Below are 460,151 nucleotides of genomic sequence, written 5' to 3' on the forward strand. Positions count from 1 at the left end.
CGTCCTGGTGACCACGCCGAACGTCGAGTACAACGTCCGCTGGGAGACGCTCCCGGCCGGGCACGTCCGGCACGGCGACCACCGCTTCGAATGGACCCGGGCCGAATTCCGGGACTGGGCGGGCGAAGTGGCCCGCCGGCACGGGTACGGGGTGGAGTTCGTGCCCGTCGGACCCGACGACCCCGAGGTGGGGCCGCCCACCCAGATGGCCGTGTTCACCATGACCGCGGCCGACGAGAAGGAGAAGGAGGCGAGAGCCGCATGAGCGGGACGAACGACAGCACCGGTGACAGCACCAGTGACAGCACCAGCCGGAGCGCCCCGCGCGTCCTGCCGGTGACCGACCTCTCCCTCGTGGTCCTCATCGGGGCGAGCGGCTCGGGCAAGTCCACCTTCGCCCACCGGCACTTCAGCCCGACCGAGATCATCTCCTCGGACTTCTGCCGGGGCCTGGTCGCCGACGACGAGAACGACCAGAGCGCCAGCCGGGACGCCTTCGACGTCCTGCACTACATCGCGGGCAAGCGACTGGCCGCCGGACGGCTGACCGTCGTCGACGCCACGAACGTCCAGCCCGAGAGCCGCCGGCAGCTGGTGAAGCTGGCCCGGGAACACGACGTGCTGCCCATCGCGATCGTGCTGGACCTGCCGGAGGAGGTCTGCCAGGCGCGCAACGCCGCCCGCCCCGACCGGGCGGGCATGGGCCGCCATGTCGTCCAGCGCCACCGCCGCGAGCTGCGCCGCTCGCTGCGCGGACTGGAGCGCGAGGGCTTCCGCAAGGTCCACATCCTGCGCACGGAGGACGAGGCCGGGCACGCCGAAGTGGTGCGGGAGCGCCGCTACAACGACCTCCGCCATCTCACCGGCCCGTTCGACATCATCGGTGACGTCCACGGCTGCAGCTCCGAGCTGGAGACCCTGCTCGGCAAGCTCGGCTACGCGGACGGTGCGCACCCCGAGGGACGTACCGCGGTCTTCGTCGGAGACCTCGTCGACCGCGGACCCGACAGCCCCGGCGTGCTGCGCCGCGTGATGTCGATGGTGTCGGAAGGCAACGCGCTCTGCGTGCCCGGCAACCACGAGAACAAACTGGGCCGCTACCTCAAGGGCCGCAAGGTCCAGCAGACCCACGGACTCGCGGAGACCGTCGAGCAGCTGGAGCGGGAGGACAGCAAGGACCCGGAATTCCGCCAGCGGGTCGGCGAGTTCATCGACGGGCTCGTCAGCCACTACGTACTGGACGGCGGCGAGCTGGTCGTCTGCCACGCAGGGCTGCCGGAGAAGTACCACGGGCGCACCTCCGGACGGGTCCGTTCGCACGCGCTGTACGGCGACACCACGGGCGAGACCGACGCGTTCGGCCTGCCGGTGCGCTACCCGTGGGCGGAGGACTACCGGGGCCGGGCCACGGTCGTCTACGGCCACACCCCCGTACCCACCACCTCCTGGGTCAACAACACCATCTGCCTGGACACCGGCGCCGTCTTCGGCGGGAAGATGACCGCGCTGCGCTGGCCGGAGCGTGAACTCGTCGACGTACCGGCCGAGCAGGTCTGGTACGAGCCGGCGAAGCCGCTGGCCTCCGAGGCGCCGGGCGGCCACGAGGGCCGTCCGCTGGACCTCGGCGATGTGCGGGGCCGGCGGATCGTGGAGACCCGGCACATGGGCCGGATCGCGGTGCGCGAGGAGAACGCGGCAGCCGCGCTGGAGGTCATGAGCCGGTTCGCCGTCGACCCCCGGCTGCTGGCCTACCTGCCGCCGACCATGGCGCCGACGGCCACCTCGAAGGAGGAGGGCTATCTGGAGCACCCGGCCGAGGCGTTCGCGCAGTACCGGGCGGACGGCGTGGCCAGGGTCGTGTGCGAGGAGAAGCACATGGGCTCGCGGGCGGTCGCCCTGGTCTGCCGGGACGCCGACGTGGCGCGGGAACGCTTCGGGACGGGGGACGCCGCCTCCGCTGCCGGGGGAGAGGGCGGCCCGACGGGTGCCCTGCACACCCGCACCGGACGCCCGTTCCTGGACGACACCGCGCTGACCGAGGTGGTCCTGGGCCGGCTGCGCGCCGCCGTCACCGCCGCCGGGCTGTGGGAGGAGTGGGACACCGACTGGGTGCTCCTCGACGCCGAGCTGATGCCCTGGTCCCTCAAGGCGGCCGGACTGCTCCGCTCGCAGTACGCGGCGGTCGGCGCCGCGTCCGGCGCCGTCCTCCCCGCGGCCGAGGCAGCCCTCGCGGCGGCGGCGGAGCGCGGCATCGACGTCGGCGCGCTCGCGGACCGGCAGCGCGGCCGGGCCGAGGACGCGGCCGCGTTCACCGAGGCCTATCGCCGTTACTGCTGGAGCACCGAGGGGCTGGACGGAGTGCGGCTGGCACCGTTCCAGGTCCTCGCGGTGCGGGGCCGCTCGCTCGCCACCGTTCCCCATGACGAGCAGCTGGGCTGGCTGGACCGGCTGGTGGAGCACGACCCCACGGGGCTGCTCCAGGTCACCCGGCGGCTCGTCGTCGACACCGCCGACGAGGCGTCGGTGCGCTCCGGCATCGACTGGTGGCGGGAGATGACCGGCCGCGGCGGCGAGGGCATGGTGGTCAAGCCGCTCGGCGCGTTCGCCAGGGACGACAAGGGGCGCCTGGTCCAGCCGGGCATCAAGGTGCGCGGCCGGGAGTACCTGCGGATCATCTACGGACCGGAGTACACCCGCCCGGAGAACCTGGAGCGGCTGCGCGGCCGGTTCCTCGGCCACAAGCGCTCGCTCGCCCTGCGCGAGTACGCCCTGGGGCTCGAAGCCCTGGACCGGCTGGCCGGTGGCGAGCCGCTGTGGCGGGTGCACGAGGCGGTGTTCGCGGTGCTGGCGCTGGAGTCGGAGCCGGTGGACCCGCGGCTGTAGTGCCGGTGGACCCTCGCCCGTGGTGACGGTCCGCGCGGGAACCGGCAGGCGATTCGCCGGGTGAACGGCGCTCCGCGCGGTGAGGATGTGGGCATGGGATTCCATGTCGACTCCGAGGCCGGGCGGCTGCGCCGCGTCATTCTGCACCGCCCCGATCTGGAACTGAAACGGCTCACCCCGAGCAACAAGGACGCGCTGCTCTTCGACGACGTGCTCTGGGTGCGCCGGGCCCGCCAGGAGCACGACGGGTTCGCGGACGTGCTGCGCGACCGCGGGGTGGAGGTGCATCTCTTCGGCGACCTGCTCCAGGAGTCGCTGGAGATCCCGGTGGCCCGGCGCCTCGTGCTGGACCGGGTCTTCGAGGAGAAGGAGTACGGCCCGCTCGCCACCGAACACCTGCGGGCCGCCTTCGAGGAGCTGTCCGCCGCCGAACTCTGCGAGGCGCTGGTCGGCGGGATGACCAAACGGGAGTTCCTGGGCCGGTTCCGGGAGCCGACCTCGGTCCGCTTCCACGTCATGGACCTGGACGACTTCCTGCTCGGGCCGCTGCCGAACCACCTCTTCACCCGCGACACCTCGGCCTGGATCTACGACGGGGTGTCCATCAACGCCATGCGCTGGCCGGCCCGGCAGCGCGAGACCGTCCACTTCGAGGCGATCTACGGGCACCATCCGCTCTTCACCGGCCCCGACGCGGGCGCCTTCCACCACTGGTCGCAGGGGCAGGACGACTACCCCTCCACCATTGAGGGCGGCGACGTCCTGGTCATCGGCCGGGGCGCCGTCCTCATCGGGATGAGCGAACGCACCACCCCGCAGGCGGTGGAGATGCTGGCCCGCGGACTCTTCGACGCCGGGTCCGCCCGGACGATCGTGGCGCTCGACATGCCCAAGAGCCGGGCCTTCATGCACCTCGACACGGTGATGACGATGGTCGACGGGGACACCTTCACCAAGTACGCGGGCCTGGGCATGCTCCGCTCGTACACCATCGAGCCGGGAGACGGCCCGCGTGATCTCAAGGTCACCGACCATCCGCCCGAGCACATGCACCGCGCCATCGCGGAGGCGCTGGGGCTGGACTCGATCCGGGTCCTCACCGCCACCCAGGACGTGCACGCCGCCGAGCGCGAGCAGTGGGACGACGGCTGCAACGTGCTGGCCGTCGAACCGGGCGTCGTCGTCGCCTACGAGCGCAACGCCACCACCAACGCCCATCTGCGCAAGGAGGGGATCGAGGTCATCGAGATCCGCGGCAGCGAACTGGGCCGGGGCCGGGGCGGGCCCCGCTGCATGAGCTGCCCGGTGGTGCGCGATCCGGTGTAGCGCGGGGCCGGCGGGAGGGCCCCGAACGCCCTGTATAGCGATGCATTGCATCGTATAGACTTCCAGGGTTACCGTATGCGTCCCCCCGCCCGACCCAGGAGCAGTCACCATGGCCATAGACCTCGCAGGCCGCCACTTCGTCAAGGAGCTGGACTTCACGGCCGAGGAGTTCCGCGGCCTGATCGAGCTGGCCGCCGAGCTGAAGGCCGCGAAGAAGGCGGGGACCGAGGTGCAGCGCCTGCGCGGCCGGAACATCGCGCTGATCTTCGAGAAGACCTCGACCCGTACCCGGTGCGCGTTCGAGGTGGCCGCCGCCGACCAGGGTGCGGCCACCACGTACCTCGACCCGTCCGGCTCCCAGATGGGGCACAAGGAGTCGGTGAAGGACACCGCGCGCGTCCTGGGCCGGATGTTCGACGGGATCGAGTACCGGGGCGACAGCCAGGCGGCCATCGAGGAGCTGGCGGAGTACGGCGGGGTGCCGGTCTTCAACGGACTCTCCGACGACTGGCACCCCACCCAGATGCTCGCCGACTACCTCACCATGACCGAGCACAGCACGAAGCCGCTGGAGCGGATCGCCTTCGCCTACCTCGGTGACGCCCGGTTCAACATGGGCAACTCCTACCTGGTCACCGGCGCCCTGCTGGGCATGGACGTGCGGATCGTCGCGCCGAAGGCCTACTGGCCCGCCGACGGGATCGTCGCGGAGGCCCGCAGGCTCGCGGAGGTCAGCGGCGCGACCGTCACGCTCACCGAGGACATCGCGGAGGGCGTGCGCGGCGCCGACTTCATCGCCACCGACGTCTGGGTCTCGATGGGGGAGCCCAAGGAGGTCTGGGACGAGCGCATCGCCGCCCTCGCGCCGTACGCCGTCACCATGGACGTCCTGCGGGCCACCGGCAACGCCGACGTGAAGTTCCTGCACTGCCTCCCGGCCTACCACGACCTCGGCACGAAGGTGGGGCGGGAGATCCACGCCCGGCACGGTCTGACCGAGCTGGAGGTCAGCGACGAGGTCTTCGAGTCGGCCCACTCGGTCGTCTTCGACGAGGCGGAGAACCGGATGCACACGATCAAGGCGGTGCTGGTCGCGACGCTGGCCGGGCGCTGATCAGGACAGACCGCATGTTCATGCGCGCAATTGGGTGAATATGCGCATGGGTGCCTATCATGGTCCCGTTGGTGGGGTTCGAGCTCGCACGCTCGAACCCCATTTTCGTGCGCCCCACCGGCCCCCCACGCGCCCCGGCGCACCTCCCCCCGCATGCGCCACCAGAGATGAGAACACCCCCGTGAGCCCCCTGCGTCTGCCCGGCCCGCCGTACCGCGTCAAGGACCCCCACCAGCTGATCGCGGAGTCGGGAGCCGACCTTGAGGGGCACGGCCTCAAGCGCACCATGGGGCTCTTCCAGCTGGTGTGCTTCGGAGTCGGCGCCGTCGTCGGCACCGGCATCTTCGTCGGCCTCTCCGACAGCGTGGCCGAGGCCGGACCCGCCGTCGTGCTGTCCTTCGTCCTCGCCGCGGTCACCTGCATCTTCACCGCGTTCTCCTTCGCCGAGCTGGGCAGCGCCATCCCGGTGTCCGGCAGCTCGTACTCCTTCGCGTACGCCACCCTCGGTGAACGCGTCGCCTTCCTCGTCGGCTGGTGCCTGCTCCTGGAGTACGGCGTATCCGTCTCCGCCGTGGCGGTGGGCTGGAGCCAGTACGTGAACGAGCTGCTCGACAGCCTCTTCGGACGGCAGCTGCCCGCCGCGCTCTCCTCGGGACCCGGCGACGGCGGCGTGATCAATCTGCCCGCGGTCATCGTGGTCATGATGGCCGCCACCCTGCTGGTGCGGGGCATCCGGGAGAGCGCCGGGGCCACCGCCGCGATGGCGGTCCTCAAGATCACCGTCCTGGTGATGTTCTGCGCCATCGCCTTCACCGCCTTCGAGCACGGCAACCTCACCCCGTTCGCGGCCCACGGCGCGGGCGGGGTCACCGCGGGGGCGTCGCTGGCGTTCTTCTCGTACATCGGGTTCGACGCCATCACCACCGCGGGCGAGGAGGTCAGGAACCCCCGGCGCAACATCCCGATCGCGATCATGATCTGCATCGGCCTGGTCACGCTGCTCTACTGCGCGGTCGCCCTCGCCGCCATCGGCGCCCTCGGCCCGGACGCCGTATCGGACAAGCCGGCCGCGCTCTCACTGATCGTCGACCGGGTCACCGGCTCGACGATCGGCGGCGGGATCATCGCCTTCGGGGCGATCGTCGCCATCGCCTCCGTCGTCCTCGCGGTGATGTACGGGCAGACCCGCATCCTCATGTCGATGTCGCGCGACGGACTGGTCCCGCGGGTCTTCGAACGGGTCTCGCCGCGCACCTCGACGCCGGTCGCCAACACCTGGATCGTGGCCACCGTCTTCGCGGTCCCGGCCGCCTTCTCCTCACTCGACGTGGTGGTGAACCTGACGACCATCGGCACGCTCGCCACCATGGTCGCGGTCAACATCGCGGTGATCGTGCTGCGCCGCCGCAACCCCGAGGTGCGGGGCGCCTTCCGGATCCCGCTGCACCCCGTCGGCCCGCTTCTCGGCGTCGGCTTCTGCGTCTACCTCATGTACGGGACCGGCTGGACGACCTGGGTGCAGTTCGCGGTGTTCCTCGCGGCCGGCGCGGTGCTGTACGCCTGCTACGGCCGAAGCCGGTCACGGCTGGCGGGCCGGACCGGGTCCTGATCCAGGCGGAACGCGCCGGTCCGGAAGTCCGTCAGTCCACCGGGCCGGCCTGGGACGGCAGGGTGAACCACACCGCCTTGCCCTGTTCCGTCGTGCGGTGACCGCAGGACGAGCTGAGGGTGCGGATCAGCAGCAGCCCCCGGCCGTGCTCCTGCCAGGGGTCGGGCTCGCTGCCGGGCCCGGGGCGGGAGAGATCGCCCGGCGGTGCGGGATCGCGGTCGTGCACCTCCACCTGGCAGCCGGTCGGCAGCAGCTCCACCACCAGCTCGACCGGTTCGTCGCCCAAGGTGTGCTCCACCGCGTTGGCGACCAGTTCGGCGGTGAGGAGTTCGGCGGTGTCGCTGTCCGCCGAGGCCTCGATGTCCGCCAGCGCCGTACGGATCAGGGCGCGCGCGATCGGCACGGCCGCGGCCGTGTGCGGCAGCGCGATCCGCCAGGAGGCGGGGGCGGGGACATCGGGGGGCACGGCGGGGGGTTCCATTCGGAGTCGAAACGTTCCTGGAACGCATTGCTTCTTGGTTCAACCGTACGAAGCATCGCGGCTCGGACAAGGGGCTGTCGACCGGTACGAAGGGGGACTTTCGTCACTGCGTTCCCCGCTCCGCGTGTCCCCGGCCTCACGCTCCGCGCATCATCTATCGCGTACTCGTGACGGGAGTCACGTAGGAGTGATAAATTCGACGCAAGCAGCAGCCCGACGGCTGAAGGGGACCACCCTCCATGAGCCCGTTTCCCAGCTCCGCACCTGGTACGGAGAGCTGGCGCCACCTCCGGGTCACGACGCGCGACGGGGTCGCCACCGTCACCCTGGACCGCCCCGAGAAGCTCAACGCGCTGACCTTCGGCGCCTACGCGGATCTGCGCGATCTGCTGGCCGAGCTGTCCAGGGAGCGTTCCGTGCGGGCCCTGGTGCTGGCCGGTGAGGGGCGCGGCTTCTGCTCCGGCGGCGACGTGGACGAGATCATCGGGGCCACCCTCGCGATGGACACCGCCCAGCTCCTGGACTTCAACCGGATGACCGGCCAGGTGGTACGGGCCCTGCGCGAATGTCCCTTCCCCGTCGTCGCGGCCCTGCACGGGGTCGCCGCGGGCGCGGGCGCCGTCCTCGCGCTGGCCGCCGACTTCCGTGTCGCGGACCCGACGGCCCGGTTCGCCTTCCTCTTCACCCGCGTCGGGCTCTCCGGCGGCGACATGGGCGCCGCCTACCTGCTGCCCCGGGTGGTCGGCCTCGGCCACGCCACCAGACTGCTGATGCTCGGCGAACCCGTCCGCGCACCCGAGGCGGAACGCATCGGGCTGATCAGCGAACTGACCGAGGAAGGCCGGGCCGACGAGCGGGCCGCGGAGCTGGCGCGCCGCCTCGCGGAAGGCCCCGCGCTCGCCCTCGCCCAGACGAAGGCGCTGCTCACCGCCGAACTCGACATGCCGCTGGCCGCGGCGGTCGAGATGGACGCGGCCACCCAGGCCCTGCTGATGCACGGCGAGGACTACGCCGAGTTCCACGCCGCCTTCACCGAGAAGCGGCCGCCGAAGTGGCAAGGCCGGTGACAGCCTCCGGCACCGGGGACCCCGCGGGCCCGCACCGCATCGCCGTCATCGGCGGCGGCCCCGGCGGGCTGTACGCCGCGGCGCTGCTCAAGCGGCTCGGCCCGGAGCGCGAGATCACCCTCTGGGAGCGCAACGCCCCCGACGACACCTTCGGCTTCGGCGTCGTCCTGTCCGACGAGACGCTCGGCGGCATCGAACACGCCGACCCCACGGTCCACCGCGCGCTCCAGAAGGAGTTCGTCCGGTGGGACGACATCGACATAGTCCACCGCGGCCACACCCAGACCTCCGGCGGTCACGGCTTCGCCGCGCTCGGCCGCCGCCGCCTCCTGGAGATCCTGCACGAACGCTGCGCCTCCCTCGGGGTACGGCTCCGCTTCCGGACCCAGGCCCCGCCCGCCGCCGAACTCGCCGCCTCCCACGACCTGGTGATCGCCGCCGACGGAGTGCACAGCGCCACCCGCGAGGCCCACGCCGACAGCTTCGGCCCCCGCGTCAGCGATCACCGCTGCCGCTACATCTGGCTCGCCGCCGACTTCGCCCTGGACGCCTTCCGCTTCGAGACGGCCGAGACCGCGTACGGCGTGATGCAACTGCACGGCTACCCCTTCTCCCCGGACGCCTCCACCGTCATCGTGGAGATGCGCGAAGAGGTCTGGCGGGCCGCCGGATTCGACACCTGTGAACCGGCCGAGTCGATCCGGCACTGCGCCACGATCTTCGACGCCGCGCTCGGCGGCCGGCCGCTGCGCTCCAACAACTCCTCCTGGCTCACCTTCAGCACCGTCGTCAACGCCCACTGGTCGCACGGCAACACGGTCCTCATCGGCGACGCCGCCCACACCGCGCACTTCTCCATCGGCTCCGGCACCAAACTCGCCGTGGAGGACGCCCTCGCGCTCGCCGCCTGCGTCGAGGAGCAGCCCGGACTGCCCGAGGCACTCGCCGCGTACGAGAGCGAGCGCCGCCCCGTCGTCGAATCGACCCAGCGCGCCGCCGCGGCCAGCCTGCGCTGGTTCGAGGAGCTGGGCACGTACATCGACCAGCCGCCCCGCCAGTTCGCGTTCAACCTCCTCACCCGCAGCCGCCGCGTCACCCACGACAACCTGCGGCTGCGCGACTCCTCCTTCACCGCCGCCGTCGAGGAGGAGTTCGGCTGCCCGCCCGGCACCCCGCCGATGTTCACCCCACTGCGGCTGCGCGGCCTCGAACTGCGTAACCGCGTCGTCGTGTCGCCCATGGACATGTACTCGGCAACCGACGGTGTGCCCGGCGACTTCCACCTCGTCCACCTGGGCGCGAGGGCGCTCGGCGGCGCCGGGCTCGTCATGACGGAGATGGTCTGCGTCAGCCCCGAGGGGCGCATCACCCCCGGCTGCACCGGCCTCTACAACGAACAACAGGCCGCCGCCTGGAGCCGGATCACCGACTTCGTGCACACCGGATCACCCGGCACCGCCATCGGCGTCCAGCTCGGCCACTCCGGCCGCAAGGGCTCCACCAAGCTCATGTGGGACGGCATCGACCAGCCGCTCGACGCGGGCAACTGGCCCCTGGTGGCCGCCTCCCCGATCCCGTACGCGCCGGAGGTCAGCCAGGTCCCGCACGCCCTGGACCGGGCCGGTCTCGACGCCGTGCGCGGGCAGTTCGCGGACGCCGCCCGCCGCGCCGACACCTGCGGATTCGACCTCCTGGAACTGCACTGCGCCCACGGCTACCTGCTCTCCGGCTTCCTCTCGCCCCTCACCAACCGGCGCACCGACCGGTACGGCGGATCACTGGAGAACCGGCTCCGCTTCCCGCTGGAGGTCTTCGACACGGTCCGGGAGCGCTGGCCGCAGGACCGGCCGATGACGGTCAGGATCTCCGCCACGGACTGGGCAGAGGGCGGCACCACGGCCGAGGACGCCGTCGAGATGGCCCGCGCGTTCGTCGCGCACGGAGCCGACGCCATCGACGTCTCCACCGGGCAGGTCGTCCCGGGTGAGCGGCCCGAGTTCGGCCGCTCCTACCAGACCCCGTACGCCGACCGGATCCGCAACACCCTGTGCGTGCCCGTCATCGCGGTGGGCGCCATCTCCTCCTGGGACGACGTCAACTCCCTGCTGCTCGCGGGCCGCGCCGACCTCTGCGCCCTGGCCAGGCCGCACCTCTACGACCCGCACTGGACGCTGCACGCGGCGGCCGAACAGGGCTACCAGGGCCAGGGCGCGCCCTGGCCGCTCCCGTACCGCGCGGGCAGCCGCACCCCGCCGGCCGGCCGCACCGACGCACCGAAACCGCGGCTCACCCTGGGCTGAGCGGCAGGCACGCGTGGCACCGGCAGGGATCGGGGTGCGGGGCGGCGTGGCGGGTGCGCCGCTCGTCGTGTGCGATCCGCTCCAGCAGCTCGGCCAGCTCCTCGGCCTCCGCCCGCGTCCGGATCCGGGTGCCGCACCGCCTCAGCACCGTCGGGGCGTACACCAACTGGGCCCGGAAGGTGTGCAGATGACGGGTCCCGGTGTCGATGGTGATCCAGCGGTTGGTGTGCCGGCCGTGGCCCACCTCGGTCAGCTGCTCGTTGGCTCCCCCGGGGTAGGTGTCGATGACATAGACCTTCGCCCCGCCCCGGAACGCCTTGGTGCCGGGGCGCAACTCCTGCCCCAGCTCCCCGTACCGCCGCCACAGCACCACGTTCGCCGCGACCAGCCAGAGCGGTTCGGCCGCCTCAGTCATCGTCGGACGCCACGCTGACCAGCATCCGGTCCGAGAGCGCCCGGTAGCCGATCCGCGTGTACACGCCGTTGCTGGTCGGGTTCGACAGGTCGGTGAAGAGCAGCACCTCGGCCGCGCCCGCCTCCCGGGAGGCGCGGCTGACCTCTGCGGTCACCGCCGCCGCGTAGCCGCGGCCGCGGTGCTCGGGCGGTGTGTAGACCGGAGCGATGCGGACCGTGCCGGCGAGCCGGAGCGAGGCGCCCGCCATCGACACGGGGACACCGCCGTCCTCCCAGAGCGTCAGCCTGCCTTCCGCCGTCCGCTCGTCCACCGCCCGCTCGTGATGGCCCGCACCACGGTCCGGCCCGCCGATCTCGGCGCTGAACGCCGCGAACCAGCGCAGCAGCAGCTCCCGGTCGGCGGGGGTCGCGGCCCTCGCCCGGCCGGTGGGCGCGGGCGAGGGCGGGACCAGTTCGCCCAGCCGGTAGAGCCGTTCCTCCTCATCGACACGGTGTCCCGGCCAGTGGGCCGCCACCGCCTCGGCGATGGCCCGGTCCGCGTTGACGCGGGTGAGCGGGCGGGCGGCCATCAGCGGTTCGACCGCCTGCGGGGCGAGCGTGTTCAGCGAGACCGGATGGGGTGGTGTGTGGATCAGGGTGCCCGCGACCTCGCCCCCTGGACCGCGCCACCAGCCCATGACCGGGGGATGCTCACCGAAGGCGTGCGGACCGTGGCGGCGAAGGGCCGCGGTGATGGTCAGCACGAGTGTGTTCTCGGCCGGCCGGGCCGCGAGCGAGGCGCCGGCCGCGTCGAGGAAGACGTCGACGTCGTCGGTGAAGGTCCATGTCATGCACGCGCATTCTGCCGGGCGCGTCACCGCGGGCGCAGCCGGTTTACCCGCGGACGAACTCCGCCCCGGCGTCCCGCAACCGCTCGTGCAACCTCCCGAACACCTCCGCGGACCTGGTGCCCGGCCACCCCTGCGGCAGGAGTTCCGGCGGCAGCCCCGGGTCGGCGTACGGCACCTGCCGCCAGGAGTCCAGCGCCAGCAGGTAGTCCCGGTACGCCGCCTCCGGATCCGGCACCTCGTCCGGGCGGGAGTCCCAGGCCCGCAGCACGGGTTCGTGACGCTCCAGGAAGCCGTGGTGGAGCCGGGCCACCGCCGCCAGGTCCCACCAGCGCGCCACGGAGTCGCCGGTGGCGGCGAAGCCCAGGTGCTCCCCGCGGAACAGGTCGACGTACGCGGCGAGTCCGAGCCGCTCCAGGGTGTGCCGGGTCTCGTCGTACAGCCCCGCCGGGGCGATCCAGACACCGGGGGCGGCGGTCCCGAAACCCAGCCGGGACAGCCGCGAGCGCAGCAGGTGCCGCTTGTCGCGCTCGGCCTCCGGTACGGAGAACACCGCGAGCACCCAGCCGTCGTCGAGCCGGGGGGCCGGATGCCGGTAGATGCGCCGGTCGCCGTCGTCGAGCAGTTGGCGGGCGTCGGCCGACAGCGCGTACCCGGCGGCCCCGTCCGCCGTCCGGGCGGCGACGAGCAGCCCGCGCCGCTTCAGCCGGGAGACGGAGGACCGTACGGCCGGGGCCTCCACGCCGACGGCACCGAGCAGCCGGACGATCCCGGCGACCGGCAGCGGGGCGTCGCCGGGGGTCCGGCCGTAGGCACCGTAGAGGGTGACGATCAGCGAGCGGGGTGCGTGCGGTTCGGCCATGTGATCATTCTCGGCCCGGCGCGGCGGGGTCGGCACCCCGGTCGTCCGTACGCAGCCGGAACCGTTGCAGTTTGCCCGTCGCGGTACGGGGGAGTGCGGGCAGGAACGTGATGAGGCGGGGGCATTTGTGCGGTGCCAGTTCCGTCTTCATGAACGTGCGCAACTCGTCGGCCGAGAGCGCGGAGCCCTCCCGCAGCACCACGTACGCCGCCACGATCCGGCCGCGCAGCTCGTCCTCACGGCCCACCACCGCGGCCTCCGCCACCTCCGGGTGGCGCAGCAGGGCGTCCTCGACCTCGGGGCCCGCGATGTTGTAGCCGGAGGAGATGATCATGTCGTCGGCGCGGGCCACGTAGCGGAAGTAGCCGTCCGCGTCGCGCACATAGGTGTCGCCGGTGAGGTTCCAGCCGTGCCGTACGTAGTCCCGCTGCCGCTCGTCGGCGAGGTAGCGGCAGCCGACCGGTCCGCGTACGGCCAGCAGCCCCGGCTCGCCGTCCGGGACCTGCACGCCGTCCCGGTCCACCACCCGGGCCTGCCAGCCGGGCACCGGGACGCCGGTGGTGCCGGGGCGGATCGCGTCGTCGGCCGCGGAGACGAAGATGTGCAGCAGCTCGGTGGCGCCGATGCCGTTGATGATGCGCAGACCGGTCCGCTCGTGCCAGGCCCGCCAGGTGTCCGCGGGCAGGTTCTCACCCGCGGAGACACAGCGGCGCAGCGCGGAGAGGTCGTGCCCGTCGAGCCCGTCGAGCATCACCCGGTAGGCGGTGGGCGCGGTGAACAGTACCGAGACGCGGTGGGCGGCGAGGGCCGGCAGCAGCAGCTTGGGGCCTGCCTGTTCCAGCAGCAGCGCGGAGGCGCCGGCCCGCAGCGGGAAGACCACCAGTCCGCCGAGCCCGAAGGTGAAGCCGAGCGGCGGGGAGCCGGCGAACACGTCCTGAGGCACCGGCCGCAGGACGTGCCGGGAGAAGGTGTCCGCGATGGCCAGCACATCGCGGTGCAGGTGCATGCACCCCTTGGGGCGGCCGGTGGTGCCCGAGGTGAACGCGATCAGCGCGACATCGTCGGACGCGGTGTCCACGGCCCGGTAGGGGCCCGGTCTCGCGGCGGCCAGCCGCAGCAGGTCGTCCGGCGCGTCGCCGCCGTACGCGGTGATCCGCAGCCCGGGTACCTCGGCCCTCGCCAGGTCGTCGACCGAGCGGACGTCGCACAGGGCGTGGCTGATCCGGGCGATCGAGCAGATCGTGGCGAGCTCGGAGGCCCGCTGCTGGGCCAGTACGGTGACGGCGATCGCGCCGGCCTTCAGGACCGCCAGCCAGCAGGCGGCGAGGTGGGGCGTGGTCGGGCCGCGCAGCAGTACCCGGTTGCCGGGCACGACCCCCAGGTCCGAGGTGAGGACGTGGGCGATCCGGTCGACCAGTTCGCGCAGCTCCCCGTAACTCAGCACCGTGCCGTCCGGCGTACGGAAGGCGGCGCGGTCGGGTCCGAAGCGCTCGGTCGTACGGTCCAGGAGTTCGGCGGCGCAGTTCAGCCGGTCCGGATAGTGCAGCTCGGGCAGGTCGAAGACCAGCTCCGGCCACTGGTCTTCGGGTGGCAGGTGGTCCCTGGCAAAACTGTCGATGTGCGCTGAGGTCTTCGGGTCCATGACGGATTCGCCCCCTTGTCGCCCCTGGAGCGTATCGTTTGGGTGACGGTAGTCAACGGTCCGCGATAAAACTGGCTACGAGGCAAGGCGCGACAGAACGGCACCGCGTTGGCAACAGCACTGCGTACAGCTTCCGACGGGACTCCGACAAGAGAGGCGCCGGTATGACGGCATTCTCGCTCGATCCGGCCCAGACCGCCTGGTGCGAGGAACTGCGCACCCTCGCGGAGCATCGGCTGCGCCCGCTGGCGGAGAGGGGCGAGCCCGGCCGGGTCAACCGTCCGCTGGTCGCCGCCCTCGGTGAGCTCGGGCTGCTGGACCGGCTGCTGGGCTCCGGTGCCATGGACCTCTGCCTGCTGCGTGAGTCCCTCGCCCGGGGCTGCACGGAGGCCGAGACCGCGCTTGCGCTCCAGGGCCTCGGCAGCTACCCCGTCGTCCAGGCGGGCACGGCGGCGCAGCGGGAACGCTGGCTGCCGGAGGTCCGGGCGGGCCGCGCCGTCGCCGCGTTCGCGCTCAGCGAGCCGGGGGCGGGGTCCGACGCGGCGGCCCTGGCGCTCGACGCCGCGCCCGCGCCGGACGGCTGGCGGCTGACCGGCGAGAAGTGCTGGATCTCCAACGCCCCGGAGGCCGACTTCTACACCGTGTTCGCCCGTACGACGCGGGACGCCGGAGCCCGCGGCGTCACCGCGTTCCTGGTCCCGGCCGACCGTCCGGGGCTGACCGGCAGCCCCCTCGACATGCTCTCGCCGCACCCGATCGGGGCCCTCGCCTTCGACGGTGTACCGGTCACCCAGGACGATGTGCTGGGCGAGGTGGAGCGGGGCTTCCGGGTCGCCATGAACACCCTCAACCTGTTCCGGCCGAGCGTCGGGGCCTTCGCCGTCGGCATGGCCGCGGCCGCCCTGGACGCCACCGTGGAGCACACCGCGACCCGTACCGCGTTCGGCGGCCCGCTCGCGAACCTCCAGGCCGTCTCGCACCAGGTCGCCGAGATGGCCACCCGCACAGAGGCCGCCCGGCTGCTGGTCCACGCGGCGGCCGCCGCCTACGACGCGGGGGAGCCGGGCGTCCCGCGCCGTGCCGCCATGGCGAAGCTGTTCGCGACCGAGACCGCGCAGTACGTCGTGGACACCGCCGTCCAGCTGCACGGCGCCCGCGCCCTGCGCAGGGGCCACCTGCTCGAACACCTCTACCGGGAGGTCCGCGCCCCGCGGATCTACGAGGGCGCCAGCGAGGTGCAGCGCACGATCATCGCCAAGGAGCTGTACGCGAACCGGGAGCCGTCCGCATGAGCTCGATCCACCGCATCAACCCCGCCGAACTCTCGCCGCCCGCGGGGTTCTCGCACGCGGTCACCGCCACCGGGAGCCGGCTGGTCTTCCTGGCCGGACAGACCGCGCTCGACCAGCGCGGCGACATCGTCGGGACGACCCTGCCCGAGCAGTTCACCGCCGCGCTCACCAATCTGCTCGCCGCCCTGCGAGCGGCGGGCGGCGCCCCGGCGGACCTGGCCCGGGTCACGGTGTACGCCACCGACGTGGCCGACTACCGGGCGAACGCCGCGGAGCTGGGCCGGATCTGGCGGCGGCTGGCCGGCCGCGACTACCCCGCGATGGCGGTGATCGGGGCGGTACGGCTCTGGGACGAGCAGGCACTCGTCGAGATCGACGGGACGGCCGTGCTGCCCTGACCGGGCCGCGCGGCCTGAACCGCGCGGCCCGCCCCGGGGACTGTCGTGGGGATCAGTACGGCTTCACCAGCACGTGGGCCGCGCCCGGAATGCCGACCTTCAGCAGCTCGTCCTCCTCGGGCGTCGTCTCGCCGCCGGTCTCCTGCTTGAGCACGGCACGCGACATCGCCTGCACCCACATGGCACGGGGACGGCGGCGCTCCTCCCAGGCGTCGAGCGCGGTCGCGACGTCCGGCGCGGTGTCCAGCGACTGGGCGAGCACCAGCGCGTCCTCCACGGCCATCGCCGCACCCTGCGCGATGTGCGGGGTGCTCGCGTGCGCGGCGTCACCGGCCAGTACCACCCGGCCGACGTGCCACGGCTCCTCGACGGTCACCTGGGAGATCCGCGAGTACACCACGTTCTCGGGTCCGGTGACCGCGGCGAGCGCCTCCGCGACCGGGCCGGAGAACATCGGCAGCCGCTCCTTGAGCTGCTCGTGGGACCTCGTGGGGTCGGGCCGGAAGTCCTCGGACTCCGGGAACACCGTGCCCAGGTACATCAGTTCTTCCGTGATCGGGGTGAGCAGCGCCTTGGCCGCCTGGCCCGCGGTGCTCATCACGACACCCCGCACCCGCTCCTGACGGGGCACGGTGACACGCCAGTTGGCGAATCCCGTGTACTGCGGGGCGTAACGCTCGCCGTACAGCCGGGTGCGCAGCGGCGAGCCGATGCCGTCGAAGCCGACGACCAGGTCCCAGCGGCCGGCCGAGCCGTCGGACAGGGTGACGTCCACGCCCTGGCCGTCGTCCGTGAGCTCCGCGATGGTGGCGCCGAAGCGGATCGTGGCGCCGGCCGCCTCGGCGGCGTTGCCGAGCACCTGGGCCAGCGCGGGGCGGGGTATGCCGTTGTTGGACGGCGCGTCGTCCATCCGGGGCTGCGGAATCTCCGCCAGGGTGTTCCCGGCCGGGTCCGCGATGGTCAGGACCTCCCACTCGAAGCCCGCCTTCAGGCAGTCGTCGAGCACCCCGATCTCCCGCATGACGTGGAGCGCGTTGGACGGCTGGATGATGCCGACGCCGAGTGCGTCGAGCTCGTCGCGGAGCTCGATGACCTCGACGGTGTGGCCGCGCCGGGCCAGGGCGGTGGCGAGCGTCAGCCCGCCGATGCCGCCGCCGTGTACCAGGACGCGCAGGGGTGTTGCCATATCGGGTCTCTCCAGAGAGGGAGTCAACAGGAATCAGCGGGTACCGGCCGGAGCCGGCGGGAACGTCAGCCGACCGCGACGGGCAGGCTCATCAGGTGTTCGACCAGGGCCAGCAGCACGTCCCGGCCGAACGTCCGTTCACGCACGTCACCGACGAGCAGGGGGACATGGGGATCGAGGTCGAGCGCGGCCCGCACCTCGTCCGCGGTGCGGGTGTTGTGGCCGTGGAAGCAGTTGATCGCCACCACGAACGGGATGTCGCGGCTCTCGAAGAAGTCGATCGAGGCGAAACTGGTCTCCAGCCGGCGGGTGTCGGCGATCACGACGCCGCCGAGCGCGCCGTTCACCAGGTCGTTCCACATGAACCAGAAGCGCTCCTGGCCCGGTGTGCCGAAGAGGTACACGACCAGCTCTGGACTGACCGTGATCCGGCCGAAGTCCAGTGCCACGGTGGTCGTGTCCTTCTGGCCGACACCGGCCAGATCGTCGACGCCGACGCTGGCCTTGGTCAGGAACTCCTCGGTACGCAGGGGCGCGACCTCACTGACGGCGCCCACCAGGGTGGTCTTGCCGACGCCGAAGCCGCCGGCGATCAGTATCTTGACGGCGGCCGGGGCCGCCTGACTGGTTGTCATCTTTACTCAGAGTCTCCGGAGTCCGTCGCGAACAGCGGCCAGCACGCCCATGTCCGCACCGCCGGCCGCCCGTGCCACCGAGAGCGGGGCGCGGGCGAGCAACAGGCCGTGGGACACCAGGTCCGCCAGCAGGATCTTGGTCACCGAGACCGGGAGGTTGAGGTCGGCCGAGACCTCGGCGACCGCCGCGGGACGCAGGCAGCGCTCCAGGATCATCCGGTGCTCCGGCTGGAGCCGGCCGGGCCGGGCCGCCGCCCCGTGTTCGTCCCGCGGGTCGTGTGCGGTCGTCAGCACGGTGATGAGGGTGAAGTCGTCCCGCTCGGGAGCGGTCCGGCCACGGGTGATGGTGTACGGGCGCACCATGGTGCCCGCCCCGTCCTCCTCCTCGTCCTCCCAGTGCGGGGTCACGCGTGCGGCCCGTCCCCGCCGCCGAAGGCGTTGAACTCACCGCGCACCGGAGTGGTGAGCTTCTGGCCGACCTGCAGGACGAGGTTGTGCATGGCCAGCGACATGATCTCGGCGTCCACCTCCTGGGAGGCGACGACGGCCAGGTGCGTGCCCTGGGCGGCCGAGATGATGAAGAGCCACAGGTCCGACAGTTCGACGATCACCTGGTGCACGCCGCCGCCGTTGAAGAGCTGCCCGACGCCCCGGGCCAGACTCTGCTGGCCGGTGCAGATGGCGGCCAGCCGCTCCGCGTCCGCGCGCTCGACGGTGCGCGAGTGGCTCACCACCAGGCCGTCGTCGGACAGCAGCACGGCGTTCAGGGTCTCGGCCACCGAGTCCACGAGGCCGTCGAGCAGCCAGTCGAGGTCCTGATGAGTGGCGGTTGTGCGTGTCATGACCGTTCTTCTCTCGTGGGGAGGTGGGCGGGCGGGCCGGGATCCGTCGGCGGTTCGTCGGTCGCGCGTGCGGCGCGGGACCGGCGCTGGAAGGCCCCGATCGCGGCTCCGGCCCTTCGGGGGGCCGGCCGCCGGAGCGGGTTCTCGTCCCGGCTCCGCGGCGTCGGCGCGGCGGGCCCGGCGGCCGGGTCGAGCCGCAGTTCGTCCGCGAGGCTGGCCTGCCGTACCCGGCGCGGCAACGGGGGTTCCGCGGCCGGTGCGGCGGGCAGCGCGGGCCGGCCGGGCCCGCCGCCGGGGGCCGTGGCGGACGACGGCGGTGCCGGATGGTCGGGCTCGGCCACCGGCAGCCGCCCGGGATGCCCGGCGGCCGGTTCCGGAAGTCGGGGGCCGGGAACCGGGAACCCGCCCCGGTCCCCGGTGGTGCCCGCCGGATACTGGCCCGGGTACGGCTGCTGCGGAGTCATGTACGGCTCCTCCGGCGTCGGGTACGGCTGGTGCGTTACGGGGTACTGGCCCTCGGCCTTCATGTACGGCTGTTCGGCCCGGTCGTACGGGTCCTGTTGGGAGCCGCCGTACGGCGACACCGGCCCGGCGGACCCGTACGGAGACGTCCCGGGGACGGGGGCGGGATCGGGCGTGGGCAGAGGTGCGGTGTACGGCGGGTACGGGTGCTCGCGTCCGTCGGACGAGCCGTTGAAGGAGCCGCCGAACGGGTCGTCCGCCGGGGCGCCCGCGGTGCCTTCCGCCGGGGCGCCGGGTGTGGGCAGCGGCTGCTGCCCGTCCCCGCCCGGGAAGGGCTCGGCCGCCACGCTGTACGGGGCCGCCGCGTCGAACGGTGCGCCGGAGGCGTGCAGCGCGGTGACCCCGGCGAGGGCCTGGCCGCGGCCCCGGCTGGGCAGCGCCTCCGCGTCGCCGGTCGCGGCGGGCATCGGGGGCGCGGGGGGCTGGGCGGCCTCCGGGGACGGTACGCCCACCGGGCCGGTGCGCGGCTCGGTGACCGTGAGCGCGTCCGGGACGAGCACGACGACGCGGGTGCCGCCGAAGGCCGAGGGCCGGAACTCCACCCGCAGCCCGTGCTGGTCGGCCAGGCGCGCGATCACGTACAGGCCCAGCCGGATGTCGTCGGAGTGCGCCAGCACGTCCATCCTGGGCGGACGGCTCATCAGCTCGTTGGCGTCGGCCAGCTGTTGCTCGTCCATACCGAGGCCGCGGTCCTCGACCTCGATGGCCAGTCCCCGGCTCACCCGGGCCGCCCTGACCTCGACGGGGCTCGGCGGCCTGGAGAAGCTGAGGGCGTTCTCGATCAGCTCGGCGAGCACATGGGAGACCGGACCGACGGCCCGCTCCGTGAGCCACGGAGCGCCGTCCAGGTCCAGCACCACGCGCTGGTAGTCCTGCACCTCGCCCTGGGCGGAGCGCATGACGTCCAGCAGTGGAACGGGCTTGCGCCAGCGCCGGTGCGGGGAGCCGCCGGCGAGGATCACCAGGTTCTCCTCGTAACGGCGGAGCCGGGCGGTGAGGTGGTCGAGGTCGAAGAGGCCGTCCAGCACCTCGGGGTCCTCGTGCTTGCGCTCCAGCTCGTCCAGCTTCTTCAGCTGCTGGCCGATCAACTGCTGGGTGCGGCGCGCGATGCGCTGCAGCAGCCGCTCGAAGCCGCGGTGCTGGTCGGCCTGTCTGACGGCCGCCTGCACGGCGCTGGTGCGGGCCAGGTTGAGCGCGTTGCCCAGCTGCGTCAGCTCGTCGGACTTGCCGCTCCCGCTGTCCGGCGTGATGGCACGGGCCTCGGCCTCGACATCGATGCGCTCTCCCTTGGAGAGACGGTCGACCACATCGGGGAGCGTCTTCTCCAGCTCCTCGGCGCGCTCCTGGAGCCCGCCGATGCGGCGGCGCAGGTTACGCGTGAGGCGCCAGGTGATCCAGATGACCGCGATGACCGCGAGGAGACCGACCACGGTGGTCAGGACGACCCTGATCAGCAGCGAGATGACGCTGTCCTTGCCGTTCTCCACCACCATCGCGGTGCGGTGCTCCATCAGCTTCTTCAGCTGGGGAGTCAGATCGTCCATCGCGCCGCGCCAGGTCTTCTCCCGGGCGCCGAGGCTGACGAATCCGGCACTGTCCGGATCGGCGGGGCGCAGCACCTGCGTCTCCACCTGGGTCTTGGTCTTCCAGGCGGGGCCGGCGGCGATCTCGTCCCACATCGCCTTCTCGTCCGCCGGAAGGTAGGGGGCGACCTTGGAGGAGTACTGGAACGGCTGGGCGGAGACGGCTTCACGGACCTCCTGGAGGTCTGCCGTGCTCAGTTTGCCGTCGGGCCAGCCACGGGCCAGCAGGGCGTCCGTCCGGGAGATCATCTCCTTGCCCCAGAACAGGTCGACCAGTGGCTGCGAGAGCGTGGTGATCTTGCCGTTGTCCACATGGCTGAGCGCGGTGAACAGCTGCAGATCGACCGTGATCAGATCCGTGTAGTAGCGGTACACGGCCTTCTGCTGGTCTCCGTCGCCCTCGTCGACGAGGGTCCGCTGGGCGGGGAGTTGGGTGATCGCCTGGCGGGCCTGCGCGACCGCGTCGCGCACCTCGCCGGGTGCGTCACCGGTGTCGATGTCGGAGAGGGTCTGGAAGCTGGTGATCGCTTCGTCGGTCAGCTTGCGCTGCTTGCTCAGCGCGTCGGTGGCTCCTCCCCTGCGGGCCAGCGCCTCGGCACTCAGCCGACGCTCCTCCTGCAGGTTGTAGTACACGATGTTGGACGGCTGGCCGGCCTTCTGGGCCAACTGCCCCTGGGCTGCCTGGGTCTGGAAGTCGAGCAGAGTCTGACCACTGGTGACGGCCCAGAGGGCGGCCAGTGCGACACCGGGGACGATGGCCAGTACGAGCAGGGCTGTCCGCAGCGACATGGTGGTCGAGTCGCTCCGCCGAGACGCGCGCGTGCGCAGGGCATGCTCCTTGGCGATGATGCCAGCCTCACGACTGGTCAAATCCGTTTAGAACTTCGACAGATAGATATTAGCCACACTGTAAAAATGAAAAGTAAGCGGCCTCACAAGTGCAACACCGAACGATCACGGACTCACCATCTACGCGCGGAGCTGTCGCGACCGATCTGAGTGCGCACGGGTGGGCGCGGCGCGCCGTACGGGTGAAGCCGGTTCAGGGATATATCTGTATTTAGTGCCCTTTGCCCGTTCTGCAACCCCCTGCGGCGGACCGACCCGCGGAGCCGTATGACCGCGCTCATCGTCTGCCACTTCGTCCTGGCCGCGTGCGCCCATCCGCTGGTCCGGCGACTGGGCACGCGCGCGTTCGTCGTACTGGCCCTGCCGCCGGCCGCCACCACCTGCTGGGCCCTCGCCCAGTGGGACACCGCCGCCTCCGGCGCCTCTGTCACCTGGTCGTGGCAGTGGATCCCGGACTACGACGTCGCCCTCGGCCTGCGCCTGGACGCGCTGGCCGAACTGATGGTGCTGCTCGCGGCCGGTGTCGGCACGCTCGTCCTGCTCTACTGCGCCTCGTACTTCACCGACGACACCCCGCAACTGGCCGGATTCGGCGGGAACCTGCTCGCCTTCACCGGGGCGATGCTCGCCCTCGTCCTCGCCGACGACCTGATCTCGCTCTATGTGTTCTGGGAGCTGACCACGGTCTTCTCCTACCTCCTGATCGGCTACAACAGCGAGCACCGGCACAGCCGCAGGTCCGCCCTCCAGGCGCTCACCGTGACCACCTTCGGCGGCCTCGCCATGCTGGTCGGCTTCCTGATCATCGGTCAGGCGTCGGGTACCTACCGGATCTCCGCGATCCTCGCGGACCCGCCCCGCACGAGCGTCGCCGTCTCGGTGGCCGTGGTGCTGATCCTGTGCGGAGCGCTGTCCAAGTCCGCGATCTGGCCGTTCAGCCTCTGGCTCCCGAACGCCATGGCCGCGCCCACCCCGGTCAGCGCCTACCTGCACGCCGCCGCCATGGTCAAGGCCGGTGTCTACCTGGTCGCCCGCCTGGCACCCGGATTCGCCGATGTCCCCGTCTGGCGGCCCGTCGTGATGATCCTCGGCGCCGCGACCATGCTGCTCGGCGGCTGGCGGGCGCTGCGGCTCAACGACCTCAAACTCGTCCTCGCCTACGGCACCGTCAGCCAGCTCGGCTTCCTCACCCTGCTCGCCGGAATCGGCAACCGTGACGCGGCACTGGCCGCCGCCGTGATGATCCTCGGGCACGCCCTCTTCAAGGCGCCACTGTTCCTCGTCACCGGCATCGTCGACCACGCGGCCGGCACCCGGGACCTGCGCAGACTCTCCGGTGTCGGACGGGCGCTGCCGCACGTCTGCGCCGTCGCCGTGATCGCCGCCGCGTCCATGGCCGCGCTGCCCCCGCTGCTGGGCTTCGCCACGAAGGAGGCGGCCTTCGAGGCGCTGCTGCACGGTGACACCGCGGACCGGTGGGCGCTGGGCATCACCGTCGCCGGATCGATGCTGACCGTCGCCTATACGGTCCGGTTCGTCTGGGGAGCCTTCCTGCGCAAGCCCGGCGTCACCGACACGCCGGTCCACCGGGTCGGCTGGGCCTTCCTCGCCCCGCCCGCCCTGCTCGCCGCCTGCGGACTGGTCCTCGGCCCCGGCGTCGGGTGGACCGACCGCCTGCTGAGCGCCTACGCGGACGCCTTCCCGGCCCCCGCGCACCCCTACCACCTCGCGCTCTGGCACGGATTCGGCACCGCGCTGCTGCTCTCGGCCGTCGCCGTGGCGGGCGGCGCCGCGCTCTTCGCGTGGCGCGGCGAGGTCACCCGGCTCTCCCGGCGGATCGCCTGGCCGACCGCCGACAACGTCTTCGGGCATCTGCTGCTCGGCCTGGAGCGGCTCTCCCTCCAGATCACCGGCTTCGTCCAGCGCGGCTCGCTCTCCGTCTACCTCGCCACCACGCTGCTCGTGATGCTCGGCGGGCAGCTGGCCGTGCTCGCCACGGACCGGCCCTGGCGGGGAGCCGCCGCGCCCCGGCTCTGGGACGCACCGCTGCAAGGTGCGGTCGCCGTACTGACCTGCGCCGCGGCCCTGCTCTGCCTCACCGTCGGACGCCGCATGAAGGCCGTGGTGCTCGCCGGACTCACCGGATACGGGACCGCGTTGCTCTTCGTCGTCCAGGGCGCGCCCGACCTGGCGCTCACGCAGTTCTGCGTGGAGACCGTGTCGATGATCGTGTTCGTGCTGGTGCTGCGCCGGATGCCGGTGCACTTCCAGGAGTCGGTCAGCAGCTGGCGCCGTGCCGTGCGCATCCCGGTGGCACTGGCAGCGGCGGCCACCCTGAGCGTGGTGGTGTGGGTCGCGGCGGCGGCGCGCACCGCGAGGCCGGCGGGCGCCGCCATGGTCGAGGAGACCGCGCACCACGGCCTCAAGGACGTGGTGGCCACCATCCTGGTCGACCTGCGGGCCTGGGACACGATGGGGGAGTCCGCCGTGCTCGCCGCCGCCGCGATCGGTGTGACGAGCCTGATCTATCTGCACCGCCGGGCGGAGGGGGCCGCGGCGCCCCCGGAGCGGGAGGGGCACACCGCCTGGTCGTTGACCACGCCCCGGCTGTCGGGGCTGCCGCACGGCGACGAGGGGGCGCCGGAGCGCGGCTGGCTGGCGGCCGGCGCCACGCTCGCGCCCGAGCACCGCTCCGTCGTCTTCGAGGTGGTGGCCCGGCTGCTGTTCCACCCGATTCTGGTGCTCTCGGTGTACCTGCTGTTCTGCGCGGAGAACATGCCGGGCGGCGGCTTCGTCGCCGGACTGGTCGCCGGAGTCGCCCTGATCGTCCGCTACCTGGCGGGCGGCCGCTTCGAACTGGCCGAGGCAGCCCCGCTGCAGCCGGGACTCTTCACCGGCCTCGGCCTCTTCCTCTCCACCGGCGTCGCCCTGCTGGGCCTCGCCGACGGCACGGTCCTGCACGCCTGGACGTACAAAGGACACCTGCCGGTGATCGGGGCCTATCACTTCGGTACGCCGGTGGTCTTCGACTTCGGTGTCTATCTCCTGGTGCTGGGCGTGGTGCTGGACATCGTGCGGGCCCTCGGCGCGAAGGTCGACCGGCAGATCGAGCGGGCCGCCGCCCAGGAAGCCATGGACCGGGCCGCCGGACGCGGACCGGCACCCGGGACGGGAGGCGCGGGATGACCGTCAGCGCCTCCCTCCTCGCGACCGCCGCGGTCCTGTGCGCGGTCGGCGGCGCCCTCATGCTCACCCGGCCGCTCACCCGGATCCTGCTGGGCGCGGTGATCGCGGGCAACGGCATCAACCTGCTCGTCCTGTCCTCCACCGGAACGGCCGGCCGCGAACCCCTGCTCTACGGCGTCGCGCTGAGCAAGGTCACCGATCCGCTGCCCCAGGCCATCGCCCTCACCGCCATCGTTATCACGCTCGCCACCACCGCGTTCCTCCTGGCCATGGCCTACCGCAGCCACCAGCTGACCGGTACGGACGAGGTCCACGACGACCTGGAGGACCGGCGCATCGTGCTGCGCGCCGAGGTACTGGGGGAGCGCGACGAACTGCGCGAGCGGTACCGGTCCGAGTCCGACCGCACCGACGAGGAACGCCGCCGCTACCGCGCGGAGCGCCGCCGGCTGAGAGCCAGACTGCGCGCCGACCGCGCCCTCCAGGCCCGCGGCCGGGACGCGTCAGGGGACCTCTGGCACGACGTCCTGGGCGCGGACCCGGAGCACTACGCGGCGACGGCCGACGGTGAAGGCCCCGCCCCCGGCAATCCTCCCGGCGCCGACCCGGGCCCCGGCCCCGCCCCCGACTCCACGCCCGACGACCCGAACCGGCCCGACGACCCGAACCGAGGAGACACCGGGTGAACGCACTCGTCCCGCTGCCGGTGCTGCTGCCGCTCTGCGCCACCGGCCTGAGCCTCGCCTTCGGCACCCGGCTCAAACAGTTCCAGCGCTTCATCAGCGTCGCCGTGCTCACCGCCGTACTGGGCCTCTCGGTCACCCTGATGATCGACGCGGACATCGAAGGTCCGCTCACCGTGAACCTGGGTGACTTCGCGCCGCCGCTCGGCATCACGCTGGTCGCGGACCGGCTCTCCGGCCTGATGCTGACGGTCTCCTCCGCCGTCACCCTCTGCGTCCTCGTCTACTCCCTCGGCCAGGGCATGGCCGACCGGGACGAGGAGACACCCGTGGCGGTCTTCCACCCCGCCTACCTGATCCTGGTCGCCGGGGTCTCCTGCACCTTCCTCGCCGGTGACCTGGTCAACCTCTACGTCGGCTTCGAGATCATGCTGGTCGCCAGCTTCGTACTGCTCACGCTCGGAGGCACCGGCCCCCGGGTCCGCGCCGGCTCCACCTACGTGATCATCTCGCTGTTCTCCTCGATGCTCTTCCTCACCGCCATCGCGATGACGTACGCGGCCACCGGAACCGCCAACTTCGCCCAGCTGGCCGGGCGCCTGGCCGCCCTCCCGCTGGGCGTCCAGACCCTGATCCAGGCCATGCTGCTGACCGTCTTCGCCATCAAGGCCGCCGTCTTCCCTCTCGCCGCCTGGCTCCCCGACTCCTACCCGACCGCGCCCGCCCCGGTCACCGCGGTCTTCGCCGGACTGCTCACCAAGGTCGGCGTCTACTGCATGCTGCGCACCGAGACGCTGCTCTTCCCCGGCAACCGGCTCGGAGACCTGCTGATGGCGGCGGCCCTCGCCTCGATGGTCGTCGGCATCCTGGGGGCCGTCGCCCAGACCGACCTGAAGCGGCTGCTCTCCTTCACCCTCATCAGCCACATCGGCTACATGATCTTCGGCATCGGCCTCGCCACCCGGCAGGCGTACGGCGGTGCGATCGTCTACGTCGTCCACCACATCACCGTGCAGACCACGCTCTTCCTGGTGGCGGGGCTGATCGAACGGCGCGGCGGCACCACCGAACTCACCCGGCTCGGCGGCATCGCCAAGGCCGCCCCGCTGCTCGCCGTCCTCTTCTTCGTACCCGCGATGAACCTGGCCGGAATCCCGCCGCTGTCCGGATTCATCGGCAAGCTCGGACTCATGCGCGCCGGTGTCGCCGACGGCGGTGTCTGGGCCTGGATCCTCGTCATCGGCTCGACGGCGACCAGCCTGCTCACGCTGTACGTGATGGCCAAGGTCTGGAACCTGGCGTTCTGGCGGGCCGCGCCCCCCGGGCAGGCGCTGGACGGCACGGTCCTGGAGTCCGACGAGGAGGACGACAGCGACGCCGACGAGGGCCCGGACCGGATGCCCGGCACCGGCGACGAAGGGGTACGGATCCGCCACCAGCCGGCCGGGCGCGCGGTGGCGGCCACCCTGCACGGCCACGCCGTCACCACCACCACGAAGCTGCCGAGGCCGATGACCTGGGCCACCGCCGCGACGGTCGCGCTCGGGCTCTCCTTCACCGTGTTCGCCGGGCCGCTGACCTCGTACACCGACCGCTCGGCCGCCGAGCTGCTGGCACGTTCCCCCTATATCGAGGCGGTGCTCGGACGGTGAGACGACTCATCAGGTTCTCCTACCGGAACAAGGACCTGCCGCCGTTCAGCTGCGAGTTCCGCGGCCACCGCCGACGCGTGCTCGACCTGCCGCTGATCGCCTGGCTCACCGTCATCTGGGTGCTGCTCTGGTCCAGCCTGCACTGGGCCAACGTGCTGACCGGAGTGGTGGTCGCGGTCGCGGTCTGCCTGGCGTTCCCGCTCCCGCAGGTCGACCTCGGGCTCCGACTGCACCCCTGGGGCATCCTGCGGCTGGCCGGCTTCCTGCTCTACGACATGTACACCTCCGGCGTGAAGGTCACCCGGCAGATCTTCGCCGACCGTCCGCACCGGGCCGCCGTGATCGCCGTACCACTGCGCTGCCGCTCGGACCTGATGCTCACGGCGACCGCCGTCGCGATGTCCAACGTGCCCGGCGGCTCCGTCGTCGAGGTACGCCGCGCCACGGCCACCGTCTTCCTGCACGTCCTGGACGCGGACCGGCCCGCAGAACTGGACGCGGCCCGGCGCTCGGTATGGCGCATGGAGGAGCTGACGGTCCGGGCCTTCGGCACCCGCGACGAGATCGCCCGCGTCGCCGGCCCACCACCGACGGCGCCGCACCCCGGCGAGCGGCCGGAAGACCAGGGGGAGGACGCATGAGCGTTCCGGAAGCCGTGGACCGGGGTCTGCTCATCGCGGCCGTCGTCGTGATCGTCATCGCCGGAGCGGGTCTGCTGACCCGGATCTGGCGGGGACCCTCCATGCTGGACCGGGCGATCTCGCTGGACGTCTGCGCGGCCCTCATCATCGCCGGGCTCGGCGCCAAGTCGGCCTTCGCCCGGGACCCGTTCTACTTCCCGATCATGCTGGTGCTGGCCTTCCTCGGCTTCACCGGCTCGGTCGGCATCGCGCGCTTCATCGCCGTACGCGACCGGCCGCCGGGCCGAGCGCGCGCCGACGGTCCCGAGGGGCCGGGCAGGGAGACACCATGAGCGTCTGGCTCCAGATCACCGACACGGCCGGTGCGGTCCTGGTCCTCCTCGGCGCCGCCATCTGCCTGCTGGGCGTGATCGGCATGCTGAAGCTGCCGGACGTCCTGTCCCGCAGCCACGCCGCGACCAAGCCGCAGTCCCTCGGCATGCTGATCGTGCTGGCCGGGGTCGCGCTGCGGCTGCGCAGCGGCATGGACCTGGCGACCCTGGCACTGATCGGCTTCTTCCAGCTGATGACCGGCCCGGTCGCCGCGCACCTGGTCGCGCGCTCCGCGTACCGGACCGGTCAGGTCGACCACGGTGAGCTGCTCTTCGACGAACTGGACGAGCAGCTGACGGAGGAGAGCTGACGGGGACAGCCGCTGACAGCGGCACCGAACAGCGCCCACCAGCGGGAAATCCCCTACCGCGGCGGCCGGAAAGACCCCAGAATCATGCCGTGGCCGACATGGAGGCGTTCCGGGAAGCGGTGACCGCGTGGGCGGCCGGTGGACCCGATGGCCCCGCCGGTGAACTGGCGGAGCGGCTGCCCGTGAGCACGGTCGTCCTGCTGGAGGGCCCGAGTGATGTGGCAGCGGTCGACGCGCTGGCCGCGCGGCGTGGGCGGCATCTGGCGGCCGAAGGAGTCTGCGTGCTGTCGATGGGCGGCGCGATGAGCGTCGGACGGTTCGCCGGCCTCCTCGGGCCGACGGGACTCGGGCTGCGCCTCACGGGCCTGTGCGACGAGGCGGAGCGCGGCTACTTCAGCCGCGCGTTCCAGCGGTCCGGCGCCGAGCCGTCGGAGTACTTCGTCTGCGCGGCGGACCTGGAGGACGAGCTCATCCGCGCGCTGGGAGTGGCGCGGGTGCGGGAACTCGTCCGGGAGGAGGGCGATCTGCGTGCGCTACAGACCTTCCTCCGCCAGCCCGCGCAACGGGGACGTACCCCGCAGGCGCAGTTGCGGCGGTTCCTCGGCACGAAGAAGGGGCGCAAGATCCACTACGGCCGCGTCCTGGTGGAGGCCCTCGACCCCGGCCGCGTGCCGGCACCGCTCGACGACCTGCTCACCGGCCTCTGACCCGCTCGGCCGCCGGGCCGGTCCCGTATCCTCTGCGCGCATCACGCATCACGCATCACGCATCAATGACGACGATGTGAGGGGAAGGTCCGTGGACGAGAACCGCATGAGGGCACGTGAGTCGGGCATTCCGCTGACCGGCGAGCCGGGCCGGTGGAACGCGATCACGGACGTGCCCGGTGTCGAGGTCGGCTATGTCACCCTCTGCGAGGGCGACGACGTGCGTACCGGAGTCACCGCGCTGCTGCCGCGCGGCAGGGACGGTGTCGGGCTGCCCTGCGCGGCCGGCTGGCACTCGTTCAACGGCAACGGGGAGATGACCGGCACCGCCTGGATCGAGGAGAGCGGCTCCCTCGCCGTGCCGGTGCTCATCACCAACACCTACGCGGTGGGCCCGGTCCACCGCGGCGTGGTCGAGTGGGTGCGCGCCAACTGCGGCGGCATGGCACCGGAATGGCTGCTGCCCGTGGTCACCGAGACCTGGGACGGCCACCTCAACGACATCCACGGCACGGCGGTGCGGTCCCAACACGCAGCGGCCGCCATCGACGCGGCCGTCTCCGGTCCGGTCGAGGAGGGCTGCGTCGGAGGCGGTACGGGGATGCGCTGCTACGGCTTCAAGGGCGGCTCGGGAACCGCGTCGCGCGTGGTGGAGTACGGGGACGACCGCTACACCGTCGGCGCGTTCGTCCAGGCCAACTTCGGTGCGCGGCGCGAACTCGTGGTGGCCGGTGTGCCGGTGGGCCTCGAACTGCCGGACAGCCCGGGACCGGCCCCTGACGGCGTACGTCAGGTACCGCCCGGCGCGGGCTCGGTGATCGTGGTGGTGGCGACGGACGCGCCCCTGCTGCCGGGGCAGTGCAAGGCGCTGGCCCGACGCGTCACCCTGGGCCTCGCCCGAACCGGCACCACCGGCAGCCACTTCTCCGGGGACATCTTCCTGGCCTTCTCCACGGCCAACGAGTCCGCCCTGAACAGCACGTTCCCCTCCGACGACGACGGCGCCCCGTACGAGTCGATGCGGTTCGTGCCGTGGGGCCGGATGGACCCCTTCTACGGCGCGGTCGTCGAGTCGGTGGAGGAGGCGGTGCTCAATGTGCTGACCGGCGCCCACTCGATGACCGGCCGTGCGGGCCATCACGTCCAGGCGCTGCCACTGGACAGGCTGTCCGAACTCCTGGCGGCCCGCGGGGTGCCGACGCGGTAGGGCTGTCGTCAAACCGCCGACTGCCGGATTTGCTGTGCAGCGTGGGTGGGAGTCGTGAGGGTTCGCGCGAGGTTCCCGGGATCCGGTGACGGGAGCGGAAGGCTCGGGGCGATCGTCCGGCGCTCCCGAACAGGTCCGTGGCGCCGGCCTATGCGATGGGAGAACGATCAACGATGCTCACTCCGGTACGCAGCAGAGTACGGACGGCCGCGCTCGCGCTCTCGGCCGTCGCGGCCCTCGCCTTCGGTACGACCGTCACGACCGGCGCGGCAGCGGCCCCGCTTCCCGCTCCGGCTCCCACGAAGCAGGGACCGACCTCGGTGGCGTACGTCGAGGTGAACAACAACAGCATGCTCAACGTCGGCAAGTACACCCTCGCCGACGGCGGCAACGTCTTCGACGTCGCCGTGATCTTCGCGGCGAACATCAACTACGACACGGGCACGAAGGCGGCGTATCTGCACTTCAACGAGAACGTGCAGCGCGTCCTCGACAACGCAGCCACGGAGATACGGCCGTTGCAGGAGAAGGGCATCAAGGTCGTCCTCTCGGTGCTCGGCAACCACGAGGGCGCGGGCTTCGCGAACTTCCCGAACCAGCAGGCGGCTTCGGCGTTCGCGACGCAACTCTCCGACACCGTGGCCGAGTACGGCCTCGACGGCATCGATTTCGACGACGAGTACGCCGACTACGGCAACAACGGCACCGGCCAGCCCAACGACAGCTCGTTCGTACAACTGGTGACGGCGCTGCGCACGGACATGCCGGACAAGATCGTCAGCCTCTACAACATCGGCCCGGCCGCCTCGCGGCTCTCCTACGACGGCGTGGACGTCTCGTCCGAGTTCGACTACGCCTGGAACCCGTACTACGGCAGCTGGCAGGTCCCCGGCATCGCGCTGCCCAAGTCGAAGCTGTCGCCGGCGGCGGTCGAGATCGGCGGTACCTCGCAGAGCACGGCCGCCGATCTCGCCCGCCGTACCGTCAGCGAGGGGTACGGCGTCTACCTGACGTACAACCTCGACGGCGCCGACCGCAGTGCCGACGTCTCCGCGTTCACCAGGGAGCTGTACGGCAGCGACGCCCGCTACACGCCGTAGGGCGACCGAACGTCCTGCCCGCGTACCCCTTCGGGGCTGCGGCCTCGCGCAGGACGCGACCCGTACCGGCCGTGCCTCCGACAGCGATACCGGAGGCACGGCCGGTACGGGTCGCGTCCTGCGCTGCTCCACCACGGTCCTCGGGGCACGAGTCGGGCGGCGGAGATCAGTAGCCCTGGCCGACCAGAAACGAGTCGAATTCGAGGGCGAACGAGCGAGCTTCGGACACGTGGCCCTCGTTGTCCCCGTAGGCCAGCGCGAAGATGCACAGGCCCTGCCGGGTCCGTACCACCCACATGCTGCGGTCGCCCTCGCGAAGCAGTACCAGGTCGAGTTCATTGCCGGTCACCGCGTCCGTGACCTGCTCCAGGCTCTCGCGGTGCCACGCGACCTCGCCGAGACGGACGAGCGGAGCGGGCCCGGTCTCCTCGCCGGCCGCCCACAGGGCTTCCAGGGCGGCCTGGTCCAAAGCGCCTGCGTGCGGGAGCTGTCCACCCGGATCCGCGGCGGGCCGGAAGTACCGCCGGCCGTCCTCGCCGTCGCAGCCGGCGATGGCGAAGAAGCCGGAGTCGGCCGAGAAGACCGCCGCCGCCCGTACGGCGGGCCGCTCCTCGCCGAGGGCGAAGTGGGTTCTGAGTACATCTTCCCATTGCTCCGTCACAGGAGACATCGGTAACGACCTTCCGTCGGCGTCGCTGCGGTTCACGGACCTGTTCGGTTCACGGACCTGTTCGGTTCACGGACCTGTTCGGTTCACGGACCTGTTCGGTTCACGGACCTGTTCGGTTCACGGACCCGCTCGGGTTGCCGCAGGGTCGGGCGCACTCGGCGGCCCACCCCTGCGACCTGAACTCATCTGCCCGTCAACGCGCAGCTCAGACGGGGTGGCCGGAAGTCCGGTCCGTGAGGTACCTCTCCTGCCCGGCCGCCACCTCACGAGGGGTCCGCACGTCATATGTCCTGCCGGTCCGGTCCTACCGGTCCGGCAGTATCGCGCGTGCGGACCCGGCAGCGGAGTTCACTGCCCGGCCGGCGCCGCTCAGGGCGTCGGACGTGCCCGCGCCCACCGTTTCGATCGCTGAGTGCAGGTGTCCGCCCGCCCTGGCCGTAGCACCGCGGGCCTTCTTCCGGCCGGTGTGCCCCGCCGCGCGGGCACGGTAGGCGGCCGACGGTTTGCCATGGGTATCGGCGGCGGCGAGCAGCAGCGCGCCGAACAGACCGACGCGGCGCGCGAGGTGGAAGCGCTGGTCCTTACGCAGTTCCTGGTCCTCCTCCTTCCATCGTGCGTGCTCGGCGAGGGTGGTCGGCACGAGGCTCGCGGCCAGGACGAGGGAGGCGGTGCGGGGGAAGCGGCCCAGCGCGAGTGCTCCACCCGCGGCGATCTGGACGGCGGCGTTGAGCCGGACCAGTCGCTCCGGATCGTCAGCGGTGACGCCGATCTGCCGTGCCCGGGAGGCGGTGCCTGCCGCGAGGGGGCGTGGGCTGCGCAGCGCGTGCCCCGCCTCGGTGATGAAGGGGGCGGCCAGCAGCGGGCGGGCGATTCTTCTCAGTACAGCCATGAGTCTTCGTCTGCCCGTGAAGACGGGCGGCATACGCGGCAGACAGAGGCGGTGCCCTGTCACACACAGGAGGCCTGCCGGACGAGTTCCGGGGCAGACGCCGATCGGGCGACGGAGACAGCGTCGTGAACGTCGGCCGCCGCGAGTTGTGTACACGAAGGGGGACTCCGATGCCGATCGCTCTACCGGAAAGACCCGTGGGACTGCCCGATACGAGCTCAACCGGGACCCCGCGGGGGAGCCGGGCCTTCGCGCTGCCTCGCGGCCTCGGGGGTACGGCCGGCCGGATCGCCGCGCTCACCGTCGGACAGGCCGCGCTGATGGTGGGCGCCGGGCTGCTCATCACCGGACCCGCCGCCCACGTCTGGCCGATGACCGCGGAGGACCGCGTCGACGAGGGCTTCGAACACCTCCGCACGGGCGCCCTCACCACCGTGTCCTTCATCGGCTCGGAGGCGGGCAACACCCTGACGGTGATCGCCATCACTCTGCTGGCCTGCCTGGGTCTGGTGTTCGTACCCAGGCTGCCGATGTGGCGCCAAGCGGGCTTCCTCGCCGTGTCCGTCTCGCTCCAGGCACTCGTCTTCCTGGTCATCACCCTGTCGGTGGACCGCCAGCGGCCGGATGTGCACCGTCTCGACGCCTCCCCGCCGACGTCGAGTTACACCTCCGGCCACACCGGCGCCGCCACCGCGCTCTACGCGGGCCTTGCCTTCCTCGCCCTCTCCCGGATGCGCGGCCCGTGGCGCAGGATCGCCGGCACCCTGCTGCTGCTCCTGCCGCTGTTGGTCGCCCTGTCCCGCCTCTACCGGGGCATGCACCATCCCACCGATGTCGTCGGCGGCCTGGTCAACGGCGGCCTGTCGCTGATGATCGTGGGGTACGCGCTGTTCGCCCGGCCCGAGGTGATCGTCCCGCCCACCGGGCAGCCGGTGCGTGCCGTCCCGGCGGCCGGGCGCACCGCGGACGTTTCTGGCCCCGTCACCGTCATCGTGAACCCGACGGTCACCCGGCCGCGGGACCAGGAGGCCGTGCGCGCCGTCCTGGAGAGTCACGGCCTTCACGAGGCGGTGTTCGTGGAGACCACGGCGGACGACCCCGGCATCGGCCAGAGCGCACGGGCCCTCGCCGACGGTGCCCGGCTCGTCGTGGTCTGCGGCGGCGACGGCACCGTGCGCACGGTCGCCGACGCCCTCGCGGGGAGCGGCGTCCCGCTCGCCATCGTGCCCAGCGGCACCGGCAACCTCCTCGCCCGCAATCTGGGCCTGCCCCTCGCCCCGGCCGAGGCACTGGACGCCGCGCTCCGTGGCGCCCCTCGCCCCATCGACCTCGCCCGCATCGAGGGCGACGGGCTTCCCGCAACCCATTTCACCGCCATGGCCGGGGCCGGACTCGACGCCGCGATCATGGAGAAGACCGCGGACCGGGCCAAATCCGTCCTGGGCTGGCCCGCTTACGCCCTGGCCGGCCTCTCCTCCCTCACCACACCCCCCGTGCGGCTGACCGTGCGCCTCGACGACGCCCCGGCGCTGCACCGTACGGCCCGCATGGTCCTGGTCGGCAACGTCGGCACCGTGCAGGGCGGTCTGAGCCTGCTGCCCTCCGCCCGCCCTGACGACGGCCTCCTGGAACTCATGATCCTGGACCCGCACGGCCCCTCCGGCTGGCTGCGGGCGCTCACCACGGTGCTACGGGGCCGCTCCGGGACCCCGCGCCCCACCCTGCCGGACACCACGGAGCGAGAGGGAGGGAAGAGCCTCCGCGTGGAGTACCTCACCTTCCGGCGGGCCGAGTTGAAGCTCGACGCACCGTGCCCCCGTGAGATCGACGGCGACCCCGTCAACCCGGGCAGCCGGCTGACGGTGACGGTCGCCCCGGGCGCCCTGAGCGTGCTGCTTCCGCTGGAAGAGGCCTGATGGGCACCGTCGTCAAGGTCCCGGTGACCCGCGACATGTCGGGCGACGAACTCTCCGCCGATGAGGCCCTGCAGTCCCTGCGCCGCTACGGCCGTTGGCCGCTGGTGCGCGACTCCTTCGTCCGCTTCCGTTACGCCGACGGCTTCAGCCACTCCCGCGCGCTGGCCCTGCAGACGGTGCTCGCCCTCATCCCGATGGCCATCGCGTTCGTGGGCCTCTCCTCGGCCATGCACACCGAGAGCGTCGGCCGCATGGCGGAACTGACCATCCACCGGCTTGCCGCGGGACCCAGCTCGGAGGTCGTCGACGACGCCCTGCGGCGCAGCCGTGAGGAGGCGGGCGACGGCGCGGCGCTGGCCCTCTGGCTGGGGCTCGTCTTCTCGCTCGTCAACGTCACGACCGCGATGTGCCAGATCGAACGCGGCGCCAACCGGATCTACGGCAATGAACGCGACCGGCCCTTCCACCGCAAGTACCTGCGGGGACTGGTGATGTCGCTCAGCGCCGGACTGCCCCTGGGGCTCGGATTCGTCGTCATGGTCGCCGGCCGTGACCTGGCGGCCGCCGCGGTCAGCGTCTACCACCTCGACGACGAGGCCCAGACCGTCTGGAACTTCCTGCGCTGGCCCTTCGGCCTGCTCCTCGCCCTCATCTCGGCGAGCGCGATCTTCCGCCGCTCGCCCCGCCGCGCCCAGCCCGGGTACACCTGGCTGGCGTTCGGCTCCGCCGTCTACCTGGTGCTGTGGACGCTGCTCACCTGGCTGCTGAGCCGCTACCTCCAGCTGAGCCACTCCTTCGACACGGTGTACGGGCCGCTCAGCGCCTTCATGTCCCTGCTGTTGTGGGCCTATCTCACGTCCATCGCCCTGTTCCTCGGCCTGTCCTTCGCCGCCCAGCTGGAGGCGTCACGGGCCCGGGTACCCGGCCCGATCCAAGAGGACCCGGGAGTCTGAATGCCCGTGCGCACCACCGCCCGACGTATCCGCGAGAGCCGTCGCCGCGCCGCCGACCGCCGCTTCGGCTTCCACCTGCTGGGCGCGATCGCCGTGGCCGCCGCCACCGCGGTCCCCTTCGGACTGCTGCTGGTCCTGGTCAAGGGCCGGTGGGGGCCGCTGCGCCGGATCGACGAGGGCGCGGCCGACAGCCTCCACCGCACCGCCCTGGAGCACCCCGGCTGGACGGACGTCCTCCAGTTCCTCTCCGACCGGGTGTGGGACCCCTTCACGCTGCGGGCCGCCGTCGCACTGCTCACCGGGTGGCTGCTCTACCGCCGCGCCTGGCGGCTCGCCGCCTGGTCGGCGGTGACGGCCGTCGCCGGAGGACTGATCGGACTGCTCGTCAAGACCGTCGTCGAGCGGGCCAGGCCGTCGCTGGAGAACCCGGTCGCGCACGCCCCGGGTTTCTCGTTCCCCTCGGGGCACGCGATGACCGCGACCACCTCGTGTGCCGTGCTGCTGCTGGCCCTGCTGCCGATGGTGCCGCGTGCCTGGCGGCCCGCGTGCTGGGGCCTGGCCGTCGTGTCGGTGATCGGGGTCGGCTTCACCCGTGTCGCGCTCGGCGTCCACTGGTTCAGCGACGTGGCCGGCGGCTGGCTCCTGGGCCTGGCCGTGGTGGCGGCCACCTCCTGGGCGTTCGAAACCTGGCGCACCGACGCGGGCCGGGTCCGTGCTCCCGTCAGCGAGGGCCTGGTGCCCGAACTCACCGGCCCGCACCCGGAACCCGACGCCGTGGCCGGCGGCCGCCCCCGCCTCGAAGAGCGGGGCTCCGGCTCCGGGCATCAGCAAAACCACGGCGGGCGCTGACCAGCGCGGGCAGGTATCCAGGCCGTACTCGGTTCCAGTCACCCTCCGCCCGCAAGATCAGCTGAAGACCGTCCCGCACTCGTGCGGGGGTGCACTTCCTTGGGACAGAATCCATCACGAACTGGTGATGCCTGCTGTCGCGGCGAACCGGTGGAACCTAGGGAGAGGGTTCGATGGGGTGGCGAGAGGGCGCTGGGGAACTGGACGCGCGGATGCTTGAGCGTCCGCTTCCTTCGGATGCGGTGGCAAAGCTGGGAGCCTGGCTGGCCGGAGACGGGGCGCCGTACGCGGACGGGACCGGCGCGCACGCAGTTCGCTACATCCCGGGGTCCTGGGCCGGCATCCGGCCATGGCCCCCGGAGTTGGCCGAGCAGGTCGGACGTGAGCCGACTTCGCTGAGCCGGGCGCAGGTGTTGGGGGTGGCCAGGACCGGGGCAGCAACGGCCAGCTGGACCGAGACACTCGTCGCCAGCTACGTCTGGGGACAAGGTGACAACGGGTACGGAGCCCACCGGCTGAATGAGATCCTGCGCCCGGGCCCGGTCGAGGCGGTGCTGGCAGAGGCTATTGCGCTGCTGGCCACCGATGGTGCTGTGGCAGGCTACCGCAGGCTGAGCGGCGCGATCGCAGGCCTCGGACCTGCGTTCTTCACCAAGTTCCTCTACTTCGCCGGCGGCGCCGTACCGGATGCGCCGGGGCCGCGCCCGCTCATCCTCGACCAGCGCATAGCTCGTGTCCTGCGCGCCCACACGACACGACTGGGGGAGGGGATCGGGCTTGAGGAACCCGCGAGGCTCGCTGCCTGGCTGTGGAGCGACGGCGGGTGGACCCCGCACCGCTACGACATGTACCTGAGATGGGTACGCGGCGTCACCGGCCAACTGGCCGGGTCCACGCACTGGCCGCTCGCTCCCGACCTACTGGAATTGGCACTGTTCAGCGGCGCATGGACCCCGTAGAAGTCCTCCGGGCCGTCCTCCGCTTCGGCGGCACCGCGTCCGCCACCCTGTGGGCCTGGCCCCCAGCCCCGTACTCCCGATCGCCCTCCTGAGGCGTCTGCCTCCGGGTGGCGCGCGCGAATCTGGCGGTCGGGACGCTTCCGCCGAGTACCGCGCACTGAACGTGCCGCGTGCGCCGGACCAGGACGGGACGGCGGTTCACGCCATGCCGGCGCGGTGCCGGGGCCTGGGGCGCGGAGACGTGTCACGCGGCTCCTCATGGGGCGGCCCGACGCCCGCCGGCCCGGACGTCGCAGTGGGTGCTCCCACGAGGCGAGCGCAGGCTCAGCCCGTGACACGGCGCCCGTCCACGGCAGAGGACTCGCAGGTCAGATGGCGCGCTGCGGTGTGGCGGGTGTCGGCTGGGTGCTGAGCACTCGTGTTCGGCGCTCAGATCGCCGTACAGCGCCTGCTCACCTCCGCTCGCGCGGAGAGCACCGGGCGGCAAGCTGCGATACGTCGTCGAGCAGACCCGGCCCGGCCGGTCAGCTCAGGAACAGGGCTGTCCCGTCGCGGCGGCTGCGGCGGGCCCGCCACGTGAGTGACGCGAGGGCCGCGGCGAGCCAGCAGGCCCCGACCAGTGCCTCCCAGGCCGCGAGCGCGGCGGTGTGGGAGCCCGCTCGCCCGGCCAGTACCTCGCGGACCGCGAGGAGGCCGTGGGTCAGCGGCAGGACGTCGCCGAGCCGGCCGAGCACGGGGCCGACGGCCTGCACCGGGACCTCGGCGCCGCAGACGATCATCATCACCGTGAACGCGCCGTTGGACGCCACGTTGCGCAGGTCCGAAGCGGTCAGCACCAGCGAACCCAGGAACAGGCCGAGGCAGTAGCTCGTCACCGCGACGAGGACGAGGAGAACCGCGAGCAGGGCGACCCGTGCCACGGTCAGCCGCAGGTCCGCCACCGGGGCGAGGAGGAGTATCCCGCCCAGGCCGCAGGCGACGCCGTCCGGAAGCCAGAACAGGCTCCGCCCCACGAAAACCAGGGAGGGACTGCTGGGCGAGGCGACCAGCAGGGGCAGGGTGCCGTTCTGCAACTCCCATGTCGTTGACGCCGTCGCGAAGACGCCGTGCAGCGCGACCAGTGCCACCGCGTTGCCGATCAGCAGGTACCGGGCCTGCCCGGGCCCCAGCAGATCGCCGATGGTGGTGAAGAACAGCATCTGGGCGAGTATCCGTACGAACCAGCCGAGCACCCAGGTCTTCCAGGTGAAGACGGTGGCGTAGTCGGCGATTCCGGCGCGCGCCGCCCAGCCGAGCACCTGGAGACGGCGGCCCGGACCGGTCGTGTCGGGGGTGCCGTCGCCCGCCGAGGTGATCGTGGTCATGCCAGCCCCACCGTCCCCGTCTCCCGTACCAGCCGGACGACCCTGCCGAGCAGCAGCCGGCCGCCGATCCCGGTGAGGAGCCCGAGGCCGAGGACGACGCCGGTCCGCCAGGCCGCCGAGGCCGAGGTGACCGGGGCCGGGTCAAGCGCGTCGCGCAGCAGATCGGAACTCCAGGAGAGGTAGAGGAGCCTGCCGATCGGGTGCGTCCACTCCGGCAGCCGGTCGAGCGGGGTGAACACCCCGCCGAGCAGCAGTACCGGATAACTCAGCGAGTTCTGGAAGGTCCGCGCGGTGCGCGTCGCCACGAACAGGGCGGCCATCAGGGTCGCCGACCCGGCGGTGGCGACCGCGGTGGCGAGCAGGCCCACCAGGAAGACGAACGGATGCGGTACGTCGGGAACGATGCCGAAGCCGAGGAACGCCACCGCGCCGACCTCGACCACCGTCAGCAGACTGATGGCCGTGGTCACCCAGACCCTGCTGAGCACCACGCGGGCGAAGCCGGCCGGCGCCGCTATCTGGAGTTCCAGGGTGCCGAGCCAGCGGTCACTGTCGACAACCTCTCCGGAGATCAGCATGGCCATGCTCCACATCCCCATCAGCACCGGCGCGAGCAGCCCGTACGCGAGGAGGTCCGGCCGGTCGTTGTGCCGTACCAGCAGCAGGAACACGGCGGCGAGCAGCGGGGTGCGCACCAGGTCGATGAGGTAGTCGCGGTGGGTCAGCACCAGGCGGCCCTGGAAGCGCCCGGTCGCGGCCAGCAGGCTCACCGGTTCACCACGCTGCGCTGCTCGTTGCGGTGGACGAGTCGAAGGTAGACCTCTTCGAGGTCGGGCAGCTCGGTGCGTACGTCGGTGACGCCCTCGGCGACCACGAAGGCGAGCACGGCGCCGAGGGCCTGCTGGCTCTCGACGGAGACGACCGCCGTGCCGTCGTCGGCCGGCTCCACGCCGAGGACACCGTCGAGGGCGCGCACCCGGTCGAGCAGTCCGGTGTCCGCGCGGACGCGGACACGCTCCTGTCGCGACATCAGGCGCGACAGCGTCTTCGGCGCCTCCGTCGCGATCACCCGGCCGTGGTTGATCATCGTGACCCGGTCGCAGAGCACCTCCGCCTCGGCCAGGTCGTGCGTGGCGAGGAGGATCGTGCGGCCCTCCCCGGCGAGCCGCTGGATCAGCTCGCGCAACTGACGGGCGGCCAAGGGGTCCAGGCCGTTGGTCGGCTCGTCGAGCAGCAGGACGCGCGGGTCGCCGACGATCCCGCGGGCCAGGTGCAGACGCTGGCGCATGCCGACAGAGAAGGTCTCCACCCGGTCGTCGGCGCGCTCGGCCAGGCCGAGTTCGTCGAGCAGGGTGTCCGTCCTGGCCAGGCCCTTCTTCGTGGACATTCCGTACAACGCGGCCCAGTAGCGCATGTTCTGACGAGCCGTCAGTCGTGGGTAGAGGCCGCGTTCACCGCCGAAGACGATCCCGAGCAGCGGCCGGATCCTGCGATACTCGGTCACCAGGTCGTGGCCGAGCACGGACGCGCTTCCCGACGTCGGCAGCAGCACCGTCGAGAGGATCTTCATCAGGGTGCTCTTGCCGGCCCCGTTCGGACCGAGCAGTCCGTGCACCTCGCCCTGTTCCACCTGGATCGACACATCATCCAGGGCGGTGACCGCCGGGCCGCGCCGCACGCGGTACTCCCGCCGCAGCCCGCGGGCGTCAACGGCGAGTCGCACGCCGTCAGGTCGATTGCCGCTGTCGCGCATCACGCCACCGATCGTCCGGACGAAGAGGTGCCGGTGCTGGACGGCCCGGTCGGGGCGGAAGCGGTGCGGGGTGCGGATTCCGCGCCGTCCACCTCGTCCAGCCATTCCTGCCGGGCGGCACCCGACACCAGTAGGAAGGAACCCAGCGGGGTCCGCGCGACCAGATGGCGGCCGACGTCGTCCAGGCGCAGCCCGTCCAGGCGCAGCCCGTCGGCGGGGTCGGCCGCCGGCGGACGGGCACCGGCGGGGTCGTCCGGGCGGGCACCCGCAGGAGGGTTCGAACCCGTGTCCCCGGCCGTGTCCCCGCCTCCCAGCGGCACCCCGAACAGAGACACCCCTGAGGCGAGCAGCCGGCGCGCGCCGGGCCGGCGGTGCACGAGGTCGGAGGCGAGGGCGGCCGGGCGCCCCCCGCGGCCCTCGATGCCGGACTGCGCGGCGAACGCGGCCGCCCGCACCGGGTTGCTCCAGCGCATCGCCGTGCGCACCGACCGCGCCAGCCGTACGCGCACCGCCGCCGCACGGGTGTGCGGCAGTGCGACCGTGGGCCGCCAGCCGAGACGGGCGACGCCCCGCATCGCCTGCCGCCACTCCGGCCACAGGCCGACCCTGTCGAGGTCGGCGCCGAACTGCCGTACGGCCTCTTCGTCCATCGCCTGGAGAAGGAGCACCAGGTCGAGAAAGTCGCGTGAGCGGAACGGGCGTTCCCACCGTTCCGCCACCAGGGCGACCGCGCTTGTGGTCCACGCGGAGCCGGGCGGGCGCGCGAGCTGTCGGGCGGGGCCGTGGACGTCCGTCACGATCTCGGCGGTGAACAGGCCGACGGCGTAAGGGTCCTGGGACGTGTCGGGCGCCGGCTTGCGGAACTCCGCGCCCAGGTGGGGGGAGACGGTGTCGCCGGGGTGGGCGGGCTTCACGGTGAAGGCCACCAACTCCCAGCCGCAGGCCAGCAGATGGCGGGCGCAGGCCCACAGGTCGGCGTGGCGTGGACAGACGACGTCGAGGTCGCCGGCCGAGCGGAGCACACCCGCCGGGTAGAGGCCGGCGATCGTCGCCCCCTTCAAGGGGAAGGCGTCGGGCGCGTGTTCCTGAAGCTCTTCCCAGACCCGGCGGTACCGGTCGACGCGCTCCCGTGCCGTCCGCAGCTCGGCCGCCTGACCGTCCGTGAGTGCCTCGCCGCCGACGGCCCACAGGCTCAGCAGGGTTCCGGCGAGCTTGTGCCGGCCGTCACGGGCCGTACGCAGCAGAGAGTCCCGGTCGGATCCGGGCGCGGCGTCGAGCAGGGCGAGGACCGTGTCGGTCGTGACCGCGTTCCCAGTTGGTGCTTCAGTCAACGCGGACTCCGCCCCGGTTGGCGTGTTCTCCGGCCGAAAAGGGCCACTAGGGCGCCAAGGGCAACGAGTGGCGAATAGGGGAATTCCAGGGGCGGGCGACGGAAGACGCGGTCAGGATGTCCGGAAATCCGGATCCTGGCCGCATCCACGTCTGCTCCGACCGGTCGTTTACTTGCCCGGCTTCGGGCGGACCGTAACCTTCTTGAAGGCGACGCTCATGGGACCCTCCTTGATGCGTTCGGTCGTGGACGTTAGCCTCAGCGTATTGCCCTGAATGCAGCATTGGCAATGGAGCAACTACCTCTACATACAGCCTAGTTGGCTGGAAAGCGCCGGGTTGGCGCACGGGCCCCGACCGAGTGGAGAGCCGGAGGAACATGGCCGTCGAGCAGTGGTTGCAGGCCCCCTTCACGCACGATCCGGCACGGCGCCGAACGTATCCGGACGACGTCTACTTCCGGGAGATGGCCGCTCTGCTGGACGAGCGGGACGCGGAGGAGACCGGCCGGACACTCGGCGGAACCACCTTCGTCATGTTCAAGCCCGACGCGGTGGTCGGGCGCCGTATCGAGCCCGCCCTCGATCTGCTGGCCGGCCACGGTTTCCTGCCGCTCGGCGCACGCGAGGTCCGGGTCGACGCACGGGTCTGCCGCGAGCTGTGGCGCTACCAGATCAACGCCGCGCCCCTGGCGGTCATCCGGGCCGTGGACATGATCCTGGAGTCCGGGCCGCCCTGCCTCTTCGTCGCCCTGCGCGACACCCGCGGTCCGCGGGAGACGGGTATGTCCGCGGCCCAACGGCTCAGCGAGTTGAAGGGGTCGTCCAAGAACCGGGACACGGACGGCGTCACTCTGCGCGGCGCGCTCGGCTGCGAGCTGATGTGTCTCAATTTCCTGCACGCGCCGGACGATCCCGCCGATCTCGTCCGGGAGGTCGGCGTTCTGGTGCCCCACAGCCACCGGAACGAGGTGCTGACGATGCTGGCGGGCGAGCCGTCGCCCGCGCGGACCGCCGGGGTGGTCGCCGCTGCGCGCCGGCTCTGCGCCGCGCATCCGGCCCACCCCCTGGCCCCGGCACCCGGCTCCGCCCGGCCGGCGCGGGCCGACTCCGCCGGGGCCCTCGCCCGGGTCGGCGAACTGGCCGCGGGGCAGGGCGGACTCGCGTTGTGGGACCGCATAGTGATCGCCGCGCACCTGGTCGAGGGGCTGCCGTCCGAGGGCACGGCCCTGATCGGACCCCCTCCCGGCACCCGCCTGAACCATCCCCGGGCCACCGGGCCCACGCAGGGCGCGACCACCCCCGCGGGCACACGGTCCGCCCGTGTCCCCGCGCCCGCCGCCGTCGCCCTGGACCACTGACCACCGACCGCTCCGCCCCGCACCAAGCATCGCAATGAAAGGCCCGCCCCCGATGGACGACTCCACGACGGAAGACGTCACCCTGCATGGTCCGGCGAGCTGGGAAGGACCGGTGCGCCGGCACGGGCCGGTGGCCCGGGTCGCCGTGCTCTCCGACATCCACGCGAACATCCCCGCGTTCGAAGCCGTGCTCGCCGAGCCCGACGTCGCGGCGGCCGATCTCATCGTCCTCTGCGGTGACCTGACCTGGGGCCCGCAGCCGCAGGAGACGTACGAGCGGATCCTCGCGCTGGGGGAGCGAGCCCTGTGCGTGCGGGGCAACGCCGACCGGTACGCCGCCGAGATCGGCACCGGCGCCCGCGCGGCCGACACACCCCGCCAGTCGTGGATCGCCGACCGGCACTCGCCCGAGGCCATCGGCTTCCTCACCCGGGTGCCCTTCGGAGTCGTGGTCGAGGTCGACGGGCTCGGCCCGGTGCACTTCTGCCACGGCTCACCGCGCAGCGACCACGAACTGGTCACGCCGGGCACACCGCCCGAGCGGTTCGCCCGACTGTCCGCCACCCTCGACGCGCGGGTCCTGGTCACCGGCCACTCGCACCTCCAGTTCGACCGGACGGTGGCCGGACTGCGCAGCGTCAACCCGGGAAGCGTCGGGCTGCCCTACCACGCGGCCGAGCCGGGCACCGCGTACTGGGCGCTGCTGGGCCCCGACGTCCGCCTCAGGACCACGCGCTACGACGTCTCGGACGCCGTCGACCGCGCCTACCGCGCGGCGGACCCCGACGCCGAGCGCTACGCAGGCACCCTCACGAATCCTCCCGTACCGGAGAAGATTGTCGAGGAGGCGGAATCCCTGGTCTTCGTCAACTGACCGGCTTTCGCCAACTGGCTGGATCATCAACGTTATTGAAAACAGGCGTAGTTGAGAGGTCCACTCGGCCGTTCCGGCGTTGACAGGCCAACTCGCCGTGTGTTGACCTGTTCGCGCACAAGTCGAAAGTTGTTTGGCCTTTTCTCTCGCGCTATCCAGCAAGCAGGAGGAATCCATGCAGACAGCTCCACTCCCCACTCCGAAGACGACCACCACGTCGACGCCCGCGCCGGTGATGCTGCTGCCGCGTCTCGTTGAGCGCATGATCACGGACCGTCAGGCCGTGCACGTCGCCAAGTTCCGCACCACCTGCACCGACTGCGTGCCGAACTTCTGAGCACGGCGTCGCGCGTCGGCGGACGTACGACAGCGTCCGCCGACCTGCGCGTGGTGCCCGAAGTCGTCGAACGGTGTCTGAGCACAGCGCCCCGCGGACTGTGCGTCCTGGCGGTCGACGGCCTGTCGTACGCCGTCGCCGAACCGGCGCTCTCCCACGCGCGGACACGCCCCCTGCGCTCCACGTTCCCCAGCACCTCGACCACCGCCTGGCTGACCGCGGTCACCGGCGCCGCTCCCTCCCGGCACGGCGCCCTCGGCATGGTCTATCGGGCACCGGACGCCGACTGCGTCACCCACCTCGTCACGGGCGGGACCTACGCCTTCGGCCCCGCGACGCCGCCCAAGAACCCGTTGCTGCACGGCGGCCCCACACTCTTCGACCGTGCCGCCGCGGCGGGCCGCACAGCCCTCGTGGTCGGCGCCGAACTCGAACGGCTGACGGGGGAGTGGGTGGAGGCGCTGCTCCACGGCGCCCGGATCGTCCCGTCGTCGGCCACGGAACTCGGCACCGATCCCGTCGCGGTCGTCGAACGGACGGTCAGCGAGGTCGAGGCCGTCCTCGCGGACCCCCACGACGTACCACCCCTGATATGGGCCTACGTGAACCTCGACGACCACATCCACCTCAGCGGTTACGACGACCGCCTGCACGCCTCCCTGCGGCTGCTCGACACGGCGGCCAGCCGCTGGGCCGACGCCGGATGGAGCGTCCTCGCACATGCCGACCACGGCCAGGTTCCCGCCGCACCGAAGGCCGAACTCCTGGACGCATGGGCCAGGTTGGACGCACCCGCGCACTGCCGGATGCCCGGCGGCGGCGCCGGCCGGGTCCGCTGGCTCTACCCCCGGCCCGGCCACGAGCAGGAACTCGCGGACGTCCTGAGCGACGCGCTTGGCGACCACGCGCTCGTCCTGACCCCCGACGCCCTGGCCGAACGCGGCCTGCTCGCCGCCACCCCCGTCGTCCGCGAACGGATCGGCGCGGTGGTCGCCCTCGCGACCTCCGCGGCGTTCCCCGTGCCCGACCCCTCCGTCGCGTGGGAGCACGGATCCCTCAGCGACGACGAGATGCTCGTCCCCCTCGCGGCCTGGAACGCGCCCCGCGCGGCCCAGGACGCATAGCCCCCTCATCCCCAGACGAACAGGAGAGACCGTGAGCACGGTCGTGTTCCGCAACAAGACCGGCGGTTCGGAGAACCTCTACGCAGAACCGGGCCAGAACCTCCTCGACGTCCTGCGCCTGCACGGCATCCCGGCCAACGCCGTGCTCACCTACCGCGACGGGGCCGTGGTTCCCGAGTCGATGGTCGTCGTCGGGGCGGACGATGTCATCGAGGTACGCCAGGTACGCCACTACGACCTCGACGTGCTCCGCAAGCCCAAGGAGCACGTCTACGCCGCGCCCGACCCCGTGTACTCCAAGTCCGTGCTCTTCGACCACGGCGGGACCCTCGAACGCCGCACCGAGCAGCTCACCGCCGAGACCTTCGTGACCTACGTCGAGGAGACCTTCGTCCAGAGCATCACCTCCGGCGGCACCATGCGCGCCGGGGACCGAGCCGTCATCGGACTGTCGGGCGGCCGGGACAGCGTCGCCTACCTCAAGCTCCTCGAACGCACCCGGGGCCGCTGGCCCGAGATGGACATGACCGCGGTCACCATCACCGGACTGCCCGACTGGGACGAGCCCGCGACGTTCCGGATCGCGCTGGACGCCTGCCAGAGCCTCGGCCTGGAGCACACGATCGTGACCGCCGACGACGTGACCGAACTGTTCAAGCTGCGCGAGCCGTTCGTCGACCTGATGAACAAGGTCGTGGCCGGCCAGCACCGCAACATGAACATGGTGATCGGCCACCAGGTGCTGCGCCGCATGCTGGAACGGGAGGCCGGGCGGGCAGGCGCCTCGGTCGTCGCGTTCGGCTTCAACGCCGACGACCTGGTCGCCAGCATGGTCACCTGGTTCACCACCGGCTACCGGATGGGCGGCATCCCCGTACGCGAACTGGGCGACCTGCGCTACGTCTTCCCGCTCTACCGCATCACCAAGAAGGAACTGACCCTCTACCTCGAACTCGTCGCCCCGGAACTCAACCGCCAGGGCGCCCCGGGCCGCTTCACCACCGGCTCGGACGAACGCTCCCTCGCCTACGCGATGGCCGACCACCTCTACGACCAGTGGCCGGGCATCGACTACTACCTCTTCAACGCCTTCGAGAACGTCCAGCGCAGCCTGCTGCCGGTGGTCGACGACGTGTGCCGGGTCTGCGAGGGCCGCTACCTCCTCATGGAGGGCGTGCCCAACCCCGCCGGACTGTGCGACGTGTGCGGCTTCCTCCAGCGGCAGGAGGCGTTGCGGGCGGACGCGGTATGACGGGCGGCGCGGGCGGTGGTACGGACCGCCGCCCCTGGTACCAGGACTTCTTCGGCGAGGAGTTCTGGGCGGTGGCGGCCCACGAGTACACCGCCGAGCGCAACGCGGCGGAGGCCGACTACCTGGCCGGCGTCCTCGACGCCTCGGCCCCCGGCCGCCGCGTCCTGGACCTCGGCTGCGGCACAGGGCGGCACGCGGTGGCACTGGCCGGGCGCGGATTCCACGTCACGGGTGCCGACGTCGGCGTGTGGGCGCTGCGCCAGGCGGCGGCGTCGGCAGCCGCGGCCGGCGTGGACGTGGAATGGCTGCGGCTCGACCTCCTGCGTGAACTCATATGGCCCGTGCGCGAGTTCGACGCGATCATCTGCGTGCAGTCCTTCGGCTGGGGCAGCGACACGCAGCAACTGCGGCTGCTCCGGGAGGCGCGCCGGGCGCTCGTCCCCGGCGGGGTCCTCCTGCTCGACCACTCCAACGTCCTGACGATCGCGGGTAACTACGTACCCGAGGCGACCTTCGAGACCGACGGGCTGCGGGCCGTCTTCCGCCGCGACTACCGCGTGGAGCACGGCCGCAGCCGGGGCTCGATCGAGGTCCGCCGAGGCGACGCGAAGCCGGTCGTCGTCCACGACGACGTACGGCTCTACCAGCCCGCCGAGGTACGGGACCTGCTGACCCGCGCCGGATTCCGGGTCGAGCGCGCCGACGCCGATTTCACCGCCGGCCGGGAAGTCCAACTGACCACCCGGTACGTGCAGTTCGTGGCCCGCAACCCGGATGCCGAGGAGCACCGCACCGCGATCGCGACGTGGGAACGGCCCGCCGCCGGGGATTCGGCGAGGGGCGCGGCAACGGGACCGGTGGAGGTGGCGGGGTCCGGCGGTCCGGTGGGCTTGGCCGGTCAAGACGGTCTGGTGGACCTGCGGTGGTCGCCGGACGAGATCGACTTCGTACGGTCCGCGGTCGACCGGGCCTTCGAGTCGGTCACGGTCACCGCCGACGCGGCACGCGCCTACCACGTGACCGACCCCTACGCCGCGGTGCGGGCCGCGCCGGTGCTGTCCGAGCACTTCGGCCTGGAGCTTCCCCCCGACACGGTGACGGCCGGCACCGGTGCCACCGGCCTGCTGCACGGCTGCGCGGCACTGGCACAGCCGGGCCCCGTGCTGCACCTGCGCGGCGGCCACCCCGACCTGCCGAGGTGGGCGGCACGCTCGGGCAGCGAGGCGATCGCGACGCGCATGGAGGACCTGGCCGACGCCCTCGACCGGCACGCCCCCTCGGTACTCGTGCTCGACCGCCCGACTATCACTGGGGACCTGCGCGGCAGGGGAGAGCTGGACGACATCGTCCGCACCGCCCGCGCCCACGGCACCACGGTGGTCCTCGACGAGGCATACGCCGTCTACGCCGGGCCGGGCGCCAGCTGCGTCCCCGCGGTCGCCGAGCACGACAACCTGATCGTGCTGCGGAGCATGTCCAAGGGCTACTGCTGCGGCGGACTCAGGGTCGGGTTCGCCGTGGCCGCGCCCGCGCTGACCCGGCGGTTGCGTGCGGTGGTGCCGCCGCTGGGCGCGAACGCCTTCGGCCTGGCCGTCTCCCTGGCTCTGCTGGCCCAGGGCGACGTCTTCACCGCGCTGCGGGCCCGGATCGCCGGGGTGAAGCCGCGGACGGCGGCACTGCTGCGCGGGGCGGGACTCGCGGTGACCGAGGGGGCGGACTGCCTGCCCTGGGTGACCGTCCCGGGGGACGACCGGACGGATGCCCTGCTCGAAAAGCTCGGGCTGCGGGTCAAGGAGGTGGAAGGGCCTGGGACGTGGGACCCGGGAGTGCGGGCCGGGGGCCGCGACACGCTCTTCAAGATGGCCGTTCCGCTGTCGGACGCCCGCCTGACCGCCTTCCACGCGGCCTTAGGCGAGGGCGGACAGCGTGAGTGACAGCGGCCTGAGCGCCCCGAACGGCCCAGGTGTGCTGAGCGGCCCAAGTGGCTTGAGCGGCCTGGTCGGTGGCGTTTTCCAGGACATCGACGCCGACGAGGCGATGGGCTGGGTTGCCCGGCTGGCCGAATGGGATCGGTACCAGGGATCGGCGGGGATCGCCCGGGCCGCCGACTTCGTCGCGGGCGAGGCCGAACGCGTGGGACTCACCGACGTCGAGGTACTGAACCTGCCCGCGGACGGCAGGACGACGTGGTGGACCTACACGGCGCCCCACTCATGGACTCCGCGCGCAGCCCACCTCTCGCTCAACGGCTGCCCTGCGCTGGTCAGTTACCCCGCACAGTCCTCTTCCCTCGCGGCGGGCTCGGCGGCGGTGGACGGCGAGGCGCCGCTCGCGGTATCCGGGGAGCCCGGCTGGCCGCCGGGCGCACTGGTCCTCGTCCCCTCGGCGGCCGATCTCGGCCCCGGACTGTTCGGCCGGATGGAGGCCGAGAAGGCGGCCGGGTTCTGCGTGATGACCCGCCCCGACCTGGACGACGCGGGGCGCGTCGAACTGCCCGGCGAAACCCCGCTGTTCGGCTTCAGCGTGACCCCGGGACAACTCGACGAGCTGCTGCGCGCGCACCGGCGCGGAGAGCGGGCCCGCGTGGTCGTCGACGTCGACGACCGCCCGCGCCGGATGCCCGTGGTGGTCGCCCGTACCCCGTCGGGAGCGGCGGACGAGGGGGACGCGTGCCTGCTCGGCGCCCACCTGTGCCACCCGGCGCCCGGGGCCAACGACAACGCCTCGGGTGTCGCCGCCGCTCTGGCGGCCGGACGTGTCCTGGCGGGACGGCGACTGCGCCGACCCGTCCGCTTCGTGTGGGCACCGGAGTTCGTGGGACTCGCCGCCTACGTCCACCAGGCGGTCGTGGAGGGCGTGCGGCCACTGCCCGCCATGGCGGTCAACCTCGACATGGTGGGCGAGGACCAGCGCCGCTGCGGCGGCCCGCTGATCGTCGAGTACAGCCCTGAGTACCTTCCGCACTACGCCAACGCCCTGGTCGAGGCCTGCGTACGGGCCCTTCCGCCCGCCGCGCGCTCCTACAGCGGTGCCGTCGGCTGCGACACCTGGGCCTGGCGCACCACACCGTTCGTCGGCGCCTCCGACCACGCGATCCTCGCGGACCGGGCGATCGGCTGCCCGGCCGTCCAACTCGGCCACTGGCCCGACCGGTTCAATCACTCCGGCGCCGACACGCTCGACAAGGTCGACCCCGGAGAGCTGCGCAGATCCGCGGCGATCGCGGCGTCCGCGGCGGCCGTCGCGGCGACCGCCGACGGACCGGACGCGGACCGCATGGCCCGGCTCCTCACCCAGTGGACCGCCCGGCGGATGTCCGCCTGCCTCCCCTCCGCCGACGGACCGCCCCCCGGACCGCCGGGCGCCGACGGGCCACCGTCCGAAGAGCTTGCCGTCGCCCGGCTCACACGGCGGTGGCACTACGGCCGTGACGCCCTGAGCACCCTGCGCCCGCTCGGCGCGAGCCCGGGCGTCCTCGACCGGCAGGCGGACGTCCTCGTCGGGCTGCACCGCACCCTGTCGTCCGCCTGGGACGAGGCCCCCGCGGACCGTCGGCCGCACCACCACCAGCGGGGCCCGACCCTGCGCAGGCACTGGCCGGGTCCCTTCAACCTCCGGGCGCTGACGGGAGCCATGACGGACAAGGACCGCCGGTGGTTTCTGGGAGAGCTGACGGCGGACCGAGGCGGCTGCTACGCCGCCGCGATGGCGCTGGCGCAGAGCGTCGACGGCAGCGCCGACGCCGCGGCCGTCATCCGCGTCGCCGAACTGGACTCGGGAATCCGCCCGGCGACTGCCGACTTCGGGGAGCGGTTCTTGGCGGCGATGGCCGCGGCGGGCTGGATCGAGGAGACCGCCGCGGCGGGCGCCGCACCCGCCCCCGGGACGGACGACGTGACGCCCGGCCGGGCGGGAGCGGTGCACGAAGGAGGCAGGACATGAGTGCAGGGCGGATCCGCATCCAAGTCGCCGAGTCCCTGGGCGAGCTGGACATCGCCCAGTGGCAGCGGGTGGCCACCGCCGCGGGCGCGCCCGTCCACTACACCCCAGCGTACCTGCGGGCCTACCAGGACAGCCCGCTCAGCCCGTATGCCGCCGTCCGCTACCTGACGGCGGTCGAGGCCGGCCGGACCGTCGCGATCCTGCCGTGCTACCTCGACGAGCGGGGCGACCCGTACGGCTTCCTGCGGGAGGTCGGCATCGCCAAGGCGGACGGCCCGGCACTGCTCGGGCACAACTGGTACTGCTACGACACCCGTGTCCCCGTACTCGCCACGGACGCGGGCCACCGGGACCGGGTGCTCGCGGCGATGCTGGACGGCTTGGCGGAGGTGGGCGCCGGCGCCCAGGTCGCGGGTCTGGTCAGCGTCCCGGAGGGCGACCCGCTGCTCGACGTCGCCCGGGGCAAGGGCTGGCGGGTGGCCCCGATCGTCACGCGCTTCCAACTCCCGCTCCAAGGCGTGCAGTCGTACGACGACTACCTGGCGAGGCTCGGCCCGAGGACACGGCGTACGATCCGCCGGTACGCGCGCCGCGCGGCCGACGTCGGAGCCACGATGTCCGTCGAGTCGCCCCGGCCCGACTTCCTGCGCACTGTGTGCGACCTGACCCGCCGCACGGCCGCCAAGCACGGCAGCGCGGACATGTATCCCGAGAGCGCCTTCGTGGACTTCGTGATGGCCCTGGGCGACCACGCCCGTGTCGTGCGCGTCGACGTGCCCGGGCGGACACTGGCGGCCGCGGTGGTCCTCCTGGACGACCAGCGCCTGCACATGTGGGTGGGCGGGACGAGCGACGCCACCGTCCACAGCTTCAGCCCCAACTACCTCCTGTGGGCCACGGAAATCCGCGCCGCCATCGAGTCGGGCAAGGAGTGGGTGGAGGGCGGCCGAAGCAACCGGCCGATGAAGGAACGCCACGGGATGAGACCACTGCCGCTGTACGCCTGCGTGACCCCCGGGTGACGCAGGCGTACCCCGCACCCCTCCCTGACCCGCTAAATGACAGGTCAGGTGGGGTGCGGCGGCATCGTCGTGTCAGATGTCCCGGAAGAGACCACGCAGTCCCATGATCTGCGGTGATACGCGGTCGTAGGCCGTTGACCTGCGTGAATCATCTTTCAGATGTTTCCTGCGCGTGCACGTTGATGCGGCCGAAAGTCCCAGAGAAGTCCCAGGGGTTCCCTCAGTCACGACCGTTCTCTGGGCTACATGCGGCGTCGGCCCTCTGTGATGTGACCCGTTCAACCCGGCATGCGTACTAGTCGGAGACGGGGACAGCTCCGGGGTGTCTGAAGGGTCGTTTTCGAGCCCGCCTCCTCCAGTCGACTGATGGCTGTCGTTCTGGAGTTCAACGGGCGACCATGCCGGCCGACAGGTCGATGTCGGCGCCGCAGAGTCCCGGCATGTTGAGCATCGCGGTTACCGCAAGGGCTACCTCGTGCTCGGTCACCATCCGCTGCAGGGCGGCGCGTGAGACGAACTCCCTCTGTGCGGCCTCGGCCGTGGTGCCGGTACGGTCGGCCTCAAGGGCGAAGTTGCGCGCCATCCGTGGTCCGTCCACCGGCCCCGGCGACAGCGTGTTGACGGCGATGCCCAGGGGGCCTACCTCGTGGGCCAGGGTCGTGGTGAGGCCGATGACGGCGAGCTTCGAAGCGGTGTACGGAGTACGTCGGGCCAATGGCCTTTTTCCGCTCACCGAGGCGAGGTTGATGATGTCTCCGCTGCCGCGCTCGATCATCGGGGGCAGGAATGCCCGGCACATCAGGAAGACACCACGGACGTTCACCGCGAAGACCTCGTCCCATTCCTTCGCGGCGACGTCGGTCAGTGGCTCGACGGGGCCGGCGATGCCGGCATTGTTCACCAGGACGGAGATCTCCTCGTCTGCCAGTTCTCCGGCGAGGGCGGAGACCGACTCCTCGCACGAGGTGTCGACCGGTGCGACCCGCGCGTCCGCCCCGATCTCCCCTGCCACTGCGTCCAGTTTGGCGCGGTTGCGGCCGGTCAGGACGACCCGTGCTCCCTGGTCCGCGAGTTCCAGCGCGATCGCCCGGCCGAGACCGTTGCCCGCTCCGGTGACCAGGACGGTCCGGCCGGCGACGGCGCCGACCTGGCCGTCGAACCGGCCGGTCACAGGCTCGCCGGCGCCCACGGGAGCACCGCCCCGGCGTACTTGTGCGCTCGGACGTCTCCGGAGCGGGCGTGTCCTTCGAAGGACTCGACTCGGGCGGTGCGACCGCAGAGCTCGCCGAGCGCCGCGCTGGCAGCCGGGTCGGTGACCTCCTGGTAGGTGACGGTCTTGAGGTACTTGCCGACCCAGAGCCCGCCCGTGTAGTTGGCCGCCCCGCGGGTCGGCAGGGTGTGGTTGGTGCCGATCACCTTGTCGCCGTACGAGACGCAGGTGCCTTCGCCGAGGAACAGCGCGCCGTAGTTACTCATCTTCTCCAGGGCTTCGCGCGGGTGCTCGGTGAGGACCTGCACGTGCTCACTGGCGTACTCGTCGGCGAGCACGTAGGCGGCGTCGAGGTTCTCGACGACGGCGACCTCACCCTGGTCGCGCCACGCCGGTCCGGCGAAGTCTGCGGTCGGCATGTCGGGCAGGATCTCCTCGACCAGTTCGATGACGCGGCGCGCCAGCGGCTCGGACGTGGTGATCAGCACCGCGGGGGAGTCAGGTCCGTGTTCTGCCTGGCTGAGCAGGTCTACGGCAACGACAAACGGGTCTGCGTGTTCGTCGGCGATGATGAGGATTTCGGTGGGTCCTGCGAACAGGTCGATTCCCACAGCACCGAACAACTGCCTCTTGGCTTCGGCGACATAGGCGTTTCCCGGCCCGGCCAGCATGTCGACCCTGGCGATGGTCTCGGTGCCGACCGCCATGGCCGCGACCGCCTGTACGCCGCCGAGCAGGAAGATCTCGTCCGCGCCCGCGAGATGCATCGCCGCGACGGTCGCGGCAGGGATCTCGCCGCGGATCGGCGGGGTGCATGCGGCAACCCGTGCGACACCCGCCACCTTCGCGGTCACCACGGTCATGTGCGCCGAGGCGACGAGTGGGTAGCGTCCGCCCGGAATGTACGCGCCGGCCGAGCCGACCGGTACATTCCTCTGTCCGAGGAACACACCCGGTTCGGTCTCGACCTCGAAGTCCGCCAGCGAGTCCCTCTGGTGCTGGGCGAAGGCCCGGACGCGGGCCTGAACGGTCCGGATGTCGGCGAGCGCCTGCTCGGGGACGGTCGCGACGATCCTTTCGATCTGTTCCTGGTCCAGCAGGAAGTGCGCCGGCGACCAGTTGTCGAACTTCTCGGAGTACTCCCGGACCGCGGCGTCGCCACGCTCCTGGATGTCGGCGATGACGCCGATGACCGTCTCACGTACCGCCCGCAGTCGTTCGGTGTCCTGCGACGTGGGGGGAACCGACTTCAGATACTTCACCATCTGGAACTCCTTGTCCGGCTTCGGGGGAGGGCAGCTACAGTTGGCTGTATACGTATACCTGTCAATCGCGGCCTGGCGATCCGCAGGCAGGGGGAGGGGCGTGGACGTGAAGAAGGTGAACAGCTTCGACGTGGCACGCCTGGCCGGGGTGTCGCAGCCGACGGTCTCGCGAGCCCTGCGGAACCTTCCCGGCACGTCCTCGCAGACCCGCGAGAAGGTGCTTCGAGCAGCCGCTGAACTCTCCTACATCCCCAGCGACTCGGGCAGGTCGCTGTCCACGCAGAGCACCCGGCGCATCGCGGTGGTGTCCGAGGACCTCACCAACCCCTACTATCCCGAGCTCGTCGAACCGCTGCGACGCCGCCTGGCCGACCACGGTCTGCGCACCGTGGTCGTCAGCGATTCCGTGCAACGGGCCGTGGGTCTCGACGTCCTTGCGGACGGCTCGTACGACGCGGTGGTCCTCACCACGTGCGAACGGCGGTCGTCACTGCCCAGGGATCTCACCGAGCGTGGCATACCCCACGTGCTGGTGAACCGGGTGCTGGACGTGGCGGAGTCGCACAGCTGCTCTGTCGACAACCGCGGCGGCACGGCTGCGGTCGCCGGCCTCGTGGCCGACATGGGCCACCGCAGGGTGGGGGCCGTCCTGGGGCCGGTGGCGACCTCGACCGGTCGTGAGCGAGCGGAGGCCCTGCGGGACGGGCTGCGGGCGCGCGGTGTCCACCTGCGCCGTGACATGGTGCGGCGTACGTCATTCGGTCACGATCCCGGCCGGGACGCCGCTCACGAACTGCTCAGCAGGGAGGATCGGCCCACCGCGATCGTGTGCGGCAACGACGTCATCGCCCTCGGTGTGCTGTCCGCGGCCCGGCAGCTGGGGATCGCCGTACCGGAACAGCTTACGGTCGTCGGTTTCGACGACATCCCGATGGCCGGCTGGGCCATAGCGGATCTGACCACCGTGCGCTGCGATCTCGAAGCCCTTGCGGCAGCGGCCGTCGATCTACTCCTCACGGAGCTGGCGAGCCCGGGGCTCCCACCGGTCGAGCAGCGGATTCCGGTGACGCTCGTACTGCGCGGAACTCACGGCCCGGCCCCTCTCGGGCCGTGACGGATCCACCGCTCAGCGAGGTGCAGCCGAGTCCTCGGTGCCTTGGAGGGTGGTGTTGTGCTCGTGGATCAGGCGCAGCGCCGCGTCGCGGTCCCGGCGGTCCAGGGCGTCGACCAGGTCGCGGTGCAGTTCGTGCCGGTGCGCGATGTACTCGCCCAGCGGTTGGTCGCTGGTAGGCAGCACGGACAGGGTGTGGCTCTCGATCAGGTCGAGCAGATGGCTGTAGAGCGAGCTGAGCAGAGGGTTCGGACTGATGGCGGCGATCGCGGCGTGCAGGCGCCAGTTGGCATGGACGAACGCGACGGGGTCCTCGGACCCTACGGCGTGCTCCATGGCGGTGATGTGACGGCGCAGTCCGGCGACGTCGGCCGGTGAGGCGTGCCAGAGGGCGTCCTCGATCAGCAGCGGGTCGAGTGCGTCGCGGATGCGGACGGCGTCGGCGACGTCGTTTGCTCCCGCGTCCAGGGCGAGGACGGAGTTGCCGAGGCGGACCATCGGGGACTGCTCGGCGCTGAACAGTCCGCCGCCGGGTCCGGGCTTCACGGTGACCAGTCCGCGGGCCTGCAGAAGCCGCAGTGCTTCGTTGAAGGTGCCGACGGAGACCTCGCAGAGGCTTCGCAGCTCTTCCTTGGTGCCCAGCCGGGACCCGGGGGTCACGCTCTCGATCAGTTGCTTAACCCGTTCCGCCGCCCGTTCGGCGCGCCCGAGGGTCGCGTTCTTGTCGGCGCGGGGACGACCGTGGCCGATCATCTCCGGGCCGTTGTCAGACCGGGGACTGCGTTTCGTGCTGCCGGTCAAGGTCACTCCAAGGGATCGACATATTCATCATGTTTATTTTGCTCTGCCTCTTGACGCTGCGGTTCACGGAAGCGCAACATCAAGGTAATCATCATGCTGAATTGCTGGTGAGTGGGCAAGGGGTTCGTGGCCGACGTCGGCCGGTCCTCGTCCCACCCCCGGCTGACCGGGCGGCACCGCGCCGAGGCGGCTTCGAGTGTCCGCTCCCTTTGCCCTTCGGGAGGCACCACGTGCGTATCGCCAACCTTTCAGGCCGACTGGTCCTCATCGTCGACGACCGGGCCGTCGACGTCGAGCGGGCCAGCGACGGCACCTTCTCCGCCGATCCGCAGGCCGTCTACGAGCGGTGGGAGGAGTTCCGTGCCTGGGCCGCCTTCGGCGACCTGTCCGGGGGAGCGGCGTTCGAACCGGCCGATCTGGGCTCGCCGGCCCCCGCACCGCGGCAGACCCTCGCGATCGGCCTCAACTACCGTGACCACGCCTCCGAGTCCGGATTCGCGGCGCCCGAGGGGCTGCCGCCGGTCTTCACCAAGTTCGTCACCAGCATCAGCGGGCCCGTCACCGACGTGAGGCTCCCTGCGGACGGTCACACCGACTGGGAGGTCGAGCTGGTGGCCGTCATCGGGCACCGCGCCGAGGGCGTCGCCGAGGCCGAAGCGTGGAGTCACGTTGCCGGCCTGGCGGTCGGGCAGGACATCTCCGAGCGAGTCGTGCAACTCGCCGGACCGGCACCGCAGTTCAGCCTGGGCAAGTCCTTCCCCGGCTTTGCGCCCATCGGGCCGTGGCTGGTCACGCCGGACGAGTTCGAGAACCCGGACGACCTGGAGCTGCGCTGCGCGATCAACGGCGAGGAGGTCCAGAAGGGCCGCACCCGTGACCTGATCTACTCCGTGCCCGCGCTGATCGCCGGACTGTCGGCGGTGCTGCCGCTGCTGCCGGGAGACGTGATCTTCACCGGCACCCCGGCGGGAGTCGGCGTCGGCCGCGACCCACAGCGCTTCCTGGCCCCCGGCGACGTACTCGAAAGCACGGTGCAGGGCATCGGCGAACTCCGGCAGACCTTCCTCGCCTGAGCCGCACCGAACCGACGGACAAAGGAGTCCCCGATGGCACTGCACGCTCTGACCTCCATCACCATGGGGGTCCCCGACGTCGCCGAGACCGCGGCCTACTACGCCGACTTCGGCCTCACCCCGGACGGCGACGGCTGGTTCACCACTCAGGATGCCGGTCGCCAGCTCCGCGTCGTCCCCGCGCCGACCCGCCGCCTGGTGGAGGTGCGCATCGGCGCGGACACGCCGGACGACCTGGCGGCGGCGGCCTCCCGCCTCAAGCGGATAGGCATCGAGAGCACCGCCGCGACCGGGACGCTGACCGCGTACGACAAGGCGACCGCGGTGCGCGCGGTCCTGGAGGTCGCCCCCCGACTGACCCAGGACCGGGTCGCGCCCACCGCCTACAACGGTCCCGGCCGGGCCGACCGCACCAACTCCCGGGCGGCCGGCGTCCTGCGCGCCGATCGCGTGAGGCCGCGCAAGCTGGGCCACGCGGTGGTAGGCACCACCGACTTCGATGCCACGACCGCGTTCTTCCGTGACGGACTCGGCTTCAAGGCGTCCGACTACATCAAGGGCCACGGGGCGTTCCTGCGCTGCTCCACCGACCACCACAACATCCTGGTCCTGGCCGCGCCGGTGGCCTTCCTGCACCATTCCTCCTGGCAGGTCGACGACGTCGACGAGGTCGGCCGCGGCGCGGCCGCGATGCTGGAGGGCCATCCCGAGCGGCACGTCTGGGGTCTGGGCCGTCACCACGCGGGCTCGAACTTCTTCTGGTACCTCAAGGACCCGGCCGGCAACTTCAGCGAGTACTACTCCGACATGGACTGCATCGTCGACGACCAGCTGTGGACGCCGGAGGTACTGGAAGGCGCCAAGGGCCTGTTCAACTGGGGCCCGCCGCCACCGCCTTCCTTCCTCGCCCCCGAGGACCTCGCCGCCCTGATGACCGGCACCCACAGCGAGCCGAGGTAGAACCGTGAGCAGAAGTCCATCGAGGATGCACGACGTCGCGATCGTCGGCTTCGGCCCCGTGGGCCAGATGCTGGCCCTGCTGCTCGGCCGTGCCGGCCACGACGTCATCGCGCTGGAACGCTGGCCCGAGCCCTACGATCTGCCCCGAGCCGTGCACTTCGACCACGAGATCGGCCGCATCTTCCAGGCCGCGGGGGTGGCGGAGGAGGTACGCGCGGTCACCGATCCGGTGCCCGACCACTACGAGTGGCGCAGCGCCGACGGTGAGCCGCTGGTCCGTATCGACTGGTCGGGGAAGGGTCCCTCCGGCTGGCCCACCGCCAGCTTCTTCTCCCAGCCTCAGCTGGAGGGCGTCCTCGCGAAGGCCGCAGAGAGCCGGCCGACGGTCACTGTGCGCCGGGGCTGCGAGGTCACCGACGTGCAACCCGGTGACGGAGCAGTGCGGTTGAGTACCGAGGGCGCGGACGGCCCCGGTCAGGTACTTGCTCGCTACGTCATCGGCGCGGACGGGACCAACAGCTTCGTCCGCGCCGGCATGATCACCACGGTCACCGACCTAGGCTTCTTCTACGACTGGCTCATCGTGGACACACAGCCGCACGAGCAGGCCGAGTGGTCTCCGATGAACTGGCAGCTGTGCGACCCGAAGCGTCCGACCACGATCGTCTCCGGCGGTCCGGGACGGCGCCGCTGGGAGTTCCTGCGGCTGCCGCACGAGAGCATCGAGGATCTCAACACTCCGGAGGCGGCCTGGAGACTCCTCGAACCCTGGGGTCGTACACCGGAGAACACCACGATCGAGCGCCATACGGTCTACACCTTCCAGGCCCGCTGGGTGGACCGCTGGCGCGAGGACCGGCTGATCCTCGCCGGTGACGCCGCCCACCAGATGCCTCCCTTCGCCGGCCAGGGCATGTGCTCCGGAATGCGCGACGCCATCAATCTGGCCTGGAAACTGGATCTCGTCCTCACCGGCCGTGCGGAACCTGACCTGCTGGACACCTACACCTCCGAGCGCAGCGAACACATACAGCACGCCATCGGCATGTCCATGGCCCTCGGCCAGGTCATCTGCGTACTCGACCCCGACGAGGCCGCTGCCCGCGACGCCCGCATGATCGCCGCCGGCGCAGACCCGCGGTACGCGCTTCCGGCCACACCGCCGCCGGTTCTGGGAGACGGCATTCTCGAACAGGCCCCCGACGGCAGCCGTGCCGAGAACGTGGGTCACCTCAGTCCGCAGTACGAGGTCACCCACCGGGGCCGTACGGCTCTCCTGGACGACATCACCGGCGGCGGATTCACGGTCCTGACGGACGGGACGGCGCCGCTCGACGCCCTGGACGCGCACGACCAAGCCTTCCTCACGGACATCGGCGCGACACTCGTACCGCTGTACGCGGACAGCGCACCGCCCGACGGCTACCTCGACGCCTCCGACGGCTACCTGCCCCACCTGCGGGAACAGGGACACGCGGCGGCCCTCGTGCGGCCCGACTTCTACCTGTTCGGCGCCGCCGCCGACGCAGCCGGGCTGCGGCACCTGGTCGGTCAGCTGCGCGAACAGCTTCAGCACCCTTCCTCGACCGCTCTACGGGCCCCTGCGCCCGAGCCGCTCATGACCGAACGCTAGAGCGGAGAGGCCCCCTCCGATCGCGGCGCACGGGCCACCGCACGGTCCGTCCGCTGTCGTGTTCCTGGCTCTCTGAGCCGGGAACACCGCCGGGCGTCCGGGTCGCGCTGCCGCTGCCGCGCGGCCCGGGCGCCTCACGGCGAGCGCATCGTGCGAGCGCCCCTTGCGAAAGCCGCACACGTCGAAACGCCTACTGCGCACACCTCCGAAGGACGCCCATGGACAAAACATCCCCCTCCGCGGCCGCAGCCGTGGCCGACATCGGTGACGGTGCCTCAGTGGCCGTCGGCGGCTTCGGCCTGTGCGGCATCCCGAGCACCCTCATCTCGGCCCTGTACGTACAGGGCGCGAGCTCCCTGCGCGTGGTCTCCAACAACTGCGGGACCGATGACCAGGGGCTGGGCATTCTCCTCGGCGCGGGGCGCATCGCACGCGTCACCGGCTCCTACGTCGGCGAGAACAAGGAGTTCGCCCGGCAGTACCTCACCGGTGAGGTCGAGGTCGAGCTCGTCCCTCAGGGCACCCTCGCCGAACGCCTGCGCGCCGGCGGCTGCGGCATCCCCGCGTTCTACACCCCCGCGGGCGTCGGCACCCCGCTCGCCGGCGGGGGGATCCCCTGGCGCCACAACGCCGACGGCTCCGTCGCCATCGCCTCGCCCGCCAAAGAGACCCGTACCTTCGAGGACCGCGAATTCGTCCTGGAGGAGGCCATCACCTGCGACTTCGCCCTGGTCCGGGCGGCGCGAGGCGACCGGCACGGCAACCTCGTCTTCGACAAGTCGGCCCGCAACTTCAATCCCCTGGCCGCGATGGCGGGCCGCGTGACCGTCGCCGAGGTCGAGGAACTCGTCGAACCGGGCGCGCTGAGCCCGGACGAGATCCACCTGCCCGGCGTGTTCGTCCAGCGCGTCGTCGCACTCACCCCGCGCCAGGCGGCCGACAAGCAGATCGAACGGCGCACCATCTCCGCGCCGGCAGAACGAGGAACGGTGACCGGCTGATGGCCTGGACCAGGAACGAGATGGCTGCCAGGGCGGCAGCCGAACTCAGCGACGGCGACTATGTCAACCTCGGCATAGGACTGCCCACCCGCGTGCCCGGCTTCGTACCCGAAGGCGTGCACGTCGTGCTCCAGTCGGAGAACGGCATTCTGGGCACCGGCCCCTACCCGGCCGACGACACGGTGGACCCGGACCTGATCAACGCCGGCAAGGAGACGGTCACCGTGCTGCCCGGCGCGGCGTTCTTCGACTCCGCGCTGTCGTTCGGCATGATCCGGGGCGGCCACATCGACACCGCGATCCTCGGCGCCATGCAGGTGTCCGCGAACGGCGACCTCGCCAACTGGATGATCCCCGGCAAGATGGTGAAGGGCATGGGCGGGGCGATGGACCTCGTGCACGGGGCCCGCCGCGTCATCGTCCTCATGGAACACACCGCGAAGGACGGCAGTCCGAAGATCGTTCCGGAGTGCACACTGCCGCTGACCGGACGGTCCTGCGTACACCGCGTCATCACCGACCTGGCCGTAATCGATGTCACCGACGCCGGGCTCGTTCTGGTGGAGACAGCGCCTGGCGTCACCCGGGAGCAGGTCGCGGCCGCCACTGCGGCACCCCTGCGTGAGTTCGAGAGCATCCTCGTTCCGTGAGCTGAACCCGCTGATCCGCCACACCCGAACTTCCTTTCGGATCCGCGCCGTCGCACCTGCTGTCCGTGACGCCCCACGGCGCGACCTCTGCATGCACTGACTTCGACGAACACCTTCTCCCGACCCTGCCGACCGCGATTGATTCCGCGGTGGTCAAGGCGCCGGCGTACGGCTCTGCACACGATCTGATCGCCTCGCCATGCCCTTTACCGGCATCGCCGGCCGTCCCACTCGCGCAGTTACGCATGAGGAGTACGGACATGAATTCCACGTCTGCCACACCCCGAACCGGCACCCGCCCCGGTCCCGCGGTGGCTCTCGGGCTCGCCATTCTGTGCATCGAGGGCTACGACCTCTTCCTCTTGGGCGTTGTCGGCCCCACCCTCCTGAACCATCCTGACTGGGACGTCAACAAGTCGACGCTGGGACTGCTGGGCAGTCTCACCGCGCTCGGGATGCCCCTGGGATCCATCGCGGCGGGCTGGCTCGGTGACCTCTACGGCCGCCGCATCCCCATGGTCGTCAGCCTGGCCTGGCTTTCGCTGAGCATGTTCTTGAGCTCCGTGGCCGGCGACCTCACCCTGTTCGCCGCGACACGGTTCCTCACCGGAGTCGGAGTAGGGGCGCTGATCCCCCTCGTCACCGCCTTCGTCAGCGAAGCAGCCACGCCGTCCCGTCATTCGCTGCAAGTGGGGGCCACCCAGACGGGCATGGCCTTCGGCGGCATCATCAGCGGGATCGCCGGCCGGACCCTGCTCCCCGAATGGGACTTCCACACCCTCTTCCTCTTCGGGGCCGTACCGCTGATCCTCGTACCCGTGGTGTGGCGCGTCGTTCCGGCCGTCGTCCGGGACCACGCGGCCACCGATGTACCGACGGCCGAACCCGGGGCACGCGTACCGGCGCGAAGCGCCTCCGCCAACCGGCTCTCCCAACTGCTCTCCCCGCAGTACCGCCGTTCGACCCTGTTGTTCTGGGCGGCCACCTTCGCCGGCCTCGTCATCGTCTACGGAGCCGGCACCTGGCTGCCCACCCTGATGGTCAACTCGGGCTACGACCTCAGTTCCTCGCTGGAGTTCGCCATCGTCTTCAACATCGGCGCCGTCGTCGGCACCCTGGGAGCCGGCCTGATCGCCGACCGCGGACTCCTGAAGGCCGCCACGGTGGTCAGCTTCGCTCTCGCCGCCGTCGCCATGGTCACTCTCAGCAGCCCGCAGCCCCGCCCGGTACTGCTCCTCGCCTCGGCCGTCGCCGGTTTTGGCGCACTCGGTACCCAGGCCCTCGTCAACATCTTCGTCGCCCACTCGCATCCGGCGCACCTGCGCGGCACCGCGCTCGGCTTCAGTCTCGGCGTGGGGCGAGTAGGGGCCATCGTCGGCCCCAGCTATCTCGCCGCCGTCGCCGCGCTGATCAGCTCGCCCAGGGCCGGCTTCTACGCCTTCGTCGTCCCAGCCCTTCTGGGTGCGGTCCTGATCGGGCTGCTGAGGCCGGCGCGCAGCGCAGCCACCATCGCGCAGCCGGACGCGCCTCTCGCCCGGTAACCACCGTGCCGGAACTTGTCAGCGGCCACCTCGCCCGGTGGCCGCTGACAGTTCACGTAGGTCCTGGCGGGGAGTGCGATCACGCTTGCCGGGAGGCCAGTTCGACGATTGTGATGTCGGAGGGTGCGCCGACCCGGACCGGCGGCCCCCAGGCTCCCGCGCCCCGGGTGACGTACAACTGTGTGTCGCCGTAGCGGTCGAGCCCGGCGACGGTCGGATTGCTTAGCTCGGCGATGTAGTTGCCGGGCCACAGCTGACCGCCGTGGGTGTGACCGGACAGTTGGAGGTCCACGCCGTGCTTGACCGCCTCGTGGATCATCACCGGCTGGTGGGCCAGGAGCACCGAAGCACGGGATGGGTCACGGTCGCCGAGTGCCCGGCCGTAATCGGGCGAGTCATGGTGCTCCTCCCCGGAGATGTCGTTCACTCCGGCGAGATCGAAGCCCGCTATTTCCACGTGCGCGTTGCGCAGGGGGTGCACACCGAGTTCGCGTACCCGGTCAACCCATTCCTCGACGCCGGAGTAGTACTCGTGATTTCCCGTGACGAAGTACGAGCCATCCCTGGCCCGCAGCCGGGCGAGCGGTTCCGCCGCATCGCCGAGGTCGGCGACCGACCCGTCGACGAGGTCACCGACCACGGCGACGAGGTCGGGCTGGGTCGCGTTGACGGCGTCGACGATCCGCTGGGTGTGCGCGCGTCCCATGATGGGACCCAGGTGGATGTCGCTGACAACGGCGATGCGGTAGCCGTGCGCGGCCCGCGGCAGCTTCGTCAGGGGCACGGTGATCCGCTTGACCGCCGGTCCCCGCATCACGTTGTACATGCCGGCGCCGACGGTGGCGGTCGCGGCTGCTGCCGCTGCACCGCCTACGATGCGTGAGACGAGGAGCCGCCGGGTAACCCGGGGGTCGAGCACACTGGGCTGCTCTCCGTCGTCCTGACGGATCTCCCCGTCAGGCCCGGCGCCGGACCCGGCCGGATCGGTGGGTGGGGCCGCCTCGGCTACGGGAGCCGGCGTCGTACGGGAGGTGGCGCGCCGGTCGAGAGCCCGGGACAGCAGCGGCCGGAGCACCTCGCCCGCCACGAGGGCGAGTACCACGTACAGCAACAGGGCCAGCCACACGAATCCCGGCCAGGCCAAAGTCTGTTGCAGCCAGAACGGAGCACCTGCCTGACCGGCGATCAGCGCACCGACGGACAGGACCGGGAGGACGAACGCGGCGACCGTGCCGGCCCGCCGTACCGGACCGGAGGCCGCGGTCACATCGCGTACGAGCCGTCGCCACACGTACCGGTGCACCCCGGCCAGCAGGGCGACGACCATGACGGCGACGAGCAGGACAGGCAGCACGACAGCAGATCTCCTCTAAACCTAGGCATGCTCGATGGGCCCTCGAAACGTCAAACGCCGCTGAGGCGATGACCTCATCCGCACCCATGGACAGCCGGCCGGGCTACCGGCGTCCGTCACCGTGAACGGTCACGCGTTCCGGTAGCCGATTTCCTCGGACATGGCCGCAGCCGTTGCGCACACCTCGCGCGTCAGCTTGTCCACGTTCTCCTTCGTGGCCTGGCGCGTCGGCAGAGCGAGGGAGACGACCAACGGGAGCGCGTCGCCCGGTGTGAACACCGGGGCCGCCACCGAGGAGACGCCGGAGAGCACACCACCGGAGGTCACCACGAAACCGTCGCGGCGGGCTTCGGTCTTCAGCGTCTCGATGTCGTCGTCGGTTAGTCCGGACTGCTCGGCACCGTCGGCCTGGCTCAGCAGGACCGGATCGGTCATGGCCGCCGGAAGATGGGCCAGGTAGAGCCGCCCGACCGACGAGCTGAGCAACGGCATGGTCGCTCCGACCCGGACGGTGATCGGCAGTGCGTGGGATCCGTAGTCCCAGCGGACGATGACCGGTCCGTGGTCGCCCCACACCGCCAGGTTGACCGCGTGTCCGGTACGGTCCCGAAGCCCCGGTAGGTACTCGGACGCGAGCCCGGCTTCGTCCATGCGCCGCAAGGACTCCGCACCGAGGCGGCGCATGGACGGGCCCATGTCGTAGAGACCGGAGCCCTTCGCCCGGGAGACCAGTCCGACGCGGCCGAGGCTGACCAGATAGCGGTGGGCCTTGCTGGGTGACATAGCGCTGGCCGCCGAGATCTGGGTGAGGGTCATCGGGCCCTGGCCCTCCTCGAGGGTGAGCAGCACCGTCATGGCGTTCTCGACGGACTGGATGCCCTTGCGCGGGTCGTCAACGTCTTCCTCGGCCATGATCCGTACTATAGGACAGCCCTGACGGGCGGCGGCGTGGCAGCCGACTGCCCGAGGGCGCGGATGAGGTCCTCGGCCAGGGCCCGCGGGCCGACGGGACCGCCGGCGCTTCCGTACACGTAGAAGTCCGGGCGTACGGCCACCGCCGAACAGCCGTTCTCGGCGAACCAGCGGGCGTAGGTCCCCTCGACGTCGGTCAGCGGACCGTCCGCGGAGATCGCGACGACCTTCACCCCGGCGCGCGCCAACTCCTGGGCCGTGGAGCCGAGATCCGCGATCACCTCGGGGGCCGCCAGGAAGACGAAGCCGTCACCCACGACCTGGTCGAACCGGCCCCGGGCTACCCCGTCGTCCACGACGCCCTGCCGGGAGAGTCCGCCCCGGCCGGGCAGTGACTCCGCCGCCAGCAGGCCGCAGGTCAGTGCCGGGAAACGGATCGTTTCCTGCTTCCGGCCGGCGGTCCGCTCGGCGAGCAGCCTGCGGTCGCGCGCCTCCGCGACGGCCGGGTCCCGGGTGGTCTGCAGGCGGCCGAGCTCGATACCCATCTCGGTGACGGTACGCACATGCGGTTCGCGTTCGGCCTGGTAGGTGTCGAGCAGCTCCATGGGGGCGTGGCCGCGCAGCACGCGGTCGACCTTGAAGGCGAGGTTCTGGGCGTCGCGTATGCCCGAGCACATGCCCTGACCCAGGAACGGGGGCATCTGGTGCGCCGCGTCTCCGGCCAGCAGGATGCGCCCCCGGCGCCAATGGTGGGCGATCCGAGAGCGGAAGGTGTAGGTGGCGACGCGGATGAGGTCCGCGTCATCCGGTGTCAGATGCTGGGCGACCCGGTCCCACACCTTCGCGGGGACGCTCTCGGCCTCGAAGTCCGTCTCGGAGTCCAGCATGAAGCTGAAGCGGTGGTGGTCGGGGCCGAGCGAGATGATCGACGTGGGCCGCGCCGGATCGCCGACCTGGCGGGCGGTGGGCACGGGCGTCGGCCGGCGCAGGCGGAAGTCGCACACCATCCAGGGCTCGGAGAATCCGTAGTCGTCCTGTTCTATGCCCAGGGTGCCACGCACGAAGCTGTTACCGCCGTCGCAGGCGATCACCTGCCGTGCGGTGACGGTCGCGCCGCCCTCAACAGTGACCACGACGCAGGAATCGTCCTGCCGGATGCCGGTGACAGGCGCTCCCATCCGGACTTCGACGCCCGGCGTGGCACGGACTGCCGCGTCCAGGGCGTCCTCCAGATCGGGCTGGTACATCATGTACCACTCCGCCCAGCCGCTGGGGCCCCGCTCCTCGTAGCGGTGCTCCCTGAGCACCTCGCCCGAGGCTCCCGTCCACTCGTACCTGTGCTGGACCCGGACCTTGGGGAGCAGCTCATCGGCGATGCCCAGGCGCGCGAAGGTGCGCATCGTCTCATCGTCGAAGCTGGCCGCGCGGGGCAGGTTGTACAGCCCGTCGTAGCGCTCCAGCACCACCACCCGGTGGCCTGACCTGCCGAGCAGTGCGGCCGTGACCATACCTACCGGCCCGTAACCGACTACGACCACATCCGTGGTTTCCGCCGTGTTGCTGCGCCTGTTCACCGACATTGCGTTGGCCTCTCTGCCATTGCTGTTGACATGACGGGACGCTAAGTTCCATCATCCGTGAAGTCAATGCACAATGGTGAAACACGAAGACGGTAAGGAGCCACGATGCGCACGATCGGGCTGGAAGAGCACTTCGTCACCCCCGACCTCGCCGCATACGGCGCGGGATCGGCCTCCATTGCCCAGCCCTCCGCCTGGGCGGAGGCATCGCGTCGTCTGCTGGACCTCACCGAGGAACGGCTTCCCGCCATGGACACCGCAGGACTGGACGTCCAGGTGCTGTCGCTGAACTCACCGGGCATCCAGGCCGAGAAGGATCCGGCCGTCGCCGTGCGGCACGCGATCGCCGTCAACGACCTGCTGGCCGCGACGATCGCCGAGAACCCGACCCGTTTTTCGGGCTTCGCCGCCCTGCCGCTGCAGGATCCGCAGGCCGCCGCCAAGGAGCTGGAACGGGCGGTGACCCAGCTCGGCCTGAAGGGCGCACTGGTCAATGCCCACACCCAGGGCCGCTACCTGGACGACCTCACCCTGCGCGTGGTGTGGGAGCAGGCCGCCGGGCTCGATGTGCCGCTCTACCTGCACCCGGCCAACGGCGCGGACACCGCACACGTCCTGTCCGGCCACCCCGAGATGGTCGGCCCGATGTGGAGCTGGGGCACCGACACGGCCTCGCACGTCCTGCGGCTGATCTTCGGCGGGGTCTTCGACGACTTCCCCGACGCGAAGCTGCTGCTGGGCCACATGGGCGAGGGTCTGCCGTACGTGATGTGGCGGCTGGACTCGCGGTGGGGCTTCCACAACCATCACGGTGTCGAGCTGGCCCGCGGCAACCCCTCGGAATACCTGCGGCACAACCTCTACATCACCACCAGCGGCGTGTGCGACGCACCGCCCCTGCTGTGCGCACTGCTCGCCCTGGGTGCCGACCGCATCCTGTTCGGCACCGACTACCCCTTCGAGGAGATGTCGGTGGCCACGGACTTCCTGCGGACGGCCCCGATCAGCGAGGCCGACCGCCACAAGATCGCCTCCGGCAACGCCGAAGCACTCCTGCGGCTCTGACCGCAGCACCCAGACCGCAGAACCAGACCGACCCGCATCAGGCCGGGCCGCCAGGACGGAGCGTCACCATGGAACACCAGAACCAGCAGGCACGGCACTGGATCGGCGGCGAGTGGGCCGACCCCGAGACCCCCGGCTCGCCGAGCACGAACCCCGCTACGGGCGAGACCATCGGCAGCTACACCGACGGCGACCAGGCCGTCGCCGAATCCGCGATCCAGGCCGCCGTCCACGCCTTCGAGCACAGCGAGTGGCGTGACAACGCCATGCACCGCGCCACCGCACTGCACCGCCTGGCCGACGCCTACGAGGCACGGACGGACGACCTGATCGACACCCTCTGTCTGGAGAACGGCAAGCTGCGCGGCCAGGCCGCCTATGAGGTGCACTTCATTCCGCGCGCCCTGCGCTTCGCCGCGGGACTGGCTCTGCAGAGTTTCGGCCGGGTGACCGAGGCCAAGCCCGGCCAGCAGACCATGGCGATCCGCCAGCCCGTCGGCGTCGCCGGGATCATCACGCCCTGGAACTCGCCCGCCTATCTCTCGGTCCGCTCACTTGCCCCGGCCCTGGCTGCCGGGTGCGCCGCGGTCGTCAAGATGCCGGCCCAGGCGGCCCAGACCGCTCGCGTCATGTCGGAGATCCTGGCCGGAGTGGAGGAACTGCCGCGCGGCCTCGTCAATGTGTTCATCGAGTCGGGCAGCGAGGGAGCCAGTCATCTGGTGAGCTCGCCGGACGTGCCCACCATCAGTTACACCGGCAGTACGGCAGTCGGCCGGGTGATCCTGGCCAACGCCGCCGCTTCCCTCAAGCGGGTCGGCGCCGAACTCGGTGGCAAGACACCGCACCTGATCTTCGCCGACGCCGACTTCGACGCCGCTCTCGACACCGTGGTCCAGTCCGTCACCGTCTTCGCAGGCCAGTTCTGCATGACCGGCAGCCGCATCCTGGTGCAGGACGAGATCGCGGACAGCTTCCTCGACGCGCTGGCCCAGCGCCTGAACCAGGTCCGGCCCGGCCCTGCCTCCGACCCGGCCAGCGAGATCGGCCCGATGATCGACAAGGCGTCCGTCGCACGCGTCGACGCGCTGGTGGAGAAGGCCGTCGCAGCCGGCGCCAAGCCCTTGGTGCGAGGCGGCCCGGCCACCGAACCCGCCCTGGCCGAGGGTGCCTTCTACCGGCCCACCCTGCTGGAGGTCAGTGACTCCTCGCTGCCCATCGTGCAGCAGGAGGTCTTCGGCCCCGTGCAGGTGGCCCAGCGCTTCAGCACCGAGGAGGAAGCCGTCGCCCTGGCCAACGCCACCGAGTTCGGCCTCAGTGCCTGCGTGTGGAGCCGGGATGCCGACCGGCCGCTGCGCGTCGCCCGGCATCTCGACGCGGGGCTGATCTCGGTGAACAGCTGGGCCAACCTCGCGGTCGAGACCGAGGAGGGCGGCTGGAAGAGCAGCGGACTGGGACGGCTCGGCGGGGTGGCCAGCCTCGACGACTTCACCGAGTACAAGCAGATCACCCAGAACTACGGCTGAGTCCGCCATCCCCGACGCCCGCTTCACCTGACCCTGTGGGGCAAGGCCCCTGCCTCATCCTCGCCGGGCCAGGAGGGGGAGGAGCACCTCGTCGACGATGGCTTCGACCTCGGTGTCGGGGACTGTTCCCCGGTCGATCGATTCGGCCACGATCAGCCGGGGGCCGATCGCCGCGGTACGGGCCGTGGCGCGATCGGGGCCGGCCTCGCCCCGGTCGACCGCCCTGCGCATGCAGTCCAGCAGGACGGCCTGATGGGGAAGGATGACCTGGTCCATGACCTGGGCAAAGAGCTCCGGATGACGCGGGCGCTGGGTCAGCAGGGGCCGCAGGGCCCGTCCGCGCGGTTCGTCCAAGACTCGTGCGAACGCGATGAGCAGCACGAGCAGGTCCTCGCGCAAAGCGCCGGTGTCCGGCACCAGAGGCTTACCCAGTCCCGCGTCATGGTCCTTCAACGCGGCCAGGACTAGCTCGGCGGTGGTGCTCCACCGGCGGTACAGCACCGATTTTCCCGTGCCGGCCCGCGGGGCGATCTTCTCGAAACTCAGCTCCTCGAAGCTGCTCGCAGCCAGCTCCTCCAGGGCTGCCCGGTAGATCGCCTGGGTCAGCTCCGCACCGCGACGGCGGGTGGCGGTCGGCGGGGCGGAGGCTGTGCGGTAGTCGGTCACCCGTCCCGTTATAGCTCTCAGCCGCGACTCGCGTCGAACGTGGCGGGGGTGTACCGTCGATTTAAGAAACGATCTCGTCCTCTATTTTTCGGGAGTCCGGCACATGAACGCACGCATCGAGGACCGCGCCGCCATCACCGACCTGATGACCGGCTGGATCCACCGCGACCTCAGCGAGTGGGAGCAGCTCGGCGATCTCTTCCACCCCGGCGCGACCATCGCCATCACCTGGTTCGACGGCCTGGCCACCGACTTCGTCGCGGGCTCCGCCCGTATGGGCGCATCCGACCTGCGCAACAAGCACTTCGTGGGCAACCCCTCGATCACGTTCAACGGCGACAGGGCCTTCGTCGAGACCAACGCGATGATCGTCGCCGAGAACGTCGCCCTCGAACTGGGAGCGACCACCCACAACCGCTTCCTCGACCAGGTCGAGAAGCGGGACGGCGTCTGGCGCATCGTCCGGCGCGAGAGCAGCTACGACATGAGCTACTTCAACTTCCTGGTCAAGGTCCAGGAAGTCGACGAGAAGAAGATCCGCAGCTACCCGCGCGAGTACGCCGCTCTCGCCTACCTGCTGGACTACTCCGGCTTCCCCATCGTCCGCGACTTCCCCACCCGCGACAGCGACCTGGAAGCCGCCATCAAGGCAGCCGGCGCCGAATGGCTCCAGAACGCCTGACACGCGCACCCCACCCATCGCGTCGTCAGACCGGAATCACCCGCACATCTCCGCACGCCGGTTTCGTCAGCCGACCTCGATCAGCAAGGGACCCGAGATGCCACACCTGGAAGCCTCCGACCGCGCCGAGACCTTCATCCCGCACTCCATCGAAGAGCACCTGGTCGACCTGGGCGAGATCAGGATGAACTACGCGACCCTGGGTGACCCCGCACTCCCCGCACTCCTGCTCGTTCCCTCCCAGTCCGAGTCCTGGTGGGGCTACGAGAAGGCCATGCCGCTGCTCGCCGAGCACTTCCAGGTCTTCGCCGTCGACCTGCGCGGCCAGGGGCGCTCCACCTGGACCCCGGGCCGCTACACCATCGACGTCATGGGCGACGACCTGGTCCGCTTCATCGATCTGGTCATCGGCCGGCCCACCTTCGTGAGCGGGATGTCGTCCGGCGGCGTGCTCGCCGCGTGGCTGTCGGCGTACGCCAAGCCCGGCCAGATCCGCGGAGCCGTCTACGAGGACTCCCCGCTGTTCGCCTCCGAACTGGTCACCACCTGTGGCCAGCCCGTCAACCAGGGCATGGGACCCTCCATGGCCCTGTGGAACAAGTACCTGGGCGACCAGTGGACCGTGGGGGACTGGGAGGGCTTCAAGGCCGCAGCCCCTCGCGAACTGTCCCGGCCCCTGCGGGAAGCCATCTCCGTGATGATCCCGCGCCCGAAGAACATTCCCGCCGGTGCTCCGGCCCCGCAGAACCTCAAGGAGTACGACCCCGAATGGGGACGCTCCTTCGCCAGCGGCCTGGCCACCGCGAGCTGCGACCACGCCACCATGCTCTCGCACGTCAAGGTCCCGGTCCTCTTCACCCACCACTACCACCAGCAGGACCCCGAGACCGGCATCTACCAGGGCGCGATCTCCGACCCCCAGGCCACCCGGGTCCGTGAGCTGGTCACCGCCGCCGGCCAGGAGTTCACCTACCTGGACTTCCCGGACATGCCCCACTCGATGCACGGCCACCAGCCCGAGCTCTACACCCGCACCGTCGTCGAATGGGCGGCCGAGCTCCCCGCGGCTGCCGGAGCCTGAGCCACCACACGACGAGCGGAACGGAGGCCGAGTGTGATGACGAACGTAACCGCGGCCGTCGCGCGCGAGCGCACGGCCCGGCTGAACCTGGAACAGCTGCGGCTGGACGAGATCCGGGACAACGAGGTCAGGGTCAGAATGGTGGCCTCCGGGATTTGCCACGCCGACGCACTCACCCGGGACGGCGTCTACCCGACACCTCAGCCCGCGGTGCTGGGGCACGAAGGCGCGGGGGTCGTCGAGTCGGTCGGCAGAGCTGTCTCCCGGGTACGCGCCGGCGATCGCGTCGTACTGTCCGCGGCGTACTGCACGAACTGTGTGCAGTGCCTCGCCGGCCATACGGCCTACTGCGAGAACCTGTTCGCCGAGGACTTCGGAGGGCGACGCGGCGACGGATCCACAGCACTGTCCACGCAGGACGGAGAGACCGTCTCCTCGCACTTCTTCGGGCAGTCGTCCTTCAGCACCTACGCCAACGTCGTGGAAAGCAGCGTGGTGCCGGTGAGCGCGTCGGCTCCGCTGGAGACCCTCGCACCGCTGGGGTGCGGGATGCAGACCGGAGCCGGGGCGGTGCTCAACGACCTGCGCCCGCCCGTCGGGTCGTCGTTCGCCGTCACAGGCGCCGGGGCCGTCGGACTCGCGGCGATCATGGCGGCCCGGGTGGCGGGCTGCAGCACCGTGATCGCCGTGGACCTCCACGATTCCCGGCTGGACTTGGCCAAGGAACTGGGGGCCACGCACACCGTCAATTCCCGGGGCGGTGACGTCCCCGCTGAGCTGATGCGGATCACCGGCGGTAAGGGAGTCAACTACATCCTGGACACCACGGCCGTTCCCGCCGTGCTCGGCGCCCTGCCCCAGGCGCTGGCGGTCAGGGGGACCCTGGCTCTGGTCGGATCCGCCCCGGCGGGCACGGAGGTTCCTTTCGAGATCGGGGCCTCGCTGCCCAAGGGCTGGACGTTCAAGACGATCATCCAGGGCGGGGCCGTGCCCCAGCTCTTCATCCCGCGCATGGTGGACCTGTGGGAACAGGGCCGGTTCCCGTTCGACAAGCTGATCAAGCACTATGCGTTCGCCGACATCAACACGGCGTTCGCCGATTCCGCGTCCGGCGCGACGGTCAAACCGGTGGTCCTTTTTTGACCCCGGTGCGCAAACCGGGGCGGCGCGGGCCTTGCACGTTCTCTGCATACCGATACTCGGGGCGCCACCTTTCCGATGGCTCAGCATGTGATGAGTGCGATGCTTGCAAGACGTTGCTCACTGCTCAACGTCCCAGGAAAGTCCCAGGGGTTCCATCACACCCCGCCCATCCTCGCGTTTATGCAGGTCAGGAGGGGTGTGACGGTGTCTTTCCTGAAGGCTTTCAGATGTCCCGGAAGATTTCGATCTGGGCGCCCACCGAGTTCAGCCGCTCCGCCAGCTCCTCGTAACCGCGGTTGATCACGTACACGTTGCGCAGTACGGAGGTGCCCTCGGCGGCCATCATGGCGAGGAGGACGACCACCGCCGGCCGCAGCGCGGGCGGGCACATCATCTCGGCGGCGCGCCACCGGGTCGGGCCCTCGACGAGCACTCGGTGCGGGTCCAGGAGCTGGAGCCGGCCGCCGAGGCGGTTGAGGTCGGTGAGGTAGATGGCGCGGTTGTCGTAGACCCAGTCGTGGATCAGGGTCTGGCCGTGGGCCGAGGCGGCGATGGCCGCGAAGAACGGCACGTTGTCGATGTTCAGGCCGGGGAACGGCATCGGGTGGATCTTGTCGATCGGCGCCTCCAGCTTGGAGGGCCGGACCGTCAGGTCGACCAGCCGGGTGTGCCCGTTGTCGGCCGCGTACTCGGAGGTGCGGTCGCAGTCGACGCCCATCTCCTCCAGCACCGCGAGCTCGATCTCCAGGAACTCGATGGGCACCCGGCGGATCGTCAGCTCGGACTCCGTGACGACGGCGGCGGCCAGCAGGCTCATCGCCTCGACCGGGTCCTCGGAGGGGGAGTAGTCCACATCCACGTCGATGGTCGGCACGCCGTGCACGGTCAGCGTGGTCGTGCCGACGCCGTCCACCCGTACGCCCAGCGCCTCCAGGAAGAAGCAGAGGTCCTGGACCATGTAGTTGGAGGACGCGTTGCGGATCACGGTGGTGCCGTCGTGCCGGGCGGCGGCCAGCAGCGCGTTCTCGGTCACGGTGTCGCCGCGCTCGGTCAGCACGATCGGGCGGCCGGGCGTGACGGTGTGGTCGACCCGGGCGTGGTAGATGCCCTCGGTCGCGGCGATCTCCAGGCCGAACCGGCGCAGCGCGATCATGTGCGGCTCGATGGTCCGGGTACCGAGGTCGCAACCGCCCGCGTACGGCAGCTTGAACTGGTCCGTCCGGTGCAGCAGCGGACCGAGGAACATGATGATCGACCGGGTCCGGCGGGCGGCGTCCGCGTCGATGGCGTCCATGTCGAGCCGGGCGGGCGGGACGATCTCCAGATCGGTGCCGTCGTTGATCCACCGGGTGCGCACCCCGATGGAGTTCAGCACCTCCAGGAGGCGGTAGACCTCCTCGATGCGGGCCACCCGGCGCAGCACGGTGCGGCCCTTGTTGAGCAGCGAGGCGCAGAGCAGCGCCACGCAGGCGTTCTTGCTGGTCTTGACGTCGATGGCGCCGGACAGCCGGCGCCCGCCGACCACCCTCAGGTGCATGGGGCCGGCGTAGCCGAGTGACACGATCTCACTGTCGAGTGCTTCACCGATACGGGCAATCATCTCAAGGCTGATGTTTTGATTGCCGCGCTCGATGCGGTTCACGGCGCTCTGGCTGGTGGCGAGCGCCTCGGCGAGCTGACTCTGTGTCCAGCCCCGGTGCTGGCGGGCGTCACGGATGAGCTTGCCGATACGTACGAGGTAGTCATCTGACATGCCAAAAGGCTATCTCAGATATGAGATGAGCCTGTTGGTGGGGTGTGGTGTTCGAGTGACGGGCGGGTGCAGGCCCCGGTGCGGGACAGCAGTGCGGGCGCGCGGCACCGCACGGGCGCCGCCACTCGCCTCCATGGTCCGCCCGCCGGAACCGTCCGGCACCCGGAGCGCGTCCATCGGGGTGCCGGACGGCCGGGACCGGGCGGCGGGGAAAAGGTGTCGCCCCGGCGCGGGGGCGGTCGTATGGTCCCCGGAATGAAGCTGCTCTCGGTCAACACCGGGCACCCCCGTCCCAACCCCTGGAAGGGGCTGGGCGCGACCGGTATCGACAAGCGGCCCGTCACCGGACCGGTCGCCGTCACCGCCCCCGGCCCCAAGGGCACCGGCGCGGTCGGCCTCGCCGGTGACCGGGTCTACGACGTGAAGCACCACGGCGGCACCGATCAGGCCGTCTACGCCTACGCCCGCGAGGACCTCGACGGCTGGGAGGGCGAGCTGGGCCGGACGCTGACCAACGGGGTCTTCGGGGAGAACCTCACCACGCTGGGGCTCGACGTCAACGGCGCCCTGATCGGGGAGCGTTGGCGGATCGGGGCGGACGTGGTCCTGGAGGTGTCCTGCCCGCGGATCCCGTGCGGGACGTTCCAGGGCTGGCTGGCGCGTGACGGCTGGATCAAGTGGTTCACGCGGGCCGCGCTGCCGGGGGCGTACCTGCGCGTGATCGAGCCGGGCGAGATCCGCGCCGACGACCCGGTCGAGATCGTGCACCGGCCGGATCACGACGTGACCGTCGCGCTCGTCTTCCGGGCCATGACCCTGGAGGGTGACCTGCTGCCCCGGCTGCTGGCCGCCGACGCGCTGCCGGAGGAGGAGAAGGAGCTGGCCCGGCGACGGACGTCCGCCTAGGCGCGGCCCGGTCGCTGGTCGCCGGTCGTCGGCCGCTCAGGCCGCTCAGGCCGCTCAGGGCGCTCAGGGCGCTCAGAGCGCTCAGAGCGCTCAGAGCGCGAGCGCTGGCCGGGCGGCCTCCCGGGCGAAGTGCTCCGGGGTGGCCGCTTCCCGAACCCTGTCGGCGCGCTCGATACGACGCGTCATCAGGTACGCGTCCGGCGATTCGCCGTACGCCAGCCGGAACCGGCGGCTGAGGTCACCGGCGGACATGTGGACGCCGAGGGCGAGCGCCTCGACGTCCAGCGGCTGCCCGTACTCCCGGTCGATCCGGTCGCGGACCCGGCGCAGGAGGGTCAGTTCGCGCAGCCGCTGGTCCTGGACGCGGGCCCGCGCCCACGAGGGATGGCACATGAGCGGATCCCCCTCTCAGCGGAGTTCCTGGATGCGGACCATGTTGCCGGCGGGATCGCGGAAGGCGCAGTCGCGGATTCCGTACGGCTGCTCGGTCGGTTCCTGGACGACCTCGGTGGTGGCCGCCTGCACCTTCTCGAACGTTGCGTCGAGGTCCCGGGTGGCCAGCAGGATCCACCCGTACGTGCCCTTGGCCATCATCTCGGTGATGGTGCGGCGTTCGTCCTCCGTGACCCCGGGGTCGGCGGCCGGGGGCGCCAGGAGGATGGACGTGTCGGGCTGACCGGCCGGGCCGACCGTGATCCAGCGCATCCGTCCCTGACCGACGTCACTGCGGACCTCGAAGCCGAGGGCGTCACGGTAGAAGGCCAGGGACGCGTCCGGATCGTCGTGCGGAAGGACGCTGGTGTGAATGGTGATATCCATGGCGGTCAGATTAGGCACGGCCCGCGTCAGGCGCTTCTCGAATCCTGATCCGGTCGGAACCCGCCCTGCGGACGGCGTCCCCAGGCCGAGATCATCGGGGCCGTCGCCAGGTCGAGTTCCCTGGTGGCGACGTTCGAGAGATGGCGGTCGATGTCCGCGTCGGACGCGATCCCCGCCGCCACCAGCCGGTCACGGATCTGCCGGACGGTCGCGGCCTCAAGCACGGTGCAGGCCGGCGAGGTGATCGGGAAGTAGGCATCCGCCCGCACATCGAGCAGTCCGGCCTCGCGCAGCCGCCTGGGCAGGGTCCTGCCGTACGCGAGATCGGCCCCGCGCCCCGCCATGAGCTCCCGGAACCCGGACCGCAGGCGGTTGGCCAGCCGCTGCTCGGGGCCCGACTCGTCCGGGCACAGCAGCGGCTGGAGCCCCGGGTCGGCGTCCTCCAGGAGCAGCACGCCACCGGGTCGCAGCGCCCGGACCATGCGACGCAGGGCCTCGGCCCGGTCGACGACGTGGACCAGGACCAGCCGGGCGTGCACCAGGTCGAAGCCGCCCGGCGGCGGAGGGTCGGCCGCGACGTCGTGGCGCAGCACCTCGACGACGTCGGAGGCGGCCTCCCTGGCCCAGGACACGTCGATGTCGGTGCAGACCACCTGGCCGGTGGCGCCGACCCGTTCGGCGAGACCTGCGGGTACGGAGGGGCCGCCGGCCCCGACCTCCCAGCACCGCATGCCCTCGGTGATGCCGATCCGGTCGATGTGCCGGAACGTCACCGGGTCGAACAGCTCGGCCAGCGCGCCGAATCTGATGCCCGCCTCCGACTGCTGATTGTCCAGCAGATACCCCTGGTCCTCGCCGCGCTCGGTCATGCCCGCCTCACTGTCGCTGTCTCCGTCCGCCGGACTCGAAGTCCACCATGCCCGGTACCGCCGGACACCGCCCGCCCCGCCCCGCCCCGTCCGTGCGGGTGCCCGCCTCCCCGCGTGGGGGAGGCGGGCACACTTCGCGGGGGAGGGGCCGCGTGTGGTCAGACCTGGGCCGGGTCCTTCACGTACGGCGACTCGGGCGAACCGGCGGCGGGTTCCGGCGCGGGGCCGCCCTCGCTGAGGCCGAACCGTCCGTGGACCCTGCGCAGGAAGCCGGGCGCGTACCAGGCGGACCGGCCGAGCAGCCGCATCGCGGCGGGCACCAGGATGCCGCGTACCGCGACGGCGTCGATGAGGATGGCGAGGCCGCTGCCCAGGCCGAACAGCTGCATGAAGCTGAGCTCGGCCGTGCCGAAGGCGAAGAAGCTCACCGCCAGCAGGCACGCCGCCGCGCTGACGATGCGTCCCGTGTGCCCGAGGCCGTTGGTCACGGCACTCTCGTTGTCCTCGCCCAGGTCGTGGAGCTCCTTGATGCGGCTGGTGACGAAGACCTCGTAGTCCATCGAGAGACCGAACGCGATGCAGAACATCAGCACGGTCATGGACACCTCCATCGGCTGGGCCGTGAAGCCGAGCAGGGAGGAGAGGTGGCCGTCCTGGAAGATCCAGGTCATGACGCCGAGGGTCGCTGCCAGGCTGATCATGTTGAGCACCAGCGCGCGCAGCGGCTGGACGATGCTGCCGGTGAACAGGAAGAGCAGCAGGAACGTGGTGAGGACGACCAGGGCCACCGCGATCGGGAGGCGGTCCGCGATCGCGCCCTTGGCGTCGACCAGTACGGCGTCGGTGCCGCCCACCAGGGCGTGCGATCCGGAGGGCGGGGCGAGCGCCCGCACCTCACCGACCAGGTCCTGGGACGCGTCCGACTTCGGCGCCAGGGCGCTCACCACGTTGATCCGCTGCGCGTCGGGGCGGCCGAGCGCGGGGTTGCCGGCGGCCGTGGACCGTCCGTCGGCGTAGGTTCCGGCGCTGGACTCGACCCGGGCGACGCCCTTGAGACCGGACAGTCCGGCCGCGTACGACGCCAGCGGGGCCTTGCCCACCGAGGTGTCGATGACGACGTGGAGGGCCGCGTCTTCGTTGCCGTCGAACTTCTCCTGGAGGACCGCCGAGACCTGGCGGCTCTCGGCGCCGGAGGACAGCACGCGTTCGTCCGGTGTGCCGAAGGTGATGCCGAGGAGCGGGCTCGCCGCGACCAGGAGGACCGCGAGCACGGGCAGTGCGGTGAGCGCGGGCCGCCGCATGACGGTACCGGCCAGCCGTCCCCACATCGGTGCCCGGGTGCCGGCGCGGCCCGGCTTCGACCACGGCATCCGCCCGCTGTTGACCCGGTGACCCAGCACGACGAACAGGGCCGGCATGACGAACAGGGTGCTGAAGGCCGCGATGGCGACGACCCCGACCCCGGCGTAGCCGAACGAGCGCAGGAAGTACTGGGGGAACACCAGGAGCGCCGCGAGCGCGGCCGCCACCGTCGCGGCGGAGAACGCGACCGTACGGCCCGCGGTACTCACCGTCCGCCGTACGGCGTCGTCCACGCTCGCCCCGGTCGCGAGCTGTTCCCGGAACCGGCTGATCATCAGCAGGGCGTAATCGATGCCGAGGCCCAGCCCCAGCGCCGTGGTGAGGTTGACCGCGAAGACGGAGACGTCGGTGACGCTGCCGAGGAGGAAGAGCTCCGCGAACGTGCCCGCGATGGCGATGGTGCCGATCACCAGCGGCAGCAGGGCGGCCACCGCGCTGCCGAAGACGATCAGGAGCAGCACCAGGGTCAGCGGTACGGCGATGCCCTCGGCCAGCAGCAGGTCCTTGCCCGACTGCGTCCCCATCTCGCTGGTCACGGCGGCGGCGCCGCCCGCCCGGACCGTGAGCACGTCCTTGTACGGCCCGGTGTAGGCGTCGATGACGCTCTTGGCGTTCTCGTCGCGCTCGGTGTCGTTGCCCTTCACATGGGCGAGCACCATGGCCTCGCGGCCGTCCTCCGAGCGGAGAGCGGCGCTGCCCGTGTCCCAGAACGAGACGACGTTCTCCAGGTTCTTCTCCTTCTTGAGGCCGGCCAGCAGGGCCCGGCCGCCCCGCTGTGCGGCCGGGGCGTCGACGCGGCCCTCGGCGGCGCGGACCAGCAGGACCAGGTTCGTCTCCCCGCCGAACTTCTCGTCGATGACCTTCCCGGCCCGGGTGGACGGGGAGGCCGGGTCGTCGTAACCGCCCCCGAGCAGCTTGCCGAACGCGCCGGAGCCCAGGACGCCCATGAGGGCAACGGCCACGACGGCGACGACGAGTATCAACCGGGGCCGGCGGATGGCCAGTTCGGCTATGCGTTCAAACACGCACGATCTCCTTAGGTGCCCGTACGGGAGGTGTCCATACGGGAGGTGTCTACATGGGGAAAACGGCCTCAAACGGCCGGAGTTGCATAAAAGGGGAGTGCTGTCGACGTGCCGCCTGGCGGAGCGCCACGAGTGACGTTAGTGAGGAGCAAGAAAATTTGGCAGTGTTAGATTTTCTTCACGGGAGGCAAGTTCCCCTTGCCCGGGGCGCGGTGGCCGCCGTACGGTCGCCCCATGCCTGCCGACGAACACGTGACGGTCCCGCAGACCCTGCGCCAGCGCCGCCGGGCCGCCGCGACCCGGGAGATCCTGGACGCCGCCGAGCAGCACATCGCGCAGAGCGGTCCCGCCGCCCTGTCCCTGCGCGCGGTCGCCCGAGGTCTGGGGATGACCGTGCAGGCGCTGTACCACTACTTCCCGAGCCGCGAGGCCCTCGTCACGGAGCTGATCGCCAAGGCGTACGGGGACCTGGCCGATGCCGTGCAGGCCGCCGTCGACACCGCCCCGGGCGGCACCGCCCCGGACGAACCCGGCCTGCCGCGCCTGGTGATCGCGGCCGAGGGCTACCGCCGGTGGGCCGTCGCCCACCCGGAGCGCTTCCAGCTCCTCTACGGGACGCCGCTGCGGGACTACGCGGCCCCCGTCGAGGGCCCGACGACGCAGGCGATGCGCCGGATGAGCTCGATCTTCGAGCGCGAGATGTTCGACGGGTTCACCGTGGCGCAGCTCGCCGCCGCCGAGACCCCCGCGCTCTCGCCCGAGCTCCGGGCGTATCTGGAGCAGCTGCCGCACTACGGTCCGGGGCGGCTGCCGCCTCCCGCGACCGCCCTGCTGCTGAGCGCGTGGGGACACCTCAACGGACTGGTCATCCTGGAGGTGTTCGGGCACGCCTCGTTCCTGGGCGGCCATCAGGCCGAGATCTTCCGCATGGCGATGCGGAACCTGCTGGACGACGTCCACCGCCAGATCCCCGCGAGTGCGAGTGCGAGTGCGAGTGCGAGCACGGGCACGGGTGCGGGCCCCAGCGGCTGAGTGCGGGCGTGGTACCTGGGTCTGACGATGGTCCGACGGTGGAGGTACGCCCAAGTCGCCCCACAGCAGCATGTGTTGGCGACGCCCGATGCCTAGCGTTGGGCGCATGACCACTACCGGACATCACAGAGCCGGCGCCGCCGCGCTGCTCGTCCTCGCCCTGTCCGCCCCGCTCCTGGGCGCCGCACCGGCCTCCGCGGCCCACACTCCGCGGCCCCCGTCCCGGGCCGCCGCCGCGAACGCGCTGGAACTGCCTGATCCCACCGGCCCGTACGCGGTGGGCCGGCGCACCCTGCACCTGGTCGACCACCACCGCACGGACCCATGGGTGCCGTCGGCCGGTGACCGGGAACTGATGGTGTCGGTGACGTACCCGTCCCGTCCGGCGACCGGCACGCCGGCGCCGTACATGACGACCGAAGAGGCGCGGCTCCTCCTGGAGGCGCGGGGACTCGACGGTGTCGTGTCCCCGGAAACGGTCGCCCGGACGGGCACCCATGAGCGGGAGGGCGCTTCCCCGGCGCGGGGGCGCTTCCCCCTGGTCCTGCTCTCCCCGGGATTCTCGATGCCGCGCACCACCCTCACCTCGATCGCCGAGGACCTGACAAGCCGCGGCCATGTCGTCGCCTCTGTGGACCACGCCTACGAATCCGTCGGCACCGCGTTCCCCGGCGGCCGCGTGCTGACCTGCGTGGCATGCGAGCGGGCCGAGACGGACGAGGAGCGGGCCGCGGTCGTGCGCGGCCGGGCCGAGGACATGTCCTTCGTGATCGACGAGCTGACGCACGGCAGGCAGGCGGGGGCGTTGTCCCGGGTGATCGATACCCGCAGGATCGGCATGGCCGGGCACTCGATCGGGGGCGCGGCCGCCGCGGCGACCATGGCCGGCGACCGTCGCGTCCGGGCGGGGGCCGACCTCGACGGTGACTTCTTCGTGAGCCCCGCCGCGACGGGGCTCGGGGGGCGCCCCTTCATGATGCTCGGCGCCGAGGACTCGCACAGCCCCGGCGGCGCGTCCGGCGACTGGTCCGACGCGTGGGGGCACCTGGAGGGCTGGAAGCGATGGCTGACCGTGGCCGGCGCCGGGCACTTCTCCTTCACGGACCTGCCCTACCTGGGTGACCGGCTCGGCCTGCCGGACGCCGCCGTGCCGCTGCCAGCGGAGCAGGGGTGGCACCTCACCCGTGACTACGTCGCGGCCTTCTTCGACCTGCACCTGCGGGGTATCCCGCAACCTCTCCTCGACGGCCCCTCCGCCAGGTATCCCGAGGTGGTGTTCCGGCAGCCCTGACCCGGACGAAAGACCCTGCCCCGACGAGCGGTTCGGCTCATCGGTAGCCTGCTCCACCATGATGCGCGCCTGGATCCTGCCGATGCTCTATCTGCTCTGCGGCGCAGCCGTCGCGACGGGGTCGCTCCTGGAGGGGAGCATCGGCACGGCGGTGACACTCCTGCTGGTGTTCCTGGCGCTCGCCGGCCTGCACTCGCCCCTGATCTTCCCGAGGTCGACCGGTGCGCGGGAGGCGCAGCGCCTCAGCGCGGCCGACGGCCGCCCGGTCGTCTTCTGGCGGCCGGGCTGCGCGTACTGCATGCGCCTGCGCATCCGGCTGGGCCGCAGCGCCGGCCGGTTGCACTGGGTCAACATCTGGCGCGACCCGGAAGGGGCCGCAGCGGTGAGGGCGGTCAACGACGGCAACGAGACCGTGCCGACCGTCTTCGTCGCGGGCCTGCCGCACACCAACCCCGATCCCGCGTGGGTGCGCGGACAGCTCGCCCCTCGTCGGGGATGAGGCACGGCGACAGGCGAGCCCCGACATGACCGTTCCCCGGCGATGTACTAGAGTTATCTCGACATCGAGATATATGCCGAAGGCGCACAGCGGGCCGCCGTGCGGTAAGGGTTACCTAACTAATCCTTACCTTAGCGGATGGCCGGAGTGGCTGTAGGCAGCACCACGCGGCGCCCGCCGTAGTGAGGCGCGGCGCGGAGTTACGCGCACATTGATGAAGGAGACTGTCGTGTCGGCGAACAGCTTCGACGCCCGCAGCACGCTGCGCGTGGGCGACGAGTCGTACGAGATCTTCAAGCTGGACAAGGTCGAGGGCTCCGCGCGCCTCCCTTACAGCCTGAAGGTGCTGCTGGAGAACCTGCTCCGCACGGAGGACGGCGCGAACATCACCGCCGACCACATCCGGGCGCTCGGTGGCTGGGACTCCCAGGCTCAGCCCAGTCAGGAGATCCAGTTCACGCCGGCCCGCGTGATCATGCAGGACTTCACCGGTGTGCCGTGTGTCGTCGACCTCGCCACCATGCGTGAGGCCGTCAAGGAGCTCGGCGGTGACGCGACGAAGATCAACCCGCTCGCCCCGGCCGAGCTGGTCATCGACCACTCCGTGATCGCCGACAAGTTCGGCACCAACGACGCGTTCGCGCAGAACGTCGAGCTGGAGTACGGCCGCAACAAGGAGCGCTACCAGTTCCTGCGCTGGGGCCAGACCGCCTTCGACGAGTTCAAGGTCGTCCCCCCGGGCACCGGCATCGTCCACCAGGTCAACATCGAGCACCTGGCGCGTACGGTCATGGTCCGGGGCGGCCAGGCGTACCCCGACACCCTCGTCGGCACCGACTCGCACACCACCATGGTCAACGGCCTCGGCGTGCTGGGCTGGGGCGTCGGCGGCATCGAGGCCGAGGCCGCGATGCTCGGCCAGCCGGTCTCCATGCTCATCCCGCGCGTCGTCGGCTTCAAGCTGACCGGCGAGCTCCCGGCCGGCACCACCGCCACCGACCTCGTGCTGACCATCACCGAGATGCTCCGCAAGCACGGCGTCGTCGGCAAGTTCGTCGAGTTCTACGGTGAGGGCGTCGCCGCCACCTCGCTCGCCAACCGCGCCACCATCGGCAACATGTCGCCGGAGTTCGGCTCCACCGCCGCGATCTTCCCGATCGACGACGAGACGCTGAAGTACCTGCGCCTGACCGGCCGCGACGCGCAGCAGGTCGCTCTCGTCGAGGCGTACGCCAAGGAGCAGGGCCTCTGGCTCGACCCGGCCGCCGAGCCGGACTTCTCCGAGAAGCTGGAGCTCGACCTCTCCACGGTCGTCCCCTCCATCGCCGGCCCGAAGCGCCCGCAGGACCGCATCGTCCTCGCGAACGCCAAGGCGCAGTTCGCCCAGGACGTGCGCAACTACGTCTCGGACGACGAGGAGGCGGGCAAGGAGTCCTTCCCGGCCTCCGACTCGCCGGCCGCCACCAACGGCGTCCCGTCGAACCCGGTCACCGTGACCGCCCCCGACGGCACCACGTACGAGCTGGACCACGGCGCCGTCACCGTCGCCGCGATCACCTCCTGCACCAACACCTCGAACCCGTACGTGATGGTCGCCGCGGCGCTCGTCGCGAAGAAGGCCGTGGAGAAGGGCCTGACCCGCAAGCCGTGGGTCAAGACCACCCTCGCCCCGGGCTCGAAGGTCGTCACCGACTACTTCGACAAGGCGGGCCTGACCCCGTACCTCGACAAGGTCGGCTTCAACCTCGTCGGCTACGGCTGCACCACCTGCATCGGCAACTCCGGCCCGCTGCCGGACGAGGTCTCCAAGGCGGTCAACGAGCACGACCTGGCCGTGACCTCGGTGCTCTCCGGCAACCGCAACTTCGAGGGCCGGATCAACCCCGACGTCAAGATGAACTACCTGGCGTCCCCGCCGCTGGTCGTCGCGTACGCCATCGCCGGTTCGATGAAGGTCGACATCACCAAGGACGCCCTCGGCGTCGACCAGGACGGCAAGCCCGTCTTCCTCGCCGACATCTGGCCGTCCGAGGCCGAGGTGAACGACGTCGTGGCCAACTCCATCGGCGAGGACATGTTCAACAAGTCCTACCAGGACGTCTTCGCGGGCGACGCCCAGTGGCAGGCGCTCTCCATCCCGACCGGCAACACCTTCGAGTGGGACGCCGAGTCGACGTACGTCCGTAAGCCCCCTTACTTCGAGGGCATGACGATGGAGACCACCCCGGTCTCCGACATCACGGGCGCCCGCGTCCTGGCCAAGCTGGGCGACTCGGTCACCACCGACCACATCTCCCCGGCCGGTGCGATCAAGGCCGACACCCCGGCCGGCAAGTACCTCACGGAGCACGGCATCGAGCGCCGTGACTTCAACTCCTACGGCTCGCGCCGCGGTAACCACGAGGTCATGATCCGCGGCACGTTCGCCAACATCCGCCTGCGCAACCAGATCGCGCCGGGTACAGAAGGCGGCTACACCCGCGACTTCACCCAGAGTGACGCGCCGGTCTCGTTCATCTACGACGCCTCGCAGAACTACCAGGCCGCCGGCACCCCGCTGGTCATCCTGGCGGGCAAGGAGTACGGCTCCGGCTCCTCCCGCGACTGGGCCGCCAAGGGCACCGCGCTCCTGGGCGTCAAGGCCGTCATCGCCGAGTCCTACGAGCGCATCCACCGCTCGAACCTCATCGGCATGGGCGTCCTCCCGCTCCAGTTCCCGGAGGGTCACACCGCCGAGTCCCTCGGCCTGACCGGCGAGGAGTCCTTCTCCTTCGCCGGCGTGACCGAGCTGAACAACGGCACCACCCCGCGCACCGTCAAGGTCACCACCGACACCGGTGTGGAGTTCGACGGCGTCGTCCGCATCGACACCCCCGGTGAGGCGGACTACTACCGCAACGGCGGCATCCTGCAGTACGTGCTGCGCAGCCTGATCCGCAAGTAGGCCCGGCAGGCAGTACGAAGGGAGGGCCGCATCCCCGCGACGGGGATGCGGCCCTCCCGCATGTTCCGGCCCTGCTGAAACCTCGTCGGATCAGGCAGGTCGGGGTATATCGAGCGCATCGAGCAGACCGGTCGGATCAGAAGAGGAACTTGTAGCTGTTCCAGCCGCTCGTGCCGACCTTCACCTTGGCCTGGTACGGGGCTGCGGCCTTGCCGGTGCCCTTGTACAGGTAGAGCTCGCCCTTGGCGTTGCGGGCGAGGAGGTCGGTGCGGCCGTCCCCGCTGATGTCGCCGGTGGAGACCAGCCGGTTGTACTGGTTCCAGCCGCTGCCGACCTTGGTGCGCTTGGCGAACGGCGCCTTCTGGTTGCCGGTGCCCTTGTACAGCCACAGGACGCCGGACTTGTCACGCGCGACGACGTCGTTCTTGCCGTCGCCGGTCAGGTCGCCGTTGCCGGCGATCTCGGTGTAGATGTTCCAGCCGGTGGCCACCTTGATACGGCCCGTCACCTTGCCGGTGCCGTAGCCGAGGTAGAGGTACAGGTCGCCCTTGGAGTCGCGGGCGAGCAGGTCGCCCGCGGCGGCGCCGCCGATGTTGCCCGGGGAGACCAGCTTGTTGTAGATGTTCCAGCCGGAGCCGACCTTGACCGGCTTCTCGCCCTCGAACTTCAGGTAGCCGACGTTCCCGTTGGTCTCACGGAACCAGAGGCCTTCGCTGTAGCCGTTGGCCTTGTTGTCGTTGTCGACCTGCAGTATGGCGCTGACACCGGTCCAGCCCGATCCCTTGTTCGCGCGGGCGGTGAGCCCGCCCTTCCCGTTCCCGGTGTAGGCGTACAGGGTGCCCGCCGAGTTGGCGCCGTACAGGGCGAACCTGGGGGTGACGGCGGCTGCCGCCGCTGCGGCGGCAGCGGGTGCCTGGGCGGACTCGGCGGCCGCAGCCGACGGCTGCGGGGAGTCGGCGGCCACGGCGGAGGCGCCGGTTGCGACGAGGCCGGCGGTGAGCGCCGCGGCTGCCGCGCGAGCGGCAGTGCGTCGGTGGGTACGGCCAGCGGTTTCGGCCACGAAGTGCTCCATGGATCGCGATCGGTCGTGGCCCGCCGCGAGTTGGCGGCGGGCCACGGATTCACGCGAATCGTGTCATGACTTCGGGTCCGAAACCGGCGTTTTTCATCAGAAGAAGAGGCGGTAGGTGTTCCAGCCCGACGTCCCGATGATCACCTTGGGCTTGTACGGGGCTGCGGCCTTGCCGGTGCCCTTGTACAGGTAGAGCTCGCCCTTGGCGTTGCGGGCGACCAGGTCCGCGATGCCGTCCAGGTCGATGTCACCGGGCGCGAACACGGTGTTGTACTGGTTCCAGCCGCTGCCGATCCTGGTGCGCTTGGCGTACGGGGCGTGCTGGTTGCCGGTGCCCTTGTAGAGCCACAGGACGCCGGACTTGTCACGCGCGACGATGTCGCTCTTGCCGTCGCCGGTCAGGTCGCCGTTGCCGGCGATGTCGCTGTAGATGTTCCAGCCGGAGCCGACCTTGAGGCGCTTGGTGACCGTACCGTCGCCGTAGCCGAGGTAGAGGTACAGGTCGCCCTTGCCGTCGCGGCCCAGCAGGTCTCCGCCCTCGGCTCCGCCGAACTGGCCGGGGGACACCAGCTTGTTGTAGATGTCCCAGCCGTAGCCGATCTTCTTCGCCGCGGAGTTGTCGTTGGCGTAGTAGTGGATGTCGCCGTTGGTGCCGAGTTGCCAGCGGCCGTCCGCGACGTTGTCGGCGTTGTTGTCGACCCGGCCGAGGAACTTGACGTTCTTCCAGCCGGTGTCGAGCTGCACGCGCTTCTCGATGGCGCCGTTGCCGGTCGGGGTGTAGTAGTACGACGTGCCCGCGCTGTCCAGACCGGCGAGGCCGAACATGGGCGCGTCACCCGGCTCTGCGGCGAAGGCGGCGGTGCCGGTGCCGACGAGGGCCGCGGTTATCGCGGCGGCGGCGAGACGGGTGGCAGCCCGTCCGGGCCGACGGCCAGAAGTCTTGGCCACGTGTTCTCCATGGGTGGTGGGACGAGGCGTGACGCGCCGCGGGATACGGGGACACGCCACGGAATTGAGGGTGATCCTTTCACGAGTCCTCCACGTGTCCAAGGGTTTGGCGAAATGACGCCACCCCGGCATCTTCGCCCGGATATGCGGGTGTTGCGGGACCGGGCGCGGCGGGCGCCCCCGGTCCGGCCCGGTTACTTCCGGTGGGCCGCGATCAGCTGCCGGTACCAGCGGTAGCTGTCCTTCGGCGTGCGCTCCTGGGTGTCGTAGTCGACCCGGACGATCCCGAACCGCTTCGCGTACCCGAGCGCCCACTCGAAGTTGTCCAGCAGCGACCAGACGTAGTAGCCCCGGACGTCCACGCCCGCGTCCATCGCCGCCCGCAGCGCCGTCAGATGGGTGCGCAGGTACTCGACCCGGTCCGCGTCGCGCACCGAGCCGTCCGCGTCCACCGTGTCGGACTCCGCCGAGCCGTTCTCCGTGATGTGCACCGGCGGCAGCGCGTCCCCGTAGGTCTCCTTCAGCGCGGTCAGCAGATCGGTGAAGGACTCCGGCACGACCGGCCAGCCCATCGCCGTCCGGCGGACGTCCGGGTACCGGCCCTCGCTGTACCGGTTGTCGGTGGCGACCCGCAGCGCGGGGTCGGGCTCGCGGTGCGGGGCGGCGGCGATGACGATCGGGCGGTAGTAGTTGATGCCCAGGAAGTCCATCGGCCGGGAGATCAGCTCCAGGTCGCCGTCCCGGCGGAAGTCCTGGGCGGTGATCAGCTCGCCCCAGGTGTCCGCCTCGGTGGCCGGGTAGCGGCCCGCAAGGATCGGCTCGGTCCACACCAGGTTGTGCTGGGTGTCCGCGCGGACCACGGCGGCCAGGTCGGCATCCGAATCGGTGGCCGGGACGTTGCGGTCGAGGTTGAGCGTGATGCCCGCCTCGCGCACCCCGGCCGCCCGCAGCTCCCTCATCGCCAGGCCGTGGCCGACCAGCAGGTGGTGCGCGGCGGCCAGCGCGCCGCGCCCCTCCTTCGCGCCGGGCGCGTGCCGGCCCACCGAGTAGCCGAGGAAGGCGCTGCACCAGGGCTCGTTGAGCGTGATCCAGCGCGGCACCCGGTCGCCCAGGTGCTCCGCCATGATCCCGGCGTACTCCCCGAACCGCTCCGCGGTCTCGCGCACCCGCCAGCCGCCCCGGTCCTCCAGCGCCTGGGGCAGGTCCCAGTGGTAGAGGGTGGCGGCCGGTTCGATGCCGGCTTCGAGGAGCGAGTCGACGAGCCGGGAGTAGAAGTCCAGCCCCTTGGGGTTGACGGCGCCGCCGCCGTCCGGCTGGACGCGCGACCAGGCGATGGAGAACCGGTAGGAGTCCACGCCCAGTTCGCGCAGCAGCGCCACGTCCTCTGGGTAGCGGTGGTAGTGGTCGCAGGCGACGTCACCGGTGTCACCGCCGTCGGTCTTCCCTGCCGTGTGGCTGTAGGTGTCCCAGATGGACGGACCTCGGCCGTCCTCCCGCACGGCGCCCTCGATCTGGTACGAGGCCGTGGCCGCGCCGAAGACGAAGCCGGGCGGGAACACGGGGAACTCACTCATGGGTACGCAGTCCTTACTTGACCGAGCCGCCGGTGATCCCGGCGGCGATGTACTTCTGCGACAGGACGAGCAGGACCGCCGCCGGGATCGCCGACAGGACGGACGCCGCCATGACGGAGCCCCAGTCACCGACATGGGCGCCGATGTACTGGTAGATGCCCAGCGTGATCGGCTTCACGTCGTCCGTGGTGTTCAGCGTCAGCGCGAACATGAAGTCGCTCCACGCGTACAGGAACGAGAACAGCCCTGCGGTGATCAGGGAGTTGCGGCTCATCGGCAGCACGACCCGCACGAAGGTACGGAGCCGGCCCGCGCCGTCCACCTCGGCCGCCTCGATGACCTCGCGCGGGATGGCGACCATGAACGAACGCATCAGCACGATGGCGAACGGGATACCGAGCGAGGCGTCGGCCAGCATCAGCCCGGCGTAGGAGTTGACCAGGCCCATGTCCACGTACGCGCTGTACAGGGCGTTGGCGATGACGATGCCCGGCACCATCTGGGTGATCAGGGTGGAGAAGACGATCGTCCTGGTGCCGCGCAGCCTGAACTGGGCGAGCCCGTAGGCGGCGGGCGCCGAGACGGCCAGGCAGATGACCACCGCGCCGAGCGCGACGGCCAGCGAGGTCAGCAGGTTGCGGCCCTGGTCCGTGACGGCCGAGCGGAAGCCCGACAGGTCCAGGCTGTGCGGGAAGGGGCTGACCTCCAGCAGCCCGGACTCGGGCTGGAGCGCGGTGTTCACCATCCAGTACAGCGGGAACAGCATCACGCACAGCACCACGACGCCGAAGACCGTGGCGCCCCAGCGCCGCTTCGGCCGGCCGGTGGAACGCGTGGGGGCGGCGGGGGTACGCACAGGGCTCGCCATGCCGGTCACTTCCCCTCGTTGCGGTTGGCCCGCAGGTAGAACACCGCGAAGACCGCGGAGATCAGGATCAGGATGTTGCCGACCACGGCGCCCGCCCCGAAGTCCAGCTGGACGAAGGAGTTCTGGTACGTGAGGGTGCCGAGCGTCTGCGTGGAGTCGGCGGGGCCGCCGTCGGTGAGCGCCAGGATCAGGTCGAGGACCTTCACCGTCGACATGAAGCCGAGCACCAGCACCACGGTGATGACGGGCCGCAGCATCGGCAGCGTGATCGAGCGGAAGGTCCGCCAGGCGGAGGCGCCGTCGAGCGAGGCGGCCTCGTACAGCTCCTTGGGGACCTCCTGGAGACCGCCGTAGAGGATCACCATGTTGAACGGGATGCCGATCCAGATGTTCACCAGGACCACCGAGACCAGCGCCATTCCGGGGCTGGTCAGCCACGGGGTGTCGCCGAGCCCGACCATGCCGAGGAACGAGTTGAGGACGCCGGTGTCCTGGTCGAGGATGCGCCGCCAGACGACACCGGAGACGACCATCGGGACCAGCCACGGCAGCAGGATCAGCGACCGCAGGATGCCGTTGAGCGGGAAGCGGCGGCTGAAGAACACCGCGAGGCCCAGACCGATGCAGAACTGCCCGATCAGCGAGCCGACGGTGAACAGGACGGTGTGCCACAGGGCCTTGCCGAAGAGCTCGTCGTTGAAGACGTTGCTCCAGTTGTCCGTTCCGTTGAACGGGGAGCTGCCCGTGAAGAACGTGGACGGCGAGTAGTCCTGGAAGCTCATCACGATGTTGCGGACGAGCGGATAGCCGAAGAAGAGCGCCATGAAGATCACGGCGGGGGCGATGAAGCCCCACTGGGCGAGCCGCCTGCGGAGGCGGGCGCGCGCCGGGTTCGGTGGCTTCGCGGCCTTCTTGGTCACGGGCGCCGGAGCGGCGGCTGCGGAGACGGCGGTGGTCGACATGGTTCGGATACCTCAGTTCCCGCTCGTGGCGCGCTGCTGGGCGCGCTTGAGGGCGGCCTCGCTGGACTCGCCGGTCAGGGCGGACTGGAAGGCGCTCTGGAGCGCGAGGGAGACGGACGACCAGCCCGCGCCGAGCTTCGCGGTGCGCGAGCGGGCGGTGGCGACCTGGCCGGAGAGGGCGGCCAGCTCCGGGACCTTCTCGCGCCACACGGCGGCGGCCTTCTCGTTGGCCGGGACCATCCAGCTGTTGAGCGCGTAGGTGATCTGCTCCTGTTCGCCCGACATACAGCCGATGATCTTCGCCGACATCTTCTCCCGGGCGCCGTCACCGGTGTTGGGCACGGTCAGGATCCCGCCGCCCAGCGGCCCGACCGAGTCGTCCCCGGCCTTCGGTACCGGAATCCGGGCCATGCCCCAGTGCAGCGCCTTCTTGGTGTTGAGGGTCTCCACCTGCCACGGGCCGTTGATCATCATGGCGGCGTTGCCCGCCATGAACTGGTCGTTCACATCGGCCTGGGTCCAGTTGACCGTCGACTTGGACAGCGAGCGGTCCTTGAGCAGGCTCTTCCAGTAGTCCAGCGCCCCGGCCACCTGCGGGCTGTCGAGCTTCGTCTCGTCGCCGCCGTTGGACCACATGAACGGGGTGAACTGGAAGACCCCGTCCTCCGCGCCGCCCGCGCTGAGCGCCAGCCCGTACCGCTTGCCCGTGGTGAGCTTCTTCGCGGTCGACCGCATCTCGGCCCAGGTGGCGGGCACCTTCAGACCGGCCCGGTCGAGGGTGTCCTTGTTGTAGAACAGCGCCAGGGTGTTCACGGTGCGCGCCGCGCCGTAGTACGTCCCCTCGTACGAGCCGAAGTCGACGATCCCCCGGGGGATGTCGGTGGTGGTCAGCCCGAGGTCCTTCAGCGGGATCAGGCCGCCGGCCTCTGCGAACGTCGGCATCTCGGAGGCGTCCAGCTGAAGGACGTCGGGCAGCGACTTCGAGGACGCCATCCGCAGGGCCTTCGTCATCACCTGGGCGGCCGGGACGCTCTGCTGCTCGATGGTCACCCCGAGCTGCTTGCCGCACCGGGCCAGCGTCTGGGCGTCCCAGCGGTGGTAGGACTCGTCGGTCGACGAGTTCATGACGGTGTACACATCCGGGTCCCGCTGCTGCCCGCAGCCGGACAGGACCGCGCCGCCGGCCAGCGCGGAGACGACGGTGAGCGGAACGATGACCCGCCGGTGGTGACGACGGCGCCGTTGGCGCAGGCCGTCCGGGGAAGGTGCTGTCACGAGGGTGCCCTTGGGTGGGAGGGGTACGAAGGAGTGCCCGCCGGCGGTGGCCGGACACCCCGGGGGCGTCAGCTGACGCCGAGCAGGTGCTCCATGGCGAGCTGGTCGAGGGCCTCGAACGCCATCGAGCGCTCGGCCGCGGCCGTCACGTCGAAGTCCTCGTACGCGGAGCGGTCGGCCAGCAGCCCGGCCACCCCGTCGGCGGCGGTGGGCCGCGCCAGCTCGTCCAGCCGGGAGGCGGCCAGCGCCTCCTTGACGGCGGGATCGGCGCGGAACGCCTGCGCGCGCTCCTTGAGGATCAGGTAGTTGCGCATGCAGTTCTTCGCGGACTCCCAGACCCCGTCGATGCCGTCGGTGCGCACCGGCTTGAAGTCGAAGTGCAGCGGGCCGCGGTAGTCCGAGTCCTCCAGCAGGTCGACGAGCCAGAAGGCCTGGCGCAGGTCACCGGCGCCGAAGCGGAGGTCCTGGTCGTACTTGATGCCGGACTGGCCGTTGAGGTCCAGGTGGAAGAGCTTGCCCGCCCAGATCGCCTGCGCGATGCCGTGCGCGAAGTTCAGCCCGGCCATCTGCTCGTGGCCGACCTCCGGGTTCACGCCGTACATCTCCGGGCGCTCCAGGCGCTCGATGAACGCCAGGGCGTGACCGACGGTCGGCAGCAGGATGTCCCCGCGCGGCTCGTTCGGCTTCGGCTCGATGGCGAACCGCAGGTCGTAGCCCTGCTCGACGACGTACTCCCCGAGCAGGTCGAACGCCTCCTTCATCCGGTCCAGCGCGAGACGGATGTCCTTCGCACCCCCCGACTCCGCACCCTCACGGCCACCCCACGCCACATACGTCTCAGCGCCCAGCTCGACCGCCAGATCGATGTTGCGGATCACCTTGCGCAGCGCGAACCGCCGCACATCACGGTCGTTCGACGTGAACCCGCCGTCCTTGAACACCGGGTGCGTGAACAGGTTCGTCGTGGCCATCGGGACCTTGAGGCCGGTGCGGTCCAGGGCGTCCTTGAAGCGCGTGACGATCGCGGCGCGCTCGGAGTCCGTCGAGCCGAAGGGGATCAGGTCGTCGTCGTGGAACGTCACACCGTACGCACCGAGTTCCGCGAGGCGCTCGACGGACTCGACCGGGTCCAGGGCTGGGCGGGTGGCGTCACCGAAGGGGTCGTTGCCGCGCCAGCCGACGGTCCAGAGCCCGAAGGTGAACCTGTCGGCGGGGGTGGGGGTGAAGCGGTTCGACATTCTGCTGCCTCTTGTCGACATGCCCGGACAGCCGCGCTGCCGTACGAGCGATTTGTTTGCTGGCAGTACTAATACGCCATCCTGGCGCGGGTTTCTAGACCACCCCTGTGACACACCCGTCACGCAGAGGCAACGCGAGGACGAATTGTGAGGAATTGGGTCCCAGTCGGAGGCGGGGGTGAGGTGTGCGTTCGTGGACTGTCGAAGCGCTTCGAAAAACATTTGTTTTGTGTACGATCAAAATCTGGCTGACGGCGCAACCCCGAACCCACCTCCGTACCCCCCGTACCGGCTAAGGAAGACCCCCATGAAGTTCACCGACGGCTTCTGGCAGATGCGAGACGGTGTGGACGCCTCGTACGCCACCGACCTCCGTGACCTGCGGCTCGACGCCGACCGACTCACCGCCCACGCGGCCGTCAAGCGCGTGACGCGGCGCGGTGACACGCTCAACGCGCCGCTGATCACCGTGGAGGCGTTCGCCCCCGCCGAAGGCGTCATCGGGGTCCGCGTCACCCACCTCGCGGGCAGACGCCGCCCCGGCCCGGAGTTCGCCCTGCCCGGCGCCACGGTGGACGCCACGGCCACCACGCGTGACGACGGCCGGGCCGCCGAACTCACCAGCGGCCCTCTCACCCTCCGGCTGCCCACAGAGGGCGACTTCGGTCTGGAGTTCCTCGACGCGGACGGCCGCCTGCTGACCGCCGCCGGACGCAAGGGCACCGCCTTCGCCACGGTGGCGGACGGCGGCCACCACATGCTCGCCCAGCTCGCGCTCGGCGTCGGCGAGACGATCCACGGCCTCGGCGAGCGGTTCACCCCGTACGTCAAGAACGGCCAAGTCGTCGACATGTGGCAGGCCGACGGCGGCACCAACAGCGAACAGGCGTACAAGAACGTCCCGTTCTACCTGTCCTCGCGCGGCTACGGCGTCTTCGTCAACCACCCGGGCAAGGTGTCCTTCGAGGTCGGCTCCGAGGCCGTCGGCCAGGTCCAGTTCAGCGTCGAGGACCAGGTCCTGGAGTACTTCGTCGTCGCGGGCCCCACGCCCAAGGACGTCCTCACCCGCTACACCGCGCTCACCGGCCGCCCGGCCCTGCCCCCGGCCTGGTCCTTCGGCCTCTGGCTCACCACCTCGTTCACCACCGACTACGACGAGGCGACCGTCACCTCCTTCGTGGACGGCATGTCCGAGCGCGGCATCCCGCTCTCCGTCTTCCACTTCGACTGCTTCTGGATGCGCGAGTACCAGTGGTGCGACTTCGAATGGGACCCGCAGACCTTCCCGGACCCGGTCGGCATGCTCACCCGGCTCAAGGAGAAGGGGCTGCGGATCTGCGTCTGGATCAACCCGTACATCGCGCAGAAGAGCGCCCTGTACGCGGAGGGCGCGGACAAGGGCTACTTCGTCCGCACCCCCGAGGGCGACATCTGGCAGTGGGACAAGTGGCAGGCAGGCATGGCGCTGGTCGACTTCACCGACCCCGAGGCCACCGCCTGGTTCCAGGCCAAGCTGAAGACCCTCCTCGACCAGGGCGTCGACGGCTTCAAGACGGACTTCGGCGAGCGCATTCCCACCGACGTCGTCTGGCACGACGGCTCCGACCCGGAGCGGATGCACAACTACTACACGCACCTGTACAACAAGGCCGTCTTCGAACTCCTGGAGAAGGAGCGCGGCCAGGGCGAGGCGGTCCTGTTCGCCCGCTCCGCCACCGCGGGCGGCCAGCAGTTCCCCGTCCACTGGGGTGGCGACTGCTGGTCCTCCTTCGGCGCCATGGCCGAGTCCCTGCGCGGCGGCCTCTCGCTGAGCCTGTCCGGCTTCGGCTTCTGGAGCCATGACATCGGCGGCTTCGAGGGCACCCCGGACCCGGCGGTCTTCAAGCGCTGGCTCGCCTTCGGGCTGCTCTCCTCGCACAGTCGGCTGCACGGCTCCTCGTCCTACCGGGTGCCGTGGGAGTTCGGGGACGAGGCGGTCGCGGTCGCCAAGCAGTTCACCGAGCTGAAGCACCGACTGATGCCCTACCTGTACGGGGCGGCCGTCGAGGCCCACCGCACCGGCGTCCCCACCATGCGGCCCCTGCTGCTGGAGTTCCCCGACGACCCGGCCACCCGCACGGTGGACCGGCAGTACCTGCTCGGCCCCGACCTCCTGGTCGCCCCGGTCTTCAGCGAGGACGGGCAGGTCGAGTACTACGTCCCCGAGGGCACCTGGACCCACCTCCTGACCGGCGAGACCGTCACCGGACCCGGCTGGCACCGGGGCACCTACGGCTTCGACAGCCTCCCGCTCCTGGTCCGCCCCGGCGCGGTCCTGCCGCTCGGCGCGGACTCCTCGCGCCCCGACGGCGACTGGACGCGGAACCTGGAGCTGCGCGTGTACGTCCCCGAAGGAACCGGCGACTTCACCCGCACGGTGACGGTCCCCGACCTCACGGGCGCACCGGCCGCCACGTACGAACTGGTCCGTGCGGGCGGCACACTCCGCGTCACCTCGGACGCCGGTCTGCCGTACGAGGTCGTGGTCGTCGGCGACACGGCGCTGAACGTCGTCATGGGCTGAGCGGGTAGGCCGGCCCGATCCGTCACGGCGCCGGGGGCGCCGTGACGAAGGGCGCGAAGCAGATGCCGGTCGCTTCGCAGCTCGCGTTCCACAACCGCGCCGCGACGCAGGTGTCGGTGAGGTTGTCCCACACCGGTTCGCGCCGTGGCCTGCCGCGCAGCCCGAAGACGCGCGGCCCCCACAGTTGCCCGCCGAGCACGGCAGGGTCGAGCACGGCCCGGACCGCGGGCCACGCTCCGGCGTGCTTGCCCTGCAGGAGAAGGCCGGCCGGTGCGCCACCGAGCCGGGCACCCGCGGTCCGCAGATGGACGGGCGGCCGCGACGGGGTGAGCGAGTCGAGCGCCCCGCCGGGATGGACCACGATGCTCGCCACCGTGCTCCGGGCGGCGCGCAGCCTGCGGTCGAGTTCGAGGGCGAAGTGCATCTGAGCCAGCTTGGAGCGGCCGTAGACGCGCTTGGGCCGGTAGTCGTGGAGGGACTGAAGATCGTCCAGGTCCAGTTGCTCTGACTTCGCCGCGAAGCTGCCCATGGTCACGACGCGTGCCGCCGGTGCGGCCGACAGCAGCGGCATCAGCCACCGGGTCAGCGCGAAGTGCCCCAGATGATTGGTGCCGAACATGAGCTCGTAGCCGGCCCCGGTCTCCTGGCGCGGCGGGTCGTCGAGGGCGACGCCGGCGTTGAGGACCACGGCGTCGAGGCGTTCCAGCTCCAGGGAGTCCACCGCCGGTCCGAGCGACGCGAGGTCGGCGAGATCCAGCCGGACGGCCCGCACCCGAGCGCCGGGAACCCGTGCGCGGACCGAGGCACAGGCGGCTTCCGTCTTCGCGGGACTCCGGCCGGCCAGCACGACGGTGGCACCGGTCGCGGACAGCTGCTCCGCGATGAAGTACCCGATACCGGCATTGCCGCCGGTCACCAGGAAGACGCTGCCGTCGGCGCGCGGTGGCCGGTGGACATCCCAGGGCGGTGTGGAGGACGTGGACGAAGACATGGTGGTGCGGCTCCCTCGCGTCGGGGCGGCCGCGGCTGCTCCGCGGGACACCCTCGGCATCAAGGTGTCAGCCGCCACCGACACACGGCCGACGGATCACCGACAGCCAGGGCGGGGGTACGGTCCGGGCTCAGTCGCCGGAGGGTGTCCGCTTGCTGTCAGAGGTCGCTGTCGATTCCCGTGACGACCGGGGTCCCGAGCGGCACGTCCTGCTCCGACAACCCTGTCTCCCGCAGCGCCGTGGACACCAGCCCCGCCGCTTCGAGCTCCGCTTCGTACCGGTCCGTGGCCTCGACCTCCAGGCGGACGGAGAAGGTGCCGTCGTCGTTGAGCGTCAGCAGGGCGAGCCCCTCGCTTCTGCTCACGTCCGTGTGCCGCTTGGCCAGCGCCTCCTCCAGTGCCGCGCGGGAGGTGTCGGAGATCCCGGTGACGAACGTTCCGGGGACGGTGATGACGAAGGTGGTCACGACGGTTCCTGCTTCCGTTGTGTAAGGGCGTCTTGTCCGGCTTCCCTCATTCTCGGCTCGCAACCAGGTGCGGGCGCCGTCCGAGTGATGTGCGTCGCGCGTCGCGCGTCCGTGGCGCTGTCCTGCCTCTTGCCCGGCGGGCCGACCCGCTCTACCTTACTCAAAAGTAAGTTTACTCTGGAGTAAGGAGTTTGCGTTGGTCGCCTACCGGACTGTCATGGTCGGCACGGACGGCTCGGAGTCATCGCTGGCCGCCGTCGAGGGGGCGGCCCGGCTCGCCGCCGTCTGCGGGGCCGAACTCGTGATCGCCTGTGCGTACGCGCCGATGCGCGGACCCGAACTCGCCCTGGCACAGGACCAGCTGGGAGCCGAGGCGTACCAGGTGGTGGGTTCGGCGCCCGCCGAGGAAACCCTGCGCACCGCCAAGGACCGGGCCCGGGTACAGGGTGCGGTGAACGTGCGGTCCATCGCGGTGCAGGACGAACCGGTCGCCGCACTCGTGCGGATCGCCCGGGAATGCTCGGCCGATCTCCTGGTCGTCGGGAACCGGGGGCTGCGCTCGCTGGCCGGGCGCATCCTCGGGTCCGTACCCGCGGACGTCGCCAGAAAGGCCGGACTCGACGTGCTCATCGTGCACACCACATGAGTGCGGCAGAACCCTCGGAGGGACAGCCGCCTCCACCCGGAGCCGACGAACTGGGCCGGGCCGTCGAGGAGGTGCTCCTCGGAGGCGCCCGCACCTGGACGAGGCGGGACATCGCCGAGCGGTCCGGGGTGGGGCCCGAGCGCACCGTGCTGATCTGGCGTGCGCTCGGGTTCCCCGCGGTCGGCGACGACGTACGGGCGTTCACCGACGCCGATGTGGACGCGCTGCGCGTGGGGGAGCGGCTCATCGAAGCCGGGCTCATCACGGAGGAGGGCGAGATCATGATGGCGCGCGCCCTGGGCCACCATCTGTCCCGGCTCGCCGAATGGCAGGCGCACACCCTCCGGGCCTGGATGAACCACGAGTCGCGCATCCCTTCGGGAGAGGGGGAGCCGGCCGGCCATGCCGCGGCGCTGCTGCCGGAGTTGGAACTGCTGCAGCGGCACGTGTGGCGGCGGCATCTCGCGGCCTGTACCGCACGGGTGCTCGCAGAGGCCGAGGAGGACGTGCCCGTGGAGCCGGGACGGGTGAAGGGTGAGCCGGGAGGCGTCGCGGAAGGCGGGCCGGGACCGTCCGGGGCGGGCGCGGACGTCCGTGACCGGGCCGTCGGTTTCACCGACATGGTCGGCTACACGCGCATGACCCGTGGACTGGACAGCACCGAACTCGTCCGGGTGCTCGACCGGTTCGAGAGGCTGACGGGCGACGTGGTCGCCGAGGGCCGGGGCCGGGTGGTGAAGACCATCGGCGACGAGGTGCTCTTCGTGTGCGAGGCGGCATCCTCGGCAGCCGACATCGCCCTGGAACTCACTGCCCGCGCCGAGACGGACCCGGAGCTGCCGCAGCTGCGGACGGGGCTGGCGCACGGCGCCGTCCTCGGTCGCTTCGGTGACGTCTACGGGGCAGCGGTCAACATCGCCGCCCGGCTCACGGCGGTGGCCCGCCCCGACACGGTGCTGGTCGACACGGGCTTCGCCGGCGAACTGGAGGGGATGGCCGCATACGAACTCAAAGTGCTCCGACCGGTGTCGGTGCGCGGCTACAGCAGACTCCGCCCGGTGCTGCTTCGGCCGGCCCGTCCCGTCAGGTGGCCCCGCGGCGGCAGGCGGGCCGGATGACGGCACGTCGGCCCGCCCGGAAGTGTCCGTAGGCTCCCGTCCATGGATCACGTGGACGCGAACCCCGAACGGCTGGCCGGAACGTGGCACATCGTGTGCTCGTCGTTCCCCATGTGGCGAAGCGGCAGGCGCACCGACGCCACGTTCACCTACACCCCGCTGCCGGGCCGGAGTCCGGGCGCGCCCCGGATGCGGGACGAGGTTGCATACCGGGTGCGAGGCCGAACGCGCCGTATCGCGGGCACGGACACCCGGCTGACCTCTCGCCCCGGCACGGTCTACCGCTGGCGGGGCAAGGGCCTCCTGGCGGTGCTGACGAGTGTGTGGGAGGTGCGGGAGACGGGCGAGGACGATGCGTGGGCCGTCATCGCCTTCACGCGGTCGCCGCTCACCCCGGCCGGCGTCGACGTCGTCGTCCGTGCCGACCGCCTCACCGACCGGGCCGTACTGGCCGAGGCGAAGGCGGCGGCCGACCGGTACGAGGCCGAGCCCCTCCCGCTCCCGGACAGCGGATCATCGTCCGCGTGACCCGCCGCGTCCCCGGCCCGGACCCCTGCTAGCGCTCCACGCGCTTCAGACCGCGCACGGCCGGGATCGCCAGCAGCAGGACGCAGGCGACGACGGCCATGGACCCGGCCACGTAGAGCAGCGGCCCGGCCCCCACGACGAGGGCGAGCGGTCCGGCCGCCGCCTGCCCGACCGGCTTCATCACCAGCGAGCCGGCCGCGTCGTACGCGTGCACCCTGCCGAGGACGTTCTGCGGTATGTGGGTCTGCACACTCGTGTGGAACATGACGACCCAGAACGCCATGCCGATGCCGCTCACCCCGTAGCACCCGGCGATGAGCGGTGCGGGAAGGTCGAGGGCGACGCTCAACGGCATCGGCACCCAAAGGATCATCGAGATGGCCCCGGCCCTGAGCGGGTACCTCGGGCGGAGCCTGATCGCGATGAGCCCGCCCAGCACGCTTCCCGCCCCCAGGGACGACATGACCAGCCCGAAGACGGACGCCCCGTAGTCGGTGACGAGCATGCTGTTGCCCAGGGTCGTGGTGGGACCGGCTCCGGCCAGCTGCCAGAGCATGAAGACGACGATGACACTCCACAGCCAGGTCCTGGACCTGAACTCTCGCCATCCCTCCACCAGATCGGCCCGGAACGAGGTTTCGCCCTCCCGCCCGGTCGGTCCCATCGGGACCGAGCGGATCCGGAGCAGGCACGCCCCGCTGGCCGCATAGGTCAGCGCGTCGAGGGCGACCACAGAGGCGGGCGAGGACACCGCCAGCAGCAGGCCCGCCAGGGACGGTCCGATGACGACGGTGACGGACTCCGAGACGCGAAGGGTGGCGATGGCCCTCTGCACGTCCCGGGAGATGCGCGGCGTGATGCTGGCGACTCCCGGCTGGAAGAGCGCACTGCCCGCCCCGATCAGGGCCAGCAGCACCAGGATCTGCCACAGCCGGGGCGTGCCGAGCAGGAACAGCAGCGCGAGCAGTCCCTGGGAGCACAGCCGGGCCGCGTCGGAGACGACCATCAGCCGCCGGGCACCCAGGCGGTCGGACAGCACGCCGCCGAAGATGATCAGCGCCGCGAACGGAGCCACGAGTGCGGCGAGCGCGTACCCCACACCGCTCGCCCCGTATCCGGCCCGGATCACGGCGGCCGTGATCGCGACGGGGAGCATCGCGTCGCCCAGCAGGGAAGTGGTGCGGGCGGTGAAGAACCGCCGGAAATCCGCCGTCCACAGTGCCGGACCGGGCGAGGCCTCCTCGACTCGTAGGTCTCGGGTCACGTCCGAGCCGGCCACCACACACCATCCCTCGTACGCCGTCGACTGCGATCGGGGCGACACTCTCACGCCTTGACCGCTCTCGGTCAACGGGTTTTGCGGGCGATCCCTAGACTTGGCCGGGTGAACCGGACCGATCGCCTCTACGCCCTGGTCGAGGAGTTGCGTGCCGTCTCGCCCCGTCCGCGCAGCGCGCGCTGGCTGGCCGACCGCTTCGAGGTCAGCTCGCGCACCATCGAGCGGGACATCAGCGCCCTGCTCCAGGCGGGCGTGCCGGTCTGGGCCGAGCCCGGCCGCACCGGCGGCTACTGCCTGGACCGGAGCCGGACGCTCCCGCCGGTCAACCTCACCCCCGGCGAGGCGGTCGCGATGGCGGTGGCGCTGCGCGGGATGGAGGGGACACCGTTCCGGGCGACCGCCGCGGCGGCCCTGCGGAAGCTCGTCGCGGCCATGGGGGAGGACGACGCGGCCGCCGCGCACGACATGGCCGGACGCGTCCACCTGCTCGGACCGGTGGACGCGCCCGCGCCCGCGCGGGGGCCGCGAGGAGTGACGGACGCGCTGTCCACCGGCCGCGTCCTGCGCATCGGGTACGGCGACCGCGAAGGCGCCACCACGACGCGGGACATCGAGCCGCTCGGATACATCGGCAAGACGGGCCACTGGTACCTGCTCGCCTGGTGCCGGCTGCGGGACGCCCTGCGAGCCTTCCGCACCGACCGGATCGTCTCCGTCCACGTCACGGCCGAGGTGCCGGAGCCGAGGGAGCTGCGGCGTGAGGACCTCGACATCCCGTACGGCGTCGTGCACCAGCTCTCGCTGAGCTGAGCTCAGCCGATAGTGACGGCGGGCCCGGTCGGCGGACCGGATCAGGCCCCGGCGAACGGCGGCCTGAACACGGCGAAGTGGTTGCCGGCCGGATCGAGCAGATGCGCGAAGGTCACCCCGACCGGGTTGACCTGCGGCGCGCGCTGAACGCTGCCGCCCGCCTCCTCGACCCGGCGACAGGTCGCCTCGACGTCCTCCACGAGCACGGTGAAGACCGCGTAGTCCGGCATCCTGCCCTCCGTCGCGAACAGCCCGCCGTTCATGCCCTCCCCGTCGCCCGTGGTGATGATCCGGTACGCCTGGTCGGTGCTCCTGGTGTTGTCGTGCGCGACCGTCCATCCGAACACGTCCCCGTAGAACCGCTCCGCCTCCGCCGGACGGGCGGTGCCGATCTCGAACCAGGCGACTGCGTTGAACTGAGCCATGACGTACATCCCTTACGTGTTCCGCCGGGCTCGTCCCGGCCCTGCCCACTCTCGGTGCCTCCGGCGACAGCCCCCTGTCGGTGTTTCCCACAGGAATCCGAATGGGCGCGCCCGCCCGCCTCGCCACGGCCGGAATGGGATCGTGGACCAGCGGGTTCGCACCATCGACAGCACATGAGCGGTAACAGCACCGAGAGCGGATGGCCTTCACATGGGCGAGTTGATCCTGATCCGGCACGGCGAGACCGAGTGGTCCCGTAACGGGCAGCACACGAGCCACACCGACCTGCCCCTGACCCCCCTCGGTGAGCGCCAGGCCCGCGCCCTCGCGCCGCTGCTCGCGGACCGCGACATCGCCCTCACCCTGGTCAGCCCCTCGGTACGGGCCCGGCGCACCGCCGAACTCGCCGGGCTCGCCGCGCCCCGGATCACGCCCGAGCTGCGTGAATGGGACTACGGCGGCTACGAGGGCATCACCACGGACGAGATCCGCCGCACCCGCCCCGACTGGAACCTCTGGACGGACGGTGTCGCCGCCGGCCCGGAGGCGCACCCCGGTGAGACCCCCGTGGAGGTGGGCGAGCGAGCCGACCGGGTGCTCGCGGAGGTCGGGGAGGCGGCCGGACGCGCCGGGGACGAGGACATCGTGCTGGTGGCCCATTCGCACTTCCTGCGCGTCCTGACCGCCCGCTACCTGGGCCTGTCGCCCGCCGAGGGCACGCTCTTCCAGCTCGCCACCGGCGCGGTCTCCCGGCTTGGCAGGGAACACGGCAACCCGGTGATCACGGCGTGGAACGTGTCCCTGCCCGAGAGCCTGTTCCCCACCGCCGTTCCGGACGCCTCCCAGCCCTGAGGCGGCCCCGGGCCGTGTCCGCGGGGCCGCCTCAGGGCCGGGAGGCCGGGCGGTCAGCCCGCGTCGGACAGCTCGTCGTCCTCGTACAGGTCCGTCAGCCCGGCGACGCACTCCGCGGCGACCGCCGCCGCGAACCGTCGAGCGCGGGAAGCAGCTCGGCGAGGTACTCGCCCCCTTCTTCGTCATGGCTCCGGTACGGGTGCGAGTCATGGGCGCAAGGGCGCTCGCGCAGGGTCCTGTCGGCGGCTTCCAGGGCCGATACGGCCTGCTGTGCGACCCCTTCGCCGGGCAGCCAGGTGAGGTAGGGGGCCATCATCGTCAGCCCGATCGTCCACACGTGGGCCGATTCGCCGCCGGGGTCTGCGGCGAGCCAGGCGGCGCAGTTCAGCACCGTCCGGTCGTAGTCGCTGTTGCGGGACTCCTGACAGTTCTCCCGTATGTCCTCCCAGATCTCGCTGAGTTCGTCGAGTGTCGTGCCGTCCGTGTCCACCACGGTCCTCATGACGCGCGGCGCGTCCGGGGGAGTTCCCGCCGGAGCGTTTACAGTCCCGCGCCGCCGCGCTAACCTCCCCGGATCAGTACTTGGGAGCGCTCCCAAGTACTGATCGACGGAACACGGGCGGCCGGCGTCTCGTGGGGAGATACCGGCTGCCCGTGCGCGCGGCCGTGGAGCAGGCCCTGCGGGACAAGGCGGAAGAGCGCTCCTGAGAGCACGGGGTACGACGGACCGCCCGCACACACGGGAACGGGCCGCCCGGTGTGCGGGCGGCCCGTCCTCATGCGCTCTGCGGGTGACTCAGGAGATCAGCTCGATCTCCGCCAGCGTCGCCGCCTTCGTGCTCACGAGCCGGTACTTCGCGTACGCCTTCGGAGCCCGCACCGAGAAGACCCGGGTCTGCTTGTCCCAGGCGAACGACTGTCCGGACCGCTTGTCGAGGTCCTTCCAGCTGGTGCCGTCCGTCGATCCCTGCAGAACCCAGTCCGTCGGCGCCTTCGCCGCCGCTTCCGAGGTCAGCGTGTACTGGACCGCCTTCGTACCGGCGGGGGCCGGCAGCTCCACCGACTCGACCTGCGCGGAGGTCGCCGAGGTGTTGTCGAAGAGGGCGCCCGCGCCCTTCAGGGCGTCCTTCTCGGGGGAGGGCACCTTGTCGTCCTTGGTGATGGAGACCGGGGCCGCGTCCTTGCCGGTGCCCCAGGCCGACGGCTTCGGACCCATGTCGAAGTCCAGCACGCCGCCCTTGGCCAGCAGGTCGTGCGGCAGCGAGGTGGAGGTCCACTTCTTGCCGTTGACCCTCAGGCCCTGGACGTAGATGTTCTTCGCGCTGTTCTTCGGCGCCCTGACGACCAGGTCGTGGCCGTTCTCCAGGTGCACCGTGGTCTTGGTGAACAGCGGGGAGCCGATCGCGTACTCGCCGCTGCCCATGACCAGCGGGTAGAAGCCGAGCGAGGAGAAGAGGAACCAGGCCGACTGCTCGCCGTTGTCCTCGTCGCCGTGGTAGCCCTGGCCGATCTCGCTGCCCGTGTACAGGCGGCCGAGGACCTCGCGGACCTTCTCCTGCGTCTTGTACGGCTCGGAGGCCGCGTCGTACATGTACGTGACGTGGTGCGCCACCTGGTTGCTGTGGCCGTACTGGCCCATCCGCACGTCACGGGCCTCCGTCATCTCGTGGATGACGCCGCCGTAGCTGCCGACGAACTCCGGGCCCGCCGTCTCCGGGGTGGCGAAGTACGTGTCCAGCTTCTTGCCCAGGGCGTTCCGGCCGCCGTACAGGTTGGCCAGGCCCTTGCTGTCCTGCGGGGCGGTGAAGGCGTAGCCCCAGCCGTTGGTCTCCGTGTAGTCGTAGCCCCACACGCGCGGGTCGTACTGGTCGGACGGCAGCCGCCAGTCACCCTTGGCGTCCTTGCCCTGGAAGAAGCCGGCCTTGTCGTCGAACAGCTCGACGTAGTTGCGGGCCCGGTTCATGAAGTACTCGGACTCGTCCTTGTAGCGCTGCTTGTGCGTCTTCTTGTAGAGCGCCTGGCCCATCTGCGCGATGCCGTAGTCGTTGACGTAACCCTCCATCGACCAGGACATGCCCTCGTGGGTCGTGGTGTCGGCGTACCCGACGAACGGGGACGTCTCCATGCCCTTGCGGCCGACGCCCGAGGACGGCGGGACCACCGTGGCGTTCTTCAGGGCCGCGTCGTACGCCGCCTCCGCGTCGAACTTCACGCCCTTGACGTAGGCGTCCGCGAACGCCACGTCCGAGGAGGTGCCGGTCATCAGGTCCGAGTAGCCGGGCGAGGACCAGCGGGAGATCCAGCCGCCGTCCTTGTACTGCTGGACGAAGCCGTCCACCATCTCGCCGGCCTTCTTCGGGGTGAGGAAGGAGTACGCCGGCCACGTCGTCCGGTAGGTGTCCCAGAAGCCGTTGTTGACGTACACCTTGCCGTCGACGATCTTGGCGCCCGTGTGGGTCGGGGTGTCCGAGCCGACCTGCGGCGAGAACGGCGAGGCGTACTTGTCCTTACCGCCGACCTTCTCGAAGCCCGAGTTCGGGTAGAGGTAGAGCCGGTACATGCTGGAGTACAGCGTGGTCAGCTGGTCGGCGCTCGCGCCCTCCACCTCGACCTTGCCCAGCAGGTCGTCCCAGGCGTCCTGGGCCTTGTTCTCGACCCGGTCGAAGGAGCGCGAGGCGGGGATCTCCGCGGCCAGGTTCTGCTTCGCCTGGTCGATGCTGATCAGCGAGGTGGCGAGGCGCAGGTTGACGGTGCGGTCCTTGCCCGCGTCGAAGCGCAGGTAGCCGGTCACATCGTCACCGCCGCCGCCGGACAGCTTGCCGCTGCCGGTGACGGGGGCGTCGAAGGTGCCGTAGACGAAGAGCCGGGTGGCGCCCGTCGAACCGCCGCTCTTCACGTCGGAGAACCCGGTGAAGGAGCTGGTCTTCGGGTCGAGGGTGAGCCCGCCGTCGTTGGAGACGTTGTCGAAGACCATGCTCGCGTCCTTGCCCGGATACGTGAACCGCATCCGCGCCGCGTGGTCGGTCGGCGTCATCTCGGCCTTGAGGCCGTTCTCGAACGTGACCCCGTAGTAGTGGGGCCTCGCCGTCTCGTTCTCGTGCTTGAACGGCAGCGCGCGTGCCTCGCGGGAGGCGTCCGGGGTGCCGGAGGCCGCAGAGGGCATCAGCTGGAAGGTCTGCCGGTCGCCCATCCAGGGGCTCGGCTCATGACTCGCGCTGAGGGCCTGCATGGTGGGCAGGTTGTCCGCGTTGTTGCCCGAGGCGTAGTCGTACAGCCAGCTCGTCGATCCGGCGTTGGTCACCGGGGTCCAGAAGTTGAAACCGTTGGGGACGGCGGTGGCGGGGAAGTTGTTGCCCCGCGAGAAGCTGCCGCTGGAGTTGGTGCCGCGGACGGTCGAGGCGTAGTCCGAGAGGTGCGCCTTGCGCTTCTCGGGCGCCTTCGGGGCGATCTTGACGTCGTCGATCCAGCCCTGGAACTTCGACGGCCCCTTGGGGGAGTCGTACGCGACGAGGATCCGGTCGACGGTCTTGCCCGCCGCGACCGTGCCGATGCGTGCGTCGACCTTGTTCCACTGGTTGACGTACAGCCGCTTGGCGTCGGCCTGGCCCTGCGGGGTCAGCAGACCGCCGTTGGAGTCGGTGGCGCGCAGGTCGCTGAGGTAGGTGCCGTCGGTGAACGCCAGGTCCACCGCGACGTGCGTGGCCGGGTAGGACAGGTCCGTCTCGCCCATCTGGGGGTAGACCAGATAGGACAGCTCGGTGTCCCGGGTGACGGCGGTGTTGACGTCGAAGACCTTGTTGTACGAGTAGGCCCGGCCGTCCGCCTTGTGGGTGCCCGCGTAACGCAGCGCCTTCTTGCCGGTGAAGCCCGCGCCGGCCTTGGCGGTGGGGGAGCCGGAGGGGCCGCGGTCGATCTGGCTGCGCATGTCGTCGGGGGCCGGGGCGGAGGTGTCCCCGTCGGAGAACTGGACGTCGGCGAGCTGGGTCGCGTCGTCGGCGCCGTTGTTCTTCGTGATGTCCAGACGGAAGTGCTGGTAGGCCTTGTCCGTCGTGAAGTCGTACGACTTGGTCTGGAAGCGCTCGGAGAAGGTCTGGCCGGTCCGCGAGTCCAGGTCCGTCCAGGTCTTGCCGTCCTCGGAGCCCTGGAGCGTCCAGTCCTTCGGGTCCCGTTCGTCGTGGTCGTCGGCGGAGGTCAGCGCGTAGGTGACGACCTTGACCGGCTCGGACAGATCGAACTCGGCCCAGGCGGTGGGCTTGAACGACAGCCACTTCGTACCGGATTCACCGTCGACGAGGTTCTCCTTCACCTCGCCGCCGCCGGTGTTCTCGTCGCTCGCGCGGACGTCTGTGACCTTGTCGGTGACATTGCCCGGTATTCCGGCGGAGAAGCCGCCATCGATACCCGATGTCCGCTTCTTTCCGTCCGGGCCTTCTTCGACGGTATTGCGCCAGTCCGGCTGCTTCTCGTCCTCCTCGAAGGAAGAACTGAAAGTCCGGTCGCCCGCAGGCTTATGACCCTTTTCTCCTGACCCGGCCGACTGAGCGGCGGCCGCGGTGGGGGCTGTCACGACCAGGACCAGTGAAGCCGCGATCAGCGCGACCGTGCTGTTTTGTCTCTTGCGAGAACCGTGTCGGGGCTGCATGCCGAGCCATTCCTCCCGAGGAAGTGCGCTTGGACAACGTTGTCAGAAGCGTGCGCAAGAACCAGTAGGAAGTGAAGTGCCTGGTGGTGTCAAGGGTGTTGGATGGAAGCCCGGTTCCGAATCAACCGTATTGCGGAAATCGTTACATCTGGAGGAGGCCGCGCGGTGCCGAGGTATCCGCGAGGTCTCAACTCGGGAAAGACTGCCGCTCAAACCTGCATTCGATCTTGCTCAGTTGGGCGCAAGTGGACTATACCTGTCGGCGTCTGCACAGGATTTTTTCATCTGCGCGACAAGGGGGACAACGGGGTCCGGGCAACTCGACGCGCCACAGGTGCGTCGGCTGGCCCCCTCCCCCTACACCCCCCACTGCAATGGCTAGCCTGCAATCTGCACCACCCAAGCGCAACTGACCGCGGTGGCGGGGCCCTTCGCCTGAGGCGAATATCGATGGGCGACCGGTACAACACCGCCTGAGTCCTGGAGAAGGCGAGGACTTGAGCATGGCATCCACCTCCGCCCGCAAGAATGAGGGCCTTGGCCGTCGCGACGTGATCAAGCGGTCTGCCGCACTCGGTCTGATCACCGTCCCGACAATGAGCTTCCTGTCGGCGTGTGCGAGTAGCGACAGCAGCGACGACGACACGGTCAAGAAGGGCAAGACCAGCGCGAAGAACCCGCTGGGCGTCAATGACACGGCCGGTCTCGACGTGGTCATCTTCAACGGCGGCTTCGGCGAGCAGTACGCCATCGACGCCGAGAAGCAGTACACCAAGGCCTTCCCCAAGGCCAAGGTCAAGCACACCGCGACGCAGAAGATCCAGTCGCAGCTGCAGCCGCGCTTCAACGGTGGCACCCCGCCGGACCTGATCGACAACTCGGGCGCCGAGCAGATGGACATGGGTGTCCTCGTCGGCAAGAAGCAACTGCTCGACCTGACGCCGCTGATGGACGCCCCGTCCTTCGACGACCCGAGCAAGAAGGTCCGCGACACCCTGCGGCCCGGCGTGCTGGAGATGGGTCAATTCGACGGCGACCCGGTCTGGATCATGTACTACGCGTACACGGTCTACGGCGTCTGGTACTCGCAGACCGCGCTCGACGGTCTGGACGCCCAGTACCCCGAGACGTGGGACGACATGCTCGCCCTGTGCGAGAAGGCGAAGAAGAAGGGCATCGCCGGCTGGACGTACGCCGGTAAGTACCCCTACTACCTTCCGTTCTCCCTCTACCCGTTCATCGCCAAGATCGGCGGCCGGGAGGTTCTCGACAAGATCGACAACCTGGAGCCGAACGCCTGGAAGGACCCGGCCGTCAAGTCGGCGTTCGAGGCGTACTACGAGCTCTACAAGAAGGGGTACATCCTCAAGGGCACCCCGGGCCTGACCCACATCCAGTCGCAGACCGAGTGGACCAAGGGCAGGGCGCTCTTCATCCCGAACGGTTCGTGGGTGGAGAACGAGGCGGCGCCGACCACGCCCAAGGACTTCAAGATGATGGTCGCGGCGCCGTCCGGCCTGGACTCGTCCGACAAGCTGCCCTTCGGTACCCTCTGGGCGTCCGGCGGTGAGCCCTTCGTCGTCCCGGCCAAGGCGAAGAACCCCGAGGGCGGCATGGAGCAGCTGCGCATCATGCTCTCCGAGGCGTCCTCGAAGAACTTCACCAAGCAGGTCAAGTCGCTGAGCGCCTACAACGGTGGCACCGACGGACTGACCCTGTCCACGGCCATGCAGGCCGGCGTCGACGTGCTGAAGAAGGCCGGCGACAACGTGGTGAACCCGCGTATGCAGGACTGGTACGCCAAGCTCCAGAAGGAGCAGATCGGTGCCGGCCTCGGCGAGATGATGGCCGGGCGCCTGACGCCCGCCGAAGCCATCAAGAAGATCCAGGCCTACGCGGACGCCGCGGCCAAGGACCAGTCCATCAAGCACTACAAGCACCAGTGAGTAACCGTCACCAGCGGCGGCACCCGCGGAAAGATCGGGGTCGGTAAACGATGCAGCACGGCAAGTACCGCTTCATTGTGGGGTTCTTGGTAGTCCCACTGGTGTTGTACGCGGTCTTCGTCATCTGGCCGTTCATCCAGGCCATCTACTATTCGTTCACGGACTGGACCGGTCTGAGTCCCGACTTCAAGATGGTCGGCTTCGACAACTACACCAGGATGCTGAAGGACGACATCTTCTGGAAGTCCTTGCAGCACAGCCTGCTGCTTGTGCTGCTGCTGCCGCTGGTGACGCTGGGCCTCGCGCTCTTCTTCGCCTTCATGCTCAATGTCGGAGGCCGACGGCGCAAGAACGCCGCGGTCTCCGGCGTGCGGGGTTCGGGTTTCTACAAGATCGCCTACTTCTTCCCGCAGGTGCTGTCGATCGTCATCGTCGCCCTGCTGTTCCAGTTCGCGTTCAACCCGCGCAGTGGAATGCTGAATTCGGCGCTCAAGGGAGTCGGTCTCGGTTCCATTCAGCCGGACTGGCTGGGTGACCCGAGCCTGGCGCTCATCTGCGTCATGTCGGTGCTGATCTGGTCGACGGTCGGATTCTTCGTCGTCCTCTTCTCCGCCGGAATGGCGTCCATTCCGAAGGACTTCTACGAGGCGGCGCTCCTGGACGGGGCCACCCGCGTCACGACGTTCTTCCGGATCACCCTGCCGCTGCTCTGGGACACCGTGCAGTCGGGCTGGGTCTACATGGGCATCCTGGCGCTCGGGGTCGAGGCGTTCACGGCCGTACAGGTCATGACCGTGGGCCCCGGCGGCCCCGACTACTCGACCACCGTCCTGCCGCTGTACGTCTACCAGACGGCGTTCCGTGACGGCCAGGCCGGATACGCGACGACGATCGGTGTCGGACTGCTCATCATCACCATGGCGTTCGCCGCCATCGTGATGCGACTGGGCCGGCGCGAGCGGCTGGAGTTCTGATGCCGTGCTCCCCGGGGCGCGGTGCCCGGACCCCCAGCAGGCAAGACAGCCCGGCCGCGGCGGCCGGCTCGACAGTAGTACGAGGTGAGCACACGTGAAGGCCACTGACACCCCTCCCGTGGATAAGGTGACGGAACCGGCCCCCGTGTCCAAGGCGTCCGCACCGGCCGAGAAGGCGAAGAGCAGCGAGGGCAAGGTCCTCAACGTCTTCTCGCACGGCGTACTGGTCATCTGGGCGATCCTGGTGGTCCTGCCGCTGCTCTGGGCGATCATGGCCTCGTTCAAGACAGATGACTCGATCCTGTCGACGCCGTGGGCGCTGCCGGACAAGCTTCACTTCGAGAACTGGTCGCGTGCCTGGAGTCAGGCGCACATGAGCGATTACTTCTTGAACACCATTTTGGTGGTGGGCGGTTCGCTCATCGGCACCCTGCTGCTCGGCTCGATGGCGGCGTACGTGCTGGCGCGGTTCGACTTCCCCGGCAACCGCTTCATCTACTACATGTTCATCGGCGGGATGAGCTTCCCGATCATCCTGGCGCTGGTCCCGCTGTTCTTCGTCATGAACAACATGGGCCTGCTGAACACACGGCACGGACTGATCATGGTCTACATCGCGTACTCGCTGCCGTTCACCGTCTTCTTCCTCACCTCGTTCTTCCGCTCGTTGCCGAGTTCGGTGGCGGAGGCGGCGATGCTCGACGGTGCCTCGCACACCCGGACGTTCTTCCAGGTGATGCTTCCGATGGCGAAGCCCGGCCTGATCAGCGTCGGTATCTTCAACTTCCTCGGGCAGTGGAACCAGTACCTGCTGCCAACGGTGCTGAACACCGATCCGAAGTACCGGGTGCTCTCCCAGGGGCTGGTCGAACTGGCCAACGGGCAGGGCTACAAGGGCGACTGGTCCGGGCTCTTCGCCGGCTTGGTGATGGCGATGCTGCCGGTCCTCGCGGCCTACATCATCTTCCAGCGCCAGGTGGTGGCGGGCCTCACCGCGGGAGCGGTGAAGTAACTCCTCGAACGCTCGCACCGAACGACCGAACCGCCCGCCGGCATCCTCGCCGGCGGGCGGTTCGTCTGTTTACGGGGGAGTTCGCAGGGGTCGCGGTGCGAGGGTCCGGTGCTCATCCGAGGCTTCGACTGCTCAAGGTCTTGACGGGGAGTACCCCAAAACGCTCAGCTTAGAGTTCACATGTTGGAGAATATGGCAGGAGTGAGAGAGTCGATGGAGACTCCGGGGTCGCAGACATCTCTGCATCGCGCCAACCTTGAGCGGGTCGTGCGCGCCGTACGTATGGCGGGGTCACTCACCCAGGCGGAGATCGCCAGGAGCACGGGCCTCTCCGCGGCCACCGTCTCCAATATCGTTCGCGAACTGAAAGAGGGCGGCACCGTCGAGGTGACCCCCACCTCCGCCGGCGGCCGCCGCGCGCGCAGCGTCTCCCTCAGCGGCGACGCGGGCATCGTCATCGGCGTCGATTTCGGGCATACGCACCTGCGGGTGGCGGTCGGCAACCTGGCCCACCAGGTGCTGGCGGAGGAGTCCGAGCCGCTGGACGTGGACGCCTCCTCCGCCGAGGGCTTCGGACGGGCCGAACAGCTGGTCAACCGGCTGATCGAGACGACCGGGATCAGCCCCGGCAAGGTGATCGGGGTCGGCCTCGGTGTACCCGGCCCGATCGACGTCGAGTCCGGCACGCTGGGCTCCACGTCGATCCTGCCGGGCTGGACGGGCATCAACCCCAGGGAAGAGCTGGCCGGACGCCTCGGGGTGCCGGTCTACGTCGACAACGACGCCAACCTCGGGGCCTTGGGGGAGCTGGTCTGGGGGAGCGGCCGGGGGGTCAGCGACCTCGCGTACATCAAGGTCGCCAGCGGTGTCGGCGCCGGTCTGGTGATCGACGGGCACATCTACCGGGGGCCCGGCGGCACGGCCGGCGAGATCGGCCACATCACCCTCGACGAATCGGGCCCGGTCTGCCGCTGCGGCAACCGGGGATGCCTGGAGACGTTCACTGCTGCCCGGTACGTGCTGCCGCTGCTCCAGCCCAGCCACGGCCCCGATCTCACCATGGAGCGGGTGGTCCAGCTGGCCCGTGAGGGCGATCCGGGGTGCCGCCGGGTGATCGGTGACGTCGGGCGGCACATCGGCAGCGGGGTGGCGAACCTCTGCAACCTGCTGAACCCCAGCCGGGTGGTGCTCGGCGGCTCGCTCGCGGAGGCCGGCGAACTGGTCCTCGGACCGATCCGCGACTCGGTCGCGCGCTACTCCATCCCCAGCGCCGCGCGGCAGCTGTCGGTGCTCCCCGGGGCGCTCGGCGGCCGGGCGGAGGTGCTGGGCGCGCTGGCCCTCGTCCTGAGCGAGATGGGGGATTCAACCCTTTTGGAGAGCACCCTCCCCACAGCGACTCCTGCCTTCACTTAGATAACGAATGGCACCGTTGTCATCTCGTTAAGGATTTACTCCTTGACGCTGGCCTCGCGGCCGAGTTGACTTCCAGCCACCTCGGCCGCAACGCTGCGGCCTCGTCAGGGAGGCACACCCGTAATGAACGCAATGACGCGACGTATCGTCATAGGCACGGCCGCGGTTTCCATGGCCGTCTCCCTCGCAGCCTGTGGCAAGGCGGGCGACGACAAGGACAGCGGCAGCGGTGGCGACAGCAAGACCATCGGCCTGCTGCTTCCGGAGAACAAGACCACGCGTTACGAGACCTTCGACCGCCCGATGATCGAGGCGAAGATCAAGGCGCTCTGCTCGGACTGCGACGTCAAGTACAACAACGCCGGCGGCGACGCCGAGACGCAGAAGAAGCAGTTCGACTCGCTGGTCACCCAGGGTGTCAAGGTCATCATCCTGGACACGGTCGACTACAAGGCCGTGAAGTCGTGGGTCCAGCAGGCCGAGAAGAAGGGCGTGAAGGTCGTCGCGTACGACCGTCTCGCCGAGGGCCCGATCTCCGCGTACATCAGCTACGACAACGAGAAGATCGGCCGCCTCCAGGGCGAGGCGCTCGTCAAGGCGCTGGGCGACAAGGCGAAGAGCAGCAACGTCGTCATGATCAACGGCTCGCCGCTCGACCCGAACGCCCCCTTCTTCAAGAAGGGCGCGCACAGCGTCCTGGACACCCAGGTCAAGAAGGTCGTCTACGAGCAGGACATCCCGGACTGGTCGCCGGACGAGGCGAACAAGAAGATGGGTGCCGCCCTCGACTCGCTGGGCAAGAACGGCTTCCAGGGCGTCTACTCCGCGAACGACGGCATGGCCGGTGGCATCATCACCGCCCTCAAGAAGCAGGGCGTGAAGGTCCCGGTCGGCGGCCAGGACTCCGAGCTCGCCGGTCTGCAGCGCATCCTCGCGGGTGAGCAGTCCTTCTCGATCTACAAGCAGATCAAGCCGCAGGCGGACACCACCGCGGGTATCGCGGTGAAGCTCCTCAAGGGCGAGAAGTTCGACGACCTGGTCAACACCAAGGTCGACAGCCTCTCGGGCGAGTTCAAGGGCACCCCGTCGCGGCTGTACGACGCCACGGTCGTGACCAAGGAGAACATCGGCTCCACGATCGTCGCGGACAAGGTCTACAAGGCCTCCGAGATCTGCACCCCCGAGTACAAGGCGGCCTGCGCCGCCGCCGGCATCAAGTAAGACCGGCGGGCAAGCCCTCAGGGGCGCCCCTTGCCAGTCCGGCCCCCGCCCCGTCAACGCCCCGCAAAGCGGGGGCGGGGCCGGACTCTTCCCACCGGATCCGGTCGTCGGACTGCCGCCGCCCCAGGCCCCACGGGCCACCAGGCGACGACGGTGGTCCGACGGCCCGAACCGGTACCCCCTGTGCAATGCAGCACCATCCCCGCCGGTCAGGCGGCGAAGGAGATGATTCACGTGTCCGCTACGCCCGTGCTGGCGTTGCGCGGAATCTCCAAGCGGTTCGGCGCCGTTCAGGCGCTCACCGATGTGAACCTGGAGATTCACCCCGGCGAAGTGGTTGCCCTGGTCGGCGACAACGGCGCCGGCAAGTCAACCCTTGTCAAGACCATCTCGGGTGTTCACCCGATCGACGAAGGCGCCATCGAGTGGGAGGGCGGGACGGTCCGGATCAACCGGCCGAACGACGCCCAGGACCTCGGAATCGCCACCGTCTACCAGGACTTGGCCCTCTGCGACAACCTCGATGTCGTCGCCAACCTCTTCCTCGGCAACGAGCTCCGCAGCGTCTCCGTCCTCGACGAGATCGCGATGGAGAAGCGCGCCAAGGAACTCCTGGACACCCTGTCCATCCGGATCCCCAGCGTCCGCATCCCGGTCGCCTCGCTCTCCGGTGGCCAGCGTCAGGTCGTGGCCATCGCCCGCGCCCTGATCGGCGACCCCAAGGTCGTCATCCTGGACGAGCCGACCGCCGCACTCGGCGTCGAGCAGACCGCCCAGGTCCTCGACCTCGTGGAGCGGCTGCGCGAGCGCGGCCACGGCGTCATTCTCATCAGCCACAACATGGCCGACGTGAACGCCGTCGCGGACCGGGTCGCGGTGCTCCGTCTGGGCCGCAACAACGGCGTCTTCGACGTCGCGACCACGTCCCACGAAGAGGTCATCGCCGCCATCACCGGCGCCACGGACAATGCCGTCACGCGCCGCCAGGCACGCACAGTCACGAAGGAGGACGCAAAGTGAGCGACCTCGCCAAGACCCCCGGGCCTTCCGACGAGAAGACCGAGAAGACCGAGAAGGCCGGGCAGACCGCCACGGTGCCGGCCCAGGCGACCGTCCCCGCGGTGGACCCGCGCCTGCTCATCCGCGAGGAGGGCTTCAAGGGCTACTGGTCGGAGTTCCTCCGCAAGGTGCGCGGCGGTGAGCTCGGCTCGCTGCCGGTCTTCGTCGGGCTGATCGTCATCGCGATCGTCTTCCAGCTCCAGAACAGCAACTTCCTCTCCGCCAGCTCCGTCGCCAACATCGCTGTCTACAGCTCCGGCCTCGGCATCATGGCGGTCGGCATCGTGTTCGTGCTGCTGCTCGGCGAGATCGACCTCTCGGTCGGCTCGGTCGCCGGTGTCGGCGCGGCGACCTGGGCCGTGCTCAACGTCAACCACGGCTGGCCCGAGTGGCTGGCGATCCTCACCGCCGTCCTCGCCGGGACCGCGCTGGGCGCCCTGCACGGCTTCTTCTTCGCGAAGATCGGGGTGCCGGCCTTTGTCGTCACCCTGGCCGGCTTCCTCGGCTGGAGCGGTCTGCAGGACTGGATGATGGGCGGCGAGGGCTCGATCAACACGCCGTCCGGCAGTGTCGTCGAGGACCTCACCAACTACTTCTTCGAGGACAAGGGCGTCGGCTACGGCCTCGCCCTGGTCGCCGTGATCGCGTACGCCGCGTCCCTCCTGGTGGACAGCAAGCGCCGCAAGGCCGCGAACCTGCCCGCCCGCCCGGTCACCGAGATCGTGCTGCGCACCGCTGTCGTCGCCGTCCTGTGCTTCGTCGTCGCGTACGTCCTGAACGAGCCCGCGGGCGCCCGCGGTCTGCCGCTGGCCCTGGTGCTCTTCCTCGCCGTCCTGGTGATCGCGGACTTCGTGGCCCGCCGGACCACCTTCGGCCGCCAGGTCTTCGCGGTCGGCGGCAACGCGGAGGCCGCGCGACGCGCCGGTATCAGCGTGGACCGCATCCGCATCATCGTCTTCGCGCTCTCCGGCACGCTGGGCGCCTTCGGCGGACTCTTCATCGCCAGCCTCTCCGGCGGCGCCACCAAGAGCGTCGGCGGCGGCAACACCCTGATGCTGGTGATCGCCGCCGCGGTCATCGGCGGCACCAGCCTCTTCGGTGGCCGGGGCAAGGTCTGGTCCGCGCTCCTCGGCATGGTCGTCATCCAGTCGATCCAGCAGGGCCTGAACATGATCGGCATGGCCAACGCCGTGCAGTACATGATCACCGGCGCGGTTCTCCTCGCCGCCGTGGTCATCGACTCGGTCTCCCGCCGCACGCAGAAGACCGCGGGCCGCGCCTAGTACCGCAGTCCGCACCTCAACGCCGGCAGTGCCCGGCGCCCCTTCGAGGGGCGCCGGGCACTGCCGCGTTCCGGCACGGATGGGCGCCCTCGCGGGTGACATTAGTGTGTGGCACACAGTATCGTGTGACGCGTGGGCACCGATGAACTGATCCTCAGCCAGGCCCAGGAGCTACGCCGGGGCACGGTCGTGCTGGCCTGCCTGGCGCTCCTGGAGGAACCGCAGTACGGCTACGCGCTCCTGGAGACGCTCGGTGACGCCGGGATCGCGGTGGACGGCAACACGCTCTACCCGCTGCTGCGGCGCCTGGAGAAACAGGGGCTGCTCGTCAGCGAGTGGAACACCGAGCAGTCCCGGCCGCGGAAGTTCTACCGGATCAGCGCCGAGGGGGCCCGGGTCCGCACCGGGCTGTTGCGCGAGTGGCAGGCCCTGGACGCCTCGATAGCACGCCTGACCAAGGGGGACCGATGAGAACGCTGAGTGCGCCCGGCACCGGCACGCTGACCGACCGCTACGTGGCGGAGGTCGTCCGGCGCATCCCGGCCGGCCGGCGCGGCGACGTGGCCGAGGAGCTGTCCGCCACGATCGCCGACACCGTCGAGGCCAGGGGCCCGGACGACCCGGCGACCGCCGAACGCGAGGTGCTCACCGAGATGGGCGACCCGATCCGGCTCGCCGCCGGTTACGCGGACCGGCCGCTCACCCTGATCGGACCCGGGCTCTACCCGGCGTACGTACGGCTCCTCACGGTGCTGCTGCTCGCCGTGCTGCCCGCCGTCACCGCGGTGGGCGCGGTCCTCGACGTCGTGGACGGGCGGGGAGCCGCGTCGGTGATCGGCGGGGCCGCGGGGACCGTGCTCTCCCTCGGCGCCCAGATGGTCGCCTGGCTCACCGTGGTCTTCGCCCTGGTCGAGCGGTCCGGCAGGCGCCCCGGCGCACCCGGCAGGGCGGTCTGGACGCCGGACGAGCTGCCCGAGTCCCGTGCGCCCGGGAAACGCGGCGCGGTGGCGTACGCCGGTACCGCGTGGCACGCGCTGCTGATCGCCCTGATCGTGTGGCAGCACACCGCGCAGCCGTACCGGACAGAGGAGGGCGTGCACCTCGACGTGCTGGACCCCGGCCTGTGGTCGGGCTGGATCTGGCCGGTCCTGGCCGGGCTCGCCGCACTCGTGGCGCTCGACGTGATCCGGGCGGTGCGGGCTCCGACGCGGGCACTCGCGGTGTGGAACGTCGCCGCGGAGGCGGTGTTCACGCTGCCGCTCGCGTGGATCCTGTACCGGCGGGAGTTCTTCGACCCGGCCTTCCTGGCGGACGTCAACGGCGGCTGGCACACCCCGGACTCCTTCTACACCGTGGCGGTCCTGCTGGTCCTGGTGGGGGGCGCGCGCGGGGTGATGCGGCGGCTCGCGGAGGCGCGGGCCTGAGTCCGTGGCGTCGTTCCCGTCACAGTGCCCGCCCGGAACCATTCGCGACGGGCCCCGAACACACAGGTGGGACCGGTGAGCCCGGCCTCATGGGGCGGGACCGGTGGGTCGGCACACGCCCGCCCGATGTCCGTGGCGGCGAACGGAACATTAGACTCATCGGATCGGCATGCTCGACCAGCACAATCGCAAGGAGGCACGGTGACACAGCCGCGCGAAGCGCGTCATGCACGGGCGGTGGTGGGCGACGGATGGGATCTGCTGGCCAGCATCGGCGGACCGCGTGACCTGGACCGGCTCACCCCCGAGCAGCTGGAGCAGCTCGCCGAAGAGATCCGGACCTTCCTCGTCGACGCCGTCTCCAAGACCGGCGGACACCTCGGACCCAACCTGGGCGTGGTCGAACTGACCATCGCCCTGCACCGGGTCTTCGACTCCCCGAAGGACAAGGTCCTCTTCGACACCGGCCACCAGAGCTACGTCCACAAGCTCCTCACCGGCCGCCAGGACTTCACGAAGCTCAAGAGCAAGGGCGGCCTCTCCGGCTACCCCTCGCGAGCCGAGTCCGAGCACGACGTCATCGAGAACAGCCACGCCTCCACGGTGCTCGGCTGGGCCGACGGCCTCGCCAAGGCCAACGAGGTGCTGAAGCGCCCCGACCACGTCGTCGCGGTCATCGGTGACGGGGCCCTGACCGGCGGCATGGCCTGGGAGGCGCTGAACAACATCGCCGCCGCCAAGGACCGCCCGCTCGTCATCGTCGTCAACGACAACGAGCGCTCCTACGCCCCGACGATCGGCGGCCTCGCCAACCACCTGGCGACGCTGCGCACCACCGACGGCTACGAACGCTTCCTGGCCCGCGGCAAGGACCTCCTGGAGCGCACCCCCGTCGTCGGCAGGCCGCTGTACGAGACGCTGCACGGCGCCAAGAAGGGCCTCAAGGACTTCATCGCCCCGCAGGGCATGTTCGAGGACCTCGGGCTGAAGTACGTCGGCCCGATCGACGGACACGACCTGGAGGCACTGGAGTCCGCGCTCCAGCGCGCCAAGCGCTTCGGCGGCCCGGTCATCGTGCACTGCATCACCGAGAAGGGCCGCGGCTACACCCCGGCGCTGCTGGACGAGGCCGACCGCTTCCACGCCGTCGGCAAGATCCACCCCGACACCGGCCTCCCCGTCGCCACCTCCGGCCTCGACTGGACCTCCGTGTTCGGCGAGGAGATGGTCAAGCTCGGCAAGGAGCGCGAGGACATCGTCGCGATCACCGCGGCCATGCTCCAGCCGGTCGGCCTGAGCAAGTTCGAGAAGGCCTTCCCGGACCGGATCTACGACGTCGGCATCGCGGAGCAGCACGCCGCGGTCTCCGCGGCGGGCCTCGCCACCGGCGGCCTGCACCCCGTCTTCGCGGTCTACGCCACCTTCCTCAACCGCGCCTTCGACCAGGTCCTGATGGACGTCGCCCTGCACAAGTGCGGCGTGACCTTCGTCCTGGACCGGGCCGGGGTCACCGGTACGGACGGCGCCTCGCACAACGGCATGTGGGACATGTCGATCCTGCAGTGCGTGCCCTCGCTCCGGATCGCCGCCCCGCGCGACGCCGACCAGGTCCGCGCCCAGCTGCGCGAGGCCGTCGCGGTCGACGACGCCCCGACGGTGGTCCGCTTCTCCAAGGGCGCGGTCGGCCCGTCGGTCAAGGCCGTCTCCACGGCCGGCGGCATGGACGTGCTCCGCGAGCCCGGCACCTCCCGGCCGGACGTCCTGCTCGTCTCCATCGGCGCGCTCGCCCCGATGTGCCTGGAGATCGCGGACCTGCTCGACGCCCAGGGCATCTCGACCACGGTCGTCGACCCGCGCTGGGTGAAGCCCGTGGACGAGGCCATGGCGCCGCTCGCCGCGCGGCACCGCGTCGTCGTCACCGTCGAGGACAACAGCCGGGCCGGCGGTGTCGGCTCGGCCGTCGCCCAGGCGCTGCGCGACGCCGACGTCGACGTACCGCTGCGCGACTTCGGCATCCCGCCGGTCTTCCTCGACCACGCCTCCCGCAAGGAGGTCATGGCCGAGATCGGGCTGACCGCACCGGACATCGCCCGTCAGGTCACCGGTCTGGTCGCCAAGCTCGACGGCCGCTACGAGACGGACGCGGAGAGCCGCTCCGTGGCGGAGCCCGTCCGGGACTGATCCGTAACGCAGCACCGCCGATGGGCCGGTCGCCCACCCTCCACGGGTGGTCCGACCGGCCCATTCGCGTGAAATCCCGCCCTGCGGGGCGTGCCGGAGCCGAGCCGGTCCGAATCTCCGAATCATGGCACCCACGACGAGTGCGTGGAGGTACGCCGGTGAGCACGCAGCAGGACCTGCCCCCCAGCCGGGACGGGCTGTTCAGGACCAAGACGATCGAACAGTCCATCCGCGACACCGAGGAGCCGGAGCACGCCCTCAAGAAGTCCCTCTCCGCCCTGGACCTCACGGTCTTCGGGGTGGGCGTCATCATCGGCACCGGGATCTTCGTCCTCACCGGCAAGGTGGCCAAGGAGACGGCCGGTCCGGCCACCGCCATCGCGTTCGTGGTCGCGGGCGTCGTCTGCGCCCTGGCCGCCCTCTGCTACGCGGAATTCGCCTCCACCGTCCCGGTGGCCGGGTCCGCGTACACCTTCTCCTACGCCTCGCTCGGTGAACTGGTCGCCTGGATCATCGGCTGGGACCTGGTGCTGGAGTTCGCGCTGGGCACGGCGGTGGTGGCGGTCGGCTGGTCCGGCTACGTCCGCTCACTGCTGGACAACATCGGCTGGTCACTGCCGAACGCGCTCTCCGGGACCGACGCGACGAAAGGATTCGGCTTCGACATCCTCGCGTTCGTCCTGGTCCTGATCCTCACCGTCATCCTGGTGCTGGGCATGAAGCTCTCCGCCCGGGTCACCACCGTCGTGGTGGCGATCAAGGTGGCCGTCGTGCTGATCGTGATCATCGCGGGCCTCTTCTTCATCGACACCGCGAACTACTCGCCGTTTATCCCCGAAGCCCAGCCGCAGTCCGCCGGATCGGGCCTGCAGACGCCGCTCGTCCAGCTGATCTTCGGGTACGCGCCCACCAACTTCGGCGTCATGGGCATCTTCACCGCCGCCTCCGTCGTCTTCTTCGCCTTCATCGGCTTCGACGTGGTGGCCACGGCCGCGGAGGAGACCAAGCTCCCGCAGCGCGACATGCCGCGCGGCATCATGGCCTCGCTCCTCATCTGCACCACGCTCTACGTCGCCGTATCGATCGTGGTCACCGGAATGGAGCACTACACCGAACTCTCCGTGGACGCCCCGCTGGCCGACGCCTTCAAGGCCGTCGGGCACCCCGTCTACGCCGGGATCATCAGCTTCGGCGCCGCGGTCGGCCTCACCGTGGTCTGCATGATCCTGCTGCTCGGCCAGACCCGGGTGTTCTTCGCGATGAGCAGGGACGGACTCCTCCCGCGCTTCTTCTCGAAGACCCACCCGCGCTTCCACACCCCGTACCGCCCGACCATCCTGCTCGGCGTGATCATCGCGATCGTCGCCGGATTCACCAGCATCGACGAGCTCGCGACCCTGGTGAACATCGGGACGCTCTTCGCCTTCGTGGTCGTCGCCCTGGGCGTCATGGTCCTGCGCCGCACCCGCCCCGGGCTGCACCGCGCCTTCCGTACCCCGTGGGTCCCGCTGGTCCCGGTGCTCTCGGTGGCCGCGTCCGTCTGGCTGATGCTCAACCTGCCGGCCGAGACCTGGCTGCGGTTCGGCATCTGGATGGTCATCGGCGTCGTCATCTACTTCACCTACGGCCGCAAGCACAGCCGTGTCCACCGCAGCACGAAAGGCGTGTCATGAAGTTCGCAGTCCTCGGCGGTACCGGGCTCATCGGGGCACAGGTCGTCAGGAACCTGAACGCCGCCGGGTACGAGGCGCTCCCGCACTCGAAGTCCACCGGTGTCGACATCATCAGCGGCGAGGGACTCGACGCGGCGGTGGCGGGAGCCGACGTCGTCATCGACCTGACGAACTCACCGACGTTCGACGAAGCCGCACCGGAGTTCTTCCGCACGTCGATGGGCAACCTGCTGGCCGCCGCCCGGAAGGCCGGCGCCGGTCACTTCGTCGTCCTCTCGATCGTCGGCGTGGACAAGGTGCCCGAACTCGACTACTACCGGGCCAAGGTGCTCCAGGAGGAGCTCCTTGCGGCGGGCCCGGTCCCGTACTCGATCGTTCGGGCCACCCAGTTCATGGAGTTCATCGACTCCGTGCTGTCCTGGACCACCGACGGCGACACCGTACGGCTGCCGGCCACACCGATCCAGCCGATCGCCGCCGCAGACGTGGCAGAGGCGGTCACCCGGATCGCCGAGGGTGCGCCGCTGAACGGCGTCCACGCCATCGCGGGGCCCGAGGTCTTCACCCTGGACGAACTGGGCCGCCGGACGCTGTCCGCCCGGGGCGACAACCGCAGGGTCGTGACCGACCCCACCGCAGGCATGTTCGCCGCCGTCCAGGGGGACGCCCTCACAGACCCGGGCGCGCACCTCGCACCGACCCGCTACGCCGACTGGCTCGCCTGACCGCACCGCGCCCGCGCGGGCGCGGTGACGGGTGATCAGCCGCCGGTGGCGGGCGACTTCCTGGCGGACCCGGGGATGGCGGAGTCCTCGCGCAGCGCCTTCCAGACCATCTTCGCCTGCGGCTGCGCCGCCACCACCCGGTTGGGGTCGATCCTGTCGTACGCCACCGGCAGCATGATGGTGTCCATCGAGCCCGGGTCGACGCCGTTCATCGAACGGGCGAACCTGCTCAGCGACGTGAGCGAGGCGAGGCCCTCGTCGGTGGTGAGGGACTTGGTCGCGGAGTTGGCGATCCGGTAGGTGCTGGCCGGACTGCCCAGCAGGTCCCGCGACTTGACCTCGCTGAGCAGGGCGAGCAGGAACTGCTGCTGGAGTCCGATGCGGCCGAGGTCGCTGCCGTCACCGATGCCGTGGCGGGTGCGGACGTAGGAGAGGGACTCGGTGCCGTTCAGCTTGTGGGGCCCGGCGGTGAGGTCGAGTCCGGAGGCCTTGTCGTGGATATCCTGGGGAACATCGACGGTGACGCCGCCTATGGCGTCGACGAGGTCCTTGAATCCGGCGAAGTTGATCTCCAGGTAGTGGTCGATACGGACCCCGGACATCTTCTCCACGGTCTTGACCACGCAGGCCGGACCGACCTGGGAGTAGACGGAGTTGAACATCACGCGGTTCGCGGAGTCCATGGTCGAGCCGTCGGACGTGACGCACGCGGGCCGGGTCACCAGGGTGTCGCGCGGGATGGACACGGCGACGGCCCTGCTGCGGCCCTCGGGGATGTGCACGACCATCGCGGTGTCGGAGCGCGCACCGCTGACACCGCCTCCGCCGCCCAGCGCCTTGTTCTTCGCCCCGGCCCGCGAGTCGGAGCCGAGGACCAGCAGATTCTGCCCGGTGGTGGGGAGCTTCTCGGGGCGGTCGTCCCCGAGCGCCCTGTCGATGTCGACGCCCTTGATGTTCCCGTCGAGCCGGCTGTAGAGCCAGTACGCTGTCCCGCCCGCGGCGATGACGATCACGAGTAACGACAGCAGGAGCGCCCGGCGTATTCGCCGCCCGCGCGTCCGTACGCGCGTGCGCCCGCGACGGGGATTGTCCGGGGAACTCGGGTTGTCAGGTGTGCTGGCGTCTTGGCTCATCCTGAATGAGTCCTCACAACTGGTGTGCGCACGGGGCCCACAGCGGGATTGTGACGGCCCCTGGCACGTACCGGGGCCTGTTCCGGCCGCGAATCGTACGCTGGTGGACCCCGGAATACCCTCCTTACCGGGGCTTAGGATGTAACAGATTCGAATTTGTGCGCGAGTTGTCGGATGTCAGTTCTGGAAAGGTAATCGCAGAATCATGCTCGGACAGGATGCCCGCGCGACCTCGAAGGTTGCTCCCGGGGCCCCAGCGCTACGCGGCATCTGGCTCACCCGGGGCAAGGACGGCAGGCTCACCGCGTACGTCGCCGGTGACGACGGCCTGCGCCGCTGGTCGGAGACGCGTCCGGGCGGTCCGCAGTGGGACGCCCCGGATGTGGTGCGGCTGCCGGCACTGACGCATCTGTCCGTGGCGCAGAACTCCCAGGGCTACGTGCACTTCGCCGGCCGCCGCGAACGGCCCGCGGCCTCGGGCGGCGTCACCGTGGACATCGTGCACGCGATCCAGTACCAGACGGGACGCCCGGTCACGTCCTGGAACTCGCTGGGCAACCCGCACAAGGAAGCCGATGTGGGCAGCAGGTTCGGCGCGCCCGTCGTCGTGGTGAAGGCCTCCGGCGAGGTGCACGTCGCCGCCCGCAACGGACGCGGCGGCATGATGGTGCGCCGTGAGCGTGCCGACGGCAAGTGGCGCGGCTGGGAGGACCTGCGCTGCACGCGCATCAAGGAGGTCCCCGCCGTGGTGGTGCTCGATTCCGGCTGCCTGGAGATCTTCGCCTCGACCGACAAGGGCACGCTGTACTGGCAGCAGGAGAAGCCCGGCGGCGGCTGGGGCGAGGTCGAGCGTTCACCCTTCGCGGTGAGCCCGGGGTCCCTCGCGGTCCTGGAGACGGCACCCGGCCGCGCGACGTACTTCTGGACCGACCCCTCGGGCGGCGTCGTCGCCTACCGGGCCGACGGCTCGCCTATGGAGCTCGGCGGTGCGCCCGGCGACGGCGGGCACGCCGTGATCCGCACGGAGCTGGACGGGCTGGACTGCACGGTGCTGGCCCACCGCGGGGCGAACGGCGCGGTGGCCGTCGGCGTCGGGGTGACCGAGAACGAGGCCGGCGGCGTGTGGTGGTCGGACACCGGCGCGGCCTGCCTGGGCACTCCGGCCCTGACGCACGACGCGCTCGGCCGGGTGGTCATGGCCGCCGTCGGAACGGACGGGGCGCCGCGGGTGACACGTCAGACGGAGGGACCGGGGCTCGGCTTCGACGAATGGCGCGCGCTGTGAGCGCCGTCCGGTAACACCGGCGGTCGGCAGGGTCGGCAGGGTCGGCAGGGTCGGCAGGGTCGGCAGGGTCGGCACGGTCGGCCGCACTCCGGACCCGTGCGCCACGTGGGGCGGCGGAGCCCCGGCCTCAGGCCGGCGGGGCGGCGTGCGCCCCGGCGGTCACGATGCGGATGAGCAGGTCGTAGCTCTCGTCCAGGCTCTCCGACAGCCCGAACGCGCCACCGGTTTCGAGCACCGCGAAGCCGTGGACGGCCGCGCGCAGGCAGCGGGCCATGTGGATCGCCGCCGAGTCCGTCAGTCCGTACGAGCGCAGCGCGGCGAGGATGATGCCGAGCAGCCGCCCCCCGGCTTCGGCCGTACCCGGCTCGGGGTTCTGGAGCAGCGCCGCGTACCGGTGCGGGTGGCGGCGCGCGTAGGTGCGCCAGGCCTCCATGAACGCGCGGACCGCCTCGTCGGCCGAGCGGCCGAGCACGGCCTGGCCCGCGGCGTCCGCCATGTCGTTCATGATCCGTGCCGAGACGAGGACGCGGAGTTCGGCGAGCCCGCGCACGTGCTTGTAGAGGGAAGGGGTGGCGACGCCCGCCCGGCCCGCCACCGCCGACAGGGTGAGGGCAGAGGCGCCCTTCTCGTCCACCGTCTCCAGCGCGAGGGCGACGACCGCGTCCGCGGACAGCGACGCCCTAGGCACGGGCGGTGTCCTTGAGGAAGGCCAGCACGGCGGTGGCGACCGCCGCGGGGGCCTGCGCGTGGGGGTAGTGGCCCACTCCCTCGATCATCTGGAGCCGCCCGAGCCCTGCGGGCATGCTCGCCACGATGCCCTCTCCCTCGGCCCTCGGGTCCGCCCAGTCGGGGTCCTGCGCGCCCTCGACGACCAGCACGGGGCAGCGGACGTCGGCCAGCCTGGCGCCCGCGTCGGTGGGCGCGGACATGCCCATCTTGCTGACGACCGCCATCCGGCCCGGCCTGCGCAGGTCGGCCTCCAGAGCGGCGATGTGCGCCGCGTACCCCTCGGGCCTGGTGCCGGGGTAGGCGTGGTCCAGGTAGCGCTTCCACATCCCGACGCTGCGCAGCAGGCCCGCCACCATGAGCAGTGACATGCCCTTGCGGTAGCGGGCGTTGGACAGCAGCGCGCCCAGGTCGGCCTTCTGCGCGCGGGTGAACGGGGCGAGCTCGACGACGGCGCTGACCAGGTCCGGCTCGTCGGCCGCCGCGATGGTGGCGGCGCCGCCCGCGAAGGAGTGGCCGACGACGACGGCGGGGCCGCCCAGGTGCCGGATCAGGGCCAGCAGGTCCGCCGCCGAGTCGGTGCGGGTGTAGGAGCTCCAGCCGGCGCTGGACTCGCCGTGTCCGCGCTGGTCCATGGCGGCGACCCGGAAGCCGGCCGCCGCCAGCAGGTCCGCCAGCTCGCGGAAGGCGCCTCTGTTGTCGCCCATGCCGTGGGCGAGCACGATCAGCGCGCCCTCGCCGGTCACGTCGTACGCGAGCCGGCCGCCGTCGGTGTTCAGGAATTCGGTCATGTCCACTCCCGTTGTTAGGGTTGTTAGCCATGAAGCTAATGGCATTAGCCTGAGGTGTCAACCGGCCGTACGCGGAAGGGCCGTACGCGGAAGGGCCGTACGGGACATGTCCCGTACGGCCCTTCCGCTGCTGCGACCGGCCTCTCGCGAGGCCCGGCCGGGTGAATTACGCCGGTACGCTCGCCACGCCCCGCGCCAGGAACTTCTTCCCGTTGACCCGTTCGGAGACGCCCTCGCGGTCCAGGTACGGCGTGATGCCGCCCAGGTGGAAGGGCCAGCCCGCGCCGGTGATCAGGCAGAGGTCGATGTCCTGGGCCTCGGCGACGACGCCCTCGTCCAGCATCAGACCGATCTCCTGCGCGACCGCGTCCAGCACGCGGTCGCGGACCTGCTCCTCGGACAGGACGGTGTCGCCCTGCTTGAGGAGGGCCGCGACCTCGGGGTCCAGCTCCGGCTTGCCGGAGTCGTAGACGTAGAAGCCGCGCTTGCCGGCCTTCACGACCGCCGCGAGGTTCTGCGAGACGGTGAAGCGCTCCGGGAAGGCGCGGTTCAGGGTCTCGGAGACGTGCAGACCGATCGCCGGGCCGACCAGCTCCAGGAGCACCAGCGGGGACATCGGCAGGCCGAGCGGCTCGATGGCCTTCTCCGCGACCTCGACCGGGGTGCCCTCGTCGATGACGTTCTGGATCTCGCCCATGAAGCGGGTGAGGATGCGGTTGACGACGAACGCCGGGGCGTCCTTCACCAGGACCGCGGTCTTCTTCAGCTTGCGGGCCACACCGAAGGCCGTCGCGAGGGAGGCGTCGTCGGTCTGCTCACCGCGGACGATCTCCAGCAGCGGCAGGATCGCGACCGGGTTGAAGAAGTGGAAGCCGACGACCCGCTCGGGGTTCTTCAGCTTCGACGCCATCTCGGTGACCGAGAGGGAGGAGGTGTTGGTGGCGAGGATCGCGTGCGCCGGGGCGACCGCCTCGACCTCCGCGAACACCTGCTGCTTGACGCCGATCTCCTCGAAGACCGCCTCGATGATGAAGTCGGCGTCGGAGAAGCCCTCCGCCTTGTCCAGCACACCGGAGACCAGGGCCTTGAGGCGGTTGGCCTTGTCCTGGTTGATGCGGCCCTTGCCGAGCAGCTTCTCGATCTCGGCGTGGACGTAGCCCACACCCTTGTCGACGCGCGCCTGGTCGATGTCGGTCAGCACGACCGGCACCTCCAGGCGGCGCAGGAACAGCAGGGCGAGCTGCGAGGCCATCAGGCCCGCGCCCACCACGCCGACCTTGGTGACCGGACGGGCCAGGTTCTTGTCCGGGGCACCGGCCGGTCGCTTGGCGCGCTTCTGGACCAGGTTGAACGAGTAGATCCCGGACCGCAGCTCGCCGCCCATGATCAGGTCCGCCAGGGCCTGGTCCTCGCGGTCGAAGCCGGCGCCCAGGTCGCCGTCCTTGGCCGCGGCGATGATCTCCAGCGCGCGGTACGCGGCCGGGGCGGCGCCGTGCACCTTGGAGTCGGCGATGGCCTTTCCGCGGGCGACGGCCTGGTCCCAGGCATCCCCGCGGTCGACCTCGGGGCGCTCCACCGCGACCGTGCCGTTGAGCACGTCCGCCGTCCAGATCAGCGACTGCTCCAGGAAGTCGGCGCCCTCGAAGAGCGCGTCCGCGATCCCGAGTTCGAAGACCTGCTTGCCCTTGAGCTGACGGTTCTGGTTGAGCGAGTTCTCGATGATCACCGAGACCGCGCGGTCCGCGCCGATCAGGTTGGGGAGCAGCGCGCAGCCGCCCCAGCCGGGGACCAGGCCGAGGAAGACCTCGGGCAGCGAGAACGCCGGCAGCGCCTTGGAGACGGTGCGGTACGCGCAGTGCAGACCGACCTCGACGCCGCCGCCCATGGCCGCGCCGTTGTAGTACGCGAACGTCGGGACCGCGAGGCCGGAGAGCCGGCGGAAGACGTCGTGGCCGCCCTTGCCGATGGCGAGCGCGTCCTTGTGCTCCTTGAGCAGCTCGACGCCCTTGAGGTCGGCGCCGACCGCGAAGATGAACGGCTTGCCGGTGATGCCGATGCCGGTGATCGCGCCCTCGGCGGCCTCCTTCTCGACCTGGTCGATCGCGGCGTCCAGGTTCGCCAGCGACTGCGGTCCGAAGGTGGTCGGCTTGGTGTGGTCCAGGCCGTTGTCCAGGGTGATGAGGGCGAAGTTGCCCGCACCTCCCGGCAGGTCCAGGTGGCGTACGTGCGCCTGGGTGACGACCTCGCCCGGGAACAGCTCGGCCGCACCCTTCAGAAGCTCGGTGGTGGAGCTCACTTGCTGCCTCCGTCTGCGTCGAAGTGCGGGTTCTCCCAGACGACCGTGGCGCCCATGCCGAAGCCGACGCACATGGTGGTCAGTCCGTAGCGGACCTCGGGGTGCTCCTCGAACTGGCGGGCCAGCTGGGTCATCAGCCGGACACCGGAGGAGGCCAGCGGGTGGCCGTAGGCGATGGCGCCGCCGTACTGGTTGACGCGCGTGTCGTCGTCCGCGATGCCGTAGTGCTCCAGGAAGGCGAGCACCTGCACGGCGAACGCCTCGTTGATCTCGAAGAGACCGATGTCCGAGATGGACAGGCCCGCCTTCGACAGGGCCTTCTCCGTGGCCGGGATCGGGCCGTAGCCCATGACCTCCGGCTCGACGCCCGCGAAGGCGTAGGAGACCAGGCGCATCCTCACCGGGAGGCCGAGCTCGCGGGCGACGTCCTCTGCGGCGAGCAGCGAGGCGGTGGCGCCGTCGTTGAGCCCCGCGGCGTTACCGGCCGTCACGCGGCCGTGCGGGCGGAACGGGGTCTTCAGACCGGCCAGGGACTCCATCGTGGTGCCCGGACGCATCGGCTCGTCGGCGGTGACCAGGCCCCAGCCCGTCTCACCGGCCTCGGCGTTGGTGCGGCGCACGGAGACCGGCACCAGGTCCTGCTGGATGCTGCCGTTGGCGTAGGCCTTGGCGGCCTTCTCCTGCGAGCGCACCGCGTACGCGTCGGCGCGCTGCTTGGTGATCGTGGGGTAGCGGTCGTGCAGGTTCTCCGCGGTCATCCCCATGAACAGGGCGGACTCGTCGACCAGCTTCTCCGAGACGAAGCGCGGGTTCGGGTCCACGCCCTCGCCCATCGGGTGGCGGCCCATGTGCTCGACGCCGCCGGCGACGACGACGTCGTACGCGCCGAAGGCGATGGAGCCGGCCGTCGAGGTGACGGCGGTCAGGGCGCCCGCACACATGCGGTCGATGGAGTAGCCGGGGACGGACTGCGGCAGACCGGCCAGGATTCCGGCGGTGCGGCCGAGCGTGAGGCCCTGGTCGCCGATCTGGGTGGTCGCGGCGATGGCGACCTCGTCGATCTTGGCCGGGTCCAGGTCCGGGTTGCGGCGCAGCAGCTCCCGGATGGCCTTCACGACGAGATCGTCGGCGCGGGTCTCGTGGTAGATGCCCTTCGGGCCCGCTTTGCCGAACGGGGTGCGGACGCCGTCGACGAAGACGACGTCCCGGATGGTACGAGGCACGGTGGCTCTCCTCCAGGGTGCGGGATGGCACTGCTGCGGGGCACGCCCGGAAGCGTGCCGCCACCGCTCATGCTACTTGCGGGTAACCAGACTGCCCAGTCCTGGCGCCGGGAGCGGTGAAGGTCACACACGCGAAATGGCCCGGACGGCCCCCAAATCGGGTCGTCCGGGCCATGCGTACGGAGTGAGCGGCCGAAGACCGCGCAACCTGGCGTGAATACGCCCCTGTCCGATGCCCTCTCAGGCCTCCGGAGTCAGCGCGCTGAACAGCAGCGGGGCGACTTGTTCGATCTGCCAGTGCCGTGCGCCGTATCCGGCGAGCGCGCTCTCCACCGCGTCCCGGGTCGGATTCTTCGGCGGTTCCCAGCACACCCGGCGCACCGTGTCCGGCGTGATCAGGTTCTCCTGGGGCATGTGCAGCCGCTCCGCCAGCTCGGACACCGCGGCCCGCGCGGCGTGCAGGCGTGCGGCCGCGGCCGGGTCCTTGTCCGCCCAGGCACGCGGCGGCGGCGGGCCCGTCAGCGGCTGGCCGGGCTGCGGGAGCTCCGTCTCGTGCAGCTCCTTCGCCCGCTCCACGGCGGCCTGCCACTGCTCCAGCTGCCGCCGCCCCATCCGGTGGCCGAAGCCGGGCAGCGCGGTCAGGGCCTGGATGTTGGCCGGGACCGCCAGTGCGGCCTCGACGATCGCGGCGTCCCCGAGCACCTTGCCGGGCGAGATGTCGCGGCGTCGGGCGACCTGGTCACGGGTGTTCCACAGCTCCCGGACCACCGCCATCTGGCGGCGGCGGCGGACCTTGTGCATCCCGGAGGTGCGGCGCCACGGGTCCTGGCGCGGGGGGGCGGGCGGGGCCGCGGCGATGGCGGCGAACTCCTCCCGCGCCCACTCCAGCTTGCCCTGCCGGTCGAGCTCCTCCTCCAGGGCGTCGCGCAGATCGATCAGCAGCTCGACGTCGAGGGCCGCGTAGCGCAGCCACGGGTCGGGCAGCGGGCGGGTGGACCAGTCGACGGCGGAGTGGCCCTTCTCCAGCGAGTAGCCGAGCACGTTCTCGACCATCGCGCCGAGGCCGACGCGTGGGAAGCCCGCGAGCCGCCCGGCCAGCTCGGTGTCGAAGAGCCCGGTCGGCGTCATCCCTATCTCGCGCAGACAGGGCAGGTCCTGGGTGGCCGCGTGCAGGATCCACTCCGCCCCGTGCAGCGCTTCGCCCAGCCCGGACAGGTCGGGGCAGCCGACCGGGTCGACGAGCGCGCTGCCCGCGCCCTCGCGGCGCAGCTGGACGAGATAGGCGCGCTGCCCGTAGCGGTAGCCGGAGGCGCGCTCGGCGTCGACGGCCACCGGACCGGAGCCCGCGGCGAAGGCGGCGATCACCCCGGCCAGGGCGTCGTCGGAGGCCACCACCGGTGGAATGCCCTCGCGAGGTTCGAGCAAGGGGATCGGCGCCGGGGCGACGTCGTCCGGGGGGGCGCCCCCGGTGGTTCGCAGTGAAGTGTCTGCTGCGGTCTCTTGGGCGTCGGTCACGCCTCAAGGGTATCTGTGTATGCACGGCGCCCGTCGACGGAACGTTCCGTCGACGGGCGCCGATGCACGTAAACCAGCCGGATCCGCATTTCTGCACACCGGCGGGGGTGTCGATTCAGTGGATGATGCCCGTCCGCAGGGCCACGGCGACCATTCCTGCGCGGTCTCCGGTGCCGAGCTTGCGGGCGATTCGGGCGAGGTGGCTCTTGACGGTCAGGGCGGACAGGCCCATGGAGACGCCGATCGCCTTGTTGGACTGTCCCTCGGCGACGAGCCGGAGGACCTCCACCTCGCGACCGGACAGTTCGCGGTAGCCGCCCGGGTGGCTCGGGGTGCCGGGGGGACGGCGGTGCATACGGGCGGCATTGGCGCCGATGGGGGCGACGCCGGGACGGGTGGGGTGGCCGATGTTGGTACGGGTGCCGGTGACGACATAGCCCTTGACGCCGCCCGCGAGGGCGTTGCGCACCGCGCCGATGTCATCGGCGGCGGAGAGGGCGAGGCCGTTCGGCCAGCCGGCGGCTCGGGTTTCGGACAGCAGGGTCAGCCCGGAACCGTCGGGCAGGTGGACGTCGGCTACGCAGATGTCGCGCGGGTTGCCGACGCGGGGGCGGGCCTCCGCGATGGACGACGCCTCGATGACGTCACGTACTCCGAGTGCCCACAGATGGCGGGTGACGGTGGAACGGACGCGCGGGTCGGCCACGACGACCATGGCCGTCGGCTTGTTCGGGCGGTAGGCGACCAGGCTTGCGGGCTGCTCTAGGAGAACGGACACCAGGCCTCCTGGGGGAGTGGCGGTACGGGCGGCTCGGGGATGAAGCCGGGGCGAACCGTGCTTGAAGGGTCATTGACCTCTTCGGCACCGGACGCCCACTCCTTTAGAGGAAGATCACGATTTGGTGAGTAACAATTCGGGCAAATAGGACATGCGATCGATTGTACGAAAAGAGAGCCGGTGCCTGTGCGAGGTTTATGACGCAGTGTCACGAAGTGTGGAGGCGGCGCCGCAGGGCTGTGTCTGCCCGTCCGCCCTACGAGACCTGCGGCCCGCGCCGCTGCGGCAGCGTCACCACCGCCGCGTCGGCCGGGCCGGACGGCGGCAGGCCGGCGATCTGGCACAGCAGGTCGCCCCACGCCATCAGGTGCGCCGCCGTGTCCGGCACCCCGCCGCGCCCCTCACGGGGCGTCCAGGACGCCCGGATCTCGATCTGCGTCGCGGGACGCCGCGCCCCCAGGGCGCCGAAGTAGTGCGAGCTCGCCCGGGTGACCGTGCCGCCCGCCTCCCCGTAGCTGAGGCCGCGCGCCTCCAGCGCCCCGGTCAGCCACGACCAGCACACCTCGGGCAGCAGCGGATCGGAGGCCATCTCCGGCTCCAGCTCGGCGCGCACCAGCGTCACCAGCCGGAAATTGCCCTGCCAGGCCTCGTGCCCGTCGGGATCGTGGAGCAGGACGAGCCGGCCGTCCGCGAGATCGTCCTCGCCGTCGACGACGGCCGCCTCCAGCGCGTACGCGTGTGGAGCCAGCCGCTTCGGTGGCCGCGTCGGCTCCACCTCCAGTTCGGGGCGGAGCCGCGCCGAGCGCAGTGCGTCGACCGCCGAACGGAACGCGGGCGGGACGGAACCACCCTCCGCACTGTCCTTGCTGTCAGTGCCGTCGGATTGACCGGAGAAGTGTCCCTGAGCCGGAGCCATGCGGGGAAGAGTAGGCGGAACCGGAGCCTCGCGCAGGGAGGGACACCCATGCGGGGCCGGGCTCCTTCCGCGCGCGTGCGAAGATTCTGTGCGTGAGTGCCAACGATCGCCCTTCGGGCCAGCAGACGAAGACCTCCGCCGCCCACGAGTCGGCGTTCCTCAAGGCGTGCCGTCGCGAGCCCGTGCCGCACACGCCGGTCTGGTTCATGCGCCAGGCGGGACGGTCGCTGCCCGAGTACCTGAAGGTGCGCGAAGGCATCCCGATGCTCGACTCCTGCATGATGCCGGAGCTCGCCGCCGAGATCACGATGCAGCCCGTCCGCCGTCACAAGGTCGACGCCGCGGTCTACTTCAGCGACATCGTCGTCCCCCTCAAGGCGATCGGCATCGACCTCGACATCAAGCCCGGCGTCGGACCGGTGATCGCCGAGCCGATCCGTTCGCGGGCCGACCTGGCCCGGCTGCGCGATCTCACCCCCGAGGACGTCTGGTACGTCACCGAGGCCATCGGCCTGCTCACCGCGGAGCTGGGGTCCACCCCGCTGATCGGCTTCGCGGGCGCCCCCTTCACCCTCGCCAGCTACCTCGTGGAGGGCGGCCCGTCCCGCAACCACGAGCACACCAAGGCCCTGATGTACGGGGACCCGGAGCTCTGGGCCGATCTGCTCGACCGCCTCGCCGAGATCACCGGCGCCTTCCTCAAGGTCCAGATCGAGGCCGGCGCCTCCGCCGTGCAGCTCTTCGACTCCTGGGTGGGCGCGCTGGCCCCCGCCGACTACCGCCGCTCCGTGCTGCCCGCCTCCGCGAAGGTCCTCGACGCCGTCGCCCCGTACGACGTGCCGCGCATCCACTTCGGCGTCGGCACCGGTGAACTGCTCGGCCTCATGGGCGAGGCCGGCGCGGACGTCGTCGGTGTCGACTGGCGGGTTCCGCTGGACGAGGCCGCGCGCCGCGTCGGCCCCGGCAAGGCGCTCCAGGGCAACCTCGACCCCTCGGTGCTCTTCGCGCCGACCGCAGCGGTGGAGGCCAAGACCCAGGAGGTGCTGGACGCCGCCGCCGGCCTTGAGGGCCACATCTTCAACCTGGGCCACGGCGTGACGCCGAACATGGACCCGGACGCGCTGTCGCGGCTCGTCGAGTACGTCCACACCAGCACCGTCCGCTGAACCACCGGGGCCGGGCGCCGCCCTCAGGCGGTGCCCGCCTCGCGTACGGCCGTCACCGCCTTGCGGGCGGCCACCAGCACCGGGTCCCAGACCGGGGAGAACGGCGGGGCGTAACCGAGGTCCAGGGACGTCATGCGCTCCACCGTCATCCCGGCGGTCAGCGCCACCGCCGCGACGTCCACCCGCTTCGCCGCCCCGTCCCGGCCCACGATCTGCACGCCCAGCAGCCGCCCGGTGCGGTACTCCGCGAGCATCTTCACCGTCATCGGCCGCGCCCCCGGGTAGTAGCCCGCCCGGCCCGTCGACTCGATCGTCGCCGTGACGAACCGCAGGCCCACCGCACGGGCGTCCTTCTCGCGCAGCCCGGTGCGGGCGATCTCCAGATCACAGACCTTGCTGACCGCCGTGCCGACCACCCCCGGGAACGTCCCGTAACCGCCGGCCACATTGGACCCGATGATCTGGCCGTGCTTGTTGGCGTGCGTGCCCAGCGCGATGTGCCGGGTGCGGCCCGCCACCAGGTCCAGGACCTCCACGCAGTCGCCGCCCGCCCAGATGTTGTCGTGGCCGGCGACCCGCATCGACAGATCGGTGAGCAGCCCGCCGTGCGGGCCGACCGGCAGCCCGACCGCGCGGGCCAGCGCCGTCTCCGGCTCGACTCCGATGCCGAGCACCACCACATCAGCCGGGTACGAGGAGTCCGAGGTCTCCACGGCGCTCACCCGGCCGTCGGGGCCGGTGCGGATCGCGGTGACCTCTGCCCGGTTCACCGTGGTGATCCCGAGGGCGTCCATCGCGTCGTGCACCAGACGCCCCATGTCGGGGTCGAGCGTCGCCATCGGCTGCTCGCCCCGGTTGAGCACGGTCACCTCGAAGCCGCGCTTCAGCATCGCCTCGGCCATCTCGACCCCGATGTAGCCCGCGCCGACGACGACCGCGCGCCGGACCCCGCTCCCTGATCCGGCCTGATCCGAACGGAAGGCCCCGGCCCGGTCCAGGGAGTCCAGCAGCGCCTGTCCGTCGTCCAGGGTCTGCACCCCGTGCACCCCGGGCGCGTCCATACCGGGCAGCGACGGACGCACCGGCCTGGCGCCCGTCGCGATCACCAGCTTGTCGAAACCGGTCCAGGCCGTCTCGCCGGACTCCCGGTCCAGGGAGCGCACCCGCTGCCCCGCGACATCGATCTCCGTCACCTCGGTGCGCATCCGCAGATCGATGTCCCGGGCCCGGTGCTCCTCCGGGGTGCGGGCGATCAGCTCGTCCCGCCGCTCCACGTCACCGCCGACCCAGTACGGGATGCCGCAGGCGGAGTACGAGGTGAAGTGGCCCCGCTCGAAGGCGGTGATGCTCAACTCGTCCGGTCCCTTGAGCCGTCGTGCCTGGGACGCGGCGGACATGCCCGCCGCGTCCCCGCCGATGACCACCAGTCGTTCCGCCGTCATGCCAGTCCCTTCGGTACCCCGTCCGAAGGCCCACGCTACGGCGCCACGGCCCCCGGGGACGCCGGGGCGCCCCCGGGAGGCACTCACTCGCCCTCCGGGCCCGCCTTCCCGCCCCGGCGGCCCAGCCGCTGCCACAGCACCACCACGACGGCGGCCACGGCCAGGAACGGGGCCGCCGCGCCCAGCGCCATCGCGAGCCACTTGATCACCGTCACGAACACGTGCCAGCCACCGCTCAGGGCGTCCAGGAACCCCGGACCGTCCTCGTCGTCGGCGACCGCCTTCGCACGCGGCTCCGGCTCCGAGAGGTTGAGCGTGATCGTGGCCAACGTGGTGCGGTCCTTCAGCGAGGCCTGCTCGGCCAGCATCGATTCGAGCGCGGCCTGACGATTGCTCAGCTCACCTTCGAGCGACACCACATCGGACAGCTCGTCGGCCCGGTCCATCAGCTTGCGCACCCGCGCCACGCTCGTGCGCTGGCTGGCGATCCTGCTGTCCACGTCCACGACCTGGTCGGTGACGTCCTTGGCGGTCGACGTGCGCGACAGCAGCTTGCCCGTACCCGAGAGCTCCCGCAGCACGCTGTCGTACTCGCCCTGCGGAACCCGCAGCACCACGTGCGAGGAGGCCCGTGTGGCGTCGACCTGCTCGGTCTTCTCGTCGGCCACCAGACCGCCGGCGGCCTCCGCCGTCACCCGTGCGGCCGCCGCCGCCTCCGGCGCGCTCTTCACCTCCACGGACAGCGAGGCGGTACGGATGACATGGGCGGCGGCCGACGGATTCGGCTTCTTCGCCGCCGCCGAACCGCCCGCGCCCTTCTCCGCCCCTCCGGTGCCGGAGCCCGCGCCGTCCTGCTGCGCCGGGGCGGCGGCCCGCCGGCCCGCGCTCTTCGCGGAGTCGTCGTCACCGGCCCCGCCGCAGCCGCTCAACGCCAGCACGGCGGTGAGCAGTCCGGCGGCGAGAGCGATCCGCGTGCGGCGGGCACCCGGACGGCCCGGACGGTCCCGACGCCCCTGACGGCCCGCATGTCTCTTCGTGCGGGTGGCTGGTGCTGCCTGCATAACTGTCCCCCCAGGACGGGTGATTGGTGGTGCCGGTTCGACGTACGAGGGGCCGGTCGGGGTTGCGCGATACCGGTTTCGAAGCGGTCACGGTCAGGACTCGGAAGAGGTTTGAGAGAGTGGGGGTATGCAGGCTTCAGCAAACCGCTCGGACAGGGCCACGGGACACGTCGTCGTCATCGGCGGCGGCATCGCCGGACTCGCGGCCGCCCAACGGCTCCTCGGCACCGGGCTGCGGGTCACCCTCCTGGAGGCGACCGACCGGCTCGGCGGCAAACTCAGGACCGGCGAGGTGGCGGGCGTCCAGGTCGACCTCGGCGCCGAATCGATGCTGGCCCGCCGTCCGGAGGCGGTCGGCCTGGCACGCGCCGTCGGCCTCGCGGACCGGCTCCAGCCGCCCGCCACGGCCACCGCCTCCCTGTGGACGCGCGACGCGCTGCGCCCCATGCCCAAGGGCCATGTGATGGGTGTTCCGGGCGACCCGGCGGCGCTCGGTGAGGTGCTCTCGCCCGAGGGGCTCGCCCGGATCGCGCAGGAGCGGGACCTCACCCCGACCGAGGTCGGGGACGACGTCGCGGTCGGTGCGTACGTGGCGGACCGGCTCGGCCGCGAGGTCGTCGACCGGCTGGTGGAGCCGCTGCTCGGCGGGGTCTACGCGGGCGACGCCTACCGGATCTCGATGCGCGCGGCCGTACCCCAGCTCTTCGAGATCGCCCGGCGGGGCGGCTCGCTGCTCGACGGGGTCACCCGCATCCAGGAGCAGGCCGCGGCCCGGCAGCAGACCGGGCCGGTCTTCCAGGGCATCGCCGGCGGTATCGGCACCCTCCCGGACGCGGTCGCCGCCGCCGTACGCGCGGGGGGCGGCGAGATCCTCACCGAGACCCCGGTGCTCGGGCTGACCCGTACCGCGAGCGGCTGGGACGTCCGTACCGACTCCCGGGTGATCCCCGCCGACGGCATCGTCCTCGCCGCCCCCGCCTGGTCCGCCTCCACCCTGCTCGCCGCCGAGTCACCGGCCGCCTCCGCCGAACTCGCGGGCGTCGAGTACGCGTCGATGGCCCTGGTCACCATGGCCTTCCGCCGTTCCGACGTGGCCGCCGCCGGAACGCTCGACGGACGCTCCGGATTCCTGGTGCCGCCGGTCGAGGGCCGCACCATCAAGGCCGCCACCTTCTCCAGCCGGAAGTGGCAGTGGGTCGATGACGCGTCCCCCGACCTGTTCCTCCTGCGGACCTCGGTCGGCCGGTACGGCGAGGAGGACCATCTGCACCGCGAGGACGCGGAGATCGTCGACGTGTCGCTCAGCGATCTCGCGGCGGCGACCGGACTGGCCGCCCGGCCGGTGGCCACCGAGGTCACCCGGTGGATCGGCGGACTGCCCCAGTACCCCGTCGGGCACCTCGGCCGGGTCGCCCGCATCCGGGAGGAGGTCGCCAAGCTCCCCGCGCTGCGGGTCTGCGGCGCCGTCTACGACGGAGTCGGCATCCCGGCGTGCATCGCGAGCGCCCACCGGGCCGCGGACGAGATCACGGAGGAGATCACGGGCAGGACCGCAGGGGAGAGCACGGGGGAGATCATCGCCACGCCGACCCTGGTTCAGGGCACAGGGAGCGAGGCGGGACAATAGCCGTATGAGTGCTCCCGAGACTGTGACATCAAGCAAGGGCCCGAACGCCGGCAAGAAGGCGAAGGACCTCAACGACGTCGTCCGCTACACCCTGTGGTCCGTCTTCAAGCTCCGTGACGTGCTGCCCGCGGACACGGACCGCGCCGCGTACTCCGGCGAGGTGCAGGAGCTGTTCGACCAGCTCGCCGCCAAGGACGTCACCGTTCGCGGCACCTACGACGTCTCCGGGCTGCGTGCCGACGCCGACGTCATGATCTGGTGGCACTCCGAGACGGCGGAGGCCCTGCAGGAGGCGTACAACCTCTTCCGGCGCACCCGGCTGGGCCGGAGCCTCACGCCGGTCTGGTCGAACATGGCGCTGCACCGCCCCGCCGAGTTCAACAAGTCGCACGTCCCGGCGTTCCTCGCCGACGAGACGCCGCGCGACTACATCAGCGTGTACCCCTTCGTGCGCTCCTACGACTGGTACCTGCTGCCCGACGAGGACCGCCGCCGCATGCTCGCCGACCACGGCAAGATGGCCCGCGGCTTCCCGGACGTGCGCGCCAACACCGTCGCCTCCTTCTCGCTCGGCGACTACGAGTGGGTGCTGGCCTTCGAGGCCGACGAGCTGCACCGCATCGTCGACCTCATGCGTCATCTGCGGGCCTCAGAGGCGCGGATGCACGTCCGCGAGGAGGTCCCCTTCTACACCGGCCGGCGCAAGTCGGTCGCAGACCTGGTGGCCGGGCTCGCGTAGCGAGCGGGTTCCGACCACCCCAACCCGGAAGATCAGACGGCGGGCACCGCGGCACTGTGTGCCGCCCGCCGTTCCAGCGACACCGGGTTCGGCTCCTGGTGCGGCGCGCAGCCTGCGCGCCGCACCGGCGTCGTTTTACGGGCCCGGGAGCGCGGCCCTGCCAGGACGTGGCCCCGCACCGGTCATGAGCTGCTGCCGCAGCTCGACCCGCCGCCTCCGCAACTGGACCCGCCGCCTCCGCAGCTCGATCCGCCTCCGCAACTGGACCCGCCTCCGCAGCTGGACCCCGAACCGGAACCGCAGCTGGACCCCGAACCGCACCCGCCGCCCCCGCCGCCGTGCCCGGACGAGCCTCCGCACCCGCCACCGCCCGGCGTCGTACCGGCGCACCACGCCGTCGCGACGAGCGGGGCGCCGGAGGAACCCGAGAACTGGTGCGAAGTGGTGGACATAGGGGCCGGCCTGACCCGGGACGCGGCGAGCAGCTGACTCCGCAGCTCGGGATCGGGTACGGCCCGCGGCCCCCCGACCGCCACCAGATGGGCCGGATCGGTCCGGTGCCCGTTGGCTGTGACGTACGTGAAGACGGCCCTGCGGCCCGCTTTGGTGATCCGGTACCGGGAAGCGGCCGCGCAGACGAAGCCGATGACGCTTCCGACGACGAGCGGCAGGAACACCTTCGCGAAGAACGGGAAGTCCGGTCCGCCGACGGACTCCGACGAGGTGAACTCCTGGATGGTCACCGCGATGGAGGCCGGGAGCGCGAGCAGGCAGAGCACCCCCTGCGCCATACCCCAGCGTGCCCGGGCCCGGTTCTCCCCGGGCGTGCCCAGCAGACCGCGCGCCGCCAGCCCGTCGCCGATCTCCTGCACCGCGGCGTGGCGCATCGTCGCGATCCTGAGGGTCCACAGCGCACCGTTCGGGGCCGCGGCGTGCTCCTGGAGCAGGGCCCGTTCCACCGGGTCGTGTGCGAGGTGCCGCTGGACCACGACGATGCCGGGCCCGCCGACGGCCAGTCGGCCGTCCGCGTGCATGGCGGCGAGCGCGGTGTCCACGACCCGGGCAGGGCCGCCGTTCAGGAAGGCCACCTCGAAGAGGTCATGGAGGGGGCCGCCGGGGCCGCGCCCCGCGCGCCGCCCCGCTGCGATCAGCAGCGTCGAGGAGACCGCGACGGCGATCACCATGAGCAGGGCCACGATGCTCGTTGCGGCCATGTCATCGCCCCGCGAGTACGGATCGGGCGGCCCGCGCCAGCCGGGTGGTGCGGCGGGGCGGGCGTGGCGCGGCCCGGTCCTGCCACCAGTACGTCAGCCGGCGACGGGCCGAGTTGTCCGCGGGGCGGCCCGCGACGAGCAGCTGCTCCGCGAAGTCCAGCGCGTCGCGCCGGTAACCGGCGGACATCGGACGGGCCCTGGCGTACGCGAGGAACGCGTCCCGGTAGTCAGGGCCCAGGATCTCCGGGAGTTCGGGTGCCACCTTGGCGACGACATCGGCACGCTTGGCGGCCAGCGCCCGGCTCTGCACCCCGAGCCGCCGGTGGTCGAAGCCCTCCGGTACGGGGGCGCCCGCGACCAGCGCGGAGAGCAGCGAGGCCTGCGCCACCGCGACCCGGTCCCGGACGGCGTCAGGACCGGCGGGCCCGCTCGCCGGGAGCGGAGCCGGAGCCGTAGCCAGGGCGGTCGGCGGTTCAGCGGACCTTGGGGCCGCCCCGGCCCGGCCCGCGTCGAGCGTGGCCCGGATCGCGTCCAGCTCGCCCGCCAGCTCGGCGGCCGGCGGGAAGTCGTCGTCGCGCTCCAGCAGGACCCCGGGTGGGCTGACCCGGGAGCGCAGCTCGGCCAGGACGTCGAGGACCGGTGCGGTGACCGGGTGGGCGTGCGTGTCGTGCCAGACGCCGTCCTTCTCGACGCCGCCCGCCACATGCACGTACGCGATGGCCTCCACCGGCAGCTCGTCCAGGGCCGTGGCCGGGTCCTCGCCCCGGTTGACGTGGTTGGTGTGCAGGTTGGCCACGTCGATGAGCAGCCCGACCCCCGTGCGCTCGACCAGCTCGGCCAGGAACTGGCCCTCGGTCAGCTCCTCGTCCGGCCAGCAGATCAGCGCCGCGATGTTCTCCAGGGCCAGCGGCACCGGCAGTGAGTCCTGAGCGATCCGCACGTTCTCGCACAGCACGTCCAGCGCGGCCCAGGTGCGCGGCACGGGCAGCAGGTGCCCCGCCTCCAGCACGGGGGAGGCGGTGCGCGCTCCTCCCGCCCGTACGAACGCGATGTGCTCGGTCACCAGCGGCGTGCCCAGCAGCGCGGCCCGCTCCGCGAGGGCGGTGAGCCGGCCGGGGTCCGGGCGCTCCGCCCCGCCGAGCCCGAGCGAGACCCCGTGCGGCACCACGGTCACACCGCGCTCCCGCAACCGCGTCAGGGAGGCCGGCAGATGGTCGGCGCAGAGGTTCTCCGCGACCGCCTCCACCCAGTCGATCCCCGGCAGCGCCTCCACCTCGTCGGCGATCTCCGGCCGCCAGCCAATCCCGATACCCAGCTTCATGGTGTCCCCCCACTGCTCCACTCCGTGCAGGTGTCATGGCCCCGGCACACGGCGGTGAATCCAGGAAGAGAGACGTTCAGAGCTGGATTTGAGGTTCCCGGAGCCCGCGAGTCTCCGCGCGAGCCTGCCGCCCAGGTGTCTAGGGAGTGCATGCCAGACACCGCCGGCCGGACGGGACTTTACGGACACGACCTATGGCCGGGGCAGCGCCGGAAGGGAGCCGACGCGGTGGGCGCCCTCGGCCACCACGGTCTTCCCGGGGGCGATCTCGGTGAATCCGGCGTCCTCCACCACCGGCAGCCCGCTCACCGCGAGTTCCCGCCAGCGGTCCTCGGCCGCCGTGGCGACCGACAGCGGGAAGCCCGCCTCGCGCCACGCCGTGCGCTCCGGCTCGGAGAGATCCCACCAGGCGAGCTGCGCCCCGTGCCCGACCTGCGCCATCTCCTTGCCCGCCGACATGTCGAGCTCCGGGTTCAGCCAGAGCACCGGACCGGCGTGATCGGGCGCGGCGGGCGGCTCCGGGTCGTCCAGCTCCGTCCCGGAGACCTGGAGCTTGGCGAGCTCCTTGGGCCAGCCGTCCAGCGGCACCGGTGGGAACACCCGCACCTCGGCGCCCTCCCCGGTGACCGTGATCCCGGGCAGCGCGCAGGCCTTGCGCCACTCCGCGCCGCGCGCCCGGCGCACCACCTTGCGGATCCGGGCGTCCTGCCAGTCCCGCATCGCCTGCGCCCACTCGCCCTCGCCCACGGAGCGCTCGTCGGAGAGCATCACCAGCACCGCGCGGGCCGCCGTGCGCAGGGCGTCGGTGCGGGCCGGGGGAGCCGCCTTCTCGATGTGGACGACCAGCGGGAGTACGTACTGCTGTGCTTCGTCCCGGTTCGTCCGCTCGGGGCGGAAGGGGCTGTCCGCAGGCAGGCCGGCGGTCTCGGACGGGGATACGGGGGTGTCGTTGCTGCTCACCCGTCCAGTCTGCCAGTCGCCCGGAAACCGGCTCTTGGCGGAATGAATCCCTCCGCGCGAGGATGCACCGCATGAAGAGCGATCTATTCTCCAGCGAGCACATGGCGGAGCAGGCAACCGCCCCCGGAATGACCCTGCAGAACGCCAAATCGATCAAGTACGCGGTCAGCGGCGAGATGCACGCACGCCAGGGGGCGATGATCGCCTTCCGCGGCGATCTCCAGTTCGAACGCAAGGGGCAGGGCCTCGGCGGCATGCTCAAGCGTGCCGTCACGGGCGAGGGCCTGCCGCTGATGGTGGTGCGCGGCCAGGGCGAGGCGTGGTTCGCGCACGAGGCGGCCAACTGCTTCATCGTGGAGATGGAGCAGGGCGACGTCCTCACCATCAACGGCCGCAACGTCCTGTGCTTCGACGCCACACTCGGCTACGAGATCAAGACGGTGAAGGGCGCCGGGATGACCGGCGGCGGCCTCTTCAACAGCGTCTTCACCGGGTACGGAAAGCTCGGCCTGATGTGCGAGGGCAACCCCATCGTGATCCCCGTCACGCCGCAGCAGCCGGTGTTCGTCGACACGGACGCGGTCGTCGGCTGGAGCGCCCACCTGACCACCTCGCTGCACCGCTCGCAGAGCGTCGGCTCGATGCTGCGCGGCGGTTCCGGCGAAGCGGTCCAGCTGCGTCTTGACGGCGAGGGGTTCGTGATCGTACGGCCCAGCGAGGTCAAGCCGGAGAAGGCGTCCGCCAACTGAGTACGGACATCCTGCGGCTGCGCGGAGTGGGCCGCCGGTACGGACTGGCGGGCCCCTGGGTGCTGCGCGGGGTCGATCTCGCCCTGCCTGCGCGCGCCCTGGTCCGGATCGAGGGGGCCAACGGCACCGGCAAGTCCACCCTGCTGCGGCTCCTCGCCCGCATCGACGCCCCCACCGAGGGCCGGATCTCCGGCGACCGGCCGCGCACGGCGTACGTCCCCGAGCGGTTCCCGGCGGCACTGCCCTTCACCGCCGCCGGGTACCTCGTCCACCTCGGCCGCGTCCACGGGCTGCGCACGGCGGAGGCGGCGGCGCGCGCGGAGGCGTGGCTGACCCGCTTCGGCGCGGCCGGCCACGCCCGCACCCCGCTGGCGGAGCTGTCCAAGGGCACCAGCCAGAAGGTCGCCGTCGCGCAGGCGCTGCTCGCGGAGCCGGAGCTGCTGGTGCTGGACGAGGCCTGGACCGGCCTGGACACCGCGGCCCGCCAGGAATTGGACCGGGCCGTCGCCGAGCGGGTCGCCGCGGGGGCCACCGTCGTCTTCGTCGACCACGACCTGCGCCGGCTCGCGGGCGCCGCCGGCCACACGTTCCGCGTCGAGGGGCGCGGGCTGGTCGCGGTACCCCGCGCACCGGCCGGGACGAACCCCGGCCCCCGGGTACGGATCGACGCCGTGGGCCCGCCGGGCAGCCCGCTCCCCGCCGGACTGCCCGGAGACCCCGAACAGGCGCAGCGCGAGGACGGCATGCTGCGCCTGACGGTGACCGCCGCGTACTCCGACGCGCTGCTGAGCGCGCTGCTCGCGGCCCGCCCGCCCTGGCACATCCGCCGGCTCACGCCACTGCCCGAAGATGCCGGTACCGCACGGCCCCCGGCCCAGGCATCCGCCGACTCCACCGCCCCCGGCGAGGCGCCATGACCGCGCTCGTCCGCTACCAGGCCGCTCTGCTGCTCCGCTCGCAGCACTGGCTCGCGCCGGTGCTCCTGTACCTGGCCTTCCTCGGCATCGGTATCCGCCCTGGGCAGCCCGTGCTGGACTCGCTCGGCTACGCCGCGGCCGGGCTGCTGCCCGTCACCGCGTGGCTCGTGCGGATCTGCGTAGGCCAGGAACCACCCGCCGCCCGGACCGTCGTCGCCGCGGCGGCCGGCGGGCAGCCGCGGGCCCATCTGGCGGCGCTGCTCGCGGCGCTGGGGTGCGCCGGGCTGCTCGGCACGGCGGCGACCGCGGCCGTGCTGCTGATCAGCGATCCGGCCGACGCCCGCCACACCGTCCGGGTCCCGCTGCCGTCCGCCGGGCTGGCCGGGCTCCTCGCGGCCGGCTGCTGCGTCCTGCTGGGGGCCGCGGTCGGGGCGCTGTGCACCCGTCCGCTGCTGCACCGGCGCGGCTGGTCCGTCGCCGCGACCGTGCTCGCCGCGCTGCTGGCCCTGGTGACCGGTGGATCGCCCGCGAAGTACGCGGTGACGGGGCTGGTCACCGGCTCGCTCACCGGCACCGTCCACGTGCCGGTCCTCCCCTTCGCCGGTGCCGCGGCCGTCGCGGCGGCGGCGCTCGCACTCGCCTGCAGGCTCACTTCCGTACGCGGCTGAGTAGGCTCCTGCCATGGACCGGAGCGCGCAGGACGAGGTGGACGAGAGCGTGGACGAGCCGGACAACGGGCCGCCGTTCGCGGAGTGTGTGCTGTGCCGGAAGCCGACCGAGTACGCCGAGTCGGTCAAGGGGATCACGCTCTGCCCGGTCTGCGAATGGCAGGAGGCCCAGCGCACGGCCTGCTCGGGCTGACGCCCCGGCCGGGGCTGATGCTCAGCCGCGCATCAGCGCGGACACCTTCACGAAGCGGTATCCGCGCTTCCGGAGCTCCGGCACCACCTGGTTGACCGCCTGGTCGGTGACCGGCGCCGCGCTGCGGGTGCAGTGCATGACCACCAGCGAACCGGGCTTCACACCGTCGAGGACCTGCTCCGCCACCGCGTCCGCGTCCGTCGCGAAGGCGTCGCCGCTGACGACGTCCCACTGCACCGCCGTCACCTTCTCCGCCGCGAGCGCGCGCAGCGAGGCATCGTCGTAGCAGCCGCCGGGGAAGCGGAAGTACGGCACCACATTGCGGGCGCCGGTCTTCCGGATCGCGCCGAAGGCCCGCTCCACCTCGCCGCCGATCTCGTCGGACCCCATCGTCGGCAGCCCGTAGCAGGGCGACGTGAAGGCGTAGTGGCTGTACGAGTGGTTGGCGATCTCGAAGAGCGGGTCCGTGCCGATGGAGCGGGCCTGCGAGGGGTACTCCTCGGCCCAGCGGCCGGTCATGAAGACCGTCGCGGGCACCTTCAGCCGGCGCAGCAGGGCGATCAGCTCCGGGTTGTCGAAGTGCTCGCCCCCGGCCGCGCGGGGGCCCTCGTCGGCCGTCATATCGGCGTCGAAGGTGAGCGCGACGACCTTGTCGGCGCTCTTCGGGCCCCGTTCGAGGACGCGGGCCAGGGCCGCCGGGCCCGGCGCCATGGTGGGCGGCTTCGCGGTGGCGGGGGGAGCGCTTGAGGGGGCTTTCGAAGGAGCGGCCAGGGCGGCCGCCGGCCGGTCGCCCGAGGAGCCCCCCGAGGTGCTCGCGCAGCCGGCGAGGGCGCTTCCGAGCACCACTCCCAGAACGGTCAAAGCGGTCATTCTTCGTACAGAAGATGTCATTATCGGAAAATAACTGATCAACCGTCACCGGCTCTTCCATGGCGCCCCCGCGCCGCGAAGCGGCCCCCGGACGGCGGCGGGCCGGACCGCCGCCGTCCGGGGTGACTCAGCCGGTCAGCGCCACGGCCCCGTCACGGCGAACGTCGTGCCGGGGGTGTAGCAGTTCATGAACATCGTCCGGTAGTCGGGGGAGAACGTGACCCCGGCGAACTCGCCCCACTCCGGCTTCTCGGGCGTTCCGATGTTCTGCCGGCCGCGCGCCATCGCGTACACCTCACCGCGCCTGGTCAGGCCGAACACGTGCTGGGCGCCACCGCCGTCCTCGCACACCATCAGTCCGCCGTCGGACGCCAGACAGATGTTGTCCGGGGACTCGCCGGGCAGCTGGATGTCCGTACCCGGTCCGAAGACGATGACCAGGGTCAGCCGGCGCCGCTGCGGCTCGTACCGCCACACCTGTCCGAAGTGGTCGGCGGCCGATCCCTCCGAGCTGTGGGCGAAGCTGGAGACGAAGTAGACGCAGGTGCCGCCCCAGTAGCAGCCCTCCAGCTTCTGGCCGTGGGTGATCCCCTTCGGCCCGAAGTCCTGGAACCGGATGGGTGTCTGTGCGGCCAGTGGATCCGGTACGGGGACCCACTCGATGCCCTCGAAGCTCGTACCGGTCTCCTGCACCGCCGACAGGTCGGGAACGCCCGGCACCCGCATGGCCTCCAGCCGGCCGCCGGCCCGGAGCGAGCCCGTGCCGCCCAGCGGTTTCTCCGGCAGGAAGCGGTAGAAGAGCCCGAACGGCTTGTCGAACGCGTCCTCGGTCTCGTACACGACGCCGCTCCGCGGATCGATCGCGATCGCCTCGTGCTGGAAGCGGCCCATCGCGGTCAGCGGTACGGCTCCGGTGCGGTGCGGGTCGGCGCCGTCCACCTCGAAGATGTAGCCGTGGTCCTTGGTGTAGCCGTTGGTGCCGGCCTTGTCCTCGGTCTCCTCGCAGGTCAGCCAGGTGTCCCAAGGGGTGCGCCCGCCCGCGCAGTTGACCGCCGTGCCGGCGATGGCGACGCGCTCGGAGCGGACGTGGCCGTCGCCGTCGAGCTCCAGGGCCGTGCAGCCGCCCTTGCCCATCGGGTCGTAGGTGAGGCCTTCGACGACCGGCACGGCGATCGCCGCGTCGGCCCGGTTCTCGTGGTTGCGCACCAGCCGGACGTGTCCGCGCCGGCCGGCGAACGCGGCCATGCCGTCGCAATGGCTGGGGACCGGGCCCTCGCCGGAGCGCAGCGGGTCGCCCTCGCGGGAGAGCACCCGGTAGCGGAAACCTTTCGGCAGATCGAGCAGTCCGTCGGGGTCGGGCATCAGCGGGCCGTAGCCGGCGTGGCCGCGGGCGGCGGAGGTACCCGCGAAGAGTTCGGTGAACACCCCGGCGAAGGCGACCGTGGCGACGGCGGCGCCGGTGCCTGCCAGGACCTGACGTCGTGACGCGGGCTGTTGTGCTGCTGCGGATGACATGAGGCAACTTCCTGTGGGGGACAGGAGCAGTGACCCGCACGTGTGTACCACGCGTAACACCGCGCGGGAACCATGCGGGCCACCGGCCTCAGCTGTGTCCGATAAGCGTCCCGGGCCGCGGACGGCCCGGGACGTCACTCAGAGGCTGTCGGGTGGCCTCTCAGGCGAGCGACGCGCTCAGCGTGATCGTCGTGCCCGTCAGCGCCTGGCTCACCGGGCAGTTCGCCTTCGCGTCCTCGGCCGCCTTGACGAAGCCCGCCTCGTCGAGACCGGGCACCTCGCCCTCGACGGTGAGGTGGATGCCCGTGATGCCGGTGCCCGGCTGGAAGGTGACCTCGGCCTGGGTGTTCAGCCGGGTGGGAGGGGTGCCGGCCGTGGCCAGACCGTTGGACAGCGCCATCGAGAAGCAGCTGGAGTGCGCCGCCGCGATGAGCTCCTCCGGGCTGGTCTTGCCGTTCGCCTTCTCCGCGCGGGACGGCCAGGAGACCGGGTACTCCCCGATGCCCGAGGAATCGAGGGTGACGACGCCCTTGCCCTCGATCAGGTTGCCTTCCCAGACCGTGTGCGCCTGACGCGTGGTAGCCATGCTGGATCCCTTCGAACGGAATGCGCGGTTGTACGGGGATGGCGGGGCACTCCGTCGTGCCCGGCCGGTGTTACGCCCCCGAACCTACTGCGCCACCAGTCCCTTTGCGTCACGCGCCAGTGCCGTCAGCCTGGAGATCGCCCGGAAGTACTTCTTCCGGTACCCCCCGTTCAGCATCTCCTCACTGAACAGCCGGTCGAACGGCAGCCCGGCGGCGAGGACCGGAACCTCCCGGTCGTACAGCCGGTCCGCGAGCACCACGAGCCGCAGCGCGGTCGACTGGTCGGGCACCGGCTGCACCTCGGTGAGGCACACCGCCCGCAGACCGTCCGTCAGCGCGCCGTAGCGGCTCGGGTGGACGCGGGCCAGATGGTCGAGCAGCGTGGGGAAGTCGTCCAGGCTGGCGCCCTCCGTCGCGTACGCGGCCCGGGTGACCTGCTCCTCGGAGAACGGCGGCGGGGCGTCGGGCAGACCGCGGTGCCGGTAGTCCTCGCCGTCGATGCGCAGCGGGCGGAAGTGCGAGGAGAGCCCCTGGATCTCACGCAGGAAGTCGGCAGCGGCGAACCGGCCCTCGCCGAGCTTGCCCGGCAGCGTGTTGGAGGTCGCGGCCAGCGCCACCCCCGCCTCGACCAGCCGGCTCAGCAGCGAGGAGACCAGCACCGTGTCGCCCGGGTCGTCGAGCTCGAACTCGTCGATGCACAGCAGCCGGTGCCCGCTCAGCGTCCGCACGGTCTGCTGGAAGCCCAGCGCGCCCACCAGGTTGGTCAGCTCGACGAACGTCCCGAACGCCTTGAGGGACGGGGCCGCGGGCGTGGCGTGCCAGAGCGAGGCGAGCAGATGGGTCTTGCCGACGCCGTAGCCGCCGTCGAGGTAGACCCCGCGCGAGCTGCTGGGCGCCGCCGGCTTCTTCCCGAACCACTTGCGCTTACCGGAACCGCTGGCGTGCGCCCCGCCCAGCCCGGCGGCGAAGTCGCTCAGGACCTCGACCGCCTCGACCTGGCTCGGCTGGTTCGGGTCGGGGACGTACGTATCGAAGCGCACCGTATCGAAGCGCGGCGGCGGCACCATCTCCGCGACCAGCCGGTCGGCGGGGACGTGTGGTTCGAGGGCGCACAGGGACAGCGGGGCCGTTTCGGCTATGGGGCTGGGCCCCGGCACGGCGTGGGAGGACGACACAACCGTCTACCTTACGGGCGTGCCAGACTGCCTGACATGCGACGCCTGTTCCCTGTGACGGACCTGACAGCGGCTGAGGACCTGGGCGAGTGGAGCCTGGACGCCCTCGCCGACGCCTACGCCTACCCCGGCACGGAGGGCCCCTGGCTGCGCGCCAACATGGTGTCGACGCTCGACGGGGCCGCCCAGCACGACGGCCGCTCGCAGCCGATCTCCTGCCCGAGCGACATGCGGATCTTCGGCACCCTGCGGGGGCTCGCGGACGTGGTGATCGCGGGCGCGGAGACCGTACGGCTGGAGGGGTACCGGCCCGCCCGCGCCCGGGAGGCCTTCGCGGCCCGGCGGGAGGCGGCCGGTCAGGGGCCCGCACCGGCCGTCGCCGTGGTGAGCGGCAGCCTGGACCTGGACTTCTCGCTCCCGCTCTTCGTCTCGCCGCTGGTCCCGACGCTCGTGCTGACCGGTGCGGGGGCGCCGCCGGACCGGATCGCGGCGGCCCGCCGGGCGGGCGCGGAGGTGGTCGTCGCGGGGGAGGGCTCCCGGGTGGACCCCGCCAGAGCCGTACGGGAGCTGGCCGGCCTGGGCCACCGGCGGCTGCTGACGGAGGGCGGGCCGCGGCTGCTCGGTCAGTTCGTGGCGGCGGGCGTGCTGGACGAGATGTGTCTGACGCTGGCGCCGATGCTGACCGCCGGGGACGCGCAGCGGATCGCGGGCGGCCCGGCGGTGGCTGTGCCGGAACGATTCGCCCTGGCATCGGTGCTGGAAGAGGCCGGGTTCCTCTTCTCTCGGTACCGTCGGATCTGACAATCAGCGGAATATACCGTTCCGGTTAGCGTTCGGTGGGCAGAATGGAACGCGGACCCCGTGCGAGCACGGGGAAGGATGGTTTCAGCAGTGGCCGGAGACGGTCACTGAAGCAGAAGGGCGCCTGTGGTGTTCACCAGCGTTTTGATGATCGAGAAGCCCCTCACTTCCGAGGACGTCGAGTTCGTCACCACCCTGCACGGGGAGGAGCAGATCTCCTTCGTCGTGCTGATGCAGCCACGAGGCGACCAGGCGGATGTGCTGTTGCGGGCCATCGACGACCTGGCGATGGGCGAACTGAAGGAAGCGGCCCGTGAGAGCGAGGAACCGGAGGGCAGGAACGCCAGGGAGTCCGCCGAACTCGCGCTCGAAGTGTCCCTGGAGGCCCTGCGCCAGTCGGGCTCGGAAGCCGTCGGACAAGTGATCGAGACCCATCCCCTGGACAAGCTCACGTCCGTGGTCGAGGAGTCGGAGGCCGACGAGGTCATCGTGCTGACCGCGCCGCACTACGTCGAGGAGTTCTTCCACCGCGACTGGGCGTCCCGCGCCCGGCACAAGGTCGGCGTACCGGTGCTCAAGCTCTTCGCGCACAGCGAATAGGCTGGGTGGCCCCAACCCGTACCGACCCTGGGAGACACACGCATGGCACCCGGTATTCCTGCCGCCATGGAACGGCCGCACTTCATCGGCATCGGCGGCGCCGGAATGTCGGGCATCGCGAAGATCCTCACCAGGCGCGGCGCGAAGGTCGCGGGCAGCGACTCCAAGGAGTCGCCCACCGCAGAGGCGCTGCGCGCGCTGGGGGCGACCGTCCACATCGGGCACGCCGCCGGGCACCTGGCGGACGACGCCACCTGCGTGGTCGTCTCCAGTGCCATCCGCGCCGACAATCCGGAGCTGGTGCGCGCCGGGGAGCTCTCGATCCCCGTCGTGCACCGCTCCGACGCGCTCGCCTCGCTGATGGAGGGGCTGCGGGCCATCGCCGTCGCGGGCACCCACGGCAAGACGACCACCACGTCGATGCTGGCCGTCGCCCTGACCGAGCTGGGCCTCGACCCCTCGTACGCGATCGGCGGCGACCTCGCCGGACCCGGTACCAACGCCACGCACGGCGAGGGCGAGATCTTCGTCGCCGAGGCCGACGAGAGCGACCGCAGCTTCCAGAAGTACGACCCCGAGGTCGCGATCGTCCTCAACGCCGAGCTGGACCACCACGCGAACTACGCCTCGATGGACGAGATCTACGACTCCTTCGAGACCTTCGTCGGCAAGATCGTCCCCGACGGCACCCTGGTGATCTCCGCCGACCAGGCCGGCGCCGTCGAGCTGACCCGCCGGGTGCGCGACCAGTCGGCGCTCAAGGTCGTCACCTACGGTGAGGCCGCGACCGCCGACGTACGCGTCCAGAAGATCAACCAGCGCGGCCTGACCAGCGAGGTCACCGTCGTCCTGAACGGGAAGTACCTCACCTTCACCGTCTCCGTCCCCGGCCGCCACTACGCGCTCAACGCCGTGGCCGCCCTCGCCGCCGGCGTCGCCCTCGGCATCCCGGCGCACAACCTGGCCTCGGCCCTCGGCAAGTACACCGGCGTCAAGCGCCGCCTCCAGCTCAAGGGCGAGGCGGCCGGCGTCCAGGTCATCGACAGCTACGCGCACCACCCCACCGAGATGACCGCCGACCTCGAAGCGATGCGCGGCGCCGCCTCCGACGCCCGCCTCCTGGTCGTCTTCCAGCCCCACCTCTTCTCCCGCACCCAGGAGCTCGGCACCGAGATGGGGCAGGCCCTCGCGCTCGCCGACGCCTCCGTGGTGCTGGACATCTACCCGGCCCGCGAGGACCCGATCCCCGGCATCACCAGCACCCTGATCATCGACGCCGCACGGGCGGCCGGGGCCGACGTCACCGCCGTCCACGACAAGGCCGCGGTCCCCGGGGCCGTCGCGGGAATGGCGAAGCCCGGCGATCTCGTTCTCACCATGGGAGCGGGCGACGTCACCGACCTCGGCCCGCAGATCCTGGACCACCTGTCGAGCTGAGGGAGCCACCGTGCCGTACGACATCGACAAGCCCGACGAGGAGTGGCGGGCGGAACTGTCCCCCGCCGAGTACGCGGTGCTGCGCCAGGCCGGCACCGAGCCCGCCTTCGTCGGCGAGTACACCGACACCAAGACGACGGGCGTCTACTCCTGCCGCGCCTGTGACGCGGAGCTGTTCCGCTCCGACACCAAATTCGAGTCGCACTGCGGCTGGCCGTCCTTCTACGACCCGAAGGACAGCGACGCGGTCGAACTGATCCAGGACCGCACCCACGGCATGGTCCGCACCGAGGTCCGCTGCGCCCGCTGCGGCTCGCACCTGGGCCACGTCTTCGAGGGCGAGGGCTACCCGACCCCCACGGACCAGCGGTACTGCATCAACTCGATCTCGCTGCGGCTCACGCCGGACGGCAGCTGAGCCGAGGCGCGGGTCAGGCCTGCGCCCGAGCCACCGCTGATGCCCCGGCGCGGGGCATCAGCAGGGTGGCCACGAGCGAGACGGCCGCCCACGCTCCCGCACCGGCGGCGAGCGCGAGACTTACGGAGACATCGCCCCCGGCGGCCAGCAGACCGGCCAGCACCACGCCGGCGAGCAGGCCGGTGGCCGTGCCGGCCGCCGTGTGCCACGGTGCCCTGCGGACCACCGCCCCGACCGCCTTGCGCAGTCCCAGACCGGCGAAGAACAGCGCGGGGACGCCGAACACGCCGGACAGCAGCGCTGTCCACCACGGCGACGGCGGCCAGAACAGCAGGAACACGACGGCGAGCACGGTGCAGAGCATCGCCATGAGGACCAGGCCCGTGTCCGCGGGCGTCTTGTCGTCCGGTGCGACGGTCGGCGCCCCCATGTAGGCAGCCGCCATGGCGACCAGGAAGACCAGTACGCACAGGGACAGGGTCCAGACCGGGGACCAGCCGGTCAGCAGGGCGAACTGGGGCCAGACGGCGCCGGCGGCGAGCAGCCCGCTCCAGGCCGACACCCGTCCGGCTCCGGGCATCGTCTGCGCGACGGCGCGCGCGGGCGCGGGGTCCGGCTCGGTGACCGCGGCGGGCTGCGGAATGGCCTGCGGCGGTTCCGGTTCCGGCTCCGGTGTGCGCGGGGGCCCGGCCACCGGTGCGCGAGGCGCGTCGACCGTCGGGGCGGCGGCGAGGTCCCGGACCCCGGGGATGATGCCCGGAGGTTCGTCCCCGGGGCCGTCCAGCACAGCGCGCAGGCGCTCGGACACCGCGTCCGCCGTGGCGGGCCGATCGTCCGGGTCCTTGTGCAGCAGGGAGACGACCAGCCGGTCGAGGGCGTCCGGAACACCGGGGCGCAGGCTCCGCACCGGTTCCGGCGTCCCGTTGAGGTGCTGGGCCAGTACCGACCACCCCGCTCCCTCGAAGGGCGGTCTGCCCGCGAGGAGTTCGTACAGCAGGCAGCCCAGCGAGTAGAGGTCGCTGCGCCCGTCGAGAGTCCGGTCGCCGCGTACTTGCTCCGGTGACATGTAGGCGGGTGTGCCGATCGTCGCGCCGGTGCCCGTGAGCCCGGTCCCGGACTCCTCGACCAGCCGCGCGATGCCGAAGTCGCAGATCTTCAGGTCGTGTTCGCCGTCCCCGTACACCATGACGTTCGCCGGTTTGATGTCCCGGTGGACCACGCCCGCGCGGTGGGCGGCCGCGAGGCCCGAGCAGATCTGGAGCCCCCAGGCCACCACCGACTCGACGCTCCGCTGTTCCGTGGCGGTGAAGGAGGCCATGGAGCGGCCGGGGACCAGCTCCATGACCAGGAAGAGCACCTGATGTCCCGCGACGGCCGCCTCGCCGTGGTCGTGAATGGTCACGATGCGAGGGTGGGTCAGACGCGCGGTGGCCCGTGCCTCCTGGCGGAACCGGGCGGCCGACTGGCTGGTCGTGAGAGGGCTCTGGGTGATGACCTTGACGGCAACGTCACGGTCGAGCCGTGAGTCGACCGCCCTCCACACCTGGCCCATACCGCCGGCCCCGAGCATCTCCACCAGCCGGTAGCGGCTTTCGAGCACCTCTCCACGCACCGAGCGCCCCCTTCGATCGTCGTGTCCGGGGCGTCGCGACCCGGCGTGCCCCTCCAGGGGCAGAAGCCTACGCAGCGACCGGGCCGGAAGACCGCCGGGCCGGAGAGATCCTCCAACGCGAGGCTCAGGCTTCGTCGGTCTCCGGCTTCAGCAGCGGGTGCACCACGCCGGGGAAGACCCGGGCCCGCACGACCTCCTCGGCCGAACCGCCCTGGATCACCGTCTCCGCCACACCCCAGGGCCGCCCCGGCAGCTCCACGAGCAGCGTGTACGAGGCCGGGCAGCCGGTGCACTCGTACCGGTCGACCCAGGTCTCCACCTCGGTGGCGCTTCCCGGGTACCGCGCCACGTGCCGGTGCCGGGCGTGGCACCGCTCGCACGTCTCGCCGGGCTCGCACGTGCCGCCGCACGGGCACGGCACGTCGAGGGATTCGGCCGGGCGCCACCGCTGGGTGACGACGGCCTCACGCGTGGCGCCCATGTCCTTCATCGCCTTGAGGTTGCGGGCGGCCACGTTGTACGACTCACCGGTCGCGGCCATCCGGTCCCGGATCACGTCCTTGCGCCCGCGGTTCGTCGTCATCTGTTCCTCCTGGGGGTTCACGCAGCCCGCCAGATGGCCCACGAGATCGGTAGGCCCCAGGTTACCGGGCGCGGTGGGGCGCCCGCGACACTCCGGGGCCCGCCCGCGTCCGGCGGACGTCAGCCCCGCCGGACCCGGCCCGCGAGCCGCCTGCCCAGTCGGCCCAGGGTGCCCTGGCTCCGGCGGTTCCAGTCCCGGAAGGCCTCCGCCCGGCCGCTGCTGCCGGAGCGCCCGACGGCCTCCTCCACGGCCGCGACCCCGTCGGCGGACAGCGCGCGCACGGCGGGGCGCAGCACCTCCTCCAGCAGGGCGGCGGTGGTCCGGCTCCAGTCGGCCCCGGCGTGCGGGTGGGCCGTCCAGACGGCGAAGCAGCCGGCCGCGTAGCCGGGGTCCGCCGCCAGCCTGGCCCGGACGTCGGGGCCGTGCGCGGCCCGGTCGTACGCGGCGATGAGGTCCGCGTCGGCGCTGTGCGCGAGGGCGTACTGCTCGGCCTCCGGCCCGTCCGGGGCGAGCAGCCGCCCGGCCAGGGCGCCGAACGCGTGGCCGAGCACTCCCGGCTCCACCGGCTCCGCGCCCGGCCGCAGCGCGCGGACCCGCTGTGCCCACTCCGGCTCGGCCTCGCCGGAGCGCAGCTCGCGGGCGAAGTCCAGCAGCAGCAGGGCCCCGCGCTCCCGGCCCGTGATCTCCTGCGGGAAGCCGCGCAGCAGGTCGTGGGCGAGCTGGGGCGCCTCCTCCTCTTCCGCGGGGGCGTTCAGCGCGGCGGCGACCAGGTGCGACCAGGTGCCGGCCGTCCGGTGGGAGTCAGAGGTCGCGGCCTCCAGCAGCAGCCGGGCCTCCGCCACCGTCGGAGCGTCCTCCTCCCACACCAGGCCCACGGCCGTCCGCAGGACCAGCGGCTCCGCGAACGGCGACATCCCGGCGGCCCGCAGCACCCGCTGCACCGCGCCCACCCGGTCGTCGCCGCAGCCCGCCTTGGCCTCGGGCGCCTCCGCGCACATCCGCAGGTGCGGCAGCAGCTGCGTACCGGTGAACGGCAGCGCCACCCGGCCCAGCAGCCGCTCCGCCCCGGCCGGGTCCTCCGGTGCGATCCGGTCCAGCGCGCCGAGCAGCGCCGTACGCACGTCGAACTGCTCGTCCATCAGCTCCAGCAGCGCGGGCGCCCAGCCGGGGGAGTCCGGCGCGGCCGCGTCCCGGGTGTCCGCGAGGAGGCCGGACGCCAGCCGCCGCACGACACCGGGCAGCAGCTCCGCGCAGTCCACCCCGAGCAGCCGGGCCACCCGGAGCAGCTGCACGGTGCGGGCCACGTCCTGACCGGCCCCCGGGCCGCTCAGCTCGGTGACGATCTCCGGGCCGAGCACCGCGGCGACGGCCTCGCCCTGCGGACCGCTGAAGGCCGTGCGGCCGGGCAGCTCCACCGAACCGTTCCCGCCCCGTACCGCCTCCGTCACCAGCATCGCGGCCAGCGGGGCCGTGGTCGTCGCGGGGGAGCGGCCGTCCAGCGCGGCGAACAGCCGCCCCGCGGCGTCGAACTCGGCCCCGGTGCGGTCGTCCACCCCTGCCGCGGTCAGCGCGTCGACGAGCTGCCGGGTGCGCTTCGCGTCCAGCGCGTACGGGCGCTCGGCCGCCCAGCCGGCGGCTGCGGCACGGCCGCACGGGCCCAGCGCGATGCCCGCGCACAGGGCCGTCACCGCGACCGGGCCGGCCGCGAACGGCTCGCCGGGCAGCTCGGCCGCCTCCCGGAACAGCTCCGGGGTGCGGCTCCGCCAGATCCGGGCCGCGGTCTCGGCCCATGCGTCGTCCACCGTCCCCTCCGGGCGCGGACCGGTGCAGGTGTGCACCCGGAACCCGGGCCCCGACAGCTCGTGCGCGTCCTGCGGCAGTACGCCGACGACGCGCTGCGGGGCGCGCTCCGGGTGGCGGGTGTACGTGGTGAAGGTCAGCCGCTCGGCGCTCGAAGGCGGCAGGACGGCGGCGGCCAGCGCGATCCACCGGGCCACGTCCGCGCTCTGCCGCTCGACGAGCACGACCTTCACGGGCTCGGCGGACCCGTCCGGCTCGCTCAGCCGCCGCAGGTCGGCCAGCACGCCCGCGAGCCAGGGGCCGCGCGAGACGGCGAAGTCGTTGAGCCCCTCACGGTCGGCGGCGCGGCCCGTCGCGACGGACAGGGCGGTGACGGGGTCGACCGCGGGCACCCGGTCCGGGGTCGCGGCGGCCCAGCGGGCGGAGCGGCAGGCGGTGATCGGGAGCATCCCGCCCGGCAGCCGGGTACCGGCGGGGAGGTGGACCGCGTGGGCGTGGAAGCGCAGCGAGGACAGCTGCGCGGTGCGCACCGGCACGGTCCTGGCCAGCAGATGGCTGCCGTCGGACAGCGCGCTGAAGCTGAACGACTCGGGCAGCGCGCGCAACGCGTTCTCGGTGACCTGGCGGGCGGTGCCGGCCGGCGGCTCGTACGCGAGGAGCGGACCGGCCTCGGTGAGCGCTGCCGAGGGTATCGCCGCGTCAACCGCCGTGAAACGGGCGGGTATCTCCGCGTCCTCGCCGCTCTCGGGTCCGGCCCCGGCCGTTGCGGAGGTGTAGTGCAACTGCGCGAGGCTCATGCGTCGGCTCTCTTCGTCCCTGCCATGAAGGTCCCCTGCCACCCGCACCCGCCGTCCGTGGTGGCAGAGCCGACCCGGCAGAGCGACGACCCCGGCGGGGAGAGTTCCGCAGTCGCTGGGGCGACGCTATCAAGTACCCGCGTGCGCTTGCGGCGAGAAGCCGGGGCGGGCGTGGCGGCCTTGTACCCGATGGCAAGCCCTCGCCAGGCTGGAACAATGATTCTTCCCTTCACCCACGACGGTGAGACCGGCAGCGTGACCATAGACGTTGAGCAGGTCGATGATCCGCGGACGATCGGCAAGCACCCGGCCATGCGGGGCTATCCGTGCTGCACGTCCACCGTGACGTATCCGGGCAGGGGCTACCGGGCCATGTTCGGCTGGGTCCAGTTCGTCCGCTCGACGGACAACGCGTCCGGCGGTGCCGACTTCGACATGGACCCGTTCATCCTGTTCGAGGACGCGCCCTCCCCGTACTGCTTCTTCGGCATCAACCCCACCCTGTTCGATGCCCCGTCACGGGCCGAACGACGGCCGATGGCCTGGCTCGCGCACAGCTTCCTGGCGTACACGCCGCTGGACCGCGAACAGCGGTGCGTGATACCCCTGACCGGCTTCTCCTGGGGATTCGGCATCGACGCCGAGGGAAATATCCCCGTCCGGCCGGCGGCGGCTCTCACCGCCGCCGACTGGGACGAGCACCTGCCGTACCTCGGTACCAGCTATCCCGCCTGGGAGTTCGAGAAGTGGCGGGCGGACGCTCAGCCCTGAACGGCGTAGCCGACGAACCGGGTCCAGGCGGCGGGGGCGAGGGCGAGCTGCGGGCCCTCGTGCACCTTCGAGTCGCGGATGTGGATGGTGGTGGGGCAGGTGGCGACTTCGACGCAGGAGTCGCCCTGTGATCCGCTGTAGCTGGACTTGTGCCAGGACAGGGCGACTTCGACGCAGCTGTCGCCGTCGCCGCCGCTGTAGCTGCTCTTGAACCAGGCCAGTTCGGTGGTGCTGCTCATAACGCTCCTCGCATCTGCCGCAGCAGGCTCAAGGAGTCCTCCGGGGTAAGAGCCTGCGAGCGCATCTTGGCATACCGCTGGTGCAGAAGGCTGACCACCTTCGGATCGGAGATGAGCTGGCCGGTGTCCTGGCCCTCCGAGTATGCAAACCATCGATTCTCGGGCGTTTCCAGGAGTTGGAGCGGTCCGTCCAACCCTGCGTGTGTCGGCTGCCTGAGCGGCATGATCTGCAGCTCGACGTTCCAGTGGCGCTCGGCTGTTTCGATCACGTGGTCGAGCAACTCGCGTGTGACATCCACGCCACCAGTCTGACGTTCCAGTACTGCTTGTTCGATGATGAAGCTGAATGTTCTGGGTGGCCTACGCTTCGTTGAGAGCAATTCCTGACGCGCCAGGCGCGCGCTGATCCTCTCGTTCATCTCGTCTTCATTTGGCGGGGGCGGAACACTCAAGTAGATAGCACGCGCATACGCCTCGGTCTGCAACAGCCCGGGGACCACGCGGCACTCGTACGTGTAGAGGGCGATCGCCTCCCGCTCCAGCTGCGCCCACTGGCGGAACCAGTTCGCCAGCCCCGGCCGCCGCGACAGATGCTTCGCCGCCGCCTTCAGCACCCCCAGACCGTCGAGCACCGACTCGGCCCGCTCCACGAAGAGCGGCGGCGGAAACCTGCGGCCCTGCTCGATCGAGGCGACCATCGGCACGGAGTACCGCACCATCGGGGCGAACTGCTCCTGGGTGAGCCCGGCCCGTCTGCGCAGGACCTTGAGTACCTCTCCGAACGACTTGAGGCTCTCCGAGTACTCGGGTTCGTCGGTCATGCGCGGCCGCCTTTCGCGTGCTGTCCCCGATCCGCAACCCGCCCATGGTCACGCATCGTGACCCATACTGTCCACGCTCCGTACCCGTACGCTGACCGAGCGTACGGGTTCTGTAGCTGGTCGCCGGGGCCCCCGCCGAAGAGGCTGACCCGCATGGAAGCACCCGCCACCCCCCACCGGCCGCGCACCGAGAGGCTCTTCGTGCAGCGGTTCAGCTCCACACCCCGAGGGGCGCGGCTCGCCCGCAGACTCGCCGTTCATCAGCTGAACGTCTGGGGCATCCCGTACCGCTCCGACGTGTCCGGCACGGCCGCGCTGCTGGTGGCCGAGCTGGCGGCCAACGCGGCGACGCACGGCCGCGTACCGGGGAGGGACTTCGAGCTGCTGCTCGGCATGATCGCCGGATGCCCGGAGGTGCTGGGCAGGCTCAGGATCGAGGTGTCCGACACCCGGGGTGAGCGCCGCCCGCCCGGCCCGGGGGAGGTCGTGAAGCCGCCGCCCGGGTCGGGCGGCGGGTACGGGCTGGTCCTCGTCGAGGCGCTGGCGGACCGGTGGGCGGTGCTGGATCGCGTACCGGGGAAGACGGTCGGCGTGGAACTGGACCTGGTGTACTGAACCGGGCTGCCGTTCACGCCCGGTCACGATCCCCTGGTTACTCGAAGCGGGACGTGTCGCCCGCTCCCCGTCGCACGATCTCCAGCTCGCCGCTGGAGAAGTCGATGACGGTGGTCGGCTCCGTGCCGCAGTCGCCGGAGTCGACCACGACGTCCACCTCGTGGTCGAGCCGCTCCTTGATCTCCCAGCCCTGGGTCATCGGCTCCTCCTCGTCGGGCAGGAGCAGGGTGCTGGAGAGCAGCGGCTCGCCGAGTTCGCCCAACAGGGCCTGGACGACGGCGTGGTCGGGGATACGGACGCCCACGGTCTTCTTCTTCGGGTGCAGCAACTGGCGCGGCACCTCCTTCGTCGCCGGAAGGATGAAGGTGTACTGACCGGGCGTCGCCGCCTTGATCGTGCGGAACACGTCGTTGTCGATGTGCACGAACTGCCCGAGCTGGGCGAAGTTCTGGCACATGAGCGTGAAGTGATGGCGGTCGTCGAGGTTGCGGATCGCGCGGATGCGGGTGATGCCGTCACGGCTGCCGAGCTGGCATCCCAGCGCGTAGCAGGAGTCCGTCGGATACGCGACGAGCGCGCCGGAGCGGATGCTGTCGGCCACGTTGCTGATGGTGCGCCGCTGGGGGTTTTCGGGGTGTACATCGAAATACTTCGCCATCCGGCGAGTCTACGGGCGCGCGGGCGGTCCGGCCCGTAGGCGGGATGCATCGTGCAACCGATGTGTATCGTGCACTGGTGGTGTGTCATGCATACTGAATGCAGCATGCATACAATCCGTGGTATATCTGTACAGAGAGGTGGCCTTCCCGGCAGGGAGGCGGGCCCGCACTCGCAGTCGAAGGAAGCCTCGCGTGGACATGCCTGTGGACCGGATCGAGTTCGAGACCATGCTTCTCGGCCGCCATATGAGCCTGCTCGCCTCCCGGGGCGGCGGACGGCTGGACCGGAGTGCCTACATCCTCCTCAGCCGCATCCAGGTCGAGGGCCCGATGTCCATCGGTGACCTGCGCGACGCCTTCGGCCTGGACGCCTCCACGCTGAACCGGCAGACCGCCGCCATGCTGCGGGCCGGTGTCGTCGAGCGCATCCCCGACCCGGAGGGCGGCATCGCCCGGAAGTTCGTCATCACCCAGGAGGGCACGCGGCGCCTGGACCGGGACCGGTCGGAGAACCTGGAGGGCCTCGGAGCGCTGCTGGCCGACTGGACGCCGGAGGAGGCGAGCCAGCTCGCGGACAGCCTGGCCCGGCTCAACCGGGGCATCGAACGCCTCGACGGACGGCCCTGGCCGCGCGACAAGTCCTGATCCGGCGGCCTTTCCGGACGCAGGCGAAAAGTCGCTGAATCACCATCATTTGTGTGATTGCCTCGCAACGAGGTCTCCCCCTAGCGTGATGTGTGCGCGGTCGGCACCGTTCCTGCCGGCCGCCCACGAGGACGGGGGGACACCACACCATGCGCACGCGCACCTTCTTGACGTCGGCGGCTCTGACCACCGCGCTGCTCGCGGGCTCCGTAGCCCCCGCGACGGCCGCGCCCGCGACGGCCGCGCCCGCGACGGCCGCGCCCGCGACGGCCGCCCCCGCGACGGCCGCGCCCGCCGCCGCGAAGGGCCCCGGCGTCTTCGTCACCAATGGCGACCGCGTACACATTTCGAGCACCCCGCCACGCACGGCGTCGGCCCACGCCTGGTGGACCCATGTCAGTGGCCCCGGCACGAAGGCCAAGGTCACCATCTGGCTGCAGATGAAGTCCGGAAAGAAGTGGCACTCGGTCGCCAGGAACGCGAAGAACCTCAAGTCCGGCAACGGCGGCAGCGCCCGCCGGGTCGTCGCGCGCAAGAAGTGCGCGAACCGCAGCAAGCGCCAGTGGCGCACCAAGATCGACGTCGATCTCATCGGGGTGGCCGACTCGCCGGAGAAGGCGTACACCAAGCCGGTCACCGTCAAGTGCGGCGTCTGATTTCCTGGGGTCCGTAGCAGCAGCCCGATCCAGGGGTACGACCAGTCCAGGAGTACGGCCATGAGCGACACCGATCCGGGCGCCACCCTCATCGTGGGACTCCACGGGGTACTGGACCGGCACCCCTGGATCGACCGGGTGAGCGCCGAGTTCGACCTTGAGGAGGACGTCTTCAGCCTCGCCGTGAAGCGGGCGTCCGCCTACGCCTGGAGCTCCACCGTCCTTACGGACAGGCCGGCGGACAACCTCTGGGACCACAACGACGCGGACGGCGACTGGACGCAGGACGGGCAGGTCCGTCAGCTGGCCTGGCTCCAGTCGTCGCTTCCCCGTCCCTCGAACACCCCGGGGAAGCGACAGCGCGCCCGCCGCCTCCCGGTGCTGCCCGTCATCACGGTCCTCTCGGACGCGCTGCGCCGCGTCGGGACCGTCCGCCTCACCGGCACGCACGCCCTCGTGCCGCTGCACCGTGCCGGGGACGCCCGCATCGAACTCGCAGAGGTGGCGGACTGGTTCGCCCTCGCCGACCCGTCGGCTGCGGCCCCGCTGACGGTCACCGTGTCCGCCCTGCCGTCGGCGAACCTCGGTGCGCGGTCCGCCGACATCCGCGACGCGGCGCTGGAACGCACCTACGGGCACCTGGGGGTCGAGCCCCTCAAGCCCGTCACGGTGAAGACCCCGGGGCTGGCGCAGCCCCTGGCCGGAGTGGTGCAGGCAGAGGGGCTGCGGCGGGCGCTCGCCTACCGCTGCGAGGCGCGCGAGTGGTCGACGGATGTGGCCGCCTGGGCGACCGAGGTGTTCGTGGACTCGGTCCGGGCGGTGACGGGGCTCTCCGGCCCGATCACCGTCACGGTCTCCTCGGATGCCTGAAACGTAGCGCCGGAGCAGTCGGGGGATCAGTGCGGGCGGACGTCGCGGGTCCGGGGGCCCGGCCGGAAGAGCAGCAGGTACACCGTGGCGACCATCGCGACCGCCTGGGCCACGACGGTGACCCGCTTTTCGGTGAACCAGACCGGTTCGTACATGCTCGGGAACGGCCCCCATGCACCGATGTCCGCGTACCGGTAGATCAGCAGGAGCGCGAGTCCGCCGGTCGCGACCGACCAGGCGAACAGGTCGGCCGGCCACCGGCGCCAGACCAGCACGAGGAGTGCGGCCAGCGCCGCCATGCCCGCCTCGATCCGGAACAGCGTGCCCTGGCTGATGTCGGCCATGACGGCGTCGTACCGCCCGGCCAGGTGCGCGTGCACATAGGCGTCCACGGCGAGACCGGCCGCGGCGAGCACCCGGGCCGCACCACGCAGGAAGCGGCCGGAGCCGCCCCCGTGCGAGCGGGCGTCCGGTGTGACGGGGAGTTCTGCGGACATTGCGGCTCCATTCGCGCCGGTGGCCGTCGGGCGGCGTCCGGGGCTCACTTGACGGTGAGGGTCCCCGTCATGAACGGGTGGATCGTGCAGTCGTACGGGTACGCGCCGGCCTTCGACGGGGCGGTGAAGGTGGCCGACTTGCCCGGCGCGATGTGACCGGTGTCGAACGCCTTGCCCTTGGTCGCCGTCATCGTGTGCGTGGTCGTGTCGTTGTTCGTCACGGTGATCCGCGTACCGGGTGCGACGGTCTGCTTGGCGGGCCGGAACGTGAAGTCCTTGATGCTCACCTTCACCGCACCGCCTGCGGGCGGCCGGGAGGAGGCGGACGCCGAGGGCGGTGCCGTCGTGGCCGGGATCAGCGAAGGGGGCGTGGCGGGGGCCGACGAGCTGCCGCCGCCTCCGCCGCCACTGTCCGAGCAGCCCGCGAGGGCCGTCAGCGAGAGGGTGAGGGCGGCGGCGGCCACGGCGAACCGCGTCCGGCCGGTACGGAACGGGAACGGCATGGCGTCTCCGGGGGTGCGGGGGCCGGGTCGGCGGGGGTCAGTACCCGTTGCCGGTGCCACTGCTGCTACTGCTCGTCGGCGTGGCTGTGGCGGTCGCGGTGGTGGTGACCTGCTTGCCCTTGGCGTTGACGACGTACCACTTGGCGCCGAACGCGTCGACGCCCTGGCCCTTCGCGTCGCCGGCCTTCTGGTCCTCGTCGAAGAGGTACAGCGGGTGGCCGTTGTAGGTCACCTGCTTCTTGCCGTCGCTGCGGGTCGTCGTCTTCAGCAGCTTCGAGCTGACCCCGGTGCCCGCGGTCGGCGTCTTCTTGTCGAGCAGCGGCGGCCATGCCTTGGCGCAGTCCCCGGTGCACGCGGACTTGTTCTTGGTGTCCTTGTCGAACACGTAGAGCGTCATCTTCTTCTCGTTCACCAGGGTCTTGCCGTACTTGCCCTTCCTGACGGAGACCGTCGGGGCGGGGGACTTGGACGGGCTGGGGGACGTGGACGTGGACGCGGCGGCGGGCACGTCGGCCTGGCGGGCGCTGTCCAGGCCGGCGGTGTCCGTAGTGCCGGAGCCGCTGTCGGATCCGCTCCCGGAACATCCGGCCGCCGCGGCGGCCAGCAGAGTCGCGGAGGCCAGCACTGCGGCCGTCCTGGTGTGGCGTTTCATCGAGGCTCCTCAGTCGTCCGGCCGCCCGCACGAGTGGGGCGGTCGGCCCCAGTGGACCGCGGGCCCCGGAGGCCGGCCATCGGGGCAGAGCTGTTCGGGTAGCGGGCCGGGGGGCCGCCCACAGGGGCGTCACCCGATCGGCGGAGCGTGCGGGTTCCCCGTCGTCAGTGCGCCGTGCGAAACGGTAAGTGGCTTACACCGGACCCGTCTTGATGGTGCAACAGTTTCGCGGACAGCCGCCCCGAAAGGGCCCGCGATCATAGGATCAGAGGGGTCTTCGGGGAGACGGGGTGGCGGATCGTGGCGTACGGCGGGCCGATACACAGGTACGGAGTGCTGGTGCTGGCTCCACTGGTGCTGGTGGCGTGCTCCAGCGGCGGGAGTCCGGGCGGGGAGGGCAGGAGCACCCGGGCGACCGGTGGCGCCACCTCGGAGCCGGCCCCGGACACCACCTCGGGCATCGAGGGCACCGGCGACATCGAGGCGGACCCGGCCAGGCTGCCCACGTCCCGCGGCGAGGCGCTCGACCTCATCGACCGGGTCATCGCGGACCCCGCCAGCTTCGGGCCCGACGTGACCAGGCGGAGTCCGTACGAGAGCGACCCGGCCACCTGGCCGGTCCTCGGCACCGACTGCGTCTGGGAGCAGCAGAAACCGTTGTCGAGCGTGCTGGCCACCCGCAGCCGCTCCTTCGAGGTACCCGCCGCAGACGGCAAGGGGCCGGTACGGCTCTCCGCCGTCGTCACCGTGCACCGCAGCCGCGAGGGCGCCCAGTGGGAGATGGCGGAATCGGTGGAGGAGACGATGCGCTGCCCCACGCAGCAGCTCCAGAAGGGCGAACTGATCGGCTCGTTGGTCGCCGCCACACTGCCGCAGGGCGAAGGCGGCCAGGTGAACTCCGCGGACGCGCTGACCGAGATCGGGCAGTACCGGAGCTCCACGCTCGGCGGCCCCTTCCCGTACGTCTGGCAGCAGGCCCAGATCCTCCAGTTCACCGTGGCGGTGACCGGAAAAGGGGCCAAGGGGCGGACCGACGAGGAACTCGACAGGCTGACGAACCAGGCCCAGGCAGCCATGCTGGTGCGGCTCAAGTCGGACGTCGAGAAGCAGAGTTGAGGGAGCAGAGTTGAGAGAGCGGAGAGCGTGATGGAACGGCTGCGTCCCGCAGACCCCTCGACGATCGGCGGACACCGGCTGCTCGGACGGCTCGGCGCCGGCGGCATGGGTGTCGTCTACCTCGGCCGCACGGACGGCGGAGCCCTGACCGCGATCAAGGTGATCCTCCCGGAGTTCGCCGAGAACGAGGAGTTCCGGGCCCGGTTCCGCCGTGAGGTCGAGGCCGCCCGTCGGGTGGAGACCCCCTGGGCGGTCGCGGTCACCGGCGCCGAGACGGAGGGGACGCGCCCCTGGCTCGCCACGGCGTTCGTGCCGGGGCCCGCCCTGTCGGAGGCCGTCGCACGGTGCGGGCCGCTGCCCGCCCGCAGCGTCCGGGTGCTCGGCAGGCTGCTCTCCCGCGCCCTGACCGCCGTGCACACGGCGGGACTCGTCCACCGGGACGTCAAGCCGGGCAACGTACTCCTCACGGTCGACGGGCCGCGCCTGATCGACTTCGGGATCGCGCGGGCCACCGACGCCACCGCGCTCACCGCCGCCGACCTCGTGGTCGGCACCCCCGGCTTCCTCTCGCCGGAACAGGCCTCTGGGGGCGGCACGGCGGCCGGACCCGCGAGCGACGTCTTCTCCCTCGGCTGCCTCCTGGCGTACGCCGCGACCGGACGGCCGCCGTTCGGCAGCGGAGCCGTCGACGCGCTGCTCTACCGGACCGTGCACGACGAACCCGACCTCGAAGGGGTCCAGGACCCCGGACTCCGCGAACTGCTCGGCGCGCTGCTCGCCAAGGAGCCGGCCGACCGGCCGACCGCGGCCGAACTCGACACCCGGATCACCGAGGACGCGCCGAACGGCTCCATCGACTGGCTGCCGGACGACGTCGTGGCGCTGATCGCCGCCCGGTCCGCCGCCATGCTCGACCTGCCCGGCATCGAACCCACCGTCGCCGACGGGGCAACGCCGCCGCCCGAGGCCCGTCCCGGCCGACGAAGACTGCTGCTCGCGGGCGCCGGTGTCGTCATCGCGGCAGGCGGCGGATTCGCCGTACGGGAATGGCTGCGCGACGACTCCGGCGCCAAGGCGGCCAAGTCCGGCGAACGGGCTTGGACCATCGGCGTACAGGCGGACCTGTCCGGCCCGCAGAGCGTCGCCGGACGGGCCCAGGAGCGCGGGGTGCGGCTGGCCGTCGAACAGTTCAACTCCCGTACGGACAAGCCCTTCACCCTGACCGTCAAGGCAATCGACGACGGTGGCGACGTCAAGCGCGCGGTCCGGGCCGCCGCACAGTTCACCCGCGACCGCGATGTGCTCGCCGTGGTGGGACCCACCGGGGACTACACCACGGAGGCGGTCCTCACCACCTACGACGAGGCGATGCTGCCGATCATCACCGTCTCCTCGATGCTGCTGTCCTATCAGGCCGGTTCCAAGAAGTCGTTCTTCCAGGCGGTCCCGTCCGACGGCGTGCTGTGCGCGCCCGTCATCCGGAGGCTGGTGCTCCGGCCGGACGTCGAACGGCTCGGGGTGCTGCTCGACCGGGTCGGCGGCCAGCCCGCCTACCAGGTCGGCTACCTCACCAACATGCAGACCGGCGTGCTCACCACCGGCACCACCTACCCGCGCGTGGTACCCGCCGGGACCAAGGACCTGGCTCCGGTCATCAAGGACATGCTCCAGCACGACAGCGACGCCTTCTTCTACGCGGGCGACGCGGCCGGGGCCGCCCGCACCGCACGCGCGCTCGGCGCCACCCCCTTCAAGGGCCCCCGCATGGCCATGCACACGGCCATGCAGCCGCGCTTCCTCAAGGACGCCGGACAGGCCGCGGAGGGCTGGGAGTTCACCGCGCCCTACACCGACGCCACGGCCCCCGGCGCCGAGAAGTTCGCCGCGGCCCACCGCTCCGCGTACGGCTCCGCCCCCGGGTACTGGGCCGCGGAGGCGTACGACGCGGCCGGGCTCGTGACCGCCGCCGTCACCGCCCTCGCCGGAAGCGGGGCCGAGCCGGTGCGGCCGACCCGGACCGCCCTGGTGGCGAAGATCGCCGGATCCTCGTACAAGGGCGTCTCCCGGACCTACGCCTTCGACGAGCTGCACCGGATCAAGGGGGCCGACGCCTACCTCTACGGAGTGCGGGACGGGCGCTTCGTCCACCTCGGCGCCGCGCCGAAGGCCGAGAAGACCTGACCCGGATGCGCCCTCTCACCTCGGACGACCCGCGCACCATCGGCGAGTACCGCACCCTGGCCCGGCTCGGGGCGGGCGGCATGGGTGTGGTCTACCTGGCCCGCTCCGCGGGCGGGGCGCTCGCCGCCGTGAAGGTGATCCGCGCCGAGCACGCCGCCGACCCCGGATTCCGCGCCCGGTTCCGCCGCGAGGCCGAGGCCGCCGCCCGGATCACCGGCCCGTGGGTGGTCCCGGTCACCGGGGCGGACACCGAGGCCCGCGAGCCCTGGCTGGCCACCGCGTTCGTGCCCGGCCCCTCGCTGGGCGAGGCCGTCGGGGAGCGGGGCCCCCTGCCGGAGGCCACGGTCCAGGCCCTCGGCGCCCGCCTCGCCGGGGCCCTCGTCGCGGTCCACGAGGCGGGTCTCCTGCACCGCGACGTCAAACCCGGCAACGTGCTCCTCGCCCTCGACGGGCCCCGGCTCATCGACTTCGGCATCGCCCGCCACGAGGGCGCCACCGCGCTCACCGCGACCGACGCGGTGATGGGCACGCCCGGCTACCTGGCGCCCGAACAGGCCTCCGCCGGGCCGCTCGGACCGGCCTGCGACGTGTTCTCGCTGGGCTGCGTCCTGGCGTACGCGGCGACCGGGCAGCGCCCGTTCGGTTACGGGACGGCGGCCGGAGTGCTCTACCGCACCGTCCACGGCCAACCGGACCTGGCGGGCCTGCCGTCCGCGTTGCTCCCCATGGTGACGGCCTGCCTCGCGAAGGACCCGGCGGACCGTCCGACGGCGGCGGAGACCGAACGGCTGCTCACGGGCGACGGCACCGGCTGGGAGGTGCCGGGCCTGTCCGCCACGATCGCCGAACGCTCCGCCGCCGCCCTCGCCCTGCCGGACCCGGAACCCCCGCACCCCGCAGCGGACCGGGCCCCGGAGACCGGCCGCCCGAGCCGCCGGCGCGTCCTCACCGCCGGGGCCGCCGGAGCGGTCCTGCTCACCGGCGGCGGTACCACCGCCTGGCTGGCCGCCCGGCGCGGCGGCAGCGGCACCGGAGCGACGCCCCTAACGCTCCCCGCATACACGATCGGACTGCACACGGACACCACAGGACCGGGCAAGGACGTCGGCATCGCCCATGTGCGGGGCGTCCGGCTCGCCGTCGACGACCACAACTCCCGTACGGACAAGACCTTCCGGCTCGGCCTGCGCATCGAGAACGACGCGGGGGACGCCACCCGCGCCCTCGCCGTCGCGGACCGGCTGGCCGCCGACCCCGCGGTGCTCGCCGTCATCGGACCCACCGCAGACGTCACCGCCGCGGCGGTGGTCAGCCGCTACGCGAAGGCCCGACTCACCCAGGTCGTCGTCGCCGCGCGGTACGCGACCGAGTCGGCGGACTCCGAGTACCTGTGCGTACTGCGCCCCTACGACTCCTCGCTCGCCTCCGGGCTGATCCACCACATGGCGAAGGACCGAAACGTCACGAAAGCCGTGGTCATCGAGGACCGGGCCGATCCGCAGGGCAGCTGGACGGTTGCCAACCCGTTCCGGGACGCGAAGATGGGCCGCATCGCCGTCACCACGCACACCGTCGCGGCGGACACCGCCGGTTTCGCCCAGGTCGCGCGCGCCGCGATCGCCGCCGGGGCCGGAGCGGTCGTCTACGCGGGCACGTCCCCCGCCCGGGGCGCCCGCTGCGCCACCGACCTGGAGGCCGCCGGATTCACCGGAACCGCCCTGTCCACCGGCCCCGTTCTGGCACCGGGCTTCCTCCGGGACGCGGGCAGGGCCGCAGAGGGCTGGGTCTTCGCGGAGGCCTACACCGACCCCGCGGCCCTGCCCGCCGCCAGGGCCTTCACCGCCGCGCACCGCAAACGGTTCGGCTCACCGCCCGCCACCTGGGCCGCAGAGGCCTACGACGCGGTGGGCCTGATCGCGCGGGCCGCCGGTACCACCAGCGCCACCGACGCCCTGCGTGGCGGAATCGCCCAGCGCGTCTTCCGCACCGAGTACCGGGGCATCACCCGACGGCTGGCCTTCGACAGCAGTCACCTGGTCCCGCGCAAGGAGGGCATCTTCCTGTACCGGATCGACGACGGACGGGCCCGGTTCCTGGGGCTCTACGGATCTGTGTGACGGGGGCGGCCCGGACCACCCCGCGGTCCGGGCCGCCCCCGTCTTCCGGCTAGGGCTGCTGCTTCACCTTGTCGACGACGGCCCAGCTGTCGAGGTAGGAGAGCTGGGTGTACGTCTTCATCTTCGCGCCGTCGCCCGAGGTGCGCTTGTCGCGGAAGCCGAGGAACCGGTAGGTCTCCGGGTCGAAGATGAAGTAACCCCCGAAGCTGGTGACGCCCTTCGGCAGCGTCGGGTCGTCGTACGTAACGGCCACGCCGGTGCGGCCCTTGGCGTCCTTCTGGTCCGGCACCACCTTCACGCCCGGCACCATGCCGAGCGCCTCGTACGCCGCCGGGCGCAGCCCCTGGGGCATCACAGGCACCAGCTTGAGCAGCCCGGTGAGACTGAAGTGGATCTCCGACCACTCCTGGTCGCTGATGTCGTGGAGCGAGTCGTTCCGGTCGTCCGGCCCGGTCTTGTGCAGGAGCGAGAGGATCAGCTTCTCCGGGTCGGCCGGGAGCTTCTTCAGCCTGCTCCAGTCCTGCGGTGGCCACATGCTCTCGTTCTTGCCGACGGGCGGCGACCACCAGCCATGGCCGATCTCCATGACCCAGGAGCGCTGGGAGTCGTCCACCGAGCGCCAGTTCTCGTCGACGTAGCTCTTCGTGGCGCCGGTCCCGGCCTCGGTCTCCTTGATGATCTCCTTGGTGTATATGAACTGGTCGTCCCGGGGGCTGACCGTCCGCTCGTGCTTCCGCTCGTACGCGGCAGCGCCGTTGAGCACCGTCCGCACGCTGACGTTCCGCATGGCGGGGGAGCTGGTTCCCGGCGGCGCGGCCGTGGTCCCCTTGCCGCCGCCGTCCTCCTGCACGGCGACCAGTACGCCGGCGGCGACCGCGGCAGCCACCGCACCCGTCACGGCGATGCGCAGCACGGGGCGGCGGTTGCGCAGGGCCGGAGCGGACCCGTCCGGCGCGGTCATCACAGCGAACAGCCGGGCCCGTGCCCGCTGCCTGGTCGCGTCGTCGAGCGGGGGAGCCCCCGTGTCGAAGTCCCTCAGTTCTCGCAGTTCGTCAGTGTCACGCATGGGCGTCTGCCTCTCGGAAAGCTGTCGGATCGGATCCGCCCAGTGCTTCGCGCAGTTTGCTGCGAGCCCGGTGCAGCCGGGATCTGACGGTGCCGACAGGCACTCCGAGGGCCCGCGCCGCCTCCTCGTAGTCGAGGTCGGCCCAGGCCACCAGCAGTACGACGTCGCGATGCCGGGCGGAAAGCCCGGCCAGCGCGGCCGCCAGATCCCGGCGCACCCCTGTAGCGCCGGCCCTGGCGACCGCGCGGTCCGCGACCGGATCCTCGTGCTCCACCGGCTCCGGAACCTTGGCGAGCGCCTTGAAACGGCGTGCCTCGGCCCTGCGATGGCGGCTCACGAGGTTGGTCGCGATGCCGAACAGCCACGGACGGGCGTCGGCACGCGTGAGGTCGTACGTGTGGCGTCGTTGGAAGGCGGTCGTGAACGTCTCCGCCATCAGATCCTCCGCGGCCTCCGGACCGAGCCGCCGGGCCGCGTAACGGTGCACGGCGCCGGCGTACCGGTCGAAGAGCGCGGCGAACTGCTCGGGCTCATCCCGGGACCGTGCGATCACACGGGCGTCGCTGTCTCCGCGATCCTTTTCACAGGTGCGGGCGCCCGGCGGCTCGACGGTCATCGGGGCTCCTTCCGTTCGTCTGAACGATTCGCATGCGTGGGCTTGTTCGGGTATTTCACCTGTCCTTCGCCGTTCGGCGGGATCGAGTTCCATCCCGGCCCGGAGAAGTCTCCCGGGGAAGCGTCCCGGCACCGGATTCCGGGTGAGCCCCGGACCCGGCCTGCCGGATGAGTAGCGTGACCTCACGGGCCAGTGGCCCGCCATGCGCAGCCGTCCAGTGAGAGGTGTGCCAGATGGCCGAGTTGGAGCTTTCCGCGGGCGTCGTGGAGTACGAGGACACCGGCGGCGACGGTCCGGTGCTCGTCCTGCTGCACGGCGTCGCCATGGACGGCACGCTCTGGCGCCACGTGGTCGCGGATCTGCGGACCGGCCACCGCTGCATCGTCCCGACCCTGCCGCTCGGCGCCCACCGCCACCCGATGAAGCCCGACGCCGATCTGTCGGTCCTGGGCGTCGCACGGCTGGTCGCCGAGTTCCTGGAGGCGCTCGACCTCACCGACGTCACCCTGGTGATGAGCGACTGGGGCGGGGCGCAGGCCCTGGTGGCGGACGGCCGGGACGAGCGGATCGGGAGGCTCGTCATCACCTCCTGCGAGGCCTTCGACAACTTCCCGCCCGGCCTGCCCGGCAAGAACCTGTACGCCTCCGCCAGGATGCCGGGCGGCCTGCGGGCGGCCTTCGCGCTGCTCAGGCTGAAGCCGATGCGGCGGCTGCCGATGACCTGGGGCCTGATGACCGTGAGGCCGGTGCCGGACGAGGTGATGGACGGCTGGTTCCGGCCGCTCTGGACCTCGAAGGAGATCCGCCGCGACCTGCGCAAGTACGTCCTCGGGGTGCCGCCCAGGGCCGAGCTGCTGGGCTGGGCGGACGCGCTGCGCACCTTCGACCGCCCGGCACTGGTCGCCTGGGCGGCGCAGGACCGGGTGATGCCGCCGGAACACGGCCGCCGGCTGGCCGAGCTGCTGCCCAGGGGCGAACTGGTGGAGATCCAGGACAGCCGCACCCTGATCCCGGAGGACCAGCCGGAACGTCTCGCCGGTCACATCCGGGAGTTCCTGCGGAAGGAGTGACCCCGGCCCGACGGCCCGGAATCCTTGGAATCCCCCGGATGGAGCAGGCCGCGCCCCGCCCGCCCGGCCGGGGCGTGAAGCGGAGCTGTGGCCGCGCTTAAGAAAACCTCGATGGACCTGGGGCGCGCGGTACGGCAGATTTCTCCGTGACGGCGGAGGATGGTGCGCGGCAGCCGGTAGAAGCGCGCTGCCACGCCGTCCCCTCATTCCTCCCCGGGCCGCAGGCTTCCTCAGGCATGCCCGCTGCCCGGGGAGCTCAACGCCGTACCAGGTACAGGGAGCCGCAGCCGTGAAGGCACTCGTGAAGCAGAAGGCCGAGCCGGGACTCTGGCTGATGGACGTTCCCGAGCCGGAGACCGGTCCCTCGGACGTCCTCATCAAGGTGCTCCGTACCGGCATCTGCGGTACCGACCTGCACATCCGCAACTACGACGGCTGGGCGCAGCAGGCGGTGAAGACGCCGCTCGTCCTCGGCCACGAGTTCGTCGGAGAGGTCGCCGCGATCGGCGCGGACGTCGTGGACATCGCGGTGGGCGACCTGGTCAGCGGCGAGGGACACCTGGTCTGCGGCAAGTGCCGCAACTGCCTGGCCGGCCGCCGCCACCTCTGCCGCTCCACGGTCGGGCTCGGCGTCGGACGCGACGGGGCCTTCGCGGAGTACGTCGCGCTGCCCGCGTCCAACGTGTGGGTGCACCGGGTCCCCGTGGACCTCGACGTCGCGGCGATCTTCGACCCGTTCGGCAACGCCGTGCACACCGCGCTGTCGTTCCCGCTCGTCGGTGAGGACGTCCTGATCACCGGCGCCGGCCCGATCGGCATCATGGCCGCGGCCGTCGCCAAGCACGCCGGGGCCCGTCACGTCATGATCACCGACGTCAGCGAGGCCCGTCTCGACCTGGCCCGCAAGGTCGGCGTCAGCCTCGCGCTCAACGTCGGGGAGCAGACCATCGCGGACGGCCAGCGGGAGCTGGGCCTGCGCGAGGGCTTCGACATCGGCCTGGAGATGTCCGGCCGCCCCGAGGCGATGCGCGACATGATCGCGAACATGACGCACGGCGGCCGCATCGCGATGCTCGGACTGCCGTCGGAGGAGTTCGCCGTCGACTGGGCCCGGATCGTCACCTCCATGATCACGGTCAAGGGCATCTACGGCCGCGAGATGTACGAGACCTGGTACGCCATGTCCGTCCTGCTGGAGGGCGGCCTCGACCTCGCCCCCGTGATCACCGGCCGCTACGGCTACCGCGACTTCGAGGCGGCCTTCGACGACGCGGCGAGCGGACGCGGCGGCAAGGTCATCCTCGACTGGACCGCCTGACCACCCCCGTATCCAGCTACCGAGCCGGGAGACACCCCTCATGTTCGACTCCGTACGCGACGACATGCGCACCACCCTCGAAGAGATCGAGGCCGCCGGGCTGCACAAGCCCGAGCGCGTGATCGGCACCCCGCAGTCCGCGACCGTCGCCGTCACCGCCGGGGGCCGCCCCGGTGAGGTGCTCAACTTCTGCGCCAACAACTACCTGGGCCTCGCGGACCACCCCGACGTCATCGCCGCCGCGCACCAGGCGCTGGACCGCTGGGGCTACGGCATGGCCTCCGTCCGCTTCATCTGCGGCACCCAGGAGGTCCACAAGGAGCTGGAGCAGCGGCTCTCCTCCTTCCTGGGCCAGGAGGACACGATCCTCTACTCCTCCTGCTTCGACGCCAACGGCGGTGTCTTCGAGACCGTCCTCGGCCCGGAGGACGCGGTCATCTCCGACGCCCTCAACCACGCCTCGATCATCGACGGCATCCGGCTGTGCAAGGCCAAGCGCTTCCGCTACGCCAACCGCGACATGGCCGACCTGGAGCAGCAGCTCAAGGAGGCGTCCGGGGCCCGGCGCCGCCTGATCGTCACCGACGGCGTCTTCTCCATGGACGGTTACGTCGCACCGCTGCGCGAGATCTGCGACCTGGCCGAGCGCTACGACGCCATGGTCATGGTCGACGACTCGCACGCGGTGGGCTTCGTCGGCCCCGGCGGGCGCGGTACGCCCGAGCTGCACGACGTGATGGACCGCGTCGACATCATCACGGGCACCCTCGGCAAGGCGCTCGGCGGTGCCTCCGGCGGCTACGTGGCCGCCCGCGCCGAGATCGTCGCCCTGCTGCGCCAGCGCTCGCGCCCGTACCTCTTCTCCAACTCGCTCGCCCCGGTCATCGCGGCGGCCTCCCTGAAGGTCATCGACCTGCTGGAGTCCGCCGGCGACCTGCGCGAGCAGCTCAACGCCAACACCGCGCTCTTCCGTACCCGGATGACAGCGGAAGGCTTCGACGTCCTGCCCGGCGACCACGCCATCGCCCCCGTGATGATCGGGGACGCGGCGAAGGCAGGCCGGATGGCGGAGCTTCTCCTGGAGCGCGGTGTGTACGTGATCGGGTTCTCCTACCCGGTCGTCCCGCAGGGCGCGGCCCGTATCCGCGTCCAGCTGTCCGCCGCGCACTCCACGGCGGACGTGAACCGCGCGGTCGACGCGTTCGTCGACGCGCGGGCAGCGCTCGGGGAGTAGGCCCCTTTCGTGGAGGGCGTCCCGGACGCCCTCCACGACCTGGGACAATAGGGCACATGATCGATGCACGGCGGCTGCGCATTCTGCGTGCGGTGGCGGACCACCGCACGGTGACCGCCGCGGCCGCCGCGCTCTACCTGACCCCCTCCGCCGTTTCCCAGCAGCTGGCCGCGCTGGAGCAGGAGACCGGGCACCGGCTGGTCGAGCGCAACGCCAGGGGAGCCAGGCTCACCTCGGCCGGGGAGATCCTGCTGACCCACACCAACGCGGTGCTGGCCCAGCTGGAGCGGGCCGAGGCGGAGCTGGCCGCCTACGGCGCGGGCGACGCCGGGACGGTCACGGTCGCCGCCTTCGCCACCGGCATCGGACTGGTCCTCGCCCCCGCGATCGCCGCCCTCGGCGAGTCCGCGCCCGGCATCCGGGTCCGGGTCCAGGACGCGGAGGGCGACGCGAGCGTCCCGATGGTGCTGGACCGCCAGGCCGATGTGGCCGTCGCCGTCGAGTACCGGGGGGCACCGGGCGAGGACGACCGCCGGCTGACCAGGGTGCCGCTGTACTCGGAACCCTTCGACGCGGTCCTTCCGGTACGGCACCGGCTGGCCGGCCAGGAGCAGGTCGCGATCGCAGACCTGGCGAAGGACACCTGGATCGGCCCCTACCCGGGCAACCCGTGCCACGACGTGGTGGTCCTGGCCTGCCAGTACGCGGGCTTCGAACCCGCCCTCGAACACTCCTCGGACGACTTCCACGCCGTGGTCGCCCTGGCCGGCGCGGACGCCGGGGTGGCCCTGGTCCCCAGATCCGCGCTGCGCGGCATGGCCCTGACCGGTGTGGTGGTGCGCCCGGTGCACGGCAGCGCCCCGACGCGCCGGGTGTTCGCGGCGGTACGCCGTGGCGCGGAGGCGCATCCGCTGATCGCTCCGGTGCTGGACGCGCTGGCGGGGGCGGCGGGCGGGGTCGGGCTCGGGCGCGGTACGGGCTGAGGCGCCGGGGCCCTGGTTGCGCGGGGGATCTCCGGAATCTCCACCGCCGTGCCGTCCGTACGGCCAGACTTGCCGCTGTTATCCGGTGACGAGAGGACAGCGGGCATGACGAAGAGCGCACTCCTTGTGATGGACGTCCAGCAGGACATCGTGGACATCACCGATGCCGGCTCCGGATATCTGGCGCGCCTGAACCGGGCGATCGAGGGTGCCCGCGCGGCGGACATACCCGTGATCTACGTGACCATCGCGCTGCCTGCGGGCGATCCGGAAGTCAGCACGCGCAACCGGGTGATCAGCGGCATCGTGCGGGACGGACTGTTCACCGAGGGCGCCGCCGGCACCGCCGTCCATCACGGCGTCACCCCCCGGCCGGGCGACGCCGTGGTCACCAAGAGGCGGGGGAGCGCGTTCTCCGGCAGCGACTTCGATCTGGTGCTCAGGGCCCGCGACATCGACAGCCTCGTCGTCACCGGCATCGCCACGAGCGGTGTGGTGCTGTCCACCCTGTGCTCCGCCGTCGACCGGGACCTCGGCCTCACCGTCCTGGTGGACGCCTGCCACGACACCGACCCCGAACTGCACCGGGTCCTCACCGAGAATCTGTTCCCGCGCTGGGGGGACGTCATCACGGTCGAGGACTGGCTCAAGACCCTCGCGTCGTAGGAACGGGGCCGGTGTCCGTGACACGCCCTAACCGGTCCGGCCCGCACCGCTCCCCGCCCCCGGCAGCACCGTGCCCGCCGCCGCGGCCAGTGTCACGGCAAGCGCCAGCACCCCGTACCGGACCGGCGGGAGGTAGGGCAGCGAGCCCGTGGCGGTCAGGGAGAACGCGAGCAGGGGGATCGCCGCGACCGCGGTCCCGATGGCCAGGCCTGCCACCGTGACCAGGGCCGTCTCCAGGACCCGCATCCGCAGCAGCTGGCCGCGTCCCGCGCCGACCAGCCGGAGCAGACGGAACTCCGGGCGGCGTCCGACCGTGATCAGGGTCAGTGTGCTGACCACCGCCAGCAGCGCGAAGCCGCCGATCACGCCGACACCGATGACGGTCAGGGCGTCGTCCTGGTCAGAGGAAGAAGGGCTGATCCGTACGTCGTCCGCCGTCGCCGGGCGGACATCGAGCCCCGGGTACGGTGCCAGCGCGCGCCGTACTGCCGAAACGGCGTCCCCGTCCCCGTCCTTCGAGCGCACCAGGACCTGCCGGTCGCGCGGCGCCGAGACGTGCGCGGCAAGGGCCTCGCGCGGGAGCATGAACTCGCCCAGGCCCAGCGAGCGTTCGTAGACCGCCACCACCCGGAGCCGGACCCGCGCACCGTCGCCCAGGCGCAGCCGCACCGTGTCACCGACGCCCGCGCCGAGTTCGTCGGCCCGGTCCCGGCCGACCGCGACCGTGCCCCGGCCGGTGAGGCGGGCCGGATCGCCCGCCGTGACCCGGGCGTCGAGGGTGCCGGACAGCTGGTCCGCCGTGACACCGAGGACCGGGTAGCGGTCCAGCTTCGGATCGCCGGTCTCGCGGTGGGCGAGGACCACGGACGACCGGAGCAGGCCCGTGGCGGCGGACACTTCGGGGGCCCCGCGCACCGCGTCGGCCACCTCGGACGGGATGCCGGCGGCGGGCCCCGTCACCACCAGGTCCGCCCGCAGGGCGTCCGAGGCCTGGCGGTCGGCGGCCCGCTCCAGCGTGCTGCCCGCCGCCAGCTGCACGCAGACGAACGCCACGACCAGCACCACCGGGGTGAGCGCCGCCCCCAGCCGCCGGTGGTGTGCGGCGGCGGAGCGGGCGGCCAGGAATCCGGCGACCCCGCCCGCCCGCCGGAGCGGCGCGCCGAGGACGCGCATCGAGATCCGCGCGATCCACGGGCCGAGCAGCGCCACCGCGATGATCAGCGAGGTCGCGGCGGCCGACGCGGCGAGCGCCGCCGCCTGCCCGCCCTGCGCGGTCGCCGCACCGGCCGAACCGAGCCCCGCGACCACCAGCAGCACCCCGGCGACGGTACGCGGCCGCCCCGGCTCGTCCGGCTCCGGCGCCCGCGCCGCACCCAGGGCCACCGCGGGCCGCAGCCGGGTGATGGAGCGGGCCGCCAGCAGCGCCACCGGCCGGGCCACGAGCGCGACGATCAGCGCGCCCACCACGCCCGCCGCGAGCGGCAGCCACACCGGGACCGGCAGCGGCAGCGGGTCCGTGGTCAGCAGCGACCGCATCAGCAGCCCCAGCGGTACGGAGAGGACCGCGCCCAGCAGCGCGGCGGCGCCCGCCACCCGGCCGGCCTCGCGGCCGACGGCGGAGCGGAGCTGCCGGGGAGTCGCCCCGACCGCCCGGAGCAGCGCCAGTTCACCGGACCGCTGGTGGACGGCCTGGGAGAGCGTGGTGGCGATCACGAGCAGGGCGACCATGACGACGGTCGCGGCGATCGACGCGAGCATCGTCAGCAGATCACCCCGTGCGCCGAGCGCGTCGAGCTGCTCGGCCTCGCCGCGTCCGGCACCCGTCAGTACGCGTGGACCGCGTTCGCCACCGCCGCGCCCGGCCACGGCGTCGCCCAGTGACGCCCGCAGCGCGGCCTCGGAGACGCCCCGCTCGGCCAGCACGCCGATCGCGTCCACCGTCCCGGGGTGCCCGGCCAGCCGGGTGAGCCGTGCCTCGGTGAAGAAGACGGCGGGCGCGCCGCCCCGGTGACCGGTGCCGGCCACCCCGCTGACCGTGTACCGCCGGGCCGCCCCGTCGACCTGAAGCGTCACCCGGCCCCCGGGCCCGCCGCTCTCGGCCGCGAGCGCGGAGTCCACGACCACCTCGGACGCGGACCTCGGCGCGCGGCCCCCGGTCAGCTCGTACCGGGTCAGCGCGGCGGCCGGCCAGGAGCGCCCCACGGCCGATGTCCCGTGCCCCGCCACCACCGGGACCGAGTCGTCCGCGACCGCCCGCGCCACGCCCTCGGCCGCTGCCGCCCGCGCCACCGACGCGCGGTCCAGCCGCACCCGTTCCGGCAGGTGGGCGGTGGCCGTCCGCGGCTCGCTGCCCCACGGCTTCGCCGTGTACGTGACCCGCTGGTCGGCCACCACGACCGCGTCGGCCCCTGCGTACCGTTCCACCGGAGGGCCCGCCAGCAGCAGTGAGCCGAGCACCAGCGCGAACGCCCCGAGCAGTGCCGTGGTGGCCGCCGTCGCCGCGAACACCGCGGCCCAGGCTCGCCGATGGGTGTCCAGCGAGCGCCGGGCCAGGAACGCCGAGGCCCGCCGCATTCCGGCCCGTACGTCCGCGCCCGCAACCGCCCCGTCCCCGGTGCGGGGCTTCCTGTCACGTGTCTTCGTCCCACTCATCGCAGTCGGCCGCCGTCCATCGTCAGCACCGTGTCGGCCCAGCCCGCCGCCACCGGATCATGGGTGACCATCACGACCGTGCGGCCGTCGCGCCGTACCGCGTCCCGCAGCAGCCCCAGCACCAGTTCCGCCGACTCCGGGTCCAGGGACGCGGTCGGCTCGTCCGCGAACACCACCTGGGGTTCGGTCACCAACGCCCGCGCCACCGCGACCCGTTGCTGCTCACCGCCCGACAGGGCCGTCGGCCGGCCACCGCCGCGCCCGGAGAGCCCGACCCGGTCCAGCAATCGCCGTCCGCGCTCCAGCACCCCGGTGGCCCCGGGGTGCGCACCAGCCAGTACCAGCGGCAGCACGACGTTCTCCTCGATGCTGAGCGAGGGCACCAGGTTCAGGGCGTGCGACTGGAAGACGAAGCCGATCCGGTCCCGCCGCAGCCGGGTCAGCGCCGCCTCGGAGAGCCCGCCGAGATCGGTCCGGCCGATCCGTACCGTCCCCGACGACGGCCGGTCCAGGCCGGCCGCGCACTGGAGGAACGTGCTCTTGCCCGATCCGGAGGGGCCGACCACGGCGGTGAAGCTCCCGGCCGGGACCGTGCAGCTCACATCGTCCAGGGCGACGACCTCCCGGCCGCTGCCGCGCCGCCCGTGGCGCCGGCTCACCGACTCCAGCTCCAGCGCCGCCGTGCGCACCGCCGTGAACGTGTCCACCGTGGGTCCCCTCGTTTCTGCCGGACATCCGTCCTGACCTGCGTAAACGCTAGGAGCCGGGGGCTTGCGGGGACCAGGGCGCGGGCTCCCGGACGATGGTGCAGCCAGCTCCACCACGGACCGTGGTGGGCACCCCACTCCGGTGGCGGACCCGTCCCCGTAACGTGGTGCGGCATGAACAGTACGCCCACTCCGCTGACGGCCGCCGTCCGGCGTTCATGGCATGCCTCCCAGTACCTCCTCCTCGGCATCCCGATCGCGCTGCTCGCCTATGTCAGCGCGTTCCTGGTGGTGGCGGTCCTGTTGTTCGGCGTCGTGATCATCGGACTGCCCGCCCTGCCGGAGGCGGCCAAAGTGCTGCACAGGTTCGCGGAGTCCGAGCGGCGCAGGGCCGCCGCGTACCTCGGTGTGCCGTTCCGTCCGACGCGCTATCTGCCGCTGGACCGGGGCGAACTCTCCGAGCGGGTCAGGCGGGTGCTCACCGACCCGACGAACCGGCGCGAGGTCCTCTGGCTGCCGGCCCAGGCCCTCATCGGCAACGGGCTCGGCTACCTCACGATGGTGCTGTGGCCGGTGGGGATGCTGGTGGACGGGATCGGGCTCTCCGTCGTACACCTGCTGGACCGGCGCACCACCGACGAGTACGGCACACCGCCGCCCGTGCGGCGCGGCTGGGTGCTGCGCTGGCACCCCGTACTGGCGGACCTCGCCGCGAGCTGGACCCGGTCCCTGCTCACGGCCTCGCCGTCCGCCGAGCGCATCGACCAGCTGACCGAGAGCAGGGCCGGGGCGGTCGAGGCGCACGGCGCCGAACTCCGCCGCATCGAACGGGATCTGCACGACGGCGCCCAGGCCAGGATCGTCGCCCTGTCGATGCGGGTCGGCCTGGCCAAACAGCTCCTGGACCGGGACCCGGCCGCCGCCCGCCTGCGCCTGGAGGAGGCCCAGGACGGCGCCGACGCGGCGCTGGCCGAGCTGCGGCACGTCGTGCGCGGCATCCATCCGCCGGTGCTGACGGACCGTGGACTGGGCGGCGCCGTAAGGGCGTTGGCGGCCGGGGCGGGTATCCCCGTGACGGTCGAACTGGACGGGGTCGAGGACGGACGGCGGCTCCCCGCCGCGATCGAGGCCGCCGCCTACTTCGTGGTGGCGGAGGCGCTCACCAACATCAGCAAGCACAGCGGCGCGACGGCCGCGCGCGTACGGATCGACCGGGCCCCCGGCGTACTGCTCGTATCCATCGGGGACGATGGGTGCGGCGGCGCGGATGAAGGCGCCGGCAGCGGGCTGGTCGGGATCAGGCGGCGGATCGCCGCTCTGGACGGCACCACCCGCATCAGCAGCCCCATCGGAGGGCCGACCGACATCGAAGTGGAGCTGCCGTGCGGATCGTGATCGCGGAGGACAACGCCCTGTTGCGGGAGGGCCTGATCCTGCTGCTCACCAGCTCGGGCCACGAGGTGGTGGCCGATGTCGCGGCCGGGCCCGAGGTGCTGCCCGCCCTGCTGGCGCACCGCCCGGACGCCGCCGTGCTCGATGTCCGGCTGCCGCCCACCTTCCGCGACGAGGGGCTGCGCGCCGCCGTGGCCGCCCGCAGGGAACTCCCCGGCCTGCCGATCCTGGTCCTCTCGCAGTACGTCGAGGAGACCTACGCCGCCGAGCTGCTCGCCCAGGGGGCCCAGGGCATCGGCTACCTGCTCAAGGACCGGGTGGGCCGGGTCGACCAGTTCCTCCAGGCCCTCGACCGGGTGGTGGACGGCGGCACCGCGCTCGATCCGGAGGTGGTGAGCCAGCTGATGACCCGCAAGGCGTCCGCGAAACCGCTGCTGAGCCTCACGCCCCGCGAGCGGGAGGTCCTGGAACTGATGGCCCAGGGCAAGGCGAACGGCACCATCGCCGCCGAACTCGTCGTCACGGAGCGGGCGGTGAGCAAGCACATCGGCTCGATCTTCGCCAAGCTCGGCCTCGAACCGGACGACGGAACGGTCCACCGCCGCGTCCTCGCCGTGCTCGCCTACCTGGAGGGCAACGGGCCGCGCTGAGCGGCCTCCGGCGCGTCACGCGGGCTGGAGCAGATCCCAGCGGTTGCCGTACAGGTCCTCGAAGACCGCGACCGAACCGTAGGCCTCGTGCCGGGGCTCCTCCAGGAAGCGGACCCCGGCCGCCAGCATGCGTGCGTGGTCGGCCGCGAAGTCCTCCGTGTGCAGGAAGAAGCCGACGCGGCCACCCGTCTGCGCCCCGACGCTCGCTCCCTGCTCCGTGTTCTTGGCGCGGGCCAGCAGCAGCCCCGTGCCCTGTGTGCCACGCGGACGCACCACCACCCAGCGGGAGCCGTCGCCCCGGTCTGTGTCCTCCACCAGCTCGAAGCCGAGGGCGTCGGTGTAGAAGGCGAGTGCCTCGTCGTAGTCGCGGACGACCAGGGTGACCAGGGCGATGTGGGACATGGGATTCCTCGGATTCCTCGCGGGACGGAAGGGAGGCCGCCGGGCCCGTAGCGGGACAATATCCGTCATGGAGACCAGTGACCTCACCGGGCTGACGGCCCGCGCGCGTCGGCTCGCCCTGACCGGGAAGCGCCGTGTTCTCGGCCTGGCGGGCCCGCCGGGAGCCGGCAAGTCCACCCTGGCCGCGCAGCTGGCCGACACCCTCGGGCCGCTCGCCGCGCTCGTGCCCATGGACGGTTTCCACCTCGCCCGGGCCGAACTGGAACGGCTCGGCCGGGCGGACCGCAAGGGCGCGCCCGACACCTTCGACGCCGCCGGGTACGCCGCCCTGCTCCGCCGGCTGCGGGCACCGGAACCGGGCACCGTCGTGTACGCCCCGGCCTTCGACTGGGCCCTTGAGGAACCGGTCGCCGGGTCCGTCCCGGTCGGCCCGGACATCTCCCTCGTCATCACCGAGGGGAACTACCTGCTGCACACGGAGGGCGGCTGGGCGCCGGTGCGCGGGCTGCTCGACGAGGCGTGGTACCTGGAGCTCGACCAGGACGTACGGGTCCGCCGACTGGTCGACCGGCATGTGCGGTTCGGGAAGCCGCGCCCGCACGCGGAACGCTGGGTCGCCGGATCCGACGAGGCGAACGCCCGGCTCGTCGCCCGGGGACGGGACCGGGCCGACCTCGTCGTGCGGCTCGGGGCGGAGTCCGGCCGGCTCCGGAACGAGTGAGGAACCGCACCGGCAACGCCCCTGACCGCTCGCGCGGGCGCCCCGCACCCGGCAGGATGCGGGGAGCCGTTCCGTGCCCCAGGAGGTCCCGCATGCCCAGCCCGAACCAGCCCGCGCCGTTCACCGCCGACGACTACCGGGCCCGGATGGCACGGGCCGCCGAGAGCGCGGCCGCCGCCGGTCTCGCCGGCGTCCTGGTCGCACCCGGACCCGACATGGTCCACCTGACGGGATACCGGCCCACCGCGGACACCGAACGCCTCACCCTCCTCGTCCTCGCGGCCGGGCAGGACCCCGTCCTGGTCGTACCGACACTGGAGGCGCCGGACGCGGAGAAGTGCGCCGGCGCACCCGCCCTCACCCTGCGGGACTGGACGGACGGCAAGGACCCGTACGCCGTGACGGCGCCGCTGCTCGACGCCAAGGGGCGGTTCGGGATCAGCGACAACGCCTGGGCGATGCACCTGCTCGGCCTCCAGCAACTGCTGCCCGGCACCTCGTACGCCTCCCTCACCGAGGCGCTGCCGATGCTGCGCGCCGTGAAGGACGCCGCGGAGCTGGAGCGGATCGCCGCCGCCGGGGCCGCCGCCGACGCCACGTACGAGGAGATCCTCAAGGTCCGCTTCTCCGGGCGCAGGGAGACCGAGGTCGCCGCCGATCTGGCCCGGCTGCTCACCGAGTACGGGCACTCCCAGGTCGACTTCACCGTGGTCGGCTCCGGGCCCAACGGCGCCAACCCGCACCACGAGGCGGGGGATCGCACCATCGAGCGCGGCGACATGGTCGTGCTCGACTTCGGCGGCCTCAAGCACGGCTACGGCTCCGACACCTCCCGTACGGTCCACGTCGGTGAACCCACCGTGCAGGAGCAGCGGGTCCACGACATCGTGCGGGAGGCGCAGGAGGCCGGCTGCAACGCGGTCCGGCCCGGCGCCGCCTGCCAGGACATCGACCGGGCCGCCCGCGCCGTCATCACCGAGTTCGGCTACGGCGACCGCTTCATCCACCGCACGGGCCACGGCATCGGCGTCACCACGCACGAGCCCCCGTACATGATCGAGGGCGAGGAGCAGCAGCTCGTCCCCGGCATGTGCTTCTCCGTGGAGCCCGGCGTCTATCTGCCGGGCCGCTTCGGTGTCCGGATCGAGGACATCGTGACGGTCACGCAGGACGGCGGCCGCCGCCTCAACGCCACCGCCCGCGAACTGGCGATCGTCGAGTAGCGGTCACCGGGCCCCGGCAGGTCAGCCCTGCGGCTCGCGGTCGCGGAACCGGTGCAGCACGTCGTACGGGTACGGCAGCGGACGGGCACTCGCCTCGTCCAGCCGTACCGTCTGTTCCGGCGTCAGTTCCCAGCCCACCGCGCCCAGGTTGTCGGCGAGCTGCTCGACGGTCCGCACCCCGATGATGGGCGCGGCCACGGCGGGCCGGCCGAGCAGCCAGCGCAGGGACACCTGCGCCGGGGTGCGCCCGGTCTCCTCCGCGACGGCGACGACGGCCTCGACGACCCGCCAGGTCTCCTCGTTGTCCCGCTCCCGCCAGGCCTCGCGCCCCAGCTCCCGCTGGTAGCGGGCCTCCCGGGTGCCCGGCGCGGCCTCGCTCATGCCGCGCCGGTACTTCCCCGTCAGCCAGCCGCCCTGGAGCGGGCTCCACGGGATGATGCCGACGCCCTCCGCCTCGCTCACCGGCGCCAGCTCCCACTCCACCTCGCGCGCGAGGAGGTTGTAGAGCGGCTGGAGGCTGATGTAGCGCTCCCAGCCGTTGCGGGCGGCCAGGTCCTGGGCGCGCTGGAGCTGCGAGGCGGAGACGTTGCTCGCGCCGAGGTAGCGCACCTTCCCCGACCTCACCAGGGTGTCGAGCGTGGACAGGGTCTCCTCGACCGGTGTCGTCGCGTCCCACACGTGCGTCTGGTAGAGGTCGATGTGGTCCGTGCCGAGCCGCCGCAGGCTCGCCTCGACCGCGGAGAGGATGTGCTTGCGGCTGAGCCCGCCCGCGTTCGGCGCCTCGCCCATCGTGCCGAACACCTTGGTGGCGACGACCAGGTCGTCACGGCGCCGGCTCTTCAGCCAGCGGCCCACGATCTCCTCCGAGACGCCCTGCTGGTACACGTCGGCGGTGTCGATGAAGGTGCCGCCGGCCTCGGTGAAGGCATCGAGCACCCGGTGCGCGCCCGCTTCGTCGGTGTCCTGGCCGAAGGTCATGGTGCCCAGGCAGAGTTCGCTGACACGCAGCCCGGACCGGCCGAGAAATCGCTGCTTCATAAGGAGATCCTCCCGTTGGTTTCCGGCAGGCTATGAGTTGAAGTGCGCTTCAGGGCAAGCGGGTTACGGGGCGCGGACCGCCTCGCGCTCAGCCGTCGGCCAGCACCACGCAGGACTGGGCCGGGAGGTGCAGCACGCCGTCCTCGCCGGGCGCCCCGACCGGCTGCCAGGCGGCCAGCACCCTGCCTGCGCCGCTGCGGTGCCGGCCGCCGCCGAGCGGGATCGCGGCGGGCTTCTCGTCCAGGTTGACCGCGATCCGCAGATCGCCCCTGCGGAAGGCGAACCAGCGGGCCCCGTCGTCGTACGCCGGTTTCACCGTCGCCAGATCCGGGTCACGGAGGTCGGGCATGGCGCGGCGCAGCGCGATCAGCTCGCGGTACCAGGCGTGCAGCCGGGCGTGCGGTTCCCGGCCCGGTTCGTCCCAGTCCAGGCAGGAGCGGTCCCGGGTGGCCGGGTCCTGCGGGTCCGGGATGTCCTCCTCCGCCCAGCCGTGCGCGCCGAACTCCCGCCGTCTGCCGCTGCGCACCGCCTCGGCCAGCTCCGGGTCCGTGTGGTCGGTGAAGAACTGCCAGGGGGTACGGGCGCCCCACTCCTCGCCCATGAAGAGCATCGGCGTGAACGGGCCGGTGAGCACGAGCGCCGCCGCGCAGGCGAGCAGTCCGGGGGAGAGGGAGGCGGCGAGCCGGTCCCCGAGCGCCCGGTTGCCGATCTGGTCGTGGGTCTGGGCGTAGCCGACGAAGCGGTGGGCGGCGGTGCGGGTGACGTCGACGGGGCGGCCGTGCGTACGGCCTCTGAAACCGGAGTACGTGCCGTTGTGGAAGAAGGCGCTCGACACGGTCTTCGCCAGCGCGGCCAGCGGGGCCACGGCGAAGTCCGCGTAGTAGCCCTGGGCCTCGCCGGTGAGGGCGGTGTGCAGACAGTGGTGGAAGTCGTCGTTCCACTGCGCGTGCAGTCCGGTGCCGCCCGCCCCCCGGGGCGTCGTCGTGCGCGGGTCGCAGAGGTCGGACTCCGCGATCAGCGAGAGCGGGCGGCCCAGTTCGGCGCAGAGCGCGTCGGTCGCCGCCGACAGCTCCTCCAGGAACGTCAGCGCCCGGGTGTCGGCCAGCGCGTGGACCGCGTCGAGCCGCAGGCCGTCCAGCCGGTAGTCGCGCAGCCAGGCGAGCGCGCTGCCCAGCAGGAACGCCCGCACCTCGTCCGAGCCGGGGGCGTCCAGATTGACCGCCGCGCCCCACGGGGTGTGGTGCGTCTCGGTGAAGTACGGGCCGAAGGCGGGGAGATAGTTGCCGGAGGGGCCCAGGTGGTTGTGGACCACGTCCAGGACCACGGCGAGGCCAAGGCCGTGCGCCGTGTCGACAAAGCGCTTCAGCCCCTCGGGGCCGCCGTACGGCTCGTGCACCGCCCACAGCGACACCCCCTCGTACCCCCAGCCGTGGACACCCGGGAAGGGGCAGACCGGCATCAGGGACACATGGGTGATGCCCAGCTCTGCCAGATGCCCGAGCCGCTCGGCCGCCGCGTCGAAGGTGCCCTCGGCCGTGTACGTGCCGACGTGCAGCTCGTACAGGACGGCGCCCGGCAGCCCGCGCCCGGCCCAGTCGGAGCGCCATGCGTACGCGGAGTGGTCGACGACCGCGCTCTCGCCGTCCGGCCCGTCCGGCTGGCGGCGCGAGCGGGGGTCGGGGCGCACCGGCCCGCCGTCGAGGACGAAGCCGTAGCGGTCGCCGTCACCGGCCTCCGCCGCCGCCGTCCACCAGCCCGCCCGTACGGGATCGCGCTCCATGGACCGCAGCTCACCGGCCAGCCACAGAGCGGCCGACTCCGCATCCGGTGCCCATACGTCGAACAGCATGCGACGCTCCTCGTCTCCTCGTTCCGGCCCATGGTCGGCAGAAGCCGCGATCACCGACCAACGACACTGGATCGAGCCCGTTACTGGCGATTAAGGTCTGGTTCTGATCACTGCCCTGCCGACTTCTGCCATACGCACTCCCTCTTGGACCGCCCCCGATTGCCGGTGGTCTTACCAACGGCTGTGGAGGCCGAGATGACCGTTCCGACGTTCCCGCCCGGTTTCCTCTGGGGAGCCTCCGCCTCCGCGTTCCAGACCGAGGGGGCCGCGGACACCGACGGCAAGGGACCCTCCGGCTGGGACGCCTTCGCCGCGCAGCCCGGACGGATCAAGGACGGCGCCGACACCACCCGGGGCACCGGCTTCCACCGGCACTACCGCGAAGACGTCGCCCTGCTGGCCGGTCTCGGCGCCGACGCCTTCCGCTTCTCGGTGAGCTGGCCGCGCGTCGTACCCGGCGGCAGCGGGCCGGTCAACCCCCAGGGACTCGACTTCTACGACCGCCTCGTCGACGAACTCTGCGCACACGGGATCACCCCGGCCCCCACCCTCTACCACTGGGACACCCCGCTCCCGCTGGACGAGGCGGGCGGCTGGCTCAACCGGGACACGGCCCACCGCTTCGCCGAGTACGCCGGCGTCGTCGCCGAACGCCTCGCGGACCGCGTGCCCATGTGGATCACCATCAACGAACCCGCCGAAGTGACCCTGCTCGGCTACGCGCTCGGCGAGCACGCCCCCGGCCGCACCCTCCTCTTCGACGCCCTGCCCGCCGCCCACCACCAGCTCCTCGCCCACGGCCTGGCCGTCGGCGCCCTGCGGGCCGCGGGCGCCGGGAACATCGGCATCGCCGTCTCGCACTCCCCGGTCTGGACCGCGGGCGAGAGCGAGGAGGACCGCTTCGCCGCCGGTCTGTACGACACCCTCACCAACCGGCTGTTCTCCGACCCGCTCCTCACCGGCCGCTACCCCGACGAGAACTTCGCCGCGCTGATGCCCGGCCCGGTCGAGGACGACCTGCGGACCATCTCCACCCCGCTCGACTGGTACGGGGTCAACTACTACAACCCCACGCTCGTCGGCGCTCCCGCTCCCGCCGCCCTCGACACCTTCGCCGGATTCGGAATGCCGGCCGAACTGCCCTTCGGGATACGGCAGATCGAGGGATACGAGACGACCGACTTCGGCTGGCCCGTCGTCCCCGACGGACTGCGCGACACCCTCGTCCAGCTCAACGACCGCTATGGCGACCGGCTCCCGCCGCTCTACATCACCGAGAACGGCTGCGCCATCGACGAACCGACTGAGGACACCCGCCGGATAGCCTTCCTCGACGCCCATCTCAACTCGCTGCGGTCCGCCATCGACGCGGGTGTCGACGTACGCGGCTACTTCACCTGGTCGCTCACCGACAACATCGAGTGGATCGAGGGGGCCGGAAAGCGTTTCGGTCTGGTCCACATCGACTACGAGACGCTGCGCCGCACCCCCAAGGACTCCTACGCCTGGTACCGCGACATGATCAGGGAACAGAAGCGGCAGGGCGCCGGTCCGGGCGGCCGGACCGGCGCGGACCGGGCCTGACGGCCGCCCTCAGGCGGCGGCGAAGACCCGCTCCAGGACCTGGTGGCCGGCCCGGCCCCAGGTCGGCTGGCCGCCGGGCAGACCCCGGTCCCACGCCTGGCCCACCGAGACGAGCACGAGGGCCTTCAGCACGGCCCGCCCCTGGGCCCGCCGCACGGTCGCCTCGTCCGTCCCTCCGTACGCGTCGAAGAAGTCGCCGTCCGAGCCCTGCGGCAGCAGCTTCCACGCGGCGGCGAGGTCGACGGCCGGATCACCGGCGCAGAGGTCACCGAAGTCGACGATGCCGGAGATCGCGCCGTCGGCGACGACGACGTTGGCGGGGTGCAGATCGGCGTGCAGCCAGACCGCGGGCCCGGTCCACTGCGGCGCGGCGACCGCCCGGTCCCACACCCGGCGCACGCGCGGTACGTCGACCGCCTCCGCCACCCCGGCGAGCAGGGCCTCGAAGTCGTCCGTGACCGTGGCCAGGGAGCCGCCGCGTCCCGGATCCGTGGGGGCGTCCGCCGGTGCCGGGCGGTGCAGGGCGCGCAGGAACCCCGCGAGGTTCGCCACAGAGCGGGCGGCGTCGGTGACCTCGACGCCGTCCGCCGGTTCGCCCGGAACCCAGCTCACCAGGGACCACGGCCGGGGGAAGAGCGCGTCCGGCTCGTTCAGGAACCGGGGCGTCGGCACGGGCAGCGGCAGCTGCCCGGCGAGCTCCGGGAGCCACCGGAACTCCTTGCGCAGCAGCTCGGGAGCGCGCTCGGTCATCGGCAGCCGGACGACCAGCTCCTCCCCGAGCCGCCAGAGCTGGTTGTCCCAGCCGGAGGCGACCCGCCGGATCTCCAGACCGGCCAGCTCCGGGTAACGGTCCCCGATCAGGGTGCGGACGAAGCCCTCGTCGACGCTGTCTCGTTCCATGCGCTCCTCCAAGCGATCACGCCCAGCGTAGGACAGCCCGCCGGAGCACCCGGTCCGTCAGTCCCACACCATGTCGAACGCACGCTCGAAGTTGACGTACCCCAGCCGTGCGAAGGACTTCGCCATCGGTACGTTGCCGAGGTCCGTCGCGGCCCGGATCCGCTCCACCCCGGCCTGTCCGGCGAGCACCCGGGTCCCCTCGGCGAGGAGGTCGTCGATGTAGCCGTGGCCGCGCTGCGCCGGCAGCACACCGATGTACGCGATGATCGGGTTGTAGTCGTTGCGGGCCGGGATCACGAAGCCCACCGGTTCGCCGTCCGGCAGCTCCGCGACGCGCCACCACTCCCGCGGGGTGGTGTAGCGGGCCAGCTCCTCGTCGTAGTGCTTCTCCGCGGCCCGGAGCGGGGACAGGCCGGAGGCCAGGTCCTGCTGACCGTGCGCGTCGAGGGTGCCCTCCATCACGGGCGCCATCAGCGCGAGGAGGTCCTCGCGCCCGGCGACCGGGCGGAACCGCAGCCGGCCGCTGTCGGCGGGCACCGGGGTGCCCGCGCGCCACTCCAGGCGCAGCCGCTCGACCAGCATCCGGGCACCGCTGCGCTCCATGACCCGGATCCGGGCCTCGACGACATCACGGACCACCGGGTCCTCGCGCCAGTCGGCCGGGACGAACCGCCCGTACTCCGGACGCGGGCCGCCGGCGGGCAGCACCGCCGCGCTCGCCGTCTCCAGCAGCCGCAGGCCGACCTCGCCGCGCTCCGGCTCCGGCAGGGTGTCGTCGAGGTCGAAGAAGTCGAGAAGGAGCGGCGCCCTGCCGTCCTGGCTCCACCACGCGATCCGCGCCACCATCCGCTCGCCCCGCAGAGCCACCCACATCCACTCCGGCCGGCGCCGGCCGGAGTCGAGGTCGTCCGCCAGCTCGTGGTCCAGGACGTAGGGCAGCCGGCGGAAGAGATCCAGCTCCTGAGGGCCGGCGAGCGGACGGATGTTCAGTTCGAGTGGTGCAGCGGGCACAGAGTCTCCAGGAACTACGAGGGAGCGCCCCGATGGTCATCGGGGCGGCACGGCGGCAGACGGTAGCAACGTCCCGCTCCGGGCGCCCGCGATTATCCGGAAGGTGGTGCAGGAGAGCCCTGGCCGGTCCGCCCGCGCAGGTCAGGGAGCGAGGAAGGGGCGGCCGTTCTGGACACGTTGGGGCCATCGGCCCGACACTTGTCCCTGTGACGTCCTCCTTCGAGTTCCACACGTATCCCGCGCGGGTGTCCGACGCCCAGCGCGACCGTGTTCTCGGCGTGCTCAGAGAAGGCGCGGCGCAGGGAAGGCTCTCCCACGACACCTTCATGCGGCGCATGGAACTGGCCCTGACCGCGAACCGCTCGGAGGAGCTGGCCGCGCTCACCGCCGATCTGGACACCGGGGGCCGCCTGTCGCGGCAGCTGATCCGGGTCGTCAGCGGAGTCTCCGGCTTTCCCGGCCGGGTACGCAGGGCCTGGTGGGCGGAGCGGCTGCCCAAGCTGCTGCTGCCGGCGCCGAGTCCGTACCCCCTGCTCATCGGCCGGGACCCGGGCAACGGGCTGCGCCTCAGCCACGAGACCGTCTCCCGGATGCACGCCGAGCTCACCGTGCACGGCGGCCGGTGGCTGCTGCGCGACCTGGGCTCGACCAACGGCACCTGCGTCAACGGCCAGCGCGTCACGGGGACGGTCTCGGTGCGCGAGGGGGACCAGGTGAGCTTCGGCACGATGATGTTCCGGCTCTCCGCCCCCGCGCTCAGGCCGCCCGCCTAGGGCGTGTCGTCGCGCGGCAGACGGCAGTTCGACGACAGGCCCCAGGGTTGCCGGAGCACCTCACGCCTGCTGGTGCAGCCCACGGCCCGCCAGGGTCAGGAAGGCCTCACCGACCGCCTCCGAGAGCGTCGGGTGCGGGTGCACGTGACGGGCGACGTCGGACGGTTCGGCGTCCCAGCCGACGATCAACTGGCTCTCCGCGATCATCTCCGAGACGTGCGGCCCGACGAGATGGACGCCCAGGACCCGGCCGTCCCGCTCTGCGACCACCTTCACCATCCCGCCCTGCCCGTGCACCATGCCCTTGGCGACCGCCGTCAGCGGCATCGTGCCGACCACCACGTCGTGCCCGGCGTCACGGGCCCCGGCCTCTGACAGCCCCACGGCGGCGGTCTGCGGGGCGGAGTACGTCACCCGGGGCACCGCCGTGTAGTCCACCGGCGCCGGACGCAGCCCGGCCAGCGTCTCGGCCACCAACAGGCCTTCGGCGAAGGACGCGTGGGCCAGCCCGAGGGACGGCGGCGGCAGCAGGTCGCCGACCACGTGGATGCCCGGCACCGACGTCTCCAGCCGGTCCCAGTCCGCCGGGACCACATGCCCCCGCTCGTCGGTGGACAGTCCGGCCGCCGCCAGCCCCAGACCGTCCGTCACCGGTACCCGGCCCACCGCCACCAGCAGCCGGTCCGCCTCCACCGTGCGGGTCTCACCGCGCGGGGTGCGGACCGCGGCCCGCACCCCGTCCTCCAGTACCGTCGCCTCCAGCAGCCGCGCACCCGTGCGCACATCGATCCCGCGCCGCTTCAGCCCGCGGGTCAGGTGCCGGGACACGTCGGCGTCCTCCAGCGGCACGAGCCGGTCCGCGGCCTCCACCAGGGTGACCCGGGCCCCCATCGACCGGTGCAGGGAGGCGTATTCGACGCCGATCGCCCCGCCGCCCAGCACCAGCACCGATTCCGGCAGGCCGACGGCGAACAGCGCGTCGTCGCTGGTGACCACCCGCCGCCCGTCGGCCGCGAGACCCGGCAGGGTGCGCGGCCGTGACCCGGTGGCCAGCACGATGCCGCGCCGGGCGGTGATCTCCCCGTACCCGCCGATCCGGACACCGTGCGGACCCGTCAACTCCGCGCTGCCGCGCACCACTTCCACCCCGGCGTGCGCGAGATGGCCGGTCACCCCGCGGTGGTTGCGGTCCACGATGTCGTCCCGGGTCGCCACGAGCGCCGGCCAGTCCACCGACTCCAGGGTCGCCTTGACCCCCCACCGCTCACGGGCCTCCGCGATACCGTCCACCAACGCCGCCGCGTGCAGCATCGCCTTGCTGGGAACGCAGCCCCGGTGCAGACACGTGCCGCCCACCTTGTCGCGCTCCACGAGCACCACCCGCAGACCGAGCGCCGCGGCCCGCAGCGCGGTCGAATAGCCGCCCGTCCCCCCGCCGATCACCAGCACGTCGGTCTCGGTCACCTTCTCCGTCTGTGTCATGGCTCCCACTCTCCGCCGCACCGTTGCCATGAGTCCAAGGCAATGTTTGTGTGGGGCCGATGCACAACGTCTATGGCAGAGGGCGGGGAGCTGATCGATGAGCCTGCGTCAGATGGAGTACTTCCTCACGGTCGTCGAGGAGACCTCCTTCACCCGGGCCGCCGAGCTGCTCCACGTCACGCAGCCCGCGCTGTCCCACCAGATCAAGGCCCTGGAGCGGACCGTCGGCGGCGCCCTGCTCGAACGGCTGCCGCGGGGCGTGCGGCTGACCCCGATGGGCCGCGCCTTCCTGCCGCACGCCGAGCGGTCCGTGCGCAGCGCCGCCCAGGCCCGGCGCGCGGCACGGGCTGCGGCCGGCGCGGAGGGCGGCGAACTGCACATCGCCACCGTGCACGCGATCGCCGTCGGCATCCTCCCCGAGGTCTTCGCCCGCTGGCGCTCCGGCCACCCCGGCGTCGGCCTCGTGCTCCACGAGTACGCCACCACGGAGGCCCTGGAGGAACAGATCGAGCGCGGCACCGCCGACCTCGCCGTCGGCCCGCCGCCCGCCGACTGGCCGGGCCACCTCGTCCCGATCGGTGAGGAGAGCATCGTCCTGGTCGTCCCGTTCGACGACCGGCTCGCCGGACGCGCCTCCGTCCGCCTCCAGGAGCTCGCGGACCGCCCCTGGGTGCGGTGCGCGATGGAGGCCGTCGTGCACGGCCGGCCGTTCCTGGACTGGGTCTGCGCCGAAGCCGGCTTCGTACCGCGCACGGCGGTGCGGACCGAGCACACCTCGACCGCGGTACGGATGGCCGCGGCCGGCGTCGGAATCGCGACCGCCCCCGCGCACGTCGTGCGCGGAGCGGTCGGGGAGGACTGCGCGGTGCTCACCGTGGACCCGCCGTGGTCCCGGCCGCTCGCGGTCTTCTCCCGCGTCGAACTGACCGGCGCCGCCGCCGCGTTCACCGAACTGCTCGCCGCGTTCCGGCCACCGGGCCCCCGGCCCGCCCCGTGACGGCGGTGACGGCGGGCCCCCGCCGTCACCGGACCGCGGGACGCGCCCCGTCACCCGGACGGCCGCGCGCCGACTGCGCCGGGTCGGTCCGGGTGATCCCCTGAGGGGGACCGCGCCGCACACCGGCGCACCGACCACCGGGGGTACGGATGCAGGCCGACGCCCCAGGAGGCATACCCGCCCCGACGCCCTCGCCCGACCACCGCCCCGCCGGGCCGTCCCGCTCCGCCCGCCCGGGAGCCGGCCCCAGCCTCCTCGCCCCCGGCGCCGCCCGCGACCCGTACCGGCTCTACCGGGTACTGCGCGAGGAGCATCCGCTCTGCTACGACGCCCCGCTGGGCGCCTGGCTGGTCAGCCGGTACGACGACGTGATCGCCGCGCTCACCGGCCCCCGGTTCACCGGTTACCCGCACGACGGGGCGCCGCGCGGCGGCCCCGCCCCGCTCGGCCTCTGTCACGGCAGCGCCCGCTGCCTGCCCCGCGAGCGGTACACGGTGGTCACCGGCACCGTGCCCCGGCACCTGGCCGAGCGCGTCGAGCGGACCGCGTTCGTGCTGGCCCGGCGGATCGCCGGGCGGCGGCAGGCCGATCTCGTCGAGGAGTTCTGCCGCTGGCTGCCCGCGGGCAGCGGCCCCTTCCGGACCCGCAACGGCGACCCCGCCCAGCTGGGCGACGGGCCCTGCACCCGGCACACCGGACTGCGTGAGACGGCCCTCGCCTCGTTCCTGGCCAACCTGCTGGACGACCCCGACCTGCTGGCCGCCCTGCGCGTCGAACCCGCGCTCGCCGGCCGCGCCTGGACGGAGACGATGCGGCGGGACCCGCCCGTCCAGGTCGTCCTGCGGCGGACCCTCACCGAGGTCACCCTCAGCGGCGGCACCCTCCCGGCGCGGGCCCCCGTCGCCTGCCTGATCGGCGCGGCGGGACGCGATCCGGAACGGTTCGCCGCACCGGACCTGTTCGACCCCTTCCGCCGTGACCAGGGCCGCACCACCGGCGGACCGGCGGGCTGCCCGGCCGTGGTGCTCGGTCGGCTGGAGGCCGAACAGGGGGTGCGTGCCCTGCTGGACGCCATGCCGGGGCTCCGCTGGGCGGACGGATTCAGGCCGTCCGCCACCGGCCTGCTCACCCGGGGTCCGAGGTCCCTGCTGGTGCGACCCTGCTGAGCAGCGCGACCGGACCCCCGTCGAACAGCTCGGCCACCGCGACCGTGCCGCCCGAGAACTCCCGGCCCGGCGCCAGCAGATCCCGCCACACCCCGTCGTCCGGCAGCGCCAGCTCCGTCCCGCGCCAGCCGCCCGCCTCCGCCAGCCGCAGCGACAGCCGGGTCACCGCGGTGACGACCTCGCCCGAGCGGCAGAAGGCCAGACAGTGCCCGGCCGCCGGCCCGGAGGCCGCCAGCGGGGCGTACGTCCCCGACTCCCCGAACACCCCGGGCCGCTCGCGCCGCAGCCGCAGCGCCGCCGCCGTCAGCGCCTCCTTCGCGGAGGCGGGCGCGTCCGGGGAAGGCGTCGAGAACGGCCGCCGGTTGTCCGGGTCGACCAGCGCCAGGTACTCGCGCTCCGTGCCCTGGTAGAGGTCCGGCACCCCCGGCATCGTCAGCTGCACCAGCGCCGCGCCGAGCACGTTGGCCCGGACATGCGGGGCGAGCGAGGCCGCGAACTCCGCGAGCAGCTCCCGCGCGGGGCCGGTCGCGGCGGCGGGGCCGGCGGCCACGAAGTCCGACATCGCCCGCTCGTACCCCGGATCGGGTTCGGTCCAGCTGGTGAAGAGACCCGACTCCCGCGCCGCCTTCAGCAGCGCGGGCGCCAGCCGCGCCGCCTGCTCACCGGCCGGGAACCCCACGCAGCCGAACGCGGTCTGCCACGCCTGCCACGCCAGCTGCGGATCGGGCGCCGCCGGAGCCGTCCGGGCCAGCTCCGCCACCAGCCGCGACCACCGCCCGGGGCACTCGGAGAGCACCGCGACGGCGGCCCGGACATCGGCGCTGCGCTTGGTGTCGTGCGTGGTCAGCGCGGTGCCGGTGGCCGGCCAGTCCCGGGCGAGGCGGGCGCAGAAGACGTGGAAGTCCTCCGGCGTCACCGCCGGCCTGCCCGGATCACCGCCCACCTCGTTCGCCGAGATCAGCGGCACGTACCGGTAGTACGCGGTGTCCTCGACCGACTTGGCCCGCAGCGCGGACGCCGTCTGCGCGAACCGGTCGCAGAACGCCGCCCGGTCGCCGCCGGGACCGAGCCGCCCCAGCGCCAGCTCCCGCACCACGTCGACGGCCGCCGCCTCCTCCCGCACCGCGAACACCGCCTTGGCGTCGCTCACCGCCGTCGCGTCCAGCGCCGCCCCGGCCGACTCCGTACAGGGTCCGCCCGCCGTCACGTACGGGCGGTAGACCGGCACCCGGACCAGCAGTTCCCGCACCGCGGTGCGCAGCGCCCACGGGGCGTGGTCGCGCAGTGCGGGGTCCTCGGCGCAGACGCGCGACGCCAGCCGGGTCAGCAGCGCGGTCTCCGCGGCCAGCTCATGGGTGACGACGCGGTACGCGGCCCGGCGCACCGTCGCCTGCCAGTAGCCGCCCCGGTCGCCCGCCGGGGAGGCGGACTCCCGGTAGTGGCCCAGCAGTTCCGCCGCGCCCACCGGGTCGACGAAGAGGCCGTCGATCCGGTGCAGTGCGTCGTACCCGGTCGTCCCGGCCACCGCCCAGCCGGCCGGCAGCGGCTCCGGGCCGGTGAGGATCTTCTCCACCACGGTCCACGCGCCGCCGCTCGCGCCGGAGAGCCGCTCCAGGTAGCCGGCCGGGTCCGCGAGCCCGTCGGGGTGGTCGATCCGCAGCCCCTCGACGGTCCCGTCCCGAACCAGTTCGAGGATCTTGGCGTGGGTGGCGGCGAAGACCTCCGGGTCCTCCACCCGCACCCCGATCAGCTCCGAGATGGTGAAGAACCGCCGGTAGTTCAGCTCGGTACGGGCCAGCCGCCACCAGCAGAGCCGGTAGTGCTGGGCGTCCAGCAGCTCGGGCAGCGGGAGGCCGGAGGTGCCGGACCGGAGCGGGAACTCCTGCTCGCCGTGGCGCAGCACCTCCCCGTCGACCCGGAACCCGTCCATCTCGTCGCCGAGCCGACCGCCGAGCACGGGCAGCAGGACCTTCCCGTCACCCGCCGCCCAGTCGATGTCGAACCAGCGGGCGTAGGGGGAGCCGGGCCCCTCGCGCAGGACCTCCCGCAAGGCGTGGTTGTGCCGCGGGTCCGCGGCCATGTGGTTCGGCACGATGTCCAGGACCAGCCCGAGCCCGTGGCGCCGGGCGGTGCGGGCGAGCCGCCGCAGCCCCTCCTCGCCGCCCAGCTCGGCGCGCACCCGGCCGTGGTCGACGACGTCGTAGCCGTGCGTGGACCCGGGCACGGCTTCGAGGACGGGGGACAGGTGCAGATGGGAGACGCCGAGCGTGGCGAGGTACGGCACGGCGTCCTCGGCGGCCGAGAACGGGAAGTCCGGCTGGAGCTGGAGCCGGTACGTGGCGGAAGGCGTCATGAAGACGTTCGTACCCAGATCCGGGCGCTCTGTGTCACCCGGTCGGGCACAAGGGCCCGACCGGCGGCCCCGTCCCCGGCGCTCTCTCCCCTAAGCGGGCCGCTGGAGCACCACCATGCTCCGGCCCACCAGCGTCACCCGGTCGCCCGCCGCCACCTTCGGTCCGGCGCCGGTCAGCACGCCGGCCGGGCGCGCCGTGTCGACGACGACATGCCACTGCCGGCCGTGGTTCACCGGGACGGCGAACTCCAGTGTCTCGGCGCTCGCGTTGAACATCAGCAGGAAGGAGTCGTCGGAGATCCGCTCGCCGCGGGGCCCCGGCTCCGAGATGGCGTGCCCGTTCAGAAAGACCGTCAGGGCCTTGGCGTGCGCCGCCTGCCAGTCCCGCTGGGTCATCTCCTGGCCCTCGGGCGTGAACCAGGCGATGTCGGAGAGCTCGTCGTGCGTGCCCTCCACCGGCCGCCCGTGGAAGAACCGGCGCCGCCGGAAGACCGGATGGTCGCGGCGCAGCCACACCATCGCCCGGGTGAACTCCAGCAGGCTGCGGGAGAGCCCGTCGCCGCCCGGGTCCGCTGTCTCCTCGCCGTCGCCGTCGTCGTCGGCCGCCGCCTGGGCCGGGTCCGGCCAGTGCACCCAGGACAGCTCGCTGTCCTGGCAGTAGCCGTTGTTGTTGCCGAGCTGGGTGCGCCCGAACTCGTCGCCGTGGCTCAGCATCGGCACGCCCTGCGACAGCATGAGGGTGGCGATGAAGTTGCGCATCTGCCGCTCGCGCAGCTCCAGCACCTCCGGCCGGTCCGTCTCGCCCTCCACGCCGCAGTTCCAGGACCGGTTGTGGCTCTCGCCGTCCCGGTTGCCCTCGCCGTTGGCGTCGTTGTGCTTGTCGTTGTACGAGACCAGGTCGTGCAGGGTGAAGCCGTCGTGGCAGGTGGCGAAGTTGATCGAGGCGAGCGGCCGGCGGCCGTCGTCCTGGTACAGGTCGGAGGAGCCGGTCAGCCGCCCGGCGAACTCGGCCAGCGTCCGGGGCTCACCGCGCCACAGGTCGCGGACCGTGTCCCGGTACTTCCCGTTCCACTCGGTCCACAGCGGCGGGAAGTTCCCCACCTGGTAGCCGCCCTCGCCCACGTCCCACGGCTCCGCGATCAGCTTCACCTGGCTGACCACCGGGTCCTGCTGCACCAGGTCGAAGAACGACGACAGCCGGTCCACCTCGTGGAACTGACGGGCCAGCGTGGCGGCCAGATCGAAGCGGAAGCCGTCCACATGCATCTCGGTCACCCAGTACCGCAGCGAGTCCATGATCATCTGGAGCACGTGCGGAGAGCGCATCAGCAGGGAGTTCCCGGTCCCCGTGGTGTCCATGTAGTAGCGCTGGTCGTCGGTCAGACGGTAGTAGGAGGCGTTGTCCAGGCCCCGGAAGGAGAGCGTCGGCCCCAGGTGGTTGCCCTCCGCCGTGTGGTTGTAGACCACGTCGAGGATCACCTCGATGCCCGCCTGGTGCAGCGCCCGTACGGCCTGCTTGAATTCGAGCACCTGCTCGCCCCGGTCGCCCCAGGAGGCGTAGGCGTTGTGCGGGGCGAAGAAGCCGATGGTGTTGTAACCCCAGTAGTTGGCGAGCCCCGCGTCCGCCAGCCGGTGGTCCTGCACGAACTGGTGCACCGGCATTAACTCGATCGCCGTGACGCCCAGCTCTGTCAGGTGCGCGATGACCTCCGGGTGCGCCAGCCCGGCGTACGTACCGCGCAGCTCCTTCGGCAGCCCCGGATGAAGCATCGTCAGGCCCTTCACATGGGCCTCGTAGATCACCGTGCGGTGGTAGTCCGTACGGGGACGCCGGTCGTCGCCCCAGTCGAAGTACGGGTTGACCACGACGGACGTCATGGTGTGCGGCGCCGAGTCGAGGTCGTTGCGCGCGTCGGGCCGGCCGAACGGATAGCCGTACACCGCCTCGCCCCACTGGATCTGCCCGGCGACCGCCCGCGCGTACGGGTCCAGGAGCAGCTTCGCGGAGTTGCAGCGGGCGCCGCGCTGCGGCTCGTACGGCCCGTGCACCCGGAACCCGTACCGCTGACCCGGCATCACCCCGGGCAGATAGGCGTGCCGGACGAACGCGTCGGTCTCCCGCAGCTCCACCGCCGTCTCGGAGCCGTCGTCGTGCAGCAGGCACAACTCGATTCGGTTGGCGGCCTCCGAGAAGACCGCGAAGTTGGTCCCGGCGCCGTCGTACGTGGCACCGAGGGGGTACGCCTGTCCCGGCCAGACCTGCATAGGTTTCGACTCTTCCACTCTGATGCGGTTGCCTGGGGAATGCGGGCTCCCTGCCAGATCTTCCCCGAAAGGGCGGCCCTTACCTAGGACCGACCGGCAATCGGGGGGCGGCGTCGCGGGGTCCGGTCAACATCGGGCCTCTTCTTGTCGCCCGGAACCCGAATCAGGCGGACCTGTTCGGCCCGCTGCCCGGTATGCGGCTTGCGGTGGGGTGTTTAATCACTATGAATCCGCTCACTACGGCAGATCTTGTCCAGAAGAACAGGCTTGATCCGTAGGGGAGTTGAAGAAGGAGCCTGCGCATCCGGCTGCACCGGCTCCCGCTCCCGGAGTACCCTTCCTTGATCGTTGGTGGGGGAGTGGAAGGCGGTGTGCGGGTGAGCTCGGGAGGCTTCGAGCTGCCCCCAGGTGACGCTGGTCACGAGGGGGACGCCACCGATGTGACGCCCGGGGCGGTCTCGCTCGCCCGGCCCCTGGAGATCGGCGCGGAACTGGACTGGGGAGCGGACGCCTGGAGCGAGGTGCGCACCCGCGCTCAGCGGGCCGGGCGCGCCTATATCTGGCTGAATCTCGTGGAGCAGCGGCTGCGCGCCGTGGTGGCCGCGGTGCTCCGGCCCATCTACGAGCCGGTCCACGGCGAGGACTGGGTGGTGGCCGCGGCGGGACCCGCCGGACAGGAGTGGGTGCAGCGCGCCGTCGCCGTGCGCGAGGTCTCCCGCCGCAAGGGCTATCTGCTCGACCCGGCCGACGACAACGTCCTGAGCTTCCTCACGCTGCCTCAGCTGCGTGAGCTGATGGTCCAGCACTGGCCCTGCTTCGAGCCCTACTTCGACGACCGCCGCGATGTGGAGCTGGCCCTCGACGAGCTGGAGGTCGCCCGCAACGTGGTCTCCCGCAACCGCGCGCTCAACGAGGCGGTGCTCGCCCAGGCCGAGCGCGCCTCCGCGCGGCTGCTGGAGATCCTCGGCAGCGGCGCCGCGGTGCCGTCCGCCGACCGGCTCCCCGTCGACGCCGTCGAGGAGCTGGTGGGCGACCGGTACGCGGACGTGGTCTCCGTCCACTCCGACCGGGTGCGGCTCCAGCGCCAGCTGCCCGCGGAGGACCTCTTCGGCGGAGCGCGCCGGCTGGACGCGATCGGCATAGGGCTCAATCTGCTGGTGCAGAACTTCTCCGGCCGCCGGCTGATCCGGCTGGCCGAGTCGGGCTGCCGGGTCCGGCTGCTCTTCATCAACCCGGCCAGCAGCGCGGTCAAGCGCCGGGAGCGGGAGCTGGGGCTCAAGAAGGGGGAGCTGAGCCGGACGGTGGAGATGAACATCCTCCACATGCGCCGGGTCCGCTCCAAGCTCCGCGACCCGGGCGCCTTCGAGATCCACGTCTTCGACGAGACCCCGCGCTTCACCGCCTACCTGGTGGACGGCGACGGCGCCGACGCGGTGGGGGTCGTCCAGACGTATCTGCGCCGCGCCCGCGGCATGGAGGCACCCGTGCTGGTGCTCAGGGGCGGCGGCCGGGCGGTGGTCCGGGCCGGGCAGGACAGCGAGCACGGCCTGTTCGAGACGTACCGCGAGGAGTTCGAGTCCGTCTGGACGGACTCCCGGCCGGTCTCCTGACGGGCCGACCTCAGGAGGGTGCTGTCAGTGGCCCGTGCGAGGGTGGTCGTCACCTGGGGGAAGCACCACGAAGGAGGTATGGGATGAGCTGGCACCGGCATGCGCTGGTCGGCTTCGACCTGGAGACGACGGGTACGGAGCCGCTGGAGGCCCGGATCGTGACGGCCGCGGTCGTCGGTGTCCGCGCCGGCGACGGAGAGCCGGAGCGGCAGCGCACCTGGCTGGCGGATCCGGGCATCCGGATCCCCGCACAGGCCTCCGCGATCCACGGCATCAGCAGCGAACGGGCGGCGGCGGAGGGCCGGCCGGTGCGCGAGGTGGCCGACGAGATCGCCGAGACCCTGACCGGCTACTGGCGCCAGGGCGTGCCGGTCGTCGCGTACAACGCCGCCTTCGACCTGACGCTGCTGACGGCGGAGTTGCGCCGACACGGACTCCCGTCGCTGAGCGAGCGGCTCGGCGGCGCGGGGATCGGCCCGGTCCTCGACCCGTACACCATCGACCGGGCGGTGGACCGCTACCGCAAGGGCAAGCGGAATCTGGAGGCGGTCTGCGTCGAGTACGGCGTGGTCCACGGCGGCGCCCACGACGCGGGGGCGGACGCGCTGGCCGCGGTGCGGGTGGCGTACGCGATAGCCGCGCGGCACGGCTCGGTGGCCGCGTTGTCCGCGGCCGAGCTCCACGAGCGGCAGATCGCGTGGTACGCGGAGTGGGCCGCCGACTTCCAGCAGTTCCTGCGCCGCAAGGGCACGGCGGACGCGGTGATCGACGGCCGCTGGCCGGTACGGGAGCCGGTGTTCGAGTTGAAATCAAGCCCGTCCGGCGATTGAGGACAGCTCTTGAGCCGGTCCGGCGATTGAGGGCATAACGCTCAGAAGGGGTACCACCGCACCCCCGTGTCCCCGTCGCGCAGCGACGCCACGCGCCTGCGGAACTCCGTGAGTGCCTTCGGGTTGGCCGGCGCGTGCTGCGCGACCCACGCGCAGCTCGCCGTCTCCCGGGCCCCGCGCAGCACCGCGCAGCCGTCCCACTCCCGGACGTCCCAGCCGTACGCGGCGGTGAACGCGTCATAGGCCTCGGCCGGCAGCCCGTACCGGTCACGGGACAGGGCGAGCACCACGAGGTCGTGCTCGCGCAGATCCGTGGAGAAGGTCTCCAGGTCCACCAGGACCGGCCCGTCCGGACCGACATGGACATTGCGCGGCAGCGCGTCGCCGTGGATCGGGCCCGGGGGCAGGTGCGGCACCAGCGCGGCGGCGGCCGTCGCGAAGCCGTCGCGGCGCTCACGCAGATACCCGGCGTCGGCCGGGTCGATCGCGTCGCCCGCCAGGGTCAGCCAGCGCTCGACCCCGCCGAGCAGCTCCCGCCGGGGCAGGCTGAGGCCCTCCGGGGCCGGCAGCGCGTGCACCGCGGTGAGCAGCGGCGCCAGATCCCGCGGCTCCGCGGGCCGCACCGGCTCGGGCAGCCGGTGCCACACCGTCACCGGGTGGCCCTCGACGAGCCGGGCCGCGGGCTCCGCGGTCCGCACCGCGGGGACACCGGACGCGGCGAGCCAGCGCGCGACGGCCACCTCGCGCTCGGCCCGCTCGCGCAGCTCGGGACTGCGCACGGCGTCCCGGCCGATCTTGACCACCAGGTCGCCCACGGCGAACACCGCGTTCTCGCCCAGCGCGAGCAGCTCCGCGTCGCCGGGGTGTCCGGCAGCGGTCAGTGCCTCGCGCGCTCGCATCTCGTTCATGGATCCGATTTTCGCATCCGTGCAGGTTGTCTTGACGAACCGGCGGGGCCTCAGCACCATTGCGGAGGCCACCTGAGCGGCCGGAACGGTACCAAGCCGGTCGAATGACGCAAGGGGGTCGCATCCATGACATTGGCGAGTGCAACCGTGCAGTCCGGGCGGCACGGACCGCCGGGCGGCCCGCACGGCAAGGGGTCCGCGAGGATCAACCGGAACGCCGGAACCTGGTTCCTGGTACTGCCCGCCCTCCTCCCGATCCTGGTCCTCAGCGTCGGACCGCTGCTCTACGGCATCGCGCTGGCGTTCACCGACGCCCAGTCGGGGCGTACCCGGTCCACCCAGTGGACCGGGGTGCTGAACTTCCAGGACCTGCTGCACGACGGACTGTTCTGGGACTCGTTCCGGATCGGCCTGGTATGGGCGGTCGGCGTCACCGTCCCGCAGTTCGTGCTGGCCCTCGGCCTCGCGCTGCTGCTCAACCAGAACCTGCGGATGCGGTGGCTGGCGCGGGCGCTGGCGATCATCCCGTGGGCGATGCCGGAGGTGGTCGTCGGCATCATGTGGCGGCTGGTCTACAACCCGGACGCCGGAATCCTCAACGAGACCATCCGCGACCTCGGCCTGGGCGACGGCCGGGACTGGCTGACCGGGCTCGCCACCGCGTTGCCCGCGGTGATCCTGGTCGGGGTCTGGGCCGGGATGCCGCAGACCACGGTCGCCCTGCTGGCCGGCCTGCAGAACACCCCGCACGAACTCCACGAGGCCGCCGCGCTGGACGGCGCGGGCGCCTGGCGCCGCTTCCGTACCGTCACCTGGCCCGCGCTCAAGCCGGTCGCCCTCTCCATCACCGCGCTCAACTTCATCTGGAACTTCAACTCCTTCGCCCTGGTCTACGTACTGACCAACGGCGGTCCCGGCGGCCGGACCCGGCTGCCGATGCTCTTCGCGTACGAAGAGGCCTTCCGCTACGGACAGTTCGGCTACGCAGCGGCGATGGGCTGTGTGATGGTCGCGGTGATCTCCGTGATCCTCGCCGTGTACCTGGTGGGACGGCTCGGGGGAGGCGAGGACCGATGAGCATGCGTACCCGCAGGTCCGTGCGGGCCGGGCAGTACCTCGCGCTGCTGTGCTACCTGGTCTTCCTGGCGTTCCCGTTCCTCTGGCTGATCTCCACCGCCTTCAAACCGGCGCCGGAGCTGGGCTCCCTGCACCCCACCTGGATCCCGCACCACCCGACGCTCGACAACTTCCGGGCCGCGTTCGACGAACAGCCGCTGCTGCGGGCCGCCGCCAACTCGCTGATCGCCGCCGTCTCGGCCGGGTTCATCGCGGTCGTCATCGCCACCCCGATGGCCTATGTGATGGCCCGCCACCGCTCGCGGCTCTCCGCCGCCGCCACCGGCTGGGTGGTGGTCAGCCAGGCGTTCCCGTTCGTCCTGCTGATCATTCCGCTGTTCCTGGTGCTCAAGTACCTGCATCTGATCAACACGCTGTGGGGGCTGATCATGGTGTACGTCGTGTGGTCGCTGCCGTTCGCGCTGTGGATGCTGGTCGGATACGTACGGGCCGTGCCGCCCGAACTGGAGGAGGCGGCGGCGGTCGACGGTGCGAGCCGGCTGCGGACGCTCGTCTCGGTCACCGCGCCGCTGCTGGCCCCCGGGATCGTCGCCACCGCGCTCTTCGCCTTCATCACCGCGTGGAACGAGTTCTTCTTCGCGCTCGTCCTGCTCAAGACACCGGAGAAGCAGACCTTGCCGGTCGTACTGACCCACTTCCTCGGCGCGGAGGGCGCGAGCGATCTCGGGCCGCTCGCCGCCGCCGCGTTCCTCGCCACCCTCCCCTCACTCGTCCTCTTCGCGGTCATCCAGCGGCGGATCACGGGCGGCATGCTGGCCGGGGCGGTGAAGAGCTGATGCGGGCAGTGGTACGCACGGCAGCCGCGGCGGCCACCGCGCTGGCCCTGCTGCTCACCGGATGCGGCGGCGGTGACGGCGGGGCGGACGGCAGGATCACGATCCGCTTCCAGTCGCTGGCCTGGCAGAAGGAGTCCGTCGACGCCAACAAGCAGCTGGTGAAGGAGTGGAACGCGAGCCATCCCGATGTCCGGGTCCAGTACGTCCAGGGCAGCTGGGACAGCGTCCACGACCAGCTCCTCACCTCGTTCGAGGGGGACGAGGCGCCCGACGTCATCCATGACGCGTCCGACGACCTCGCGGACTTCGCCTACGGCGGCTACCTCGCCGATCTGCGCACCCTGCTGCCCGGCCGGCTCACCGCCGACATCCCGCAGCGGAGCTGGCGCACCAGCACCTTCGACGGCGGCGTCTACGGCGTGCCCTTCCTCCAGGAACCGCGCGTCCTGATCGCCAACACCAAGATCCTCAAGGCCTCCGGGGTCCGCGTCCCGACCCCGGAGAAGCCCTGGAGTTGGACGGAATTCGGGCAGGTCACCAAGAAGCTCACCGGCAAGGGCCGTTACGGAGTCGCCTGGCCGCTCAAGGAACCGGTCTCCGTCACGCTCAACCTCGGCCTCTCGGCCGGCGGCGAGCTGTTCCACCGAGGCGCCGACGGAAAGGTCACGCTCGCCATGGACGACGGCGATCTCGTCGTCCCCCGGACCATCCACGACCAGGTCAACACCGACCACAGCGCCGCCCGTACCGCGCTCGGCATGGGCGGCGGCGACGCCCTTCCCGGTCTCTTCGGCGGCAAGTACGCCATGGTGCCGCTGGGGTTCTCCTACCGTCAGCAGGTGGTCGAACAGGCCCCGAAGGGCTTCGAGTGGACGGTGCTGCCCGCCCCGGCCGGAAGCGCGGGCCTTGCCCAGGGCGTGAGCCCGCAGACCCTGTCCGTCGCCGAGGACAGCCCGCACAAGAAGGAGGCCGTGGAGTTCATCGACTTCCTGCTCCGGCCGGCGAACATGGTGCGCCTCGCCAAGGGCGACTGGATGCTGCCCACCGGCAAGGAGGCGCTGGCGGACCCCTCGCTGCACACCGCGGACCGGGGCTGGGCGACCGGCGTCGCCCTCGCGGGCGCACTGCGTTCCGCACCGGCCCAGTCCGTGCGCGGCTACCCCGAGTGGAAGGACAAGGTCGCCACCCCCGCGTACCAGGAGTACTACAGCGGTGCGATCGACGCGGCCGAACTGAGGAAGCGTCTGGTCAAGGACGGGAACCGGGTGCTGGCCCGCTACCAGCGCTGAGCCGCGCCCCCGGGTCCGCGCCCGGCCGGTTCAGCCGTTGTACGGGGCCGCGACGTCCAGCACCCAGGTGACGCCGAAGCGGTCGGTGAGCATGCCGTACAGCGGCGCCCACTGCGCGGGCTCCAGCGGGCTCACGATGGCCGAGCCCTCGGCGAGCCTGCCCCACAGGGCGCTGATCTCCTCGGCGTCGTCGCCTCGTACGGAGACGAAGAACGGGTTGTCTCCCTGGCTCCAGGGCAGCTGCGAGGGCACGTCGTAGGCCATGACGTGGAAGCCGTCGGCGCCGGTCACCTCGCCCCACATCACCCAGTCCGCCTCGCTCTCGTTCCGTACGGCGCCCGCGTCCTTGTACGTGACCGCGACGGTGCGTCCGCCGAAGACGGACCGGTAGAAGTCCAGCGCCTCACGTGCGGCGCCCCGGAAGTTCAGATGAGTGGTGGTCGTGACGGACATGACCTGCTCCTTGCCTCGATGTGACACATGTGCGCCGTCGGCCGTGACCGGAGTTCATGTCTCCGGACGGCTCGTCGGCCACGATGGCAGGAGTAGCGGACAGGATGAGTCCGCTACTCCTGGGAGCATGGGGAACATGCACAAGACGTCCGCCCGGCTGCTCGCGCTGCTCTCGCTCCTCCAGACGCCCCGTGACTGGTCCGGGGAGGATCTCGCCGAGCGGCTCGGCATCACCTCGCGCACCGTGCGCCGTGACATCGACCGCCTGCGCGGACTCGACTACCCGATCACGACCGTCAGAGGACCGGCCGGCGGCTACCGGCTGGAGGCCGGCTCCCATCTGCCGCCCATGCTGTTCGACGACGAGCAGGCCGTCGCCCTCGCCGTCGCGCTGCAGACCGCGGCCGCCGGCGCCACCGTCGCCGAAGGCGCCTCCCGCGCGCTGGCCACCCTCGGACAGGTCATGCCGCCCCGACTGCGCCACCGCATCGACCTGTTGCGCGTCACCGCGGTCCCGCCGCCGGCGGCCGAAGGCACCCAGCAGCCCGACGCCCCCGTGCTGCTGGACCTGAGCCGCGCCATCCGTGCCCGCGAGGAACTGCGCTTCGACTACGCCCCGGGCCCGGGTACCCCGGCCGATGACGTCCGCCGGGTGGAACCCCACCACCTGGTCACCCGGCAGCAGCGCTGGTACCTGGTGGCCTGGGACCTCCACCGCGAGGACTGGCGCACCTTCCGCGTCGACCGGATCCGGCCCCGTACACCCACCGGCCCCCGCTTCGCCCCGCGAGACCTTCCTGGCGGCAGCGTCTGTGCCTTCGTCACCAGCCGGTTCCGCGGCAACGACGGCACCACCACCGACTGGCCCTGCCGGGGCGAGGTCATCCTCCACCTTCCGGCCGCCGACGTCGCGCCCTTCGCCCGGGACGGAATCGTCGTGGAACTCGGGCCGCACCGCTGCCGGCTCATCCTCGGCTCCTGGTCATGGACCGGGCTCGCCGCCGTCCTCGGCCGCTTCGACGCCGAGATCGAAGTCGTCGGCCCGCCCCCGCTGGCCGCCGCGTTCGGGGACCTCGCCGCCCGTTACGCCCGCGCGGCCCGTCCGGCCTCCGGGGCCGGAGACCCTCGCTGAGCAGTGAGAACACGTCAACTGACGGCAGCCGCAGGTGAGCTGGTCCGGCTTGGGCGCTGTTGGCCGGATTCTTATTACAGAACCTTGTTGAGTAAGTTACAGGTGGCTGAAGGTCTTGATCTGAGCGCGTCAATAAGCGAGGGTTTCGAGCCAGCCCCCGGAGATCTTCCGGCCGAGGGCCAATCCCCCCACAAAGAATGACGAGGAGACCCCTCTTCATGGCACTTCACAAGCGCACCCACCGGATCAAGCTCACTGCCGCGATCACCGCCGTGGCCGCCGCAGCCGGCATCACCCTGCTGGGCAGCCCCATGGCCGGAGCGGCACCCGCCCCCGCCATGGGCAAGATCTACGGTGCCGACGCGGCAACCGCCGTGTCCGGCAGCTACATAGTCATGCTGGACCACAAGGCCGACAAGTCGAAGCTCGCCAAGGAGTACGGCGGCAAGCTGAAGCGCAACTACAGCTCCGCCATCAACGGCTTCTCCGCCAGCGGCCTTTCGCAGACCGAGGCCAAGCGGCTCGCCGCCGACCCGTCGGTCTCCAAGGTCGTCCAGAACAAGAAGTTCCACGTCGACGCCACCCAGGCCAACCCGCCGTCCTGGGGCCTGGACCGCATCGACCAGACCGGGATCGCGGGCGACAACGCGTACACCTACCCGGACAGCGCGGGCGAGGGCGTGACCGCGTACGTCATCGACACCGGGGTCCGCATCACCCACGAGGAGTTCGAGGGCCGGGCCAGCTACGGCTACGACGCCGTGGACGACGACGACAACGCCGACGACGGCTACGGCCACGGAACCCACGTGGCCGGCACCATCGCCGGTGCGACGTACGGCGTCGCCAAGAAGGCCAAGATCGTGGCCGTCCGGGTCCTCGACGACTCGGGCTCCGGCACCACCGAACAGGTCGTCGCCGGCATCGACTGGGTCACCGCGAACCACGAGGGCCCGTCCGTCGCCAACATGAGCCTCGGCGGCGGCGCGGACGAGGCCCTCGACGCGGCGGTCCAGAAGTCCATCGCCTCCGGAGTCACCTACGGAGTGGCCGCGGGCAACGAGTCGGGCGACGCGAGCGAGAGCTCCCCGGCGCGCGTCCCGGAGGCCATCACGGTCGCCTCGTCCACGGTGGACGACGAGCAGTCCTCGTTCTCCAACTACGGCTCGCTGGTGGACCTCTACGCCCCGGGCTCCGACATCACCTCGGCGTGGAACGACAGCGACACCGGGTCCGACACCATCTCCGGTACGTCCATGGCGACTCCGCACGTCGTCGGTGCCGCCGCCGTCTACCTGGCGGGACACCCCGACGCCACCCCGGCGGACGTCTCCACGGCACTGACCGACGGAGCCACCCCGGACGCCATCAGCAACGCCACCGCGGGCACGGCGAACAAGCTGCTGAAGGTCGTTGAGTAACAGCACCACTCCCTGAACCGGCGGCCACCGCGCCCTCCCCCACGGGGCGCGGCGGCCGCACGGCTCGGGCTGATCGTCCTATGGTGTGCCCATGACGATGTACGCGGCGCTGCTGCGCGGGATCAATGTGAGCGGCCACCGCAAGGTCCCCATGGCCGAACTCCGCACGCTGCTCACCGGGCTCGGCCACGGCGACGTCGCGACGTACCTGCAGAGCGGCAACGCGGTCTTCAGCAACGGGACCGGCGACGAGAACACCCTCGCGGCGGAGCTGGAGCGGGCCATCGAGGAGCAGTTCGGCTTCGCGGTCGAGTGCCTGGTGAGGGACGCCGCCTACCTCGCCGCCGTGGCCGCCGGCTGCCCGTTCCCGGCCGCAGAGCTCCAGGGCCGGCAACTTCACGTCACGTACTTCGACCGGCCCGTCGACGCCGCCCGCTTCGCCCCGCTGGACGCCGCCGCCTTCCTCCCCGAGGAGTTCAGGCTCGGCGACCGCGCCCTCTACCTCTACGCCCCCGACGGGCTGGGCCGCTCCAAGCTCGCCGCCGCCCTCTCCCGGCCCTCCCTCAACAAGGGCCTCACCGGCACCTCGCGCAACTGGAACACCGTCGCCAGACTCGTCGAGATGACTGGAGGCGAGGCATGAGCGAGCCGACACCCGGCGTGGCCGCGGCGGTCGAGGGCGAACTCCGCCTCCTCGACCCGCTGGTGCGGGCCTCCAGCGAACTCCTGGTCCAGGTCCTGCACCCCGACTTCCGCGAGGTCGACACCACCGGCCGGCACCGGGACCGGGACACGGTCATCACCTCGCTCATCACCGGCACCGCCGCACGCCCCGGACAGCTCACCGCCTCCCGCATGCGCGGGGTCCAGCTCGCGGACGGACTCGTCCACGTCACCTTCGACACCGAGGCCAAGGGGATGCGCGCCCACCGCAGTTCACTGTGGCGGCTCACCGCCGCCGGCTGGCTGCTCTACTACCACCAGGCCACCCCCTTCGTCACCGGCCCGGAGACCGACAGCCACTGAGCGGGGCGGCACCGTCAGCGGAAACCGTCAGCCACGGGGCGTCCGCCTGGCCCGCGCCGCCCACCGGCCGTCCGTACGGGAGATCCGCACCGGATGGCCGAAGCAGTCGCTGACCTGCTCCGTGGTCAGCACCTCGTCCGCCGGACCCGAGGCCAGACACCGCCCGCCGCGCAGCAGCATCGCGTGGCTGGTGGAGGCGGGCAGCTCCTCCAGATGATGGGTGACCAGCACCGTCGCCAGCTCCGGGTGCTCCTCGCGCAGCGCGTCCAGGCTGTCGAGCAACTGCTCCCGTGCGGCCAGGTCGAGACCGGTGGCCGGCTCGTCGAGCAGCAGCAGCCGGGGCTGCGGCATCAGAGCACGGGCGATGAGCGTACGGCCCCGCTCGCCCTGCGACAGCGCGGGCCAGCGCGACCCCTCCTTGCCGCCCATGCCCAGCATCTTCAGCAGCCGCTCCGCCCGCTCCCGCTGCTCCGGGCCGGCCGACCAGCGCGGCACCGGCTCGACCGAGTTGGTCAGCCCCGTCAGCACCACGTCCTTCACCGAGAGCGGGGAGCGCAGCGGATGGCGCGGATCGACATGCCCCAGCAGCGTCCGCAGCTCCCGCAGATCGACCCGCCCCAGGGTGCGGCCCAGCACCTCCACCGTGCCCCGGGTGGGGTGCCTGATCGCGCCGAGCAGCCCCAGCAGGGTGCTCTTGCCCGCACCGTTGGCGCCGAGCAGCGCCCAGTGCTCCCCGCTGCGCACTGTCATCGAGACCGAGTCGAGCAGGACCTTGCCGTCCCGTACGAGCGTGACGCCGCCGGCCCTGATCACCGGTACCGGGGCCGTGGGGGACGAAGGGGCGAGGGGGGCGGTGGTGGTCACGTGCGGTTACTCCTTCATGCGGATGCGAGCGCCTCCAGGAGGCTCAGGTCGTCGGTCGACAGCGAGATCTCCCCGGCCCGGAGGTTCTCCGCGAGATGGACGGGCGAACCGGTGCCCGGAGTCGGGCACAGGACGGGGGAGTGGTGCAGCAGCCAGGCGAGGGCGATCTGCCCACGGGTGGCGCCGTGGCGTTCCGCGATCCCGGCGAGCGCCGCGGCGTCCTCGCCGGTCAGCGCGCCGTTCGCCAGCGGGAACCAGGGCAGGAAGGCCAGGCCGTGGGCCTCGCACACTTTCAGTACCGCGTCCGACGAACGGTCCAGGAGATTGAACCGGTTCTGCACCGAGGCGATCCCGGTCAGGGAGAGCGCCTGTTCCAGCTGGTCTGCGGTAAGGGTGTCCAGACCGATGTACCGGATCTTACCCTCCTGCCGCAGCTCATCCAGAGCGCCCAGCTGCTCGGCCATCGGCACCTGCGGATCCAGCCGGTGCAGCTGGTAGAGGTCGATCCGGTCGGTCCGCAGCCGGCGCAGACTGGACTCGCACATGGCCCGCAGGTCCTCGGGCCGCCCCGCGATGTGCCAGCTGCTGTCACTGGTGCGCACGACACCGCCCTTGGTCGCGATCACCAGATCGTCGCGGTACGGGTGCAGCGCCTCGGCCACCAGCTCCTCCGCGACCCCGGGGCCGTAGTTCTCCGCGGTGTCGATCAGGGTCACGCCCTGGTCGACCGCCGCCCTGAGCACGGCCAGCGACTTCTGCCGGTCTGCGGGAGGCCCCCAGTAACCGGGGCCGGTCAGCTGCGCGGTGCCGTAGCCGAGACGGCGCACGGGCAGCTCGCCGCCGAGGAGGAAGGTGTCATCGGGGGACCGGAGCTCGTTGGACATGGAGAAACAGTAATCCACCCGCCGACTGTCGCTTTTCTTCAATACCCGGGGCAGGCCCCGGTCCTAGCCTGACGTGCATGAAGACCGAGCACGCCCATATGACCGAATGCGCCGCAGAGGCGGCCCGAGTCGCCCGCGCCGTCCGTCCCGCACAACTCGACAGCTCCGCCACCCCCTGCGAAGGCTGGGACGTCCGGGGGCTCGTCAACCACTGGGTGCTCTACACCTCGCACGGCATGGAGCACCGCGCCCTGCGCACCGAGATCCCCGAGGAGCTCACCACACGCGACTTCACGGCGGACGCCGACTGGGCCGAGCGGTACGCGGCCCAGCTGGACCGCGCCGTCGCCGCCTGGTCGGACCCCGCCGTCTGGGAGGGCACCATCGGAGAAGGCGACTCGGCCTCCCCGGCCGCGGACACCGCCGAGATGCTCATCATGGAGACGGCGCTGCACGGCTGGGACGTCGCGCGGGCCACAGGCCAGGAGTTCCGGCTCCCCGACGGCACGGCCGGCTACGTACTGAAGACCGTGGAGAAGACGGCCGAGCTCTACCGGCGGTACGAGGGCTTCGCAGCCGAGATCGCCGTCGGGAATCCGGTGTCCGGCTTCGAACGGGCGCTGGCCCTGAGCGGTCGCGATCCGCAGTGGACCGCCGCCTGAGAGCGGCCCAGCCGGGCAGCTGCTGAATGGCCTCGCCGGCTACGACGCCTTCTTCGAGCTCGACCGCGGCCGGACTACGCGCTGAGCGACGCCATCCCGGCGGCCGGCACCCGGGCCTCGTCGTACCGGTCCAGCAGCAGCCGCGCCAGCTCCGGCGACGGGCCCAGCACCCCGGCCAGTACATCCGCACCGGCCTCTGCCGCCCCCGCCGCGATGCGGTCCGGGAGGCGGCCCGGCGCGATCACGTAAGGGGCCACCGCGACCCTGCGCACACCCTCCGCCCGCAGGGCCCGTACCGCGTCCTCGGTACGGGGATGGGATGCGGAGGCGAACGCAGGCCGCACGGAACACCAACCGGTGTGCCGCAGCTCCCGCGCGATTTCAGCGATCACTGCGATCGCCTCCGGGTCGGTGGAGCCCGCCGAGGCCAGGACGAGCCCGGTCGAGCCTCTGTCGCCGGGGCGGACCCCGGCCTCGTGCAGCCGCTGTTCCAGGGCGGAGTTCAGCAGCGGCGAGGGGCCGAGCACCTCGGCCTGCCGCACGCGCAGCCGCGGCAGTCTGCCGCGCGCCTCCCGCAGTACCGCCGGGATGTCGGACTTGGCGTGGAAGGCCCGGGTGAGCAGCAGCGGAAGCGCCACCACGTCACTCACGCCCTGCCCGTCCAGCCGCTCCAGGACCCGCGGCACCGACGGCGCGTTGAAGTCCAGGAACCCGGTCTCCACCCGCAGCCCCGGCCGCAGCGCCCGTACCCGCGCGGTGAGCGCGTGCACGGTCGCGGCGTGCCGGGGATCGCGGCTGCCGTGGGCGATGACGAGGAGGACCGGAGAAGTCATGTCGGAGCTCAGTTCTTGACGAGGAGACCGCGGCTGCGCAGCACCCACCGCTCCAGCGGGCTGAAGATGAGCAGGTCGATGGCGATGCCGACGATCAGGATGAGGAAGATGGCGAGGAAGACCATCGACATGCTGCTGGTCTCGCGGCCCTGCTCCAGCAGCTGTCCCAGGCCCACGCCCAGATCGGGCGAGGAGGCGATGATCTCCGCGGCCATCAGCGAGCGCCAGGAGAAGGCCCAGCCCTGCTTCAGACCGGCCAGATAGCCGGGCAGCGAGGCCGGCAGCACGATGTGCCAGGTGCCCCGGAGCCCGGTGGCGCCCAGCGTCTTGCCGGCCCGCAGGTGCAGCGGCGGGATCTGGTCGACACCGGCGACGAGCCCGTTGGCGATCGAGGGGACGGCGCCCAGCAGGATCACCGCGTACATCATCGTGTCGTCCAGGCCCAGCCAGATGACCGCGGGCGGCACCCAGGCCACCGAGGGCAGTGACTGCAGACCCGAGAGCACCGGGCCGATCGCCGCGCGCACCAGCTTCACCCGGGAGACCAGCAGCCCGAGCGGGGTGCCGATGACGAGTGCGAGGAGGAAACCGAGCAGACCGCGCGAGACGCTGGTCCAGATGTAGCCGAGCAGGGTGCCCTGGGCCCAGGCGTCGGACACCTCGGACCAGACCTGGGACGGCGAGGGCAGCTTGTAGTCGTCGGTGACCTTCGCCCAGATCAGGATCTGCCAGATGATGAGCACCAGTGCGACGGCCACCACCGGAGGCAGCACCTTCTGGGTCAGTACCTGGCGCACCGGGGTCCGGCTGATCCGTACCGCGTCGAGCGCGTCGAGCCCCGCTTCGAGGCCTGCCATGTCCTGGGCGGCGTCCTTCGGGGCCCCGGCCCCGGCGGTGCCGCTCGCGGCGGTGGTCTCAGTGCTGGCCATGTCGGCGGATCTCCCCACGCAGTTGTTCGGTGATCTCGACGGAGAGCTCCGCCACGGCGGTGTCCTCGATGCGGCGCGGCTGCTCGATGTCGACCGTCCACTCCCGCGCGATCCGGCCCGGCCGCGAGGACAGCAGCACGACCCGCTCGGCGAGGCGGACCGCCTCGCGCACGTTGTGCGTGACGAAGAGGACCGAGACGTTCGTCTCGCGCCAGATCCGGGTCAGCTCGTCGTGCAGCACATCCCGGGTGATGGCGTCGAGCGCGGCGAACGGCTCGTCCATCAGCAGCAGTTGGCTGTCCTGGGCGAGCGCGCGGGCCATCGCCACCCGCTGCCGCATGCCGCCGGAGAGTTCGTGCACCCGCTTGCCGTACGCCCCGCCCAGGCGGACGAGTTCGAGCAGCCGCTCCGCCTCCGGGCGGCGGTCCGCCTTCGGTACGCCGCGCAGCCGCAGCGCCAGTTCGATGTTCTTGCCCGCGGTCAGCCACGGGAAGAGGGCGTGCTCCTGGAACATCAGGGCCGGCCGCCCGCCGGGGGTCTCGATGGACCCCGCGGTCGGACGGTCGAGTCCCGCCACCAGATTGAGCAGCGTCGACTTGCCGCACCCGGAGGCTCCCAGGAGGGTGACGAACTCGCCGGGGGCGACATCGAGCGTGATGTCGTCCAGGACGAGCTGCTGCCCCTGCGGTCCGCCGAAGGACTTCGAGACGTGGTCGAGACGGGCGGCGTGCCCGACCGCCGTGCGGTCCTCGGCCGTGGTGAGCGTGGTCGTGGCCATGGTCGTCACCTCCTGGGAGATCCTGGAACGGGTCGGGTGCTTACTTGACCGAGAGACCGGCGTCGGCGACCCCGGGCTTGCCCGTGGCCTTGAGGACCTTGTTCAGCGGCCTCAGGTCGTAGATGCCCTTCAGGTCCGGCTCGTCCAGCAGACCGGCCTTCACCGCGTGCTCGGCCTCGGCGTCGAGCGTGGCGGCCAGCGGGTCGTCGGTGAACTCGATGGACTTCCACGCCGGGTCGATGACGTCGGCCGGAAGCTCCTTGCCGGACAGCGTCTTGAGCGCGCTGTTGGCGGAAGCCTTCGCCTTGTCCGGGTTGGCGTTGATCCACGCGTTGGTGTTGACCGAACCGCGCAGCACCGCCTCCACGACGTCCGGGTGCTGGTCGAGGAACTTCTGCGACACGATGATGTTCGTGATCACGAACTTGTCGTCCGGCCAGAGCTTCCGCTCGTCGAGGAGCACCTTCGCACCCTGCGCGACCAGCTTGGACGCGGTCGGCTCCGGCGCCCACGCACCGTCGATGGAACCGGACTTGTAGGCGTCCGGGGTCACCTTGTTGTCGGTACGGACCACGGAGACGTCGCCCTTGCCGCTCTGGGCGTCGACCTTCCAGCCCTTCTCGGATATCCAGTTGAGCAGCGCCACGTCCTGGGTGTTGCCGAGCTGCGGGGTCGCGATCTTCTTGCCCTTGAGGTCGTCCAGGGTCTTGATCTTCTTCGGGTTGACGACCAGCTTCACCCCGCCGGAGGCCGAACCGCCGATGATGCGCAGGCTCTTGCCCTTGGACTTGGTGAAGCCGTTGATGGCGGGCGAGGGGCCGATGAAGCCGATGTCGATCGAGCCGGCGTTGAGCGCCTCTATCTCGGACGGGCCCGCGTTGAACGTCGAGGGCTTGACCTCGGTGGAGCCGAGCTCCTTGGCGATGATGCCTTCCTGGATGCCGACCAGGGCGGTGGCGTGCGTGAGGTTCGGGAAGTACCCGATCTTCACGGTGTCCGCGGAGAGCTTCTTCCCGCCGGCGGAGACGTGTCCCTTCTTGGCGTCGTCGTCCTTCGAGTCGGAACCGTAGCCGCAGGCGGTGAGCGCCACGGCGAGCAGCGGCAGGGCGGCGGCAGCGGCGATGCTGCGGCGCAGCGTGGTACGTGGGGCAGACACGGGAGGGATTCCTCTCGGAGGCCCGGTGCTCACGCCCCCGCTAAGGCGGGTGACGCGGCCGGGCGGTCGGCAGGTCTTCGTCTGAACTGGCTTTGCGGGCGGTGCGGTTGGAGCTGCCGGGCGCGCAGGCAGTGCGCGTACGTCATCGCGCACATCGCGCAACCCCGCCCTGGCCGCTGCCGAGGGCGCCGCTGCCGACGCGGCCGCCCTCCTTCGCGAAGGTCGAGAAGATGTCCCTGCTCATCAGAAGTCCCACTCCGCTTCGTCGTCCGCCGGGGCCGCCGCCCGCACCACGGCGGCGAACGAGGCGCCCGCCATGCCGGCCGACAGGGTGGTGCCGTCCGCCGGGTCGATCAGCAGGAACGAGCCGGTGCGGCGCGAGTCGGCGTACGCGTCGAGCGCGAGTGGTTCCGCGGTGCGTACGACGACCCGTCCGATGTCGTTGGCGACGAGCTGTCCGGGGGCAGGGTGCTGGGAGAGGTCGTCGAGGGTGAGGCGGGAGGGGATGTCCTTGACTATGGCCTTGACCGTGCGGGTGGTGTGCTTGATCAGCACCCGCTGGCCCACGGTGAGCGGCCGGTCCGCGACGTGGCAGACGGTCGCCTCGACGTCCTGGGTGACCGCGGGGGCGTCGTCCGACGGAGCGATCAGGTCGCCGCGTGAGACGTCGACGTCGTCGGTGAGGCGGATCGTCACCGACTGCGGGGCCCAGGCGGTGTCCACGCTGTTGCCGAGCAGGTCGATGCCGGCGATCGTCGAGGTACGGCCGGAGGGCAGTACGGTGACGGGCTCGCCGATCCGGAACGCCCCGGCGGCGATCTGACCGGCGTAGCCCCGGTAGTCGCGGTGCTCCGGCGTCTGCGGCCGGATCACGTACTGGACCGGGAAGCGGGCGTGGCAGGCGGTGAGGTCGTGGCTGACCGGGACCGTCTCCAGGTGTTCCAGGACGGTCGGGCCGCCGTACCAGTCCATGTGGGAGGACGGTTCCACGACGTTGTCGCCGGCCAGCGCGGAGATCGGGATCGCGGTGATCTCCGGGACGCCGAGCGAGGCCGCGTAGGCGGTGAACTCCTTGGCGATGGCAGCGAATACGGGCTCCGCGTAGTCGACCAGGTCCATCTTGTTCACGGCCAGGACCACGTGCGGGACGCGGAGCAGGGCGGCGACGGCGGCGTGCCGGCGGGTCTGCTCGACGACCCCGTTGCGGGCGTCGACCAGCACGACGGCCAGCTCTGCGGTGGAGGCGCCCGTGACCATGTTGCGGGTGTACTGCACGTGGCCGGGGGTGTCGGCGAGGATGAACCGGCGCCGGGGTGTGGCGAAGTAGCGGTAGGCGACATCGATGGTGATGCCCTGTTCGCGCTCCGCGCGCAGTCCGTCGGTCAGCAGTGCGAGGTCGGGTGCTTCCTGGCCGCGCTTGCGGGACGCGTCCTCGACCGCCTCCAGCTGGTCGGTGAGGACCGACTTGGAGTCGTGCAGCAGCCGTCCCACGAGGGTGGACTTGCCGTCGTCCACGGACCCGGCGGTGGCGAACCGCAGCAGGGTGGTGGTCGACAGCTGCTCGGCCGGCTGGGTGGGTGTGGTCATGTTAGAAGTACCCCTCGCGCTTGCGGTCTTCCATCGCGGCCTCTGACATCTTGTCGTCGGCGCGGGTCGCGCCCCGCTCGGTGAGCCGGGAGGCGGCGATCTCGGTGATCACGGCGTCCAGGGTGGTGGCGTCGGAGTCGACGGCGCCGGTGCAGGACATGTCACCGACCGTGCGGTAGCGGACCTGGCGGGTCTCGGTCCGCTCGTGCTCCTTGGGGCCGCCCCAGTCGCCCGCGGTCAGCCACATGCCGGAGCGGCTGAAGACCTCGCGCTCATGGGCGAAGTAGATCTGCGGGAGCTCGATGCCCTCGCGCTCGATGTACTGCCACACGTCCAGCTCGGTCCAGTTGGAGATCGGGAAGACCCGGACGTGCTCACCCGGGGCGTGCCGGCCGTTGTAGAGCTGCCACAGCTCGGGGCGCTGGCGGCGCGGGTCCCACTGGGAGAACTCGTCGCGCAGCGAGAACACCCGCTCCTTCGCCCGCGCCTTCTCCTCGTCACGCCGCCCGCCGCCGAACACCGCGTCGAACCGGTGCTGCTGGATCGCCTCGGTCAACGGCACCGTCTGCAGCGGGTTGCGGGTGCCGTCGGGGCGCTCGCGGAGCTTCCCGGCGTCGATGTACTCCTGGACGGAGGCGACGTGCAGCCGCAGCCCGTGCTCGGCGACCGTGCGGTCGCGGTACTCCAGGACCTCGGGGAAGTTGTGCCCGGTGTCCACGTGCAGCAGCGTGAACGGCACCGGGGCGGGCGCGAAGGCCTTGAGCGCCAGGTGCAGCATCAGGATCGAGTCCTTGCCGCCGGAGAACAGGATCACCGGCCGCTCGAACTCCCCCGCCACCTCACGGAAGATGTGCACCGCCTCGGACTCCAGGGAGTCCAGGTGGCTGAGTGCGTACGGATTGGCGGTGCCTTCCGACACAGTCGCGACGGTCGTCACGCTGCACCCCTCTCGCTCAGCAGCGCGTACAGCTCCGCCGCGGACTCCTGCACGGTCTGCCGGTGCGACTCGATCCGCAGGTCCGGCGACTCGGGGGCCTCGTAGGGGTCGTCCACCCCGGTCAGCCCGCTGATCTCGCCCGCCGCCTGCTTGGCGTAGAGCCCCTTCACATCGCGCACCGAGCACACCTCGACCGGTGTGGCGACGTGCACCTCCAGATACGCGGTGCCCTCGGACCGGTGCCGCTTGCGGACCGCCTCCCGGCTGTCCGCGTACGGCGCGATGACGGGGACCAGCACCTTCACTCCGTTGGCCGCCAGCAGCCCGGCGACGAAGCCGATCCGAGCCACGTTGGTGTGCCGGTCCTCGCGGGAGAAGCCGAGGCCCGCGGAGAGGAACTCCCGGATCTCGTCGCCGTCGAGCACCTCCACCCGGTGGCCCTCGCCGCGCAGCCGCGCGGCGAGTTCGCGGGCGATGGTGGTCTTGCCCGCGCTCGGCAGACCGGTCAGCCAGATGGTGGCTCCCGTCTCCGTCACGCTCATCGAAGTCTCCTGATCAGTCGTCATCAGCCGTGCAGCCCGCACTCGGTCTTGCCGCTGCCGGCCCAGCGGCCGGCGCGGGCGTCCTCGCCCTCCAGCACCCGGCGGGTGCAGGGCGCGCAGCCCACGGAGGCGTAACCGTCCATCAGCAGCGGGTTGGTGAGCACCCCGTGCTCCGCGACGTACGCGTCGACGTCGTCCTGGGTCCAGCGGGCGATCGGTGAGACCTTGACCTTCTGCCGCTTCTCGTCCCAGCCGACCACCGGGGTGTTCGCCCGGCTGGGGGACTCGTCGCGGCGCAGCCCGGTCGCCCAGGCGGTGTACGAAGTCAGGCCCTCCTCAAGGGGCTTGACCTTGCGCAGCTTGCAGCAGAGGTCGGGGTCGCGGTCGTGCAGCTTCGGCCCGTACTCGGCGTCCTGCTCGGCGACGGTCTGCCGCGGGGTCAGGGTGATGACGTTGACGTCCATCACCGCCTCCACCGCGTCGCGGGTGCCGATCGTCTCGGGGAAGTGGTAGCCGGTGTCGAGGAAGACCACGTCCACGCCCGGCAGGGCCCGGGAGGCGAGGTGGGCGACGACCGCGTCCTCCATCGAGGAGGTGACGCAGAAACGCGGCCCGAAGACGCGGGTCGCCCAGCCGAGGATCTCCGCTGCGGAGGCGTCCTCCAGCTCGCGTCCGGCTTTCTCCGCCAGCTCCCTGAGCTCGTCCGACGTGAGCTTCTCGACTTGCAGCGTGTCCGTCATATCCCGTCCCCTTCAACGTCGTTGCGCACCAGTCCCCGGGTCAGCAGGCCCAGGAACTTCAGCTGGAACGCTCGGTTGCAGGAGGCGCATTCCCAGGCCCCGTGTCCCGTCTCGTGCGGGCGCAGGTCCTCGTCACCGCAGTAGGGGCAGTGGAACGGTGCGGCGCGCTCGCTCATGACAGCGACTCCGCACTGGCCCGCGCCGCCCAGGTCGCGAAGCGCTCGTCGCCCTCGCGCTCCTTCTGGAAGTTCCCGAGGACCCGCTCGACGTAGTCGGGCAGTTCGTCGGAAGTGACCTTCAGGCCACGGACCTTGCGGCCGAAGCCGGCCTCCAGGCCGAGCGCGCCGCCCAGGTGCACCTGGTAGCCCTCCACCTGGTTGCCCTCGCCGTCCAGCATGAGCTGGCCCTTGAGGCCGATGTCGGCGGTCTGGATGCGGGCGCAGGCGTTGGGGCAGCCGTTGATGTTGATGGTGAGCGGCTCGTCGAACTCCGGCATGCGGCGCTCCAGTTCGTCGATGAGCGAGGCGCCGCGCGCCTTGGTCTCGACGATCGCCAGCTTGCAGTACTCGATGCCGGTGCAGGCCATCGTGCCTCGGCGGAAGGGGGACGGCTTCACTTGGAAGCCGAGCTCTTCGAGGCCGGCCACCAGGGATTCGACCCGGTCCGGCTCCACGTCGAGGATCAGCATCTTCTGCTCGACGGTGGTGCGCAGCCGGTCGGAGCCGTGCGCGGCGGCCAGATCGGCGATCTTGGTGAGAGTGGGACCGTCGACCCGGCCGACCCGCGGTGCGAAGCCGACGTAGAGGCGGCCGTCCTGCTGCTCGTGGACGCCCACGTGGTCGCGCCAGCGGCTGCTGGGCTGCTCGGGCGCGGGGCCGTCGAGCAGCGGCCGCTTGAGGTACTCGTCCTGAAGCACCTGGCGGAATTTGACGGGCCCCCAGTCGGCCATCAGGAACTTCAGCCGGGCGCGGGTGCGCAGCCGCCGGTACCCGTAGTCACGGAAGATCCCGACGACTCCCGCCCAGACGTCCGGGACCTCGGCCAGCGGCACCCAGGCGCCCAGGCGTTCGGCGAGCCGGGGGTTGGTCGAGAGGCCGCCGCCGACCCAGAGGTCGAAGCCGGGGCCGTGTTCGGGGTGGACGACGCCGACGAAGGCGATGTCGTTGATCTCGTGGACCACATCCTGCACGGGCGAGCCGGAGATCGCGGTCTTGAACTTGCGCGGCAGGTTCGAGAATTCCTTGCTGCCGATGTAGCGGTCGTGGATCTCGTCGACCGCCGGGGTCCCGTCGATGATCTCGTCGGCGGCGATCCCCGCCACCGGGGAGCCGATGATCACGCGCGGGCAGTCGCCGCAGGCCTCCGTCGTGGACAGGCCGACGGCCTCCAGCTTCTCCCAGATGGCGGGGACGTCCTCGATACGGATCCAGTGCAGCTGGATGTTCTGCCGGTCGGTGACATCGGCGGTGCCTCGCGCGTACTTCTCGGAGACCTCACCGATCGCCCGCAGCTGCGCCGCCGTCAGCCGGCCGCCGTCGATGCGGACCCGGAGCATGAAGTACCGGTCGTCCAGCTCCTCCGGTTCCAGGACCGCGGTCTTGCCGCCGTCGATCCCGGGCTTGCGCTGCGTGTACAGGCCCCACCAGCGCATGCGTCCGCGAAGGTCGTTCGGGTCGATCGAGTCGAACCCGCGCTTGGCGTAGATCGTCTCAATGCGCGTCCGCACGTTGAGACTGTCATCGTCCTTCTTGAACTGCTCATTGCCGTTGAGGGGGGTGTAGTGCCCCAGGGCCCACTGCCCTTCGCCGCGGTGGCGTCCCGCCTTGCGGCGAGGTGCGGCGGGCGCAGGCTGTTCCGGGGTAGCGGCCATGACGGTACGTCCTTCTGGACTGCGGGAGGGCGGCTCTGAACTGCACACTCGCGTCTGGGCGCGGCGGTGCGCAGGGTTTGCAGAGGAAAGGGATCGCGGCGGTGCTGGAGACTCTCAGCTCGCCGGACAGATGGCGCTGGACATGCGGCCGAGGTCGACGTGGCGTCGACTCACCAAGGCAATTCCAGTTCCAGACATGACGGAAGCGTGTCACGCGAATCTCGGACCAGTCCACCACTATCCATGATGTGGACGAGACTGTCCCGTCAGGTGAGACACTGTGGCGCCCGTCACTGAGGTGACGGACGCCGGGCCGCCCGGATAACCGGACAACTGTGTGCATTTCCCATGCGTGTCGGGTTACGGAAGCAGCTCCCGGCCGGAACCCGGCCACGGACCCGGATTCGCCACGTCAGGCTCCGTCTCGGTCCTGGTGTCGAAGAGCCGGAAGCCTCGGCGCAGATAGTTGTCCATGGCGTGCGGACCGTCCTTCGAGCAGGTGTGCAGCCAGACCCGCTTCGTCGTCGGCCGCTCCGGCCACCGCTCCGCCAGGTCCCAGGCGCGGGCCACCCCGTACGAGAGCAGATGGCCGCCGATCCGGCGCCCCCGGAACGCCGGGATGAGACCGAAGTACATGATCTCGACCACGCCGTCGTCCTGCGGGTCCAGCTCGATGTAGCCGGCCGGTGTGCCGTCCGCGTAGGCCACCCACGTCTCCGCGCCGGGCCGGTCCAGCGCCTCCTGCCACTGCGCGTACGTCATCGACAGCCGGTCCGTCCACCGGATGTCACCGCCGACCGCCGTATAGAGGAAGCGGCTGAACTCGGGCAGTGGTATCCCGGACCGGACGATCCGGACATCCCCCTCCGGCGCGGCTGAGGGCCGCAGATCATCGGGGGAGGTCTGCTCCAGCGACCAGATGGTCACCTCTGCGGTCACCTCTGCGGTCGGATCTACGGGGCGCTCGGGGTTGCTCATGACTGCCAGAAAACCATGCCCCCTGGCCCCGGCCCAAGCCGGTCCCGGCAGCCGGACGGCCACGACCTGCGCGGACGCCGTTCAACGAGTGCTCCGGGCCCGCGCGCACCCGTTCAACCCGCGCTGCGCGCCGCCGTCACCACCGGGGCGTTCGAGCGCGGCAGCAGATCGCCCGGGTGCTCCGGGTGGATCACCTCCACCTCGACCCCGTCACCGAAGCGGTACGGGCGGTGCGCCAGCACCTCCGCGAGATGGCGCCGCAGCCGGGAGATCTCGGCCCGCACCGTCACCGTCCTGGTCGGATCACCGAAGATGTCCTGCGCCAGCTCGGAGGCGGTACGCCCCTCACGGTGCAGCGCCAGCGCGAACAGCAGCTCGGCGTGGCGCGGGGACAGCCGCTGCGTCCAGGTACCCACCGGGCTGACCACGTTCACCGCGAGGCCGCGCGGCCGGCTCAGGTCGAGCACGACCCGGCGCGGCGGGCTGTCCATCGCGCCGTCCGCCACCTGCACCAGCCAGCCCCCCGGCAGCGGCTCGACCCGGCACATCCCGAGCGAGGGCAGCCACACCCGGCCCGGCCGCAGGGACTTCGGCAGCGGCAGCCGGTCCACCGGCGGCATCCCGGTGACCGCCGCCAGCCAGCCGTGGCCGTCCACGGCCAGCGCCCGGCCGCCCAGCCGGCAGAGCATCGGCGCCGCCACCGAGCGCAGCCGGTCGATGGACTCCAGATGCCGGGTCCTGATCTCGCTCTCCGCCAGCCGGGCCACCGAACCGACCAGGGCGAGCGTCGTCGGATGGAAGGTGGACGCGGGTCCGCTGATGTCGACGATCCCCATCAGCCGGCCGTCCCTGGGATCGCGCACCGGGGCCGCCGCACACGTCCACCCGTGCAGACTCCGCACGAAGTGCTCCGCGGAGTGCACCTGGACCGGGGCGCGCGCGGCGATCGCCGTGCCGATCGCGTTGGTGCCGGTGCTCTCCTCCGACCAGGCGGCGCCCTCCGCCAGGCAGATGTCGTCGGCCCGGCGCAGCACCCCCGTGTTGCCCTGGCGCCACAGCACCCGGCCCTCCACATCGGTGACCACCATGATCTGCTGCGAGGCGTCCGCGATGGCCGTCAGGGCGTCACCGAGCAGCGGCATCACCTCGCCCAGCGTGGAGCTCCTGCGCCGGTGCTCGATCTCGTCCGGCTCCAGCAGGACGCTGTGGGTGGACTTCTCCGGATCGATCCCGCTGCGCAGCACCCGGTTCCACGAGTCGCCGATCTCGGCCCGCGGCGCGAGCGGCATGCGGTCACCGGCCAGCCGCGCCTCGCGGGCCCGGTGGATCAGGCGCGCGGCCCGGTCCGACTCCCGGACCGCCAGCCGCATCACATCGACAGGACTTGCCTCCATGCCGGATCCCCCCTGGAGCCTCTTGATACCCGTGTCAAGGACGCGGGGCCCCATCCTGCCGCTGCCGGGGTCCCGATGCCGCAACTCCACACAATGGTTGCAACCCTCTGCAACTCTGGCGACGCTCCCCGGTCCGTACAAGAGTGGCGGTACACCGGACGGCGCGGCCTCGGCCTCGTAGCCCGGTGTGTACAGCATGGGGGGTGGTGCCGTGTCGGCGCAGCACCACCCCCCGTTGCTGCCCCCGCGCGCGCCCGAGGACGGATGTCAGCCCGCCACGGGCCGCGCCCGCTCCACGACCGACGCCAGATCCAGGGTGTGCGGCAGCGTCCCGAACGCCGAGCCCCAGTCCCCGCCCAGCCGTGAGGCGCAGAACGCGTCGGCGACCTCCGGCGGTGCCCAGCGGACCAGCAGCGAGCCCTGCAGCACCAGAGCCATCCGCTCCACCAGCCGCCTGCCGCGCGCCTCGATCCCGGCCAGATCCGCCAGCTCGGTCAGCAGGTCCTTGATCGCCCGGTCCAGCCGGTGATCGGAGCCCCGCGCCAGGCCGACCTCCGAGAGGAAGGCGTTCAGCGCCAGCGGCTCGCGTTGCAGCGCCCGCAGCACATCCAGCGCCTGTACGTTCCCCGACCCCTCCCAGATCGAGTTGAGCGGCGCCTCCCGCAGCAGCCGGGGCATGCCCGACTCCTCCACATAGCCGTTCCCGCCCAGGCATTCGAGCGCCTCGCCCACCATCGGCGTGCACCGCTTCGTCACCCAGTACTTGGCCGCCGGCACCGCGATCCGCAAGAACGCCGCCTCGCTCTCCGTCCCCGCGTCGTACGCGGCGGCCAGCCGCATCGCCAGCACCGTCGCCGCCTCCGACTCCAGCGCCAGATCGGCCAGCACGTTGCGCATCAGCGGCTTGTCCACCAGCACCCCGCCGAACGCGCTCCGGTACGTGGCGTGGTGCACCGCCTGCGCCACCGCCTGCCGCATCAGCGCGGCGGAGCCGGTCACACAGTCCAGCCGGGTCGCCGCCACCATCTCGATGATCGTGCGCACCCCGCGCCCCTCCTCACCGATCCGGCGGGCCCACGTACCGTCGAACTCGACCTCGGCCGACGCGTTGGACCGGTTGCCCAGCTTGTCCTTGAGCCGCTGGATCGCGAACGCGTTGCGGGTGCCGTCCGGCAGCACCCGGGGCAGCAGGAAGCACGTCAGTCCGCCGGGCGCCTGCGCCAGGACCAGGAACCCGTCGGACATCGGCGCCGAGCAGAACCACTTGTGCCCGGTGAGCAGGTACTCGCCCTCGGCGGACAGCGGCTCCGCGCGCGTCGTGTTCGACCGGACGTCCGTGCCGCCCTGCTTCTCCGTCATGCCCATCCCGAGGAGCGCTCCGGCCTTCTCCGCGGCCGGCCGCAGCCCCTCCTCGTACACGTGCGAGGTCAGCAGCGGCTCCCAGTCGGCTGCCGCCGCCGGATCGGTGCGCAGCGCGGGCACCGCGGCGTGCGTCATCGAGAGCGGGCAGCCGTGGCCCGCCTCCGCCTGCGTCCAGACCAGGAAACCGGCCGCCCGGCGCACATGCCCGCCCGGCCGGTCCCAGGCGTCGGTCAGTCCCGCGGAGACCGCGTGCCCGAGCAGCCGGTGCCAGGCCGGATGGAACTCCACCTCGTCGACGCGGTTCCCGTACCGGTCATGGGTGCGCAGCCGGGGCGGATTCCCGTTCGCCTGCTCACCCCACCGCCGAGCCTGCGCGGAACCGGCGGACCGGCCGAGCCGGACCAGGCCGGCCCGCGCCTCTTCGAGCAGCTCAGGCGCGAGGTGCCGGTCCACGGCCTCGGTGAGCGCGAGGTCCGCGGAGAAGACGTCGTAGCCGAGCAGGGGAGGGGGCTGGTTGGACACTGTGTGGGTGGTGGCTGCCATGCCGATACGGTAAGGACGTGCAGGCAGCAAATGAAACACCCGAGCGGCCACCGGGCCGGCTCCACCGGGCGCGAGTCCTCTACCGCAACGTCTCCAAGCGGCAGATGGCCTGGCAACTGCTCAAGGACACCGTCAACTCGTGCATGGAGTACCGCATTCTGGGACTCGCGGCCGAGGCGGCGTTCTTCACCCTGCTCTCCCTGCCGCCGCTGCTGCTGGGACTGATCGGCCTGCTCGGCTACGTCGACGAGTGGACCAGCACCACCACGGTCGCCTCCATCGAGAACAACATCCTCAGCGCGGCGCAGACCGTGCTCTCCCAACGGGGCGTCAACGACTTCGCCAAACCGCTCCTGGCGGACGTCACCACCGGGGCCCGGCCCGACGTCATCTCGATCGGTTTCGCGATCGCGCTCTGGTCCGGCTCCCGTGCGGTCAACGTCTTCATCGACACCATCACCGTGATGTACGGGCTCGACGGCCAGCGCGGCATCGTCAAGACCCGGATGCTCGCCTTCTCGCTGTACGTGGTGGCGCTGCTGCTCGGCGCGATCGTGCTGCCGCTCCTGGTGGTCGGCCCTGACCGGGTCGTTGAGTACATCCCCTGGGGCACCGAGCTGATAAGCGTCATGTACTGGCCCCTGGTGATATTGCTGTCCATCGCCTTCCTGACGACGCTCTACCACGTGTCCGTCCCCGTCCGCTCGCCCTGGATCGAGGACACCCCGGGGGCGCTGATGGCGCTCGCGATCTGGGTGCTGGGCAGCTTCCTGCTGCGGATCTACCTCACGAGTACGGTCGAGGGCCCGACGATCTACGGATCGCTCGCCGCACCCATCGCCGTACTGCTGTGGATCGGCGTCTCCGCGTTCGCGGTGCTGGTGGGCGCCGCCGTCAACGCCGCCATCGACCGGGTGTGGCCCTCGGTCGCGACGGCCGCGGCACGTGCGGCCAACGACCGGGTGCGCGCGGTCCAGGCGGCGGAGTTCGTGGCCCGCACCAAGGCGGAGAGCTGGGACGAGGACGCGGACGACGAGTACGGGGACGAGGGCGACAGCCCCTATATGCCGTCCGAGTTCCCGGAGCGGTGGTCCCGGTTCCTGCCGCCCGACGACGTGAAGTCCAGGCTCCAGCCGGGCCGCGAGAAGGAGCCGGACAAGCCGTACCGGCCCAGCGAATGAGAGCGGCCGTCAGCCGGCGGCGGGCGGCTGCGGCGGCTGAGCGGCCTGTGCCGGCAGTACGGGCTGCGGTGCCGGTGCGGAACCGGGTGACCACGACAGCTTGACCGTCAGATGGCCCTCCACCGCGCTCTTCGCGATCACGGCCCCGGCCTCGGTGGTGATCTTCACCCCGAACTCGATCTCCACCCCGTCCGGCTTCAGCGTGCCGTCCCGGAACACCGCGAGCGCCGATTCGGCCGCCGCCCGGATTCCCTGGAGCGCATGGTCGAAGGTGCGCCCGGAGCGGGCCAGGGCGTTGCCGTCCCGCGAGACCAGCTGCGCACCCGGAGCGTGCCGGTCGACCTCGACCATCACCGTCGCGCCGCTGTCGGTGGTGAATTCCATCAATGCCGCCATGACCGCCCCCGGGATGCCGATTCCGACCGTTTTCCGTGTGCCCGTCCTTGGACGAGACTAGTGCTATGGGCGACCGGTACGAAGAGCGCGCGTCGAGACTCGACGGTGCGAAGGTGTGGACGCTGACCGTGCCACCGGGCTCGGCCCACCCGGTGCTGCCCGACGGCTGCATGGACCTGCTCTGGATCGGCGGCAGGCTGCTCGTCGCGGGCCCGGACACACGCGCCGAACCCGCCCCCGTGAGCGACGGGGGCAGCTTCGCGGGCATCCGCTTCGCCCCCGGCACGGCTCCCGCCCTGCTCGGCGTACCGGCGCACGAACTGCGCGACCGCCGGATCGCGCTGGCCGGGCTGTGGCCGGCCGCGGAGGTCCGCGAGCTCACCGAGCGGGTCGCGGAGGCCGCGGAGCCGGCCGCGGCCCTGGAGGAGATCGCCCTGCGCCGGGCGGCAGACACCGCGCCCCCGGACCCGGTGATGACCTACGTCGCCGCGCAGCTGGACGCCGGCCGGTCCGTCGCGAACACGGCACGGGCGGCCGGTCTCGGCGCACGCCAGCTGCACCGCCGCTCCCTGGCGGCCTTCGGATACGGCCCCAAGACGCTCGCCCGGGTCCTGCGCCTCCAGCGCGCGCTGGCCCTCGTACGGTCCGGAACGCCGTACGCCGATGCCGCGCTCGCGGCGGGCTGCGCCGACCAGGCGCATCTCGCCCGGGAGATGCGCGAACTGGCCGGCACCACCCTGACCGGGTACCTCGCCGCCTCCTAGGAAGTGGCGGCGAACAGCGACACCGCGCAGCCGTCCGGATCGAGGACGACGGCGTACCGCTGCCCCCACACCGCGTCCCACGGCTTCAGGTGCCCAGGGTGGCCGGCGGCGGTCAGCTCCGCGTAGACGGCGTCGACCTCCGCCGGGCTGTCGCAGAGGAAGGCGAGACCGAGGCGCTCACCGCCCTTCGTCCCGGACCACTCGGGGTCGAAGGAGCGGACGACGTCCTCGGTGTCCCACAGCAGCCGCTGTCCGCCCGGGAGCGTCACTTCGACATGGGGTGCGGATTCCGCGTCTGCGGGGATGTCGAGGCCGAGCCGCCGGTAGAAGGCGAGCGATGCGGGCAGGTCCGCGGTGGTGACGCTGATCGCGTCGAGTCGTGGAGTCATGGTCCGACCGTAGGCCGGGCGCCCGCCGGAGGTCTTGTACGAATCGGTCCTGCCCGGCCCCTTCAGAGGCACTGCTCCGGGGAGGTGCCCGGGTCCGTCAGGGCCAGGCCGAGCCCGGCGCGTTCGGTGACCCAGCGGGTCGGGCGGTGGCGCGGGTCGCCGGTCGTCGCGTACAGGGCCCGGTGCAGCTCCAGCATCCGGGCCGCGCCGATCCGGTCGCCCCAGGCGAGCGGCCCGACCGGGTAGCCGAGACCGGTGGTGACGGCCGGATCGATATCGGCCGGGGCCGCCAGCGCGCGCTCCGCGATGGACGCCGAGACCGACACGATGGAGGCGAGCAGCCGCTGCGCGACCGTGCCCGCGGTGTCCCGCACCACGGAGACCGCGAACGGCTCGCCGTCCGCCGCCCGTGCCAGTACCGCGCGGGCGTCCCGCGCGGCCGCCGGTTCCGCGGCGGGGGTCACCGCGAGTACCCGGCGGCGCCCGGCGGCGGGCAGCGGATCCACACCGAAGGTGCGTCCGGCGGGCAGCCGGTGCGCGGCCACCGCAGAGGCGACCGTGGTGCCCCAGACCGGGACCAGCACCAGCGCCCCGGCCGACGGCCGCGGCCCCGGCTCGACCGTGGCGCCCGCGCCGCTCAGCGCCTCGCGCAGCGCGGCGGCTTCCCGGTCCTCGTGCGCGGCGGCGAAGACGTGCACCGGGCGGTCCGCGTCGCCGGTGACCGGCGCCTCAACGGTCGGGGCGGGTGCCTCGGAGCCGTACGCGAACCAGCCTCTGCCGGTCTTGCGGCCGAGCAGCCCGGCGGTCACCCGGTTCGGGGTCAGGTAGGAGGGGCGCAGCCGGTCCTCGTGCCGGAAGCCCTCCCAGATCGAGTCGATGACGGCGGCGGTCACATCGAGTCCGGTGAGGTCCATCAGCTCGAACGGGCCCATCCGCAGGCCGAGTACGTCCCGGGCGATCCGGTCGATGCCCGCCGGGTCGCTGACGTTCTCCTCCAGCAGCGCGAGCGCCTCCGTCACGAGTCCGCGCCCGGCGTGGTTGATCAGGAAGCCGGGGGTGTCGGCGACCGTGACCGCGCGGTGGCCGCAGCTCTCCACGAGCTCCGTCAGCAGCGGCGGGATATCGGGCCTGGTGGCCGCGCCGGGCACGACCTCGACGATCCGCATCAGCGGCACCGGGTTGAAGAAGTGCAGCCCGGCCAGCCGGGCCGGGTCCTTCAGCGTGGCGGCGATCCGGGTCACGGACAGCGAGGACGTGTTGGTCGCGAAGACGGCGGAGCCGGGCAGCGCCCGCTCCAGCCTGCCGAAGACCTCCGCCTTGGTGGCGAGGTCCTCCCGTACGGCCTCGATGACCAGCTCGACCTCCGGGCCCGCTGCCCACGGGTCCTCCAGCGGGACGAGACGTGCCACGGCGGACGTCGCGTCGTCGGCGGTCATCCGGCCCTTCTGCACGGCGCGCTCCAGCATGGAACGTACGAAGTGGGCCGCCTCCGTCACCGCCTCCGTCCGTACGTCGCACAGCTCGACGGTGTGTCCGGCCACGGCTGCCCACTGGGCGATGCCGCGGCCCATGGCTCCGGCTCCGACGATCCTGATACGCATGGCGGTCACGGTCCTCTCGGGGTGGGGACAGGCGGATCGATCCGGTGGTTCCCGCGGATCTTCGTGGGGCCCGCGCGTACGTCGCCGCCCCACCGTGTCAGCGGCCATTGATCAGTGTCCAATACCAAATTAAGGTCGGATCGAGACGACTTATTGATCAATGGCGGCCGAGACAAGGGGCGGGCATGGAACTGCGCCATCTGTCCGCGTTTGTCGCCGTGGCCGAGGAACTGCACTTCGGCCGGGCCGCCAAGCGGCTGCAGATGGCCCAGCCGCCGCTGAGCCAGCAGATCCGGCGACTGGAGAAGGAGCTGGGCGTCCAGCTCTTCGAGCGCAACACCCGTTCGGTCCGGCTCACCGGCGCGGGGGAGTCGTTCCTCCAGCCGGTACGGACCGTGCTCGACGACCTCGACGTCGCGGTACGGGCCGCGAAGGCGGCGGGACGCGGCGAGTACGGCCGGGTCGGCATCGGCTTCGCGGGCGCCTCCAGCCACGAGACGCTGCCCCGGCTGACCCGGGCGGTGCGCGCCGCCCACCCGGGCATCGAGCTGGTGATGACGGGCCAGACCTACGCCAACGTCGCCCTGGCGAGGGTCGCGGACGGATCGCTTGACCTGGGGTTCGTACGGCTGCCGGTGACGCAGCCGGGCGTGGCCCACCGGGTGATCGACGAGGAGGAACTGGTCTGCGCGCTCCCGTCCGACCACCCGCTCGCCGCCCGGGACAGCGTCTGTATCGAGGCCCTGGCCGGGGAGCCGTTCGTCTCGTTCCCCGCCAACACCGGCTCCACCGTGCGCGACGCGATGGTCGGCGCCTGCGAGTCCGCCGGGTTCAACCCCAGGGTGGTACAGGAGGCCCCCGACTCGTACACGATCATGGCGCTGGTCGCCGCGGGGGTCGGGGTGACCCTCACCGTCACCTCCGTCCAGCACATCCAGCAGAACGGCCTCGTCTACCGCCCGCTCGCCGGTCCGCCCATCCGCCGTCAGGCGGCCCTGGCCTGGCGGGCCGACAACCCGTCCGCCGCCCTGCGCGCGGTACTCGCCGTCGCGCGGGACGCCCTGCCCACGCCGTCCCCTCCTCGAAAGGTCCCGCCGTGCCCGACCGAAACGATGTCGTGATCTGCGAACCGCTGCGCACCCCCATCGGCCGCTTCGGCGGAGCGCTCGCGGGGCAGTCACCGGCCTCCCTCGCCGCGCTCGTCATCGCCGAGGTCGTCGCCCGCACCGGAATCGACCCGGACCGGGTCGACGAGGTGATCCTCGGGAGCGCCTACCCGTCCGCAGACGCCCCTGCCATCGGCCGGGTCGCCGCGCTCGACGCCGGGCTCCCGCAGTCCGTCACCGGCACCCAGATCGACCGCCGTTGCGGCTCCGGACTACAGGCGGTCCTCGACGCCGCGATGCAGATCAGGGCCGGCTTCAGCGAGGTGGTGATCGCGGGCGGCGTCGACGTGATGAGCGCGGCCCCCTACTACACGCACGACGGCCGCTGGGGCATCAAGGGCCCCGGCCTCCAGCTCCACGACTCGCTCGCCCGGGGCAGGGTCACCGCGGGCGGCGTCAACCACCCGGTGCCCGGCGGCATGATCGAGACCGCCGAGAACCTCCGCCGGGAGTACGGCATCAGCCGCGCGGACCAGGACGCCCTGGCCCTGCGCTCGCAGCAGCGCGCGGCCCGTGCCGCCGCCGAAGGGCGGTACGAGGCGGAGACCGTCCCCGTCACCGTACGTACCCGCAAGAGCGACACGGTCGTCACCGCCGACGAGCACCCGCGCCCCGACACCACCGCCGAGCAACTAGCCGGGCTCCGCCCGATCATGGGCAAGGCCGACCCGGCGGCCACCGTCACCGCGGGCAACGCCAGCGGCCAGAACGACGCGGCCGCCGCCTGCCTGGTGACCAGTGCCGCCACGGCGGAACGGCTCGGCCTCACCCCGCTCGTCCGGCTGGTCTCCTTCGCCCGTGCCGGGGTACCGGCGGCCACCATGGGCATCGGCCCCGTCCCCGCCACCCGCACGGCGCTCGCCCGCGCCGGGCTCACCCTCGCCGATCTGGACCTGATCGAGCTCAACGAGGCCTTCGCCGCACAGGTGCTGGCCTGCACCCGCGAACTGGGGCTCGGCGAGAAGGACCACGAGGAGCGGATCAACGTGAACGGCTCCGGCATCTCGCTCGGCCACCCGGTCGGCGCGACCGGCGCCCGCCTCCTCGCCACCCTCACCAGGGAACTGCACCGCCGCGAGGCCCGGTTCGGCCTGGAGACCATGTGCATCGGCGGCGGACAGGGCCTGGCGGCGGTCTTCGAACGCATCGCGGCCTGAGCGGCTGCCCACACCCCGGCCGCACCACCGCGGCTCCGTCTCCGTGCCGCGTGCGGCCCCTTGAGCAGGCGATCACGCGCAACGAGCAGTCGGTCCACCAGCGTCTCGCACTACCGCTCGACCTTCACGGGCGTCTGCGCCGTCTCCGCCGCCAGGTGGTCCGGCGCGGAGTCCGGGTCCGTCAGCCGGTTCAGTCGGGCCGGTACGTCGAAGCCGACCAGCAGCACCACGATCACCGTGCCCGCGAACGTCAGCACCGCCAGTGCCTGGCCCAGGTCCATGCCGGAGGCGAGGTGGGCGCCCAGGACCGGGGCGACGGCGCCGCCGAGGGCGCCCACGTTGTAGGTGAAGCCCAGTGCGGCGCCCCGGCTCGCCGTCGGGAAGTGGCCGCCGATGTAGCGCGGCAGCAGTCCGGAGATGCCGAAGCTCGTCGCCTGGAGGAGGAAGAGCAGCATGCCGAGCAGCAGCAGGTTGTTGTGCACGGCGAACACCGGATAGACGAAGGCGAGCGAGGCCAGCAGGGTCAGCGCGTACGCCTTCTTCGTCCCGATCCGGTCGCCCAGGAAGCCCGCCGCCCAGCAGCCCGCCATGGTGCCGAAGCCCGCGAAGTACAGGACGTCGGTGACCTGGTCCGTGGTGTAGCCCAGCTCGGTCTTCAGATACGTCGGCAGCAGCGCCTGGATCGGCCACGAGTACAGGAACGCGAAGAACAGCGTGACGATCATCGACAGGTACAGCACCCAGCTCCGCTTCCCGCCCAGCTGCACGGCGAACGCCGCGAGTGAGAGACCGGCGACCACCGAGAGCACCGGCACCATTCCGGCGCCGCCGGGTGTGAAGACGAGGAACAGCGAGACGGTGGCGACGACGACCAGCACCGTGTTGGCGGCCGACCGGGCGCGGGTGGCGAACAGCGGCGCGAACGGATTGGGCTTGGCGCCCTTCTCCGCGACGGACTCCGTCCACTCCTCGGCCTCCGGCAGCGAGCGGCGCATCCACAGCGCGATGGCGATCGGGATGAGCCCCAGGTAGAACATCCAGCGCCAGCCGAGCGAGGGGACCACCCAGTTGTAGACCTGGGCGGCGAGCACGGAGCCGACCGAGAAGCCGGAGATCAGGAAGCCGCTGGCCCGGCTGCGCATCCCGGCGGGCCAGCTCTCCATGACGTACGTGGAACTGGCACTGTACTCACCGGCCATGCCCATGCCGATGGCCAGCCGGGCGGCGAACAGGCTGTGGTAGTTCCAGGCGAACCCGCAGGCGAACGTTCCCACCGAGTACAGCAGGATGCTCAGCACCATGGAGAGCTTGCGGCCGTACCGGTCACCGATGGCGCCGAGAACCGCCCCGCCCAGCCAGCGGGTGATGAACGCGCCGGAGATCAGGCTGGCCGCCTGCACCGTGCTCAGGCCGAACTCGTCACTGATCTCCGTCAGCACGAGGGTGATCAGCACGAAGTCGAAGCCGTCCAGGACGTAGCCGATCCAGGCGGCGAAGAACGACTTCCACTGGGTGCGGCTGACCTGGCGGTACCAGGGGAGCGTGGGGGGTGATGTGGTCTGCACGGTGACTCCAGGATGCGGGACGGCGCTCTCCTTCGAACAGCCGCCCCGCGTGGTGGGGGGAGGGCCAATACACCTAGGTCGTGGCGATGCCTGCGACGAAACGGGCGGTCAGGGCCGTGGGGGCGGTGATGGCGGTGCCGACGACGACGCTGTGCGCCCCGAGCCGCAGGGCCTCTGCCGCCTCCTCAGGGGTGTTGATCCGGCCCTCGGCGACGACCGGGACATCGATCGCGGCGGACAGTGCGGCCACCAGAGCGAGATCGGGGCCGGTCTGCTTCGGGGTGCCGGGCACGTAGCCGGAGAGGGTCGTGGAGACGAAGTCGGCTCCCTGCGCGGCCGCCGTGACGCCCTCCTCGAAGGTGGAGACGTCGGCCATCACCAGCGCGCCGGCCGCGTGGACCGCCTCGACGATGTCCGCGAACGCCGAGCCGTCGGGGCGCGGCCGGTCGGTGGCGTCCGCCGCGACGACGGCCGCACCCGCCTCGGCCACCGCCAGGGCGTGCCGGACGGTCGGCGTGATGTACACCCCGATGTCGCCGTCCTTCCAGAGCCCGATGACCGGCAGGTCGACGGCCTCGGTGATCGCGGCGACGACGGCCGGCTCGTTGGCCCGGATCGCCGCGCCGCCACCGGCGACGGCCGACAGCGCCAGGCGCACGAGGGTGGCGGTCTCCCGCATCGGGTCGCCGGGCGGGGCCTGGCAGGAGACGATCAGCCTGCCCCGAAGTGCTGCGGCGAGGTCCTGCGCGGCCAGGTTCTGAGCGGTCATCGGTGGGCTCCCGGGTGGTGGAGGGGAAGGGTGGTGGTCAGCGCGGCCGCTCCGAGCACGGCCGCGTCGTGGCCGAGGAGCGGCGCCCGGGGGACGAGCCCGCGCAGCGGTTCCATCAGCTCCGAGACGAACGCGGCACGCAGGGCGTCCTCGTACAGCGGGCCGATCCTCGGGACGCCGCCGCCGACGACGACCCGGTCGGGGCCGAAGGCGTTGGCGAGTCCGCCGAGCACCTGGCCCGCGGCGGCCGCGCCCGTGGTGATGGCGGACACGGCGGCCGGTTCGCCCTGCGCGGCCCGTAGGGCAACCGTCTCCAGCCGGTCCACCGGGGCGCCGGTCAGCCGCTCGTAGTGGGCGGCGATGCCGGGCCCGGAGGCGATGACCTCCAGGTGGCCGGTGGACCCGCAGGTGCAGGGCAGCCCGGCCGCCTCGGGGCTGGGCAGATGGCCGAGGTGCCCGGCGATGCCGGACGCGCCGTGCAGCATCCGCCCGTCGGCGGCGATCGCGCCGCCGACCCCGGTGCCGATGGCGGCGAAGAGCAGCGAACCGTGGTCCTGCCGTTCCGCGTTCAGCGCGGCGAGCTCCGGGCCGGCCGTGGCGCGTACGTCGTTGTCGCAGGCCACCGCGTACCCGGTACGGTCCGCGAGTCCGGCGCCCAGCGCGGTGCCGGCCCAGCCGGGGATGGAGTCGGTGGCGCTGGTGACCATGCCGGTGCGGGGGTCCACCACCCCGGCCGCCGCGATGCCGAGGAGCGCGGCGGCCCTACCGGGATCGACCTCGGCGGCTGCGGCGGCGAGCGCGTCGAGCACCGCCGCCGCACCGGCGCGGGCCGGGGTGGGGCGGCTGTACCGGGCCAGGACCGTGCCGTCGGCGCCGAGGAGCGCGGCGGCGATCTTCGTACCGCCGAGGTCGAGGCCGACGACCGGCCGCCCGTCCGGCGCTGTCCGTACGTTCGCGGTCTGCGGTGCTGTCGTGGTCATCGGACCGGCGGCAGACCGGCGGCGCGCAGCAGCCCGGAGACCAGCGCGACGGATTCGGCGGACAGCTGGATCTGCGGGAACGCGGTGTCGCCGCAGTCGATGACGCCCAGCAGCTGGAGCGCCGACTTGAACGAGCCGAGCGCGGAGGAGCTGCGGCCCATGTCCGCCTCGGGACCGACGTCCACCATGGCGAACAGAGCGATGAGCCGCTCCTGCTCCTCGGCGGCCAGCGTCCAGTCCCCGGCCCGCGCGGCCTCGTAGAGCCGTACGTAGCCGGCCGGGTCCACGTTGCCGATGCCCGGGACGACGCCGTCGGCGCCGGCCAGCAGCGCCGCGTCCACGGTCAGCTCCGAACCGGTGAGGATGCTGAACCCGGGCACCGGGCCGTGCGCGCGGCCCTCGCGGCCACCGAGTTCGACGATGAGCCGGCGCAGCCCGCCCTCGTCGCCGCTGCTGTCCTTGAGCCCGGCCAGGGTGCCGTCCTCGGCGAGTTCACGGACCAGCGCGGCGGACAGCTTGCTGTGCACGGCGACCGGGATGTCGTACGCGAAGAGCGGCAGGTCCACCTCGGCGCGCAGCCGGCGGAAGTGTCCGGCGATCTCCTTGCCGTGGGTGCGGGTGTAGAACGGCGCGGTCGCGACCAGGGCGTCGGCGCCGAGCCGGGCTGCGGACCTGGCGTGCTCGACGACCCGGGCCGTAGTGGTGTCGATGACCCCGGCCAGCACGGGGACCCGCCCGTCGGTCGCGTTGACCACGGTCTCCAGGACCGTGGCGCGCTGCTCGTCGGTGAGGTAGGCGACCTCGCTGGTGGACCCGAGCGCGAAGAGTCCGTGCACGCCCCCGCCGATGAGGTGCTCGACGAGCCGGGCCAGGGACGCGGTGTCGACCTCCCCGCGGGGGTCGAGCGGGGTGCAGACCGGCGGAACTACGCCGAGCAGGGGTGCGGTCAGAGACATGGTGGAGGCTCCAGCTGATCGGGATACCGATCCGAGGCCCGTCGGGCTACGCGGATCGAGACGTGAGACGTAAGATGTCCTATGTCTAGCTTCACCTTAAACAGATGCTCCTGCGACCGGTCAAGGGGCAACGGCACCTCAGGAGGACGTTGTGGCGCGGCCCACCATGGCTCAGGACATCGAGCGAAGGATCAAGGAACTGATCCTGGAACGCCGGCTCGCGCCGGGCGACGCGCTGCCCACGGAGGCCGAGCTGATGGATCTCTTCGGCGCCGGGCGGGTCTCGGTGCGCGAGGCGCTCAAATCGCTCCAGGCGGTCAACGTCGTGGAGATCCGGCGCGGATTCGGCACCTTCGTCGGCTCGCTCTCGCTGTCACCGTTCGCCGAGGGGCTCGCCTTCCGCGCCGCGGTCCGCCACCGCCAGGGCGAGCCCGGCCTGGCCGAGCTGATGAAGGTGCGCGAGGCCCTGGAGGCGGGCCTGGTGGGCGCCGTCGCGGCCGGGGTCCCGGGCGAGGACCTCGACGTGCTGCGCGCCCTCGTGGCGAAGATGGAGGAGGAGGCGGGCGGCGGCCGGGTCGCCCGCGCCACCGACCGGGCCTTCCACCTCGCGCTGTACGCCTCGCTCGACAACCACCTGCTCAGCGAGGTGCTCGACGCCTTCTGGGCGGCGATGGACCGGGTCCGCGAGGATCTCGACGACGGCCATCAGGACCCGTGGGTCACCTGCGCCCAGCACCACGAGATCGTCGAGGCGGTGGCGGCGGCCGACGGGCTGCGCGCGGTACGGGCGATGCGCACCCACTTCGACGGCATCCGCACCCGGCTCATGCCCGCCCGATGACCCGACGGCGCAGAGGAGTCCAAGGGCCGGGACGCGTAAGTCCATAGAGCCGTGGCCCCGGAGGGTGCACCCTCGGCGCGGGACATCGGATGGTTCCGGCCGGTCACGACGGCTCGTCCGGCGTGACAGCAACCTGCGCGGCCGGGGCACGGGCCTCCGTGCACAGGGGCCGGTGCCCTCGGCCCGCGCGCACCAGAGAGGGATCCACATGTCATTCATCAGCGCGTTACGCCGCTGCGCCGTGCCCGCGGCGGCAGCGGGCCTGCTCGTGGCGATGCCCCAGACGGCGGTCGCCGCGGTCGGGGGCGGCAATGTCTCGGTCGGATGGTCGATCGGTGGCACGCCGTCCGCCGGGCTCACCAACATCACCTTCCCCATCACCGTCAACTCCGCCACCGCACACCTGGACGGGATCTACTTCGCCCAGCAGTACAGCTTCGCCGACGCCATGGGCTACACCGGCCTTCAGCCGCGTCCGGACAGCGGCGGGCACGAGCGGCTGTCCGCCCGCTTCTCCACCTTCACCGCGGGCGCCACCACCAGCGACCCGCTCTGCCACGACGGGGCCGACGGCGGGGCGGGCGTCACCTGCGCCGTGGACTTCGACGCCGTGTACGGCCACCGCTACGACATCCTGGTCAAGCGCACGGGCACGAACACCTGGTCCGGAACGGCCACCGACACGCAGACGGGCGCCGCCACCCACCTCGGCACCTACACGCTGCCGTCGGGGAGCGGAAACCTCCAGGGCTCGCAGGGCGGCTTCGTCGAGTACTACGCAGGCATCCCCAGCTGCGCCGAAATGCCCAGGGCGGACGCCGTGTTCGGCGGCCCGACCAGCACGGACGCCGGAGGCCTGAGCGGTACGTCCACGGCCAACTACGAGTACAGCGACTGCGTCGGCGAGTCCGGCTACGCCGCCGAGCCGGCCGGGACGGGCACCCACATCACCCGCGGATTCGTCTCCTGAGCGCAGCCGCCCGAACGGCTCGGGTCCGCCCGCCGCCCCGGCGGCGGACGGACCCGGCCGCCCCGGTTACGGGGTGACCGTCACCGTCCTGCTGCCCGACGCCGCCTTCCCGTCGGACCGGAACGTCGCGGTCAGTGTCGCGTCGCCCGAGGCGCCGGCCGGTACGGTGACCGGGACCTTGATGTTGGCGCCCTGGCCGGGCCTCAGCGCGGGGATCGCGCTCTGCCGGGCCGTCCAGCCGCCCGGCACGGTCAGGTCGATGGTGCCCGCGCTGCGGGTCACGTCCATCCGGTTGACGACCCGCACCGTGATCTCGGCGCCGGTCCCCGCCTTCAGTGTGGCGGGCGGGGTGAGGGTGACGTCGGCGCAGGTGCCGCCCAGCCACTTCAGGTCGAACGAGTCGTACGTGATGTGCTCGTAGTCGCCGCGCTCGTACAGCAGCCCGAGCCTGCCGTCCGGCAGCCGGGTCAGCGTCGAGTAGGCCGCGGCGCCGGGGTCGACGACCTTCCGGATCGGCCAGGTCTTCCCGTTGTCGCAGGACATCTTGACGGTGAGGTTGCGCCGTGAGCCGGTGTCCTCGGTGTTGCTGAACAGCAGCCAGGAGGACTGCGGGTCCGAGGCAGGGGCGTCGGGGGCGTACCGGATGACCGAGGCGTTGTTCGCCGGGTCGGGGAGCGCGGTGTCCTGGACGAACGGGGTGTAGGTGGCTCCGCCGTCCGTGGAGTACGCGATCGTCCGGTAGGGCGCGGAGCGGTTGTTGAGCATGACCGTGCCGTCGTTCAGCTCGACGGTCTTGTTCTCGTCGCCGCCGGGGCCGACCGGCTTGCCCATCTTCCAGCTGGCGCCGTGGTCGTCGCTGTACGCGCTCGCCGCGTAGTTGGCGCCGTTGATACGGACGGCGTACTGCTGGATCAGCCGGCCCTTGTGCGCTCCGTTGCGCAGCTGGATGCCCTCGCCGGACGCGGCGAACATCCCGGCCCAGGCCGGGTCCTTGATCTGCTTGGTGATCCGGCGGTGGGTCCAGGTCAGCCCGTCGTCGTCCGAGTAGCTGTAGTCGGCCTGGAGGACGTCGGGGTCGCTCTCGTCGTTGCCGGTGGCCGAGCCCGCGAAGCCCTGGTTCACCCCGGCCGCGTAGAACAGGAAGATCCGGCCGGTGGTCCGGTCGACCAGCAGGCTCGGGTCCCCGTAGCCCTTGGGCGCGGCATCCTTGCGGACCACCTGCTGCGGCTGCCAGGTCGTACCGCCGTCGGTGCTGCGGCGCAGCACGATGCCGATGTTGGAGGGCAGGTCCGCGAGGGTGGGACGGGCGTCGTACGCGGCCAGCACGGTGCCCTTGACCGAGGTGGTCAGGGCGGGGATGCGGTAGTGGGGGGAGCCCACGCCGTCGACGGTCAGGTCCTGGGACGTGAGCGTGCCGGGGGTGGGCGCCGCGGCCTGCGCGGTGCCGGTCACGGCGACCACCAGCATGGCGGCGCTGAGCAGGGCGACAGGGACGGTTCGCTGCATGGACGATCTCTCTTCTCGGAAGGGTGGTGCTTCTCGAAGGACCGGAGACTGGGGGTGCGCCGGAACTACGGAACGTGCAGGGAGCAGACCCTGCTGCCCGTGTCGAAGATCCGCAGATCCTTGATCATTTTCAGTACGATCCGGTGATGGCCCCGCTCGTTGGGGTGGAGCCCGTCGCTGAGCAGGGACAGCGGGACCTGGCCGCCGTTGCCGTTCAGCCAGTCGTTGTAGTGGTCGACGAAGACCGTGTCCTGCTGCGCCGCCACCTCGCCCATGACCTGGGCGTAGCGCGAAAGTCCCACCCGGCCCGGCCACTTCGCCGGATCGACCGGGTTGGGAGCCTGGAGGACCGGCACCGGGGAGCCGGGCAGTGCGCGCACCGAGCGCACGAGTGAGACGAGATCGGCCCGGTAGGTCTCTGGCCCGAGGCCCGATGTCGCGATGTCGTTCGTCCCGATCATGATCGAGACGACCTGCGGCGAGAAGGCGGTGACCCGCTCGCCGAACTGTGCGACGAGTTCGGCGCTGGTGGCGCCGCTCACCCCGGAATCGATCACGAAGTCGCGGTTCTTCGGCTTGCCCAGCTCCCAGCGGACGCGTTCCGTCCAGTGCTCCGGGTAGCTGCGCCAGCCGTTGGTGTGCAGGGCGCCGTGGGTGATGCTGTCCCCGGTGACGACCCAGGTGGCCGGGGTGTCGCTGTTCAGGACCGTGGAGATCCGGCCCAGGTCCGCGAGGTCGGGGCGCGGGCACTGCGCGACCAGTTCGGTCCCGGTGAGCACCCGGTCCCAGACCGCGGCCCGTTCGACGGTGCCGGTGCAGAACCATTCGCCGCCCGGGTGGTCACTGTCGGTGTTGCGGCCCAGGGCGAGCGCGGTGAGCTTGGAGACGCTGCCGAAGAAGGCCTGCCGCGCGGTCTCGAACACCACGCGTCCGCCGGCGTGCAGCGTGGTGCCGGAGGCGTTGACGGTGACCGCGACGGTGTGGCGCAGCCCGTCGTCGTACCGTGTCCGGGTCATGACATTGATGAGCACCGATCCCTTCTCGCGTACGGAGAACTGGAGTGCGCCGCCGCTCAGGTTCAGGGTGATGTCGGAGGACGGTGCGGTGGGGTCGGAGGCGCTGAACAGCGTCATCGCCTCGTTGTGGCTGGTGGTGCGGAAGGTGACGACGATGGTTCCGGCGGTGAGCTTCGCGACTGCGCCGACCTGGTTCGACAGGTCGACGTACTCGCTGCCGTCCAGGTCCGCGGGGGTGTCGTGGTCCAGGACCGGGCCGCTTCCCTCGGCGGCGAGAGCGCGGCCGCCGAGCTGGGTGCCCAGGGCCGCCGCGCCTGCGGCGAGGAGCATGGATCGTCTGCGCACGGGAGGTGCCTCCGCTCAGGAGTGTCCGGCCCGCCCCGACGGCGGACCGGCGAACAGTTCGCGCACCCAGGCCAGTTGCTCCCGCTGCTGGTACTCCGCGCCGCCCTCGTGCCCGTTGAACGCGTAGACCCGTACGTCCTTGGGCCCGGCGTAGCCGTTGTAGGCGGCGAAGCAGGTGGAGGGCGGGCAGATCTCGTCCATCATGGCGACCGAGAACAGCGCGGGAGCGGTGGCGCGGGTGGCGTGCAGCGCCGCGTCGAAGTACGACAGCGTGCTGAAGTCGGCTTCGGTGCGGTCGCGGTGGAGCTTCAGGTACTCGGCGATCTCGGTGAACGGCGGGCGTCCCGAAATCTCCGTCGCACGGGGGAAGTCGCAGAGGAACGGCACGTCCGGCATCACCCCGGCCAGCCCCGGCACCAGCCCGGACACGGCCAGCGCGATACCGCCGCCCTGGCTCACCCCGGTGACGACGATCCGGTCCGGATCGATCCCGGGGTGGTCGCGTACCGCCTCGACGCAGCGCACCGCGTCGGCGAACAGCCGCCGGTAGTAGTACGTTTCCGGGCTCTCGATGCCACGGGTGAGGAAGCCCGGGACGGCCCCGGCGGCTCCGGCGTCCGGGTCCGCGGTGTCGCCGCCCGCCGCCGACCAGCCCTGGCCACGGGTGTCCATGACCAGGTGGGCGTGGCCGGCCGCCGCCCAGAGCAGGTTCTCGTGCGCGAGGCCCCGGCCCCGGCCGTACCCCAGGAACTCCACTACGCAGCCGAGGGGTTCGCGCGCCCCGACGGGCATCCGCAGCCAGCCGCGCACCGGTTGGCCGGCGAAGCCGGGCACCGTCACGTCGAAGGTACGGATCTGCGTGAGCCCCGCGTCCACCTCCGCGAACACCGGCTTCCACGCCGGGCCGTCCCCGGCCGCGTCCAGGGTCCGGGACCAGAAGGCGTCGAAGTCCGCCGGAACGGGCAGCGGCGGCCGGTAGTCGCGGCAGTCCGCGAGCGAGAGATCCGTCAACGGCATGGAGGTGCCCTCCTGGGGGCGCGGCGGGGGGTGCCGGATGCGAGGTGAACCACGGGTCATCAGACGGATGACGTCAGATGTCCTGTCGGCACACGGACCCTAGGCAGCCCCTGCGGTGCCCGTCAAGGGTGTGCGGGGCCGCGCCAGGGAGGACCGCGGCCCGCCCCCGCCGCCTTGCCGGCGCGCCGCCGGGCGGGTTCAGCCCTTGGCGCCGCCGCGGGCCCGCGCCTCCGAGATCCGCCGTCTGACCGGGGCGTAGTGCTCGCCGAGCGCCTGCATGAAACCGGTGGTGTCCTTGGCCCGCGCGGCGTCCACGATGTTCTGGTGGGCCACGATCGTCGCCGTCTCGTCGGCGTGGGTGAATCCGTCGAGATGGGGCGCGACGATCGTGTACACGTCCCAGAAGGCCATCGAGAGCTGGCCGATCAGTTCGTTGCCCAGCGGGGCGACGAGCAGCGCGTGGAACGCCCGGTCGGCGTCCACGAAACCGTGCCCCTCCTGTGCGCCGGTCTCGCGCATGGTGGCCACCAGGCCGTCCAGCGCGTCGAGCTGCTCCGGCGTGAGCAGTGTGACGATGCGGTCGGCCATGCCGCGCTCGAAGAGCTCGCGCACGTCGACCAGGTCGGCCATCACCTGGAAGTCGTCGTCGGGGGAGAGCAGCCCGCGGAAGGTCAGGCTCTCCACCAGTGCCGACAGGCTCAGCCTGCCGACGTAGGTGCCGTGCCCGTGGCGGACCTCGACGATGTCGAGCGCGTTGAGGATCTTGACGGCCTCGCGGACGCTGGAGCGGCTGGCGCCGAGGGCCTCGCACAGGGCGGGCTCGGTGGGCAGCGGGTCCCCGGGGCGGAGCCGTTCTTCGAGGATGTACCGCTTGATGCCGTCGACGACTTCCTGCCGGAGCAACTGCCGGCCGGGCCTCGTTCCGGACATATGTGAACTCCCCACCTCTTGACCCCTCTCGATTGTCAAGCTACGTTCCCACGCTATCAAGGCATCAGACATCTGACGTCTGATGCTTCAGGTTCCGCGGTCCCCGTGAACCACCGATCCACCGCCCGTCTTCACCCCCGACGCCCCACCTCAAAGTCCCTGGAGGACCCGTGCCCGAGCTGAGAGCAGCCGGTGTCGAGCGCCGCACCTTCCTGCGTTACACCAGTGCTGTCGGTGCCGCGGCCGCCATCACGGCGAGCCTTGCCGCCTGCGGCGGACCGTCCTCGACCGCCGACGGATCGACGGACAAGGGCAGCGGCAGCGACCTCATCGAGGCCGGTCTGTCCTACCCGCTGTCGACCGGCTTCGACCCGATGATCACCTCGGGCGCGACCCCGTACGCCGCCAATATGCACATCTTCGAGGGCCTGGTGGATCTCGATCCGGCAACACTCGTGGCACGTCCCGCGCTCGCCACCGAGATGCCGAAGAAGATCAACGCCACCACCTACCGGGCGACGCTGCGCAAGGGTGCGACCTTCCACGACGGCTCCGCCGTCACCGCGCAGGACGTGGTGTTCAGCTTCGAACGCATCCTGGACCCGAAGAACGCCTCGCTGATGGCGCAGTTCGTGCCCTTCATCGACACGGTCAAGGCCGTCGACGCGGGCACGGTCGAGTTCAAGCTCAAGTACCCCTTCGCGCTCTTCCCGTCCCGGATAGCCGTGGCCCGGATCGTCCCGAAGAAGATCGTGGCGCCCGACCCCAAGGCCTTCGACGCCAAGCCGGTCGGCTCGGGGCCGTACAGGTTCGTCTCTGCCACCCGCGAGGACAAGATCGTCTTCGAGGCGTACGACAAGTACAACGGAGCCCACCCCGCCAAGGCCAAGAAGATGGTCTGGCGCCTGATGTCCGACCAGTCGGCCCGGGTCAGCGCCATGGAGTCGGGCCGCGTCCAGGCCATCGAGGACGTCCCGTACATCGACGTCAAGCGGCTCTCGGGCAACGCGAAGACCGAGTCCGTGCAGTCCTTCGGGCTGCTCTTCCTGATGTTCAACACCGCCGACAAGCGGTTCGCCGACAAGCGGGTGCGCCAGGCGCTGCACTACGCCCTGGACACCGAGAAGATCATCTCCACCGCGATGGTCGGCAACGCGGCGGCCGCCACCGGCTACGTGCCCTCGACCCACCCCGACTACCACAAGGCCGCGACCGTCTACACGCACGACGTGGCCAAGGCGAAGCAGCTGCTCGCCGAGGCGGGCGTGAAGAACCTCTCCTTCACCGTCCTGACCACCGACACCGGCTGGGTCAAGGACATCGCCCCGCTGCTGAAGGAGAGCTGGGAGCAGGCGGGCGTCAAGGTCACCCTCAACATCGCCCAGTCCCCGGCCCAGTACGCCAAGGTCGACAAGGGGGACTTCGAAGTCCTCGTCGCCCCCGGTGACCCGTCGGTCTTCGGCAACGACGCCGACCTGCTGCTGCGCTGGTTCTACTACGGCTTCTGGCCCGAGAGCCGCTACGGCTGGGGCAAGTCCGCCGCGTACAAGAAGGTCAAGCAGACCCTCGACAAGGCCGCCCAGGCGGGCGAAGACGCGAAGCGCAAGGAGCTGTGGGGCCAGGTCACCGACCTCGTCGCGGACGAGGCCGCGCTCTACCCGATCCTGCACCGCAAGCTCCCCACCGCCTGGACCGAGAAGGCGCTGCCCGGCTTCAAGCCGCTGCCCACCACCGGCCTGTCCTTCCTGGACGTCAGCCGCGCCTGACCGGCCCCCACCGGGTCACCGGGCCCGCCGCCCGCCACCTGCCCGGTGACCGGGCGGCCCGCAGGCCCGGCCGGCCCCGAGCCGCCCCCAGCCGGCGCCGCTCACCCGGCGCCAGATCGCCCGGTCCGGGACAACTGACCCCGCTGTCCCGGACCGGCCCGCCCAACCGCAAGGAACCCGACGATGGTTGCTTTTCTCCGGCTCGCGCTGCGCCGCGTCGCGATGATGCCGGTGATGATCCTCGGCATCGCGCTGCTCGTCTTCGTGGTGCTGCAGTTCTCGCCGGCCGACCCGGCCTTCAACGCGCTCGGGGAGAGCGCCACTCCCGAAGCCCGTGCGGCCTTCGCGGACGCCAACGGCCTCAACGACCCGCTGCCCGTCCGCTACTTCCACTTCCTCGGCCAGCTGCTCCACTTCGACCTCGGGACGACCGTCCCGCCGAGCCAGCCCGTCGTCGACCGGATCACCGCCGCCTTCCCGCTCACCCTCCAGCTGACGATCCTCGGCCTGATCCTCGCGATCGTCCTCGCGGTCGTCTCCGGCGTCATCGGCGCGATGTACCGCGACCGCTGGCCCGACCAGCTGTTCCGGGTGCTCTCCATGGCCGGGGTCGCCGTCCCGTCCTTCTGGCTCGGTGTCCTGCTCATCCAGCAGTTCGCGCTGAACACCCGCATCTTCCCGACCGGCGGCTACACCAATCCCGCCGACTCCTTCAGCGGCTGGCTCCGCACCATGGCCCTGCCCGCCCTCTCGCTCGCCGTGCCCGTCGCGGCGTCGCTCGCCCGGCTCGTCCGCACCTCGATGGTCGCCGAGCTCGACCGCGACTACGTCCGCACCGCACGCGGCAACGGACTGCCGGTGTTCCTGGTGATCCGCTCGGTGCTGCGCAACGCGCTCGTCACCCCGCTCACCGTGCTCGGCGTCAAGGTCGGCTACCTGCTCAGCGGCGCCGTCGTCATCGAAGCGATCTTCGACCTGCCCGGCATGGGCAAGCTCATCCTCGAAGGTGTCACCGGCGGCGATGTCGCCCTGGTCCAGGGCACCGTACTGACCATCGCCATCGCGTTCCTGGTGGTCAACGTCATCGTCGACCTGCTCTATCTGCTGGTCAACCCGCGCATCAGGACGGTGTGACATGTTCACCACGGGCCGGCTGGCCAACAAGCTCTCCCGACCGGGCATCGCGTTCCGCGCCCTCCCGGTCACCTCCCGCGTCGCGCTCTGCGTGCTGATCCTCGTCATCCTCGGCGCGGTGTTCGCCCCGCTCCTCACCCAGGACCCGCTCACCACCGGCACCCCGGTCCAGGCCCCGAGCGGCGGCCACTGGTTCGGCACCGACCGGGCCGGCCGCGACGTCTTCGCCCGCGTCGTGCACGGCTCGCGCTACTCGCTGATCATCGGACTCGGCTCGACCGCCCTGGCCCTGATCGCCGGCGCCCTGCTCGGCGCACTCGCCGCCACCTCGCGCAAGCTCGGTGACGAGTCCGTGATGCGCACCCTCGACGTGGTGATGTCGTTCCCGCCGATCGCCCTGGCCGCCGTACTCGTCGCGGTCTTCGGCACCAGCGTCCCGGTCATCATCTTCACCATCGCCTTCGTCTACACCCCCTCGCTGGCCCGGGTGGTCCGCGCCAACGTCCTCTCCCAGTACGGCGAGGACTACGTCGCGGCCGAGAAGGTCATCGGCGCCCGGCGCGGCTACATCGTGCTTCGGCACGTCGCCGTCAACTGCATGGCCCCGGTCATGGTCTTCGCCACCGTGATGGTCGCGGAGGCGATCATCTTCGAGGCGAGCCTCTCCTTCATCGGCGCCGGTGTGCAGGACCCGGACCCCAGCTGGGGCAGCGTGCTGGCCTACGGCCGGCAGATCCTCCTCGCGGGCGGCTGGTGGGCCACGTTCTTCCCCGGCCTCGCCCTGCTGGTCACCGTCCTCGCGCTGAACATCCTCTCCGAGGGCCTCACCGACGCCTCCGCGGCCCCGAAGAAGCCCCGCGCGGGCGTCGAGCCCTCCCACACCGCCACGGCACCGGACCCGGTGGAGGCCCGCTCCACCGTGGACATCGACGCCGCCCTCGCCAAGCTCGCGGAGCGCGTCCACGCCAACGGCCCGGCCCTCACCCCGGTACCGGAGGACGCCGCCGAACTCCTGGTCGTACGGGACCTCGCCATCCGCTTCCCCGACCGGTACGGCACCATCCCGGTCGTCGACTCCCTCGACTTCACCGTCCACGAGGGCGAAACCCTCGGCCTGGTCGGCGAGTCCGGCTGCGGCAAATCCATCACCAGCCTCGCCGTCATGGGCCTCCTCGCCCGCAACGCCGAGGTCAGCGGCGAGATCCTCTACCGGGGCCGGGACCTGCTGAAGCTTCCGCCCAAGGAACGCCGCGCCCTGATGGGCCCCGAGATCGCGATGGTCTACCAGGACGCGCTCTCCTCCCTCAACCCGTCCGTGCTCGTCGGCACCCAGCTGAAGCAGCTCACCTCGCGCGGCGGTACGAAAACCCCGGCCGAACTCCTCGACCTGGTCGGCCTCGCACCCGAACGCACCCTGCGCAGCTACCCGCACGAACTCTCCGGCGGCCAGCGCCAGCGCGTCCTGATCGCCATGGCGCTCTCCCGCAGCCCCCGGCTGCTCATCGCGGACGAACCGACCACCGCCCTGGACGTCACCGTCCAGGCCCAGGTCGTCGAACTCCTGGTCCGGCTGCGCGAAGAACTCGGCTTCGCCATGGTGCTCGTCAGCCACGACCTCGCGCTCGTCGGTGACCTGTCGCACCGCGTCGCGGTGATGTACGCGGGCCGACTGGCCGAGATCGGGGACACCCGGTCCGTACTCACCGCCCCCACCCACCACTACAGCCGCGGCCTGCTCGGCTCTGTCGTCTCGCTGGAGGCGGGCGCCCAACGGCTCCACCAGATCCGCGGCGTCGTCCCCGCCCCCCAGGGCTTCGGTACGGGCTGCCGGTTCGCCTCGCGCTGCGGCGCCGCCACCGAGCTGTGCCGCACCACCACCCCCGCACTCGACACGCGCGTCGGCGCGCACGACCACGGCTTCGCCTGCCACCACCCGGCGAAGACCGCACAGCTGGAAGGGAGCGCCCTGTGATCAGGCTCGACGGCGTCCACGTACGCCACAAGGCACGCAGCGGAGGCGTGTTCCGCCGCGACGCCGTGCACGCCCTCACCGACGCGAGCCTGGAGGTGAAGCGCGGCGAGATCGTCGGCCTGGTCGGTGAGTCCGGCTGCGGCAAGTCGACGCTGGCCCGGGTGCTCACCGGACTGCAGAAGCCCACGGAGGGGACGGTCACCTTCCACGGCAAGGACCTGTGGGAGATGTCCGGGACCCAGCGGCGCGACGACTTCGGCTCCGCCGTCGGCGTCGTCTTCCAGGACCCCTCGACCGCCCTCAACCCCCGGCTCACCGTCCGTCAGATCCTGCGCGACCCGCTCGACGTGCACCGCCGGGGCACCCGCGAGGAGCGCGAGGCACGCGTCGAGGAGCTCCTCGACCTGGTCGGCCTCCCCGGCCACACCCTGGCCGCGCTGCCCGGACAGCTCTCCGGCGGCCAGCGCCAGCGCGTCGCCATCGCCCGCGCGCTCGCGCTCGAACCGGAACTGATCGTCGCCGACGAACCGACGTCCGCGCTCGACGTGTCGGTCCGCGCCCAGGTCCTCAACCTCCTGGTCGACCTGCGCGAACGGCTCGACCTCGGCATGGTGTTCATCTCGCACGACATCCAGACCGTGCGCTACCTGGCCGACCGCATCGCCGTCCTCTACCTCGGCCGCATCGTCGAGGAGGGGCGCGCGGCCGATGTCGCGGGCGCCCCCTCGCACCCGTACACCGAGGCGCTGCTCTCCGCGACCCCCAGCCTGCTGGAGACCACCGAGCGCATCGTGCTCACCGGCCCGGTCCCCTCCGCGACCAACCCGCCCACCGGCTGCCCGTTCCGCACCCGCTGCTGGAAGGCGGACGACGCGTGCGCCACGGTCTTCCCGGTCCGCACCGAAGGCCCGGACGGGCACCGCTGGCACTGCGTCCACCCCCAGACCCCCGCGTCCCCCGCCGGGGACCCGACCCCCGTACCGTCCGCAAGGAGCACCGCATGACCGCCCGAACCCCCCGCTACTCGGGAGTGATCCCGCCCGTCGTCACCCCGCTCACCGCGGACGGCGAGCTCGACCGCCCCTCCCTGGAGCGGGTCGTGGGGCATCTCGTCGACGGTGGTGTCAGCGGGCTGTTCGCCCTCGGCAGCTCCGGTGAGACCGCCTATCTGACGCCCGGACAGCAGGACCAGGTCATCGAGGTCATCACGGCCGCCGCCGCGGGCCGGGTGCCGGTCCTCGTCGGAGCGATCGAGACCACCACCAACCGGGCCATCGAGCGCGCCAACCGCGCCGCCGAGCTCGGCGCGGACGCCGTCGTCGTCACCGCGCCCTTCTACACCCGCACCCACGACGCCGAGATCGACCGCCACTTCAGGCAGGTCGCCGCCGCCGTGGACGTACCGCTCCTGGCGTACGACGTACCGGTCTGCGTGCACAGCAAGCTCGACCCGGAACTGCTGCTGCCACTGGCGGCCGACGGGGTACTGGCCGGGGTCAAGGACTCCAGCGGCGACGACGGCTCGTTCCGCCGGCTGGTCATCGGCGCCCGGGAACTGCCCGGCTTCTCCGTGCTCACCGGCCACGAGCTGGTCGTCGACGCGATGATGCTCGGCGGCGCCGACGGCTCCGTGCCCGGACTCGGCAACGTCGACCCGCACGGCTACGTACGCCTGCACGAAGCCGCGGTCCGCGGTGACTGGGCCGCAGCGACGGCCGAACAGGACCGCCTCGTCGCGCTCTTCGACATCATCCGAGCCGCCCGCCCGGGAACCGCCTCCGCCACCGCCGCCGGACTCGGCGCGTTCAAGACCGCCCTCATGCTGCGCGGGATCATCACCACCAACGTGATGAGCCCGCCGATGCGCCCGCTGGACGCCGAGGAGACGGCGACGATCGCCGCATACCTGGACCGCGCGGGGCTCTCCCGCGTCTGAGGTCCGTGCCGTCGCGGCACGCGTCGGAGGCCCGGTCGGACAGCGCACGCTGTCCGACCGGGCCTCCAGGGCCGTCGTTCTATCTACCGCTCAGAGGGCGGTCTCGGCTCAGCCCTGCGACTTGCGGCTGCGGCGCATCAGCAGGCCGCCACCGAGCACCATCGCGGCGCTGGCGCCACCGGCGATGCCCAGGTTGCTGTTCGCACCGGTGTGCGCCATCTGCGGCGGCTTGTGGTGGTGCGTCGGCTTGTGGGGGTGCCAGGCGTGCGTCGGAGGGTTGTGCGTGGGCGGGTTGTGGGTCGGGGGGTTGTGGTGCGGCGGGTTGTGCGTGGGCGGGTTGTGGTGCGGGGGGTGGTGGGGCGGGTTGTGCGTGGGCGGCTTCGGCGGGTTGTGGTGGTGGCTGGGAGGGCAGTCGCCGTTGTGGTGATGGTGGTGGTGACCCGTCGTCGGGGGCTTCGGCGGGTGCGTGGGCGGGTTGTGGTGCGTCGGCGGCTTGTGATGCGTCGGCGGCTTGGGGTGGACCGGGGGCTTCGGGGTCTCGTTCCCGCCCTCGCTGTTCTCGCACTTGTTGCCGAACGCCGGGTTCAGCAGGCCGACCACGTCGACCGTGTTGCCGCAGGCGTTGACCGGGACGTCGACCGGGGCCTGGATCAGGTTGCCCGACAGCACACCGGGGGAGTTGGCCGCGACGCCGTTGGCACTCGCGCCCTGGGCGTCGCCGCGGCCCGATTCACCGCTGCTGTTCTCGCACTCGTTGCCGAACGCCGGGTTCAGCGCGCCGACCACGTTGACCGTGTTGCCGCAGAGGTTGACGGGCACGTGCACCGGCACCTGCACGGTGTTGCCCGAGCCGACGCCGGGCGAACCGATGGCCGCCCCGTCGGCCGAGGCGTCCGCGAACGCGTAGCCGCCGGAGGCGGTCAGGATGCCTGACGCCGCCGCCATGACGAGCACGCTTTTACTCAAGGCTTTTCGCATTGATTGCCCTTCCTTAGGACATTTCGCGCGGGCGCATTGCCCGCAGTTCATTCATCAGCCGTGCAGCAACCGTCGGGCATGCCAGTACTGCTGGGTGAGCGTCCCGTCGGGCGGGCTTGACTTCACGCATAACGACGCTCGGGTGACGGGGAAACGTGGAATCCGTGAAAATAATGTGACCACCCGGACGGACTAAGAATGGGTGTTCGTTTCCTCAATTCGAGTCACCGGACCGCGCTCTGGGCCGTTCGGACGAAAGGAAGTTGAGGATTGAATCGAAACGCGTGACTACCGAATGCGCGGTGCATTTACCCGCCTCTTTCGTACGGATGTCCGTCGATTCCCGGCATTCGGGTGAATGGACATAACCAAACGTCCGGAAGCGAGTTGGTCAGTGCGCTCCGGTACGGGGCATCCAGTACGAGAAGGGTTCATCGTGATCAAGAAGGTCCTGGCTACGGGTGCCGTTGCCGCCTCCATCCTCGGTCTCGGCGCTGCGCAGGCGATGGCCATCGGCAACGACGGCGGCACCACGTCGGTCAACGGGAACGGCGCCTCGCAGTCGTTCGGCAACGCCGAGACCCACGGCGACGGCAGCCCCCAGTTCGGCCTGGTCCAGGGCTCGCTGAACAAGCCCTGCGTCGGTCTGCCGCTCAAGGCCAACGTCGGTTCGCTGATCGGCCTCGTCCCGATCGCGGTCCAGGACGTCAACGTCCTGTCGTCGCCGCAGAACCAGCAGTGCACCGAGAACTCCACCCAGGCGAAGGGCGACGAGCCGCTGTCGCACATCCTGGACAACATCCCGGTCCTCTCCGGCAACGGTGCCGGCAACCGCTGATCCAGCTGTGCACAGGCCCCGGGCCCGCCGGCGCTCCTCCTCCGCGCGGCCCGGGGCCTGCTGCTGCCCTCCAGGGGCTCGCCCGTGAGCGGTCCGGTGACCGCGACGGTGACGTCGCGTGACCGGAACTGCGTCATTCGGGCGGACTTTGAGGAATCTTCGCCTGGAGGAGTTTCGCTTACCGTCTTAAATCGTTACGAATTACAGCGGCGGAGTTACGAGTGGTCAGAACCCGCGCTCGTGCGGCACGAAATTCGTTGCCGCTCCGGACTCCGTCAAAGAAAGGGTTGAAAGTGAAGTACACCAAGATTGCCGCCGTTGCCGCCGGAACCCTCATGGCGATCGGTGCGGCCACCCCGGCCTTCGCCGACGCCGGCGCCGAGGGTGCGGCCGTGGGCTCCCCGGGCGTTCTGTCGGGCAACGTCGTCCAGATCCCGGTCCACGTGCCGATCAACCTGTGCGGCAACACCGTGAGCGTCATCGGTCTGCTGAACCCGTCCTTCGGCAACACCTGCGTCAACGCCTGATCGTTGTACCGCTGAGCCGGTCTCGGCACCGGTCTGCCCCGGATCGCATCTCCTGCGATCCGGGGCTTTCCTCTTTCCTGCGCTCTCCGTCCCGGGAGTTCGCGGCCCTGCCCGGACACGGTGAAAAGGCTGAGCCGTTTCCACCGGCCCGGGGCGCGGTGCGCCGGCGGCTGGGGGCATACATCCGGGCGGGCGCGCGGGACGGAGCACCGACAGTCCACCACCGAAATGCATCCGCTGTCCCGCGGTCACACTCGATTCAGTGATTAGTCATGCAATCGATCGAGTGGTCGGGTGAGCCGTTTCGAGAAAAGCCGCACGCTCCAGTTGCCCGGCCGCAATCGGGTCGTTAGCCATGGGGAAAGCGGCAGAAGTCACAGCTAAAGAAGGCTGGTGCGGCGCGGGGACGCGCCGAAAGAGCTGCCGCTGCAGAAGGGAACCTGAAAGTGAAGTACGCGAAGACCGCCGCGTTCGTTGCCGGCTCCGTGGTCGCTCTCGGAACGGCTGCTCCCGCCTTCGCCGTTACCACCGCGACGGCTCCGAACTTCAGCCTCGACGGCGGGATCAACCAGGTGGTGGCCGCGGCCCCGCAGGCCGTCGACCCGATCGTCGACACCGTCGACGGTGCCACCAGCAAGCTCCAGAAGGACGGCACCGTCACCAAGATCGCCGGACAGGCCACCGGTGCGGCCAAGGGCGCCGTCCCGCTCGTCGGCGGTCTCCCGCTCGGCGGCTGACCCCTGCCGGGACGGCGGTTGCCGATCCGAAGCGTTTCCACACCGCTCCGGTGCTTGCCTCCCGTGAACGGACGGACGGCAAAAGCACCGTTCGAGTGAAGTGCCACAACCATTCCCGCAGCCGCGAGTTGATCAGAGCGCTCAGGTCAGCGGGCAACAGAAAAACCCAGAAGGGCTAGTCAATTGATCAAGAAGATTATGGCCTCGGCGGCCGTCGCCGCCTCCATCGTCGGCGTCTCCGCCGCGGTGGCCCCCTCGGCCATGGCGATCGGCAACGACCAGGGCACCACCTCGGTCAACGGCAACGGTGCCATGCAGTCGTACGGCAACTCCGCCACCCACGGTGACTGGAGCCCGCAGTTCGCGCTCATCCAGGGCTCGCTCAACAAGCCCTGCATCGCGCTGCCCGCCAAGGTCAACGCCGGTTCGCTGCTCGGCGTCGTGCCGATCTCGGTCCAGGACCTCAACGTCCTGTCGTCGCCGCAGAACCAGCAGTGCACCGAGAACTCCACCCAGGCCAAGGGTGACGAGGCGCTGTCGCACATCCTGGACGAGATCCCGATCCTGTCCGGCAACGGTGCCGCCAACGACTAGTCCCACCCGTCGTACCCCATGGGGCCGACCCGTCCGCGCCGCAGCCGATCCCAGGCCGCCCGGACGCGTCGGCCCCATGTCGTTCCCCCGGGCCGTGGCGCCGCGCCCGCCCCGAAAGGGCCGGTCCACTGGGCCGGTTGCCGTAGTGGCACCGGGCGCTCCCCGGCGTACCGGGTATGGCCACCTCATGGACCAGTACGACAGCAGGAGCCCCCAGGACCGCCGCCGCCCCGCGGAAGGCGTCACGCCGATCTACGACCGCCTCCTCGCCGAATGGCAGGCGACCCGGGGCGATCCGGAGCCCGTGGAGATCGATCCGCCCCGTACCGCCGGTCTGGTGCCGGCGGCGCGCACCTCGGGCGAGGCCTTCCCGGGTTGACGAGAAGGTGTCGAACTTACGCGGGATCGAACCCATTTGAGTGGTACTGCGCAACTGTCGGGGCTTTACGCGGTTGATCAGTACGTCCCAGAACGGGGCGTTCCGAAAGGTGAAGTCTGATGAAGAAGATGATGGCCGGCGCGGCCGTAGCCGTGTCCATGGTCGGCCTGTCCGCCGCGGTGGCCCCCGCGGCCATGGCGATCGGTAACGACCAGGGCACGACGTCGGTCAACGGCAACGGTGCCCAGTCCTCCTACGGCAACAGCGTGACCCGGGGCGACGGCAGCCCGCAGGCCCAGCTCATCCAGGGCACGCTGAACGACCTCTGCGTCGGTGCCCCGGTCAAGGCCAACGTCGGTTCGCTGATCGGCCTCGTCCCGATCGCGGTCCAGGACGTCCAGGTCCTGTCCAACCCGCAGAACCAGCAGTGCGCCGACAACTCCGTCCAGGCCAAGGGCGACGAGCCCCTGTCGCACCTGGTGGACGGCATCCCGGTCCTCTCCGGGAACGGCGTCGCCAACAACTGACGCCGGAAGTACGTGCCGCGGGCGGTCCGGGAAGTCCCGGGCCGCCCGTCGCGCGTCGCGGCGCGGCACCCGGGAACGCGCGATGCCCACCGCTCCACGGGGGGTGGTGGGCATCGCGCGGGTCCGGAGCGGTCAGCCCAGGCTGCGTACCGGCAGCACGCAGTGCGCGGAGGTCGCGATGACCTCCGGGTCCCCGGCGAAGGACCGCAGCGAGTCCTCGGTCACCGGATTGCCCGGCGCACCCTGCGGCCAGGGGCGGGTGGCGAACATCGCCTGTACCTCGCCCTGTTCGTGGGCGGCGGCCAGCCACTCCGGCCGGGCCGGATACTGGGCGGTGAAGTGAGGCAGTGTCAGAACGGCCTGACCCGCCTGGACGAGGAGTTTCACCGGGAGCCCCGGTGTCTCGTCGGCGCGCACCGGGGCGCCGCCGATGTGCAGCCCGCTGCGCTCCAGCGCGATGTGCATGGCGCTCACGCCGACCGCCGGGCCGTCCGATCCGTCGCCGAGCGAGTACACGAGCAGGAAGGCGACGTCCCGTCCGTTGTGGGGGTGTTCGCCGCTCCAGCCGATCAGGGTGAGGGTGCCCAACTGGGCCTGGGTGAAGGTGCCGGTGGCTGTCTGGGGGGAGGTCATGTCCGGCACCCTAACCGGCTGTGACCGGTCGATCCCCATGCGTATCACCCGATCGAGGGATAGTTGGGAATATCTGCGCTCCCGGGTCCTCGACCGGATCGCTGCGGAGTGCCCGGTGCCGAGTGCCAAGAGGCGGCGCCGCGTTAATTCGGTTGACGTCCCCCGACCACCCCGCGCTATCGTTTGCGACGTTACGGACCGCGGGCGAGACCGCTGGTCCCGGACCGTGCGTGAACCAGGAGGTGAGGACATTGATGACTGTCATTGCGGTGGGCGCTGCCCACGAGCCGAAGTGCATCTGTCCCACCCCCGTGGCCGCCGGCTGACCTTTCTTCGACACTTCTGCGCCGCCGTGCGCAGTGCCGGGGCCACCCTGTGAAGGGTTTCCCTTGTCTTTCCCGATCTCCTCCTCTTCCTTCTCCTCCTCTCCGTCTCCGTCGCACCCGCTGGCCGCGTACGGCTGGGACGACGACTGGGCGGCCGAGTTCGCCCCGTACGCGGCACAGGGGCTGCTCCCCGGCCGTGTGGTCCGGGTGGACCGAGGGCAGTGCGACATCGTCACCACCCTGGGCACCGTCCGCGCCGACACCGCGTTCGTCGTGCCCCGCGACCCGATGCGGATCGTCTGCACGGGCGACTGGGCCGCCGTCGACCCCGAGGGCGACCCGCAGTTCGTCCGTACGCTGCTGCCCCGGCGCACCGCGTTCGTCCGCTCCACCTCGTCCAAGCGCTCCGAGGGACAGGTGCTCGCCACCAACGTCGACCACATCGCCATCTGCGTCTCGCTGGCGGTGGAACTCGACCTGGGCCGGGTCGAACGGTTCCTGGCCCTCGCCATGTCCAGCACCGGCGGCGACGCGCTGCTGCGTGACGGGGCATCCGTCGGTGACGGGGCGGCCGAGACGATCGTCGTGCTCACCAAGGCCGACCTGGTCCCGGACGCCGCCACGCTGTCCTACCTCGTCCAGGACGTCGAGCGCCTCGCCCCGGGGGTCCAGGTGCTGCCCGTCAGCTCCGCCACCGGCGAGGGCGTCGACGTGTTCGCCGCGATCGTCTCCGGCGGTACGAGCGTGCTGCTCGGGGCCTCCGGCGCGGGCAAGTCCACCCTCGCCAACACCCTGCTCGGGCACGACGAGATGGAGGTGCAGGCCACCCGCGACATGGACGGCAAGGGCCGGCACACCACCACGACCCGCAACCTCCTGGTACTTCCCTCCGGCGGTGTGCTCATCGACACCCCCGGGCTGCGCGGGGTCGGCCTGTGGGACGCGGAGACCGGCGTCGGCCAGGTCTTCTCCGAGATCGAGGCGCTGGCCGAGCGGTGCCGGTTCCACGACTGCGCCCACGAGGCGGAGCCGGGCTGCGCGGTGCGGGCGGCGCTCGCGGACGGATCGCTGCCCGAGCGGCGCATGGACAGCTACCGCAAGCTGCTGCGCGAGAACCAGCGCATCGTCGCCAAGACCGACGTCCGGGTCCGCAACGAGATCCGGCGCGACTGGAAGCGCAAGGGCGCGGAGGGCCGGGCCGCCATGGAGGCGAAGCGCGGCCGGGTCCAGTAGGCCGTGTCCGCGTGGTCCCGTCCGGCCGGCGGCGCCTGACCGGGGCCCTGGTCGACGTCCGAAAACCGCGAGTGCGGCGGTGCGCGGTGCCGCACACTGGACGGTGTGATGGACGAAGAGACCAGGTACGAGGCGGTGAGCAGCCGCGACGCGCGTTTCGACGGGGAGTTCTTCTTCGCCGTCGAGACGACCGGCATCTACTGCCGGCCGAGCTGCCCCGCCGTCACCCCCAAGCGGAAGAACGTCCGCTTCTACCCGACCGCGGCCGCCGCCCAGGGCAACGGCTTCCGGGCGTGCAGGCGCTGCCGCCCGGACGCCGTTCCCGGCTCCGCCGACTGGAACGTCCGGGCCGATGTGGTCGGCCGCGCCATGCGGATGATCGGCGACGGCGTGGTGGACCGGGAGGGCGTCCCCGGTCTGGCCGGCCGGCTCGGCTACAGCTCCCGGCAGGTGCAGCGGCAGCTCAACGCGGAGCTGGGCGCCGGTCCCGTGGCCCTGGCGCGCGCCCAGCGCGCGCACACCGCCCGGGTACTGCTGCAGACCACCGCCCTGCCCGTCACCGAGGTTGTCTTCGCCGCCGGTTTCGCGAGCGTGCGCCAGTTCAACGACACGATCCGGCAGATCTACGCCCGCACCCCCAGCGAACTGCGCGCTGAGGCGGGCACCGGCCTGGGTGCCGCGGTCAAGGAGGCGCGCACCACCGGAATCCCGCTCCGGCTCGCGCACCGGGGGCCGTACGCCGCCCGCGAGGTCTTCGATCTGCTCGCCGCCGGGACGGTCGCCCGGATCGAGGAGGTCAGCGGCGAGCCCGGCGGCCGCACCTACCGCCGCACCCTGCGCCTTCCCCACGGCACAGGCATCGCCGCCGTGGACGAGCGGTCCGCCGGGAGCTGGCTGGAGGCCCGCATCCACCTCACCGACCTGCGCGATCTGACCACGGCGGTGCAGCGGCTGCGGCGGCTCTTCGACCTGGACGCCGATCCGTACGCCGTCGACGAACTGCTCTCCGCCGATCCGCTGCTCGCCCCGCAGGTCGCCGCCCGCCCCGGGCTGCGCTCGCCGGGCGCAGCGGACCCGGAGGAGTTCGCCGTACGGGCCCTGGTTGGTCCGGCCGCCGCCGAGGAGCTCGTGGAGCTGTACGGGAAGCGGCTGGACGTGCCCTGCGGCGGGCTCACCCATGTGTTCCCCGAACCGGGTGTGCTGGCCGGTGCGGCACCCGGTCCCGAGCTGCGGGCGCTGGCCGAGGCGCTGGCCGACGGCAGCCTACGGCTCGACGCGGGCGCCGACCGGGACGAGGCCGAGCAGGCCCTGTCGCGGCTGCCGGGCATCGTACCGGCGACCGCGGCCCTGATCCGGATGCGCGCGCTGGGCGACCCGGACGTCGACCCGTACGGGACACCCGGCTCGGAGCGGTGGCGGCCGTGGCGTTCTTACGGCGTACGCCACGCGCCGGCCGCGGGCCGGGTGTCCGGCTGAGCCTCAGGCGGGCAGGCCCCAGCTGGGCGCCGGTTCGTTCGCGGCGACCGGGCGGACAGTGAGGTCCGGGCGGTCGCCCGCCGCGGTGATCAGCGCCGAATCGCCCTTGCGGAGGGGGATGCGGACCGATCCGCCGGCCAGCTGCTCGTGGTCCAGCCGGTGCCCGCGTCCGTCGCGGACCTCGATCGGGCCCTCGATGCCGTGCCGTACGACGCAGGGCGCGCCCGCCTCGCTGGTGAGGCGCACCCAGCGGGTCCGGCCCCCCTCCCGTACCGCGCTGAGCAGGAAGGCGCCCTGGGTGCGGAAGTCGTGCACGGTCAGCTCCTGCCAGGCGGCGGGGAGGGCTGGAAAGACCCTGATCGTGTCGCCCCAGGACTGGCAGACCATGTCGTGCAGCGACTGGGCGGCCGACAGCGGGGTCTCGATGACCGGTCCGGACTCCTTGTACATGGTGTTGGCCTGGATGAACCGGCTCATCAGCTGGCCCAGGTACTTCAGCGCGTCCTCGCCCTTGCCGAGCAGCGCCGACATGGAGGCCGCGCCGGTGAAGGTGTAGCCCTGCAGCGCGCCCTCGAAGCCGACCCAGTGGGCGAGGGACTTCTCGATCAGGGCGCGCTCCGTGTCGGTGGAGCCGTTGATCTCGTACAGCGGGTAGACGGCGAGCATGTGCGAGTAGTGGCGGTGGGACACCGCGAACGGCACCCCGGCGCCGATCATGAAGCCGTTCTCGTCCACCGGGTACGGGGCGAGCCTGGCCAGTACCTCCTCCCAGCGGGCGGTGAGCGGGTCGCGGACGCCCAGTTCCCGGGCCGAGTCGAGCAGGGTGCGGCAGCCCCAGCGCAGCAGCATCAGGTCGTAGTTGCAGTCGGGGGCGTTGACGCCGTACTCCGGGGAGAAGGTCGCCGGCAGGTGCAGCTTGCCGTCCGGGCCCGGGGCGAGGAAGTGCAGGTAGTAGTTGACCGCCTTGCGCAGCAGCGGGAAGAGGGTGTCCCGCAGGATCGAGCGGTCCATGGTGTGCCGGTAGGAGAGCCAGACGTTGTGCAGGGCCCAGGTCAGGTTGCCGACCTCGGGGGTGGGCGGGTCCTGGCCGGGGATGCCGACGCCGTACCCGCCGTCGGCCACGGCCGCGCCGTTGACCAGCTGCGGGTCGGTGGTGCGGGGGATGCCCGCAGAGTCCGCCCGGTAGGGGGCGGCGACCTCGCGGGAGAGCTGGTCGCGGAACTCGCTCAGGGCCCGGGTGACGGCGTCGAGCTCCAGGTGGTTGGAGCCGTGGATCAGCCAGTACTCCAGCTGGACGTTGAGGTTCCACCAGGTGTTGGGCCAGGGCGTCGGTTCCAGCCAGGGGCCGGAGGTGGCCATCACGGGCGCGTCCTTGCGGGCGGCCGACGCCGTTTTGTAGAGCTGGATCCAGTAGAACCGCTGGAGCCGGGCATCGGGCAGGGACAGGAAGCTCTGCCGGTAGAAGCGGTCCCACCAGACGCGGTGCGGCACGGACAGCAGGGTGTACGGGAGGGCCGAGGCGACCGTGACGGTGCGCAGCGCGCGGTCGCGGGCGGTGTTCTTCGGGTACGAGTGCGCGACGGTCGCGTACAGGGTGCGGGCCGTGCCCCGGGTCCGCTCGCGCCAGGCGGTGACGTGCTGTCCGCCGCCGAGCAATGACTGCACGGCCGCGGAGGTGGCGCCGTGCTTCTCTACGACGGCCGGTGGGTTGCCCGTGTAGCCGTCGGGCAGCGGCTTGAACGCGGCCCTGGGGCTGATCGCCTCGGCCGGGTGGAAGACCCAGCGGAAGTCCTTCTCGCCCGCGCTCGGGGTCACCTCGACGGCCAGTACGTCGCCGGTGGACTGGACGAAGGCGCGGAGCGTGAGGGTGCCGGCGGTGGTGGTGACGGTGCCCCGGAGTTCGGCCGTGTGCAGCCGCATCCGCCAGTCGACGCCCGTGATGGTGCCGGCCGGTTCCAGGGTGAAGTGGCCGATCGGGAGGCGGGCGAGGCCGAACAGTGAGCCGTACTCCGGGCGGTGGTCCTGGACCTCGGAGTGCTGGACGTTGAACCGGATCGCGGTGGTCTCGGCGCCGGGTTCCGCGTAGATGCCGGAGCCGAGCCGGCCGTTGCCCAGGTAGGGGCCCTCGTACCAGGTCTTCGGCAGCTTCTGCCAGTGCAGATCCGCGTCGTCCAGGACGGTGTTCCAGCTGCCGGCGGGGGAGTGCACCGCGACCGGGGCGGCGGCGCCCGTGGCCGGGGCGGCGGCCTGGGCGGGGACGGCCGCGCCGCCGACCACGAGGGCGCCGCCGAGGGCGGTCCCGGTGGCGAGAACGGTTCTGCGGGAGGGCGCGGGCGACGGGGAACCGGTGCGGGTGGAGGCGGCGGGGTCCGGTGCTGTGGGCAAGGCATCTCCTGGCGATTCGTACGCAGGCGGGCGCAACAATTCATCCGAGCTATGTCCTCACGGAAGGTAGACTTGAGCCGTCGGAGCGTCAATAGGGTGCGAGAGATCCGATGTGTTTCTATCCATGTGATCGAGCATCGAATACGTGATGCCGAAGACGTGGCACTGACCGGGTCACGTCAGTGCCAGAGCAGTACGCCGAGCCATGCCCCGGTCACCAGCAGGCAGGCGAACAGCTCGACCAGTACGGAGTAGCCGGTGGCCCGCATCACCGAGCGGACCGAGGCCCAGCCCGCCCCCCGGCTGCCCAGCCGCATGCGCTCCGCACCGAAGATCACGCCCACGTACCCGACGATCGCGCCCACCACCGGGACGACGAAGAAGCCGGCGATGGCGCCGATCCCGCCCAGCAGCAGCGTCCTGCGTGGCGCCCCGGACTCGCGCGGGCGGCGTGGCGGCAGGAGCGGCTTGAGCGCCTGGTTCAGCAGGAGGAGGGCCGTGGCGCCGATCAGCACACCCCAGGCCGCCGGGGTGTTGTCCGCCAGCGCCCACCACAGCACCGCGGCCCAGACGATCGCCTGGCCGGGCACTCCGGGCAGCAGCACGCCGATCAGGCCGAGCAGCATGACCAGGCCGACGGCGACGAGCTGCCACACACTCATCTGACCAGCCTGCCGGAGTCCGGCCGCTCCCGCCCGTCGTCGGTCCCCGGGGCGGGCCCCGTCGGTGCGGCCCGGCGCGCGGTGAGGTCAGGCGCGCGGCTCGCGGGACACCCAGCCCCGCTCGTAGGCGTGCCAGCCCAGCTGCAGCCGGGTCGACACCCCGGTGAGCTCCATCAGGCCCTTGACCCGGCGCTGCACGGTCCGCAGCCCCAGCTCCAGCTGTTTCGCGACACTGGCGTCGGTCAGCCCGGCCAGCAGCAGCGACAGGACCTCCAGATCCGTCGGATCCGGCCCGGTCGTGTCCTCCCGCGGCAGACCGCTCTCCCCGAGCCGCAGCGGCATCGCCTCGCGCCACACGGCCTCGAACAGCCCCATCAGTGACTCCAGCAGCCCGGAGGCGTGCACGACCAGGGCCGCCGGCTCCACGCCGCGACCGGTCAGCGGCACCATCGCCAGAGCGCCGTCGGCGACGACCAGCTTCGTCGGCACCCGGTCCACCACCCGGCAGTGCTCGTCACGGCTCAGCGCCGCCGACAGTTCCAGGATGCCCGACGGTAGCGTGAGCACCTCGCGCTCGACGACCACCCGGAACGTCACCCCCCGGGTGGCGGCGCGTTCCTCCGACTCGTTGTCGAGACCGCTGACCGCGATCGGCTTCCCGGTGACCAGGGCGCACACCTCGCTCGTCGCACCCAGCTGGAGCTGATGGAACCGGTGTGCCACCGCGCTCGCACCGGTGACCACCTCCACCAGGTCGTGGACGGCGGGTTCTGCGGCGTCCGCCCGGTACTCCTCCGCCAGCAGCGCCGCCGCCAGCTCCGCCTGCTCCAGCTCATGGCGCTGCTGCGTCAGCAGCGCACCCAGCGCGACCCCCGGCGGCGCCGCCACCCACCGCCCCGTACGCGCCGACGACTGCGCGGCCAGACCGTGCTGCTCCAGCCGGCGCAGCGCCCGCTCGGTCTCCGGCTCCGGAAGGGCCAGCCGGTGCGCGAGATCGGGGACCTCCGCGGCCCCCAGCGCCACCAGCGCGCGGTAGGCCGACTCCTGTATCTCGTCGAGTCCTATGGCTCCCAGCATCCCCGGACCCCTCCCCGGACGCAGTGCTTCCGTGTCATCCCGTGCTCCCCGGCGACCGGCCGTGGCGGAAAGCGGCCACGGCGTAAACCCGCCTCGGCACATCATCCCTGTACCGCCCGCCCCTCTGCCAATGTGGCGCCACCGCAGCACCAACAACCTCCGGAATACGGCGCTTTGCGCTGCCTGTTCCGGTATCACTTGGGGAGAGCGATGCGTCCGATATCGCGTACGGCACTGGGGGCGGCCACCGCCGCCGTCCTGGCCGTCACGGTGATCGCGCCGTCCGTGGCAGCGCCACAGGACGACGCGGTCACGAAGAGACCACTCACCGGCAGCGCGGCGGCAGCGGCCAAGGCGGACAAGCCGGTCACCGTCACCCTGGTCACCGGCGACAAGGTGCTGGTGAGCACGGACAGTTCGGGGAGCGCCGCGGCCACCGCGCTGGCCGGCGCGGACGGCACCGTCCCCCTCGTGCAGACCCGCCGCACCGGCAAGGACCTCTACGTCTACCCGGACACCGCGGCCAAGGCGCTCGCCGCCGGCACGGTGGACGAGGAGCTCTTCAACGTCACCGGGCTGATCCGGCAGGGCTACGACGACGCGCACGCGGACTCCGTACCGCTCATCGCCACCTACACCGGGAAGGCCGCCCGCAGCGCGCCCGCCACCCCGCGCGGCGCCGAACGCGGAATCGCCCTCCCGGTCATCGGCGGCGTGGCGCTCAAGGCGGACAAGGAGAAGGCGGCCGGCTTCTGGGCCGACGTCACCGGAGCCAGGTCCCGTTCCGCCGCCGGGCTGAAGAAGCTCTGGCTGGACCGCAAGGTCGAGGCCAGCCTCGACCGGTCCACCAAGCAGATCCGCGCCGACCTCGCCTGGGCCGCCGGATACGACGGCAAGGGCACCAAGGTCGCCGTCCTGGACACCGGCGCCGACGCCGGACACCCGGACCTCAAGGGCCGGATCACCGCCTCGGAGAACTTCACCGACTCCGACACCACCGACGACCTCCAGGGCCACGGCACCCACACCCTCTCCACCGTCGGCGGCTCCGGCGCGGCCAGCGACGGCAAGCAGAAGGGCGTCGCTCCCGGCGCGGACCTGCTCGTCGGCAAGGTCCTCAACGACAGCGGCTCCGGCGACTCCTCCTGGATCATCGCGGGCATGCAGTGGGCCGTCGACCAGAAGGCCGACGTCGTCTCCATGAGCCTGGGCAGCGCGACACCGACCGACTGCACCGACCCGATGAGCATGGCCGCAGAGGAGTTCGGCAAGAGCAAGGACACCCTGTTCGTCGTCGCGGCCGGCAACGCGGGCCCCGCCCTCAACACCGTTTCCTCACCCGGCTGCGCGCCCAGCGTGCTGACCGTCGGCGCGGTCGACCGGGACGACTCCACCGCCTCCTTCTCCAGCCGCGGCCCCGCCATCGGCGCGCACACCCTCAAGCCCGAGATCGCCGCCCCCGGCGTCGAGATCTCGGCGGCCGCGGCGGGCGGCCGGGGGATCTACGCCTACCAGTCGATGTCCGGTACCTCGATGGCCACCCCGCATGTCGCGGGCGCCGCCGCCATCGTCGAGGAACGCCACCCGGACTGGACCGCACAGCAGGTCAAGGCGGCACTCGTGTCGTCCGCGAAGAGCGACATCCCCGGTGACGTACGCGAGACCGGTGGTGGCCGGCTCGACGTCAAGGCGGCCATCGACACGACCGTGACCGGCGCACCCGCAGTCCAGGGCGGCACCTTCAACTGGCCGCAGGACAAGAGCGACCGCACCACCGTTCAGGTCCCGTACACCAACACGGGCAGCAAGCCGGTCAAGCTGGCACTGAAGCTCCAGGGCGTCACCGGCAACGACGGTTCGGCCGTCGGGTCCTCCGTCGCCGCACTCGGCGCGAAGAGCGTCACCGTGCCGGCCGGAGCGACGGTCCAGGTCCCGCTGAAGCTCGATCCGACCGCGAAGCTCCAGGACAGCCAGTACGGCGACGTCACCGGCCGGGTCCTGGCCACCGCCACCGGCGGAGTGAAGGTCTCCACCCCGTTCTCGCTGTACGTCGGCGCGGAGACCGTCACCCTGCGCGTCAAGCTGATCGACACCAACGGCGTCCCCGCCGGCGGCTCGTCGTCCCTCGACGTCATCGGCACCGACACCGCGAGCGGTGAGCGCCGGTTCAACGACGGCTCGACCGACCAGGTGTACCAGGTGCGCCCCGGCGCCTACTTCGTCTCCAGCTTCATCGTCTCGGCCGACCCCGAGGACTCCACCGGCACCCTCGCCAAGTCCGTCGGCTACCTCGCCCGGCCGCAGCTGAACGTCACCAAGGACACCACCCTGGTGCTTGACGCCCGCAAGGCGCACCGAGTCCAGGTGAAGACCCGGGACCGGGCCAGCGAGACCCGCAGCGGCACCCTCGCCTTCGGCCGCAGCTGGGACGACGCCTGGCTGCACGCCGGATCCATCGCCGGCGGCAGCGCCATCAAGGACTACCGGGCCGACATCCGGGGCAAGGCCACCGACGGCGACTTCGAGTTCGACAGCTTCTGGCGCGCGTACGCCCCGCAGATCGAGAAGCTCTCGGTCGTGGGTGGCGCCACCCTCCACCCCACGACCGCGTCCAACGGCTCCGTCAACCTCGACGGAACCGGCCGGGCCGCGCTCGTCGACGCCGGCAGCGGCACTCCTGAGGAGCTGAAGACCGCCGGAGTCTCCGGCAGGATCGCGCTCGTCGGTGTTCCGGACGAGGGCACCATCGTGACCCAGGCGCGGGACGCCAAGGCCGCCGGCGCCGTGGCGATCATCACGCACCGCCCGTCAGCGGGCCCCTGGCAGCCCTCCGTCGGCTACGGCTCCGCGCCCCTGCCCTCGCTCGGCATCCAGGCCGACGAGGCGAAGACCCTGACCGCGGCGCTGGCCGTCGGACCGGTGAAGCTGAGCTGGAAGGCCACCGCCGTCAGCCCGTTCGTCTACAACCTGGCCTTCTCCGAGACGGGCGACCTCACCTCGAACCGCACCTACCAGGTCAAGGACAAGGCGCTCGGCGCGGTCGAGTCCACCTACGAATCGATGGGCGTCAAGACCGACTTCGTCGACACACTGCTCGCCTCCCGCCCCTATGGAGCGACCCTCTCCGTCGGTGCGTTCGATACCGTCGCCGCACCCGGCAAGCGCACCGAGTACTACACGGCGGGCGACACCACCTGGCAGCAGGCACTCTCCTCCAGCTTCCCCTGGGGCGAGTTCATGACGGACAAGTTCCGTACCTACAAGGCCGGTTCCAAGCGTTCCTCGGACTGGTACCGGGGCGTCGTCGTGCCGTCCGCACCCCGCGACAACCAGGGCGCGGAGCAGCTCGCGGCCGAACGCCAGGACAATCTGATCGGCGTCGCCCCGGGCTTCTGGAGCGACACCGAACACAGCGGTATCCAGGGCTCCTTCGGGGACATGGGCAATATGCGGCTCAGCAGCGGCGGCAAGGTGATCGGCGAGTCCGGCTGGCCGTCGGGGGTGTTCACCGTCCCGGCAGCGGACGCCGCGTACGAACTCACCATGATGACCACGAAGTCGGGGCAGCCCGCAGCCGTGTGGAAGCGGTCCACCTCGACCGAGACCACCTGGAAGTTCCGTTCGCACCGGGACGGACACGTGTACTCGCAGGGCATCCCCCTGCTCTTCCCGGGCTATGACCTGCCCTCGGACGGGATGAAGACCCTTGCGGCGAAGGACGGTCAGAAGATCGGGCTGAGCGTCACGGGCCACGCCGGCTACACGCCCGGCAAGGTCACCGCGGCCAAGGTCTCGTACTCGTACGACGGCGGCGAGACCTGGACCGGGGCCACCACCGCACAGCGGGGAGGGCGCTGGACCGCGACCGTGAACCACGCGGACGCGGCCGGCAAGCCGGTCACCCTGCGGACCGAACTGACGGACGCCAAGGGCAACTCCGTCGTGCAGACCGTGACCGACGCCTACGCCGTGCGCTGACGCCGGATCAGTCCGACCGGTCCGCCGGGCGTCCCTCCCGTGGGGGGTGGGGCCGCCCGGCGGACCTCTTTCGCGGGGGACCGCGGGCACTTTTTCGGGATGACCCGTTTTGCCGGGGCCCCAGCGGTGGACAATATGGGCATGAGTCAGCAGGGGGAGAGGCCCGCCGCCCAGGAGGACGACTGGTGGCGCAGGCTGTATGACGAATCCGCCCCGGACACCGGGGCGAGCCAGGCGGCCGACAGTCTCGACGACCGCTTCGACTCGGCGTCGGGCACCGTGGGGCCCGAGGACCGCGCGGGGTACGGGGCCGCGGCGGCGATACCCGAGCCGCGCACCGCGCTGGCTGTCGCGCCGCCAGCGCCCCCGGAGGAGCCCCCGCGCGCTCCCTGGGAGCCCCCGGCCGGAATCTCTCGGCCGCGCACGTTCGCGGTGCGGGCACCGGAGCCGGAACTCGTACCGGAGCCGGAGCCGGAGCCCATACCGGAACCGGCGGCCCCGGTTGCGCCGCCCGTTGTCGCGCCACCGCCGCCCGTCGTCGCGTCGCCACCGCTCCCGCCGCCGCAGTCCCCGCCCCCCGCCGCCGATCCCCGCCTCGCCCAGGGCCTGCCGTCCGGCCGGGAAGCCGAGGCGCCGCCCGCCGCCGACGCGATGCCGCCGCTGCCCAGGCGGCCGGTCGTCGAGCGGAACGAGGACGAACGGCAGACGGCGGACGCGGATACGGAGGCCGCCGCCCCGGCCGCCCCCGACGCAGGAGCGTGGGAACCGCACGAGCCGGAGGCGCACCGGCCCGTCTCGTACGTGGGTGCCAGGCCGCCCACGTACGACGCGGAGCCCACCGCGCTGCCCGCCACGGACCCGCACGAGATCCACGCGCTCGTCGCCGACACCGTGCTCGACGGCGCCCGCTACGGCACGTACACCCTGCGGGCCGCCTCCGTGCGCGGCGACTCCGCGCGGTTCCGGGGCGAGCCCCGGCGCGACGCGCTGGTCACGGTGCGCTTCGGTGCCGCGGAGAGCGCCCTCGTCCTGGTCGCCGTCGCGGGCGGCGCGCGTACGGCCGAGGGCGCGCATCCGGCTGCCGCCGACGCCTGCCGCTGGATCGCGGAGGCCGTCGGGCGCAGCCATGCCCGGCTCTCCGAGGACATAAGGGAGGGCCGCCGCGGCGAACTGAAATCCGGCCTGCACCGCCTGGCGGACCGCACCTACGGCAGGCTCCGCGCCCGCGCCGCGGAACTCGGTCTCGAACCGTACGAGTACACGGCCGGTCTGCGCTGCCTCCTGCTGTCCGCGGACCCCGGCTGCCGCACCCGGGTCTTCTTCGGCGTCGGCGGCGGCGGGCTCTTCCGCCTGCGCGACGGCAGCTGGCAGGACCTCGAACCGGTGGTGCCGCACTCCGGCGAACTCACCGGGGAGGGCGTGGTCGGGTTCGGCTCGGCGTCACCCGAGAGCGGGCCCGACGGTGAACGGCTGACCATGGACCTGGGGATCACTACCGGTCCGGCCCCGTACATCGAGAGCCCGGTCCCGCCGCCCGCAGAACCGTTCCGGTTCCGGGCCTCCGTCGCCCGGCCGGGCGACACCCTGTTGCTGTGCAGCAACGGCCTGGCCGATCCGCTGCGCGACGAGCCGGAGCTCGCCGCCGAACTGGCCCGACGCTGGGCACCGGGCCCCGCGCCGGGCCTCGCGGACTTCCTCGCGGACACCCGGCTCAGGGTCAAGGGATACGCCGACGACCGCACGGCCGTCGGCGTCTGGGAGGCGTAACCGCGCGGGTCATGGGTTGATGGAGTCCGGGGACCCCCGTCCCGCCGAGGTTTCGCGCCCCGGGGTCCCGGACAGCCGAACGTGCACGGAGCACCACAGGCAGAGGGAGCACGCACCCATGGCCAAGCAGAACGTGGCGGAGCAGTTCGTCGATGTCCTCTCCCGCGCGGGGGTCAAGCGCCTGTACGGAGTCGTCGGCGACAGCCTCAACCCGGTCGTCGACGCCATCCGCCGGCACGCGGACATGGACTGGATCCAGGTCAGGCACGAGGAGACGGCCGCGTTCGCCGCCGGCGCGGAGGCGCAGATCACCGGCACCCTGGCGGCCTGCGCCGGCTCGTGCGGACCGGGAAACCTGCACCTCATCAACGGCCTCTACGACGCCCACCGCTCGATGGCCCCCGTGCTCGCGCTCGCCTCGCACATCCCGTCGAGCGAGATCGGCCTCGGCTACTTCCAGGAGACCCATCCGGAGCTGCTCTTCCAGGAGTGCAGCCACTACAACGAGATGATCTCCAATCCGCAGCAGATGCCGCGACTGCTCCAGACGGCCATCCAGCACGCGATCGGCCAGGGCGGCGTCAGCGTCGTCTCGATGCCGGGTGACATCGCCTCGCAGGCCGCGCCGGAGAAGACCATCGAGCACGCCCTGGTCACCTCGCGGCCCAGCGTGCGGCCCGGCGACGCGGAGATCGAGAAGCTCTGCCGGATGGTCGACGAGGCCAAACGGGTGACGCTGTTCTGCGGCAGCGGCACGGCGGGTGCGCACGCGGAGGTGATGGAGTTCGCGGAACGGGTGAAGGCCCCCGTGGGGCACGCGCTGCGCGGCAAGGAGTGGATCCAGTACGACAACCCGTTCGACGTCGGCATGAGCGGACTGCTCGGCTACGGCGCGGCCTACGAGGCCACCAACGAGTGCGATCTGCTGATCCTGCTCGGCACGGACTTCCCGTACAACGCCTTCCTGCCCACCGACGTGAAGATCGTCCAGGTCGACGTCCGTCCCGAGCACCTGGGCCGCCGCTCCAAGCTCGACCTGGCGGTCTGGGGGGACGTCCGCGAGACGCTGCGCTGTCTGACCCCGCGGGTGAAGGCGAAGTCCGACCGCAAGTTCCTCGACCGGATGCTCAAGAAGCACGCCGACGCGCTGGAGGGTGTGATCAGCGCGTACACCCGCAAGGTCGAGAAGCACGTCCCGATCCATCCCGAGTACGTGGCCTCCGTCCTGGACGAACTCGCCGACGAGGACGCCGTGTTCACCGTCGACACCGGTATGTGCAACGTCTGGGCGGCCCGCTATCTGACGCCCAACGGCAAGCGCCGGGTGATCGGTTCGTTCAGCCACGGTTCGATGGCCAACGCGCTGCCGCAGGCCATCGGCGCGCAGTTCACGGACCGGAACCGGCAGGTCGTCTCGATGTCCGGGGACGGCGGATTCACCATGCTGATGGGGGACTTCCTGACGCTCGTCCAGTACGACCTGCCGGTGAAGGTCGTCCTGTTCAACAACTCCGCGCTGGGCATGGTCGAACTGGAGATGCTGGTGGCGGGGCTGCCGTCGTTCGGTACGACCAACAAGAACCCGGACTTCGCGGCCATCGCGCGGGCCTCGGGTGTGTACGGGGTACGGGTCGAGAAGCCCAAGCAGCTCGAAGGGGCCCTCAAGGACGCGTTCAAGCACAAGGGCCCGGCGCTCGTCGACATCGTCACCGACCCCAACGCGCTCTCGATGCCGCCGAAAATCAGCGCGGACATGGTGACCGGGTTCGCGCTCTCCGCGAGCAAGATCGTGCTGGACGGCGGGGTGGGCAAGATGGTCCAGATGGCCCGCTCCAACCTCCGTAACGTGCCCCGCCCCTGAGTCCTTCCGGCCGGAGCGGCCGGATTGGCAGGAACGTGTGGAGCGGCCGGAGCCCCGCGAGGCCCCGGCCGCTCCGGCGTGGTCCTACGCGTCCACCTCGTACTGGCCGTGCTCCAGGAAGTACCGCAGCTCCTCCGGAGTGCCGTCGATGACGGCCTCTGCCGCCGCCCGGAGCGCGCTGCTGCTGTTCGGGTCGCCGAGTATGCGGGCGACAGCGACCCGGTCGTCCTCTGCCTGGGCGAGGCGGTAGCCGGTTTCGAGCCAGGCGCGGAGTTGTTCCGGGGTGGCGTCGCTGTTGAGGAGTTCGTTGACTTCGCGGATGACGCGCTTTCCGCTGTCGGGGTTGGCGAGGAGTTTGACGATGGCGACCGAGTCGTCTTCCGCCTGGGCGAGGCGGTAGCCGGTTTCGAGCCAGGCGCGGAGTTCTTCCGGGGTGGCGTTGCTGTCGAGGAGTTCGTTGACTTCGCGGATGACGCGCTTTCCGCTGTCGGGGTTGGCGAGGAGTTTGACGATGGCGACCGAGTCGTCTTCCGCCTGGGCCAGGCGGTAGCCGGTCTTCAGGAAGGCGCGCATGTCCTCCACCGTGCCGTCGAGGGCCTTGTTCGCCTCCCGGGTGACCCCCTTGCCACTGTCCTCGTCCGCCATGATGCGGAGGATCGCGATACGGAGCTCTTCCTCGGACATGTCGTCCACGGGCGTGCCGGGGTCGTCCGTGGCTGCCGGCGCCGTCACGGTGGCGGGCGCCGAGGAGCTACCGGCGGCGAAGGCCGGAGTGGTCAGCAGGAGGGCCGGAGTCAGGGCGGTGGCCGCTACGGCCAGAGCGGCACGGGTCAGTCTCATACGGGTGGACCTGCCTTCGGGACGCGGTGATGATCGGAGCACCGGCGAGCGTGCGCGCAACCGCCGGTGACGTGCAGCATCGCCCGCGACGGGTGCTGGAGTCACTTCCGGATTCCGGCAGTTGTCACACCCCCCACGCTGCTATGCGCAGGCATCGCGGCGGCCCGTACCCAGTGCGGCAAGTGCGTGACGGTCCGTCAAATCTGATGCGATGACGACCTCTTGGCACCCCCTGAGCAATGTGACATATTACTGACGTGTTCACGAGACAGCCTTTGGATGTCGTCGTTGTCGGTGCCGGAGTGGTCGGCGCCGCCTGCGCCTATTACGCGGCCCGGTCCGGACTTGCCGTCGCGGTGGTGGACAGCGGACCCGTCGCCGGTGGCACCACCGGGGCCGGGGAGGGGAACCTCCTGGTCTCCGACAAGCCGCCGGGTCCTGAGCTGGACCTCGCACTGCACTCCGCCTCCCTCTGGCTCGAACTCGCCCAAGTGCTGCCGCCCGCAATCGAGTTCGAGCAGAAGGGCGGCCTGGTGGTCGCGGCGGACGAAGCGTCGCTGGCCACGCTGACCGCGACAGCGGCCGGACAGGCGGAGGCGGGGGTACGGACCCAGGCCGTCGCTCCGCACGAGCTGCCCGGACTGGAACCGCACCTCGCACCCGGCCTCGCGGGCGGAGTCCTCTACCCGCAGGACGCCCAGGTCCAACCGGCGCTGGCGGCGGCACATCTGCTGCGCGCGGCGCGCGAGGCCGGGGCCCGTGTCCGGCTGGGGGAGGCGGTCACGGCCGTGCTGACCGGGCCGGGCGGCGCGGTGCGCGGCGTACGGACCGGCCGGGGCGAGCTGCTGGCCCCCGCGGTGGTCAATGCCACGGGCGTCCGGGGCGGCGAACTCGCCGCGCTGGCGGGGGTGCAGCTGCCCGTCCTGCCCAGACGCGGCTTCGTCCTGGTGACCGAGCCGCTGCCCCGGCTGATCAGGCACAAGGTGTACGCGGCGGAGTACGTGGCCGATGTGTCCAGCGGCTCTGCCGCGCTGCAGACCTCACCCGTCGTCGAGGGAACCCCGTCGGGGCCGGTACTGATCGGCGCGAGCCGTGAACGGGTGGGCTTCGACCGTACGTTGTCCGTGCCGGTGATCAGCAGGCTGGCAGCCGCGGCCGCCGCCCTCTTCCCCGTACTCGGACAGGCCCGTGTGCTGCGCGCCTACCACGGCTTCCGCCCCTATCTGCCGGACCACCTGCCGGCGATCGGCCCCGATCGCCGGGTTCCGGGCCTCTTTCACGCCTGCGGTCACGAGGGCGCGGGCATCGGGCTCGCACCCGCCACGGCCGCACTGGTCGTCGCGGCGATCCGCGGCGAGGAGCCCGCCATTGACCCCGGACCGTTCCGTCCCGACCGATTCGGCACCGCCTTCGGTACCGCCTCCGAGGGCCGCCCGACCGCCCCGTCACCGAGACAGGAGCCCTGGTGATACGTAACCGCAAGCGCACCGCCGCCCGCACCCCGGCCGCCGCGGCCGGTGCCGAACCGGGGCCGGGGTTCGAGATCACCTTCGACGGCCGCCCGGTCCACGCCCTGCCGGGCCGGAGCATCGCCGCCGTCCTCTGGGCGGACTCCGTCCTCACCTGGCGCACCACCAGGGTGAACGGGCGGCCACGGGGGGCCTTCTGCGGCATCGGCTCCTGCTTCGACTGCCTGGTCACCGTGAACGGGGTCCCCGGCAGGCGGGCCTGTCTCCAGCCCGCCCGCCCCGGTGATGTGGTCACGACCCAGGAGGGGGACGGACATGCCGGACTCCGCCGCTGAACCTTCGCCCCCCGCCCCCGCCCCGCACTTCGCCGAACTCGCCGTGGTGGGCGCCGGTCCGGCCGGACTGGCGGCCGCGGTCACCGCCGCCGACGGCGGACTCGACGTGGTCCTCCTCGACGCGGCGGACGCACCCGGCGGCCAGTACTACCGCTCTCCGGCCCCCGGCCTGCGCGCCACTCGGCCAGAGGCGCTGCACCACGGCTGGGCGCGGTTCGCCGGACTGACCGCCCGGCTCGCCCGGCACCGGGAAGCGGGCCGGATCCGCCACCTCGCCGGGCACCAGGTGTGGGCCGTCGAGCGGACCGGGGCGGACTGGACCCTGCACGCCGTGACCGGGCCCGACGGCGAGGGATCGGCCACGCTCCGGGCCCGCCGGCTGCTCATCGCGACCGGCTCCCACGAGCGGCAGCTCCCCTTCCCCGGCTGGACCCTGCCCGGAGTCGTCGGTGCGGCCGGGGCGCAGGCCATGCTCAAGTCGGGTCTGGTGCTGCCGGGACAGCGCGTCGTCGTCGCGGGCAGCGGACCGCTTCTTCAGGCCGTCGCGGTATCACTGGCGCGCGCCGGTGCCCGGGTGCCCGCACTGGTGGAGGCCGCCGGATACGGGGCGTACGGACGCGCTCCCCGCGTGCTGGCCGCGGACCCCGGCCGGCTCCGGGAGGGGATACGGCACTCCGCGGCGCTGGCGGGCCACCGGGTACGGGTACTGGCCCACCGCGCGGTCACCGCCGTGCACGGAACGGAGCGGGTGGAGGGCGTCACCGTCAGCCGCCTGGACCGCGACTGGCGCCCGCTCCCCGGGACCGGGCGCCGGATCGACTGCGACACCCTGGCCGTGGGCCACGGACTGGTCCCCCAGCTCGACCTGGCCGTCGGCCTGGGCTGCGAGACCCGGTGCGGCGCGGACGGTTCGGCGGCCCTGGTACTCGACGAGGACCTGTCCACCACCGTGCCCGGCGTCTGGGCCGCGGGCGAGCCCGGCGGCATCGGCGGCGTGCACCTCGCCCTGGCCGAGGGGGAGTTGGCGGCCCTCGCGGTGACGGGGGACGCCCGGGACGGCAGGCGGGACCGGGACGCGCGCCGGATGGCGGTGCTGCGCCGGACCCGGCGGCGGATGCGCGCGTTCGCCGAGCTGATGGGCGCCGTGCACCGGCCCGGCCCCGGCTGGACCGAGTGGCTCGCCGCCGACACGGAGGTCTGCCGCTGCGAGGAGGTCACCGCGGGCGCGATCCGCACGGCGGTCGACGACCTCGGCGCCGGGGACAGCCGTACCGTCAAACTCCTCACCCGGGCCGGGATGGGCTGGTGCCAGGGCCGGACCTGCGGATTCCCGGTCCGGGAGCTGGCGGGCTGCGCGGCCGAGGCCGGAGCCCCGGACCGCCGGCCGCTTGCCTGCCCGGTCCCGCTCGCCACGCTCGCCCGCGCGGCCCGCCCCGAGGACGGATGAACTCCCGGGGCACGCACGTCTCCCGAGCGCCACCGGGAGCGCGGCCTTCTCGTCCCCTTCGCCGGTCCATGTCATGCCACACCTCTGAGGGAGCCCAGATGTCGACGAACTCCACTGCCCGCAACAGTCCTTGGCGAGGCGTCATGGTCGCCACACCGCTCACGCTGCGCGACGACCGGTCCATCGACTTCGACGCGTACGCAGCCCACGTCCGCGACCTCGTGGACGCCGGCTGCGACGGGGTGGTGCCGAACGGCTCACTGGGGGAGTACCAGACCCTCACGGAGCAGGAGCGCGACCAAGTGGTGCGCGTCGCGGTGGAGGCCGCCGGGGACGGGGCCAGGGTCATGCCCGGGGTCTCCGCCTACGACAGCGCCCAGTCGCGCCGCCTCGCCGACCGGGCGGCGGAGGCGGGTGCCGGCTCCGTCCTGCTGCTGCCGCCCAACGGCTATCCGTGCGAGGACGCCGCGGTCCGCGCGCACTACGCCGAGGTCGCCGGGGCGGGCCTGCCGGTCGTCGCGTACAACAACCCGTACGACACCAAGGTCGACCTGACCCCCGGGCTGCTCGCGCAACTCCACACGGACGGTTCCATTGTGGCCGTCAAGGAGTTCAGCGGGGACGTCCGCAGGGCCTACGAGATCGCGGAGGAGGCCCCCGGACTCGACCTGCTGGTGGGGGCCGACGACGTGCTCCTGGAACTCGCGCTGGCCGGTGCGGTCGGCTGGATCGCCGGCTGCCCCAACATGCTGCCCGCCGGCTGTGTCGCGCTGTACCGCGCCGCCGTGTCCGGGGACCTGGAGACGGCCCTGCCGCTCTACCGGCGGCTCCATCCGCTGCTGCGGTGGGACTCCAAGCCGGAGTTCGTCCAGGCGATCAAGGCGTCGATGGACATCGTCGGGCGGCACGGCGGCCCCACCCGGCCGCCCCGGCTGCCCCTGGACGCGGAGTCCGCCGCCGCCGTGCGCGCCGCCACGGAGAAGGCGCTGGCCGAAGGGCTGGACTGACCGGGACCGGCGGAGAGCACTCGACATACCGCCCCGGCGCACAGCACACGCCGCGGCGGACCGGCAGCACGACCGAGGGGGAGACTTGCGCACGCGTCACGTATTCCACGCCGTCGACTCGCACACCGAGGGCATGCCCACCCGTGTGATCACCGGCGGGATCGGCACCGTCCCCGGCGCCACCATGGCCGAGCGACGCGACTACTTCATGGCGCACCGCGACGCGGTGCGCACCCTGCTGATGTACGAGCCACGCGGCCATGCCGCAATGAGCGGGGCCGTCCTCCAGCCGCCGACCCGCCCCGACGCCGACTTCGGGGTCCTGTTCATGGAGGTCTCGGGCTGTCTGCCGATGTGCGGACACGGCACGATCGGGGTGGCCACCGTGCTGGTCGAGACCGGCATGGTGGAGGTCACGGAACCGGTCACCACCGTACGGCTGGACACCCCGGCCGGACTGGTCTCCGTCGACGTCCACGTCGAGGACGGCGCCGCCACCTCCGTCACCCTGACCAACGTCCCCGCTTTCTCCGCCGGGCTGGGACTCACGGCGAAGGTCCCCGGCCTCGGCACCGTCACCTACGATCTGGCCTACGGCGGAAACTTCTACGCGATGGTGCAACTGGACGATCTCGGGCTCCCGTTCGACCGTTCGCGCAAGGACGAGTTGCTGGAGGCGGGGCTCGCCCTGATGGACGCGGTCAACGAGACGGACCGCCCGGTCCATCCGCTCGACCCCGGCATCAACGGGCTCAAGCACGTCCAGCTCATCGCGCCCGGCTCCGACGCCGTCCACTCCCGGCACGCGATGGCCATCCACCCCGGCTGGTTCGACCGGTCACCGTGCGGCACCGGGACCTCCGCGCGGATGGCCCAGCTGCACGCGCGGGGCGAACTCCCCCTGGACACGGACTTCGTGAACGAGTCCTTCATCGGCACCACGTTCACCGGCCGGCTGGTCGCGGAGACCACCGTCGGCACGCTGCCCGCCGTCGTCCCCACGGTCACGGGCCGCGCCTGGATCACCGGAACCGCGCAGTACTTCCTGGACCCGTCCGACCCGTTCCCCGAAGGGTTCCTGCTGTGAACCGCTGACCGCGGAGGGACAACAGCCCCACCCTGCCTCCGGCCCGGGGGCGTGGTGGGGCTGTCGCCGGACGGCGTCGAACCGGCCCGGCATCAGGCACGGGCGCGGGAGGTCACCGGCCCAGCAGTTCCCAGAAGTAGGACAGCTGCTCGGCCATGTCGATCTCGGGGTCGTACTGCCACTGCATCTGCAGTCCGTCGATCAGCGCGAAGACCAGGGCGGCGAGGCGGTCGGCGTCGATGTCCTCCGGTAGCTGCCCGGTCGCCTGCTGGGCGCGGATCGCGTCGGCGCCGCCGGCCCGCGCGAAGCGGTAGCGGTCGCGGAAGTACGCGTGCCCGGGGTGGTCGGGTTCGACGGCCTCTGCGGAGAGGCGGGAGAAGAGCTGGACCAGTCCGGGGACCTCGGCGTTGTGGCGCTGAAGGTCGGCGAGCGCCCGTGCGAGGTCGGGCGGGAAGGCGGCTGTGCCCTCGCCGCTGTCCCGGCCGCCGACCGTCAGCAGGTCGACGGCGTCACGGCGGCGCAGGATCTCGATGAAGAGCTGTTCCTTGCTGCCGAAGTAGTGCAGCAGGCCGGTCTGGCTGAGGTCGACGGCCTGGGCCAGTTCGCGCACCGTGGCGCGGCTGTAGCCGACCCTGGCGACGATCTCCAGTGCGGTGTCGAGAATCTCCTCGCGCTTGGCGATGCCCTTCGCATAGGAGCCACGTGTTCGAGCCATGAGGGCGAGCCTATGCCACCCTCCGCCACCGACTGCCACCGGCTGCCACTGGAAGTTACCTGGTCGCAGCTCTTGTGGCGCCAAAACAGAGTGACGTACTGTTTTCGCATTCGGCAGGGTGGCCGAGCTCCGGCAGTACCGGGCCGCCCTCCTCCGGCGCGCCCCACCTGACGGGGGCCGCGTCGGGCCTCGGAGCGGCGGGCCCCGGTCTTCCCGGCCGGGCGCCCGCCGGTCCGGGCCGGACCCCGCGCTGCCTGCGGACATCCGAGCGCGACGTGTGCACGTCACGTCGCACGCCATGTCCGCCCATGAACCCCCGCACTCCCCGAGGAATCCCCGTGACTGCTCTCGACGCCACCGACGCCACCGACCCCACTGACCCCACCGACACCGCGACGCCGGAGTTCTCACTCGCGGGGCTCTCACTCGCGGAGCGCGCCGCGCTCGGCAGCGGAGCCGACTTCTGGACCACCAAGACCGTCGGTCCCGTCCCCGCCCTGACCCTGACCGACGGCCCGCACGGCGTCCGGCTCCAGGCGGAGGACGCCGACCACCTGGGCATCTCGGCCAGCCGGCCCGCGACGTGCTTCCCGCCCGCCGTCGGCCTCGGCCAGAGCTGGGACACCGAACTGGTCGCGGAGGTCGGCCGGGCGCTGGGCGTGGAGAGCCGGGCACTGGGTGTGGACGTACTGCTCGGCCCGGGTGTGAACATCAAGCGGGACCCGCGCTGCGGCCGCAATTTCGAGTACTTCTCGGAGGACCCGCAGCTCACCGGCACCCTCGCCACCGCCTGGGTGCGCGGGTTGCAGAGCACCGGCGTCGGCGCCTCGCTCAAGCACTTCGCGGCCAACAACACCGAGAACGACCGGATGCGCTCCAGCTCCGACGTCGCAGCCCGCCCGCTGCGCGAGATCTACCTGCGGGCCTTCCAGCAGGTCGTCCAGCAGGCGCAGCCGTGGACGGTGATGTGCTCGTACAACCGGATCAACGGCACCTACGCCTCCGAGAACCGCTGGCTGCTCACCGACGTGCTGCGCGGCGAGTGGGGCTTCGACGGGGTGGTCGTCAGCGACTGGGGCGCCGTCCAGGACCGCGTCGCCTCCGTCGCCGCCGGGCTCGACCTGGAGATGCCCGGCGCGGGCGGCACCACCGACGCGCAGGTCGTCGCGGCCGTCGAGGCCGGTGAGCTCGACGCCGCCTCGGTCGATCTGGCCGCCACCCGGACGGCCGCGCTGGCCGCCCGCGGTCTGGCAGGGCGCACTCTGCCGGTCGCCCCGTTCGACCCGGCCGCGCACCACGCGCTGGCCCGCCGGGCCGCCGCGAACTCCGTCGTGCTGCTCAAGAACGACCCCGTCGAGGGCGCGCCCGTGCTGCCGCTCACCGCCGGGCGCCCGCTCGCCGTCCTCGGCGCGTTCGCCGCAGCCCCCCGCTACCAGGGCGGCGGCAGCTCGCACGTGAACCCGACGCAGGTCGACGTCCCGCTGGACGAGATCCGCGCCCTGGCCGGGAACGCCGAGGTCACCCACGCTCCCGGCTTCACCACCGACGGCACCGGCGACGCCGCCACGCTGCGCGCCGAGGCCGTCGCGCTGGCCGCCGCCGCGGAGACCGCCGTGGTCTTCCTCGGCCTGGCCGCCCACCAGGAGTCCGAGGGCTTCGACCGCGAGGACATCGAGCTTCCCCGCGAGCAGCTGGAGCTGCTGGCCGAGGTGGTCCGCGTACAGCCGCGCACCGCGGTCGTCCTCAGCCACGGCGGCGTCCTGCGGCTGGCCCCCGTGACCGCCGCACCCGCCCTGCTGGACGGCGCACTGCTCGGCCAGGCCGCCGGCGGCGCTCTCGCCGACGTGCTGTTCGGCCGGGTCAACCCGTCCGGCCGCCTCACCGAGACCGTCCCGGTCCGGCTCCAGGACACCCCCGCCTACCTGGACTTCCCGGGCGAGCACAGCCACGTCGCGTACGGCGAGGGTCTGTTCGTCGGCTACCGCTGGTACGACGCCCGGGACATCGAGGTCGCCTTCCCGTTCGGCCACGGACTCTCCTACACCGACTTCGCCTACGGCGACCTGGAGCTGAGCGCCGACGAGCAGGGCATCAGCGCCTCCGTCACGGTCACCAACACCGGCGACCGGACCGGCCGCGAGGTCGTCCAGTTCTACGTCTCCAAGCCCGGCTCCGCCGTCGCCCGCCCGCTGCGCGAGCTCAAGGGCCACACCACCGTCACCCTGGACGCCGGGGCGAGCGAGCGCGTCACCACGCTGCTCCCGCGCACCGGTCTGGCGTACTGGGACACCCGGGCCGAGCGCTGGATCGTCGAGGGCGGTGCGTACGAGGTGCTGGCCGCCGCGTCCAGCCGCGACCCGCGCGCGAGCGCGAGCGTCGAACTCGTCGGGGACGAGCTGGACCTGCCGCTGACCCTGGACTCCACGCTCGGGGAAGTGATGTCCCTGCCCGGCGCCGCCGAGACACTCGCCGCCCTGCTGCCCTTCCCCCAGGACACCGGCGACGGCGACGCCCTCGGCATCGACATGGCCCGGATGATGGCCTCCATCCCCGTCCGCCGCCTGGTCAGCTTCGCCGGCGGCGCGGTCACCACGGCCGACCTGGAAGAGCAGCTGGCCCGGCTCCAGGCCTGACCCCGCCCCCATCGGCTGTCGGGGCGCCTGCGGACAGACGCCCCGACCGCCGACGGGACCCTCGCACCCGAGAACTGTGCACCCCGTAGAGCCGGCCCCCGTCCTCGCCGACCCGGCGAACCCCTGCCAAGGGCGGCGGCCGGCTCCACCGGGCCACAGACCCCACCACAGCCACGCCGACCTCCCCCACGGCCCCGGCTCCCCGCACCCCACCACGACAACGAGGTCGCCATGACTACCACCCCTACCCGGGCCACCGTCCCGGCAGAGCGCAGACTGCCCGGACAGCGAAGACTGCTGACCGGCCTGATGGCCAACAGCGTCACCCTGTACGCGATCTACGGCGCGGTGCCCGCCGTGCTGCTCGCCAACCTGGTCGCGGACATCGCCCCCGAATCCAAGTCCACCTCGCTCGGTGTGATCAGCGCCGTCGGAGCGGTCGGCGCGATGCTCGCCAACCCGATCTCCGGCGCCCTCTCCGACCGCACCCGCAGCCGTTACGGCCGCCGCGCCCCCTGGATGGCCGGCGGCGCGCTGCTCGGCGGCCTCTCCCTGATCGCCGTCGGCGTCGGCAACAACCTCCTCTGGGTCGCCGTCGCCTGGACGCTCGCCCAGATCTTCCTCAACGGCCTCCAGGCACCGCTCACCGCCGTCATCCCCGACCGGGTCCCCGAGGAACGGCGCGGTCTCTTCTCCTCGGCCGCCGGGCTCGCCCAGATGCTCGGCGCCGTGGTCGGCACCGCCGTGGCCGCCGCCTTCGCCAACGCGCTGGGCCTCGGCTTCGCGGTCTTCGGCGTCCTGATCATCGCGGGCACCGCGGTCTTCGTGCTGCTCAACCGCGAACCGTCCACCGTCGAGGTGCGCCACGAACCGTTCCGCTGGAAGGACTTCCTGCGCGGCTTCTGGATCAGCCCCCGCGCCCACCCCGACTTTGCCTGGGCCTTCCTCGGCCGCTTCCTGCTGATCCTCGGCTACTACGCGGTCTCCTCGTACCAGCTGTACGTCCTCGACGACTACATCGGCCTCACCCGCGACCAGGCCAACGACCTGATGCCGCTGCTCAGCCTCGCCATGCTGCCCGGAATGATCGCGATGATCGTCATCTCCGGCCCCTGGTCGGACCGGGTCGGCCGGCGCAAGCCCTTCGTGATCGCCGCCAGCCTCGGCATGGCCGTCTCGCTGTTCCTCCCGCTGGTGCTGCACAGCGAGGCCTCGATGTTCGGGTACGCGATCCTCACCGGCGCCGCGTTCGGGATGTACATGGCCGTCGACACCGCCCTGATGACCCAGGTGCTGCCCCGGCCCGACGACGCCGCCAAGGACATGGGCGTCCTCAACATCGCCAACGCCCTCCCGCAGGCCCTCGCGCCCGCCGTCGCCGCCGCCGTCATCGCCCTGCTCGGCGGCTACCGCTCGCTGTTCGCCACCGCCATCGTCCTGGTGGTGCTCGGTGCCGTCAGCATCCTCCCGATCCGCGGCGTCCGCTGACACCCCGGACCGATCCGCGTTGATCTCCGCAGACGGCGCTGTGACAACGTGACATTGTATTCTGGCTCTCCGCACGGTGCTGGAGGACAGACATGGCTCGCCTCACGTCGCTCAACGCGATCTCGGCGCAGGAGCATCTGCGCGACCAGGTGGCGCACGCGCTGCGGGCGGCCCTGATCGCCGGTGAGCTGAGGCCGGGCACGATCTACTCGGCTCCGGCGCTCGCCGCCGAGTTCGGGGTCTCCGCGACACCCGTCCGCGAGGCGATGCTCGATCTGGCCCGGGAGGGGCTCGTCGAGGCCGTCCGCAACAAGGGCTTCCGGATCACCGAACTGACCGACCAGGACCTCGACGACTTCACCGAACTCCGGGCCATGATCGAGGTCCCCACCGTCGGCAGGATCGCGCGGATGGGGCTGACGGTGGAGCTGGAGGCGCTGCGCCCCGTCGCGAAGGAGATCGTCGAGGCCGCGCGCCGGCACGACATCCTGGGCTACCTGGAGGCGGACCGCCGCTTCCACCTCGCCCTGCTCGGACTGGCTGGGAACCGCCGGCTGGTGGAGGAGGTCGGCGAACTGCGCAAGCGCTCCCGCCTGTACGGGCTCAACAGGCTGGCCGAGTCGGGTCAGTTGACCGCCTCCGCGGAGGAGCACGTACAGCTGCTGGATCTGGTCATCGCCGGGGACGCCCCTGGCGCCGAGGCCTGCATGCTCGCCCACATGTCCCATGTCCGGTCCCTGTGGGCCGACGGCACGCGGGCCTGACACCGCCGAACCTTCACCGCTCCCTGACGAGCGTCTGACCCGGATACGACACCTCATCCGGGTCCGTCGTCATGTCCGGGCACGTACGCGGTGATCCGCCGCAAGTCGCGCTCTAAGAGCAGAAGTTGGCGCACACACGAATTCGCGCCCAACCGCTTCCTAAGGACATGTGACATGTGCCATTGTACAGGCGGTCGCGATTGAGGTCGTGTTCATGCCAGACGTTCATCCCTGTCCGGCCTTCCCCCCGACCCGACCGCGCTCCATCCCCCACGGCCGCGCAACGTCGCGCGGCCACCACTCCGCTGGGAGGCGGCACGTGAAGAACCGAACGGTTCGTCAGAGATTCACCGGACTGTCCACCGTGGCCCTGGCGGCCTGCCTGGGCGTCGGCATGCTCGCGGCACCGAGCCGGGCCGCAGAGGTCCGCCCCTCCACCGCGGCGACCGCGAGCGCGAAGGCCGCCGCACAGAAGGCCGCGGACCCGGCCGCGCCGGAGCCGGGCGGCCCCGCCGCACAGGCCCTGACCGCGCCCGTCCAGGACGCCGGCCACATAGCCGACAAGGCGCTCAAGCCCGCGGACAGACCGCCCACGACCGCTTCCAAGGACGCGCTCCGGCGCGACTACGACGCCCCGGACACCTCCGCGCCGAGCCACCCCGCCCCCTCGATGAAGGCGAAGGCCCGCGCCGCCGCCAAGTCGGCCGGCACCGGCGCGGCCGCCGCCTGCTCCGTCGCGGACTTCACCAGCCGCACCGGCAGCGCCCTGGTGCAGCAGATCAAGTCATCGACCACCGACTGCGTCAACACCCTGTTCAACGTCAAGGGCAACGACGGCTACCTCGCCTTCCGCGAGGCCCAGATGGTCAGCGTCGCCGACGCGATGCGCGACGGATCGGCCGCCTACCCCGGGGACAGCAGCACGGGCATGCCGCAGCTCGTCCTCTTCCTGCGGGCCGGCTACTACGTCCAGTACTACGACCCCGACACCGTCGGCAGCTACGGCGCCCCGCTGCGCACCGCGATCCAGGGCGCGCTGGACGGCTTCTTCGCCTCCGCGCACGCCGGCGATGTCACGGACGCCAACGGCGAGACCCTGGCAGAGGCCGTCACCCTCATCGACAGCGCGGAGCAGAACGCCCGCTACCTGTACGTCGTCAAGCGGCTGCTCGCCGACTACGACTCCTCGTACGACAGCTCCTGGTACATGCTCAACGCGGTGAACAACGTCTACACCGTGACCTTCCGCGGCCACCAGGTGCCCGAGTTCGTCAGCGCCGTGGAGGCCGACCCGAGCCTCCTCGACTCGCTCGCCGGCTTCGCCCGTGACCATCTGAACCTGCTCGGCACGGACAAGTCGTACCTGACCTCCAACGCCGGTCGCGAGCTCGCGCGCTTCCTCCAGGAGGAGTCGCTGCGGCCCAAGGCCCGCCCGCTGGTCACCGACCTGCTCGGCCGCACCTCGATGACCGGCACCACCGCGCCGCTCTGGGTGGGGCTGGCAGAGATGACCGACTACTACGACGCCGCCAACTGCTCCACCTACGGCACCTGTGACCTGTCGGCCCGCCTCAAGAGCGCCGTCCTGCCGGTCAACTACACGTGCAGCGACAGCATTCGCATCCTGGGCCAGCAGATGTCCTCGGACGATCTCGCGACCGCCTGTACCAGCCTGCGCAACCAGGACGCCTACTTCCACGACGTGGTGCGCGACAAGGGCCCCGTCGCCAACGACCGGAACAGCACCATCGAGGTGGTGGTCTTCGATTCGAGCGCCGACTACCAGACGTACGCCGGAGCCATCTACGGCATCGACACCGACAACGGCGGCATGTACCTCGAAGGCGACCCGGCCGCGGCCGGCAACCAGCCGAGGTTCATCGCCTACGAGGCCGAGTGGGTCCGGCCCGAGTTCCAGATCTGGAACCTCAACCACGAGTACACGCACTACCTCGACGGCCGGTTCGACATGGCCGGTGACTTCGAGGCCGGCATCACGACGCCGACCATCTGGTGGGTCGAGGGCTTCGCGGAGTACGTCTCCTACAGCTACCGCGACGTCACCTACGACGACGCCATCACCCAGGCCGCGGCCCACACCTACACCCTGCGCACCCTGTTCGACTCGACGTACGAGAACGCCGACCAGACCCGCGTCTACAACTGGGGCTATCTGGCCGTCCGCTACATGCTCCAGTCGCACCGCGCCGACGTGGACAAGCTGCTGGGCCTCTACCGTGCCGGCGACTGGGACGGCGCCCGCACCCTGCTCACCTCCACCATCGGCAGCAGCTACGACGCCGACTGGAACAGCTGGCTGACGTCCTGCGCGGCCGGCAGCTGCGGCACCACCACCAACCCGCCCACTGATCCTGGCACCGATCCGGGCGCCGAGTGCGCCGCCGCCGACAGCCGTGAACTCGGCCAGAACTGCGCCCGCGGCGGGCAGCAGGCCACCAAGGGCAACTACTCCTACCTCTACCTCTACGTGCCCGCCGGTACCGCCCGGCTGACGATCACCACGAGCGGTGGCACGGGGGACGCCGACCTCTACTACAACGCCGCCGGCTGGGCCACCAAGGACGCCTACACCACCCGGGCGACCGGCAGCGGGAACGCCCACACCCTGACCGTCGACCATCCCGCAGAGGGCGCCCACTACATCAGCCTGTACGCCGTGCAGGACTTCGGCGGAGTGAAGGTCTCCGCACAGTACTGAGCGGTCTCCGGGCAGCACTGAGCCGGACGAAGTGATCCGCGCCGCAGGTGGGGGACTGCGGCGCGGATCCGACCGGGAGATGGTTCAGCAGGCGAAGTCGACCAGGTCGAACGTCGCGTAGTGGTCGGAGGTGTAGTAGTCCTCCTGGGTCTCCTCACCGGTGACGATCCGGCGCGCTCCACGGGTGGGGGAGCCGGGGGTGATCACGGTGTACTCGTGGTAGTAACCGGTGCTCTGGCCGGGCAGGACGCCTTCACGGTTCTGGAAGACGACGCCGTCCTGGTCGTACGGGAACGGGCCACCCGCGTCGATGAGATCGAGGGTGTCGTGCGCCTGGGAGGGAAGGGCGGAGTAGCAGATGCTGCCGACCGAGGCGGGGGCCGCGGTGGCGGTCGCCGCGACAGGGCCGCCGACGAAGAGGACGGACAGGAGGGCGGCGACGCCGCCGAGCGTGGTGATCCGTGGGGGGATTCGCATACCCACCATGATGACGCGCGTAGATGCTGTCCCGTCAACGCCAACTGCTGTGAATTTTTCGCAAGTTAACCTGAACGGCGGAAGATCCACCCCGCGACACCGGTTCTGCCCGGACTCCGTGGTTCCGCACTCATTGCCGTCCGGGAAAGCGTGGCAGCCCGCGGGTGGGGCATGCATTGCGTGAAGCGCATTCGACGAGAAGGGGGCGATTCACTGTGCGGGCGGGGGAGACGATGGAGCGTCAGGAACTGGGCCGGCTGCATCGCAGACTGTGCAGCGCCGATCTGGCAGCGGTATCCGAAGTGCGGTGTGCCGTACGGGAATTACTGAGGTACCGCTGGAAGGAGGAGCCCGCGCAGGTGGCCGAGCTGCTGCTCAGCGAACTGGTGACCAACGCACTGGTCCACACCGACGAGGGCGCGGTCGTCGCCGTCAGCGTCGCGCCGCGGAAACTGCGGGTGGAGGTCAGGGACTTCGTACCGGGGATGCCCGTGTCGCACGTACCGAACGCCGACGACGGTACGCACGGCAGGGGACTGATCCTGGTGGAGAGCCTCGCGGACGCCTGGGGAATCAGTCCAAAGGCGCTCGGCAAGGTGGTCTGGTTCGAACTGGACGGCGAACGGCCCTGACCATCGGTCGGATCGTCAGGGCCGTTCATCGCCGGCTGTAACGGGAGCCGCCGGCCGCAACCGTGCCGACCCGTCGGCAGACCCGAGCGGGTCAGCCGAACTGCTGCTCCAGGTCCTTCAGTTTCTGCTCCAGCGAATCGAGCCGGGGCAGTGCCTGGGTGTCGTCGTCCTCTGCTGTGAGGTCGACCGCTCTCGGATCAGTCGTGCTCGGATCCGGGGCGTTCCTGGAGCTGGAGCCGGTGACGGCTTGCAGGGATGGCCGGGGTCGCAGGGGCAGCTGACCCGGCTCGGATATGGCGGGCTCCGCGACGGACTGCGCGGAGCCCGTCGAGGCGGTGAGGGCCTGGACGTCCACCTGGGCGCTGCCCCGGCCCACCCGGCCCCAGGCCCGGTTCTGCCGGTTCAGGGCCTTGATCTGGGCCCGGTCCAGCTTCTCCTGGTCCTTTCTGCGGAGACGGTTCTGCTCTTTCTCCCTGCGGTCCTCGCGTACCTCGTCGACCGCCTCGTCCAGGGTGCGTACGCCTTCCAGGAGCATCAGCGACCAGGCGCCGAAGGTCTCCCGGGGCGCGCGCAGCCACCGCACGATCCGGATCTGCGGCAGCGGACGGGGCACCAGGCCCTGCTCGCGCAGCGCGGCGACCCGGGTCTGCTTCAGCGCCCGGTCGAAGAGCACGGCCGCCGAGAGCGACATCCCGGCGAAGAAGTGCGGGGCGCCCGCGTGGTCCAGGCCGCGCGGTGCGTGCACCCAGTTGAACCACGCGGCAGCGCCCGCGAAGGTCCACACCAGCAGCCGGGAGCCGAGCGCCGCGTCGCCGTGGCTGGCCTCCCGTACGGCGAGCACGGAGCAGAACATCGCGGCCCCGTCGAGGCCGAAGGGCACCAGGTACTCCCAGCCCCCGGCGAGGCCGAGGTTCTGCCGGCCGAAGCCGACGAGCCCGTGGAAGGAGAGAGCGGCGGCGACCGCCGCGCAGCAGAACAGCAGAACGTACGAAGCCGTGGCGTAGAGCGCTTCCTTGCGTCTGCGGCGGTCCTCGCTGCGTTCCCAGGTGTCGTCGGCCGCGGATGTGTCAGCGGCGCGCTTGCCGCGTGCGACCACCGCCACCGCCACCGCCGCCATGACCCCCGCGAGCAGCACGGCGCCCGGAAGCAGCCAGTTGAGCGATATGTCGGTCAGTCTCATGCGCGGTCCCTTGCGTCACGTAGGGCGTTTCGGGCGCCATCGTGGCGGAGATTCCCTCAAGTCCTGGCGGTTTCGGGGCAAGTGAACGCCAATGGGGTGGCTGAGCCGTTGGATTTCCGCGATCTGGTCGAACGCCCCTCAGTGGCAGGGCAGTTGCGTTCGATTTACGTCACCCTTGCGGGCGGTGTGGATCAGGGAGCGGGTGTCAGCTTCCGGATTCGGTCCGCATCGCAGGTGCGCGGGCAGGTGACGCAGGTGTCCTCGGGCCGCAGCGTGTAGAAGAGGCAGCAGCTCGCCCGGTCCCGGGTGGGCAGTGACTCGCCGTCCGGGCCGGTCAGTTCGCGGAAGCCCGCCGTGCCGACGTACGGCTTCGTGGTGCCCGGCAGGAGGGCCTCCAGCTCGGCCATCGCGCGCCGCTCCTCGCCCAGGAGATGGGCGATGTACCAGAGGCCCTCGACGACCTCGTCGGTCGCCATGCCCCACAGGGCCCGCTTTCCGCGCCGCATCCTCGGCCCGAACCCGTCGAGCACCGGCCCGAGGTGCTCGGCCACGGAGGCGAGGACCTCGGCGCGCAGCGCGGCCTCGTCCGCCACCACCCGGGCGCCCGGCAGTGCCGCCGCCGGGTCGTCGGGCAGGCAGGCGAACTCCCGTACCCGGAGGGTCAGATGGCCCGACGCCCGCTGGAAGGCGACGTCCTCGACCGGGATCCTCGGCACCCGCCGGTACAGGAACCACGGCACCGTCACCAGCAGACAGGCGGGCCAGGCGTAGCGGTGCAGCCCGAAGCTGGCGACCACGTCGGGCCGGGCCTGCTGTCCGTAGTCCCGCAGGACCTGCGCGTTGTCCCAGGCGAGGAAGGTGTCCAGCGCGCCGCCACCGGCCGCCAGCTCGTGCGCGCCCACCCAGCCGACGCCGCCCGGGGCGGACTCGCCGTCCGTGAGCACCTCGGCGCGGAGCCCCGGGAAGACCTCGGCCAGACGCGCGTAGGCCTCGGTCACGGCCGAGGACGCCGCTGCGGGGAGCGGGGCGGGGAGCAGGGCGGGGAGGGGCATGCGCGGACCACCGTATCGCGATCGTTTAGAGGTAAGCCTTACCTTACCCGACCTGATCGATGTTTGAACTGTGGCCTCCTCCGCCTATCGTGCACAAGGGACACGGCACGGGCGAGCCGTGCCCGGCAGGTCCGAGGAGGCAGCCGTGGAGCAGGGCAGAGGGTGCGAGGAGGTGCGGCCGCCTTACGCGTCAGTCGCGTCCGTGACCGCCCACTCGTCCGTCCGGGTCCCCGAACAGGCCCGCGGCGAGCACACCCACGGCGAGCCGCCCCCGCCCCGGCCCGTGGTGCGGCACTCCGTGCGCGGCCAGATCCTGGAAGCCCTGCGCGCCGCCCTCGTCGACGGCGAACTGATCCCCGGGCAGGTCTACTCCGCCCCGGCGCTGGGCGCCCGCTTCGGGGTCTCCGCCACCCCGGTGCGCGAGGCGATGCAGCAGCTGGCCGGCGAAGGGGCCGTCGAGGTGGTGCCCAACCGAGGCTTCCGGGTCTCCGAGCGCGGCCCGCGCGAGCTGGCCGAGCTGGCGGAGGTACGAGCGCTCATCGAGGTGCCCGTCATGCTGCGGCTCGCCCGCAGCGTGCCGCCGGCGGGCTGGTGCGCCCTGCGCCCGCTGGCCGACGCCACCGTGGCGGCGGCGGCCGTCGGCGACCGCGCCAGTTACGCGGAGGCCGACCGGGCCTTCCACGGAGCGGTGCTCGCCCTCTCCGGCAACGCCCAGCTCGTCGCGGTGGCCGACGAACTGCACCGCCGCTCCCAGTGGCCCCTGGAGACCAACCCGCCCGCCCGCCGCGCCGACCTGCTGGCGGACGCCTCTGAGCACACCGCGCTCCTGGACGCGCTGATCGCCCAGGACGTGGTGGTCGTGCAGTCGCTGGTACGGGAGCACTTCGCCGGCTCCGGGGGCTGAGTCCGGCTGTCACGGCCGGGCCCCCGGACACGGCCTCAGTTCGCCTCCGCGGTCTCCGGTCCGGGCGGGTCGATGTGCGGGGCCAGCCAGGTCGGTACCCCGCCGAGCAGCCGGAAGAGCCTGCCCGCCTCGGCGCGCAGCCTGGTCGCCGCCTCCGGCTCCGGTTCCGCGTCCGCCATCGCGATGAGCGCCGGGGCCGTACCGACGAGATAGCCCAGCTCCTCCCTTATCCGCAGGGACTCCGCGAAGCCGTGCCTGGCCTCCGCCAGCTCCCCCTCGCGCAGCGCGATCAGGGCGAGATGGCGCCAGGTGGAGGAGAGCAGCAGCTCGTCGCCCTGCGCGGTGGCACCGGCATGGGCCCTGCGGTACGCGGCGCGCGCGGCCTGCGGCGAATCGGCGATGTTCTGCGCGATCAGGCCCCGCCGGAAGTCCAGCAACGGGCGGCCCGCGGCGGCCGGGGACAGCAGCGCCGCGGCCCGGCTCAGCGCCACCCGGGCCTCGTCGGCCCGGTCCCGCACGCCGAGCAGCGTCGAGGCGTACGCGAGGTGCCCGCGCTCGCAGGCGGCGGCTCCGCGCTCGGCGTCGTCGTGGGCCAGGGCCTCGGCGGTGCGCAGCGCGTCCTCGGCCTCGGTCCAGCCCTGCCCCGCGTACAGACACCGTTCGGTCAGCAGGGCCGTCCGCTGGAGCGCCGCGGCCGGATCGGTGGCGGCGTCGTGTTCGAGCAGTGCCGCGGCGTCCGTCCAGCAGGCGCGTGACCGCAACCGCCATACGGCTGTCTGGAGCGGCGGATCGTCATCTGCTGTCGTTCCGGAACCAGACATGGCGGTATACGCCACATTGCCCTCCCCGAGCGCACCATTGAGCTGTGGAGAACGTCCGGCCATTGGGGGGCGGCGTCGCACCCCCCAAGGGCCGGATGCTCTGAGTCTGGCCGCATCACAGCACGGAAAGGCACGCCGGGCCAAGAGGTCGAGGCAATGTCAGGTGAAACTTTTCACAATCGACGGAGGGCCAAGGAAGCCGCCGGGGCACGCGGGAACCCCGGGGAATCAGCTCATACGCAGGGCCAGGAAGAAATCGAGCTTGTCCTCCAGGCGCGAGAGATCGCGCCCCGTCAACTGCTCGATTCGCCCGATCCGGTAGCGCAGCGTGTTGACGTGCAGGTGCAGCCGGGCCGCGCACCGGGTCCACGAACCGTCGCAGTCCAGGAACGACTCCAGGGTCGGGATCAGCTCGGCGCGGTGCCGCCGGTCGTAGTCCCGCAACGGGTCGAGCAGCCGTGCGGTGAACGCGCGGCGCACATCGTCCGGGACGAACGGCAGCAGCAGCACGTGCGAAGCCAGCTCGTGGTGGCCGGCCGCGCAGACCCGCCCCGGACGGGCCGCCGCCACCCGGCGGGCGTGCCTGGCCTCCTCCAGCGCACCGCGCAGCCCCTCGGGCGAGTGCACGGAGGCGCTGACGCCCAGGGTCAGCCTGCCGTCGTCGGCCAGCCCCGCGGCGAGCGGTGCGCGGACGGCGGCGAGCAGGACGTCGGCGTGCAGCGCGGGGTCCTCCGCGGAGTGCTCGGGGGAGTCGGAGGAGGACGCGTCCGCGCCGGCTGTGCTGTCCACGTCGGCCGTGTCGCCCGCGTCCGGCAGGGCGACGGCGGGCAGCGGCACCAGCGCGACGGCCTCGTCGCCGGAGTGCGCGACCGCGATCCGGTCCGCGGAGTCGGGCCCGGTCACGGCCGGATCGACGAGGATCTCCTCCAGCAGGGCCTGGGCGACCGGGCCGCCCGCCACACCGGAACCGGCGGAGCCGGGCGCGCCCTGCTCGTCCCAGTCGACCCGGGCCACCACCACCTGCCAGTACGGCGCGGATCCGAGGCCGGGCAGCAGGACCGGAGCGGCCACCCGCAGCCTGGCCGCGATCTCGGCGGGCGGGGCACCGGCCTGGACCAGTTCGAGGACCTCCTGGGCGAGCCGGCGGCGCACCGTACGGGCCGCGTCCCGCCGGTCCCGCTCGACGGCGATCAGCTGGGTGACGCCCTGGAGCAGGTCGAGCCGGGCGGCCGGCCAGTCGCTCGCGTCGGCCTCGACGGCGAGCAGCCAGTCGGAGAGCACCGACTCGCGCACATCGCGGGAGGCCGGCCCGGCGCCCCTGCCGGTGTTCCGGATCGGGAAGAGCGAATACGCCACCCCGCCGATCGCCGCCCGGTAGGGGGCGCGGCGGCCGGTGCGGACCGCGGCCAGGTGGAGGCCGGCCAGCTCGGCGCCGGCCGGGCCGGACAGCGGGGCACCGGCGCCCGCGATCTGCCGGCCGGTGGGCGAGAGCACCCAGGCCTGGAGGTCGAGGTCGGAGCCGAGTAGGTCGAGGACCACCTCGGGGCCGCCGCCCGCCGGTCCCGAGGTCATCAGCCGACGGTGCCGGTCGACGACCGCCGCCAGGTCCCCGGCGCGCTCGCCGGACACCTGGCGGACCACGTACTCGGTGATCGTTGCGAACGCGACGGTCTCGTTGACGGCGAAGAGTGGCAGCCGGTGCCGCAGACAGGCCTCGACCAGATCGTCCGGGATGTCGCCGAGCTCCGCCTCGCCCGCCGCGAGCCCGGCGACCCCGGCGCCCGCCAGGATCCGCACGAAGGGCTCCGAGTCCGCCGCGCCCCGGTGCCAGGCCAGACCCGTCAGCACCAGCTCGCCGCCCGTCAGGTAGCGGCTGGGGTCCCGCAGGTCGGTGGTCATCACGCCCCGGACCGAACGGTCCAGCTCGTCGTCGCCGCCGAGCAGCCGCAGGCCCAGCGCGTCGGTGTCCAGCAGTGCGCGCAGCCGCATCTCGTCGCCGCCGATCTCATTCGTTGGTACGGGTGAAAACTGGGTGTTGCGGTGAGGTCACAGAGACCCGTCATTCGTTCGAATCTACAAGACGAGGACGAGGACCAGCCAACTCCTTCATGGTTTCGGTGACTGCACCAGTTGGAGCAGGGCTTGTGTACTGGGCCACACACCGCGTTAACAAGACATGAACAAGTCGAGGGCCGGCCGTCCCCAGCCCCCAGCGAACGACCGATTGAGAAGAAGAGAGCCACTCATGGACTTCCTTCGCCCCGCCAGCTGGGAGGAGGCGCTCGCCGCCAAGGCCGAGCACCCCACGGCTGTGCCCATCGCGGGCGGCACCGATGTGATGGTCGAGATCAACTTCGACCACCGGCGGCCCGAGTACCTCCTGGACCTGAACCGCATCGGTGAGCTGTCCGAGTGGGAGGTGGGCCAGGAGAGCGTACGGCTCGGTGCCTCGGTCCCGTACAGCGCCATCATGGAGCACCTGCGGGCCGAGCTGCCGGGACTGGCGCTCGCCTCGCACACCGTCGCCTCGCCGCAGATCCGCAACCGCGGCGGCGTCGGCGGCAACCTGGGCACCGCCTCGCCCGCAGGGGACGCGCACCCGGCGCTGCTCGCCGCGGGCGCCGAGGTGGAGGCCGAGTCCGTCCGCGGCACCCGGCTGATCCCCATCGACGCCTTCTACACCGGCGTCAAGCGCAACGCACTCGAACCGGACGAGCTGATCCGGGCCGTGCACATCAAGAAGGCCGACGGGCCCCAGCAGTACTCCAAGGTCGGCACCCGCAACGCGATGGTCATCGCCGTCTGCGCCTTCGGCCTGGCCCTGCACCCCGAGACCCGCACGGTCCGCACCGGCATCGGCTCCGCCGCCCCGACACCCGTACGGGCCAAGGAGGCCGAGGAATTCCTGAACGCCGCTCTCGAGGAGGGCGGGTTCTGGGAGAGCCGCACGATCATCACGCCGTCCATCGCCAAGCAGTTCGCCACGCTCGCCGCGGCCGCCTGCAACCCGATCGACGACGTGCGCGGCACCGCGAGCTATCGCAGGCACGCGGTCGGGATCATGGCCCGCCGGACCCTCGGCTGGACCTGGGAGTCGTACCGCGGCAACGGCCGCAGCACCGAAGGAGCTGCCTGATCATGCGCGTCAATTTCACGGTCAACGGCCGCAGGCACGAGGCCGACGACGTCTGGGAGGGCGAGTCCCTCCTCTACGTGCTGCGTGAGCGGATGGGCCTGCCCGGTTCCAAGAACGCCTGCGAGCAGGGCGAGTGCGGTTCCTGCACCGTCCGCCTCGACGGGGTCCCGGTCTGCTCCTGCCTGGTCGCCGCCGGCCAGGTCGAGGGCCGCGAGGTCGTCACCGTAGAAGGCCTCGCCGACTTCGCCGCCCACCGCTCCGAGGCCCACCCCGGCACCGGCTGCGCCTCGGGCGCCTGCGGCACCACGGTCGACCAGGCACAGCGCTGGAAGGCCAAGCCGACCGGTGAGGAGACCCGCGACACCGGGGAGCTCTCGCCGATCCAGCAGGCGTTCATCGACGCCGGAGCCGTCCAGTGCGGCTTCTGCACCCCCGGCCTGCTGGTCGCCGCCGACGAACTGCTGGAGCGCACCCCGGAGCCCTCCGACGCGGACATCCGCGAGGCGCTCTCCGGCAACCTCTGCCGCTGCACCGGCTACGAGAAGATCCTCGACGCGGTCCGCCTGGCGGCCGCCCGAGCGGAAGAGACGGTCTAGACGATGGGCGTTACCGGTTCCCCCACCAACATCAACCAGGGCACCCGCACCAAGGGCGGCATCGGCGAGTCCACGCTGCGCCCCGACGGCATCCTGAAGGTCACCGGCGAGTTCGCGTACTCCTCCGACATGTGGCACGAGGACATGCTCTGGGGACACACCCTGCGCTCCACCGTCGCGCACGCCGAGATCGTCTCGATCGACATCTCGGAGGCGCTCGCCACCTCCGGCGTCTACTCCGTGCTCACCTACGACGACCTGCCGACCGAGGTGAAGAACTACGGCCTGGAGATCCAGGACACCCCCGTCCTCGCCCACGGCCGGGTCCGCCACCACGGCGAGCCCGTCGCACTCGTCGCCGCCGACCACCCGGAGACGGCCCGCCGGGCCGCCGCGAAGATCAAGATCGACTACCGCGAGCTGCCGGTCGTCACCGACGAGGCCTCCGCGACCGCACCCGACGCGCCACTCCTCCACGAGGGCCGCGACGACCACCACATCGGGCACGTACCGCACCCCAACATCGTCCACCGCCAGCCGATCGTCCGCGGCGACGCGGAGGCGGCCAAGGCCCGCGCCGACGTGGTGGTCAGCGGCGAGTACGTCTTCGGCATGCAGGACCAGGCCTTCCTCGGCCCCGAGTCCGGTCTCGCGGTGCCGTCCGAGGACGGCGGCGTGGACCTGTACGTCGCCACCCAGTGGCTGCACTCCGACCTCCGCCAGATCGCCCCCGTCCTCGGCCTGCCCGAGGACAAGGTCCGCATGACGCTCTCCGGCGTCGGCGGCGCCTTCGGCGGACGCGAGGACCTGTCGATGCAGATCCACGCCTGCCTGCTGGCGCTGCGCACCGGCAAGCCGGTCAAGATCGTCTACAACCGCTTCGAGTCCTTCTTCGGACACGTCCACCGCCACCCCGCCAAGCTCTGGTACGAGCACGGCGCGACCCGTGACGGCAAGCTCACCCACATGAAGTGCCGCATCGTGCTGGACGGCGGCGCCTACGCCTCCGCCTCCCCGGCCGTCGTCGGCAACGCCTCCTCGCTGGCCGTCGGCCCGTACGTCATCGAGGACGTCGACATCGAGGCGCTGGCCCTCTACACCAACAACCCGCCCTGCGGCGCGATGCGCGGCTTCGGAGCCGTCCAGGCCTGCTTCGCCTACGAGGCGCAGATGGACAAGGTCGCCGCCGAACTGGGCATGGACCCCGTCGAGTTCAGGCAGCTCAACGCCATGGAGCAGGGCGCCCTGCTGCCGACCGGCCAGGTGGTCGACTCGCCCGCCCCGGTCGCCGAGCTGCTGCGCCGGGTCAAGGCCAGGCCGCTGCCGCCGGAGCGCCAGTGGGAGAGCGCCGGCGAGCAGGCCGACGTCCGCGCACTGCCCGGCGGACTCTCCAACACCACCCACGGAGAAGGCGTCGTACGCGGCGTCGGCTACGCGGTCGGGCTGAAGAACGTCGGCTTCTCCGAGGGCTTCGACGACTACTCCACCGCCCGGGTGCGCATGGAGGTCATTGGCGGCGAACCCGTCGCGACCGTGCACACCGCCATGGCGGAGGTCGGTCAGGGCGGTGTCACCGTGCACGCCCAGATCGCCCGTACCGAACTCGGCGTCTCACAGGTCACCATCCACCCGGCCGACACCCGGGTCGGCTCGGCAGGCTCCACCTCCGCCTCCCGGCAGACCTACGTCACCGGCGGCGCCGTGAAGAACTCCTGCGAGGCCGTACGGGAACAGGTACTGGAGCTCGGCCGCCGCAAGTTCGGCACGTACCACCCCGCCTGGGCCACCGCCGAACTCCTCCTGGAGGGCGGCAAGGTGGTCACCGACGGCGGTGAGGTGCTGGCCGATCTGGCCGACGTACTGGAGGAAGAGGCGGTCGACGTCGAGCTGGAGTGGCGCCACCGGCCCACCGAGGCCTTCGACCTGCACACCGGTCAGGGCAACGGCCACGTCCAGTACTCCTTCGCCGCGCACCGCGCGGTCGTCGAGGTCGACACCGAACTCGGCCTGGTGAAGGTCATCGAACTGGCCTGCGCCCAGGACGTCGGCAAGGCGCTCAACCCGCTCTCCGTCCTCGGACAGATCCAGGGCGGCACCCTCCAGGGCATGGGCATCGCCGTCATGGAGGAGATCATCGTCGACCCGAAGACCGCGAAGGTACGCAACCCCTCCTTCACGGACTACCTCCTGCCCACCATCCTCGACACCCCGACCATCCCGGTCGATGTGCTCGAACTCGCCGACGAACACGCCCCGTACGGGCTCCGTGGCATCGGCGAGGCCCCCACCCTGTCGTCCACCCCGGCCGTCCTCGCGGCGATCCGGAACGCGACGGGACTGGAGCTCAACCGGACGCCGGTACGCCCCGAGCACCTCACCGGCAGCTGATCCAGAGCTCCTCCTCAAGCTCTCCGGGCGGTGCGCGCCTCCAGGGAACGTCACACTTCCTCCGCCCGCACCGCCCGGAGGACCCAAGCTCCGCACCGCTCGCGGCTCTTGACCGGAACCACCGGAAGACAGCAGTACCCGTACATCCACTCTGCATGAACAGTTCGTCTCGGGCCGTCCCCCGGGTCGTGCCGCCCGCGCAGTCATCCCAAATCCCGCATCTTGATTCTCCATCGCGGGTGCCCCTGTGAACCTTGGGAGTCAGGCATCATGACCCAGCAGTCAGTGGAGCCCACGACCACCGCGGAGGAAGCGGGCCCCGGCTCGCGCGTCCCCGCCGGCAGATCATGGCTCGACCGGTACTTTCACATATCCGAGCGCGGATCGACCGTCGCACGCGAAGTGCGCGGCGGTGTCACGACCTTCATGGCCATGGCATACATCCTGCTGCTCAATCCACTCATCCTCGGCGGCAAGGATGTGGACGGCAACATCCTCAGCCAGCCGGGACTGATCACCGCGACCGCGCTCGCGGCGGCGGCGACCACCCTGCTGATGGGGTTCGTCGGCAAGGTGCCCCTCGCGCTCGCCGCGGGGCTCAGCGTCTCCGGTGTCCTGTCCTCGCAGGTCGCCCCCGAGATGTCCTGGCCGCAGGCCATGGGCATGTGCGTGATGTACGGCCTGGTGATCTGCCTCCTGGTGGTCACCGGTCTGCGTGAGCTGATCATGAACGCGATCCCGCTCGCGCTGAAGCACGGCATCACCATGGGAATCGGCCTGTTCATCGCGCTCATCGGCCTCTACAAGGCCGGATTCGTGGGCAAGGGCACCGGCACCCCGGTGACCCTCGGCCCGGCCGGTGAACTCGCCGGCTGGCCCGTCCTCATCTTCGCGGTGACGCTGCTGCTCATCTTCATGCTCCAGGCCCGCAACATCCCCGGCGCGATCCTCATCGGCATCGTCGTCGGCACCGTGGTCGCCATCGTGATCAACAAGCTCGCCGATGTCGACCCGAAGATCTGGAGCAGCGGCCCGCCCGAGCTCAAGGGCTCCGCGGTCTCCAACCCGGACTTCTCGCTCTTCGGGGACGTCCAGTTCGGCGGCTGGGGCGACGTCGGCGCGATGACCGTCGGCTTCATCGTCTTCACCCTCGTGCTGGCCGGCTTCTTCGACGCGATGGCCACCATCATCGGTGTCGGTACGGAGGCGAAGCTGGCCGACGACAAGGGCCGCATGCCGGGCCTGTCCAAGGCGCTGTTCATCGACGGCGCGGGCGGTGCGATCGGCGGCGTCGCCGGCGGCTCCGGGCAGACGGTCTTCGTGGAGTCCGCGACCGGGGTCGGGGAAGGTGCCCGTACCGGGCTCGCCTCCGTCGTCACCGGCCTCTTCTTCGCGGCCTGTCTCTTCTTCACCCCGCTCACGGCGATCGTGCCGGCCGAGGTGGCCTCCGCCGCCCTGGTCGTCATCGGCGCCATGATGATGCAGAACGCCCGCCACGTGGACTGGAGCGACCGCGCCGTCGCCATCCCGGTCTTCCTGACCGTGGTCCTGATGCCGTTCACGTACACCATCACCACCGGTGTGGCGGCAGGTGTCATCTCCTGGGTCGCGATCAAGGTCGCCCAGGGCCGGGCTCGCGAGGTCGGTGCCTTCATGTGGGGGCTGACGGTGATCTTCATCGTCTACTTCGCGCTCCATCCGCTCGAAAGCTGGCTGGGCGTCAGCTGACGCCCTCCCTTCACACATCCGTCAAGGAGACCGAGATGCTGGACATCGCCGAGGAGCTCGACCGATGGGCCGGGCAGGGACGCGAATTCGCGGTGGCCACCGTGGTGGCCGTCGGGGGCAGCGCGCCGAGGCAGCCGGGCGCCGCACTGGCCGTCGACCGCGACGGCACGGTGATCGGCTCCGTCTCCGGCGGATGTGTGGAGGGCGCGGTGTACGAACTGTGCCAACAGGCCCTCGAAGACGGCATAACCGTCCGGGAGCGGTTCGGCTACAGCGACGAGGACGCCTTCGCGGTCGGCCTGACCTGCGGCGGCATCATCGACATCCTGGTGACACCGGTCCGGGCCGGCGACCCGGCCCGCCCGGTGTACGCCGCCGCGCTCGCCGCGGCCGCCCGGGGGGAGGCGGCCGGGATCGCCCGGGTCACCGAGGGGCCCGCCGAACTCCTCGGCAGGCCCCTGCTGGTCCGGCCGGACGGCGCCCACGAGGGCGGGCTCGGGGGACACCCCGAGCTCGACCGCACCGTCGCGGCCGAGGCCCGCGCGATGCTGGACGCGGGCCGCACCGGCTCCGTCACCCTCGGCGCCGACGGCTCGCTCTGCGGGCAGCCCCTCACGCTGCTCGTCGAGTCCAGCGTCCCGCCGCCCCGGATGATCGTGTTCGGGGCCATCGACTTCGCCGCCGCGCTGGTGCGGGCCGGGAAGTTCCTCGGTTACCACGTCACGGTGTGCGACGCCCGCCCCGTCTTCGCCACGAAGGCCAGGTTCCCGGAGGCGGACGAGCTGGTCATCGAGTGGCCGCACCGCTATCTGGCCAGGACCACCGTCGACGCCCGCACCGTCCTGTGCGTGCTCACCCATGACGCCAAGTTCGATGTCCCGCTGCTGGAGGCGGCGTTGAAGCTGCCGGCCGCGTACGTCGGAGCGATGGGCTCGCGCCGCACCCATCTTGAGCGCAACGAACGGCTGCGCGAGGCCGGGGTCACCGAACTCGAACTGGCCCGGCTGCGTTCGCCGATCGGGCTCGACCTGGGCGCCCGGACGCCCGAGGAGACCGCCCTGTCGATCGCCGCGGAGATCGTCGCCGACCGGCGCGGCGGCACCGGCGTACCGCTGACCGGCGCCCATACCCCGATCCACCACAGCGCAACCGCGCCGCCCGCCGGGCGGATGGTCTCCGTGGCCTGATCAGGCCCTCTCAAGCGCCCGCGCCGAGGGGCGGGTTGCCGCCACGGCACATTCACGCCAGGGGTGAACCTCACCGCAGCCCGTGATTTACCTTTAGATCAGCTGCATGACATTCACCCCCTCCACTGCCTCCGGCAGAGCGAGACCCGCTCGTGCGGGGCGCAGAGCCCTCCTCATAGCGACCTCCGTCGCCCTGGTGAGCGGCGCGCTGCTCCCCGCCACGGGCACCGCCGCCGCGGCCACCGGCCGGCCCTCCGCCACCGGCCACCCGGCCGCCCCGGTCAAGCAGTACGACATCACCCTGCTCACCGGTGACGTCGTGCACTACACCGACGGCGCCGGAAAGCAGGACACCGTCACCGTGGACCGGCCCGACGGCGCGGCGGGCGGCGTGCACGTCCAGCAGGCGGGCGACGCCATCTACGTCCTGCCCGACGAGGCGGCGCCCCTGCTCGCCGCCGGCAAGCTGGACCGCCGGCTCTTCGACGTCACCGCGCTGGCGAAGATGGGCTACGACGACGCGAGGTCCGGCGGCATCCCGCTGATCGCCACCTACCCGGCGAGCAAGGCCCGTTCGCTGCCCGCCGCGCCCCGGGGCAGCAGGACGGTCCACCGGCTGGACAGCATCCACGGCGCGGCGCTGAAGGCGGCCAAGGCCACCACCCGAGCCTTCTGGGACGACATCGCCGCCACGCCCGGGGCCCGTTCGCTGGACAACGGCATCGCGAAGCTCTGGCTCGACGGCCGGGTCGAGGCCGCGCTGAAGGACTCCGTACCGCAGGTCAACGCCCCGCAGGCGTGGGCCGCCGGCTACGACGGCAAGGGCTCCAAGGTCGCCGTCCTGGACACCGGAATCGACGCCGACCACCCGGACGTCAAGGACCGCGTCCTGGAGTCGAAGAGCTTCGTGCCCGGCGAGGAGGTCGACGACAAGAACGGCCACGGCACGCACGTCGCCTCCACCATCGCGGGCTCCGGCGCCGCCTCCGACGGCCTCAACAAGGGCGTCGCGCCCGGCGCGGACCTGATCGTCGGCAAGGTGCTGAGCAACGAGGGCTCCGGCGCGGACTCCGGGATCATCGAGGCGATGGAGTGGGCCAAGGCGGAGGGCGCCGACGTCGTCTCCATGAGCCTGGGCTCCAGCGTCCCGGACGACGGCTCCGACCCGATGTCGCAGGCCGTGGACTCCCTCTCGGCCGACGGCGGCCCGCTCTTCGTGATCGCGGCCGGCAACGCCTACGGCGCGGGCACCATCGGCTCGCCGGGTTCCGCGGACAAGGCGCTCACCATCGCCGCCGTCGACAAGCAGGACAACCGCGCGGACTTCTCCTCCATGGGCCCGCTGACCCGCAGCTACGGCCTGAAGCCCGACCTCTCCGCGCCCGGCGTCGACATCAACGCCGCCGCCTCGCAGTCGGTCCCCGGCATGGAGGGCATGTACCAGTCGATGTCCGGTACGTCGATGGCGACGCCCCATGTCGCCGGCGCCGCCGCCATCGTGAAGCAGCGTCACCCCGACTGGTCCGGTCAGCGCGTCAAGGACGCGCTGATGACCTCGTCGAAGGAACTGCCGGACTACACCCCGTACGAGCAGGGCACCGGCCGGCTCGACGTGAAGGCGGCGATCGACACCACGATCGAGGCCACCGGCTCCGTCGCCGTCGCGTCCTACGCCTGGCCGCACTCCGACTCGGACCCGGTCACCGAGCGCACCATCACCTACCGCAACACCGGTGACAAGGGCGTCACGCTGGACCTGGCGACCGACACGGACGCCGACGCCTACACGCTGTCGGTGAAGCAGCTGACCGTCCCGGCCGGTTCGACCGCACAGGCCGTCCTCTCGCTCGACCCGAAGAAGGTCGCCGACAACACCACCTTCTCCGGGCAGGTCGTCGCGAAGGACGCCTCGGGCGCCACCGTCGCGCACACCGGCTTCGCGCTCAACAAGGAGCAGGAGCTCTACGACCTGAAGATCGAGCTGCGCGACCGCGCGGGCAAGCCGATGGACGGACAGGTCGTCATCGCCGCCCTGGGCGACGAGAACCTGGGCGTCGTCGCCGTCCCCGGTGACACCACGCTGCGGCTGCCGCCCGGCAACTACACCGCCTGGACCGCCGCCGACATCAAGGGCGACACCGCCGACTCGCAGGCCCTCGCCTTCCTGGCGGCCCCCGAGATCATCCTCGACAAGTCGACGAAGATCACCCTCGACGCCTCCAAGGCCCACAAGGTCAGCGTGCGGACGCCGAAGGAGACCGAGAACCGCCAGCTGCGCTACGACATGGCGCGCACCGCACCGGACGGCACCGTCCAGCGCGACGCGTACCAGATCCCGCTGACGTACGACCAGCTGTGGGCGAGCCCGACCAAGAAGGTCACCCAGGGCAGCTTCTCCTTCCTGACCCGCTGGCGGCAGGGCGAGAAGCTCATCGACCTGACGGCCGGCGGCCGCGATGTGCCGGTGACCGTGCAGGGCGGATCGCCCGTCGCCGAGGACAGCGACAAGAAGCTCGGCAGCGTCTTCGCGGGCAACGGCGCCGCCGCCGACTACCGGGGCGTCAACGCCAGGGGCAAGGCCGTCGTCATCCGCGCCGACGCCTCCGTGACCCCCGCCGACCGGCTCGCGGCAGCCGTCGCAGCCGGGGCCAAGGCGCTCTTCGTCGTCAACCAGGGCGACGGCGTGCTGATGGAGTCGTACACCGACTACGGCACCACGGCGGCCATCCCGGTCGCGTCCGTCCAGCGGCTGGCCGGTGAGGGACTGGTCAAGGCGGCCAGGGGCGGCAAGAAGGTGACCGTGGAGCAGCGTAAGTTCGCGCGCTACGTGTACGACCTGGTCGACCGCCACGACGGCACCATCCCGGACCGCTCGCTGGCATTCGCCCCGTCCGCCCATCAGCTGGCGAAGGTGGAGAACACCTTCTACGGCAACCGCGACGTCGTCGGCGGCGGCTTCCGCTACGACATCCCGGACTACGGCCCCGGCGTCGGCTTCGAGGAGTACGAGAAGTTCCCGGGCACCCGCACGGAGTGGGTCACCCCGCTCCCCGGCGACTCGTTCTGGTACGAGAACCACTCGGTCCTCAACGACGAGAACACGGACACCGCGCTGGAGGAGCGCAGCGGCACCATGGACTACCGGGCCGGCCACAGCTACCGGGACTCGTGGTTCGCGCCGATCAGCCGCCCGAGGCTGGGCACCGGCTACTGGGGCCCGTTCCGCTCCTCGTACAACGACATCCAGTTCAACATCACGCCGTGGACCGACTCCGGCACGGGCCACTCCGGCTCGATGCCCGACAAGGAGTACGACAGCGGCACCATCGCCTTCTTCCAGGGCGACACCCAGCTCAGCAAGTCGGCCGGCCGCGCGGGCTACGCCTGGGACCTCTCGCCGGAGAAGCTCCCGTACCGGCTGGCGCTCGACGCCTCGCGTGACGAGGGGGTCTGGAAGACTTCGGTCCGCACGCACACCGAGTGGAACTTCCTCTCGGGCGCGCTCGACCCGTCGGGACCGGAGCAGGCCGACATCCCGCTGCTCCAGCTGGACTACGACGTCAAGACCGACCTGGCCGGTGACGTGAAGGCCGGGAAGACGACCGAGATCGGTCTCTCGTCCGCCACGCAGGAGTGGCTGGACGGTGCCGTGAAGGCGTCGAAGGCCTCGCTGTCGGTCAGCTACGACGACGGGGAGACCTGGAGCGCGGTGCGGCTGAAGAAGGACTCGGCCGGTTCCTGGACCGCCCGGTTCAAGACCCCGAAGAAGGGTGCCACCGCGGTTTCGCTCAAGGCGCACGCCGAGGCCGGCAGCGGCTTCACCGTGGACCAGGAGATCATCCGGGCCTTCGGCCTGAAGTGACCTGCTGAGCTCCTCTCTTGAGGCGGCCGCGCACCCCGGACGGGGGTGCGCGGCCGCCTTTCGCGTGGTCCGATGATGACCAAAATTTGTCTGCTTTGCCCGTATATAGTGGGTCATGATGCAAGAAAGGGACTTTTTGCGGTGTGGTGCGAGTTGCCACGGCGCCATCCGGAGGCTTATAAGAGGAACGTGGCCAAGGCGATTCCGGGAATTCCGGGGACTGCCGCCATGGAGGTTTCCCATGTTTCTCACTCCGTCCGACACGGAGAAATTGCTGCTGAGCGTCGCCGGAATGGTTGCCCGCGACCGCCGGGAGCGCGGCGTCCGTCTGAACTACCCCGAGGCCGTCGCCCTGCTCGCCTGCTGGGCGATGGAACGTGCCAGGGAAGGCGCCCGCGTCGCCGACCTCATGACCATGGGACGATCCGTGCTGACCCGCGCTGACGTGCTGGAAGGCGTTCCGGAGATGCTGCACGACGTCCAGGTCGAGGCGACCTTCCCGGACGGGCGCAAGCTCGTCACGATCACCTCACCGATCCCATGATCCCCGGCGAGATCCGCACCGGGCCCGGCGTGGTCCACCTGAATTCAGAACGCCGCGCATTGCGGCTCACGGTGGTGAACGACGGGGACCGCCCCATTCAGATCGGCTCCCATTTCCATTTCTTCGACGTGAATCCCGCACTTTCCTTCGACCGGCCGCAGACCGAGGGATTCCGGCTCGATATCCCGTCCGGCACCTCGCTGCGCTTCGAGCCCGGCGTCGGCGCGGAGATCACCCTCGTCGAACTCGGCGGACGCGCGAAGGTGCCCGGCATCGTCGTCCGCACCGCGCCCCGGTCCAGGGGCGCGCAGGACACCGCAACGGAGGGCGTGTGACATGGCACAACTGACCCGCGCCGCCTACGCGGCGTTCTACGGCCCCACCACCGGCGACCGCATCCGGCTCGCCGACACCGACCTCTGGATCGAGGTCGAGGAGGACCGCTGCTTCGGCGGCGACGAGGCGGTCTTCGGCGGCGGCAAGTCCATCCGCGAATCGATGGGCCAGGCCACCACCCCACGCGCGGAGGGCGCCCTCGACCTCGTCATCACCAACGTCGTGGTCCTGGACCACTGGGGCATCGTCAAGACGGACATCGGCATCAGGGCCGGCCGCATCGTCGCCCTCGGCCGCTCCGGCAACCCCGACACCGGCGACGGCATCCACCCCGACTTGGTGATCGGCCCCGGCACCGACGTCGTCTCCGGCGAGGGCCGCATCCTGACCGCCGGAGCCGTGGACACCCACGTCCACTTCCTGATGCCGGAGACCCTCCACGAGGCCCTGGCCACCGGCACCACCACCGTCATCGGCGGCGGCACCGGAGCCACCGAGGGATCCAAGGCCACCACGGTCACCCCAGGCGCCTGGAACCTCGCGATGATGCACCGGTCCCTGGACCGCGTCCCGCTCAACATCATGCTGTTCGGGAAGGGCTCCACCGTCGGCGAGGAGGCCCTGCGCGAGGCCGCGCTCGGCGGCGCGGGCGGCTACAAGGTCCACGAGGACTGGGGCGCCACCCCCGCCGCCATCGACGCCGCGCTGAAGGCCGCCGACGCCTACGGCCTCCAGGTCGCCCTGCACGGCGACAGCCTCAACGAGGCCGGCTTCGTCGAGGGGACACTCGACGCCATCGCCGGACGCGGTATCCACGTCTTCCACGCCGAAGGCGCGGGCGGCGGCCACGCACCCGACATCATCACCGTCGCCTCGCACCCCAACATCCTCCCGGCGTCCACCAATCCGACGCTCCCGCACACCGTCAACACCGTCGACGAACACCTCGACATGCTGATGGTCTGCCACCACCTCAACCCGCGCGTCCCCGAGGACCTCGCCTTCGCGGAGTCCCGCATCCGGGCGAGCACCATCGCGGCCGAGGACATCCTGCACGACATAGGCGCCCTCTCCATCACCTCCTCCGACGCCCAGGCCATGGGCCGCATCGGTGAGGTCATCTGCCGCACCTGGCAGGTCGCCCACGTGATGAAGCAGCGCTTCGGCGACCGGGACAGCGCACTGCCCGCCGACAACGAACGGGCCCGCCGCTACGTCGCCAAGTACACGATCTGCCCGGCCGTCGCCCACGGCATCGACCACGTCATCGGCTCCGTCGAACCCGGCAAGCTGGCCGACCTGGTGCTCTGGGACCCCGCGTTCTTCGGCATCCGCCCCGCCGCCGTGATCAAGGGCGGCATGGTGGTGTACGCACCCCTGGGCGACGCCAACGCCGCGATCCCCACCACCCAGCCCGTCCTGCTGCGCCCCACCGCCGCCGCAGGGGCCGCCCCGCACCTCTCGGTCAGCTTCGTCGCCCCGGCCGCCCTGGCCGACGGCCTCGCCGAACGCCTCGGTCTGGAGCGCGAACTGGTCGCCGTACGCCCCACCCGCCACCTCACCAAGGCGGACCTGCCGAACAACACCGCGCTCCCGGACATCCAGGTGGACCCGGAGACCTTCGCCATCCACATCGACGGAGAGCTCGTGGAACCGTCGCCCGCCACCGAACTGCCGCTGGCCCAGCGGTACTCCATGTTCTGATGGGGTTCTGATGGGCGCACTGGCACCCCTGCTGCTGGGCGACGGACGGCTTCCGGTCGGCGCGTACACCTACAGCGCCGGCCTCGAACCCGCCGTCGCCGCGGGCCTCACCCGCGACCGCGTCCCCGCACTGCTGAAGGCCCGGCTGCACACCACCGCCCGCACCGAGGCGGCCGCGGCCGTCCTCGCCCTGCGGGCCGCGCTGCGCGACCCGGTCGACTACGGCCCCGTGCAGCGGGCGCTGGCGGCACGGACCCCGGCCGCGCCGCAACGCGAGACCTCCGTGACGCTCGGCCGGGGCGTGCACCGGCTCGCCCGGCGCCTCGCCCCCGGCCATCCGGCGGTCACCGCACTGACCGCCATGCGCCCCCGCCCGCTGCGGCCGGTCGCGCTCGGCGCCCTCGGAGCCGTACTGAACGTCTCCGAGGAGGAGCTGGCGCACGCCGTCGTCTACGACGAGCTCCAGACCGTCGCGTCCGCCGCCCTGAAACTCCTGCCCGGCGACCCGCTCGACTCGGTCGCCTGGATCCTCGCCGCAGAGCCCGAAGCGGCCGCCGCGGCGGCCGCGGCCCTCGCCGTACGGACCCCGGACCAACTGCCCGCCCGTACCGCCGCGCTCACCGAACAGTGGGCGCTCGAACACGCACGACGCGAACGGAGACTCTTCCTTGCCTGAGAACGAGACCACCACCGGGCAGCAGCCCAACCCCCACTTCCACGAGCCGCTGAACCAGCCCCGGGCCCTGCGTCTGGGCGTCGCGGGACCGGTCGGCACCGGAAAGAGCTCCATCCTGGCCACCCTGTGCCGGGAGCTCGCCGGTGAACTCTCCATGGCGGTGGTCACCAACGACATCTACACCGACGAGGACGCCCGCTTCCTGCGCTCGGCCGGCGTACTGCCCACCGAACGCATCCGCGCCGTCGAGACCGGCGCCTGCCCGCACACCGCGATCCGCGACGACGTCAGCGCCAACCTCGACGCCGTCGAGGACCTGGAGGAGGCGTACGGACCGCTGGACCTGGTGCTCATCGAGAGCGGCGGCGACAACCTCACGGCCACCTTCAGCCCCGCCCTGGCCGACGCACAGCTCTTCTGCATCGACGTGGCGGGCGGCGGCGACGTCGCGCGCAAGGGCGGCCCCGGCATCACCGGCGCCGACCTCCTGATCGTCAACAAGACCGACCTGGCCTCCTACGTGGAGGTCGACGTGCCCGCGATGGTCGCCGACGCAGAGGAGGCCCGCAACGGGCTTCCCGTCCTCGCCCTCTCCAAGAAGGACCCGGCCTCCATAGCCGAACTCGCGGACTGGGTACGGTCCCTGCTGGTCCGTCACCGCTCGGGAACCCACATCCCCACCGACCCCGGCCCGATGGCGCCGCACAGCCACGAGCACCCGTGACGGACCCCACCGTTGTAGCCGTGGAGCGTGACGGCGACGGGCGCCACCTCGCCCGCGAACTGCGCGACGGCGCCTTCCTCGCCCCCCGCCCGCTGCTGCCGTGCCCCGGCCGGATCCGGATCGCCCTGGTCGGTATCCGGGCCGGGCTGCTCGCCGGCGACGAGCTGGACCTGAACATCTCGGTCGGTCCGGGCGCGCACCTGGAACTGGTCGAACCGGCCGGACTCGTCGCCTACGACCACCGGGGCGGCTGTGCCCGGTGGCGGGCCCGCGTCGACATCGCGGAGGGCGGCGAACTCACTTGGCACGGGTTGCCGTTCGTGGTGTCCAGTGGGGCGGACGTCGAACGGGCCATGGACGCCCGGCTGGCGGCCGGGGCCAGGATGCTGTGGCGCGACACCCTGGTCCTGGGCCGCTCAGGGGAGCGCGGCGGGCGGATCCGGGCCACGACCCGGGTGACGTACGAGGACCAGGAGCTGCTGGTCGAGGACCTCGACCTCACAGACCCCGAGGTGCGCGAACTCCCCGGACTCCTCGGCCCGAACCGCGTCATCGGCTCCGTCGCCGCGCTCGGCGCGACACCGCCCGGACCGCCGCACCCCTACCGGATGGACCTGGCCGGGCCCGGTGCGCAGGTGCGGCTGCTGGACACGGTGGCGCCGGCCGTCGAGGCGGAGCTGAGTCAGGTCTGGGAGTCCTGGCTCAGCCCCTGACGGCGGCGCCGGATCAGGCTCGGCCGGTCCGGCGGCCCCACGGGAACACCGACGCCCCCGCACACAGCAGCGCGGGCGCCGCCGCCAGGGCGAAGCACAGCGCGAGCGGCAGCCGGTCGACGAGCAGCCCGACCGCCGCGGTGCCGCCCGCGGCCCCCGCGTTGAACGAGGTGTTGACCCAGGCACCCGCCTGGGTGCGCCGGGCGGGGTCCACGGACTCGTCCGCGATCAGGTACCCGGTCGTGAGGACCGGGCCGACGAACAGCCCGGCGACCGCGACGGCGGCGGCCAGCACGTACAGCCGAGGCGAGAGACCGGCGACCGTCAGCGCCGCGCCCATCCCCGCGGCGGCCGCCGCCAGCCGCGTCCGGTTCGCCGACTTCCACCGGACCGCCCCGTACACCAGACCGCCGACGGCGCTCCCGGCCGAGAGGGCGGCCAGCACCCAGGACACCGCCGCGGCCTGGCCGCGCTGCTCGGTGAAGGCCACCACCAGCAGTTCGAGCGCCCCGAGGCAGATCCCCACGGAGACCGTCACCAGCGCCGTGCGGCGCAGGGCGGCGACGGTGCGCAGGCCCGGGAGGGGAGCGGCGGGCGCGTCGGCCGGGACCGCCTTCGCCCTCACGTGGTCGCGGGGCACCGCCGGTGACGACACCAGCGCGAGCGCCCCCACGACGACCAGCACGGCACCGGCCAGCACCGCGGCCGAGGGCCGGGCCGCCCGCACGATCAGGCCCACCAGCAACGGGCCCGTGACGTAGAGCAGTTCCTCCGCGACGCCGTCCAGACTGAACGCGCGCCGCAGGAGTTCCCGGTCCGGGACGAGACCGCTCCACAGCGTCCGCATGACCGGACCCAGCGGCGGGGTGCAGAGACCGGCCGCCACGGCGAGCGCCCCCAGGGAGAGGGCCGGGGCGCCCGGCCGCCAGGTGGCGAGGGCGAGTGCGCAGAGCGCCGCCGCGTAGAGCCCGGCCATCGGCGGCAGGACCCGGCGCGGCCCGTACCGGTCGATCAGCGCGGCACGGGCGGGGGAGAGGAGGACGCTGGCGACCCCGAACAGGGCCATGGCGCCGCCGGCCGCGGAGTACGAACCGGTGGCGTCCTTGATCGCGAGCAGCATGGCGAGCGGGACGATCCCGTAGGAGAGCCGCCCGAGCAGGGCGGCGCCGAAGGTGCGCGCTGCATGAGGGGTACGCAGGACAGTGGCGTACGAAGGCGCGCGCGTGGGCGCGCAAGGAGAAGTGGGCACGATGGCATTCCTCGTGAGGGCAGCGCCGGGACACGGCGCCGCGGGCATGCGGGGACACCGGAGTGCCGCACCCGGGTGACGGGTGCGGTCAGTGCGGGGTCCTACACACGAGGAGGCATCATGCGGGCAAATTATCAGACCGTCCGGCGTGGTGGCAGTGAGTTTCCGGCCTCCCCGGTGATGTCCGGGTTGGCTGCCATCACGTCTTCCGCGGCGGCCCACAGCCGGGGCAGGAACCGGGTCACCTCCGCACGGCGGGCCAGGATGTCGGCGGTGCCGGTGATCCCGGTGAGTTCGGCGACGGCCGCCTCGAACGTGGGCAGCCGTGCCACGTGCAGCGCGGGGGCGTCCACGGCCAGTACCGCGTGGCAGCGGGCGAGGGTCGCGACGATCCAGAAGACCGCCTCGCGGTGGTCACCCCGGTCCAGGAGTTCCAGGCTGCCGTCGACGGCGATGGGACGCGCCCGCGCGGTGAGGTCGCTGCTGAAGAAGAACGGCGTGCGCGCGACCGGGACCGTGGCGTCGAACGTCCTTACCAGCTCTCCCAGATGGTGCCGAACCAGCCGCTCGGGGACGTCCGCGCAGCCGAGCAGTCCCAGCAGCTCCGGATAGAGCTCCGGCCGCACGTACCCGGTCAGGACGTCGCGCACCGCCGGATAGCGCAGCCGGACGGTGGGGTTGCGCAGCGCGGCGACCAGCAGGACGTGCGTGGTGACCCCGGTGGGGAACATCCAGGCCGGCACCTGCTCGTGAAAGGGCGCGGCGGTGTCGAACGCGGCCAGGCGGCTCTCGACCCGGTGCCGGGCGTCCAGGCACCGACGGCGCACCCAGCTCCGCCCGGCGAACCTGGGCGAGACCTCCGCGTACAGGGCGCGCAGCCGGCCGGTGGGATCGTCGATGACCGTGTCGAGCCGGAAGCTGCCGGCCAGGTGGTACGAGGACAGCACGGCCGCCGGGTCGCGCAGTTCGGCCCACGGCACGTAAGTGATCTCCAGCAGGACGCCCTCGTAACGGAGTTTGCCGGGCTTGACGGGCGGTTCGTCCTCCTCCGTGACGACCACGACATCGACGTCGGAGGAGGGCGCCAGCTCGGCTCCGTCCGGTCGGCCGACGGTCGACCCGCTGAAGTACGCCCCCCGGTACCCGGCGGCGGGGCGGGCGTGCGCGGCCACCCAGCGGACCGCGGCGGCGCGTGCCGCTCCGACTCTCACCACGGGACTCCTCAAGGCCGCTGTGGGACGGGCGGCCCGCGCGGCCCTTCGTGATCCGCCCCTTCCCGGAAGATCTACGCGGCGTCCCCCCGGCCCGTCAAGCGGCCGCCGTCTCTTCCCGGCCCCGTGGACGGCCGCCCGGTAATGTCGGATTCGTTCCGCCGACCCGTCCCTGATTTCGATGATTCCGACCGGTGAGGTTCGCGATGCGCAAGGTCATCTATTTCATGTCGATGTCCCTCGACGGCTATATCGAGGGGCCGGACAGGGACATCGACTGGCATCAGGTCGACGATGATCTGCACCACGCCTTCAACGAGCGGCTCGCCGCGATGGGCGGCTTCCTGCACGGCCGGGTCGTCCACGAGCTGATGGCGGATTTCTGGCCCACCGCCGACCAGGACCCGGCCGCCGCCGGGCCGACGGCCGAGTTCGCGGTCATCTGGCGGAACATGCCGAAGTACGTCTACTCCCGGACGCTTCAGCGGGCGGACTGGAACACCACCGTCGTCCATGACGTCGTCCCGGAAGAGGTCATGGCGCTGAAGGAGCAGCCCGGCGGCGACCTGGCACTCGGCGGCGCCGGTCTGGCCGCGTCCTTCGCGGCGCTCGACCTGATCGACGAGTACTGGGTCTACGTCCACCCGGTCCTCATCGGCCGGGGAAAGCCCATGTTCCCGCTGACGGACACCAGGACCCCCCTGCGGCTCGCGAGCACCGGTGCCTTCGGCAACGGGGTCGTGGAACTGCGGTACGAGCGGGCGGAAAAGCCCTCGGCGCGCTGACCGCCGCGCGGGTACGGCCGTGCCCCGCTCCGGTACCGGCGAAAGGAACCACATGGCACCGGACCCACCCGGTCCAGCAGCCGGCGGATGACCTGGCCGGCCGCGAGGTCGGGGCCGCTGCCGTCCCGCTTGTCGTGCTCGACGGCGAGGGTGCCCGTGGGGCAGCCGTAGCGGGCCGTCTCCCGCCCGCCGACCCGGACGTCGATGGCCTGCGACCCGCTCGATGACTCCCGGACACGGCCCGGGGCGGCGGGCCCCGCCCCTGACCGGGTCCGTCAGCGGCCCGCCCGCAGCGCCGCCCAGGTGTCCGGCCCCACGACGCCGTCCGCCGTCAGGCCGCGGCTCGTCTGGTAGCCGCGCACCGCCGTCGTCGTCGCGGGCCCGAAGCTCCCGTCGATGCCGACGGACGAGCCGAGCGTCGCGGTCAGCGCGCGCTGGAGCCGCTTCACGGCGTCGCCGGAGGCGCCCTCGCGGAGCGTCGTCGTCGGGCCGGCCGACAGGAGCGCGGTCCAGGTCCTGGCCCCCACGACGCCGTCCGCGTCCAGCCCGTGCGCCGTCTGGTAGTCCGTCACCGCGCCCTCGGTGGCCGGGCCGAAGGTGCCGTCGGCGTCGCCCGCAGCCTGGCCCTGCTCGTTCAGCAGCTGCTGGACCGCCTTGACCTGGGCGCCCGTCGAGCCGCTGCGCTGGACGGCGTAAGCGGCGAAGCTCAGCCCGTCCGGGGCGGTGCCGCCCCCGGTGTCCCCGCCCACCAGCTGCATGTAGCGCGTCCAGTCCCAGTTCGGGCCGGGGTCGGTGTGGTCGTTGCCCGGCGCCTCGCTGTGGCCGATGATGTGCGCCCGGTCCTTCGGGATCCCGTACCGGTCGCACAGGTACGCGGTCAGGGCCGCGGAGGAGCGGTACATCGGGTCCGTGAACCAGGACGGATCGTCGACGAACCCCTCGTGCTCGATGCCGAGCGCGGAGGAGTTGGCGCTGCGCGCGTGGTACGCGGTGTCGCTGTCGCGGACCATCTGGGTGATCTGGCCGTCGGACGAGCGCACCACGTAGTGCGAACTCACCTCGGCCACCGGGTTCTGGAACCAGCTGATCGAGCCCGCGTACGAGCCCTGCGTGATGTGGACGATCACCTTGTCGATCGCCGCCGAGCGGCCCGCCGCGAAGTTGGCCGGATCGGCCGGGACCCAGAGCGCGGCCGGGTAGTCGGCGCTGCGCGTGCCCGGCTCCGCGGCGGCGAGCGAGCCCTTGTCCGGGGAGACCGGCCGGCCGGTCACCGAGATCCGTTCGCCGTCCGGGGTGAGGGCGTCGAGCCCGTCCGCCAGGAAGGTGTAGACCGTGTCGGCGTAGAGGGCGGCGGCCGGGCCCCCGGTGCCGCTGTAGCGGGCGACGGCCGGGTACCAGGCGTCGATGTCCGCCCGGTCCCGGGCGTCCAGGCCGAGCTTGTCCGCGTAGCCGCGCAGCACCGCGGCGCCGCCCAGGATGTTGGCCCCGGTGTCGGTGCGGAGGTCGGCCAGGGGCTCGCCGGTGAGGGCGGCGGCCCGCTCCAGGGTCCGGTTCGACGGGTTGCTGACGAGGTGCATCACGCCGTAGCCGTTCGCCTGGCTGGGGAGTCCGGCGTGGCCGTCGAGGCGGCTCTCGCCGTATCCGACGGCGGCGAGCAGATCGCGCGGTACGCCGAACCGGCTCGCCGCCCGCTCGAAGGCCCGGTCCAGCGGGTGGCCGGGGTCCGGCGCGGCGAGGGCGGGGGTTCCGGTGACGGTCAGGACGGTGGCGGTGAGGGCCGCCAGCACGGATGCGCGGGCCTTGGTGTGGGCTGCCGGGCGGCTGGGCATACCTGCTCCTGCTCTGTGGGGGAGAAGAACGGCCCCCGGGCCCGGGGTGGGGTGGGCCGGGGCCGCGAAGCCCGCCCAGATTAGCTAGCTGTCCAGAGCATGACAATCAACGCGCCCTGTGTCGAACTCGCTTTCACTCCAATGGAGTTGACATGCGGATACGGGCGCGTCCACCCGGCGGCCGGCATCGGCCGGTCCCGGTCCGGGTACCGGGGGATTCGTACACCTGCCCAGCACCCCCACCGCACGGGGGAACGCGGGCCTAAGCCGCCTCCCACAGGGCGTATAAAGGGTCCCTCCGGACCGGCCGGCGTCCCCCGACGGCAGTGACCTCTCACGCGGCAAGGCGTCACCGCGTACGACAGCGGAGGAGTGCCCATGAGCACGGCAGACGAGATCAGCACCTTGCTGGTGGCGAACTTCGGAACCGATCCCGTGGCGATCCGCCCCGAAGTGTCGCTCCGTCAGCTCAGGCTGGATTCCCTGGCCCTGGAGGAACTGCGGCTCCTCATCGAGGACCGGATGGGCGTCGACCTGGACGACGTCCAGCTCACCTCGCGCGACACCGTCGGCCAACTGGTCGACGCGGTGCGCGCCAAGGCCGCCGCGTGACCGGCCGGTACCGCCCCGAGCCGTTCGCCGCCGCCGTCACCGGGATCGGTCTCGTCACCGCGGCGGGCGTCGGCGCCGACGCCACCTGGCGCGGGGTCTCGGAGGCCGCCACCGCGCCCTCGGTCCCGCACCGGCCCGAACTCCACGACCTGCCCTGCGACTTCATGTACACCGTCACCGGCCTCGACACGAGGGCGATCCTCGGCGTGGCGACCCAACGGCTCATGGACCGCTTCTCGCAGCTCGCCGTCATCGCCGCCCGTGAGGCCGTCGCCGACGCCGGACTCGACCCCTCGGTCTGGGACAGTTCCCGCGTCGCCGTCGTCATCGGCTCCGCCCACGGCGGACTGCCCTTCTACGACCAGCAGCACGCCGCCCTCACCGAGCGAGGCGCCCGCCGGGTCTCGCCCAAACTCGCCCCGCTCACCGTCGTCAACGGCGCCGCCAGCAGCGTCGCGACCGACCTCGGCGCACACGGACCCAGCCAGGCCGTCTCCACCGCCTGCTCGTCCGGCACCGTCGCCATCGGCACCGCCCACCAGATGCTGCGCACCGGGGCCTGCGACATCGTCGTCGCGGGCGGCGCCGAATCGGTCTGCTCCCGGCTGCTGATCGCCAGCGCCTGCCAGCTGAAGGCCGTCTCCACCCGCCGGGACGACCCCGAGTCCGCCTGCCGCCCCTTCGACACCCACCGCGACGGCTTCGTCGTCGGTGAGGGCGCCGGACTCCTCGTGCTGGAGCGCCCCGAGCACGCCCGCGCCCGCGGCGCCACCGTCCGCGCGCACATCGCCGGCTACGGCGCGTCCAGCGACGCGTACTCCGCCGTCGCGCCCGACCCCGAGGGCCTCGGCATCGAACGGGCCCTGCGCGCCGCCCTCGCGGACGCCGGAATCGGTGCGGCGGACATCGGACACGTCAACGCGCACGGCACCTCGACCGTGGCGAACGACCTGATCGAGACGGTGATGCTGCGCCGGGTACTCGGCACGCACCCCCTCGTCACGTCCACGAAGGCGATGACCGGGCACACCCTCGGCGCCGCGGGCGGCATCGAGACCGCGCTGACCGTGCTGGCCCTCCAGCACCAACTCGTGCCGCCCACCGTCAACCTGGACGCCCCGGACCCGGAGATCCCGCTCGAAGTGGTGAGCAAGGAGGCCCGGCCCGGCGTGTTCGACGCGGCCGTCAAGACCTCGCTCGGCTTCGGCGGCCACAACGCCGCACTCGTCCTCACCAGGGCCTGACCGTGCGGCCCCTCCCAGAGGCTGTCGGGTGGCCTCCGGCCGGGCGGCCACGCCCCGGCACGCACACTTCCGGCGTTGTCGTCGGTCATCAACGCTCCGCGTTGACTCCCTCCTCCGCCTTGGAATCGCACGCACCGGACCGCGTCCGCTTCCGGCCGGAGGCCACCCGACAGCCTCTAAGGATGGCCACCATGCCCGACGAGATCGTCCGGAACCTGTCGGTGCACGGGCTGCGCTACAGCTACCGGACCCTGCCCCAGCCCTCGCCCCGCACCGAGCCCGTCATCGTCCTCGGCGGCGCGCTCCAGGGCATGTACGGCTGGCCGCAGATGGACGAGCACCTGGGGCCGAGGGCCCACGTCGTCACCGCCGACCTGCCCGGCATGGGCAGCGCCGACCCGCTGCCGCCCGGCACCGGAGACGACATCCTGTACGAGGCCGTCACCGGCATCATCGACGACCTGGGCGTCCCCCGGGTCAACCTCTTCGGCTTCTCCTACGGCACGTCGATCGCCTTCGGCTGCGCCCGGCAGAACCCCCGCCGCATCGCCCGGATGGTGCTCGGCGGCGTCCCGGTCCACATCAGCGACGCCCAGCGGAGCCAGTGGGGCCGGGCGGTCGACCGGCTGGGCTCCGGTGACATGGAGGGGCTCGCCAGCCTGACCGCGGAGGCCCTGCTGTGCCTGGACCCGGCCCGCAACGTGCACCGCAGGGAGCTCGCCCGGCGCTACGTCCGGCGCTCCTTCCTGCACGCGCTCAGCCACTCCCCGCACGCCGCGCAGTCGCTGCGCCGGGCGCTGGGCCACCGGCCGGACTTCTCCGGCGGGCTGAGCGGTGTGCCGACGCTCGTCTTCGCGGGCGAGCACGACACGGTGACCTCGCCCGAACGGCAGCGGGCCTTCGCGGCGACGATCGAGGGCAGCCGCTTCCTGACCATCGAGGACTCGGACCACTGGGTCGTGCTGGAGCGCCCCGACGACGTCGCGGACCTGGTCGCCCGCTTCTTCAGCGACCTCCCCCTGGAGCCGGCGCCCGCGCTGTGGCCCCTTGCCGCCGCGCTGCCGCGTCCGCGTGCGCGCCGGGCGGGGGCGGCACTGCCGCGGGCGGGTGGCTGAGCGTCCGCCGGACCGCCCCGCCGCCCGCCCGCGCGGGATCAGCGGTGGCCGTGGTGGCCGCCGTGATGCCCGTGGTCCCCGTGGCCGGACGCGTCGGCCCGTACCCGTACGATCTGCGGGTCGTGGTCGCTCGCCTGGTCCGCGAACTCCGCGTTGATGTGCACCACGTCGTAGTCGAGGCGCCGGATGCCCGGGCTCGTCAGGATGTGGTCCAGCGTCTGCGAGTTGCCCTCGTACACATAGCTGTACCGCTCGTTCGCCGGCAGCGTGTTGATCAGCGGCTTGAGCGCCTTCCCGGCGGTGAGCGCGGACATCGTCGGTGAGAACGCGAAGTCGTTCAGGTCGCCGAGGGCGATGACGCGCGCCGACTTGTCCGCCGACAGCAGTGACTTGACGAAGGTGTTGACCTCCGCCGCCTGCTTGACCCGCTTGGTCTCCGAGCTGCGCACGGGCGGCTGGTAGCGGCCGTGCAGCGGCTGGTCGCCGCCCTTGGAGGTGAAGTGGTTGCCGATGACGAACACCGGCTCGCCGCGGAAGCGGAACTCACCGACCAGCGGCTTGCGGCTGTCGGACCACGACTCGTCCAGCGGGCTGATCCGGCCGGGCGATGCCGACAGGGTGACGCCGTGCCTGGTCTTCACGGCCTTCACCGCGGTGGTCGCGTCGCCGCCGGCGCGGTCCACGAAGGAGACCCGGGCGGGGTTGAAGAGGAAGACGTTGCGGATGTTGCCGCCGGGCTCGCCGCCGTCCTTGCCGTCCTGCGGAGCGACATAACGCCATGAGTAGCGCGGACCGCCCGCCGCGACGATCGCGTCGGTGAACCGCTTCAGCGTCGCCTCCGAACCGACCGTGCCGTCGTCGACCGCGCCGTTGTCGTCCTGGATCTCCTCCAGCGACACGATGTCCGGGGAGGCCAGGTTGACCGCGACGCCCTTGGCGAGGGTGTCGAACTTGCCCTGGTCGTCGAGCGCGTCGAGGTTCTCGACGTTGTAGGTGGAGACGGCGAGTTCGTCGCGCTTCTGCTCCCTGGTGACCTCGCGCTTCAGGTGCCGGTCGGTGAGTGTGCCGAGCCGGGTGGCCTGGAGGCTGTAGCCGCCGAAGGAGTCGTAGTCCAGCACGCCGCTGGTGGTGCCGGACAGCACGTCGCCCACGTTTGCCACCGGGAGGGGCCGGCCGGCGTCGAGCGACATGACCTTGATCCGGCCGGTGTTCTGGTCGGTGTACGAGGAGTACAGCGTGCCGCCGCGCCGGGTCGGGTTCTGCTTCGGCTCGACGGTCACCCAGACCTCGCCGTACGAGCTGGTGGCGCCGGTGACCCGGGTGTCGGAGGTCTCGACCCGGTTGCCCTCAAGGGATTCGTAGAGATCGAGCGCGTACTTCGCCGGTTCGAGGGGCAGTGCGTCGATCGGACCGCCGTCCGCCGTGGGGGCGTAACCGCCGGGCACCGAGGCCGCGTTGAGCACGACCGGCGCGGGCAGCGCGTTGCCGGAGGAGAGCACCGTGGTCCTGGGCGCGGTGATCTCGGTGACGGACTGCGTGGTGGCCGAGGGGTAGTACTCGTCCACCGTGCCGCTGACCAGGACCGAATCGCCCACCGAGACCGTCGGGGCGGCGGAGCCGGTGTAGACCAGGACGCCCTCGGAGGTGCGGGGGTCCGCGTCCGGCGAGGGGTCCTGGATCCAGAATCCGCGCGAACCCGTGGCGCGGACCGCCGTGACGATGCCGGGGACCCCCGTCACCGCCTTGCCGTCCAGCGGGGAGACCCGGGTGGCGCCCTGGATGTCGTGCACGCGCACGGTGCCGGGCTCGGTGGGGTTGCCCGGGTCGCCGGGGTCCTCGCCGCCGCCGGAGGTCTCACCGGCCGCGTTCACCGGGGTGGGTGCGCCGGGGAGAAGGTCGGCGGCGTTGTCGTCGGTGTCCGCGAGGGAGGCCGCGCGCGCCACGGAGGCGGTGGCGGAGGCGCCCGTCGCCGGTCCGGTGCCTTCCCGGACGACCGCGGAGCCGTAGCCCACCAGGTCGACGACCCGGGTGTCGGAGGCGCAGTCGGCCGCCGTCTTGCAGGTCAGCGCCGTGGTGCCGGAGACCAGCGCGACCGTGCCGCTCGCGGCGGACATCGCGACGGTGCCGGTGGCATCCGGGGCGGGCAGGGTGACGGTGCCCCCGGTGCCCGCGGCCTCCGCGACCAGATAGCGGCCGCCGGGTGCGACGGCGCCGGTGAGCGGGGACACCTGCCACTGCGAGCCGGCGGACGGCGCGCCGGGCAGGTACTGGACGCTGAACCCGGACAGGTCGTACGCGGCGGAGCCGGCGTTGGCCAGTTCGACGAAGTCGCGGGTGAGCGTCGCGCCCGAGTTCCCACCGCCCCCGTACACCTCGGAGATCACGGCGGACGCGGACGGGGCCGCGAAGGCGGCGGGCAGCGCGGTGGCCGAGAGGGTCACGGCGACCGCGCCGGCCAGCAGGACGGAGCGAGGTCTGGATATGCGCACGGAAACTGCCCCTCAGAGTGTGATGAGGGAGCACAAGCTATGCGCGTAGAACCGGCGATGACAAGGCATCAGAGGTTAATTCCGGGAATCGTTCCGCCATCCGGCCCACACCGGCCGCCGACCGGGCTCCGGACCTGCCTCCGGCCGGGCTCCGCACCTGCCGGGCCACCGGCCCGCGCGCCACTGTTCACGCCCCCGTCGGACGCCCGTCACACCGCCGCAACGCGGGGCAACACCCGGCAGGGGAACGGGTGTCCAGGATGCGGCAAAGGTTTGACCGGGTTGCGCCGGTCCGGTTACGTTGCGCGGCATGCAGCGATCCGCACACCTGACGACGCGAGGTCATATCGACCTGAAGCGTGTGTGCTCCGCCGTGTGTCATCGGGTCTGAGAGCACCACGCCCGCGCGATCCGTCCGCAGGGGCGCTCCAGCCGCCCCCGCCCGGCCCCGCAGGGTGTCTCTCCACCGCAGCGCAGCGCCCCCGGCCTTCTTCCCCGTGCCGGTGCGCACCGCCAGGGCTCCGCACCCGGAGCACACACCGCGTCACCCGCTGACATCGAGGACCTGGAAGACACTGTGAAGAGTCTGTCCGCACCCGGCCGTCGCCCCCGTCCGCCGCGCCGCTCCGACCTGCCCGCCGCACCGACCGCCCGCCGGCCCGCGGGCCCCGGTCCGGTGTTCGGGGCGATCCTCGACCACGGGCCGGTGGCACGCTCCACCGTCGCCCGGCTCACCGGCCTCTCGCCCGCCTCGGTCACCGGCCACGTCGCCCAGCTGCTGGCCCGCGGGCTGGTCCGGGAGAGCGCGGAGACGTCGGGGCCCCGGGGGCTCGGCCGCCCGCACATCCCCGTCGAGATCGACACCGGCCGCTACCTGGTGGCCGGGGCGCACATAGCCGTCGCCCACTCCACCGTCTCCCTGATGGACCTGCGCGGCCGGATCGTGGCAGAGGACCGCCGACCCCACCGCACCACGGACCCCCGCCGGATGCTCGGCGAACTCGCGGCCCGGCTGCCCCGGCTGGCGGCCGCGCACGCGGGCGGCCGCACCGTGCTCGCCCTGGGCCTCGCCACCGGGCACCGGGTCGATCCCGTCGCCGGGGTGATCGTGGAGCATCCGCAGCTCGGCTGGCGCGACGTCCCGGCACGCGACGTCCTCGCCGCCGCGACCGGGCTCCCGGTCCACGTGGACAGCCATTCCCGCGCACTGGCGCGGGCGGAGCAGCTGTTCGGCGAGGAGTCGACCCGGACCAGTACGGTCCTGCTCTTCGTCGGCGCGGTCGTGGACGCCGCCTTCGCGACCGAGGGTGCCATGCACCGGGGCCCGCGCTCGGGAGCGGGCAGCGTGGCCCATCTGCCGCTCGGTACCGCGGAGGCGGGCGGCGACGCCGACGGGGCGGGCGGTGGCGGACGTTGTTCGTGCGGGCGGACCGACTGCCTCCAGTCGGAGGTGTCGGAGTGTGCCATGGTGCGACGCGCGGCCGGTCAGGGGCTGGCCGTGGACTCGTTCCTGGAACTGCTGGACCTGGCGCTGGCCGGTGAGCCGCGGGCCGTATCGCTCTTCCGCCGCCGGGCGCGACTGGTGGGCCGGGCGGCGGCGCTCCTGCTGGACATGTTCGACCCCGAGGTGCTCGTCGTGGTCGAGCCGGGGGTGGGCCGGATGCCCGGGTGTCTGGCCGATCTGCGGGCCGAGGTGGCGAAGCGCTCCTGGGTCTGCGAGGACCCGGAGCGGGCCGTGGTGCCGACCAGCTTCACCGGCACGGTGCTGGCCACGGCCGGTGGCGCGGTGGCGCTCGGCGCGCTGTACACGGATCCGCTCGGTCCCTGGCCCGCGCTGCCCGCGGTCTCCTGACGGTCCGCCGATTCCGGCGGCCGTTTCCTCGGCCGACTTAATTCAGGCAGTTGCATTGTTGACCGGGTACGAATGCGGACGGGATGATGGATTCATGACCAGCCGGCAGCGGAATTCAGGGAACGCGTCCTTCGTGATGCGCGTCTTCCGCCTGCCCGTGACGGCGTTCGCCGCCGTCCGGTTCCTGTGTTGTCGCCCCTGTCCGGGCCTCCGGTAAATCCTGCCGCGTCCGCTGTACTTCCTGCGCGGTTTTTCATCTGCCGGATTTCCCGCGGCCGATATGCGCCCGTTCGAAATCCACGTCCCGGCCGACGTGCCCGGCATCGCAGTCCTGCTGTTCGCGTACTCACGTATGCCCGCGGCTTTTCCTCGCACCCTGCTGACCCACCCACCCACTCGGGAGAGACGTTGACCGTCACCGTGTCCTCATATTCCGCGCCGGCCGCACCGACCGAACCGGCGGCACCGACCAAGCCCGGCATCGACCCGCGCCGATTCCGGCAGGCATTCCGCCGCTATCCCGCCGGAGTCGTCGTCATCACCGCCGACGCGGGCCACGGCCCCATAGGTTTCACCGCGACCTCGCTCAGCTCGCTCTCGCTGGACCCGCCGCTGGTGTCGTTCGGCATCGGCACCACCACCTCTTCCTGGCCGCACATCGAGCGGGCCCGCACGGCGGTCGTGAACTTCCTCGGCGCCGAACAGCAGGGACTGGCCACCACGTTCGCCACCAGCGGCATCGACCGCTTCGCCGCCCCCACCCGCTGGCAGCGGCTGCCGGAGGGGGAGCCGGTGCTCGACGATGTGGCCGGGTGGCTGCGGCTGGAGATCGAACAGCTCGTCCCGGCCGGTGACCACCGCATCGTCATCGCCCGGGTGGTGGACGCCCGGCTCGACGAGGGGCGCAGCCCGCTCCTCTTCCACGACGGCGCCTACCTCACCCTCCGGGCGCCCGCGCCCCCCACCGGCCACTGATCAGGGATTCGCCGTGCCATTCAACGACACATACCGGACCGTCGGCCGCAGATCATTTCTCGCACTGACCGGTGCGACGGCCATCGGCGCACTCGCCGCCTGCTCGCCGCAGGCCGAAACGGTGGCGAGCGCAGAACCCACCGGAAGACTTCCCTCGGGAGCGCCGCCGCCCGGCACGAAACTCTCCATAGCCGTCCGCACCACCCAGCTCCAACTGGGCGCGGCCGGACTGAAGGAGGAGCTGCCGTTCACCGTTTCCGACTGGCCCAACCTGAACGCGGGCCCCGACATCATCCAGGGATTCCGAGCCCATTCCATCGACCTCGCGGTCAACGCCGGAATTCCGCCGATCCAGGCCCAGGCCATCGGCGTCGGCGCGAAGATCGTCGCGGTGCAGGTACGCAACAGACCCAGTTACGTCTTCGCGACCGCGCCCGGCTCGGACATCAGGAGCGCGGCCGACTTCCGGGGCCGGAAGATCGGTTTCTCGCAGGGCCAGGCACAGGGCGTCGTCGTACTGCGCGCGCTGAAGCGGGCCGGCCTCGCCAACAAGGACGTCGAGCTGGTCGCCCTGCCCAGCACCCAGTTCCTCACCGCCCTGCAGTCCGGGCAGGTCGACGTGGCACCGCTGGGCGAGCCGACCCTCACGAAGTACCTGAGCCAGTACGGAAAGGACGGGGCGCGCGGGATCAAGACCGATGTGGTGGACCTGCTCACGGTCCTCTGGGCACCCGACGAGGTGCTGAAGGACAAGGCCAAGGCCGCCGCCGTCCGCTCCTTCGTCCCGCTGTGGGCCCGCGGAGTTGCGTGGGCCTGGGAGAACACCGACGCCTGGATCGACACGTATTACGTCAAGGACCAGGGCGTCACCCGGGAGGACGGCAAGCGCATCGTCGCCTCCCTGCGGCAGCCCCGGTTCCCGGTGAGCTGGGACAAGGCCATCGCGTGGGAGCAGGAGACCGCAGACCTGATGGCCGAGGGCGGGTTCGTGCCGGAGCAGGACGTCGCCGGCCTGTTCGACCGCCGCTTCGAGGGGCTGGCGGCCGGAGCCGTACCGGCCCGCTACCGGGAGACGTCATGACCGAGCTGCTGACGAACGCCCGCACGGCAGGCCGGGTGAACACGGCCGCCGCGCCGGGGGAGACCGCGAAGTCGGCGGTCGCCGGCCGGTCCGCGCCCCGGCCCACGATCCCCCGGCCCACCCGCAGACGGCTGGGCCCCGGCCGGGCCCTGCCCTTCGGGCGGCTGATCGGTCCGGTGCTGGTCGTCGCCCTGTGGTGGTTCGCCTCCGCCATCGGCTACCTCGACCCCCGGATCCTGTCCGGGCCCGGCACGGTGCTCTCCACCGCCTCGGACCTCATCGCCGACGGCCGGCTCCAGGACAACGTCCTCATCTCGCTGCAACGCGCCGGGCTCGGGCTCCTCTTCGGGGTGGCCGCGGGGGTCGTGCTCGCTGTCGCGGCCGGGCTGAGCCGCACCGGCGAATACCTGCTGGACGGTCCGCTCCAGATCAAGCGCGCCATCCCGTCCCTCGCCATGCTCCCGCTGCTGATCCTCTGGCTCGGCATCGGCGAACAGATGAAGGTCACCGTGATCGCACTCGGCGTCGCGGTGAGCATGTACATCAACACGTACGCCTCGCTGACCGGCATCGACAGCCGGTACGTCGAGCTGGCGGAGGGACTCGACCTGAGCCGCGCGCAGTTCGTCCGCAAGGTCGTCATCCCCGGCTCACTGCCCGGCTTCTTCGTCGGACTGCGCCTCGGCGTCACCGCGTCCTGGCTCGGGCTGATCGTCGTCGAGCAGATCAACGCCACGAGCGGCATCGGCTACATGATGTTCCAGGCCCAGCAGTACGCCCAGTCCGACGTGATCATCGTGGGCCTGGTGGCCTACGGGATCTTCGGCTTCGCGTCGGACGCGGCGGTACGCGCCGTCGAGAGGAGGGTCCTGTCGTGGCGACGCACCCTGGCGGGCTGACCGCCGCCCGCACCGCCGCCGGCGCGGCCGTGGAGGCTCCCGCGATCCGCACCCGCGGCCTGGTCCGCCGGTTCGGTGACCGGGACGTCCTGAAAGAGCTCGATCTCACCGTCGCGGCGGGGGAGTTCACCGCGCTGCTCGGCCGCAGCGGCTCGGGCAAGTCCACCCTGCTGCGGGCCGTCGCCCGGCTCGACCACACCGTCGAGGGCTCCGGTGAACTCACCGTCCCCGACCGGGTCTCGCTCTCCTTCCAGGACTCCCGGCTGCTGCCCTGGCTCCGGGTGATCGACAACGTCGTCCTCGGACTGCGCGGGCCGGGCGCCCGTGAACGCGGCCTCACCGCGCTGGCGGAGGTCGGCCTGGAGGGCCGCGGCCGGTCCTGGCCGCACGAGCTGTCCGGCGGCGAACAGCAGCGCGCCGCGCTGGCCCGCGCCCTGGTCCGCGAGCCCGAACTGCTCCTCGCGGACGAGCCGTTCGGCGCCCTGGACGCCCTCACCCGGATCAGGATGCACGGCCTGCTGCGCGAGCTGTACGAGCGCCACCGCCCCGCGGTGCTCCTGGTCACCCATGACGTGGACGAGGCCGTCGAACTGGCCGACCGGGTACTCGTCCTGGAGGACGGCCGGATCGCCGTGGACCTCACCGTCGACCTGCCCACCCCGCGCTCCCGGCGCGATGCCCGGTTCCAGGAGTACCGCGACACCCTGCTCACCGCCCTCGGCGTCGCGCAGCCGTAGGGCCTGTCGTCGAACTGCCGTCCGCCGCTCGCCTCGCGCCGCCATGCACGCACTCTCGCCGCACCCGCCCAGCCCCGTACCGATGTGAAGGAATCCCATGCCCCGCACGCCTGACCGCAAGCAGCTGCACCTCAACGCCTTCCTCATGTCCACCGGCCACCACGAGGCGTCCTGGCGGCTGCCGGAGAGCCCGGCCGAGGCCAACGCCGACGTCGAGCACTACAAGAACCTGGCCCGGATCGCCGAACGCGGCAGACTGGACTCGCTGTTCCTCGCCGACAGCCCCGTCCTGATGGGCGATCCGGGACGGCGGCCGTCCGCCAAGCTGGAGCCCACCGTCCTGCTGACCGCGCTGGCCGGTGCCACCCGGCACATCGGCCTCATCGCCACCGCGTCGACCAGCTACAACGAGCCGTACAACCTGGCCCGCCGGTTCGCCTCGCTCGACCATGTCTCGGGCGGCCGGGCCGGCTGGAACATCGTCACGACGGCGGGCGCCGACGCGGCCCGCAACTTCGGCCTCGACGACACCCCGCTGCACCACGACCGCTACCGGCGCGCCGGTGAGTTCGTCGAGGTGTCCACCAAGCTGTGGGACAGCTGGGCCGACGACGCCGTGATCGCGGACAAGGAGCGCGGTGTCCACGCCCTGGCGGAACGGGTCCGGAAGATCGGGCACAGCGGTGAGTTCTTCCGGGTCGACGGCCCGCTGAACGTACAACGCCCGCCGCAGGGCTACCCGTTGCTCGTGCAGGCCGGGTCCAGCGAGGACGGCAAGGACTTCGCCGCCCGGTACGCGGAGGCGGTGTTCACCGCCCAGCAGACCCTGGAGGAGGGCATCGCGTTCTACAAGGACGTGAAGCAGCGCGCCGAGACCGCCGGCCGCAACCCTGACGGCATCAAGATCCTCCCCGGCATCGTTCCCGTCATCGGCGACACCGAGGCCGAGGCCCTGGCACTGGACGCCGAACTGGAGGAGCTCATCGTCCCGGACTACGCCAGGCGGCAGCTCGCCCAGCGGCTGAGGATCGCCCCCGACGAACTCGACCTGGACGCCGAACTCCCCGAGGGCATTCCCACCGAGGACGAGATCGAGGGTGCCAAGAGCCGCTACACGCTCATCGTGGAGCTGGCCAGGCGCGAACGGCTGACCGTACGTCAGTTGATCGGCCGGCTCGGCGGCGGACGCGGCCACCGCACCTTCGCCGGTACGGCAGAGCAGGTCGCGGACACCATCGAGCACTGGTACGACAGCGGGGCCGCCGACGGCTTCAACATCATGCCCGCCGTCCTCCCCTCCGGCCTTGAGGTCTTCGTCGACCGGGTGGTGCCGATCCTCCAGGAGCGGGGCCTGTTCCGTACCGAGTACACCGCGAGCACCCTGCGCGGACACTACGGGCTGCCCCGGCCCGCCAACCGGCTCTTCGAGACCGTCGACAGCGCCGAGGGCCACTTCGGTATCGCGCTGGCGCAGGCCCGGTGACGGAGCGGCCGGTCCGGCCGGACCGTCACCGCCGGGCCGTAGTCAGACGGCCGGTACCCGGTCCAGGAATCCGCCCACCGTGCTGATCCGCCCGTCGGCCGCGAGAACGGCCACGTCCGAACCGGCGACCGGGGCGGAACCGTCCGCCGCGACCAGCTCCCAGCTGAAACGGACGAGGGAGTGGTGTCCGTCCGTGGTCCCGGTCTGCCGGAAGGTGAAGCCCGGGAACTGCTGCCGGGCGCCGCTGATCGCGGCCGCCAGCTCGTCGTGCCCCCGCACGTCGGCCAGCGGGTCGGTGTAGCCGGCGTCCTCGGTGAACGCCGCCGCGACGGCCTTCGCCAACTCCTCGGGGGTGGCGGCGTTCCAGGCGGCGAAGTAGCGCTCGACGGCGTCGTCGTAGGCGGTCATCGTGGGGTCCTCTCGTCGGTCCCGGCCTGTGGGCCGGGCACGTTGTGCTGGTGAGGAACACGATGTCCGACCGCGGGGAAGGGGTCGATTACCTCCGAGGTAAGGGGACGGGACGGACGCGGGACCGGGGGTCAGCGCCGGTGTTCGTCCAGGAAGCCCATCAGTACGGTGTTGAGCTCCTCCGCATGGGTCCAGCCGATGTTGTGCGGGCCGCCCGCGATCTCCACGAGGCGGCTGTCGTGAATGAGGTCCGGCAGCCGCCGCCCGGTGGAGTCGATGGGCAGGATGCGGTCCTCGTCGCCCTGCACGATCAGTGTCGGCACGTCGTTCTTCGGCAGGTCGTCGCGGAAGTCCGTCAGCCAGGTCGGCACGCACGCCAGGGTGGCGTGGGCAGAGGCGTCCGCCGCCACGTTCCACTGCATCCGCAGGGCCTGCTCGCTGATCCGGGTGCCGGCGAGCTTGTCGGTGTTGTTGAACCCGTCGAGGAACTCGGTGAGATAGGCGGGCCGGTCCGCGACGATGGCGCTCATGATGCCGTCGAAGACGCTCCGGTCCACGCCCTCGGGGTTGTCGTCCGCGAGCAGCAGATAGGGCGGCACGGGGGCCACCAGGACCGCCAGGCCCACCCGGCGCGAGCCGTGGTTGCCGAGGTAGCGGGTGACCTCGCCGGTTCCCATGGAGAACCCGGTCAGCACCGCGTCCTCCAGATCCAGCTTCTCCATCACGGTGTTCAGGTCCGCGGCGAACGTGTCGTAGTCGTACCCGGTGACGGGCCTGCCCGACCGGCCGAAACCGCGCCGGTCGTAGGTGATGACCCGGTACCCGGCGCCGAGCAGGACCGGCAGCTGCTTCTCCCACGAGGCGCCGCTCAGCGGGAATCCGTGGATGAGGACGACCGGCCTGCCCGCGCCGTGGTCCTCGTAGTACAGCTCGATGCCGGCGGAGTTCTCCTCGCCGACCGTGATGTACGGCATGTTGGCTCTCCCTCGGTACGCAGATACGTCGGTGCGTCGGTACTTGGATACGCAGGTACGCCGGTATTTCGGTACGCCGGTACGTCAGTGCGCGCGGCGGCTCCGCGGCTACGCCCGGTCGTCCGGGACGACGTGCATGGCGGCTTCCTCGGCAGACGCCGCCGCGCCGTCGATCCCGACGTCCTCGCCCGCCGTGGTGTCCGGGTCGTCGCGGTCCAGCTCGCGGGTGAGGCGCCCGGCACGGACGTCGCCGACCTCGTCGTCCCAGGGCTCGCCGTCCCCGTCCGGCATGTCGCCCACGCCGTCACCGGGCACATCGGCGACCTCGGGCAGCTCCCGGGCGAGCCGGCCCTCCAGCGCCTCGCCGCTGTGCTGCTCGGACGCGGTGGTGCCCCGGTCCTCCACGGCCCACGGCCGCTCGGGCGGGGAGTACCCCTCGTCGAGCACGTCAGTGAGGTCGCGGTCGTCCAGGGTGTCTTCCACGTCGAGCAGATCGGCGGGGTCGGAGGCCTCCGGCTGCTGGGGCTGGTAGACCTCGTCGCCCAGGTCGGCATCCTTCATGATGAGTCCCTTCCCGATGTCGGGGATCCCGGTCATGCCCACCGTACGACGCGGGAGAAGGGGGAACCGCAGCCCGCTCGCCTTCGAATGTCCCGTACCTCCTCAGGATAGGGGGACCGGCCCCGGACCCGCAGCGCGCGGCCTCGGGCGGGCGGCGACGGCAGGGGTGAGAGACGATGGAGGGTGTGGGCCCACGAGCGCCCCGAAGGGCGGGACCCGAAGGGCGGGAACGGCACCGAGAGCCGCGTGGAGAGGCCGTCCGCAGACGCAGCCGACGGAGAGGCCGTCATGGATTACCCCGAGAGCTACCAACTGGTGTTTCAGTCGTCCGCGGTGGAGGACGACGCGGTGATCGTCCGGCGGACCGCGCAGTCCGGGGCCGGTGGATATCCGGTCTACGAGGACGAGACCGGGATCGTCCGGGCGGAGATCAGCGAGCGCGGAGAGGTGCGGATGCTCGCCAGCGGCGGGCACCAGGTCCTCGGGACGCCGCTGGTGGTGCGCGAACCGGCCCCGTAGAACGGTTGGACGGCGGGGCCGGCCGGCCGTCGTGGCGGCCGGAAAAGGAACAGAGTTCGCGGACCCCTATCACGTGCTCATGTCCGGTGACATCCTGCCGACGCAGGACAATCCGTCTTCAGGCATCAAACACTTGGTCGAAATTTTGCCCCTGGTGGGATGCGCGGGGGAGACACCAGGCACACTCGACCTGTAGGAATCTCGCCACGAAGAGGATCACGCATGATCACGTTGAACAAGGAAGACGGCCCGGCGGATCTGGACGGGGTGACCCACCTGTCCATCGGGGTGTCCTGGGACCCCACGGTCGGCAGCAGTGGCGGGCTGATGGGGAAGCTCCGCCAGAAGAAGGGCACCGACCTCGACCTGATCGCCATCGCGATGCAGGGCGCGGACCCGGTCCGGCTGGCCGGTCTGGACTCCCTGGACCCGCTGGGCAACGGATCGCTGGTGCACAGCGGTGACAACCAGACCGGAAAGGGCGACGGCGACGACGAGACGGTGACCGTCGACTTCGCCCGGGTGCCGACGAACATCACGTCCATCGTCTTCATCGCCGCCGCGTACAAGAAGGGCAGCTCCTTCCAGAACGCGCGCAACATCAGCTTCAAGGTGTACGACGCGACGGGCGGCAGCAGCCAGCAGGTCGCCGACATCTGGCCGAGCCTGCTCAGCAACGACAACGGCTGCGCCGTGGCCAAGGCGCTGCGCGTCGGCGGGAGCTGGAAGCTCGAGGTGATCAACGAGACGGGGAAGATCAAGCAGGGCACCGAGCAGGCCCTGATGCGTTTCGCCGTGAGCAAGTAACCGGCGGGCAGCCGGGGCGTGTTCCTGGAGGACGGCGTTCCCGTCCCGCATGCGCGGTGGTGTTCAGTCCACCCGGCGCGCGCGGGACGGGGACGTCGGGTTTCCGGCCGCCAGCGGTGACCGCGCCAGTTCGACGCAGCCCGCGGTGATCAGGGCCAGGGCCAGCAGCTCCGGGAGCAGCCACCAGCCGGTGTGCAGCTCCTCGCCGAACAGGGTCACCCCGTACAGGACGCTGATCAGGGCGTCGCCCAGCGTCAGGCACGGCTGCACCGCGACCAGCGTGCCCGCCTGGAGCGCGTTCTGGAGAAGGAACAGGGCGCCGACGCCCGCCGCGGCCGTGGCGTAGAGCTGCCAGGACTCGAAGAGCACCACCACCCCGTCGCCGTCACTGAGCCGCGCCATGGCGTCCTTCATCAGGGCGGCGGTGAGCGCGTACCCGCAGGCGGCGGCCAGGCCGAGCAGCGCGGCCCGGGAGTTGCCCCGGGTGGCCCGCGCCCCCGCGATCAGCGCCGCCTCGAAGAGACCGGTGAGGATCAGCGCCGGAACCCACGCCGCCCCGTGCACCGTCTCGCTCCCGCCCCCCGGAGCGGCCGACGCCATGCCGAGGGCCAGCCCGAACGTCACGGCGGCCGCCCCGAGCCAGACGCGCCGGGGCACCCGCACCCGCATCACGAACCCCGCGAGCAGCAGGGTCGCCGGCAGCTCGATCACGAAGATCGGCTGGACCACCGCGATCGGCCCGGTCGCCAGCGCGACGGCCTGGCAGACGGCCGCGACGATCACCAGCGCGATCCCCGCGAGCCACACCTTCTGGCGCAGCAGATGGCCGATCAATGACATCCGCATCGACTCCCGGTCGGGGACATCGAGGGCGGCGCGGCGCTGGAGGACGGAGGCGGACCCGTTGCTGAGCGCGGTCAGGACGGCGAAGAGGACACTGATCACCGGTCCATGATGCGGGCGGCGGGCCGCCGGCGCCCGGTACCCGCGCCCGGCGGCCCGGCGAACACGCGAAGGGCCACGCGAAGCCGCGCCATCAGGACGGAATCCGTCCTGATGGCCGCGTACCGTGCCGCCATGGCCGAGAAGAAGAAGACCTCCGCCCCGGCCCCCGCGGTGCTCTCGCCCCGGGCACTGGGGCGCGCGACGCTGGAACGCCAACTGCTGCTCCGCCGCGCCGGGATGACGGCCGAGGAGGCGATCCGGCACCTCGTCGGCCTCCAGGCGCAGAACCCCCGGCCGCCCTACTTCCAGCTGCTCGCCCGGCTGGAGGGCTTCGACCCGGCCGAACTCGCCGCGCTGATGGAATCGCGCGAAGTCGTCCGCATCGTCACCCTGCGCTCCACCATCCACACCCACACCGCGGATGACGCCCTCACCCTGCGCCCCCTCGTCCAGGAGGCCCGCGACCGGGAGCTGAGGATCTTCCGGAACCGGCTCGTGGGCGTGGATCTGGACCGGCTCCGGGACATCAGCCGGGAGTACGTCGAGGAGGCGCCCCGCACCCCGAAGGAGATCCGCGAGCGGCTGCTCACCGTGTGGCCGGACGCCGATCCGCAGGCCCTGAGCACGGCGGCCCGCTGCGTGCTCCCGCTGGTCCAGGTGACCCCGCGCGGGGTGTGGGGCAGGAGCGGCCGGGTGGCGCTGACCACCGTCGAGCACTGGCTCGCCCGCCCCGCGGAGTCGGTCCCCGCGCCCGACGCCACCGTGCTCCGCTACCTCGGCGCGTTCGGCCCGGCGTCGGTGCGGGACATGCAGTCCTGGGCCGGACTGACCCGGCTGGCGGAGGTCTTCGACCGGCTCCGTCCGCGACTGGCCACCTTCCGGGACGAGAACGGCGTCGAGCTGTTCGACCTGCCCGACGCCCCGCGTCCCGCCGAGGACACCCCCGCCCCGCCGCGCTTCCTGCCCGAGTTCGACAACGTGCTGCTCGGCCACGCGGACCGCACCCGGATCGTCCCGCCCCGGTTCAGGGGGCGCAACGGAGTGGGGAACCAGAGCTACGGGAGCGTGCTGTTCGACGGCTTCCTCGCCGCCCTGTGGCAGCTGGACACCGGCCGGGGCGGCGCACCGGCCACCGTCACCGTGCAGGAGCTGCGCCCGCTCGGTGCGGCCGGGCGCGACGCCGTCACGGAGGAGGCCGTCGCGCTGCTCTCCGTGATGACGGAGGCGGCCACGGACGGCAGCGGCTACGACATCAGGTTCGCCTCGTTCATCGACTTCGGTGAGTGAGGTCAATCAGGTCAATGAGGTCAGTGACATGAATGAGGTGAGTGACGTGATTGAGGGGAGTGCGGTGGGTGAGCATGCGGGCGCAGGCGTGCGCGGACTACGGCAGCAGCCCCGCCCGCCGGGCCGCGACGACCGCCTCCAGCCGGGTGTGCGCACCGAGCTTGCGCATCGCGGAGCGCAGATACCCCTTCACCGTCTCCGGGCGCAGCCCGAGCCGGCCCGCCGCCACCGCGTTCGTCGCACCCGCCGCTACGCAGGCCAGGACGTCGAGCTCGCGTGGCGCCAGCTGCACCTCCGGGGCCTTCGGCACCCGCGCACCGGCCGCGGAGGCGAGCCGCCCGCACACCGCGAGCAGCTCGTCGCGCAGCGCCGGGTCGAGCACCTTCGGTACCAGGGCGCGCAGTTCCCGGTGAGCCGACCTGACGTCCTCCCAGGCCTCCGGGGCGGCCCGCGGATCGGTCACCTCCTCGCGGGTCACGGCGAGCAGCTGCTGCACCTCGTCCCGGACGGCCAGCGCCTGCTCCACGTCGCGGGCCGCCGCCACCGCCGCGTCGAACGTGCGGTCCCCGAGGGTGAGGGGCTCGCGCAGGGCCCCGTACAGCACGCCGCGCACCTTGCGCCGTACGACGACGGGTACCGCGACGACCGAGCGCAGGCCCTCCGCCGCCACGGCCACGTCGTACTCGTGGCTGATGTGGCGCGAGGAGTGGTAGTCGGTCACCGCGCACGGCCGGGACAGGGCGATCGCCTTGCCGCCCAGACCGCTGCCGGCCGAGATCACCAGCCCGCGCAGCGCCGCGGTGTGCGCCCCGTTCAGCTCGGCGATCCTGGCATGGCGGGTGTCGGAGAGCAGCCCGCCGAACGCCACGGGCAGCCCGCTCGTCCGGCGCAGCCGCAACAGCGCGGCCTGCATCTCCACCGCATCGACGGATTCCGGCACGACGCCGCCTCTCTGCCCGGCTCCGGGGGGCGCGGCATCGCCGGCTCGCACCCCCGTACCCCCGTTCGGGGGTAGTGAGACCTGGGTCACTGTTTACATGATGTTAAGTGACCGGTCCGGACCGCAATGAGGAGGGCATATGTCGGCCACCAGTGCGACGGAGACGTTCCGGGCCGCCCGGGACTTTCTGCTGCGACACCGCGAGGACTACAGCGCGGCCTACGAGGGCTTCCGCTGGCCGCGCAGCGACCACTTCAACTGGGCGCTGGACTGGTTCGACGTCATCGCCCGGGACAACGACCGCACCGCCCTGCACATCGTGGAGGAGGACGGCGGGCGTACCGAGATGTCCTTCGCCAGGATGTCCGCCCGCTCCAACCAGGCCGCGAACTGGCTGCGCGCCCAGGGCGTCCGCGAGGGCGACCGCATCCTCGTCATGCTCGGCAACCAGGTGGAGCTGTGGGAGACCGCGCTCGCCGCGATGAAGCTGCGCGCCGTCGTCATCCCCGCGACCCCGCTGCTGGGCCCGGCCGACCTGCGCGACCGGGTCGAGCGCGGCCGGGTCCGCCACGTGCTGGTCCGGGACGCCGACACCGCCAAGTTCGACGAGGTGCCCGGCCGCTACGGCCGGATCGTCGTCGGCGCGGACACCGAGGGCTGGCTCTCGTACACCGGGGCTGACCAGCAGCCGGAGACCTTCACGGCGGACCGGGAGACCGACGCCGACGAACCGCTGATGCTCTACTTCACCTCGGGCACGACCGCCAGCCCCAAGCTCGTCGAGCACACCCATGTGTCCTACCCCGTGGGCCATCTCTCGACGATGTACTGGATCGGGCTCAAGCCCGGCGACGTCCACCTCAACATCTCCTCGCCCGGCTGGGCCAAGCACGCCTGGTCCAACCTCTTCGCGCCGTGGACCGCAGAGGCGACCGTCTTCATCTTCAACTACACCCGCTTCGACGCGGCCCGGCTGATGGCCGAGATGGACCGCTCGCAGATCACCAGCTTCTGCGCGCCGCCCACCGTCTGGCGGATGCTCATCCAGGCCGACCTCTCCCAGCTGAAGACCCCGCCCCGCGAGGTCGTCGCGGCGGGCGAACCGCTCAACCCGGAGGTCATCGAGTCGGTCCGGCGCGCGTGGGGCGTCACCATCCGGGACGGATTCGGTCAGACGGAGACGGCCGTCCAGGTCGCCAACACCCCCGGCCAGAAGCTGAAGGCCGGCTCGATGGGGCGCCCGAGCCCCGGCTTCGAGGTGGTGCTCCTGGACCCGGTCAGCGGGGAGCCCGGCGCCGTCGAGGGAGAGATCTCCCTCGATCTCTCCGCCCACCCGGTCGGCCTGATGACCGGCTACCACGGCGACCCGGACCGCACCGCCGAGGCCATGGCGGGCGGCTACTACCGGACCGGGGACATCGGCTCCCGCGACGAGGACGGCTACATCACCTACGTCGGCCGCGCGGACGACGTCTTCAAGGCCTCCGACTACAAGATCTCGCCGTTCGAGCTGGAGAGCGCCCTGCTGGAGCACGAGGCCGTCGCGGAGGCGGCGGTCGTACCGGCCCCCGACCCGCTCCGGCTCGCCGTCCCGAAGGCGTACGTCGTCCTCGCCGAGGGCTGGGAGCCGGGCCCCGACACGGCCAAGGTGCTCTTCGCCCACTCGCGCGCGGTCCTCGCCCCGTACAAGCGGATCCGCCGGCTGGAGTTCGCCGAGCTGCCCAAGACCGTCTCCGGCAAGATCCGCCGGATCGAACTGCGTGAGGCCACGGCCCGGGGCACCGGCGCCGAGTACGCCGAGGGGGACCTGGCATGACCGAGCCGTCCTACGCCCACGGCACCGGCGCCACCGCCCTGCTGGGCGACACCATCGGACGCGGCCTCGACCGGACGATCGAGGCGTACGGCGAGCGCGAGGCGCTGGTCGACGTGGTCTCAGGGCGGCGCTGGACCTACGCCGAATTCGGCAGGGACGTCGAGGAGCTGGCCCGCGCGCTGATGGCGTCGGGGGTGGCCAAGGGCGACCGGGTCGGCATCTGGGCGCTCAACTGCCCCGAGTGGGTGCTCGTCCAGTACGCCACCGCCCGCATCGGCGCCGTCATGGTCAACATCAACCCCGCGTACCGGGCGCACGAGCTGGAGTACGTGCTGAAACAGGCCGGCGTCTCGCTCCTGGCCGCGACGCTCTCGCACCGCACCAGCGACTACCGCGCGCTGGTCGAGGAGGTCCGGGCGAACTGCCCCGCGCTGCGCGCCGTGCACTACATCGGCGACCCCAGCTGGGAGGAGCTGACGGCGGCCGCCGGATCAGTGACACCGGAAGAACTCGCCGCGCGTGAGGCCGAGTTGTCCTGCGACGACCCGATCAACATCCAGTACACCTCCGGCACCACGGGCTTCCCCAAGGGGGCCACCCTCTCCCATCACAACATCCTCAACAACGGTTACTTCGTGGGGGAGCTGGTCGCCTACACCGAACAGGACCGGGTCTGCCTGCCGGTGCCCTTCTACCACTGCTTCGGCATGGTCATGGGCAACCTCGGCGCCACCTCGCACGGCGCCTGCATCGTGATCCCGGCCCCCGCCTTCGAGCCCGCCGCCGTGCTCGCCGCGGTCCAGCAGGAGCGCTGCACCTCGCTCTACGGCGTCCCCACGATGTTCATCGCGGAGCTCAACCTCCCCGGCTTCGCCTCGTACGACCTCTCCTCGCTTCGCACCGGCATCATGGCCGGATCACCCTGCCCGGTCGAGGTGATGAAGCGGGTCGTCGCGGAGATGCACATGGACGAGGTGTCCATCTGCTACGGGATGACGGAGACCTCACCGGTCTCCCTGCAGACCCGCCGCGACGACGACCTGGAGCGCCGCACCGGCACCGTCGGCCGCGTGATGCCGCACATCGAGGTCAAGGTCATCGACCCGGCGACGGGCGTGACGCTGGAACGCGGTGTCTCGGGTGAACTCTGCACCCGGGGCTACAGCGTGATGCTCGGCTACTGGGAGCAGCCCGAGCGGACCGCCGAAGTGATCGACGCGGGGCGCTGGATGCACACGGGGGACCTCGCGGTGATGCGCGAGGACGGCTACGTGCAGATCGTCGGCCGGATCAAGGACATGATCATCCGCGGCGGCGAGAACGTCTATCCGCGCGAGATCGAGGAATTCCTCTACGGACACCCGAAGATCGCGGATGTGCAGGTCGTGGGGGTGCCGGACGAGCGGTACGGCGAGGAGATCCTGGCCTGCGTCATCCCCGTGGACCCGGCGGACCCGCCGGCCCTGGAGGAGGTGGCGGCGTTCTGCCGCGGACAGCTGGCGCACTACAAGGTGCCGCGACTGCTGGAGATCCTCGAATCCTTCCCGATGACGGTCAGCGGGAAGGTCCGGAAGATCGAACTACGGGAGAACTACGGCCGGTAGGGACCGGGCGCCGTCAGGCGGCTTCGATGATGTCGCCCGTGGCGGCGGCCCGGGTGGCGGCGGCCCACTCGATCAGGAGCACCTCGTACGCGGCGGACTCCACGGAGGACCAGTCCTGCCCGGCGCGGGCGTCGACCAGTGCGCGGATCGCCTCGTTCGCCTCGACGGCGGCGGGGTGGGCCGGCTGGGCGAGGTGTGCGGGCTGCGGGGCGTACGCCGGCGCATTCGGTGGAGAGTGCCGTGGAGTTAAGGCCATGCGCCCCACTGTAAGGCCCCCCGCCGACAACCTGCCGAACATCTGTGGCCCCTGGCTCGAACGTGACCGATAGCACTCACTGTGGCCGGTTGATTTCTGTGAGGTGCGGCACGTCGCGGCGCATACAGACCCGCGGCCACCGGTCGAGTCCGTGCTCCGCCTCCTCGGCCCGGATCTTGCGCAGCCCGTCGGTGAGTTCCGTCTCCGTCAGCACGCGGAAGCCGAGCCGGGCGTAGTACGGCGCGTTCCACGGGACGTGGGAGAACGTGGTGAGGGTGAGCGCGGCCAGGCCCTCGGCCGCCGCCCAGCGGTCCGTATGGCCGATGAGGCCGCTGCCCAGTCCGCGCCGGGCGGCCGCCGGGTGGACCGAGACCTGCTCGATGTGGGCGGCGCCGTCGACCGGATCCGCGACGAGATAGGCCAGCGGCCGGTCGTCGGCGCCGACGGTCACCCAGGCCCGGCCGGCCCGGCGGTAGTCGTCCAGCACGTCCAGGGACGGCGGCTCGTCGTCGGCCACGCCGGACATGCCGACGGCGCGGAAGGGCTCTCCCGCGGCACGCTCGATGTCCTGAAGCAGCGGGAGATCCGGGCGGCGGGCAGGGCGGATGCGCATACTCCAGTATGGAGTGATCCGCCCGCCGAGCGGTACGGGGCGGCGCTCAGGCGCCCGTGCTGACGAGTTCGTCCGCGGGGCTGTTCACCGGCTGCGGGGTCCCGGTGAGGTCCATGACGAAGAGCGGGATGGCCAGCCCGTCCGCGCGCTCCCTGGCGTCCGGCGCGTACCCGGCGAGCGAGAAGAACACCGCGGAGACCGAGGTGCTCAGCGCGTTGAGCCACAGGCATTCGACATCACGCAGCGCGGTCGTCCTGGTGGTGGAGTCGACCTGGGCGATCAGCCCCGCCGCCCGCAGGTCGATCCGGGACGAGGGGCGTTCGGCGGGCTGGACGACCTCGTGGTAGCCGAGCCACTTCAGGTACAGCGCGGCGGCGCCGACCGCGTCGCGCGCGGTACGGATCGTCAGCGGCCGGAACGCGGGTCTGGGGGCCGAGGCCGTACGCGGCAGCGGGATGTGGGACGGCCGCACCGGCGGGTCGCCCGGGTGGGGGCCGCCGTCCGGCGTGCGGCCCAGGGACGCCACCGGGCGGACCGGGATCCGCAGCACCGCACCGCACGGGCAGCACAGCTCGGGCTGCGGCCACTGGTCGTGCCGCCCGCAGGCGCGGCAGCGCACCGTCACCCAGTCGTCGTTCCAGGTGCGGTGGGTGATCGCCGTGACGGCGGCGCCGCGCAGCAGCGGCGGGGCGGTCGGGGCGCCGCACGGACAGGGGTAGGCGGCCGTGACGTACACGTGGTCGCGGCGGCAGTCCGGGCACCGTACCGGCACTGACTCCACCCGTGGCCTCCCGTCGCCGCACGGACCGCGGGCGGCCCGGATTCCGGGCCGACTCCGCTCCGTACCCCCATGCTCCACCAAGAGCGAGGTCCGGGGGAGGGAGTTGAGCCACTTCGGCCAAACGCTTCCGCAGGACCGCGCCGGGCCGCCTCCCTTGACGGCTGTCCGGGCGCGCTTTAGATTTGCTTCCGTATAGCAGAATCAAACTTCCGTAATACGGAATTGGTGCTCTCAGGTGGCGCGACAGAGCCCGACTCCACCCAGGTCCGAGCAGGAGCACTCAATGCCTCGAATGACCGCTGCCCGAGCGGCAGTTGAGATCCTCAAGCGCGAAGGCGTCAGCAACGCGTTCGGTGTGCCGGGCGCGGCGATCAACCCCTTCTACGCGGCCCTCAAGGCCTCCGGCGGGGTTCATCACACGCTCGCCCGCCACGTCGAGGGCGCCTCCCACATGGCGGAGGGCTACACCCGGGCCCGCCCGGGGAACATCGGCGTCTGCATCGGTACGTCGGGACCCGCCGGCACCGACATGATCACCGGCCTCTACTCCGCCATCGCCGACTCGATCCCGATCCTGTGCATCACCGGCCAGGCCCCGACCGCCGTCCTCCACAAGGAGGACTTCCAGGCCGTCGACATCGCCTCGATCGCGAAGCCGGTCACCAAGGCCGCCACCACCGTCCTGGAGGCCGCGCAGGTCCCCGGCGTCTTCCAGCAGGCCTTCCACCTGATGCGCACCGGCCGGCCCGGCCCGGTCCTCATCGACCTGCCGATCGACGTGCAGCTCACCGAGATCGAGTTCGACCCCGACCTCTACGAGCCGCTGCCGGTGCACAAGCCCGCCGCGAGCCGCAAGCAGATCGAGCGCGCGCTGGAGATGCTGAACGACTCCGAGCGCCCGCTGCTCGTCGCGGGCGGCGGCATCATCAACGCCGACGCGTCCGAACTCCTGGTGGAGTTCGCCGAACTGACCGGCGTCCCGGTCGTCCCGACCCTGATGGGCTGGGGCATCCTGCCCGACGACCACGAGCTGAACGCCGGCATGGTCGGCCTCCAGACCTCGCACCGCTACGGCAACGCGAACTTCCTGGAGTCCGACTTCGTCCTCGGCATCGGCAACCGCTGGGCCAACCGCCACACCGGCAAGCTGGACGTCTACACGCAGGGCCGCAAGTTCGTCCACGTCGACATCGAGCCCACCCAGCTGGGCAAGATCTTCGCCCCCGACCTCGGGATCGCCTCCGACGCCAAGGCGGCGCTGGAGCTGTTCGTCGAGGTGGCGCGCGAGCTGAAGTCGGCCGGCAAGCTGAAGGACCGCTCGCAGTGGGCCGCGTCCACGCAGGAGCGCCGTGCGACCCTCCAGCGCCGTACGCACTTCGACAACGTGCCGCTGAAGCCGCAGCGGGTGTACGAGGAGATGAACCGGGCCTTCGGCCCCGACACCCGGTACGTCACCACCATCGGCCTCTCCCAGATCGCGGGCGCGCAGATGCTGCACGTCTACCGGCCGCGCCACTGGATCAACTGCGGCCAGGCCGGCCCGCTCGGCTGGACGATCCCGGCCGCCCTGGGCGTCGCGACGGCCGACCCCGAGGGCTCCGTCGTGGCGCTCTCCGGCGACTACGACTTCCAGTTCATGCTGGAGGAGCTCGCGGTCGGCGCGCAGCACAACATCCCCTACGTGCACGTCCTGGTGAACAACTCCTACCTGGGGCTGATCCGCCAGGCGCAGCGCAACTTCGACATCGACTTCCAGGTCAACCTGGAGTTCGAGAACATCAACTCGCCCGAGCTGGGCGCCTACGGCGTGGACCACGTCAAGGTCGTCGAGGGCCTCGGCTGCAAGGCGATCCGCGTCACCGAGCCGGACCAGCTGCTGCCGGCCTTCGAGGAGGCCAAGAAGCTGGCGGCGGAGTTCCGGGTGCCGGTCGTCGTCGAGGCGATCCTGGAGCGGATCACGAACATCTCGATGAGCGGCACGGACATCGCCTCGGTCAACGAGTTCGAGGACGTGGCGTCGGAGCCGGGCCACGCGCCTACGGCAATCCGGCCGTTCGCGCAGGCGTGATCCTGTAGGGCCTGCGGCACCGTCCCCGAAGAGCACCTACGGAGATCCGTAGGTGCTCTTCGGGCTTGCACTCCGTAAGGATTCGAACCTGCGACACCCGCTTCAGGAGCTTCGACTTCACATCGCTCGTGCAGCAGGTTGGAAGCGGTGCCTGTTCGGGCGTCCCGACGGGTCATACCCAGGTCCGACCCCGCAGTTCAGCTCCTGGTCCGACGCCCTGCGGGGACGGCGCAGGCATCGTCGTCAACATGACGAACCCGACGACATCCATGGCCACGGCGGTCGCAACGACCGGCGCCCGACTACGTGCCGCGCTGCCTGTGGAGCGGTTGGAGGGGACCGGCTTCCCCGGGCGTTGGGTGGGTGGCACCGCCATGGTGCTCGGCCCGCTCCTGATGCTGACCGGCGCGTTGTTGCGGGCCCGCTTCCACTTTTTCTACCCCGACCAACTCGCGGCGTACGAGCGGCACCCCACCCTGATGGCCACCGCGTACAGCCTCTTTGCCGCGGGCAGTCTGCTGCTCTGGCCCGCCGTGGCCGTTGTGGCCGCACGGATCGGGTCCCGCAGTGCCGGATGGGGGCTGTGGGGCGGGGTGTTGGTCATGCTGGGACTGTTCGCCCGCGCCTTTCACGCGGGCGTGGACCATCTGGCCTTTCAGCTGGTGCGTTCCCAGGGAGTCGGGCCCGCCACCGAAGCGGTCTCTGCCGGCTACGGGGCCTTTCATGTCTTCGCCACGCTGAACCTCGCCATCCTCGCCGGGTGGGTGGTCCTCGCGCTGGGCTCCTGGCGCACCCGGGTGCTCGGCCCGGTCCGCGCTGCCGCACTCGGCCTCACCTCGGCACTGCCCCTCGGGGTGCTGAAGGGAACCACCCCTGTGTCGCTGGTGGCCCTGACCGGACTGTGCGCGGCACTGGTGCCGCTGGGCGTGGCGCTGCTGCGTGAAGCGCCCCGTCCCGGCCGGGCGGCGGTGCTGCGCTGGGTGCCGCTGACCCTGGTGACGCTCGGGCTGATGGTGCTGCTGGGACAGGCCGGTTGAGTGGACGCGTACAGGTACGGTCGGGTCATGAAGCCCAAGGGGCAGCGCCATCTCTACGCCCTCGACGTCAGCGCGGCCCTGGCCCTGACCACCGTGTACGTCGGCTTCGCCCGGCTCACCGCCGACGACGGCCAGCCCGTCTACACCGGACCGGTCTGGCTGGGCTGGCTGATTGCCGCCACGGTCGGCCTGCCGATCGCCGTACGCCGTCGTTGGCCGCTCGCGGTCCTGGCGTCCGTGCTGGCCTCCCTGTCCGCGGCATCGCTCCTCGACATCCCCCGTGAGCCCTACGTCGCCGCCGGGCTTGCGGCCTACCTCGTCGGACTGGCCGAGCCCGCCCGCAGGTCCGTGCTCGCACTCGCGGTGACGCTGCCGGTGGCGTGCGGTGCCGTCTATCTCGGCGAGGCGGTGGTGACTCCCGCCGAGGACTGGCGGGGCGCCGTCGGGGTGGCCGGGCTCGTGCTCCTGGTGATCGGCGGGGCCTGGGGCGCGGGGTTCACCGTGCGCGGCCGCCGGTCCGAGGCTGCCCGGGAACAGCGGCGCCGGTCGGAGCACGCACTGGACGAGGAGCGTCTGAGGATCGCCCGTGAGGTGCACGACATCGTCTCGCACAACCTGAGCCTGATCGCCGTCAAGGCGGGTGTCGCCGGGCATGTGGCGGAGGCCGACCCGAGGGAGGCGCGGGCCGCCCTCAAGGTCATCGAGGAGACAAGCCGTTCCGCACTGGCCGAGATGCGGCGCACGCTCGGTGTGCTGCGTATCGAGGGCGCGCCGCTGGGCCCCGTACCGGATCTCGACGGCCTCGGCCCGCTCGCCGCACAGGCACACCGGGCCGGGGTGGATGTCGACCTGACGGTGCGCGCCACGGAGGGCCTGACCGAGGGAACGCGGCTGACCATCTACCGGATCGTCCAGGAGGCCCTCACCAACGCGGTCCGGCACGCCGCCCCGACCCGCTGCCAGGTCACGGTCGAGGCGGACGCGCGCGAGATACGCATCGACATCACGGACGAGGGGCCACCGTCCGCACGCGGGCAGGCCGACCGCGAACTGTCGCGCGGGCATGGCCTCTTGGGCATGCGGGAGCGGGCGATGATGTACGGCGGCAGCTGCGAGGCGGGGCCTCGGCCGGAAGGCGGCTTCGCGGTGTCCGTCCGCCTGCCCGCCGAAGGGAACCGATGACCATGACCGACGTGACCCCGGTCCGGGTACTGATCGTCGACGACCAGGCGATGGTGCGCGGCAGCTTCCGGGTCCTCGTCGACCACACGCCCGGCATGACGGCCGTGGGCGAGGCCGCGAACGGAGCGGAGGCCGTCGAACTCGCCCGCCGCGAGAGGCCGGACGTCGTGCTGATGGACGTACGCATGCCGGGCCTCGACGGCATTGAGGCGACCCGGCGGATCTGCTCGGACCCGGTCCTGTCCGGCGTCCGCGTCCTCATCCTCACCACCTTCGACCTGGACGAGTACGTCTACGCCGCCCTGCGCGCCGGTGCCGCGGGATTTCTGCTCAAGGACACCCCGCCGGCCGAGGTCCTCACCGCCATCGGAGTCGTCGCCGCGGGCGAGGCACTCCTCGCCCCCTCGGTGACCCGCCGCCTGATCGCGGAGTTCGCCCGCCGTCCCGAGCCCGCGCGCCCGCCCAGCCGCTCGCTGGACGGGATCACCGACCGGGAGTTGGAGGTGCTCGGTCTGATCGCGCGGGGGCTGTCCAACACAGAGATCGCAGAGCACCTCCATCTGAGCCTCGCCACGGTCAAGACCCATATCGGGCGGCTACTCGCCAAGCTGCGTTCGCGGGACCGCGCCCAGCTCGTGATCGTCGCCTACGAGACCGGGCTTGTGGGCGAGCGCCGGCGTGGAGTGTGAGATGCGCAGGGCGGACGGCCCTCCGAGGGCTCGGTACCGGTCGGGCCCACTCATTTTCCTGATCATGGCGCCTGTTGCGTTGCTCATCTGGGTTCGATGCCAACTGTGCCGAGCCGAGGTAGTTGGCTGCCTGGCACCGTCCTCGTTCCTCTATGCCAAGATTCGGGGGTGGAGATCACTGACATCACGCGTGCGATCTCGGCTGCGACTTCGATCGCCGCATCGCTCGACTTGCCGGCCAACGACGCAGTCGTTCTGCATAACTCGAACAAGCTGGCACTGCGGCTGACGCCGTGCGACGTCTTTGCCCGGGTCGCCTTTGTGGGACAAGAGGTTGCGCAGTTCGAAGTCGATCTCGCCCAGCGGCTCGTCGAGGTCGCATGCCCGGTGTGCCCCTTGGAGCCGCGGGTGGACCCTCGTGTGTACACGCGCGACGGCTTCGCAGTGACGCTGTGGACCTACTACGAGCCCGTGACACCTCATACCTCACCGGTCGACTACGCCAAGGCGCTGGAGCAGCTGCACGTCGGCATGCGCAAGGTCGACGTGCCGAGCCCGAGGTTCACGGACCGGATCACGGAGGCGGAAGAAGTTGTCGCCGACCCGGATCGCTCACCGGAGCTCGCCCACACGGACCGCGTGTTCCTGGGCGGCAGGCTGGCAAGCCTGCGACGAGCGATCGACGACCGCGGCGCCGCGGAGCAGCTGCTCCACGGCGAGCCGCATCCGGGCAATGTGCTCAGCACGAAGAACGGCTCGTTGTTCATCGACCTTGAGACGTGTTGCCGTGGTCCCGTCGAGTTCGACCTCGCCCATGTTCCCGAGGCGGTCTGCGAGCACTACCCGAGCGTTGACCACGGATTGCTGGACGAGTGCCGACAGCTCGTTATCGCGATGGTCGCCGCATGGCGTTGGGAGCTTGGCGACCAGTTTCCGAATGGGAGGCGGTTCGGCGAGGAACTCCTGCGCTTGCTGCGCGAGGGGCCTCCTTGGCCGACGCTCGACACAGTGACCAGGCGACTGGAAGGTCCCTAGTCATCACCGCATGGCGGGACCGTGGCCGTTCGCTGAACCCGGTCGAGCGCACCGGGTCGACCCTGCCCGGATGAAGTCGTGCGATGCCATCGTCCTCTGCCCCCGAGCTGCCTTCGCCAACGACCACACGACAGACATCCGCATGGCCGGCCTCATCGCCAATGGGGCGACGATCCGGCACCTCGCCCAGGAACTGGCCGGGTTCACCGGACCGGTCGTCGTGGTGACCAATCCCGTGGACGTCATGACCCGTTTGCACGCGGAGGCGTCCGGCAGCACACGGGTGTGGGGGATCGGCTCAAGTACCGACACCGCCCGCTACGGACTCATCCTGGCCCGGACGACGGGGGTGCCGACCCGGGCCGTGCACGGGCATGTGATCGGCGAGCACGGAGACCTGGCGGTTATCCGCGCCTCCTCCACCACGGTCAACGGTCGGGCTGCCCGCATCCCCGTCCAGGCGATCCGGGCCGAGATGGCCGCCCGGCCCGGCCGTATCGCCGCCGGTATCGGCCGGGTCCGTTCCGGTCCCGCCGCTGCCACCGTGGCCGCGCTCGCCCGTGCTCTGGACGTCACGGACGGCGTCATCGAACTGTCAGCCCCGAGGGACGGCACGTATCTCGGAATGCCGTTGCACTTCACCTCCGGGCACCCCACCGTGTGTCTCCCGCGCTTGGGCGCCGAAGAGCAACGCGAACTCGCTGAGGCAGAGGTCGAGTTGCAGGCCGCCTACTACCACCTCTGCTCCACACTCAAGGAGATGCCGGTTTCATGACTTTCGCGACCCGTATCACGACGGCGGACAGGCAATCGGTCACCGTCGTCAGCCAGACCTCGGCCATCACCGACTGGGTCAGCCGGTACCTGGGCCTGTGGTGGACGGCTGCGAACGTTGACCCGTGCACTGCGATCGGTCCGGTGATCCGTGCCGACGTCGACGAGGAACAGCACACCGAGCTCGGAGCCCGCGTGCTGACCGGGCGACCGGAACCAGCGCGGCGGCCATCGGCTTCGGCCTGCTCGACGCCCTCGGCTGGTACGAGCCCGTACGCGGCCGGGTCCGGGCCGGTGAACTGATGCATCCCACCCAGAAGCAGGCGGTGACCGACGCGCTTCTCGCCGGTGACCGCACCCCGCTGTGGAAGAGGTCGGGAGCGGAGATGAAGCCGCAGTTCTTCCCCGATCAGCTGGAAATCTGGCTCGGGCTGACACCGGCCACCGAAGGGCACGCGGTCGGAATCCTCTTCCCGGAAATCGCTCCGGAGGCCGAACCAGCACTGACCACGGCGGCCCGGGGCGTGACCGATGCCGACTTCTTCAGCTCTGCCACAGAGGACCGGTACCCGGACGTCTTCGGGCTCCTGCCCTCCGAAACCTCGACAGAGGATCTCGTCAGTCGCCTAACCCGGCTACCCCACCAGTCGCTCACCATGAACCACGATCCCGAGGCAAGCACCGCCGTGCTGCTGGAGGCCACGAGGTCCGTCCTCTGATCCCGAAAAGGGCGTGGAGCACGGGACCGTAATCCGTACTCCACGCCCTGGTTCAGGGAGTGACAGGGGCCGCGGCGGGCGTGTGACGGGGGCGGGGAGTTCCGGCTCCTTCAGGTCAGGAGACGGGACCCCCACCCGCACCACCGCACTGGCGTCGCACATCCGCCGCGGCCCCGGGGGCGTCTGGCGGATCCCCGCGGCGTCGCGGCGGGTATCCGCCAGGCACCCCCGTCCTGCCCGCGCCCCGCGCAACCCCTCATCCGGGCGGGCGCGACGACGCGAGCAGGGCTTGGGGCCCAACGAGAGGGCTTAGTCCTCGCGGAGGGCGCGGACGGCCTCCTCCACGCGCTTGCCGTAGTCGGCGTCCGCGGCGTGGAAGTGGGCGAGGTTCTTCTCGATCACGTCGTCGCGCGTGACCTGGGACAGGCCGCCCGCGATGTTGGCGATCAGCCGGCCCTTCTCGTCGTCCGACATCAGCCGGTACAGCTCGCCCGCCTGGAAGAAGTCGTCGTCCTTGTTGTGGGCGGGCGCCTCGTGGGTGCCGGTCCAGCCCTGGACGGCCATCGGCGCGGAGAACGCGGAGTCCGTCTGGGCCGGGCCCGCGTACGAGTTGGGCTCGTAGTTCTTGTCGTGCCGCGCGCCGTGACGCGTGGCGTGCAGCCCGTCGCGGCCGTAGTTGTCGACGACGGCGGTGCGCGGGGCGTTCACCGGCAGCTGGGTGTGGTTGACGCCGAGGCGGTAGCGGTGCGCGTCCGCGTAGGCGAACAGGCGGCCCTGGAGCATCTTGTCCGGGGAGGGACCGATGCCGGGCACGAAGTTGTTCGGGGAGAACGCGGCCTGCTCGACCTCCGCGAAGACGTTGTCCGGGTTGCGGTCCAGCACGAGCCGGCCCACCCGCTGGAGCGGGTAGTCGCTGTGCGGCCACACCTTGGTCAGGTCGAACGGGTTGAACCGGTAGTCCGCGGCGTCGGCGGCCGGCATCACCTGTACGTGCAGGGTCCAGGACGGGTTCATGCCGCGCTCGATCGCCTGCAGCAGGTCGGTCTGGTGCGAGGAGGCGTCCTTGCCGACGAGCTCGGCGGCCTGGTCCGCGGAGAGCGAACGCACGCCCTGGTTGGTCTTGAAGTGGTACTTGACGAAGAAGGCCTCGCCCGCGGCGTTCGTCCACTGGTAGGTGTGCGAGCCGTAGCCGTTCATGTGGCGGTACGAGGCGGGGATGCCCCGGTCGCCCATCAGCCAGGTCACCTGGTGCGTCGCCTCGGGGGCGTGCGCCCAGAAGTCCCATACGTTGTCCGGCTCCTGACGGCCCGTGAACGGGTCGCGCTTCTGGGAGTGGATGAAGTCGGGGAACTTGATCGGGTCCTTGATGAAGAACACCGGGGTGTTGTTGCCGACCAGGTCGTAATTGCCCTCGTCCGTATAGAACTTGAGGGCGAAACCGCGCGGGTCGCGTACCGCGTCCGCGCCGCCGAGCGAGTCTGCGACCGTGGAGAAGCGGATGAACGTCTCGGTGCGCTTGCCCACCTCGGAGAGGAAGTCGGCGCGGGTGAAGCCGGTGACGTCGTCGGTCACCTCGAAGTAGCCGTACGCGCCGGAGCCGCGGGCGTGCACCACGCGCTCCGGGATGCGCTCCCGGTTGAAGCGGGCGAGCTTCTCCAGGAGGTGACCGTCCTGGAGGAGGATCGGGCCACCGACGCCGGCGGTGGCGGAGTTCTGGTTGTCGGCGACCGGGGCGCCTGACTCGGTCGTAAGCACACGCTGCGTCATGGTGTCGGGGCGACCTTCCGTACGGGGAGCTGCTGAACTGCGACGTCCCTGGGGCGGGGGCGTGTCCACAAAGTCTCGTCTGGCCGGCGGTGTCTGGCACGCGCTCTCGCGGCGTTGCCGAAGTGCCCGAGTAGCTCCGCTACAAGGGCACTCCGGCGCCTTGCGAGAGCACGCACCAGACACCGCCGGCCCCGCCCTCCGGGCGGACGACGACACTTTGCGGACACGCCCCCGGAGCGTAAGTACGCTCCGAACCCGTCGTCAACAGTTTGTTGAAATTCATGGTGAGGAGGTGTTCCGGGCGGCGCCGGCGCCTGGGCGCGACAGGACAGGTGTCAGCGCCTGCGCCGCCCGGAAGTCTGTGGGCCGGGGGAGAAGGTCACCCGGCGGGTGGTGCCGGCCGGACCCGCGCGGGGTCCGGCCGCATCGGATCAGTCCTGGACGGGCTGACCGGAGAGGCGCTCGACCGAGCGCAGCAGCGCCGAGTGGTCCAGGCCGCCGTCGCCCTGCGCGCGCAGCGAGGCGACGAGCTGGGCGACGACTCCGCCGACCGGCAGCGCGGCACCCACATTGCGGGCGGCGTCCGTGACGATGCCCATGTCCTTGTGGTGCAGGTCGATCCGGAAGCCGGGGGCGAAGTCCCGGTTCAGGAAGTTGGCCTTCTTGCGGGTCAGCACGGTCGAGCCGGCCAGTCCGCCGTTGAGGACGTCGAGCGCGGCGGCGAGGTCGACCCCGGACTTCTCCAGGAAGACGACGGCCTCGGCGCAGGCCTGGATGTTGACCGCGACGATCAGCTGGTTGGCGGCCTTCACCGTCTGGCCGGAGCCGTGCGGACCGCAGAGCACGATGGTCTTGCCCAGTGCGTCCAGCACCGGCTTGGCGGTGTCGAAGTCGGCCTGCTCGCCGCCCACCATGATGGACAGCACGGCCTCGATCGCACCGGCCTCGCCGCCGGAGACGGGGGCGTCCAGGACCCGGATGCCCTTCTCGGTGGCGTTCTTCGCGAGGTCCACGGAGGTCTGCGGGGTGATCGAGGACATGTCGATCAGCAGCGCGCCGCGCTTGGCGTTCTCCAGGATGCCGTCGGGACCGTACGCGATGGCCTCGACCTGCGGGGAGGCGGGCACCATCGTGATGACCACGTCCGCGTCCTTGACCGCCTCGGCGATCGAGGACGCGCCGGTGCCGCCGGCCGCCGCCAGCCGGTCGACCTTGTCCTGCTCCAGGGTGTAACCGGTGACGTCGTAACCGGCCTTGATCAGGTTCTCGGACATGGGCGAACCCATGATGCCGAGCCCGATCCACGCAACCTTGGGGAGGTTGTTGCTCATGAGGGTGCCTTCCGATAAACGTGTGTACGAGTGACGGTCCGCCGCTACCGGCGGGCGGGCCTCGCGGTGGCCGGGAGCCACTCGACGGACTCGGCGCTCGGCCGGTCGCCCGGCTTGTACTCCAGGCCGACCCAGCCGTCGTAACCGGCCTTCGTCAGCTCGTCCAGGAGCTGCTCCAGGGGGAGCGCGCCGGTGCCGGGCGCGCCGCGCCCCGGGTTGTCCGCGATCTGGACGTGACCGGTCTTGCCGGCGTACGCGGTGATGACCTCGCTGAGGTCCTCGCCGTTCATCGACAGGTGGTACAGGTCCATCAGGAACTTCGCGTTGCCGAGGCCCGTCGCCGCGTTGATCCGGTCGACGACCTCGATCCCGGCCGGTGCGCTGACCAGCGGGTAGCGCGGCGACTCCGGCGCGTTCAGGGTCTCGATCAGCAGGATCGCCCCGATCCGGTCCGCCGCACGGGCGGCGAGGACCAGGTTCTCCAGGGCGAGTTCGTCCTGGACGCCGGGGTCCACGCCGTCGATCCGGTTGCCGTAGAGCGCGTTGAGCGCCTTGCAGCCGACCGAGGCGGCGAAGTCGGCCGCCACCTCGATGTTGGCGCGGAAGCGGTCCGACTCCGTGCCGGGCACGGAGAGCGCGCCGCGGTCGGGGCCGGGCAGCTGTCCGGCGTAGAAGTTCAGCCCCACCAGCTCGGTGCCCGCTTCGCCGAGCGCCTTCTTGAGGGCGTCGAGTTCGGCCTGCGGAGGGGTGGGGGTCTCGATCCAGGGCCACCACAGCTCGACCGCCGTGAAGCCCGCCGCGGCGGCTGCCGCGGGACGCTCCAGGAGCGGGAGTTCCGTGAAGAGGATCGAAAGGTTTACATCGAAGCGCTGGTCCGGGTAGCCCATGAGGGTTTCGGCGCTCCTTCCGTATTGCGGAAGTTAGTTTCTGCTTAACGGAAGATTGCCCGGAGGGCGGGCGGGCTGTCAAGGGGGTGCCCGGAATTCGGGCCCGTCAGGTGCTGCTCCCCGCTGTCGCGCATCGTCGCGCCGGGCCGTTCCAGGCAGGCCGGGCGACATCGGATGCCGTACGCGCCCGCGTCGAACGTTCCGCACCGCTGCGGCGTCGTAGGGGAAACGGGTGAGGAGAGGCGGGAGGGGAGGGCGTGTTGCTACGCATGAGGACGAGCCGCGGCCGGGGGACGGGCCGCGGTGCCGATGATCCGCTGGACGCGGCCCAGGAGCGCCGGGTGCGGGCCGTACTCGCACTCGGCGGAGTGCCGCAGGCGGACCTGCCGGACGGAGTGCAGCAGGTCCGCCTGCGGCTGTTGGAGCGGGCGGCGAGCGGCCGGGAGGCGCCGGACAACGTCTCCGCGTGGGCCGCGGTCGTCGCCTCCAACCTCGCCATGGACTGGCACCGCGCCAAGCACCGTCAAGAACGCCTCGGCGAGCGGCTGGCCTCGCTGCGGCAGGGGGAGACCTCCTCCGGCGAGGACACCCGGGTCATTTCGCTCGCCGTCGCCCAGGGCCTGGACGAACTGCCCGAGACACAGCGGCAGGTCCTCGTGCTGCGCTTCTACGCCGACCTGCCCGTCCGGGTGATCGCCCAGCAACTCGGCATCCCCGAGGGCACGGTCAAGAGCCGGCTGCACACCGCCGTCCGTGCCCTGCGCGAACGGCTTCACGAGGACGAGGTGGTATGACGTGACCGCCGAACACACGTCGGCCGGCGGCCAGGGCGAGGCGGACCCGCTGATGGCCGCGATCCTGGACGGACCGATGCCCCGCGCCGCGTATTGCGACGCCGGCCGTACGGCCGAGTACCGTGCGGCCCGCGCCGACCTCGCCGCGCTCCGCCGAGAACTCACCCTCATCGCCGGCGAGCTCACCGCTCAGGAGCCGGCGCAGCTCCCCGGCAGGGATGCGGCCGGACAGCGGCAGCGGTCGAGGCCGCCCCGCCGGGCGCGTCGGGGCCGGGCCGTCGCGGCGGGCCGCCTCGTGGCGGCCCTGGTCGTCTGTGCGGTGGCGGGGCTGACATGGTTCCTCGCCGTGGGCCGAACCGGGACGGGTCCGACCGGTGACGCCGCCGAGGGCAAGGTCTCCACCGGCGGGTACGTGGCCTGCGCGCGGCTGATCGTCGAGGGCACGGTCACCCAGGCCGGCCCCTTGCCCGGGACCACGCAGGACCGGATCGAAGTGGCCGTGGAGCGCCGCTACAAGCCACGAACGGGCCCCGCCCGGATCACCTTTCCGATGGACCACGACGTCTCCCCCCGCCTTCGGGTCGGTGACCACGTCCTCATCGCCATCCCCGGGCACGCGACCAGCCCCGACCTCTGGAGCACAGGCGAGAAGCAGATCGCCCACGACCGCGCCCGGATCCTCGCGGAGCTCAGGAAGTCCCACCCGTCGGCCTGCGACCGGGAAGCCGCCTCCGGCTGACCGTGGGCCGCGGAGCACGACGGTCCTGCCCGGCGCGTCGGGAAGGCGGACGCCACCCGGGGATCCCGCCGGGCGACTTCGCCCACCAGGACCCGGTCACCTCGTCCACCAGCGGCGACATCCGGTCCGGCGGCTGATGCCGCACGGCCCGCATGCGCGGTGCGGCCCGCATGCGCGTTGCGCCCCGCGCAATGACCGGTGCGCGTCTTGCGCCGGTCACCGGGGCAGGCCACTGTGGCTGACACATCCGACGCAGCCGACCCCACGAGGTGCCTCGCATGACCACCCCCACCAGCCGCCGCACCCTTCTCGGAGCACTCCTGGCGGGCGGCGCGCTCGCCGCCGCCCCCTCGCTGCCCCGCTCCGGACATTCCGGGCGGGCGCCGCGCTCCACCGGGGAGGGGGCGCGCAGGACCGCGACGCTCTTCCTCGGCACCTATACCTCGACGACGCCGGGAGGCACCGGAATCGGCGTGGCCTCGTACGACCCGGCCGCCGGCACCATCACCGACCGCACCGTCGTCACCGGCGTCGAGAACCCCTCGTACCTCGCGCTGCACCCCACCGGCTCCACGCTCTACGCCGTCGACGAGCAGCAGCAGGGCGGCGTCACGGCGGTGGCGCTCGCCGCCGACGGGACCTTCCGGGTGCTGGGGACGCGGGACACCGGCGGCGCCGGACCCGCCCACCTCTCCGTCCACCCCGGCGGAAAGTGGCTGTTCAGCGCCAACTACACCTCCGGCAGCGTCGCCGTGCACCCCCTCGCCGCCGACGGCACACCGGGGGAGCGCACCGACCTGGTCGCCCACACCGCACCCGCGCCGGGGCCGGGCCAGGACGGGCCGCACGCCCACCAGATCATCACCGCGCCGGACGGCGGCCACATCCTCGCCGTCGACCTGGGCAACGACACGGTGTACACCTACCGGCTCGACGAGGACCGGGGCACCCTGGAGCAGCTCTCGTACGCCGCGCTGCGGCCCGGCGCCGGACCGCGCGCCCTCACCTTCCACCCCGGCGGCCGGTACGCCTACCTGGCCTGCGAGGTCGACAACACGGTCGTGGTCTGCGGCTACGACCCCGCCACCGGCGTGCTGACCCCGGGCGCCCCGCAGTCCACCGGGACGGGCGGCGGCACCAGCTACCCGGCCCAGCTGCTGGTCACCGAGGACGGCCGCTTCGCCTACCTGGCCAACCGGGGGCACAACAGCCTCACCAGGTACGCCGTCGAGGACGACGGGGCCACGCTGCGGCTGCTGGACACCGTGCCGGTGGGCGGCGACTTCCCCCGGCACATCGCCTTCTCCCCGGACGGGGCGCTGCTCCTGGCCGCCAACCAGAAGTCCGGCACGGTCACGGTGTTCCGGGTCGACGCGGAGAGCGGCGCACTGGAGTCGGTGGGGACGCCCTTCGCCGCCCCGGCGGCGGTCTGCGTGCTGCCGCTCTGAAGACGGGTGCGGCGGTGTCCGTCCGTTAGGGTCGTGCCCGAGCTGCGGGGGTTCCCCGCCGCGGCGACCCGCACCATGGAGGCACCGTGCGCTTGAGAGTGGAGTTCACCACCGAGCCCTTCGATCTCGACGAGGCGCCGGCGCACGCCGTCGTCGCCCGCGAGATCGTCCAGTCGGCAGATCTGGACGCCGTGGACGTCGGCCCCTTCGGCAATACGGCCGAGGGCGGCGCCGACGAGGTGCTCACCGCGGTGGACTCCCTCCTGCGCGAGGCCCTGGCATCGGGTGCCACGCGGGTCTCCCTCCAGGTCAACGTGATCGGGGAGGACTCCAAGTGACCGAGCCCGCGGACCACCCCCTCGTCGCCGCGGTCAAGCCGCTCGTCGACGCCATGGGCGCCGAGCTGCTCGGTCCGGAGCAGGCGCTCCCGGACGACGTCGTGCTGGCCTGGGAGGGCCTGGACGTCATCGCGGTCCGGCTGCCGCAGCTCTCGGACTCGTTGGATCACATTCTGGCCGCCATGGAGCGCCGGCACGGCATGCCGCTCGCCGAGCTGGACCGCAGGGCCAAGCAGGAGGCCGTCCGGACCCTGGAGGCACGCGGTGCCTTCTCCGTGCGGCACGGTGTGGAGACGGTGGCGGGGGCCCTGGGGGTCAGCCGGTTCACCGTCTACAACTACCTGAACAGGGATATCGGCCCGAAGAGCGAGTAGTTGGGTGCGTGGACGGTTTCGGTCCGCGCAGCGTCATGGAAGGCCGTCGTCCGGATCATCGGGCGACGGCCTTTTACATGAACGTAATTTCAACAAAGTGTTGACGTGGTGTTGTGGAGGGCGTTAGCTATCCGCAGCCCGACCGACGCACAGCGAAAAACAGCCACGGAGGCTCCCGTGACTTCGAGCTCCACACCGGGCCTGGCCCGGTTCAACACCCTGGCGGACCGCGAGGCGGCCGCAGCACTGCACGAGGTCTGTGCCAGTGCGGCCTGGGGGAGAGCGATCCTCTCCGGGCGCCCCTACGCCACCGCCGAAGCCCTGTTCCGTGCGAGCGACACCGCCACGGCGGCCCTCGACGCGCAGGACCTGGCCGAAGCCATGGCCGGCCACCCGCCGATCGGCCGCCCGAAGCCCGGGGACCCGACCTCCTCCCGCGAACAGCGGGGGATGGCCGGCGCCACCGAGGAGCTCAAGACCGAAATGCTCGAACTCAACCTGGCCTACCAGGAGCGGTTCGGACACGTCTTCCTGATCTGCGCCACCGGGGCCACCGGTGAGCAGATGCGCGACGCGCTGAAGACCCGGTCCGGGAACTCGCCCGAGGAGGAGCGCGGACACGTGCGCACCGAACTGGGCAAGATCAACCGCATCAGGCTGACCCGTCTCGTCACGGAAGACGCGTAAGACCCGCAACCGAAGGAGAGTGAAGGTCTTGAGCACCTTCGCCACCGCATCGGTGTCCACGCACATCCTGGACACCAGCATCGGCCGCCCCGCCGCGGACGTCGCCATCTCGCTCGAGGCCCGCACCGGCAGCGACGCGCAGTGGGTGTCCCTCGGCGGCTCCGCGACCGATGCGGACGGGCGCTGCAAGGACCTGCCGGCCCTGCCGGAGGGCACCACCCACGTACGGCTCGACTTCCGGACCGAGCCGTACTTCGCCAGCAAGAAGCAAGCCGAGGCGCAGCAGGACGCCCCCCGCGTAAGGGACAGCGGTGCGTTCTTCCCGGAGGTGGCGATCACTTTCGCCGTCACCCCGGGCGAGCACTATCACGTACCGCTGCTGCTCAACCCGTTCGGCTACTCCGTATACCGAGGGAGCTAGCAGACACATGCCCACGATTCTCGGCCAGAACCAGTACGGCAAAGCAGAGAACCGCGTCGTCAAGATCACGCGGGACGGCGACACCCACCACATCAAGGACCTGAACGTCTCGGTCGCCCTGTCGGGTGACATGCAGGACGTGCACTACTCCGGCTCGAACGCGAACGTCCTTCCCACGGACACCACCAAGAACACGGTGTTCGCGTTCGCCAAGGAGCACGGCATCGAGTCCGCCGAGCAGTTCGGCATCCACCTGGCGCGTCACTTCGTGACGAGCCAGGAGCCGATCAAGATCGCTCGGATCCGGATCGAGGAGTACGCCTGGGACCGCATCGCGACCTCCGGCGGCAACTCCCAGTTCATCGGTGCCGACGAGGTCAAGCACTCCTTCGTCCGCAAGAACCAGGAGATCCGCACCGCTCAGATCACCTACGACGGCGAGTCGTGGCAGGTCATCTCGGGTCTCAAGGACCTCACGGTGATGAACTCGACCAACTCCGAGTTCTGGGGCTACGTCAAGGACAAGTACACGACGCTCAAGGAGGCGTACGACCGCATCCTGTGCACCGACGTCTCGGCCCGCTGGCGCTACAACTGGACCAGCGACGAGCAGCGGATGCCGAACTGGGAGAAGTCCTACGAGCAGGCGCGCAAGCACATGCTCCACGCCTTCGCCGAGACGTACTCCCTCTCGCTCCAGCAGACCCTCTACCAGATGGGTTCGCGGATCATCAACAGCCGCAGCGAGATCGACGAGATCCGGTTCTCGCTGCCGAACAACCACAACTTCCTTGTGGACCTTGAGCCGTTCGGCCTCAAGAACGACAACGAGGTCTACTTCGCCGCCGACCGTCCTTACGGGCTCATCGAGGGCACCGTGCTGCGCGACGGCATCGAGCCGCAGATCCCGGTCGATCTGACCAACCTCTGACGCGGCGCCGCGCCGGTCCCCGTCCGTCCACAGCGGACGGGGACCGGCCGGGCCGGAGGGAACTCCCATGGCACAGCCTGCACTTGGGCCTGCTGCAGCAGAAGGTCCATGTCCCACCCCACCGGACGGCCCGATCCATCCGGTGGACGAAAAGCTTGCCCCGTCGCGGCTCCTGCCCGCCGCGCTCCAGCACATCGCCGCGATGTACGCGGGCGTCGTCACCCCTCCGCTCATCATCGGACAGGCCGTCGGCCTCGACACGGCGGGGCTGACCCGGCTGATCGCGGCCAGCCTCCTCATAGCCGGCTGCGCCACCATCCTGCAGACCCTCGGCATCGGGGGCTTCGCCGGCAACCGGCTGCCGTTCGTCAACGCGGCCTCCTCCGCCGGGATCGCGCCGATGCTCGCCATCGCGGAGACCAGCGCGCCGGGCCACCAACTCCCGGCGATCTACGGCGCGGTGCTCGTCGCGGGCGTGTTCTGCCTGCTCGTGGGGCCGTTCTTCGGACGGCTGCTCCGGTTCTTCCCGCCGCTCGTCACCGGCGTCGTCATCACGCTCATCGGCGTCACGCTGATGCCGGTCCCGGTCTCCTGGGCGCAGGGCGGCGACAAGACCGCCGCCGACTTCGGCGCGATGAAGTACCTCGCGCTGGCCGCCTTCACCCTGGCCGTCATCCTGGTCATCCAGCGGTTCGGCCGCGGCTTCCTCAAGCAAGTCGCCTTGCTGATGGGGCTGTTGATCGGTACCTTGGCCGCCATCCCGTTCGGCCTCGCGGACTTCTCGGCCCTGCGCTCCGCTCCGCTCGCCGCACTGCCCACCCCCTTCGCCTTCGGCGCACCGGAGTTCCAGCCCGCCGCGATCCTCTCCCTCTGCATCGTGATGCTCGTCCTGATGACCGAGTCGTCCGCCGGAATGCTGGCACTCGGTGAGATCTGCGACCGGCCCACCGACGGCCGGACCATCACCCGCGGACTGCGCACCGACGGCATCGCCACCCTCGTCGGACCGGTCTTCGGCGGCTTCCCGACGAGCGCCTTCGCCCAGAACGTCGGCGTCGTCTCCCTCACGGGGGTACGGAGCCGGTACGTCGTCGCGACCGCCGGCGGCGCCCTGCTGATCCTCGGCGTCTTCCCGGTGCTCGGCGCGGTCGTCTCGCTCGTCCCGATGCCCGTGCTCGGCGGCGCCGGCATCGTCCTGTTCGGCTCGATCGCGGTGAGCGGCATCCGTACGCTCTCCGAGGCCGGGCTCGACGACAGCTCCAACATCATCCTGGTCGCCGTGGCGCTCGGCGCGGGCATCATCCCGCTCGCCGCGCCCGGCTTCTACGCGGGATTCCCGTCCTGGGCGCAGACCGTCCTGGGCTCCGGCATCAGCGCCGGAGCGCTCGTCGCGGTCCTGCTCAATCTCTTCTTCCACCATCTCGGCACCCACAGCCGCTCGGCCGTGGCACTCAAATCCTCCTAGGGTCCTGCCGTGCCCACATCGCTGATGAGAGAAGGAAGCACCATGGCAGCACAGGCAGCGACCGAGCGCGTGGAACGCATCGTCATCGAGAACTGTTCGATCGCCACCGTCGACGCCGACGACACCGAGTACGCCTCGGGCCATGTCGTCGTCGCCGGCAACCGGATCGAGTCGGTCGGCGCAAGCCGGGCGCCGGAGGGCCTGGACAACGTCGTACGCCGGATCGACGGCACCGGTCATCTCGTCACGCCCGGCCTGATCAACACGCACCACCACTTCTACCAGTGGATCACCCGCGGCCTGGCGACCGACCACAACCTCTTCGAGTGGCTGGTCGCGCTGTACCCGACCTGGGCGCGCATCGACGAGCCGATGGCCCGCGCCGCCGCGCAGGGCTCGCTCGCCACGCTGGCCCGCGGCGGTGTCACCACCGCGATGGACCACCACTACGTGTTCCCGCGCGGCTCCGGCGACCTGTCCGGCGCGATCATCGGCGCCGCCCGCGAGATGGGCGTACGGTTCACCCTCGCCCGCGGCTCCATGGACCGCAGCGAGAAGGACGGCGGACTGCCGCCGGACTTCGCCGTGGAGACCCTCGAAGGCGCGCTCGCCGCCACCGAGGCCACCATCGACGCGCACCACGACGCCTCCTTCGACGCGATGACCCAGATCGCCGTCGCACCCTGCTCCCCGTTCTCCGTGTCCACCGAACTGATGCGGCAGGGAGCGGAGTTGGCCCGCCGTCGCGGGGTGCGGCTGCACACCCACGGCTCGGAGACCGTGGAGGAGGAGAAGTTCTGCCACGAGCTGTTCGGCATGGGCCCGACCGACTACTTCGAGTCGACCGGCTGGCTCGGCGACGACGTGTGGATGGCGCACTGCGTCCACATGAACGACTCCGACATCGCCGCCTTCGCCCGCACCGGCACCGGCGTCGCGCACTGCCCGTCCTCCAACGCCCGCCTCGCCGCGGGCATCGCCCGGGTCCCGGACATGCTCGCCGCCGGCGTCCCGGTCGGCCTCGGCGTCGACGGCACCGCGTCCAACGAGTCCGGCGAGCTCCACACCGAACTGCGCAACGCCCTCCTCATCAACCGCCTCGGCCCGCACCGCGAACGCGCCCTGAACGCCCGTCAGGCGCTGCGCCTGGGCACGTACGGCGGCGCCCAGGTCCTCGGCCGCGCCGACCAGATCGGCTCCCTGGAGCCCGGCAAGCTCGCGGACCTGGTCCTGTGGAAGCTGGACACCATCGCCCACGCCTCCATCGCCGACCCGGTGACCGCCCTGGTGTTCGGTGCCGCAGCCCCCGTCACCCTCTCGCTCGTCGACGGCAAGCCGGTCGTCGAGGGCAACCACCTGACCACCGTGGACGAGGACACCATCGCCCGCGCCACCCGCGACGAGGCCCGCCGCCTCGCCCAGATCGCCGCCGGGGCCTGACGCCCGGCGCCCCCCGACTGGCCGGCCGAGGGGGACGGCCCTCGACCGGCCGCCGTGGACCCGAGCGGGGCCCACGGCAACCGGTACGGGAGGCGCGTACCCATACGTACGCGTCCCCCGTACCGCTGAACCCAAAGCTGCCCGCACCAGCTGCACGAACTGCACCAACGCTCCACCTCCCTGATACCCACGTCACCGCAGACGTGTACCCGACCGGAGGAACCGCCGTGGCAGCTACGCCCAGGTTTCGCAATGACGCAGACGCAGCATCCGACCCCGACATATCGGAGCCGGCCCAGCCCGACCGCACTCATCCGGTCGACGAGACCCTTCCCCCACTGAGGATGTTCACCAGCGGCCTTCAGCACGTGGCCGCGATGTACGCGGGTGTGGTGGCCCCGCCCATGGTGGTGGGCCCCGCTGTGGGGCTCACCCCGAAGGAGACCGCCTTCCTGGTGGCGGCGAGCCTGTTCACCGCGGGCATCGCCACCCTGCTCCAGACCCTCGGCTTCTGGCGCATCGGCGCCCGGCTGCCGTTCGTCAACGGCGTCTCGTTCGCCGGGGTCACCCCCATGGTCGCGATCGGCAAGGACCGGGGGCACGACGGCATAGCCGTCATCTTCGGCGCGATCATCGTCGCCAGCCTCCTCGGCTTCGTCCTCGCGCCGTACTTCTGCAAGCTGGTCCGCTTCTTCCCGCCCGTCGTCACCGGCACGGTCATCACCCTGATCGGTGTCTCCCTGCTGCCGGTCGCCTTCAACTGGTCCCAGGGCGGCAACGCCACGGCCGACGACTACGGTTCCACCACCAACATCATCATGGCGGCGGTCACCCTGGTGATCGTCCTCGCGCTGAGGAAGCTGCTCCGCGGCTTCCTCCAGCAGATCGCGATCCTGCTCGGACTCATCATCGGCACGCTCATCGCGATCCCGGTCGGCATCACCGACTTCGGTGCCATCAAGGACGCCGACGTCGTCGGCTTCCCCACCCCGTTCCACTTCGGGGCACCGCAGTTCGAGATCGCCGCGATCGTCTCGATGTGCATCGTCATGCTCGTCTGCATGACCGAGTCGACCGCGGACATGCTGGCCCTCGGCAAGATCGTCGACCGGCCGGCCGACGAGCGGACCATCGAGGGCGGGCTCCGCGCGGACACCCTGGGCAGTGCCGTCAGCCCGCTGTTCAACGGCTTCATGTGCAGCGCCTTCGCCCAGAACATCGGGCTGGTCGCGATGACCAAGGTCCGCAGCCGCTTCGTGGTGGCCACGGGCGGCGGCATCCTCATCGTGCTCGGACTGGTCCCGGTGGCCGCGTCCGTCATCGCGCTCGTCCCGCTGCCGGTGCTCGGCGGCGCGGGCATCGTGCTCTTCGGCTCTGTCGCCGCGAGCGGCATCCAGACCCTGGCGACCGCCGCCCTGGAGAAGGGCGAGAACGCACTGATCGTGGCCGCGGCCGTCGGCATAGGCCTGATCCCGATCGCCGCACCGGACTTCTACCACGCGTTCCCCAAGGACCTGCTCGTGGTGCTGGACTCCGGGATATCCACCGGATGTGTCGTGGCGATCGTCCTCAACCTGGCCTTCAACCACCTCGGCCGCAAGCCGGACGAGGAGGAGGATGCCGAGACGGTGACCGAGGAGCTCGCCAACGCGGCTCCGGTGAACGTGCACTGACGTACCGTCACAGCGCTGTGGCGCGTACGGCCCCGCCCGCGAGGGGGAGCCGTACGCGCCACAGCCGTGCCCGGAACCGTCAGCCGATGTGGAAGCTGTCGCCGTACACCTTCCAGTCGAGCGGCGGGTCCAGGTTCAGATTGCCGTTCTTCAGAAAGACCCGCTGGGCGGTGTCCACCCGGCTGGTGTCCGAGTGGGCCTCCTCCTGCTGCATGGCCCAGACCCGCGCGTCCAGGAAGGCGTTGAGGTAGCCGACCTCGTCGCCGCCCTGGGCCGGCGGCTTCGCCTTCGCCAGGGCGCGCTTGCGGATGCTGCTGAAGCTCGTGCTGTCGCCGCCGTCGCCGTGCATGACGATGGCGTCGTAGTACGCGAACTGGCCGAGCGTGCCCAGTCCGTCGCTCTTGCCCCGGCTGACCGCCGGATCGAAGTACACCCGGTCGCGCTCGTCGTTCTGCGCCTGCTGGAACGCCGAGTCGGCCGCGGCCTTCTTCCAGGCGGCCTGGAAGCCGGGGTCGAGCCCGTCGTGCGAGTCGGTGCCGTCCACCTCGCGCAGGGCCGGCAGGTACTTCGCGAGCGGGTTGCCCGGCTCGCGCTGGGTGTACAGCTCCACGAGGTCCAGCATGTCGCCGGTGCCGGAGCAGAAGCCGATGATGCCCGCGGTGTAGCCGCGGCCGTCGTCGATGTCCTCGATGTACTTGTACTGGGACTTCCAGTCCAGCGAGGAGTTCTCCGCGCTGGACACCAGTTGCATGGCGATGTCCTTCGTCGCCGGATCGTCCAGCCCGGTCGCGGCGGCCTCCTGGTGGTGAACGGCCGGCGGTGCGGAGGTGCCGGCGAATGCGGTGGCGGGAACAGCCGTGAGTGTCAGCCCGAGCGCGACGAGCGCGACGCGCAGCGTACGGGTGTTGCGACGTGCGGTGCGCTTGTGGGGAGCGTTCACCAGTCCTCCAAGGGAGTTCGTCGTTCCGACTCTTCTGTTAGGAAGCTTTCCTATCAGAGTCGAACGAGTGTCGTACACCCCTGTGACGCATACGAGTTGTGCGTGTCCCGGAATTCGGTTCGTGGGCCGCTCGTGCCGACGGAGCGGCCTGGCTACGGGCCGTCGATCCGGTAGTCGTCCCCGTACACCTTCCAGTCGAGCGGCGGGTCCAGGTTCAGATTGCCCTTCCTCAGGAACACCCGCTGGGCCGTCTCGACCCGGCTGGTGTCGGCGTGCGAGGGCTCCTCCTCGCGCATCGCCGCGACCCGGACGTCCAGGAACGCGTCGAGATACGCCCTCTCGTCGCCGCCCCGCGCGGGGGGACGTGCCTCGGCGAGCGCGCGGCGGCGCATGGTGCGGAAGCCGACCGTGCCCTCCGCGTCGCCGGAACCGTGCATCACGTAGGCGTCGTAGTAGATGAACTGGCCCAGCGCGCCGAGTCCGTCCGCCTTCGCCTGTGCGACCGCGGGGCCGAAGTAGGACGCGTCCCGCTCGGTGTCCTGCGCGGAGCGGAAGGCGGCGTCACCGGCCGCGTCCGCCCAGGCCTCGGTGAAGCGGCGGCCGAGCCCGGTGTGCGCGTCGCTGCCCTCGACCTTCCGCAGCGCCGGAACGAACCGCTCCAGCGGATTTCCGGGCCGGGCCTCGGCGTACCGCTCGACGACCCGGCGCATGTCGCCGGTGCCGGAGCAGAAGCCGATGATGCCCGCGGTGTAGCCGCGGCCGTCGTCGATGTCCTCGATGTACTTGTACTGGGACTTCCAGTCCAGGGTGGAGTTCTCCGCGCTGGAGACCAGCCGCATGGCGATGTCCTTCTTCGCCGGATCGTCCAGTCCGGCCGCCGGGGACCCCTTGCCGTACGCGGCGTCCGGACCGGCCCCGGAGCAGCCGGAGAGCACGGCCGCGGCCAGGGCGAGGGCGGCGGCCGATGCGATCAGGGAGCGTGTGCTGAGCTTCACCGCTCCAGCCTGCCAGGCCGCGGGGGCGGTACGTCCCGTTCGCGGCGTTCGTCAGCCGGTCAGGTGAGCGTGCCCCGGGGCCGGAGCGTCAGTCGCCCGGCTGCCAGTCGGGGCGCCGGCCGCTGCGCGCGACGGCCCGGTTCAGCAGGGGTGTGTCCTGCGGCACCGGGACCGGCGGGCCGAAGGGCGAGCCGGCCGGCGGGTTGTCGCCCAGGTCCGCCAGCAGCGCCAGCGTGGAGTCCAGGTGCGCCTCCTCGGCCCGGAACGGCTGCCCGGTCGACCGCGCCAGATCCCAGCCGTGCAGCACCAGCTCGTTGAGCGCGACCATGCCCGCGATCTCGCCCGGCAGATCGACACTGCCCGCCCGGGTCATGCCCTGCCAGGCCTCCGGGGAGCGCCAGGCGGTGACCATCTCGTCGAGCGCCTGCGGCAGCGTGTCGCGCCAGCCGTCCGCGAGCACCATCTCCTCCACCGAGGGCCCCGTGTCGGTCGTCGCCCCCAGCTCCTTGTGCGCGGCATCGCGGAAGGCCACGGCGAGCCCGCCGATGTGGGCGAGCAGGGCGCTCACCGTGACGCCGGGGCAGGGGGTCGGTGCCGACAGCCGGGTGTCGTCCACCGCGTCGAGCAGCTCGGCGATCTGCTGGGCCGCCGGTGCCAGGTCCTGCGGGGGAGCGGTCTTCGTCTCGTTGTCCATACAGTGCAGACTCCCCGGGCGCCCCGAACTCATCGCCCGGCGACGCGCCGGATTCCGGGACCCTCGGGCCGGGGAGCGGTGGGGGCGCGGTGCACACCGGCACATTGCGGAAGGTTCCGCTCCGTCCCCTTGTCGGGAACCCCCGCACCGTGCGATACAGGTCTGGACCATTGCTGCCGGACGGAAGGCAAGACCGTGCAACGCCCCCACGCAACCGCCGCGTTGGCCTGCTCAGCCGCCCTGCTCCTCGCCACCCTCACCGCCTGCGGCTCCGACGCCGAGGCCGACACCAGCAGCCCCACGGCGCCGCACGGGGTGACGGTGCAGGCCGGCAGCGCCACCTCCGCGCACGTGATGTGGGAGGCGGCCACCGACGACAAGGCCGTCACCGCGTACGAGATCTACCGCAAGGGCAAGAAGGTCAAGACCGTCCCGGCCGCCAGGGTGATGATCGACATCGACGGGCTGACGGCCTCGACCGCCTACAGCTTCACCGTCCGCGCCCGCGACGCCGCCGGAAACCTCTCCGAGCCCAGCGCCGCCGCTTCCGTGACCACCCCGGCCCCGACCCCGGCCGACCACGAGGCCCCCACCCGGCCGGTGCAGCTGCGCGGCAAGGCCGACGGCAGTCGGGCGGCGAAACTGTCCTGGGGCGGCTCCACGGACGACATCGGCGTCACCTCGTACGACATCTACCAGGAGGGCTCGCGCATCCACACCGTGCCCGGCACGCAGACCACGGCACGCCTGACCGGGCTGCGGCCCGGCACCGTCTACACCTTCACCGTCCGCGCCCGGGACGCCGCCGACACCTCGTCGAAGGACAGCGACTCCTTCGACCTCACCACGGCGTCCGCCCCCGGCGCGCCGGCCTCCACCGCCCCCACGGACCTGCGGATCACCAGCACCGCCCAGGGCAAGGAGTACGCCGTCGACCTGGATTGGAAGCAGCCCAGGACCGGTGGCGAGATCCCCGCCTACCAGCTCTACCTGGACGGCCGGCTGACCACCACGATCGTCTGGGGAGGCAAGCCGCCCGCAGGCCGGGCGAGCTACCGGCTGACCGTCAGCGACCCGCGCGGCACCCGCTACGCGATGAAGCTCCGCGCCAAGCTCCCGGACGGTAAATGGGGGGACTTCTCCGCCTCGCGGACGGTGGTACTGGGCGGCTGACCGGCCCTCAGCCGTGCGAGCGTCCGCCCCATATGATCCATTTGACCCCGAACCTCCTTGACGGGCTCCACGAGGAACAGGGGATGGGCGATGGATCTCGGCTCCCGCGTCGACACGCTGATGGACGGGCTCACCGCGGACCTGCAGCGGCTGACGGCCATCCCGTCCGTCGCGCTCCCAGGCTTCCCCGCCGAACCCGTGCGGCAGGCCCACGACCTGCTCGTGGACCTGCTGCGCGGCGCGGGCGTCGAACGGCTCGACCTGCCGGACACCGCACCGGTCATCGTCGCCGAGGTCCCGCCGCCGACGCCGGACGCCCCGACCGTGCTGCTCTACGGCCACTACGACGTACAGCCCCCCGGCGACGAGAGCCTGTGGCTCTCACCGCCCTTCGAACCCACCCCCGTGGCGGTCGGACTGCGCGCCCGGGGCATCGCGGACGACAAGTCGAACCTGATCGTGCACCTCGGCGTACTGAGGGCCTACGAGGGCAGGCCGCCCACCGGCCTCCGAATCGTCCTGGAGGGCCAGGAGGAGTACGGCAGCGCCTTCGACGACTACCCGCCCACGGACCCGGACCGCTTCGCCTGCGATGCGATGGTCATCGCCAATCTGAACCTGCGATTCCACCCCCAGCAGGACCCGGAGGAGGCGCTCGGGCTGTTAGTGCCGCGTCAGTCGAGGTTCGCCCCGTCGCGACGCCCGGCACACACTCTCGGCGCACCGGCCGAAAGCCCAAGTACATCCAGTACGAGGGCTTCCGGCCGGCACGCCGAGAGCACGCACCGGACGCCGCGCCTCTACGGGCAAACCTCGACTGACGCGGCACTAGTCACCCACTTGGAGGCACTGCGCCCGTTCGGAATCCCGCTCACCGTCACCCCCGGCGACACCGGCCCCGGATTCGAGCCCGCGACCGGCGGACCCGCCTACCGGGCCGCGCTGACCTCCCTGCGCGAGGGCTGGGGCAAGGAACCCGCGTACGTCGCGAGCGGCGGCTCGATCCCGCTCGTCAACGGCCTCGCCAAGGCCGTCCCCGGCGCCGAGATCCTGCTCTTCGGCGCCCAGTACAGCATGTGCAATCCGCACGCCCCCAATGAGCGGGTCCTCTTCTCCGAGCTCCGCTCCGCCGTCATCGCGGAGGCCGCGTTCCTGCGGGAGTACGCCGCCGCGCACCGCGACGGGAGCGCCGCGTGAGCACCCTGGACACCGGAACCCCGACGGAGGAGAAGCCGCCACAGGGGCGGAAGTTCGTCTTTCCCAGTGCCCTGACCGTACTGGTCGTCGTCACGCTCGCCGTCTGGGCGCTGGCCTTCCTGATTCCGTCCGGCGCGTACGACCGCACCAAGGCGGGTGCGCCGATCCAGGGTACGTACCACCGCGTCCCCTCCGGCCAGAGCGTCGTCGACCGGCTGAACGACCTCTTCCTCTCCCCGGTCAACGGCCTGTACGGGGTGCAGGACGTCAAGACCGGCCAGGTCGGCCCGGACCTGGCCGGCGAACTGTACGGCAGCGCGGGCGTGTTCCTCTTCGTCATCGCGATCGGCGCCTTCATCACCGTCGTCTTCGCCACCGGCGCACTCGACCTGGGGATCGGCCGCCTCGCCCACCGGCTGCGCGAGCGCGGCGCACTGCTCATCGCGGGCGTGATGCTGGTCTTCTCACTGCTCGGCACGGTCGAGGGCTTCGCGGAGGAGACCCTCGGCTTCTACGGACTGATCGTCCCGCTGATGCTCGCCCTCGGCTACGACCGGATGGTCGCCACCGGCACGATCATCCTCGGCGCGGGCGTCGGCGTGCTCTGCTCCACGGTCAACCCGTTCGCCACCGGGGTCGCCTCCGCCGCCGCCGACATCTCGCTGGGTGACGGGATCGTGCTGCGCGCGGTGATGTGGGTCGTTCTGACGGCGGTGACGATCGGCTATGTCATCCGGTACGCCAACCGCGTGCGCAAGGACCCGGACCGCTCGCTCTCCGGCTTCCTGCCCGGCGACCGCGAACACGCGGCGGCGGAGACGGACGAGCCGCCCGAACTCACCTCGCTCCACCGCCTGGTCCTGGTCCTGGTCGGTCTGACCTTCGCCTTCATGATCTTCTCCGTGGTCCCGTGGTCCAGCGCCCTCACCGGCAAGGCGGACGCCACCCCGTACGGCTTCGAGCTGGGCTGGTCCTTCCCGGAGCTCGCCGCGCTCTTCCTGGTGGCGGCCGTTCTCGTCGGCATCGTCGCCCGGTTCGGTGAGCAGAAGATCAGCGCGACGGTCGTCCAGGGCGCCGCCGACTTCATCTCGCCCGCACTGGTCATCGTGCTGGCCCGCGGGGTCACGGTCATCATGAACAACTCCCGGATCACCGACACCGTCCTGCACTCCATCGAGGGCCTGGTCTCCGGCACCTCCTCCGCGGTGTTCGCGGTCGTCGTGTTCGTCGTCAACCTGCCGCTGGCCTTCCTCATCCCGTCCACCTCGGGGCACGCGACCCTGGCCATGCCGATTCTGGCCCCGCTGGCCGACTTCGCGGGCGTCTCGCGCGCCGTCGTCGTCACGGCCTGGCAGGCGGCCAGTGGCTGGATGAACCTGTGGGTGCCCACGACGGCGGTGACGATCGGCGGGGTGGCGCTGGCCAAGGTGGGCTACGACAAGTACCTGCGCTTCGTCTGGCCGCTGCTCGCCGTCCTGGCGGTGCTGATCTGCGCGTTCGTGGCGATGGGAGCGGTAGGGACATGAGGGATGCGAGGTGCGCGAGGGGTGCGGGGGAGGCGTGAGAGGGGCGTGAGGGCGGGGCCCGCGCGGTGATGGCCGGCGAGGCATAAGTGGTCTGTACCTATTGGTCTGAACCTATTGACGCGATGGTCCAGACCAATTAGTTTCCCCTGTGCTCCATGGAACGAAGGACACCAGCTCCCCCCTCAGGACCTCCTCACGGGTCCCTGCCACAAGGGAGAACCATGTTCGAGCACATGCCTCTCAGACGGAGAACGGCGACCGCACTGGTCGCCGCACTCGCCCTCCTACTCGCCCTGCTGTCCCTCCAGGCCACGCCCGCGCACGCGGCGGGCAAGCTGACGGCCACGTTCACCTCGGCCGACAACGGCCCCTGGTGGAAGGGGACGTACATCCTGCACAACGACACCGACGCCGCCGTCACCGGCTGGAGCCTCGAATTCGACCTGCCGTCCGGGGTCGCGATCAGCAGCTCCTACAACGGCACCGTCACCACCCAGGGCAGCCACATCACCGCGGTCAACGCCCACTACAACGGCACGGTCGCCGCACACAGCACCACCGAGCCGTACAGCTTCTGGTTCGTCGCCACCGGACCGATCACCGCGCCCACCGGCTGCCGGATCAACGGCGACAAGTGCGACGGCTCCGCGGACGCCCCGCCGGGCGCGCCCGCCGGGCTGAAGAAGACCGACGTCAGCGCCCGCACCGCCTCGCTGTCCTGGACGGCCGCCACCGCCGGGGACTTCCCCGTGGCCTCGTACGACATCCTGGCGGGAGGCAAGGTGATGGGCTCGGCCACCGCCGCGACCTCCGCCACGGTCACCGGCCTGACGCCCGCCACCGCCTACGCCTTCACCGTCCGGGCCAAGGACACCCGGGGCAACATGTCCGCCGCGAGCGCGCCGCTGACCGTCACCACCGTCGACCCGGCCACCGACACCTCCCCGCCGACGGCCCCCGGCGCGCTGCACTCCACCGCGACCGACTCCTCGTCCGTCACGCTGGCCTGGACCGCCGCCACGGACAACCAGCGGGTCGTCACGTACGACATCTACAAGGGCGGCGCCCTGGCCACCACGGTCTCCGGCACCACGACCACCGCCACCATCGGCGGACTGTCCCCCTCGACCTCGTACGCCTTCACGGTCAAGGCCCGCGACCCGGCGGACAACTCCTCGTCGGCCAGCAACACCCTCACGGTGAAGACCGACGACATCGTCGGCGCCGGCAACTACGCCAAGGTCGGCTACTTCGTCCAGTGGGGCATCTACGGCCGCCAGTACTTCGTGAAGAACCTCCAGGACTCCGGGGCCGCCGGCAAGCTCGACATCGTCAACTACGCCTTCGCCAACATCGATCCCAACAACCTCACCTGCCTGAACGGCGTCACCAAGGGCACCACCGCCGACCCCGAGGACCCCGAGCAGGGCACCGGCGCCGGTGACGCGGACGCCGACTACACCCGCCCGTTCAGCGCCGCCCAGTCGGTCGACGGCGTCGCGGACGACGGCTGGGGCAAACTGCGCGGAAACTTCAACCAGTTGAAGAAGCTGAAGAAGCTCCACCCGAACCTGAAGATCGTGGTCTCGCTCGGCGGCTGGACGTACTCCAAGTACTTCTCCGACGTGGCGGCCAGCGACGCGGCCCGCAAGAAGTTCGTCTCCTCCTGCATCGACATGTACATCAAGGGCAACCTGCCCGAGTACGGCGGCGCGGGCGGCCCCGGCACGGCGGCCGGCATCTTCGACGGCTTCGACATCGACTGGGAGTGGCCGGGCACCGGCACCGGACACCCCGGCAACCACTACTCGCCGAACGACAAGAACAACCTCACCCTGCTGCTCGCCGAGTTCCGCAAGCAACTGGACGCGCTGGGCGGCGGCCACCGCCTGCTCACCGCCTTCACCCCCGCCGACCCCCAGAAGATCGGTGACGGCTGGGACCTGGGCAAGGTCTTCGACTCCCTCGACGTGGCCAACGTCCAGGGCTACGACTTCCACGGCTCCGGCAGCGACAACTCCTGGGAACCGGACCGCACCGGTCACCAGGCCAACCTCTACAACGACGAGCAGGACCCGTACGACTTCCACTTCAGCGCGGACACCGCGATCAAGGCGTACACCGACGCGGGCGTCGAACCCCGCAAGCTGACCCTGGGCATCCCGTTCTACGGCCGTGGCTGGCAGAACGTCACCGACGGCGGCGCGGCGGGCGAATGGCAGTCCGCGGGCGGAGCCGCCCCGGGCCAGTTCGCCGAGGAGGCCGGTACCCGCGGCTACTCCAACCTCATCGGCGCCTACCCGACGATGGCGGTCCATCACGACGAGCAGTCCATCTCCACGTACGGCTACACCGGCAACCAGTGGTGGTCCTTCGACGACACCTGGTCCATCGGCAAGAAGACGGCCTACGTGAAGGACAAGGGCCTGCTGGGCGTCATGGTCTGGGAGATGTCGGGTGACACCCCACAGGGCACCCTGCTGGGCGCACTCGATTCCGGGCTGAAGTAGCCGGCCGGGAGGACGCGTATCGGCTCGCGGGGCCTCGCCGGGACTCCGCGAGCCTGCGAGCCCACTCCTGTACGTATGACGCCAAATCGATAGTTTCCACGCATAGCGGTACGCTGTTCGCGGTGCCCATGAAGGGTCACCCTGCCTGACATACGGCCCCCAGGACGGGGGCCCGGCCCCAGCCCTATCGATGCGCGGGAGGAACCATGACCAACCCCGAGCAGGACCCGAACCAGCAAGAAGGTCCGGCGGACGGTGGCGCGGCCGGTACGCCGGGTGTCCATGACGGCGGCGCTGACGGCGGTGCGGAGGGTCCCGCGGACGGTGGCGCGGCGGGTACGCCGGGTGTCCACGACGGTGGTGCCGATGGCGGCGCTGACGCCGGTGCGGAGGGTCCCGCGGACGGTGGCGCGGCCGGTACGCCCGGTGTCCACGACGGCGGTGCGGACGGTGGCGCCGACGGCGGTGCGGACGGCGGTGCGGATCAGTCCGGCAACGGTTCTTGAGCACGTCCCGGACCGAGCTCCAGGACCCCGGTGCCGCGACGGCGGGCGCCGGGGTCCTGGAGACACGCCTGACCCGGCTGCGCCGGGAGGAGTTCGCCCGTGACGTCTGGGCGCGCACGGCGCTGCTCACCCGTCGCGCCGACGACTTCTCGGACCTGTTCTCCGCCGACGCCGTGGACGAACTCATCTCGCGTCGCGGACTGCGTACCCCTTTCCTCCGCGTCGCCAAGAACGGCGACACGCTTCCCGCGTCCTCGTTCACCGCCTCCGCGGGCGTGGGCGCCACCATCTCCGACCAGCTCGACGACACCGCTCTGTGGCGCGAGTTCGCCGACGGCGCCACACTCGTCCTGCAGGCCCTGCAGCGCACTTGGGGCCCGGTCGCGGACTTCAGCACCGCACTGAGCAGGGAGCTGGGACATCCCGTACAGGCCAATGCGTACGTCACCCCGCCCCAGAACCGGGGGTTCGACGACCACTACGACGTCCACGATGTCTTCGTCCTCCAGATCGAGGGCACCAAGCGCTGGATCGTCCACCGGCCCGTCCACCCCGACCCGCTGCGTGACCAGCCCTGGACCGATCACCGCTCCGCCGTCGCCGAGGCCGCAGAGGGCGAGCCCCACATCGACACCGTGCTCGCACCGGGTGATGTCCTCTACCTGCCCCGGGGCTGGCTGCACGCCGCCGAGGCGCGGGGCGAGGTCTCGATCCACCTGACGCTCGGGATCCACAACTGGACCCGCTACGAGCTGGCGGAACAGCTGGCCCAGGCCGCTCTCGCGACGCTGCGCGACGACCCGGGTATGCGCGGTTCCCTGCCCCTGGGCGTGGACGGGCCGGCCGGCGAGATGGACCTGGTGCGCGAACGCCTCGTCGCGGCGGTCGAGGAGTCCGACGCCGCTCCGCTGTTCCACCGCGCGCGGCGGGCGCGGGGACGGCCCGCGCCGCTGGGTCCACTGGCCCAGCTCGCGGCCGTCGACGGCCTCGGCCCGCGGACTCCCGTCAGCCTCCGGGAAGCACTGGAAGCACGGCTGGAGGGCGGGTGTCTGATCACCCGCGTGGGCCGGCTCGACGTGCCGGAGAAGGATCTGCCGTCGCTGACCCGGCTGCTCGACGGCGAGGTCCGCACGGCTGGGGATCTCGGCGTCGAGCTCGCCGGGAGACTGCTGCACGCGGGTGTACTCATGCCCGCCGGACCGTGACGCCGCCGCGGTGACCGGTGACCGAGTGAGGGATACGGAGCGTTTCTTCTGCGCCGATGCCGCCCGCGACCGCGGCGACCCCATCATCGGCACGGCCCCGTACGGCCTCGTCTGGGTCCTCATCGAGTACCGGGGCGGATGGCCGGTCAACGGCTTCGACGGCCTCGATCTGGCGCCCGGCGTCAAAGCGCTCCTGTTCGCCTCCGCCCAGGCGGTGAGGGCGCGCGTTCTTCTGATCAGGCGCCACGGACGCCGCAGGCGCGAGGGCCCGAAGCGCTGGGCGGTGCTGCGCTACGACGGCTCCGGCGCCCATCGCCAGCAATGGGGCACGTGGAGCCGGGACGAGGACCTGGCGGAGGTCGCCAGAGCGCTCGGCACCCCGGGAGAGCCCGGCGCTCCGGGAGAAACCGGCCTCCCTCCCGTCGTGCTCGTCTGCACCCACGGCCAGCACGACACCTGCTGCGCGGTGCGCGGACGGCCCGTGGGTCGCGCCCTGAACGAGCGCTGGCCCGACCTGGTGTGGGAGTGCACGCATGTCGGTGGTGACCGGTTCGCCGCCAATATCGTCGTCGCACCCGACGGCGTCTACTACGGGGGTCTCGACGCCGGGTCATCCGTCGAAGTGATCGGCGAACACCTGGCCGGACGCATCCACGCGGAACATCTGCGCGGATACACGGATCTCCCTCCGCCCCAGCAGGCGGCTGTAGCAGCCCTGCTCGGGCGCTACGGCCCGGCCGGCCGGCACGACTACACGGTCGCCGGAACCTCCCACGCCGGCGCCCACTGGCTGATCCGGGTCATCGGTCACCGGCCCCGCCCGACGGCCTACGACGTCGAGGTACGGGCCCACCGCGCCCCACCGCACCAGCTGACCTGCCACGGCCCGGCGATGAGCTCCGCAGCCGTCCACGAGGCCACGTCGATCCGCATCGTCTGAAGCGCGCGTAGCCCGGGGCCCGGCAAGTGTCCGCGTCTTCCATCAGGCGTACGGACCCCCCCCGCCGCGTCACAGGATGATGTGGTCCCGCACCAGGCGCAGACAGTCCTCGTCCCCGGCGGGCAGCTCCTCGCCCGCCGGCCAGGGGCGCACGGTCAGGGTCAGATGGGTCAGATAGCTGTAGGGGCCGTTGTCCTAACTACACAGCACGGGGGCGCCGGGACCTCAACACTGGCCGGATACGCGCTCTTTCGTCCGTACCCGGGATGCCTTCACCCTGCGACCAGGGACGAGACGGAGCCGTGGTGTGGGGAGCTGCGATGGTCGAGCCGCTGTACGTGCCGGTCCTGCCGGTCCGGCGAGGCGCTGTGACCGCCTACCTCCGGCTGAGCCCCGCGATACGTCACCGGCTCGCGCCACTGTGGACGCTGCCACCGCGCACCGGTCCCGAGCGCACACGCGGCGCGTCACCACCGCCGGACCCGGAAGCCGACGGACACGCGATGAACGCCTGGCTCACGCCCCGTGTCGACCGGCTCATCGAGGCGATGGACGGGAACCCCGGGTGGGTGGACGCGGGTCATGTGGAGTCGGAGCTGCACGGATCCGCCGTCGCAGTGCAACGGTTGATCACCCGAAGCGGCATGGTTCTGGTCACTGCTCCCGGGCGCGACCGGACGCTCCAGAGATACGCGGCGGACCTCGCCTTCCTCAGCGGCCGGGGACTCGCCGTCCGGATGGCCGTCGACGAACCGCCCGACGAGCCCCGGTCCACGGAGCTGCTGGCTCTCGTCGACCGGCTGCGTATGCCGCCCTCGCACCTCGACCTCATTCTGGACGCCGGCGAGGTGAGAGATGTGGACGAGTCCGGGAAGCGGTCTGTGGCCGCCCTCGACCTCCTCGGATCGCTCCTGCCGTGGCGCACCGTCGTCCTGACGGCGGGAGCCTTTCCCCGCGCCGCCGAGACGTTCGAGGCGGGAGCCGCGTCAGCGACCACCTCCAGGCCGGAGCGCCACGACTGGGCCCTGCACGAATGGATACGCCGGGCCCGCCCGGAGCAGGCGCCCGTGTACGGGGACTACTCCGTGGAGCACGCCCTCGGCGCGAACCTCGCCGAGGACCGCTTCGCGGGACAAGGCCCGCCCTGGGGTCTGCTTCGCTACACCGGCCCCGGACACTTCCTCGTCGCCAGGGCTCCCACGCGGGGCAACCACCGCACGGACCGGGTCAGAGCCCTCGCTCGGTGGATCGTGCGGGACGAGGCCTTCCGCAGTTCGGGCGCGGACCGAAGTTCTGCGGAGGACTGGTGGGAGGCCTGTGCCGAGGGCGTCGGCTCCAGAGGCTCGGGCAGTCCGGAGACATGGAGCCGGATGGGGCACATCCAGCACCTCACCTACGTCACACGCTGTTTGCTGAGCCGTGGTGCGGGCCGGCAGTGAGATCGCTGTAGCTGTGGGACCCTCGCCGCGACGAGTCGCTGTCCGTCCGGCTCTGACGTGGTCGCTGCCGAGACCGGGGCGGGCAACCGCGGCTGCGGTGGCGCCGCTCGGGATGCCCGGCACAGGCGGCGAGGGCCCGGCGACCACGCGGTGACGCCCCGCCGCCGAGCGTTCCGGCGGCGGGGCGTCACCCTTTGCAGGCGGGTACGTGCGGCGTCAGCGCAGCTGCTCGTACGCGGGCAGTGTCAGGAAGTCCGCGTAGTCCTGGTCCAGGGAGACCTGGAGCAGCAGGTCGTGGGCCTGCTGCCACTTGCCGGCAGTGAAGGCCTCGTCGCCGACCTCGGTGCGGATCGCGGCGAGTTCCTCGGCCGCGACCTTGCGGGCCAGGTCCGCCGTGGCGTGCTCGCCGTTCTCGAAGACCACGTCCGCGTTGATCCACTGCCAGATCTGCGAGCGCGAGATCTCGGCGGTGGCCGCGTCCTCCATCAGGTTGAAGATGGCGACCGCGCCCATGCCGCGCAGCCAGGCCTCGATGTAGCGGATGCCGACCGCGACGGCGTTGCGCAGACCGTCGTAGGTGGGCTTGGCGTGCAGGGTGTCGATGGCGATCAGATCGCCGGCCGCCACCGAGACGTCCTCGCGCAGGCGTTCCTTCTGGTTCGGCTTCTCGCCGAGGACCGCGTCGAAGGAGGCCATCGCGATCGGGACCAGGTCGGGGTGGGCGACCCAGGAGCCGTCGAAGCCGTCGCCGGCCTCGCGGTCCTTGTCGGCCTTGACCTTCTCGAAGGCCACCTTGTTGACCTCGGCGTCGCGGCGGGACGGGATGAAGGCCGCCATGCCGCCGATCGCGTGGGCGCCGCGCTTGTGGCAGGTGCGGACGAGGAGTTCGGTGTACGCCCGCATGAACGGGGCGGTCATCGTCACCGCGTTGCGGTCCGGCAGGACGAACTTGGCGCCGCCGTCACGGAAGTTCTTGACGATGGAGAAGAGGTAGTCCCAGCGGCCGGCGTTCAGCCCGGAGGCGTGGTCGCGGAGCTCGTAGAGGATCTCCTCCATCTCGTAGGCGGCGGTGATCGTCTCGATCAGGACCGTGGCACGGACGGTGCCCTGCGGGATGGACAGCTCGTCCTGGGCGAAGACGAAGATGTCGTTCCAGAGGCGGGCCTCCAGGTGCGACTCCGTCTTCGGCAGGTAGAAGTACGGGCCCTTGCCGAGGTCGATGAGGCGCTGGGCGTTGTGGAAGAAGTAGAGGCCGAAGTCGACCAGTGCGCCGGGCACCGGGGCGCCGTCGAGCTGGAGGTGGCGTTCGTCCAGGTGCCAGCCGCGCGGACGGGTGACGACGGTCGCGAGCTCGTCCGCGGGCTTCAGGGCGTAGGACTTGCCGGACTTCGGGTCGGTGAAGTCGATGGCGCGGTTGTAGGCGTCGATCAGGTTGAGCTGGCCGAGGACGACGTTCTCCCACGTGGGGGCGGACGCGTCCTCGAAGTCGGCGAGCCAGACCTTGGCGCCCGAGTTCAGGGCGTTGATGGTCATCTTGCGGTCGGTGGGACCGGTGATCTCCACCCGGCGGTCGTTCAGGGCCGCGGGGGCCGGAGCGACCTTCCAGGAGTCGTCCGCACGGATCGCCGCGGTCTCCGGCAGGAAGTCCAGCGTGGAGGTGCGGGCGATCTCCGCGCGGCGCTCGCCGCGGCGGGCGAGGAGCTCGTCACGGCGCGGGGTGAACCGGCGGTGCAGCTCGGCCACGAACGCGAGGGCCGCGGGGGTGAGGACCTCGTCCTGCCGGGGCAGGGGCTCGGCATCGACGATGGCCAGCGAGGACGGCGCTGGTGCGGACATGAGCTGTCACTCCTTCAGCGGGCGGTGCGGACGGCGTCTCACGGCCGCCGGGTCGCCTGAGATGGCACGGCGTGCCATGGCTCCGGGATACGGCCGTGGCCGCCGTCTGGGGTGCAGAGGGCTTCTGACCAGTGGATAGTAGTTTCCTCATGGTGGAAGTTCAATGGTTTGTTGATGTCGAGATTCTCCGGTTCGACAGAAGTGGGCCTTCGTTGGCGCAGCGTGCCAGTGCGTTCACTCAAGGTGGGACAGGTCCTCCGCCGTGTCGATGTCGTACGCCTGAGCCACATCGGAACACTCGACGAGCGTGATCGCATCGCGGTGCTCCCGCAGATAGGCGCGCGCCCCCTGATCGCCCACCGCCCCCGCCGAGATGTCTGCCCACAGATCGGCCCCGAACATCACCGGATGGCCGCGTTCACCCGCGTACGAGGCCGCTGCCAGGCTCGTACGGGAGCGGTACGCCGACCGCACCCGTGCCACCGCCCCGGCGCCGATGCCGGGCTGGTCGACCAGGAGGACGACGACGGCGTCCGCGCCCGTCCCGGCGAGGGCGGCGAGCCCCGCCCGCAGCGAGGAGCCCATGCCCTCGGTCCACTCCGGGTTGACGGTCACCGCGCAGCCTGACAGCTCCGCCCTGGCCCGCACCTCGTCGGCCGCCGCACCGAGCACCACATGGACCGGGCCGCAGCCGCCGTCCCGCAGGGTGCGTACCGCGTGGTCGACGAGGAGGCCGCCGCGGTGTTCCAGCAGCGCCTTGGGGCGGCCGCCCAGCCGGCGGCCGCCGCCCGCGGCGAGGAGTAGCCCGGCGACGGCCGGGTTGACGGAGGGGGAGGAATGGAGCGGAGTGCTTGTCATGCGGCCTGGATACCTCACAAGCCGGGATCCTGCACAGACGGACCGTTTCTGCAACCGACTGTGATCGCGCGGGACACACCGGGTTCCGTCCGCGGAGTGGCGCCCGGCACCTTTCATGGCGTTAACTTGCCCGCACCCCCGGACACTTGACCACGGTCCGGGACTCGGTCGAAACACCAGCACAAGGATGTGCGAGGGGGAGTGCTTTGTTGAAAAGCGTGGGGCAGGCGCGGGTGACCAGCAGCAACGAGGACCCGAGAGTGACGGAGCTGCGTACGGCCGTCTCCCGGCTCCGGCGCGAGCTGGCCGGACATCCCGCGGAGTTCCCGGACCGCGCGATCGCCGAGGACGAGCTGGCGGCGCTGGACGCGATGGCGGTCAGCGGCGCGCCCGAGATCCCCCGGCTCCGCCGCTCGCTGCTGCTGATCGCGGGGGCGATCGGCTCGGTCAGCGCGCTGGCGTCGGCACTCAGGGACGTACGGGTCGCCGTGGACCTCTTCGGGGAGCCGCCGCGCCGCTGATCCGGAGCCGCCGCAGTTGCTGAACCTGCGGGCCGTCGCCCTCCCCCGGACGTCCGGGGGAGGGCGACGGCCCACGTTCAGCGGCGGATGAGCCTGCGGGCCGTCGCCGCCGCGACCGCCGCCGTGCGTGAGTCGACGCCCAGCTTGGCGTAGATGTGCACCAGATGGGACTTCACGGTCGCCTGGCTCAGGAACAGCTTCTTGCTGATCCGCAGGTTGGACAGCCCCTCGCCCACCAGTTGCAGGACCTCCAGCTCGCGCTTGGTGAGGGCCTCCGCGGGGGTCCTCATCCGGTCCATCAGCCGGTGCGCGACGGCCGGGGCGAGTGCGGACCGGCCGGCCGCCGCCGTACGGACCGCGGCGGCCAGCTCCTCCGGCGGGGCGTCCTTCAGCAGATAGCCGGCGGCCCCCGCCTCGACCGCGGCCAGGATGTCGGCGTCCGTGTCGTAGGTGGTCAGGATCAGCACCCGGGGCGCGTCCGGCACCGAGGTGATCGCGGCGGTGGCCTCCGAGCCGTGGAGACCGGGGCCGAACTGCAGGTCCATCAGGACGACGTCGAACTCGCCGGTCGCGGCCAGGGCCACGGCCTGCTCCGCGGTGGCGGCCTCCGCGGCGACGTGGAAGTCCGGCTCGGTGTCCAGAACGGCCCGCAGCCCCGCCCGGACCACCGGGTGGTCGTCGGCGAGCAGCAGTCTGATCGGCGTGGTCATGCGGAGTCCTGTCCGTTCGTGCGGGCGGAGAGCGGCAGGTCCGTACCGGCGGGGAGCGGCAGGGTGAGGGCGACGGCCGTGCCCTGGCCGGGGGCCGACTCGACGCTCAGGGTGCCGCCCAGCGAACGGGCCCGCGACCGCATGGCGGGCAGCCCGAAGCCACCGGTCCCGGTGCCGCTGCCGCCGGCCGGGACGGTGTCCGGCGAGAAGCCGTGGCCGTCGTCGACCACGTCCAGCGCGACCGAGGTGTCCATGAAGCTCAGGGTGATCTCGGCCCGCCGCGCCTCTGCGTGCCGCACAGTGTTGGCCAGCGCCGACTGCGCGGTACGCAGCAGCGCCACCTCGTACGGGGTGGGCAGCTCCACCGGGGTCCCGCTGACGGCGAACTGCACGGTGAGAGCGGCGTCCGTGCTGCGGTCCGAGAGCCGTTCCAGGGCGGCCGCGAGTGAGCCGTTCTCCAGGTCGGGCGGGGTCAGCGCGCGGACGAAGCGGCGGGCCTCCGCGAGGTTGTCCTGGGCGGCCTCGCGGGCCTGGCGGACATGGGGGGTGGCGGGCGCGTCCGGTTCCAGGGTGCGTTCGGCCGCGCGCAGGAACAGCTGAATGCTGGAGAGGCCCTGCGCGAGGGTGTCGTGGATCTCCCGCGCGAGGCGTTCGCGTTCCGCGAGCGTGCCGGCGGTGCGTTCGGCCGCCGCCAGCTCCGCCCGGGTCGAGACGAGCTCCTCGATGAGTTCGCGGCGCCGCTCGCTCTCCCGGAACAGCGCGTCGTACCCGAGCACCGTCGCGACGGCCACCGCGGCGCCGAGCACCGGGCCGATGAAGGTGCCGGGCGTGACCGCCTGCCCGTGCACCAGGAAGCTGGTGATGGCGGCGGCCGCGGTCACCGCGACTGCGGGCAGCCCCCAGCGCATCGGCAGCAGGTGCAACTGGAGGAAGTACAGCGGGAACGCCACCCACAGCCCGTCCGGCGACAGCGCCAGCAGCACCAGCCAGAGCGCCCCCAGCACGGCGAGCCAGCCCGCCCCCGCCCGGGTCCCCGGCTGGACGACAGGAGCCAGCGCACCCGCCGCGTACACCGAGGCCAGCACGCAGGACACCACGACGACGGCGGCGGCGTGCGGATCCCCGGCGCTCACGGCCTTGACCGCCGCCAGCGCCAGCAGTCCCAGCAGCAGGGCGTGCAGACACAGCCGCAGCGCGGCTGCGACCGGCGGATGAACACGTGTTTCCATGATTCGTCCAGCGTAGGCGGGCGGTGCCGGGGGCCGGTCAACCGAAAGGTTGATGTCGGGCCCAGCCCGCGGGCGATGTTTCCCGGGCCGCCCGGACCGACGCTGGAGTCATGTTCGTCGCATGGAGAGACCTTCGGTTCGCCAGGGGCCGGTTCGCGCTCATGGGCACGGTCGTGGTGCTGATCACGCTGCTCGTGGGTCTGCTGTCCGGGCTCACGGCCGGACTGGCCCGGGAGAACACCTCGGCCGTCACGGGGCTGAGCGCCGACCACCTGGCGTTCGCCGCCCCGCCCGACGGCCAGTCGGTGTCCTTCACCAATTCCACCGTCAAGGAGAGTGCCTGGCGGAGCTGGGCCGGGCAGCCCGGCGTCGAGAAGGCCCAGCCGCTCGGCATCCGCACGATCGACGCCGCCGCGGTGGCGGGGGAGCGGACGGCGGCCGTCTCCGCGTTCGGCGTCGAACCGGACGGCGGCCCGGCGCCCTCCGGCACCCCGGTCGGACCGGGAAAGGTGGTGCTCTCCGCGCAGGCCGCGGATGATCTCTCCGCCCGGACCGGCGACCGGCTGCGCCTCGGCGGCGCCGAGGTCACCGTAGCGGCGGTCGCGGGCGACGCCTCGTACAGCCATACCCCGGTCGTCTGGACCGCGCTGGCCGACTGGCAGCGGCTCGGGGCCGACGGCGCGGCCCGCGCCACCGTCATCGCCCTGACCACCACCGACGGCGCGGACCTGGCGGCGGGCGACCGCGCGGCCGGCACCAGCACGCTCACCCTGGACGGCTCGCTCACCGCGATCGGCTCCTACCAGGCCGAGAACGGCTCGCTCCAGCTGATGCGCGGATTCCTCTTCGCCATCTCCGCACTGGTCATCGGCGCCTTCTTCACCGTCTGGACGATCCAGCGCAGCGGCGACGTCGCCGTCCTCAAGGCACTCGGTGCCTCCACGCCCTACTTGCTCCGGGACGCACTCGGACAGGCCGTGGTGATGCTCGCCATCGGTACGGGGATCGGCACCGCCCTCGCCTCCGGCATCGGCGCCCTGGTCAGCGGCGGCGCCGTGCCGTTCGTCCTGGAGGCGTCGACCGTCCTCGTCCCGGCAGCCGTCATGATCGCCCTCGGTGCCGTCGGGGCGGCCCTGTCCATCCGGCGGATCACCGCCGTCGACCCGCTCACCGCACTCGGGAGTGCCCGATGACCCTCACGCTCACCGATGTCACGCTCACCTACCCCGACGGCGAGGGGCGGCTCACCGCCCTGGACCGGGTCTTCCTCGACGTGCCCGCCGGCACCCTCACCGCCGTCGTCGGCCCCTCCGGCTCGGGCAAGTCCAGCCTGCTGGCCGTGGCCGCCACCCTGGTCACCCCGGACGAGGGCGCCGTCGTCGTCGCGGGGACGGACACGGTGGGGCTCAGCCGCGCGGACAAGGCGGCGCTGCGCCGCGAGCGGATCGGCATCGTCTTCCAGCAGCCCAACCTGCTGGCGTCGCTGACCGCCGCGGAGCAGCTCCAGGTCATGGCCCATCTGTCGGGCGGTGCCCCCCGGGCCGCCCGGACCCGGGCGCTGGAACTGCTCGACGCGGTCGGCCTGGCCGACAAGGCCGACCGCAGGCCGCACCAGCTCTCCGGGGGCCAGCGCCAGCGGATCAACATCGCGCGGGCCCTGATGAACGACCCGGCGGTCCTGCTCGTCGACGAGCCGACCAGCGCGCTGGACCACGAACGGGGGGCGGCCGTGCTGGACCTGCTCGTCACGCTGACCCGCGAGCGGTCCACGGCGACCGTCATGGTCACCCACGACCGGACCCATCTGGACCGGATGGACGTGACGGTCACGATGCGGGACGGCCGGCTGACGGCCGCGGCACTGGCCTGAGCCCGCTCGCCCCGGCACTGGCCTGACGGCCGCCCCGCACTGGCCTGAGCCCGCTCAGCCGCCGGACGTCCCGCTGCTGGCCAGCACCTCGGAGAGTTCCTTGGCGGCCTGCTGGAGGATCGGGACGATCCGCTCGGTGGCCGCCTCCGTAACCCGGCCCGCCGGACCCGAGATCGAGATCGCGGCGGAGGTCGGTGAGTTGGGCACCGAGACCGCGAGGCAGCGGACCCCTATCTCCTGCTCGTTGTCGTCCACCGCGTAGCCCGCCCGGCGGACCTGCTCCAGCGCGTCCAGGAAGCCCTCGGGGGTGGTGATCGTCTTCTCGGTGGCGGCCGGCATCCCGGTGCGGGCCAGCAGCGCCCGTACCTCGTCCGGCGGGGTGTGCGCGAGCAGCGCCTTGCCGACACCGGTCGAGTGCGGCAGCACCCGGCGGCCCACCTCGGTGAACATGCGCATCGAGTGCTTGGACGGCACCTGCGCCACGTACACGATCTCGTCGCCGTCGAGCAGCGCCATGTTCGCGGTCTCGCCGGTCTCCTCGACCAGCCGCGCGAGATACGGGCGGGCCCAGGTGCCGAGCAGCCGTGCGGCGGACTCGCCCAGCCGGATCAGGCGCGGGCCGAGCGCATAGCGCCGGTTGGGCTGCTGGCGGACGTATCCGCAGACCACGAGCGTGCGCATCAGCCGGTGAATGGTGGGAAGCGGCAGCCCGCTGCTCGCGGAGAGCTCACTCAGACCGACCTCGCCCCCCGCGTCGGCCATCCGCTCCAGCAGATCGAAGGCGCGCTCAAGGGACTGCACACCACCGCTGGGTCCGGCGGGCTTGGAGTCGGATGTGCTGGCGTGGGACGGCGGCACGTCAACGGTCCTTTCGAAGCGGAAGAGCAAGGCAGCAGCCTACCGGGCGCTTCCCGATCGGCCCACTGTTCCGGGGCGGCGTCCTGGCCGGTCAGGGCCCGTTTGTCCGGGTGTCCGCCGGCGGCCGGACGGTTCTGGGACACGGTCTCCGGCTTATTCTACGTTCCGCTCTGTGAAATTAGTCTTTTACTTTGTGGAAATCTCCAGTCGACATCCCGCATGGTCCGCTGAGTGGCCGGCGCGCAGAATGGGGGTCTTGACGGGCCGCTTTCGCGAGTGAAGACTCCTTCAACAGTTCGTTGAATTTTTGGAAGTGGGGAGCACGGGTGTCCGCTACGGACGTGAAGCTGGTACTGCGCTCGACGCGCGTCGTCACTCCTGAGGGGACGCGGCCTGCGACGGTCGCCGTCGCCGACGGGAAGATCGACGCCGTCGTGGCGTACGACGCGGAGGTGCCCGAGGGCGCCCGGCTGGAGGACTTCGGTGACGACGTCCTGCTGCCCGGTCTGGTGGACACCCACGTCCATGTGAACGACCCCGGCCGCACCGAGTGGGAGGGCTTCTACACCGCCACCCGCGCCGCCGCGGCCGGCGGGATCACCACCCTGCTCGACATGCCGCTCAACTCCCTCCCGCCGACCACCACCGTCGAGCACCTGCGCGTCAAGCAGCGGGTGGCCGCACCCAAGGCGCACATCGACACCGGCTTCTGGGGCGGTGCGATCCCGTCCAACGTGAAGGACCTGCGCCCGCTGTACGAGGCCGGGGTCTTCGGCTTCAAGTGCTTCCTGTCGCCCTCCGGCGTCGAGGAGTTCCCCGAGCTGGACCAGGAGCAGCTGGCCCGCTCGATGGCGGAGATCGCCGGATTCGGCGGGCTCCTGATCGTGCACGCCGAGGACCCGCACCACCTGGCGGCGGCGCCGCAGCGCGGCGGCCCCGCCTACGCGGACTTCCTGGCCTCCCGGCCGCGCGACGCCGAGAACACCGCGATCGAGGGGCTGATCGCCCACGCCAAGCGGCTGAACGCCCGCGTCCACGTACTGCACCTGTCCTCCAGCGACGCGCTGCCGCTGATCGCCGCGGCCAAGCGCGAGGGGGTGCGGGTCACGGTCGAGTCCTGCCCGCACTTCCTCACCCTCACCGCGGAGGAAGTCCCGGACGGCGCCACCGAGTTCAAGTGCTGCCCGCCCATCCGCGAGGCGGCCAACCAGGACGCGCTGTGGGAGGGGCTCGCGGACGGCACCATCGACTGCATCGTCTCCGACCACTCGCCCTGCACCACAGACCTCAAGACGCCGGACTTCGCCTCCGCGTGGGGTGGGATCTCCTCCCTCCAGCTCGGTCTGCCCGCCATCTGGACCGAGGCCCGCAGGCGCGGCCACTCGCTCGACGACGTCGCCCGCTGGATGTCGGCGGCCCCCGCCGAGCTGGCCGGGCTGCGCGACAAGGGTGCGATCGAGGCGGGCCGGGACGCCGACTTCGCGGTCCTGGCCCCCGACGCCACCTTCACCGTCGACCCGGCCGGGCTGTTCCACCGCAACCAGGTCACCGCGTACGCCGGCCGGACCCTGCACGGTGTCGTCAGGTCCACCTGGCTGCGCGGCGTACGGATCGCGTCGGACGGCGTGCTGGACGCTCCCACGGGCCGCCTCCTCGAACGGAACCGCTGAGCACGGCGCCGAACGGGGCGCGCCCGACCGGCGACGCGCACGCGGTCCCGTCCGCTGGGTGCCGGCCGGGGCCCGCAGGTGGCTGTCCGTATTCGGGGGATACGGTGGTGATGCGGGGGCCTGGCCGGGTTGCCGCACGCCCGAGCAGGAGTCGTCATGATCTTCATCGCAGTCAGGTTCACCGTCCGCAGCACCGAGCGCGACAACTGGCTCCCGGCCGTCGAGGACTTCACCGTCGCCACCCGCCGGGAGCCGGGCAACGTGTTCTTCGACTGGTCGTCCAGTGTCGAGAACCCGGACCAGTTCGTACTGCTGGAGGCGTTCGCCTCCGCCGAGGCGGGTGCGGCCCATGTGCAGTCCGAGCACTTCGCCGCGGCCATGGACCGGATGGCGGACCTGGTGGCGGAGACACCCGAGATCATCAACGTCGAGGTACCCGGCGAGGGCTGGTCCCGGATGGCCGAGCTCCAGCCGCGTACGAGCTGAACCGGGCCAGGAGGCCGGTCCGCGCGAGCCAAGGCCCGCGCGCCGGGCCCGCCCGGCCGCTCAGAACTCCTCGTGGGTCTCGGGGTCCCCGCCGAACCGCTGCCGCGGCCCGGCCGCGATGCGCTCCAGCTCCCCGGCCGTCAGCTCGAAGCCGAAGAGGTCCAGGTTCTCGCGCTGCCGTCCCGGATCGGCGCTCTTCGGGATCGGGACGGCCCCGAGCTGGGTGTGCCAGCGCAGCACCGCCTGTCCCGGCGTCACCCCGTGCGCCCGCGCGACGGCGACGGGACCGGGGTCGGCCAGCAGGTCGCGGCCCCGCCCCAGCGGGCTCCAGCTCTCCGTGACGATGCCCTTGGCGGCGTGCACGGCCCGCAGCTCCTCCTGCGGCAGCCGCGGATGCATCTCGATCTGGTTGACGGCGGGCAGCACCCCCGTCTCCCGCTCCAGCCGGTCCAAGTGGTCCGCGGTGAAGTTGGAGACCCCGATCGACCGTACGAGCCCCTCCTCGCGGAGCCGGATCATAGCCTTCCAGGTGTCCACGTACAGATCGACGCGGGGCAGCGGCCAGTGGATGAGATAGAGGTCCACGTAGGAGAGGCCGAGGTTGCGCCGGGACTCCTCGAACGAGGCCAGCGTCTTCTCGTACCCCTGGTGGCGGCCCGGCACCTTGGTGGTGACGAAGACGTCCTCCCGGTCCACCCCGCTGCGGGCGATCCCGCGCCCGGTGCCGGTCTCGTTGCCGTAGTTCAGCGCGGTGTCGACGAGCCGGTAGCCGAGGCCCAGGGCCCCGGCGACGGCTTCCTCGGCCGCGTCGTCGTCCAGCGGCCAGGTGCCGAGCCCGACCGAGGGCACGGTTCGGCCGTCGTTCAGCTTGCGCGACGGGGTCTCGGTCATGGTCGGTTCCTCTCGTCGGACGGCTGCCTGCCCGGCCAGCCTAGGTCTGCCCGGCTCACTTCTCCCGGTTGGCCTCGCGACGCAACTGTGCGATGACCTCGTCCACCCGGCTCCGCTCGTAGCCTCGGCGGACGAGCTCGAAGGCCGCGACTTCGGACGGCGGGGTGCCGCCGCGGAGCCGGGTGATGTAGGCGTCGACCTGATCGCGGTCGTATCCGCGCCGGGCGATGGTGAAGCCGAACTCCTCGTACAGCGGGTGTTCGTACGCGTCGTTCGACCTCTGCGACCCCTGTGACTCGCGTGACCCTCGTGACCAGAACATGGGTGCCTCCCCCGGACGGATGGACGGATGGACGGATGGGCGGACGGGTGGGTGGACGGACGGAAATCGTCCGCCCACCCTGCCACGGAACTCAGGCGGCGTGGCCACCGTCCACCACGACCTCGGTTCCGGTGATGTACGCGGCCTCGGCACCGGCCAGGTAGGTGATGAGCGAGGCCACCTCACCGGCCGTGCCGAACCGGCCCAGCGCGGTCGCGGCCCGCTGCCCGGCGGCGAACGGGCCGTCGGCCGGGTTGAGATCGGTGTCCACAGGACCGGGCTGGACCAGGTTGACGGTGATCCCGCGCGGGCCGAGCTCGCGGGCGAGCGGCTTGGTGAGTCCCGACAGCGCCGACTTGCTCATCGCGTAGAGCGTGCCGCCCGGTCCGCCCGCGAACCGGCTCAGGGCCGTACCGAGGGTGATGATGCGGCCGCCGCGCTCCATCACTTCGGCCGCCGCCCGGCAGGCCAGGAACACGGCCCGCACGTTGACCGCGAGTACCCGGTCCACATCGGCGGTGCTGAGGGTGCCGATGGGGCCGAGGACGCCGATGCCCGCGTTGTTGACCAGGACGTCGAGCCGGCCGAACTCCTCCGCCGTCCGGTGCACCGCCGCGGGGACGGCCTCCGGATCGGCCGAATCGGCGCGCAGGGCGACCGCGCGGCGGCCGCACGCCTCGATCCTCCGCACGGTCTCCTGGGCGGCGGCCTCGTCCCTGGCGTAGGTCAGCGCCACATCGGCGCCGTCCCGGGCGAGCCGCAGGGCGGTCGCGGCGCCGATGCCGCGGCTGCCGCCGGTGACGAGTGCGACGCGGTCGGAGCCGGTGCTGCTGGTGCTCGTGCTGTTCATCAGGGGTCCTGTCCGGTTGCCGGTGGTGGTGTCGCCGGTTGGCTGACAGGGACAAGGAAAGTTCTTCCGCGGACCGGAGACCGGCGGTAAACGGACGCACACTCCGCTACGTCGGCCGGCCGGCCGATGAGTTGCGGCCCGCGCGGGGGTCAGAACAGATGGAAGCGGAATGCGCGGCCATTCCCGAGCCTTGAAGGAGCAGGACCATGGCGAAGCTGACCCTCATCACCTTTCTGACCCTCGACGGCGTCATGCAGGGCCCCGGCGCCCCCGAGGAGGACCCGAGCGGAGGATTCGAGTACGGCGGCTGGCAGGCCCCGGTCATCGACGAGGACAGCGGGCGGTTCGTCGCGGAGTTGTTCGACCGCTCGGCGGCCTTCCTGCTGGGCAGGCGTACCTACGACATCTTCGCGGGGTACTGGCCGGAGATCACCGATCCGGACAATCCGATCGCCGGCCGGCTCAACCGGTACCCCAAGTACGTCGTCTCGACCACGTTGGAGAAGGCCGACTGGGAGAACACCACCGTGATCTCCACCGATGTCGCCGCGGAGATCGCCCGGATCAAGGAGCGCACGCAGGGAGGCGAGGTGCAGATCTACGGGAGTGGTGTGCTCGCCCGGTCCCTGATGGCGCACGGCCTGATCGACGAGTACAACCTGCTGGTCCACCCGGTCGTGCTCGGCGCCGGCAAGCGGCTGTTCACGGACGGCGGACTGCCGACGGCCTTCGAGCTGACCGGCGCCCGCACGACGCCCAACGGCATCGCGATCAACACCTACCGGCCCACCGGCCGGGCCGAGTTCGGCTCCATCCCCGACGGCACGTGAACGACCGGCACGATCAGCCGATAACGACCGGCACGACCGGCAGATAACGACCGGTACGTGAACGGCCCGCGCGGTCAGCCGCCGTGCGGCGGGCTCCAGTCCGGCGAACGGCCGAGCGCCGACAGCACGAGCCGGAAGGCGTCCGCGCTGCCGGACCCCGCCGCCCCACCGGCCGGCAGGGCGGGCCGGAAGGCCGTACCCGGCCGCACGCGCGCCTCGCCGCCGGGGACGCGCAGGGCGATGGGCAGTGCGGCCTCGACGACGTCCGCAGGGAAGCCGGTCCGCAGCCCGAGGGAGGCCGCCGCGTCCCAGGAGTGCACGACGTAGTCGATGAAGTGGAACCCGATCGCGGTGGATGCGGCGAACGTCGCGGAGGCGTTGATCTCCGGAAGCGCGAACCGCCGCTCCAGCACGTCCGGTTCGGCGAACGCGTCCAGCACCACATCGGCCGCCTCGCGGTACCGGGCGGCCGGATCGTCCGCGTACGAACGGGTCCGCCAGACGGCCGCACCGGCCCCCTGACCCCGCGCGGCGGCGGCGAACCCGAGGTGCTGGGCACCCATGTGCTCGACGAGGCGGCGCAACGTCCAGCCGGAGCAGGGGGAGGGGCGGTCCCAGTCGCCGGGGCCCGCGCTGCGCACGACGCGCACGGATTCCAGCACTGCGATCCGGTCGAGCTGGACGATGTCCACGGTCGGGGTTCCCTTCGTCGGGCGGTACAGCGGGTTCAGGTGGTCCTGGTGGTGTTGGAAGGTCAGGTCGGTGTCGTCGGCCACGGTGCCGCTCCGGACACCAGCCGCCAGGCGGATTCACGGAGCGCGGCGGGGGAGGTGAACGGGGCCGTCCAGGTGGCGGAACGCAGGGTGCCCCGGTCCCGGTGGGCGTGGACGATCCGCCGGTGGTCGGGGCGGGCGACGAAGTCCATCAGGTGTTCGTGGGCGGTCCAGACGGTGATGGACCCGGAACGGTTCATCCGGGGGCCCACGTCCACCCACAGCCACATGCCGACCGCGCCCGGGGTCGCCGGCCAGGTGCGGCGCAGTCGCATGCCCGCGGTCCCGACGGACGGTGTGCTCCAGGGGCGGTGAGTGACGAACTCGGTGACGCCGACGACCACTTCGGTCCCCGGTTCCACGGTCCTGGCGGCGGGGCCGCCCCGCCAGTGCGTGCTCCAGAGGATGTGCGGCACGGGCTGTCCTTCCCCCTGCGTGGTCCGGCCGGGCCGTCGCGGAGTTCCGCGACGGATCACCGCGACCATACAGCTGAACGAACGATCGTGCTATTAGTTTCGAGCGGGCCGCCGCCGGACAGACAGCAGGTGCGCCGGTGCTACGCGGTGCCGGGCAGTGAGGAGGCGTCCGTCGCCACCGCCCGCAGCCGCTCCAGGATCGCGCGCGCCGCCCTCGTGTAGCCCTCGGAGCTCCTCCGGAGCACCGAGTCGCCGTTGGCCAGCTCCAGGAACGCGATGATCTCGAAGGCCAGCTGGGCCGCATCGCAGTCCGCCCGGATCTCGCCCAGCACCCGCGCCTCCTCGATCCGCCGCTCCACGAAGGCGACCCAGCCGGACTGCGCGGCCACGATCGCGTCGTGCACCGGGCCCTCGCGCGCGTCGAACTCCGCGATGGCCGCGTAGAAGAAGCAGCCCCCGGGGAACACCCGCTGCTCCGAGTACGCGATCCAGCGCTCGTACAGCTCCCGGATCCGCCCCAGCCCGGCCGGAACGGCCCGTACCGGCTGCACGACATGCTCGTCGTACACCGCGGCGGCGGCTCGCACGGTGGCCAGCTGGAGCTCTTCCTTGGAGCCGAAGAGGGCGAACACGCCGCTCTTGCTCAGCCGGAGCTCGGTCGCGAGCCGACCGAGCGAGAGGCCTTCGAGGCCCTCCACCGACGCGACCGCCGCAGCGTGCGCGAGCACCAGCTGCCGGGTGCGGTTGCCCCGTTCGACCCTTCCGTCCTGGCGTGCTCCCGCCATCTGGCGACTCCGTGCTCGGTGGGGTGCGGGGCGGCCGACGTCGGACCGGTCCCGGGGCTCGCCATTGTAGGAGGGCGACCGGTACGGTGATCGTTCCGCGTGCGAGCCAGTGAGGTCTCCGCATCCTGCCTGTGGAGAACCAGGAGATCCGGGTGTCCTCGATCGCCGTTCCCGCCCTCGCCCCGCCGCGCCGGGCGTGGCTCACCGATCTGCCCGTCCTGCTGGTCGCCGTCGTCTGGGGTTCCAGCTACCTGGCGGCCAAGGGCATCACCACGGCGCAGACCGTCATCGCCGTCCTGGTGCTGAGGTTCGCCGTCGTGCTGCCCGTCCTGGTGGTCGCCGGACGGCGCAGGCTGTCGGCGCTGACCGCGGCGCAGTGGCGGGGCGCGGGGCTGCTGGGCCTGGTGCTCAGCGGGATCTTCCTGGTGGAGACGTACGGCATCGTCCACACCTCGGCGACCAACGCCGGGCTCATCATCAGCCTCACCATGGTCTTCACCCCGCTCGCGGAAGCCGCGGCGACCCGCGTCCGGCCGGCCGGGAGCTTCCTCGCCGCGGCCGGGCTCTCCGTGGCCGGTGTGGTGCTGCTGACCCAGGGCAGCGGATTCACCAGCCCCTCCGGGGGCGATCTGCTGATGCTCGTCGCCGCCCTGGCCCGCACCCTCCACGTACTGCTCATGGCGCGCATCAGGTCCGTCCGGTCTGCGGACTCGCTGTCGCTGACCACCGTCCAGCTCGGCAGCGCGGTCGCCGTCTTCGCAGCTCTGGCCGCCGTCCCCGGCACCGGCGAGTCGCCGTGGTCGGTCGCCGCCGGATTCGGTGTCCGCGAGTGGGGCGGGCTGCTCTTCCTGTCGGTCTTCTGCACGCTCTTCGCGTTCTTCGTGCAGATGTGGTCCGTACGCCGCACCTCGCCGTCCCGGGTCAGCCTGCTGCTCGGTACGGAACCGCTCTGGGCCGCCGCCGTCGGCATCGCGATCGGCGGCGAACGCCTCGGCGTCCTCGGAGCGGCGGGCGCGGTCCTGGTGCTCGCGGGGACCGCCTGGGGGCGCCGCGGCGCGGCCCCGGCTACTCCTTGACCGAGTCCGACGCGATCATGACGGCGATCCCCGCCACCACCAGCACGATGCTGACGAACAACGAGTAGTCGCCGACGAACGGCAGCCGTTGCACCAGGCCGATGAAGTGGAACCAGCCGAACCATTCGTGGAGCAGCCCCGCGGCCCCTTGGGCGAACACCAGGAAGCCGACCGTCTCGCAGAGTCTCTTCATGGGAGTGAGCCTGGCGCGCCGGGCACCGCCGCCGCATCGGCCGGTGGTCCGGGCCGCTCGTCCGAAAGTCTTCCGTTCCGCGACTTTGGTCGCCTCCCGGCCCCGAACCGCCGGAGGCCCTCATTCCACTGCGTAGCTTTGTCGATATGACGCGTACGGAGTACCCCTGGCTGCTGCCCTCGGCGATGGCCGACCCCGAGCTGCCCGGTGACCGGGGCGCCCGATCCCGCCGTACCGTGCGCGACTGGATCGTCGACATCACGGCGTTCCTCTGCGCGGCGGGCATCGGCCTGGCGACCATCGCGACGATCGAGGCGGACCCCACCACGCCCGAGGGCGTCGTCTTCGTGGACTCGCTGGCCGGCGCCGCCGCCTGCTGCGCGCTGTGGGTCCGGCGGCGGTGGCCGGTCGGCCTCGCGGTGGCGTTGACGGTGCTCTCCACCGTGGAACCGGTCGCGGCCGGGGCGCTGCTGGTGGCCCTGTTCAGCGTGGCCGTGCACCGGCCGTTCCGCCCCGTCGCCTTCGTCGGCGCGGGGGCCCTGGCCGTCGCCCCGCTCCAGCCCTACCTGCGCCCCGACCCGAACACCTCGTTCACGGCGTCCACGGTCATCGGCGTCCTACTGATCCTGCTGGTGCTCAGCTGGGGCATGGTCGTACGCTCCAGACGCCAGCTCGTCGTCACCCTGCGCGAACGGGCCCGGCGCGCCGAGACCGAGGCCGGACTGCGCGCGGAGCAGGCCCAGCGGCTGGCCCGCGAGGACATCGCCCGGGAGATGCACGACGTCCTCGCCCACCGGCTGACCCTGCTCTCCGTGCACGCCGGAGCCCTGGAGTTCCGGCCCGACGCACCCCCGGCAGAGGTGGCCCGCGCCGCCGGAGTCATCCGGGACAGCGCGCACGAGGCGCTCCAGGACCTCCGCGAGATCATCGGGGTGCTGCGCAGCCCACGGGACAGCGAGGGCGACCGGCCGCAGCCCACCCTCGCCACCCTCGGCGCACTGGTCGCCGAATCCCGCCTGGCCGGGATGAAGGTGGCCCTCGACAACGACCTGGCAGACCCGGACGCGGCGCCCGCCGCCACCGGCCGCACCGTCTACCGCATCGCCCAGGAGGGCCTGACCAACGCCCGCAAGCACGCACCGGGCACCGAGGTCACCGTCAGGGTCAGCGGCGGCCCGGGCCGGGGCATCACCGTCGAGGTGCGCAACCCGGCCCCCACCGAGCCCTTCGAGCAGGTGCCCGGCTCCGGGCAGGGGCTCATCGGGCTGACCGAACGGGCCACCCTCGCCGGCGGCCGCCTCGACCACGGACCGGAACCTGGCGGCGGGTTCGGGGTCCGGGCTTGGCTACCGTGGCCGTCATGACCACCCCGACTCCCGCCCCCGCCGAACGCCCCGTCCGGCTCCTCATCGTCGACGACGACCCGCTCGTACGTGCCGGGCTCACCCTCATGCTCGGCGGCGCCGACGACATCGACATCGTGGGGGAGGGCGCCGACGGCAGCGAGGCGCCCGGACTCGTCGAACAGCTCCGCCCGGACGTCGTCCTGATGGACATCCGGATGCCGGTCATGGACGGGCTGACCGCCACCGAGGTGCTGCGCGGCCGCCCGGACGCACCCGAGGTCATCGTCCTGACCACCTTCCACGCCGACGAACAGGTGCTGCGCGCGATCCGTGCCGGAGCGGCCGGCTTCGTGCTCAAGGACACCCCGCCCGGACAGATCGTCGACTCGGTGCGCCGGGTGGCGGCCGGTGACCCGGTCCTGTCGCCCGCGGTGACCCGGCAGCTCATGGCCCGCGCCGCGGGCCCCGGCGGGGACGAGAAGGCCGACCGCGCGCAAGGGGCCCGCCGACGGCTCGCCTCGCTCGCAGAACGGGAACGCGAGGTGGCCATCGCCGTCGGGCACGGCCGTTCCAACGCCGAGATCGCCGCGGCACTCTATCTGAGCGTGGCCACCGTGAAGACCCAGGTGTCACGGATTCTGGCCAAGTTCGACTTCAACAACCGCGTCCAGATCGCCCTGCTGGTCCACGATGCGGGCCTGTTGGACGACGGCGACGGCCCCGGGCTGTCCTGAACTCTCCGTCGGCTCCTGACCTGGCGCCCTACGCTGAACGGGCCGGTCCGGGGGGCTGGACCGAGTCAGACCGGGAGGGTGGGCCCATGTCCGATGTCGAGGTAGACCTGCGCGGGGTCGCGGACTTCACCGCGAATCCGTACCCGTACTACGAGAAGATGCGCGCGGCGGGCCCGGTGCACTGCGCCAGGACCGACGAGTTCGACCGGGTGTGGCTCGTCGTCGGGTACGAGGAGGGGCGAGCCGTCCTGGCCGACCAGCGGTTCGGCAAGGACTGGCGGACGCTGCCCGGCCAGGCGGGCATGGAAGGCGATCCGATCAGGGCCAACATGCTGGAGCTGGACGCACCCGATCACACCCGACTGCGCAAGCTGGTCGCCCGGGAGTTCACGCCCCGCCGGATCGAGGCGATGCGGCCCCGCGTGCAGGAGATCACCGACGGACTGCTCGACGCGATGGCGCCCGCCGGGCAGGCGGATCTCGTGGACGCCCTCGCCTTCCCGCTGCCCATCACCGTCATCTGCGAACTCATCGGCGTGCCCGACCTGGACCGGGACGCCTTCCGTGCGCTGTCCACCGGCGTGGTCTCTCCGGTCAACGCGGCGGAGGAGGTCAGGGCGTTCCGCGCCATGAGCGCCTATCTCGCCGGGCTGATCGAGAACAAGCGCCGCTCGCCGTGCGACGACCTGATGAGCGCGCTGATCGCCGCGCGGTACGAGGACGAGGACGCGCTGTCGTCCGACGAACTGGTCGGCATGGCCTTCCTGTTGCTCGTCGCCGGTCATGAGACCACGGTCAACCTGATCTCCAACGGGATGCGGGCCCTGCTGGAGAATCCGGATCAACTGGCCGCCTTGCAAGCTGACTTCGGCCTGATCGACGGTGCGGTCGAGGAGATGCTCCGCTACGACGGACCGGTGGAGGCCGCCACCTTCAGGTTCGCCAGGGAGCCCGTCATGATCGGCTCCACCGCCATAGCGGCCGGTGACACGGTCCTGGTGATCCTCGCGGGCGCCGACCGCGACCCCGCCCGCTACCCGGAACCCGACCGCTTCGACATCCGCCGCGACACGCGGGGGCACCTGGCCTTCGGGCACGGGGTGCACTTCTGCCTGGGCGCGCCGCTGGCCCGGATGGAGGGCCGCATCGCGGTCCGGGCGCTGCTGGAGCGGTGCCCCGGACTCGAGCTCGATCCGGACGCCGGGGAAGCGGACTGGCTGCCCGGCATGCTGATCCGGGGGACGCGGAAGCTGCCCGTGCGCTGGTGAGGCGGGCTCGCCGCGGGACAGTGGACCCCGCCGCGGGACAGCAGGCCTCGCCGAAGGACAGCAGACAGAGAGGAACCCGTCATGACCGGACTCGACCTGGAGATGGCCCAGAAGGTGCTCGACAGCCAGCCGTTCAGCGGGCTCGTCGGCGCGCGGATCACCGCGTTCGGGGACGGCGGGGCCACGCTGGAGATCGACGGCCGTGAGGAACTCCAGCAGCAGAACGGGTTCCTGCACGGCGGGGTGCTCGCGTACGCCGCCGACAACGCGCTCACCTTCGCCGCCGGAACGGCACTCGGCCCGGCCGTGCTGACCGGCGGCTTCTCGATCCAGTACCTGCGGCCCGCCACCGGCGGCGGACTCGTCGCCCGCGCCTTCGTCGTCCACTCCGGCCGTCGGCAGGCGGTGGTGCGCTGCGATCTGTTCACCGTGGACGGGAGCGGGGCAGAAACCCTGTGCGCGGTCGCCCAGGGCACCGTGCTGAATGCCGCGTCGTCCTGAAGGAGCCCGGCTTGACCACGGAAGAAGCAGTCGACCTCGGGGCGATGGGGGACAGGTTCACCCGCGACCCGTACAGCGTGTACGCGGAGCTGCGGGCCCGCGGCCCCGTCCACCGGGTCCGTATCCCGGAGGGCGCGCCCGCCTGGCTCGTCGTCGGGTACGAGGAGGGCCGGGCCGCGCTCGCGGACCAGCGGCTCTCCAAGCAGTGGGCCCTGGCCTCGCCCGACCTCGGCGTGAGCAAGGTCTCCTCCGGGACGTCCATGCTCAGTACGGACGCACCCGTGCACACCCGGCTGCGCAAGCTGGTCACCCGGGAGTTCACGCCGCGCCGCATGCAGCAACTCCTGCCGGGTGTGCGGCGAATGACCGACGAACTGCTCGACACGATGCTGGCGTTGCCCGGCCGCCGTACCGACCTCGTCGAGTCACTGGCGTTCCCGCTGCCGATGTCCGTCATCTGTGAACTGCTCGGCGTCCCCTTCCTGGACCGTCAGGCCTTCCGGGCGTGGTCCAACACCGCGGTGTCCTCCATCGACGCGGCGGCGCGGAGCGCGGCGACCGCCGACACGTCCCGCTATCTGGCCGGGCTCCTCGACGACAAGCGCGAACAGCCCGGCGACGACCTGATGAGCGCGCTGATCCACACGGCCGACGAGGACGGCGACCGGCTCTCGGCCGATGAACTGATGGGAATGGCCTGGCTGTTGCTCGTAGCAGGCCACGAGACCACGGTGAGCCTCATCTCCAACGGGGTGCTCGCCCTGCTCACCCACCCGGAGCAGCTCGAAGCGCTGCGGGCGGACCCCGGTCTGATCGACAACGCGGTGGAGGAGATGCTGCGTTACGCGGGCCCGATCGAGACCCCCACGTACCGCTTCACGACCGGCCCGCTCGACATCGGCGGCACGGTTGTCCCGGGCGGCGGCGAGCTGGTCCTGATCGCGATGGCCGACGCCAACCGCGACCCGGACCGCTACCCGGACCCGGACCGGTTCGACATCACCAGGGACGCCCGGGGGCATGTCGCCTTCGGCCACGGGATCCACTACTGCCTGGGCGCGCCGCTGGCCCGTATCGAGGCGGCGGTGGCGGTCGGATCACTGCTGGAGCGCTGCCCGGAGCTGGCGCTCGACACCGATCCGGACACGCTGACCTGGCGGACGGGGATGCTCATCAGGGGGCCGGAGGCACTGCCGGTCCGGTGGTGAGGACGGCCGGACCTGTACGTGCCCCTTCGTGTGACCACTGCGACCGCCCTCAGGCCCCGGGGCGATCGCCCTCAGCCCCCGGGGATCTCCGCCAGCTCCACCGGCCGGCGCTCCCGGCGCGAGACCTCGCACGCCTCCGCGACCCGCAGCGCGTGCAGGGCCTCCCGCCCGTCGCACGGATTGGCCGCCTCGCCCCGCACCAGCCGGACGAAGGCGTCCAGCTCGGCCTCGTACGCCGGGGCGAAGCGTTCCAGGAACCCCGGCCAGGGCTTGGCCGGGGCGGCGGGGCCCTGCGGTTCTGCGGAGGTCAGCGGGGTGCGGTCGTCCAGGCCGACCGCGAGCTGGTCCAGCTCCCCGGCGAGCTCCATCCGCACGTCGTACCCGGCGCCGTTGCAGCGGGTCGCCGTCGCCGTGACGAGGGTGCCGTCGTCGAGGGTCAGCAGCGCCGCCGCGGTGTCCACGTCGCCGGCCTCGCGGAACATCGCGGGTCCGGCGTCCGAGCCGGTGGCGTACACCCGGGCCACCTCACGGCCCGTCACCCAGCGAACCATGTCGAAGTCGTGGATCAGGCAGTCCCGGTACAGCCCGCCGGAGAGCGGCAGGTAGGCCGCGGGCGGCGGCGCCGGGTCGGAGGTCACCGTCCGCACGGTGTGCAGCCGGCCGAGCTCCCCGCCGCGCACGGCCGAGCGCGCCGCCACGTACCCCGCGTCGAACCGTCGCATGAACCCGAGCTGGAGCACGCTCCCGGCCTCCCGCGTCTCGCGCAGCGCGGCCAGCGTGCCCGCCAGGTCGAGGGCGACGGGCTTCTCGCAGAACGCGGGCACCCCGGCGCGGGCGGCCCGGCCGATCAGCTCGGCGTGCGCCGCGGTGGCCGAGGCGATCACCACGGCGTCCACGCCCGCGTCGAACACCGCCGCGGCGGAGCCGGCGGTGACCGCTCCGGTCCGGCGCGCGACCTCCGCCGCGCGGGCCGGGTCCTTGTCCGTCACCACCAGGGCGTCCACCGAGGGGTGGCGGGACAGCACGCCCGCGTGGAAGGAGCCGATCCGGCCGGTGCCGATGAGTCCGATGCGCATGGACCCAACGTGCCGGTCACCGGCAACGCTGTCAACTGTATGTCCTGACAAAGTCGGCCAAGTGCCGGAGTGCGGCCCGCACCCGCCCCGCCGGGGCCCCGCCTCACTCCTTCGATTCCCGCCGCCCCGTACGGTGACAGCGCCCCACGACTTCCGTACGGTGTCGGAGGCTTCCCGGCTTCTCGTACGGCGCCGGGGGAGGCACCGGGCCGCCCCCGGCGCCGTACGCGCCCCGTCCCGACACACGCGCCGCGCCCTGCCGGGTGACGGCGGCGGCGGCTCGGGGATACTTGCCCAGCCGGACCGGGACCGTACGGGCCCCGGCTCCACCAGCAGCACAACGAGCAGCACGAGAAGGGCACGGAGTCGTGGCAAGGGTTCGGACAGGGGTACGTGCGATGGGCGCCGTGCTTGCGGCGGTGCTCGGGGCTTCCCTCATGGGATGCAGCAGCACCGGCGGCAAGCGGGCGGAGGAGCGTGCGGCACAGTCCGCCGCCGAGGGCCGGTCCGCGGTGAACACGCCCCGCTGGACCTTCGCCATGGTCACCCACTCGGGCGACGGCGACACCTTCTGGGACATCGTCCAGAAGGGCGCCAAGATGGCGGCGGACAAGGACAACATCAACTTCCTGTACTCGCACAACGACGAGGCGCAGCAGCAGGCCCAGCTGGTCCAGGCCGCCATCGACAAGAAGGTCGACGGACTGATCGTCACGCTCGCCAAGCCCGACGCCATGAAGGACGTCGTCGCCAAGGCCACCAAGGCCGGCATCCCGGTGATCACGGTCAACTCGGGCGTCGCGGAGTCCAAGCAGTTCGGCGCGCTCACCCACATCGGCCAGGACGAGTCCATCGCCGGCGAGGCCGTCGGCGAGGAACTCAACAAGCGCGGCCGCAAGAAGGCCCTGTGCATCCTGCACGAGCAGGGCAACGTGGGCCACGAGCAGCGCTGCGCCGGAGCGAAGAAGGCCTTCGACGGCCAGATCCAGAACCTGTACGTCGAGGGCACCAACATGCCGGACGTCCAGGCCTCCATCGAGGCGAAGCTCCAGGCCGACAAGGACATCGACGCGGTCGTCACCCTCGGCGCGCCGTTCGCGGACGCCGCCGTCAAGGCGAAGCAGACGGCGGGCAGCAAGGCCGAGGTCGACACCTTCGACCTGAACGCCAAGGTCGCCGCGGAGCTGAAGGCCAAGACCCTCGGCTTCGCCGTCGACCAGCAGCCCTACCTCCAGGGGTACGAGGCCGTCGACCTGCTCTGGCTCTACCGCTACAACCGCAACGTGCTCGGCGGCGGCCGCCCGGTCCTCACCGGCCCCCAGGTCATCACCTCCGCCGACGCGGCCCAGCTCGCCGAGTACGCGGACCGGGGAACCCGATGACCGCCGCCTCCGGATCCTCGTCGCCCGCCGGGACGGACGAGCGGCTGCTGCGCACCTCACCGCTGCGCAAGCTGCTCGGCCGCCCCGAGCTGGGCTCGGTCGTCGGCGCGCTGGCCGTCTTCCTCTTCTTCGCGATCGTCGCCGACAGCTTCCTGCGCGCCACCAGCTTCGGCACGGTGCTGTACGCGGCCTCCACCATCGGGATCATGGCCGCGCCGGTGGCGCTGCTGATGATCGGCGGCGAGTTCGACCTCTCGGCGGGGGTGATGGTCACCAGCTCCGCGCTGATCTCGTCGATGTTCAGCTACCAGATGACGGCGAACGTCTGGGGCGGCGTCTTCGTTTCGCTGCTGGTCACGCTCGCCATCGGCGCGTTCAACGGCTTCATGCTGACCCGTACCAAACTGCCGAGCTTCATCATCACGCTCGGTACGTTCCTGATGCTGACCGGCCTGAACCTCGGCTTCACCAAGCTGATCAGCAAAACGGTCTCGACGAAGACCATCGGCAACATGGAGGGCTTCCCCTCCGCCCGCAAGCTCTTCGCCTCCTACTGGACCGTCGGCGGCGTCGAGCTCAAGGTGACCATCCTGTGGTGGGCGGTCCTCGTCGCCGTCGCCACCTGGATCCTGCTCCGCACCCGCTTCGGGAACTGGATCTACGCGGTCGGCGGCGGCGCCGACGCGGCCCGCGCGGTCGGCGTCCCGGTGATCCGGACGAAGATCGGGCTCTACCTCGGGGTCGCCTTCGCAGCCTGGGTCTCCGGACAGCACCTGCTGTTCAGCTATGACGTGGTGCAGTCCGGCGAGGGTGTCGGCAACGAGCTGATCTACATCATCGCGGCGGTCATCGGCGGCTGCCTGATCACCGGCGGCTACGGCTCCGCCATCGGCTCGGCGGTCGGCGCCTTCATCTTCGGCATGACCAGCAAGGGCATCGTGTACGCGGAGTGGAACCCGGACTGGTTCAAGTTCTTCCTCGGAGCGATGCTGCTCCTGGCCACCCTGCTCAACGCATGGGTACGCAAGCGCGCGGAGGCGACGAAATGACGGCCCCCAAGGCACCGGACGTGCCGAAGGACACCGCGCCGCGGGCGCTGGTCGAGCTCGACCACGTCAGCAAGTACTACGGCAACATCAAGGCGCTGGAGGACGTCTCGCTGCAGGTGCACGCGGGCGAGATCTCCTGCGTCCTCGGCGACAACGGCGCCGGCAAGTCCACCCTCATCAAGATCATCGCGGGGCTGCACCGGCACGATGCCGGAAGCTTCCTCGTGGACGGCGAGGAGACGACCCTCGCCAACCCGCGCGACGCCCTGGACCGGGGCATCGCCACGGTCTACCAGGACCTCGCCGTCGTCCCGCTGATGCCGGTCTGGCGGAACTTCTTCCTCGGCTCGGAGCCGACGACCGGCGTGGGCCCCTTCAAGCGCCTCGACGTCCGGCTGATGCGCGAGACGACCCGCTCCGCGCTGCTGCGGATGGGCATCGACCTGCGCGACGTCGACCAGCCCATCGGCACCCTGTCCGGCGGCGAGCGCCAGTGCGTGGCCATCGCACGGGCCGTCCACTTCGGCGCCAAGGTGCTCGTCCTGGACGAGCCGACCGCGGCGCTCGGCGTCAAGCAGTCCGGCGTCGTCCTCAAGTACGTCGCGGCGGCCAGGGACGCCGGACTGGGCGTGGTCCTCATCACGCACAACCCGCACCACGCGTACCTCGTCGGTGACCGCTTCGTGCTGCTCAAGCGCGGCGCGATGGCCGGCAGCCACACCCGGGGCAGCATCACACTGGACGAGCTCACCCGCCAGATGGCGGGCGGCAGCGAGCTGGAGGAGCTCAGCCACGAGCTGGAGCGGACCCCCGGTCCCGACCTGTCGGGCGGCCCCGAGACGAAGCACGACACCCCGTAGTCCGGGCGGGCCGCAGCGCCCGTCCGGCAGCCCCGTTCCTCCGGCAGTGGCAGAATCGGGGCCGACGGGCGCCGCCCGCCGCCGGGATCAGCACGGACCCGGCCACCCCCGACCCCCCAGGGACGATGAGCACGTACCGCGACTTCACGCACCGCGGCTCCGCCCGCGCCACCGTCCTGCGGACCGTAGGCACCCGGGAGCGGCGCTCGCACCTCACCGCGCCCCGGGTCCCCACCGTCGGCATCGACATCGGGGGGACGAAGGTGATGGCCGGCGTCGTCGACGCCGACGGCAACATCCTGGAGACCCTGCGCACCGAGACGCCGGACAAGTCCAAGAGCCCCAAGGTCGTCGAGGACACCATCGTCGAGCTGGTCCTTGACCTCTCGGACCGGCACGACGTGCACGCGGTGGGCATCGGCGCGGCCGGCTGGGTCGACGCGGACCGGTCCAAGGTGCTGTTCGCCCCGCACCTCGCCTGGCGCGACGAACCCCTGCGCGACGCCATCGCCTCCCGGCTGGTCGTCCCGGTCATGGTCGACAACGACGCCAACACCGCCGCCTGGGCCGAATGGCGCTTCGGCGCGGGCCGCGGCGAGGACCACCTCGTCATGATCACGCTCGGCACCGGCATCGGCGGCGCGATCCTGGAGGACGGTCAGGTCAAGCGCGGCAAATACGGCGTAGCGGGTGAGTTCGGACACATGCAGGTGGTGCCAGGCGGCCACCGCTGCCCCTGCGGCAACCGAGGCTGCTGGGAGCAGTACAGCTCCGGCAACGCACTCGTCCGGGAGGCCAGGGAACTGGCCGCGGCGGACTCCCCGGTGGCCCACGGAATCATCGAACGGGTCAACGGCAACATCCCCGAGATCACCGGACCGCTCATCACCGAACTGGCCCGCGAGGGCGATGCGATGTGCATCGAACTCCTCCAGGACATCGGCCAGTGGCTCGGCGTCGGCATCGCCAACCTGGCCGCCGCGCTCGACCCCTCCTGCTTCGTCATCGGAGGCGGCGTCAGCGCCGCCGACGACCTGCTGATCGGACCGGCCAGGGACGCCTTCAAACGCCACCTCACCGGCCGCGGCTACCGACCCGAGGCGCGGATCGCGAAGGCGCAGCTCGGCCCGGAGGCGGGTATGGTCGGCGCCGCCGACCTCGCCAGACTGGTGGCCCGCAGGTTCCGCCGTACCAACCGCCGCCGCGTCGAGCGGTACGAGAGGTACGCACAGATCTACGACCAGGCGGCGAGCACCATCCGTAACACCCGCAACACCCGCACTTCCTAGGGACTCCCAGAGCCATGAACGCAGCCGAGCACCCCGTCGTGCCGCGTCAGTCCCCGCCGCCCGAGCAGGGCGACGGGCGGCTGCCGGAGGACCGGCGCAGAACGATCCGTCGGCGCCTGATCACGGCGACCATCATCGTGCTGCTCATCGGCGTCCCGGCCGGATATCTGCTGATCTCCGCGAGCCAGAGCCGCCGCTCCGGCCAGGACAAGGCGGCGGAGGCCGCCGCGCAGGGTCTGCGCGAGGGCTGGCCGTCCCGGATGCTGCGCCGGATCTTCGAGGTGCCCATCCCCTGGGACGCCCAGGACGTCGAGTACTACGAGACGAACAACTGGAAGGCCAGCCGGATGTACGTGCAGTTCCGCACGTCGTCCAACGGCCTCGACCGGTTCCTGACCAACGTCGGTACCGGCCGGGCGGCCCTGACCGAGGGCAGGATCACCGTCGGCGCCCGCGACACGAAGGTCGCGGGCTGGTACTTCGGCAAGGGTGTCGCGTGGGCGGGAACCACGCACACCAACAAGGACCCGCGCCCCACCCAGGACATCACCGTCGACATGACCGACCCGATGGCCCCCGTCGTGTACGTCGTGTCCGCGGCCACCCCCTGACACTCCCGGTTGCCGGTGCCGGTCCGGCGCGAAACGCGAGAAACCCCCGTCGGCCGGTGCCGATGGGGGTCCTGCGGACGACTGCGCCGGGTCAGACGCGGTCCGCCGCGATGAGGAGGTACTGGAAAGAGCCGTCCTTGTACGAGTTGATGAACGCGTCCTCGATCCCCGTCACCAGCGAGGACGTGGCCCGCAGCTCCCAGTAGGGGAGGGTGTCGGGGGTGAGGTCGATGATGGTCTGCGGCACCAGACGGTTGTCGGCCATGGCGCGCAGGTACTCCCGGCGCGAGTGGATGTTGCACTCGAAGTGCGCGTTGATCTGCGAGACCCACTTCGACGGCTGGCCGTACCGGGGGTTCCAGCAGCCGGTGATGGTCACGTAGCGGCCGCCGACCTCCAGGACACGGGAGTGCTCCGCGAACAGGTCGTGGAGGTCGACGTACATGCTCGACTCGTTGTTCCACGAGGCCGCCGCGGACCCGGTCTCGAACGGGGTGGCGAGCATGTTGCAGACGCGGGCCCGGACGTGGTCCTGAAGGCCGAGCTCGCGGGCCCGGCCGTTGGCGAATTCGGCCTGCTTGGCGGAGAGCGTGACCCCTTCGACCTTGCAGCCGAAGCGCTGGTGCGCCATCACCATCGAGCCCCCGCGGCCGCAGCCGGCGTCCAGCAGGGTGTCCTCCCGCCCGATGTCGCCGAGGTGCCCCAGGAGGTATTCGGCCTGCGCCGACTCCAGCCGGTGCAGTTCGGAGATCAGCGCCTTCTCGCCCGCGCCGTCCCCGGCGGCAGCGAGCGCGGCGGTGTCGATCTCACCGATGCCGTAGTGGTGGTGGTAGAGCCCGTCGACATCGCCCAGGCGCAGGTTCACGGGCCTGGCCTCGCCGTCCCAGTAGCGCGCGATGTCTCCCTGGTACGGGGTCGCGGGGCTGGGGATGCGCGGCGAGGGGGAGGCGGACGCGCGGGTGGAGCCGGCGGTGGCGGTGAGTTCGGCGTTGGTCACGGATGAATCCATTCTCTTACCAGAAGTCGGGCAAGCTGTAGCGGTAGGTGTTCGACTGATGCCAGTGGTGATTGCCGTCTACCCAGGCGGCCACGCCGCGCAGGAAGCGCTGCACACTCGGCACGGGGGATTCCGCGACCAGGGACGCCGCGGCGGTTTCGAAGTCGTGCATGAGCTCGTTGTGGATCTCGACCGACTTCAGATAGGCGTCGCGGTCGGAGACCCCCTCACGTTCGGAGATCACGACCGGCAGGTTCAGGTGCCGGCCCGGCGCGTTGAGCTCCTTGGTGTACGAGTACAGGTCGTTCACGATGGTCGTCGCGTTTCCCGCCAGGGCGATGACCTGCTGCATGGCCGGCTGCGCGTGCAGGTCCGCCGGGAGTTCGTAGCCCCCGACGGTGTCGGTGATGGTGGGGCAGGGGCGGAAGTTGTTGAACTGGCGCATCGCCAGGTACTCCCACACCTCCGGGACGTGGTCCATCTGTGCCCAGGCCGCTTCGGCGAGGTAGCCCATGTGCAGCCGGGCCATGTCGTGCCGGAGCCGGTCCGCCTGGGAGGGGCCGGCGGCTCGGGCGAAGTACTCCATGGCGGAGCGGTAGGCGCGCCGGGGCGCGTCCGCGTGGAGCGACTCCGCCCACTGCGGCTGGTACTCCGCGGTGGTGTGCAGGGAGTCGAGAGCGGTGTGCGCCAGCAGCAGCCGCTCGCCCAGGCCGTCGGGCGACCCGCCGTGGTCCTCGCAGTAGCAGTCGTCCACCGCGTTCTCGGCCACCATCAGACGGGTGGCCAGCATCAGGTGATCGATGGTGGGCGCGTCCGGATGGCAGCCGACCATGTAGCGGCCGACGGAGAAGCCGTCGAACTCCTCCTCCCAGTCGTCGGGATACAGCGAGACCTCGTCCAGGGCCCAGGCCTTGATCCTCCGGCTGACCTCCTCGACCCGCACCGGGTCGGGCTCGGGGATCGGGTGGTAGTAGAGGCCCGGGATCACCTTGCCCTGCGCACCTCCCTGCGCACCTCCCTGCGCGCCGGCCTCCGCAGTGGCTACCGGGGGCGCGGGGGGCGCGTCCCGCCGGAGCATGCGCAGGCTCGCGGTGCCCAGGCCGGTGGGCCCTCCCAGGACCCGCCCCGAACCGGCACCCGGCGCCGGTACCGAGGGCACGGATACCGAGGCCGAGGGCGCCGACGCTCCGGCCGACGGTGCCGGGATCACGCTCGGCGGTGCCGCCGGGGCGGGCGCGGCGGCACCGGACAGCACCGGCGGGCGCGGCAGGCCCCCGGCGGCGGCGCCGATGTCGCGGGCGCGGGACGCGGCCTCGGCGAGTACGTGAGCCCCGAAGCGGGAAGCGGCCTCCGGCAGGCTCGACTGCGGAGGTGGCAGCTCGGGTGCGGGCATCCATGGCTCCTTGGTGGGTGGGCGGTTGTCCGGAGGCTTCCGGGCGAGGGGTACCCGGCGAGCGCGATCGGCCCGCCGGATCCGGGGCGTCGCACCGCACCGCGTGGTGCGGTCCGGCCGGTTACTTCGGCCAGTTGGCGATCTGCACGTTCTCCAGCACACCGACCGCGTCCGGCACGAGGATGGCCGCGGAATAGTAGGTGGTGACGAGGTAGGACGTGATCGCCTTCTCGTCGAGCCCCATGAAGCGGACCGAGAGGCCCGGCTCGTACTCGTCCGGCAGACCCGTCTGGTGCAGGCCGACCGCGCCCTGGTTCTCCTCGCCGGTACGCATGACGAGGATCGAGCTGGTCCGCTCCTGCGTGACGGGGATCTTGTTGCAGGGGAGGATCGGCACCCCGCGCCAGGCCGGGACCTGCTGGCCGCCGAGGTCGACATGGTCCGGGTAGAGCCCGCGTGAGTTGAATTCCCGCCCGATCGCCGCGATCGTCCGGGGGTGAGCGAGGAAGAACTTGGAACCGCGGCGGCGGCAGAGCAGTTCGTCCAGGTCGTCCGGGGTCGGCGCGCCGGAGTGCGGCTGGATGCGCTGCTTGAAGTCGGCGTTGTGGAGCAGCCCGAACTCCCGGTTGTTGATCAGCTCGTGCTCCTGGCGCTCGCGCAGCGCCTCGATGGTGAGCCTGAGCTGTTCCTCGGTCTGGTTCATCGGCCCGTTGTAGAGGTCCGCGACCCTGGTGTGGATCCGCAGGATGGTCTGGGCGACCGAGAGTTCGTACTCGCGCGGATTCAGCTCGTAGTCCGCGAAGGCGCCGGGCAGCGCGTGCTCGCCGGTGTGGCCGGCCGACATCGCGATCTCCGCCTCACCGCGATGGTTCTGGGCCTGGCGGGAGCGCGAGGTGAACTGTTCGATGTGGTCGCGGAGGCCGGGGGCCGAGGCGACCACGGCCATGAAGTCGGCGCGGGACAGGGTGAGCAGCGTGCCCGAGGTCTCGGCGACAGCGGTCTGCTCCCACCGGGCGTCCTCGTCCAGCAGCGCGTTGTCCCCGAACCGGTCGCCGTCCGCGAGTACGTCCAGGGCGATCTCGTCGCCGTAACTGCCCACGGAGGTCTGGCCGACGCGGCCGTGCGCGATGAGGTGGATCCGGTCCGCCGCAGCTCCACGCTCGACCAGCGTCTCGCCCGCCCGGAAGTCGCGCTGGACGCACCGGCCGGCGATGGCGGTCAGCGCGTCGAGGTCCTCGAAGCCACGCAGCAGGGCCAGTTCGCCCAGCTCCTGGGGGATCACCCGGACCTCGGCGCCGTCCTGGACGAACTCCACCTTGCCGTCCCCGACGGTGTAGGCGAGGCGCCGGTTGACCCGGTAGGCGCCGCCCTTGGTCTCCACCCAGGGGAGCATCCGCAGCAGCCAGCGGGAGGTGATCTCCTGCATCTGCGGGGCGGACTTGGTCGTGGTGGCGAGGTTACGGGCAGCCGCTGTCCCGAGACTGGACTGTTTGGGCAGTTCCAGCCGTGCTTCCGAGTTCGAGTCAACAGTCATCGGGGAGGGTCTCCTTGGTCAGGGCAGGCGAGGGGCATATCCGAACACACCGAACAACTGGACGAAAACATGGAATACGAAGGTGAATCCGTCCAGATCCAGGGGAACAGTAATGGCCGCTCCGCCGCCCGGACCAAGGAAATCCGCCGATATTAACTCGATCCGATGATCGCGGCCGCGTGATGTTTGCCCTGGCCCCGGCGGGATCTGGCCATGTTCTGGCGCGGAGCGAGCCCGAGGCGCCGGAGTGCGGGTGCAGGTCCCGTTGCGCGGTGCGGCGGTTCAGTGCCGACAGCAACTGGAGCTCACTTCGCAGAGCTGCCGCCGACGTCCCGCCCGGTTCGGGCTGAATTGTTGGGACAGAACAATTTCCCACTTCCGGATCGGTCGACTCCTGCCCTGATTTCCCTTCTGAACGCTGGAATGATCGCCATGAGGGCAGGTCAGGTGCTCTGTAGCATTCATACAGTTCAAGGAGGCTTGTATGACCCATGACAGTCGTGTGCTGGTGACGGGCGTCGGCGCGATGACGCCACTGGGAGCCGACGCGCCGTCGACTTGGTCCGGGATGCTGGCCGGTACGTCCGGGGTGCGTCTCCTGGCGGAGGAATGGGCCGAGGAGCTGCCCGTGCACGTGGCGGCCGGGCTCACGGTGGACCCTGCCTCCCTGCTTCCGAGGGCCGAGGCAAGGAAGCTGGACCGAGGTGAGCAGATCGCCGTCCTCGGTGCGCGCGAGGCCTGGCAGGACGCCGGGGCTCCGCAGGTCGAGCCGGAACGATTCGCCGTCGTCATCGGCACCGGGACCGGTGGTGTACTCAGCACACTGGGGCAGGACGACGTCTTCGAACGCGGCGGGATCCGCCGGCTGTCGCCGTTCGCGGTCCCCATGCTGATGCCCAACGGGCCGGCCGCGTGGGTGAGCATGGACCTGGGCGCGAAGGGAGGCGCCAGGACTCCGGTGAGCGCCTGCGCGTCCGGGGCCGAGGCCCTGGCCCTGGGGCAGGACCTGATCCGCAGCGGCCGGGCCGACGTGGTTGTCGCAGGTGGGGTGGAGGCGTGCCTGCACCCCTTCACCATCGCGGCGTTCGCCCAGATGAAGGCCCTGTCGACCTGGTCCGCGGACCCGGAGACGGTGTCCCGCCCCTTCGACGTCAAGCGGTCCGGGTTCGTCATGGCCGAGGGCGCGGGGATGATGGTGCTCGAACGCGCCGAGTCCGCCCGCGCCCGTGGAGCACGCGTCTACGGCACGCTGGCCGGCAGCGCCGTGGGTTCGAGCGCGGGCCACATCACGGCGTCGGACGCGGAAGGCCAGGCCTCCGCCATGAGACTGGCGCTGCGCGACGCCGGCCTGGTCCCGGCGGACATCGGAGTCGTGCACGCCCATGCCACCTCGACGGAGTCCGGCGATCTCGCGGAGGCCGAGGCGATCAACCTGGTGATCGGCGGTCACGCCGCGGTGACGGCGACGAAGTCGATGACCGGTCACATGATCGGCGCGTCCGGAACGGTGGGTGCCATCGCCGCTCTGTTCGCGCTCAGGGACGGCACTGTGCCGGCCACGCGCAACCTCGACGAACTCGACCCCCGCGTGGAACTGGACGTGGTGCGCGGTGAGCCGCGCACCGGGCAGTGGTCCGCCGCGCTGGCCAACTCGTTCGGGTTCGGCGGACACAACGTCAGCCTCGTCTTCACCAGGTGACGACGAGGTTCGCGGCTATGCCGTGCTCACCGGCGTCACCCCTGACCGCAGGAGACGGCTTCGATGCGGACGATCAGCCGCCGATCGAGCAGGTGGCGCAGACGGGCGGAGGCGCCCCGAAGGGTGCCGAGCCTTCGCACCTCATCCGCGTCGAGCTCGAACCGGCCGGCGAGGGCGAGTACGGCGGCGTACGGTCGCTCACCCTCGTCGAGCCTCGCCGCGACGGCTTCGAGAACCGCTCGGAGGACGACGAGATCCGAACGGGGATGCTCTGCCAGCAGATGGAGGAGCCGGTTGTCGTTCCAGACGCTGTCGCGGGTCCTGCTCAGTTCCTGAAGAGCTTCGGGCGGGGTATGGGGATTGACGGCCAGAGCCTGCCGGACGAACGGGTACGGGCATTTCACGAGACGCCTCAGGACCAGGCTGTCTCTCTCCGTATGCGCCAGTGCGAGGTAGTCGGCGGGCGTGGGCACGATGATGGCCTCTCGGAGTCGTTCAGGCAGGGTGGTTGAGGCAGGGCGGCTGAAGCCATCCTCTCTGCGCCAACGGCAGGAGCCAGGGGCGGCAGGATTTATGGGGCGGGCGTGGCCGTAGGCCCCTGGACTTCCAGGACGACAGCCGTGCCACCGATGGTCCGGTCTTCGTGCATCGTGATCGTTTGGCCGGGCTGGAGGTGTCGCCACTGAGAGGGGTCGAGGGGGGCAAGTCGCACCGAGGAACGCTCGCCGGGCCCCAGGGCGGGGGTGAACTCGACCCACAGGCGTGCGATGTTGACGGCTTCCTCACCGGTTGGTGTTCGATTTCCGATGCTCCACATCGGCCGCAGAACACCGGCTCCGGAGAACGGAGTCTGCCGTCGGCTCTCGCCGGCCGGCCGAAGCGTGAGATCGGCGCGGACGATCCCGTTTCGGGATTCGTAGCAGCGCCACTGGCACCAGGCCGCGCTTCTCTCCAGCCGCATCTGCCCGGCGGCCGTGGCGAGGCCCTCCCAGAATTCGAGCGGAAGCGGGTGGACGTCGGCCAGTTCCTCCAGGAGTCCGAGGGCCACCTCCCACTCGTCGTGGGCGAGGTAGTCCCAGACGTCGTTGATCGTGATGTCGTTCTCGGTGGCGATCTCTGTGGGGACCAGCAGGGAGGCGGCTTCCAGCAGCTCGGGGACGTCCATGCGTTGATTCTGGACCACGGTCTCCTGGCGGCGGCAGGAGGTGCCCGATGACCTCCATTGCGCAGATCGCGACCCTGGCGACCTTCGGGGCGGTGTTGGCGGTTCTCTCCGTCGGTCACAACCTCGCGGACCACGTGATCGGGCAGACCGCCCAGCAGGCCGAGGGGAAGGCGGCGCCGTCGGCGGCCCAGGCCGCCGACGGCGTGAGCCCGCGGCGGGGCTGGGGTGCATGCCCGGGACACGTCTCTTCTGTTGGGCTGGTGACCCAGGAGCCTCCCCTCGGTAGGCATCTGTGCTGGTCAAAGTCTCAAGGACCGGTGCAACGGTGGTCGACAGATGTCGTGCATGGCATACGAGATCATGGGCGCGGACCGATCGGGGAAGACACAGGGGGTAGAGGAATCATGGTGGCGTTCCACGCATCCGCGCTGGACGGAGTGGCCCGAAGTCCGGCGCTGCCGACGCCGCTGCTGCTGCGCCTGCTCGCCGTCGGGGCAGACGGTGACCGTCCGCCCCGTGACGTTCTTCACCGGGCCGGACTCCCCGAGTCGGCCGTCGCGCTGATCCTGACCCATCCGAACCCGGGAGCCCGGATCGATTTCGCCATGAGTGCCAGGGCGGAGCCCGCACAGCGGGCTCCGCTCGCGGACGACCCTTCTCCCAAGGTGCGGGCAGCTCTCGCACATGGACCCGAGGTGTACGGTCCGCGCGCAAAGATCGCGCCGCTCCCGGATGCCGTGTGCGCCCGCCTGCTCGACGACCCCGATCATTCCGTACGCGCGGCCCTGCTGGAGTCGCCCCATCTGGCGCCATCGTTCGTGGCATCGACGGCCACTCATCACCGTGCGGCAGCGCGCCGGGAAGCGGTGCGTGCATGGGAGGCCCTGTCGGCGGGCGAGCGGTCGGCATTGCTGGCCGACCCCGACCCCGAGGTGCGGCGGGCCGCCGGGCTGCAGGAGTGCCGGCGGGACGCCCGCGTGACCGCCGACCTCCTCCGCGACCCGAAGTCCGCCGCCGAGGCGCTGCGCCGCGGGCTCCTTGACCGTGCCGGCGCCGAGCGGTGCGTCGCCGAGCGGACGCACCTGGCCTCCCTCGCCGAGAACCCGTCGCTGCCCGCCGACCTCGTAGAGCGGCTCGCCGTGGACCCCGACGAAGCCGTACGGCTCGCCGTCTCCCTGCGGCCCGAGCTGGATGAGACACGGCGCATGGCCATCGACTTCACGGTCGGGGACCTCGACAGGGGCGACGGCGTGCGGTGGGTATGCGACGGGCTCGCCGCCCCCGAGGTAATCCGCCGGGCCGCGACCTCCGCTCACCCGCTGCTCCAGCGCGCCGCCGCCCGAAGCCCCCATCTGACGCCCGACCTGCTGAGCCTGCTCGCACGCGTCGAGGACCCAGTGGTGGAGAACCTCCTGGGCATTCACCACCCCGACACTCCGGAGGAGGTCCTGATGCGGGTGTTCGCGCGGCTGGGCGGGACGTTCTCCGCCTGGATGGCGGAGACGCACCCTCGGTTCCCCCGCGAGGGCCTGGCCACCCGCTACGCGAACCACCCCGACGGGAACTACCGCCGGCTGGCCGTACGGGATCCGGCCGCCACGCCGGAGCTGATCGAACGGCTCAGCCACGACCCCGTCGTCTGGACGCGTCAGGCGGCGGCCCGCGACCCGCGCCTCCCGCTCCACCGGCTCCGCGCGGCCCTCCTGGTCCGCGAACTGGCCTCCAGCGCGGGTGCCAACCCGGCGCTCCCCGAGGACGAGATGGCCGCCGTCCTGGACCGGGCCGGCGTTCCCGCCTGACCGCCGGGCGGAACCGACCTGCTCGCACCCCGAAGTGAAGGCTGCGATCCATCGACCAGCGGTTGGTATCTGGGTTCCCAGCTCAGCGGGGGCGGTGAGGGGCGCTGTTGAGCTGGGTCATCAACTCGCGGTTCGTGGCTCGGGATGCCTGGAGGTCTTCTTCGCGTTCGGAGAGCTGGTCGCGGAGCTCGGTGACTTGTTGTTCAAGGTGGTCGACCTTCCGCTGGAGGCAGAGGACGCACAGGCCCAACGATGGTTCGCCGACACCCTGACCGCCGCGCGCAGCTTCGGTGAGGCATTGACCTGGTACGAGAAGGCCTGGCGGCGGGGCGAGATCCGGGCTCTGAAGAGCGCGGCCGAAGCCGTGTACGCGGCGGGCCGGGACCAGGAGGCACTCGTTCTGCACGGCAGGTACTGGGGCGCCCGGACCGGCCCGCTCGTGCTGGCCCGTCCCTCCCCTCCGGGAGAAGAGGCCACCGTTGCCCGCGTACGCCGGTACGGCTGGAACATCGACGGCCCGCCCGCCGGTGAGTGGGCGGCTCCGCTGCCGCCATGAGCGCGAAACGGCTCCGCCCGGGGAGGGCGGAGCCGATTCTCGGTGACGTTCGTACGGGGTCAGGCGTGGCGGCGGTTGCCGGTGAAGACGCGGTACAGCACGAGGAGAATGAGCGAGCCGACGATGGCCGCGATCCAGGTGGAGAGGTCGAAGAACCCGTCGATGGAGTCGACGCCGAAGATGACCTTGCCGAGCCAGCCGCCGAGCAGACCGCCCGCGATACCGATGAGCATCGTGATGATGATGCCGCCCGGGTCCTTGCCCGGCATCAGGGCCTTGGCGATGAGGCCCGCGAGCAAGCCGATGATGATCCAAGCAATGATGCCCATAATGCCTCTCCTACCTCGTCGTATAAAGTCGCTGTCAAGGACCGTCTTTACCGTGTCGGCGCTTTCAAACGTTGATCACACAGATGCGCGGCGCCGCTGAGCGGGTCCGGTGTCCCCGTCGGAGAGCCGCTGCCGCGTGCAGCCGTCCTCCGCTTCGTGGCGCGTGACGTCGGCCGGTAGGTGTAGGACGACAGGCCTCGAAGGCCGATCGGCTGCCGCCGGGAACAGACGGTCCGGCCGGTGCGGTTGCATCAACCGGGGGACCGGCGCCGTACGGGCGGGGATTCGCGGCGACCGCAGTGTCGACCGCCCGCCGGGTGGCGGCCCCCTGGATCGCGGTACGCCCGCCGCGCACTCGTACCAGAAGCATTCCGCAGGAGGACTTTTTCATGACCGACCGGCCGTTGACCCTCATGGCAGTGCACGCCCACCCCGATGACGAGGCCACCGGAACCGGCGGAATCCTCGCGCGCTACGCGGCGGAAGGCATCCGCACGGTTCTCGTGACCTGTACCGACGGCGGTTGCGGTGACGGACCGGGGGGTGTCAAGCCGGGTGGCCCCGGGCACGATCCGGCGGCCGTCGCCTCGATGCGCCGCAAGGAGCTCGAGGCGAGCTGCGAGGTCCTGAAGATCAGCGACCTGGAGATGCTGGACTACGCGGACTCCGGGATGATCGGCTGGCCGAGCAACGAAGCCCCCGGATCCTTCTGGCAGACCCCCGTCGAGGAGGGCGCCGCCCGGCTCGCGGAACTCATGCGGCACTACCGGCCCGATGTGGTCGTCACGTACGACGAGAACGGCTTCTACGGCCACCCCGACCACATCCAGGCGCACCGCATCACGATGGCGGCGCTGGAGATGACCTCGCTGACCCCGAAGGTGTACTGGACGACGATGCCCCGCTCGATGATGCAGCGGTTCGGGGAGACCATGCGCGAGTTCCACGAGGACATGCCCGAGCCGGACCCCGCAGAGGCCGCCGCGATGGCCGAGATCGGCCTCCCCGACGACGAGATCACCACATGGGTGGACACCACCGCGTTCAGCGGTCAGAAGTTCGACGCGCTGGCCGCGCACGCCAGCCAGGGCGAGAACATCTTCTTCCTCAAGATGGGCAAGGAGAGGTTCGGCGAGTTCATGGGCCTGGAGACCTTCGTGCGCGTCAAGGACGCGACGGGTGCGGCCCTGCCCGAGAACGATCTCTTCGCCGGACTGCGCTGACCTCCGCCTGCCCGCGGCGCCCGCCCTCCTCTGTCCGGTCTATTCGGTCTATTCGATCTGTCCGAGCGTGAGCATCGCCTCCGCGACCTCGTCGACGGCCGCGTCGGGGATCGCGGTGGCCGCCCCGTCGAGGACGAGCAGCCGTGCCCCGGGGATCTCGCGCGCGATCGCCTCGCCGTTGCCGACGGGGAAGAACGGGTCGCGGCGGCCGTGGACGACGAGTGCGGGGACCGCGATCCCGGGCAGACGCTCGCGCCAACGGGGTGTGCAGTCGAGCTTGGAGAACACCATGCCCAGTTGGTTGGCCAGGTGGACCGGCGGCGCTGAGGAGGGTGTGCGGTCCCAGACGCGCCCGGCGACCGCGCGTGCGGCGGCGGGGTCGTCGCCGCGGATCTCCGCGCCGTCGGCGGCGAACTCCGCCACCGCCTCGCGGTCGGCCCAGTCGGGCATCCGGCGCGCGAACAGCCGGCTCATCGTCGCCCGGTCGTGGTCGGGGAGGTCCTTGTCGGGCGGGCCGGGGGCGACCGGGCGGGTGCCGGCCAGGGTGAGCGCGGAGAACGTGCCCGGGTGGTCGAGCACGGCCACCTGGGCGACCATCCCGCCGACGCCGATCCCCGCGAGGTGCGCGGGCCGCCCGCCGAGCGCTTCGGCAAGGGCCGCCGCGTCGGCGGCGAGGTCGCGCAGGGTGTAGGCGGGCGCCTGCGGGTCCGTCGTCGTCGACTCCCCGCTGTCGCGCAGGTCGTAGCGCACCACACGGCGCCCGCCCCCGGCGAGGCGCTCGCACAGCGCGTCGGGCCAGGAGAGCATGGTCGTCCCGCCCACGAGCAGGACGAGTGGTGCGTCGTCGTCACCGAACGACTCGATTCCCAAGGAGATCTCCTGCGTGCTGACAGGGTCGGGCCGCTCTGCGGCGGAGGTGTCGGGAGAGACGGAGGCGGAGGTGTCGACGCTGATACGAGTCATACCAGGGCAGACTCGATCCACTGCCCGAACTCATCGCTCACGCCGACACAGCGGATCATCAAAGCCCTGGCGGGGGAGCAGGGGTGAACCGGAAAAGAAATCCGCGCCGCGTTGTCGGATTCCGCGAAGGCCGTTCGTCGTCCTCATGAAGCGTCCGAAAGGAGAACGGTCATGAAGTACGTGTTGTTCATCGCCACGGACCCGGCAGGGGAGCCGGCCGACGAGAACGTGCAGGCGTGGGTCGAGAAGTGGAACGACCGAGGCGTCCGTGTGGAGGGGATGCCGCTCAAGCCGGCCGACGAGACCAGGACGGTCCGCGTGCGCGGGGACCGGGTCCTGGTCACCGACGGCCCGTTCGCCGAGACGGCCGAGTGGATCGCCGGGTACGACCTCGTGGAGGCCGCCGACCTCGACGAGGCGATCGAGGTCGCCGCCTCGCACCCGATGGCCACCGCAGGACGCATCGAGGTCCGGCCGGTCGAACCGCTCGATCTCGGACCCGGCACCGGAAACGTCCCGCACGAGGGCGACGCGCCCGCCTCCCGCTTCCTCGCGATCCTGCGGACGGACCCGGAAGCGCCCGCCTTCACCCCCGAGCCCGCCGCGGTGGCCGACTGGGTCCGCGACGGCCTCGCCTCCGGCCGCTACCTGGCCGGTGAGCACCTGCGTCCCGTCCAGGACGCCACCCTCGTACGCCGCCGCGAAGGGGAGTTGCTGATCACCGACGGCGCGTACACGGACGGGCCGGAACGGGTGTCCGGGATCGTGTTCGTGGACGGCGACTGGGAGGAAGCGATCCGCTACCTCGCCCGCTGTCCCATGGCGCGGTCCGGAAGCGTCGAACTGCGCGAGTTCTGGGGCGACTTCTCGTGAACATCGGGCCGGCACAGGTGCGGGCGGCGCTCGCGGAGGCGTACCGGGGCGAGTGGGGCGCCGTGTTCGGCACGATCGTGCGCCTGACCGGCGACTGGGAGCTGGCCGAGGACTGCGCACAGGAGGCGTTCGCCCGCGCCCTGCCGGCCTGGGAGCGGGAAGGGGTGCCGCAGAAGCCGGGGGCATGGCTGGTGACCGCCGCGCGGCACCGCGCCTTCGACGTACTGCGTCGCGGGACGACCGAGCGCGGCAAGCTGGCCGAGGCCGCCGCGCTCAAGGCGGACCGTGAACCGCAGCCGCCCGGGGACGAGCGGCTGCGGCTGGTGTTCACCTGCTGCCACCCGGCGCTCCCCCTGGAATCCAGGGTCGCGCTGACCCTGCGGGCGGTCAGCGGCCTGACCACGCGGGAGATCGCCCGCGCGTTCCTGGTGGGCGAGGACACCGTGTCGCAACGGATCCTGCGGGCGAAACGCAAGATCGCGGCGGCAGGCATCCCGTACCGGGTGCCGCCGCCCGGCGCACGCGCCGAACGGCTGGGCGGCGTACTCGCCGTCATCTACCTGATGTTCACCGAGGGTTACGCACCGAGTGACGGCAACACACAGCGCGACAGCCTCGCGGAGGAGGCCGTCCGCCTCGCCAGGCTCGTCGCCGCCGAGGCACCGGACGAGCCGGAGGCACGGGGGCTGCTCGCCCTGCTGCTGCTCCAGCATTCGAGGCGCGCCGCCCGGCTCGACGCCGAGGGTGGGCTGGTCACGCTGGACCGGCAGGACCGCACGCGGTGGGACCACGCACTCGTCGCGGAGGGCGTGGCCCTCGCCCGCGAGGCCGTCGGGGCGGGCGGCCCCTACGCCCTCCAGGCGGCCATCGCCGCGCAGCACGCCCTCGCTCCGAGCGCGGCGGCGACCGACTGGGCGGCGATCGTGACGTGGTACGACCGGCTCCTCGCCCTGCGTGCGAACCCGGTGGTCGAACTCAACCGCGCTGTCGCGGTAGGGATGCACGAGGGTCCTCAGGCACAGCTGGATGCCGTGGACGCTCTCGGCACGTCCAAGAAGCTGGCCGGGAACCACGCCGTGCCCGCGGTCCGCGCGGACGCGCTGCGCCGGCTCGGCCGCGCGCGTGAGGCGGCCGGGGTATACCGGACGGCGGAGTCGATCGCCCCGAACAGGGCGATCGCCCAGGAGTACGCCAAGCAGGCCGCAGTACTGGAACAGATGGATGAAGGGAACGTCCCGCTGTGACGCATGTGCATGAGGACGAAGTGCTCGCCCGGATCGCCCAAGGGCTCATCTACACCGAGTCGGAAGCGGCTTGCCTGAACTCCGAGCGCCGGACGGAGCAGATCTTCGACTACAACCACACGCCCCCGCGCGAGGCGGCGAGACTCCGGTCGCTGCTGGTCGGGATTCTCGGCTCGGTCGGAGAACGTACGGTGCTGCTGCCGCCGTTCCACGCGGCGTTCGGCAGCAACGTCCACATCGGGGACGACTTCTTCGGGAACGTGAATCTGACGTTCGTCGACGACGTGGACATCCGCATAGGCGACGGCGTCATGATCGCGCCCGGCGTGACACTGGCCACGACGGGACACCCGGTGCATCCCGCCCGCCGGGTCGACTTCGCGCGGTTCTCCGAACCGATCGTCATCGAGGACAAGGTGTGGATCGGCAGCAACGTGGTGGTCCTGCCGGGTGTGCGCATCGGATACGGGTCGGTCATCGGCGCCGGCAGCGTCGTCAGCCGCGACATCCCCCCGATGTCGGTCGCTCTCGGGACACCCTGCCGGGTGGTCCGCGAGATCACCGACGAGGACCTCACCACCCGCCTCGCCGGCCGATAGCGCGCCCTGCCCCGCCGGGAGCGTGCTGATCTGGCGGAGGTGCCGGGCTCGTTGTCACAGGCGCCGCTTAGAGTCTCTCCCACTCGTCACGGTGCGTTGCCCCGGACGGGTTTCATCGGCGTGCCGCCGGTTCGGCGGCCGTCCGGAACAATGGGGAGAACAGCGCATGGGGTGGGTTCCTGCGGGCGACTACGAAGTCGCCCTGGAGGCGGGCACGGTGGTCTGCCGCAATGGGAAGGGCCGGCGGCTGAAGTCCGTTCCGGCCAGATTGAAGGACGACCCGGCGGTTGTCGGACTCCGGCAGTTGACCGAGTGGCTGGAGCAGCACGCACACCAGTGCCTGACGGACGTCGAGCAGTGGATGGTGCGTTCGCTGCCCGTCCCCACTGCCGTGCTCGCCCGGGTCTGGCCGGACCCGGCGTGGCAGACGGCCCTGCGGGACGTGGTGATCACCGGCGTCGACGGTGGAGTCGCCGGGTTCCTGCGTGATGTCGACCCCGAGCGCGGCCTCGGCCTCGTCGACCTGGACGGCGACACGGTCCGCATCACACCGGACGTCGTCAGCCTGCCCCACCCCGTCCTCCTCGACGACCTCGACGAGCTGCGGGAGTTCGCGGTCGAACTGGAGGTGCGCCAGAACGTCGACCAGTTGTTCCGCGAGGTGTGGCGCCGCCCGCCCGGCCTCGCCCCGGACACCACGTCCGTGGACACCTACGCCGGCGGTGTGTTCAAGGAACTGCGCTTCCTGCACGGCCGCGTCACCCAGCTCGGGTACCGCTCACGCGGCGGATACGCGGTCTGCCCGGTCGTCGAGGACGGCGCCACCACCGAGGCGCGCATCTGGATCGGTGAGCACGACGGTTACGACGAGTACGGCACCGAGACGGGCCCCCTGGGCTGGACCGACCCCGCGGGGCGTGCGCTGACGGCCGCCGAGGTCGGCCCCGTCGCGTGGTCAGAAGGTATGCGCATGGCGGCGGCGCTCTACGCCGGACGCGACGTGGCGGACGAGGAGCGGGCGGCATGAGCACCACGACGACGAACACCCACACGGACACGGCGGCGGCGGACGAGGCGTCCCTGCCCGCCCAGACCCGGGGCCCCGTGTCAGAGGCCCGCGCGGCGGCCCTGCTGGACGCGGGCGCGATCCTCCCGGCCGGCACCACGGAGCGGGACGACGCCGACGCGCTGACCGCCCGCACCTACACGCACAGCGCCCTCGGCGACCGCACCGTGGTCCGGCTCGTGCCCGGCACCCTCGGTGAAGCCGAGGACCTGGCCCTGGAGTTCCTCGGGCTGGCCCGGTCGGCGCAGGCCCCCGTCGTGGGCCAGGTGCGCCGCGAGGCGCTGGGCTTCCCCGCCTGGGCGCTGGTCAACGACCCGGCCAACGGGCACCACGCCCTGGCCCTGGTCAAGGACATCGAGCGGCTGGGCCGGCAGGCCAGGACCCGCGCCGGAGCGGCCAAGGAGGGCTTCGACGCACTCGGCACCCGGCTCGGCCGGGCCGTACCCCACTTCCTCCCCACCTACTACGAGCAGGTCGCGCGCCTCTTCCTCCAGGCGGAGAACACCACCTACGGCGCCTCCTTCTTCGGCAAGGCCCGCGAGGCCGAGCGGGTCCACGGGCTGGTCGTGGACGAGGACCGGCAGCGGGCCGTCTTCCTGGAGTTCGCCTTCGCCGGCGCGCTGACCGTCAAGGCACTGCGGCAGTACGTACGGGACCTGGTGGTCCGGCTCGAACCGGCGGACGCCTGGGCGCAGTTCCGCCGGCTGCTGGTCGAGCGCTGCGCGGCCGGCATGCCCCCGTACGCGGCGCTGCCGCAGGACGTGCGCGCCCTGGTCAAGGCCGCCGGGCTGGACCGGGAGGCCGCCGAACGCGAGCTGGTGGCCGATCTGATCGCCGCCCCGGGAGTCGTCCGCGCCCCCGCCTCGTTCTGGGCCGCCTACCGCTCCGCGATCGTCGGCCTCGCTCGACGGGACGCGTCCGTGCGGTCCCGGCTCCTCGGCTTCTTCCCGGAGACCTTCAGCGAGGACGGCCGGGAGAAGGCGGGCGAATCCGACTGGCTCGCCCTGCTCACCGAGTCCGGCGCCGAGGACCTGCTGACCGGCTCCCCGGACACGGCGGGGAACGCTCCCGCCGCATCCGTCTCGCCCGTCTCGTCCGTCGACTCCGCCGCGTCCGTCTCCCCGGCGGACTGGCTGGCCCGCTGGGAGGCACACCGCAGGCGCAACCGGGCCACCGCGGGCCGCAGCCCGCAGACCCTCGGCCTGGCCGCCCGGATGGCGGACCGGCTGCGCACCGACGGGCGCCCCGTCGAACTGTTCCAGGGCCGCTGGCAGCGCAACGCCGACCTGGACCTCCTCGACCTCTGCCTGGCCTCCGGCATCCCCGTCGCCGAACCGGATGAGCAGGACGCGGGCACCAGGCAGAGCCCCGGTGTCCCGCTCGGCTCCTGGCTCACCGACACCGCGCCCGGTGCGCGGGACCTCGCCGCCGTCTCCGGACATCCGGCCTTCCGGGCCCTTCTGGGCCGGACCGTCGGCGCCCTCGGCCAGGGGAACGGTCAGCGGCCGAGCGACGTGACCCTGGCGAAGCTGGCGGCGCACCCCGTGCTCTCCGGCATCCTGCGGGAGTGGCTGACCGCCTGCGCCAAGGAGTACACGGCCGCGCGCGGGCTCCCCGGGCTGCAAGCCGCCCTCAACAGGCTCTCGTTGTTCCGCACCGTCGTCGCGGACGTCGCCCCGGAGGCCGTGCGGCTCCTCAGCGGCCACGAGGTCGTGCCGCTGCTCGCCGCCACCCTGCGCACCGGCGTCCTCGACGAACTGGGCTGGCCCGCGCTCGATACGGCCTACACCGAACTGGCCGCCGAATCAGCCGGATCCGCCGGCGTGCACCGGCGGGGCCGCCGGTCGGAGGACGTCGGTGTCACCGGCGCCTGGCCCGCCCTGATCCTGAACACGCTCGAACGGGCCGTCGTCGTCGGCCCGGAAGGCGTTCTGCTGCGGCACACCCTGCGGCTGCCCGCCACCGTCGACCACTGGCGGTCGCTCGCCTTCCGTTACGTCGACGGCGAGTTGCTCGTCATCTGGTGGGAGGACGGCAAGCAGCGCGGCTACTGGTCGCACCGCCCCACCGAGCTGTTCACCGTCGGCGGCGAGCAGATACCCCGCTGGGGCGGCTCCGGCCCCTCGGACGAGGTCTGCCTGCCGCTGCCCGGCGGCGGCCGCGCCACCGGAGGCAAGGCCCTGCACGCGGGCGACACCTCCCTCCCGTCCCAGCGCGCCGTCATCTCCGACGGCACCGGTCACTGGCGGGAAGGCCACCAGGGCACCCAGCGGGTGTGGCTGGAATACGACCCGGCCGCCGGTACGCACGGGCGGGCGTCCCTGCCCGCCTTCCTCCGCTCCGGGGTACGGGACGGCACCCGGCTGCTCGCCGAGCACTGCCAGGTGCTGCCCCTCCAACCCGGTCTGGAGAAAACCCCGTTCGGCACGGACGGCACGGTCCTCGGCCGCTGGGTCCGCAGCACGGCCACCGAGCCCGGCACGGCCGCCCCCGCCGACGGGCACCGGATCGTCGCCGGCACGCCCGACGGCCACACGGTCACCCTGCCGCACCCGCTGCCCGACGGCGGGTTCCCGGTGCCGCTCGGCGCCCTCACCCTGCCCGGCGGGTCGCGGCCCCTGATGGCCCTGTACCACCGCTCCGTCGTGGCGCACCCGGCGGACACGGACGGCGCCGGCGGCAGCCTGTGGTCCGTCACCACCGGCTCCTCCGGCGGGAACGACGCGGCGGGCACCCCGTACGTGCCTCCCGTCGCCTACTGGCACGCGCTGCGCCCGAGGGACGAGCGGGGCTCCACCGCGCTGCGGAGCCTGACGGACCCCCGGGCGGGGGAGCTGTTCGAGGTGGTCGCCGCCGCGGTCGCCCGGCATCTGGAGGCGTTCCGGGCCGTCGAGGAGTACACCGGGCCCTCGTCGCGTGAGCTGAGCGAGGAGGCCATCGCCCGGGTGCTGCCCGAGGTGTCCGACGCACGGCTCCTCGCGGGCGTCACCGCCGTCGTCCGGGACGCGGTGGACCGCGCCGTGGCGGCTGCCCGGTACCTGGAACCGCCCGAGCCCGCGCGGCCGGCCACGCCCCGGGACACCGCGCGCATCCAGGGCATGTTCTTCGAACACGAGCCGGAGCACGGCGACGACACGACCCTGCAGACCGCCTCCGCCTGGGCCTCGGAGCGGATGCGCGGCGGCTGGTGGGGAGCCGGCAAGCGGTGGACCGTGATCCGGCAGATCCTCGCCGTCAACCATGTCCTCGGCGGCGAGCCGGCGTTCGGCCCGCCCATCGCGTCCAAGGTTCCGTTCACCTCCGCGGACGGCTGGCAGCGGGACGAGTTCACCGTGCCCGGCGAGTCACTGACCTGGACCTCCCTCCTCGACAACCTGCCCGAACTGGCCTACCGGGCCGCCTTCGCGACCACCTCGGCCGAGCACCGCACCGGGCTCCTCGTGTTCCTGGAGACCCTCGCCGCAGGCCCGCTGGCCGATCCGGCGGGCACGGTACGGCAGGTGGAGCTCGTCGAGCCGTTCGGCGCGGGGACATCCGGACCGGGACGCCCCGAGGCCGTGCACCGCCTCGGCCAGGTGCTGCGCAGGGGCGCCCGCACCGTCGTGGTCCTTGCCCACCGCGGCCGGAACTTCCGGAGCGACTCGGAACGCTGGCTCGCCCTGGACCACGACCCGACCGGCGCCTTCGGTCCCGTCCCCGGTTTCACCCTGGACCACGAGCACGTGTACCGGCACGGCATCGACCGCGTCCGGCTCACCCGGCTCATCGCCCTGGTACGGGAGCAGGGCCCGGCACCCTGGCGTCCGGAGGCCGCGGAGGCGTTCGATACGGCCACCGGAATCGGCCCGCTCCAGTCCGTCGCCCTGCTCTCCGCAGCCGTCGGGGAGCCCGGCGCCGAGGCGCTCGCGCTGCTCGGGGCGAAGACGCGTGCCTTCGAGGCGGCCCAGGAGAGACTGGACGCCCTGCCCCGCGACGACCGGCATGCCCTGCTCCGGGCACTGCTGCCCGCGGACCCGGCCGAGCTGTGGTCCACGGGCCCCGATGTCCCGGCCGCCACCGGGGTCTGGCAGGAGCGCCTGGCCTCCCTCGTCCGGGTCCCAGAGGAACTGGACCTGGACCTGTCGGGCGCCACCCCGGGCGCCGTCGAGCTGATCCTCAACGCGGGCTCCCGGGCCTGGCTCACCCACGGCACCGATGTCGAGGACGGCACCGGCCGCCCGGCCCTGCGCCGGGTGGGCGCACGCGGTGCGGTCTTCACAGCCCTGACCGCCCTGCGCACCCTCGCCTACACGCTGCCGTACGGGCATCCCCTGCGGGCGCACCTGCCCACGGGACTCGCGGCCGTGCGCGGCCGCCTCGCCGACCCCGGCCTGGTGCTGGACCTCGGCCTCGACTGGACCGAGTCGGGCCACTCGCTCGGCCCCGTGATCCGCGCCGCCCACGGGCTCCCCGAGTCCGGCGGCGCCGGGCCCGACGGGCTGGTCAGGGCCGGCACGGCGCTGCTCCTCGCCCCCGGCCACGGCGACAGCGAGAAGCTGCTGATCCGCCCCGCCGGACTGGCGGGCCCCGACGACCCGGCGTTCGGCCTCGTCGAGGGGACCGTCGGCGGTTACGGCACCGGCGATCTGCTCGCCCTGCGCGCACTGCTGGGCGAGGAGGCGGACGCGCTGGCCTCGGCGGGCGCCCCCGATGGCTCCCCGCACCACCCGGCCCAGGACCCGACGCGGGCGGTGCCGGACCTGGTGGCCGAGGCCGCCGGCACCCTCGGCCTGAGCGCGGACGCCGCCGCCCTCTATCTGATGCTGCTCGCCCTGCCCGACCCGACGGACCGCAACTGCGTCCGCTGGACCGAGTGGAAGCCGGCCCGGGTCAAGAAGGCCCGTGCGGAACTCGCCGCCACCGCCCTCGTCGTGGAGGCGAAGCGCTCCCGGGCCGGCCGTACCCTGTTCCTCCCCTGCGGCTGGCTCGAACGAGGCGCCCCCGGGCTGCCGTTGGAGACCTGGAAGGAACGCCTGTACCCCGTCGCCGGCTCTGCCCGGACCCTGCCCCACCTCCCCGTGCCCGCGCTGTTCGCAGCCGCCTGGGCACGGGTCCGCGGCGGCGACGCCCCGGCCTACGAAGAACTGGACACCCGCGCACCCCGGAAGGGCCGCCGCCGATGACGAACGACACCACGACCACCACCGTGGACAGCACCACCACGGACCGGGCGACGGCGCCCGGCCGGGAACACCGTCAGGTCACCCCGCCCGAGGACCGGTACGCCACCGAGCTGGCCTTCCTCGCCGCCCACGACTCCGGGCCCCGCCCACCCGGCTGGCTGCTCACCCCGCGCGCCGTCGTCGCCTTCGTGATGGGCAGCGCGGGCGAGGCACTGAGCCTGCCGAAGGGCGCCCGGCCCGGCGCCGGGGTGCCGCGCCGACTGGTGATCGAGCAGAAGTTCGTCGGCGAGCGCGCCCTGGTCGAACGGTGCGTGGTCACCCTGGCCGGAGAGCGCGGGCTCCTCCTCGTGGGCGAACCCGGCACCGCCAAGTCCATGCTCTCCGAGCTGCTGTCGGCGGCCGTCTGCGGGACCAGCGCGCTCACCGTGCAGGGCACCGCGGGCACCACGGAGGACCAGCTCAAGTACGGCTGGAACTACGCGCTGCTGCTCGCCCAGGGCCCCACCCAACAGGCCTTGGTGCCCTCCCCGGTGCTCGCCGCGATGACCAGGGGGGCCGTCGCCCGCGTCGAGGAGGTCACCCGCTGCCTGCCGGAGGTCCAGGACGCCCTGGTGTCCCTGCTCTCCGAGCGGCGGATCGCGGTCCCCGAACTCGCGGGCAGCGAGGGCGCCCAGGTGCACGCCGCCCCCGGCTTCACCCTCATCGCCACCGCCAACCTGCGGGACAAGGGCGTCTCCGAGATGTCCGCCGCCCTGAAGCGGCGCTTCAACTTCGAGACCGTGGGCCCCATCGGGGACGTGGACGCCGAGACCGCGCTCGTCCGGCGCCAGTCGCGGGCGGCCGTCGAACGCGTGGGCGCCGCCTTCCAGGTGGACGACGCGGTTCTCGAAGCCCTGGTCACCGCCTTCCGGGACCTGCGCGAGGGCCGTTCCGCGGAGGGCTGGGAGGTCGAGCGCCCCTCCACGGTGATGAGTACGGCGGAGGCGGTCTCCGTGGCAGGCGCCCTGGGCCTGGCCGCCGCCTACTTCCCCGGCGACCGGGACGTGCTCTCCCTCCTGCCCGGCCATCTGCTCGGTGTCGTCAGGAAGGACGACCCCGCCGACGCGGCACGGCTGCTGGGGTACTGGGACGGGCCGGTGCGCAGGCGGGCGGAGCAGGGGGCGGCCACCTGGCGTGCCCTGTGGGACCTGCGCGCGGTGCTGGAGAACTGACGGATGAGCGATTCGACCATCCCTGAGACGGCCGTCCTCCCGGCGCGGGACACGGCGGCCGGGCCCGCGACCCCGGAGGCCGCGGTGGCGGCGCTCGCGGCGGCCGGGCCCGGGTCACCGTTCCTGATCGGGGTGCGCCACCACGCGCCCTCGCTGGCGGCCGCCCTCCCGGCCCTGCTGGACGCGGCGGCCCCCGACGTCCTCCTCGTCGAACTGCCCGCCGAGTTCCAGCCCTGGCTGGGCTGGCTCGCCCACGAGGAGACCGAGGCCCCGGTGGCGCTGGCCGCCGTGCCCGCCGACGGGCCCGGGACCGGCCCGGCAGGCGAACGCGGGCCTGCCTTCTACCCGTTCGCGGACTTCTCGCCCGAACTGGCCGCGCTGCGCTGGGCGGCGAGAAACGGGGTCCCGGCGGTGGCCTGCGACCTGCCGCTGGCCGACCGGACATGGGCGGCGGGCGATCCGGACACCCCCGCGTCCGCCCCGGTACCGGGCGCCGACTCCGCGCCCGTGCCGGGGGACGGGCACGGGCTGTCCGACGCGCTCCGGTCCCGGCTCACCGGCCGGGAGGGGGACGACCTGTGGGACCGGCTGGTGGAGGCCCTCGCGCCGGGCTCGACACCCGAGGCGCTCCGCCGTGCCGCCCTGCTCACCGGCTGGGCGCTGCGCCACGAGGCCGAGGCGCGGGGCGGGGTGCACCGTACGGACCTGGTGCGCGAGGCGTGGATGCGCGGACATGTCGCGCGGGCCCTGGCGAGCGGGCAACGGCCCGCCGTGGTGGTGGGCGCCTTCCACGCCCCGGCGCTACTGCCGTCCGCCGCCGGGGCTGTCGGGGTCGCTGGGGCCACAGGGGCCGCCGGGGCTACCGGGGCCACAGGGGCTACCGGGGCCGCCGGGACCGTCGGGGACCCCGTACCGGCGGCCTGCACGGTCTCCCTGATCCCGTACACGTACCCGCTGCTCGACTCGCGGTCCGGCTACCCGGCCGGCATCCGGGACCCGGAGTGGCAGCACACCGTCCTGGACGCCGCCGGGGACCCGGCCGCGCTGCACGAGGCGCTGATCCGCACGGCGGTCCGTATCTGCGCCGCCCTGCGCGAACAGGGCCACCCCTACGGCCCGGCGGACGGCCGGGAGATCGTCCGGGTCGCCGGTGACCTGGCCCGGTTGCGCGAGCTGCCCGCCCCGGGCCGCGGCGAACTCCTGGAAGCCGTGCAGACGGTGCTGGGGCGCGGCGAGACCTACGGCACGGGCCGCGCCGTCGCCCTGGCCCTCGAACGCGTACTCGTCGGGGCCCGCACCGGACGCCCCGCGCCCGCCGCCCCGCGCAGCGGGCTGGGCCCCGCGGTCGAGGCCGAGACCGCCGCGCTCGCCCTCCCCGGCCCGGACGACGCGCACGAGAGGACACCGCGCGACCTCCGGCTCGACCCGGCGCGCTCCACCCTGGACCGGCGCCGCGAACTGCTGCTGCGCAGGCTGACGGTGTGCGGCATCCCGTACGCGCAGGAGCAGCAGGTGACCGGCGCGGCGGGCACCGAAGGACTCACGACGCGCTGGCAGGTGCGGTGGACCCCCGCGACGGGCGCGATGCTCACCGCGGCCGGGGCCCGCGGCGTCACCCCGGTCCAGGCGGCCGAGGGCGTGCTGCGGCAGCGGCACGCCGCGGAGTGCGCGGCGGACGGTCCGACCGCCGCCCAGGTGGTCCGGGGTCTCACGGAGGCAGCCGAGTGCGGGCTCCCCGCCCTGGCCGGCGAACGGCTGACGGAACTGGCTGCCGTACTCCCCGCGAGCGGCACCCTTCCCGAACTCCTGGGCGGGCTCGACCTGCTGGACCGCATCGACGCCGGGCACCTGCCGGGCCTGTCCGCGTCCGACGGCCATCTGCCGGGCCTGGCCCCGTCCGACGACGATCTGCCGGGCCTGGCTCCGTCCGACGACGACGACGACCCGGCCCCGGACGCCACCGCAACCGCCGCCGCCCGCGCGGCCGGCACCGCGCACGCGGCCGAACTCCTGACCTCGGCCGCGGTCCGCCAGGTCGACGGCCTGACCGGCTCCGAGGAGCCGGGGGACGCGCGGGCGCTGCTCGAACTGTCCCAGCGGGCCGACCGGGTGGGCGGCATCCGGCTCACCGACGCCCTCGCCCGGCTGGCCGCCGACGGGACGCCGTTGATCGCCGCGGCCGCCGGAGCGGTCAGGGTGCTCACGGGCCACGAAGAGGCCGAGAGCTTCGGGGGGCGCGTCGCCTCCTGGGTGGACGGAGCCGTGGACAGCGGCTCCCGGGCCGCGCTCACCGCCCGGCTCACCGGCGTCCTGACGGTGGCGGGCCCGCTCCTGACCGTCGGCGTCGGCGCCCTGGACCCGTTGCTGCACCGGGTCGTCGAGCTGGACGACACCGCGTTCCTGGCCCGGCTGCCGGCCCTGCGCGGTGGCTTCGACACCCTGAGCCCGGCCGCCCGGGACCGGCTGCTGGACACCGTCGAGGAGCGGCTGGGCGAACGGGTGGACGACCTCGACGCGGACGATCCGGCGGAGCTCGCCCGCCGGACGGCCGCCGACCTCACGGCCCGCGAGCTCCTGACCGGCCTCGGCCTGCCCGTACCGCCACCCGCGCACGACGACTGCCTCCCACCGCTGTCCGCCGGCCACCCGGCCGCAACGTGCCCCTCCACCGGAGCCGCCACCGGGACAGCCGCCGCGCCCGCAACCGAGGCCACCCCCGCGCGGACCCTCGCGCCCGCCGACCGGTGGCGGCTCGTGCTCGGCCGCCGATCGGACCGGCTGCCGTCCGGCGCCGCCCGCCTGGCGACCGCTCTGGACGAGCTCTACGGTGCGGGACACGGCGAGGGATCCCGCGGCGGCCTGCCCGGCCCCGGTCAGGGGGGCGGCTCGCGGGGTGGCCGGGAACCCTCGTTCCCCGGTGTCCGCGAGTGGTCGGAGGAACTGGCCGCGCTGTTCGGCCCCGGCATCCGCGAGGAGGTCCTCGCCACCGCTGCCGGAACAGGCCGGCCGGACGTCCTCGCCGCACTCGACCCGGCGGCCGTCACCCCCTCCGTGGAACTGCTCAGGACGATCCTGCGGTACGCCGGCGGCCTCCCGGAGGCCCGCCTCGCGGCGCTCCGGCCCCTGGTCCGCCGCCTGGTCGACGAACTGACCCGGCAGCTCGCCACCCGGCTGCGCCCCGCCCTCACCGGCGCGATGACTGCCCGGCCCACCCGCCGCCCCGGTGGCCGGCTGGACCTGCCGCGCACGCTGCGCGCCAACCTGGCCACCGCCCGCCGGACGGCCGACGGAACGGTCCGGGTGATCCCAGAGAAGCCGGTGTTCCGCAGCCGCGCCCGCCGGTCGGCCGACTGGCGCCTGATCCTGGTCACCGACGTCTCCGGATCCATGGAGGCGTCCACGATCTGGTCCGCGCTGACCGCCTCCGTGCTCGCCGGGGTGCCGACCCTGAGCACTCACTTCCTGGCCTTCTCCACGGAGGTCGTCGACCTCACCGGCCATGTGCACGACCCCCTCTCCCTCCTGCTGGAGGTGAGCGTGGGCGGGGGCACACACATCGCCGCCGGGCTGCGGCACGCCCGCGGCCTGATCGAGGTGCCCTCGCGCACCCTCGTCGTCGTGATCAGCGACTTCGAGGAGGGCGCGCCGCTCGGCGGACTGCTCGCCGAGGTGCGGGCCCTGGTGACCACCGGCTGCCACGTCCTCGGGTGCGCCAGCCTCGACGACGCCGGCCGGCCCCGCTACTCGACGGGCGTCGCCGGTCAGCTCGTGGCCGCCGGCATGCCCGTGGCGGCCCTCAGCCCGCTCGAACTGGCCCGTTGGATAGGGGAGAAGACCGCATGACCGCCGTTCAGCTGCCACCTGTCGCGCCGGAGGTCACGGCCACGCTGGTGGAGGACCTCTCGCCCCGGCTCCGCAAGCGGCTGGACGCCGCGGTCACCAAACTCGGCGCCCGCCCGACACACCGCGACGGAGACACGGTGACGGTCGCGGTCGACGACGAGACCGAGTTGCGCCTGCACGCCCCGGGCGGCGTGGTGGCGACGGCGGACGCCATCACCTGCGGCTGCCTCCTCGCCCCGGCATGCGTCCACCGCGCGGCCGCCGCCTGCGCCGCCCCCGTGGCGGACCCGGTGGCGGAGACCGTAGACGGCCCCACCCCGGAGGCCTCGGAACCGGACTCAGAACCGACCCCTACTTCCGACTCCGCCCCCTCGCCCTTGCCCTTGCCCTTGCCTGAGGTGGCCACCCCAGCGCAGCGTGCTGCGGCCGACGCCCTGTGGTCGGCGGGCGCCGCCGTGCTGGAGGCCGGTGTCGACGGGGCCGGTGCCGTCACCCAGGCCGCCCTCCTGCGCGCCGCGCACACTGCCCGGCTCCGGCAACTGCCGCGCGCCGCGGGCGCCGCGCTGTCCGTCGTCACGCTGCTGCGCGCGGCCCGCGCCGGGGACCCGTCCTACCGCACCGCAGAGCTCGTCACCGCGCTGGCCGAACTCCTGGGCACCGCACACCGGGTGGGGGCGGCGTCCGGGGCCGAGCTGGCCGCCGTCAGGGGCCGGGCGCGCCGCCCGTACAGCCCGGACGGCGCGCTGCGCCTGTACGGACTGTTCACCGAACCCGTGGTCACGGACTCGGGGCACGGCGGCGCCCGCACCTGGGTCGCCGGAACCGACGGCCGCCTCTGCACGGTCGGCGACGTCGCGCCCGGCGGCGTCGGGCGAGCCCTGGGCGTGGCCGACCGCGCGGTGCGCCTGGGGGACAGCGCTCTCACCCATCGGGAGCTGGGCCGGGCCGGTCTGGCGGTCTCGGGGGCCACGGTCTCACCGGACGGCAGACTGGGCGCGGGGAAGGGCGTCAAGGCCGTGACCGCCCGGGGCGCGGCGTGGACCGAGCCGCCGCTCGCAGCTCTGTGGGCGACACCGCCGTCCGGGCAGGCCGCCCGCGCCCTGCGGTCCACCTCCCGGTACGCGGACCCGGACGGCGGCGGCAGCGACCTGCTCTTCCTGGACGTCGAACTCCTCGGCGCCGTAAGGGAGTCCGGCGGCACCTGCCTGCTCGCGCGGTGCGAGGGAGACATTTCCGTCCGGCTCACCGTCGCGGACGACGATCCCGCGCTGGCCCACCGCGACAACCTGATGCTGCTGGCCGCGGCGCCGGGGACCCGGCTGAGGATCATCGGCCGACTGGTGCCCGCCCTCCACCCCCGGCTCGCCCTTCTCGCCTGCTCGCACCCCACCGGCGAGGGCACGATCGACCTCGGCCTCGACCGCCTGCGCCGCGCCGACCTCCCGGACCCGGCCGCCCCCGTCCACCTGGCGTCGCCCCAGCCCGGAGAGTCCGACGCGTACTCGCCCCTGTACCTCCTGGAGCGCCGGGTCGAACAGGCCGTCCCGGCGGGCCGGGCCGCCCTCGGCATGCTCGGTGACGTCACCGCCGAGACCCGCCGGATCAGCCGCGCGGGCCTCCACACGGCCGCCGGGCTGCTGACCGCGCTGTGCGCCTCTGCGGCCCGACGCGACCGGGACCTCTTCGGCCGCCTCCTGCCCGCCGACACGGACGGCTTCGCCCTGTACTGGCTCACCGCCGCCCGTTACACGGCTGCCGTGGCCGAGTCCCTGTGCGCGGCATCCTGGGAAGACCCGCGGCCGGCCCGCTGACCGCCGTCACGCACGCGGTCCGGGCCCGCGTGCCGGGCGTCGCTCATGCCTCGGCGGCTGCGCCCGTGGCCGCTGCGATCAGGGCGGTCGCCGCGGCGCGGGAGGCCGCGGCCACGTCGGAGTCGTGGTCCATCAGGGCGGAGATGCCGGCCCCGTCGTAGAGGATGTGGAGCTGGTGGCCCAGGGCGTCGGGGTCGGCGGCGCCGGCCTCGGCGGCGAGGCGGGTGAAGAGTTCGCGCATCCAGCCGCGGAAGCTGTCCGCCGCTTCCTGGACCAGTCCGCCGGGGCTGGCCTCGGCGCCGGCGCGGATGAAGGCGCAGCCGCGGAAGTCCGGCCGGTCGAACTGCCGTCCCTGGGACTCGAAGACCGCCAGCATCTGCTCGCGCGGCGTGTCGTACTCCGCGACGGCCCGGGTGATCCGGTCGACGGTGCCCGCGTGCCGGGTGTCCAGGTAGGCCCGGACGAGCTGTTCCTTGCCGCCGAAGGTGTTGTACAGCGATGCCTTGGCCACGCCCGCGTGCTCGATGACCCGGTCGATTCCGACGCTCTGCACGCCCTCGGCGTAGAACAGCTCGTCGGCGGCGGAAAGCAGGCGCTCGCGCGCCGACGGCTTCGCGGTGCTCCGGGCACTCGCCATGACGGTCACTCCTTCAGACAGATCTGTCTACATTATGCCCCGGCCGGAGGCCACCCTCAGGTGTTGCCGCCGATCCGCTCGCCCGGCAGGACCGCCGCCCCGTCCCGGCCGCCGCGCACCAGTCCGAGCAGTGCGAACGCCGCGAGGACGATCACGGCGACGCCGTACTCCTGCGCGGTGGCGGCCAGTCCGCCCGCGTGGACCACGAGGAACCCGGCGATCACGGTGGGCACTCCCATGCCCAGGTAGGAGACGACGAAGAGCAGCGACAGGACCCCGGAACTCTCGTGCGGCCGGGCCAGCGGCATGACCGTACGGATGCCGCCCTGGAACCCGCTGCCGAAGCCGACGCCCGCGAGGGCGGTGCCGGCGAAGAAGCCGGTGGGGGAGGAGCCGCGGATCGAGGCGAGGGTGAGTGCCACCCCGGCGATCAGCGCGAGGATGCCGGTGAGCATCACCGTCCGGGTCGCGGCCCTGCGCAGGACCAGGACCGAGACGGCGGCCACCCCGGCGAGCACGAACAGGCTGAGCCCGCCGAGGACTTCGGACCCGGAACCGGTCAACTGCCGTGCGAGGGACGGGCCGAGTGACCCGTACAGTCCGGCCAGCGCCCAGACGGCGAACAGTACCGGCGCTGCCACCAGCATCGGGCTGCGTACGGCGCGCGGCAGCTTGATCTCCGGGGCCAGACTCGCCAGCGCCCCCGGCTTGCGGGTCACCGTCTCCGCCATCAGTGCGACGGCGACGGCCTGGACGACGAAGACCGCCAGCAGCCCGAGGTAGACCAGGTGCGTGGGGGCGGGAAGGAACTGGACGACGAGGCCGGAGACCAGGGCGCCGGTCGCCGTGCCGATGCCCGGGGCGACCGCGTTGGTGATCGTGCCGCGCTCCCGGTTGATGTCCATCATTCCCGCACCGATCGCGCCGAGCGCCGCGCCGGTCGACAGACCCTGGACGATCCGGGCGACCATCAGCGCGGGCACGCCGTCGGCGGTCGCGAACACGATCATCGAGGCGGCCTGCGCCGCCAGCGCGGCCAGCAGGACCGGCCGCCTGCCGACGTGGTCGGAGAGCTTGCCCATGGTGAGCAGCCCGAGCAGCACCGCCACCGCGTAGACGCCGAAGACCACGGTGGTGGTGATCGGGTCGAAGCCCCATTCCGCCTGGTAGACGGCATAGAGCGGGGTGGGCGCGCTGGAGGCCGCCAGGAACGAGATGGTGATCGAGGCGAGTGCGTACAGCGCCACGTTCGGCGGCAGCCGTCGGGCCCGCGCGGGTATGGCAGTGGATAGGGGAGCGGATCCGGTCCCGGATCCGGGACCGGTGGGCGCCGCGTCCGAGGTGCGGGCCGGGTTGGACGTCCGGGCGACCGAGGGATTCGTCATGACCATTCCCGTCCAGGATGTGAGTAGACCTGTCTGTCTAATCTCTGGAAGTAGATTAGACAGACAGGTCTACTCAGGTCAAACGGGAGAAGTGCCGAACGGGAGAAGCGAGGGTCACGGACCTGGCGTCGCCCGGTGGCTCAGTAAGGCCGGCCCCGGGTGGAACGAGAGGCCCCGGTCGTCAGGACGGCTCGGCGGGGCAGCTGGTGTCCCGTGCCGGGACCGCCAGGTCGGTGAGGTAGCTGTCCACGGCGTTCTCCATGCACGGGCCGCTGGTGACGCTGCCGTGCCCCCGGTCCTCGTAGGTGAGGAGTACGCCGCTGCGGCCGAGCTGCCGGGCCACCGACACGGCCCACGGGTAGCCGGTGGCGGGGTCGTGCAGGGCGTTGGACAGCAGGACCGGCGGGGCGCCGGGCGCGTCCAGGCGGTGCTGCGGGTTGGCGGTCGGCGCGCCCAGACAGGCCGCCGCCATGTGGATCGACAGCAGGTAGGGCAGGTCGGGCGCGGTCACGTTCATTGCGGCGACGAGCGAGGCGTACTCCCGGTAGTCGCGCACCGGCAGCTGCCAGTCCGAGCAGAAGACCGGGGTGGCCGGCGGCAGCGGCGCTGTCCCGGTGGGTGATGCCGGCAGCGGCTTGCTCGCCTCCATCCCCGCGATCACCGTGGCCAGTCCCGCGTAGTCGGCCTCGTAGAACCTCCGGAACGCGTACTTGTTGACCAGGTCCGAAGCCGACAGTGACCTCCCCGGACTGTCCGGGTCCGCCAGCTCGCCGCGTGCGGCGCGGGCCAGCAGGCCCTGCCAGACGGCGCGGACGTCGCGGCCGTGCAGCGCGCAGTCCGCCGCACCGGCGCACCACTTCACGAACTCCTGGAACGAGTCCTGCGCCGCGGCCGCCTCCGAGCGCAGGAACTCACGGGTGGCCGCGACGCTGTGGTCCATCACGCTCTCCAGCACCATCGCGCGCACGCGCCGCGGGTAGGTCTCGGCGTACTGGGCGCCGAGCAGCGTGCCGTACGAGCTCCCGTAGAAGGTCAGTTTCCGCTCGCCGAGGGCGGCCCGCAGCGCGTCCAGGTCACGGACCGTCTGCCCGGTGTCGAGGTGCTCGAACACCGGGCCGGTACGGGCCCGGCAGTCGGCGCGGAGCCGCCTGTTGTACGCCAGGGTGGCGTCGAAGTCGGCCTGGCTCCTCAGCTCCGGTGACGGCCGTTCGGCGAGCAGGTCACCGGAGCAGGTCACCGGGTTGCTGCCGCCCACGCCGCGCGGGTCGAAGCTGACGATGTCGAACCTGCGGCGGACCTCGGGGCTGAACCGGTTGATCCCGCTCACCACCCTCTCCACACCCGAGTCGCCCGGCCCGCCGGGGCCGAACACCATCGAGCCGACGCGTGCCCCGGGTTCGGTGGCCTTGCGGCGGGCCACGGCCAGGTCGAGTCTCGGCCCGTCGGGGCGGTCCCAGTCGACCGGCACCGAAAGCGTGGCGCACTCGGCTCCCGGTTTCGCCGGGGCGGCACACGGTGCCCACCGCAGGGCCGCCGTCGCGGGCGGCGACGCGTGGACCGCGGGAGCGGCGGCGAGGCCGGCGACGGCGGTCGTGGCAGCGGCCACGGCCGTGGCCGTGCCCCGTGCGGCGACGAGCCGCAGCGCAGATCTGTCCCTGAACGGCATGGATCCTCCTTGCGAGGAGAGCGGTTGTGTCAGGCGTGCGGACCCGGCCGGGGCACCCGCCGTCACGTTAGGTGCGCCGTCGCCCGTGTGGTGCCCGCATCAGGGGCTTCTCCGGGTCGGGTCAGGGACCGCTCGGGGACCGTTCAGGGGGATCGGGGGCGATCGGGGCGCGGGGGCCCAGATAAGGAGGGGTCCGTGCCGTACCCGTAAGCTGCTCACGCCCCGCGGGGGAAGTCCGGTCGAATTCCGGCGCTGACCCGCAACGGTAGGCGGAGCCGTCCTGATGGCTCCGCGAGCCCGATTACCCGCGGCGGTGAAAGCTCCTGTCAATTCGCCGTGGACTGCGAGAGGTGCTGCACAGGGCGCCTCGCGTCCGGGCCGCTCCTTCGATCGTGCAGACGCACGGCCTGAGGTGAAAGCGATCCGAACGTGGTCACTCCCCTCGAACGCATACCAGCCCCGCCCTCGCGCGCGGCGCGCGCCGGTGGCGGGCCCGCCCCTCCCCGGCGCGTTCCCCTGCCCCTGCTGGTGATCACGCTGTGTGCCCTGCTGCCGCTCTCCCTGGTCTGCGGCGCCGGAATCGGTGCCTCCGGGATTTCCTGGGGAGAGGTGTCGCGCTACCTGTGGGCCGGCCTGACGGGACAGCGGATCGCTCCCGGCGAAGTTGCCGGGTACACCATCGTGTGGGAGCTGCGCTTTCCACGAGCCTTGCTGGCCGCGGTCGTCGGAGCCGGACTGTCCGCGATCGGCGTCGCGGTGCAGGCCATGGTCCGCAACGCCCTCGCCGACCCGTTCGTCCTCGGCATCTCCTCCGGCGCGGCCGTCGGTGCCAACGCCGTGCTCATCTTCGGGGTCTTCGGCGCATTCGGCGTCTGGGCGCTGTCCACGGCAGCCTTCCTCGCCGCACTCCTCGCGATGATGCTCGTGTACGCGGTCGCCCGCACCGCGCGCGGACTGACCCCGCTGCGCCTGGTCCTGACGGGCACGGCGATGTACTACGGCTTCTCGGCCATCACGACGTTCATGGTGTTCGCCGCGGAGCGGGGCGAGGCCGCCCGCTCCGCGATGATGTGGATGCTGGGCAGCCTCGGGGGCGCCACCTGGTCCTCCGTACCGATCGCCGCGGGCGCCACGATCGGCGGCCTCGCCCACCTCTGGTGGTCGGCGCGCCGGCTCAATGCCCTGGCGATGGGTGACGAGACCGCCGCCGCGCTGGGAGTGGACGCCGGGAGACTGCGCAAGGAGCTGTTCCTGGTCTCCGCCGCGGTCACCGGGGCACTGGTGGCGGTGAGCGGCGCGATCGGCTTCGTCGGGCTCATGGTCCCGCACGCCGCGCGCATGCTGGTCGGCGCGGATCACCGCCGTCTGCTGGCCGTCGCACCGCTCGCGGGCGCCGTCCTGCTGATCTGGGTGGACATCCTCTCGCGGGTGCTGCTCGCCCCGGCCGAACTGCCGCTCGGCGTACTGACCGCGATGATCGGCGTACCGTGCTTCATCCTGCTCATGCGCCGCCGCTCCTACACCTTCGGGGGCGCGTGATGCGGATCGATATCGACGCGCTGACGGTCGAGATCGCCGGCGCGCGGCTGGTGGAGGAGATCACGCTGCGGGCGGGCGCGGGTCAGCTCGTCGGCCTGGTGGGGCCCAACGGCAGCGGGAAGTCAACGCTGTTGCGCTGTGTCTACCGGGCCCTGAGCCCCTCCGCCGGCACCGTCCGGATCGGTGGCGAGGACCTGCACGCCCTGAGCCCGCGGGAGAGCGCCCGCCGACTGGCCGCGCTTCCCCAGGAGTCGAGTCACGAGTTCGACTTCACCGTCGCCGAGATCGTGGCGATGGGAAGGATGCCGCACCAGGGACCGACGGCCCGTGCGTCCGAGGAGGACCGGCGCACGTGTGAGGCGGCGCTGGCGGAGGTCGGGGCCGGCCACCTGGCCGACCGGGGCTTCCTGACCCTGTCCGGAGGCGAGAAGCAGCGGGTCCTGATCGCCCGCGCCATGGCGCAGCAGCCACGGGCACTGGTGCTCGACGAACCCACCAACCACCTGGACATCGCCCAGCAGCTGGAGGTGCTGGCCCTGGTACGGGCCAGCGGACTGACCGTGCTCACGGCGTTGCACGACCTCAATCTCGCCGCGCTCCACTGCGACGTCCTCCATGTCATCGACCGGGGCCGGATCGTCGCGTCGGGCGCCCCGCACGACGTACTCACCCCTGAGCTGCTGGCCGAGGTCTTCGGCGTCCGGGCGCATCGAGTACCGCACCCGGAGACCGGCGCCGTACAGCTGATCTTCGACCGCCTCCTCCCCGTCGACCCTTCCTAAGGAAGCACTGCCACCATGCCCAGCCCGATACGTCCCTCCGCACTCGGCCTCGCCCTCGCCGCTGTCATGGCCCTCAGCGGCTGCGGCGCCGAGATCACCCCGCAGGACGGGAACGACAACAGGAGCGCACCCGCGGCCGGAGGCCACTACCCGGTGACCGTCGAGAACTGCGGTGAGAAGAAGACCTACGACAAGGCGCCGCAGCGCGTGGTCACCAACGACGTCGGTATCACCGAGATCATGTTCGCCCTGGAACTCGAAGACCATATGGCGGGCTATGTGATGCCCGACGACAAGGGCGATCTGACATCCGTCCCCTGGAAGGGCGGCTACCGGAAGACCGCCTGGCTGTCCAAGGAGACGATCAACAAGGAACTCGTCCTCGACGCACGCGCCGACCTGGTCTTCGCGGGCTGGAACTACGGCTTCAACGAGGGCGACGGATTCACCCCGGCAGCCCTGAAGAAGGTGGGCATCGACTCCTACCTGTTGAGCGAGTCGTGCCGCAACGGGCAGGGGAAGGCGCGAGGAGTGATGCCGCCACTCGACGCGCTCTACACCGATCTCCGGAACCTGGGGAAGATCTTTGACGTCGAGAAGCGTGCCGAATCCCTGATCGCACGGTTCCGGAAGGAAGTGGCCCAGGCACAGGCGACCGCCCTGAAGGGCGCCGACCGGCCGAGGGTGTTCCTCTACGACGACGGCCGGGACAAGCCGCTGACCTCGGGCGCCTACGCCGGACCGCACGACATCATCACCAGGGCCGGCGGCGATCACGTCATGAAGGACCTCAAGGACACCTGGACGACGGTGGGATGGGAGACCGTCGTCGAGCGGGACCCCGAGGTGATCGTCATCAACAACTACGGGGACACGAGTGCGGAGCAGAAGCGGAAGTTCCTGAAGTCCTATCCGCCGCTGGCCAATGTGTCGGCGATCAAGAACGACCGCATCGTCGTCCTCGACTACGTGGACCTCGTCGAGAGCCCGCGCAATCCCGCAGCCATCGCCTCACTCGCGGCAGATCTGCGGAAGACCCGGAGCTGACCTGCCGCTGACCGGTGGCGGTGGCGGGTGGCTGCGGCTGCTCGCCGGCCCCCGCCACCGGGGGCCGGCGGTGCCCGGGGCGACGAACCCCGCGAACCTCCGATGAGGCGCCATCGGTGTCGGGATTACGTCATGGCGGTCACTCGCCAGCCCCAAAACGCCCACCGAGAGGGCGAATTGGCGACGCTGCTGGTCCAACACCCCTTTGGACCAGGAGCTGTCCTGTGAGACGCACCCGACCCTGGCGGTCCACGGCTGCCGGCCTCGCGACCGTCGCTCTGCTGGCCGCCGCGATACCCGCGGCACACGCCGTGACCGCGCCCGCCCCGCCGACCGGCACGGGCGCCACGGCCGCCCGCACCGCGACCGTCACCCTGATCACCGGTGACGTGGTCGACGCACGCGTGGCCCCCGACGGCCGGATCCTGTCCGCCGCGCCACGCCCCGTGGACAGCGCCGACCACCCCGCCGCCGTCTGGCAGGACGGCACCCGTACCTACGTCTTCCCCCAGGGCGTCGAGAAGCTGGTGGACACCGGGCTCGTCGACGCACAGCTCTTCGACATCGGCGGACTCGTTGCGGACGGCTACGACGACGCGCACTCCGCCACCGTGCCGGTGATCGTCGAGTACGGGGGCGGCCGCGCGCCGCGCACCGCCAGTCCGGGGACGCGGACCACCGCCACGCTCGACTCCATCGGCGGCGCCGGCCTCGCCGTCGCCAAGGACACCGCCGCCGACGCCTGGCAGGACCTGACCCCGGTGAAGGCTTCGGCCCGCTCGTCCGGCGGTGTCGCCAAGATCTGGCTGGACGCCAAGGTCAGGGGCTCCGCCACTGGCGCACCTCCCACCCCGACCGTCCCGCTCACCGGGGCGGGCGCCGCCCACAAGGCGGGGCTCGACGGTTCCGGCGTCAAGGTCGCCGTCCTGGACACCGGAGCGGACGCGGACCACCCGGACCTCGCCGGCCGGATCACGCGGACCAAGGTGTTCGTCAACGGCCAGGACGCCGAGGACCGCACCGGCCACGGCACCCACACCGCGTCCACCATCGCCGGCACCGGCGCCGCGTCCGGCGGCCGGTACGCGGGGATGGCACCGGGGGCCGGACTCCTCGTCGGCAAGGTGCTCGGTGACGACGGCTCCGGCACGCTCAGCGGCATCGTCAGCGGCATGGAGTGGGCCGTGGCCGAAGGCGCGAAGGTCGTCTCCATGTCGCTCGGCGCCGACGGCGCCACCAGCTGCGCGGGGCCGGACGTCGAGGCGGTCCAACGCCTCAGCGACCAGGCCCTGTTCGTCATCGCGGCGGGCAACGCCTCGCTGCGCGGCACCGTCTCCACGCCCGGCTGCGCACCGAGCGCCCTCACCGTCGGCGCCGTCGACCGCCACAACGAGACCGCGCCCTTCTCCAGCCGGGGCCCCTCCGCCGACGGGATCAACGCCAAGCCCGACATCGCCTCCCAGGGCGTCGACGTCGTCGCCGCCCGCGCGGGCGGACGAGGCGCCCAGGCGTACCAGTCGATGTCCGGCACCTCGATGGCCACCCCGCACGTCGCGGGCGGCGCCGCGCTCCTCCTCCAGCAGCACCCCGGCCTCGCGCCGGCCCGGCTCAAGGCGCTGCTCACCTCGTCGGCCGAGGACACCGACGCGCCGGTCCTGGACCAGGGCGCGGGCCCGATGGATGTGGCCCATGCGATATCCCAGCCGGTGACCGGTCAACCCAACGCGTTGATCGGTGACTTCGCGTACCCGCAGGCCGGCCTTGAGCCGGTCGAGAAGGCCATCACGCTGACCAATGCCACGGACAAGGACGTCACCCTGACCCTCGCGGTGCGCGACGTGCGCGGCGACGACGGCTCCCGCGTCCGGGGGTTCGCCGCACCGGCCCGTACCAGGGTCAGGGTGCCCGCGCACGGGACCGCCGACGCGCCGGTCCGTATCGACCCCGCGGTGAAGCTCGACGCCGGTGCCTACGGCACGCTCACCGGACGCCTCGTCGGCACGGGCGCCCATGGCGTGCGCGTCACCGTCCCGTTCGGCGCGCACTTGGAGGTGCCGTCCGCCGACCTGACGGTCAAGGGCCTCGACCGGCACGGCGACCCGGCGGCGTCCCCGTCGGCGTTCCAGCTGTTCGACGACCACCGCGACACCGCGATGCGGTACACCCTCGGCTACCCGGACGCGGGCAGCACCACGATCCGGGTGCCGCTCGGCACGTACGCCCTCAGCGCCCTGATCATGACCCGGGACGAGCCGGGCAACATCGGCAGCGTGGCCTCCGTGTCCCAGCTCTACCGGCCGGAGGTCACCGTCTCCGGCGACACCACGGTCACCCTGGACGCCCGCGCCGCCGAGCGGATCGCGTGGGACACCGAGCGCGCGAGCCGGCCCAACGGGTTCGCGATCGGTCTGACCTACGGACTGGACGGCACCGGGCGACTGCTCGCCGGATACGCCACCTCCGTCCCCTCGTACGCCAAGGCCATCTACGCCCAGCCGGTCCGGCACGCGGAGAAGGCCACGTTCCTCGCGTCGGCCCGGCAGACCGCGCCGCTCGCCCGGTTCACCTCGGGGGGCGGGCGGGTGCTGGACTCGCTGCCGGTACAGAAGGCGACGGAGTTCGACGGCAAGGGCACGGCCGAGGTCGTCGCGATCGGCAAGGGAACGGACGCCGACTTCGCCGCCCACGATCTGACGGGCAAGGTCGCCCTGGTCGACGCGGGCACGGGCGGCGGCAACGCCTACACCTGGGACCCGGCAGCCGCGAAGGCCGGCGCCGCCGGAGTCCTGGCCGCCGTCCCCGACAGCGAGGGCCGCTTCCAGATCACCGGCCCCGAGGGGGGTGTTCCGCAGGCCACCATCACCTGGGACGACGCGCTCACCCTCAAGGCCGAGGCCGCGCGGTCGGGTTCGGCAAAGGTCGGCTGGTCGGGCACCGCGAGCGCCCGGAGCCCGTACGTCTACAACCTGGCGGTCGTCTCGAAGGAGGCGATCCGGCCCGGCACCCAGCGGGTGCGCGACAGCGGGCTCGCCGTCACCGACGCCCGCTACCACGTGCAGCAGGCCGGCGGTGACGCCACGTACTGGTCCGACGTACAGGTCGGCCTGCCCGGCATGCCCGCCGTGTGGGCGGGCGGCACCACACTGCCGCTGCGCGCCCCACAGCAGCGCACCGAGTTCTTCACGCCATCGGGCAGCGAGGGCCTGACCTGGACGACCCTGATGCGCCGCGACCTCGGCCCGAACAGTGGCACCGCCTATGACGGACCACGTGAGGTGCGGCGGGGCAAGTCCACGGCGTACTGGTACAAATCGCCGTACGGTCCCGTGCGCAACACCTACAGCGCCGCGCTGATGACCCGGGACAGCAACCGGCTGTCCTTCACCGTCGCCCCGTTCGGGGATGCCGGCGGCCACGACTCCACCGCCGCCCGGAACGACTACGGCACCCGGCAGCTGCTGGTGAACGGCGAACCGCAGGCCATGGTGTCGGGCATCTTCGAACTTCCGCAGGCAACGGCAGATGTGACGTACCGCCAGACCTGGCGGCGGCCCGCGTCGGCCGCCGACCGCACCGGCCTCGCGTACAGCACCGCGTGGGACTTCCGTTCCGGCGCCGCGGACCAGGGCGCCCAACGCCTCCTCGTCCCGGTCCTCGACCTCCCGTCCGATCTGCGCAACTCCCGCCCGGCGGGGGAGACGACCACGGTCGGTGTCGGTGCCGTCGTGGACGGGGCGGACGGCCCGGTCTCCCTGGCGGACGTCGAAGTCCAGTACTCCTACGGTGACCAGGCCACCACGGACGCGGTCACCGACTGGCGCGTCGCGGACGTGCGGCGGTCCCACGGCACGTGGCGGGCGACGGTCCCCGGCGACGCGCCCGCGGGCACGTTCGTGCACCTGCGCGTCACGCTCACCGACGGACACGGCGCACGGGTGGACCAGACGATGGTCCGCGCGTACGAGGTCCGCTGAGCGACACCGCGGAGCCTGCCCCTCTCCCGTGACGGTTCCGAGTCGTCAAGTCGCCACCGCACAAACCTGGTTGATGTCCCCGGCGATACCAGGATTTCCGCACGTCCTCGCTCCGCGACCCTTGGGGGTTCTCGTGCACGTCAGATCCATCGTGGCCGCTGCCGGCATGCTGGCAGCGCTCATACCCGCCGCCACCGCCGCCCACGCGGCGGACCCGGCCGGACCGGCCACCGAACCCCGTACGCCGGCGGCCACCACGTTCACCGTGCCGCTGCCCACCGGCGACACCGTGACGGTCGAACGCACCGGTGCCCGGATCGGCTCGGCCACCGTCACCCCCGGACCCGGCCGGAAGAACGTCACCTTCACCACCGGTTCCGTGGGGAGCGGCGACGTCAGCGTCGTGCCCTCTGACGCCGAGCCGCTGCTCGCCGCGGGCCGGCTCGACCCCCGCTTCTTCGACGTGAAGGCCCTGCTGGACGCCGGATACGGCACGAAGGGCGTCGGCGCCCCCGGCGCCGTGCGGATGATCGTCCAGCACGCCAAGGGCGCGGGCGCAGCGAGCAGAGCACGCGACGCGGCAGGCGGGGCGGCCCGTCCCGGGCGCGCGATTCCCCGTCTCGGCCTGACCGGACTCGCCCCGCACGACGGCACCGACGCGGTCGGCACGTGGAAGCGGCTGACCGCCGGGAACGGCCGCTCGCTCACGGGCGGTGCGGACAAGCTGTGGCTGGACGGCCGGATGCACGTCGCCCTGGACAGGAGCGTCCCCCAGATCAACGCGCCCCAGGCCTGGGAGGACGGCTACACCGGCAAGGGGGTCACGGTCGCCGTCCTCGACAGCGGCTACGACTCCGACCATCCGGACCTGGCGGGCCGGGTGACGGTCTCGTCCAACTTCCTCGGCGGCGACACCGCGGAGGACGACAACGGCCACGGCACCCACGTGGCCTCCACCATCGCCGGCGTCGACAGCACCTACCGGGGTGTGGCCCCCGACGCCTCGCTCGCGGTCGGCAAGGTCTGCGACAGCACCGGCTCCTGCCCCACCTCCGCGCTCCTCGCCGGTATCGACTGGGCCGTCAACACCGTCCACGCCAAGGTCGTCAACCTGAGCCTGGGCGGCCCCGCCGACGAGACGGACCCGGCGGTCGCGGTCATCAACGACCTGTCGGCGAGCACCGGCACGCTCTTCGTCGTCGCCGCCGGCAACGACGGCGAGTACGGGAGCTCCACGGTCGGCGCGCCCGCCATCGCGAACGCCGCCCTGGCCGTGGGCGCGGTCGACGCCGACGACGAACTGGCCGCGTTCTCCAGCCGGGGCCCACGCCCGAGCGACAACGCGGTGAAGCCCGACATCACCGCGCCCGGCGTCGGTATCGTCGCGGCGAAGGCGGGCGGCGGCCACACCGCCAAGAGCGGCACGTCGATGGCCACGCCGCACGTGGCCGGCTCCGCCGCACTCGTCGCGCAGGCGCACCCCGGCTGGAACGGCGAGCAGATCAAGACCGCGCTCATGAACAGTGCCGAGCCGAACCCGAAGCGCGCCGCCTACCAGCAGGGCACCGGCCGGGTGGACGCGGGCCGCGCAGTCCGGCAGACGGTCCTCGCCTCTCCCGCCAACCTGACGACGACGCCCGGCTGGTCCGACGGCGCGGGCAGCGACACCGAGCACACCGTCACCTTCAGCAACTCCGGCGACAGCGAGACGACGCTCTCCCTCGCCCTCGACAAGCCGCTGTCGCCCACCGCGCAGCCGGGCAACGCCGAGCAGTTCTCCGTCGACCGCGACCAGGTCACCGTCCCCGCGCACTCCACCGCGACCGCGACCGTCACCACCCGCGCCACCCTGTTGCCGCACGGCCCGTGGTCCGCGGTCCTCACCGCCTCGCAGGCCGGCAAGACCGTCACCCGTACGATCCTCGGCGTCAACAGCACCATCCCGACCCACCAGTTGACGCTCCACGCGGAGCAGCGTGACGGCGCCCCGGCCACCGGAACCGCCCTGGTCGTCAACCGCTGGACCGGCGACCGCTACCCGGTCCGGATCAACGAGGGCACCGCGACGGTGCCCGTGCCCGAGGCGCAGTACTGGATCGGCATGACGATCAACAGCGGCACCGGCACGGAACGCACCACCACCATGGCCGCCACGTCCGTCACCCCCGTCGCGGACACCACGGTCGACCTCGACGCCCGCACCGCCGCTCCGGTCCGGGCGGACGTGCACGACCGCGCGGCCCACGCCACGGCCGTACAGGCCGCGCTCGCGCTGCCCGCCGGCACCGGCACGTACACCCTGAGCGTCGTCACCACCGGTGAGCGCGCCGGACAGTCGCTGTTCGCGACGCCGTTCGCGGAGGCGGACGCCACGTACCGTACGTTCGCCGTGTTCGCGGCCGAGGGCGCCTCGTCGCAGTCGCCCAGCCCGTTCTTCTACCATGTGGCCCGCACCTGGCACGACGGTGTCCCGGCCCGGCCCGCCTTCTCCGTCCAGCGCCGCGAACTGACCGACGTACAGGTCCACTTCAACGCCCAGGGCGCCCCCGCCGCCGGTACCGCCGGGGCCACCCCGGACGACGACGTCCTGCTCCCGCTCTTCGTCGACCAGCAGGTCGGCTTCCCCTCGACCGTGCGGGACTACCGCACCCCGGGCGAATGGCTGGACCGGGCCTCGGTCGCCGGGCGGCAGTCCCTCGCGACCTCGGCGCAGGCGTTCGGCCCGCGCGCGCTGAACCGCCTGGACTTCGCAGCCGCGGTGGTCGGACCGGGGCTCCCGGCCGCGCCCGCCTACCGGACCGGCGACTCCGTGGTCTGGGCCGGCACGCCCTGGTTCACCGACGGCGACGGCAGCCGGGGCGGGACCGACTGGGGCGCTTCGGGCACCCTGACCCTGGCCAGGGACGGCCAGCGGGTGAGTGCGTGGAATGCCATCGGCAGCGCCAGGACCATCCCGGTTCCGGCGGGCCCCGGCCGCTACACGCTCGACGCGGACATCAGCCGCGACCAGCCCTACGCCACCGTGTCGACCCGCGTCCAGTCCGCGTGGAGCTTCGACTCGGACACCGACGACGGCGCCGGGACGATCCTGCCGCTCATGGCCGTCCGGTTCACCCCGCACGGCCTCGACGCCTCCGGCGGCGCACCCCGCCACGCCCGGACCCGGGTGGACGTGGCGGTCCAGCGCGCACCGGGCGCCGTCGAAGCCACGGTCGCCCCCGCACGGCTGGAGGTCAGCTGGGACGACGGCGTCACCTGGCACGCGGCCGAGCTCACCGAGGGCCGGCACGGCACGCCCGCGCACGCCGACCTGACCGCCCCCGCGGGCGCCGCGTACGCGACCCTGCGGGCCACCGTCGCGGCGAGCGACGGCAGCGCGGTCGAGCAGACCGTCACCCGCGCCTACCAGGTCAACAAGGCCCGCCGGTAGAGCGGAACGTGAGTGGACCGGACCCCCTCAGGGGGCCCGGTCCACTCGGCCCGGAACGGGCGGTGCTCAGGGCGTGACGATGGCGAAGTCCGGGTCCGGGGCGCTGAGGTGGCCGAGGAGCTCGGTGATCTTCGCGGCGTCACCGGTGATGGTGGCGCGTCCCGGGAGTTCCGACGGGGGGAGGCTGCCCAGCAGGACGGCGCGCAGAGCGGCCTCGTCCAGAGCCACCTCGACGTCCGGTGCGTGCGCCGCAGGGCCGGTCCCGGACACGTGGGTGAGCACACCGTTGTGCAGCCGCAGCGTGACGGGCTCCCCGCCCGCCACGTTCCAGCGCACGGTGATGTCCGCGTCCCAGCTGCGAGGACCGTCGACCCGGATGGACAACGCGTCGAAGAGCTGGTCCAGCGAGAGGACTCTGAGGAAGTCCGGGGACGCGGTGACGGTCGGCGACCCGACCGGGCCCAGGCGCAGTTCCAGCGCGCCCGTCAGGTAGAAGTTGCGCCAGGTGCCGTTCTCGCTGCCGTACCCCAGCTGCTCCAGCGCGTCCGCCTGCAGAGCGAGGGCCTCCGCATGGGTCGGGTCCGCGAAGACGACGTGGTTCACGACCTGCGCGACCCAGCGGAAGTCGCCCGCGTCGAAGGCCTCGCGTGCCCGGCGCACCACCTCGTCGGCGCCGCCCATGAAGTCGACATACCGCTTCGACGCCTCGATGGGCGGGTGTTCCCACAGGTGGGCCGGGTTTCCGTCGAACCAGCCCATGTACCGCTGGTAGACGGCCTTGGTGTTGTGACTGACGGAGCCGTAGTAGCCGTGGGTGTGCCAGGCCCGCTCCAGCGCCGGAGGCATTTCGATGGTCTCGGCGATCTCCAGCGGTGTCATTCCCTGGTTGATCATCCGCAGTGTCTGGTCGTGCAGATAGGCGTACAGGTCGCGCTGTTCGGAGAGGAAGCGCTGGGCCTTCTCCCGTCCCCACACGGGCCAGTGGTGGGAGGCGAAGGCGACATCGGTGGAGTCCCCGAACAGCGTGATCGCCTCGGTCAGATACAGGGCCCAGACCCGCGGGTCACGGACCTCCGCGCCCCGGAGGGTCAGCAGGTTGTGCAGGTTGTGGGTCGCGTTCTCGGCGAGGCACAGCGCCGCGTGGTCGGGGAAGTGGATGTTCAGCTCGGACGGGGCCTCGGTGCCGGGGGTGAGCTGGAAGACCATGCGGATGCCGTCGACGGTCTCCGTCTGCCCGGTCCGGGTGATGTCGAGCGTCGGCGGGATCAGGCCGACCGATCCCGTCGAGGTCGTCTGTCCCAGACCCGCGCCGATCTGCCCCTGCGGGCCCTTGGGCAGGGCGGCCCCGTACATATAGGCGGAGCGGCGTGCCATCGCCGTGCCCGCGTACACGTTCTCGCTGACCGCGTGCTCCAGGAAGCCCTCCGGCGCGATCACGGGCACGCCCCCGGCGACGTCCTCCTCCGTGATCACGCCCTTCACGCCGCCGAAGTGGTCGACATGACTGTGCGTGTACAGCACCGCGGTGACCGGGCGCTCTCCACGGTGGCTGCGGTAGAGCGCGAGCGCCGCGGCGGCCGTCTCGGAGGAGATCAGCGGGTCGATCACCAGGACGCCGCGCTCGCCCTCGACCACCGTCATGTTCGACAGGTCGAATCCGCGGATCTGGTAGACGCCCTCCACGACCTCGAACAGTCCGTGCTCGGAGACCAGACGGCCCTGCCGCCACAGGCTCGGATTGACGGTGGACGGGCAGTCCTGGGCCAGGAACCCGTAGGCGTCGAGATCCCAGACGGCCGTTCCGTCGGCCCCGGCGATCTCGCTGCTCTGCGCCGTTCCCATGAACCCGCGCCGCGCGTCGTCCATGTCCTTGGTGTCATCGAACGGGAACCGGCCCAGAACATCCTCGTTGGCCCGGCTGATCGAGGACTGAGCAGGCTTGGACTGCGGATTCCCGGACATGGAGCGCTCCCTCGCGACAGACTGAGGCACCCCGTCGACTGCCCTGCCCGCCAGCGTTGCCCCGGCAGCGGCCCGCTGCCAGCAGAGCTACTCCGAACGGCATACACACGGGCACACAGGGAGAGGCGGCCGGGCTCCCCAAAGCCCGGCCGCCTCTCCCTGCTGTGTCAGTCCCCGATCAGCACCGGCCCGCCGGGCGGTCCCGCTTCACGAGGTTGGTGTAGCCGGTCGTACCGTCCAGCCACAGGACGCGCCGGCCCTCGTCGGCCACGCCGAACGCCTGCTCGCCACGGTTGCAGGACATCCGCTGCGGGCCGCCCTTGCCGTCGGGCGCGACCTGGTACAGCTTCGCCATCGTGTCGTTGGCCCACCACGTGGCCGGCGGGGTGGACGTGATGCTGACCGCGTCGTCCGAGGCCGTCAGCGTGTAGGCGTAGAGGGAGCCGTCACCCGCCTCGGGGGTGACGGTGACCGGGTCCGAGCCGTCGAGGTCCGCGCGGCGCACCGCGGCCTTGCCGCCGTCGGTGCCGTCGTTGTCCTCGATCCAGAAGACACCGTCGTCGGTGATCGCGGTCTGGCCGATGCCCCAGACGTTGTCGGGGGTGGGCATCTGCGTCTTGGCGCCGGTCGCCGCGTCGAAGACCTCCACGCCGAGCTGGAAGTTGCCGCCGGCGTCAGGTGCGACCTTGGCGTAGGCGATCTTGCCGTCCTTGATGGAGGACAGGCCCGAGACGTTGTACGGACGGCCGTCGTCGACCAGGCCGGTCTGGCCGGTCTTCATGTTGACGTAGCGGACGTTCGTGACCCCGAACTGCGGGTTGTAGGCGGTGTAGGCGACCCAGTCGCCGTCCACGACGAGGCCGGAGACGTCGCTGCCGATGCCGTCTACCACCTTGGCGGGGCCGCCCTTGACCGGGCGCGCCATGATGTAGATGCCCTTGCTGCTGTAGTCGGCCCACACCACCGTCTTGCCGTCGGTGTTCGCGTAGACGTTGTAGTCGCCGTTGTTGGCGCTCATCAGCTGCGGCTGACCCTTGCCGGTCGTGTTGCCCAGCCACACCGAGTACGGCTCGCTGCCGTCCTCGTTGGAGTTGGAGACGGCGTACTTGCCGCCGCCCGCGCCCACGCCGGTACCGGCCACGTTGACCTTGTTCAGGATCGTGTCGGTGTCGACGCCGAGGGCCTTCTCCCAGCCCGGGACGATGCCGTGCGCGTCGAACGACTTCTTCACGGTCTTCAGCTGGGCCTTGGTGACACCCAGTTCCTGCGCGGCGGCGATGACCGCGGCGCGGCCCTCGGTGAAGCCGTCCAGCGGGGTCATGTACGCGGACAGCGCGCGGTAGACGATCTTGTCGGCGAGGTCGCTGCCGAGGTCCTCGCGCATGTCCCACAGCGCGCCGGAGAAGATCGTGGAGTTGAGGTGCACCCCGCCGTTGTCGCCGCCGTAGGTGGCGCCGATGAAGTTCTTCGACGTGGTGGCACCGTCGTTGAGGTCGCGCAGGGCGCACTCGCGCGGGCTCAGCGTGGTGCAGAGGTCCTCACCGAGGAGACCGGCGTCCGGGTCGTCCATGGAGACGTTGTTCGCCTCCAGGTCGATGGCGTTGCCGAAGTAGTCCGCGAGCGCCTCGTTCATGGCGCCGGACTGGCCCGCGTAGACGAGGTTCGCGGTGTGTTCGACGACACCGTGGGTCATCTCGTGGCCGACGACGTCGGTGTCCGCGGAGAACGTGCGGTAGTCGCCGCCGCCCTGCCCGTACACCATCTTGGCGCCGTCCCAGAAGGCGTTGTCGTACGGCTGGCCGTTCTGCACCACTCCGACCAGGGAGTTGATGTAGCCGTCCTTGCCGTCCAGACCTGCCCGGCCGAAGTGGTTCTTGTAGTAGTCGTAGACCTTGCCGGCCGCCCAGTGGGCGTCGATGGCGCCGGAGTTGGTGAAGTCCTCGCCGAGCTCGGGCGTCGCCGACTGGAACGTCTTGATGCCGCTGGGCCAGTGGTCGGGGCCGGAGGCCGCCGCGACCTCGCGACCGCGGGCGTCGTACGTCGTCAGCATGGGACCGTCGTACGGCGAGTCGGCGGCCCGCTTGCCGTAGTCGATCATCTCGTAGACGCCCTTGTTGTTCTTGTACAGGTTCACCTCCGTCTTCTCACCGTTGTAGCGGGTGCCGGTGCCCTTGACGACGAGCTCGTCGGCTGCGGTGGGGGACGCCTCGGGGGCCGTGCCCGTGGCGCCTGCGGCGGCCGGGGCAGTCGTGTCTGTCGCGCCGAACGTCTTGATGTCGCTGTACTGCATCACCGGGAAGCCGGAGTGCGCGTCGATGTACACCTGCTGCTTCACCGGCTGCCCGTCGACCGGGCTGATGCCGGTGACGGTGATCTGCCGGGTCAGTACGCCGGTGCCCTGCGGGAGGATCGTGAGGCCCTCGGAGGTGCCGCTGAGCTTCTGCGCGCCCGGCTTCTCGCCCTTCGCCGGGGCGTGGAGCAGCCCGCCGCCCAACTGCGAGGAAACGGCTCCGATCGCACGCTCGATCGCGGCCTTCTCGGAGATCTTCGGCGTCACCGTGCCCAGCTTCAGCTTGGTGAAGTAGTTGCCGGACGTACCGGTGACGGTGCGCTTGCCGTCCTTCTTGGCCATCCGGACCAGGTACTGGCCACCCAGGACCTGGACACCCTGGTACTTCTGCTGGAGGCGGACCGTTTCCTTGCCGCCCTTGTCGGTCGTGGTCCCGGCCGAGGCCAGGTCCTTCGCCGAGGTGTCCGCGATGTGGTAGCGGCCCTTCTTGGCCTTGAGGTGACCGCGGGCGGCGTCGGCCGCGGTACCGGTGGCGGCCACTTCCTCGTTCAGTCCGGTGACGAGGGACGGAGTCTCGGTCTCGGCACCCGGCGTCACCTCGGACGCGGAGGACGCGGTGGCGGTGTCCGCGTGAGCGGCCGGTATCGCCGTCACCAGCAGGCCCGCGGCGGCCAGCACCGCGGCTATGCCCTGGCCGACGAGCATGCTGCCGGATCCCTGTCCTGGTCTGGCTGATCTCTTGCGTGCTGAACTCCGCACGGTGCCCCTCCGGTGCCATCACTGCATGAACGGATAACGGATGTGGACATGCAAGTACCGGAACAGTGGTGTGAACAATGCGTTCCGGGTGCGCACTTGTGGACGTCCACACTTGTGTGGCCTGCATTGACAGGCGAGAATCCAGCCAGTGGGGCTGACTGGGTGGGACACGCAATGGCAGGCGCTCGGGCTCGGAACGGACGAACTCCGGGTGTACGAAGCGCTGCTCGACGTCCCCGAACACGCCTCCCGTACCGCCCTCGCCCAGTCCCTGGGGCTCAGCGTCCGCCGGGTCACCAACGCGCTCGACCGGCTGGCGGAGCACAGCTTCACCCACCCGGCCAGAGGCACGGCCGGGCTGCCCCTCGCGGTGGCCCCATCCACCGCCCTGCGCAATCTGATCCACTTGCGACAGGCTGAACTGCTTCACAGATCAGCAGAGTTGGAGGAGCTCACCGGTTCCGTCGACCGGATCGCGGCCCAGCTCCTGAGCTCCGTGAACACCCCCCGATCCACCGGCATCGAGACGGTCCGGGGCGCGGCCGCGATCGGCGCCCGGGTGGCCTCCCTGCTGGTGTCGGCCACCGAGGAGGTGGCACTCCTGGACCGGCCGCCCTACGCGGCCAGCCAGCCGGACGGGATGCCCGCGCCCCTGGACGTCGCCGAACCGGTCCGGCGCGGCGTGCGGGTGCGCGTCGCCGTGGACCGCGAGGGGCTGAGCTTCCAGGGGCGCGCCCGGGGCCTGGGCGATCTGGCCGTACAGGGCGTGCAGATACGGGTGGGCACGGACCTCCCGACGAAACTGATCACCGTGGACCGGCGGGTGACACTGCTGCCGCCGACCGACGCGGCGGACCCGACGGCCTCGGCCCTGGTGGTGAGCGACGCGCTCCTGAGCAACGCGCTGGTCCCGCTGTTCGAGTCGGTCTGGGAGCGGGCCGTCCCCATCGGGTCCGTCACGCACGACCGGATCACGGACGACGACCGGGAACTGCTGACCATGCTCGCCTCCGGCCTGAAGGACGAGGCGATGGCCCGGCGCCTGGACATCCACGTGCACACGGTCCGCCGCCGCATCACCCGCCTGATGCAGGCCCTGAACGCGGAGACCCGGTTCCAGGCCGGGGTGCAGGCGGCGCTGCGGGGATGGCTGACGGTGTGAGGACACCCAGGGCCTCAGCTTCATGCGCGGCTGGGGAACCTGATCCGCGTCGCCGGCGTCGAACCCGCGGAATCCACTGAGGGGGACAGGCATGAGAGGGGCCGGGCGATCCACTGGCTTGCTGGTGGCGGCGGCCGGCCGCGTCCTGCGAGGCGCCGCGCACCCGTGCCCGGTATCCCCGCGCGGCGAGGGTGTCGGCGTGATCAGGTCCGAAGCGCTGGTCCAGCCGGGCGTGCAGCCAGTCCCAGCGGATACGGGCCGCCGGGATCAGTCCGGCGTCCATGAGGTTGCGTCCCGCCTGGAAGAGCAGCGGATGGCAGTGCGATTGCCACAGAACCTCCCCGGCGTGCCCGGTCAACAGGTCCGCTCCCGACCGCAGCGCCCGGCAGAGGGCGGACTGGGGCCGGCCGGACTCCGCACGCCATACCGCTCGCAGCGCATCGGCGGCGCTCAGGGCCAGGGCGTCCGGGCTCGCGACGGGCACCGCTCTGCGCACGGCCGTCTGCACCAGGGTGCTCAGCCGCACGGCCGGATGCGCCAAGCCGCTGTCGAGCTCCACCAGGCGCAGCCGGCACAGGACGTCGAGGGTGTCCAGTACCTCCCTGGCCGTGGCGGGCAGGGGCGCCTCGGGGGCCTGCTGCCCCCGCCGGACCGCGAGGTAGCGCAGCGCGGGAGGACTGGTGAGCACCGCGATCGGCACCCCGTGCGGATGGAGTACGGACGCGAGCTCCAGCAGGGGACGTGCCAGCCCCGCGCACTGCCGGTCCGCCGCCTCCACCGCCACCCACCAGCCGGCGGTGACCGCGTCACGGGTGGGCCCGGCACCGCCGGGTCCGGCCAGCCGGGTGAGCCGCTCGCGGTAGGCGGCACAGGTCAGACCGTCATGTGCCATGCAGGCGGCAGCCGTTGCCAGCGCGGAGGGGTCCTGCCGGAGGTCGGCGGCGAGGGCCGCGATGTGGAGGGGGTCGTCCCGGCGGCCGTGACTGAGGAGTTCGCGCATCAGCTGGTCGGCGGCCTCCTCGGGGAGGTACGACCCGGGCTCGACGTATCCGCTGCCGCCCGGCAGGGACGTGGCGCGGCGGGCGGTGACCAGAACCCTCCCGTTGGGTCTGGCCGGCGGCCACAGCCCGTGCAGGTCGACGGTGTCCGGCACCCCGTCGAGCACCACGAGCCAGCGCCGGTCGGTCCAGCTCAGCCAGGACCGGAACGCCTCGGCGGAGTGCTCCGGCTGGTCGGGGTCGTGCTCGGTGGTGGCCGCCGACGCGTCGGCGTACCCGCAGATGAGCGTGTCCACGCTCGCTGCGTTCACCCACACCACCATGTCGGCGGAACCGTCGCGCAGAGCACGCCGGGCGATGTGGGCGGCCAGCTGTGTCTTGCCCGTTCCGGCGGAGCCGGCGAGTACATGGATCGACGGCGGGCCGTCGAGAAGGGCGGCCTCGGCCCGCAGCCGGAACGGCGTGGCCTCTGACGGGATCCGCCCCACCAGAGACGCGGGCGCGCCGGCGCCTTCGTCGAAGCCGGGCGAGACCGCACCAGTGGCCGCGGCGCCCGCCACGGTGGCGTACGTGTTCCGGCTCAGCTGCGCGAGGTGGAGCAACTGCACGGCGCGTTCGACGCGTTCGACACCTGTGCTCTCCTCCAGCAGCAGCTCGAACCGCGTCTGGAGGGCGGCCTCCATCCTGACGCGCAGTTCGGGGTCGTAGGCCTGCCGTACGGCGGCCGCGCTCAGATCCAGGCGCTTCAGATGCTCCAGCTCGGCCAGGAGATCGCCCCTGCCGAGAAACCGCGCCGCCCAGCTGCGCACGAACAACCACTGCTCAGTGGTGGTGGCTTCGGCAACCGCGGCGCCCGCTGCCGTCGCCGCGGAAAGGGAGGCGTCGTCAAGCATTTAGCACCCCGGCCCTTCGAGCCGCTCCGCTACTCACGCTGCTCTTATAGAAGCACAGCGGCGGCGGCAGGCCGACGGCGTACGAGGGCCGAAGGGTGGACGGGCCCGCACCCTGGCTCCGGGCAGGTGTACGGCCCGGCACGTATGCCGGGCCATACACATCGCGCAAGCCGAAGGGCGCGGCAGCGCGTCAGTGCTTGAAGGCGTCCTTCGTCTTCTCCTTGGCCTCGCGAGCGTCGCCCTTGGCCTGGTCGGCGCGGCCTTCGGCGGTAAGACGCTCGTTGTCCACGGTGCGCCCGGCGGCTTCCTTGATCTTTCCCTTGGCCTGCTCGGTCTTGGCCTGGGTCTTCTCGTTGGCAGCCATGTCACTCACACCTTGCTGTTCTCGACTTCAGGGACACCCACCGCCTGACCCGTGCGGAGCAGCCCAAACCTCGTGGCCCCATACCTCTGTCGCCTCATGAGAACCGTGTGTGTGCGTGGCGCGGGCGGGAAGGAGGGCGCCCCTGTCCTTCCCGCCCGCGCCCTGAGGGCAGGCGCGCCCCACGGCGGTGCGGGGTGATGGGAGACTGCCGGAATGGATTCCCGTCGCAGAAACAACGTCACCGTCGTGGGCCGTGCGGACGGTCCGGTCCTCCTGCTCGCGCACGGGTTCGGCTGCGACCAGAACATGTGGCGCTTTGTGGTGTCTGAGCTGGCCGAGGACTACCGGTTGGTGCTGTTCGATTACGTGGGATCGGGCCGCTCCGACCCTTCGGCATGGCGTGAGCAGCGCTACAGCTCGCTGGAGGGGTACGCGCTGGACGTGCTGGAGATCTGTGAGGAGCTGGACCTGCGCGACGTCACCTTCGTGGGGCATTCGGTCAGTGCGATGATCGGGGTGCTCGCCGTGGCGAAAGCGCCGCATCGGTTCTCCCGGCTGGTGATGGTCGCCCCGTCGCCCCGTTACATCGACGAGGACGGTTACCGGGGCGGGTTCAGCGCGGACGACATCGACGAGCTGCTGGAGTCGCTGGAGTCGAACTACCTGGGCTGGTCCTCGGCGATGGCCCCGATGATCATGGGGAACGCGGAGCGGCCGGAACTCGGCCAAGAGCTGGCAACCTCGTTCTGCGCGACCGACCCGGAGATGGCCCGGGTCTTCGCCCGGACGACGTTCCTGTCCGACAGCCGTTCCGACCTCAAGACGGTTACCGTCCCCACGCTGGTACTGGAGTGCCAGCAGGACATGATCGCTCCACGAGAGGTCGGCGCCTACGTGCACCACGCGATTCCCGGCAGCCGGCTCGTTACCCTGGACGCGACGGGGCACTGCCCGCAGCTCGGTGCTCCGCAGACCACCGCGAGGGCGATCGCTGACTTCATCGGCGTCGCCCAATGACGTGCCACACCGGCCCGCCTCCTGAGCCCGACGGGCAGCAGGACGCCGATGCCACCGATGCGGCGTTCACCTCGCTGCTGGAAGACAGTGCGGAGGAACTGTACGAGCAGGCTCCGTGCGGTTATCTGTCGACGCTGATGGATGGCACCATCGCGAAGATCAACAGCACGCTGCTGGACTGGCTGGGCCTGTCGCGGGGCCAGGCCGTGGGCCGGATGCGGTTCTCCGATCTGCTGACTGTCGGCGGGAAACTCTATCACGAGACCCATTTCGCCCCGATGCTGCAGATGCAGGGCGAGATCAGCGGCGTCGCCCTGGAGATCAAAACCGCCGACAAGCAGCGAATGCCCGTACTGGTCACCTCGAAGGTGAAAACCAGCGATACCGGCGAGCCGTTGCTGATCCGTACCACCGTCTTCGACGCGCGTGACCGCCGCGCGTACGAGACCGAGCTGTTGCGCCGCCGGCAGACAGCCGAAGCCGCGCAACGGCAGGCGGAGGTCGACCGGGCACGGCTCCAGGAAGCCCTGGCCGTTCTCCAGCAGAACCTGCTGCCCGCCGTACTGCCCGTGATTCCGGGCCTGGAGGCCGGCTCCTACTACCACACGGCCTCCCCGGACCTGCTGGGCGGAGACTTCTACGACCTGTTCCAGCTAGGCGCGGACCGGTGGGCGTTCTGCCTCGGAGACGTGTGCGGCAAAGGCCCCCAGGCCGCCGCCGTCACTTCCCTGACCCGCTACACCCTGCGGGCCGCCGCCCTCCACGATCCCGACCCCATGGCCGTGCTGACCACCCTGAACACCGTGCTGCACGAGCGGTACACCAGCGGCGACCCCCGCTACTGCACCGCCATATACGGACTGCTCCAGCTGGAGGGCGACCACGCCGGCGTGCACCTGGCCGCCGGCGGCCACCCCTCCGCGCTGATCCAGCGCGCGGACGGCACCGCGGAGTTCCTGCCCACCCCGGAGGGAATGCTGATCGGTGTACTGCCCACGGCGCACTTCACGTCCGCCCGCACCCGGCTGATGCCGGGCGACACGCTGCTGCTGTACTCCGACGGCCTGACAGAGGCCCGCATCGGCCCCCGGCGCGAACTGTATGGCGACGAGGCTCTCCGCGCCTTCGCCGCCGCCCGCCCCGCCGCCGGCCCGCAGGCCCTGATCACCGCTCTCAGCGCGCTCCTCGCCTCCTTCGATGACGGACTCGACGACGACACCGCACTCCTCGCGCTCGGCGTCCCCTCTCGCCCCGACCCTGCGAGTGAAGACCTGACATGAGCCCGCTGACTACCACCTCCCGAGTCGCTTGCACCGGTCCCGTACTGGAGCCCTCCCGAGCGCCGGGAAAACCTGTCAGGAGAAGCGCGAGATGCCCGATCCGACGCTCGCCGCCAGGAGCCTGAGCCAGGCGATCGACAGCGCCGAAAGCCGGCAGATCAGCGAAGCGGGCCGTGATTTTATCGAAGAGCTCACCTTCGCGACGGCCGACGAGATCCTCACCATGCTCCGGGAGCTCCTCGCCGAGGACTGGATGGCGCTGCCGCCCTGGGCCCGGAACCTCGCCACGTACACGGTCGAGTACTGCCACTGGATCAACAGCACCTCGGCAGCTCTCCGAGCGGGCTCGGCTCGTCGCACACAGATCCGCGGTCACGGCACTGCCCCGCCCCTCTTCGAGTACCTCGCTGGCTCCAGATGTGTCCACCATCCCGGAGCCGAAGCGCGGGCGCCTTCTCCGCACCCTTGGACCACTCACACTGGTGATCTGCCCGCAGATGAAGGGCTGTTGATGAGGCAGATGTGGTGGCTCACATAAACGGTGAGGTTATGACCTGGCGGGGCGGCCGGATTGATACGGGTCCAGGTTGTCGGCCAGTGATCGGTAGGGCGAGACCTGACGGTGGGGCACTGGTCGCCGTCGTCTTGCTCAGCCCCGCAAATAGCGGGTCAGCATCGCCACGAGTTCGTTCTCCAGCCTGGTGGGGTCGACCGGGCCGGGCTCGGCCACGAGCGGGTGCACGATGAACTCGATCGCCGACACCGCGACCCGTGCCGCCATTGGGGTGTCGGCTACCCGGACCTCCGGGTGGCGCTCGAACAGCTCCTGGACGTACTCGACGTCCGCCTCGTGGAACCGGGCGATCCTCTCCAGCAGGGCGGCCGACAGCGGTGGTTGTTCCATCATGACGCGCAGCAGGTGCGGATCCTCCAGGTGATTCTCGATCGATGCGCGCACGAACAGGCGGATGACCGCTTCCAGCGACTCCGGCAGGGCGCCGTTGCGGCGGCGGCTCATGGCCGCGGCGCCGGCGTCGAGGTGCCGGGTCACCAGTTCGGCCAGGATCGCGTCCTTGTTCGGGTAGTACTGGTACAGCGAACCGATCGAGACCCTGGCCTGTTCGGCGATCCGGTTGGTGGTGCCCGCGGCGTAGCCGTGCTCGGCGAAAACGTGAGCAGCCGCGTTGAGGATGCGCTGCCGGGTGAGCTCGGCGCGCGCCTGGAGTGGCTGTTTACGTGGCTGAAGCCGTTGTTTCCCCGACGTCATGACACCCCTTTCGAAGCGGCGCCAAAGCGAGTAGCGCGTGAACTGAATAATTGCTCATAATAGTGCCATGACCTGCGGCTGAGCCGAATTTCTCCCGCCGCGCCGACTGCGCGTCCCCGTGTATCCCACCCAGGACGAATCCGAAAGGAGTCCGCTATGACGCATACCCGCGTCCGGCCGCGCCGTGTGGCACCCGCCGAGGTCCGTGCCCGGCTGGGCGAGCCCGAGGCGATGCTCAAGGAGAAGAAGCAGGACCACATCGATGCCTTCTCCCGCCGCTTCATAGCGCATTCCCCGTTCCTGGCGCTGGCCACCTCCAGCGCGGACGGACAACTGGACTGCTCGCCCCGCGGCGACTACCCGGGCTTTGTGAAGGTGCTCGACGAGCACACGCTCGCCATTCCCGACCGCCCCGGCAACAAGATCGCCGACTCCTTCACCAACCTCGCCGAGCACGACGGGGTCGGGCTGCTCTTCCTGATCCCCGGCGCCCGGGAAACGCTGCGGGTCAATGGGCGCGGCTATCCCACCGACGAGCCCGATGTGCTCGCCCGGATGCAGACCGAGGCGCGCGAACCCGTCCTGGCCATCGTTGTCGAGGTGGACGAGGCGTACTTCCACTGTGGTCGCGCACTGATCCGGTCCCGGCTGTGGGACCCCGCGAGCCAGGCGCTGGCCGACGAGCTTCCGTCGGTGGGTGAGGTCGCGGCTGCCCAGTTCGGCGTTGACATCGATCCGGTGATGCTCGAAGCGGGGCTCGAAGCGGGCTACCGCGAGCTGTACTGACGGGGGATTTCCATGCAGCAGACGGTTATCGACCGGATCGAAGAGATCGCCGACGACGTGGTCGCGGTGGCCCTGCGCGGTGCCGCCGGGCCCCTGGCACCGTGGCGGCCGGGAGCGCACATCGACCTCACCCTCCCGAACTGGCTGACACGGCAGTACTCGTTGTGCGGTGACCCCGCGGAACGCGACCGGTATCGCATCGCGGTCCGCTTCGAACAGCTCAGCCGGGGCGGCTCGGAGTACGTGCACCGCTTCCTGAAGCCCGGTCGGACACTCGAAGTCTCCCTGCCACGCAACCACTTTCCCCTGGAACCCGCGCCTGAGTACCTCTTCGTGGCCGGCGGGATCGGCATCACGCCCATCCGGCCGATGCTGCGCTCCGCGACCGACGGGGGCGCCGACGCAACACTGGTGTACGTGGGCCGATCTCGCGCCTCCATGCCCTTCGCCGACGAGCTACGCGCCGCATACGGCGACAAGGTGACCACCATTGCGACCGAAGAACACGGCAGGCCGGATTTCGCGGCGATGGCAGCAGGTCTGGGTCCCCGCGCACTGGCCTACTGCTGTGGCCCCGCCTCAATGCTCGCCTCGGTCGAGGAGGCGTTTCCCGCCGGACGGCTCCACGCCGAGAGGTTCCGGCCCACCGCGCGTAAATTCGCACCGGACGCGGCGTTCGAAGCGGTGTGCGGCCGAAGCGGGCAGACGATCCACGTCGATGCCGGGAAGTCGTTGCTGGACGCGCTGAACCACGCCGGCCGGCCGGTCCCGTCCGGCTGCCGCGAAGGTGTCTGCGGCAGCTGCGAACTCACCGTCCTGGACGGCGAGCCCGAACACCGCGACGACATCGGCGCACCCGAGAGCCGGATGTACCCGTGTGTGTCCCGCTCGATTTCGCCACGCCTGGTTCTGGATCTGTAGGACGGCTCTTCGGAGCCATCACCCCGATCGTCGGGCTTTCGGCGCATACGGGCGCCGCGTCCTCAAGACCCGAAATGGCCACTACCAGCGGCTGCGGCCTGCAGCTCACCCGGGCAGGCCGCGGTCGGCGGCGGCATGCCACCCCAGCGGAGACCCCGTTGGGCGGAGAGGTTGTCGAGGAACCCGTAGATCGGGGTGTTCAGTTCTGCGGCTGCGCCCGGTCCCATGCCGCGTAGTAGGTGAGAGTGTCCTCCAGGATTCCGGGGTGGCGCGGCTGCCCGCCGAGGACGGTGCGGGCTTTGGCGCTGTCGACGAGTTCGTCGCGGTCGGCGCAGCCTTCCAGCATGCCGCCTGTGTCCGCGCTCTCGAAGGAGATGTCGCCGCTGTAGCCGGCGGCATTCAGGCATGCCTGCTGGACGGAGAGGAGGGTGGGCTGGTGCTCGTCGCCGAGCATGAAGACCTCACCGTCGAACGCTTCGGGGCGGCGCAGGACGGTGACGTAGGCGGCGGCGAGGTCCTGTTCGGCCTGGGCGCGCAGATGGAGCGGGTTACCGGGGTCGGCCGGGGTCTTCTCGTCCCAGACGCCGCCGGTCGTGGTGAGGAAGGTGATGCCGGTGGTGAGGACCAGGTGGCGGCTGCGCCCGGTGCGCTCCTGCGCTTCGCGGAGCGTGCGGAAGAGGAGCCGGTCGCTGCCAAGGGGGTCGTTCATGCAGCAGGGCAGCGATCTTCTTCTCCAGCAAAACAGGCCGGCCGCGGTAGTCCTGCTCACGGTTTCGACCCGTTGGTGTGTCCGCCAACCGGGTCCGGACGGAGCAGGATGCGGCGGGACAGGACGTACGTGAAGGGGGTGGCCGTCGCGGCGGCCACCAAGGGGGCGGCCTTGTCGTTCATCTGCGCCCATTCCACGAGGGTGTAGACGCTGATGCCCGCGATCATGTAATTCGTCAAGTTGGTCAGAGGGAAGAGCAGGAACTTCCTCCACGTCGGTCGGGTGCGGTACGTGAGGTACGTGTTCAGGAAGAACGAGCCGACCATGCTCGCCGCGAATGCGGCGGTGTACGCGGTGAAGTAGGGCAGCCACGGGTGCAGGGCGAGGTAGAAGCCGTAGAAGGTGCCGGTGTTGACCACGCCGACGAGGCAGAAGCACAGGAGTTGCACGAGCTGGGGCGAGTAGGCGGATCGCGGTGTGCTCACCTGGTTTCCAGCCGGGATGGCGCCGTCGCGGGGGACGCCGTCCTCGCCCCCTCGCCCTGCGCGGTCCCGGAGGCGCGTGGGGTGTTGGTCTCTTTGACCAGGAAGTGCGGGCGTCGCTTCGTCTCGTAGTAGATACGACCGATGTACTCGCCGATCAGCCCCAGCATCAGCATCTGCAGCCCGCCCAGCCCCACCATGACCACCAGCAGCGTCACATAGCCCGGAGCGTCGGGCCCCTCAATCATGGCCAGCACCGTCACCGCTACCGCGTACGCTGCGGCCACCGCCGACAGCATGAAGCCCAGGTAGATCGCCACCCGCAGTGGCCGGTTGTTGAACGAGACCAGCCCGTCCATGCCGTAGTTGACCAACGCGCTGAACCGCCACTTGGTCTCGCCGGCCTCGCGTGCAGCGTTGCGGTAGTCGAAGGTGACCGTGTCGAAGCCGATCCAGGAGAACAGGCCCTTGGAGAACCTGTTGTATTCCGGCATTGACAGCAGTGCGTCCACCGCCCGCCGGGACAGCAGCCGGAAGTCACCGACCCCGTCGGTGAGTTCGACGTCCGCCCAGGTGTTGACCATCCCGTAGTACAGGCGGCTCACGGCCGTGCGCAGCGGCTTGTCGCCCTCTCGGGTGCGCCGGGCGATGACCTGGTCATGGCCGCTGCGGAACTGCTCCAGCATCCGCCCGATCAGCTCCGGCGGATGCTGGAGGTCCGCATCCATGATCACCACCGCATCCCCGGTGGTCTCCTTCAGACCGGCTAGAACCCCGGCCTCCTTGCCGAAGTTGCGGCTGAAGGACACGTACCGGGTGCTCTCCTCGCGGTCCGCGGCAAGCGCGCGTAGCCGGCCCAGGGTGCCGTCGCTGCTGCCGTCGTCCACATAGCAGAGTTCGTAGTCGACGGGGAGTGCGTCAAGGGCCTCCCGGATCCTCAGATCGAAGAGGTCGATCACGTCCTGTTCGTTGTAGCAGGGGACCACGATCGATATTCGCATGACATCAATTTCCATGCTGAGTAGTACCGCTTTCTGGCTTCCGGATTCCCAGCGAGTGATACGAGGGTGCAGTTCGCGGAGTACAGTTTTCGCCTCAATGCCCTCGGTCTCGCAGCATGGGCTACTTTCGGATGCGAGTGACGTGGTAATAGTGCGAAATGCACTGTGCGGCCCAATCTTGCGAGTAATCGGGGATGTGGAAGGGCTCACCCAGCTTGCCGATGTGCAGCGGACGGTAGACAACAACGGTGGCGCCTTCGGCAACCTCCTGGCGTATCCGACTGTCCTGGCGATCCCACCGCTGACTGCGGACCACACTCTCTGTCGTCATTTCTTGCACGACCGGCACCAGCTGTACGGCGGCGCCGACGCAAGTCGCCGTGGCCGCCGCACCCACCAGGAGCGCAACGGGGAGAGCCCGTCGGGAGACGGACCGGGCCAGTCGGCCGGCAAGCAGACGACCTGCCAGCACTCCGTAGCCGGCGAGAACAACGATCATCGGCAGAAGGAAGTTGGCCCAAGCCCGGCCATAGGTCCAGCCTGCCGGCCCGCTGCCCATCCTCAGCCCGACGATGACAGCGAAAGAGGAGATGAGCACCAGCAATATGGGAAGACCCAGCAAGATGGCATCCCACAAGCGGGATCGGCCGGTCGCGGCAGCATGCAGCTTCACCACACCCGTACACCCGGGCGCCTGCGGCGGCTCTGCGACATCCTGCTCCGCCCGCCGCCGCGGCCCCTCGGAAATGGCCAGCCCCAGCACCAAGCCAACTGCGAGCGCAGCCAGATAGACCCACGTACCACCGATGCTGTGCCATAGGTGCAGCCAGTCCCCGACTTCCCCGCGCAACTGCCGACTCGACAGCGGCGACCCGGCCGACGGCACGTGCGCCCGCCGCAGCCTCGCACCGGGCGCGACGTAGAGCACGGTGAACCCCGCAACCAGCCCAACGCACCAGCCGGAACACCATCTGAAGGGGTACCAGGTCCGCGCCCGCAACCGCGGAACCAGCAGAAGAATCCCGGCCGCGCCGACGAACACCCCGCTGACCGCGGCGAAGGGCTCACTGAGTGTGCCGACGACCACGCCCATGAGCACAGCACACCCCACCGATGTCCAGGTGAGCGCGCGGCCGCCATGCCGCCCGGCTGCGACCGCGAGTAGACCGCTCCAGACCAGAATGACGCCGGGCAGCACGTGCGTGATGGTGCCCGGTGCCCACAGCAGCACCTGATAAGGGCGGGTCCCCGCGAAGAACAGCAGCATCTCGACCACGAGCACTGCGGCAAGCACAACCGTCCTCGGTGCCCGCCAGCCGAGCGCCTGGCCCAGCACCCGGGCCGTGAGCAGGAGCCCCAGGGTGAATGCAATCAGCAGGACCGACGGCAGGATCATCGGCCCGAACATGCCGTGCGAATAGACGACCCCGTTGACAAAGGCGTTGGTGAGCCTGCCGTTCTGAGTATCGTAGAAATCCTGGGTGATACCGAGAAGACCCATGTCCCGGGTCTTCCAAGCACCGCAGTAATCGTCCGACGTCGGCCGAACATACAGCCCGAGAAAAGCTCCTACCGCCAACTGTGCTCCCGAAATGATCACGAGTACACCGGCAGCGCCGACCAATAGACGCTTTCTGGCGACCGTCGACGATAAATATCGAACCAAGGTAATCTCTCTCCATCAACCAAACTCAAAGAAAATCCCGCGACAGACGATTGCTATCGCTGCAGACAGAGCCGCGCTGAATACTCGACCAAGATCTCTCACGTGGCACACGGTCCGTGCGGCATCATGTTGTGGGTGGTGATCTGTCGCAGCGGCCGGTCGTTCTGCTGGAGCCGCCGTTTGCTGGTCGGTCCGCAGGGTGGTGGGACCCGCTGACCGAGCCAACCCGTTCGATCGTGGCAAGGACAGCAGTCCCGTTCGACGCCACGGGCGTTCCGCTGACCATCACGGCGTCCGGGGGAACCTGCTCGGTAGCCAAGCGTTCAAGCCGCTGATCCTCGCGAAACCCGCCATGTGCGCCCGACGTGGACTGCGCCGACGACGACCGATCCAAGTCCGCGCGGACGAGGCGTACTTTCGCGTCGGCCACCTGGCCCGACTTCGCGACCGAGGA

The 460,151-nt window shown here is 71.6% G+C and carries 404 protein-coding genes, 2 pseudogenes and 1 riboswitch (1 of these 407 only partly in view); of the genes and pseudogenes, 236 read left to right on the top strand and 170 right to left on the bottom strand.

Annotation, left to right across the window (positions count from 1 at the left end; all coding sequences use genetic code 11):
* From OG892_RS31320 to OG892_RS31340, 5 genes are all read left to right on the top strand, one after another.
* A protein-coding gene (locus OG892_RS31320; protein WP_371630823.1) for a 3' terminal RNA ribose 2'-O-methyltransferase Hen1 crosses the window boundary here: on the top strand, positions 1-265 show its final stretch. 1,211 nt of this gene lie to the left of the window's left edge; only the last 265 of its 1,476 coding nucleotides appear in the window; its start codon lies off the left edge, out of view; the stop codon is at positions 263-265.
* The gene (locus OG892_RS31325; protein WP_371630824.1) at positions 262-2,883 is read left to right on the top strand and encodes a polynucleotide kinase-phosphatase; all 2,622 of its coding nucleotides are present in this window, start codon (positions 262-264) and stop codon (positions 2,881-2,883) included. The genes OG892_RS31320 and OG892_RS31325 overlap by 4 nt, the downstream gene beginning before the upstream one ends.
* A 93-nt stretch (positions 2,884-2,976) precedes the next feature.
* The gene (locus OG892_RS31330; protein WP_073734784.1) at positions 2,977-4,209 is read left to right on the top strand and encodes an arginine deiminase; all 1,233 of its coding nucleotides are present in this window, start codon (positions 2,977-2,979) and stop codon (positions 4,207-4,209) included.
* Between the two features lie 109 nt (positions 4,210-4,318).
* The gene (gene argF / locus OG892_RS31335; RefSeq protein WP_371630825.1) at positions 4,319-5,323 is read left to right on the top strand and encodes an ornithine carbamoyltransferase; all 1,005 of its coding nucleotides are present in this window, start codon (positions 4,319-4,321) and stop codon (positions 5,321-5,323) included.
* A 181-nt stretch (positions 5,324-5,504) separates the two neighbouring features.
* Entirely contained in the window at positions 5,505-6,932 is a 1,428-nt protein-coding gene (locus OG892_RS31340; protein ID WP_371630826.1) for an amino acid permease, read from the top strand.
* Positions 6,933-6,963: 31 nt separating this feature from the next.
* Here OG892_RS31340 and OG892_RS31345 read toward each other — a convergent pair whose 3' ends face one another.
* Positions 6,964-7,398 carry an ATP-binding protein gene (locus tag OG892_RS31345; protein WP_073735186.1) on the bottom strand — a complete coding sequence of 145 codons (435 nt, stop codon included), beginning with the start codon at positions 7,396-7,398 and terminating at the stop codon, positions 6,964-6,966.
* Positions 7,399-7,652: 254 nt separating this feature from the next.
* Between OG892_RS31345 and OG892_RS31350 the strand changes: the two genes are divergently transcribed.
* Together OG892_RS31350 and OG892_RS31355 are read left to right on the top strand one after the other, a co-directional pair.
* On the top strand, positions 7,653-8,480 hold the full coding sequence (locus OG892_RS31350; RefSeq protein WP_371630827.1) for an enoyl-CoA hydratase family protein: 828 nt from the start codon (positions 7,653-7,655) through the stop codon (positions 8,478-8,480).
* Complete coding sequence (locus OG892_RS31355) at positions 8,477-10,780, top strand: bifunctional salicylyl-CoA 5-hydroxylase/oxidoreductase (protein ID WP_371630828.1); 2,304 nt, start codon at positions 8,477-8,479, stop codon at positions 10,778-10,780. Before OG892_RS31350 ends, OG892_RS31355 begins: the two co-directional genes overlap by 4 nt.
* Here OG892_RS31355 and OG892_RS31360 read toward each other — a convergent pair.
* The 4 genes from OG892_RS31360 to OG892_RS31375 are packed head-to-tail and all read right to left on the bottom strand — an operon-like array spanning position 10,767 to position 14,525.
* Complete coding sequence (locus tag OG892_RS31360; protein WP_371630829.1) at positions 10,767-11,195, bottom strand: hypothetical protein; 429 nt, start codon at positions 11,193-11,195, stop codon at positions 10,767-10,769. The two genes, OG892_RS31355 and OG892_RS31360, sit on opposite strands and share 14 nt — an antisense overlap.
* Complete coding sequence (locus OG892_RS31365) at positions 11,188-12,024, bottom strand: GNAT family N-acetyltransferase (RefSeq protein ID WP_371630830.1); 837 nt, start codon at positions 12,022-12,024, stop codon at positions 11,188-11,190. Before OG892_RS31365 ends, OG892_RS31360 begins: the two co-directional genes overlap by 8 nt.
* A 43-nt stretch (positions 12,025-12,067) precedes the next feature.
* The gene (locus tag OG892_RS31370; protein ID WP_371630831.1) at positions 12,068-12,883 is read right to left on the bottom strand and encodes a PaaX family transcriptional regulator C-terminal domain-containing protein; all 816 of its coding nucleotides are present in this window, start codon (positions 12,881-12,883) and stop codon (positions 12,068-12,070) included.
* A 4-nt stretch (positions 12,884-12,887) separates the two neighbouring features.
* Complete coding sequence (locus tag OG892_RS31375) at positions 12,888-14,525, bottom strand: AMP-binding protein (protein ID WP_327339501.1); 1,638 nt, start codon at positions 14,523-14,525, stop codon at positions 12,888-12,890.
* A gap of 164 nt (positions 14,526-14,689) precedes the next feature.
* On the opposite strand from OG892_RS31375, the gene OG892_RS31380 reads away from it, so the two are divergent.
* Both OG892_RS31380 and OG892_RS31385 read left to right on the top strand, forming a co-directional pair.
* Complete coding sequence (locus tag OG892_RS31380; RefSeq protein WP_371630832.1) at positions 14,690-15,817, top strand: acyl-CoA dehydrogenase family protein; 1,128 nt, start codon at positions 14,690-14,692, stop codon at positions 15,815-15,817.
* Positions 15,814-16,215 (top strand): Rid family hydrolase, encoded by a 402-nt coding sequence (locus tag OG892_RS31385; RefSeq protein ID WP_328864991.1) that lies wholly within the window; start codon positions 15,814-15,816, stop codon positions 16,213-16,215. The genes OG892_RS31380 and OG892_RS31385 overlap by 4 nt, the downstream gene beginning before the upstream one ends.
* Before the next feature lie 52 nt (positions 16,216-16,267).
* Here OG892_RS31385 and OG892_RS31390 read toward each other — a convergent pair whose 3' ends face one another.
* The 5 genes from OG892_RS31390 to OG892_RS31410 all read right to left on the bottom strand — a co-directional run bounded on the left by OG892_RS31390 (position 16,268) and on the right by OG892_RS31410 (position 21,772).
* Positions 16,268-17,401, bottom strand: a complete 1,134-nt coding sequence (locus tag OG892_RS31390; RefSeq protein WP_328864990.1) for an FAD-dependent monooxygenase — start codon at positions 17,399-17,401, stop codon at positions 16,268-16,270.
* A 65-nt stretch (positions 17,402-17,466) separates the two neighbouring features.
* Positions 17,467-18,036 carry an ATP/GTP-binding protein gene (locus tag OG892_RS31395; protein WP_371630833.1) on the bottom strand — a complete coding sequence of 190 codons (570 nt, stop codon included), beginning with the start codon at positions 18,034-18,036 and terminating at the stop codon, positions 17,467-17,469.
* Between the two features lie 6 nt (positions 18,037-18,042).
* A complete protein-coding gene (locus OG892_RS31400; protein WP_371630834.1) occupies positions 18,043-18,444 on the bottom strand; it encodes a DUF742 domain-containing protein in 402 nt (133 codons plus the stop codon).
* Positions 18,441-18,878, bottom strand: coding sequence for a roadblock/LC7 domain-containing protein (locus tag OG892_RS31405; RefSeq protein WP_073734796.1), 438 nt, complete (start codon positions 18,876-18,878; stop codon positions 18,441-18,443). Before OG892_RS31405 ends, OG892_RS31400 begins: the two co-directional genes overlap by 4 nt.
* Positions 18,875-21,772, bottom strand: a complete 2,898-nt coding sequence (locus OG892_RS31410; protein ID WP_371630835.1) for a nitrate- and nitrite sensing domain-containing protein — start codon at positions 21,770-21,772, stop codon at positions 18,875-18,877. Before OG892_RS31410 ends, OG892_RS31405 begins: the two co-directional genes overlap by 4 nt.
* Before the next feature lie 327 nt (positions 21,773-22,099).
* Between OG892_RS31410 and OG892_RS31415 the strand changes: the two genes are divergently transcribed.
* From OG892_RS31415 to OG892_RS31455, 9 genes are all read left to right on the top strand, one after another.
* The gene (locus OG892_RS31415) at positions 22,100-25,018 is read left to right on the top strand and encodes a Na+/H+ antiporter subunit A (RefSeq protein WP_371630836.1); all 2,919 of its coding nucleotides are present in this window, start codon (positions 22,100-22,102) and stop codon (positions 25,016-25,018) included.
* Positions 25,015-25,704, top strand: coding sequence for a Na(+)/H(+) antiporter subunit C (locus tag OG892_RS31420; RefSeq protein ID WP_371630837.1), 690 nt, complete (start codon positions 25,015-25,017; stop codon positions 25,702-25,704). The genes OG892_RS31415 and OG892_RS31420 overlap by 4 nt, the downstream gene beginning before the upstream one ends.
* Entirely contained in the window at positions 25,701-27,353 is a 1,653-nt protein-coding gene (locus OG892_RS31425) for a Na+/H+ antiporter subunit D (protein WP_371630838.1), read from the top strand. The genes OG892_RS31420 and OG892_RS31425 overlap by 4 nt, the downstream gene beginning before the upstream one ends.
* Positions 27,350-27,994, top strand: coding sequence for a Na+/H+ antiporter subunit E (locus OG892_RS31430; protein WP_073734800.1), 645 nt, complete (start codon positions 27,350-27,352; stop codon positions 27,992-27,994). Before OG892_RS31425 ends, OG892_RS31430 begins: the two co-directional genes overlap by 4 nt.
* Positions 27,991-28,326, top strand: a complete 336-nt coding sequence (locus tag OG892_RS31435; protein ID WP_073734801.1) for a monovalent cation/H+ antiporter complex subunit F — start codon at positions 27,991-27,993, stop codon at positions 28,324-28,326. The genes OG892_RS31430 and OG892_RS31435 overlap by 4 nt, the downstream gene beginning before the upstream one ends.
* Positions 28,323-28,676, top strand: coding sequence for a monovalent cation/H(+) antiporter subunit G (mnhG, locus tag OG892_RS31440; protein ID WP_073734802.1), 354 nt, complete (start codon positions 28,323-28,325; stop codon positions 28,674-28,676). The genes OG892_RS31435 and mnhG overlap by 4 nt, the downstream gene beginning before the upstream one ends.
* A gap of 89 nt (positions 28,677-28,765) precedes the next feature.
* Positions 28,766-29,383, top strand: a complete 618-nt coding sequence (locus OG892_RS31445) for a TOPRIM nucleotidyl transferase/hydrolase domain-containing protein (protein WP_328864986.1) — start codon at positions 28,766-28,768, stop codon at positions 29,381-29,383.
* Between the two features lie 106 nt (positions 29,384-29,489).
* Positions 29,490-30,590 carry a P1 family peptidase gene (locus OG892_RS31450; protein ID WP_371630839.1) on the top strand — a complete coding sequence of 367 codons (1,101 nt, stop codon included), beginning with the start codon at positions 29,490-29,492 and terminating at the stop codon, positions 30,588-30,590.
* 173 nt (positions 30,591-30,763) lie between these two features.
* Complete coding sequence (locus OG892_RS31455) at positions 30,764-31,690, top strand: endo-beta-N-acetylglucosaminidase H (protein ID WP_073734804.1); 927 nt, start codon at positions 30,764-30,766, stop codon at positions 31,688-31,690.
* A 166-nt stretch (positions 31,691-31,856) separates the two neighbouring features.
* Here OG892_RS31455 and OG892_RS31460 read toward each other — a convergent pair whose 3' ends face one another.
* A complete protein-coding gene (locus OG892_RS31460) occupies positions 31,857-32,360 on the bottom strand; it encodes a hypothetical protein (protein WP_073734805.1) in 504 nt (167 codons plus the stop codon).
* A 304-nt stretch (positions 32,361-32,664) separates the two neighbouring features.
* Positions 32,665-33,249, bottom strand: coding sequence for a DoxX family protein (locus tag OG892_RS31465; protein WP_371630840.1), 585 nt, complete (start codon positions 33,247-33,249; stop codon positions 32,665-32,667).
* 170 nt (positions 33,250-33,419) lie between these two features.
* Between OG892_RS31465 and OG892_RS31470 the strand changes: the two genes are divergently transcribed.
* From OG892_RS31470 to OG892_RS31485, 4 genes are all read left to right on the top strand, one after another.
* Positions 33,420-35,165 (top strand): diacylglycerol kinase family protein, encoded by a 1,746-nt coding sequence (locus OG892_RS31470; protein ID WP_371630841.1) that lies wholly within the window; start codon positions 33,420-33,422, stop codon positions 35,163-35,165.
* A complete protein-coding gene (locus OG892_RS31475) occupies positions 35,165-36,118 on the top strand; it encodes a YihY/virulence factor BrkB family protein (protein WP_371630842.1) in 954 nt (317 codons plus the stop codon). The genes OG892_RS31470 and OG892_RS31475 overlap by 1 nt, the downstream gene beginning before the upstream one ends.
* Positions 36,119-36,967, top strand: coding sequence for a phosphatase PAP2 family protein (locus OG892_RS31480; protein WP_371630843.1), 849 nt, complete (start codon positions 36,119-36,121; stop codon positions 36,965-36,967).
* A gap of 242 nt (positions 36,968-37,209) precedes the next feature.
* Positions 37,210-37,926, top strand: a complete 717-nt coding sequence (locus OG892_RS31485; RefSeq protein ID WP_371630844.1) for a hypothetical protein — start codon at positions 37,210-37,212, stop codon at positions 37,924-37,926.
* 524 nt (positions 37,927-38,450) lie between these two features.
* Here the strand turns inward: OG892_RS31485 and OG892_RS31490 are convergent.
* From OG892_RS31490 to OG892_RS31505, 4 genes are read right to left on the bottom strand one after another with little or no spacing between them, the layout of a single operon-like run.
* On the bottom strand, positions 38,451-39,290 hold the full coding sequence (locus tag OG892_RS31490; protein WP_073734811.1) for an ABC transporter permease: 840 nt from the start codon (positions 39,288-39,290) through the stop codon (positions 38,451-38,453).
* Entirely contained in the window at positions 39,287-40,060 is a 774-nt protein-coding gene (locus OG892_RS31495) for an ABC transporter permease (protein ID WP_073734812.1), read from the bottom strand. Before OG892_RS31495 ends, OG892_RS31490 begins: the two co-directional genes overlap by 4 nt.
* Positions 40,057-41,013 carry an ABC transporter ATP-binding protein gene (locus tag OG892_RS31500; RefSeq protein ID WP_328864980.1) on the bottom strand — a complete coding sequence of 319 codons (957 nt, stop codon included), beginning with the start codon at positions 41,011-41,013 and terminating at the stop codon, positions 40,057-40,059. Before OG892_RS31500 ends, OG892_RS31495 begins: the two co-directional genes overlap by 4 nt.
* A gap of 29 nt (positions 41,014-41,042) precedes the next feature.
* Complete coding sequence (locus OG892_RS31505; protein ID WP_073734814.1) at positions 41,043-42,374, bottom strand: nucleotidyltransferase family protein; 1,332 nt, start codon at positions 42,372-42,374, stop codon at positions 41,043-41,045.
* A gap of 377 nt (positions 42,375-42,751) precedes the next feature.
* Here OG892_RS31505 and OG892_RS31510 point away from each other — a divergent pair, with 377 nt between their 5' ends.
* From OG892_RS31510 to OG892_RS31545, 8 genes are all read left to right on the top strand, one after another.
* The gene (locus OG892_RS31510) at positions 42,752-43,732 is read left to right on the top strand and encodes a nucleoside-diphosphate kinase (RefSeq protein WP_073734815.1); all 981 of its coding nucleotides are present in this window, start codon (positions 42,752-42,754) and stop codon (positions 43,730-43,732) included.
* Positions 43,733-43,784: 52 nt separating this feature from the next.
* Positions 43,785-44,606 (top strand): metallophosphoesterase, encoded by an 822-nt coding sequence (locus tag OG892_RS31515; protein ID WP_199884367.1) that lies wholly within the window; start codon positions 43,785-43,787, stop codon positions 44,604-44,606.
* A 175-nt stretch (positions 44,607-44,781) separates the two neighbouring features.
* Positions 44,782-44,943: a hypothetical protein gene (locus OG892_RS31520; RefSeq protein ID WP_158072237.1), complete on the top strand. Its 162-nt coding sequence runs from the start codon at positions 44,782-44,784 to the stop codon at positions 44,941-44,943.
* 53 nt (positions 44,944-44,996) lie between these two features.
* Positions 44,997-46,067, top strand: coding sequence for an alkaline phosphatase family protein (locus OG892_RS31525; protein ID WP_158072238.1), 1,071 nt, complete (start codon positions 44,997-44,999; stop codon positions 46,065-46,067).
* A 31-nt stretch (positions 46,068-46,098) separates the two neighbouring features.
* The gene (locus OG892_RS31530; RefSeq protein ID WP_327339546.1) at positions 46,099-47,319 is read left to right on the top strand and encodes a hypothetical protein; all 1,221 of its coding nucleotides are present in this window, start codon (positions 46,099-46,101) and stop codon (positions 47,317-47,319) included.
* Positions 47,316-49,253 carry an aminotransferase class I/II-fold pyridoxal phosphate-dependent enzyme gene (locus OG892_RS31535; RefSeq protein ID WP_371630845.1) on the top strand — a complete coding sequence of 646 codons (1,938 nt, stop codon included), beginning with the start codon at positions 47,316-47,318 and terminating at the stop codon, positions 49,251-49,253. The genes OG892_RS31530 and OG892_RS31535 overlap by 4 nt, the downstream gene beginning before the upstream one ends.
* Positions 49,246-51,261: a DUF4910 domain-containing protein gene (locus tag OG892_RS31540; RefSeq protein ID WP_371630846.1), complete on the top strand. Its 2,016-nt coding sequence runs from the start codon at positions 49,246-49,248 to the stop codon at positions 51,259-51,261. The genes OG892_RS31535 and OG892_RS31540 overlap by 8 nt, the downstream gene beginning before the upstream one ends.
* Entirely contained in the window at positions 51,258-52,283 is a 1,026-nt protein-coding gene (locus tag OG892_RS31545; RefSeq protein ID WP_073734820.1) for a GNAT family N-acetyltransferase, read from the top strand. Before OG892_RS31540 ends, OG892_RS31545 begins: the two co-directional genes overlap by 4 nt.
* A 385-nt stretch (positions 52,284-52,668) precedes the next feature.
* On the opposite strand, the gene OG892_RS31550 is transcribed toward OG892_RS31545, so the two are convergent.
* On the bottom strand, positions 52,669-53,472 hold the full coding sequence (locus tag OG892_RS31550) for an SDR family NAD(P)-dependent oxidoreductase (RefSeq protein ID WP_371630847.1): 804 nt from the start codon (positions 53,470-53,472) through the stop codon (positions 52,669-52,671).
* Entirely contained in the window at positions 53,451-54,758 is a 1,308-nt protein-coding gene (gene hisD, locus OG892_RS31555; protein WP_073734821.1) for a histidinol dehydrogenase, read from the bottom strand. Before hisD ends, OG892_RS31550 begins: the two co-directional genes overlap by 22 nt.
* Positions 54,759-54,858: 100 nt before the next feature.
* On the opposite strand from hisD, the gene OG892_RS31560 reads away from it, so the two are divergent.
* A complete protein-coding gene (locus OG892_RS31560) occupies positions 54,859-55,872 on the top strand; it encodes a LacI family DNA-binding transcriptional regulator (protein WP_073734822.1) in 1,014 nt (337 codons plus the stop codon).
* Positions 55,873-55,884: 12 nt separating this feature from the next.
* Here OG892_RS31560 and OG892_RS31565 read toward each other — a convergent pair whose 3' ends face one another.
* On the bottom strand, positions 55,885-56,622 hold the full coding sequence (locus OG892_RS31565; protein ID WP_371630848.1) for a FadR/GntR family transcriptional regulator: 738 nt from the start codon (positions 56,620-56,622) through the stop codon (positions 55,885-55,887).
* 278 nt (positions 56,623-56,900) lie between these two features.
* Here OG892_RS31565 and OG892_RS31570 point away from each other — a divergent pair, with 278 nt between their 5' ends.
* The 6 genes from OG892_RS31570 to OG892_RS31595 all read left to right on the top strand — a co-directional run bounded on the left by OG892_RS31570 (position 56,901) and on the right by OG892_RS31595 (position 63,528).
* Entirely contained in the window at positions 56,901-57,743 is an 843-nt protein-coding gene (locus tag OG892_RS31570; RefSeq protein ID WP_073734824.1) for a fumarylacetoacetate hydrolase family protein, read from the top strand.
* 33 nt (positions 57,744-57,776) lie between these two features.
* Positions 57,777-58,703: a VOC family protein gene (locus tag OG892_RS31575; protein WP_073734825.1), complete on the top strand. Its 927-nt coding sequence runs from the start codon at positions 57,777-57,779 to the stop codon at positions 58,701-58,703.
* Between the two features lie 4 nt (positions 58,704-58,707).
* The gene (locus tag OG892_RS31580; RefSeq protein WP_365197792.1) at positions 58,708-60,336 is read left to right on the top strand and encodes a bifunctional 3-(3-hydroxy-phenyl)propionate/3-hydroxycinnamic acid hydroxylase; all 1,629 of its coding nucleotides are present in this window, start codon (positions 58,708-58,710) and stop codon (positions 60,334-60,336) included.
* A 218-nt stretch (positions 60,337-60,554) separates the two neighbouring features.
* Positions 60,555-61,337, top strand: coding sequence for a CoA transferase subunit A (locus OG892_RS31585; RefSeq protein WP_073734827.1), 783 nt, complete (start codon positions 60,555-60,557; stop codon positions 61,335-61,337).
* Positions 61,337-61,987, top strand: a complete 651-nt coding sequence (locus OG892_RS31590; RefSeq protein ID WP_073734828.1) for a CoA transferase subunit B — start codon at positions 61,337-61,339, stop codon at positions 61,985-61,987. Before OG892_RS31585 ends, OG892_RS31590 begins: the two co-directional genes overlap by 1 nt.
* Positions 61,988-62,247: 260 nt before the next feature.
* Positions 62,248-63,528: an MFS transporter gene (locus OG892_RS31595; RefSeq protein WP_073734829.1), complete on the top strand. Its 1,281-nt coding sequence runs from the start codon at positions 62,248-62,250 to the stop codon at positions 63,526-63,528.
* Between the two features lie 79 nt (positions 63,529-63,607).
* Here OG892_RS31595 and OG892_RS31600 read toward each other — a convergent pair whose 3' ends face one another.
* The 3 genes from OG892_RS31600 to OG892_RS31610 all read right to left on the bottom strand — a co-directional run bounded on the left by OG892_RS31600 (position 63,608) and on the right by OG892_RS31610 (position 67,374).
* Entirely contained in the window at positions 63,608-64,855 is a 1,248-nt protein-coding gene (locus OG892_RS31600) for a metallophosphoesterase (protein WP_073735192.1), read from the bottom strand.
* A 156-nt stretch (positions 64,856-65,011) separates the two neighbouring features.
* Positions 65,012-65,794, bottom strand: coding sequence for an IclR family transcriptional regulator (locus OG892_RS31605; protein WP_073734830.1), 783 nt, complete (start codon positions 65,792-65,794; stop codon positions 65,012-65,014).
* A gap of 8 nt (positions 65,795-65,802) precedes the next feature.
* A complete protein-coding gene (locus OG892_RS31610) occupies positions 65,803-67,374 on the bottom strand; it encodes a bifunctional 3-(3-hydroxy-phenyl)propionate/3-hydroxycinnamic acid hydroxylase (RefSeq protein WP_073734831.1) in 1,572 nt (523 codons plus the stop codon).
* A gap of 105 nt (positions 67,375-67,479) precedes the next feature.
* Here OG892_RS31610 and OG892_RS31615 point away from each other — a divergent pair, with 105 nt between their 5' ends.
* Both OG892_RS31615 and OG892_RS31620 read left to right on the top strand, forming a co-directional pair.
* Complete coding sequence (locus OG892_RS31615) at positions 67,480-68,439, top strand: amidohydrolase family protein (RefSeq protein WP_328864975.1); 960 nt, start codon at positions 67,480-67,482, stop codon at positions 68,437-68,439.
* 68 nt (positions 68,440-68,507) lie between these two features.
* Positions 68,508-69,962, top strand: coding sequence for an aldehyde dehydrogenase family protein (locus OG892_RS31620; protein ID WP_328864974.1), 1,455 nt, complete (start codon positions 68,508-68,510; stop codon positions 69,960-69,962).
* A gap of 54 nt (positions 69,963-70,016) precedes the next feature.
* On the opposite strand, the gene OG892_RS31625 is transcribed toward OG892_RS31620, so the two are convergent.
* Complete coding sequence (locus OG892_RS31625; protein ID WP_107421736.1) at positions 70,017-70,628, bottom strand: TetR/AcrR family transcriptional regulator; 612 nt, start codon at positions 70,626-70,628, stop codon at positions 70,017-70,019.
* A 103-nt stretch (positions 70,629-70,731) separates the two neighbouring features.
* Here OG892_RS31625 and OG892_RS31630 point away from each other — a divergent pair, with 103 nt between their 5' ends.
* The 3 genes from OG892_RS31630 to OG892_RS31640 all read left to right on the top strand — a co-directional run bounded on the left by OG892_RS31630 (position 70,732) and on the right by OG892_RS31640 (position 73,534).
* Positions 70,732-71,310, top strand: a complete 579-nt coding sequence (locus OG892_RS31630) for a nuclear transport factor 2 family protein (RefSeq protein WP_371630849.1) — start codon at positions 70,732-70,734, stop codon at positions 71,308-71,310.
* A 97-nt stretch (positions 71,311-71,407) separates the two neighbouring features.
* Positions 71,408-72,391: an alpha/beta fold hydrolase gene (locus OG892_RS31635; protein ID WP_371630850.1), complete on the top strand. Its 984-nt coding sequence runs from the start codon at positions 71,408-71,410 to the stop codon at positions 72,389-72,391.
* A 36-nt stretch (positions 72,392-72,427) separates the two neighbouring features.
* Positions 72,428-73,534: an NAD(P)-dependent alcohol dehydrogenase gene (locus tag OG892_RS31640; protein ID WP_073734837.1), complete on the top strand. Its 1,107-nt coding sequence runs from the start codon at positions 72,428-72,430 to the stop codon at positions 73,532-73,534.
* Between the two features lie 223 nt (positions 73,535-73,757).
* Here OG892_RS31640 and OG892_RS31645 read toward each other — a convergent pair whose 3' ends face one another.
* On the bottom strand, positions 73,758-75,287 hold the full coding sequence (locus OG892_RS31645; RefSeq protein ID WP_073734838.1) for a UDP-N-acetylglucosamine 1-carboxyvinyltransferase: 1,530 nt from the start codon (positions 75,285-75,287) through the stop codon (positions 73,758-73,760).
* A gap of 255 nt (positions 75,288-75,542) precedes the next feature.
* Here OG892_RS31645 and OG892_RS31650 point away from each other — a divergent pair, with 255 nt between their 5' ends.
* Positions 75,543-76,193 (top strand): MOSC domain-containing protein, encoded by a 651-nt coding sequence (locus OG892_RS31650; protein ID WP_371630851.1) that lies wholly within the window; start codon positions 75,543-75,545, stop codon positions 76,191-76,193.
* 162 nt (positions 76,194-76,355) lie between these two features.
* On the opposite strand, the pseudogene OG892_RS31655 reads toward OG892_RS31650, so the two are convergent.
* The 4 genes and pseudogenes from OG892_RS31655 to OG892_RS31670 all read right to left on the bottom strand — a co-directional run.
* Positions 76,356-76,586: pseudogene (locus OG892_RS31655) on the bottom strand (AraC family transcriptional regulator); the annotation flags it as partial.
* Between the two features lie 15 nt (positions 76,587-76,601).
* Entirely contained in the window at positions 76,602-77,012 is a 411-nt protein-coding gene (locus OG892_RS31660; protein ID WP_328695290.1) for a VOC family protein, read from the bottom strand.
* A gap of 26 nt (positions 77,013-77,038) precedes the next feature.
* Entirely contained in the window at positions 77,039-77,881 is an 843-nt protein-coding gene (locus tag OG892_RS31665; RefSeq protein ID WP_371630852.1) for a class I SAM-dependent methyltransferase, read from the bottom strand.
* A 158-nt stretch (positions 77,882-78,039) separates the two neighbouring features.
* Complete coding sequence (locus OG892_RS31670) at positions 78,040-80,268, bottom strand: MMPL family transporter (protein ID WP_371630853.1); 2,229 nt, start codon at positions 80,266-80,268, stop codon at positions 78,040-78,042.
* Positions 80,269-80,502: 234 nt separating this feature from the next.
* On the opposite strand from OG892_RS31670, the gene OG892_RS31675 reads away from it, so the two are divergent.
* From OG892_RS31675 to acnA, 4 genes are all read left to right on the top strand, one after another.
* Positions 80,503-81,300, top strand: a complete 798-nt coding sequence (locus OG892_RS31675) for a TetR/AcrR family transcriptional regulator (protein ID WP_371630854.1) — start codon at positions 80,503-80,505, stop codon at positions 81,298-81,300.
* Positions 81,301-81,406: 106 nt separating this feature from the next.
* Entirely contained in the window at positions 81,407-82,591 is a 1,185-nt protein-coding gene (locus OG892_RS31680; protein ID WP_371630855.1) for an alpha/beta hydrolase family protein, read from the top strand.
* A gap of 58 nt (positions 82,592-82,649) precedes the next feature.
* Complete coding sequence (locus OG892_RS31685; RefSeq protein WP_371630856.1) at positions 82,650-83,090, top strand: glutaredoxin domain-containing protein; 441 nt, start codon at positions 82,650-82,652, stop codon at positions 83,088-83,090.
* 229 nt (positions 83,091-83,319) lie between these two features.
* Complete coding sequence (acnA, locus tag OG892_RS31690; RefSeq protein WP_073734846.1) at positions 83,320-86,034, top strand: aconitate hydratase AcnA; 2,715 nt, start codon at positions 83,320-83,322, stop codon at positions 86,032-86,034.
* A gap of 136 nt (positions 86,035-86,170) precedes the next feature.
* Here the strand turns inward: acnA and OG892_RS31695 are convergent, their stop codons facing one another.
* From OG892_RS31695 to xylA, 7 genes are all read right to left on the bottom strand, one after another.
* Positions 86,171-87,094 carry a VCBS repeat-containing protein gene (locus OG892_RS31695; RefSeq protein WP_328864966.1) on the bottom strand — a complete coding sequence of 308 codons (924 nt, stop codon included), beginning with the start codon at positions 87,092-87,094 and terminating at the stop codon, positions 86,171-86,173.
* Positions 87,095-87,202: 108 nt separating this feature from the next.
* A complete protein-coding gene (locus tag OG892_RS31700; protein ID WP_371630857.1) occupies positions 87,203-88,054 on the bottom strand; it encodes an FG-GAP repeat domain-containing protein in 852 nt (283 codons plus the stop codon).
* A gap of 194 nt (positions 88,055-88,248) precedes the next feature.
* The gene (locus tag OG892_RS31705; RefSeq protein WP_371630858.1) at positions 88,249-89,628 is read right to left on the bottom strand and encodes a GH1 family beta-glucosidase; all 1,380 of its coding nucleotides are present in this window, start codon (positions 89,626-89,628) and stop codon (positions 88,249-88,251) included.
* A 13-nt stretch (positions 89,629-89,641) separates the two neighbouring features.
* Positions 89,642-90,496 carry a carbohydrate ABC transporter permease gene (locus OG892_RS31710; RefSeq protein ID WP_107421748.1) on the bottom strand — a complete coding sequence of 285 codons (855 nt, stop codon included), beginning with the start codon at positions 90,494-90,496 and terminating at the stop codon, positions 89,642-89,644.
* Between the two features lie 5 nt (positions 90,497-90,501).
* Entirely contained in the window at positions 90,502-91,458 is a 957-nt protein-coding gene (locus OG892_RS31715; RefSeq protein ID WP_371630859.1) for a carbohydrate ABC transporter permease, read from the bottom strand.
* A gap of 12 nt (positions 91,459-91,470) precedes the next feature.
* Positions 91,471-92,733 carry a sugar ABC transporter substrate-binding protein gene (locus OG892_RS31720; protein WP_073734852.1) on the bottom strand — a complete coding sequence of 421 codons (1,263 nt, stop codon included), beginning with the start codon at positions 92,731-92,733 and terminating at the stop codon, positions 91,471-91,473.
* 68 nt (positions 92,734-92,801) lie between these two features.
* On the bottom strand, positions 92,802-93,971 hold the full coding sequence (gene xylA, locus OG892_RS31725) for a xylose isomerase (protein ID WP_371630860.1): 1,170 nt from the start codon (positions 93,969-93,971) through the stop codon (positions 92,802-92,804).
* A 307-nt stretch (positions 93,972-94,278) separates the two neighbouring features.
* Between xylA and yicI the strand changes: the two genes are divergently transcribed.
* On the top strand, positions 94,279-96,534 hold the full coding sequence (gene yicI, locus OG892_RS31730) for an alpha-xylosidase (RefSeq protein WP_371630861.1): 2,256 nt from the start codon (positions 94,279-94,281) through the stop codon (positions 96,532-96,534).
* A 22-nt stretch (positions 96,535-96,556) separates the two neighbouring features.
* On the opposite strand, the gene OG892_RS31735 is transcribed toward yicI, so the two are convergent.
* On the bottom strand, positions 96,557-97,525 hold the full coding sequence (locus OG892_RS31735) for an SDR family NAD(P)-dependent oxidoreductase (RefSeq protein ID WP_371630862.1): 969 nt from the start codon (positions 97,523-97,525) through the stop codon (positions 96,557-96,559).
* 158 nt (positions 97,526-97,683) lie between these two features.
* Complete coding sequence (locus tag OG892_RS31740; protein ID WP_327339567.1) at positions 97,684-97,992, bottom strand: hypothetical protein; 309 nt, start codon at positions 97,990-97,992, stop codon at positions 97,684-97,686.
* Between the two features lie 196 nt (positions 97,993-98,188).
* Between OG892_RS31740 and OG892_RS31745 the strand changes: the two genes are divergently transcribed.
* From OG892_RS31745 to OG892_RS31755, 3 genes are read left to right on the top strand one after another with little or no spacing between them, the layout of a single operon-like run.
* A complete protein-coding gene (locus OG892_RS31745; RefSeq protein WP_073734857.1) occupies positions 98,189-98,638 on the top strand; it encodes a universal stress protein in 450 nt (149 codons plus the stop codon).
* A complete protein-coding gene (locus OG892_RS31750; protein ID WP_371630863.1) occupies positions 98,635-99,756 on the top strand; it encodes an adenylate/guanylate cyclase domain-containing protein in 1,122 nt (373 codons plus the stop codon). The genes OG892_RS31745 and OG892_RS31750 overlap by 4 nt, the downstream gene beginning before the upstream one ends.
* 42 nt (positions 99,757-99,798) lie before the next feature.
* Entirely contained in the window at positions 99,799-100,284 is a 486-nt protein-coding gene (locus OG892_RS31755; RefSeq protein ID WP_073734859.1) for a hypothetical protein, read from the top strand.
* 28 nt (positions 100,285-100,312) lie between these two features.
* Here the strand turns inward: OG892_RS31755 and OG892_RS31760 are convergent, their stop codons facing one another.
* The gene (locus OG892_RS31760; RefSeq protein WP_242436644.1) at positions 100,313-101,608 is read right to left on the bottom strand and encodes an MFS transporter; all 1,296 of its coding nucleotides are present in this window, start codon (positions 101,606-101,608) and stop codon (positions 100,313-100,315) included.
* Between the two features lie 60 nt (positions 101,609-101,668).
* On the opposite strand from OG892_RS31760, the gene OG892_RS31765 reads away from it, so the two are divergent.
* Positions 101,669-102,373 carry a helix-turn-helix transcriptional regulator gene (locus tag OG892_RS31765; protein WP_371630864.1) on the top strand — a complete coding sequence of 235 codons (705 nt, stop codon included), beginning with the start codon at positions 101,669-101,671 and terminating at the stop codon, positions 102,371-102,373.
* 41 nt (positions 102,374-102,414) lie between these two features.
* Here OG892_RS31765 and OG892_RS31770 read toward each other — a convergent pair whose 3' ends face one another.
* Positions 102,415-102,798: a VOC family protein gene (locus tag OG892_RS31770; protein WP_371630865.1), complete on the bottom strand. Its 384-nt coding sequence runs from the start codon at positions 102,796-102,798 to the stop codon at positions 102,415-102,417.
* Between the two features lie 211 nt (positions 102,799-103,009).
* Between OG892_RS31770 and OG892_RS31775 the strand changes: the two genes are divergently transcribed.
* A complete protein-coding gene (locus OG892_RS31775) occupies positions 103,010-103,651 on the top strand; it encodes a histidine phosphatase family protein (RefSeq protein WP_073734861.1) in 642 nt (213 codons plus the stop codon).
* Positions 103,652-103,745: 94 nt separating this feature from the next.
* Here OG892_RS31775 and OG892_RS31780 read toward each other — a convergent pair whose 3' ends face one another.
* Positions 103,746-104,144 (bottom strand): hypothetical protein, encoded by a 399-nt coding sequence (locus OG892_RS31780; RefSeq protein ID WP_371630866.1) that lies wholly within the window; start codon positions 104,142-104,144, stop codon positions 103,746-103,748.
* 303 nt (positions 104,145-104,447) lie between these two features.
* Complete coding sequence (locus OG892_RS31785) at positions 104,448-108,293, bottom strand: GH92 family glycosyl hydrolase (protein WP_371630867.1); 3,846 nt, start codon at positions 108,291-108,293, stop codon at positions 104,448-104,450.
* Between the two features lie 503 nt (positions 108,294-108,796).
* Between OG892_RS31785 and ngcE the strand changes: the two genes are divergently transcribed.
* From ngcE to OG892_RS31845, 12 genes are all read left to right on the top strand, one after another.
* Complete coding sequence (ngcE, locus tag OG892_RS31790) at positions 108,797-110,239, top strand: N-acetylglucosamine/diacetylchitobiose ABC transporter substrate-binding protein (RefSeq protein WP_327339578.1); 1,443 nt, start codon at positions 108,797-108,799, stop codon at positions 110,237-110,239.
* 50 nt (positions 110,240-110,289) lie between these two features.
* Positions 110,290-111,213, top strand: a complete 924-nt coding sequence (locus OG892_RS31795; RefSeq protein WP_073734865.1) for a carbohydrate ABC transporter permease — start codon at positions 110,290-110,292, stop codon at positions 111,211-111,213.
* Positions 111,214-111,307: 94 nt separating this feature from the next.
* Complete coding sequence (locus OG892_RS31800) at positions 111,308-112,225, top strand: carbohydrate ABC transporter permease (protein WP_371630868.1); 918 nt, start codon at positions 111,308-111,310, stop codon at positions 112,223-112,225.
* A gap of 213 nt (positions 112,226-112,438) precedes the next feature.
* On the top strand, positions 112,439-113,638 hold the full coding sequence (locus tag OG892_RS31805) for an ROK family transcriptional regulator (RefSeq protein WP_073734867.1): 1,200 nt from the start codon (positions 112,439-112,441) through the stop codon (positions 113,636-113,638).
* Between the two features lie 123 nt (positions 113,639-113,761).
* The gene (locus tag OG892_RS31810) at positions 113,762-114,859 is read left to right on the top strand and encodes a substrate-binding domain-containing protein (RefSeq protein WP_073734868.1); all 1,098 of its coding nucleotides are present in this window, start codon (positions 113,762-113,764) and stop codon (positions 114,857-114,859) included.
* Between the two features lie 225 nt (positions 114,860-115,084).
* Positions 115,085-115,879, top strand: coding sequence for an ATP-binding cassette domain-containing protein (locus OG892_RS31815; RefSeq protein WP_073734869.1), 795 nt, complete (start codon positions 115,085-115,087; stop codon positions 115,877-115,879).
* Entirely contained in the window at positions 115,876-117,201 is a 1,326-nt protein-coding gene (locus tag OG892_RS31820; protein WP_371630869.1) for a sugar ABC transporter permease, read from the top strand. Before OG892_RS31815 ends, OG892_RS31820 begins: the two co-directional genes overlap by 4 nt.
* A 132-nt stretch (positions 117,202-117,333) precedes the next feature.
* Positions 117,334-117,672 (top strand): PadR family transcriptional regulator, encoded by a 339-nt coding sequence (locus OG892_RS31825; RefSeq protein ID WP_073734871.1) that lies wholly within the window; start codon positions 117,334-117,336, stop codon positions 117,670-117,672.
* Positions 117,669-118,625: a hypothetical protein gene (locus OG892_RS31830; protein WP_371630870.1), complete on the top strand. Its 957-nt coding sequence runs from the start codon at positions 117,669-117,671 to the stop codon at positions 118,623-118,625. Before OG892_RS31825 ends, OG892_RS31830 begins: the two co-directional genes overlap by 4 nt.
* A 201-nt stretch (positions 118,626-118,826) precedes the next feature.
* A complete protein-coding gene (gene dxs / locus OG892_RS31835; protein ID WP_328864953.1) occupies positions 118,827-120,806 on the top strand; it encodes a 1-deoxy-D-xylulose-5-phosphate synthase in 1,980 nt (659 codons plus the stop codon).
* A gap of 158 nt (positions 120,807-120,964) precedes the next feature.
* Complete coding sequence (locus tag OG892_RS31840) at positions 120,965-122,479, top strand: amino acid permease (protein WP_073734873.1); 1,515 nt, start codon at positions 120,965-120,967, stop codon at positions 122,477-122,479.
* Entirely contained in the window at positions 122,476-123,204 is a 729-nt protein-coding gene (locus OG892_RS31845) for an SDR family oxidoreductase (RefSeq protein ID WP_073734874.1), read from the top strand. The genes OG892_RS31840 and OG892_RS31845 overlap by 4 nt, the downstream gene beginning before the upstream one ends.
* A gap of 35 nt (positions 123,205-123,239) precedes the next feature.
* On the opposite strand, the gene OG892_RS31850 is transcribed toward OG892_RS31845, so the two are convergent.
* Entirely contained in the window at positions 123,240-124,337 is a 1,098-nt protein-coding gene (locus tag OG892_RS31850) for an LCP family protein (RefSeq protein WP_073734875.1), read from the bottom strand.
* Positions 124,338-124,542: 205 nt separating this feature from the next.
* Here OG892_RS31850 and OG892_RS31855 point away from each other — a divergent pair, with 205 nt between their 5' ends.
* Entirely contained in the window at positions 124,543-125,622 is a 1,080-nt protein-coding gene (locus OG892_RS31855) for a hypothetical protein (protein WP_073734876.1), read from the top strand.
* A gap of 127 nt (positions 125,623-125,749) precedes the next feature.
* Here OG892_RS31855 and OG892_RS31860 read toward each other — a convergent pair whose 3' ends face one another.
* The 7 genes from OG892_RS31860 to OG892_RS31890 form a co-directional block, all read right to left on the bottom strand.
* The gene (locus OG892_RS31860) at positions 125,750-126,310 is read right to left on the bottom strand and encodes a TetR/AcrR family transcriptional regulator (protein WP_371630871.1); all 561 of its coding nucleotides are present in this window, start codon (positions 126,308-126,310) and stop codon (positions 125,750-125,752) included.
* Positions 126,303-127,139 carry an alpha/beta hydrolase gene (locus tag OG892_RS31865; RefSeq protein WP_328864948.1) on the bottom strand — a complete coding sequence of 279 codons (837 nt, stop codon included), beginning with the start codon at positions 127,137-127,139 and terminating at the stop codon, positions 126,303-126,305. Before OG892_RS31865 ends, OG892_RS31860 begins: the two co-directional genes overlap by 8 nt.
* Positions 127,140-127,305: 166 nt before the next feature.
* Positions 127,306-129,435: a 3-hydroxyacyl-CoA dehydrogenase NAD-binding domain-containing protein gene (locus OG892_RS31870; protein WP_371630872.1), complete on the bottom strand. Its 2,130-nt coding sequence runs from the start codon at positions 129,433-129,435 to the stop codon at positions 127,306-127,308.
* The gene (locus tag OG892_RS31875) at positions 129,432-130,658 is read right to left on the bottom strand and encodes an acetyl-CoA C-acyltransferase (RefSeq protein ID WP_073734880.1); all 1,227 of its coding nucleotides are present in this window, start codon (positions 130,656-130,658) and stop codon (positions 129,432-129,434) included. The genes OG892_RS31870 and OG892_RS31875 overlap by 4 nt, the downstream gene beginning before the upstream one ends.
* A gap of 240 nt (positions 130,659-130,898) precedes the next feature.
* Positions 130,899-132,173, bottom strand: a complete 1,275-nt coding sequence (locus tag OG892_RS31880; protein ID WP_199884369.1) for a ribonuclease D — start codon at positions 132,171-132,173, stop codon at positions 130,899-130,901.
* A gap of 115 nt (positions 132,174-132,288) precedes the next feature.
* Positions 132,289-132,951, bottom strand: a complete 663-nt coding sequence (locus tag OG892_RS31885) for a response regulator transcription factor (protein WP_024488613.1) — start codon at positions 132,949-132,951, stop codon at positions 132,289-132,291.
* 256 nt (positions 132,952-133,207) lie between these two features.
* Positions 133,208-133,867, bottom strand: a complete 660-nt coding sequence (locus OG892_RS31890) for a DUF3000 domain-containing protein (protein ID WP_073734881.1) — start codon at positions 133,865-133,867, stop codon at positions 133,208-133,210.
* A 92-nt stretch (positions 133,868-133,959) separates the two neighbouring features.
* Here OG892_RS31890 and hemE point away from each other — a divergent pair, with 92 nt between their 5' ends.
* The gene (gene hemE, locus OG892_RS31895) at positions 133,960-135,033 is read left to right on the top strand and encodes a uroporphyrinogen decarboxylase (protein ID WP_328695271.1); all 1,074 of its coding nucleotides are present in this window, start codon (positions 133,960-133,962) and stop codon (positions 135,031-135,033) included.
* Between the two features lie 23 nt (positions 135,034-135,056).
* On the opposite strand, the gene OG892_RS31900 is transcribed toward hemE, so the two are convergent.
* Both OG892_RS31900 and OG892_RS31905 read right to left on the bottom strand, forming a co-directional pair.
* Positions 135,057-136,475, bottom strand: a complete 1,419-nt coding sequence (locus OG892_RS31900) for an FAD-dependent oxidoreductase (RefSeq protein WP_371630873.1) — start codon at positions 136,473-136,475, stop codon at positions 135,057-135,059.
* Between the two features lie 83 nt (positions 136,476-136,558).
* Entirely contained in the window at positions 136,559-137,536 is a 978-nt protein-coding gene (locus OG892_RS31905) for a DUF4349 domain-containing protein (RefSeq protein ID WP_371630874.1), read from the bottom strand.
* A gap of 127 nt (positions 137,537-137,663) precedes the next feature.
* Here OG892_RS31905 and hemG point away from each other — a divergent pair, with 127 nt between their 5' ends.
* The gene (hemG, locus tag OG892_RS31910) at positions 137,664-139,163 is read left to right on the top strand and encodes a protoporphyrinogen oxidase (protein ID WP_371630875.1); all 1,500 of its coding nucleotides are present in this window, start codon (positions 137,664-137,666) and stop codon (positions 139,161-139,163) included.
* A 4-nt stretch (positions 139,164-139,167) separates the two neighbouring features.
* Positions 139,168-139,902, top strand: coding sequence for a hydrogen peroxide-dependent heme synthase (gene hemQ / locus OG892_RS31915; protein WP_073734885.1), 735 nt, complete (start codon positions 139,168-139,170; stop codon positions 139,900-139,902).
* 182 nt (positions 139,903-140,084) lie between these two features.
* Here the strand turns inward: hemQ and OG892_RS31920 are convergent, their stop codons facing one another.
* The 3 genes from OG892_RS31920 to OG892_RS31930 all read right to left on the bottom strand — a co-directional run bounded on the left by OG892_RS31920 (position 140,085) and on the right by OG892_RS31930 (position 143,397).
* Positions 140,085-141,116 (bottom strand): TIGR04222 domain-containing membrane protein, encoded by a 1,032-nt coding sequence (locus tag OG892_RS31920; RefSeq protein ID WP_371630876.1) that lies wholly within the window; start codon positions 141,114-141,116, stop codon positions 140,085-140,087.
* Between the two features lies 1 nt (position 141,117).
* Complete coding sequence (locus OG892_RS31925; RefSeq protein ID WP_371630877.1) at positions 141,118-142,437, bottom strand: DUF692 family multinuclear iron-containing protein; 1,320 nt, start codon at positions 142,435-142,437, stop codon at positions 141,118-141,120.
* Between the two features lie 192 nt (positions 142,438-142,629).
* Positions 142,630-143,397: a peptidyl-tRNA hydrolase gene (locus OG892_RS31930; protein ID WP_371630878.1), complete on the bottom strand. Its 768-nt coding sequence runs from the start codon at positions 143,395-143,397 to the stop codon at positions 142,630-142,632.
* Positions 143,398-143,468: 71 nt separating this feature from the next.
* On the opposite strand from OG892_RS31930, the gene OG892_RS31935 reads away from it, so the two are divergent.
* From OG892_RS31935 to OG892_RS31950, 4 genes are read left to right on the top strand one after another with little or no spacing between them, the layout of a single operon-like run.
* Entirely contained in the window at positions 143,469-144,146 is a 678-nt protein-coding gene (locus tag OG892_RS31935) for an AIM24 family protein (protein WP_073734888.1), read from the top strand.
* Between the two features lie 11 nt (positions 144,147-144,157).
* Positions 144,158-145,063: an ATP-binding cassette domain-containing protein gene (locus OG892_RS31940; RefSeq protein WP_371631724.1), complete on the top strand. Its 906-nt coding sequence runs from the start codon at positions 144,158-144,160 to the stop codon at positions 145,061-145,063.
* A complete protein-coding gene (locus OG892_RS31945) occupies positions 145,060-145,731 on the top strand; it encodes an ABC transporter (RefSeq protein WP_371630879.1) in 672 nt (223 codons plus the stop codon). Before OG892_RS31940 ends, OG892_RS31945 begins: the two co-directional genes overlap by 4 nt.
* Positions 145,732-145,744: 13 nt before the next feature.
* A complete protein-coding gene (locus OG892_RS31950; RefSeq protein ID WP_371630880.1) occupies positions 145,745-145,924 on the top strand; it encodes a hypothetical protein in 180 nt (59 codons plus the stop codon).
* A 21-nt stretch (positions 145,925-145,945) separates the two neighbouring features.
* On the opposite strand, the gene OG892_RS31955 is transcribed toward OG892_RS31950, so the two are convergent.
* The 4 genes from OG892_RS31955 to zapE form a co-directional block, all read right to left on the bottom strand.
* A complete protein-coding gene (locus OG892_RS31955; protein WP_371630881.1) occupies positions 145,946-146,794 on the bottom strand; it encodes a polysaccharide deacetylase family protein in 849 nt (282 codons plus the stop codon).
* Positions 146,795-146,929: 135 nt separating this feature from the next.
* Positions 146,930-148,309: an alkaline phosphatase PhoX gene (locus OG892_RS31960; protein WP_371630882.1), complete on the bottom strand. Its 1,380-nt coding sequence runs from the start codon at positions 148,307-148,309 to the stop codon at positions 146,930-146,932.
* Positions 148,310-148,469: 160 nt separating this feature from the next.
* The gene (locus tag OG892_RS31965) at positions 148,470-148,895 is read right to left on the bottom strand and encodes an OsmC family protein (protein ID WP_073734893.1); all 426 of its coding nucleotides are present in this window, start codon (positions 148,893-148,895) and stop codon (positions 148,470-148,472) included.
* A gap of 84 nt (positions 148,896-148,979) precedes the next feature.
* A complete protein-coding gene (gene zapE / locus OG892_RS31970; protein ID WP_073734894.1) occupies positions 148,980-150,071 on the bottom strand; it encodes a cell division protein ZapE in 1,092 nt (363 codons plus the stop codon).
* Positions 150,072-150,107: 36 nt separating this feature from the next.
* Between zapE and OG892_RS31975 the strand changes: the two genes are divergently transcribed.
* The 4 genes from OG892_RS31975 to msrB all read left to right on the top strand — a co-directional run bounded on the left by OG892_RS31975 (position 150,108) and on the right by msrB (position 153,327).
* Entirely contained in the window at positions 150,108-150,872 is a 765-nt protein-coding gene (locus OG892_RS31975; RefSeq protein ID WP_371630883.1) for a pyrimidine reductase family protein, read from the top strand.
* Positions 150,873-151,019: 147 nt separating this feature from the next.
* Positions 151,020-151,472 (top strand): hypothetical protein, encoded by a 453-nt coding sequence (locus tag OG892_RS31980; RefSeq protein ID WP_024488879.1) that lies wholly within the window; start codon positions 151,020-151,022, stop codon positions 151,470-151,472.
* Positions 151,473-151,514: 42 nt separating this feature from the next.
* Entirely contained in the window at positions 151,515-152,909 is a 1,395-nt protein-coding gene (gene murC, locus OG892_RS31985; protein WP_073734896.1) for a UDP-N-acetylmuramate--L-alanine ligase, read from the top strand.
* 10 nt (positions 152,910-152,919) lie between these two features.
* A complete protein-coding gene (msrB, locus tag OG892_RS31990) occupies positions 152,920-153,327 on the top strand; it encodes a peptide-methionine (R)-S-oxide reductase MsrB (protein WP_073734897.1) in 408 nt (135 codons plus the stop codon).
* Between the two features lie 13 nt (positions 153,328-153,340).
* On the opposite strand, the gene OG892_RS31995 is transcribed toward msrB, so the two are convergent.
* The 3 genes from OG892_RS31995 to OG892_RS32005 form a co-directional block, all read right to left on the bottom strand.
* A complete protein-coding gene (locus OG892_RS31995; RefSeq protein ID WP_371630884.1) occupies positions 153,341-154,939 on the bottom strand; it encodes a serine/threonine-protein kinase in 1,599 nt (532 codons plus the stop codon).
* A 124-nt stretch (positions 154,940-155,063) separates the two neighbouring features.
* Entirely contained in the window at positions 155,064-155,522 is a 459-nt protein-coding gene (locus OG892_RS32000) for a hypothetical protein (protein WP_073734899.1), read from the bottom strand.
* Positions 155,523-155,641: 119 nt separating this feature from the next.
* A complete protein-coding gene (locus OG892_RS32005) occupies positions 155,642-158,119 on the bottom strand; it encodes a GTPase-associated protein 1-related protein (protein WP_371630885.1) in 2,478 nt (825 codons plus the stop codon).
* 255 nt (positions 158,120-158,374) lie between these two features.
* Here OG892_RS32005 and OG892_RS32010 point away from each other — a divergent pair, with 255 nt between their 5' ends.
* Positions 158,375-158,890, top strand: coding sequence for a hypothetical protein (locus OG892_RS32010; RefSeq protein ID WP_242436646.1), 516 nt, complete (start codon positions 158,375-158,377; stop codon positions 158,888-158,890).
* On the opposite strand, the gene OG892_RS32015 is transcribed toward OG892_RS32010, so the two are convergent.
* On the bottom strand, positions 158,881-159,129 hold the full coding sequence (locus tag OG892_RS32015; protein WP_371630886.1) for a DUF397 domain-containing protein: 249 nt from the start codon (positions 159,127-159,129) through the stop codon (positions 158,881-158,883). The genes OG892_RS32010 and OG892_RS32015 overlap by 10 nt on opposite strands.
* Positions 159,126-159,950 carry a Scr1 family TA system antitoxin-like transcriptional regulator gene (locus OG892_RS32020; RefSeq protein WP_371630887.1) on the bottom strand — a complete coding sequence of 275 codons (825 nt, stop codon included), beginning with the start codon at positions 159,948-159,950 and terminating at the stop codon, positions 159,126-159,128. The genes OG892_RS32015 and OG892_RS32020 overlap by 4 nt, the downstream gene beginning before the upstream one ends.
* A gap of 153 nt (positions 159,951-160,103) precedes the next feature.
* On the opposite strand from OG892_RS32020, the gene OG892_RS32025 reads away from it, so the two are divergent.
* A complete protein-coding gene (locus OG892_RS32025) occupies positions 160,104-160,565 on the top strand; it encodes an ATP-binding protein (RefSeq protein WP_328864933.1) in 462 nt (153 codons plus the stop codon).
* A gap of 37 nt (positions 160,566-160,602) precedes the next feature.
* Here OG892_RS32025 and OG892_RS32030 read toward each other — a convergent pair whose 3' ends face one another.
* Positions 160,603-161,223: an L-threonylcarbamoyladenylate synthase gene (locus OG892_RS32030; RefSeq protein ID WP_311302547.1), complete on the bottom strand. Its 621-nt coding sequence runs from the start codon at positions 161,221-161,223 to the stop codon at positions 160,603-160,605.
* Positions 161,224-161,416: 193 nt separating this feature from the next.
* On the opposite strand from OG892_RS32030, the gene OG892_RS32035 reads away from it, so the two are divergent.
* From OG892_RS32035 to OG892_RS32045, 3 genes are all read left to right on the top strand, one after another.
* Complete coding sequence (locus tag OG892_RS32035; protein ID WP_371630888.1) at positions 161,417-161,869, top strand: MarR family winged helix-turn-helix transcriptional regulator; 453 nt, start codon at positions 161,417-161,419, stop codon at positions 161,867-161,869.
* Between the two features lie 149 nt (positions 161,870-162,018).
* Positions 162,019-162,525: a hypothetical protein gene (locus tag OG892_RS32040; protein WP_371630889.1), complete on the top strand. Its 507-nt coding sequence runs from the start codon at positions 162,019-162,021 to the stop codon at positions 162,523-162,525.
* Positions 162,526-162,585: 60 nt separating this feature from the next.
* On the top strand, positions 162,586-163,395 hold the full coding sequence (locus OG892_RS32045; RefSeq protein WP_073734908.1) for a hypothetical protein: 810 nt from the start codon (positions 162,586-162,588) through the stop codon (positions 163,393-163,395).
* A 26-nt stretch (positions 163,396-163,421) separates the two neighbouring features.
* Here OG892_RS32045 and OG892_RS32050 read toward each other — a convergent pair whose 3' ends face one another.
* Genes OG892_RS32050 through OG892_RS32060 form a run of 3 tightly spaced genes read right to left on the bottom strand, consistent with a single transcriptional unit; the run spans position 163,422 to position 165,047 of the window.
* The gene (locus tag OG892_RS32050) at positions 163,422-163,892 is read right to left on the bottom strand and encodes a hypothetical protein (protein ID WP_328864932.1); all 471 of its coding nucleotides are present in this window, start codon (positions 163,890-163,892) and stop codon (positions 163,422-163,424) included.
* 44 nt (positions 163,893-163,936) lie between these two features.
* Entirely contained in the window at positions 163,937-164,395 is a 459-nt protein-coding gene (locus OG892_RS32055; protein WP_371630890.1) for a cupredoxin domain-containing protein, read from the bottom strand.
* Between the two features lie 37 nt (positions 164,396-164,432).
* On the bottom strand, positions 164,433-165,047 hold the full coding sequence (locus tag OG892_RS32060; RefSeq protein WP_371630891.1) for a hypothetical protein: 615 nt from the start codon (positions 165,045-165,047) through the stop codon (positions 164,433-164,435).
* 339 nt (positions 165,048-165,386) lie between these two features.
* On the opposite strand from OG892_RS32060, the gene OG892_RS32065 reads away from it, so the two are divergent.
* The 3 genes from OG892_RS32065 to OG892_RS32075 are packed head-to-tail and all read left to right on the top strand — an operon-like array spanning position 165,387 to position 170,461.
* Positions 165,387-166,163, top strand: a complete 777-nt coding sequence (locus OG892_RS32065) for a hypothetical protein (protein ID WP_371630892.1) — start codon at positions 165,387-165,389, stop codon at positions 166,161-166,163.
* A gap of 30 nt (positions 166,164-166,193) precedes the next feature.
* Positions 166,194-168,344 carry a bifunctional serine/threonine-protein kinase/ABC transporter substrate-binding protein gene (locus tag OG892_RS32070; protein ID WP_371630893.1) on the top strand — a complete coding sequence of 717 codons (2,151 nt, stop codon included), beginning with the start codon at positions 166,194-166,196 and terminating at the stop codon, positions 168,342-168,344.
* A 5-nt stretch (positions 168,345-168,349) separates the two neighbouring features.
* Positions 168,350-170,461, top strand: coding sequence for an ABC transporter substrate-binding protein (locus tag OG892_RS32075; RefSeq protein ID WP_371630894.1), 2,112 nt, complete (start codon positions 168,350-168,352; stop codon positions 170,459-170,461).
* A gap of 49 nt (positions 170,462-170,510) precedes the next feature.
* Here the strand turns inward: OG892_RS32075 and OG892_RS32080 are convergent, their stop codons facing one another.
* Positions 170,511-171,527 (bottom strand): CU044_5270 family protein, encoded by a 1,017-nt coding sequence (locus tag OG892_RS32080; RefSeq protein ID WP_328695249.1) that lies wholly within the window; start codon positions 171,525-171,527, stop codon positions 170,511-170,513.
* On the bottom strand, positions 171,520-172,143 hold the full coding sequence (locus tag OG892_RS32085) for an RNA polymerase sigma factor (protein WP_073734915.1): 624 nt from the start codon (positions 172,141-172,143) through the stop codon (positions 171,520-171,522). The genes OG892_RS32080 and OG892_RS32085 overlap by 8 nt, the downstream gene beginning before the upstream one ends.
* A gap of 233 nt (positions 172,144-172,376) precedes the next feature.
* Here OG892_RS32085 and OG892_RS32090 point away from each other — a divergent pair, with 233 nt between their 5' ends.
* From OG892_RS32090 to OG892_RS32110, 5 genes are all read left to right on the top strand, one after another.
* The gene (locus tag OG892_RS32090) at positions 172,377-173,213 is read left to right on the top strand and encodes an alpha/beta fold hydrolase (protein WP_073734916.1); all 837 of its coding nucleotides are present in this window, start codon (positions 172,377-172,379) and stop codon (positions 173,211-173,213) included.
* A 289-nt stretch (positions 173,214-173,502) separates the two neighbouring features.
* Positions 173,503-174,531, top strand: a complete 1,029-nt coding sequence (gene tdh, locus OG892_RS32095; protein WP_328864926.1) for an L-threonine 3-dehydrogenase — start codon at positions 173,503-173,505, stop codon at positions 174,529-174,531.
* Between the two features lie 40 nt (positions 174,532-174,571).
* The gene (locus tag OG892_RS32100) at positions 174,572-175,765 is read left to right on the top strand and encodes a glycine C-acetyltransferase (RefSeq protein ID WP_328695247.1); all 1,194 of its coding nucleotides are present in this window, start codon (positions 174,572-174,574) and stop codon (positions 175,763-175,765) included.
* 56 nt (positions 175,766-175,821) lie between these two features.
* Positions 175,822-176,748 (top strand): LysR family transcriptional regulator, encoded by a 927-nt coding sequence (locus tag OG892_RS32105; RefSeq protein ID WP_073734919.1) that lies wholly within the window; start codon positions 175,822-175,824, stop codon positions 176,746-176,748.
* 105 nt (positions 176,749-176,853) lie between these two features.
* Complete coding sequence (locus OG892_RS32110; RefSeq protein WP_073734920.1) at positions 176,854-177,414, top strand: cysteine hydrolase family protein; 561 nt, start codon at positions 176,854-176,856, stop codon at positions 177,412-177,414.
* 27 nt (positions 177,415-177,441) lie between these two features.
* Here the strand turns inward: OG892_RS32110 and OG892_RS32115 are convergent, their stop codons facing one another.
* Together OG892_RS32115 and OG892_RS32120 are read right to left on the bottom strand one after the other, a co-directional pair.
* Positions 177,442-180,066 (bottom strand): ABC transporter permease, encoded by a 2,625-nt coding sequence (locus OG892_RS32115; protein WP_371630895.1) that lies wholly within the window; start codon positions 180,064-180,066, stop codon positions 177,442-177,444.
* Positions 180,063-180,773: an ABC transporter ATP-binding protein gene (locus OG892_RS32120; RefSeq protein ID WP_328864922.1), complete on the bottom strand. Its 711-nt coding sequence runs from the start codon at positions 180,771-180,773 to the stop codon at positions 180,063-180,065. The genes OG892_RS32115 and OG892_RS32120 overlap by 4 nt, the downstream gene beginning before the upstream one ends.
* Positions 180,774-180,947: 174 nt before the next feature.
* On the opposite strand from OG892_RS32120, the gene OG892_RS32125 reads away from it, so the two are divergent.
* Both OG892_RS32125 and OG892_RS32130 read left to right on the top strand, forming a co-directional pair.
* Complete coding sequence (locus OG892_RS32125; protein ID WP_328864921.1) at positions 180,948-182,168, top strand: sensor histidine kinase; 1,221 nt, start codon at positions 180,948-180,950, stop codon at positions 182,166-182,168.
* The gene (locus tag OG892_RS32130; RefSeq protein ID WP_073734924.1) at positions 182,156-182,815 is read left to right on the top strand and encodes a response regulator transcription factor; all 660 of its coding nucleotides are present in this window, start codon (positions 182,156-182,158) and stop codon (positions 182,813-182,815) included. The genes OG892_RS32125 and OG892_RS32130 overlap by 13 nt, the downstream gene beginning before the upstream one ends.
* Positions 182,816-182,830: 15 nt before the next feature.
* On the opposite strand, the gene OG892_RS32135 is transcribed toward OG892_RS32130, so the two are convergent.
* Positions 182,831-183,217: a VOC family protein gene (locus tag OG892_RS32135; RefSeq protein ID WP_371630896.1), complete on the bottom strand. Its 387-nt coding sequence runs from the start codon at positions 183,215-183,217 to the stop codon at positions 182,831-182,833.
* 67 nt (positions 183,218-183,284) lie between these two features.
* On the opposite strand from OG892_RS32135, the gene OG892_RS32140 reads away from it, so the two are divergent.
* Complete coding sequence (locus tag OG892_RS32140; RefSeq protein ID WP_371630897.1) at positions 183,285-183,938, top strand: nucleoside/nucleotide kinase family protein; 654 nt, start codon at positions 183,285-183,287, stop codon at positions 183,936-183,938.
* A gap of 92 nt (positions 183,939-184,030) precedes the next feature.
* On the top strand, positions 184,031-185,161 hold the full coding sequence (locus tag OG892_RS32145; RefSeq protein ID WP_371630898.1) for a M24 family metallopeptidase: 1,131 nt from the start codon (positions 184,031-184,033) through the stop codon (positions 185,159-185,161).
* Positions 185,162-185,182: 21 nt separating this feature from the next.
* Here the strand turns inward: OG892_RS32145 and OG892_RS32150 are convergent, their stop codons facing one another.
* Together OG892_RS32150 and treZ are read right to left on the bottom strand one after the other, a co-directional pair.
* Positions 185,183-186,199 (bottom strand): aldo/keto reductase, encoded by a 1,017-nt coding sequence (locus tag OG892_RS32150; RefSeq protein ID WP_328864917.1) that lies wholly within the window; start codon positions 186,197-186,199, stop codon positions 185,183-185,185.
* Positions 186,200-186,287: 88 nt separating this feature from the next.
* Positions 186,288-188,048, bottom strand: a complete 1,761-nt coding sequence (gene treZ / locus OG892_RS32155; RefSeq protein WP_073734929.1) for a malto-oligosyltrehalose trehalohydrolase — start codon at positions 188,046-188,048, stop codon at positions 186,288-186,290.
* A gap of 195 nt (positions 188,049-188,243) precedes the next feature.
* On the opposite strand from treZ, the gene OG892_RS32160 reads away from it, so the two are divergent.
* Positions 188,244-189,632 (top strand): GH1 family beta-glucosidase, encoded by a 1,389-nt coding sequence (locus OG892_RS32160; protein ID WP_371630899.1) that lies wholly within the window; start codon positions 188,244-188,246, stop codon positions 189,630-189,632.
* Between the two features lie 9 nt (positions 189,633-189,641).
* Here OG892_RS32160 and OG892_RS32165 read toward each other — a convergent pair whose 3' ends face one another.
* Entirely contained in the window at positions 189,642-190,532 is an 891-nt protein-coding gene (locus tag OG892_RS32165; protein WP_073734931.1) for an aminoglycoside phosphotransferase family protein, read from the bottom strand.
* A 57-nt stretch (positions 190,533-190,589) separates the two neighbouring features.
* The gene (locus tag OG892_RS32170) at positions 190,590-191,543 is read right to left on the bottom strand and encodes a GNAT family N-acetyltransferase (protein ID WP_371630900.1); all 954 of its coding nucleotides are present in this window, start codon (positions 191,541-191,543) and stop codon (positions 190,590-190,592) included.
* 206 nt (positions 191,544-191,749) lie between these two features.
* On the opposite strand from OG892_RS32170, the gene OG892_RS32175 reads away from it, so the two are divergent.
* Positions 191,750-192,316 carry a DUF1707 and FHA domain-containing protein gene (locus tag OG892_RS32175; protein ID WP_073734933.1) on the top strand — a complete coding sequence of 189 codons (567 nt, stop codon included), beginning with the start codon at positions 191,750-191,752 and terminating at the stop codon, positions 192,314-192,316.
* A 60-nt stretch (positions 192,317-192,376) separates the two neighbouring features.
* Here OG892_RS32175 and lpdA read toward each other — a convergent pair whose 3' ends face one another.
* On the bottom strand, positions 192,377-193,798 hold the full coding sequence (gene lpdA, locus OG892_RS32180; protein ID WP_371630901.1) for a dihydrolipoyl dehydrogenase: 1,422 nt from the start codon (positions 193,796-193,798) through the stop codon (positions 192,377-192,379).
* Between the two features lie 97 nt (positions 193,799-193,895).
* Between lpdA and OG892_RS32185 the strand changes: the two genes are divergently transcribed.
* Together OG892_RS32185 and OG892_RS32190 are read left to right on the top strand one after the other, a co-directional pair.
* Positions 193,896-194,795 carry a LysR family transcriptional regulator gene (locus OG892_RS32185; protein WP_073734935.1) on the top strand — a complete coding sequence of 300 codons (900 nt, stop codon included), beginning with the start codon at positions 193,896-193,898 and terminating at the stop codon, positions 194,793-194,795.
* A 149-nt stretch (positions 194,796-194,944) separates the two neighbouring features.
* Positions 194,945-195,961 (top strand): cytochrome P450, encoded by a 1,017-nt coding sequence (locus tag OG892_RS32190; RefSeq protein ID WP_371630902.1) that lies wholly within the window; start codon positions 194,945-194,947, stop codon positions 195,959-195,961.
* On the opposite strand, the gene treY is transcribed toward OG892_RS32190, so the two are convergent.
* Both treY and glgX read right to left on the bottom strand, forming a co-directional pair.
* Complete coding sequence (gene treY / locus OG892_RS32195; protein WP_371630903.1) at positions 195,921-198,314, bottom strand: malto-oligosyltrehalose synthase; 2,394 nt, start codon at positions 198,312-198,314, stop codon at positions 195,921-195,923. The two genes, OG892_RS32190 and treY, sit on opposite strands and share 41 nt — an antisense overlap.
* A 90-nt stretch (positions 198,315-198,404) precedes the next feature.
* On the bottom strand, positions 198,405-200,579 hold the full coding sequence (gene glgX, locus OG892_RS32200; protein WP_371630904.1) for a glycogen debranching protein GlgX: 2,175 nt from the start codon (positions 200,577-200,579) through the stop codon (positions 198,405-198,407).
* Between the two features lie 377 nt (positions 200,580-200,956).
* On the opposite strand from glgX, the gene OG892_RS32205 reads away from it, so the two are divergent.
* The gene (locus OG892_RS32205; protein ID WP_073735202.1) at positions 200,957-202,189 is read left to right on the top strand and encodes an SAV2148 family HEPN domain-containing protein; all 1,233 of its coding nucleotides are present in this window, start codon (positions 200,957-200,959) and stop codon (positions 202,187-202,189) included.
* 83 nt (positions 202,190-202,272) lie between these two features.
* Positions 202,273-203,019, top strand: a complete 747-nt coding sequence (locus OG892_RS32210; RefSeq protein WP_371630905.1) for a 3'-5' exonuclease — start codon at positions 202,273-202,275, stop codon at positions 203,017-203,019.
* 41 nt (positions 203,020-203,060) lie between these two features.
* Here OG892_RS32210 and OG892_RS32215 read toward each other — a convergent pair whose 3' ends face one another.
* The gene (locus OG892_RS32215; protein ID WP_073734940.1) at positions 203,061-203,927 is read right to left on the bottom strand and encodes a phosphotransferase enzyme family protein; all 867 of its coding nucleotides are present in this window, start codon (positions 203,925-203,927) and stop codon (positions 203,061-203,063) included.
* A 126-nt stretch (positions 203,928-204,053) separates the two neighbouring features.
* On the opposite strand from OG892_RS32215, the gene OG892_RS32220 reads away from it, so the two are divergent.
* Genes OG892_RS32220 through OG892_RS32230 form a run of 3 tightly spaced genes read left to right on the top strand, consistent with a single transcriptional unit; the run spans position 204,054 to position 207,129 of the window.
* Positions 204,054-205,004, top strand: a complete 951-nt coding sequence (locus OG892_RS32220) for a carbohydrate ABC transporter permease (protein ID WP_073734941.1) — start codon at positions 204,054-204,056, stop codon at positions 205,002-205,004.
* Positions 205,001-205,840: a carbohydrate ABC transporter permease gene (locus OG892_RS32225; protein WP_073734942.1), complete on the top strand. Its 840-nt coding sequence runs from the start codon at positions 205,001-205,003 to the stop codon at positions 205,838-205,840. The genes OG892_RS32220 and OG892_RS32225 overlap by 4 nt, the downstream gene beginning before the upstream one ends.
* Positions 205,840-207,129, top strand: a complete 1,290-nt coding sequence (locus OG892_RS32230) for an ABC transporter substrate-binding protein (RefSeq protein ID WP_371630906.1) — start codon at positions 205,840-205,842, stop codon at positions 207,127-207,129. The genes OG892_RS32225 and OG892_RS32230 overlap by 1 nt, the downstream gene beginning before the upstream one ends.
* A 30-nt stretch (positions 207,130-207,159) precedes the next feature.
* Here OG892_RS32230 and OG892_RS32235 read toward each other — a convergent pair whose 3' ends face one another.
* Complete coding sequence (locus tag OG892_RS32235) at positions 207,160-207,582, bottom strand: VOC family protein (protein WP_371630907.1); 423 nt, start codon at positions 207,580-207,582, stop codon at positions 207,160-207,162.
* 136 nt (positions 207,583-207,718) lie between these two features.
* On the opposite strand from OG892_RS32235, the gene OG892_RS32240 reads away from it, so the two are divergent.
* The 4 genes from OG892_RS32240 to OG892_RS32255 all read left to right on the top strand — a co-directional run bounded on the left by OG892_RS32240 (position 207,719) and on the right by OG892_RS32255 (position 211,161).
* Entirely contained in the window at positions 207,719-208,714 is a 996-nt protein-coding gene (locus OG892_RS32240; protein ID WP_371630908.1) for a helix-turn-helix transcriptional regulator, read from the top strand.
* A 218-nt stretch (positions 208,715-208,932) separates the two neighbouring features.
* Complete coding sequence (locus tag OG892_RS32245; RefSeq protein WP_371630909.1) at positions 208,933-210,135, top strand: S8 family peptidase; 1,203 nt, start codon at positions 208,933-208,935, stop codon at positions 210,133-210,135.
* Positions 210,136-210,226: 91 nt separating this feature from the next.
* Entirely contained in the window at positions 210,227-210,778 is a 552-nt protein-coding gene (locus OG892_RS32250) for a DUF1697 domain-containing protein (RefSeq protein ID WP_371630910.1), read from the top strand.
* Positions 210,775-211,161, top strand: coding sequence for a DUF4440 domain-containing protein (locus OG892_RS32255; protein ID WP_073734948.1), 387 nt, complete (start codon positions 210,775-210,777; stop codon positions 211,159-211,161). The genes OG892_RS32250 and OG892_RS32255 overlap by 4 nt, the downstream gene beginning before the upstream one ends.
* Before the next feature lie 27 nt (positions 211,162-211,188).
* On the opposite strand, the gene OG892_RS32260 is transcribed toward OG892_RS32255, so the two are convergent.
* Positions 211,189-212,025 carry an ABC transporter ATP-binding protein gene (locus tag OG892_RS32260; RefSeq protein ID WP_371630911.1) on the bottom strand — a complete coding sequence of 279 codons (837 nt, stop codon included), beginning with the start codon at positions 212,023-212,025 and terminating at the stop codon, positions 211,189-211,191.
* A gap of 14 nt (positions 212,026-212,039) precedes the next feature.
* Positions 212,040-212,909 (bottom strand): aldo/keto reductase, encoded by an 870-nt coding sequence (locus OG892_RS32265; protein WP_371630912.1) that lies wholly within the window; start codon positions 212,907-212,909, stop codon positions 212,040-212,042.
* A gap of 77 nt (positions 212,910-212,986) precedes the next feature.
* Here OG892_RS32265 and OG892_RS32270 point away from each other — a divergent pair, with 77 nt between their 5' ends.
* On the top strand, positions 212,987-213,571 hold the full coding sequence (locus OG892_RS32270; protein ID WP_371630913.1) for a TIGR03086 family metal-binding protein: 585 nt from the start codon (positions 212,987-212,989) through the stop codon (positions 213,569-213,571).
* 74 nt (positions 213,572-213,645) lie between these two features.
* On the opposite strand, the gene OG892_RS32275 is transcribed toward OG892_RS32270, so the two are convergent.
* The 14 genes from OG892_RS32275 to OG892_RS32340 form a co-directional block, all read right to left on the bottom strand.
* Positions 213,646-214,404 carry a sirohydrochlorin chelatase gene (locus OG892_RS32275; RefSeq protein WP_371630914.1) on the bottom strand — a complete coding sequence of 253 codons (759 nt, stop codon included), beginning with the start codon at positions 214,402-214,404 and terminating at the stop codon, positions 213,646-213,648.
* Between the two features lie 8 nt (positions 214,405-214,412).
* On the bottom strand, positions 214,413-215,333 hold the full coding sequence (locus OG892_RS32280; protein WP_073734953.1) for an ABC transporter permease: 921 nt from the start codon (positions 215,331-215,333) through the stop codon (positions 214,413-214,415).
* Positions 215,320-216,111, bottom strand: a complete 792-nt coding sequence (locus OG892_RS32285) for an ABC transporter ATP-binding protein (RefSeq protein ID WP_073734954.1) — start codon at positions 216,109-216,111, stop codon at positions 215,320-215,322. The genes OG892_RS32280 and OG892_RS32285 overlap by 14 nt, the downstream gene beginning before the upstream one ends.
* A gap of 40 nt (positions 216,112-216,151) precedes the next feature.
* Positions 216,152-217,267 carry an aliphatic sulfonate ABC transporter substrate-binding protein gene (locus tag OG892_RS32290; protein WP_073734955.1) on the bottom strand — a complete coding sequence of 372 codons (1,116 nt, stop codon included), beginning with the start codon at positions 217,265-217,267 and terminating at the stop codon, positions 216,152-216,154.
* A 243-nt stretch (positions 217,268-217,510) separates the two neighbouring features.
* Complete coding sequence (locus OG892_RS32295) at positions 217,511-218,854, bottom strand: sulfate adenylyltransferase subunit 1 (protein WP_073734956.1); 1,344 nt, start codon at positions 218,852-218,854, stop codon at positions 217,511-217,513.
* 1 nt (position 218,855) lies between these two features.
* The gene (cysD, locus tag OG892_RS32300; protein ID WP_073734957.1) at positions 218,856-219,791 is read right to left on the bottom strand and encodes a sulfate adenylyltransferase subunit CysD; all 936 of its coding nucleotides are present in this window, start codon (positions 219,789-219,791) and stop codon (positions 218,856-218,858) included.
* A complete protein-coding gene (gene cysC / locus OG892_RS32305) occupies positions 219,788-220,333 on the bottom strand; it encodes an adenylyl-sulfate kinase (protein ID WP_371630915.1) in 546 nt (181 codons plus the stop codon). Before cysC ends, cysD begins: the two co-directional genes overlap by 4 nt.
* A gap of 23 nt (positions 220,334-220,356) precedes the next feature.
* Positions 220,357-221,073: a phosphoadenylyl-sulfate reductase gene (locus OG892_RS32310; protein ID WP_328864897.1), complete on the bottom strand. Its 717-nt coding sequence runs from the start codon at positions 221,071-221,073 to the stop codon at positions 220,357-220,359.
* Positions 221,070-221,249: a hypothetical protein gene (locus tag OG892_RS32315; protein ID WP_073734960.1), complete on the bottom strand. Its 180-nt coding sequence runs from the start codon at positions 221,247-221,249 to the stop codon at positions 221,070-221,072. The genes OG892_RS32310 and OG892_RS32315 overlap by 4 nt, the downstream gene beginning before the upstream one ends.
* Positions 221,246-222,943: a nitrite/sulfite reductase gene (locus OG892_RS32320; protein ID WP_371630916.1), complete on the bottom strand. Its 1,698-nt coding sequence runs from the start codon at positions 222,941-222,943 to the stop codon at positions 221,246-221,248. The genes OG892_RS32315 and OG892_RS32320 overlap by 4 nt, the downstream gene beginning before the upstream one ends.
* A gap of 114 nt (positions 222,944-223,057) precedes the next feature.
* Positions 223,058-223,141 (bottom strand): putative leader peptide, encoded by an 84-nt coding sequence (locus OG892_RS32325; RefSeq protein WP_309486338.1) that lies wholly within the window; start codon positions 223,139-223,141, stop codon positions 223,058-223,060.
* Between the two features lie 162 nt (positions 223,142-223,303).
* Positions 223,304-223,921, bottom strand: coding sequence for a GNAT family N-acetyltransferase (locus OG892_RS32330; protein ID WP_371630917.1), 618 nt, complete (start codon positions 223,919-223,921; stop codon positions 223,304-223,306).
* A gap of 113 nt (positions 223,922-224,034) precedes the next feature.
* Positions 224,035-225,315: a GAF domain-containing protein gene (locus OG892_RS32335; RefSeq protein ID WP_327339662.1), complete on the bottom strand. Its 1,281-nt coding sequence runs from the start codon at positions 225,313-225,315 to the stop codon at positions 224,035-224,037.
* Positions 225,316-225,582: 267 nt separating this feature from the next.
* Entirely contained in the window at positions 225,583-227,220 is a 1,638-nt protein-coding gene (locus OG892_RS32340; protein ID WP_371630918.1) for an acyl-CoA dehydrogenase family protein, read from the bottom strand.
* Positions 227,221-227,237: 17 nt separating this feature from the next.
* Between OG892_RS32340 and OG892_RS32345 the strand changes: the two genes are divergently transcribed.
* Positions 227,238-228,401, top strand: coding sequence for a YihY/virulence factor BrkB family protein (locus OG892_RS32345; RefSeq protein ID WP_371630919.1), 1,164 nt, complete (start codon positions 227,238-227,240; stop codon positions 228,399-228,401).
* A 9-nt stretch (positions 228,402-228,410) separates the two neighbouring features.
* Here the strand turns inward: OG892_RS32345 and OG892_RS32350 are convergent, their stop codons facing one another.
* Complete coding sequence (locus OG892_RS32350) at positions 228,411-228,797, bottom strand: CU044_2847 family protein (RefSeq protein ID WP_371630920.1); 387 nt, start codon at positions 228,795-228,797, stop codon at positions 228,411-228,413.
* 65 nt (positions 228,798-228,862) lie between these two features.
* On the opposite strand from OG892_RS32350, the gene OG892_RS32355 reads away from it, so the two are divergent.
* Positions 228,863-229,561, top strand: coding sequence for a DUF6597 domain-containing transcriptional factor (locus OG892_RS32355; protein WP_371630921.1), 699 nt, complete (start codon positions 228,863-228,865; stop codon positions 229,559-229,561).
* On the opposite strand, the gene OG892_RS32360 is transcribed toward OG892_RS32355, so the two are convergent.
* Together OG892_RS32360 and OG892_RS32365 are read right to left on the bottom strand one after the other, a co-directional pair.
* Positions 229,558-229,950 carry a VOC family protein gene (locus tag OG892_RS32360; RefSeq protein WP_371630922.1) on the bottom strand — a complete coding sequence of 131 codons (393 nt, stop codon included), beginning with the start codon at positions 229,948-229,950 and terminating at the stop codon, positions 229,558-229,560. The genes OG892_RS32355 and OG892_RS32360 overlap by 4 nt on opposite strands.
* Before the next feature lie 62 nt (positions 229,951-230,012).
* On the bottom strand, positions 230,013-231,551 hold the full coding sequence (locus tag OG892_RS32365; protein WP_371630923.1) for a 3-hydroxyacyl-CoA dehydrogenase: 1,539 nt from the start codon (positions 231,549-231,551) through the stop codon (positions 230,013-230,015).
* Positions 231,552-231,736: 185 nt separating this feature from the next.
* Between OG892_RS32365 and OG892_RS32370 the strand changes: the two genes are divergently transcribed.
* Positions 231,737-232,672 carry a LysR family transcriptional regulator gene (locus OG892_RS32370; protein ID WP_371630924.1) on the top strand — a complete coding sequence of 312 codons (936 nt, stop codon included), beginning with the start codon at positions 231,737-231,739 and terminating at the stop codon, positions 232,670-232,672.
* On the top strand, positions 232,648-233,874 hold the full coding sequence (locus OG892_RS32375; RefSeq protein WP_328864890.1) for an acetyl-CoA C-acetyltransferase: 1,227 nt from the start codon (positions 232,648-232,650) through the stop codon (positions 233,872-233,874). Before OG892_RS32370 ends, OG892_RS32375 begins: the two co-directional genes overlap by 25 nt.
* 110 nt (positions 233,875-233,984) lie before the next feature.
* On the opposite strand, the gene OG892_RS32380 is transcribed toward OG892_RS32375, so the two are convergent.
* From OG892_RS32380 to OG892_RS32395, 4 genes are all read right to left on the bottom strand, one after another.
* On the bottom strand, positions 233,985-235,439 hold the full coding sequence (locus OG892_RS32380; RefSeq protein WP_073734972.1) for a sialate:H+ symport family MFS transporter: 1,455 nt from the start codon (positions 235,437-235,439) through the stop codon (positions 233,985-233,987).
* Positions 235,440-235,512: 73 nt separating this feature from the next.
* Positions 235,513-236,193 carry an N-acetylmannosamine-6-phosphate 2-epimerase gene (locus OG892_RS32385; RefSeq protein ID WP_073735203.1) on the bottom strand — a complete coding sequence of 227 codons (681 nt, stop codon included), beginning with the start codon at positions 236,191-236,193 and terminating at the stop codon, positions 235,513-235,515.
* A gap of 11 nt (positions 236,194-236,204) precedes the next feature.
* On the bottom strand, positions 236,205-237,188 hold the full coding sequence (locus tag OG892_RS32390) for an ROK family protein (protein WP_073734973.1): 984 nt from the start codon (positions 237,186-237,188) through the stop codon (positions 236,205-236,207).
* Positions 237,185-238,144, bottom strand: coding sequence for a dihydrodipicolinate synthase family protein (locus OG892_RS32395; protein ID WP_073734974.1), 960 nt, complete (start codon positions 238,142-238,144; stop codon positions 237,185-237,187). The genes OG892_RS32390 and OG892_RS32395 overlap by 4 nt, the downstream gene beginning before the upstream one ends.
* Before the next feature lie 151 nt (positions 238,145-238,295).
* Between OG892_RS32395 and OG892_RS32400 the strand changes: the two genes are divergently transcribed.
* A complete protein-coding gene (locus OG892_RS32400) occupies positions 238,296-238,985 on the top strand; it encodes a FadR/GntR family transcriptional regulator (protein ID WP_371630925.1) in 690 nt (229 codons plus the stop codon).
* 208 nt (positions 238,986-239,193) lie between these two features.
* A complete protein-coding gene (locus OG892_RS32405; RefSeq protein ID WP_073734976.1) occupies positions 239,194-239,955 on the top strand; it encodes a hypothetical protein in 762 nt (253 codons plus the stop codon).
* 66 nt (positions 239,956-240,021) lie between these two features.
* Here the strand turns inward: OG892_RS32405 and OG892_RS32410 are convergent, their stop codons facing one another.
* The 4 genes from OG892_RS32410 to OG892_RS32425 form a co-directional block, all read right to left on the bottom strand.
* Positions 240,022-241,461, bottom strand: a complete 1,440-nt coding sequence (locus OG892_RS32410) for an exo-alpha-sialidase (RefSeq protein ID WP_371630926.1) — start codon at positions 241,459-241,461, stop codon at positions 240,022-240,024.
* Positions 241,462-241,526: 65 nt separating this feature from the next.
* Positions 241,527-242,822, bottom strand: a complete 1,296-nt coding sequence (locus OG892_RS32415) for a GDSL-type esterase/lipase family protein (protein WP_371630927.1) — start codon at positions 242,820-242,822, stop codon at positions 241,527-241,529.
* Positions 242,823-242,837: 15 nt separating this feature from the next.
* On the bottom strand, positions 242,838-243,839 hold the full coding sequence (locus tag OG892_RS32420) for an acetylxylan esterase (RefSeq protein WP_371630928.1): 1,002 nt from the start codon (positions 243,837-243,839) through the stop codon (positions 242,838-242,840).
* A 198-nt stretch (positions 243,840-244,037) separates the two neighbouring features.
* Positions 244,038-244,769, bottom strand: coding sequence for a FadR/GntR family transcriptional regulator (locus OG892_RS32425; protein ID WP_073734980.1), 732 nt, complete (start codon positions 244,767-244,769; stop codon positions 244,038-244,040).
* Positions 244,770-244,939: 170 nt separating this feature from the next.
* Here OG892_RS32425 and OG892_RS32430 point away from each other — a divergent pair, with 170 nt between their 5' ends.
* The 5 genes from OG892_RS32430 to OG892_RS32450 all read left to right on the top strand — a co-directional run bounded on the left by OG892_RS32430 (position 244,940) and on the right by OG892_RS32450 (position 251,577).
* Positions 244,940-246,535: an ABC transporter substrate-binding protein gene (locus OG892_RS32430; protein ID WP_327339678.1), complete on the top strand. Its 1,596-nt coding sequence runs from the start codon at positions 244,940-244,942 to the stop codon at positions 246,533-246,535.
* A 183-nt stretch (positions 246,536-246,718) separates the two neighbouring features.
* Positions 246,719-247,669, top strand: coding sequence for an ABC transporter permease (locus OG892_RS32435; RefSeq protein WP_371630929.1), 951 nt, complete (start codon positions 246,719-246,721; stop codon positions 247,667-247,669).
* Position 247,670: 1 nt separating this feature from the next.
* On the top strand, positions 247,671-249,641 hold the full coding sequence (locus tag OG892_RS32440; RefSeq protein ID WP_371630930.1) for a dipeptide/oligopeptide/nickel ABC transporter permease/ATP-binding protein: 1,971 nt from the start codon (positions 247,671-247,673) through the stop codon (positions 249,639-249,641).
* Entirely contained in the window at positions 249,638-250,645 is a 1,008-nt protein-coding gene (locus OG892_RS32445; protein WP_073734984.1) for an ABC transporter ATP-binding protein, read from the top strand. Before OG892_RS32440 ends, OG892_RS32445 begins: the two co-directional genes overlap by 4 nt.
* Positions 250,642-251,577, top strand: a complete 936-nt coding sequence (locus OG892_RS32450; protein ID WP_328864881.1) for a dihydrodipicolinate synthase family protein — start codon at positions 250,642-250,644, stop codon at positions 251,575-251,577. Before OG892_RS32445 ends, OG892_RS32450 begins: the two co-directional genes overlap by 4 nt.
* Before the next feature lie 108 nt (positions 251,578-251,685).
* Here OG892_RS32450 and OG892_RS32455 read toward each other — a convergent pair whose 3' ends face one another.
* Entirely contained in the window at positions 251,686-252,531 is an 846-nt protein-coding gene (locus OG892_RS32455; protein ID WP_073734986.1) for a chaplin, read from the bottom strand.
* Between the two features lie 460 nt (positions 252,532-252,991).
* Here OG892_RS32455 and OG892_RS32460 point away from each other — a divergent pair, with 460 nt between their 5' ends.
* The 6 genes from OG892_RS32460 (at position 252,992) to OG892_RS32485 (ending at position 256,157) form a co-directional block, all read left to right on the top strand.
* Complete coding sequence (locus OG892_RS32460) at positions 252,992-253,393, top strand: rodlin (RefSeq protein ID WP_371630931.1); 402 nt, start codon at positions 252,992-252,994, stop codon at positions 253,391-253,393.
* 293 nt (positions 253,394-253,686) lie between these two features.
* The gene (locus OG892_RS32465) at positions 253,687-253,920 is read left to right on the top strand and encodes a chaplin (RefSeq protein WP_073734988.1); all 234 of its coding nucleotides are present in this window, start codon (positions 253,687-253,689) and stop codon (positions 253,918-253,920) included.
* A 446-nt stretch (positions 253,921-254,366) separates the two neighbouring features.
* Positions 254,367-254,657, top strand: a complete 291-nt coding sequence (locus OG892_RS32470; RefSeq protein WP_371630932.1) for a hypothetical protein — start codon at positions 254,367-254,369, stop codon at positions 254,655-254,657.
* A gap of 183 nt (positions 254,658-254,840) precedes the next feature.
* Complete coding sequence (locus tag OG892_RS32475; protein ID WP_073734990.1) at positions 254,841-255,251, top strand: rodlin; 411 nt, start codon at positions 254,841-254,843, stop codon at positions 255,249-255,251.
* 187 nt (positions 255,252-255,438) lie between these two features.
* Positions 255,439-255,630 carry a hypothetical protein gene (locus tag OG892_RS32480; RefSeq protein ID WP_371630933.1) on the top strand — a complete coding sequence of 64 codons (192 nt, stop codon included), beginning with the start codon at positions 255,439-255,441 and terminating at the stop codon, positions 255,628-255,630.
* 119 nt (positions 255,631-255,749) lie between these two features.
* Entirely contained in the window at positions 255,750-256,157 is a 408-nt protein-coding gene (locus tag OG892_RS32485) for a rodlin (RefSeq protein WP_328864879.1), read from the top strand.
* Between the two features lie 132 nt (positions 256,158-256,289).
* Here OG892_RS32485 and OG892_RS32490 read toward each other — a convergent pair whose 3' ends face one another.
* Entirely contained in the window at positions 256,290-256,790 is a 501-nt protein-coding gene (locus OG892_RS32490) for a DUF5949 family protein (protein WP_073734993.1), read from the bottom strand.
* Between the two features lie 389 nt (positions 256,791-257,179).
* Between OG892_RS32490 and rsgA the strand changes: the two genes are divergently transcribed.
* Together rsgA and OG892_RS32500 are read left to right on the top strand one after the other, a co-directional pair.
* The gene (gene rsgA / locus OG892_RS32495; RefSeq protein ID WP_371630934.1) at positions 257,180-258,349 is read left to right on the top strand and encodes a ribosome small subunit-dependent GTPase A; all 1,170 of its coding nucleotides are present in this window, start codon (positions 257,180-257,182) and stop codon (positions 258,347-258,349) included.
* Positions 258,350-258,457: 108 nt separating this feature from the next.
* On the top strand, positions 258,458-259,825 hold the full coding sequence (locus OG892_RS32500) for a DNA-3-methyladenine glycosylase 2 family protein (RefSeq protein ID WP_371631725.1): 1,368 nt from the start codon (positions 258,458-258,460) through the stop codon (positions 259,823-259,825).
* Between the two features lie 3 nt (positions 259,826-259,828).
* Here OG892_RS32500 and OG892_RS32505 read toward each other — a convergent pair whose 3' ends face one another.
* The 3 genes from OG892_RS32505 to OG892_RS32515 form a co-directional block, all read right to left on the bottom strand.
* On the bottom strand, positions 259,829-262,210 hold the full coding sequence (locus tag OG892_RS32505) for a glycoside hydrolase family 95-like protein (protein ID WP_371630935.1): 2,382 nt from the start codon (positions 262,208-262,210) through the stop codon (positions 259,829-259,831).
* Positions 262,211-262,389: 179 nt separating this feature from the next.
* Entirely contained in the window at positions 262,390-262,872 is a 483-nt protein-coding gene (locus tag OG892_RS32510) for a DUF456 domain-containing protein (protein WP_073734997.1), read from the bottom strand.
* Between the two features lie 87 nt (positions 262,873-262,959).
* Entirely contained in the window at positions 262,960-263,949 is a 990-nt protein-coding gene (locus OG892_RS32515) for a helix-turn-helix domain-containing protein (protein WP_328864876.1), read from the bottom strand.
* 210 nt (positions 263,950-264,159) lie between these two features.
* Between OG892_RS32515 and OG892_RS32520 the strand changes: the two genes are divergently transcribed.
* From OG892_RS32520 to OG892_RS32530, 3 genes are all read left to right on the top strand, one after another.
* Positions 264,160-267,927, top strand: a complete 3,768-nt coding sequence (locus tag OG892_RS32520; RefSeq protein ID WP_371630936.1) for a S8 family serine peptidase — start codon at positions 264,160-264,162, stop codon at positions 267,925-267,927.
* A gap of 141 nt (positions 267,928-268,068) precedes the next feature.
* A complete protein-coding gene (locus tag OG892_RS32525; protein ID WP_371630937.1) occupies positions 268,069-269,694 on the top strand; it encodes a protein phosphatase 2C domain-containing protein in 1,626 nt (541 codons plus the stop codon).
* A gap of 118 nt (positions 269,695-269,812) precedes the next feature.
* Positions 269,813-271,555, top strand: a complete 1,743-nt coding sequence (locus OG892_RS32530) for a pyruvate dehydrogenase (protein ID WP_371630938.1) — start codon at positions 269,813-269,815, stop codon at positions 271,553-271,555.
* Positions 271,556-271,639: 84 nt separating this feature from the next.
* Here OG892_RS32530 and OG892_RS32535 read toward each other — a convergent pair whose 3' ends face one another.
* Positions 271,640-272,395 (bottom strand): hypothetical protein, encoded by a 756-nt coding sequence (locus tag OG892_RS32535; RefSeq protein WP_371630939.1) that lies wholly within the window; start codon positions 272,393-272,395, stop codon positions 271,640-271,642.
* Between the two features lie 257 nt (positions 272,396-272,652).
* Here OG892_RS32535 and OG892_RS32540 point away from each other — a divergent pair, with 257 nt between their 5' ends.
* The 5 genes from OG892_RS32540 to OG892_RS32560 all read left to right on the top strand — a co-directional run bounded on the left by OG892_RS32540 (position 272,653) and on the right by OG892_RS32560 (position 277,740).
* Positions 272,653-273,864 carry an NAD(P)/FAD-dependent oxidoreductase gene (locus tag OG892_RS32540; protein ID WP_371630940.1) on the top strand — a complete coding sequence of 404 codons (1,212 nt, stop codon included), beginning with the start codon at positions 272,653-272,655 and terminating at the stop codon, positions 273,862-273,864.
* Positions 273,861-274,199: a (2Fe-2S)-binding protein gene (locus OG892_RS32545; RefSeq protein ID WP_073735004.1), complete on the top strand. Its 339-nt coding sequence runs from the start codon at positions 273,861-273,863 to the stop codon at positions 274,197-274,199. Before OG892_RS32540 ends, OG892_RS32545 begins: the two co-directional genes overlap by 4 nt.
* Positions 274,180-275,646, top strand: coding sequence for an NAD(P)/FAD-dependent oxidoreductase (locus OG892_RS32550; RefSeq protein WP_073735005.1), 1,467 nt, complete (start codon positions 274,180-274,182; stop codon positions 275,644-275,646). Before OG892_RS32545 ends, OG892_RS32550 begins: the two co-directional genes overlap by 20 nt.
* 98 nt (positions 275,647-275,744) lie before the next feature.
* Complete coding sequence (locus tag OG892_RS32555) at positions 275,745-276,653, top strand: dihydrodipicolinate synthase family protein (protein WP_371630941.1); 909 nt, start codon at positions 275,745-275,747, stop codon at positions 276,651-276,653.
* An 85-nt stretch (positions 276,654-276,738) separates the two neighbouring features.
* A complete protein-coding gene (locus OG892_RS32560; protein WP_073735007.1) occupies positions 276,739-277,740 on the top strand; it encodes a proline racemase family protein in 1,002 nt (333 codons plus the stop codon).
* A gap of 112 nt (positions 277,741-277,852) precedes the next feature.
* On the opposite strand, the gene OG892_RS32565 is transcribed toward OG892_RS32560, so the two are convergent.
* Positions 277,853-278,455: a TetR/AcrR family transcriptional regulator gene (locus tag OG892_RS32565; protein ID WP_199884372.1), complete on the bottom strand. Its 603-nt coding sequence runs from the start codon at positions 278,453-278,455 to the stop codon at positions 277,853-277,855.
* A 338-nt stretch (positions 278,456-278,793) separates the two neighbouring features.
* Between OG892_RS32565 and OG892_RS32570 the strand changes: the two genes are divergently transcribed.
* The 4 genes from OG892_RS32570 to OG892_RS32585 all read left to right on the top strand — a co-directional run bounded on the left by OG892_RS32570 (position 278,794) and on the right by OG892_RS32585 (position 286,059).
* The gene (locus OG892_RS32570) at positions 278,794-281,088 is read left to right on the top strand and encodes a glycoside hydrolase family 3 N-terminal domain-containing protein (RefSeq protein ID WP_371630942.1); all 2,295 of its coding nucleotides are present in this window, start codon (positions 278,794-278,796) and stop codon (positions 281,086-281,088) included.
* Positions 281,089-281,319: 231 nt separating this feature from the next.
* The gene (locus OG892_RS32575; protein WP_371630943.1) at positions 281,320-282,576 is read left to right on the top strand and encodes an MFS transporter; all 1,257 of its coding nucleotides are present in this window, start codon (positions 281,320-281,322) and stop codon (positions 282,574-282,576) included.
* Between the two features lie 92 nt (positions 282,577-282,668).
* On the top strand, positions 282,669-283,340 hold the full coding sequence (locus tag OG892_RS32580) for a GntR family transcriptional regulator (protein ID WP_073735013.1): 672 nt from the start codon (positions 282,669-282,671) through the stop codon (positions 283,338-283,340).
* 319 nt (positions 283,341-283,659) lie between these two features.
* The gene (locus tag OG892_RS32585) at positions 283,660-286,059 is read left to right on the top strand and encodes a M9 family metallopeptidase (protein ID WP_371630944.1); all 2,400 of its coding nucleotides are present in this window, start codon (positions 283,660-283,662) and stop codon (positions 286,057-286,059) included.
* A gap of 84 nt (positions 286,060-286,143) precedes the next feature.
* Here the strand turns inward: OG892_RS32585 and OG892_RS32590 are convergent, their stop codons facing one another.
* Positions 286,144-286,536 carry a ribonuclease domain-containing protein gene (locus tag OG892_RS32590; protein WP_327339703.1) on the bottom strand — a complete coding sequence of 131 codons (393 nt, stop codon included), beginning with the start codon at positions 286,534-286,536 and terminating at the stop codon, positions 286,144-286,146.
* 269 nt (positions 286,537-286,805) lie between these two features.
* Between OG892_RS32590 and OG892_RS32595 the strand changes: the two genes are divergently transcribed.
* Complete coding sequence (locus tag OG892_RS32595; RefSeq protein ID WP_107421755.1) at positions 286,806-287,168, top strand: ATP-binding protein; 363 nt, start codon at positions 286,806-286,808, stop codon at positions 287,166-287,168.
* A gap of 91 nt (positions 287,169-287,259) precedes the next feature.
* On the opposite strand, the gene OG892_RS32600 is transcribed toward OG892_RS32595, so the two are convergent.
* Positions 287,260-288,348, bottom strand: coding sequence for a DUF2637 domain-containing protein (locus tag OG892_RS32600; RefSeq protein ID WP_328864867.1), 1,089 nt, complete (start codon positions 288,346-288,348; stop codon positions 287,260-287,262).
* 191 nt (positions 288,349-288,539) lie between these two features.
* Positions 288,540-289,400: a (2Fe-2S)-binding protein gene (locus OG892_RS32605; protein ID WP_328864866.1), complete on the bottom strand. Its 861-nt coding sequence runs from the start codon at positions 289,398-289,400 to the stop codon at positions 288,540-288,542.
* 145 nt (positions 289,401-289,545) lie between these two features.
* Between OG892_RS32605 and OG892_RS32610 the strand changes: the two genes are divergently transcribed.
* Positions 289,546-290,304 carry a GntR family transcriptional regulator gene (locus OG892_RS32610; RefSeq protein ID WP_073735019.1) on the top strand — a complete coding sequence of 253 codons (759 nt, stop codon included), beginning with the start codon at positions 289,546-289,548 and terminating at the stop codon, positions 290,302-290,304.
* A 35-nt stretch (positions 290,305-290,339) separates the two neighbouring features.
* Here OG892_RS32610 and OG892_RS32615 read toward each other — a convergent pair whose 3' ends face one another.
* Positions 290,340-291,125, bottom strand: coding sequence for a hypothetical protein (locus tag OG892_RS32615; protein ID WP_073735020.1), 786 nt, complete (start codon positions 291,123-291,125; stop codon positions 290,340-290,342).
* 228 nt (positions 291,126-291,353) lie between these two features.
* Positions 291,354-293,114, bottom strand: coding sequence for a PucR family transcriptional regulator (locus OG892_RS32620; protein WP_371630945.1), 1,761 nt, complete (start codon positions 293,112-293,114; stop codon positions 291,354-291,356).
* Between the two features lie 256 nt (positions 293,115-293,370).
* On the opposite strand from OG892_RS32620, the gene OG892_RS32625 reads away from it, so the two are divergent.
* The 12 genes from OG892_RS32625 to OG892_RS32680 all read left to right on the top strand — a co-directional run bounded on the left by OG892_RS32625 (position 293,371) and on the right by OG892_RS32680 (position 308,719).
* Positions 293,371-294,261 (top strand): xanthine dehydrogenase family protein subunit M, encoded by an 891-nt coding sequence (locus tag OG892_RS32625; RefSeq protein WP_073735022.1) that lies wholly within the window; start codon positions 293,371-293,373, stop codon positions 294,259-294,261.
* A 2-nt stretch (positions 294,262-294,263) separates the two neighbouring features.
* Positions 294,264-294,857, top strand: a complete 594-nt coding sequence (locus tag OG892_RS32630) for a (2Fe-2S)-binding protein (protein WP_326656953.1) — start codon at positions 294,264-294,266, stop codon at positions 294,855-294,857.
* 3 nt (positions 294,858-294,860) lie between these two features.
* The gene (gene pucD, locus OG892_RS32635; protein WP_371630946.1) at positions 294,861-297,245 is read left to right on the top strand and encodes a xanthine dehydrogenase subunit D; all 2,385 of its coding nucleotides are present in this window, start codon (positions 294,861-294,863) and stop codon (positions 297,243-297,245) included.
* A gap of 270 nt (positions 297,246-297,515) precedes the next feature.
* Complete coding sequence (locus OG892_RS32640) at positions 297,516-298,973, top strand: NCS2 family permease (protein ID WP_073735025.1); 1,458 nt, start codon at positions 297,516-297,518, stop codon at positions 298,971-298,973.
* Between the two features lie 35 nt (positions 298,974-299,008).
* The gene (locus OG892_RS32645; protein ID WP_371630947.1) at positions 299,009-300,160 is read left to right on the top strand and encodes an XdhC family protein; all 1,152 of its coding nucleotides are present in this window, start codon (positions 299,009-299,011) and stop codon (positions 300,158-300,160) included.
* 106 nt (positions 300,161-300,266) lie between these two features.
* Positions 300,267-304,022 (top strand): S8 family serine peptidase, encoded by a 3,756-nt coding sequence (locus tag OG892_RS32650; RefSeq protein WP_371630948.1) that lies wholly within the window; start codon positions 300,267-300,269, stop codon positions 304,020-304,022.
* A gap of 241 nt (positions 304,023-304,263) precedes the next feature.
* On the top strand, positions 304,264-304,566 hold the full coding sequence (locus OG892_RS32655; RefSeq protein WP_073735027.1) for an urease subunit gamma: 303 nt from the start codon (positions 304,264-304,266) through the stop codon (positions 304,564-304,566).
* Positions 304,563-304,901 carry an urease subunit beta gene (locus tag OG892_RS32660; RefSeq protein ID WP_073735028.1) on the top strand — a complete coding sequence of 113 codons (339 nt, stop codon included), beginning with the start codon at positions 304,563-304,565 and terminating at the stop codon, positions 304,899-304,901. The genes OG892_RS32655 and OG892_RS32660 overlap by 4 nt, the downstream gene beginning before the upstream one ends.
* A gap of 1 nt (position 304,902) precedes the next feature.
* On the top strand, positions 304,903-306,606 hold the full coding sequence (locus OG892_RS32665) for an urease subunit alpha (protein ID WP_073735029.1): 1,704 nt from the start codon (positions 304,903-304,905) through the stop codon (positions 306,604-306,606).
* A 10-nt stretch (positions 306,607-306,616) separates the two neighbouring features.
* Positions 306,617-307,282 (top strand): urease accessory protein UreF, encoded by a 666-nt coding sequence (locus tag OG892_RS32670; RefSeq protein WP_073735030.1) that lies wholly within the window; start codon positions 306,617-306,619, stop codon positions 307,280-307,282.
* Positions 307,283-307,331: 49 nt separating this feature from the next.
* Positions 307,332-308,006, top strand: a complete 675-nt coding sequence (ureG, locus tag OG892_RS32675) for an urease accessory protein UreG (protein WP_328698088.1) — start codon at positions 307,332-307,334, stop codon at positions 308,004-308,006.
* A gap of 20 nt (positions 308,007-308,026) precedes the next feature.
* Complete coding sequence (locus tag OG892_RS32680; protein ID WP_371630949.1) at positions 308,027-308,719, top strand: urease accessory protein UreD; 693 nt, start codon at positions 308,027-308,029, stop codon at positions 308,717-308,719.
* A 13-nt stretch (positions 308,720-308,732) separates the two neighbouring features.
* On the opposite strand, the gene OG892_RS32685 is transcribed toward OG892_RS32680, so the two are convergent.
* The gene (locus OG892_RS32685) at positions 308,733-309,971 is read right to left on the bottom strand and encodes an MFS transporter (RefSeq protein WP_371631726.1); all 1,239 of its coding nucleotides are present in this window, start codon (positions 309,969-309,971) and stop codon (positions 308,733-308,735) included.
* A gap of 131 nt (positions 309,972-310,102) precedes the next feature.
* Positions 310,103-311,179 (bottom strand): hypothetical protein, encoded by a 1,077-nt coding sequence (locus OG892_RS32690; protein WP_371630950.1) that lies wholly within the window; start codon positions 311,177-311,179, stop codon positions 310,103-310,105.
* A 206-nt stretch (positions 311,180-311,385) separates the two neighbouring features.
* Here OG892_RS32690 and OG892_RS32695 point away from each other — a divergent pair, with 206 nt between their 5' ends.
* Entirely contained in the window at positions 311,386-311,964 is a 579-nt protein-coding gene (locus OG892_RS32695; protein WP_371631727.1) for a dihydrofolate reductase family protein, read from the top strand.
* A 275-nt stretch (positions 311,965-312,239) separates the two neighbouring features.
* On the opposite strand, the gene OG892_RS32700 is transcribed toward OG892_RS32695, so the two are convergent.
* On the bottom strand, positions 312,240-313,793 hold the full coding sequence (locus OG892_RS32700) for a peptidoglycan-binding protein (protein ID WP_371630951.1): 1,554 nt from the start codon (positions 313,791-313,793) through the stop codon (positions 312,240-312,242).
* A 378-nt stretch (positions 313,794-314,171) separates the two neighbouring features.
* On the opposite strand from OG892_RS32700, the gene OG892_RS32705 reads away from it, so the two are divergent.
* The 3 genes from OG892_RS32705 (at position 314,172) to OG892_RS32715 (ending at position 316,764) form a co-directional block, all read left to right on the top strand.
* Positions 314,172-314,405 carry an acyl carrier protein gene (locus tag OG892_RS32705; protein WP_073735036.1) on the top strand — a complete coding sequence of 78 codons (234 nt, stop codon included), beginning with the start codon at positions 314,172-314,174 and terminating at the stop codon, positions 314,403-314,405.
* Positions 314,402-315,649, top strand: coding sequence for a beta-ketoacyl synthase (locus OG892_RS32710; RefSeq protein WP_073735037.1), 1,248 nt, complete (start codon positions 314,402-314,404; stop codon positions 315,647-315,649). The genes OG892_RS32705 and OG892_RS32710 overlap by 4 nt, the downstream gene beginning before the upstream one ends.
* A 191-nt stretch (positions 315,650-315,840) precedes the next feature.
* Positions 315,841-316,764 carry an alpha/beta fold hydrolase gene (locus tag OG892_RS32715; RefSeq protein WP_371630952.1) on the top strand — a complete coding sequence of 308 codons (924 nt, stop codon included), beginning with the start codon at positions 315,841-315,843 and terminating at the stop codon, positions 316,762-316,764.
* A gap of 38 nt (positions 316,765-316,802) precedes the next feature.
* On the opposite strand, the gene OG892_RS32720 is transcribed toward OG892_RS32715, so the two are convergent.
* The gene (locus OG892_RS32720; protein ID WP_371630953.1) at positions 316,803-319,253 is read right to left on the bottom strand and encodes an endonuclease/exonuclease/phosphatase family protein; all 2,451 of its coding nucleotides are present in this window, start codon (positions 319,251-319,253) and stop codon (positions 316,803-316,805) included.
* A gap of 577 nt (positions 319,254-319,830) precedes the next feature.
* Between OG892_RS32720 and OG892_RS32725 the strand changes: the two genes are divergently transcribed.
* The 6 genes from OG892_RS32725 to OG892_RS32750 all read left to right on the top strand — a co-directional run bounded on the left by OG892_RS32725 (position 319,831) and on the right by OG892_RS32750 (position 326,280).
* Positions 319,831-321,105: an ROK family protein gene (locus OG892_RS32725; protein WP_371630954.1), complete on the top strand. Its 1,275-nt coding sequence runs from the start codon at positions 319,831-319,833 to the stop codon at positions 321,103-321,105.
* 408 nt (positions 321,106-321,513) lie between these two features.
* The gene (locus OG892_RS32730) at positions 321,514-322,080 is read left to right on the top strand and encodes a flavin reductase family protein (RefSeq protein WP_371630955.1); all 567 of its coding nucleotides are present in this window, start codon (positions 321,514-321,516) and stop codon (positions 322,078-322,080) included.
* A 13-nt stretch (positions 322,081-322,093) separates the two neighbouring features.
* Entirely contained in the window at positions 322,094-323,161 is a 1,068-nt protein-coding gene (locus OG892_RS32735) for an ABC transporter substrate-binding protein (RefSeq protein ID WP_073735042.1), read from the top strand.
* Complete coding sequence (locus tag OG892_RS32740) at positions 323,158-324,060, top strand: ABC transporter permease (protein WP_371630956.1); 903 nt, start codon at positions 323,158-323,160, stop codon at positions 324,058-324,060. The genes OG892_RS32735 and OG892_RS32740 overlap by 4 nt, the downstream gene beginning before the upstream one ends.
* Complete coding sequence (locus OG892_RS32745; protein ID WP_328864850.1) at positions 324,036-324,797, top strand: ABC transporter ATP-binding protein; 762 nt, start codon at positions 324,036-324,038, stop codon at positions 324,795-324,797. Before OG892_RS32740 ends, OG892_RS32745 begins: the two co-directional genes overlap by 25 nt.
* A gap of 97 nt (positions 324,798-324,894) precedes the next feature.
* The gene (locus tag OG892_RS32750) at positions 324,895-326,280 is read left to right on the top strand and encodes an LLM class flavin-dependent oxidoreductase (RefSeq protein ID WP_371630957.1); all 1,386 of its coding nucleotides are present in this window, start codon (positions 324,895-324,897) and stop codon (positions 326,278-326,280) included.
* Between the two features lie 42 nt (positions 326,281-326,322).
* On the opposite strand, the gene OG892_RS32755 is transcribed toward OG892_RS32750, so the two are convergent.
* The 3 genes from OG892_RS32755 to OG892_RS32765 form a co-directional block, all read right to left on the bottom strand.
* Positions 326,323-326,688 carry a nuclear transport factor 2 family protein gene (locus OG892_RS32755; RefSeq protein ID WP_371630958.1) on the bottom strand — a complete coding sequence of 122 codons (366 nt, stop codon included), beginning with the start codon at positions 326,686-326,688 and terminating at the stop codon, positions 326,323-326,325.
* Between the two features lie 131 nt (positions 326,689-326,819).
* Positions 326,820-327,662, bottom strand: a complete 843-nt coding sequence (locus OG892_RS32760; RefSeq protein WP_073735047.1) for an alpha/beta fold hydrolase — start codon at positions 327,660-327,662, stop codon at positions 326,820-326,822.
* 108 nt (positions 327,663-327,770) lie between these two features.
* Entirely contained in the window at positions 327,771-328,223 is a 453-nt protein-coding gene (locus OG892_RS32765) for a DUF5709 domain-containing protein (RefSeq protein WP_073735207.1), read from the bottom strand.
* Positions 328,224-328,511: 288 nt separating this feature from the next.
* Between OG892_RS32765 and OG892_RS32770 the strand changes: the two genes are divergently transcribed.
* Both OG892_RS32770 and OG892_RS32775 read left to right on the top strand, forming a co-directional pair.
* Positions 328,512-328,742 carry a DUF6296 family protein gene (locus OG892_RS32770; RefSeq protein WP_073735208.1) on the top strand — a complete coding sequence of 77 codons (231 nt, stop codon included), beginning with the start codon at positions 328,512-328,514 and terminating at the stop codon, positions 328,740-328,742.
* A 222-nt stretch (positions 328,743-328,964) separates the two neighbouring features.
* Positions 328,965-329,549 carry a TerD family protein gene (locus OG892_RS32775; RefSeq protein WP_073735048.1) on the top strand — a complete coding sequence of 195 codons (585 nt, stop codon included), beginning with the start codon at positions 328,965-328,967 and terminating at the stop codon, positions 329,547-329,549.
* 63 nt (positions 329,550-329,612) lie between these two features.
* On the opposite strand, the gene OG892_RS32780 is transcribed toward OG892_RS32775, so the two are convergent.
* Positions 329,613-330,494: a DMT family transporter gene (locus tag OG892_RS32780; protein WP_073735049.1), complete on the bottom strand. Its 882-nt coding sequence runs from the start codon at positions 330,492-330,494 to the stop codon at positions 329,613-329,615.
* A gap of 132 nt (positions 330,495-330,626) precedes the next feature.
* Between OG892_RS32780 and OG892_RS32785 the strand changes: the two genes are divergently transcribed.
* The gene (locus tag OG892_RS32785; RefSeq protein ID WP_371631728.1) at positions 330,627-331,781 is read left to right on the top strand and encodes a winged helix DNA-binding domain-containing protein; all 1,155 of its coding nucleotides are present in this window, start codon (positions 330,627-330,629) and stop codon (positions 331,779-331,781) included.
* A 97-nt stretch (positions 331,782-331,878) separates the two neighbouring features.
* Here the strand turns inward: OG892_RS32785 and OG892_RS32790 are convergent, their stop codons facing one another.
* Positions 331,879-332,721 (bottom strand): LuxR C-terminal-related transcriptional regulator, encoded by an 843-nt coding sequence (locus OG892_RS32790; RefSeq protein WP_073735050.1) that lies wholly within the window; start codon positions 332,719-332,721, stop codon positions 331,879-331,881.
* Positions 332,722-332,860: 139 nt separating this feature from the next.
* Between OG892_RS32790 and OG892_RS32795 the strand changes: the two genes are divergently transcribed.
* The gene (locus OG892_RS32795; RefSeq protein WP_073735051.1) at positions 332,861-334,537 is read left to right on the top strand and encodes an AMP-binding protein; all 1,677 of its coding nucleotides are present in this window, start codon (positions 332,861-332,863) and stop codon (positions 334,535-334,537) included.
* Positions 334,534-336,141, top strand: coding sequence for an AMP-binding protein (locus OG892_RS32800; protein ID WP_371630959.1), 1,608 nt, complete (start codon positions 334,534-334,536; stop codon positions 336,139-336,141). The genes OG892_RS32795 and OG892_RS32800 overlap by 4 nt, the downstream gene beginning before the upstream one ends.
* 13 nt (positions 336,142-336,154) lie before the next feature.
* Here OG892_RS32800 and OG892_RS32805 read toward each other — a convergent pair whose 3' ends face one another.
* The 3 genes from OG892_RS32805 to OG892_RS32815 all read right to left on the bottom strand — a co-directional run bounded on the left by OG892_RS32805 (position 336,155) and on the right by OG892_RS32815 (position 337,791).
* Positions 336,155-336,397, bottom strand: coding sequence for a hypothetical protein (locus tag OG892_RS32805; RefSeq protein WP_073735053.1), 243 nt, complete (start codon positions 336,395-336,397; stop codon positions 336,155-336,157).
* Positions 336,398-336,473: 76 nt separating this feature from the next.
* Positions 336,474-337,010 (bottom strand): GNAT family N-acetyltransferase, encoded by a 537-nt coding sequence (locus OG892_RS32810; RefSeq protein ID WP_073735054.1) that lies wholly within the window; start codon positions 337,008-337,010, stop codon positions 336,474-336,476.
* A gap of 46 nt (positions 337,011-337,056) precedes the next feature.
* Positions 337,057-337,791 (bottom strand): hypothetical protein, encoded by a 735-nt coding sequence (locus tag OG892_RS32815; RefSeq protein ID WP_371630960.1) that lies wholly within the window; start codon positions 337,789-337,791, stop codon positions 337,057-337,059.
* 292 nt (positions 337,792-338,083) lie between these two features.
* On the opposite strand from OG892_RS32815, the gene gcl reads away from it, so the two are divergent.
* From gcl to OG892_RS32855, 8 genes are all read left to right on the top strand, one after another.
* Entirely contained in the window at positions 338,084-339,859 is a 1,776-nt protein-coding gene (gene gcl, locus OG892_RS32820) for a glyoxylate carboligase (RefSeq protein ID WP_073735056.1), read from the top strand.
* Between the two features lie 248 nt (positions 339,860-340,107).
* Complete coding sequence (locus tag OG892_RS32825; RefSeq protein ID WP_371630961.1) at positions 340,108-340,896, top strand: hypothetical protein; 789 nt, start codon at positions 340,108-340,110, stop codon at positions 340,894-340,896.
* 27 nt (positions 340,897-340,923) lie between these two features.
* Entirely contained in the window at positions 340,924-342,078 is a 1,155-nt protein-coding gene (locus OG892_RS32830; RefSeq protein ID WP_371630962.1) for a sensor histidine kinase, read from the top strand.
* Positions 342,075-342,767 (top strand): response regulator, encoded by a 693-nt coding sequence (locus tag OG892_RS32835; protein ID WP_371630963.1) that lies wholly within the window; start codon positions 342,075-342,077, stop codon positions 342,765-342,767. Before OG892_RS32830 ends, OG892_RS32835 begins: the two co-directional genes overlap by 4 nt.
* A 168-nt stretch (positions 342,768-342,935) precedes the next feature.
* Positions 342,936-343,802, top strand: coding sequence for a phosphotransferase family protein (locus tag OG892_RS32840; protein ID WP_371630964.1), 867 nt, complete (start codon positions 342,936-342,938; stop codon positions 343,800-343,802).
* 70 nt (positions 343,803-343,872) lie between these two features.
* Positions 343,873-344,577: a hypothetical protein gene (locus OG892_RS32845; RefSeq protein ID WP_371630965.1), complete on the top strand. Its 705-nt coding sequence runs from the start codon at positions 343,873-343,875 to the stop codon at positions 344,575-344,577.
* On the top strand, positions 344,574-344,879 hold the full coding sequence (locus OG892_RS32850) for a hypothetical protein (RefSeq protein ID WP_328864840.1): 306 nt from the start codon (positions 344,574-344,576) through the stop codon (positions 344,877-344,879). The genes OG892_RS32845 and OG892_RS32850 overlap by 4 nt, the downstream gene beginning before the upstream one ends.
* A complete protein-coding gene (locus tag OG892_RS32855; protein ID WP_371630966.1) occupies positions 344,879-345,295 on the top strand; it encodes a hypothetical protein in 417 nt (138 codons plus the stop codon). Before OG892_RS32850 ends, OG892_RS32855 begins: the two co-directional genes overlap by 1 nt.
* 309 nt (positions 345,296-345,604) lie before the next feature.
* Here the strand turns inward: OG892_RS32855 and OG892_RS32860 are convergent, their stop codons facing one another.
* The 3 genes from OG892_RS32860 to OG892_RS32870 all read right to left on the bottom strand — a co-directional run bounded on the left by OG892_RS32860 (position 345,605) and on the right by OG892_RS32870 (position 349,280).
* Positions 345,605-347,062: a catalase gene (locus OG892_RS32860; RefSeq protein ID WP_328864837.1), complete on the bottom strand. Its 1,458-nt coding sequence runs from the start codon at positions 347,060-347,062 to the stop codon at positions 345,605-345,607.
* Positions 347,063-347,493: 431 nt separating this feature from the next.
* Positions 347,494-348,393 carry a 2-hydroxy-3-oxopropionate reductase gene (locus OG892_RS32865; RefSeq protein WP_327339735.1) on the bottom strand — a complete coding sequence of 300 codons (900 nt, stop codon included), beginning with the start codon at positions 348,391-348,393 and terminating at the stop codon, positions 347,494-347,496.
* 44 nt (positions 348,394-348,437) lie between these two features.
* Positions 348,438-349,280 carry a TIM barrel protein gene (locus OG892_RS32870; protein ID WP_371630967.1) on the bottom strand — a complete coding sequence of 281 codons (843 nt, stop codon included), beginning with the start codon at positions 349,278-349,280 and terminating at the stop codon, positions 348,438-348,440.
* Between the two features lie 269 nt (positions 349,281-349,549).
* On the opposite strand from OG892_RS32870, the gene OG892_RS32875 reads away from it, so the two are divergent.
* The 12 genes and pseudogenes from OG892_RS32875 to OG892_RS32930 all read left to right on the top strand — a co-directional run bounded on the left by OG892_RS32875 (position 349,550) and on the right by OG892_RS32930 (position 359,590).
* Positions 349,550-350,074, top strand: coding sequence for a sigma-70 family RNA polymerase sigma factor (locus OG892_RS32875; RefSeq protein WP_371630968.1), 525 nt, complete (start codon positions 349,550-349,552; stop codon positions 350,072-350,074).
* 1 nt (position 350,075) lies between these two features.
* Complete coding sequence (locus OG892_RS32880; protein ID WP_371630969.1) at positions 350,076-350,813, top strand: hypothetical protein; 738 nt, start codon at positions 350,076-350,078, stop codon at positions 350,811-350,813.
* Between the two features lie 41 nt (positions 350,814-350,854).
* Positions 350,855-350,950, top strand: a pseudogene (locus OG892_RS32885) (GntR family transcriptional regulator); the annotation flags it as partial.
* A 141-nt stretch (positions 350,951-351,091) separates the two neighbouring features.
* Positions 351,092-352,261 carry a lactonase family protein gene (locus tag OG892_RS32890; protein ID WP_371630970.1) on the top strand — a complete coding sequence of 390 codons (1,170 nt, stop codon included), beginning with the start codon at positions 351,092-351,094 and terminating at the stop codon, positions 352,259-352,261.
* Between the two features lie 86 nt (positions 352,262-352,347).
* A complete protein-coding gene (locus OG892_RS32895; protein ID WP_073735064.1) occupies positions 352,348-352,599 on the top strand; it encodes a hypothetical protein in 252 nt (83 codons plus the stop codon).
* Positions 352,596-352,973 carry a helix-turn-helix domain-containing protein gene (locus OG892_RS32900; protein WP_073735065.1) on the top strand — a complete coding sequence of 126 codons (378 nt, stop codon included), beginning with the start codon at positions 352,596-352,598 and terminating at the stop codon, positions 352,971-352,973. The genes OG892_RS32895 and OG892_RS32900 overlap by 4 nt, the downstream gene beginning before the upstream one ends.
* Before the next feature lie 177 nt (positions 352,974-353,150).
* Positions 353,151-353,660, top strand: a complete 510-nt coding sequence (gene uraD, locus OG892_RS32905) for a 2-oxo-4-hydroxy-4-carboxy-5-ureidoimidazoline decarboxylase (protein ID WP_073735066.1) — start codon at positions 353,151-353,153, stop codon at positions 353,658-353,660.
* Between the two features lie 28 nt (positions 353,661-353,688).
* Positions 353,689-354,081, top strand: coding sequence for a hydroxyisourate hydrolase (gene uraH, locus OG892_RS32910; RefSeq protein ID WP_327339739.1), 393 nt, complete (start codon positions 353,689-353,691; stop codon positions 354,079-354,081).
* A gap of 7 nt (positions 354,082-354,088) precedes the next feature.
* The gene (gene pucL / locus OG892_RS32915) at positions 354,089-355,012 is read left to right on the top strand and encodes a factor-independent urate hydroxylase (RefSeq protein WP_073735068.1); all 924 of its coding nucleotides are present in this window, start codon (positions 354,089-354,091) and stop codon (positions 355,010-355,012) included.
* A 67-nt stretch (positions 355,013-355,079) separates the two neighbouring features.
* Positions 355,080-356,477 carry a nucleobase:cation symporter-2 family protein gene (locus OG892_RS32920; RefSeq protein WP_371630971.1) on the top strand — a complete coding sequence of 466 codons (1,398 nt, stop codon included), beginning with the start codon at positions 355,080-355,082 and terminating at the stop codon, positions 356,475-356,477.
* 42 nt (positions 356,478-356,519) lie between these two features.
* Positions 356,520-357,917: an 8-oxoguanine deaminase gene (locus OG892_RS32925; protein WP_371630972.1), complete on the top strand. Its 1,398-nt coding sequence runs from the start codon at positions 356,520-356,522 to the stop codon at positions 357,915-357,917.
* A 281-nt stretch (positions 357,918-358,198) separates the two neighbouring features.
* On the top strand, positions 358,199-359,590 hold the full coding sequence (locus OG892_RS32930) for a nucleobase:cation symporter-2 family protein (RefSeq protein WP_073735214.1): 1,392 nt from the start codon (positions 358,199-358,201) through the stop codon (positions 359,588-359,590).
* Between the two features lie 79 nt (positions 359,591-359,669).
* Here the strand turns inward: OG892_RS32930 and OG892_RS32935 are convergent, their stop codons facing one another.
* From OG892_RS32935 to OG892_RS32945, 3 genes are all read right to left on the bottom strand, one after another.
* On the bottom strand, positions 359,670-360,530 hold the full coding sequence (locus tag OG892_RS32935; RefSeq protein ID WP_371630973.1) for a chitosanase: 861 nt from the start codon (positions 360,528-360,530) through the stop codon (positions 359,670-359,672).
* Between the two features lie 152 nt (positions 360,531-360,682).
* Positions 360,683-361,525, bottom strand: a complete 843-nt coding sequence (locus OG892_RS32940; RefSeq protein ID WP_371630974.1) for a chitosanase — start codon at positions 361,523-361,525, stop codon at positions 360,683-360,685.
* Between the two features lie 88 nt (positions 361,526-361,613).
* Positions 361,614-362,219: a TIGR03086 family metal-binding protein gene (locus tag OG892_RS32945; RefSeq protein ID WP_371630975.1), complete on the bottom strand. Its 606-nt coding sequence runs from the start codon at positions 362,217-362,219 to the stop codon at positions 361,614-361,616.
* Between the two features lie 195 nt (positions 362,220-362,414).
* On the opposite strand from OG892_RS32945, the gene OG892_RS32950 reads away from it, so the two are divergent.
* From OG892_RS32950 to OG892_RS32985, 8 genes are all read left to right on the top strand, one after another.
* A complete protein-coding gene (locus OG892_RS32950; RefSeq protein WP_328864829.1) occupies positions 362,415-363,392 on the top strand; it encodes a fibronectin type III domain-containing protein in 978 nt (325 codons plus the stop codon).
* Between the two features lie 90 nt (positions 363,393-363,482).
* On the top strand, positions 363,483-364,589 hold the full coding sequence (locus tag OG892_RS32955) for a M20/M25/M40 family metallo-hydrolase (RefSeq protein ID WP_371630976.1): 1,107 nt from the start codon (positions 363,483-363,485) through the stop codon (positions 364,587-364,589).
* A 5-nt stretch (positions 364,590-364,594) separates the two neighbouring features.
* A complete protein-coding gene (locus tag OG892_RS32960) occupies positions 364,595-366,115 on the top strand; it encodes a YfcC family protein (protein ID WP_371631729.1) in 1,521 nt (506 codons plus the stop codon).
* A gap of 221 nt (positions 366,116-366,336) precedes the next feature.
* Entirely contained in the window at positions 366,337-368,625 is a 2,289-nt protein-coding gene (locus OG892_RS32965) for a glycosyl hydrolase family 18 protein (RefSeq protein ID WP_371630977.1), read from the top strand.
* Positions 368,626-368,831: 206 nt separating this feature from the next.
* Positions 368,832-369,131, top strand: a complete 300-nt coding sequence (locus OG892_RS32970) for a BatC protein (RefSeq protein WP_328864826.1) — start codon at positions 368,832-368,834, stop codon at positions 369,129-369,131.
* A complete protein-coding gene (locus OG892_RS32975) occupies positions 369,128-370,336 on the top strand; it encodes a cupin domain-containing protein (protein ID WP_371630978.1) in 1,209 nt (402 codons plus the stop codon). The genes OG892_RS32970 and OG892_RS32975 overlap by 4 nt, the downstream gene beginning before the upstream one ends.
* 25 nt (positions 370,337-370,361) lie before the next feature.
* Complete coding sequence (locus OG892_RS32980; RefSeq protein ID WP_371630979.1) at positions 370,362-371,276, top strand: sucrase ferredoxin; 915 nt, start codon at positions 370,362-370,364, stop codon at positions 371,274-371,276.
* Positions 371,277-371,596: 320 nt separating this feature from the next.
* Entirely contained in the window at positions 371,597-372,715 is a 1,119-nt protein-coding gene (locus OG892_RS32985) for a hypothetical protein (RefSeq protein ID WP_371630980.1), read from the top strand.
* 216 nt (positions 372,716-372,931) lie between these two features.
* Here OG892_RS32985 and aceB read toward each other — a convergent pair whose 3' ends face one another.
* Both aceB and OG892_RS32995 read right to left on the bottom strand, forming a co-directional pair.
* A complete protein-coding gene (gene aceB / locus OG892_RS32990; protein WP_073735080.1) occupies positions 372,932-374,551 on the bottom strand; it encodes a malate synthase A in 1,620 nt (539 codons plus the stop codon).
* Positions 374,552-374,785: 234 nt separating this feature from the next.
* On the bottom strand, positions 374,786-375,409 hold the full coding sequence (locus tag OG892_RS32995; RefSeq protein ID WP_371630981.1) for an NTP transferase domain-containing protein: 624 nt from the start codon (positions 375,407-375,409) through the stop codon (positions 374,786-374,788).
* Between the two features lie 218 nt (positions 375,410-375,627).
* Between OG892_RS32995 and OG892_RS33000 the strand changes: the two genes are divergently transcribed.
* A complete protein-coding gene (locus OG892_RS33000) occupies positions 375,628-375,930 on the top strand; it encodes a DUF5955 family protein (RefSeq protein ID WP_199884385.1) in 303 nt (100 codons plus the stop codon).
* 77 nt (positions 375,931-376,007) lie between these two features.
* Here OG892_RS33000 and OG892_RS33005 read toward each other — a convergent pair whose 3' ends face one another.
* Positions 376,008-376,640, bottom strand: a complete 633-nt coding sequence (locus OG892_RS33005) for a response regulator transcription factor (RefSeq protein WP_073735083.1) — start codon at positions 376,638-376,640, stop codon at positions 376,008-376,010.
* On the bottom strand, positions 376,637-377,869 hold the full coding sequence (locus tag OG892_RS33010) for a sensor histidine kinase (RefSeq protein WP_371630982.1): 1,233 nt from the start codon (positions 377,867-377,869) through the stop codon (positions 376,637-376,639). The genes OG892_RS33005 and OG892_RS33010 overlap by 4 nt, the downstream gene beginning before the upstream one ends.
* Positions 377,870-377,979: 110 nt before the next feature.
* On the opposite strand from OG892_RS33010, the gene OG892_RS33015 reads away from it, so the two are divergent.
* Positions 377,980-379,062, top strand: a complete 1,083-nt coding sequence (locus OG892_RS33015) for an ABC transporter permease (RefSeq protein WP_371630983.1) — start codon at positions 377,980-377,982, stop codon at positions 379,060-379,062.
* On the top strand, positions 379,059-379,739 hold the full coding sequence (locus tag OG892_RS33020) for an ABC transporter ATP-binding protein (RefSeq protein WP_371630984.1): 681 nt from the start codon (positions 379,059-379,061) through the stop codon (positions 379,737-379,739). Before OG892_RS33015 ends, OG892_RS33020 begins: the two co-directional genes overlap by 4 nt.
* Before the next feature lie 54 nt (positions 379,740-379,793).
* Here OG892_RS33020 and OG892_RS33025 read toward each other — a convergent pair whose 3' ends face one another.
* Positions 379,794-380,597 carry an IclR family transcriptional regulator gene (locus OG892_RS33025; RefSeq protein ID WP_073735086.1) on the bottom strand — a complete coding sequence of 268 codons (804 nt, stop codon included), beginning with the start codon at positions 380,595-380,597 and terminating at the stop codon, positions 379,794-379,796.
* 326 nt (positions 380,598-380,923) lie between these two features.
* On the opposite strand from OG892_RS33025, the gene allB reads away from it, so the two are divergent.
* Together allB and OG892_RS33035 are read left to right on the top strand one after the other, a co-directional pair.
* Complete coding sequence (allB, locus tag OG892_RS33030; RefSeq protein WP_371630985.1) at positions 380,924-382,267, top strand: allantoinase AllB; 1,344 nt, start codon at positions 380,924-380,926, stop codon at positions 382,265-382,267.
* 156 nt (positions 382,268-382,423) lie between these two features.
* Positions 382,424-382,753 carry a putative quinol monooxygenase gene (locus OG892_RS33035; RefSeq protein WP_073735088.1) on the top strand — a complete coding sequence of 110 codons (330 nt, stop codon included), beginning with the start codon at positions 382,424-382,426 and terminating at the stop codon, positions 382,751-382,753.
* A gap of 60 nt (positions 382,754-382,813) precedes the next feature.
* Here the strand turns inward: OG892_RS33035 and OG892_RS33040 are convergent, their stop codons facing one another.
* From OG892_RS33040 to OG892_RS33050, 3 genes are all read right to left on the bottom strand, one after another.
* Complete coding sequence (locus OG892_RS33040; RefSeq protein ID WP_371630986.1) at positions 382,814-383,644, bottom strand: aldo/keto reductase; 831 nt, start codon at positions 383,642-383,644, stop codon at positions 382,814-382,816.
* Between the two features lie 55 nt (positions 383,645-383,699).
* Positions 383,700-383,966, bottom strand: a complete 267-nt coding sequence (locus OG892_RS33045) for a hypothetical protein (protein ID WP_371630987.1) — start codon at positions 383,964-383,966, stop codon at positions 383,700-383,702.
* Positions 383,967-384,057: 91 nt separating this feature from the next.
* Positions 384,058-384,816 carry a 3-oxoacyl-ACP reductase family protein gene (locus OG892_RS33050; RefSeq protein WP_371630988.1) on the bottom strand — a complete coding sequence of 253 codons (759 nt, stop codon included), beginning with the start codon at positions 384,814-384,816 and terminating at the stop codon, positions 384,058-384,060.
* 206 nt (positions 384,817-385,022) lie between these two features.
* Between OG892_RS33050 and OG892_RS33055 the strand changes: the two genes are divergently transcribed.
* Positions 385,023-385,646, top strand: coding sequence for a dihydrofolate reductase family protein (locus tag OG892_RS33055; RefSeq protein ID WP_371630989.1), 624 nt, complete (start codon positions 385,023-385,025; stop codon positions 385,644-385,646).
* A 74-nt stretch (positions 385,647-385,720) separates the two neighbouring features.
* On the opposite strand, the gene OG892_RS33060 is transcribed toward OG892_RS33055, so the two are convergent.
* From OG892_RS33060 to OG892_RS33070, 3 genes are all read right to left on the bottom strand, one after another.
* Complete coding sequence (locus OG892_RS33060; protein WP_371630990.1) at positions 385,721-386,422, bottom strand: TIGR03086 family metal-binding protein; 702 nt, start codon at positions 386,420-386,422, stop codon at positions 385,721-385,723.
* Entirely contained in the window at positions 386,401-386,835 is a 435-nt protein-coding gene (locus OG892_RS33065; RefSeq protein ID WP_371630991.1) for a hypothetical protein, read from the bottom strand. The genes OG892_RS33060 and OG892_RS33065 overlap by 22 nt, the downstream gene beginning before the upstream one ends.
* A 140-nt stretch (positions 386,836-386,975) precedes the next feature.
* Positions 386,976-387,620, bottom strand: coding sequence for a TetR/AcrR family transcriptional regulator (locus tag OG892_RS33070; RefSeq protein ID WP_073735094.1), 645 nt, complete (start codon positions 387,618-387,620; stop codon positions 386,976-386,978).
* 152 nt (positions 387,621-387,772) lie between these two features.
* Here OG892_RS33070 and OG892_RS33075 point away from each other — a divergent pair, with 152 nt between their 5' ends.
* Complete coding sequence (locus OG892_RS33075) at positions 387,773-388,696, top strand: DMT family transporter (protein WP_371631730.1); 924 nt, start codon at positions 387,773-387,775, stop codon at positions 388,694-388,696.
* On the opposite strand, the gene OG892_RS33080 is transcribed toward OG892_RS33075, so the two are convergent.
* Positions 388,686-388,889: a hypothetical protein gene (locus tag OG892_RS33080; protein ID WP_073735095.1), complete on the bottom strand. Its 204-nt coding sequence runs from the start codon at positions 388,887-388,889 to the stop codon at positions 388,686-388,688. The two genes, OG892_RS33075 and OG892_RS33080, sit on opposite strands and share 11 nt — an antisense overlap.
* A gap of 146 nt (positions 388,890-389,035) precedes the next feature.
* Here OG892_RS33080 and OG892_RS33085 point away from each other — a divergent pair, with 146 nt between their 5' ends.
* From OG892_RS33085 to OG892_RS33105, 5 genes are all read left to right on the top strand, one after another.
* Positions 389,036-390,253, top strand: a complete 1,218-nt coding sequence (locus OG892_RS33085; protein ID WP_328864815.1) for a histidine kinase — start codon at positions 389,036-389,038, stop codon at positions 390,251-390,253.
* Entirely contained in the window at positions 390,250-390,969 is a 720-nt protein-coding gene (locus tag OG892_RS33090; RefSeq protein WP_073735219.1) for a response regulator transcription factor, read from the top strand. The genes OG892_RS33085 and OG892_RS33090 overlap by 4 nt, the downstream gene beginning before the upstream one ends.
* An 86-nt stretch (positions 390,970-391,055) precedes the next feature.
* Positions 391,056-392,237: a cytochrome P450 gene (locus tag OG892_RS33095; RefSeq protein ID WP_073735097.1), complete on the top strand. Its 1,182-nt coding sequence runs from the start codon at positions 391,056-391,058 to the stop codon at positions 392,235-392,237.
* Positions 392,238-392,318: 81 nt separating this feature from the next.
* Positions 392,319-392,738 (top strand): PaaI family thioesterase, encoded by a 420-nt coding sequence (locus tag OG892_RS33100; protein ID WP_371630992.1) that lies wholly within the window; start codon positions 392,319-392,321, stop codon positions 392,736-392,738.
* A gap of 11 nt (positions 392,739-392,749) precedes the next feature.
* Positions 392,750-393,946: a cytochrome P450 gene (locus tag OG892_RS33105; protein WP_371630993.1), complete on the top strand. Its 1,197-nt coding sequence runs from the start codon at positions 392,750-392,752 to the stop codon at positions 393,944-393,946.
* 71 nt (positions 393,947-394,017) lie between these two features.
* On the opposite strand, the gene OG892_RS33110 is transcribed toward OG892_RS33105, so the two are convergent.
* Positions 394,018-395,022 (bottom strand): Gfo/Idh/MocA family oxidoreductase, encoded by a 1,005-nt coding sequence (locus OG892_RS33110; RefSeq protein ID WP_371630994.1) that lies wholly within the window; start codon positions 395,020-395,022, stop codon positions 394,018-394,020.
* A 398-nt stretch (positions 395,023-395,420) separates the two neighbouring features.
* On the opposite strand from OG892_RS33110, the gene OG892_RS33115 reads away from it, so the two are divergent.
* The 5 genes from OG892_RS33115 (at position 395,421) to OG892_RS33135 (ending at position 400,213) form a co-directional block, all read left to right on the top strand.
* Positions 395,421-396,404: a sugar ABC transporter substrate-binding protein gene (locus OG892_RS33115; protein WP_073735101.1), complete on the top strand. Its 984-nt coding sequence runs from the start codon at positions 395,421-395,423 to the stop codon at positions 396,402-396,404.
* The gene (locus OG892_RS33120; RefSeq protein ID WP_371630995.1) at positions 396,401-397,453 is read left to right on the top strand and encodes an ABC transporter permease; all 1,053 of its coding nucleotides are present in this window, start codon (positions 396,401-396,403) and stop codon (positions 397,451-397,453) included. Before OG892_RS33115 ends, OG892_RS33120 begins: the two co-directional genes overlap by 4 nt.
* Positions 397,450-398,313, top strand: a complete 864-nt coding sequence (locus tag OG892_RS33125; protein ID WP_371630996.1) for an ATP-binding cassette domain-containing protein — start codon at positions 397,450-397,452, stop codon at positions 398,311-398,313. Before OG892_RS33120 ends, OG892_RS33125 begins: the two co-directional genes overlap by 4 nt.
* Before the next feature lie 125 nt (positions 398,314-398,438).
* Positions 398,439-399,602: an ROK family glucokinase gene (locus OG892_RS33130; RefSeq protein ID WP_073735104.1), complete on the top strand. Its 1,164-nt coding sequence runs from the start codon at positions 398,439-398,441 to the stop codon at positions 399,600-399,602.
* Positions 399,603-399,616: 14 nt separating this feature from the next.
* A complete protein-coding gene (locus OG892_RS33135) occupies positions 399,617-400,213 on the top strand; it encodes a hypothetical protein (protein WP_073735105.1) in 597 nt (198 codons plus the stop codon).
* 91 nt (positions 400,214-400,304) lie between these two features.
* On the opposite strand, the gene OG892_RS33140 is transcribed toward OG892_RS33135, so the two are convergent.
* The 3 genes from OG892_RS33140 to OG892_RS33150 all read right to left on the bottom strand — a co-directional run bounded on the left by OG892_RS33140 (position 400,305) and on the right by OG892_RS33150 (position 404,137).
* Complete coding sequence (locus OG892_RS33140) at positions 400,305-401,210, bottom strand: geranyl diphosphate 2-C-methyltransferase (protein ID WP_073735106.1); 906 nt, start codon at positions 401,208-401,210, stop codon at positions 400,305-400,307.
* A 16-nt stretch (positions 401,211-401,226) separates the two neighbouring features.
* On the bottom strand, positions 401,227-402,603 hold the full coding sequence (locus OG892_RS33145; RefSeq protein ID WP_371630997.1) for a family 2 encapsulin nanocompartment cargo protein terpene cyclase: 1,377 nt from the start codon (positions 402,601-402,603) through the stop codon (positions 401,227-401,229).
* A 121-nt stretch (positions 402,604-402,724) separates the two neighbouring features.
* Positions 402,725-404,137 (bottom strand): family 2B encapsulin nanocompartment shell protein, encoded by a 1,413-nt coding sequence (locus OG892_RS33150; protein WP_371630998.1) that lies wholly within the window; start codon positions 404,135-404,137, stop codon positions 402,725-402,727.
* A gap of 484 nt (positions 404,138-404,621) precedes the next feature.
* Here OG892_RS33150 and OG892_RS33155 point away from each other — a divergent pair, with 484 nt between their 5' ends.
* Positions 404,622-405,836: a beta-ketoacyl synthase gene (locus OG892_RS33155; protein WP_371630999.1), complete on the top strand. Its 1,215-nt coding sequence runs from the start codon at positions 404,622-404,624 to the stop codon at positions 405,834-405,836.
* A gap of 35 nt (positions 405,837-405,871) precedes the next feature.
* Here the strand turns inward: OG892_RS33155 and OG892_RS33160 are convergent, their stop codons facing one another.
* Complete coding sequence (locus tag OG892_RS33160) at positions 405,872-406,309, bottom strand: hypothetical protein (RefSeq protein WP_371631000.1); 438 nt, start codon at positions 406,307-406,309, stop codon at positions 405,872-405,874.
* Positions 406,310-406,407: 98 nt separating this feature from the next.
* A complete protein-coding gene (locus OG892_RS33165) occupies positions 406,408-407,001 on the bottom strand; it encodes a hypothetical protein (protein WP_328864807.1) in 594 nt (197 codons plus the stop codon).
* A 404-nt stretch (positions 407,002-407,405) separates the two neighbouring features.
* Between OG892_RS33165 and OG892_RS33170 the strand changes: the two genes are divergently transcribed.
* Together OG892_RS33170 and OG892_RS33175 are read left to right on the top strand one after the other, a co-directional pair.
* Entirely contained in the window at positions 407,406-408,800 is a 1,395-nt protein-coding gene (locus OG892_RS33170; protein ID WP_371631001.1) for a Mucin-2, read from the top strand.
* Between the two features lie 94 nt (positions 408,801-408,894).
* Positions 408,895-409,356 (top strand): hypothetical protein, encoded by a 462-nt coding sequence (locus tag OG892_RS33175; protein ID WP_371631002.1) that lies wholly within the window; start codon positions 408,895-408,897, stop codon positions 409,354-409,356.
* Positions 409,357-409,415: 59 nt separating this feature from the next.
* Here the strand turns inward: OG892_RS33175 and OG892_RS33180 are convergent, their stop codons facing one another.
* On the bottom strand, positions 409,416-409,685 hold the full coding sequence (locus OG892_RS33180; RefSeq protein WP_073735114.1) for a GlsB/YeaQ/YmgE family stress response membrane protein: 270 nt from the start codon (positions 409,683-409,685) through the stop codon (positions 409,416-409,418).
* 389 nt (positions 409,686-410,074) lie between these two features.
* Here OG892_RS33180 and OG892_RS33185 point away from each other — a divergent pair, with 389 nt between their 5' ends.
* Positions 410,075-410,908 (top strand): PIG-L family deacetylase, encoded by an 834-nt coding sequence (locus tag OG892_RS33185; protein ID WP_371631003.1) that lies wholly within the window; start codon positions 410,075-410,077, stop codon positions 410,906-410,908.
* 48 nt (positions 410,909-410,956) lie between these two features.
* Here OG892_RS33185 and OG892_RS33190 read toward each other — a convergent pair whose 3' ends face one another.
* Entirely contained in the window at positions 410,957-411,871 is a 915-nt protein-coding gene (locus tag OG892_RS33190) for an alpha/beta fold hydrolase (protein ID WP_371631004.1), read from the bottom strand.
* Positions 411,872-412,042: 171 nt separating this feature from the next.
* Here OG892_RS33190 and OG892_RS33195 point away from each other — a divergent pair, with 171 nt between their 5' ends.
* The 8 genes from OG892_RS33195 to OG892_RS33230 all read left to right on the top strand — a co-directional run bounded on the left by OG892_RS33195 (position 412,043) and on the right by OG892_RS33230 (position 427,680).
* Positions 412,043-412,744, top strand: coding sequence for a YciI family protein (locus OG892_RS33195; RefSeq protein ID WP_073735116.1), 702 nt, complete (start codon positions 412,043-412,045; stop codon positions 412,742-412,744).
* Positions 412,741-413,988, top strand: a complete 1,248-nt coding sequence (locus tag OG892_RS33200) for an RNA polymerase sigma factor (protein ID WP_371631005.1) — start codon at positions 412,741-412,743, stop codon at positions 413,986-413,988. The genes OG892_RS33195 and OG892_RS33200 overlap by 4 nt, the downstream gene beginning before the upstream one ends.
* Entirely contained in the window at positions 413,985-414,587 is a 603-nt protein-coding gene (locus tag OG892_RS33205) for a sugar O-acetyltransferase (protein WP_371631006.1), read from the top strand. The genes OG892_RS33200 and OG892_RS33205 overlap by 4 nt, the downstream gene beginning before the upstream one ends.
* Before the next feature lie 166 nt (positions 414,588-414,753).
* Positions 414,754-415,614: a DUF4132 domain-containing protein gene (locus tag OG892_RS33210; protein ID WP_371631007.1), complete on the top strand. Its 861-nt coding sequence runs from the start codon at positions 414,754-414,756 to the stop codon at positions 415,612-415,614.
* Positions 415,611-420,815 (top strand): hypothetical protein, encoded by a 5,205-nt coding sequence (locus OG892_RS33215; RefSeq protein ID WP_371631008.1) that lies wholly within the window; start codon positions 415,611-415,613, stop codon positions 420,813-420,815. The genes OG892_RS33210 and OG892_RS33215 overlap by 4 nt, the downstream gene beginning before the upstream one ends.
* Entirely contained in the window at positions 420,812-422,026 is a 1,215-nt protein-coding gene (locus tag OG892_RS33220; protein WP_073735120.1) for an AAA family ATPase, read from the top strand. The genes OG892_RS33215 and OG892_RS33220 overlap by 4 nt, the downstream gene beginning before the upstream one ends.
* 3 nt (positions 422,027-422,029) lie before the next feature.
* Positions 422,030-425,869, top strand: a complete 3,840-nt coding sequence (locus OG892_RS33225) for a DUF5682 family protein (protein ID WP_371631009.1) — start codon at positions 422,030-422,032, stop codon at positions 425,867-425,869.
* Positions 425,866-427,680, top strand: coding sequence for a hypothetical protein (locus OG892_RS33230; protein WP_371631010.1), 1,815 nt, complete (start codon positions 425,866-425,868; stop codon positions 427,678-427,680). Before OG892_RS33225 ends, OG892_RS33230 begins: the two co-directional genes overlap by 4 nt.
* A gap of 43 nt (positions 427,681-427,723) precedes the next feature.
* Here the strand turns inward: OG892_RS33230 and OG892_RS33235 are convergent, their stop codons facing one another.
* The 3 genes from OG892_RS33235 to OG892_RS33245 all read right to left on the bottom strand — a co-directional run bounded on the left by OG892_RS33235 (position 427,724) and on the right by OG892_RS33245 (position 431,368).
* On the bottom strand, positions 427,724-428,317 hold the full coding sequence (locus tag OG892_RS33235; protein WP_371631011.1) for a TetR/AcrR family transcriptional regulator: 594 nt from the start codon (positions 428,315-428,317) through the stop codon (positions 427,724-427,726).
* A gap of 56 nt (positions 428,318-428,373) precedes the next feature.
* Positions 428,374-429,702, bottom strand: coding sequence for an MFS transporter (locus tag OG892_RS33240; RefSeq protein WP_371631012.1), 1,329 nt, complete (start codon positions 429,700-429,702; stop codon positions 428,374-428,376).
* A gap of 181 nt (positions 429,703-429,883) precedes the next feature.
* Complete coding sequence (locus OG892_RS33245) at positions 429,884-431,368, bottom strand: alpha/beta hydrolase (protein ID WP_371631013.1); 1,485 nt, start codon at positions 431,366-431,368, stop codon at positions 429,884-429,886.
* Positions 431,369-431,549: 181 nt separating this feature from the next.
* A riboswitch (cobalamin riboswitch) is annotated at positions 431,550-431,696 on the top strand.
* Between the two features lie 101 nt (positions 431,697-431,797).
* Here OG892_RS33245 and OG892_RS33250 point away from each other — a divergent pair.
* The 5 genes from OG892_RS33250 to OG892_RS33270 all read left to right on the top strand — a co-directional run bounded on the left by OG892_RS33250 (position 431,798) and on the right by OG892_RS33270 (position 442,140).
* A complete protein-coding gene (locus tag OG892_RS33250) occupies positions 431,798-432,907 on the top strand; it encodes an iron ABC transporter permease (protein ID WP_073735125.1) in 1,110 nt (369 codons plus the stop codon).
* On the top strand, positions 432,907-433,689 hold the full coding sequence (locus tag OG892_RS33255; RefSeq protein ID WP_371631014.1) for an ABC transporter ATP-binding protein: 783 nt from the start codon (positions 432,907-432,909) through the stop codon (positions 433,687-433,689). Before OG892_RS33250 ends, OG892_RS33255 begins: the two co-directional genes overlap by 1 nt.
* 15 nt (positions 433,690-433,704) lie before the next feature.
* A complete protein-coding gene (locus OG892_RS33260) occupies positions 433,705-434,736 on the top strand; it encodes an ABC transporter substrate-binding protein (RefSeq protein ID WP_371631015.1) in 1,032 nt (343 codons plus the stop codon).
* 224 nt (positions 434,737-434,960) lie between these two features.
* Positions 434,961-438,710, top strand: coding sequence for a S8 family serine peptidase (locus tag OG892_RS33265; RefSeq protein ID WP_371631016.1), 3,750 nt, complete (start codon positions 434,961-434,963; stop codon positions 438,708-438,710).
* Positions 438,711-438,843: 133 nt separating this feature from the next.
* Positions 438,844-442,140, top strand: a complete 3,297-nt coding sequence (locus tag OG892_RS33270; RefSeq protein ID WP_371631017.1) for a S8 family serine peptidase — start codon at positions 438,844-438,846, stop codon at positions 442,138-442,140.
* A gap of 66 nt (positions 442,141-442,206) precedes the next feature.
* Here the strand turns inward: OG892_RS33270 and OG892_RS33275 are convergent, their stop codons facing one another.
* Both OG892_RS33275 and OG892_RS33280 read right to left on the bottom strand, forming a co-directional pair.
* Entirely contained in the window at positions 442,207-444,102 is a 1,896-nt protein-coding gene (locus tag OG892_RS33275) for an alkyl/aryl-sulfatase (RefSeq protein WP_371631018.1), read from the bottom strand.
* Between the two features lie 178 nt (positions 444,103-444,280).
* The gene (locus OG892_RS33280; protein WP_371631019.1) at positions 444,281-447,097 is read right to left on the bottom strand and encodes a M4 family metallopeptidase; all 2,817 of its coding nucleotides are present in this window, start codon (positions 447,095-447,097) and stop codon (positions 444,281-444,283) included.
* Positions 447,098-447,299: 202 nt separating this feature from the next.
* On the opposite strand from OG892_RS33280, the gene OG892_RS33285 reads away from it, so the two are divergent.
* Positions 447,300-448,313, top strand: a complete 1,014-nt coding sequence (locus OG892_RS33285) for a LuxR family transcriptional regulator (protein ID WP_371631020.1) — start codon at positions 447,300-447,302, stop codon at positions 448,311-448,313.
* On the opposite strand, the gene OG892_RS33290 is transcribed toward OG892_RS33285, so the two are convergent.
* Together OG892_RS33290 and OG892_RS33295 are read right to left on the bottom strand one after the other, a co-directional pair.
* Positions 448,228-450,204 (bottom strand): NB-ARC domain-containing protein, encoded by a 1,977-nt coding sequence (locus OG892_RS33290; RefSeq protein WP_371631021.1) that lies wholly within the window; start codon positions 450,202-450,204, stop codon positions 448,228-448,230. The two genes, OG892_RS33285 and OG892_RS33290, sit on opposite strands and share 86 nt — an antisense overlap.
* 190 nt (positions 450,205-450,394) lie before the next feature.
* Positions 450,395-450,568 carry a CsbD family protein gene (locus OG892_RS33295; RefSeq protein ID WP_327339804.1) on the bottom strand — a complete coding sequence of 58 codons (174 nt, stop codon included), beginning with the start codon at positions 450,566-450,568 and terminating at the stop codon, positions 450,395-450,397.
* A 213-nt stretch (positions 450,569-450,781) separates the two neighbouring features.
* Between OG892_RS33295 and OG892_RS33300 the strand changes: the two genes are divergently transcribed.
* From OG892_RS33300 to OG892_RS33310, 3 genes are all read left to right on the top strand, one after another.
* On the top strand, positions 450,782-451,585 hold the full coding sequence (locus tag OG892_RS33300; RefSeq protein WP_371631022.1) for an alpha/beta fold hydrolase: 804 nt from the start codon (positions 450,782-450,784) through the stop codon (positions 451,583-451,585).
* Positions 451,582-452,865, top strand: a complete 1,284-nt coding sequence (locus tag OG892_RS33305; RefSeq protein ID WP_371631023.1) for a PP2C family protein-serine/threonine phosphatase — start codon at positions 451,582-451,584, stop codon at positions 452,863-452,865. The genes OG892_RS33300 and OG892_RS33305 overlap by 4 nt, the downstream gene beginning before the upstream one ends.
* 91 nt (positions 452,866-452,956) lie before the next feature.
* Positions 452,957-453,403 carry a hypothetical protein gene (locus OG892_RS33310; protein WP_371631024.1) on the top strand — a complete coding sequence of 149 codons (447 nt, stop codon included), beginning with the start codon at positions 452,957-452,959 and terminating at the stop codon, positions 453,401-453,403.
* A 111-nt stretch (positions 453,404-453,514) separates the two neighbouring features.
* Here OG892_RS33310 and OG892_RS33315 read toward each other — a convergent pair whose 3' ends face one another.
* The gene (locus tag OG892_RS33315) at positions 453,515-454,132 is read right to left on the bottom strand and encodes a TetR/AcrR family transcriptional regulator (RefSeq protein ID WP_371631025.1); all 618 of its coding nucleotides are present in this window, start codon (positions 454,130-454,132) and stop codon (positions 453,515-453,517) included.
* A 156-nt stretch (positions 454,133-454,288) separates the two neighbouring features.
* Between OG892_RS33315 and OG892_RS33320 the strand changes: the two genes are divergently transcribed.
* Positions 454,289-454,918, top strand: coding sequence for an MSMEG_1061 family FMN-dependent PPOX-type flavoprotein (locus OG892_RS33320; protein WP_371631026.1), 630 nt, complete (start codon positions 454,289-454,291; stop codon positions 454,916-454,918).
* Between the two features lie 12 nt (positions 454,919-454,930).
* Positions 454,931-455,839 (top strand): 2Fe-2S iron-sulfur cluster-binding protein, encoded by a 909-nt coding sequence (locus tag OG892_RS33325; protein ID WP_371631027.1) that lies wholly within the window; start codon positions 454,931-454,933, stop codon positions 455,837-455,839.
* A 199-nt stretch (positions 455,840-456,038) separates the two neighbouring features.
* Here OG892_RS33325 and OG892_RS33330 read toward each other — a convergent pair whose 3' ends face one another.
* From OG892_RS33330 to OG892_RS33345, 4 genes are all read right to left on the bottom strand, one after another.
* Positions 456,039-456,548, bottom strand: coding sequence for a hypothetical protein (locus tag OG892_RS33330; RefSeq protein WP_371631028.1), 510 nt, complete (start codon positions 456,546-456,548; stop codon positions 456,039-456,041).
* Between the two features lie 56 nt (positions 456,549-456,604).
* Positions 456,605-457,033, bottom strand: coding sequence for a GtrA family protein (locus tag OG892_RS33335; RefSeq protein WP_327339809.1), 429 nt, complete (start codon positions 457,031-457,033; stop codon positions 456,605-456,607).
* A complete protein-coding gene (locus tag OG892_RS33340; RefSeq protein WP_328864782.1) occupies positions 457,030-458,031 on the bottom strand; it encodes a glycosyltransferase family 2 protein in 1,002 nt (333 codons plus the stop codon). Before OG892_RS33340 ends, OG892_RS33335 begins: the two co-directional genes overlap by 4 nt.
* 121 nt (positions 458,032-458,152) lie before the next feature.
* On the bottom strand, positions 458,153-459,532 hold the full coding sequence (locus OG892_RS33345; protein WP_371631029.1) for a DUF6056 family protein: 1,380 nt from the start codon (positions 459,530-459,532) through the stop codon (positions 458,153-458,155).
* Positions 459,533-460,151 lie beyond the last annotated feature (619 nt).

It is taken from the genome of Streptomyces sp. NBC_00341, assembly GCF_041435055.1.
GTDB lineage: Bacteria > Actinomycetota > Actinomycetes > Streptomycetales > Streptomycetaceae > Streptomyces.

What these genes read in the sequence shown, in the direction of transcription:
- OG892_RS32105 (WP_073734919.1), top strand. Translation starts at nt 175,822, where the DNA reads ATGATCGATGCACGGCGGCTGCGCATTCTGCGTGCGGTGGCGGACCAC.
- OG892_RS32145 (WP_371630898.1), top strand. Translation starts at nt 184,031, where the DNA reads ATGCCCAGCCCGAACCAGCCCGCGCCGTTCACCGCCGACGACTACCGG.
- OG892_RS31750 (WP_371630863.1), top strand. Translation starts at nt 98,635, where the DNA reads ATGAGTGCGGCAGAACCCTCGGAGGGACAGCCGCCTCCACCCGGAGCC.
- OG892_RS32055 (WP_371630890.1), bottom strand. Translation starts at nt 164,395, where the DNA reads ATGCCGTTCCCGTTCCGTACCGGCCGGACGCGGTTCGCCGTGGCCGCC.
- OG892_RS31520 (WP_158072237.1), top strand. Translation starts at nt 44,782, where the DNA reads ATGCAGACAGCTCCACTCCCCACTCCGAAGACGACCACCACGTCGACG.
- OG892_RS33045 (WP_371630987.1), bottom strand. Translation starts at nt 383,966, where the DNA reads ATGTTCTGGTCACGAGGGTCACGCGAGTCACAGGGGTCGCAGAGGTCG.
- OG892_RS32315 (WP_073734960.1), bottom strand. Translation starts at nt 221,249, where the DNA reads ATGAGCGAGCGCGCCGCACCGTTCCACTGCCCCTACTGCGGTGACGAG.
- OG892_RS32835 (WP_371630963.1), top strand. Translation starts at nt 342,075, where the DNA reads ATGACCATGACCGACGTGACCCCGGTCCGGGTACTGATCGTCGACGAC.
- OG892_RS31365 (WP_371630830.1), bottom strand. Translation starts at nt 12,024, where the DNA reads ATGACATGGACCTTCACCGACGACGTCGACGTCTTCCTCGACGCGGCC.
- OG892_RS32775 (WP_073735048.1), top strand. Translation starts at nt 328,965, where the DNA reads ATGATCACGTTGAACAAGGAAGACGGCCCGGCGGATCTGGACGGGGTG.
- OG892_RS31770 (WP_371630865.1), bottom strand. Translation starts at nt 102,798, where the DNA reads ATGGCTCAGTTCAACGCAGTCGCCTGGTTCGAGATCGGCACCGCCCGT.
- OG892_RS31375 (WP_327339501.1), bottom strand. Translation starts at nt 14,525, where the DNA reads ATGGACCCGAAGACCTCAGCGCACATCGACAGTTTTGCCAGGGACCAC.
- OG892_RS33165 (WP_328864807.1), bottom strand. Translation starts at nt 407,001, where the DNA reads ATGGACGTCCCCGAGCTGCTGGAAGCCGCCTCCCTGCTGGTCCCCACA.
- OG892_RS31645 (WP_073734838.1), bottom strand. Translation starts at nt 75,287, where the DNA reads ATGTCAGATGACTACCTCGTACGTATCGGCAAGCTCATCCGTGACGCC.
- OG892_RS32855 (WP_371630966.1), top strand. Translation starts at nt 344,879, where the DNA reads ATGCATCCCACCCAGAAGCAGGCGGTGACCGACGCGCTTCTCGCCGGT.
- OG892_RS31905 (WP_371630874.1), bottom strand. Translation starts at nt 137,536, where the DNA reads ATGCAGGCAGCACCAGCCACCCGCACGAAGAGACATGCGGGCCGTCAG.
- OG892_RS33150 (WP_371630998.1), bottom strand. Translation starts at nt 404,137, where the DNA reads ATGACTGTTGACTCGAACTCGGAAGCACGGCTGGAACTGCCCAAACAG.
- OG892_RS31410 (WP_371630835.1), bottom strand. Translation starts at nt 21,772, where the DNA reads ATGTCGCTGCGGACAGCCCTGCTCGTACTGGCCATCGTCCCCGGTGTC.
- OG892_RS31465 (WP_371630840.1), bottom strand. Translation starts at nt 33,249, where the DNA reads ATGGCTGTACTGAGAAGAATCGCCCGCCCGCTGCTGGCCGCCCCCTTC.
- OG892_RS32525 (WP_371630937.1), top strand. Translation starts at nt 268,069, where the DNA reads ATGAGTCAGCAGGGGGAGAGGCCCGCCGCCCAGGAGGACGACTGGTGG.
- OG892_RS32755 (WP_371630958.1), bottom strand. Translation starts at nt 326,688, where the DNA reads ATGACCGCCTACGACGACGCCGTCGAGCGCTACTTCGCCGCCTGGAAC.
- OG892_RS33300 (WP_371631022.1), top strand. Translation starts at nt 450,782, where the DNA reads ATGGATTCCCGTCGCAGAAACAACGTCACCGTCGTGGGCCGTGCGGAC.
- OG892_RS31475 (WP_371630842.1), top strand. Translation starts at nt 35,165, where the DNA reads ATGGGCACCGTCGTCAAGGTCCCGGTGACCCGCGACATGTCGGGCGAC.
- ngcE (WP_327339578.1), top strand. Translation starts at nt 108,797, where the DNA reads ATGGCATCCACCTCCGCCCGCAAGAATGAGGGCCTTGGCCGTCGCGAC.
- hemG (WP_371630875.1), top strand. Translation starts at nt 137,664, where the DNA reads ATGCAGGCTTCAGCAAACCGCTCGGACAGGGCCACGGGACACGTCGTC.
- OG892_RS33255 (WP_371631014.1), top strand. Translation starts at nt 432,907, where the DNA reads ATGCGGATCGATATCGACGCGCTGACGGTCGAGATCGCCGGCGCGCGG.
- OG892_RS31615 (WP_328864975.1), top strand. Translation starts at nt 67,480, where the DNA reads ATGCGCACGATCGGGCTGGAAGAGCACTTCGTCACCCCCGACCTCGCC.
- OG892_RS32485 (WP_328864879.1), top strand. Translation starts at nt 255,750, where the DNA reads ATGAAGAAGATGATGGCCGGCGCGGCCGTAGCCGTGTCCATGGTCGGC.
- OG892_RS31755 (WP_073734859.1), top strand. Translation starts at nt 99,799, where the DNA reads ATGGATCACGTGGACGCGAACCCCGAACGGCTGGCCGGAACGTGGCAC.
- OG892_RS32450 (WP_328864881.1), top strand. Translation starts at nt 250,642, where the DNA reads ATGACCGCCCGAACCCCCCGCTACTCGGGAGTGATCCCGCCCGTCGTC.
- OG892_RS31590 (WP_073734828.1), top strand. Translation starts at nt 61,337, where the DNA reads ATGGCCTGGACCAGGAACGAGATGGCTGCCAGGGCGGCAGCCGAACTC.
- OG892_RS32230 (WP_371630906.1), top strand. Translation starts at nt 205,840, where the DNA reads ATGCGGGCAGTGGTACGCACGGCAGCCGCGGCGGCCACCGCGCTGGCC.
- OG892_RS32600 (WP_328864867.1), bottom strand. Translation starts at nt 288,348, where the DNA reads ATGAGACTGACCGACATATCGCTCAACTGGCTGCTTCCGGGCGCCGTG.
- OG892_RS33245 (WP_371631013.1), bottom strand. Translation starts at nt 431,368, where the DNA reads ATGCCGTTCAGGGACAGATCTGCGCTGCGGCTCGTCGCCGCACGGGGC.
- OG892_RS31955 (WP_371630881.1), bottom strand. Translation starts at nt 146,794, where the DNA reads ATGACCGCTTTGACCGTTCTGGGAGTGGTGCTCGGAAGCGCCCTCGCC.
- OG892_RS31585 (WP_073734827.1), top strand. Translation starts at nt 60,555, where the DNA reads ATGGACAAAACATCCCCCTCCGCGGCCGCAGCCGTGGCCGACATCGGT.
- OG892_RS32225 (WP_073734942.1), top strand. Translation starts at nt 205,001, where the DNA reads ATGAGCATGCGTACCCGCAGGTCCGTGCGGGCCGGGCAGTACCTCGCG.
- OG892_RS32390 (WP_073734973.1), bottom strand. Translation starts at nt 237,188, where the DNA reads ATGACCACGACAGCACCGCAGACCGCGAACGTACGGACAGCGCCGGAC.
- OG892_RS32235 (WP_371630907.1), bottom strand. Translation starts at nt 207,582, where the DNA reads ATGTCCGTCACGACCACCACTCATCTGAACTTCCGGGGCGCCGCACGT.
- OG892_RS33040 (WP_371630986.1), bottom strand. Translation starts at nt 383,644, where the DNA reads ATGACCGAGACCCCGTCGCGCAAGCTGAACGACGGCCGAACCGTGCCC.
- OG892_RS31810 (WP_073734868.1), top strand. Translation starts at nt 113,762, where the DNA reads ATGAACGCAATGACGCGACGTATCGTCATAGGCACGGCCGCGGTTTCC.
- OG892_RS33190 (WP_371631004.1), bottom strand. Translation starts at nt 411,871, where the DNA reads ATGACTCGTATCAGCGTCGACACCTCCGCCTCCGTCTCTCCCGACACC.
- OG892_RS33010 (WP_371630982.1), bottom strand. Translation starts at nt 377,869, where the DNA reads ATGGAAACACGTGTTCATCCGCCGGTCGCAGCCGCGCTGCGGCTGTGT.
- OG892_RS32565 (WP_199884372.1), bottom strand. Translation starts at nt 278,455, where the DNA reads ATGGCTCGAACACGTGGCTCCTATGCGAAGGGCATCGCCAAGCGCGAG.
- OG892_RS33055 (WP_371630989.1), top strand. Translation starts at nt 385,023, where the DNA reads ATGGCGAAGCTGACCCTCATCACCTTTCTGACCCTCGACGGCGTCATG.
- OG892_RS31610 (WP_073734831.1), bottom strand. Translation starts at nt 67,374, where the DNA reads ATGTCGGTGAACAGGCGCAGCAACACGGCGGAAACCACGGATGTGGTC.
- OG892_RS32325 (WP_309486338.1), bottom strand. Translation starts at nt 223,141, where the DNA reads ATGTCTGGAACTGGAATTGCCTTGGTGAGTCGACGCCACGTCGACCTC.
- OG892_RS32580 (WP_073735013.1), top strand. Translation starts at nt 282,669, where the DNA reads ATGGCTCGCCTCACGTCGCTCAACGCGATCTCGGCGCAGGAGCATCTG.
- OG892_RS32875 (WP_371630968.1), top strand. Translation starts at nt 349,550, where the DNA reads ATGAGGACGAGCCGCGGCCGGGGGACGGGCCGCGGTGCCGATGATCCG.
- OG892_RS31975 (WP_371630883.1), top strand. Translation starts at nt 150,108, where the DNA reads ATGCGACGCCTGTTCCCTGTGACGGACCTGACAGCGGCTGAGGACCTG.
- treZ (WP_073734929.1), bottom strand. Translation starts at nt 188,048, where the DNA reads ATGCTGTTCGACGTATGGGCACCGGATGCGGAGTCGGCCGCTCTGTGG.
- OG892_RS33305 (WP_371631023.1), top strand. Translation starts at nt 451,582, where the DNA reads ATGACGTGCCACACCGGCCCGCCTCCTGAGCCCGACGGGCAGCAGGAC.
- OG892_RS32025 (WP_328864933.1), top strand. Translation starts at nt 160,104, where the DNA reads ATGGAAGCACCCGCCACCCCCCACCGGCCGCGCACCGAGAGGCTCTTC.
- OG892_RS31620 (WP_328864974.1), top strand. Translation starts at nt 68,508, where the DNA reads ATGGAACACCAGAACCAGCAGGCACGGCACTGGATCGGCGGCGAGTGG.
- OG892_RS32620 (WP_371630945.1), bottom strand. Translation starts at nt 293,114, where the DNA reads ATGCGGCTGCGCGCACTGCTGGACACCGACGCGCTGGGCCTGCGGCTG.
- OG892_RS31675 (WP_371630854.1), top strand. Translation starts at nt 80,503, where the DNA reads ATGCCTGCCGACGAACACGTGACGGTCCCGCAGACCCTGCGCCAGCGC.
- glgX (WP_371630904.1), bottom strand. Translation starts at nt 200,579, where the DNA reads ATGCAGGTCTGGCCGGGACAGGCGTACCCCCTCGGTGCCACGTACGAC.
- OG892_RS32250 (WP_371630910.1), top strand. Translation starts at nt 210,227, where the DNA reads ATGACGATGTACGCGGCGCTGCTGCGCGGGATCAATGTGAGCGGCCAC.
- OG892_RS33345 (WP_371631029.1), bottom strand. Translation starts at nt 459,532, where the DNA reads ATGGGTCTTCTCGGTATCACCCAGGATTTCTACGATACTCAGAACGGC.
- OG892_RS31640 (WP_073734837.1), top strand. Translation starts at nt 72,428, where the DNA reads ATGACGAACGTAACCGCGGCCGTCGCGCGCGAGCGCACGGCCCGGCTG.
- OG892_RS33340 (WP_328864782.1), bottom strand. Translation starts at nt 458,031, where the DNA reads ATGCGAATATCGATCGTGGTCCCCTGCTACAACGAACAGGACGTGATC.
- OG892_RS31385 (WP_328864991.1), top strand. Translation starts at nt 15,814, where the DNA reads ATGAGCTCGATCCACCGCATCAACCCCGCCGAACTCTCGCCGCCCGCG.
- OG892_RS32005 (WP_371630885.1), bottom strand. Translation starts at nt 158,119, where the DNA reads ATGAGCCTCGCGCAGTTGCACTACACCTCCGCAACGGCCGGGGCCGGA.
- OG892_RS31405 (WP_073734796.1), bottom strand. Translation starts at nt 18,878, where the DNA reads ATGACACGCACAACCGCCACTCATCAGGACCTCGACTGGCTGCTCGAC.
- OG892_RS32320 (WP_371630916.1), bottom strand. Translation starts at nt 222,943, where the DNA reads ATGGCCGCTACCCCGGAACAGCCTGCGCCCGCCGCACCTCGCCGCAAG.
- OG892_RS31350 (WP_371630827.1), top strand. Translation starts at nt 7,653, where the DNA reads ATGAGCCCGTTTCCCAGCTCCGCACCTGGTACGGAGAGCTGGCGCCAC.
- OG892_RS32640 (WP_073735025.1), top strand. Translation starts at nt 297,516, where the DNA reads ATGACCCAGCAGTCAGTGGAGCCCACGACCACCGCGGAGGAAGCGGGC.
- OG892_RS32045 (WP_073734908.1), top strand. Translation starts at nt 162,586, where the DNA reads ATGAGCGACACCGATCCGGGCGCCACCCTCATCGTGGGACTCCACGGG.
- OG892_RS31480 (WP_371630843.1), top strand. Translation starts at nt 36,119, where the DNA reads ATGCCCGTGCGCACCACCGCCCGACGTATCCGCGAGAGCCGTCGCCGC.
- OG892_RS32535 (WP_371630939.1), bottom strand. Translation starts at nt 272,395, where the DNA reads ATGAGACTGACCCGTGCCGCTCTGGCCGTAGCGGCCACCGCCCTGACT.
- OG892_RS32985 (WP_371630980.1), top strand. Translation starts at nt 371,597, where the DNA reads ATGGTCGAGCCGCTGTACGTGCCGGTCCTGCCGGTCCGGCGAGGCGCT.
- OG892_RS32605 (WP_328864866.1), bottom strand. Translation starts at nt 289,400, where the DNA reads ATGCCCCTCCCCGCCCTGCTCCCCGCCCCGCTCCCCGCAGCGGCGTCC.
- OG892_RS31600 (WP_073735192.1), bottom strand. Translation starts at nt 64,855, where the DNA reads ATGGTCGTCGCCCTGCTGGCCGGGGTGCACCGGTACGTGTGGCGACGG.
- OG892_RS33235 (WP_371631011.1), bottom strand. Translation starts at nt 428,317, where the DNA reads ATGGCGAGTGCCCGGAGCACCGCGAAGCCGTCGGCGCGCGAGCGCCTG.
- OG892_RS32660 (WP_073735028.1), top strand. Translation starts at nt 304,563, where the DNA reads ATGATCCCCGGCGAGATCCGCACCGGGCCCGGCGTGGTCCACCTGAAT.
- OG892_RS32425 (WP_073734980.1), bottom strand. Translation starts at nt 244,769, where the DNA reads ATGTCCGGAACGAGGCCCGGCCGGCAGTTGCTCCGGCAGGAAGTCGTC.
- OG892_RS31680 (WP_371630855.1), top strand. Translation starts at nt 81,407, where the DNA reads ATGACCACTACCGGACATCACAGAGCCGGCGCCGCCGCGCTGCTCGTC.
- OG892_RS31325 (WP_371630824.1), top strand. Translation starts at nt 262, where the DNA reads ATGAGCGGGACGAACGACAGCACCGGTGACAGCACCAGTGACAGCACC.
- OG892_RS32080 (WP_328695249.1), bottom strand. Translation starts at nt 171,527, where the DNA reads ATGCGTGACACTGACGAACTGCGAGAACTGAGGGACTTCGACACGGGG.
- OG892_RS31830 (WP_371630870.1), top strand. Translation starts at nt 117,669, where the DNA reads ATGAGAACGCTGAGTGCGCCCGGCACCGGCACGCTGACCGACCGCTAC.
- OG892_RS31635 (WP_371630850.1), top strand. Translation starts at nt 71,408, where the DNA reads ATGCCACACCTGGAAGCCTCCGACCGCGCCGAGACCTTCATCCCGCAC.
- pucD (WP_371630946.1), top strand. Translation starts at nt 294,861, where the DNA reads ATGGGCGTTACCGGTTCCCCCACCAACATCAACCAGGGCACCCGCACC.
- OG892_RS32125 (WP_328864921.1), top strand. Translation starts at nt 180,948, where the DNA reads ATGAACAGTACGCCCACTCCGCTGACGGCCGCCGTCCGGCGTTCATGG.
- OG892_RS32215 (WP_073734940.1), bottom strand. Translation starts at nt 203,927, where the DNA reads ATGAACGAGATGCGAGCGCGCGAGGCACTGACCGCTGCCGGACACCCC.
- OG892_RS32700 (WP_371630951.1), bottom strand. Translation starts at nt 313,793, where the DNA reads ATGCCCAGCCGCCCGGCAGCCCACACCAAGGCCCGCGCATCCGTGCTG.
- OG892_RS32645 (WP_371630947.1), top strand. Translation starts at nt 299,009, where the DNA reads ATGCTGGACATCGCCGAGGAGCTCGACCGATGGGCCGGGCAGGGACGC.
- OG892_RS32050 (WP_328864932.1), bottom strand. Translation starts at nt 163,892, where the DNA reads ATGTCCGCAGAACTCCCCGTCACACCGGACGCCCGCTCGCACGGGGGC.
- OG892_RS32405 (WP_073734976.1), top strand. Translation starts at nt 239,194, where the DNA reads ATGTCATTCATCAGCGCGTTACGCCGCTGCGCCGTGCCCGCGGCGGCA.
- OG892_RS32310 (WP_328864897.1), bottom strand. Translation starts at nt 221,073, where the DNA reads ATGACGGACACGCTGCAAGTCGAGAAGCTCACGTCGGACGAGCTCAGG.
- OG892_RS32000 (WP_073734899.1), bottom strand. Translation starts at nt 155,522, where the DNA reads ATGACGACGAACCGCGGGCGCAAGGACGTGATCCGGGACCGGATGGCC.
- OG892_RS32500 (WP_371631725.1), top strand. Translation starts at nt 258,458, where the DNA reads ATGGACGAAGAGACCAGGTACGAGGCGGTGAGCAGCCGCGACGCGCGT.
- OG892_RS33050 (WP_371630988.1), bottom strand. Translation starts at nt 384,816, where the DNA reads ATGAACAGCACGAGCACCAGCAGCACCGGCTCCGACCGCGTCGCACTC.
- OG892_RS33035 (WP_073735088.1), top strand. Translation starts at nt 382,424, where the DNA reads ATGATCTTCATCGCAGTCAGGTTCACCGTCCGCAGCACCGAGCGCGAC.
- OG892_RS31435 (WP_073734801.1), top strand. Translation starts at nt 27,991, where the DNA reads ATGAGCGTTCCGGAAGCCGTGGACCGGGGTCTGCTCATCGCGGCCGTC.
- OG892_RS32795 (WP_073735051.1), top strand. Translation starts at nt 332,861, where the DNA reads ATGTCGGCCACCAGTGCGACGGAGACGTTCCGGGCCGCCCGGGACTTT.
- OG892_RS32625 (WP_073735022.1), top strand. Translation starts at nt 293,371, where the DNA reads ATGGACTTCCTTCGCCCCGCCAGCTGGGAGGAGGCGCTCGCCGCCAAG.
- OG892_RS32750 (WP_371630957.1), top strand. Translation starts at nt 324,895, where the DNA reads ATGCCCCGCACGCCTGACCGCAAGCAGCTGCACCTCAACGCCTTCCTC.
- OG892_RS32520 (WP_371630936.1), top strand. Translation starts at nt 264,160, where the DNA reads ATGCGTCCGATATCGCGTACGGCACTGGGGGCGGCCACCGCCGCCGTC.
- OG892_RS32360 (WP_371630922.1), bottom strand. Translation starts at nt 229,950, where the DNA reads ATGACTCCACGACTCGACGCGATCAGCGTCACCACCGCGGACCTGCCC.
- OG892_RS33215 (WP_371631008.1), top strand. Translation starts at nt 415,611, where the DNA reads ATGAGCACCACGACGACGAACACCCACACGGACACGGCGGCGGCGGAC.
- OG892_RS32440 (WP_371630930.1), top strand. Translation starts at nt 247,671, where the DNA reads ATGTTCACCACGGGCCGGCTGGCCAACAAGCTCTCCCGACCGGGCATC.
- OG892_RS31715 (WP_371630859.1), bottom strand. Translation starts at nt 91,458, where the DNA reads ATGTCGACCACCGCCGTCTCCGCAGCCGCCGCTCCGGCGCCCGTGACC.
- OG892_RS32015 (WP_371630886.1), bottom strand. Translation starts at nt 159,129, where the DNA reads ATGAGCAGCACCACCGAACTGGCCTGGTTCAAGAGCAGCTACAGCGGC.
- OG892_RS31950 (WP_371630880.1), top strand. Translation starts at nt 145,745, where the DNA reads ATGGACCGGAGCGCGCAGGACGAGGTGGACGAGAGCGTGGACGAGCCG.
- OG892_RS32030 (WP_311302547.1), bottom strand. Translation starts at nt 161,223, where the DNA reads ATGGCGAAGTATTTCGATGTACACCCCGAAAACCCCCAGCGGCGCACC.
- OG892_RS32020 (WP_371630887.1), bottom strand. Translation starts at nt 159,950, where the DNA reads ATGACCGACGAACCCGAGTACTCGGAGAGCCTCAAGTCGTTCGGAGAG.
- OG892_RS31710 (WP_107421748.1), bottom strand. Translation starts at nt 90,496, where the DNA reads ATGGCGAGCCCTGTGCGTACCCCCGCCGCCCCCACGCGTTCCACCGGC.
- OG892_RS33020 (WP_371630984.1), top strand. Translation starts at nt 379,059, where the DNA reads ATGACCCTCACGCTCACCGATGTCACGCTCACCTACCCCGACGGCGAG.
- xylA (WP_371630860.1), bottom strand. Translation starts at nt 93,971, where the DNA reads ATGTCGAACCGCTTCACCCCCACCCCCGCCGACAGGTTCACCTTCGGG.
- OG892_RS32530 (WP_371630938.1), top strand. Translation starts at nt 269,813, where the DNA reads ATGGCCAAGCAGAACGTGGCGGAGCAGTTCGTCGATGTCCTCTCCCGC.
- OG892_RS31890 (WP_073734881.1), bottom strand. Translation starts at nt 133,867, where the DNA reads ATGGCTCCGGCTCAGGGACACTTCTCCGGTCAATCCGACGGCACTGAC.
- OG892_RS31795 (WP_073734865.1), top strand. Translation starts at nt 110,290, where the DNA reads ATGCAGCACGGCAAGTACCGCTTCATTGTGGGGTTCTTGGTAGTCCCA.
- aceB (WP_073735080.1), bottom strand. Translation starts at nt 374,551, where the DNA reads ATGTCCGCACCAGCGCCGTCCTCGCTGGCCATCGTCGATGCCGAGCCC.
- OG892_RS31470 (WP_371630841.1), top strand. Translation starts at nt 33,420, where the DNA reads ATGCCGATCGCTCTACCGGAAAGACCCGTGGGACTGCCCGATACGAGC.
- OG892_RS31925 (WP_371630877.1), bottom strand. Translation starts at nt 142,437, where the DNA reads ATGAAGCTGGGTATCGGGATTGGCTGGCGGCCGGAGATCGCCGACGAG.
- OG892_RS31805 (WP_073734867.1), top strand. Translation starts at nt 112,439, where the DNA reads ATGGAGACTCCGGGGTCGCAGACATCTCTGCATCGCGCCAACCTTGAG.
- OG892_RS31460 (WP_073734805.1), bottom strand. Translation starts at nt 32,360, where the DNA reads ATGTCTCCTGTGACGGAGCAATGGGAAGATGTACTCAGAACCCACTTC.
- OG892_RS32870 (WP_371630967.1), bottom strand. Translation starts at nt 349,280, where the DNA reads ATGGGCTACCCGGACCAGCGCTTCGATGTAAACCTTTCGATCCTCTTC.
- OG892_RS32590 (WP_327339703.1), bottom strand. Translation starts at nt 286,536, where the DNA reads ATGCGAATCCCCCCACGGATCACCACGCTCGGCGGCGTCGCCGCCCTC.
- OG892_RS32805 (WP_073735053.1), bottom strand. Translation starts at nt 336,397, where the DNA reads ATGGCCTTAACTCCACGGCACTCTCCACCGAATGCGCCGGCGTACGCC.
- OG892_RS31850 (WP_073734875.1), bottom strand. Translation starts at nt 124,337, where the DNA reads ATGAGCCAAGACGCCAGCACACCTGACAACCCGAGTTCCCCGGACAAT.
- OG892_RS32275 (WP_371630914.1), bottom strand. Translation starts at nt 214,404, where the DNA reads ATGACTTCTCCGGTCCTCCTCGTCATCGCCCACGGCAGCCGCGATCCC.
- OG892_RS33110 (WP_371630994.1), bottom strand. Translation starts at nt 395,022, where the DNA reads ATGCGCATCGGACTCATCGGCACCGGCCGGATCGGCTCCTTCCACGCG.
- OG892_RS33210 (WP_371631007.1), top strand. Translation starts at nt 414,754, where the DNA reads ATGGGGTGGGTTCCTGCGGGCGACTACGAAGTCGCCCTGGAGGCGGGC.
- hisD (WP_073734821.1), bottom strand. Translation starts at nt 54,758, where the DNA reads ATGGTGAAGTATCTGAAGTCGGTTCCCCCCACGTCGCAGGACACCGAA.
- OG892_RS32160 (WP_371630899.1), top strand. Translation starts at nt 188,244, where the DNA reads ATGACCGTTCCGACGTTCCCGCCCGGTTTCCTCTGGGGAGCCTCCGCC.
- OG892_RS33310 (WP_371631024.1), top strand. Translation starts at nt 452,957, where the DNA reads ATGCCCGATCCGACGCTCGCCGCCAGGAGCCTGAGCCAGGCGATCGAC.
- OG892_RS32740 (WP_371630956.1), top strand. Translation starts at nt 323,158, where the DNA reads ATGACCGAGCTGCTGACGAACGCCCGCACGGCAGGCCGGGTGAACACG.
- OG892_RS33240 (WP_371631012.1), bottom strand. Translation starts at nt 429,702, where the DNA reads ATGACGAATCCCTCGGTCGCCCGGACGTCCAACCCGGCCCGCACCTCG.
- OG892_RS32110 (WP_073734920.1), top strand. Translation starts at nt 176,854, where the DNA reads ATGACGAAGAGCGCACTCCTTGTGATGGACGTCCAGCAGGACATCGTG.
- OG892_RS32265 (WP_371630912.1), bottom strand. Translation starts at nt 212,909, where the DNA reads ATGTCCAACGAGCTCCGGTCCCCCGATGACACCTTCCTCCTCGGCGGC.
- OG892_RS32945 (WP_371630975.1), bottom strand. Translation starts at nt 362,219, where the DNA reads ATGGACAACGAGACGAAGACCGCTCCCCCGCAGGACCTGGCACCGGCG.
- OG892_RS33115 (WP_073735101.1), top strand. Translation starts at nt 395,421, where the DNA reads ATGGGCGCCGTGCTTGCGGCGGTGCTCGGGGCTTCCCTCATGGGATGC.
- OG892_RS31815 (WP_073734869.1), top strand. Translation starts at nt 115,085, where the DNA reads ATGATTCACGTGTCCGCTACGCCCGTGCTGGCGTTGCGCGGAATCTCC.
- OG892_RS31965 (WP_073734893.1), bottom strand. Translation starts at nt 148,895, where the DNA reads ATGGCTACCACGCGTCAGGCGCACACGGTCTGGGAAGGCAACCTGATC.
- OG892_RS31775 (WP_073734861.1), top strand. Translation starts at nt 103,010, where the DNA reads ATGGGCGAGTTGATCCTGATCCGGCACGGCGAGACCGAGTGGTCCCGT.
- OG892_RS32670 (WP_073735030.1), top strand. Translation starts at nt 306,617, where the DNA reads ATGGGCGCACTGGCACCCCTGCTGCTGGGCGACGGACGGCTTCCGGTC.
- OG892_RS32555 (WP_371630941.1), top strand. Translation starts at nt 275,745, where the DNA reads ATGTCGACGAACTCCACTGCCCGCAACAGTCCTTGGCGAGGCGTCATG.
- pucL (WP_073735068.1), top strand. Translation starts at nt 354,089, where the DNA reads ATGCCCACGATTCTCGGCCAGAACCAGTACGGCAAAGCAGAGAACCGC.
- OG892_RS33260 (WP_371631015.1), top strand. Translation starts at nt 433,705, where the DNA reads ATGCCCAGCCCGATACGTCCCTCCGCACTCGGCCTCGCCCTCGCCGCT.
- OG892_RS31515 (WP_199884367.1), top strand. Translation starts at nt 43,785, where the DNA reads ATGGACGACTCCACGACGGAAGACGTCACCCTGCATGGTCCGGCGAGC.
- OG892_RS31945 (WP_371630879.1), top strand. Translation starts at nt 145,060, where the DNA reads ATGACCGCGCTCGTCCGCTACCAGGCCGCTCTGCTGCTCCGCTCGCAG.
- OG892_RS32800 (WP_371630959.1), top strand. Translation starts at nt 334,534, where the DNA reads ATGACCGAGCCGTCCTACGCCCACGGCACCGGCGCCACCGCCCTGCTG.
- OG892_RS32705 (WP_073735036.1), top strand. Translation starts at nt 314,172, where the DNA reads ATGAGCACGGCAGACGAGATCAGCACCTTGCTGGTGGCGAACTTCGGA.
- OG892_RS32295 (WP_073734956.1), bottom strand. Translation starts at nt 218,854, where the DNA reads ATGACCACACCCACCCAGCCGGCCGAGCAGCTGTCGACCACCACCCTG.
- OG892_RS32190 (WP_371630902.1), top strand. Translation starts at nt 194,945, where the DNA reads ATGCAGGCCGACGCCCCAGGAGGCATACCCGCCCCGACGCCCTCGCCC.
- OG892_RS33295 (WP_327339804.1), bottom strand. Translation starts at nt 450,568, where the DNA reads ATGGCTGCCAACGAGAAGACCCAGGCCAAGACCGAGCAGGCCAAGGGA.
- OG892_RS33330 (WP_371631028.1), bottom strand. Translation starts at nt 456,548, where the DNA reads ATGAACGACCCCCTTGGCAGCGACCGGCTCCTCTTCCGCACGCTCCGC.
- OG892_RS33145 (WP_371630997.1), bottom strand. Translation starts at nt 402,603, where the DNA reads ATGCCCGCACCCGAGCTGCCACCTCCGCAGTCGAGCCTGCCGGAGGCC.
- OG892_RS31420 (WP_371630837.1), top strand. Translation starts at nt 25,015, where the DNA reads ATGACCGTCAGCGCCTCCCTCCTCGCGACCGCCGCGGTCCTGTGCGCG.
- OG892_RS32695 (WP_371631727.1), top strand. Translation starts at nt 311,386, where the DNA reads ATGCGCAAGGTCATCTATTTCATGTCGATGTCCCTCGACGGCTATATC.
- OG892_RS32245 (WP_371630909.1), top strand. Translation starts at nt 208,933, where the DNA reads ATGGCACTTCACAAGCGCACCCACCGGATCAAGCTCACTGCCGCGATC.
- OG892_RS32330 (WP_371630917.1), bottom strand. Translation starts at nt 223,921, where the DNA reads ATGAGCAACCCCGAGCGCCCCGTAGATCCGACCGCAGAGGTGACCGCA.
- OG892_RS32365 (WP_371630923.1), bottom strand. Translation starts at nt 231,551, where the DNA reads ATGCGTATCAGGATCGTCGGAGCCGGAGCCATGGGCCGCGGCATCGCC.
- OG892_RS31510 (WP_073734815.1), top strand. Translation starts at nt 42,752, where the DNA reads ATGGCCGTCGAGCAGTGGTTGCAGGCCCCCTTCACGCACGATCCGGCA.
- OG892_RS32925 (WP_371630972.1), top strand. Translation starts at nt 356,520, where the DNA reads ATGGCAGCACAGGCAGCGACCGAGCGCGTGGAACGCATCGTCATCGAG.
- OG892_RS31370 (WP_371630831.1), bottom strand. Translation starts at nt 12,883, where the DNA reads ATGGCCGAACCGCACGCACCCCGCTCGCTGATCGTCACCCTCTACGGT.
- OG892_RS32060 (WP_371630891.1), bottom strand. Translation starts at nt 165,047, where the DNA reads ATGAAACGCCACACCAGGACGGCCGCAGTGCTGGCCTCCGCGACTCTG.
- OG892_RS32075 (WP_371630894.1), top strand. Translation starts at nt 168,350, where the DNA reads ATGCGCCCTCTCACCTCGGACGACCCGCGCACCATCGGCGAGTACCGC.
- OG892_RS31785 (WP_371630867.1), bottom strand. Translation starts at nt 108,293, where the DNA reads ATGCAGCCCCGACACGGTTCTCGCAAGAGACAAAACAGCACGGTCGCG.
- OG892_RS31650 (WP_371630851.1), top strand. Translation starts at nt 75,543, where the DNA reads ATGAAGCTGCTCTCGGTCAACACCGGGCACCCCCGTCCCAACCCCTGG.
- cysC (WP_371630915.1), bottom strand. Translation starts at nt 220,333, where the DNA reads ATGAGCGTGACGGAGACGGGAGCCACCATCTGGCTGACCGGTCTGCCG.
- OG892_RS32510 (WP_073734997.1), bottom strand. Translation starts at nt 262,872, where the DNA reads ATGAGTGTGTGGCAGCTCGTCGCCGTCGGCCTGGTCATGCTGCTCGGC.
- OG892_RS32240 (WP_371630908.1), top strand. Translation starts at nt 207,719, where the DNA reads ATGCACAAGACGTCCGCCCGGCTGCTCGCGCTGCTCTCGCTCCTCCAG.
- OG892_RS32650 (WP_371630948.1), top strand. Translation starts at nt 300,267, where the DNA reads ATGACATTCACCCCCTCCACTGCCTCCGGCAGAGCGAGACCCGCTCGT.
- OG892_RS32480 (WP_371630933.1), top strand. Translation starts at nt 255,439, where the DNA reads ATGGACCAGTACGACAGCAGGAGCCCCCAGGACCGCCGCCGCCCCGCG.
- OG892_RS31630 (WP_371630849.1), top strand. Translation starts at nt 70,732, where the DNA reads ATGAACGCACGCATCGAGGACCGCGCCGCCATCACCGACCTGATGACC.
- OG892_RS32410 (WP_371630926.1), bottom strand. Translation starts at nt 241,461, where the DNA reads ATGCAGCGAACCGTCCCTGTCGCCCTGCTCAGCGCCGCCATGCTGGTG.
- OG892_RS33320 (WP_371631026.1), top strand. Translation starts at nt 454,289, where the DNA reads ATGACGCATACCCGCGTCCGGCCGCGCCGTGTGGCACCCGCCGAGGTC.
- OG892_RS32255 (WP_073734948.1), top strand. Translation starts at nt 210,775, where the DNA reads ATGAGCGAGCCGACACCCGGCGTGGCCGCGGCGGTCGAGGGCGAACTC.
- OG892_RS31390 (WP_328864990.1), bottom strand. Translation starts at nt 17,401, where the DNA reads ATGGCAACACCCCTGCGCGTCCTGGTACACGGCGGCGGCATCGGCGGG.
- OG892_RS32715 (WP_371630952.1), top strand. Translation starts at nt 315,841, where the DNA reads ATGCCCGACGAGATCGTCCGGAACCTGTCGGTGCACGGGCTGCGCTAC.
- OG892_RS31380 (WP_371630832.1), top strand. Translation starts at nt 14,690, where the DNA reads ATGACGGCATTCTCGCTCGATCCGGCCCAGACCGCCTGGTGCGAGGAA.
- hemQ (WP_073734885.1), top strand. Translation starts at nt 139,168, where the DNA reads ATGAGTGCTCCCGAGACTGTGACATCAAGCAAGGGCCCGAACGCCGGC.
- OG892_RS32965 (WP_371630977.1), top strand. Translation starts at nt 366,337, where the DNA reads ATGTTCGAGCACATGCCTCTCAGACGGAGAACGGCGACCGCACTGGTC.
- OG892_RS32285 (WP_073734954.1), bottom strand. Translation starts at nt 216,111, where the DNA reads ATGGCCACGACCACGCTCACCACGGCCGAGGACCGCACGGCGGTCGGG.
- OG892_RS32150 (WP_328864917.1), bottom strand. Translation starts at nt 186,199, where the DNA reads ATGAAGCAGCGATTTCTCGGCCGGTCCGGGCTGCGTGTCAGCGAACTC.
- OG892_RS32970 (WP_328864826.1), top strand. Translation starts at nt 368,832, where the DNA reads ATGACCAACCCCGAGCAGGACCCGAACCAGCAAGAAGGTCCGGCGGAC.
- OG892_RS32185 (WP_073734935.1), top strand. Translation starts at nt 193,896, where the DNA reads ATGAGCCTGCGTCAGATGGAGTACTTCCTCACGGTCGTCGAGGAGACC.
- OG892_RS31360 (WP_371630829.1), bottom strand. Translation starts at nt 11,195, where the DNA reads ATGACTGAGGCGGCCGAACCGCTCTGGCTGGTCGCGGCGAACGTGGTG.
- OG892_RS33095 (WP_073735097.1), top strand. Translation starts at nt 391,056, where the DNA reads ATGTCCGATGTCGAGGTAGACCTGCGCGGGGTCGCGGACTTCACCGCG.
- OG892_RS32280 (WP_073734953.1), bottom strand. Translation starts at nt 215,333, where the DNA reads ATGGCCAGCACTGAGACCACCGCCGCGAGCGGCACCGCCGGGGCCGGG.
- OG892_RS31535 (WP_371630845.1), top strand. Translation starts at nt 47,316, where the DNA reads ATGACGGGCGGCGCGGGCGGTGGTACGGACCGCCGCCCCTGGTACCAG.
- OG892_RS32630 (WP_326656953.1), top strand. Translation starts at nt 294,264, where the DNA reads ATGCGCGTCAATTTCACGGTCAACGGCCGCAGGCACGAGGCCGACGAC.
- OG892_RS32575 (WP_371630943.1), top strand. Translation starts at nt 281,320, where the DNA reads ATGACTACCACCCCTACCCGGGCCACCGTCCCGGCAGAGCGCAGACTG.
- OG892_RS32490 (WP_073734993.1), bottom strand. Translation starts at nt 256,790, where the DNA reads ATGACCTCCCCCCAGACAGCCACCGGCACCTTCACCCAGGCCCAGTTG.
- OG892_RS32090 (WP_073734916.1), top strand. Translation starts at nt 172,377, where the DNA reads ATGGCCGAGTTGGAGCTTTCCGCGGGCGTCGTGGAGTACGAGGACACC.
- OG892_RS31415 (WP_371630836.1), top strand. Translation starts at nt 22,100, where the DNA reads ATGACCGCGCTCATCGTCTGCCACTTCGTCCTGGCCGCGTGCGCCCAT.
- OG892_RS31565 (WP_371630848.1), bottom strand. Translation starts at nt 56,622, where the DNA reads ATGATCGGCCACGGTCGTCCCCGCGCCGACAAGAACGCGACCCTCGGG.
- OG892_RS33005 (WP_073735083.1), bottom strand. Translation starts at nt 376,640, where the DNA reads ATGACCACGCCGATCAGACTGCTGCTCGCCGACGACCACCCGGTGGTC.
- OG892_RS32955 (WP_371630976.1), top strand. Translation starts at nt 363,483, where the DNA reads ATGGATCTCGGCTCCCGCGTCGACACGCTGATGGACGGGCTCACCGCG.
- OG892_RS32810 (WP_073735054.1), bottom strand. Translation starts at nt 337,010, where the DNA reads ATGCGCATCCGCCCTGCCCGCCGCCCGGATCTCCCGCTGCTTCAGGAC.
- OG892_RS33080 (WP_073735095.1), bottom strand. Translation starts at nt 388,889, where the DNA reads ATGAAGAGACTCTGCGAGACGGTCGGCTTCCTGGTGTTCGCCCAAGGG.
- OG892_RS33170 (WP_371631001.1), top strand. Translation starts at nt 407,406, where the DNA reads ATGGTGGCGTTCCACGCATCCGCGCTGGACGGAGTGGCCCGAAGTCCG.
- OG892_RS32435 (WP_371630929.1), top strand. Translation starts at nt 246,719, where the DNA reads ATGGTTGCTTTTCTCCGGCTCGCGCTGCGCCGCGTCGCGATGATGCCG.
- OG892_RS31575 (WP_073734825.1), top strand. Translation starts at nt 57,777, where the DNA reads ATGGCACTGCACGCTCTGACCTCCATCACCATGGGGGTCCCCGACGTC.
- OG892_RS32140 (WP_371630897.1), top strand. Translation starts at nt 183,285, where the DNA reads ATGGAGACCAGTGACCTCACCGGGCTGACGGCCCGCGCGCGTCGGCTC.
- OG892_RS33290 (WP_371631021.1), bottom strand. Translation starts at nt 450,204, where the DNA reads ATGCTTGACGACGCCTCCCTTTCCGCGGCGACGGCAGCGGGCGCCGCG.
- argF (WP_371630825.1), top strand. Translation starts at nt 4,319, where the DNA reads ATGGCCATAGACCTCGCAGGCCGCCACTTCGTCAAGGAGCTGGACTTC.
- OG892_RS32270 (WP_371630913.1), top strand. Translation starts at nt 212,987, where the DNA reads ATGAAGACCGAGCACGCCCATATGACCGAATGCGCCGCAGAGGCGGCC.
- OG892_RS31705 (WP_371630858.1), bottom strand. Translation starts at nt 89,628, where the DNA reads ATGAGTGAGTTCCCCGTGTTCCCGCCCGGCTTCGTCTTCGGCGCGGCC.
- OG892_RS31595 (WP_073734829.1), top strand. Translation starts at nt 62,248, where the DNA reads ATGAATTCCACGTCTGCCACACCCCGAACCGGCACCCGCCCCGGTCCC.
- OG892_RS33155 (WP_371630999.1), top strand. Translation starts at nt 404,622, where the DNA reads ATGACCCATGACAGTCGTGTGCTGGTGACGGGCGTCGGCGCGATGACG.
- yicI (WP_371630861.1), top strand. Translation starts at nt 94,279, where the DNA reads ATGAAGTTCACCGACGGCTTCTGGCAGATGCGAGACGGTGTGGACGCC.
- lpdA (WP_371630901.1), bottom strand. Translation starts at nt 193,798, where the DNA reads ATGACACAGACGGAGAAGGTGACCGAGACCGACGTGCTGGTGATCGGC.
- OG892_RS33220 (WP_073735120.1), top strand. Translation starts at nt 420,812, where the DNA reads ATGACGAACGACACCACGACCACCACCGTGGACAGCACCACCACGGAC.
- OG892_RS33135 (WP_073735105.1), top strand. Translation starts at nt 399,617, where the DNA reads ATGAACGCAGCCGAGCACCCCGTCGTGCCGCGTCAGTCCCCGCCGCCC.
- OG892_RS32850 (WP_328864840.1), top strand. Translation starts at nt 344,574, where the DNA reads ATGACTTTCGCGACCCGTATCACGACGGCGGACAGGCAATCGGTCACC.
- OG892_RS32335 (WP_327339662.1), bottom strand. Translation starts at nt 225,315, where the DNA reads ATGGAGGCAAGTCCTGTCGATGTGATGCGGCTGGCGGTCCGGGAGTCG.
- OG892_RS31665 (WP_371630852.1), bottom strand. Translation starts at nt 77,881, where the DNA reads ATGACCGAGCGCGGCGAGGACCAGGGGTATCTGCTGGACAATCAGCAG.
- OG892_RS31980 (WP_024488879.1), top strand. Translation starts at nt 151,020, where the DNA reads ATGATCGAGAAGCCCCTCACTTCCGAGGACGTCGAGTTCGTCACCACC.
- OG892_RS32550 (WP_073735005.1), top strand. Translation starts at nt 274,180, where the DNA reads ATGCCGGACTCCGCCGCTGAACCTTCGCCCCCCGCCCCCGCCCCGCAC.
- OG892_RS33185 (WP_371631003.1), top strand. Translation starts at nt 410,075, where the DNA reads ATGACCGACCGGCCGTTGACCCTCATGGCAGTGCACGCCCACCCCGAT.
- treY (WP_371630903.1), bottom strand. Translation starts at nt 198,314, where the DNA reads ATGACGCCTTCCGCCACGTACCGGCTCCAGCTCCAGCCGGACTTCCCG.
- OG892_RS32845 (WP_371630965.1), top strand. Translation starts at nt 343,873, where the DNA reads ATGAAGTCGTGCGATGCCATCGTCCTCTGCCCCCGAGCTGCCTTCGCC.
- OG892_RS33130 (WP_073735104.1), top strand. Translation starts at nt 398,439, where the DNA reads ATGAGCACGTACCGCGACTTCACGCACCGCGGCTCCGCCCGCGCCACC.
- OG892_RS31845 (WP_073734874.1), top strand. Translation starts at nt 122,476, where the DNA reads ATGAAGTTCGCAGTCCTCGGCGGTACCGGGCTCATCGGGGCACAGGTC.
- murC (WP_073734896.1), top strand. Translation starts at nt 151,515, where the DNA reads ATGGCACCCGGTATTCCTGCCGCCATGGAACGGCCGCACTTCATCGGC.
- OG892_RS33180 (WP_073735114.1), bottom strand. Translation starts at nt 409,685, where the DNA reads ATGGGCATCATTGCTTGGATCATCATCGGCTTGCTCGCGGGCCTCATC.
- OG892_RS31330 (WP_073734784.1), top strand. Translation starts at nt 2,977, where the DNA reads ATGGGATTCCATGTCGACTCCGAGGCCGGGCGGCTGCGCCGCGTCATT.
- OG892_RS32370 (WP_371630924.1), top strand. Translation starts at nt 231,737, where the DNA reads ATGGAACTGCGCCATCTGTCCGCGTTTGTCGCCGTGGCCGAGGAACTG.
- OG892_RS32865 (WP_327339735.1), bottom strand. Translation starts at nt 348,393, where the DNA reads ATGAGCAACAACCTCCCCAAGGTTGCGTGGATCGGGCTCGGCATCATG.
- OG892_RS32890 (WP_371630970.1), top strand. Translation starts at nt 351,092, where the DNA reads ATGACCACCCCCACCAGCCGCCGCACCCTTCTCGGAGCACTCCTGGCG.
- OG892_RS32420 (WP_371630928.1), bottom strand. Translation starts at nt 243,839, where the DNA reads ATGCCGTTGACGGATCTCTCGCTCGCGGACTGCCGCGACTACCGGCCG.
- OG892_RS32040 (WP_371630889.1), top strand. Translation starts at nt 162,019, where the DNA reads ATGCGCACGCGCACCTTCTTGACGTCGGCGGCTCTGACCACCGCGCTG.
- OG892_RS32825 (WP_371630961.1), top strand. Translation starts at nt 340,108, where the DNA reads ATGACGAACCCGACGACATCCATGGCCACGGCGGTCGCAACGACCGGC.
- OG892_RS32220 (WP_073734941.1), top strand. Translation starts at nt 204,054, where the DNA reads ATGACATTGGCGAGTGCAACCGTGCAGTCCGGGCGGCACGGACCGCCG.
- OG892_RS33275 (WP_371631018.1), bottom strand. Translation starts at nt 444,102, where the DNA reads ATGTCCGGGAATCCGCAGTCCAAGCCTGCTCAGTCCTCGATCAGCCGG.
- OG892_RS31450 (WP_371630839.1), top strand. Translation starts at nt 29,490, where the DNA reads ATGAGGGCACGTGAGTCGGGCATTCCGCTGACCGGCGAGCCGGGCCGG.
- OG892_RS33315 (WP_371631025.1), bottom strand. Translation starts at nt 454,132, where the DNA reads ATGACGTCGGGGAAACAACGGCTTCAGCCACGTAAACAGCCACTCCAG.
- OG892_RS32085 (WP_073734915.1), bottom strand. Translation starts at nt 172,143, where the DNA reads ATGACCGTCGAGCCGCCGGGCGCCCGCACCTGTGAAAAGGATCGCGGA.
- mnhG (WP_073734802.1), top strand. Translation starts at nt 28,323, where the DNA reads ATGAGCGTCTGGCTCCAGATCACCGACACGGCCGGTGCGGTCCTGGTC.
- OG892_RS32860 (WP_328864837.1), bottom strand. Translation starts at nt 347,062, where the DNA reads ATGACGCAGCGTGTGCTTACGACCGAGTCAGGCGCCCCGGTCGCCGAC.
- OG892_RS33015 (WP_371630983.1), top strand. Translation starts at nt 377,980, where the DNA reads ATGTTCGTCGCATGGAGAGACCTTCGGTTCGCCAGGGGCCGGTTCGCG.
- OG892_RS32115 (WP_371630895.1), bottom strand. Translation starts at nt 180,066, where the DNA reads ATGAGTGGGACGAAGACACGTGACAGGAAGCCCCGCACCGGGGACGGG.
- OG892_RS31960 (WP_371630882.1), bottom strand. Translation starts at nt 148,309, where the DNA reads ATGTCATCCGCAGCAGCACAACAGCCCGCGTCACGACGTCAGGTCCTG.
- OG892_RS32665 (WP_073735029.1), top strand. Translation starts at nt 304,903, where the DNA reads ATGGCACAACTGACCCGCGCCGCCTACGCGGCGTTCTACGGCCCCACC.
- OG892_RS32070 (WP_371630893.1), top strand. Translation starts at nt 166,194, where the DNA reads ATGGAACGGCTGCGTCCCGCAGACCCCTCGACGATCGGCGGACACCGG.
- OG892_RS32350 (WP_371630920.1), bottom strand. Translation starts at nt 228,797, where the DNA reads ATGGCGGCATTGATGGAATTCACCACCGACAGCGGCGCGACGGTGATG.
- OG892_RS31900 (WP_371630873.1), bottom strand. Translation starts at nt 136,475, where the DNA reads ATGACGGCGGAACGACTGGTGGTCATCGGCGGGGACGCGGCGGGCATG.
- OG892_RS32655 (WP_073735027.1), top strand. Translation starts at nt 304,264, where the DNA reads ATGTTTCTCACTCCGTCCGACACGGAGAAATTGCTGCTGAGCGTCGCC.
- OG892_RS33120 (WP_371630995.1), top strand. Translation starts at nt 396,401, where the DNA reads ATGACCGCCGCCTCCGGATCCTCGTCGCCCGCCGGGACGGACGAGCGG.
- OG892_RS33070 (WP_073735094.1), bottom strand. Translation starts at nt 387,620, where the DNA reads ATGGCGGGAGCACGCCAGGACGGAAGGGTCGAACGGGGCAACCGCACC.
- OG892_RS33230 (WP_371631010.1), top strand. Translation starts at nt 425,866, where the DNA reads ATGACCGCCGTTCAGCTGCCACCTGTCGCGCCGGAGGTCACGGCCACG.
- OG892_RS33225 (WP_371631009.1), top strand. Translation starts at nt 422,030, where the DNA reads ATGAGCGATTCGACCATCCCTGAGACGGCCGTCCTCCCGGCGCGGGAC.
- OG892_RS32995 (WP_371630981.1), bottom strand. Translation starts at nt 375,409, where the DNA reads ATGACAAGCACTCCGCTCCATTCCTCCCCCTCCGTCAACCCGGCCGTC.
- OG892_RS32135 (WP_371630896.1), bottom strand. Translation starts at nt 183,217, where the DNA reads ATGTCCCACATCGCCCTGGTCACCCTGGTCGTCCGCGACTACGACGAG.
- OG892_RS33195 (WP_073735116.1), top strand. Translation starts at nt 412,043, where the DNA reads ATGAAGTACGTGTTGTTCATCGCCACGGACCCGGCAGGGGAGCCGGCC.
- OG892_RS32785 (WP_371631728.1), top strand. Translation starts at nt 330,627, where the DNA reads ATGGCCGAGAAGAAGAAGACCTCCGCCCCGGCCCCCGCGGTGCTCTCG.
- OG892_RS31395 (WP_371630833.1), bottom strand. Translation starts at nt 18,036, where the DNA reads ATGACAACCAGTCAGGCGGCCCCGGCCGCCGTCAAGATACTGATCGCC.
- OG892_RS31685 (WP_371630856.1), top strand. Translation starts at nt 82,650, where the DNA reads ATGATGCGCGCCTGGATCCTGCCGATGCTCTATCTGCTCTGCGGCGCA.
- OG892_RS33125 (WP_371630996.1), top strand. Translation starts at nt 397,450, where the DNA reads ATGACGGCCCCCAAGGCACCGGACGTGCCGAAGGACACCGCGCCGCGG.
- OG892_RS33100 (WP_371630992.1), top strand. Translation starts at nt 392,319, where the DNA reads ATGACCGGACTCGACCTGGAGATGGCCCAGAAGGTGCTCGACAGCCAG.
- OG892_RS31855 (WP_073734876.1), top strand. Translation starts at nt 124,543, where the DNA reads ATGCTCGGACAGGATGCCCGCGCGACCTCGAAGGTTGCTCCCGGGGCC.
- OG892_RS32165 (WP_073734931.1), bottom strand. Translation starts at nt 190,532, where the DNA reads ATGGAACGAGACAGCGTCGACGAGGGCTTCGTCCGCACCCTGATCGGG.
- OG892_RS31455 (WP_073734804.1), top strand. Translation starts at nt 30,764, where the DNA reads ATGCTCACTCCGGTACGCAGCAGAGTACGGACGGCCGCGCTCGCGCTC.
- OG892_RS31490 (WP_073734811.1), bottom strand. Translation starts at nt 39,290, where the DNA reads ATGACCACGATCACCTCGGCGGGCGACGGCACCCCCGACACGACCGGT.
- OG892_RS32615 (WP_073735020.1), bottom strand. Translation starts at nt 291,125, where the DNA reads ATGTCTGGTTCCGGAACGACAGCAGATGACGATCCGCCGCTCCAGACA.
- OG892_RS31545 (WP_073734820.1), top strand. Translation starts at nt 51,258, where the DNA reads ATGAGTGCAGGGCGGATCCGCATCCAAGTCGCCGAGTCCCTGGGCGAG.
- OG892_RS32760 (WP_073735047.1), bottom strand. Translation starts at nt 327,662, where the DNA reads ATGCCGTACATCACGGTCGGCGAGGAGAACTCCGCCGGCATCGAGCTG.
- OG892_RS31735 (WP_371630862.1), bottom strand. Translation starts at nt 97,525, where the DNA reads ATGTCTTCGTCCACGTCCTCCACACCGCCCTGGGATGTCCACCGGCCA.
- OG892_RS32920 (WP_371630971.1), top strand. Translation starts at nt 355,080, where the DNA reads ATGGCACAGCCTGCACTTGGGCCTGCTGCAGCAGAAGGTCCATGTCCC.
- OG892_RS31660 (WP_328695290.1), bottom strand. Translation starts at nt 77,012, where the DNA reads ATGGATATCACCATTCACACCAGCGTCCTTCCGCACGACGATCCGGAC.
- OG892_RS32515 (WP_328864876.1), bottom strand. Translation starts at nt 263,949, where the DNA reads ATGCTGGGAGCCATAGGACTCGACGAGATACAGGAGTCGGCCTACCGC.
- OG892_RS32395 (WP_073734974.1), bottom strand. Translation starts at nt 238,144, where the DNA reads ATGTCTCTGACCGCACCCCTGCTCGGCGTAGTTCCGCCGGTCTGCACC.
- OG892_RS31920 (WP_371630876.1), bottom strand. Translation starts at nt 141,116, where the DNA reads ATGGCCGCAACGAGCATCGTGGCCCTGCTCATGGTGATCGCCGTCGCG.
- OG892_RS31935 (WP_073734888.1), top strand. Translation starts at nt 143,469, where the DNA reads ATGAAGAGCGATCTATTCTCCAGCGAGCACATGGCGGAGCAGGCAACC.
- OG892_RS32770 (WP_073735208.1), top strand. Translation starts at nt 328,512, where the DNA reads ATGGATTACCCCGAGAGCTACCAACTGGTGTTTCAGTCGTCCGCGGTG.
- OG892_RS32340 (WP_371630918.1), bottom strand. Translation starts at nt 227,220, where the DNA reads ATGGCAGCCACCACCCACACAGTGTCCAACCAGCCCCCTCCCCTGCTC.
- OG892_RS31605 (WP_073734830.1), bottom strand. Translation starts at nt 65,794, where the DNA reads ATGGCCGAGGAAGACGTTGACGACCCGCGCAAGGGCATCCAGTCCGTC.
- OG892_RS32765 (WP_073735207.1), bottom strand. Translation starts at nt 328,223, where the DNA reads ATGAAGGATGCCGACCTGGGCGACGAGGTCTACCAGCCCCAGCAGCCG.
- OG892_RS33280 (WP_371631019.1), bottom strand. Translation starts at nt 447,097, where the DNA reads ATGCTCGTCGGCCAGGGCATAGCCGCGGTGCTGGCCGCCGCGGGCCTG.
- OG892_RS32210 (WP_371630905.1), top strand. Translation starts at nt 202,273, where the DNA reads ATGAGCTGGCACCGGCATGCGCTGGTCGGCTTCGACCTGGAGACGACG.
- OG892_RS32355 (WP_371630921.1), top strand. Translation starts at nt 228,863, where the DNA reads ATGGGCGACCGGTACGAAGAGCGCGCGTCGAGACTCGACGGTGCGAAG.
- OG892_RS32830 (WP_371630962.1), top strand. Translation starts at nt 340,924, where the DNA reads ATGAAGCCCAAGGGGCAGCGCCATCTCTACGCCCTCGACGTCAGCGCG.
- OG892_RS32100 (WP_328695247.1), top strand. Translation starts at nt 174,572, where the DNA reads ATGTTCGACTCCGTACGCGACGACATGCGCACCACCCTCGAAGAGATC.
- gcl (WP_073735056.1), top strand. Translation starts at nt 338,084, where the DNA reads ATGACCGCTGCCCGAGCGGCAGTTGAGATCCTCAAGCGCGAAGGCGTC.
- OG892_RS31865 (WP_328864948.1), bottom strand. Translation starts at nt 127,139, where the DNA reads ATGACCGAATTCCTGAACACCGACGGCGGCCGGCTCGCGTACGACGTG.
- OG892_RS33085 (WP_328864815.1), top strand. Translation starts at nt 389,036, where the DNA reads ATGACGCGTACGGAGTACCCCTGGCTGCTGCCCTCGGCGATGGCCGAC.
- OG892_RS33325 (WP_371631027.1), top strand. Translation starts at nt 454,931, where the DNA reads ATGCAGCAGACGGTTATCGACCGGATCGAAGAGATCGCCGACGACGTG.
- OG892_RS33090 (WP_073735219.1), top strand. Translation starts at nt 390,250, where the DNA reads ATGACCACCCCGACTCCCGCCCCCGCCGAACGCCCCGTCCGGCTCCTC.